The sequence below is a fragment of the Pseudomonas sp. AN-B15 genome (assembly GCF_019056475.1).
GTDB classification, from domain to species: domain Bacteria; phylum Pseudomonadota; class Gammaproteobacteria; order Pseudomonadales; family Pseudomonadaceae; genus Aquipseudomonas; species Aquipseudomonas parakoreensis.
The window spans coordinates 2,291,573-2,749,700 of sequence record NZ_CP049737.1 but is presented as its reverse complement, the minus strand read 5'-3'; the positions used below and the strand labels follow the sequence as shown (position 1 = coordinate 2,749,700).

408 protein-coding genes and 6 pseudogenes (2 of these 414 cut by a window edge) are annotated in these 458,128 nt (G+C 60.2%); 218 read left to right on the top strand and 196 right to left on the bottom strand.

Going from position 1 to position 458,128, the window contains the following annotated elements; all coding sequences use genetic code 11:
- Positions 1-28 carry the beginning of a cupin domain-containing protein gene (locus GTQ41_RS12395; protein ID WP_047294056.1) on the bottom strand. 386 nt of this gene lie to the left of the window's left edge, so only the first 28 of its 414 coding nucleotides appear in the window; its start codon is at positions 26-28; its stop codon lies beyond the left edge, outside the window.
- Between the two features lie 301 nt (positions 29-329).
- Between GTQ41_RS12395 and GTQ41_RS12390 the strand changes: the two genes are divergently transcribed.
- Positions 330-1,364, top strand: a complete 1,035-nt coding sequence (locus tag GTQ41_RS12390; protein ID WP_047294054.1) for an alpha/beta fold hydrolase — start codon at positions 330-332, stop codon at positions 1,362-1,364.
- A 25-nt stretch (positions 1,365-1,389) separates the two neighbouring features.
- On the opposite strand, the gene GTQ41_RS12385 is transcribed toward GTQ41_RS12390, so the two are convergent.
- Both GTQ41_RS12385 and GTQ41_RS12380 read right to left on the bottom strand, forming a co-directional pair.
- Positions 1,390-2,412 carry a GlxA family transcriptional regulator gene (locus GTQ41_RS12385; RefSeq protein WP_047294052.1) on the bottom strand — a complete coding sequence of 341 codons (1,023 nt, stop codon included), beginning with the start codon at positions 2,410-2,412 and terminating at the stop codon, positions 1,390-1,392.
- Positions 2,413-2,478: 66 nt separating this feature from the next.
- Positions 2,479-3,405, bottom strand: a complete 927-nt coding sequence (locus tag GTQ41_RS12380) for a LysR family transcriptional regulator (protein ID WP_047294051.1) — start codon at positions 3,403-3,405, stop codon at positions 2,479-2,481.
- 122 nt (positions 3,406-3,527) lie between these two features.
- Between GTQ41_RS12380 and GTQ41_RS12375 the strand changes: the two genes are divergently transcribed.
- The 5 genes from GTQ41_RS12375 to phnE all read left to right on the top strand — a co-directional run bounded on the left by GTQ41_RS12375 (position 3,528) and on the right by phnE (position 7,326).
- Positions 3,528-3,932: a RidA family protein gene (locus tag GTQ41_RS12375; protein ID WP_047294050.1), complete on the top strand. Its 405-nt coding sequence runs from the start codon at positions 3,528-3,530 to the stop codon at positions 3,930-3,932.
- A 151-nt stretch (positions 3,933-4,083) separates the two neighbouring features.
- Positions 4,084-4,947, top strand: coding sequence for a putative selenate ABC transporter substrate-binding protein (locus tag GTQ41_RS12370; RefSeq protein WP_041072554.1), 864 nt, complete (start codon positions 4,084-4,086; stop codon positions 4,945-4,947).
- The gene (locus GTQ41_RS12365) at positions 4,944-5,741 is read left to right on the top strand and encodes a phosphonate ABC transporter ATP-binding protein (RefSeq protein WP_047294049.1); all 798 of its coding nucleotides are present in this window, start codon (positions 4,944-4,946) and stop codon (positions 5,739-5,741) included. Before GTQ41_RS12370 ends, GTQ41_RS12365 begins: the two co-directional genes overlap by 4 nt.
- Entirely contained in the window at positions 5,735-6,562 is an 828-nt protein-coding gene (locus tag GTQ41_RS12360) for an ABC transporter permease (RefSeq protein ID WP_047294048.1), read from the top strand. Before GTQ41_RS12365 ends, GTQ41_RS12360 begins: the two co-directional genes overlap by 7 nt.
- Positions 6,559-7,326 (top strand): phosphonate ABC transporter, permease protein PhnE, encoded by a 768-nt coding sequence (gene phnE, locus GTQ41_RS12355; protein ID WP_047294047.1) that lies wholly within the window; start codon positions 6,559-6,561, stop codon positions 7,324-7,326. Before GTQ41_RS12360 ends, phnE begins: the two co-directional genes overlap by 4 nt.
- A 10-nt stretch (positions 7,327-7,336) precedes the next feature.
- Here the strand turns inward: phnE and GTQ41_RS12350 are convergent, their stop codons facing one another.
- Complete coding sequence (locus GTQ41_RS12350; RefSeq protein WP_047294045.1) at positions 7,337-8,110, bottom strand: AraC family transcriptional regulator; 774 nt, start codon at positions 8,108-8,110, stop codon at positions 7,337-7,339.
- A 200-nt stretch (positions 8,111-8,310) separates the two neighbouring features.
- On the opposite strand from GTQ41_RS12350, the gene GTQ41_RS12345 reads away from it, so the two are divergent.
- From GTQ41_RS12345 to GTQ41_RS12320, 6 genes are all read left to right on the top strand, one after another.
- Positions 8,311-9,939: an APC family permease gene (locus GTQ41_RS12345; RefSeq protein ID WP_047294043.1), complete on the top strand. Its 1,629-nt coding sequence runs from the start codon at positions 8,311-8,313 to the stop codon at positions 9,937-9,939.
- 22 nt (positions 9,940-9,961) lie between these two features.
- The gene (locus GTQ41_RS12340) at positions 9,962-10,888 is read left to right on the top strand and encodes a 4-hydroxyproline epimerase (RefSeq protein WP_047294041.1); all 927 of its coding nucleotides are present in this window, start codon (positions 9,962-9,964) and stop codon (positions 10,886-10,888) included.
- A gap of 51 nt (positions 10,889-10,939) precedes the next feature.
- The gene (locus GTQ41_RS12335; protein WP_047294039.1) at positions 10,940-11,887 is read left to right on the top strand and encodes a dihydrodipicolinate synthase family protein; all 948 of its coding nucleotides are present in this window, start codon (positions 10,940-10,942) and stop codon (positions 11,885-11,887) included.
- 58 nt (positions 11,888-11,945) lie between these two features.
- The gene (locus tag GTQ41_RS12330) at positions 11,946-13,523 is read left to right on the top strand and encodes an aldehyde dehydrogenase (NADP(+)) (protein ID WP_047294037.1); all 1,578 of its coding nucleotides are present in this window, start codon (positions 11,946-11,948) and stop codon (positions 13,521-13,523) included.
- A gap of 2 nt (positions 13,524-13,525) precedes the next feature.
- Positions 13,526-14,791 (top strand): FAD-binding oxidoreductase, encoded by a 1,266-nt coding sequence (locus GTQ41_RS12325; protein ID WP_047294035.1) that lies wholly within the window; start codon positions 13,526-13,528, stop codon positions 14,789-14,791.
- A 68-nt stretch (positions 14,792-14,859) separates the two neighbouring features.
- On the top strand, positions 14,860-15,822 hold the full coding sequence (locus GTQ41_RS12320) for a Dyp-type peroxidase (protein WP_047294033.1): 963 nt from the start codon (positions 14,860-14,862) through the stop codon (positions 15,820-15,822).
- Between the two features lie 27 nt (positions 15,823-15,849).
- Here GTQ41_RS12320 and GTQ41_RS12315 read toward each other — a convergent pair whose 3' ends face one another.
- The 3 genes from GTQ41_RS12315 to GTQ41_RS12305 all read right to left on the bottom strand — a co-directional run bounded on the left by GTQ41_RS12315 (position 15,850) and on the right by GTQ41_RS12305 (position 18,505).
- Positions 15,850-17,838: a U32 family peptidase gene (locus tag GTQ41_RS12315; protein ID WP_047294032.1), complete on the bottom strand. Its 1,989-nt coding sequence runs from the start codon at positions 17,836-17,838 to the stop codon at positions 15,850-15,852.
- A 150-nt stretch (positions 17,839-17,988) separates the two neighbouring features.
- On the bottom strand, positions 17,989-18,153 hold the full coding sequence (locus GTQ41_RS12310; RefSeq protein ID WP_179294925.1) for a hypothetical protein: 165 nt from the start codon (positions 18,151-18,153) through the stop codon (positions 17,989-17,991).
- Positions 18,154-18,262: 109 nt separating this feature from the next.
- A complete protein-coding gene (locus GTQ41_RS12305) occupies positions 18,263-18,505 on the bottom strand; it encodes a DUF465 domain-containing protein (protein WP_042559423.1) in 243 nt (80 codons plus the stop codon).
- Between the two features lie 203 nt (positions 18,506-18,708).
- Between GTQ41_RS12305 and GTQ41_RS12300 the strand changes: the two genes are divergently transcribed.
- The gene (locus GTQ41_RS12300; protein WP_041072527.1) at positions 18,709-19,230 is read left to right on the top strand and encodes a DUF4142 domain-containing protein; all 522 of its coding nucleotides are present in this window, start codon (positions 18,709-18,711) and stop codon (positions 19,228-19,230) included.
- 62 nt (positions 19,231-19,292) lie between these two features.
- Here GTQ41_RS12300 and GTQ41_RS12295 read toward each other — a convergent pair whose 3' ends face one another.
- Complete coding sequence (locus GTQ41_RS12295; RefSeq protein ID WP_047294029.1) at positions 19,293-19,559, bottom strand: hypothetical protein; 267 nt, start codon at positions 19,557-19,559, stop codon at positions 19,293-19,295.
- A 251-nt stretch (positions 19,560-19,810) separates the two neighbouring features.
- Between GTQ41_RS12295 and GTQ41_RS12290 the strand changes: the two genes are divergently transcribed.
- Genes GTQ41_RS12290 through GTQ41_RS12265 form a run of 6 tightly spaced genes read left to right on the top strand, consistent with a single transcriptional unit; the run spans position 19,811 to position 25,238 of the window.
- Entirely contained in the window at positions 19,811-20,662 is an 852-nt protein-coding gene (locus GTQ41_RS12290) for an STAS domain-containing protein (RefSeq protein WP_047294027.1), read from the top strand.
- A gap of 4 nt (positions 20,663-20,666) precedes the next feature.
- Positions 20,667-21,029, top strand: coding sequence for an STAS domain-containing protein (locus GTQ41_RS12285; RefSeq protein ID WP_041072523.1), 363 nt, complete (start codon positions 20,667-20,669; stop codon positions 21,027-21,029).
- On the top strand, positions 21,026-21,430 hold the full coding sequence (locus GTQ41_RS12280) for an anti-sigma regulatory factor (RefSeq protein WP_041072521.1): 405 nt from the start codon (positions 21,026-21,028) through the stop codon (positions 21,428-21,430). The genes GTQ41_RS12285 and GTQ41_RS12280 overlap by 4 nt, the downstream gene beginning before the upstream one ends.
- Positions 21,427-22,437, top strand: coding sequence for an ATP-binding protein (locus GTQ41_RS12275; RefSeq protein WP_047294660.1), 1,011 nt, complete (start codon positions 21,427-21,429; stop codon positions 22,435-22,437). Before GTQ41_RS12280 ends, GTQ41_RS12275 begins: the two co-directional genes overlap by 4 nt.
- Complete coding sequence (locus tag GTQ41_RS12270; RefSeq protein WP_047294025.1) at positions 22,430-23,305, top strand: sensor histidine kinase KdpD; 876 nt, start codon at positions 22,430-22,432, stop codon at positions 23,303-23,305. Before GTQ41_RS12275 ends, GTQ41_RS12270 begins: the two co-directional genes overlap by 8 nt.
- Entirely contained in the window at positions 23,295-25,238 is a 1,944-nt protein-coding gene (locus tag GTQ41_RS12265) for a response regulator (protein WP_047294023.1), read from the top strand. Before GTQ41_RS12270 ends, GTQ41_RS12265 begins: the two co-directional genes overlap by 11 nt.
- 625 nt (positions 25,239-25,863) lie before the next feature.
- On the opposite strand, the gene GTQ41_RS12260 is transcribed toward GTQ41_RS12265, so the two are convergent.
- From GTQ41_RS12260 to GTQ41_RS12210, 11 genes are all read right to left on the bottom strand, one after another.
- Entirely contained in the window at positions 25,864-28,497 is a 2,634-nt protein-coding gene (locus GTQ41_RS12260) for an excinuclease ABC subunit UvrA (protein ID WP_047294020.1), read from the bottom strand.
- A gap of 182 nt (positions 28,498-28,679) precedes the next feature.
- Positions 28,680-30,791 (bottom strand): hybrid sensor histidine kinase/response regulator, encoded by a 2,112-nt coding sequence (locus GTQ41_RS12255; RefSeq protein WP_047294018.1) that lies wholly within the window; start codon positions 30,789-30,791, stop codon positions 28,680-28,682.
- 135 nt (positions 30,792-30,926) lie between these two features.
- Complete coding sequence (locus GTQ41_RS12250; protein WP_047294016.1) at positions 30,927-31,616, bottom strand: GntR family transcriptional regulator; 690 nt, start codon at positions 31,614-31,616, stop codon at positions 30,927-30,929.
- Between the two features lie 239 nt (positions 31,617-31,855).
- A complete protein-coding gene (locus GTQ41_RS12245; protein ID WP_027613674.1) occupies positions 31,856-32,515 on the bottom strand; it encodes a DUF799 domain-containing protein in 660 nt (219 codons plus the stop codon).
- The gene (locus GTQ41_RS12240; RefSeq protein ID WP_003225593.1) at positions 32,512-32,880 is read right to left on the bottom strand and encodes a DUF4810 domain-containing protein; all 369 of its coding nucleotides are present in this window, start codon (positions 32,878-32,880) and stop codon (positions 32,512-32,514) included. The genes GTQ41_RS12245 and GTQ41_RS12240 overlap by 4 nt, the downstream gene beginning before the upstream one ends.
- A 29-nt stretch (positions 32,881-32,909) precedes the next feature.
- Positions 32,910-33,596: a CsgG/HfaB family protein gene (locus GTQ41_RS12235; RefSeq protein WP_177325722.1), complete on the bottom strand. Its 687-nt coding sequence runs from the start codon at positions 33,594-33,596 to the stop codon at positions 32,910-32,912.
- Positions 33,597-33,848: 252 nt separating this feature from the next.
- Positions 33,849-36,926, bottom strand: a complete 3,078-nt coding sequence (locus tag GTQ41_RS12230; protein WP_047294012.1) for an error-prone DNA polymerase — start codon at positions 36,924-36,926, stop codon at positions 33,849-33,851.
- Positions 36,923-38,338: a DNA polymerase Y family protein gene (locus tag GTQ41_RS12225; RefSeq protein WP_047294010.1), complete on the bottom strand. Its 1,416-nt coding sequence runs from the start codon at positions 38,336-38,338 to the stop codon at positions 36,923-36,925. The genes GTQ41_RS12230 and GTQ41_RS12225 overlap by 4 nt, the downstream gene beginning before the upstream one ends.
- 7 nt (positions 38,339-38,345) lie before the next feature.
- Positions 38,346-38,963 carry a translesion DNA synthesis-associated protein ImuA gene (gene imuA, locus GTQ41_RS12220; protein ID WP_047294002.1) on the bottom strand — a complete coding sequence of 206 codons (618 nt, stop codon included), beginning with the start codon at positions 38,961-38,963 and terminating at the stop codon, positions 38,346-38,348.
- Positions 38,963-39,580 carry a transcriptional repressor LexA gene (gene lexA, locus GTQ41_RS12215; protein ID WP_047293993.1) on the bottom strand — a complete coding sequence of 206 codons (618 nt, stop codon included), beginning with the start codon at positions 39,578-39,580 and terminating at the stop codon, positions 38,963-38,965. The genes imuA and lexA overlap by 1 nt, the downstream gene beginning before the upstream one ends.
- 207 nt (positions 39,581-39,787) lie before the next feature.
- Positions 39,788-40,705: a LysR family transcriptional regulator gene (locus GTQ41_RS12210; protein ID WP_047293991.1), complete on the bottom strand. Its 918-nt coding sequence runs from the start codon at positions 40,703-40,705 to the stop codon at positions 39,788-39,790.
- Between the two features lie 103 nt (positions 40,706-40,808).
- Between GTQ41_RS12210 and GTQ41_RS12205 the strand changes: the two genes are divergently transcribed.
- The 3 genes from GTQ41_RS12205 (at position 40,809) to GTQ41_RS12195 (ending at position 45,287) form a co-directional block, all read left to right on the top strand.
- A complete protein-coding gene (locus GTQ41_RS12205; RefSeq protein ID WP_047293989.1) occupies positions 40,809-42,551 on the top strand; it encodes an amidohydrolase in 1,743 nt (580 codons plus the stop codon).
- A 139-nt stretch (positions 42,552-42,690) separates the two neighbouring features.
- Positions 42,691-43,428 carry a TorF family putative porin gene (locus GTQ41_RS12200; protein WP_047293987.1) on the top strand — a complete coding sequence of 246 codons (738 nt, stop codon included), beginning with the start codon at positions 42,691-42,693 and terminating at the stop codon, positions 43,426-43,428.
- 200 nt (positions 43,429-43,628) lie between these two features.
- Entirely contained in the window at positions 43,629-45,287 is a 1,659-nt protein-coding gene (locus GTQ41_RS12195; protein ID WP_047293985.1) for a phosphoethanolamine transferase, read from the top strand.
- A gap of 125 nt (positions 45,288-45,412) precedes the next feature.
- On the opposite strand, the gene GTQ41_RS12190 is transcribed toward GTQ41_RS12195, so the two are convergent.
- From GTQ41_RS12190 to GTQ41_RS12140, 11 genes are all read right to left on the bottom strand, one after another.
- On the bottom strand, positions 45,413-45,691 hold the full coding sequence (locus tag GTQ41_RS12190) for a DUF971 domain-containing protein (RefSeq protein ID WP_047293983.1): 279 nt from the start codon (positions 45,689-45,691) through the stop codon (positions 45,413-45,415).
- A complete protein-coding gene (locus tag GTQ41_RS12185) occupies positions 45,688-46,650 on the bottom strand; it encodes a HEAT repeat domain-containing protein (protein WP_047293981.1) in 963 nt (320 codons plus the stop codon). Before GTQ41_RS12185 ends, GTQ41_RS12190 begins: the two co-directional genes overlap by 4 nt.
- Positions 46,647-47,495, bottom strand: a complete 849-nt coding sequence (locus GTQ41_RS12180; protein ID WP_047293979.1) for an ABC transporter ATP-binding protein — start codon at positions 47,493-47,495, stop codon at positions 46,647-46,649. The genes GTQ41_RS12185 and GTQ41_RS12180 overlap by 4 nt, the downstream gene beginning before the upstream one ends.
- Positions 47,495-48,277: an ABC transporter permease gene (locus tag GTQ41_RS12175; RefSeq protein WP_047293977.1), complete on the bottom strand. Its 783-nt coding sequence runs from the start codon at positions 48,275-48,277 to the stop codon at positions 47,495-47,497. The genes GTQ41_RS12180 and GTQ41_RS12175 overlap by 1 nt, the downstream gene beginning before the upstream one ends.
- Positions 48,278-48,409: 132 nt before the next feature.
- On the bottom strand, positions 48,410-49,813 hold the full coding sequence (locus GTQ41_RS12170; RefSeq protein WP_047293976.1) for an ABC transporter substrate-binding protein: 1,404 nt from the start codon (positions 49,811-49,813) through the stop codon (positions 48,410-48,412).
- A gap of 233 nt (positions 49,814-50,046) precedes the next feature.
- On the bottom strand, positions 50,047-50,292 hold the full coding sequence (locus GTQ41_RS12165) for a ferredoxin family protein (protein ID WP_042559450.1): 246 nt from the start codon (positions 50,290-50,292) through the stop codon (positions 50,047-50,049).
- Positions 50,293-50,317: 25 nt separating this feature from the next.
- On the bottom strand, positions 50,318-52,048 hold the full coding sequence (locus tag GTQ41_RS12160) for a fumarate reductase/succinate dehydrogenase flavoprotein subunit (RefSeq protein WP_047293975.1): 1,731 nt from the start codon (positions 52,046-52,048) through the stop codon (positions 50,318-50,320).
- Positions 52,045-52,797: a GntR family transcriptional regulator gene (locus GTQ41_RS12155; protein ID WP_047293974.1), complete on the bottom strand. Its 753-nt coding sequence runs from the start codon at positions 52,795-52,797 to the stop codon at positions 52,045-52,047. The genes GTQ41_RS12160 and GTQ41_RS12155 overlap by 4 nt, the downstream gene beginning before the upstream one ends.
- 186 nt (positions 52,798-52,983) lie before the next feature.
- Positions 52,984-53,949, bottom strand: coding sequence for a Gfo/Idh/MocA family protein (locus tag GTQ41_RS12150; RefSeq protein ID WP_047293973.1), 966 nt, complete (start codon positions 53,947-53,949; stop codon positions 52,984-52,986).
- Positions 53,950-53,976: 27 nt separating this feature from the next.
- Entirely contained in the window at positions 53,977-54,864 is an 888-nt protein-coding gene (locus GTQ41_RS12145; protein ID WP_047293972.1) for a Dyp-type peroxidase, read from the bottom strand.
- A 141-nt stretch (positions 54,865-55,005) separates the two neighbouring features.
- Positions 55,006-56,046 carry an AraC family transcriptional regulator gene (locus tag GTQ41_RS12140; RefSeq protein ID WP_047293971.1) on the bottom strand — a complete coding sequence of 347 codons (1,041 nt, stop codon included), beginning with the start codon at positions 56,044-56,046 and terminating at the stop codon, positions 55,006-55,008.
- Between the two features lie 210 nt (positions 56,047-56,256).
- Here GTQ41_RS12140 and GTQ41_RS12135 point away from each other — a divergent pair, with 210 nt between their 5' ends.
- From GTQ41_RS12135 to GTQ41_RS12125, 3 genes are all read left to right on the top strand, one after another.
- The gene (locus GTQ41_RS12135; protein WP_047293969.1) at positions 56,257-57,204 is read left to right on the top strand and encodes a transporter; all 948 of its coding nucleotides are present in this window, start codon (positions 56,257-56,259) and stop codon (positions 57,202-57,204) included.
- Positions 57,205-57,477: 273 nt separating this feature from the next.
- Positions 57,478-57,669: a hypothetical protein gene (locus GTQ41_RS12130; protein ID WP_003225628.1), complete on the top strand. Its 192-nt coding sequence runs from the start codon at positions 57,478-57,480 to the stop codon at positions 57,667-57,669.
- Entirely contained in the window at positions 57,659-57,928 is a 270-nt protein-coding gene (locus GTQ41_RS12125; RefSeq protein ID WP_045122487.1) for a type II toxin-antitoxin system RelE/ParE family toxin, read from the top strand. The genes GTQ41_RS12130 and GTQ41_RS12125 overlap by 11 nt, the downstream gene beginning before the upstream one ends.
- A gap of 64 nt (positions 57,929-57,992) precedes the next feature.
- On the opposite strand, the gene GTQ41_RS12120 is transcribed toward GTQ41_RS12125, so the two are convergent.
- The 9 genes from GTQ41_RS12120 to gspG form a co-directional block, all read right to left on the bottom strand.
- Positions 57,993-70,484 carry a filamentous haemagglutinin family protein gene (locus GTQ41_RS12120; RefSeq protein ID WP_217325508.1) on the bottom strand — a complete coding sequence of 4,164 codons (12,492 nt, stop codon included), beginning with the start codon at positions 70,482-70,484 and terminating at the stop codon, positions 57,993-57,995.
- A 203-nt stretch (positions 70,485-70,687) separates the two neighbouring features.
- Positions 70,688-71,800, bottom strand: a complete 1,113-nt coding sequence (locus GTQ41_RS12115) for a substrate-binding domain-containing protein (RefSeq protein ID WP_047293964.1) — start codon at positions 71,798-71,800, stop codon at positions 70,688-70,690.
- A gap of 526 nt (positions 71,801-72,326) precedes the next feature.
- Positions 72,327-73,541 carry a type II secretion system inner membrane protein GspF gene (gspF, locus tag GTQ41_RS12110; RefSeq protein ID WP_047293962.1) on the bottom strand — a complete coding sequence of 405 codons (1,215 nt, stop codon included), beginning with the start codon at positions 73,539-73,541 and terminating at the stop codon, positions 72,327-72,329.
- Positions 73,541-74,947: a type II secretion system ATPase GspE gene (gene gspE / locus GTQ41_RS12105; RefSeq protein ID WP_047293960.1), complete on the bottom strand. Its 1,407-nt coding sequence runs from the start codon at positions 74,945-74,947 to the stop codon at positions 73,541-73,543. The genes gspF and gspE overlap by 1 nt, the downstream gene beginning before the upstream one ends.
- Before the next feature lie 307 nt (positions 74,948-75,254).
- A complete protein-coding gene (gene gspD / locus GTQ41_RS12100) occupies positions 75,255-77,636 on the bottom strand; it encodes a type II secretion system secretin GspD (RefSeq protein WP_047293958.1) in 2,382 nt (793 codons plus the stop codon).
- On the bottom strand, positions 77,633-78,181 hold the full coding sequence (gene gspM / locus GTQ41_RS12095) for a type II secretion system protein GspM (protein WP_047293956.1): 549 nt from the start codon (positions 78,179-78,181) through the stop codon (positions 77,633-77,635). Before gspM ends, gspD begins: the two co-directional genes overlap by 4 nt.
- Complete coding sequence (gspL, locus tag GTQ41_RS12090; protein WP_047293953.1) at positions 78,174-79,358, bottom strand: type II secretion system protein GspL; 1,185 nt, start codon at positions 79,356-79,358, stop codon at positions 78,174-78,176. Before gspL ends, gspM begins: the two co-directional genes overlap by 8 nt.
- The gene (gene gspK, locus GTQ41_RS12085) at positions 79,355-80,308 is read right to left on the bottom strand and encodes a type II secretion system minor pseudopilin GspK (protein ID WP_047293951.1); all 954 of its coding nucleotides are present in this window, start codon (positions 80,306-80,308) and stop codon (positions 79,355-79,357) included. The genes gspL and gspK overlap by 4 nt, the downstream gene beginning before the upstream one ends.
- An 8-nt stretch (positions 80,309-80,316) precedes the next feature.
- Complete coding sequence (gene gspG / locus GTQ41_RS12080; RefSeq protein ID WP_047293950.1) at positions 80,317-80,775, bottom strand: type II secretion system major pseudopilin GspG; 459 nt, start codon at positions 80,773-80,775, stop codon at positions 80,317-80,319.
- Between the two features lie 148 nt (positions 80,776-80,923).
- Between gspG and gspI the strand changes: the two genes are divergently transcribed.
- Positions 80,924-81,298, top strand: a complete 375-nt coding sequence (gene gspI / locus GTQ41_RS12075; protein ID WP_047293948.1) for a type II secretion system minor pseudopilin GspI — start codon at positions 80,924-80,926, stop codon at positions 81,296-81,298.
- Positions 81,299-81,542: 244 nt separating this feature from the next.
- On the top strand, positions 81,543-82,181 hold the full coding sequence (locus GTQ41_RS12070; protein WP_047293947.1) for an EcsC family protein: 639 nt from the start codon (positions 81,543-81,545) through the stop codon (positions 82,179-82,181).
- A gap of 246 nt (positions 82,182-82,427) precedes the next feature.
- Here the strand turns inward: GTQ41_RS12070 and GTQ41_RS12065 are convergent, their stop codons facing one another.
- Complete coding sequence (locus GTQ41_RS12065) at positions 82,428-82,787, bottom strand: hypothetical protein (protein WP_047293945.1); 360 nt, start codon at positions 82,785-82,787, stop codon at positions 82,428-82,430.
- Between the two features lie 594 nt (positions 82,788-83,381).
- Between GTQ41_RS12065 and GTQ41_RS12060 the strand changes: the two genes are divergently transcribed.
- Positions 83,382-85,538, top strand: coding sequence for an AAA family ATPase (locus GTQ41_RS12060; protein ID WP_047293943.1), 2,157 nt, complete (start codon positions 83,382-83,384; stop codon positions 85,536-85,538).
- 91 nt (positions 85,539-85,629) lie between these two features.
- On the opposite strand, the gene GTQ41_RS12055 is transcribed toward GTQ41_RS12060, so the two are convergent.
- The 4 genes from GTQ41_RS12055 to GTQ41_RS12040 all read right to left on the bottom strand — a co-directional run bounded on the left by GTQ41_RS12055 (position 85,630) and on the right by GTQ41_RS12040 (position 89,206).
- Positions 85,630-86,142: a hypothetical protein gene (locus GTQ41_RS12055; protein ID WP_047293940.1), complete on the bottom strand. Its 513-nt coding sequence runs from the start codon at positions 86,140-86,142 to the stop codon at positions 85,630-85,632.
- 286 nt (positions 86,143-86,428) lie between these two features.
- On the bottom strand, positions 86,429-87,745 hold the full coding sequence (locus tag GTQ41_RS12050; protein WP_047293938.1) for an adenylate/guanylate cyclase domain-containing protein: 1,317 nt from the start codon (positions 87,743-87,745) through the stop codon (positions 86,429-86,431).
- A gap of 13 nt (positions 87,746-87,758) precedes the next feature.
- Positions 87,759-88,304 carry a Pycsar system effector family protein gene (locus tag GTQ41_RS12045; protein ID WP_047293934.1) on the bottom strand — a complete coding sequence of 182 codons (546 nt, stop codon included), beginning with the start codon at positions 88,302-88,304 and terminating at the stop codon, positions 87,759-87,761.
- Between the two features lie 470 nt (positions 88,305-88,774).
- Positions 88,775-89,206, bottom strand: a complete 432-nt coding sequence (locus GTQ41_RS12040; RefSeq protein ID WP_047293932.1) for a type II secretion system protein N — start codon at positions 89,204-89,206, stop codon at positions 88,775-88,777.
- Between the two features lie 132 nt (positions 89,207-89,338).
- Between GTQ41_RS12040 and gspH the strand changes: the two genes are divergently transcribed.
- Together gspH and GTQ41_RS12030 are read left to right on the top strand one after the other, a co-directional pair.
- The gene (gspH, locus tag GTQ41_RS12035; protein WP_047293930.1) at positions 89,339-89,791 is read left to right on the top strand and encodes a type II secretion system minor pseudopilin GspH; all 453 of its coding nucleotides are present in this window, start codon (positions 89,339-89,341) and stop codon (positions 89,789-89,791) included.
- Entirely contained in the window at positions 89,788-90,396 is a 609-nt protein-coding gene (locus tag GTQ41_RS12030; protein WP_047293928.1) for a prepilin-type N-terminal cleavage/methylation domain-containing protein, read from the top strand. The genes gspH and GTQ41_RS12030 overlap by 4 nt, the downstream gene beginning before the upstream one ends.
- A gap of 150 nt (positions 90,397-90,546) precedes the next feature.
- On the opposite strand, the gene GTQ41_RS12025 is transcribed toward GTQ41_RS12030, so the two are convergent.
- The 3 genes from GTQ41_RS12025 to GTQ41_RS12015 are packed head-to-tail and all read right to left on the bottom strand — an operon-like array spanning position 90,547 to position 92,730.
- On the bottom strand, positions 90,547-91,485 hold the full coding sequence (locus GTQ41_RS12025; protein WP_047293925.1) for a DUF4880 domain-containing protein: 939 nt from the start codon (positions 91,483-91,485) through the stop codon (positions 90,547-90,549).
- 31 nt (positions 91,486-91,516) lie between these two features.
- Positions 91,517-92,068, bottom strand: coding sequence for an RNA polymerase sigma factor (locus GTQ41_RS12020; protein WP_041062424.1), 552 nt, complete (start codon positions 92,066-92,068; stop codon positions 91,517-91,519).
- Entirely contained in the window at positions 92,065-92,730 is a 666-nt protein-coding gene (locus GTQ41_RS12015; RefSeq protein ID WP_230679372.1) for a secretin and TonB N-terminal domain-containing protein, read from the bottom strand. Before GTQ41_RS12015 ends, GTQ41_RS12020 begins: the two co-directional genes overlap by 4 nt.
- 206 nt (positions 92,731-92,936) lie before the next feature.
- Here GTQ41_RS12015 and GTQ41_RS12010 point away from each other — a divergent pair, with 206 nt between their 5' ends.
- Complete coding sequence (locus tag GTQ41_RS12010; protein ID WP_047293921.1) at positions 92,937-93,281, top strand: hypothetical protein; 345 nt, start codon at positions 92,937-92,939, stop codon at positions 93,279-93,281.
- Between the two features lie 217 nt (positions 93,282-93,498).
- Here the strand turns inward: GTQ41_RS12010 and GTQ41_RS12005 are convergent, their stop codons facing one another.
- Positions 93,499-93,939: a carboxymuconolactone decarboxylase family protein gene (locus tag GTQ41_RS12005; RefSeq protein ID WP_041062432.1), complete on the bottom strand. Its 441-nt coding sequence runs from the start codon at positions 93,937-93,939 to the stop codon at positions 93,499-93,501.
- A 313-nt stretch (positions 93,940-94,252) separates the two neighbouring features.
- On the opposite strand from GTQ41_RS12005, the gene GTQ41_RS12000 reads away from it, so the two are divergent.
- From GTQ41_RS12000 to GTQ41_RS11985, 4 genes are all read left to right on the top strand, one after another.
- Positions 94,253-95,686 carry a PLP-dependent aminotransferase family protein gene (locus tag GTQ41_RS12000; protein WP_047293920.1) on the top strand — a complete coding sequence of 478 codons (1,434 nt, stop codon included), beginning with the start codon at positions 94,253-94,255 and terminating at the stop codon, positions 95,684-95,686.
- 123 nt (positions 95,687-95,809) lie between these two features.
- Complete coding sequence (locus tag GTQ41_RS11995) at positions 95,810-96,103, top strand: putative quinol monooxygenase (RefSeq protein ID WP_047293918.1); 294 nt, start codon at positions 95,810-95,812, stop codon at positions 96,101-96,103.
- 198 nt (positions 96,104-96,301) lie between these two features.
- Positions 96,302-96,703: a cupin domain-containing protein gene (locus GTQ41_RS11990; protein WP_047293916.1), complete on the top strand. Its 402-nt coding sequence runs from the start codon at positions 96,302-96,304 to the stop codon at positions 96,701-96,703.
- 241 nt (positions 96,704-96,944) lie between these two features.
- The gene (locus GTQ41_RS11985; protein WP_217325507.1) at positions 96,945-97,658 is read left to right on the top strand and encodes an ATPase; all 714 of its coding nucleotides are present in this window, start codon (positions 96,945-96,947) and stop codon (positions 97,656-97,658) included.
- Between the two features lie 205 nt (positions 97,659-97,863).
- Here the strand turns inward: GTQ41_RS11985 and GTQ41_RS11980 are convergent, their stop codons facing one another.
- Entirely contained in the window at positions 97,864-102,759 is a 4,896-nt protein-coding gene (locus GTQ41_RS11980; protein WP_047293913.1) for an NAD-glutamate dehydrogenase, read from the bottom strand.
- Between the two features lie 503 nt (positions 102,760-103,262).
- Here GTQ41_RS11980 and GTQ41_RS11975 point away from each other — a divergent pair.
- The 10 genes from GTQ41_RS11975 (at position 103,263) to GTQ41_RS11930 (ending at position 116,510) form a co-directional block, all read left to right on the top strand.
- Positions 103,263-103,616 (top strand): hypothetical protein, encoded by a 354-nt coding sequence (locus GTQ41_RS11975; RefSeq protein ID WP_047293912.1) that lies wholly within the window; start codon positions 103,263-103,265, stop codon positions 103,614-103,616.
- Between the two features lie 290 nt (positions 103,617-103,906).
- Positions 103,907-104,866, top strand: a complete 960-nt coding sequence (locus GTQ41_RS11970) for a MoxR family ATPase (protein ID WP_003218556.1) — start codon at positions 103,907-103,909, stop codon at positions 104,864-104,866.
- A 5-nt stretch (positions 104,867-104,871) separates the two neighbouring features.
- On the top strand, positions 104,872-105,816 hold the full coding sequence (locus GTQ41_RS11965) for a DUF58 domain-containing protein (RefSeq protein WP_047293911.1): 945 nt from the start codon (positions 104,872-104,874) through the stop codon (positions 105,814-105,816).
- Positions 105,813-106,310 (top strand): DUF4381 domain-containing protein, encoded by a 498-nt coding sequence (locus tag GTQ41_RS11960; RefSeq protein WP_047293910.1) that lies wholly within the window; start codon positions 105,813-105,815, stop codon positions 106,308-106,310. Before GTQ41_RS11965 ends, GTQ41_RS11960 begins: the two co-directional genes overlap by 4 nt.
- Complete coding sequence (locus GTQ41_RS11955; protein ID WP_041062472.1) at positions 106,303-107,382, top strand: VWA domain-containing protein; 1,080 nt, start codon at positions 106,303-106,305, stop codon at positions 107,380-107,382. The genes GTQ41_RS11960 and GTQ41_RS11955 overlap by 8 nt, the downstream gene beginning before the upstream one ends.
- Positions 107,379-109,115, top strand: coding sequence for a tetratricopeptide repeat protein (locus GTQ41_RS11950; protein WP_047293908.1), 1,737 nt, complete (start codon positions 107,379-107,381; stop codon positions 109,113-109,115). The genes GTQ41_RS11955 and GTQ41_RS11950 overlap by 4 nt, the downstream gene beginning before the upstream one ends.
- The gene (locus GTQ41_RS11945) at positions 109,112-110,749 is read left to right on the top strand and encodes a BatD family protein (protein WP_047293906.1); all 1,638 of its coding nucleotides are present in this window, start codon (positions 109,112-109,114) and stop codon (positions 110,747-110,749) included. The genes GTQ41_RS11950 and GTQ41_RS11945 overlap by 4 nt, the downstream gene beginning before the upstream one ends.
- A 297-nt stretch (positions 110,750-111,046) precedes the next feature.
- Positions 111,047-112,291 (top strand): exonuclease SbcCD subunit D C-terminal domain-containing protein, encoded by a 1,245-nt coding sequence (locus GTQ41_RS11940; protein WP_047293904.1) that lies wholly within the window; start codon positions 111,047-111,049, stop codon positions 112,289-112,291.
- Positions 112,288-115,929 (top strand): AAA family ATPase, encoded by a 3,642-nt coding sequence (locus GTQ41_RS11935; RefSeq protein ID WP_047293902.1) that lies wholly within the window; start codon positions 112,288-112,290, stop codon positions 115,927-115,929. Before GTQ41_RS11940 ends, GTQ41_RS11935 begins: the two co-directional genes overlap by 4 nt.
- Positions 115,926-116,510: a glutathione S-transferase gene (locus GTQ41_RS11930; protein WP_047293901.1), complete on the top strand. Its 585-nt coding sequence runs from the start codon at positions 115,926-115,928 to the stop codon at positions 116,508-116,510. Before GTQ41_RS11935 ends, GTQ41_RS11930 begins: the two co-directional genes overlap by 4 nt.
- Before the next feature lie 160 nt (positions 116,511-116,670).
- Here the strand turns inward: GTQ41_RS11930 and GTQ41_RS11925 are convergent, their stop codons facing one another.
- From GTQ41_RS11925 to GTQ41_RS11890, 8 genes are all read right to left on the bottom strand, one after another.
- Entirely contained in the window at positions 116,671-116,928 is a 258-nt protein-coding gene (locus GTQ41_RS11925; protein WP_047293900.1) for a hypothetical protein, read from the bottom strand.
- Complete coding sequence (locus GTQ41_RS11920) at positions 116,925-117,134, bottom strand: hypothetical protein (protein WP_047293899.1); 210 nt, start codon at positions 117,132-117,134, stop codon at positions 116,925-116,927. Before GTQ41_RS11920 ends, GTQ41_RS11925 begins: the two co-directional genes overlap by 4 nt.
- A gap of 254 nt (positions 117,135-117,388) precedes the next feature.
- Positions 117,389-117,568: a hypothetical protein gene (locus GTQ41_RS11915; RefSeq protein ID WP_041062495.1), complete on the bottom strand. Its 180-nt coding sequence runs from the start codon at positions 117,566-117,568 to the stop codon at positions 117,389-117,391.
- A 157-nt stretch (positions 117,569-117,725) separates the two neighbouring features.
- Positions 117,726-118,901, bottom strand: a complete 1,176-nt coding sequence (locus GTQ41_RS11910) for a lactonase family protein (RefSeq protein WP_047293898.1) — start codon at positions 118,899-118,901, stop codon at positions 117,726-117,728.
- The gene (locus GTQ41_RS11905) at positions 118,901-119,200 is read right to left on the bottom strand and encodes a DUF5629 family protein (RefSeq protein ID WP_047293896.1); all 300 of its coding nucleotides are present in this window, start codon (positions 119,198-119,200) and stop codon (positions 118,901-118,903) included. The genes GTQ41_RS11910 and GTQ41_RS11905 overlap by 1 nt, the downstream gene beginning before the upstream one ends.
- 155 nt (positions 119,201-119,355) lie before the next feature.
- Entirely contained in the window at positions 119,356-120,936 is a 1,581-nt protein-coding gene (locus tag GTQ41_RS11900; protein WP_217325506.1) for an aldehyde dehydrogenase (NADP(+)), read from the bottom strand.
- 9 nt (positions 120,937-120,945) lie between these two features.
- Positions 120,946-121,938: an AraD1 family protein gene (gene araD1, locus GTQ41_RS11895; protein ID WP_047293894.1), complete on the bottom strand. Its 993-nt coding sequence runs from the start codon at positions 121,936-121,938 to the stop codon at positions 120,946-120,948.
- A gap of 158 nt (positions 121,939-122,096) precedes the next feature.
- On the bottom strand, positions 122,097-123,419 hold the full coding sequence (locus GTQ41_RS11890) for an MFS transporter (RefSeq protein WP_047293892.1): 1,323 nt from the start codon (positions 123,417-123,419) through the stop codon (positions 122,097-122,099).
- 194 nt (positions 123,420-123,613) lie between these two features.
- On the opposite strand from GTQ41_RS11890, the gene GTQ41_RS11885 reads away from it, so the two are divergent.
- A complete protein-coding gene (locus tag GTQ41_RS11885; RefSeq protein WP_047293889.1) occupies positions 123,614-125,350 on the top strand; it encodes an IlvD/Edd family dehydratase in 1,737 nt (578 codons plus the stop codon).
- A gap of 186 nt (positions 125,351-125,536) precedes the next feature.
- Positions 125,537-126,256, top strand: coding sequence for a FadR/GntR family transcriptional regulator (locus tag GTQ41_RS11880; protein WP_007968622.1), 720 nt, complete (start codon positions 125,537-125,539; stop codon positions 126,254-126,256).
- A gap of 175 nt (positions 126,257-126,431) precedes the next feature.
- Here GTQ41_RS11880 and GTQ41_RS11875 read toward each other — a convergent pair whose 3' ends face one another.
- Together GTQ41_RS11875 and GTQ41_RS11870 are read right to left on the bottom strand one after the other, a co-directional pair.
- Positions 126,432-128,816, bottom strand: a complete 2,385-nt coding sequence (locus GTQ41_RS11875) for an RND family transporter (protein ID WP_047293887.1) — start codon at positions 128,814-128,816, stop codon at positions 126,432-126,434.
- Positions 128,813-129,856, bottom strand: coding sequence for a YCF48-related protein (locus GTQ41_RS11870; protein WP_047293884.1), 1,044 nt, complete (start codon positions 129,854-129,856; stop codon positions 128,813-128,815). Before GTQ41_RS11870 ends, GTQ41_RS11875 begins: the two co-directional genes overlap by 4 nt.
- A 448-nt stretch (positions 129,857-130,304) precedes the next feature.
- On the opposite strand from GTQ41_RS11870, the gene GTQ41_RS11865 reads away from it, so the two are divergent.
- The 7 genes from GTQ41_RS11865 to GTQ41_RS11835 all read left to right on the top strand — a co-directional run bounded on the left by GTQ41_RS11865 (position 130,305) and on the right by GTQ41_RS11835 (position 135,708).
- Positions 130,305-130,895, top strand: a complete 591-nt coding sequence (locus tag GTQ41_RS11865) for an amino acid synthesis family protein (RefSeq protein ID WP_007968626.1) — start codon at positions 130,305-130,307, stop codon at positions 130,893-130,895.
- Between the two features lie 31 nt (positions 130,896-130,926).
- The gene (locus GTQ41_RS11860) at positions 130,927-131,760 is read left to right on the top strand and encodes an alpha/beta fold hydrolase (RefSeq protein WP_047293881.1); all 834 of its coding nucleotides are present in this window, start codon (positions 130,927-130,929) and stop codon (positions 131,758-131,760) included.
- Positions 131,757-133,238 carry an aldehyde dehydrogenase gene (locus tag GTQ41_RS11855; protein WP_047293879.1) on the top strand — a complete coding sequence of 494 codons (1,482 nt, stop codon included), beginning with the start codon at positions 131,757-131,759 and terminating at the stop codon, positions 133,236-133,238. The genes GTQ41_RS11860 and GTQ41_RS11855 overlap by 4 nt, the downstream gene beginning before the upstream one ends.
- Positions 133,239-133,250: 12 nt before the next feature.
- Complete coding sequence (locus GTQ41_RS11850) at positions 133,251-133,736, top strand: flavin reductase family protein (protein WP_041062538.1); 486 nt, start codon at positions 133,251-133,253, stop codon at positions 133,734-133,736.
- A gap of 206 nt (positions 133,737-133,942) precedes the next feature.
- Complete coding sequence (locus GTQ41_RS11845; RefSeq protein WP_047293876.1) at positions 133,943-134,332, top strand: carboxymuconolactone decarboxylase family protein; 390 nt, start codon at positions 133,943-133,945, stop codon at positions 134,330-134,332.
- 58 nt (positions 134,333-134,390) lie between these two features.
- Positions 134,391-135,143 (top strand): GntR family transcriptional regulator, encoded by a 753-nt coding sequence (locus GTQ41_RS11840; RefSeq protein WP_007968636.1) that lies wholly within the window; start codon positions 134,391-134,393, stop codon positions 135,141-135,143.
- Position 135,144: 1 nt separating this feature from the next.
- Positions 135,145-135,708: an NUDIX hydrolase gene (locus tag GTQ41_RS11835; protein ID WP_047293875.1), complete on the top strand. Its 564-nt coding sequence runs from the start codon at positions 135,145-135,147 to the stop codon at positions 135,706-135,708.
- A gap of 57 nt (positions 135,709-135,765) precedes the next feature.
- Here GTQ41_RS11835 and GTQ41_RS11830 read toward each other — a convergent pair whose 3' ends face one another.
- The 3 genes from GTQ41_RS11830 to GTQ41_RS11820 are packed head-to-tail and all read right to left on the bottom strand — an operon-like array spanning position 135,766 to position 137,421.
- Positions 135,766-136,242 carry a hypothetical protein gene (locus GTQ41_RS11830; RefSeq protein ID WP_047293872.1) on the bottom strand — a complete coding sequence of 159 codons (477 nt, stop codon included), beginning with the start codon at positions 136,240-136,242 and terminating at the stop codon, positions 135,766-135,768.
- Positions 136,217-136,915: a hypothetical protein gene (locus GTQ41_RS11825; protein ID WP_052912742.1), complete on the bottom strand. Its 699-nt coding sequence runs from the start codon at positions 136,913-136,915 to the stop codon at positions 136,217-136,219. The genes GTQ41_RS11830 and GTQ41_RS11825 overlap by 26 nt, the downstream gene beginning before the upstream one ends.
- Positions 136,915-137,421: a PAAR domain-containing protein gene (locus GTQ41_RS11820; protein ID WP_080963269.1), complete on the bottom strand. Its 507-nt coding sequence runs from the start codon at positions 137,419-137,421 to the stop codon at positions 136,915-136,917. The genes GTQ41_RS11825 and GTQ41_RS11820 overlap by 1 nt, the downstream gene beginning before the upstream one ends.
- A 523-nt stretch (positions 137,422-137,944) precedes the next feature.
- On the opposite strand from GTQ41_RS11820, the gene GTQ41_RS11815 reads away from it, so the two are divergent.
- The gene (locus tag GTQ41_RS11815) at positions 137,945-138,211 is read left to right on the top strand and encodes a hypothetical protein (protein WP_047293867.1); all 267 of its coding nucleotides are present in this window, start codon (positions 137,945-137,947) and stop codon (positions 138,209-138,211) included.
- 94 nt (positions 138,212-138,305) lie between these two features.
- Here GTQ41_RS11815 and GTQ41_RS11810 read toward each other — a convergent pair whose 3' ends face one another.
- Positions 138,306-138,599 carry a DUF1330 domain-containing protein gene (locus GTQ41_RS11810; RefSeq protein WP_047293866.1) on the bottom strand — a complete coding sequence of 98 codons (294 nt, stop codon included), beginning with the start codon at positions 138,597-138,599 and terminating at the stop codon, positions 138,306-138,308.
- 69 nt (positions 138,600-138,668) lie between these two features.
- Between GTQ41_RS11810 and ribBA the strand changes: the two genes are divergently transcribed.
- The 5 genes from ribBA to GTQ41_RS11785 all read left to right on the top strand — a co-directional run bounded on the left by ribBA (position 138,669) and on the right by GTQ41_RS11785 (position 144,030).
- Complete coding sequence (gene ribBA / locus GTQ41_RS11805) at positions 138,669-139,778, top strand: bifunctional 3,4-dihydroxy-2-butanone-4-phosphate synthase/GTP cyclohydrolase II (RefSeq protein WP_047293863.1); 1,110 nt, start codon at positions 138,669-138,671, stop codon at positions 139,776-139,778.
- Between the two features lie 327 nt (positions 139,779-140,105).
- Entirely contained in the window at positions 140,106-141,131 is a 1,026-nt protein-coding gene (locus GTQ41_RS11800) for an ABC transporter substrate-binding protein (protein ID WP_047293862.1), read from the top strand.
- Positions 141,128-142,042: an ABC transporter permease gene (locus GTQ41_RS11795; RefSeq protein WP_047293860.1), complete on the top strand. Its 915-nt coding sequence runs from the start codon at positions 141,128-141,130 to the stop codon at positions 142,040-142,042. Before GTQ41_RS11800 ends, GTQ41_RS11795 begins: the two co-directional genes overlap by 4 nt.
- A 6-nt stretch (positions 142,043-142,048) precedes the next feature.
- Positions 142,049-142,858, top strand: a complete 810-nt coding sequence (locus GTQ41_RS11790) for an ABC transporter permease (RefSeq protein ID WP_025111627.1) — start codon at positions 142,049-142,051, stop codon at positions 142,856-142,858.
- 17 nt (positions 142,859-142,875) lie between these two features.
- Positions 142,876-144,030, top strand: coding sequence for an ABC transporter ATP-binding protein (locus tag GTQ41_RS11785; RefSeq protein ID WP_047293858.1), 1,155 nt, complete (start codon positions 142,876-142,878; stop codon positions 144,028-144,030).
- A gap of 112 nt (positions 144,031-144,142) precedes the next feature.
- Here GTQ41_RS11785 and map read toward each other — a convergent pair whose 3' ends face one another.
- Both map and GTQ41_RS11775 read right to left on the bottom strand, forming a co-directional pair.
- The gene (map, locus tag GTQ41_RS11780) at positions 144,143-144,934 is read right to left on the bottom strand and encodes a type I methionyl aminopeptidase (protein WP_047293856.1); all 792 of its coding nucleotides are present in this window, start codon (positions 144,932-144,934) and stop codon (positions 144,143-144,145) included.
- Positions 144,931-145,158 carry a ParD-like family protein gene (locus GTQ41_RS11775; protein WP_047293854.1) on the bottom strand — a complete coding sequence of 76 codons (228 nt, stop codon included), beginning with the start codon at positions 145,156-145,158 and terminating at the stop codon, positions 144,931-144,933. Before GTQ41_RS11775 ends, map begins: the two co-directional genes overlap by 4 nt.
- A gap of 420 nt (positions 145,159-145,578) precedes the next feature.
- Here GTQ41_RS11775 and GTQ41_RS11770 point away from each other — a divergent pair, with 420 nt between their 5' ends.
- On the top strand, positions 145,579-146,514 hold the full coding sequence (locus GTQ41_RS11770; protein WP_047293852.1) for a Ppx/GppA family phosphatase: 936 nt from the start codon (positions 145,579-145,581) through the stop codon (positions 146,512-146,514).
- Between the two features lie 114 nt (positions 146,515-146,628).
- Here GTQ41_RS11770 and metE read toward each other — a convergent pair whose 3' ends face one another.
- Positions 146,629-148,917 (bottom strand): 5-methyltetrahydropteroyltriglutamate--homocysteine S-methyltransferase, encoded by a 2,289-nt coding sequence (gene metE / locus GTQ41_RS11765; protein ID WP_047294655.1) that lies wholly within the window; start codon positions 148,915-148,917, stop codon positions 146,629-146,631.
- A 392-nt stretch (positions 148,918-149,309) separates the two neighbouring features.
- Here metE and GTQ41_RS11760 point away from each other — a divergent pair, with 392 nt between their 5' ends.
- The 5 genes from GTQ41_RS11760 to yecR all read left to right on the top strand — a co-directional run bounded on the left by GTQ41_RS11760 (position 149,310) and on the right by yecR (position 153,954).
- Positions 149,310-150,686 (top strand): pyridoxal-phosphate dependent enzyme, encoded by a 1,377-nt coding sequence (locus tag GTQ41_RS11760; RefSeq protein WP_047293850.1) that lies wholly within the window; start codon positions 149,310-149,312, stop codon positions 150,684-150,686.
- Positions 150,683-151,855 (top strand): cystathionine gamma-synthase, encoded by a 1,173-nt coding sequence (locus GTQ41_RS11755; protein WP_041062583.1) that lies wholly within the window; start codon positions 150,683-150,685, stop codon positions 151,853-151,855. Before GTQ41_RS11760 ends, GTQ41_RS11755 begins: the two co-directional genes overlap by 4 nt.
- A 532-nt stretch (positions 151,856-152,387) precedes the next feature.
- Entirely contained in the window at positions 152,388-153,113 is a 726-nt protein-coding gene (locus tag GTQ41_RS28625; RefSeq protein WP_254369345.1) for a hypothetical protein, read from the top strand.
- A 186-nt stretch (positions 153,114-153,299) separates the two neighbouring features.
- Positions 153,300-153,614 carry a hypothetical protein gene (locus GTQ41_RS11745; protein WP_047293845.1) on the top strand — a complete coding sequence of 105 codons (315 nt, stop codon included), beginning with the start codon at positions 153,300-153,302 and terminating at the stop codon, positions 153,612-153,614.
- Positions 153,615-153,645: 31 nt separating this feature from the next.
- Complete coding sequence (gene yecR / locus GTQ41_RS11740; protein WP_047293843.1) at positions 153,646-153,954, top strand: YecR family lipoprotein; 309 nt, start codon at positions 153,646-153,648, stop codon at positions 153,952-153,954.
- Position 153,955: 1 nt separating this feature from the next.
- Here the strand turns inward: yecR and GTQ41_RS11735 are convergent, their stop codons facing one another.
- Positions 153,956-155,581, bottom strand: coding sequence for a hybrid sensor histidine kinase/response regulator (locus GTQ41_RS11735; protein ID WP_047293841.1), 1,626 nt, complete (start codon positions 155,579-155,581; stop codon positions 153,956-153,958).
- 114 nt (positions 155,582-155,695) lie between these two features.
- Between GTQ41_RS11735 and GTQ41_RS11730 the strand changes: the two genes are divergently transcribed.
- Both GTQ41_RS11730 and GTQ41_RS11725 read left to right on the top strand, forming a co-directional pair.
- Positions 155,696-156,310, top strand: coding sequence for a response regulator transcription factor (locus GTQ41_RS11730; RefSeq protein WP_047293839.1), 615 nt, complete (start codon positions 155,696-155,698; stop codon positions 156,308-156,310).
- A gap of 54 nt (positions 156,311-156,364) precedes the next feature.
- Positions 156,365-156,559, top strand: coding sequence for a PLD nuclease N-terminal domain-containing protein (locus tag GTQ41_RS11725; protein ID WP_027613057.1), 195 nt, complete (start codon positions 156,365-156,367; stop codon positions 156,557-156,559).
- Between the two features lie 97 nt (positions 156,560-156,656).
- On the opposite strand, the gene GTQ41_RS11720 is transcribed toward GTQ41_RS11725, so the two are convergent.
- Positions 156,657-157,655 carry a bile acid:sodium symporter family protein gene (locus GTQ41_RS11720; RefSeq protein WP_047294821.1) on the bottom strand — a complete coding sequence of 333 codons (999 nt, stop codon included), beginning with the start codon at positions 157,653-157,655 and terminating at the stop codon, positions 156,657-156,659.
- 85 nt (positions 157,656-157,740) lie between these two features.
- Here GTQ41_RS11720 and GTQ41_RS11715 point away from each other — a divergent pair, with 85 nt between their 5' ends.
- From GTQ41_RS11715 to GTQ41_RS11705, 3 genes are all read left to right on the top strand, one after another.
- Positions 157,741-158,529 carry a helix-turn-helix domain-containing protein gene (locus tag GTQ41_RS11715; RefSeq protein WP_217325505.1) on the top strand — a complete coding sequence of 263 codons (789 nt, stop codon included), beginning with the start codon at positions 157,741-157,743 and terminating at the stop codon, positions 158,527-158,529.
- A gap of 139 nt (positions 158,530-158,668) precedes the next feature.
- Positions 158,669-160,381 carry an amidase gene (locus GTQ41_RS11710; protein WP_196302434.1) on the top strand — a complete coding sequence of 571 codons (1,713 nt, stop codon included), beginning with the start codon at positions 158,669-158,671 and terminating at the stop codon, positions 160,379-160,381.
- 184 nt (positions 160,382-160,565) lie between these two features.
- Entirely contained in the window at positions 160,566-161,543 is a 978-nt protein-coding gene (locus GTQ41_RS11705; RefSeq protein WP_047294827.1) for a TerC family protein, read from the top strand.
- 91 nt (positions 161,544-161,634) lie between these two features.
- Here GTQ41_RS11705 and GTQ41_RS11700 read toward each other — a convergent pair whose 3' ends face one another.
- Both GTQ41_RS11700 and GTQ41_RS11695 read right to left on the bottom strand, forming a co-directional pair.
- On the bottom strand, positions 161,635-162,735 hold the full coding sequence (locus GTQ41_RS11700; protein WP_047598364.1) for a polyamine ABC transporter substrate-binding protein: 1,101 nt from the start codon (positions 162,733-162,735) through the stop codon (positions 161,635-161,637).
- A gap of 299 nt (positions 162,736-163,034) precedes the next feature.
- A complete protein-coding gene (locus tag GTQ41_RS11695) occupies positions 163,035-164,456 on the bottom strand; it encodes a cytosine permease (RefSeq protein ID WP_047294830.1) in 1,422 nt (473 codons plus the stop codon).
- 323 nt (positions 164,457-164,779) lie between these two features.
- Between GTQ41_RS11695 and GTQ41_RS11690 the strand changes: the two genes are divergently transcribed.
- Complete coding sequence (locus tag GTQ41_RS11690) at positions 164,780-165,265, top strand: flavin reductase family protein (RefSeq protein ID WP_003225754.1); 486 nt, start codon at positions 164,780-164,782, stop codon at positions 165,263-165,265.
- A gap of 149 nt (positions 165,266-165,414) precedes the next feature.
- Positions 165,415-166,458 (top strand): LLM class flavin-dependent oxidoreductase, encoded by a 1,044-nt coding sequence (locus tag GTQ41_RS11685; RefSeq protein ID WP_047294832.1) that lies wholly within the window; start codon positions 165,415-165,417, stop codon positions 166,456-166,458.
- Between the two features lie 62 nt (positions 166,459-166,520).
- Here the strand turns inward: GTQ41_RS11685 and GTQ41_RS11680 are convergent, their stop codons facing one another.
- The gene (locus GTQ41_RS11680) at positions 166,521-166,775 is read right to left on the bottom strand and encodes a hypothetical protein (RefSeq protein WP_230679386.1); all 255 of its coding nucleotides are present in this window, start codon (positions 166,773-166,775) and stop codon (positions 166,521-166,523) included.
- A 299-nt stretch (positions 166,776-167,074) separates the two neighbouring features.
- Here GTQ41_RS11680 and GTQ41_RS11675 point away from each other — a divergent pair, with 299 nt between their 5' ends.
- Positions 167,075-168,346 (top strand): IS4-like element ISPa1635 family transposase, encoded by a 1,272-nt coding sequence (locus tag GTQ41_RS11675; RefSeq protein ID WP_004423958.1) that lies wholly within the window; start codon positions 167,075-167,077, stop codon positions 168,344-168,346.
- Positions 168,347-168,824: 478 nt separating this feature from the next.
- A complete protein-coding gene (gene sdhC / locus GTQ41_RS11670; RefSeq protein ID WP_005005993.1) occupies positions 168,825-169,199 on the top strand; it encodes a succinate dehydrogenase, cytochrome b556 subunit in 375 nt (124 codons plus the stop codon).
- Positions 169,200-170,059: 860 nt separating this feature from the next.
- Here the strand turns inward: sdhC and GTQ41_RS11665 are convergent.
- The 5 genes from GTQ41_RS11665 to GTQ41_RS11645 all read right to left on the bottom strand — a co-directional run bounded on the left by GTQ41_RS11665 (position 170,060) and on the right by GTQ41_RS11645 (position 172,912).
- Entirely contained in the window at positions 170,060-170,326 is a 267-nt protein-coding gene (locus GTQ41_RS11665) for a hypothetical protein (protein WP_003464988.1), read from the bottom strand.
- Between the two features lie 169 nt (positions 170,327-170,495).
- Complete coding sequence (locus GTQ41_RS11660) at positions 170,496-170,777, bottom strand: DUF427 domain-containing protein (protein ID WP_003464986.1); 282 nt, start codon at positions 170,775-170,777, stop codon at positions 170,496-170,498.
- A gap of 67 nt (positions 170,778-170,844) precedes the next feature.
- Positions 170,845-171,117: a glutaredoxin 3 gene (gene grxC, locus GTQ41_RS11655; RefSeq protein WP_005005995.1), complete on the bottom strand. Its 273-nt coding sequence runs from the start codon at positions 171,115-171,117 to the stop codon at positions 170,845-170,847.
- 453 nt (positions 171,118-171,570) lie between these two features.
- Positions 171,571-172,317, bottom strand: a complete 747-nt coding sequence (locus tag GTQ41_RS11650) for a ferredoxin reductase (RefSeq protein WP_002118292.1) — start codon at positions 172,315-172,317, stop codon at positions 171,571-171,573.
- A complete protein-coding gene (locus tag GTQ41_RS11645; RefSeq protein WP_003464980.1) occupies positions 172,310-172,912 on the bottom strand; it encodes a sulfite oxidase-like oxidoreductase in 603 nt (200 codons plus the stop codon). The genes GTQ41_RS11650 and GTQ41_RS11645 overlap by 8 nt, the downstream gene beginning before the upstream one ends.
- A 467-nt stretch (positions 172,913-173,379) precedes the next feature.
- Between GTQ41_RS11645 and GTQ41_RS11640 the strand changes: the two genes are divergently transcribed.
- Positions 173,380-173,850, top strand: a complete 471-nt coding sequence (locus GTQ41_RS11640) for a hypothetical protein (RefSeq protein WP_003464979.1) — start codon at positions 173,380-173,382, stop codon at positions 173,848-173,850.
- Between the two features lie 325 nt (positions 173,851-174,175).
- Here GTQ41_RS11640 and GTQ41_RS11635 read toward each other — a convergent pair whose 3' ends face one another.
- The 6 genes and pseudogenes from GTQ41_RS11635 to GTQ41_RS11610 all read right to left on the bottom strand — a co-directional run bounded on the left by GTQ41_RS11635 (position 174,176) and on the right by GTQ41_RS11610 (position 180,765).
- Complete coding sequence (locus tag GTQ41_RS11635) at positions 174,176-174,469, bottom strand: DUF1330 domain-containing protein (RefSeq protein ID WP_003464978.1); 294 nt, start codon at positions 174,467-174,469, stop codon at positions 174,176-174,178.
- Between the two features lie 58 nt (positions 174,470-174,527).
- Positions 174,528-174,959 carry a heme-binding protein gene (locus GTQ41_RS11630; RefSeq protein WP_005006001.1) on the bottom strand — a complete coding sequence of 144 codons (432 nt, stop codon included), beginning with the start codon at positions 174,957-174,959 and terminating at the stop codon, positions 174,528-174,530.
- Between the two features lie 119 nt (positions 174,960-175,078).
- Positions 175,079-177,868: pseudogene (locus GTQ41_RS11625) on the bottom strand (Tn3-like element TnAs1 family transposase); the annotation flags it as partial.
- A gap of 312 nt (positions 177,869-178,180) precedes the next feature.
- Positions 178,181-178,888: a Crp/Fnr family transcriptional regulator gene (locus GTQ41_RS11620; protein WP_003090707.1), complete on the bottom strand. Its 708-nt coding sequence runs from the start codon at positions 178,886-178,888 to the stop codon at positions 178,181-178,183.
- Between the two features lie 81 nt (positions 178,889-178,969).
- Complete coding sequence (locus GTQ41_RS11615; protein WP_021219115.1) at positions 178,970-179,542, bottom strand: hypothetical protein; 573 nt, start codon at positions 179,540-179,542, stop codon at positions 178,970-178,972.
- Positions 179,539-180,765, bottom strand: a complete 1,227-nt coding sequence (locus GTQ41_RS11610; RefSeq protein WP_003090706.1) for a sterol desaturase family protein — start codon at positions 180,763-180,765, stop codon at positions 179,539-179,541. The genes GTQ41_RS11615 and GTQ41_RS11610 overlap by 4 nt, the downstream gene beginning before the upstream one ends.
- A gap of 212 nt (positions 180,766-180,977) precedes the next feature.
- On the opposite strand from GTQ41_RS11610, the gene GTQ41_RS11605 reads away from it, so the two are divergent.
- The 3 genes from GTQ41_RS11605 to GTQ41_RS11595 all read left to right on the top strand — a co-directional run bounded on the left by GTQ41_RS11605 (position 180,978) and on the right by GTQ41_RS11595 (position 184,877).
- Complete coding sequence (locus GTQ41_RS11605; RefSeq protein ID WP_021219117.1) at positions 180,978-181,670, top strand: SDR family NAD(P)-dependent oxidoreductase; 693 nt, start codon at positions 180,978-180,980, stop codon at positions 181,668-181,670.
- A 411-nt stretch (positions 181,671-182,081) separates the two neighbouring features.
- Entirely contained in the window at positions 182,082-183,461 is a 1,380-nt protein-coding gene (locus tag GTQ41_RS11600; protein WP_024014384.1) for a hypothetical protein, read from the top strand.
- A gap of 441 nt (positions 183,462-183,902) precedes the next feature.
- Positions 183,903-184,877, top strand: a complete 975-nt coding sequence (locus tag GTQ41_RS11595; RefSeq protein ID WP_254369338.1) for a DUF1302 domain-containing protein — start codon at positions 183,903-183,905, stop codon at positions 184,875-184,877.
- 128 nt (positions 184,878-185,005) lie between these two features.
- Here GTQ41_RS11595 and GTQ41_RS11590 read toward each other — a convergent pair whose 3' ends face one another.
- From GTQ41_RS11590 to GTQ41_RS11550, 9 genes are all read right to left on the bottom strand, one after another.
- Positions 185,006-186,277, bottom strand: a complete 1,272-nt coding sequence (locus GTQ41_RS11590) for an IS4-like element ISPa1635 family transposase (RefSeq protein ID WP_004423958.1) — start codon at positions 186,275-186,277, stop codon at positions 185,006-185,008.
- A gap of 43 nt (positions 186,278-186,320) precedes the next feature.
- Positions 186,321-186,893: a hypothetical protein gene (locus GTQ41_RS11585; protein ID WP_254369344.1), complete on the bottom strand. Its 573-nt coding sequence runs from the start codon at positions 186,891-186,893 to the stop codon at positions 186,321-186,323.
- 150 nt (positions 186,894-187,043) lie between these two features.
- The gene (locus GTQ41_RS11580; RefSeq protein WP_047294836.1) at positions 187,044-187,445 is read right to left on the bottom strand and encodes a hypothetical protein; all 402 of its coding nucleotides are present in this window, start codon (positions 187,443-187,445) and stop codon (positions 187,044-187,046) included.
- A gap of 295 nt (positions 187,446-187,740) precedes the next feature.
- Positions 187,741-188,124 (bottom strand): hypothetical protein, encoded by a 384-nt coding sequence (locus tag GTQ41_RS11575; protein WP_047294837.1) that lies wholly within the window; start codon positions 188,122-188,124, stop codon positions 187,741-187,743.
- Positions 188,125-188,520: 396 nt separating this feature from the next.
- Entirely contained in the window at positions 188,521-188,880 is a 360-nt protein-coding gene (locus tag GTQ41_RS11570; protein WP_047294838.1) for a hypothetical protein, read from the bottom strand.
- Between the two features lie 109 nt (positions 188,881-188,989).
- Positions 188,990-189,343, bottom strand: a complete 354-nt coding sequence (imm2, locus tag GTQ41_RS11565) for an Imm2 family immunity protein (protein WP_047294839.1) — start codon at positions 189,341-189,343, stop codon at positions 188,990-188,992.
- Positions 189,343-202,857, bottom strand: coding sequence for a hemagglutinin repeat-containing protein (locus tag GTQ41_RS11560; protein WP_217325504.1), 13,515 nt, complete (start codon positions 202,855-202,857; stop codon positions 189,343-189,345). The genes imm2 and GTQ41_RS11560 overlap by 1 nt, the downstream gene beginning before the upstream one ends.
- 24 nt (positions 202,858-202,881) lie before the next feature.
- On the bottom strand, positions 202,882-204,588 hold the full coding sequence (locus tag GTQ41_RS11555; RefSeq protein ID WP_047294842.1) for a ShlB/FhaC/HecB family hemolysin secretion/activation protein: 1,707 nt from the start codon (positions 204,586-204,588) through the stop codon (positions 202,882-202,884).
- Positions 204,589-204,742: 154 nt separating this feature from the next.
- Complete coding sequence (locus GTQ41_RS11550) at positions 204,743-205,192, bottom strand: helix-turn-helix domain-containing protein (protein ID WP_047294843.1); 450 nt, start codon at positions 205,190-205,192, stop codon at positions 204,743-204,745.
- Between the two features lie 171 nt (positions 205,193-205,363).
- On the opposite strand from GTQ41_RS11550, the gene GTQ41_RS11545 reads away from it, so the two are divergent.
- The gene (locus tag GTQ41_RS11545) at positions 205,364-206,182 is read left to right on the top strand and encodes an alpha/beta fold hydrolase (RefSeq protein ID WP_047294845.1); all 819 of its coding nucleotides are present in this window, start codon (positions 205,364-205,366) and stop codon (positions 206,180-206,182) included.
- A 45-nt stretch (positions 206,183-206,227) separates the two neighbouring features.
- On the opposite strand, the gene GTQ41_RS11540 is transcribed toward GTQ41_RS11545, so the two are convergent.
- The 3 genes from GTQ41_RS11540 to GTQ41_RS11530 all read right to left on the bottom strand — a co-directional run bounded on the left by GTQ41_RS11540 (position 206,228) and on the right by GTQ41_RS11530 (position 210,204).
- Positions 206,228-206,941, bottom strand: a complete 714-nt coding sequence (locus GTQ41_RS11540) for a DUF72 domain-containing protein (protein WP_080963286.1) — start codon at positions 206,939-206,941, stop codon at positions 206,228-206,230.
- A 346-nt stretch (positions 206,942-207,287) separates the two neighbouring features.
- A complete protein-coding gene (locus GTQ41_RS11535) occupies positions 207,288-209,075 on the bottom strand; it encodes a thiamine pyrophosphate-requiring protein (protein WP_047294848.1) in 1,788 nt (595 codons plus the stop codon).
- Positions 209,076-209,310: 235 nt separating this feature from the next.
- On the bottom strand, positions 209,311-210,204 hold the full coding sequence (locus tag GTQ41_RS11530) for a LysR substrate-binding domain-containing protein (RefSeq protein ID WP_047294850.1): 894 nt from the start codon (positions 210,202-210,204) through the stop codon (positions 209,311-209,313).
- Between the two features lie 176 nt (positions 210,205-210,380).
- Here GTQ41_RS11530 and GTQ41_RS11525 point away from each other — a divergent pair, with 176 nt between their 5' ends.
- The 5 genes from GTQ41_RS11525 to GTQ41_RS11505 all read left to right on the top strand — a co-directional run bounded on the left by GTQ41_RS11525 (position 210,381) and on the right by GTQ41_RS11505 (position 213,863).
- On the top strand, positions 210,381-211,001 hold the full coding sequence (locus tag GTQ41_RS11525) for a LysE family translocator (protein WP_047294852.1): 621 nt from the start codon (positions 210,381-210,383) through the stop codon (positions 210,999-211,001).
- A 73-nt stretch (positions 211,002-211,074) separates the two neighbouring features.
- Entirely contained in the window at positions 211,075-211,914 is an 840-nt protein-coding gene (gene yghU / locus GTQ41_RS11520; RefSeq protein WP_047294854.1) for a glutathione-dependent disulfide-bond oxidoreductase, read from the top strand.
- A 231-nt stretch (positions 211,915-212,145) separates the two neighbouring features.
- Positions 212,146-212,514, top strand: a complete 369-nt coding sequence (locus GTQ41_RS11515; protein WP_047294856.1) for a hypothetical protein — start codon at positions 212,146-212,148, stop codon at positions 212,512-212,514.
- 66 nt (positions 212,515-212,580) lie between these two features.
- Entirely contained in the window at positions 212,581-213,432 is an 852-nt protein-coding gene (locus GTQ41_RS11510; RefSeq protein ID WP_047294858.1) for an AraC family transcriptional regulator, read from the top strand.
- Positions 213,433-213,476: 44 nt separating this feature from the next.
- Positions 213,477-213,863, top strand: coding sequence for a cupin domain-containing protein (locus GTQ41_RS11505; protein ID WP_047294860.1), 387 nt, complete (start codon positions 213,477-213,479; stop codon positions 213,861-213,863).
- Positions 213,864-213,912: 49 nt separating this feature from the next.
- Here GTQ41_RS11505 and GTQ41_RS11500 read toward each other — a convergent pair whose 3' ends face one another.
- Together GTQ41_RS11500 and GTQ41_RS11495 are read right to left on the bottom strand one after the other, a co-directional pair.
- On the bottom strand, positions 213,913-214,641 hold the full coding sequence (locus GTQ41_RS11500) for a type 1 glutamine amidotransferase (protein ID WP_047294862.1): 729 nt from the start codon (positions 214,639-214,641) through the stop codon (positions 213,913-213,915).
- 121 nt (positions 214,642-214,762) lie between these two features.
- Positions 214,763-215,959 (bottom strand): MFS transporter, encoded by a 1,197-nt coding sequence (locus GTQ41_RS11495; RefSeq protein WP_047294864.1) that lies wholly within the window; start codon positions 215,957-215,959, stop codon positions 214,763-214,765.
- 242 nt (positions 215,960-216,201) lie between these two features.
- Here GTQ41_RS11495 and GTQ41_RS11490 point away from each other — a divergent pair, with 242 nt between their 5' ends.
- From GTQ41_RS11490 to GTQ41_RS11470, 5 genes are all read left to right on the top strand, one after another.
- On the top strand, positions 216,202-217,134 hold the full coding sequence (locus tag GTQ41_RS11490) for an AraC family transcriptional regulator (protein ID WP_047294866.1): 933 nt from the start codon (positions 216,202-216,204) through the stop codon (positions 217,132-217,134).
- 87 nt (positions 217,135-217,221) lie between these two features.
- Positions 217,222-217,677: a (2Fe-2S)-binding protein gene (locus tag GTQ41_RS11485; protein WP_027613020.1), complete on the top strand. Its 456-nt coding sequence runs from the start codon at positions 217,222-217,224 to the stop codon at positions 217,675-217,677.
- On the top strand, positions 217,677-219,929 hold the full coding sequence (locus tag GTQ41_RS11480; RefSeq protein ID WP_217325503.1) for a xanthine dehydrogenase family protein molybdopterin-binding subunit: 2,253 nt from the start codon (positions 217,677-217,679) through the stop codon (positions 219,927-219,929). Before GTQ41_RS11485 ends, GTQ41_RS11480 begins: the two co-directional genes overlap by 1 nt.
- Positions 219,930-219,946: 17 nt before the next feature.
- Positions 219,947-221,299, top strand: coding sequence for a cytochrome c (locus GTQ41_RS11475; RefSeq protein WP_047294870.1), 1,353 nt, complete (start codon positions 219,947-219,949; stop codon positions 221,297-221,299).
- 11 nt (positions 221,300-221,310) lie between these two features.
- Positions 221,311-222,315: an XdhC family protein gene (locus GTQ41_RS11470; RefSeq protein WP_047294872.1), complete on the top strand. Its 1,005-nt coding sequence runs from the start codon at positions 221,311-221,313 to the stop codon at positions 222,313-222,315.
- A 45-nt stretch (positions 222,316-222,360) separates the two neighbouring features.
- Here the strand turns inward: GTQ41_RS11470 and GTQ41_RS11465 are convergent, their stop codons facing one another.
- The 3 genes from GTQ41_RS11465 to GTQ41_RS11455 all read right to left on the bottom strand — a co-directional run bounded on the left by GTQ41_RS11465 (position 222,361) and on the right by GTQ41_RS11455 (position 224,604).
- Entirely contained in the window at positions 222,361-223,314 is a 954-nt protein-coding gene (locus GTQ41_RS11465; RefSeq protein ID WP_047294874.1) for a helix-turn-helix domain-containing GNAT family N-acetyltransferase, read from the bottom strand.
- Between the two features lie 217 nt (positions 223,315-223,531).
- The gene (locus GTQ41_RS11460) at positions 223,532-223,873 is read right to left on the bottom strand and encodes a hypothetical protein (protein ID WP_041062700.1); all 342 of its coding nucleotides are present in this window, start codon (positions 223,871-223,873) and stop codon (positions 223,532-223,534) included.
- Between the two features lie 86 nt (positions 223,874-223,959).
- The gene (locus GTQ41_RS11455) at positions 223,960-224,604 is read right to left on the bottom strand and encodes a hypothetical protein (protein ID WP_047294877.1); all 645 of its coding nucleotides are present in this window, start codon (positions 224,602-224,604) and stop codon (positions 223,960-223,962) included.
- Between the two features lie 169 nt (positions 224,605-224,773).
- On the opposite strand from GTQ41_RS11455, the gene GTQ41_RS11450 reads away from it, so the two are divergent.
- The 5 genes from GTQ41_RS11450 to GTQ41_RS11430 all read left to right on the top strand — a co-directional run bounded on the left by GTQ41_RS11450 (position 224,774) and on the right by GTQ41_RS11430 (position 230,950).
- The gene (locus GTQ41_RS11450; protein WP_047294879.1) at positions 224,774-225,022 is read left to right on the top strand and encodes a hypothetical protein; all 249 of its coding nucleotides are present in this window, start codon (positions 224,774-224,776) and stop codon (positions 225,020-225,022) included.
- Positions 225,023-225,125: 103 nt separating this feature from the next.
- Complete coding sequence (locus GTQ41_RS11445; RefSeq protein ID WP_047294881.1) at positions 225,126-226,283, top strand: GGDEF domain-containing protein; 1,158 nt, start codon at positions 225,126-225,128, stop codon at positions 226,281-226,283.
- Between the two features lie 8 nt (positions 226,284-226,291).
- Entirely contained in the window at positions 226,292-226,786 is a 495-nt protein-coding gene (locus GTQ41_RS11440) for a PaaI family thioesterase (RefSeq protein ID WP_047294883.1), read from the top strand.
- 290 nt (positions 226,787-227,076) lie between these two features.
- Positions 227,077-228,621 carry a class I SAM-dependent methyltransferase gene (locus GTQ41_RS11435; protein ID WP_047294885.1) on the top strand — a complete coding sequence of 515 codons (1,545 nt, stop codon included), beginning with the start codon at positions 227,077-227,079 and terminating at the stop codon, positions 228,619-228,621.
- 199 nt (positions 228,622-228,820) lie between these two features.
- On the top strand, positions 228,821-230,950 hold the full coding sequence (locus GTQ41_RS11430; RefSeq protein WP_047294887.1) for a TonB-dependent receptor: 2,130 nt from the start codon (positions 228,821-228,823) through the stop codon (positions 230,948-230,950).
- Between the two features lie 31 nt (positions 230,951-230,981).
- Here GTQ41_RS11430 and GTQ41_RS11425 read toward each other — a convergent pair whose 3' ends face one another.
- The 3 genes from GTQ41_RS11425 to GTQ41_RS11415 all read right to left on the bottom strand — a co-directional run bounded on the left by GTQ41_RS11425 (position 230,982) and on the right by GTQ41_RS11415 (position 232,146).
- The gene (locus GTQ41_RS11425) at positions 230,982-231,362 is read right to left on the bottom strand and encodes a hypothetical protein (protein ID WP_230679389.1); all 381 of its coding nucleotides are present in this window, start codon (positions 231,360-231,362) and stop codon (positions 230,982-230,984) included.
- 143 nt (positions 231,363-231,505) lie between these two features.
- Positions 231,506-231,754 (bottom strand): hypothetical protein, encoded by a 249-nt coding sequence (locus GTQ41_RS11420; RefSeq protein WP_196302432.1) that lies wholly within the window; start codon positions 231,752-231,754, stop codon positions 231,506-231,508.
- A 23-nt stretch (positions 231,755-231,777) separates the two neighbouring features.
- A complete protein-coding gene (locus tag GTQ41_RS11415) occupies positions 231,778-232,146 on the bottom strand; it encodes a lysozyme inhibitor LprI family protein (RefSeq protein ID WP_047294891.1) in 369 nt (122 codons plus the stop codon).
- 40 nt (positions 232,147-232,186) lie between these two features.
- Between GTQ41_RS11415 and GTQ41_RS11410 the strand changes: the two genes are divergently transcribed.
- The 5 genes from GTQ41_RS11410 to GTQ41_RS11390 all read left to right on the top strand — a co-directional run bounded on the left by GTQ41_RS11410 (position 232,187) and on the right by GTQ41_RS11390 (position 236,135).
- Complete coding sequence (locus GTQ41_RS11410; protein WP_027613005.1) at positions 232,187-232,417, top strand: hypothetical protein; 231 nt, start codon at positions 232,187-232,189, stop codon at positions 232,415-232,417.
- A 694-nt stretch (positions 232,418-233,111) separates the two neighbouring features.
- The gene (locus tag GTQ41_RS11405) at positions 233,112-233,297 is read left to right on the top strand and encodes a DUF1843 domain-containing protein (RefSeq protein WP_041062751.1); all 186 of its coding nucleotides are present in this window, start codon (positions 233,112-233,114) and stop codon (positions 233,295-233,297) included.
- 34 nt (positions 233,298-233,331) lie between these two features.
- Positions 233,332-233,949, top strand: a complete 618-nt coding sequence (locus tag GTQ41_RS11400; RefSeq protein ID WP_047294895.1) for a DUF1842 domain-containing protein — start codon at positions 233,332-233,334, stop codon at positions 233,947-233,949.
- 41 nt (positions 233,950-233,990) lie between these two features.
- Positions 233,991-234,569, top strand: a complete 579-nt coding sequence (locus GTQ41_RS11395) for a DUF1842 domain-containing protein (RefSeq protein WP_047294897.1) — start codon at positions 233,991-233,993, stop codon at positions 234,567-234,569.
- A gap of 102 nt (positions 234,570-234,671) precedes the next feature.
- Positions 234,672-236,135: a GDL motif peptide-associated radical SAM/SPASM maturase gene (locus GTQ41_RS11390; RefSeq protein ID WP_047294899.1), complete on the top strand. Its 1,464-nt coding sequence runs from the start codon at positions 234,672-234,674 to the stop codon at positions 236,133-236,135.
- An 89-nt stretch (positions 236,136-236,224) separates the two neighbouring features.
- Here the strand turns inward: GTQ41_RS11390 and GTQ41_RS11385 are convergent, their stop codons facing one another.
- Entirely contained in the window at positions 236,225-242,173 is a 5,949-nt protein-coding gene (locus GTQ41_RS11385) for a peroxidase family protein (protein WP_217325502.1), read from the bottom strand.
- A gap of 73 nt (positions 242,174-242,246) precedes the next feature.
- On the opposite strand from GTQ41_RS11385, the gene GTQ41_RS11380 reads away from it, so the two are divergent.
- Positions 242,247-243,725, top strand: a complete 1,479-nt coding sequence (locus GTQ41_RS11380) for a sensor histidine kinase (RefSeq protein ID WP_047295113.1) — start codon at positions 242,247-242,249, stop codon at positions 243,723-243,725.
- Here the strand turns inward: GTQ41_RS11380 and GTQ41_RS11375 are convergent, their stop codons facing one another.
- Positions 243,726-244,424, bottom strand: coding sequence for a response regulator transcription factor (locus GTQ41_RS11375; RefSeq protein ID WP_047294903.1), 699 nt, complete (start codon positions 244,422-244,424; stop codon positions 243,726-243,728).
- A gap of 306 nt (positions 244,425-244,730) precedes the next feature.
- Between GTQ41_RS11375 and GTQ41_RS11370 the strand changes: the two genes are divergently transcribed.
- The 7 genes from GTQ41_RS11370 (at position 244,731) to argE (ending at position 253,108) form a co-directional block, all read left to right on the top strand.
- On the top strand, positions 244,731-246,467 hold the full coding sequence (locus GTQ41_RS11370) for a type I secretion system permease/ATPase (RefSeq protein WP_217325501.1): 1,737 nt from the start codon (positions 244,731-244,733) through the stop codon (positions 246,465-246,467).
- Complete coding sequence (locus GTQ41_RS11365; protein WP_047294905.1) at positions 246,468-247,814, top strand: HlyD family type I secretion periplasmic adaptor subunit; 1,347 nt, start codon at positions 246,468-246,470, stop codon at positions 247,812-247,814.
- A gap of 1 nt (position 247,815) precedes the next feature.
- Positions 247,816-249,150 (top strand): TolC family outer membrane protein, encoded by a 1,335-nt coding sequence (locus GTQ41_RS11360; protein WP_047294906.1) that lies wholly within the window; start codon positions 247,816-247,818, stop codon positions 249,148-249,150.
- A gap of 185 nt (positions 249,151-249,335) precedes the next feature.
- On the top strand, positions 249,336-250,655 hold the full coding sequence (locus GTQ41_RS11355) for an NAD(P)/FAD-dependent oxidoreductase (protein ID WP_047294907.1): 1,320 nt from the start codon (positions 249,336-249,338) through the stop codon (positions 250,653-250,655).
- 57 nt (positions 250,656-250,712) lie between these two features.
- Complete coding sequence (locus GTQ41_RS11350; RefSeq protein ID WP_003225869.1) at positions 250,713-251,129, top strand: RidA family protein; 417 nt, start codon at positions 250,713-250,715, stop codon at positions 251,127-251,129.
- Positions 251,130-251,282: 153 nt separating this feature from the next.
- Positions 251,283-251,960, top strand: a complete 678-nt coding sequence (locus GTQ41_RS11345) for a DUF1028 domain-containing protein (RefSeq protein WP_047294908.1) — start codon at positions 251,283-251,285, stop codon at positions 251,958-251,960.
- Positions 251,957-253,108 carry an acetylornithine deacetylase gene (argE, locus tag GTQ41_RS11340; RefSeq protein WP_047294910.1) on the top strand — a complete coding sequence of 384 codons (1,152 nt, stop codon included), beginning with the start codon at positions 251,957-251,959 and terminating at the stop codon, positions 253,106-253,108. The genes GTQ41_RS11345 and argE overlap by 4 nt, the downstream gene beginning before the upstream one ends.
- Before the next feature lie 19 nt (positions 253,109-253,127).
- Here the strand turns inward: argE and GTQ41_RS11335 are convergent, their stop codons facing one another.
- Positions 253,128-254,039, bottom strand: coding sequence for a LysR family transcriptional regulator (locus tag GTQ41_RS11335; protein ID WP_047294912.1), 912 nt, complete (start codon positions 254,037-254,039; stop codon positions 253,128-253,130).
- Positions 254,040-254,437: 398 nt separating this feature from the next.
- Here GTQ41_RS11335 and GTQ41_RS11330 point away from each other — a divergent pair, with 398 nt between their 5' ends.
- On the top strand, positions 254,438-255,853 hold the full coding sequence (locus GTQ41_RS11330) for a cytosine permease (RefSeq protein ID WP_047294914.1): 1,416 nt from the start codon (positions 254,438-254,440) through the stop codon (positions 255,851-255,853).
- Positions 255,854-255,957: 104 nt separating this feature from the next.
- Positions 255,958-256,581: a glutathione S-transferase family protein gene (locus tag GTQ41_RS11325; RefSeq protein WP_047294916.1), complete on the top strand. Its 624-nt coding sequence runs from the start codon at positions 255,958-255,960 to the stop codon at positions 256,579-256,581.
- A 3-nt stretch (positions 256,582-256,584) separates the two neighbouring features.
- Here GTQ41_RS11325 and GTQ41_RS11320 read toward each other — a convergent pair whose 3' ends face one another.
- Both GTQ41_RS11320 and GTQ41_RS11315 read right to left on the bottom strand, forming a co-directional pair.
- Entirely contained in the window at positions 256,585-257,247 is a 663-nt protein-coding gene (locus GTQ41_RS11320) for a M24 family metallopeptidase (protein ID WP_047294918.1), read from the bottom strand.
- An 83-nt stretch (positions 257,248-257,330) separates the two neighbouring features.
- Positions 257,331-258,209, bottom strand: coding sequence for a LysR family transcriptional regulator (locus GTQ41_RS11315; protein WP_047295115.1), 879 nt, complete (start codon positions 258,207-258,209; stop codon positions 257,331-257,333).
- 103 nt (positions 258,210-258,312) lie between these two features.
- Between GTQ41_RS11315 and GTQ41_RS11310 the strand changes: the two genes are divergently transcribed.
- A complete protein-coding gene (locus tag GTQ41_RS11310; RefSeq protein WP_047294920.1) occupies positions 258,313-259,704 on the top strand; it encodes an aldehyde dehydrogenase family protein in 1,392 nt (463 codons plus the stop codon).
- Between the two features lie 150 nt (positions 259,705-259,854).
- Here GTQ41_RS11310 and GTQ41_RS11305 read toward each other — a convergent pair whose 3' ends face one another.
- Positions 259,855-261,024 carry a DUF1624 domain-containing protein gene (locus GTQ41_RS11305; RefSeq protein WP_047294922.1) on the bottom strand — a complete coding sequence of 390 codons (1,170 nt, stop codon included), beginning with the start codon at positions 261,022-261,024 and terminating at the stop codon, positions 259,855-259,857.
- 179 nt (positions 261,025-261,203) lie between these two features.
- On the opposite strand from GTQ41_RS11305, the gene GTQ41_RS11300 reads away from it, so the two are divergent.
- Both GTQ41_RS11300 and GTQ41_RS11295 read left to right on the top strand, forming a co-directional pair.
- On the top strand, positions 261,204-261,800 hold the full coding sequence (locus GTQ41_RS11300; protein WP_047294923.1) for a paraquat-inducible protein A: 597 nt from the start codon (positions 261,204-261,206) through the stop codon (positions 261,798-261,800).
- Complete coding sequence (locus tag GTQ41_RS11295; RefSeq protein WP_047294924.1) at positions 261,797-262,486, top strand: paraquat-inducible protein A; 690 nt, start codon at positions 261,797-261,799, stop codon at positions 262,484-262,486. Before GTQ41_RS11300 ends, GTQ41_RS11295 begins: the two co-directional genes overlap by 4 nt.
- Here the strand turns inward: GTQ41_RS11295 and GTQ41_RS11290 are convergent.
- Positions 262,419-265,445, bottom strand: coding sequence for an FAD-binding and (Fe-S)-binding domain-containing protein (locus GTQ41_RS11290; RefSeq protein WP_047294926.1), 3,027 nt, complete (start codon positions 265,443-265,445; stop codon positions 262,419-262,421). The genes GTQ41_RS11295 and GTQ41_RS11290 overlap by 68 nt on opposite strands.
- A gap of 158 nt (positions 265,446-265,603) precedes the next feature.
- Between GTQ41_RS11290 and GTQ41_RS11285 the strand changes: the two genes are divergently transcribed.
- Positions 265,604-266,488 (top strand): LysR substrate-binding domain-containing protein, encoded by an 885-nt coding sequence (locus GTQ41_RS11285; RefSeq protein WP_047294929.1) that lies wholly within the window; start codon positions 265,604-265,606, stop codon positions 266,486-266,488.
- A 186-nt stretch (positions 266,489-266,674) separates the two neighbouring features.
- Here the strand turns inward: GTQ41_RS11285 and GTQ41_RS11280 are convergent, their stop codons facing one another.
- Both GTQ41_RS11280 and GTQ41_RS11275 read right to left on the bottom strand, forming a co-directional pair.
- Complete coding sequence (locus GTQ41_RS11280; RefSeq protein ID WP_047294932.1) at positions 266,675-267,280, bottom strand: DUF6338 family protein; 606 nt, start codon at positions 267,278-267,280, stop codon at positions 266,675-266,677.
- 188 nt (positions 267,281-267,468) lie between these two features.
- Positions 267,469-267,804 (bottom strand): hypothetical protein, encoded by a 336-nt coding sequence (locus GTQ41_RS11275; RefSeq protein ID WP_041062809.1) that lies wholly within the window; start codon positions 267,802-267,804, stop codon positions 267,469-267,471.
- Between the two features lie 187 nt (positions 267,805-267,991).
- Between GTQ41_RS11275 and GTQ41_RS11270 the strand changes: the two genes are divergently transcribed.
- Positions 267,992-268,231: a hypothetical protein gene (locus GTQ41_RS11270; protein ID WP_041062819.1), complete on the top strand. Its 240-nt coding sequence runs from the start codon at positions 267,992-267,994 to the stop codon at positions 268,229-268,231.
- A gap of 58 nt (positions 268,232-268,289) precedes the next feature.
- On the opposite strand, the gene GTQ41_RS11265 is transcribed toward GTQ41_RS11270, so the two are convergent.
- The gene (locus tag GTQ41_RS11265) at positions 268,290-268,487 is read right to left on the bottom strand and encodes a DUF2188 domain-containing protein (RefSeq protein ID WP_080963287.1); all 198 of its coding nucleotides are present in this window, start codon (positions 268,485-268,487) and stop codon (positions 268,290-268,292) included.
- Positions 268,488-268,709: 222 nt separating this feature from the next.
- On the opposite strand from GTQ41_RS11265, the gene GTQ41_RS11260 reads away from it, so the two are divergent.
- Positions 268,710-269,072 (top strand): NUDIX hydrolase, encoded by a 363-nt coding sequence (locus tag GTQ41_RS11260; protein ID WP_047294934.1) that lies wholly within the window; start codon positions 268,710-268,712, stop codon positions 269,070-269,072.
- Between the two features lie 4 nt (positions 269,073-269,076).
- Here GTQ41_RS11260 and GTQ41_RS11255 read toward each other — a convergent pair whose 3' ends face one another.
- From GTQ41_RS11255 to GTQ41_RS11245, 3 genes are all read right to left on the bottom strand, one after another.
- A complete protein-coding gene (locus tag GTQ41_RS11255; protein WP_041062828.1) occupies positions 269,077-269,319 on the bottom strand; it encodes a DUF1652 domain-containing protein in 243 nt (80 codons plus the stop codon).
- A gap of 109 nt (positions 269,320-269,428) precedes the next feature.
- Complete coding sequence (locus GTQ41_RS11250; protein WP_047294936.1) at positions 269,429-270,328, bottom strand: polysaccharide deacetylase family protein; 900 nt, start codon at positions 270,326-270,328, stop codon at positions 269,429-269,431.
- A gap of 131 nt (positions 270,329-270,459) precedes the next feature.
- A complete protein-coding gene (locus GTQ41_RS11245; protein WP_047294938.1) occupies positions 270,460-271,407 on the bottom strand; it encodes an ABC transporter substrate-binding protein in 948 nt (315 codons plus the stop codon).
- Between the two features lie 292 nt (positions 271,408-271,699).
- On the opposite strand from GTQ41_RS11245, the gene GTQ41_RS11240 reads away from it, so the two are divergent.
- The 4 genes from GTQ41_RS11240 to GTQ41_RS11225 all read left to right on the top strand — a co-directional run bounded on the left by GTQ41_RS11240 (position 271,700) and on the right by GTQ41_RS11225 (position 274,943).
- Positions 271,700-272,686, top strand: a complete 987-nt coding sequence (locus GTQ41_RS11240; RefSeq protein ID WP_047294940.1) for an aliphatic sulfonate ABC transporter substrate-binding protein — start codon at positions 271,700-271,702, stop codon at positions 272,684-272,686.
- A gap of 60 nt (positions 272,687-272,746) precedes the next feature.
- The gene (locus tag GTQ41_RS11235) at positions 272,747-273,592 is read left to right on the top strand and encodes an ABC transporter permease (protein WP_047294942.1); all 846 of its coding nucleotides are present in this window, start codon (positions 272,747-272,749) and stop codon (positions 273,590-273,592) included.
- Positions 273,593-273,640: 48 nt separating this feature from the next.
- Entirely contained in the window at positions 273,641-274,321 is a 681-nt protein-coding gene (locus GTQ41_RS11230) for an SOS response-associated peptidase (protein WP_047294944.1), read from the top strand.
- Between the two features lie 349 nt (positions 274,322-274,670).
- Complete coding sequence (locus GTQ41_RS11225; RefSeq protein WP_047294946.1) at positions 274,671-274,943, top strand: hypothetical protein; 273 nt, start codon at positions 274,671-274,673, stop codon at positions 274,941-274,943.
- 45 nt (positions 274,944-274,988) lie between these two features.
- Here GTQ41_RS11225 and GTQ41_RS11220 read toward each other — a convergent pair whose 3' ends face one another.
- The 3 genes from GTQ41_RS11220 to GTQ41_RS11210 form a co-directional block, all read right to left on the bottom strand.
- A complete protein-coding gene (locus GTQ41_RS11220; protein WP_174376867.1) occupies positions 274,989-275,144 on the bottom strand; it encodes a hypothetical protein in 156 nt (51 codons plus the stop codon).
- 62 nt (positions 275,145-275,206) lie between these two features.
- Positions 275,207-275,518, bottom strand: a complete 312-nt coding sequence (locus GTQ41_RS11215) for an AzlD domain-containing protein (RefSeq protein ID WP_177327894.1) — start codon at positions 275,516-275,518, stop codon at positions 275,207-275,209.
- The gene (locus GTQ41_RS11210; protein ID WP_027612977.1) at positions 275,518-276,216 is read right to left on the bottom strand and encodes an AzlC family ABC transporter permease; all 699 of its coding nucleotides are present in this window, start codon (positions 276,214-276,216) and stop codon (positions 275,518-275,520) included. Before GTQ41_RS11210 ends, GTQ41_RS11215 begins: the two co-directional genes overlap by 1 nt.
- Positions 276,217-276,368: 152 nt before the next feature.
- On the opposite strand from GTQ41_RS11210, the gene GTQ41_RS11205 reads away from it, so the two are divergent.
- Positions 276,369-276,755, top strand: coding sequence for a DUF2784 domain-containing protein (locus tag GTQ41_RS11205; RefSeq protein ID WP_047294949.1), 387 nt, complete (start codon positions 276,369-276,371; stop codon positions 276,753-276,755).
- Here the strand turns inward: GTQ41_RS11205 and GTQ41_RS11200 are convergent.
- Entirely contained in the window at positions 276,752-277,279 is a 528-nt protein-coding gene (locus GTQ41_RS11200) for a DUF3087 domain-containing protein (protein ID WP_047294951.1), read from the bottom strand. The two genes, GTQ41_RS11205 and GTQ41_RS11200, sit on opposite strands and share 4 nt — an antisense overlap.
- A gap of 223 nt (positions 277,280-277,502) precedes the next feature.
- Here GTQ41_RS11200 and ppnN point away from each other — a divergent pair, with 223 nt between their 5' ends.
- The gene (ppnN, locus tag GTQ41_RS11195) at positions 277,503-278,876 is read left to right on the top strand and encodes a nucleotide 5'-monophosphate nucleosidase PpnN (protein WP_041062856.1); all 1,374 of its coding nucleotides are present in this window, start codon (positions 277,503-277,505) and stop codon (positions 278,874-278,876) included.
- A 29-nt stretch (positions 278,877-278,905) separates the two neighbouring features.
- Here ppnN and GTQ41_RS28620 read toward each other — a convergent pair.
- The 3 genes and pseudogenes from GTQ41_RS28620 to GTQ41_RS11185 all read right to left on the bottom strand — a co-directional run.
- Positions 278,906-279,013 (bottom strand): annotated as a pseudogene (locus GTQ41_RS28620) (DUF4381 domain-containing protein); the annotation flags it as partial.
- 49 nt (positions 279,014-279,062) lie between these two features.
- Positions 279,063-280,457, bottom strand: a complete 1,395-nt coding sequence (locus tag GTQ41_RS11190) for an FAD/NAD(P)-binding protein (protein WP_047294955.1) — start codon at positions 280,455-280,457, stop codon at positions 279,063-279,065.
- Positions 280,458-281,021: a helix-turn-helix domain-containing protein gene (locus tag GTQ41_RS11185; RefSeq protein WP_047294957.1), complete on the bottom strand. Its 564-nt coding sequence runs from the start codon at positions 281,019-281,021 to the stop codon at positions 280,458-280,460.
- An 85-nt stretch (positions 281,022-281,106) separates the two neighbouring features.
- Here GTQ41_RS11185 and GTQ41_RS11180 point away from each other — a divergent pair, with 85 nt between their 5' ends.
- The 7 genes from GTQ41_RS11180 (at position 281,107) to GTQ41_RS11150 (ending at position 288,316) form a co-directional block, all read left to right on the top strand.
- A complete protein-coding gene (locus GTQ41_RS11180; protein WP_047294959.1) occupies positions 281,107-282,045 on the top strand; it encodes a DMT family transporter in 939 nt (312 codons plus the stop codon).
- A gap of 213 nt (positions 282,046-282,258) precedes the next feature.
- Complete coding sequence (locus GTQ41_RS11175) at positions 282,259-285,177, top strand: monovalent cation/H+ antiporter subunit A (protein WP_047294961.1); 2,919 nt, start codon at positions 282,259-282,261, stop codon at positions 285,175-285,177.
- Positions 285,177-285,521 carry a Na+/H+ antiporter subunit C gene (locus GTQ41_RS11170; protein WP_003225953.1) on the top strand — a complete coding sequence of 115 codons (345 nt, stop codon included), beginning with the start codon at positions 285,177-285,179 and terminating at the stop codon, positions 285,519-285,521. The genes GTQ41_RS11175 and GTQ41_RS11170 overlap by 1 nt, the downstream gene beginning before the upstream one ends.
- Positions 285,518-287,197 (top strand): monovalent cation/H+ antiporter subunit D, encoded by a 1,680-nt coding sequence (locus GTQ41_RS11165; RefSeq protein ID WP_047294963.1) that lies wholly within the window; start codon positions 285,518-285,520, stop codon positions 287,195-287,197. Before GTQ41_RS11170 ends, GTQ41_RS11165 begins: the two co-directional genes overlap by 4 nt.
- Complete coding sequence (locus tag GTQ41_RS11160; protein WP_047294965.1) at positions 287,194-287,682, top strand: Na+/H+ antiporter subunit E; 489 nt, start codon at positions 287,194-287,196, stop codon at positions 287,680-287,682. Before GTQ41_RS11165 ends, GTQ41_RS11160 begins: the two co-directional genes overlap by 4 nt.
- Positions 287,679-287,957 (top strand): K+/H+ antiporter subunit F, encoded by a 279-nt coding sequence (locus GTQ41_RS11155; RefSeq protein WP_003225959.1) that lies wholly within the window; start codon positions 287,679-287,681, stop codon positions 287,955-287,957. Before GTQ41_RS11160 ends, GTQ41_RS11155 begins: the two co-directional genes overlap by 4 nt.
- Positions 287,954-288,316 carry a Na+/H+ antiporter subunit G gene (locus GTQ41_RS11150; RefSeq protein WP_047294967.1) on the top strand — a complete coding sequence of 121 codons (363 nt, stop codon included), beginning with the start codon at positions 287,954-287,956 and terminating at the stop codon, positions 288,314-288,316. Before GTQ41_RS11155 ends, GTQ41_RS11150 begins: the two co-directional genes overlap by 4 nt.
- Positions 288,317-288,461: 145 nt before the next feature.
- On the opposite strand, the gene GTQ41_RS11145 is transcribed toward GTQ41_RS11150, so the two are convergent.
- Positions 288,462-288,902 carry a DUF3995 domain-containing protein gene (locus GTQ41_RS11145; RefSeq protein WP_047294968.1) on the bottom strand — a complete coding sequence of 147 codons (441 nt, stop codon included), beginning with the start codon at positions 288,900-288,902 and terminating at the stop codon, positions 288,462-288,464.
- A 94-nt stretch (positions 288,903-288,996) separates the two neighbouring features.
- On the opposite strand from GTQ41_RS11145, the gene GTQ41_RS11140 reads away from it, so the two are divergent.
- Complete coding sequence (locus tag GTQ41_RS11140; protein ID WP_047294970.1) at positions 288,997-289,386, top strand: DUF2946 domain-containing protein; 390 nt, start codon at positions 288,997-288,999, stop codon at positions 289,384-289,386.
- A gap of 93 nt (positions 289,387-289,479) precedes the next feature.
- Positions 289,480-291,612: a TonB-dependent siderophore receptor gene (locus GTQ41_RS11135; protein ID WP_047294972.1), complete on the top strand. Its 2,133-nt coding sequence runs from the start codon at positions 289,480-289,482 to the stop codon at positions 291,610-291,612.
- 122 nt (positions 291,613-291,734) lie between these two features.
- Here the strand turns inward: GTQ41_RS11135 and GTQ41_RS11130 are convergent, their stop codons facing one another.
- From GTQ41_RS11130 to GTQ41_RS11120, 3 genes are all read right to left on the bottom strand, one after another.
- Positions 291,735-292,748, bottom strand: coding sequence for an ABC transporter substrate-binding protein (locus GTQ41_RS11130; protein ID WP_047294974.1), 1,014 nt, complete (start codon positions 292,746-292,748; stop codon positions 291,735-291,737).
- Between the two features lie 128 nt (positions 292,749-292,876).
- Complete coding sequence (locus tag GTQ41_RS11125; RefSeq protein WP_047295117.1) at positions 292,877-293,074, bottom strand: hypothetical protein; 198 nt, start codon at positions 293,072-293,074, stop codon at positions 292,877-292,879.
- A gap of 8 nt (positions 293,075-293,082) precedes the next feature.
- Positions 293,083-293,553, bottom strand: coding sequence for a hypothetical protein (locus GTQ41_RS11120; protein WP_047294976.1), 471 nt, complete (start codon positions 293,551-293,553; stop codon positions 293,083-293,085).
- On the opposite strand from GTQ41_RS11120, the gene GTQ41_RS11115 reads away from it, so the two are divergent.
- From GTQ41_RS11115 to GTQ41_RS11110, 3 genes are all read left to right on the top strand, one after another.
- Positions 293,527-293,832: a hypothetical protein gene (locus GTQ41_RS11115; RefSeq protein ID WP_217325500.1), complete on the top strand. Its 306-nt coding sequence runs from the start codon at positions 293,527-293,529 to the stop codon at positions 293,830-293,832. The genes GTQ41_RS11120 and GTQ41_RS11115 overlap by 27 nt on opposite strands.
- 120 nt (positions 293,833-293,952) lie before the next feature.
- On the top strand, positions 293,953-294,228 hold the full coding sequence (locus GTQ41_RS28615) for a hypothetical protein (protein ID WP_080963288.1): 276 nt from the start codon (positions 293,953-293,955) through the stop codon (positions 294,226-294,228).
- A gap of 46 nt (positions 294,229-294,274) precedes the next feature.
- Positions 294,275-294,511, top strand: coding sequence for a DUF2789 family protein (locus GTQ41_RS11110; protein ID WP_047294978.1), 237 nt, complete (start codon positions 294,275-294,277; stop codon positions 294,509-294,511).
- Positions 294,512-294,517: 6 nt separating this feature from the next.
- On the opposite strand, the gene GTQ41_RS11105 is transcribed toward GTQ41_RS11110, so the two are convergent.
- The 3 genes from GTQ41_RS11105 to GTQ41_RS11095 form a co-directional block, all read right to left on the bottom strand.
- Entirely contained in the window at positions 294,518-294,718 is a 201-nt protein-coding gene (locus GTQ41_RS11105; RefSeq protein WP_007966907.1) for a hypothetical protein, read from the bottom strand.
- A 112-nt stretch (positions 294,719-294,830) separates the two neighbouring features.
- Positions 294,831-296,435 (bottom strand): methyl-accepting chemotaxis protein, encoded by a 1,605-nt coding sequence (locus tag GTQ41_RS11100; protein WP_047294980.1) that lies wholly within the window; start codon positions 296,433-296,435, stop codon positions 294,831-294,833.
- A gap of 225 nt (positions 296,436-296,660) precedes the next feature.
- Positions 296,661-297,065 (bottom strand): TraR/DksA family transcriptional regulator, encoded by a 405-nt coding sequence (locus tag GTQ41_RS11095; RefSeq protein ID WP_003225981.1) that lies wholly within the window; start codon positions 297,063-297,065, stop codon positions 296,661-296,663.
- A gap of 539 nt (positions 297,066-297,604) precedes the next feature.
- Between GTQ41_RS11095 and GTQ41_RS11090 the strand changes: the two genes are divergently transcribed.
- The 5 genes from GTQ41_RS11090 to GTQ41_RS11070 all read left to right on the top strand — a co-directional run bounded on the left by GTQ41_RS11090 (position 297,605) and on the right by GTQ41_RS11070 (position 303,335).
- Positions 297,605-298,513, top strand: a complete 909-nt coding sequence (locus GTQ41_RS11090) for a MurR/RpiR family transcriptional regulator (RefSeq protein ID WP_047294982.1) — start codon at positions 297,605-297,607, stop codon at positions 298,511-298,513.
- 61 nt (positions 298,514-298,574) lie between these two features.
- Entirely contained in the window at positions 298,575-299,180 is a 606-nt protein-coding gene (locus tag GTQ41_RS11085) for a glutathione S-transferase (RefSeq protein WP_047294984.1), read from the top strand.
- A 2-nt stretch (positions 299,181-299,182) separates the two neighbouring features.
- The gene (locus GTQ41_RS11080) at positions 299,183-300,289 is read left to right on the top strand and encodes a DNA alkylation repair protein (protein WP_047294986.1); all 1,107 of its coding nucleotides are present in this window, start codon (positions 299,183-299,185) and stop codon (positions 300,287-300,289) included.
- A 406-nt stretch (positions 300,290-300,695) separates the two neighbouring features.
- The gene (locus GTQ41_RS11075) at positions 300,696-302,255 is read left to right on the top strand and encodes an AAA family ATPase (RefSeq protein ID WP_080963289.1); all 1,560 of its coding nucleotides are present in this window, start codon (positions 300,696-300,698) and stop codon (positions 302,253-302,255) included.
- On the top strand, positions 302,256-303,335 hold the full coding sequence (locus tag GTQ41_RS11070; RefSeq protein ID WP_217325499.1) for a hypothetical protein: 1,080 nt from the start codon (positions 302,256-302,258) through the stop codon (positions 303,333-303,335). It begins immediately after the preceding gene.
- A 1,136-nt stretch (positions 303,336-304,471) separates the two neighbouring features.
- On the opposite strand, the gene GTQ41_RS11065 is transcribed toward GTQ41_RS11070, so the two are convergent.
- On the bottom strand, positions 304,472-305,710 hold the full coding sequence (locus GTQ41_RS11065; protein ID WP_196302433.1) for a DUF4238 domain-containing protein: 1,239 nt from the start codon (positions 305,708-305,710) through the stop codon (positions 304,472-304,474).
- Between the two features lie 276 nt (positions 305,711-305,986).
- Here GTQ41_RS11065 and GTQ41_RS11060 point away from each other — a divergent pair, with 276 nt between their 5' ends.
- Positions 305,987-306,226 (top strand): hypothetical protein, encoded by a 240-nt coding sequence (locus GTQ41_RS11060; RefSeq protein WP_047294992.1) that lies wholly within the window; start codon positions 305,987-305,989, stop codon positions 306,224-306,226.
- 163 nt (positions 306,227-306,389) lie between these two features.
- Here GTQ41_RS11060 and GTQ41_RS11055 read toward each other — a convergent pair whose 3' ends face one another.
- The 5 genes from GTQ41_RS11055 to GTQ41_RS11035 all read right to left on the bottom strand — a co-directional run bounded on the left by GTQ41_RS11055 (position 306,390) and on the right by GTQ41_RS11035 (position 310,422).
- Positions 306,390-307,046, bottom strand: coding sequence for a DUF2931 family protein (locus GTQ41_RS11055; protein ID WP_047294994.1), 657 nt, complete (start codon positions 307,044-307,046; stop codon positions 306,390-306,392).
- Between the two features lie 11 nt (positions 307,047-307,057).
- The gene (locus GTQ41_RS11050) at positions 307,058-307,714 is read right to left on the bottom strand and encodes a DUF2931 family protein (RefSeq protein ID WP_047294995.1); all 657 of its coding nucleotides are present in this window, start codon (positions 307,712-307,714) and stop codon (positions 307,058-307,060) included.
- Positions 307,715-307,725: 11 nt separating this feature from the next.
- Positions 307,726-308,379, bottom strand: coding sequence for a DUF2931 family protein (locus GTQ41_RS11045; protein WP_047294997.1), 654 nt, complete (start codon positions 308,377-308,379; stop codon positions 307,726-307,728).
- On the bottom strand, positions 308,379-309,920 hold the full coding sequence (locus tag GTQ41_RS11040) for a DUF2235 domain-containing protein (protein WP_047295000.1): 1,542 nt from the start codon (positions 309,918-309,920) through the stop codon (positions 308,379-308,381). The genes GTQ41_RS11045 and GTQ41_RS11040 overlap by 1 nt, the downstream gene beginning before the upstream one ends.
- 139 nt (positions 309,921-310,059) lie before the next feature.
- Positions 310,060-310,422 carry a DUF6124 family protein gene (locus GTQ41_RS11035; RefSeq protein ID WP_047295002.1) on the bottom strand — a complete coding sequence of 121 codons (363 nt, stop codon included), beginning with the start codon at positions 310,420-310,422 and terminating at the stop codon, positions 310,060-310,062.
- A gap of 508 nt (positions 310,423-310,930) precedes the next feature.
- On the opposite strand from GTQ41_RS11035, the gene GTQ41_RS11030 reads away from it, so the two are divergent.
- Positions 310,931-311,470, top strand: coding sequence for a thioesterase family protein (locus GTQ41_RS11030; protein ID WP_047295004.1), 540 nt, complete (start codon positions 310,931-310,933; stop codon positions 311,468-311,470).
- A 239-nt stretch (positions 311,471-311,709) separates the two neighbouring features.
- On the opposite strand, the gene GTQ41_RS11025 is transcribed toward GTQ41_RS11030, so the two are convergent.
- From GTQ41_RS11025 to GTQ41_RS11020, 3 genes and pseudogenes are all read right to left on the bottom strand, one after another.
- Positions 311,710-312,189, bottom strand: a complete 480-nt coding sequence (locus GTQ41_RS11025; protein ID WP_047295006.1) for a GNAT family N-acetyltransferase — start codon at positions 312,187-312,189, stop codon at positions 311,710-311,712.
- A gap of 124 nt (positions 312,190-312,313) precedes the next feature.
- Positions 312,314-312,409, bottom strand: a pseudogene (locus GTQ41_RS28830) (metal ABC transporter ATP-binding protein); the annotation flags it as partial.
- A gap of 22 nt (positions 312,410-312,431) precedes the next feature.
- The gene (locus GTQ41_RS11020; protein ID WP_047295007.1) at positions 312,432-312,980 is read right to left on the bottom strand and encodes a cytochrome b; all 549 of its coding nucleotides are present in this window, start codon (positions 312,978-312,980) and stop codon (positions 312,432-312,434) included.
- Positions 312,981-313,187: 207 nt separating this feature from the next.
- Between GTQ41_RS11020 and GTQ41_RS11015 the strand changes: the two genes are divergently transcribed.
- From GTQ41_RS11015 to GTQ41_RS10985, 7 genes are read left to right on the top strand one after another with little or no spacing between them, the layout of a single operon-like run.
- Positions 313,188-313,865 (top strand): thermostable hemolysin, encoded by a 678-nt coding sequence (locus GTQ41_RS11015; protein WP_047295008.1) that lies wholly within the window; start codon positions 313,188-313,190, stop codon positions 313,863-313,865.
- Positions 313,855-315,336 (top strand): AMP-binding protein, encoded by a 1,482-nt coding sequence (locus tag GTQ41_RS11010; protein ID WP_047295009.1) that lies wholly within the window; start codon positions 313,855-313,857, stop codon positions 315,334-315,336. Before GTQ41_RS11015 ends, GTQ41_RS11010 begins: the two co-directional genes overlap by 11 nt.
- Positions 315,333-316,007, top strand: a complete 675-nt coding sequence (locus GTQ41_RS11005) for a TenA family transcriptional regulator (protein WP_047295011.1) — start codon at positions 315,333-315,335, stop codon at positions 316,005-316,007. The genes GTQ41_RS11010 and GTQ41_RS11005 overlap by 4 nt, the downstream gene beginning before the upstream one ends.
- A complete protein-coding gene (locus GTQ41_RS11000) occupies positions 315,994-316,803 on the top strand; it encodes an SDR family oxidoreductase (RefSeq protein WP_217325498.1) in 810 nt (269 codons plus the stop codon). Before GTQ41_RS11005 ends, GTQ41_RS11000 begins: the two co-directional genes overlap by 14 nt.
- Entirely contained in the window at positions 316,800-317,444 is a 645-nt protein-coding gene (locus tag GTQ41_RS10995) for a tetratricopeptide repeat protein (RefSeq protein WP_047295014.1), read from the top strand. The genes GTQ41_RS11000 and GTQ41_RS10995 overlap by 4 nt, the downstream gene beginning before the upstream one ends.
- Positions 317,445-317,455: 11 nt before the next feature.
- Positions 317,456-318,118 (top strand): response regulator, encoded by a 663-nt coding sequence (locus GTQ41_RS10990; protein ID WP_047295015.1) that lies wholly within the window; start codon positions 317,456-317,458, stop codon positions 318,116-318,118.
- The gene (locus GTQ41_RS10985) at positions 318,115-319,491 is read left to right on the top strand and encodes an ATP-binding protein (RefSeq protein ID WP_047295017.1); all 1,377 of its coding nucleotides are present in this window, start codon (positions 318,115-318,117) and stop codon (positions 319,489-319,491) included. The genes GTQ41_RS10990 and GTQ41_RS10985 overlap by 4 nt, the downstream gene beginning before the upstream one ends.
- On the opposite strand, the gene GTQ41_RS10980 is transcribed toward GTQ41_RS10985, so the two are convergent.
- The 6 genes from GTQ41_RS10980 to GTQ41_RS10955 form a co-directional block, all read right to left on the bottom strand.
- The gene (locus tag GTQ41_RS10980) at positions 319,480-320,058 is read right to left on the bottom strand and encodes a LysE family translocator (protein ID WP_047295018.1); all 579 of its coding nucleotides are present in this window, start codon (positions 320,056-320,058) and stop codon (positions 319,480-319,482) included. The two genes, GTQ41_RS10985 and GTQ41_RS10980, sit on opposite strands and share 12 nt — an antisense overlap.
- A 68-nt stretch (positions 320,059-320,126) precedes the next feature.
- Positions 320,127-320,966, bottom strand: a complete 840-nt coding sequence (locus GTQ41_RS10975; RefSeq protein ID WP_047295020.1) for an AraC family transcriptional regulator — start codon at positions 320,964-320,966, stop codon at positions 320,127-320,129.
- Positions 320,967-321,068: 102 nt separating this feature from the next.
- Entirely contained in the window at positions 321,069-321,767 is a 699-nt protein-coding gene (gene arsH / locus GTQ41_RS10970; protein ID WP_047295022.1) for an arsenical resistance protein ArsH, read from the bottom strand.
- 12 nt (positions 321,768-321,779) lie between these two features.
- Complete coding sequence (locus GTQ41_RS10965; RefSeq protein ID WP_047295024.1) at positions 321,780-322,250, bottom strand: arsenate reductase ArsC; 471 nt, start codon at positions 322,248-322,250, stop codon at positions 321,780-321,782.
- Positions 322,251-322,276: 26 nt separating this feature from the next.
- Positions 322,277-322,624, bottom strand: a complete 348-nt coding sequence (locus tag GTQ41_RS10960; RefSeq protein ID WP_047295026.1) for a metalloregulator ArsR/SmtB family transcription factor — start codon at positions 322,622-322,624, stop codon at positions 322,277-322,279.
- Positions 322,625-322,889: 265 nt separating this feature from the next.
- The gene (locus GTQ41_RS10955; protein ID WP_047295028.1) at positions 322,890-323,831 is read right to left on the bottom strand and encodes a hypothetical protein; all 942 of its coding nucleotides are present in this window, start codon (positions 323,829-323,831) and stop codon (positions 322,890-322,892) included.
- Positions 323,832-324,137: 306 nt separating this feature from the next.
- Between GTQ41_RS10955 and GTQ41_RS10950 the strand changes: the two genes are divergently transcribed.
- Positions 324,138-324,821 (top strand): response regulator transcription factor, encoded by a 684-nt coding sequence (locus tag GTQ41_RS10950; RefSeq protein WP_003223938.1) that lies wholly within the window; start codon positions 324,138-324,140, stop codon positions 324,819-324,821.
- On the top strand, positions 324,799-326,193 hold the full coding sequence (locus GTQ41_RS10945; protein WP_047295030.1) for a HAMP domain-containing sensor histidine kinase: 1,395 nt from the start codon (positions 324,799-324,801) through the stop codon (positions 326,191-326,193). Before GTQ41_RS10950 ends, GTQ41_RS10945 begins: the two co-directional genes overlap by 23 nt.
- A gap of 198 nt (positions 326,194-326,391) precedes the next feature.
- Here GTQ41_RS10945 and GTQ41_RS10940 read toward each other — a convergent pair whose 3' ends face one another.
- Positions 326,392-327,189, bottom strand: coding sequence for an SDR family NAD(P)-dependent oxidoreductase (locus GTQ41_RS10940; RefSeq protein WP_047295032.1), 798 nt, complete (start codon positions 327,187-327,189; stop codon positions 326,392-326,394).
- A 176-nt stretch (positions 327,190-327,365) separates the two neighbouring features.
- Between GTQ41_RS10940 and GTQ41_RS10935 the strand changes: the two genes are divergently transcribed.
- On the top strand, positions 327,366-328,025 hold the full coding sequence (locus GTQ41_RS10935) for an isoprenylcysteine carboxylmethyltransferase family protein (protein ID WP_047295034.1): 660 nt from the start codon (positions 327,366-327,368) through the stop codon (positions 328,023-328,025).
- A 102-nt stretch (positions 328,026-328,127) separates the two neighbouring features.
- Here GTQ41_RS10935 and GTQ41_RS10930 read toward each other — a convergent pair whose 3' ends face one another.
- Both GTQ41_RS10930 and GTQ41_RS10925 read right to left on the bottom strand, forming a co-directional pair.
- On the bottom strand, positions 328,128-328,796 hold the full coding sequence (locus GTQ41_RS10930) for an HAD-IA family hydrolase (protein ID WP_047295035.1): 669 nt from the start codon (positions 328,794-328,796) through the stop codon (positions 328,128-328,130).
- A gap of 78 nt (positions 328,797-328,874) precedes the next feature.
- The gene (locus GTQ41_RS10925; RefSeq protein ID WP_041062997.1) at positions 328,875-329,288 is read right to left on the bottom strand and encodes a response regulator; all 414 of its coding nucleotides are present in this window, start codon (positions 329,286-329,288) and stop codon (positions 328,875-328,877) included.
- 199 nt (positions 329,289-329,487) lie between these two features.
- Between GTQ41_RS10925 and GTQ41_RS10920 the strand changes: the two genes are divergently transcribed.
- A complete protein-coding gene (locus GTQ41_RS10920; protein WP_047295038.1) occupies positions 329,488-330,429 on the top strand; it encodes a class I SAM-dependent methyltransferase in 942 nt (313 codons plus the stop codon).
- A gap of 132 nt (positions 330,430-330,561) precedes the next feature.
- Here GTQ41_RS10920 and GTQ41_RS10915 read toward each other — a convergent pair whose 3' ends face one another.
- Positions 330,562-331,341, bottom strand: coding sequence for a LuxR C-terminal-related transcriptional regulator (locus tag GTQ41_RS10915; RefSeq protein ID WP_047295040.1), 780 nt, complete (start codon positions 331,339-331,341; stop codon positions 330,562-330,564).
- A 111-nt stretch (positions 331,342-331,452) separates the two neighbouring features.
- Here GTQ41_RS10915 and GTQ41_RS10910 point away from each other — a divergent pair, with 111 nt between their 5' ends.
- Positions 331,453-332,568, top strand: a complete 1,116-nt coding sequence (locus GTQ41_RS10910; RefSeq protein WP_047295041.1) for a polyamine ABC transporter substrate-binding protein — start codon at positions 331,453-331,455, stop codon at positions 332,566-332,568.
- A 163-nt stretch (positions 332,569-332,731) separates the two neighbouring features.
- The gene (locus tag GTQ41_RS10905; protein ID WP_047295043.1) at positions 332,732-333,850 is read left to right on the top strand and encodes a P1 family peptidase; all 1,119 of its coding nucleotides are present in this window, start codon (positions 332,732-332,734) and stop codon (positions 333,848-333,850) included.
- 362 nt (positions 333,851-334,212) lie between these two features.
- Here the strand turns inward: GTQ41_RS10905 and GTQ41_RS10900 are convergent, their stop codons facing one another.
- A complete protein-coding gene (locus GTQ41_RS10900) occupies positions 334,213-334,899 on the bottom strand; it encodes a GNAT family N-acetyltransferase (RefSeq protein ID WP_047295045.1) in 687 nt (228 codons plus the stop codon).
- Positions 334,900-335,156: 257 nt separating this feature from the next.
- Here GTQ41_RS10900 and GTQ41_RS10895 point away from each other — a divergent pair, with 257 nt between their 5' ends.
- On the top strand, positions 335,157-335,480 hold the full coding sequence (locus GTQ41_RS10895) for a YXWGXW repeat-containing protein (RefSeq protein ID WP_047295047.1): 324 nt from the start codon (positions 335,157-335,159) through the stop codon (positions 335,478-335,480).
- A gap of 41 nt (positions 335,481-335,521) precedes the next feature.
- Positions 335,522-335,734: a YXWGXW repeat-containing protein gene (locus GTQ41_RS10890; protein WP_047295049.1), complete on the top strand. Its 213-nt coding sequence runs from the start codon at positions 335,522-335,524 to the stop codon at positions 335,732-335,734.
- A gap of 15 nt (positions 335,735-335,749) precedes the next feature.
- Here GTQ41_RS10890 and GTQ41_RS10885 read toward each other — a convergent pair whose 3' ends face one another.
- Both GTQ41_RS10885 and GTQ41_RS10880 read right to left on the bottom strand, forming a co-directional pair.
- Positions 335,750-336,310 carry a YceI family protein gene (locus GTQ41_RS10885; protein ID WP_047295051.1) on the bottom strand — a complete coding sequence of 187 codons (561 nt, stop codon included), beginning with the start codon at positions 336,308-336,310 and terminating at the stop codon, positions 335,750-335,752.
- Between the two features lie 98 nt (positions 336,311-336,408).
- The gene (locus GTQ41_RS10880; protein WP_047295053.1) at positions 336,409-337,767 is read right to left on the bottom strand and encodes an MATE family efflux transporter; all 1,359 of its coding nucleotides are present in this window, start codon (positions 337,765-337,767) and stop codon (positions 336,409-336,411) included.
- Positions 337,768-337,892: 125 nt separating this feature from the next.
- On the opposite strand from GTQ41_RS10880, the gene GTQ41_RS10875 reads away from it, so the two are divergent.
- On the top strand, positions 337,893-338,462 hold the full coding sequence (locus GTQ41_RS10875; protein WP_080963291.1) for a chorismate mutase: 570 nt from the start codon (positions 337,893-337,895) through the stop codon (positions 338,460-338,462).
- Positions 338,463-338,586: 124 nt separating this feature from the next.
- Positions 338,587-339,027: a hypothetical protein gene (locus tag GTQ41_RS10870; protein WP_047295055.1), complete on the top strand. Its 441-nt coding sequence runs from the start codon at positions 338,587-338,589 to the stop codon at positions 339,025-339,027.
- Between the two features lie 71 nt (positions 339,028-339,098).
- On the opposite strand, the pseudogene GTQ41_RS10865 reads toward GTQ41_RS10870, so the two are convergent.
- Positions 339,099-339,443, bottom strand: a pseudogene (locus GTQ41_RS10865) (hypothetical protein).
- A 181-nt stretch (positions 339,444-339,624) separates the two neighbouring features.
- Here GTQ41_RS10865 and GTQ41_RS10860 point away from each other — a divergent pair.
- Positions 339,625-342,570, top strand: a complete 2,946-nt coding sequence (locus tag GTQ41_RS10860; RefSeq protein WP_052912762.1) for a hypothetical protein — start codon at positions 339,625-339,627, stop codon at positions 342,568-342,570.
- A 312-nt stretch (positions 342,571-342,882) separates the two neighbouring features.
- On the opposite strand, the gene GTQ41_RS10855 is transcribed toward GTQ41_RS10860, so the two are convergent.
- Both GTQ41_RS10855 and GTQ41_RS10850 read right to left on the bottom strand, forming a co-directional pair.
- Positions 342,883-343,278: a cytochrome c family protein gene (locus GTQ41_RS10855; protein WP_047295057.1), complete on the bottom strand. Its 396-nt coding sequence runs from the start codon at positions 343,276-343,278 to the stop codon at positions 342,883-342,885.
- 161 nt (positions 343,279-343,439) lie between these two features.
- Positions 343,440-344,771 carry a PLP-dependent aminotransferase family protein gene (locus GTQ41_RS10850; RefSeq protein ID WP_047295059.1) on the bottom strand — a complete coding sequence of 444 codons (1,332 nt, stop codon included), beginning with the start codon at positions 344,769-344,771 and terminating at the stop codon, positions 343,440-343,442.
- Between the two features lie 90 nt (positions 344,772-344,861).
- Here GTQ41_RS10850 and GTQ41_RS10845 point away from each other — a divergent pair, with 90 nt between their 5' ends.
- Positions 344,862-345,755: a DMT family transporter gene (locus GTQ41_RS10845; protein WP_047295061.1), complete on the top strand. Its 894-nt coding sequence runs from the start codon at positions 344,862-344,864 to the stop codon at positions 345,753-345,755.
- A gap of 3 nt (positions 345,756-345,758) precedes the next feature.
- Here GTQ41_RS10845 and GTQ41_RS10840 read toward each other — a convergent pair whose 3' ends face one another.
- Positions 345,759-346,574 (bottom strand): AraC family transcriptional regulator, encoded by an 816-nt coding sequence (locus GTQ41_RS10840; RefSeq protein ID WP_047295062.1) that lies wholly within the window; start codon positions 346,572-346,574, stop codon positions 345,759-345,761.
- 131 nt (positions 346,575-346,705) lie between these two features.
- On the opposite strand from GTQ41_RS10840, the gene GTQ41_RS10835 reads away from it, so the two are divergent.
- The gene (locus tag GTQ41_RS10835) at positions 346,706-347,221 is read left to right on the top strand and encodes a carboxymuconolactone decarboxylase family protein (RefSeq protein ID WP_047295064.1); all 516 of its coding nucleotides are present in this window, start codon (positions 346,706-346,708) and stop codon (positions 347,219-347,221) included.
- A gap of 105 nt (positions 347,222-347,326) precedes the next feature.
- Here GTQ41_RS10835 and GTQ41_RS10830 read toward each other — a convergent pair whose 3' ends face one another.
- Positions 347,327-348,772 carry a SulP family inorganic anion transporter gene (locus GTQ41_RS10830; protein WP_047295066.1) on the bottom strand — a complete coding sequence of 482 codons (1,446 nt, stop codon included), beginning with the start codon at positions 348,770-348,772 and terminating at the stop codon, positions 347,327-347,329.
- Between the two features lie 157 nt (positions 348,773-348,929).
- Between GTQ41_RS10830 and GTQ41_RS10825 the strand changes: the two genes are divergently transcribed.
- From GTQ41_RS10825 to GTQ41_RS10810, 4 genes are all read left to right on the top strand, one after another.
- A complete protein-coding gene (locus GTQ41_RS10825; RefSeq protein WP_047295068.1) occupies positions 348,930-349,235 on the top strand; it encodes a hypothetical protein in 306 nt (101 codons plus the stop codon).
- Between the two features lie 105 nt (positions 349,236-349,340).
- Positions 349,341-350,057: a hypothetical protein gene (locus GTQ41_RS10820; protein WP_047295070.1), complete on the top strand. Its 717-nt coding sequence runs from the start codon at positions 349,341-349,343 to the stop codon at positions 350,055-350,057.
- A gap of 80 nt (positions 350,058-350,137) precedes the next feature.
- Positions 350,138-350,473 (top strand): hypothetical protein, encoded by a 336-nt coding sequence (locus GTQ41_RS10815; RefSeq protein ID WP_143519852.1) that lies wholly within the window; start codon positions 350,138-350,140, stop codon positions 350,471-350,473.
- 93 nt (positions 350,474-350,566) lie between these two features.
- The gene (locus GTQ41_RS10810; RefSeq protein ID WP_047295072.1) at positions 350,567-351,112 is read left to right on the top strand and encodes a hypothetical protein; all 546 of its coding nucleotides are present in this window, start codon (positions 350,567-350,569) and stop codon (positions 351,110-351,112) included.
- A gap of 40 nt (positions 351,113-351,152) precedes the next feature.
- On the opposite strand, the gene GTQ41_RS10805 is transcribed toward GTQ41_RS10810, so the two are convergent.
- A complete protein-coding gene (locus GTQ41_RS10805) occupies positions 351,153-351,788 on the bottom strand; it encodes a hypothetical protein (protein WP_047295074.1) in 636 nt (211 codons plus the stop codon).
- A 241-nt stretch (positions 351,789-352,029) separates the two neighbouring features.
- Here GTQ41_RS10805 and GTQ41_RS10800 point away from each other — a divergent pair, with 241 nt between their 5' ends.
- Positions 352,030-352,671: a TetR/AcrR family transcriptional regulator gene (locus tag GTQ41_RS10800; RefSeq protein ID WP_047295076.1), complete on the top strand. Its 642-nt coding sequence runs from the start codon at positions 352,030-352,032 to the stop codon at positions 352,669-352,671.
- 286 nt (positions 352,672-352,957) lie between these two features.
- Here GTQ41_RS10800 and GTQ41_RS10795 read toward each other — a convergent pair whose 3' ends face one another.
- Together GTQ41_RS10795 and ggt are read right to left on the bottom strand one after the other, a co-directional pair.
- The gene (locus GTQ41_RS10795; RefSeq protein ID WP_047295077.1) at positions 352,958-353,491 is read right to left on the bottom strand and encodes a cysteine hydrolase family protein; all 534 of its coding nucleotides are present in this window, start codon (positions 353,489-353,491) and stop codon (positions 352,958-352,960) included.
- A gap of 66 nt (positions 353,492-353,557) precedes the next feature.
- Positions 353,558-355,285, bottom strand: coding sequence for a gamma-glutamyltransferase (ggt, locus tag GTQ41_RS10790; RefSeq protein WP_217325497.1), 1,728 nt, complete (start codon positions 355,283-355,285; stop codon positions 353,558-353,560).
- 150 nt (positions 355,286-355,435) lie between these two features.
- On the opposite strand from ggt, the gene GTQ41_RS10785 reads away from it, so the two are divergent.
- On the top strand, positions 355,436-355,951 hold the full coding sequence (locus tag GTQ41_RS10785) for a methylated-DNA--[protein]-cysteine S-methyltransferase (RefSeq protein ID WP_047295081.1): 516 nt from the start codon (positions 355,436-355,438) through the stop codon (positions 355,949-355,951).
- Between the two features lie 83 nt (positions 355,952-356,034).
- Here the strand turns inward: GTQ41_RS10785 and GTQ41_RS10780 are convergent, their stop codons facing one another.
- The 4 genes and pseudogenes from GTQ41_RS10780 to GTQ41_RS10765 form a co-directional block, all read right to left on the bottom strand.
- Positions 356,035-356,622, bottom strand: coding sequence for an NUDIX domain-containing protein (locus GTQ41_RS10780; protein WP_047295083.1), 588 nt, complete (start codon positions 356,620-356,622; stop codon positions 356,035-356,037).
- Positions 356,623-356,774: 152 nt separating this feature from the next.
- Positions 356,775-357,776: pseudogene (locus GTQ41_RS10775) on the bottom strand (chitinase); the annotation flags it as partial.
- Positions 357,777-357,816: 40 nt separating this feature from the next.
- Positions 357,817-358,452, bottom strand: coding sequence for a lytic polysaccharide monooxygenase auxiliary activity family 9 protein (locus tag GTQ41_RS10770; RefSeq protein WP_047295087.1), 636 nt, complete (start codon positions 358,450-358,452; stop codon positions 357,817-357,819).
- A gap of 222 nt (positions 358,453-358,674) precedes the next feature.
- Positions 358,675-359,112: a hemerythrin domain-containing protein gene (locus GTQ41_RS10765; protein ID WP_041074240.1), complete on the bottom strand. Its 438-nt coding sequence runs from the start codon at positions 359,110-359,112 to the stop codon at positions 358,675-358,677.
- A 147-nt stretch (positions 359,113-359,259) separates the two neighbouring features.
- On the opposite strand from GTQ41_RS10765, the gene GTQ41_RS10760 reads away from it, so the two are divergent.
- On the top strand, positions 359,260-359,685 hold the full coding sequence (locus GTQ41_RS10760) for an N-acetyltransferase (RefSeq protein WP_047295090.1): 426 nt from the start codon (positions 359,260-359,262) through the stop codon (positions 359,683-359,685).
- Between the two features lie 103 nt (positions 359,686-359,788).
- Here the strand turns inward: GTQ41_RS10760 and GTQ41_RS10755 are convergent, their stop codons facing one another.
- Positions 359,789-360,139, bottom strand: a complete 351-nt coding sequence (locus GTQ41_RS10755; protein WP_041074236.1) for a hypothetical protein — start codon at positions 360,137-360,139, stop codon at positions 359,789-359,791.
- A 134-nt stretch (positions 360,140-360,273) separates the two neighbouring features.
- Here GTQ41_RS10755 and GTQ41_RS10750 point away from each other — a divergent pair, with 134 nt between their 5' ends.
- The 8 genes from GTQ41_RS10750 (at position 360,274) to GTQ41_RS10715 (ending at position 365,035) form a co-directional block, all read left to right on the top strand.
- A complete protein-coding gene (locus GTQ41_RS10750) occupies positions 360,274-360,603 on the top strand; it encodes a DUF6388 family protein (protein ID WP_047295092.1) in 330 nt (109 codons plus the stop codon).
- A 25-nt stretch (positions 360,604-360,628) separates the two neighbouring features.
- The gene (locus tag GTQ41_RS10745) at positions 360,629-361,333 is read left to right on the top strand and encodes a YoaK family protein (RefSeq protein ID WP_047295093.1); all 705 of its coding nucleotides are present in this window, start codon (positions 360,629-360,631) and stop codon (positions 361,331-361,333) included.
- A gap of 235 nt (positions 361,334-361,568) precedes the next feature.
- Positions 361,569-361,961 carry a sulfurtransferase complex subunit TusD gene (gene tusD, locus GTQ41_RS10740; RefSeq protein ID WP_047295124.1) on the top strand — a complete coding sequence of 131 codons (393 nt, stop codon included), beginning with the start codon at positions 361,569-361,571 and terminating at the stop codon, positions 361,959-361,961.
- 1 nt (position 361,962) lies between these two features.
- Complete coding sequence (gene tusC, locus GTQ41_RS10735) at positions 361,963-362,319, top strand: sulfurtransferase complex subunit TusC (protein WP_047295096.1); 357 nt, start codon at positions 361,963-361,965, stop codon at positions 362,317-362,319.
- Complete coding sequence (gene tusB / locus GTQ41_RS10730) at positions 362,319-362,612, top strand: sulfurtransferase complex subunit TusB (protein WP_047295098.1); 294 nt, start codon at positions 362,319-362,321, stop codon at positions 362,610-362,612. Before tusC ends, tusB begins: the two co-directional genes overlap by 1 nt.
- Entirely contained in the window at positions 362,609-362,944 is a 336-nt protein-coding gene (locus GTQ41_RS10725; protein ID WP_047295099.1) for a TusE/DsrC/DsvC family sulfur relay protein, read from the top strand. Before tusB ends, GTQ41_RS10725 begins: the two co-directional genes overlap by 4 nt.
- Complete coding sequence (locus GTQ41_RS10720) at positions 362,941-363,942, top strand: glycosyl transferase family protein (RefSeq protein ID WP_047295101.1); 1,002 nt, start codon at positions 362,941-362,943, stop codon at positions 363,940-363,942. The genes GTQ41_RS10725 and GTQ41_RS10720 overlap by 4 nt, the downstream gene beginning before the upstream one ends.
- A gap of 91 nt (positions 363,943-364,033) precedes the next feature.
- On the top strand, positions 364,034-365,035 hold the full coding sequence (locus tag GTQ41_RS10715) for a glutathione S-transferase family protein (RefSeq protein WP_047295103.1): 1,002 nt from the start codon (positions 364,034-364,036) through the stop codon (positions 365,033-365,035).
- A gap of 94 nt (positions 365,036-365,129) precedes the next feature.
- Here GTQ41_RS10715 and cysG read toward each other — a convergent pair whose 3' ends face one another.
- The 6 genes from cysG to GTQ41_RS10685 form a co-directional block, all read right to left on the bottom strand.
- Entirely contained in the window at positions 365,130-366,524 is a 1,395-nt protein-coding gene (cysG, locus tag GTQ41_RS10710; RefSeq protein WP_217325495.1) for a siroheme synthase CysG, read from the bottom strand.
- Complete coding sequence (gene serS, locus GTQ41_RS10705) at positions 366,525-367,805, bottom strand: serine--tRNA ligase (protein WP_007908080.1); 1,281 nt, start codon at positions 367,803-367,805, stop codon at positions 366,525-366,527.
- Between the two features lie 15 nt (positions 367,806-367,820).
- Entirely contained in the window at positions 367,821-368,195 is a 375-nt protein-coding gene (gene crcB / locus GTQ41_RS10700; RefSeq protein WP_041074221.1) for a fluoride efflux transporter CrcB, read from the bottom strand.
- A complete protein-coding gene (locus GTQ41_RS10695; protein WP_003223849.1) occupies positions 368,195-369,517 on the bottom strand; it encodes a replication-associated recombination protein A in 1,323 nt (440 codons plus the stop codon). The genes crcB and GTQ41_RS10695 overlap by 1 nt, the downstream gene beginning before the upstream one ends.
- A 201-nt stretch (positions 369,518-369,718) precedes the next feature.
- Positions 369,719-370,339, bottom strand: a complete 621-nt coding sequence (gene lolA, locus GTQ41_RS10690) for an outer membrane lipoprotein chaperone LolA (RefSeq protein WP_041074219.1) — start codon at positions 370,337-370,339, stop codon at positions 369,719-369,721.
- A 66-nt stretch (positions 370,340-370,405) separates the two neighbouring features.
- A complete protein-coding gene (locus tag GTQ41_RS10685) occupies positions 370,406-372,814 on the bottom strand; it encodes a DNA translocase FtsK (RefSeq protein ID WP_080963292.1) in 2,409 nt (802 codons plus the stop codon).
- A 309-nt stretch (positions 372,815-373,123) separates the two neighbouring features.
- Here GTQ41_RS10685 and GTQ41_RS10680 point away from each other — a divergent pair.
- From GTQ41_RS10680 to infA, 4 genes and pseudogenes are all read left to right on the top strand, one after another.
- A pseudogene (locus GTQ41_RS10680) lies at positions 373,124-373,629 on the top strand (FAD-dependent oxidoreductase); the annotation flags it as partial.
- 89 nt (positions 373,630-373,718) lie between these two features.
- Positions 373,719-374,399: a leucyl/phenylalanyl-tRNA--protein transferase gene (gene aat / locus GTQ41_RS10675; RefSeq protein WP_047295111.1), complete on the top strand. Its 681-nt coding sequence runs from the start codon at positions 373,719-373,721 to the stop codon at positions 374,397-374,399.
- Between the two features lie 57 nt (positions 374,400-374,456).
- A complete protein-coding gene (locus GTQ41_RS10670; RefSeq protein ID WP_041074211.1) occupies positions 374,457-375,164 on the top strand; it encodes an arginyltransferase in 708 nt (235 codons plus the stop codon).
- A 112-nt stretch (positions 375,165-375,276) separates the two neighbouring features.
- Positions 375,277-375,495, top strand: coding sequence for a translation initiation factor IF-1 (gene infA / locus GTQ41_RS10665; RefSeq protein WP_002553999.1), 219 nt, complete (start codon positions 375,277-375,279; stop codon positions 375,493-375,495).
- Positions 375,496-376,412: 917 nt separating this feature from the next.
- Here infA and clpA read toward each other — a convergent pair.
- Both clpA and clpS read right to left on the bottom strand, forming a co-directional pair.
- Positions 376,413-378,683 (bottom strand): ATP-dependent Clp protease ATP-binding subunit ClpA, encoded by a 2,271-nt coding sequence (gene clpA / locus GTQ41_RS10660; protein ID WP_041073244.1) that lies wholly within the window; start codon positions 378,681-378,683, stop codon positions 376,413-376,415.
- Between the two features lie 30 nt (positions 378,684-378,713).
- Positions 378,714-379,097 carry an ATP-dependent Clp protease adapter ClpS gene (gene clpS / locus GTQ41_RS10655; RefSeq protein WP_011334948.1) on the bottom strand — a complete coding sequence of 128 codons (384 nt, stop codon included), beginning with the start codon at positions 379,095-379,097 and terminating at the stop codon, positions 378,714-378,716.
- 224 nt (positions 379,098-379,321) lie between these two features.
- Here clpS and GTQ41_RS10650 point away from each other — a divergent pair, with 224 nt between their 5' ends.
- On the top strand, positions 379,322-379,603 hold the full coding sequence (locus tag GTQ41_RS10650; protein WP_047292037.1) for a cold shock domain-containing protein: 282 nt from the start codon (positions 379,322-379,324) through the stop codon (positions 379,601-379,603).
- A gap of 79 nt (positions 379,604-379,682) precedes the next feature.
- On the opposite strand, the gene icd is transcribed toward GTQ41_RS10650, so the two are convergent.
- Positions 379,683-380,939 carry an NADP-dependent isocitrate dehydrogenase gene (gene icd, locus GTQ41_RS10645; RefSeq protein WP_041073239.1) on the bottom strand — a complete coding sequence of 419 codons (1,257 nt, stop codon included), beginning with the start codon at positions 380,937-380,939 and terminating at the stop codon, positions 379,683-379,685.
- Between the two features lie 480 nt (positions 380,940-381,419).
- Here icd and GTQ41_RS10640 point away from each other — a divergent pair, with 480 nt between their 5' ends.
- From GTQ41_RS10640 to GTQ41_RS10525, 24 genes are all read left to right on the top strand, one after another.
- The gene (locus tag GTQ41_RS10640) at positions 381,420-383,645 is read left to right on the top strand and encodes an NADP-dependent isocitrate dehydrogenase (RefSeq protein WP_041073238.1); all 2,226 of its coding nucleotides are present in this window, start codon (positions 381,420-381,422) and stop codon (positions 383,643-383,645) included.
- Positions 383,646-383,841: 196 nt separating this feature from the next.
- Positions 383,842-384,288 (top strand): NUDIX hydrolase, encoded by a 447-nt coding sequence (locus GTQ41_RS10635; RefSeq protein ID WP_041073236.1) that lies wholly within the window; start codon positions 383,842-383,844, stop codon positions 384,286-384,288.
- 59 nt (positions 384,289-384,347) lie between these two features.
- A complete protein-coding gene (gene mnmA, locus GTQ41_RS10630) occupies positions 384,348-385,472 on the top strand; it encodes a tRNA 2-thiouridine(34) synthase MnmA (RefSeq protein WP_003223826.1) in 1,125 nt (374 codons plus the stop codon).
- Entirely contained in the window at positions 385,469-386,092 is a 624-nt protein-coding gene (hflD, locus tag GTQ41_RS10625) for a high frequency lysogenization protein HflD (protein WP_003223824.1), read from the top strand. The genes mnmA and hflD overlap by 4 nt, the downstream gene beginning before the upstream one ends.
- 127 nt (positions 386,093-386,219) lie before the next feature.
- The gene (gene purB / locus GTQ41_RS10620) at positions 386,220-387,590 is read left to right on the top strand and encodes an adenylosuccinate lyase (RefSeq protein WP_047291732.1); all 1,371 of its coding nucleotides are present in this window, start codon (positions 386,220-386,222) and stop codon (positions 387,588-387,590) included.
- A gap of 86 nt (positions 387,591-387,676) precedes the next feature.
- Positions 387,677-388,849 carry a cupin domain-containing protein gene (locus GTQ41_RS10615; RefSeq protein ID WP_041073232.1) on the top strand — a complete coding sequence of 391 codons (1,173 nt, stop codon included), beginning with the start codon at positions 387,677-387,679 and terminating at the stop codon, positions 388,847-388,849.
- The gene (locus GTQ41_RS10610) at positions 388,842-389,267 is read left to right on the top strand and encodes a GNAT family N-acetyltransferase (RefSeq protein ID WP_003223818.1); all 426 of its coding nucleotides are present in this window, start codon (positions 388,842-388,844) and stop codon (positions 389,265-389,267) included. The genes GTQ41_RS10615 and GTQ41_RS10610 overlap by 8 nt, the downstream gene beginning before the upstream one ends.
- 278 nt (positions 389,268-389,545) lie before the next feature.
- Entirely contained in the window at positions 389,546-390,307 is a 762-nt protein-coding gene (locus GTQ41_RS10605; protein ID WP_047291730.1) for a secretin N-terminal domain-containing protein, read from the top strand.
- A 473-nt stretch (positions 390,308-390,780) separates the two neighbouring features.
- Positions 390,781-392,106, top strand: coding sequence for an isocitrate lyase (gene aceA / locus GTQ41_RS10600; protein ID WP_041073228.1), 1,326 nt, complete (start codon positions 390,781-390,783; stop codon positions 392,104-392,106).
- Positions 392,107-392,846: 740 nt separating this feature from the next.
- Entirely contained in the window at positions 392,847-393,260 is a 414-nt protein-coding gene (locus GTQ41_RS10595) for an NADH-quinone oxidoreductase subunit A (protein ID WP_003223812.1), read from the top strand.
- Between the two features lie 10 nt (positions 393,261-393,270).
- Entirely contained in the window at positions 393,271-393,945 is a 675-nt protein-coding gene (locus tag GTQ41_RS10590) for an NADH-quinone oxidoreductase subunit B family protein (protein WP_003223809.1), read from the top strand.
- A gap of 69 nt (positions 393,946-394,014) precedes the next feature.
- Complete coding sequence (gene nuoC, locus GTQ41_RS10585; protein ID WP_041073225.1) at positions 394,015-395,799, top strand: NADH-quinone oxidoreductase subunit C/D; 1,785 nt, start codon at positions 394,015-394,017, stop codon at positions 395,797-395,799.
- Positions 395,800-395,801: 2 nt separating this feature from the next.
- Positions 395,802-396,299: an NADH-quinone oxidoreductase subunit NuoE gene (nuoE, locus tag GTQ41_RS10580; RefSeq protein ID WP_003223804.1), complete on the top strand. Its 498-nt coding sequence runs from the start codon at positions 395,802-395,804 to the stop codon at positions 396,297-396,299.
- Positions 396,296-397,651, top strand: a complete 1,356-nt coding sequence (nuoF, locus tag GTQ41_RS10575; RefSeq protein ID WP_041073222.1) for an NADH-quinone oxidoreductase subunit NuoF — start codon at positions 396,296-396,298, stop codon at positions 397,649-397,651. Before nuoE ends, nuoF begins: the two co-directional genes overlap by 4 nt.
- Before the next feature lie 136 nt (positions 397,652-397,787).
- On the top strand, positions 397,788-400,502 hold the full coding sequence (gene nuoG / locus GTQ41_RS10570; protein ID WP_047291725.1) for an NADH-quinone oxidoreductase subunit NuoG: 2,715 nt from the start codon (positions 397,788-397,790) through the stop codon (positions 400,500-400,502).
- Complete coding sequence (nuoH, locus tag GTQ41_RS10565) at positions 400,499-401,506, top strand: NADH-quinone oxidoreductase subunit NuoH (protein WP_047291723.1); 1,008 nt, start codon at positions 400,499-400,501, stop codon at positions 401,504-401,506. Before nuoG ends, nuoH begins: the two co-directional genes overlap by 4 nt.
- Positions 401,507-401,517: 11 nt before the next feature.
- Positions 401,518-402,066, top strand: coding sequence for an NADH-quinone oxidoreductase subunit NuoI (gene nuoI / locus GTQ41_RS10560; protein WP_003223795.1), 549 nt, complete (start codon positions 401,518-401,520; stop codon positions 402,064-402,066).
- A 9-nt stretch (positions 402,067-402,075) separates the two neighbouring features.
- Positions 402,076-402,576 (top strand): NADH-quinone oxidoreductase subunit J, encoded by a 501-nt coding sequence (nuoJ, locus tag GTQ41_RS10555; protein WP_041073216.1) that lies wholly within the window; start codon positions 402,076-402,078, stop codon positions 402,574-402,576.
- Between the two features lie 3 nt (positions 402,577-402,579).
- Positions 402,580-402,888 carry an NADH-quinone oxidoreductase subunit NuoK gene (nuoK, locus tag GTQ41_RS10550; RefSeq protein ID WP_003180046.1) on the top strand — a complete coding sequence of 103 codons (309 nt, stop codon included), beginning with the start codon at positions 402,580-402,582 and terminating at the stop codon, positions 402,886-402,888.
- Positions 402,885-404,738: an NADH-quinone oxidoreductase subunit L gene (gene nuoL, locus GTQ41_RS10545; protein ID WP_047291720.1), complete on the top strand. Its 1,854-nt coding sequence runs from the start codon at positions 402,885-402,887 to the stop codon at positions 404,736-404,738. The genes nuoK and nuoL overlap by 4 nt, the downstream gene beginning before the upstream one ends.
- 39 nt (positions 404,739-404,777) lie before the next feature.
- On the top strand, positions 404,778-406,310 hold the full coding sequence (nuoM, locus tag GTQ41_RS10540) for an NADH-quinone oxidoreductase subunit M (protein ID WP_027614661.1): 1,533 nt from the start codon (positions 404,778-404,780) through the stop codon (positions 406,308-406,310).
- Positions 406,311-406,317: 7 nt separating this feature from the next.
- Positions 406,318-407,781, top strand: coding sequence for an NADH-quinone oxidoreductase subunit NuoN (gene nuoN / locus GTQ41_RS10535; protein WP_047291718.1), 1,464 nt, complete (start codon positions 406,318-406,320; stop codon positions 407,779-407,781).
- 198 nt (positions 407,782-407,979) lie between these two features.
- Positions 407,980-408,237: a hypothetical protein gene (locus GTQ41_RS10530; protein ID WP_047291715.1), complete on the top strand. Its 258-nt coding sequence runs from the start codon at positions 407,980-407,982 to the stop codon at positions 408,235-408,237.
- 335 nt (positions 408,238-408,572) lie between these two features.
- The gene (locus tag GTQ41_RS10525) at positions 408,573-409,898 is read left to right on the top strand and encodes an OprD family porin (protein WP_047291713.1); all 1,326 of its coding nucleotides are present in this window, start codon (positions 408,573-408,575) and stop codon (positions 409,896-409,898) included.
- 207 nt (positions 409,899-410,105) lie between these two features.
- Here GTQ41_RS10525 and GTQ41_RS10520 read toward each other — a convergent pair whose 3' ends face one another.
- The 6 genes from GTQ41_RS10520 to GTQ41_RS10495 form a co-directional block, all read right to left on the bottom strand.
- Positions 410,106-410,486: a DUF6124 family protein gene (locus tag GTQ41_RS10520; RefSeq protein WP_047291711.1), complete on the bottom strand. Its 381-nt coding sequence runs from the start codon at positions 410,484-410,486 to the stop codon at positions 410,106-410,108.
- Between the two features lie 457 nt (positions 410,487-410,943).
- Positions 410,944-411,276, bottom strand: coding sequence for a DUF2790 domain-containing protein (locus tag GTQ41_RS10515; RefSeq protein WP_041073199.1), 333 nt, complete (start codon positions 411,274-411,276; stop codon positions 410,944-410,946).
- 76 nt (positions 411,277-411,352) lie between these two features.
- Positions 411,353-411,556: a co-regulatory protein PtrA N-terminal domain-containing protein gene (locus tag GTQ41_RS10510; RefSeq protein ID WP_047291708.1), complete on the bottom strand. Its 204-nt coding sequence runs from the start codon at positions 411,554-411,556 to the stop codon at positions 411,353-411,355.
- 257 nt (positions 411,557-411,813) lie between these two features.
- Positions 411,814-414,963 (bottom strand): CusA/CzcA family heavy metal efflux RND transporter, encoded by a 3,150-nt coding sequence (locus tag GTQ41_RS10505; protein WP_047291706.1) that lies wholly within the window; start codon positions 414,961-414,963, stop codon positions 411,814-411,816.
- A gap of 15 nt (positions 414,964-414,978) precedes the next feature.
- The gene (locus tag GTQ41_RS10500) at positions 414,979-416,172 is read right to left on the bottom strand and encodes an efflux RND transporter periplasmic adaptor subunit (RefSeq protein ID WP_047291703.1); all 1,194 of its coding nucleotides are present in this window, start codon (positions 416,170-416,172) and stop codon (positions 414,979-414,981) included.
- 49 nt (positions 416,173-416,221) lie between these two features.
- The gene (locus GTQ41_RS10495; protein ID WP_047291702.1) at positions 416,222-417,469 is read right to left on the bottom strand and encodes a TolC family protein; all 1,248 of its coding nucleotides are present in this window, start codon (positions 417,467-417,469) and stop codon (positions 416,222-416,224) included.
- Positions 417,470-417,878: 409 nt separating this feature from the next.
- On the opposite strand from GTQ41_RS10495, the gene GTQ41_RS10490 reads away from it, so the two are divergent.
- Both GTQ41_RS10490 and GTQ41_RS10485 read left to right on the top strand, forming a co-directional pair.
- Positions 417,879-418,553 carry a heavy metal response regulator transcription factor gene (locus GTQ41_RS10490; protein WP_047291700.1) on the top strand — a complete coding sequence of 225 codons (675 nt, stop codon included), beginning with the start codon at positions 417,879-417,881 and terminating at the stop codon, positions 418,551-418,553.
- Complete coding sequence (locus tag GTQ41_RS10485) at positions 418,550-419,983, top strand: heavy metal sensor histidine kinase (protein ID WP_047291698.1); 1,434 nt, start codon at positions 418,550-418,552, stop codon at positions 419,981-419,983. Before GTQ41_RS10490 ends, GTQ41_RS10485 begins: the two co-directional genes overlap by 4 nt.
- Before the next feature lie 1,251 nt (positions 419,984-421,234).
- Here the strand turns inward: GTQ41_RS10485 and GTQ41_RS10480 are convergent.
- From GTQ41_RS10480 to GTQ41_RS10455, 6 genes are read right to left on the bottom strand one after another with little or no spacing between them, the layout of a single operon-like run.
- A complete protein-coding gene (locus GTQ41_RS10480; protein WP_047291695.1) occupies positions 421,235-422,977 on the bottom strand; it encodes an ABC transporter substrate-binding protein in 1,743 nt (580 codons plus the stop codon).
- 47 nt (positions 422,978-423,024) lie between these two features.
- Positions 423,025-423,297, bottom strand: coding sequence for a DUF2160 domain-containing protein (locus tag GTQ41_RS10475; RefSeq protein ID WP_027614647.1), 273 nt, complete (start codon positions 423,295-423,297; stop codon positions 423,025-423,027).
- Positions 423,298-423,307: 10 nt separating this feature from the next.
- Positions 423,308-424,108: a carbohydrate ABC transporter permease gene (locus tag GTQ41_RS10470; RefSeq protein ID WP_041073277.1), complete on the bottom strand. Its 801-nt coding sequence runs from the start codon at positions 424,106-424,108 to the stop codon at positions 423,308-423,310.
- Between the two features lie 10 nt (positions 424,109-424,118).
- The gene (locus GTQ41_RS10465; protein WP_047291693.1) at positions 424,119-424,985 is read right to left on the bottom strand and encodes a carbohydrate ABC transporter permease; all 867 of its coding nucleotides are present in this window, start codon (positions 424,983-424,985) and stop codon (positions 424,119-424,121) included.
- Positions 424,982-426,097, bottom strand: a complete 1,116-nt coding sequence (locus GTQ41_RS10460; RefSeq protein ID WP_047291690.1) for an ABC transporter ATP-binding protein — start codon at positions 426,095-426,097, stop codon at positions 424,982-424,984. Before GTQ41_RS10460 ends, GTQ41_RS10465 begins: the two co-directional genes overlap by 4 nt.
- Positions 426,097-427,191: an ABC transporter ATP-binding protein gene (locus GTQ41_RS10455; RefSeq protein WP_047291688.1), complete on the bottom strand. Its 1,095-nt coding sequence runs from the start codon at positions 427,189-427,191 to the stop codon at positions 426,097-426,099. Before GTQ41_RS10455 ends, GTQ41_RS10460 begins: the two co-directional genes overlap by 1 nt.
- Positions 427,192-427,532: 341 nt before the next feature.
- Here GTQ41_RS10455 and GTQ41_RS10450 point away from each other — a divergent pair, with 341 nt between their 5' ends.
- Positions 427,533-429,374, top strand: coding sequence for a sigma-54-dependent Fis family transcriptional regulator (locus tag GTQ41_RS10450; RefSeq protein ID WP_047291686.1), 1,842 nt, complete (start codon positions 427,533-427,535; stop codon positions 429,372-429,374).
- A gap of 197 nt (positions 429,375-429,571) precedes the next feature.
- Here GTQ41_RS10450 and cysS read toward each other — a convergent pair whose 3' ends face one another.
- Together cysS and GTQ41_RS10440 are read right to left on the bottom strand one after the other, a co-directional pair.
- Positions 429,572-430,954: a cysteine--tRNA ligase gene (cysS, locus tag GTQ41_RS10445; RefSeq protein WP_047291685.1), complete on the bottom strand. Its 1,383-nt coding sequence runs from the start codon at positions 430,952-430,954 to the stop codon at positions 429,572-429,574.
- A gap of 21 nt (positions 430,955-430,975) precedes the next feature.
- Positions 430,976-432,676 (bottom strand): glutamine--tRNA ligase/YqeY domain fusion protein, encoded by a 1,701-nt coding sequence (locus GTQ41_RS10440; protein WP_047291683.1) that lies wholly within the window; start codon positions 432,674-432,676, stop codon positions 430,976-430,978.
- Between the two features lie 250 nt (positions 432,677-432,926).
- Between GTQ41_RS10440 and GTQ41_RS10435 the strand changes: the two genes are divergently transcribed.
- Both GTQ41_RS10435 and lpxH read left to right on the top strand, forming a co-directional pair.
- Positions 432,927-433,433 carry a peptidylprolyl isomerase gene (locus tag GTQ41_RS10435; RefSeq protein ID WP_027614639.1) on the top strand — a complete coding sequence of 169 codons (507 nt, stop codon included), beginning with the start codon at positions 432,927-432,929 and terminating at the stop codon, positions 433,431-433,433.
- Complete coding sequence (gene lpxH, locus GTQ41_RS10430) at positions 433,430-434,182, top strand: UDP-2,3-diacylglucosamine diphosphatase (protein ID WP_047291681.1); 753 nt, start codon at positions 433,430-433,432, stop codon at positions 434,180-434,182. The genes GTQ41_RS10435 and lpxH overlap by 4 nt, the downstream gene beginning before the upstream one ends.
- A 103-nt stretch (positions 434,183-434,285) precedes the next feature.
- Here lpxH and GTQ41_RS10425 read toward each other — a convergent pair whose 3' ends face one another.
- The 7 genes from GTQ41_RS10425 to GTQ41_RS10395 form a co-directional block, all read right to left on the bottom strand.
- Entirely contained in the window at positions 434,286-435,815 is a 1,530-nt protein-coding gene (locus GTQ41_RS10425; protein WP_027614637.1) for a DHA2 family efflux MFS transporter permease subunit, read from the bottom strand.
- A gap of 239 nt (positions 435,816-436,054) precedes the next feature.
- Positions 436,055-437,257 (bottom strand): HlyD family efflux transporter periplasmic adaptor subunit, encoded by a 1,203-nt coding sequence (locus tag GTQ41_RS10420; RefSeq protein WP_047291679.1) that lies wholly within the window; start codon positions 437,255-437,257, stop codon positions 436,055-436,057.
- 14 nt (positions 437,258-437,271) lie between these two features.
- Positions 437,272-438,741: an efflux transporter outer membrane subunit gene (locus GTQ41_RS10415; RefSeq protein WP_047291678.1), complete on the bottom strand. Its 1,470-nt coding sequence runs from the start codon at positions 438,739-438,741 to the stop codon at positions 437,272-437,274.
- Positions 438,731-439,213: a MarR family winged helix-turn-helix transcriptional regulator gene (locus tag GTQ41_RS10410; RefSeq protein WP_041073261.1), complete on the bottom strand. Its 483-nt coding sequence runs from the start codon at positions 439,211-439,213 to the stop codon at positions 438,731-438,733. The genes GTQ41_RS10415 and GTQ41_RS10410 overlap by 11 nt, the downstream gene beginning before the upstream one ends.
- Positions 439,214-439,477: 264 nt before the next feature.
- The gene (locus tag GTQ41_RS10405) at positions 439,478-443,152 is read right to left on the bottom strand and encodes a translocation/assembly module TamB domain-containing protein (RefSeq protein ID WP_217325494.1); all 3,675 of its coding nucleotides are present in this window, start codon (positions 443,150-443,152) and stop codon (positions 439,478-439,480) included.
- Complete coding sequence (locus GTQ41_RS10400; protein ID WP_047291673.1) at positions 443,149-444,876, bottom strand: autotransporter assembly complex family protein; 1,728 nt, start codon at positions 444,874-444,876, stop codon at positions 443,149-443,151. Before GTQ41_RS10400 ends, GTQ41_RS10405 begins: the two co-directional genes overlap by 4 nt.
- 66 nt (positions 444,877-444,942) lie before the next feature.
- Positions 444,943-445,593: an N-acetyltransferase gene (locus GTQ41_RS10395; RefSeq protein WP_007912451.1), complete on the bottom strand. Its 651-nt coding sequence runs from the start codon at positions 445,591-445,593 to the stop codon at positions 444,943-444,945.
- A gap of 327 nt (positions 445,594-445,920) precedes the next feature.
- Here GTQ41_RS10395 and xthA point away from each other — a divergent pair, with 327 nt between their 5' ends.
- Together xthA and GTQ41_RS10385 are read left to right on the top strand one after the other, a co-directional pair.
- Positions 445,921-446,733 (top strand): exodeoxyribonuclease III, encoded by an 813-nt coding sequence (xthA, locus tag GTQ41_RS10390; protein ID WP_047291671.1) that lies wholly within the window; start codon positions 445,921-445,923, stop codon positions 446,731-446,733.
- Between the two features lie 190 nt (positions 446,734-446,923).
- The gene (locus tag GTQ41_RS10385; RefSeq protein WP_047291669.1) at positions 446,924-448,258 is read left to right on the top strand and encodes a substrate-binding domain-containing protein; all 1,335 of its coding nucleotides are present in this window, start codon (positions 446,924-446,926) and stop codon (positions 448,256-448,258) included.
- 145 nt (positions 448,259-448,403) lie between these two features.
- Here GTQ41_RS10385 and GTQ41_RS10380 read toward each other — a convergent pair whose 3' ends face one another.
- Positions 448,404-449,633, bottom strand: a complete 1,230-nt coding sequence (locus GTQ41_RS10380) for an acyl-CoA dehydrogenase (RefSeq protein ID WP_041075051.1) — start codon at positions 449,631-449,633, stop codon at positions 448,404-448,406.
- Positions 449,634-449,790: 157 nt separating this feature from the next.
- On the opposite strand from GTQ41_RS10380, the gene GTQ41_RS10375 reads away from it, so the two are divergent.
- The 3 genes from GTQ41_RS10375 (at position 449,791) to GTQ41_RS10365 (ending at position 452,366) form a co-directional block, all read left to right on the top strand.
- Entirely contained in the window at positions 449,791-450,720 is a 930-nt protein-coding gene (locus GTQ41_RS10375; RefSeq protein WP_041075049.1) for a LysR family transcriptional regulator, read from the top strand.
- A gap of 197 nt (positions 450,721-450,917) precedes the next feature.
- On the top strand, positions 450,918-451,319 hold the full coding sequence (locus GTQ41_RS10370; protein WP_047291666.1) for a MerR family DNA-binding transcriptional regulator: 402 nt from the start codon (positions 450,918-450,920) through the stop codon (positions 451,317-451,319).
- Between the two features lie 147 nt (positions 451,320-451,466).
- Positions 451,467-452,366, top strand: a complete 900-nt coding sequence (locus tag GTQ41_RS10365; RefSeq protein WP_047291664.1) for a hydroxymethylglutaryl-CoA lyase — start codon at positions 451,467-451,469, stop codon at positions 452,364-452,366.
- 665 nt (positions 452,367-453,031) lie between these two features.
- Here the strand turns inward: GTQ41_RS10365 and GTQ41_RS10360 are convergent.
- A complete protein-coding gene (locus tag GTQ41_RS10360; protein ID WP_047291662.1) occupies positions 453,032-454,729 on the bottom strand; it encodes an AMP-binding protein in 1,698 nt (565 codons plus the stop codon).
- Positions 454,730-455,089: 360 nt separating this feature from the next.
- On the opposite strand from GTQ41_RS10360, the gene GTQ41_RS10355 reads away from it, so the two are divergent.
- The 3 genes from GTQ41_RS10355 to GTQ41_RS10345 all read left to right on the top strand — a co-directional run.
- A complete protein-coding gene (locus tag GTQ41_RS10355; protein ID WP_047291661.1) occupies positions 455,090-456,253 on the top strand; it encodes an isovaleryl-CoA dehydrogenase in 1,164 nt (387 codons plus the stop codon).
- Positions 456,254-456,265: 12 nt separating this feature from the next.
- A complete protein-coding gene (locus GTQ41_RS10350; protein ID WP_047291659.1) occupies positions 456,266-457,873 on the top strand; it encodes a carboxyl transferase domain-containing protein in 1,608 nt (535 codons plus the stop codon).
- A 120-nt stretch (positions 457,874-457,993) separates the two neighbouring features.
- A protein-coding gene (locus tag GTQ41_RS10345) for a gamma-carboxygeranoyl-CoA hydratase (RefSeq protein ID WP_047291657.1) crosses the window boundary here: on the top strand, positions 457,994-458,128 show its 5' portion. The gene runs 681 nt beyond the window's last position; 135 of the gene's 816 nt are visible here — the first part of the coding sequence; the start codon lies at positions 457,994-457,996; its stop codon lies beyond the right edge, outside the window.

The following is a 458,128-nucleotide window of genomic DNA, read 5'->3' as shown; positions in this document are numbered from 1 at the left end:
CAGTGGCCAGAATCAGTGTGCGTTGCATGCAGTTGCCCTCTCGACAGTGGTGGTGTGAAGGCCTGCACTGTGAGCGCCGGGTGTAGCGCCGATGTGTCGAAAAACCCGGGTTTGGTCTCGCCGTGTATCGTGCGCACCGCTGAATACACGGCCGTACAAAACGCACCGGCTGTGTATCACTGTGTGTACAGACGCCCCGGCGATACATGAACTTGAATCACCGCGTTTTTTCGACATGGGCCAGATACGTCCCGGCGTTCCAATGCCTGCAAGGTTTGCCGGGCTCAGCCCGCACCTGCCCCCGACAGGTTTGCCAAGGAGACTTCAGCATGAAAAACGCAGCATTCAACCGTATGAACATCCTCGCCGTGACGCTGTTCGGCGCGCTGGCGGCGACGCAAATGCCAACGGCCGCCGCCGCGCAGCCGGCAACCGGCGACCACAACGTCAGCTATGCCGCCCCCTCGCCGTTCGGCCCGCTCAAGCATGTGCAGGCCGGGCTGCTGGATGTGGCCTACGCCGAAACCGGTCCGGCGCAGGGGCCGGTGGTGATTCTGCTGCACGGTTGGCCGTACGACATTCACAGTTACGACGAAGTCGCGCCGTTGCTGGCCGCCAAGGGTTATCGGGTGTTGATGCCGTATGCGCGGGGTTATGGCGACACGCATTTCCTCTCGGAGCAGACACTGCGCAACGGTCAGCCGGCGGCACTGGCCAGCGACGTGATCGACTTCATGGATGCGCTGAATATCCAGCAAGCGGTACTCGGTGGCTACGACTGGGGCGCGCGGTCGGCGGACATCGTTTCGGCGTTGTGGCCGGAGCGGGTCAAGGCATTGGTCTCGGTCAGCGGCTACCTGATCGGCAATCAGGCTGCCGGGCAGAATCCATTGCCGCCCAAGGCCGAATTGCAATGGTGGTATCAGTTCTACTTCGCCACTGAACGTGGCCGTGACGGTTACCGGAAAAACACCCACGACTTCGCCAGACTGATCTGGCAGCTCGCCTCGCCGAAGTGGGCGTTCGATGACGCCACGTTCGACCGCAGCGCCAAAGCGCTGGAGAACCCCGATCACGTCGCGATCACCGTGTTCAACTACCGCTGGCGTCTGGGCCTGGTGCAGGGCGAACCGCGATACGCAGCGCTGGAACAGAAACTCGCCAGCGCCCCGTCGATCAGCGTGCCGACCATCACCCTCGAGGGCGATGCCAACGGCGCGCCGCACCCGGCGCCCGAGGATTACGCCAAGCGTTTCACCGGCAAGTACCAGTTCCGCCTGATCAACGGCGGCATCGGCCACAACCTGCCGCAGGAATATCCGCAGGCGTTCGCCCAGGCAGTGATCGACGCCGATCACCTCTGAGACCGAAGGCAGAAAACGCCTCGGTCTACTTGACCAGGCGTTTTTCCCTGGACGGTCGATACCCGAAAAACGCGCTGTAGCATTTGCTGAAATGGCTCGGCGAAACGAAACCACAGGCCACCAGCACTTCCATCTGCGACAGCTCGGTGTGCTGCAACAGGCGCCGGGCTTCAGTGATGCGCAATTCCAGGTAATAGCGTTGCGGCGTGGTGCCCAACTGCTCCTTGAACAAACGCTCCAGCTGGCGCCGCGAGCGCCCGGCGTACACCGCCAGTTGCTCCAGCTCCAGCGGCTCTTCGAGGTTGGCGTCCATCAGTTTGACCACTTCGCGCAAGGGAGCGCTGACGCAGAGGTTTTCATCCGGTTTGATCCGCCGATAGCGCGACTCCTCGAACGCCAGGATGTCCTCGATACCCTCGACCAGCGCCTTGCCGTGCAGGCCCTTGATCCAGTCCAGCGCCATGTGGAATGCGCCGGACGGGCTCGACGCCGTGAGCCGGTCGCGATCAATCACATAAGGCTCGCTGCTGACCTGAGTGGCCTTGGCAATTTCCGTGAGCGCCGGACGGTGTTCCGGATGAATCGCGCAACGGTAACCATCGAGCAGGCCGGCCCGCCCGAGAAACCACGCACCGTTCCACAATCCAGCCAGACTGACACCGCGTTCCGCTGCCGTGCGCAGCAGGCTGATCAACTCTTCGCTGGCCTTAAGCTCAGTGCGGTAACCGCCACACACCACCAGCAAGTCCAGATCCGCAAGGCTGGCGGCGTCAATCCGCGCATCCGGGCGAATCACCAACCCCAGGTCGCTGATCACCTCTCCCTCGCCCAGCCCGAACGTACGCGAGCTGAACAGTCCGGCGCGCAACAGATTGGCGGTGATAATCGTGTCCAGCGTCTGGGTGAAGGCCGGCAGCGAAAAATGCTCCAGCAACAGAAAACCGGTGCGGGTGATGCGGGTCTCGGCGGCTTGCTCATTCAGATAGCGGAGGTTTTTGCCCTTCATGCCTCCGCTGAATTGACGTCGTTCGATCAAGGTCTGGCCCATCGGTCATGTTGTTATGCGCCGATAGTTGGCTCGATGGGCCAAAGAGTCAATCACGCTTGCGGCTGATCACACACCTCGGTGAGCAATGACCGGCGCATGTTGCGCCATCAGCTCGACGATCCAGTCAATGAACACCCGCAGTTTCAGGCTGACATGCCGGTTCGGCGGGTACGCCACGTAGAGCGGCATCGGCTCGAGTTGCCAGTCCTCGAACAGCGGCACCAACTCACCCCGAGCCTGATGCGCGTGCGACATGTACCGGGGCAACCACAGCACGCCCATGCCGGCCAGCCCTGCCGCAAGGTAGGCGTTACCGTCATCGACGGCCAATACGTGGCGACCCTTGATCTGCAGGTGTTCGCTGCCATTGCGCAAGGCGTAAGGCACGGGTTTGCCGGTGCGCGCCCAAAGAAAGCCGACCACCCGATGATGGGAGTCCTCCAGCTCGCGGGGATGCTGCGGCGTGCCGGCGCGGGCCAGGTAACTCGGCGCGGCGAAGACCCCGAGCTGCAGGTCGGCCACCCGCCGGGCCATCAGTGACTGATCGAGCAATTCACCGCCGCGCACCACGCAATCGACATTCTCATCGATGATGTCGACGATGCGGTCACTGACACCCATGTCGATCTGGATATCCGGATAACGCGCATGAAACTCAGGCAATGCCGGCAGCAGAATCAGTCTCGCCAGCGGGCTCGGCACATCGACGCGCAAGCGCCCTCTGGGCAATGCCGAGGCGCCGGACAGACTGGTTTCGGCGTCGTCCATGTCGGCCAACAGTTTGATCACTCGCTCGTAATAGATCGCACCGTCGGCCGTGACGTTGACCTTGCGCGTGGTGCGGTTGAGCAACTTGACCCGCAGGCGTGCCTCCAACTGCTGCACCAGTTGCGTCACCGTGGTCTTGCTCATGTGCAAGGTCTCGGCGGCCTTGGTGAAACTGCCCGCCTCGACCACTCGGGCGAACGCCTGCATTGCATCGAAACGGTCCACTTCGCGCCCTCTGATTGTTTGGAAAATGCAAACAGTGAACGCCAAGGTTGCGCGTTTATCGCCCCTGCGCAAGCCCCTAAAGTCACTCCATCAACAATCACCAAACAATGATGGAGACACCCATGACCCAACGCGACGTTGTTTTCCCGCCTGCCCGCCATGCGCTTTACGAGCGTCATCGTTATTCACCGGCCATTCGTTCCAACGGTTTTCTGTTCGTCTCCGGGCAAGTCGGCAGTCGTGAAGACGGTTCGCCGGAGCCGGATCTGCAGGACCAGGTACGCCTGGCCTTCAACAACCTCAATGCGATCCTCGAGGCCGCCGGTTGCAGCTTCGCCGATGCGGTGGACGTCACGGTGTTCATGATCGATCCGCAAGCGACCTTCGAAACCATCTGGGCAGTGGTCCCGGAATTCTGGGGCAGCGCGCCGTATCCGACGATTACCGCGGTCGGCGTGACCTGGCTGGCCGGGTTTCAATTCGAGATCAAGGTGATTGCCAGACTGCCGGAAAATCCTGCAGCGTAACCTCGGGTAAAACATCCCCGGACACCGCTGCTGGCCTTTCACGGCGCGGCTGCGTATAACCTCGCCGTTTCGTCTAACCTGATTGAGCGCCCGGGCGCGACACCGCGCCCGGCGGCGCTTAGAATGCGACGCTCATGAAACGGAGATTTCCATGCTCAAACGAACCCTGGCACTGACTGCTGGTCTGGCCCTGTCTTTTTCTGCTTTGGTGGCGCATGCCGCCGATGTGTTGCGGGTCAGTGCAATTCCCGATGAAGCCCCGACCGAATTGCTGCGCAAATTCGAACCGCTGGGGGCCTATCTGGAGCAGCAACTGGGCATGAAAGTGCAGTTCGTTCCGGTGGCCGACTACCCGGCAGTGGTGGAAGCGCTGGCGACCGATCGCCTCGACATGGCCTGGCTGGGCGGTTTCACTTTCGTTCAGGCACGCCTGAAGACCGACGCCACCACCCCGGTGATTCCGTTGGTGCAGCGCGAGCAGGATGCGCAGTTCACCAGCAAGTTCATCACTGCCGACCCGAACGTGAAGAGCCTGGCCGACCTCAAGGGCAAGACCTTTGCCTTCGGCTCGGTGTCGTCGACCTCCGGCAGCCTGATGCCGCGTTACTTCATGCTGAAGAACGACAACATCAAGCCTGAAGCCTATTTCAGCCGTGTCGCCTACTCCGGTGCGCACGACGCCACCGTCGCCTGGGTCCAGGCCGGCAAGGTCGATGCCGGTGTGTTGAACGCCAGCGTCTGGCAGAAACTGGTGGACGCCGGCAAGGTCGATACCAGCAAGGTGCATGTGTTCGCCACGACCCCGGCCTACTTCGATTACAACTGGACCGTGCGCGGCACCCTCGACCCGGCGCTGGCGGCGAAGATCAAGAAAGCCTTCCTCGACCTCGACCCGGCCAACCCGGAGCAGAAGAAGATTCTTGATCTGCAGGCGGCCAGCCGTTTCATCGACACCAAGCCCGAGAACTACAAGGGCATCGAGGAAGCTGCTCGCGCCGCCGATCTGTTGAAATGACCCTGAGCCTCAAACAAGGCCGCCTGCACCACGCCAATGGGGTCGACGCACTACGTGGCGTCGACCTGCAGATTGCGGCGGGTGAACAGGTGGCGATCATCGGTCCGTCCGGGGCCGGTAAATCCAGCCTGTTGAACCTGCTCGCCACCGCGTTGCGCCCCAGCAGCGGTGAAATCGAGGTACTGGGCGAACGTCCCTGGCACCTCCCCGCCCGTCAACGGCAACGTCTGCGTGCGCGCATCGGACTGGTGCACCAAGCACCCCCGCTGCCGCCGCGCCAACGCGTGGTGACGGCGGTGCTGGCCGGCAAACTCGGGCAGTGGAGCCTGGGCAAGAGCCTGCTCAATCTGCTGCATCCGACGGATATTCCCGGTGCCCGTGCCGCCCTCGCCCGCCTGGATCTGGGCGACAAACTCTTCGCTTACTGCCAGCAATTGTCCGGCGGCCAATTGCAGCGCGTGGGCATTGCGCGGGTGCTGTATCAGGCACCGGAGATTCTGCTGGCGGACGAACCGGTGTCGGCGATGGACCCGGTGCTCGCCGGGCACACCCTGTCGATCCTCTCCCAGCATGCCCGGGCGCACAACGTCACGCTGGTGGCGAGCCTGCACGCGGTGGAACTGGCGCTGGCGCACTTTCCGCGCATCATCGGCTTGCGCGACGGCCAGATCCTGTTTGACAGCCCGGCCGAGCAGGTCAGCCGCGAAATGCTCGACACGCTGTACGCCAATGAGCAATTGCAAAGCCCGACGACGCCCAGTGCGCCGCTGATTGTGCAGATCCCGCGATGCTGACGGCTGATTCCCGCGACCCGGCCGCTGCGCCGCGACTGCTGCTGACCCTGCTGGCGATTGCCCTGCTGTGGCCGGGCATCCAGCTCAGCGAACTGGACCTTGGCGTGCTGCTGCACAGCGACAGCCAGACCGAAATGGGCCGCTTCATTTCCGGGTTCTGGCCTCCGGCGCACGACCACGATTTTCTCCAGTTACTGCTCAAGGCCACCCTGCAAACCCTGGCCATCGCCACCGCCGGCATGGCGTTGGCGTTGCTGCTGGCGGTGCCGGCCAGCCTGATAGCCAGCCGCGCGCTGTCGTTGTCGGCGGCGTCCCGCAGCGGCATTCCCAGTCGGCTCGGGCGCTTGCTGCGTTGGCCGGTGCGCGGACTGCTGATCTTCTTGCGCAGCGTGCCGGAAATCGTCTGGGCGCTGCTGTTCGTGCGTGCCGTGGGCCTCGGCCCGGCGGCGGGTGTACTGGCGATCGCGATCACCTACAGCGGCATGCTCGGCAAGGTCTACGCGGAAATCTTCGAGTCCACCGACCAACGTCCGGCGCATGCCTTGATGCAAGCCGGCAGCGGACGGCTCGCCGGTTTTGCCTACGGAATCCTGCCCAATGTCGCGGCGGAGTTGCTGTCGTACACGGTGTATCGCTGGGAGTGCGCGATTCGTGCCTCGGTGGTGATGGGGTTTGTCGGTGCCGGTGGCCTCGGCCAGCAGATCGACCTGTCGTTGCGCATGTTCGCCAGCGGTGAAGTGGCAAGCATGTTGCTGACGTTCCTGATTCTGGTGCTCGGTGCCGATCAACTCAGCCGCCTGCTGCGCTGGAGGCTGACATGAGTCGCCTGATCAATCTGTTGCTGATCGTCGGCATTGGCGTCGCGGTGATCGCCTCGTTCGGCTACCTCGAACTCGACCTCGGTGAACTGGGCAGCGCCACCAGCTTCAAGCAGATGGGGGCCTACGCGCAGCGCTTTCTCAGCCCGGACCTGAGCGCCTCGCATTTGCAGGCGATCCTCAAGGGCGCGCTGGAAACCCTCGCCATGTCGGCCCTCGGCACCCTGCTCGCGGCCGTGTTCGGCATTCTCCTCGCGCTGCCTGCGGCCGGGCGTTTCGGCTGGCCGTTGCAAAGCGCTTCGCGCCTGTTGCTCAATGGTTTGCGGGCGATTCCGGAACTGGTGTGGGCGGCGCTGATGGTGCTCGCCGCCGGCCTCGGGCCGAATGCCGGCACTCTGGCGCTGGCCTTGCACACCACTGGCGTGCTCGGTCGACTGTTCGCCGAAGCGCTGGAAAATACCCCGCCGGAACCGGCCGAAGCGATCCGTTTGCAAGGCGGCAATCCCGTGCTCGCCTTCTGCTACGGCACCCTGCCCAACCTCGCCCCGCAATTGCTCGCCTATTGCCTGTATCGCTGGGAAAACAACATCCGCATGGCCAGCGTGCTGGGCTTCGTCGGGGCCGGTGGTTTGGGGCAGATGCTGTATGTCAGCCTCAGCCTGTTTCAGGAAGCGCAGGCCAGTACGGTGATTCTGGCGATGCTGATTCTGGTGCTGGGCGTGGATTCGCTGAGTGCCTGGAGCCGGCAGCGCTGGATCAAGGCCTGACAGGCAAGCCTCACTGCGCCGTCGCCAATCGATACTGGCGCGGGGTGAATCCGGTCGAGGCCTTGAACTGCCGGGTGAAGGCGCTGTGGTCGGTATAGCCGCACTGCAGCGCCACCTCGGTGATCGGCAACTCGCCGTGCAACAGCCGATGCGCGTGCTCAAGACGCACTTTCTGGATCATCTGCCGCGGCGTCAGGTGGAACACCCGTTTGCAGTAACGCTCCAGTTGCGCCACTGAAATACCGGCGATGCGCGTCAGTTCGCTCAGGCTGACGCGCTGATTGAAGTTCGCCCGAATGTACTCGTCCACCGCCGCCAGACGCTGATACGCCGGATGGGTTTCGCTGGCGGTTTGCAGGTCGACGGAAATGCCCGCCAGGCCAATGATCCGGTTATCACGATCGTACAGCGGACGCTTGTGGGTCAGGCACCAGCCGGGTTCGCGGCTGCCGTACAAATGCAGCTCCAGCTGATCCTCCAGCACCAATCCCTCTTCCAGCACGCGCCGATCCTGCTCGGTGTAGCCCGGGCCAAGTTGCGCCGGAAACACTTCGGCGCTGGTCTTGCCGAGTAACGGTCGCAGGTCTTTCAAACCGCAGCGCTGCACCAGCGTCTGGTTAGCCATGACGTAGCGCGCCTGCGGATCCTTGATGAAGATTGCCGCGTTGGGAATCACATCCAGCATGGGTAACAGCAGCGCCATGCTGGCGAGCAGATCGTCGAGGCATTGCGCTCGGCTCGCCTCGTTCTGCTGGCTCAGGATCGCAAACGCATTCTGCGTCATGACTGTCACTCCCCACTGTGCGCATTGGCTTGCGCGCAGATTGCCCGATGGCTGGCAGCCTGTCGAGCCGGGCCTTTGCCGTGGGCCATTGTGCTGATTTCGTCATCGACACCGGCAAAAAACATCAATCGCGCAGCGCCTGACAAGTTCACTGTAGCGCCACTGCACGCCCCTCCAACAACCAACAAGAAGGCGACGCTATGACAGGCCAAGGCAAGTTCAAGAAACAACTTTCACTGATAGACCTCACGTTCATCGGACTGGGGGCGATCTTCGGTTCAGGCTGGTTGTTCGCGGCCAGTCATGTGTCCGCCATCGCCGGCCCGGCGGGGATCTTTTCCTGGCTGCTCGGTGGTTTCGCCGTGTTGCTGCTGGGCATCGTCTACTGCGAATTGGGCGCTGCGCTGCCCCGTGCCGGCGGCGTGGTGCGTTACCCGGTTTACTCCCACGGCCCGCTGCTCGGTTATCTGATGGGCTTCATTACGCTGATCGCGTTTTCCAGTCTGGTGGCGATCGAGGTGGTCGCCTCGCGGCAATATGCAGCAGCGTGGTTTCCCGAGTTGACCAAGGTCGGCTCCAGCGACCCGACCGTGCTCGGCTGGTTCGTGCAGTTCGGGTTGTTGTGTCTGTTTTTCCTGCTCAATTACCGCAGCGTGAAGACCTTCGCCATGGCCAACAATCTGGTCAGCGTGTTCAAGTTCATCGTGCCGCTGCTGGTGATCGGCGTGTTGTTCAGCTTCTTCAAACCGGCGAATTTCGAAGTGCACGGCTTTGCGCCGTTCGGCCTGTCCGGGATCGAAATGGCCGTGTCGGCCGGCGGGGTGATCTTCGCGTATCTGGGCCTGACACCGATCATTTCGGTGGCCAGTGAAGTGAAGAACCCGCAACGCACGATTCCGACTGCGCTGATCCTGTCGGTGCTGCTCTCCACCGCGATCTACGTGCTGCTGCAGACCGCGTTCCTCGGCGGTATCCCGACCGAAATGCTCGCCAATGGCTGGGCCGGTGTCGCCAAGGAACTGGCCCTGCCGTATCGCGACATCGCGTTGGCACTGGGCGTCGGCTGGCTGGCATACCTGGTGGTGGCGGACGCGGTGATCTCGCCCAGCGGTTGCGGCAACATTTACATGAATGCCACGCCGCGAGTGATCTACGGCTGGGCGCAGACCGGGACCTTCTTCAAGATCTTCACCCGCATCGATGAAAAATCCGGCATCCCGCGCCCCGCGCTGTGGCTGACCTTTGGCCTGTCGGTGTTCTGGACCCTGCCGTTTCCGTCGTGGGAAGCGCTGATCAACGTGGTTTCCGCCGCGCTGGTATTGAGCTACGCCGTGGCCCCGGTGTCGGTGGCCGCCCTGCGCCGCAGCGCGCCGGGCATGCCGCGTCCGTTCCGGGTCAAGGGCATGAATGTGCTCGGGCCACTGTCGTTCATCATCGCCGCGCTGATCGTCTACTGGTCGGGTTGGGGCACCGTGTCGTGGTTGCTCGGCCTGCAAATCCTGATGTTCGTGATCTACCTGCTGTGTGGTCGCCTGGTGCCGACCGCGCACCTGAATCTGGGCCAGCAAGTGCGCTCATCGGCGTGGCTGATCGGCTTCTACGCGCTGACCATCCTCCTCTCCAAACTCGGCAGTTTCGGCGGTATCGGCGTGCTCAGTCATCCGTTCGACACCGTGATCGTCGCGGCCTGCGCACTGGGCATCTACTACTGGGGCGCGGCCACCGGCGTACCGGCACACCTGATTCGTCTGGAAACCGAAGACGACGAAAGTGAAGCCGTTGAATCCTCCACCCGTTCGGCAACGGGCCAACGCCCGGCGCACGCCTGATATTCACTGAAGGGACGCGTTCATGAAACGACTGCACATCATCGACTCCCACACCGGCGGCGAACCCACGCGTCTGGTGATGAAAGGCTTTCCCGACCTGCCCGGCAACAGCATCGCCGAGCAGCGCGATGCCTTGCGCGAAAGCTACGACCAATGGCGCCGCGCCTGCCTGCTGGAACCGCGCGGCAACGACGTGCTGGTCGGCGCGCTGTACTGCGCGCCGGTCTCGCCGGACGCCACCTGCGGGGTGATTTTCTTCAACAACGCCGGTTACCTCGGCATGTGCGGGCACGGCACCATCGGCCTGGTCAACTCGCTGCATTACCTGGGCCGCATCGAACCGGGCGTGCACACGATCGACACTCCGGTCGGGCCGGTCAGCGCGACCCTGCACGAGGACGGCGCGGTAACCCTGGGCAACGTCCCGGCGTACCGCTATCGCAAACAGGTGCCGGTGGACGTGCCCGGCCACGGCCGCGTGTTCGGCGATATCGCCTGGGGCGGCAACTGGTTTTTCCTGGTTTCCGAACACGGCCAGGACCTGCAGATGAGCAACGTCGAAGCCCTCACTGATTACACCTGGGCGATGCTCAAGGCCCTGGAAGCCCAGGGCATTCATGGCGAGGACGGCGCGCTGATCGATCACGTCGAACTGTTCGCCGACGATGCCAAGGCCGACAGCCGCAATTTCGTCATGTGCCCAGGCAAGGCCTACGACCGCTCGCCCTGCGGCACCGGCACCAGCGCCAAACTGGCCTGCCTGGCCGCCGACGGCAAACTCGCCGAAGGCCAGGTCTGGACGCAAGCGAGCATCACCGGCAGCCAGTTCGAAGGGCGCTTCGAATGGCACGGCGAGCGCGTACGCCCGTTCATTACCGGTCGCGCCTACATGACCGCCGACGCCACCCTGCTGATCGACGAGCAGGACCCTTTCGCGTGGGGCATCTGACCTGCCCCGCTTTTTTACCGATCTGAATGAATGTCCCGAGGAGCTACAACAATGAGCGATAACATCTTCACTGGCTGCATTCCCGCGCTGATGACCCCGTGCACCGCCGCACGCAAACCGGACTTCGACGCCTTGGTCGCCAAAGGTCGCGAACTGATCGATATCGGCATGAGCGCGGTGGTTTACTGCGGCTCGATGGGCGACTGGCCGTTGCTGACCGAGGCCGAACGTCAGGAAGGCGTGGCGCGGCTGGTGGCCGCCGGGGTACCAACCATCGTCGGCACTGGCGCGGTCAACAGCCGTGAAGCGGTGTCCCACGCCGCGCACGCTGCAAAAGTCGGCGCCCATGGCCTGATGGTGATTCCACGCGTGCTGTCCCGTGGTGCTTCGGCGACTGCGCAAAAAGCCCACTTCGCCGCGATCCTCAAGGCCGCACCGAACCTGCCGGCGGTGATCTACAACAGCCCTTACTACGGCTTCGCCACCCGCGCCGAGCTGTTCTTCGAGCTGCGCCGAGAGTACCCGAACCTGATCGGTTTCAAGGAGTTCGGCGGCGGCGCCGACTTGCGCTACGCCGCCGAGAACATCACCTCGCAGGACGATGCCGTGACCCTGATGGTCGGCGTCGATACGCAAGTGGTTCACGGTTTCGTCAACTGCAACGCCACCGGCGCGATCACCGGCATCGGCAACGCTTTGCCGCGCGAAGTGCTGCAACTGGTGGCGCTGAGCAAACAAGCGGCCAAGGGCGATGCCAAGGCCCGGCGTCTGGCGCGCGAACTGGAAGCAGCGCTGGCAGTGCTGTCGTCGTTCGATGAAGGCTGCGATCTGGTGCTGTATTACAAGCACCTGATGGTGCTCAACGGCGACCGCGAATACGCCCTGCACTTCAACGAAACCGACGCCTTGAGCGATGCCCAGCGTCGTTACGCCGAGACCCAGTACGCGCTGTTCCGTCAGTGGTACAAAAACTGGTCCGCCGAGCAGAACCTCGCCTGATCGCAGTCCCTGCCCCGGTGCGATATCGGGGCCTCACCTCTTTTATCAAGGAAGCGCCATGACTCTGACAGGCCACATGTTGATCGGCGGCCACGCCATTGCCGGCAGCCGTGAAGCGATCCGTGCGATCAATCCCGCCACCGATACGGTGCTGGAACCCGCGTACGCCGGGGGCAGCAGCGAGCAGGTCGACCAGGCCTGCAAACTCGCGTGGCAAGCGTTTGATCCATATCGCGAGACGTCCCTCAGTGCTCGCGCCGAATTTCTCGAAACCATCGCCAATGAGATCGAAGCCCTCGGTGATGCGCTGATTGACCGCGCCGTGGCCGAAACCGGCCTGCCGCGCGCACGGATTCAAGGCGAACGCGGACGCACCTGCGGACAATTGCGCACGTTTGCCCGCACCGTCCGCGCTGGCGAATGGCTGGACGTTCGCGTCGATCAGTCACAACCACAACGTCAGCCACTGCCACGCGCGGATCTGCGCCAGCGGCAGATTGCGCTGGGGCCGGTGGCCGTGTTTGGTGCGAGCAACTTTCCGCTGGCGTTCTCCGTGGCAGGCGGCGACACCGCTTCGGCGCTGGCCGCCGGTTGCCCGGTGATCGTCAAGGCGCACAGCGCGCATCCCGGCACAAGCGAACTGGTCGGCCAAGCGCTGGCTCGCGCCGTGAAAAAGTGCGCGTTGCCCGAAGGTGTGTTCTCCCTGCTGTTCGGTTCCGGCAATGAAGTGGGGATTGCGCTGATCAGCGATTGGCGCATCAGGGCTGTGGGTTTCACCGGCTCGCGCAGTGGCGGCCTTGCCTTGAGCCGAGCGGCGCAGGCACGGCCGGAACCGATTCCGGTGTACGCGGAAATGAGTTCGATCAATCCAGTGTTGTTGTTTCCCGCAGCGCTCGCCGCTCGCGGTGAGGCGTTGGCGCAAGGCTTTGTCGCCTCGCTGACTCAGGGCGCCGGGCAGTTCTGCACCAATCCCGGGTTGGTCATCGCTCGCCAAGGCGCGGCGCTGGACGCTTTCATCGCCGCTGCCGCCGAGCTGATCGAGCGCAGCCCCGCGCAGACCATGCTCACGCCAGGGATCTTCCGCGCGTATGAAACTGGCGCCGGCGCGCTGGCCGAACATCCGCAGGCACAACGCCTGGCGAGCGGTCTTGCAGCTGAAGGCCCTAATCAGTGTCAAGCGCAGTTGTTCCTCACTCAGGCGCAGAACGTCCTCGCTGACGTGCGCCTGCAAAGTGAAATTTTCGGCCCGGCGTCGCTGATCGTACGTTGCGCCAATGACGATGAAATCCGTCAGGTCTGCGAGCATCTCGAAGGCCAGTTGACCGCCACACTGCAACTGGATGACGCTGATCTGGATCGTGTCCGGGCCTTGTTGCCGACCCTGGAACGCAAGGCCGGACGTTTGCTGGTCAATGGCTGGCCGACCGGGGTCGAAGTGTGTGACGCAATGGTGCATGGCGGGCCGTTTCCGGCCACGTCAGACGCGCGCAGCACCTCGGTCGGCACCGCGGCGATTCTGCGTTTCCTGCGTCCGGTGTGCTATCAGGACTTTCCTGACGGTTTGCTGCCGCTACCGTTGCAACAGGCAAATCCGCTGCACTTGCGGCGCTTGCTCGACGGCCAGAGGGAAGCCTGAACATGCCCGACAACCTCACAGCGGACCACGCCGATATCGCCGTGATCGGTGCCGGCATCATCGGCGTCGCCTGCGCTCTGCAAATGGCGCGTCAGGGTAAACGGGTGGTGGTCATCGACAAGCAGCCGCCCGGTCATGGCGCCTCGTTCGGCAACGCCGGACACTTGGCCACCGAGCAGGTGTTTCCGATTGCCGACGCGTCGATCCTCAAGCGTCTGCCGGCGATGCTGATGGACCCGATGGGCCCGCTGCGACTGGACTGGAAATACCTGCCGTGCGCCGTGCCGTGGTTCACCCGCCTGCTGCTGAACCTGCGTCCGGCGCCGTTCCGGCGCACCATCGCAGGCCTGCGTGCGCTCAACGAAAGCAGTCTGGACGCCTGGAAGCGCCTGCTGCACAGCATCGCCCGCCCCGACCTGCTCAAGGAGGACGGCTCGCTGCTGGTGTTCGAGCGTGCCGAATCGCGACAAGGCGTCGACGCCTTGCAGGCGCGCATGCGTCAGCAGCAGGTGCCGGTGGACTTCTGGTCCGCCAACGTCGTCAGGGAGCGCGCGCCGCAGCTCAGCGAGCAGATTCAGGGCGGGTTGTTCTACCCGCATACTGGGCACTTTCTCGACCCGTATCAGGTGGTGTGTGAACTGGTGAGTGCGGCGAAAACGGCCGGCGTGCAGTTCATTCAGCAGGACGTTCAGGGCGGCCAGTTGCAGGCGCATGGCGTGTCGTTGCTTACCGATCAGGGGCGTTTCAGCGCGCGGCAGGTGCTGATCGCCTGTGGTGCGCATTCGGCAAAGCTCACCGCCGCGCTGACCGGCAAGCAGGTGCCGCTGGACACCGAGCGTGGCTATCACCTGATGTTGCCGCACGAGCACGGGCGCCTGCCGTTTGCGGTCACGTCACTGGAGCGCAAGTTCATCATGACGCCGATGACCGGCGGCCTGCGCCTGGCCGGTACGGTGGAGTTCGCCGGCCTGCAGCGCCCGCCGTTCATGCAGCGCGCCTGGCAATTGCATCGCTTGAGCAAAGGTTTGTTCCGCGATGATTTGAACGCTGAAGACGCGACGCCGTGGATGGGCTTTCGTCCGTCGCTGCCGGACTCGCTGCCGGTCATCGACCAGGTTTGCGACGGCAAGGTGCTGCTCGCCTTCGGCCATCAGCATCTGGGGCTGACGCAGGCGGCGGTGACGGCGCAAATGGTCGCGCAGCTGGTATCCCCTTCGGCAAACGCTGGCTTGCCGGCACAGGAGGCCTATCGACTGGAGCGTTTCTGAGATACCGATGAAACGTTTTTGGTTTCATACTGAGCGCCGACCTTGGCCCCGCGCATATGGAACCGACGATGACCTCAGCAATGGATACCCCCGAGCCGCAAGCGATCTGCAACCCCATCACCAGCAGCGCGATCTTCATCGTCGCCACGTTGCTGCCCGGGAACGACGCCGCCAGTCAGGTGCGCGGCTGGTGCGGCGACATCGCCGCCCTCACCCGTTCGGTCGGCAAACGCGTACCCAACGGCAACCTGTCGTGTGTCTGCGGGTTCAGCGCCAGCGCCTGGGACTCGCTGTTCGGCAGCCCGCGCCCGGCCTCGCTGCATCCGTTTCGTGAGTTCGGCGTCGAGGGCCGTCGTGCGGTGGCGACGCCGGGGGACATTCTGCTGCACATCCGTGCCGAGCAGATGGACCTGTGTTTCGAACTGGCCACGCAGCTGTGCAGCACACTCAACGGCGCAATCACGGTGGTCGATGAGGTGCAGGGTTTCCGCTACTTCGACATGCGCAGCATCATCGGTTTCGTTGATGGCACCGAGAACCCGGTGGGCCGCAAGGCCGATCACTTCACGCTGATCGGCAACGAAGATCCGGCGTTCGAATCCGGCAGCTATGTGCTGGTGCAGAAGTACCTGCACAAGATGCAGGCGTGGAATGCGTTGAGCGTCGAGGCTCAGGAGAAGGTGATCGGCCGCACCAAACTGGCTGACATCGAACTCGGTGAGGAGGTCAAGCCGAGCAACTCCCACAGCGCCCTGACCACCATCACCAAGGACGGCCAGGAGCAGAAGATCCTGCGCGACAACATGCCGTTTGGTCGTCCGGGGGCTGGCGAGTTCGGCACCTATTTCATCGGCTACGCGCGCTCGCCGGAACCGATCGAGCAGATGCTGGAGAACATGTTTGTCGGCAAACCTGCCGGTAACTACGACCGCTTGCTGGACTTCAGCACGGCAGTCACCGGAGGTTTGTTTTTTGTACCATCAGCCGACTTGCTCGAAGACCTCGCGGAGCGCGAGCCCGCGCAGGCGTGACACCGTAGCGCCACGCCCGCCCGTCACTCAGTGTGGCGCGCGCGGGATGGTTTTCAGCAGGTCTTCAGGGCTGATGTGGCCCACCACGCTGCCCGGCTGCGGCATGTTGAGGATGTGGCCTTTCATCTTGCCGATGATGTGCATCTCGCACGGCTTGCAGTCGAACTTCAGGGTCAGCACTTCGTCGCCGTGAATCAGCTGCATCGGCGCGACTTTGGTGCGCACGCCGGTCACGCCCTTGGCCTGTTTCGGGCACAGGTTGAACGAGAAACGCAAGCAGTGCTTGGTGATCATCACCGGCACTTCACCGGCTTCTTCATGGGCCTCGTAAGCCGCATCGATCAGCTTCACGCCGTGGCGGTGATAGAAGTCGCGGGCCTTCTGGTTGTAGACGTTGGCCAGGAACGACAGGTGCGACTCCGGGTACACCGGCGGCGGCGTGGTTTCGGCCTTGCGGCTGCCACGCGGGTGCGCCGCAACGCGGGCGGCGGTCAGCGCTTCGATGACTTCACGGCGCAAGGCTTTGAGCTGCGAGTTCGGGATGAAGAACGCCTGCGGTGCGTCCAGTTTCACGTCGATGGCGTGATACTGCGTAGTGCCGAGCTGGCCGAGCAGATCCTGCAATTGCTCCAGCGCCTGCTCCGGTTTGTTGGCCACCCCGAACGGACCGTTCAGGGTCACGCTGGCACTGATGCCCTCTTCACTGGTGGCGGTCAGTTCCAGCAACTCTTCACGCAGACGCGCCACCCAGCTCAGGGCCACGCGGCGTTCGGCGGAGGTCTTCAGCAGTGCCTGTTGCCAGTTGTGGTCAAGGTTGCGGTTCAGCGGATGGTTCGGGCGCAGCTTGTACAGGCCTTCGGGCATTTCGTTCGGCTCGACGCGGTAGCGGTAGCGCTTCTCGCCGTCTTCTTCGAACTCGCCTTTCGGCTCGGCGATGTTGGCGCGGAAACCCACCACTTCCCGCTTGACCAGCACGTTGAGGCCATCGCCGTTGGACAGCGGCTCCTGCGTCACCACCTGCATGTCACGCTTGCCGACTTTCTCGACGGTGCCCACCGGCAGGCCGGTGAAGGTCGGCGAGTCGAACGCGCCGATGTCGATCTTGCGATCGGTGACAAAGTAGTCGGTGCTGCCACGGTGGAAGGTCTTTTCCGGGTCCGGCAGGAAGAAATGCGCGGTGCGGCCGCTGGAAGCGCGGGCCAGATCCGGACGGTCTTCGAGCACATCGTCGAGACGCTGGCGGTAATAGGCCGTGATGTTCTTCACATAGCCCATGTCCTTGTAACGACCTTCGATCTTGAACGAGCGCACACCGGCCTCGACCAGCGCGCGGATGTTGGCGCTCTGGTTGTTGTCCTTCATCGACAGCAGGTGTTTTTCGTAGGCGATCACGCCACCCTTTTCGTCTTTGAGGGTGTACGGCAGACGGCAGGCCTGGGAGCAGTCGCCACGGTTGGCGCTGCGCCCGGTCTGCGCGTGGGAAATGTTGCACTGCCCGGAGAACGCCACGCACAGGGCGCCGTGGATGAAGAACTCGATGGCAGCATCGGTTTCATCGGCGATGGCGCGGATTTCTTTCAGGTTCAGCTCACGGGCCAGCACCAGTTGCGAAAAACCGGCCTGATCAAGGAACTTCGCCCGCTCCAGGGTGCGGATGTCGGTCTGGGTACTGGCATGCAGCTCGATCGGCGGAATGTCCAGCTCCATTACGCCCAGATCCTGAACGATCAGCGCGTCGACGCCGGCGTCGTACAACTGGTGGATCAGCTGGCGGGCCGGCTCCAGTTCGTTGTCGTGCAGAATGGTGTTGATGGTGGTGAAGATGCGCGCGTGATAACGGCGGGCAAACTCCACCAGTCCGGCGATTTCACTCACTTCGTTGCAGGCGTTGTGGCGCGCGCCGAAGCTCGGGCCACCGATGTACACGGCGTCGGCGCCGTGCAGGATGGCTTCACGGGCGATGGCCACGTCACGGGCGGGGCTGAGCAGTTCCAGGTGATGCTTGGGCAAGGACATAGTTTTTTTAGTCAGGCGGTCACGGTCAAGGCGCGCATTGTAGCCGCGAAACGCCCGAGCGGCACGCTTGTGCTGCCAAGTGGCAAATGTCCCGACGCCACTGAAAGACACATCCCCTGCGATAACCGGCTTGCCAGCGCTCAGGGCCTGTCAATTGCCGGATCGGTCGAACGTGTCCGGATCTTCGTCTTCAGGAAGATCTTCGTCCGGCTCTTCGGGAAACGTGGTGGTGTGCGCCGGGCTGTTGGGCTCAGGATGCGTGGGAACCGGGTCGAAACCGCCCTGCTCTTCACTGGGAAATCTGGGTGTGTTCATGAGGCACCTCGCAAAGAGTCGCTAAATGAAGACTCTGTACATTCGAGGTGCCGAGGGTGGTTGTCGTTCCCGTCAATCCGCAACCGTGGGTCGGCGGATCATCCGGGGATCAGGACGGCGCCTGCAAATGGCTGACTATTTCGTCCTTGACCTTCAGACGCTTCTCTTTGAGTTTTTTCAGTGCGTCGTCGCTGGGGGCGTCCGAGGTGGCCGTTTCGGCCTTGACCACGTCGGCGTCAGCCTGGGAATACTTGTTGATCAGTGAATCCAGTCGTGGATCCTGGGTGCGTTTTTGCTGGATCTCTTCCTTCGTGCAGCTCAAGTCCTGAAACAGGTCATGGGGAACCGGCATGGAACACCTCCGTCAGTTGATCGGCAGCCAACGCGACCGATGCGTCAGCCCGTATCAGAATGGCCTCGGTTGAGGGGTTCTGTCGACCACCTGTCAGACCAGCGGTGGCCGTTCGTCGCCCTGTCGTAAACGCGATCAAACCTTTGCCTGCGCCATTGCCTCCATTACATAACGTCAACAAAAACCTGTGTGGAGAAATACCAATGGACGGATTCAACCTGCGTCACCTCGTTCTCGCTGTCGCGTTGAGCAGCGGCATGGGGAGTGCCTTTGCCGCCACTTCCAACAGTTTCGTCGACAATGCCGCAGCCGGTGGCATTGCAGAAATCGAGACCAGCCGCCTGGCCCTGGAAAAAAGCCAGTCGGCCGACATCAAGGCCTTCGCCAACATGATGATCACCGACCACGGCAAGGCCAACGATGAACTGGCGAGCATCGCCAAGGCCAATGACATCGAGGTGCCGGACAGCACCACCCTGGTCAAGCAGGCCAAGGAGAAGATCCTCGACATGCGTGACGAATCCTTCGATGCGGCCTACGCCAACAACCAGGTCAAAGCCCACGAAGAAACCATCGAATTGTTCAAGAAAGAAGCGAACACGGTGACCGACGACAAGGTCAAGGGCGCCACGGAATTGAAAGCCTTCGCGCAGAAAATGCTGCCGGCGCTGGAAAAACACCTGACGGCTGCCAAAGAGCTGCAGGCCAAGCACCCGAGCAAGTAACCCGGGCGCTGTACAGCAAAAGGCCGCATTGATTAATGCGGCCTTTTGTCATTTCAGCGTGATCAACCGCCGTCAGTATCGATGTCGGCATCGGTTTTCTCACCGGGCTTCGGACGATCGGGCTCAGGTTCGAAACCGGGGCTGAACTCGTTGTCGTTGTCGGTGTGTTTGTTCTTCTGGTCCACCGCAGGGTCAGCGCTCTGGACTTGTTCGCCCTCGCCCTTCGGCGGGATGGGTGAGCTCTGTCCCGGCACTTGCGGATCGATGGCCGGGTCGTTGCGATTGATCGGTTCGGCACCCGGTTGCTGCTGTTGCGATTGCTCGTTCATAGCCACCTCGTTTTTCTAATGCTGGCGCGACTCAAACCCGCCGGCCCTGAATGTTCGAAGCCGCTACACGGCCAACGTTCAAAACATCGCTGGTTTCAGGGGCGCCGACTACAGTTACCGGGGCCTTTCTTGCGCCAGATCAAAAATATCCTTGCGCAACCGAACAACTATTTTGAACGGCAAAGGTCACTGAGTTCGCACCGGTCACTTTTTACAGAACCGGCCCCCATACGCTACGGAGCAACAGGCACATGGCAGCACTGCAGAACAGCACATTCGATGCGATGAAAAACAAACAATCCCAACTGCTGAGCGAATGGATCAACGGCCTGGAAGCCAGCGGCGCCACCCGCAACCTCAAGGACCATGACCTGCAACAACAGACCAGCGAATTCCTGCAACTGGTGATCAATGGCTTGCAGGATGACAACGGCACCCACATCAATGCGCCGGGTTGGGAAGCCACCCGCCAGTTCCTCGAAAAGCTTTCCCACAGCCGCGCCCTGCTCGGTCAGGATTCGCAACAGACCGCCAGCTTCATTTTCGCGCTCAAAGGCCCGCTGTTTGCCCTGCTGCAAAGTCACTATCGTGAACAACCGGCACTGCTGGCCGAACAACTCTGGGAGATTTCCGAACTGTTCGACGCCTTCGGCATGCACACCATCCGTACCTTCCAGAAGTCCCGCGAAGCGGTGATCAAACGTCAACAGGAAGAATTGCTGGAGCTCTCCACGCCAGTGGTCAAACTGTGGGATGGCGTGCTGGCGCTGCCGATGATCGGCACCCTGGACTCGCAACGCACCCAGGTGGTGATGGAATCCCTGCTGCAACGCATCGTCGACACCGGTTCGGAAATCGCCATCATCGATATCACTGGCGTCCCCACCGTGGATACCCTGGTGGCGCAACACCTGCTGAAAACCGTGACCGCGATTCGCCTGATGGGCGCCGACTGCATCATCAGCGGCGTGCGTCCGCAGATCGCCCAGACCATCGTGCACCTGGGCCTGGACCTGCAAGGCGTGGTCACCAAGGCCAATCTGGCCGATGCATTGAAACTCGCGCTTACCCGCCTGGGCATCAGCCTCGGCAAAGCGGTCTGAGCCGATGGAGCGTATTCCGATTCTTCAAATGGGCGACTTTCTGCTCGTCACCATCCAGGTCGACATGCATGACCAACTGGCCCTGACCCTGCAGGACGACTTGTCCGAGCGCATCAGCAGGACGTCGGCGCGCGGTGTGTTGATCGATATCTCGGCGCTGGACATGGTCGACTCGTTCATCGGGCGGATGATCGGCACCATCTCCGGCCTGTCAAAAATCATGGATGCCGAAACCATGCTGGTAGGCATGCAACCCGCCGTGGCGATCACTCTGGTCGAACTCGGCCTGACCCTGCCCGGCGTCAGCACCGCGCTGAACGTCGAGCGCGGAATGAAACTGCTGCAGGAACGAGTACGCCAACAATGACCGTACGCAGCAGCGGTACTCAACCGATCAGCATCGAGCAGGACGTGGTGCTCGCCCGGCAGACGGCGCGCAAACTGGCCACAGAATGCGGCATGCGGCTAATCGACCTGACCAAACTGGTGACGGCCGTTTCAGAGCTGGCGCGCAACACCATGGTCTATGGCGGTGGCGGCGACATGGACTGGCAGATCCTCGACGAAAACGCACGTGTCGGCCTGCGCCTGACTTTTCGCGATGAAGGCCCGGGCATTCCCGACATCAAACTGGCGATGACCGATGGCTGGACCTCCGGCAGCGGTCTGGGCCTGGGGCTTACGGGCGCGAAACGGCTGGTCGATGAATTCGAACTGGACACCGAGCCCGGCAAGGGCACTCGAATAACGATCACCCGATGGACATGAATATCGCTGGGTCGCTGACCCAGGTGCTGCTGATCGAAGACAGCAGCCAGATCGGCCACGCCCGGCGCACCGCGCAACGGCTCGCCGAGCAACATGGCTTCGATGCGACCGAAGCCGGACGTGTGGCGCTGGTCGCCACCGAACTGGCCAGTAATGTGCTCAAGCATGCCAGCCGTGGCGAGTTTCATCTGCGGCTGCTACCGCGAACCGGCGGCTTCGGCATCGAAATGCTTGCGGTCGATCGCGCTCAAGGCTTTGACCTGGACGCGTGCCTGACCGATGGCTTTTCCACCGGTGGCACCCAGGGCATCGGGCTGGGCGCCGTGGCGCGCCAGACCGACGTGTTTGACGTTTATGCCGACACCCGTGGCGCGGTGCTGCTGGCGCGTTTGTATCCACGCGCAGACCGACAGCCCGACCTGCGTTACGGCGTCAGCCAGCACTCACTGCACAACGATCCGGCGTGCGGCGACACCTGGCACCTGGCGTACAACGGTGCCAACGTCAGTGCGCTGATCATCGACGGCCTCGGCCACGGTGAAGACGCCGAGCGGGCGGCCAAGGCCGGCGAACAGGTGTTCGCCCAGAGCCCGTTCGCCAGCCCGGTGCTGCTGATGGAGGACATGCACCGCGACATGATCGGCAGCCGCGGGGGTGCTGCCGCGTTCGCGCAGTTCAATGCCGCCCGCGACGGCCTGACCTATACCGGCGTTGGCAACATCGGCGCCAGCCTGATCAGCGCCGACAAGTCGCGCGGGCTGGCCTCTCACCCGGGGATCGTCGGCGGCCAATACCGGAAAGCCCAGCCCTTTGACTATGCTCACGTGAACGGACATCTATTGATCATGTACAGCGACGGCCTGCAGTCCCGTTGGAATCTTCAAGACTACCCCGGTCTGGTGCACCGCCATCCCGCCGTGATAGCCAGCGTCCTGCACCGCGATTTCTGTCGCGGACGCGACGACGTAACGGTGCTGGTCGTTGCCCTGGAGGCCGCCCATGGCTGAGTCGCCCACCCTGAACGCGGCGGACCAGGCTGCGCTGATCGCCCAGTTGCAAAGCGAGACCGCCGCCCTGCGCGACGAACTCGACGAAACCAACCAGGGCGTGCTTGCGCTTTACGCCGAGCTCGACACCCAGGCCGAACAACTGCGCCAGGCTTCGGATCTGAAAAGCCGTTTCCTGTCGTACATGAGCCATGAGTTCCGCACGCCGCTGGGTTCGATCCTGAGCGTCAACAGTTTGCTCGCCGACGAGCTCGACGGCCCGCTCAGCCCCGAGCAGCACAAACAAGTGGCGTTCGTCAGCAGCGCCGCCCGGGAACTGAGCGACATGGTCGACGACTTGCTCGATCTGGCGAAGATCGAAGCCGGACGAATCAGTATTTCTCCGGCGTGGTTCGACATGTTCGATCTGTTCAGCGCGTTGCGCGGCATGTTCCGGCCGATCGTCGATGCGTCGGCGGTTGATCTGATTTTCGAAGAGCCGGTCGGATTGCCGCGCCTGTACACCGACGACAAGAAACTCGCGCAGATCCTGCGCAATTTCATTTCCAACTCGCTGAAATTCACCACCCGTGGCGAAGTCCGGGTCTCGGCGCGCCTGGAAGGTGCGGACAAAGTACGTTTTGCCGTCAGCGACACCGGCATCGGTATCGCGCCGGAGCTGCATGGTGCATTGTTCGAGGACTTTTCTCAGGTCGACTCGCCATTGCAGAAACGCCTGCGCGGCACCGGTCTCGGCCTGTCGCTGTGCAAGCGCTTTGCCGCCCTGCTCGGCGGCGAGGTCGGAATGGACAGCAAGCCAGGGGTCGGCTCGACCTTTTTCGTGATCATTCCACTGGCGCTCGCCCTGGAGAATGTCGATGAAACGTGACATCCGTCTGCTGATCGTCGACGACAACGTCGCCACTCGCTACGCCTTGCGCCGGCGTCTGGAGCGCCATGGCTATGAGGTGCTGGAGGCCGGTACCGGCAGCGAAGGCCTGACACTGATCGCCAGCGAAGCGCTCGACGCCCTGATCCTCGACGTCAATCTGCCGGACATGAGCGGTTTCGATATCGTGCGCATTCTGCGGGCTGATGCGCATACCGCGCTGCTGCCGGTGATCCACGTGTCTGCCGCGTCGATCCAGACCGGCGACATCATCACCGGGCTGGACGCCGGGGCCGATGCCTACCTGATTCACCCGGTGGACCCGGACGTGCTGTTGGCGACCCTGCGCACTTTGCTGCGAGTGCGTGATACCGAAAATGCGCTGCGTGAGAGCGAGGCCCGATTCCGCGAGATTTTCGTCAATGTCTCGGCGCCGATTGCCGTGCTCGATGCCAACCTGAAAGTGCATGAATGCAACCATGCCTTCACGCAAATGATTCAGGACAACCGCAACCCGCACACCCTCAGCGAATGCTTCGACGATGACCAGGGCGCGATCCTCGACGAGTTGCGCCTGCGACTGGTCGATGGCGAGCGCTGGAAAGGCACGTTGAACATGCGCGTACAGGGCGAGATTCGCGAAACCGAGTGGCAGATTTCGCCGTACCGCACGCCGCAGCTCAGCCTGGTATTCGTCGAAGACGTCACCGAGCATCGCCACCGCGAACGCTCGCACCTGGCACAGCTGGACGACACCACCACACAACTGGCCAAGGAAGTCGCCGAGCGCGTGCGTGCCGAATCGCAGCTGCTGCAAGTGCAGAAAATGGACGCGCTGGGCAAGCTCACCGGAGGCATTGCCCACGACTTCAACAATCTGCTGACCGGGATCATCACCAGTCTGGAACTGATCCAGAAACGCGTGGCCGATGCGCGTCCGGACAAGGTGCAGTTCTACGCCGAAGCCGCACTGAATTCGGCGATGAGTGCGGCGTCACTCACTCATCGCCTGCTGGCCTTCGCTCGCCAACAGCCATTGGATACCCGACCGGTAGACATCAATGAGCAAGTGCGCTCGCTGGAAGAGTTGCTGATGCGCACCATCGGTGAACGCATCACGCTCAAACTTGAGCTGACCAACAAACCGGCGATTGCCCTGGTCGATCCGGTGCAACTGGAAAGCGCGGTGCTGAATCTGGTGATCAATGCCCGGGATGCGCTGCCCAGAGGCGGCAATATCTGGGTCAACACCTATGCGGCATATTCCCACGGCGACCCGAACCTGGCCGATGGTGCGTATGTGGCGCTGTCGGTGCGCGATGACGGCACCGGTATCGAGCACAGTGTGATCGACAAAGTGTTCGATCCGTTCTTCACCACCAAACCGCTGGGTCAGGGGACCGGTCTGGGGCTGTCGACGATCTACGGTTTCGCCCGCCAGTCCGGCGGCGATGCGCACATCCGCAGCGTGGCACGGCGCGGCACCGAAGTGACCCTCATGCTGCCGGCGACCAACGACCCGACCGGGGCCGATATCCCGGCACCGAAAGTTGATCCGCAGGGCGCCGGTGAGCATGTCCTGATTGTCGAAGACATGCCGGCGGTGCGCATGTTCGTCACCGAAGTGCTGGAGGATGCAGGTTACCGCTGCACCCAGGCGGCGGATATCGAAACCGCGCTGGAGCGCTTGCAGAATGATCCGACCATCGACCTGTTACTGAGCGACGTTGGCCTGCCGCGCATGAGCGGTCGTGAACTGGCGGACGTGGCGCGGGGCTGGCGTGAAAGCCTGCCCATTCTGTTCATGACCGGTTATGCCGAGACCGCGATCAATCGTCAGGTATTTCTGGGCAGCGGCATGGAAATGCTGGTCAAGCCGTTCCAGATCAGCGAATTGCTGGACAAGGTCCGGCGCACGCTTGATGGCGCCTGACACACCGCCATCGCCAGCAGGCTGGCGCCCACAAGGTTCATGATCACCCGATAACCTGTGGGAGCGGGCTTGCCCGCGATGGCGTCGGCACATTCCGTCTCTCATTGCCTGACATTCCGCTATCGCTGGCAAGCCAGCTCCCACAGGACTGATGCCATCCGCAGGTGTTGTGAACACCGCAAAAACCTGTGGGAGCGGGCTTGCCCGCGATGGCGTCGGTACATCCAGCCTCTCATTGCCTGACATTCCGCTATCGCTGGCAAGCCAGCTCCCACAGGACTGATGCCATCCGCAGGTGTTGTGAACACCGTAAAAACCTGTGGGAGCGGGCTTGCCCGCGATGGCGTCGGTACATCCATCCTCTCATTGCCTGACCTTCCGCTATCGCTGGCAAGCCAGCTCCCACAGGACTGATGCCATCCGCAGGTGTTGTGAACACCGCAAAAAACTGTGGGAGCGAGCTTGCCCGCGATGGCGTCGGCACATTCAGCCTCTCATTGCCTGACATTCCGCTATCGCTGGCAAGCCAGCTCCCACAAGGTTTTTGTTGATCACCAGCCTTGTGCACACCACAAAAACTGTAGGAGCCAGCCTGCTGGCGATGGGGCCGGTCGGGACGGCGTCGCTATCGGCTCAAGGCCCGCGCCAGAAACGGCGCCGTCCGGCTCTTCTTGCTCGCTGCGACTTTCTGCGGTGTGCCGGCCACGACAATCCGGCCGCCCTGATCCCCGGCCCCCGGGCCGATGTCGATCACCCAGTCACTTTGCGCTACCACGCGCATTTCATGCTCGACCACGATGACCGTGTGCCCTGCCGTCACCAGGTTGTCCAGTTGTTCCAGCAGCCGATCGACATCCCGCGGATGCAAGCCGGTGGTCGGTTCATCCAGCACATACAAGGTCGCGCCGCGCTGATTGCGCTGCAGTTCGGTTGCCAGTTTGATCCGCTGTGCCTCGCCACCGGACAGCTCGGTGGCCGGCTGCCCGAGCCGCAGATAACCGAGGCCGATGTCTCGCAGCACTTCCAGCGAACGGCAAATTGCCGGCTGTTCGCCGAACACCTCGACCGCCTCATCCACGGTCAGTTGCAACACCTGCGCAATGCTCAGGCCTTGCCACTGAATCATCAACGTCTGCGGGTTATAGCGCGCGCCATGGCAGGTCGGACACGGTGCATACACGCTCGGCATGAACAGCAACTCAACGCTGACAAACCCCTCACCCTCGCAGGTCGGGCAACGGCCCTTGGCGACGTTGAAGGAGAACTGCCCGGCGTCGTACCCCGCCGCCCGCGCCTCGGGGGTGGCGGCGAACAGTTTGCGGACGTTGTCGAACAGCCCGGTGTAGGTCGCCAGATTCGAACGCGGCGTACGGCCAATCGGCTTCTGATCGACCTGCACCAGTCGTTTGATCGACTCCAGCCCTGAAGTCACCTGACCGCTGCTGGCCTGCGGCGCGTCGTCTTCGAGACTGAGTTCTTCCGGCGCCTCTTCAATCACCGGCCGCCCGAGTTGCGCACCGACCAGTTCGAGCAACGCCTGACTGACCAGACTCGACTTGCCGGAACCCGATACCCCGGTCACCGAGGTGAAACAGCCCAGCGGAAATTCAGCGCTGAGGTTGTGCAGGTTATTGCGGCTGATGCCATCGAGTTTCAGCCACCCGCTCGGCTTGCGCGCGGTGCGGGTCTGCCGCTGGCTCTCGGCAAACAGGTAGGCGCGGGTCTGCGATTCGTCGATCTCGGCCAACCCGGCCGGAGGGCCGCTGTACAACACCTGCCCGCCCTTCTCGCCCGCCGCCGGGCCGACATCGATCAGCCAGTCGGCACGGCGCATGGTTTCCAGATCGTGCTCGACCACAAACAGCGTGTTGCCGTCGGCCTTCAGGCGCTGCAAGGCCTCGAACAGCGCCTCGCCATCGGCTGGATGCAGGCCGGCGGACGGCTCGTCGAGCACGTAGATCACGCCGAACAGCTGCGAGCCCAATTGTGTCGCCAGGCGCAGGCGTTGCAGCTCGCCGGACGACAGGGTCGGCGTGCTGCGCTCCACCGCCAGGTAACCGAGGCCCAGATCAGTCAGGGTGCTGACCCGTTCCAGCAAGTCCTCGGCAATGCGCTGCGCCGCCAGACGCTTTTCCAGCGACAGGTTCGGCGTGTGGCGTACGTCCGGCGCGCTGGCGTGGCCGCTGGCACCGTGGGCGACGCGTTGCTGACGTGCCTCGCGGGTTTGCGCATGGCTGAGGGTTTCACCGCTTTCCTCGGCCTGTTCCAGGTACGTCGCCGCGGCCACGGGCTTCAATACTTCGGCCACTTGCAGCAACGGCATCTGCGACAACTCGCCAATGTCGTATCCGGCAAAGGTCACCGACAACGCTTCACGCTTGAGGCGCTTGCCGTCACACAACGGGCACGGGCTGCCGAGCATGAATTGCGCAACGCGCTTCTTCATCAGCGCACTTTGCGAGTGGGTAAAGGTGTGCAGGATGTAACGGCGGGCGCCGGTGAAAGTGCCCTGATAACTCGGTTCCATCTTGCGTTTGAGCGCGACCCGGGTTTCCTCCGGGGTCAGCCCGGCGTACACCGGCACGGTGGGCGTTTCTTCGGTGAACAGAATCCAGTCGCGCTGTTTTTTCGGCAGCTTCTTCCACGGAATGTCGACGTCGATGCCCATGGTCACAAGAATGTCGCGCAGGTTCTGCCCTTGCCACGCCAGCGGCCAGGACGCCACGGCGCGCTGGCGGATGGTCAGGTCCGGATCGGGCACCATCAGCGCCTCGGTCACTTCGTAGACCCGGCCAAGGCCGTGGCACTCAGGACAGGCGCCCTGCGGCGTGTTCGGTGAAAAATCCTCGGCATAGAGCATCGGTTGCCCCGACGGATAACTGCCGGCGCGGGAATACAGCATGCGGATCAGGCTGGACAAGGTGGTCACGCTGCCCACCGACGAGCGCGTGCTCGGCGTACCGCGCTGCTGTTGCAAAGCCACGGCGGGCGGCAAGCCTTCGATGGCATCGACGTCCGGCACACCGACTTGATCGATCAGGCGCCGCGCGTACGGCGCCACCGATTCGAAATAGCGCCGTTGGGCTTCGGCGTACAAGGTCGAAAAGGCCAGCGACGACTTGCCCGAACCGGAAACGCCAGTAAACACCACCAGCGCATCGCGAGGGATGTCGACGTCGACGTTCTTCAGGTTGTGCTCACGGGCGCCACGCACCCGGACCATGCCGGTAGGTGCTTTGGAATTACGCTTGGAAGTCATTGGCTGTCCCTGCAGAAAAAATAGGGGCGAAGCTGAACCCTGTGGTGAGGGGATTTATCCCCGATCGGCGGCGCAGCCGGCGCAGTCACTGCAAATGCCATATAGCTGGAAAAATGCAGGGGAGTGCTGCGCACTCCATCGGGGATGAATCCCCTCGCCACAGGGAATCGGGAATTGGCCAGCTAGGCACTGAGCACCGATCGAATCATCTGCAACAGTGACTTCGGGCCATACGGTTTGCTCAGCAAGTGCGTGTCCGGGCTCAACTGGTGGTTGCGTGAAATGATGTCGCGGGTGTGCCCAGAGGTGAACAGCACCGCCACCGGCGGCACCTGCACCTTGGCCCATGCCGCCAGATCGGAGCTTTTGATCAGCCCCGGCATCACCACGTCGGTGAAAATCAGATCCACTTCGATACCTTCCAGCAGCCTCTGCATCGCCACGTCGCCATTGCTCGCAGTCAGTACGCGGTAGCCTTCCTCGCGCAGCAATTCCACGGCCGAGGCGCGCACCGCGTCGTTGTCTTCAACCACCAGGATGGTTTCGTGGCCGCCGCTCTGCTGCGGGTCGACGCTCGGCGTTTCATCAAGGACCGGACGCAGGCTGCGCGGAAAGTACAGTTGCACCCGCGTGCCTTCGCCCACGGTGCTGTCGATCTCGACATGGCCACCACTTTGTTTGACGAAGCCGAACACCATGCTCAAACCGAGCCCGGTACCCTGGCCGTCAGCCTTGGTGGTGAAGAACGGCTCGAATACCTGCTCAAGCATTTGAGGCGCAATGCCGACGCCGCTGTCGCTGACCATCACCCGCACGAAATCGCCGGCGACGATGCCTTTGCCTGCGCAAAAAGTGCTGTCCAGCCGCGTATTGATGGCGCTGAGGACAATCGTGCCCTCGCCTTTCATCGCGTCCCGGGCGTTGATCGCCAGATTGAGAATGGCGTTTTCCAGTTGATTGCGGTCGACGTTGATGTGCCAGGGGGCCTGCGGCAATTGCACGTCGATCTGAATGGTTTCGCCGAGTGCACGCTGGAGCAGTTCGCCAACGCCGTCGAAGATCTGTCGTGGATCGCACACCGCCGGCGACAACGGTTGGCGCCGGGCAAAAGCGAGCAATTGTGACGACAGTTTCGCACCGCGTTCCACCGCTGCCAGCGAGGCGCTGACCCGGCGTTGCACGTTGGCATTCTCCGGCTCATGCCGCGCCAGCAAATGCAGGTTGCCGGCAATCACTTGCAGCAGGTTGTTGAAGTCGTGGGCCACGCCGCCGGTCAGTCCGCCGATGGCTTCAAGTTTTTGCGACTGGCGCAATTGCTCTTCCGCCGCCAGCCGGGCATCCACTTCACTGGCCACCCGCTGCTCCAGGTTGCGCGTGAATTTGAGCAGGGATTCTTCGGCAATCTTGCGTTCATGGATGTCGATCAACACCCCGGGGAAACGAAACGGCGCGCCGTGTTCGTCGAACTCGCAGGCGCCACTGGCGAGCACCCACAGGTAGCTGCCGTCCGCGCGCCGCACGCGGTATTCGGCGTTGTACGGCTCGCCGGTCTGCAGCGAATGATTGACCCGGTCCTGCACCCACGCCAGGTCATCCGGGTGAATCCGCGACTCAGTCAGGGATTGCGGCAGGTTGCTCAGATCCTGCTCGGGCGGATACGAAAACGTGCGAGCGAAACGCTCGTCCGCCGACAACACATTGTTCTTCACATCCCAGACAAACGAGCCGAGCAACGCCCCGGCATTCAGCGCCAGACGCACCCGTTCGTTGTCGGCCCGATAGGCGTCTTCTGCCGCCTGACGCAGGCGCTCGGAGCGCACCAACTCGGTGGTCTCGACCACCATCGCCATCACCCCGGAAGGCACGCCGTCGTCGTTGGCCACCGGGCTGTAATACAGATCCATCCAGACATCTTCAGGCACGCCATCGCGCAACAGCACCAGTTCCTTGTTGCGGTAGGACAAGGTGCCGCCCGCCAGACAGGTGTCAACCACATGCCGATTGAAGTCGGCGACTTCCGGCCACCCCAGTTCCACGGGTGCACCCAGCAGATATGGGTGGCGACCACCGGCAAACTGCGAGTACGCGTCGTTGTAGATCATGTACCCGGCGTGGCCCCAGAGCATGACCATCGGCAAGGGCGAGGCCAGCATCAATTGCACGGCGCTGCACAGGCTGGCAGGCCAGGTGTCGAGCGGGCCGAGTTCGGTGTGGCGCCAGTCGAACGCGCAAATGCGTTCGGCCATCTCGCCTTTCCAGCCGTCACAACCGTGGCTATCGGATAAAAACTGCATCGATTGACTCGGTGTCCTGTGGTGTTTGCCCGATATATCGCAACGCTGAACGGACGCAGCGCCCCTGTGTTTCGAGCGCCGCCGGTCGCATTGGTTTCATTGAAGGTATAGCCGATTTCTCGCGGCGCCCCGGGTTCAGACCCCGATCAGGTGTTTGAGCGGATGGTAGCCAGTTTTCATCTTCGCAGCGACGTCGAGAATCGCCTTTTCGACGCCATTGAGGTGCAGGCAGGTCAGCTCGATGGCGGCGTTCTGGTCGCCTGCCTCGATGTATTCGATCAGGCGCAGATGTTCGTTGTCGCGGCAGGCTTCGTGGCTGTCGTCATCCAGTGCGGCAACGTACAGCGAGGCACGGGAAATCAGCTTCTGGAACCAGTCCAGCAACACCGGATTATTGAGGCTGCGCGCCAGTTTGATATGGAACTCGCCGAGCAGGTGGATCAGTCGTTCATGATCGCCGGCGGCGTGGGCTTCATCTTCCAGCAACAGGTGTTTGCGCAGGTCTTGCATCGCCGCGGCGTCCTTGCGGCGGCACAGCTCGGTGACGATGCCGATCTCGATCAGCCGCCGGGTTTCGAACAGCGAGCGGATCTCTTCATTGCTCGGCAACGACACCGACGCCCCCTTATTGGGCTCGGTGGTGACCAGGCCTTCGGCCTCCAGTTGCTTGAGCGCAGCGCGCACCGACGTACGGCTGACATTGAACAGTTCGGCCAGCGAAGCCTCGCCCAGCTTCATCCCCGGACGCAGCGAACGCTTGCTGATCGCCTGGTAAACCCCTTGGTAGACGCGGTCGACCGTGGTTTCCAGTTTCTTCTCGGTCATTCGAACACTCCTTTAGCCTCGGGCAAACACGGTGTTCCAGAGTTTTGCGCTGTTTGCTTCGATAAGTGTGGCGCAGGATATCGCCTTTGGTGGCGAGATGCAGGGGATGAATCGCAAGTCAGGCGGGGGCAAGTGAGCGGGAGGCCGTCATGATGCAAAAAGATCGCAGCCTGCGGCAGCTCCTGCATTTGGGATGCGTTTCCCTGCAGGAGCTGCCGCAGACTGCGATCTTTTGATCTTCAGTCAGTACCGTATTTCGGCGAACGCGGACCGTACAACAGGCCGGCGTGCTGACCGGCCGACAACAGACGATTGCTCGCCACACCGGCAATCGGATACCCGGCGTCGGTCGAACTGTTGATCACCTGCTTCACTGCGGCGGTAATCAGCATGCCGACCAGACCGCCACCGCTGTTGTTGCCGCCCTCTTCGCTCGACGCCCGCGCCGAACCGGTCCACAGCGTGGTGCCGGATTTCAGATCCACCAGTTTGGCGGTGGCGGTCACGGCGGTTTCGCTGCTGATGACCATGTAACGCGTACCGTACTCGGTCACGGTGATGTACAACGCAGCGTCGGCACCGAAGATTTCCTTCAGTTTGTTCGCCGGAGCCTGATGGATGTCATCCGGTGTGGTCAGACCGTTCTGGCGGAAGGTTTCGTCCACCAGCGTGATCGGCAGTACGTAGTAACCGGCTTCAGCGAGTGGGAATGTCACCTGCGACAGCAGGCTGTACGACGCCTTCACGTCGGGCGAGGTGTTCAGCGGCGGCAGCACCAGAATGGTCTTCGGCCGTGCCTGCTTGTACGCCGAGTAATCCACGGTTTTCGGCGCGACGCAGCCACCGAGCACGGTCAGGGCCAAACCGGCGGCCAGCAGTTTCAGGGTGCGCGAGATCATTTGGCGTCTCCGGTCTTGGCGTTTTTAAGCAGAAAATCCATGTACGGGCCGGACTCGGGAAACAGCGCTTTTTCGGTGCGGAACTGCTGCACCATCTGATCGTCCTTGCCCATGCTCAGGTACAGCAGGCCCAGGTGCGCGTGATAGCCCGGCGGCACGGCCTTGCCGGTGGAACGGATCTTTTGCAGATCGCGCTCCAGGACTTCGGCCTGGGCTTCCTTCGGTTCTTCGCCTTTGAAGTATTCGTAGACCTGCGGTTGATAGTCTTCCCACTGGTACAGGGTTTTCGGGCTGCTGCAACCGGCCAGCAAGGCGCTGGCGGCCAGCGTCAGGGCCAGCAGCGACCGCGACAAAGTCAGATTCATGGGGTGTTGCTCCTTGCAATGAATAACGATCAGTTAGCCGGTTTCCAGGCACCGGCGTTCATGCCATCGACCAGACGATTGATCGCCTCGCGCATGGCCAGATCAAGGACTTTGCCGTTGAGGGTGGAGTCGTACGCGGCGGTACCGCCAAAACCGATGATTTCGCGGTTGGACAAGGCGTACTCGCCGGCGCCCTGCGTCGAATACACCACTTCGGAGGTGCTGATGTTGACGATGTTCAGGTTGACCTTGGCGTAAGCGACCTGAGTCTTGCCCCGGCCGAGAATGCCGAACAGTTGGTGGTCGCCGGTTTCCTTGCGGCCGAACTCGGTGACGTCACCGGTGACCACGTAATCGGCGCCCTTGAGGCGCTGGGCCTGGCCCTTGATCGCGGCTTCCTGCTGGATCTCGCCCATGTTGTCGCGGTCCAGTACCGAGAAACGGTTGGTCTGCTGCAGGTGAGTGATCAGGATGGTCTTGGCCTGGCCGCCGAGACGATCGACACCGTCGGAGAAGATCCCGCGCATGTAGCTGGAGCGGTTATCGAACTTGCCCACCGCCATCGGTACGCGAGCGCCGGTCCAGACTTGCGTGGCGCTCTCGACCTTGGCCACCGGCAGTGCGCGGGAGCTTTCGGTGGCGCAGCCGGCAAGGGAGCTGGCAAGAGTGCCGAGCACGGCAATCGCAACGCCTGAGACCAACATCCGGGAGATCATTCTCACTGTGCATTCCTTCTGAAAAAACGGTGTGTCCCGGCACGGCAAAGCGGTGGGGAGCAGGAAAAGGGGCGGCATTATGACAAAGTGCCATCATTCGCGACAGATTTTTTTGACGCCAATGAATTGGCTGATCTGAACACCACAAATCCCCCCTGTAGGAGCTGCCGCAGGCTGCGATCTTTTGATCTTGTTTTTAAAAAGCCAAGTCAAAAGATCGCAGCCTTCGGCAGCTCCTACAGGGGATCGGTGTTAATGGAAGTCGCGGCTCTGTACGCGGATGCCGTCGAGCAGCGGACTCAGATCGCTCAGCCGCCCGGCGATCAGGTGCCGCACTTCGCCCTCACGCTCCCAGCGGCCGTCAACCTTGAGCAGTTGCGAGCCGACCAGCACCTGACGCTGACGCTCGGCCAGATCGCGCCAGACCACCACGTTGACGTTGCCGAACTCGTCTTCGAGGGTGACGAAGGTAACGCCGCTGGCAGTGCCCGGTCGCTGACGCCCGGTGACCAGCCCGGCGATGCTCACTGGCCGACCGTGTTCCACGTCCAGCAACTCCTGTGAACTGCGGCAACGCCGGGCCTTGAGTTCGCCACGCAGCAACGCCAACGGATGCGGCCCCAGGGTGGTGCCAAGCGTCGCGTAATCGGCCTGCAAGTCCTCGCCGACACTCGGTTTGGGCAGCAGCACATCGGGCTCTTCCTGGCTCGGCAAGCCGGCAAACAGACCCAGCTGTTTCTGCACCCCGGCCACTTCCCAGCGCGCGCGATGCCGATGCCCGGCCATCCCGCGCAACGCCCCGGCATCGGCGAGCAACGCCTGGGTCCGACTGTCGAGCGCGGCCCGTTCGCCCAGGTCGGCGACATCGGCAAACGCTCCCCGCGCCCGCGCCGCCTCAATGCGCCGCGCATCGTCCTCGCGAAAGCCCTTGATCATCCGCAGGCCCATGCGGATCGCCGGTTGCGCGCCGCTGATCGGTTCCAGGCTGCAATCCCAGTCACTGGCGCGCACGTCCACCGGACGGATCTGCAATTGATGGCGGCGTGCGTCCTGAAGGATCTGATCCGGGCTGTAGAAACCCATCGGCCAACTGTTGATCAGCGCACAGGCGAACGCCGCCGGTTCATGGCACTTGAGCCAGCAACTGGCGTAGGTCAGCAAGGCGAAACTGGCGGCGTGGGATTCGGGAAACCCGTAACTGCCGAACCCCTTGATCTGCTCGAAGATCTGCGCGGCGAACTCCGGGCTGTAGCCGTTTTTCTTCATCCCGGCAGCCAGACGCTCCTTGTGCGGCTCCAGCCCGCCGTGGCGCTTCCACGCGGCCATCGAGCGGCGCAACTGATCGGCCTCACCGGGGCTGTAGTCGGCGGCGACGATGGCGATCTGCATCACCTGTTCCTGAAACAGCGGCACGCCGAGGGTGCGCTTGAGCACCACTTCCAGCTCCGGCGAGGGATAGGTTTCCGGCTCTTCCTTGTTCCGGCGACGCAGGTACGGATGAACCATCCCGCCCTGAATCGGCCCCGGGCGGACGATGGCGACCTCAATCACCAGGTCGTAGAACTTCGCCGGCTTCAGGCGCGGCAGCATCGACATCTGCGCCCGCGATTCGATCTGGAACACGCCGATGGTGTCGGCGCGGCTGATCATCTCGTAGGTCGGTTTGTCTTCTGCGGGAATTGTCGCCAGGCTCAGATCCAGATGCCGATGCCGACGCAGCAAGTCGAAGCAGCGACGGATCGCACTGAGCATGCCGAGGGCGAGTATATCGACCTTGAGCAGGCCGACCGCATCGAGGTCGTCCTTGTCCCACTGAATGATCGTGCGCTCGGCCATGGCCGCGTTTTCCACCGGCACCAGGGTGTCCAGTGGCTGTTCGGAAATCACGAAACCGCCGGGGTGCTGCGACAGGTGCCGGGGGAAGCCGATCAGTTGCCCGGTCAGGCTCAGCACCCGGCGCAGTACCGGGCTGTCGGGATCGAAGCCGCCTTCGAGCAAGCGTGCCAGCGGCGGTGTTTCATCGCTCCAGTGACCGCAGCAATCGGCCAACGCATTGATCTGATCCGGCGGCAAGCCCAAGGCCTTGGCTACATCGCGCACCGCACCGGCGGCGTGGTAGGTACTGACCACCGCCGTCAGCGCTGCCCGCTGGCGACCATATCGGCGAAACACGTATTGCAGGACTTCTTCGCGGCGTTCGTGCTCGAAATCCACATCAATGTCCGGCGGCTCGTTGCGCTCCTTGGACATGAAGCGTTCGAACAGCAGCGTGGTGCGATCCGGGTCGATCTCGGTGATGCCCAAGGCAAAACACACCGCCGAGTTGGCCGCCGAGCCGCGGCCCTGACAGAGAATCCTTTGCTCGCGGGCAAAGCGCACCACGTCGTGCACGGTGAGGAAGTAGCTTTCGTAGCCGAGTTCGGCGATCAGTTTCAGCTCGTCATCAATTTGCTTGAGCACTTTGGCCTGTGGTCCTTGCGGCCAGCGCCAGGCAATGCCTTCTTCGGTCAGTTGCCGTAACCAGGAACTACCGGTGTGTCCCTCTGGCACCAGCTCTCTCGGATACTCATAGCGCAACTCGCCAAGATCGAAGGTGCAGCGCCGCGCCAGTTGCACCGAGGCGTCGAGCAACGCTTGCGGATACAGCTCGCGCAACACCTCGAGGCTGCGCAGATGGCGCTCGCCGTTGGGATGCAGGCGCAACCCGGCCTCGGCCACCGGGACGTGATGGCGGATCGCAGTCATGGTGTCCTGCAAAGCGCGCCGGCCACGGGCGTGCATGTGCACATCACCGCTGGCCACGGCGGCAATCTGCAGTTGCTCGGCCAGACTCAGCAGCGCCGCCAGCCGGCGCTGATCGTCTTGCCCGCGATGCAACTGCACCGCCAGATACAGGCGCGCGCCGAACGTCTGTTTCAGCCAGCGCCCCTCTTGCACGTCATCGACGCTGTCCGGCACCCACACGATGAACAGTCCCGGCAGCGGCTCGCTGAAATCCTCACGCAGCACCTGGTACTGGCCCTTCTGCGTGCGCCGCCGAGCCTGGGTAATCAAGCCGCACAAGGTCTGATAGCCCGCCAGATTCTCTACCAACAGCAGCAGTTTCGGGCCGTTGTCGATGCGCACTTCGCTGCCGATGACCAGCGGCAGTTCCACTGATTTCGCCGCTTGCCAGGCGCGGACGATCCCGGCCAGCGTGCACTCGTCGGTGATGGCCAGCGCCTGATAACCGTGTTTTTTTGCCCGCTGGAACAGCTCAAGGGCGCTGGAGGCACCGCGCTGGAAACTGAAGTTCGACAGGCAATGCAGCTCGGCATAACCATCGCTCATGCAAACCAGCCCTGCAGCCACAACGGCCCGCCCTCACCCACGGCTCGATAGGCCCAGCCCTGCTGACCGGCGCGATTCTGGATCAGGTAGTAATCGCGGCGCACGTCGTCACCGTCCCACCAGCCGGATTCGATGCGCTCCGGCCCCATGAGGATTCGCGCCGAACCTTCGGGCACGCTTTGCGGTTCGCCGAGCAACCAGCCCGGACGCTGCACACTCGGCAAACCACTGCAACGCTGCTTGTCGACGCCGTTCTGCCAGGCACATTCGGGGCGGTGGTCGGCCTGAAAGCGCAAACCCTGCACCGCGTCATCGCCGAGCCGTGCGCGCAGGCGTTCGCGCAACTGTTCCCAGGGCAAGGTCTGTTGCGGACGGTCATCGAACAGTTCCTGAAACTGCGGCACAAAACTCGGCAGGTCTTCGGCACGCAGGCGAAAACCGCGCACCGGGGCCTCGACCTGGACTTGCTCCAGTCGCCCGCGGGCCAGTTCAAAGAGCATCGCCGGATCGCGCTCGGCGCTGAGCAGGCCGACCTTGATCAGCGTGTCCGGCAGCCCGGCGTGCTCCAGATGCAGGTCGAAACGCTGCACGCCGCTGTCACGTCCGCAGAGGAACGCCGACAGGTCAGCGGTCAAGCGGCGTAACGGGAACAGCAGCGCCTGATGCGACTGCACATCGAAATTGAGTTCGATGCGCACATCGAAACGATCCGGCGGCAGGTAGAACGCCAGGGCCAGCGGCCGCGCGCCAAACAAGGTGTCGAGGTGTTTGAGCATCGACGCTTCGAAACGCCGGGCCAGGGCCTGACGTGGCAGGCTCTGCAGCTGGCTCAGGTGGCGCACGCCCATGCGCGTCAGCGCCGTGGCGACTTGCGGCTCCAGCCCGACGCGGTCGACGGGCAACTGCCCGAGGTGATGTTGCAGGGCTTCACCGTCCGGTACGACGAGACCGTCGTAGGCGTTGGCCAGCACCCGCGCCGCCACCGGATTCGGTGCCGCGACGATGCGATGGCGGAAACCCAGCTCGGTCAACTCCTCGCGCAGCCGTGCTTCGAACTGCGTCCAGGAACCGAACAGGCCCAGACTGGATTCGATCTCGAACACCACGGTACGCGGGTAATGCACGCTGACCTGGGCGCTGAACCGATAAGCCCATGCCGCGAGAAATTGCTGCCAGTGCTCGACCTCGGCAAGGTCGTAATCGGCCGTGGCAAAGCCTTTGCACAAGGCTTGTGCGGCGGTCATCGACTGGCCGGCACGCAGCCCGAGCTGGCGCGCCGCCGGATTGACCGCTTGCAGCACCCGGCGCTGGGCCGGGCCGCTGAGCAGCACCAACGGCTCAGCAGGATCGGCACGCTGACGCAACACCGCGTCGAGGGCCAATTGCGGGAACAGAATACACACCCAGCGCATGACGACCTCAGTGCCCCACGACAAACGCAATCGGCGCCGTGCGCGCCAGTCCGCCCCGGCATTTGAGCACGCGCAACTGGGCCGGTCTGGCATCGATGGCAATCCGTAGCGCGGCCGGCGACGGGTTGACCGCCTCGCTCAGCGGGCGCCAGGCAAACGCCAGGGTCTGGCCGGTTTCCGCCGCCACCTGCAAGCGCCGCAACGCGCGGTCATCGGCCTTGTGCGGCCAGCACAGCACCGCGCCGCAACTGCCCGAACGCAGGCATTGTTCCGCCGCCCACAAGGCATCGCGTTCGCTGGCCTGGATTACCGACAACTGACGCAGATCGACCCCGGCGTTCGCCCACGCCTGCGGGTACGGTACGAACGGTGGCGCCACCAGCACGATGCGCTCGCCCGCCGCCGACAGCCGCGCCAGCGTCGGCCACACCAGTTGCAGCTCGCCAACCCCGGGCCCGGCCAGGAGGATTTCGCTCAGCGCCGCTTCCGGCCAGCCGCCGCTGGGCAACGCCGCATCGAGGGCGGCATGCCCGGTGGGTTGCGGGCTGGCCGCCGGTGGCGCAGGCCGGCCCTTCCAGACCTGGCCGCCATTGAACAGCGTATCGAGTGCAACGACGGCGCCCATCAGCCTTGCCTCACCAGACCGCAGAACACCCCTTCGATGGCCAGGTCCTGATCGTCGCGCACGACAATCGGCTGGTACGCCGGGTTGCGCGGCAGCAGCCGAACTTCATCGCCTACGCGCTCGAAGCGTTTGATTGTCACTTCACCGTCGAGGCGCGCCACCACGATCTGGCCGTTGAGCGCCTCGGGATTGCGCTTCACTCCCACCAGATCACCGTCGAGAATGCCGTCCTCGATCATCGAGTCGCCCTGCACCCGCAACATGTAGTCGGGCGCACGGGAGAACAGCGCCGGGTCGAGCATCAAGCGGTTATGGATGTCGGCATCGGCACCGATCGGGGCGCCGGCGGCAACCCGGCCGAGCACCGGAATATCCAGCAGCTCCGGGCGCGGCGCTTGCCCAAGCAGGCGAATGCCCCGGGCCTGGTGCGGGTTGACCTCGATAAACCCGGCTTCGGTGAGCGCCAGCACATGCTTGCGCGCCACGCTGCGCGAGGCAAAACCAAAAGCCTCGCTGATTTCAGCGAGGCTTGGGGGCTGACCGTGTTCGGCGATGCGTTCGCGGATAAAGGTCAGGATGGCGGTACGGCGGGGAGTCAGGTTTGTCATGGAGTACATTTGTACTCCTGTGGGATTTTACTGACAAGCACCGCCAGTCGGCCTGGATTGATCATTCACAAAAATCAAAAGATCGCAGCCTCGTTTCACTCGTCAGCTCCTACAAAGAAGACGACTCGGGAACCTGTAGGAGCTGCCGAAGGCTGCGATCTTTTGATCTTTTTTAAAAATCGCAGCCTGCGGCAGCTCCTACAGGGGAACGGGGCTTCAGTTGAGGCCGCGTTCGGCGAGGAAGGCGGCAATGTAATCGATGAACGCCACGACCTTGGCCGTGGCCCGCCGATGGCTCGGGTACACCGCGAGAATGTGCGGGCCGAAGCTGTCCGGGTCGATTTCGTAGTCAGCCATGACCCGTACCAGACGCCCGTCGGCGATGTACGGCGCGGCGCTCCACAGCGGTGTGTGCAGCAAGCCGCGTCCGGCCAGGGCGCCGGCCAGCAGCAGATCGTAATTGTCACTGCGCAACCGCGGCGCCGTCGGCTGTGGCAGGCTCAGACGCTGGCCGCCGCGCTCGGCCCACCAGAACTCGCGACTGAGCAACGGGTGCTGATACAACAGCCATTCATGCTGCTCAAGGGTCTGCGGATTCACCGGCAAGCCCTTGCGCGCCAGATACTCCGGGCTGCCGCACAAGGCCAGACGATTGCTGCCGACCACCCGCGCAATCAGCCCCGGCAAGTCGTCATGGCCCTCGCGCAAGGCCAGGTCATAGCCGCTTTCCAGCAGATTGACAAACGCGTCGCACAGGTCAACTTGCAGGCTGATCTGCGGGTATTGCTGCAAGAAACCGTCGCACACCTGATCAAGAAACGCCCGCCCATAAGCCAGTGGCGCGGTGATTTTCAGATTGCCGCGCAGACCGTGCTGCAATTGCTCGATCTCTTCGCCGGCCTCCTCCAGCCGCTGCAACACCAGCCGTGCGGTTTCCAGGTAGACCCGGCCGATTTCGGTCAGCAGGATCCGCCGCGTGCTGCGCTCGAACAGTCGCGCACCGAGTTCCGCCTCCAGGTGATTGACCGCTTTGGTCAGGGCCGACGGGGTCTTGCCCAGTTGCTCGGCCGCGCGACTGAAACTGCCGAGTTGCGCGGTGACCACGAACATTTTCAGTGCACCCAACTTGTCCATGCTTTTTCCATTCAGGCAAAAACGTTTTTCGTGAGGAAGGCGTTCTGTTGGCCAGTGTCAGCCACTAATCTGGCCATCAGACGCAATAACAAGGAAATCTTCAATGAAAAGATTCATCCCGAGCCTGCTGGTGAGCGCTATAAGTTTTGCCTCGATGGAAGCCATGGCCGCCACCGATCTGGTGCTGGTCAACGGCAAGATTTTCACCGCCGACCGTGCACAGCCAAAGGTTCAGGCGCTGGCCGTGGAGAACGGCAAAGTGCTGAAAGTCGGCACCAATGCGCAGATCAAGGCGCTGATCGAACCCGGGACGCAGGTGATCGACCTCGGCGGCAAGACCCTGATGCCAGGCTTGATCGACAGCCATTCCCACGCGATTTTCGGCGGTCTGGAAATGGTCTCGGCCAACATGGAGGACGAAGTCGTCGCCCTCGATGAATTGCAAAAGCGTCTGCGCGCCTGGCGTGATGACGGCAAGGCGAAACACGGCGACGTGCTGAGCATCGCCGGCATGAGTTCAGCGTACTGGGCGCAGGCCGAAGCGCTGGGCAAGACTTTCAACCAGGGTGAATGGGCCGACGTGCCGGTGGTGTTCACCGGCAGTGACCACCACACCGCGTGGGCCAACAACGTGATGCTCAAGCGCGCCGGCATCGACGCGGCATTGCTGAAAACCCTGCCCGCTGCGGAAAAAGACACGATCGGCACACTGGCGAACGGTGAACCCAACGGTTTTCTGGTCGATGCTGGCTGGGACCGGGTCGCAGCCAAAATGCCGGTGCCGAGCCCGGCCGATATGCTCAGCGCAGCCAAGTCCGCCGTGCGCTTCAACAACAGCCTCGGCATCACCGCGTGGATGGACCCCGCCGCCAACGCCGCCCCGGGCGAGGCCGTGTTCGCGCTCAAACCCACCGAGAAAACCGTCGGCGTGCTGCCGGCCTACAAAGCGCTGTCGGCAAGCGGCGACATGAGCGTGCACGTCGCAGCGTTGCTGGTCGCCAACCCGAAAAGCCTGCCGGCCGATCTCGACACGCTGGATAAAGTGCGCCAACAGTTTCAGGGCATCCCCAATCTGACCCTGCCCGGGGTCAAGATCTTCGCTGACGGCGTGATCGAGTACCCGGCGCAGAGCGCGGCGATGATCGATCCGTACCGCAATTCGCACAAACAGGGCGAGCTGCTGATCGATCCAGCGCATTTCGGCGAACTGGTCAGCGCCATCGATCAACGCGGCTGGCTGGTACACATTCACGCCATTGGCGACCGCGCGGTGCGTGAATCGCTGAACGGTATCGAACGCGCGCGCAAGGATCGGCAGAGCGGCATCACGCACTCGATCACCCACTTGCAGATGGTCAACCCAAAAGAGTTCGCCCGCTTCAAGCCGCTGAACGTGATCGCTTCAATGCAACTGCTGTGGGCCAGCGCCGACGACTACACCACCGATATGATCAAGCCTTACGTCAGCGCACTCGCCTTCCGCTATCAATACCCGGCGCATTCGCTGCTGAAACAGGGTGCGACGATTGCCGGCGCCAGCGACTGGCCGGTGTCCTCACCCAATCCGTTCAATGCCATGGCTCAGGCCATCACCCGCGTCGGGCCGATGGGCGTGCTGAATGCCGACGAGCGTCTGGATCGCGAAACCATGTTTTACGCCTATACCGCCAACGCGGCGCGGACCATAGGCCTGGACAAACAGATCGGCTCGCTGACGCCGGGCAAGCAGGCCGATTTCATCGTGGTCGATCGCGACGTGTTCAGCGTCGACGAAAAGGCCCTGCATGACACCCGGGTGCTGCAGACCTGGTTCGCTGGACGCCAGGTCTACACCGCCACCCCATAACAACTCGTTCCCCGTGTAGGAGCTGCCGAAGGCTGCGATCTTTTGATTTTTCAAGATCAAGATCAAAAGATCGCAGCCTTCGGCAGCTCCTACAGGTTTCCCTTTCTGCCCAAAAATAATCACAACACCGGGACTTCACATGAAAGCCTTGCCCTTGCTCGCCCTGAGTTCCTTGAGCCTGCTGCCCCTGAGCAGCCACGCAATTCCCTTGAGCGACGATTTCGCCATGCTGGTCGACCTGACGCTGGCCAGCGACTACCGAACCCGTGGTATCTCGCAAACCCAGAATGACCCAGCGGTGCAGGCCGGTCTGACGCTGGCCCACAGCAGCGGTTTGTACGTGGGGGCCTGGAGTTCCAACGTCGATTTCGGCGGTGGTCTGAAAACCCGGCAGGAAGTCGACTACTACGCGGGCTGGCTGTGGCAGGCCACCGAGGATGTCAGCCTCGATCTGGGCTACATCAAGTACGCCTACCCCAAGGAAAGCCAGTTCAACCAGAGCGAGGTTTACGGGATTCTCGGCGTCTACGGAGTGAAGCTGGCGGCGTATTACTCCAGCGATGCGCCGGGGATCGACAGCAAGCAGAGTTCGCTCTACAGCTATGTCGGTTATGAAACCGAACTGCCGTTCGACTCTGGCTTGAAACTGCGTTACGGCACTATGGATTTCAAGGATCCGCATTTGTACTCGGCGTCCGGGCATGGCGAGGACAGCTACCGCGAATGGGAGGTCAAACTGACGCACAACCTGGCAGGCGTGGTATTGGGCCTGAGCTACATCGATACCGATCTGTCGCAGAGCCAGTGTCTGAGCAACTGGGGGTTCAAGGATGTGTGCACGGCGACGGTGGTCGCCAGCCTGAGCAAATCCCTCTGACTCCCCGCCTTGTATAGGAGCTGCCGCAGGCTGCGATCTTTTGATTTTGAAAAGCAAGATCAAAAGATCGCAGCCTGCGGCAGCTCCTACAGGGAACGGGGTTATTTGTTACAGGATGTTTACGAATTTTTTACTATTGTTCTTCTACAGTTACGCGCGTTACCGCGCGTGTTTTCTATTCTGCTAGAGGAATGTCTGTAATGGCTTTGGGCAAAGGACTGCGTTTACCGTCCATCACTTCCACCCGTCTGGTGCTGCTGTTTTCCCTGGCACTGGTGACGCTGTACAACCTGGCGACCTGGAAGGCGCTGGGGAATCTGATCACCTTGCAAGGCGCGCACAAACTGGCGTTTTTCGCCTCGTTCGGGCTGTTCCTGTGGGCGGCGATCACCCTGCTACTGACCCTGGTGTCGTTTCGCTGGACGCTGAAACCGGCGCTGACCGTGGTCGCCCTGCTCTCGGCCTGCGCCGCGTATTTCATGAACGAATACGGGATCACCATCGATACGGTGATGATCCAGAACGTATTCGAAACCAATCCCGCCGAGGCTGCCGCGCTGTTCAACGGCAAGTTGCTGGCCTACGTGCTGTTGCTCGGCGTGCTGCCAGCGGTGCTGATCTGGCGCTGGCCGGTGCGTTATCGACCGTTCTTTCGCGGCGTGCTCAACAAGCTGCTGGTGATCGCCGCCTGCGTGCTGGTGATCGGCGCCTCAGTGGGCGCGTTCTATTCGACTTATGCGCCGATCTTCCGTGAAGAGGACAAGCTCACCCATTTCATCAACCCGACCAATTACATCTACGCCATCAGCAAGTACACCAAGCAACGCCTGGGCATCAAAAAGCATTTTGTAGTGCAGGCCATCGGGGAAGACGCGGTGATGAGCGCCAAAGCCGCCAGCCGCGAGAAAAAGTCGCTGATGGTGTTTGTGGTCGGCGAAACCGCCCGCGCCGATCATTTTTCGCTGAATGGCTATGCGCGCGAGACCAATCCCGAGCTGAGCAAACTGGACATCCTCAACTTCACTCAGGTGCATTCCTGCGGCACGTCCACGGCGGTGTCGGTGCCGTGCATGTTCTCGATGTTCCCCCGTGAGGATTACAGCGACAAGAAAGGCAAAACCTACGAAGGCCTGCTGGATATCCTGCAACGGGCCGGCGTGCAGGTGCTGTGGCTGGACAACAACAGCGACTGCAAGGGCACCTGTCTGCGCGTACCGCACCGCGACATCGCGAAGAACCAGCCGGGGCCGTTCTGCGACGGCAACAACTGCCTGGACGAAGCGCTGCTGGCCGACCTGCAAGGCTACATCGACAGCCTCAAGGGCCACGCGATCATCGTCCTCCACGCCGACGGCAGCCACGGCCCGGAATACTACGAGCGCTACCCGAAAAGCATGGAGCGCTTCGCCCCGATCTGCCACACCAACCAGCTGGGCAGTTGCAGCCGCGATGAACTGGTGAACGTGTACGACAACACCATCCTCTATACCGACCACTTCCTCGCCAAGGTCGTCGAGTTGCTCAAACGCAATCAGGATTCACTGGACACCTCGATGGTGTATGTCTCCGACCACGGCGAATCCCTGGGCGAAAACGGCCTGTACCTGCATGCGGCGCCGTATGCGCTGGCGCCCGAGGCGCAGACTCATGTGCCGATGGTGATGTGGTTTGGCAACAACACGCTGGCGCAGTTGGGGATTGATCACGATTGCCTGCAAGGCAAGACCGGGCAGCCGGACCTGAGCCATGACAACCTGTTCCATTCGGTGCTGGGCTTGTTCGAGGTGAAGACCGCGCTGTATCAGCCGGGGCTGGATGTGTTTCGCGGATGCCGGCCAGCCATGACGGCTGCGCAATAATCCGGACATTGCACAAAACCCTGTGGGAGCTGGCTTGCCAGCGATGGCGGTCTGTCAGTCACATAGATGCCTGATATGCCGGCCTCATCGCTGGCAAGCCAGCTCCCACAGGGAAAGCAGTGTTCTCAAGAACTGAGTTGTGCCAAATAGTCCCACGGGTAAATCCCGCGTTGATGGCCGTCACTGAACACCAGTTGCACACCATAGCCCTGCGGGTTGATTTCGATCAGGCGAACACGCTCATCGACCCGCGGAGTCACACCTTTCAGGCGAAACGCGCGGCACTGCGAGCACGGGCACTGGCGACGCAGTTCGGCGTGGTTGAACAGCGATTCACGGCCGTCCGGCCAGCTCAGGCACAGTGTCCGTTCGCTTTGCGAGTTACTCACCGACAGCGGATTCATTGCAGCTGACTCAAGGCAATCCGCACCGCTTTGCGCACTTCCGGGTCACCGTCATCCTGCGCCGCCTGCAACGCCGCCACCGCGCCGCGATCATTCAACTCACCGAGGGCCAGCGCGGCCTCCTTGCGCAGGTTGCTGATGCGATGGCCGAGGGTTTCGATCAGGGCGTCCAGCGCTGCAGCGAAGCGCAAACGCCCGAGGCTGCGGGTGGCGCGCAGGCGCACCTGCCAGTAGTCATCGCCAAGGGCTGCGATCAATGCCGGGCCGGCGTCGCTGTGGCCGACTTTACCCAGGGTTGTTGCCGCCTCTTCGCGCACTTGCCAGGCGTGATCGTGCAAGGCCTGACGCAGCGCCGGCAATACCTCGGCGCCAGATGCCAGACCGAGAGCCCCGGTGGCGGCGCGGCGCACTTCGGTGTCCGGGTCGGCGCTGGCCAGTCGCGCCAATGCCGGCAGTGCGTCGAGCTGCTTGAGCCAGCCGAGCACGCCGATGGCTTCCCGGCGCACGCTGGCGTCGGCATCATCAAGTGCCGCGACAGCAGCAGGCGCTGCAGCGGCGAAACGCAGTTCGCGCAAGGCGCGGAACGCGGCGATCCGCACACTGACCTCGGCATGCCCGGTCCACGGCAGAATCACCCGGCCTGCCGCCTCGCTCTTGAGCAGACTCAGACTTTGTGCGGCGGCGGCCTGCACGGCTGGAGACGAATCGGTCAGCGCCTGGCACAGCGCAGCCACCACCGGTTCGTCTTCCCACGCTTCCAGCAGCCGCGCGGCTTCGGCGCGGACGTCTTCAGCCGGATCATCGGTCAGCCTTTCGACCAGCCACAGCAGGCCGTCCGGTTCTTCCAGGTCTGCCAGCTCGATCAGGGCAATGCGCCGCACACCAGCATCGTCAGCGGTCAGACGCGGTTGCAGGGCGAGGATGTCGTCGTTATCGGTCACAGCAAAAAATGAGGTCATAGGGCAAATCGCGGCAAGGGGTTTTCGGGCGGCAGGCCGAGCGGGTTGAGGCGCGGCAGCGGTCGGGAGTTGTCATGGCGCAGCAGGTCGAGGCAATGGCGCTTGAGGCGAGAGAATTCGGCGCTGGTCACCAGCTCAGTGGTACGCGGACGCGGGAAGTCCAGGCGCAGGTCTTCGATGATTCGCCCCGGACGTGCGCTCATCACCAACAGTCGATCGGCGAGGAACAACGCCTCGTCGATGTCGTGGGTGACGAACACCACGGTGGTGCGAATCCGCGTCCAGATGTCCAGCAACAGCTCCTGCATGTTCAGGCGGGTCAAGGCATCCAGCGCGCCGAACGGCTCGTCCATCAGCAACAGCCGTGGACGGTTGACCAGCACCCGGGCGATTTCCACCCGTTGCTGCATGCCGCCGGACAGCTGATCCGGCCAGCTTTCGGCAAAGCCTTCAAGGCCCACCAGTTGGAGGATTTCATCGGCTGCGCGATGGCGTTCGGTTTTGCCGATGCCGCGCATTTTCAGGCCGAAAGCCACGTTGTCGCGTACCGTGCGCCACGGGAACAGCGTGTGGTGCTGAAAGACCATGCCCCGTTGCGGCGATGGCCCGCTGACCTCGCCGCCGTCGACTTTGAGGCTGCCGGCATGGGCGCTCAAGTGTCCGGCGAGTGCGCCGAGCAAGGTCGACTTGCCGCAACCGGACGGGCCGAGAATGCACACGAACTGGCCCGGTTCGATCTGGCAGTCCAGACCTTGCACGGCTTCGAAAGCTCGTTGGCCTTCGCCGAGCACGATCGACAACTGGCGAATATCGATCCGCCCTTCCGGGGTTTGCATCGCGCTCATCAGGCTTTTCCTCGTGGTCGGTGCCAGGGCGTGAACAGCCCGCCCAGGCGTTTGATCAACAGGCTGCTGCCCATGCCCAGCACACCGATCAGCAGCATGCCGACGACGATGTCGGCGTAGTTCTGGATGGTGTAGGACTCCCAGGTGTAGTAACCGATGCCGAACTGTCCGGAGATCATCTCGGCGGTCACCAGACAGAACCACGAGGTGCCCATACCGATGGCGAGGCCGGTGATGATGCTCGGCGCGGCGCCGGGCAAAATCACTTCAAGCAAAATCGCCCGGCGCCCTGCCCCGAGGCTTTTCGCCGAGGCGATCAGCCGTGGATCAACGCCTTCAACGCCGTGCACGGTGTTGAGCAGGATCGGGAACAGCGCACCGGTAAAGGTGATGAACACCATCGACAGCTCCGACGACGGGAACATCAGGATCGCCAACGGAATCCACGCCACCGCCGGGATCGGCCGCAGCACTTCCAGTGGTGGCAGCAGCAAGTCTTCAGCCCATTTCGAGCGGCCGATGGCCAGCCCCAGAGCGATGCCGATGAAAAGTGCCGCGAGGTAACCGGCGAACACGCGGCTGAGACTGGCGCTCAGGTGCTGCAGCAGCTTGCCGGAATCGCCCAGGCCCAACGCCGCTTCGATCACCGCCAATGGGGTGGGCACGTTGGCGAAAGTGACCAGACCGAGATTCCAGTGGTGGCTGGCGGCGAGTTGCCAGAACAGCAGGCAGAGCAGCAACGACGCCGTTCTTGGAATCCAGCGTAAATAGGATCGGTACACAATTCTTCCTCTCAACCGAGATCCCCTGTAGGAGCTGCCGAAGGCTGCGATCTCTTGATCTTGCTTTCTAAAATCAAAGTCAAAAGATCGCAGCCTTCGGCAGCTCCTACAGTGACCGAGGTGTTCTGCGGGTTAGCGAGCAGCTACGGCCTGGGTTGTGGCATCGGTAAAGTCGAAAACCTTGCCGCCCTGCGCCGCCGCATAGTGCTGCGCCTGGCCCTTGAGCAGGAACGCACTCAGGCGGCCCTTGGCATCGCTGGCAAACCACGCCTGATCGGCGAGTAATTTGATCCCGCTGTCACTGGCCTGGGCATACACGGCGCGGATGTTTTTGCCTTCCTGTTTCAATGCGGCCAGCGCAGTGAAAGCGGATTCGGCGGAGGCGTACTGGCGTACTTTGTCTTCGCTGCGCACCCAGATTTCGGCGACGTGGCTAAAGTCCGTGATGGCTTTGCCAGTCGCTGCATCCACGGCTTTCAACGGCGTCTGCGCGTAATTGGCGAGTTGCGCGCTGTAGTCCAGATTCGACGCCTTGAAGGCGGCGCGAATGTACTGATCGTCGATGAAGGTGTTGAGGTCGAGGCCGCGATCGGCTTTCTTCAGCAACTTCAGGGTGTCGATCGCCGTCCCCACGGCCTGGCGGTATTCCGGCTTCCAGCTCAGGTCGCGGGTCTGCACGCCCAGCGGGCCGTGGAACAGGTAGTTGACCTCGGCATCGACGCCGGTGACCTTGGCGATCAGCTCGCTGTACTTCTCAGGCTCAGCAGCCAGCAACTGGTTGGCCTCGATGCTTGCGCGCAGGTAGGCGATGACGATTTCCGGGTACTGTTTCGCATAGGCCTGATCGACCAGTGCGCCGTGAAAAGTCGGCGCACTGGCCTGGGCGCCGTCGTAGATCTTGCGGGCGAAACCACGGCTGGGGAACAGTTCGGCGAACGGCACGAAGTCGGCGTGGGCGTCGATTTTGCCGGCCTGCAACGCGGAGCCGGCGACTTCCGGTGGCTGGGCGATGATGTTCACGTCCTTGAGCGGGTCCCAGCCCTGCTCCGCCACCGCGCGCAGCAACATGCCGTGGGCGGTTGAAGCAAAGGGCACCGAAATGGTCTTGCCCTTGAGCTCGCTCAGCGCCTGCACCCCGGACGCGCTCGGCACCACGATGCCGTTGCCGCTGCCCTTGATGCTGCCCGACAGCACGCTGATGAACAGGCTGTGCTTGCCGGCGGTTTCGAACGCCACCCCGTTGAATGCGCCGGGGAAATCGGCCATGACGCCGAAATCGAGTTTGCCGGCGACCATCTCGTTGGTCAGCGGCGCGCCGCTGGTGAAGTTTTTCCACTGCACATCGTACTTCGCGTCTTTGTAAGCGCCGTCGTGCGGCAGGTATTTGTCGAGCAGGCCGAGCTCACGAATCAACAGGCCACCGGCGGCGCAGTTGATGGTGGTGTCCTGGGTGCCGATGGCAATGCGGATGGTTTCGGCCGAGGCCGACAGGGTGAATGAAGCCAGTACCAGACCGGCGAGTGCTGCACGCAACATGGTGTGTTTCCCCTCGAATCATTGATTGGATGTTCGTCTCCGCCGCGATCAGGGCGCGGTGGGAAACGAGGGGGTTTCGGTTTTTCCAGCGTCCGGGTGTTCCGGATGGCTTATGGCTTGCCACAAATCCCCTGTAGGAGCTGCCGAAGGCTGCGATCTTTTGATCTTGTTTTTTTAAATCAAAATCCAGATCAAAAGATCGCAGCCTTCGGCAGCTCCTACAGGGGGCGGGGTCACCGCAGTAAATAAGGGATGTCGACCTTTACGGCACCGGTCGGGCAATCCTTTTCACACGGCATGCAGTACCAGCATTCATCGAACGCCATGTAGGCCTTTTGTGTGGCCGGGTTGATCGCCAGCAGGTCCATCGGACAGACGTCGACGCACACGGTGCAGCCCTTGTCGGCGATGCATTTGTCCTCGTCCACGGTGACCGGGGCGTTGGAGCGGAAGAAGATTTCCTGGGCTTGATAGGCCATGGTTCGGACTCTCTCTGGTGATGCATCAAGCGGCAAAAGCGCCCACTCGCAAGCGGTCGTAAGCCTGCATGTCTTCGGCATCGAGCGCGATGATGTAAGGCTCGACGGGTTTCTTGAAACTGGTCATCCGGCCGTCGTCACCCTTCTTCAGGTGGCAGTGGCAGAACCATTCGCTGTCGTTGCGCTGCGGATGATCGACGCGGTAGTGGTACAGGCCCCAGCGACTCTCGGCGCGGAACAGCGAGGCGCGCGCGGCCATTTCGGCGCAGTCGCGGATCACGCTGGTTTCCATGGCGCGCATCAATTCGTGGGCGTTGTTGGCCTTCATCTGCCCAAGGTCGCGTTCGATGTCGCTGAAGCGCTGCAAGCCGATCTGCATTTTTTTGGTCACTTTCGGCGGTTGCAGGTAGTCGTTGACGAAGCGTCGCAGCTTGTACTCGACCTGCGCCGGAGGCAGACCGTGTTCACGATCCAGCGGCGCGTAGACCCGCGCTTTCTCTGTTTCGATCTGCACGGCGTCCAGCGTCGAGAACTCGCGCCCGGCGACGAAATCCGCCGCGTTCTGCCCGGCGAACCAGCCGTAAGTGAACGCGCCGAGCATGTAGTTATGTGGCACGGCGGCCATGTCACCGGCCGAGTACAAACCTTTGACCGAGGTCTCGGCGCGCTCGTTGACCCACACCCCGGACGCCGAATGGCCGCTGCAAAAGCCGATCTCGGAGATGTGCATCTCGACCATCTGCGTGCGGTAATCGGTGCCGCGATTGGCGTGAAACTGGCCGCGACTCGGGCGTTCGTTGCTGTGCAGGATCTCTTCGATGTTCTGGATGGTTTCCTCGGCCAGGTGATCGAGTTTGAGAAACACCGGGCCGTTGCCGCTTTCCAGTTCCTGGTGGAACTCCCACATCATCTGCCCGCTCCAGTAGTCGCACTCAATGAAGCGTTCGCCCTTGTTGTTGGCGGTGTAGCCGCCGAGCGGGCCGGTGACGTAGGCGCAGGCCGGGCCGTTGTAGTCCTTGATCAACGGGTTGATCTGGAAGCACTCGAGGTTCGCGAGTTCGGCTCCGGCGTGATAGGCCATGGCGTAGCCGTCGCCGGCATTGGTCGGGTTTTCGTAGGTGCCCATCAGGTAGCCCGAAGATGGCAGCCCCAGGCGTCCGGCCGCGCCACAGGCGAGAATCACCGCTTTGGCCTTGATCACATGGAAATCGGCGGTGCGGCAATCAAAACCCATCACCCCGTTGACCGTGCCCTCCTCGTCGGTCAGCAATCGGGTGCAGACGAGGCGATTGGTAATGCTCACCCGCGCCCGTTTCAACTGGCGGTAAAGGACTTTCTTGATGTCGTGCCCTTCCGGCATCGGCAGCACGTAGGCGCCCATGTGGTGGACTTTTTTCACCGCGTAATCGCCGGTCTCATCCTTCTCGAACTTCACCCCCCAGCGATCCAGCTGTTCGATGGTTTCAAAGCTGTGAGTGGCGTAGGCGTACACCGCGGCCTGATTGACGATGCCGTCGTTGGCGATGGTGATTTCCTTGGTGTACTGCTCCGGCGTCGAGTGCCCGGGGATGATCGCGTTGTTCAGGCCGTCCATGCCCATGCTGATCGCGCCGCTGCGCTTGACGTTGGCCTTGTCCACCAGCAACACGCGCAAATCACGGTTCTTTTCTTTGGCCTTGATCGCCGCCATCGGCCCGGCAGTGCCGCCGCCGATCACGACGATGTCGTATTCCTGCTCCAACGTGTTGCGCGTCATGCCTGCTCCCCTTTTTGCCGGTCGATCCGCAGGCGGTACTGGAACGCATCGCCACGGTAGTAAAGGTGTTCGAAGTCCAGCGGCTGGCCGTCGGCGTCGTGGGTCAGGCGCTCAATGCGCATGATGGGCGAGCCGGCTTCGACGTTCAGCGCCTGGGTCAAATCGCTGTCGGCCAGTACCGCGTCGATCACCAGATCCGCGTGGCCGAGGGCAATGCCGCAGTCGTTTTCCAGAATCAGGAAGATGTCGCGCGTCACCAGATCCGCCTTCTCCAGGCGCTCGCCGATGGCTTTGGGCAGGTAGGTGATTTCCAGCGAAATCGGTTCACGGTTGATCAGGCGGACGCGTTTGATCTGCGCCACAGTCTCGCCTTCCGCGACCTGCAGGCGCTCGGCCACACGTTTGTCGGCAGGAATGAATTTGAAGCTGCGCAGGCGGTTGATCACCTCGTAACCGCGCCCGGTCATGGACTCGGCGAGGCCTTGCAGGCTGCTGACGTTCTGGAAGGTTTTCGGCTTGGCGACGAACGTGCCTTTGCCGTGGATCTTGAAGATCAGCCCTTCTTTCTGCAGATCGCCCAGTGCCTGACGCACGGTAATGCGGCTGACTTTGAACAGCGCGCCGAGCTCGCTTTCGGAAGGCATTTGGCTGTCTTGCGGGTATTCGCCGTCAAGAATGCGGGCGCGCAGCACGTCGCGCAGTTGCGTGTGCAGCGGGACACTTGCCAGGGACAGTACGTTATCGGTCATCACGGAATCACTTGTCATAACGAGTTATGACGTGATCTTAGAGACGTTATGACAAGCTTGAGAAATATTGTTTGGACATAACCTTAGACGCGCTGTTGAAAAGCAAAGATCGCAGCCTTCGGCAGCTCCTACAGTTTGAAAATGCGATCCCCTGTAGGAGCTGCCGAAGGCTGCGATCTTTTGACTTTAGCGTTTGAGGATCTGGTCCATCACCCAGTCGGTCTTGACGGCTTGCTCGGCGACGGCCGGATGCTGCGAATCGCCCCGAATATGCGCATTCATGCCCAGCACGTGGTGCCACTGAATGTGTTCGTGATGCGGGATCTCCAGGCTGATCTGCTCATCGGCGAATAGCTGCACCGGATGTTCGTCAAACACGGAGAACGCGATGCGCCCCTGACTGCCGATCATCTCCACGCGGTCCTCGCGCCGATCCGCGACAAAACTCCAACAGCCCATGCCCAGTGCTCCGGAGGCGAAGCGCCAACTGGCACTGACCGCGTCTTCCGCCGCATACAACCCGGCTTGCCGGGCGGTGAAACCGGCGACTTCAACGATGTCGCCGAGCAGGTACTGAAACAGGTCAAAACCATGGCTGGCCAGATCGGCAAAGTAGCCGCCACCAGCGACGCTCGGGTCGGTTCGCCAATTGGCGCTGCCGCCCAGATCCGCCGCCGAGGGGGCTTTGGTCAGCGTCCAGCTCAGGTGTCGTACCTCACCGATGCGGCCCTGCGCCAGCCATTGCCGCACTTGAGCAAAACGCGGCAACGACCGGCGGTAGTAGGAAACGAACAGGTGCAGACCGGCGTCGGCAAACGCCTGCTGCATCTCGCGGCTTTGCCCGGCGTTGAGCGCCATCGGTTTTTCGACGCAGCAATGCTTGCCGGCGGCAGCGACTTTCAGGCTGTAGGCGTGGTGGCTGTCGGGTGGCGTGGCGATGTACACCGCGTCCACCTCGGGGTCGTTGATCAGCGCATCGACATCGGTGTAGATCCGGGCGATGCCATGGCGCGCCGCGTAATCGCTCACCGCTTCGAGGCGCCGGCCCATCACCGCCACCAGCGCTGAACCCGGGGCCTTGTAGAAGGCCGGCCCGCTCTTGCGCTCGGCGACGCTGCCGCAGCCGATCATGCCCCAACGCACCACGTCCATGGTCAAACCCTCCGTGCTTGCAAAACCTCAGCCCAGGTGCAGCGCGCGCAGATCGAGGTGGCCGTCCTTGATGGGCGGGCACCAGTAATAGCCGCCGGTAATCGGTCGGCTGATGCGGTACAGACCATCAGCGATACCGTCTTCCAGACCGCTCATGCGCCGCAGTTGCGCCTCGAAGGCGTCCAGCGAGAACCCGAAGGCGAGGAACATCAGACCGGCCCGGTCACCTTCAATCCATGGCATCGAACGGCGCACGACGAAGGCTTCGGGGGCGAAGCTTTCCTGGGCGGTGCGTTTGACGTGGGCAGAGACTGGCGCATCGTCGATCTCTTCGTTGTCGCTCAGGCGACGGCCCATGATGTTGTCTTTGTCTTCGCCGGACAATTGATGAAAACCCTTGAGGTCGTGCTGCCACTGCTGGATCGCGGCGAAGCTGCCGCCGACCAGACCTTCTGCGCCCTCGCCCAACAAGGCTGCAGCGATGGCGGCTTCGTCGTGCGGGTTTTCGGTGCCGTCTTCGTAGCCGGTCAGGTCATGGCCGTCCTTGTGGCGGAAGGCTTCCTGCCTGTCGACCAGGCGCAGCGCCGGGGCCAGTGCGGCCTCGACGGCGTTGCAGCGGTTGAGCAGTTCGCCACGGTCGTCACCGTGCAGCCAGACCCACAGCGCGTGCTGGGTAGAGGGGTTTTCCACGCCGACGCCGGTCATGGCCGGGAAGCTGCGCAGTCCATCAATCTGTACGTTCAGCGCCTTGGTCAGGGATTCACCGAAACCGACCACCGCCGACTTGCCGTCCACCAGGCTCAGCAGGTTGTCGATCGCCTGCGGCAGTGCTTCAACCGACGCCAGGGCGAAAAACAGGTGACGCGCTTGTGCAGGAACGGGGGTGGCGAGAATGCCCGGCTGGTAGTAACTCATGTGAACTCCTTGGGAAAGTGCGCGGGAGTTTACCTGTAGCCGGAGATTTTGTGGGGGCTCTGAAAGTCAAAAGATCGCAGCCTTCGGCAGCTCCTACACCGATCCCTGTAGGAGCTGCCGAAGGCTGCGATCTTTTGATCTTCAGAGAGTTACGATGCTCTCCTGGCGCCACGCACTCGGGCTCATCCCGGTCCAGCGCTTGAACGCCCGGCGAAAACTGCGCACGTCGCTGTAGCCGACTTCTTCGGTGATGCGTTCAATCGGCATGTCCGGATTGGCCAGCAGACTCAGGGTCCGCGCCTGCCGCACCTGTTCCAGCAGCGCTTCGAAGGTCAGTGCGTGCTCGGTGAGGCGCCGGCGCAAAGTGCGGCTGCTCATGTTCAGGTCGCCGGCGATTTTTTCGATATGGCTGCCCCGGCTCAGATCCCGGGCAATCGCCCGTTCCACCGCCTGAATCAAATCGAGTTTCTGGTGCACCTGCGCCGCTTCCAGCTCCAGCAAGGCAACCGCCTGGCGCAGCGCCAGCGAATGATGATTGGGCAAGTTGACGTCCAGCCACTGAACATCGATCAGCATGCGATTGTGCAGACAACCGAAACGCACATCGGGCCCGAGCAAGCGGTGGTATTCGCTCAGGTAATCCGGCGCGGCGTGCACAAACTCCACGGCAATCGGCTTGAATTCACTGCCGGCCAAGGCCCGGCCATACACCAGCAGGCTGGCGAAAAACTCTTCGACGGCAAACACCTGAACGTCGGCGAACGGCAAGCGGCACTCGGCGTCGAGGTGCACCTGATCACCCACCACATCGACGCTGGACACCACGATTCCGCCGGAGGTGTGCTGATGGCGGATGCCGAGGGCAAAGGCATCGCGCAAGGTCTTGCACAGCGACAGCACGTGCCCGAGCAGCCCCAGCGTACCCAGCACATTCTGCGCGCCGACACACAACCCCAAACCCTGATTGGGCAACACTTTGAGCGCGCGCTGAATCATTGCCACAGCCTGGCGATAGGAAATCCGTTGCGCCGGATCCTGCAGATCATCGAGGGTGAAGCCCAGGCCCCGGCACAGGCTTTGGGGGTCGATGCCTTTGTTGTGCACGACTTCGGCGAGGGTTTGCAGGAGGAATGGCGAGACCAGCGCCAATTCAAAAGTGGGGTCTTGGACTTTTACGTTCATGGGGGCTGACATTCCGGATCACGCTTGATTGTTATTTTTGTTACCGGTTATGTCGAAGGAAGTTAGCACAGGGTTGGCCGACTGTCCGCAGAAGTCCCCCTAACTGTCCGCCAATACCCTGCCCCGTCGGGCCTCTAGCGCTTATTTCTATGGTGCCGGACGTTTCGCGTACCGGCGCCACGTCCCACCACAATAATAATGAGGACAGCCATGAGCCCGAACCGCGCCACTTTTCCCTTGCGTCTGGCACTGACTTTGCTCGGTTGCACCGCGTCCCTGTCGGCCCTGGCCACCGAAGCCGGCGTCGACAACATCGGCCCCGGCACCGACGGGTTCTTCATGCTGCCGCTGGAAGTCGACAGCCTTCCGGAGAACATGGTCGCGTTCAACCTTTACTACAACCATTACAAGTCGACCAAGCTCAACATCAGCTCGTTGGGCGGCAAGGTGCCGAATGTCGATATCGAATCCACGGCGGTCATTCCGCGCATCGATTACCTGAGCCCGGTACGCGTGTTCGGTGGACGCCTGGCCGGCTACATCGCCCAGCCCTGGTTGAAACAGGAAGTGTCGGTATTCGGTCTCAGCGATACCCGCGAAGGCATGGGCGACACCACGATTGCACCGATCATCCTGTGGGACATGGGCAAGAACCTGACCCTCGGCGCCGCCCTGGAAATCACGGTGCCCACCGGTGAATACAGCGTCGATCGGCTGGCCAATACCAGCAACAATTTCTACACCTACAAGCCGCTGTTCTCGTTCACCTGGCTGCCGACCGACAAGACCGAGGTGTCACTCAAGACCACCTACAGCTTCAACGAAAAGAACAAGGACACCGACTACAAGTCCGGACAGATTTTCCACTTCGATTATTCGGCCAGTTACAAGATCACCGACGATGTGATGCTCGGTATCAACGGCTATTACCTCAAGCAGACCACCGACGACAAACAGTACGGCCACACCGTGCAATTCGCCGGGCAGGATGTGGACGATGGCGTGCGCGGCCAGGTCTTCGCGATTGGCCCGGCGTTGCACTTCACCTTCCTCAAATACGCCAGCGCGGAGATTCGCTGGGCCAAGGAATTTGACGTGGAGAACCGGCCGGAAGGCGACATGCTCTGGGCCAAGGTCAGCATCCCCTACGCCTTCTGACCTCGACCTGCAGGAGCTGCCGCAGGCTGCGATCTTTTGGCTTTGGTTTTTACAAGCCAGATCAAAAGATCGCAGCCTGCGGCAGCTCCTACACAGAAGGCGGTGTTGTGGAGGAATCCGATGACAACGTGCGTCGATTTTCCCTTATGGGCAAGGGAAACGTCTGACATCTTTCCCGCCAGCGCTTCGGGATACTGCGCACTTCGTCTTGCCAGTGACGACAGCGAGCCACATCCCCCCTTAGACTGCTTCACATTGATCATGGAGGTCACTATGAGCGCCGAACTTTCCCTTATCGTTTCAGACTTCGAAACCCCAGAGCAGGCCGCCAGCTACGATCGCTGGTTCCGGGCACAGGTACAGGCCTCGATGGATGATCCGCGGCCCAACATCCCCCACGAGCAGGTGATGGCCGAAATGCGCGCCCTCATCGAATCGAAACTCAACAAAAACAGTGCGGGTTGACTGGCGACCTGAAGCTCGCACTCAACTCTGGCAAACCCTGAACTACATCGCTGACCGTAACGCCGTGGCGGCCAGTCAACTGAACGCCGCCATCGAAGCGGCTACCTCCGCCCTCCCACTTCACCCCTACCTTTATCGCTTCGGCAAGGTCGCCGGTACACGGGAAATCGTTGTCCATCCCAACTATGTCGTGGTTTATCGGGTCACCGACCGGATCGAGATTCTCAACCTTTTGCACGCTCGACAGGCGTATCCCTAAGCCTTCCGCTCCACACAAAAAAAGGGCGACCCACCGGCCGCCCAAAGTACTGCACGAGAGTCTTTTACAACGTCAGTTGCCCACGCTCCTCCTCGGTCAGCTGCTGTTTCGCCTGTTCATCCAGCACCCCGGCGCCCAGCACCTGCACCGGGCTGTCCGGGTTGTATCCGGTCGTCGGCGCACGGCTGGCGCCATCGCGGTTTGGCGCCAGTTGCTCGTTACCGAAACTCAGCACCTGCACGGTGAACACCGAGGCCTGGTTCTGTCGCGCTGCTGCCTGCTGCTGACGGGCCACGTCTTCAGCGGCCTGGGTGGCTGAAGAGGCAGCGGAGCTTGCCGAGGTGATCGCCCCGGTGTTCACCGCCGACACAACAGGCACACCCGTCGCCTTGCCCTGCACCGCGATGTTGGCGGCGTTGACCACGGTCAGCGCGGCGATGTTGACGTTGCCCGAGACACGAATCCCCGCCTCGCCCGCATCAATGGTGCCCAGCGGCGCGATCAGGTCGATGTCGCCGGGTGCGACTTCGGCAATCGGGTTGAGTGTGGCGATACCCGCACCGGTGCTCGGCACCGATGGCGATAGCGTCACGTTGCCCCAAGTGTCATAGACGCGTTTTGGCGGGGTGTAGACCACGGTGGTTTTCGAGCCGCGACCGGCGTTGATGTCGCCCTCGGCCGACCAGCCGAGAATCGAACCACCGAAGGTCGTCATGATCCGGCTCTGCCCCAGCAGAATGCTGCTCTGCGAGTAGAGCTGAATGTTGCCCGAGCCCTGGGTGATGATCCCCGCCGTGGACGGCGGCGCCGCGCCTTCGATGCCGAACACCTGACCGCCGCCCGGCGTGAGCATCTGGATGTCGCCGCCGAACAGGGTCTTGACCCCGGCACCGCCATACAGCGTGATGTCGCCGTCATAGCGGATCGGATTGCCCGCCACATCAGTGCTCGGGAACAGCGCCGCAATGGCGTTGCGACCACGCAGGTAACTGCCTTTGCGCGGGCCATCGACGTCGTTGTATTCCAGGCCACCGGCGCGCAGTTCGGCGAAGTACACCTGCCGCGCAAAGATCGCCTGCTCGGCACTTGGCAGCGCGGCATAGAAAGCCTGTGCCTGCTCTGCGTTGCCGCTGAAGCCGTAGCCGAGGGTCAGCCAGCTCTGCAACTCGTCGAGGTAGGTCTTGACCACTTTGCCCGGCTGGCTGTTGAGAGCGGCATCCGGATTGGCAAGGTTCTGCGGGCTCAGGTAACGCGCGATGAACCTTGTGTAATCCGGCCCCTGCGCGCCCGTGCCCGCCTGCAAGACCACGCTTGCACCGGGCTGCGTATCCCCGGCCACTATCGCGCCGAGGCTGGTAATGCTGGCGCGATTTTCCATCAGGATGTTGCGCCCGGCATTGATATCCAGCGTGCCAGGGCCGGCGATATCGAAGCTGCTGTAGAGAATGTCGCGACCTGCCGAGACGCGCGATACATCTCGCACGTCGTTATGAACGAACAGGTTGCCGGTCGAGGTAATGCCCTCCTGACCGACGCCCATTTCCTCGGGCTGCACGGCTGTCGGTTGGCCCAGGTGGGTTCCGGATGCCACGATGTCACGTCCGGCAATCATCCAGACAGGGCCTGCTGCTTCGTACCAAGTGCGTTTCGAGGTATCGAAACTCAACGTCTCGCCACTGCGTACCCCCACCAGATCGCCGGTCAGGGCATAGAACCGTGCGGGCCCCTGCACTTCACCCAAACCGGAATAGTTGTCGGGCCCAAAAGCGAACAATGGATAACGCGAATTACCTTCCGGTTTAACACCGTCACTGCCATAATTGCTGTTGAGTGGCTTGTTGGGGTTATTGCCGGCAAAGGCCAGGAATGACGGCCTGAACGGGGTGGCGATGGCTAGCGGACTGGCACCCGACTGATTGATCGCATAGCCGCCGGCGTAGATCGAGTCCCCGGCCAACAGTTCGAGTTGTCCGGATGTCGAAGGGGCCAGTAACAGTGAATAAGCGGTTGTCCGTGACAAGTCACGCTCGCTGTAAGCCGCCGATGGCCCGGCATAAATCGCCCCCTGCGCCGCCACCGCCCGAAGAATCGACGGGTACACAAAACGTCCATCGGTGGGCGACGAGTTGGCGCCGCTCACAGGGGATAGATTGGCCTCGGTCTCGGCTAATTGAGTACTCGGCGTGAGATTGCCTCCAGCGGAAAAAAGATTGATGGCGGTGTGATCAGTCCACAGCGAGAAGCCGCTCAGGATGCCACCAGTGCGGATATTGCCGTTGTCATCAAGCAGTGGCGTGGCATTGAGCAGGCGCACACGTCCGGGATCTGCCGCACCGCCCAACACCAGGTCTCCACGGGTACTGAGGCTCATGCCCGAGTCGCCGGGAATCAACACCAGGCCACCGGAGGCGTTGCTGGTCGTCGAGGTGAACGGATCCAGCGGTCGGGTTTCACGGACATCATGCAACTGCGAGCTGGCACCGTATTGCAGATTGAGGCCGCCCAGCGCCCCTCCGGTCAATTGCGCCGCACCGCGCAAGTTGATCAGTGCGCCTTGCAGGTCGTGCCTCGGCGGCTGAGTCCCGCTATCCCCGGCCCGCGCTTGCAGCGATGGGTTGAATGCGCCGCCAATGCGAATGTCGATATCGCCACCGCCAGTCATCTGCACGCTGCCATCGTCGGCGACACGCCCGGTGCTGCCCACGGCAACGATCAGCCCTTGGCTGCGCGGATAATTGACCGCATCGCCCAACGGTCTGAGCATCCCGGCGTCGCCACCGGCACGCAGGCTGATGTTGCCGCCGCCCAGGGTGCCGAATCCGGTGAAGCCCACCAGGTAAGGTTCGGTATTGCCGTCAGGCGTCATCAACCGAGTAGCGTAACTGCCAAAGTTGATCCACCACGCTGTGGGCACATCCGGGTTGCCCGTGCCTTGGCGCCACAGCCAGTTACCCATTGCCACACTGGCGATCTGTTCGCGGAAACCGCCATTCACCGATTGTGCTTTTGTGCCGACGGAATCACCGGAAACCGAGCCACCGGCATTGATGTGCAGATTGCCGCCCAATTGCGGATACCAGGCCTGATAGAGGCTGTCGCTGCCACCGTCGACCCATTTTTCATAAGCGGCACCGGCGGTGCCCAACACCGAGTTATTGTCCGAGAGATGCCCGCGTTTCTGGTTATACAACGGGTCGACATTCGATGACTGTGTACCGGCGGTGTACACGCCGAAAGGCGAATCCATGCTCAGGTTGCCGGCAGCCATCAGATCGAGATCGCCAGTACCGGTGCGCAGAACACTGAACATCTGCGTATGGGCCTTGGCCGTTTTCCCCGGATTGTTGCCGATGCACAGCTCTGGCTGCAGATCACAAATGAATTGAGCCTCCTCGGGAACCGGTTCGTAGTCCGGCCCCATTCCGCTACCTGGCGCCCAGACCCAACGGGCCATGGGTACGCACAAGTCGGCAATCTGCTGACAGTACTCGAGCATGTCATCAGGGACCGGCTCGTAGGGGGTAAAGAAGGGATTATCCGGAGCCCAGACCAGCTTGCCCGCCGCCGTGGTGATGTTGACTCCGTAATGACTGTCCGCCAGCCGCAGATTGCCTTCAGGGATCAGCGGTTTGACCGCACGGCTGTCGGCCGCAGCAAGATCTGCACCGGCGACCACACGCATCGACCATGAGGCACTGCCCGACGGCAGCATGCTGGCCAGCGCCCAGTTCTTGCCTTGTTGTGTGCCGTTGAACGGGCGCAACTCGATCAGCGAAGTGCCTTCGGCGAGCTTCACATCGGTCATCGACGGAATCAGCGAACCGCGCAACAAGGCCAGTTCGCCTTTTAATTTCACCCCGGAGAACGTAGTCAGGTCTGCATCGTAAACGCTGGGCAACGGCACTCCCTTGGGCCAGTTCATCGCTTGCAGGGCGGTGGCCTTGTTCAAACGGATCCCGGCACCCAGGCGTGTGTCGGCAGGCAACGTCACACTGTCGCTGAGCAGCGTACCGGCGGCGTACAGCAGATGACCGCTGCTGTCGTGGATCGCCCCCGCCAGCACGGTGCCGGCGCTGAAGGTATACGCCTCACCCAGCACCGCCTGAGTCGGCAACAACGTGCCACTGGCCAACACTGCGCCCTGAATGGTCACGTCGTAATTGAGCGTGGCGCCTATCGGGAACTGTGTCCCTTCAGCCAGCGAAACACCGCTGCCCGGCACGATCAGATCGCCACCGAACGGCTGCACACCGGCAATCAGTTTCCAGCCGGCATCGTCCTGGGTTTCCGGTGGCGGCGCGAAGCCGTCGTTGATGCTGCCGTAAATATCGAGGTTGCCACCGGCACGAATCACCAGGCTGCCCGCTTCCCCGGAACCATATACGGAGGGGTTCAGCTGCGTGTGCGGATTGAGGCTGGCATAGCGATAACCCGAAAGGTCCAGATCGCCCTCCACCACCAGATCACCGTCAGCCGCTTTGCTGGCGATCTCCACACCGGGCCGCAGATGGAATGCATCGGCGTAAGTGGCGTTATTCAGCCCGGCGAGTTTGCGTTGCAGCAGATCGTTATTGCCCAGTGCCGCGTTGATAAAGTCGTTGCTGTCGCCATGAATGCGTTCGAGCATGGCCTGATCGATGACTTGATACGGCCGGCCACTGACCGCCTGATCGACACCCTCGCGGGCATCGGTGTAGCGGCGCATACCGTTGAGGCCGATGGAGCGTGCGCCCTGAATGGTCAGCGCACCGCTGGCGTCGATGGCGATGTCATTGCTGCCAAGACGCGGCGCGTTCAGCTCCAGCGTGCCGCGCAGCATTGCATCGTGTTGCCCGGCGAGGACACCGGGCACGGCATCGGTGCCGTGACGCAGGTCGATGCGCGCACCGCTGCCCAGCGTGAGCAAACCATCACCGGAATTCAGTTCGACCGTGGCGCGGTTGGGTGCATCGATGATCTTGCCGTAGCTGTCGACACGCAGCACGCGACCATGGGCATCGAGCACGCTGCTGCCAGCCAGGGTCAGGCCATTTTTCGCCGACAGACGAATGCTGCCGACACGCTCGCCGCTGGCATCGATCAGACCGGCCACCGTCAGGCTGCCATTGTCCACCGACACATTGACCTCACCGGCCTTGAGACCGTCGCCGATCACCAGGTTGCCTTGTTTGAGTTGCAGGCTGCGGCTGCCGTAAACCTGCCCGGCATTCAAGCGCTGATTGAGCGCGGCGAACTGCTCGGTGGCGTCACCGCCCAGACGCTGTGCGCGAATGTCCACGCCACCGGCCTTGTACGGCACCAACGTGCCGCCGGCGTCGTAATAACCGCTGCTGCCGCCGGCAATCTCGCCTTGCAGATCGACCGTCCCGGCCGCATCGGCCAGTGCGATGACGCTGAGATTACCGGCCTGATTGTTCTTCGCCGACAGATCGATCCGCGAGCCCGCAGCCTGACGGATATTGCCGTTGGCGCTGTACAGCGATACGTCGCCGCCCCAGCTGTACTTGCTGACATCGTTGAACGGCAAGGTCCGCCCGGCCATGTCCAGCACGGCATGAGTGCCCAGCGTCAAATCGCCCTCGGACTTGACGGTCAACTTGCCGCTGGCCAAGGCGATACGGCTGTCCAGCACGATGTCGCGGGCTTCAAGATTCAACTCCGCACCCAAGGCATTCGCCAACCCGGCAGTCCCTCCGCCGCTGAGCGTCAGGCTGTTGCCGGCCTTCAACAGGCTGACCGAAGCTGCTTCACCGGTGAGCAACGGCGTGCGCAGGTTCAGATTGCCGCCGCTGTAGCGGTAACCCTTGAGCGGATCGTAAGCGCCCTGCTCCTGATACACCGCCAGGCTGCCCTTGTGATTGGCGGTGATGCGCTCGCTGGCGCTGAGGTTGACGTTGGCAAAACCCAGCGCCAGACGATTGTTCTGATCCAGCCCGCTGGCCTGAGGCATCGGGCCGTAACCCAGCTCGATCCGCTGGGCCTGAATATCCAGCGTGCCGCTGCCCGTACCGGCGCCACCGGTGATGACGCTGCCAGCACTTTGCGTCGCGCCGTTCCAGATCAGGTTGGCGGTGCGGATGCTCGCCACATCGCTGGCATCGCCCAGGCCGTAGATCGCCGGGGTGACCAGCAGCAGGTTCTGCAGTTTGCTTTGGCCGGTCTGCGGATCGATTGTGTCGAGGCTCACGCTGCCGTAGAAATTGAAGGCATCGCGGGTGGTCAGGCTCAGGGTTTCCAGCGCTGGCGCGCCATATTGGGTGTCACCGCGCAGCAGTCGGTCGAGTACATTCTGGTTAAGGATAAGACCGGCCGGCACGCGACTGCCGGCCGCCGCCAGTGCTTCGGCGCTGCCGGCATTGACCGAGCCCACTGCCAGTGCCAGTCGGCGCGTGCCGAAACGTACCGCTTCACCCAGTTCGAACTGATTGTCCGTCGCCGCCGTAATACTGCCGTTCGAATAGAGCAGCGCCGGATCGTTGCAAGATGACGTGACACACACGCCAATCCGGATGCTGCCCGCGCCACTGATGCCGCTGGCCGTTGCCGGCGCCAGCACATTGGTCCAGCCGTTGGACACTACCAACAGGCTCGAGGCTTGCGGCTGGTAGAGGTAGCCGGACGTTGAATCGAAGGCCACATTGCCACGCCCCAGGGTGTTGATCCCGGCGCCCGCTTCGACCGTGATGCCACCGGTGGTCGAGGTGGTGCGCAACACGACTTCCGGCGCAGACAGGATGGCCCCTTCACGCAGCGTGATGTTGTCCGAGGCCCCCAAAAACTTGATGATGTTGCCCGTCGTGTTGTAAATCACCTCCGGCAGCGCACCGAGCGTCAGACGTCCGGCATTGAGGTTGTTCAGCGTGTCGGCGTACACCGACACGCCACTGAAACCCGGCGTCGGCGCATGCCCCGCAGCGAGCACCTCGAACTCGGCGCCGGCGTAACCGCCGCGTAACGCCGCCGTGCCGATCAGCCCACCCTCGGCGGCATCAAACAACGCTCGCCCATCGAACTGCAACGCAGTGTCGTGCTTGCCCCCCGTGCTCAGGCGCAGATCGAGCACCTTGCCGTCCATTGGTGCCAACGCACGGGGCACGCCACGCCGGGCGGCATCGCTGCGGATGAACTGGGTGAACGACGTTTCGTTGTACTGCGAGTAACGGCGCAACACCTCAGCCGACGTCAGGATCACCTGACTGGCCAGACTGTCGCGCAGTCCGGTGTTGGCAATCGACATCTGCCCGCTGCTGGTCCACGAACCGTTGCGCAGTTGCAACGCTGCCGTCGTCGCAGCCGGCGTCGCCTGACCGTTGACCTCGACCCGGAATGCGCCCGGCAACAAGGCAAAGGTGGATGGCAGCAGCGTGTAAGTCCCCGCCGCCAGCCCCGGCACGCCGGCGCCAATAGTGACCTGCTGGCCGATGCGCGGATCGACCGCTCCGGCTTCGGCCAGGATCGGCGCGTAACGGCTCTGATTGCCCGGCACGATGGCGTAGACCGGATTACTCGCCAGCCCCGGCAGACTGAAGGTGCCATCGGTGGCATTGCGCACCAGCGGATTGAAGCGCGCATCGGTAGAACCGCCACGTCCGGAAATGAAACCGGCGCCGCGAAGATCGCCACCGCCGGACAGATCGATCAGCGCACCGTTCTGCACTTCGATGTATTGCCCACCGATCGCCACGCCGTTTTTATCGCCCGTGATGCCGTTCAACACCACCGATTTACCGTTGTAGAGATAGTCGATGCCGTCCGTGGTGCCACCGTATGGCATGACCAGACCGGCGCCGCTGACCGACGTGGTGCTGCCCGACAGCAGTCGAACCTCATGACTGGTGGTTTGCAAATCGTCACCCAGAACAATCTTGCCCAGCGGGGCCCGCACCACCCCGCCCTGCTCGATGTACGCCGCGGAAAAACTCAGATTGCCGAATACCGAGTACGGCACCTCAGCGGGTGCCGCACCGTGGCTGCTGATCCGCAGCGTATGGTCGGACACCGCAACGGCGCCCTGATAGCCAACGCGCACTTCAGCCTGGACATCACTGGCGGGATAGATTTGTGCAGCACCGAGGTTCAAGTCACCCGGCGTCCACAACCGGGTTTTTTCGGCACCGTCGTTGGGCGCGAGGAAACGCAGATCGCCACGACTGTCGAGGCTCACCTGACCAAATGCCCGTCGGCCATACGCAACCGCCGGCGCGCCGAGTTGCAGGATCGAACCCTGTGTACCGAACGACAGGCCATTGCCCACATCCAGCAGGTCGGCTGATGCGTTGAAGGTCGCGTCCGACAATTGTGTCGTCGGATTATTGGTCAATCGCGGCCGTATCAGGCCGAAGCCGGCGTGGTAAGTGCCCACGCCGGACAGACGCAGGTACGGCGCGCTCAAATCGACGCGGGTCGTACTCGCGGAGGTTTCGGCCAGCGACAACGCCCCGGCGTACAGCGTCAGGCTCTGGTTCACGTGCAGATTGACGTCGCCGGCAAACGACAGCAAACCGTTGCTCAACAGGCTCAGGTTATCGAAGCCGCCCGCCATCAGGCCGTCTGCGCTCAAGCGCGTCTGACCGTAGCGCAGGTCAGCGGCGCCCTCGCCCGGACGCAGATCCGGCGCGAGCGGTTTGTCCGCAGGCGCCTGGCCAATGATCATCTCTCGCGGCGCCCGCACGGCATTGCTTGCCGAGTCAACGTACAGCGGTGTCTCAAGCGCAATGTCCAGACGACCGCCGGCAGCCCCGATACCGCCCGCCGCTGCACGCAGGTGGCCCTCAAGGAACAGGCCGTTGTAGGAACTCAGTCTGATCCGCCCGCCGTCGGTTGCGACGCGGGTCGGCCCTTGGCCGGCGATATCCAGAACGGTCTCGCTGCCGGAAGCCTCCAGCCGAGCGCCTTCACGGACGATCACATAAGCATCGGCGGCCGTGGCAGTGGCCAGTTTCGCATCGATTTCACCGCCGATGATGATGCTGCCGCCCTTGCCGACCTGACCGTAAGTGCGGCCCAGCGCATCGACTGCCGTAGTGGCGCGTCCGGCGACATCCAGCACAGCCTGTTCACCGATCCAGATGGAACGGTCATGTGCGCTCGGATCGGCCACGACAATGGAGGTCGCCGGTTTGTTCGAACCGAACTGTTGTTGACGGATATCAATCGTGCCGCCCCAGGCATTCAGCTCACCTTCCACGGTGATCTGCCCGGCACCGCGCAGTTTGATGCTCTGCCCCGGATCGACGCTGATCCGCGAACCGCGGCCCAGAGTCAGGGGGCTGTTGGCAGCATCGATCAAACCGATCAGGCTGGCCCCGCCCTGCAACGTCAGGCTGGCGCCGGCGCGTTGGGTCAACAAGCCCTTGGTCGGGTTTTCCTGGAACAGCGTCGGCGTCCACAGCTCCAGCGCCGTTTGCGGATCGACACCACTGACCTGATTCGGCGCGGCATCAGCGAAACGGTACACCGGCATGTACACATCGATCGCCGTGCCTTCAGCAACGTCCAGCCCATTCAGGCCAATCAGGTTGTAGGCGGAAAAGCCCTTGCGCAACAGATCGGCAGACAGCTGCAGGGTATTGTCGGCCAGCGCCTTGTCGGTCTGACCGATGAGAATCCTGTTGGCCTGCACCGTCAGCGTGCCGCCGCCCGTGACACCGTAGCCACGCAGATCGCCCGCAAGGTTCAGGTGGGTTTCACCGGGCGCCGAAATCGCACTGGATTCCAGCGTCAGGTCGCCGCCCTTGCCACCCCGGGTCTTGCCGTTGGCCAGCACAGCGCCACCGGAGGAAACATCGAGCAGACTGCCCGCGCCAAGGTCGATATCGCCGCTGCTGCGGATCGATACCAGGCCACCATTGAGAGACGCCAGACTCGCACCATCGTCCGGGTTGCTGCGCAGGTTGCTCCATACACCACGGGTATCGAGTTGCACACCGTCGGCCACAGTGACTTGCGTCGCCTTGCCGACCTTCGCCGTGAGCCGAGTGTCAGCGGTATCGCTACTGAGAAACTGATTGAGCACATTGCCCAGACGCAGGCTACCGCCACGCGCGGTCAGGTCGGCGCCGATCTGCACATCCGGGGAATACAGGGTGACGTCGCCACCGTTGTCGACCGTGAGCGCACCGTGAACGGCAATCTGATCCTTGGTCGAAACCTTGAGCGCACCGAGGTGGAATCCGTTGAGCAGATCGTTATCGAGATAGAGCTTGCCCTTGCGGGCATCGGACACCGCGCCGGTCAAGTCCGGATCGTTGCCGGCGGCCGGGCGCGTGCCACCGATCTGCACCTGATCGAGCAAGGGATTGAGGGTGTAGAGCAGGCCATTCGACGCCGCGACGAAGGTCGGGTCGTAACTGCCGACGATCAACTGCGCCCGCCGGGCCAGCGCGGTCTGGCTCTGCTGATAGCCGTCGAGCAGCGGTTTCGGCGCCTGATTCTGCCGTTGGCCCTGATACACCTCGCCGATCATCTGCCCGTCAAGCACGGCGCTGGTCGTGGAAACCACCAGTTGCCCGGCATCGCGGCCCACGGTGTAACCCGACTCGAAGCGTGAGCGCGGAGCAATCAGCGGGCTGTAGTAATAGCTGGTCTGACCCCAGCGTTCGCTGCTGTCTTCATAGCCTTTGTACAGACCGGTGTAGAGCAGATCCCCCGGCGCGCGCGACACTTCATACAACTTGCCGTCGGCGCCACGCAGCCAGCTCTGGCGGATCTCGCCGCTCTGCACATCCAGGGTGCCGCCGGACAGGTTGATCAACGAACCTTTTTCCGTGACCACGTCGTTGCCGGCAAAACTCACTATGCCGCCCTGGGCCATCCATTCGCCGATGCTGTGCCCTTGGGTGCCCAGATAACCGCCGACTTCGAGCAAACCGCCCGCCGTGTACCAGCGATCCGTGGCGTAGCCGTTAGTGCCCGCCGGCACATACACCAGCTCGCGCACATCGACCCAGATGTCATTGCTGTTGAGCGCGCCTTTCTCGCGGTTGACCGACGCATCACGCTGCTCGTTACCCTGCACGTTGATCTTGATGCTGTTGTTTTCCATCGCCACTTTGACGCCGAGGGCACCGGACACGTCGATCATTGCGCCGTCGCGCACCAGGCTGCGGCGCCGTGCGCTGACCGCAACCTGACCGCCGGTGGCCAGGGTGATCGAGCCGTTCTGGAACTCGACACTGCCACCGCTCTGAATCTCGACGCGTGACTGATCGCCACGGATCCGGTTATTGGCCGTGACGCCCGTCAGCGCGGCCTGATGCTGGCTGTCGAGGGCGGTCATGTCGCTGCTGTCGAGCATGATCGCCGTCGCACTGCCCTGCCCCAGCGTCACGCTGCCGTTGGTATCGGTGCTCGGGTTGGTGAGGTGAATCGTGCCCCGCGTCGCCACTGACGTGCTGGCGAGCAATACGCCGTTTTGCACGACCTCGTGCCCCGTCAGAGTGATGTCGCCGGTGGCAGACTGGATCAGTCCGTTGTTAGTGACGTTGCCCGCAACGGCACCGGCCTTGAAGCCCGGAATGACTTCGCTGCCGAATGTGCTGGACAGCGCATTGCCCTCGGTGCCCGAGCCCTTGCGGATGTAGAAACGGTCGCCGGCCGCCAGCACGGTCTGGCCCTTGACGGTGTTGATGCTGCCGTCGTTCTGCACTTCATTGCCGAGCAGCAAGGCATAACCCCCGGCAGCGGTAGACGATGCCGGTTTGTGGGTGTCGATGGCGGCACCGCGTTCCACCAGCACTTTGCCAGCAGCATCGGTGAAGGTCGGCTGAGTGCCGGTGCTGTCGAAGTACAAGCCACGATCACGGAACTGGATATCGGTGATGTTGGCGGCAGCGGCCACCAGGTTGCGCACGTTGACCTGGCTGCTGCCGCTGAACACGATGCCATTGCGGTTGATCAGCATCACCGTGCCGTCGCCCTTGATCTGGCCCTGGATCTGGCTCGCCCGGGCATTCGGATCGTTGACGCGGTTGAGCACCGCCCAGTTGGACTGTTGGGCGAATTCAACGGTGGTGTTGCGGCCGACGTTGAAGGTTTCCCAGTTGAGGATTGCCTTGTCGGCGGTCTGCTCGATCTTCACTGTGGTCTTGCCGTCGGCCTGGGTCTGTTGCGGGCCCTTGGCGTTCTGCCAACCCTGGGTCAGGCTGTTATCGACTTTCAAACCGCCCTCGCCCAGTCCGTCCGGTACAAACTGTACCGTGCCCAACGCAGCAGCGCGTCCGGCCGCCTGCGCCGCTTGTTGCGCGGCAATCGCGGCGACGGTGTTGTTCAGGGTCTGGATCGAACGCTGCAATTGCGCATTGGCTTTTTGTTGCTGGGCCAATGGCGGTGTCATCCCCGGCAATCCGCCAACGCTCGGACGCGCCGCTGCGGCCTGCTGCGCCGCACCTTTGGCAGCAAACCAGCCCGAGCTGAACGCCGTCTGCGCCTGCGCGCTGCCCGCCACCAGACACAACGCCACCGCGTGCGCCAACGGCTTGAGCAACCACAGCGCCGGCTCGACGGTTTCACGCTTGGAGGACAGAACGTTGGTACGACGGGATGGGCGAGCGAGCATCACTACGAGATCCTTTTTGATTGCCACACTTGGGTTGCCAAAGATGCCGCAGGCCTGCAAAAACCTGCTGTTACGACATAGGCCGTTGGCGAGGGGCGCGACCGAACGGATGTCACACAAACTTCATGTTCGGCGTGTATTCGAGCCAAAAAAAATGACGGCAACCCCAAGGTTGCCGTCATCGGTGTTACGACCGCGCGAGCTTACAAAGGACGGCCGATAGCGTTGCAGACGCTGGCGTTGTTGATGTCCAGGTTGTTGCCCGACGTGTTGGTGATGAAGTTGGCGGTCACAGCAGTTTTCCAGGCGTTAGGCACGGCGACGAACTTGTGGGCCTGAGTCGCAGTGTTGTTGCCCGGGTTGCTGTAGTGCTGAGTCAGGAAGGCTTTGACGTCCGCGGCCACGGCTGCATCCTTGTAGCACTGACCGAAGATGAAGTTGGTGTAGGCAGCCAGTTTGTAACCCGAAGCCGGGTTAGCCACCACGGGCGACCAGTTGGCAGGGTTTGCAGCCTGGGCCGGGGTCGAAGGAGCCGACACCGACGACAGTGCCAGGGTGACGTTGAGCGAAGTTGGCTGAACGCCGTTAACACGAGCAACAACAGCGTTGCTGGTGGCGTCGACACCGTCCGGACCGACATAACCGATCGAGCCGTCAACCGCGTTCACGGTAGTGGCGACATCAGAAGTGTTGGCGACGCCGACCCAGTTCGACGGCAGTGTCGAACCGGCTGGCAGACGCGCGTTGGTGAAGGTGGAGCTGGTGGCGAACTGAGTCGGGCAGACCGAGTTCAAGTGACGGCTGAGGATTTCCGAAGTGCCGCTGGAAACGTTGCGGTACACAACGCGAATCGGCGTGGTGTCGGTCGTGCCGAGCAGCTGGCCCCAAGTGGTCTTGGCACCGGAGAACGCATCGCACAGCTGAGCGCTGGTCAGGTTCAGCGCGGTCTGGCCGGCTTTTTTGTACGGGATGGCAACCGAAGTGGCCACCGAAGGCAGTTGAATCAGCGGGCCGTACGAAGCGCCGTAGGTGGTGTTGTAGGTGTTGATTTCCGCAGCGCTGAGGATCGAATCGCTACCGGCGAAATGCACGGTGCCGGTGGTGCTGAAGCCGGCCGGGTTGTTGGTCAGGAAAGCGGTCTTGCCGGCACCGCTACCCACGGCGGCGTAGCTGAAGTTGGCAGGCAGGATGCTGTCGGCCGAACCTTTGTACAGAGCGGCTGGCAGCGTGGCGCCACCACCGGTAACGGCCATGGCCTGGGCGGAAGCCAGAGCGGCGACGGTCAGGGACGCGGCGATCAGAGTGCGCTTGAACATGAAGAATCTCCTTTTCAACGATGGTTGTGAACACAGGTTTTCAGGGGTCTTGCATGACACTGGGAAGACTCACCGCTGACCTTCGCAAGCGGGGTCCGTGGTTAAGTCGCAATGAGAAATTCGCAGGTTCCGGTGACAGATAAAGGAAAAAACCTCGGGAGCTGCGCGAGGTATTTCAGGGGGTTTTCTCGGGTGTTTGCGGGGGATGGCGCGGCGTCTGGATCGTGGGTTTGGCTGAAACTGGCTGCAGCCGTTGCGGGGTGGTTGCAGATGACAGAAAGGAGAACCCGAGGATGGTTCTTTTGAGGCTCGGGTGATGCTGAAGTCCTGGTAAAAAAGTCTGAGTTATTTGTTGTTCTGCATGGCCCTATCGCTGGCAAGCCAGCTCCCACGGGTGGATGGTGCTTACTCCATTCTCTGTAGGAGCTGCCGAAGGCTGCGATCTTTTGATTTTGCTTCTGCTTTTCAAGATCAAGATCAAGATCAAGATCAAAAGATCGCAGCCTTCGGCAGCTCCTACAGGGGGTTATTGCACCAGCTGGTTGATCTCAATGATCGGCAACAACACCGCCATCACAATCACCAGCACTACCCCACCCATCACCACAATCATCAGCGGTTCGAGCAACGCGGTCATGCCCATCGCCCGCCGTTCGATATCCCGCGACAGGGTCTGCGCCGCACGTTCGAGCATCGGCGGCAGTGCACCGGTTTTCTCGCCGCTGGCGATCAGGTGAATCAGCACCGGCGGGAACACGTTCTCCACCCGCAACGCCGCCGCCAGGTTGACCCCTTCGCGCACCTTGGCCGTGGCGTCGCTGACACTCAGGCTCAAGCGATCATTGGATAGCGTCTGCCGCGCCGCCTCCAGCGCCCGCAACAACGGCACCCCGGCACCGCCGAGAATCGCCAGGGTCGAGGCGAATCGCGCAGTGTTCAGGCCCAACACGAAACGCCCGATCAGCGGCAATTTCAGCACCCGATGATGCCAACTCAAGCGCGCCGCCGGATTGCGCAGGTACAGGCGCCAGCTCCAGAACGCCCCGGCCATGATCGCCGCACACAACCAGCCCCATGCGCGAATGAAATCACTGGCGGTGAGCATCGCCAAAGTCAGCCCCGGCAAGTCCTGCCGCGCCTGGGAAAACGCACTGACCACCTGCGGCACCACATAGCTGAGCAGGAAGATCACAATGCCGATCGACACCAGCCCGACCACACCGGGATAGATGAACGCGGTGAGAATCTTGCCGCGCAGGTTGTTGCGTTCTTCGATGTAGTCGGCCAGCCGCTCCATGACCTGCGCCAGATCACCAGATTCTTCCCCCGCAGCGATCAACGCGCGATAGATCTCCGGAAAATCCCGTGGCCGTGCGGCCAGCGATTCGGCCAGACGCATGCCGCTGCGCACGTCGGCACGCACCGCGCTGAGGGTGTGGGCGATGTGTTTTTTCTCGGCCTGCTCCACCGTCGCGCTGAGCGCCGCCTCCAGTGGCAGACTGGCCCCGAGCAGGCTCGCCAGTTGCCGCGTCGCCCAGGCCAGATCGTTATCCGACATCCGCGCACTGAACAAGCCACTGCCGCCGCCATGCTGGGCGACGTTGCTTTCCTTGTGCACCGACAACGCGGTCAACCCACGGCTGCGCAACACGCCGAACGCCGCACCTTGGCTGTCCGCCTCCAGGTGCCCGGACTCGATCTTGCCGGTGGCATCGGCGGCTTCAAAACGATAGCGATTCATCAGGCGTCCCGGGTCACACGGAGGATTTCTTCAGGCGCGGTGGCGCCGCTGCGAATCCAGCGCTCGCCGTCCTCACGCAGGCTGAACATCCCGGCCTTGGCCGCTGCCGCGCGCAAGGCCTGTTCCCCTGCCCCTTGGTGAATCAGGGTGCGGATGTCGTCATCGATGCAGAACAATTCGTGGATGCCGGTGCGGCCGCTGTAACCGGTGTGATTACACGCCGCGCAACCGACCGGGCGCCATGTGCCCGGCGCTGCCGGGTCTTCCTGTTTGCACTGATTACACAGCCGTCGCACCAAGCGTTGCGCCAGAACGCCGAGCATCGACGATGCGAGCAGAAACGGCTCGACGCCCATGTCGATCAAGCGGTTGACCGCCGACACCGCGTCGTTGGTGTGCAGCGTCGCCAGTACCAGGTGCCCGGTGAGCGAGGCCTGCACGGCGATTTGCGCGGTTTCCAGGTCGCGGATCTCGCCGATCATGATGATGTCCGGGTCCTGACGCAGAATCGCGCGCAAGGCCAGGGCGAAGGTCATGTCGATCTTGGCGTTGACCTGAATCTGGCTGATCCCCGGCAGGTCGTATTCCACCGGGTCTTCGACGGTGAGGATGTTGCTGCTGCTGGCATCCAGTCGCGCCAGCGCGGCGTAGAGGCTGGTGGTCTTGCCGCTGCCGGTGGGGCCGGTGACCAGCACAATGCCGTGGGGCTGGCGGATGAGGTGATCGAGTTTGGCCAGCACCTGTGCGTCCATGCCCAACGTTTCCAGATGCAGGCGCCCGGCCTGCTTGTCGAGCAAGCGCATGACAACACGCTCGCCATGCCCGGTCGGCACGGTGGAGACGCGAATATCAATCGGCCGCCCGGCCACCCGCAGCGCGATACGGCCGTCCTGCGGCAAGCGTTTTTCGGCGATGTCGAGCTGGGCCATGATCTTGATCCGCGACACCAGCGCGCCGTGCAATGCCTTGCGCGGCGACACCACGTCGCGCAGCGTGCCGTCGACCCGGTAGCGCACCACCGAATGGGTTTCGAACGGTTCGATATGAATGTCGCTGGCCTCATCGCGCGCGGCCTGGGTGAGCAAGGCGTTGATCATGCGAATCACCGGCGCGCCGTCCTGAGTGTCGAGCAGGTCAGTGATTTCCGGCATGTCCTGCATCAGGCGGTCGAGATCGACTTCGTTTTCTGCTGCGCCAACCACAGCGGCGGCGCTGCCTGTATCGGCGTAGGCCGTGGCGAGCAGGCCGTCGAGTTCGTCGTCGCGCACGCGCCGGAGCGACGTCTCACCGAACTGCCGCCGCACTTCGCTGATCGACCAGCCGGGGGTCGATGGGCATACGGTCAGCACGCCGTCGCACAACAGAATGCGCTGGGCCTTGGCCCAGGCGTAGGGAAGCGAACTCATCTACACCCTCCCCCCATGGCAATACATTCCCGTGTAGGAGCTGCCGCAGGCTGCGATCTTTTGCTTTTAAAGATCAAAAGATCGCAGCCTTCGGCAGCTCCTACAGGTCCAGCGTCGTCCCGGCTCTCTATGGTGAGGGGAATTCTTGTGGTGAGGGGATTTATCCCCGATGGGCTGCGTAGCAGCCCCGAAACCTGATATCCGAATACATCTGACTGACCGCGCGCATAGGTTTTGGGGCCGCTTCGCTGCCCATCGGGGATAAATCCCCTCACTACAGGGTTACTTCTCAGATTGAGGGTTGGATTCAAAAGCGTGTACTCCCTTCAATCGGCACCGCTTTGATCGTCGCGCGAGGTCCCGAAGCCGGAACCGGACTCGGCACTCCCTGCGCCGCCGTCGGCAACTGCGGCGCCTGCATGTCCGGCATTGCCCAGCTGCGCTCCGGTTGCAGGCCGCCCTGGGCGCGGCGCATGAAGTCGTAGCGGTTGAGGGTGATGCTGCGCCCCGCTTCGCTGTCGCGGATGATGTACGGGCGCAGGAACACCATCAGGTTGGTCTTGCTGATCGCCCGGCGCTCGTTGCGAAACAGCGCGCCGATTCCCGGCAAGGTGCCCAGCCATGGCACCGCTTCGTTGCTCTGGCTGTAGCCGTCCTGCAGCAAGCCGCCGAGGACCATGATCTGACCGTCGTCGAGCAGGATGCTGGTGTCGATTGCGCGCTTGTTGGTGACGATCCCCGCCGCTCGCGCGCTGACCGAAGCACGTTCGTCGATGCTGCTGACTTCCTGATAGATATCGAGCTTGACCGTGCCGCCCTCGGAAATCTGCGGCCGCACGTTGAGCTTCAAGCCCACCTCCTCACGGGTCACGGTCTGGAACGGATTGTTGCTGGTGCCACCGCCGCCAGTCACGTAGCTACCGCTGACAAACGGAATGGTCTGGCCGACAAAAATGCTCGCCGCCTCGTTATCGAGGGTCAGCAGATTCGGCGTCGACAACACGTTGGTGCCGCCCTTGCTCTTCAGCGCCCGGGCCAGCACTTTCAGGTCGAGAATCTTGCCAATGCCGGGGATGTCGACGGTGCCGTTGACATAACCGAGGTTCAAACCCTGCGGCAGCACATCGAGACTGGTCTTGCCGTTGAGGTTGATCCCCGAACCGCCAAGATTCGCCCCGCCGATCACGCCTTTACCGCCGAGATTGCCGGTCTGCCATTGCACGCCGAATTCGCTGGCATCGTCCTCGCCGACCTCAACGATCAGGCTCTCGATCACCACTTGCGCGCGGCGCTGGTCGAGCAAATCGATGACCTCGCGCAGGTTGCGATACAACGGCTCCGGCGCGGAAATCAGCAAGGTATTGGTGGTGGCGTCAGCCTGAATCGTCACCCCGCCCGCGCTGAACGCAACGTTCTGTTCGCTGGCTTGATTGCCGCCGCTGCCGGTCGAACTGCTGCCCTGCGCATAACTGCCGCCGGTGCTGCCCGTGCTGGAAGTGGTCGAGGTGCTGCCGCTGGTTTGCGTGCCGCTCTGCGCACTCGATCCGCCATTGTTGTTGCCATTGCTGCCCATGGCGCTGAGCACCGAGCGCGCACTGTCGCTGGTGCCGCTGTCGCTTTCGCCGGTGAGCAAACCGCGCAACGCCTGCGCCAGTTTCGCCGCTTGCGCGTTACGCAGATACACCACATGCAGATTGCTCGGATTGCTCTGCGCGTTGTCGAGTTTGTAGATCAGATTGCGCGCCAGCTCGGTGCGCTCGGGGCTGCCGGCGCGGATGATGATGGTGTTGGAACGCGGATCACCGATCACCGCGATTTTCTGCGTCGGATCGTTGCCCGGTGCGTCGAGCAGATCCGCGACCATCGGCGCGATGTCAGCGGCGATGCCGTTCTGGATCTGCACCACGTCGGTGTCGATCGCGCTCGGGGTGTCGATGGTCTGGATCAACTGGGCGACGCGAGTGAGGTTCTCGGCGTAATCGGTGACGACGATGGTGTTGTTGCCGGGGTAGGCATTGATCGGGTTGTTCGGCGAGACGATCGGGCGCAACACCGGAATCAGGTTCACCGCGTTTTCGTATTGCAGGCGAAAGGTACGCGTCAGCATGCCGTTGCCGGCGGGTTTGTCCGGGCTGTAGATCGGCCCGCCGAGCAGTTTCGCGTCTGCTTCCGGCACCACCTGGGCGACGCCGCCGACATCGACCACGCTGAAACCCTGCATGCGCAACGCCGCGAGCAACATGTCGTAGGCCTGGCGTGCCGGCACCTGACCTTCCGAGACCAGCGTCAGGCTGCCCTTGACCCGAGGGTCGACCAGAAACTGCTGGCCGGTGGAACGCGACAACGCGCGCACCACAGCCTGAATATCGGCATCGACAAAATTCAGCGTCACCGGCTGATCGCCCAGCGGATTGCTCGGCAGTGTGCTGCCGCGTGGGGCGCCGCCACTGCGTGCGCGTTCGGTGATGTTGTGCATCTGCCGGGGTTGCGGCGCGGTTTGTGCCTGAGCGCGTTGCCGATCAAGCAGCGCATCGCCGCTGCGCTGGGTGTTGGCCAATGGACGGCCGAGTTCGCTGTCCACTAGCAACGGCGGCTGATTCGGCGGCGTGGTGGTGTTGCTGCACGCGCTCAATGCCATCAGCAGCATCGGCAACGCCATGCGCGCCGGTTTGGATCCTGACCCCTTCATGAAGCTTCCTTAGCGCCCAGCGCCTGATCCATGCGAACGGTGCCTGACAATGTGCCGGCAGTGACTTCGGTCGAAGCGTTGTCGGCGCGTTGCAGACGGGCCTCGACCACTTGCAGAGAAAGTTGTGCCGGAGTGCTCAACAGCCAATCGAGCACCGCGTCGGCCGGTGCCGCGTCGAACGTCAGTTGCCACGCACCGGCCTCTCCGGCCTGCAATTGAAAGTGTCCGGCCAGGCCGCTGGCCTGCAGCGTCTGCTCAAGAGACTGCGCAAGACTTTGCCCGTCCGGGCGCACGCTGACTTCGCGCAACAGCACTTCAAGGGCTTCGGTCTGCGCACGCAACTTCGGCGTTTCGCTTTGCCAGTAAGTGATTTTTTTCAGCGGCGGCTGAATCAGTGCGACCCATACCAACAGCGCCAGCAGCACCGCCGCCATGCCGCCGACCATGCGCTTTTCGCGCAGGGCCAGCGCTTGCCAGCGCGCCTGAAGTTGCGCGCTGAAATGCTGCCAACGGGCGCGATAAACCGCGAGCGATGCCTTATTCATCTTCTGCTCCGCTGTCGTCAGCGCTGTCGTCGGGGGTGGTGACTTCATCGCTCGGGCGCAGCAGCCAGCCTTCATCATCAGCCGTCGCACTGATCCCGACCTGGGCCAAAGCGGCTTGCCAATCCTTGTCCTTGTCATTGGCGCTGCGCCGGGCGTCGGCCAGCAGACTCAACTGCAAGGTGCCGTCGACAAACGTCAGGCGCTCGACCGTGCCGGCCATGAACGGCATGCCACTGCCGGCCTGCAACACCAGCCGATTGAAGGGCTGCGCCGGGTCCTCCGCCGCGCCCTTCTGCCGCGCCGCCAATTGCTGACGGGCCTGCTGCAGCGGATTAAGGATCACCGGCAACTCGGGAAAGGCCTGCTTCACCCGCTGCGCCATCTGCGCCTTGAGCTGCTGGCCCTGACTGGCCTCACGGGCGGCATACAGGTTCAAGCCGATGACCCACACCGCCACCGCCAAGGCGCAAAGCCCCAGAGCCCGGCCCCAACCGCGATGCTCGCTGCGCTGCTGTTGCACCGCGCCGTGCAGGCCCCAACCGGGCAACGGCCCGGTCCAGCGCTGCGCCTCGGCCATCGGCAATTCTGCATCCGTCGGTGGCGTCGAGCCGATCCAGTGCAACGGCGTGCCGCAGCTCAGCAGCCAATCGCCAATCTCGTCGTCGAACAGCGGCTGCACCCGCGCCACCTGCACGCTTTCGCGCAGCAACAAATGGCCGTCCTGCCGACAGGCCACCGTGCCCGGCAGCACCGGCAAGCTGTACGCCGCCGGGTACAGACCGCGCAGATTCAGTCCGGCCTGCTTCAGCAGTTGCCCCAGATGCTGCAAACGCTGAGACGGCGCCCAGGCGATCTGCACCTGCCCCGCTTCATCCCGCGAACTGTGGGCGATGTGCATGTCATTGCAGTCACCGAGCATCAAGGCCTGCGCCGCGCATTGCACCGCCGCTGCGGTCTTGTTCGCCGGCAATGGCGGCAGGTCGATGCTCGCCAACAGGCTGTCCGCCGGGTGCAGAAAAGCGCTGAGCGGTGGCTGCTTGGGTGACTGCCCGAGTTGGCTAAAAGTCTGGCGCTGCTCACGAATGACCTGCCCCTGCCGGTCCAGCCATGCGCAGTCCATTTCACTGTCGAGACTCAACTGCGCCAGTGGCGGCAAACTCACACGCAACTGGCTCATGCACCCACCCGCGACCAGATCACTTGCGGCAGCCGATCCTCGCTGCGGTGCAACAACGCATCGAGACTGACCCGCCGTTGATCCCGCCGCGCCTCGCCACGCAGGCGAAACCAGTCACTGGTGATGCCGACCTTGACGCTGGTCAGCTCCAGATTCGGCATGCGCAAGCGGTTGACGAAATCGCCCCGGTTGATGAACCAGCGCCCGGCATCGCGCTCATTGATCAGCGCCTGCGCGCGCTCCAGCGACAACCCCGGCACATACGCGGCCAGCACCGGCGCGGTGGCGGTATTGCCGTTGAGCCAGGTGGTCGCTGGGATTACCGTCAGGTACGGCGCCAGTTTGCCGATGACCGCCTCATTCACGCCCTCGACGCTGCGCAGATCATCGACACTTCGCAGCATCGGCAACTTCGGATGCTGTGGCTTGCGCGACGCATTCGGCGACGTGGCGCGGCCACTGTCAAAGGCGTTTTTGCTCGTAGTGTTTTCGGCAATCTGCGGGTTCAACAGGTACGGATAAGAGCCGATCACCCGCTGACTGATGCGCTGACTCAACCCGGCGCTGATGCCGATCAGCTCGCACAGCCGCTGAAACGCCTGCACCTGCGCCTCATCGACACGCTCGTTGGCCACCAGATTGCGCAGGTTGAACTTGCCCTGCTCATCCTCCAGCCGCCCCTCGAAACCCTGCGCATTCAAGCGCTGCGCCCATGGCTGATCGAGCCGGGTCAACGGATCACGCTGCCGCGCATCCCAGAGCAATTGCCGGCTGATCTCCAGCCCGCCGTGCAACACCCAGCGCCCCTGCACCCGCTGCTGATCCGCCTCCAGCGCGCGGGTCGAAACGCTCTGCCGGGTCAACATCCCCGCCGCAATCACCGCGACCACCGCCGCAATCAACAGTGCACTGATGATCGCCATCCCCTGCTGGTTCGATTGGCTGTTCATCGCCGGCTTTACAGCTGCCAGGAACCGATATCGGCATTCACGCCGTCGCCGTCAGGCTGACCGTCGGCACCGAGGGAAAAGATATCGATCTCGCCATTCGCGCCGGGGTTGAGGTACTGATAAGGACGGCCCCACGGGTCATTTGGCAAACGCTCCAGGTACGAACGCCAATTGCTGTTCTTCGCATCCGCCGGCCGCTCCACCAGCACTTTCAACCCCTGCGTCATGCTCGGATACGTGCCGTGATCGAGGCGATACAACTTCAGCGCCTGCATCAAACCGCCGATGTCCTGCTTCGCCGCCGTGGCCCGCGCCTGATCCGGCCGATCGAGCACCTTGGGCACCACCATCGCCGCCAGAATCCCGAGAATCACCACCACCACCATGATCTCGATCAGGGTAAAACCCTGCTGCCCACGGGGCATCCGGCTCGGTCGGCTGGGCTGTTTAAACTGCGCGATATCCATCTCGACATTCCCTTGGCTTGATTCGATTCGACGCGCAGTGTTGCAAGAAGATATGTCAGGGATGTTGAAAATCCTCGGGAGTTTTCGTCGTCAAGCCGTCAAGGACGGGGGTTAGGGTCGAGGGCTGTGTTTTGGTTTTGGGCCTTATATGCGCGCGTGTTCCCGAGAAGCGGGTTTCACCCTGATTGAAGTGCTGGTGGCACTGGCGATCATTGCCGTGGCGATGTCGGCGGCCGTGCGCGTGGCCGGGCTGATGACCCAAAGCAGCGGAGTTCTGCGGGATCGCTCAATTGCCATGATTGCGGCGCAAACACGCATGGCAGAGCTGCAACTGGAAGGTCGATTGCCGACCGGTGTGAAAGCCGTTGATTGTGATCAGGGACGATTGTCGTTGCGGTGTGAGCAAGTAATCGCAGCGGCTGAAAATGGCCGACTACTCAAAATCGCCATCCAAGTCTTCGACCGCAACCAAGACGCCCCGCCCCTGGCCCGCCTGGAAACCCTGTTGAATCGCCCCCTGTAGGAGCTGCCGAAGGCTGCGATCTTTTGACTTTGCCTTTAAACGCTGGCGTTTATCGAGCCCGCAAATGCGTTCCCTCTGTCCCGCTGCATGTAATCGCGGGGTCTGGGCGAGTATTTAAAAAGTGGAGTTATGCCATCAGCGCGGCGGCGAAAGTATTTGGAGGGAATTTGTTCAAAGCGAAGTGATGCACATAAGCCGGCAGACATGGCATCATAAGGCCACTATTCATGCGCTGAGACTGAAGATGGAACTGATAAGTCAAGAAAAGATAATGCAGGTCCTTGATTGGGCCTACGAGAGATCTGTCAATGGGTTTTCCGGTCTTGATTCCGCCGAGGAGCTCGCAGCCAGCTACGCCAAGGAAGAAAGCCCTGCTTACGATCAAGCTAACTCATTGATTCGCTGGCAAAACACCAAATCGGCCACCTCAGGCTTCATTACCGGCTTGGGTGGATTGATTACACTGCCCGTAGCGTTGCCCGCCAACATCACAAGTGTGCTTTTCGTGCAAATTCGCATGATCGCCGCCATCGCCCACTTGGGTGGCTACGACGTGAAGGATGACAAGGTAAAGACCCTCGTTTTCGCCTGTCTCACCGCCAACTCAGCCAAAGAAGTGCTGAAAGACATCGGTATTGTCGTGGGCAACAAACTCGCGATGAATGCCGTGAAGTCGATTTCCGGCAAGACCTTGCTCGAGATAAACAAAAAGGTCGGCTTCAAGCTGTTCACCAAGTTTGGTGAAAAAGGCGTGATCAATCTTGGCAAAGCCGTGCCGCTGCTGGGAGGCTTGATTGGCGGAAGTTTCGATGCCTACACGACCAACACCATCGGTAATGTAGCGCGCGATACATTCACACCAAAAGATGTGGCGACTGCATAACGGGCCACCTCAGCGGTAGCTGCATTTCCCGTTTTCAAGGGAATGCAGAGCCAAAATCAGCAAACGCGACAGAGGGGACGGATTTATTTTCTGACAATAAATCCGTCCCCTCTGTCTTTGGCTCCCACCGGTTCCAGCGACTTACGCAAAATCTGTGATCAACATAAATCCCTTTGGGAGCGAGCTTGCTCGCGAAGACGCCAGATCTGACACAAGATCAATCACCAGCTGATCCTGATACGCGTATCACCCCTGCAACTGCAAATTATCCAACGCCCGATTCACCGCCAACTCCCCGAGCATAATCAACTGCGCAATCCCCAACAGCGCCCGACGCTGCGACACCGGCACCAAACTGGCAATGTTCTGCGCGATGTTTTTGGCCGAAGCAAGCGTCTCACTGGCATCCACCAGCAGCTCTTCGGTTTTGTTGTCCGCCGTCACGGCATACATCCCACGCGTTTTACGCGGCGGCGGCGTGGCACCGGGCGCACAGAGGTAATGGTCGAGCGCGCGGTCGGCGGCTTCGTGAAGTTTTTTTGAGTCGATGGATTCGTAGGGGGAAACCGAGGCGGTTTCGGGTGGGTTGGGTGTTGGTTTGATCATAGTGAAGCTCCTTGATTGATGGAGCCGCCACGGTTCGCTGCGAAACGAAGGGAGGTGGCAGCTGTACGCAGGTTCGCAGACCGGGAATCAAGGAACCCGGCATACCCGAAGGTATCCCGCGCACAGCCGCCATGAAGCACCATTGCCAAAAATGGCAACGATTGGGAGCGCTGTGCGCCTTGATTGATCCGGGCTGCGAAACCCGATCGCTGATTCGTCAGCGACCGAACCACAATAGAACCCACCCCCAAGGCGCACAAGCCGGCGGATTCTGGCGTAGCTGTAGGCAAAGGCGCAAGGATATGTAGCCTGAGAGAGTGTCTGGAGATGTCTTTTTAAACAGTGATGTTTATCTAGACCCTCATTCCGTCTCGGCCCCTTATCGCACTTTGCACCTTGGAACCAGCTATTAGCTCGCTGACTAGGGCATACCTTCCGCGTCCCATATGTATTCCGCCACATTTCCTCGGTTGCCTTTGACTGGCCTTGATTTCCGCTGCCAAAAGACAAAGTGGCAGACATCCCCTTGCTCGCCTATGCTCCTCCTCGCCAACAGAGATGGCGCAAAGCCACTTAGCATTCTGGAGTTTCTTTATGATCACGGAATTGAATATAGATGGCGTCACCAGTTACAAATCAAAATCTACTTTTTCCCCCATAAATAAAACATCGCTTATATACGGGCTAAACGGGGCAGGGAAGAGCACTATTTCCGAGTTCCTGTACAACCAAAACGCACCACAGTTTGTAAAATGCAGTTTAAAAACGAGCCAAGCTTGTGAAATTCTTGTATACAACCAAAGCTTTTTGAATGACTACTTTTACGAAGAGGATAATTTAAAAGGGATCTTCACCCTTTCGAAAGAAAACAAAGATGCTCTTCAACAAATTGAAGCTGAAACGAAAGAGCTTGAAAAACACTTGGCTACTCAGCAAGAAATTGCAAATTCAGCTATCGAGACAGCCAAGAAGCTCGAAGAAGAAAAGGCAAAGGCCAGTAGCAAGGTTTGGGAAATTAAGACAACCTTCTCAGGCGGTGATCGCGTTCTAGAGTTTTGCTTAGAGAGTTTGAAAAGAACCGAACTCCTTTTTCAGCATATTGTAAGTTTCCCCTCACCGAAAAATGAGCCTGACTATACGGTTGACGATTTGAAAGCAGAGGCCTCATCAATTGAGGGTGAAGGTGCAGCTCCATTCACTACCGTCCCCACCCTTTCTGCTGACTGGCTAAGTATTGAGAGAAATTCACTATGGTCCAAGGTAATCGTTGGCAGTCAAGAGGGGTCAGTTGCGGAATTCATTGCGAAGGCTGGAAATTCTGACTGGGTGAAGCAAGGACTTCGGTTTATTTCAGTTGACGAGGCCCCTCAAGCGTGCCCATTTTGCCAGCAAGAAACAATTACGAAAAAAATCATCGATTCTATACGAAATGTCTTCGACGAAGCCTACGATCAAGATATTAAGCAACTGGAATTAATCAAGACTGAGTATGAGACTCTATCCTCAAATCTAAACATCCAAGATATTTCAAACTCTCCTCTTGCTAAAAAGGAGCTTATAGATACATGGACCACCGCCTGTGAAGCTTTGAGAGCATCAATACGCGAAAACATCCTGCACATTAGTAATAAAATTAAAAATCCAAGCACTCCGGTTATCCTTACCGATACAAATCCCACCGTCGCCCTGATCAACGATTTGATCAAGAGTCTGAACGAGATAATTAACGTACACAATGACAAATTGGCAAACAAAAAGAAAACCAAAGACAACATAAAGTCTCGATTCTGGACACTGATGCGCTGGAGTTACGACCAGACAATTTCTGCCTACTCTCAGTCAGCATTTGCGCTAAAAGAAGAGGCATCGAAAATAAGCCAAGCTGCAACAAACATAGCTGCAGTTGTCACAGCGTCTAATGGAACGATCGCCAACCTTAGAAAACACACCGTCAACATTGAAGAGTCAATAGAAAATATCAATGCAGGTATGATAGAGATTGGCATCGATGGCTTTTCTGTAGTGCCGTATGGTGAAAATTTTTACCGAGTGTCTAGAACTACCGATCAGGCAAACGCCTTTCACTCGCTGAGTGAAGGTGAGAAAACGGTTATCACTTTCCTCTACTTTATGGAGCTTTGTAAAGGACAGAAAACCGCCACTGCTGTCCCTCAAGCCAAAGTCGTTGTGATTGATGATCCCATTTCCAGTCTTTCTCATCTATACGTTTTCAATATTGGACAGTTAATCAAAAAATATTTCATAAATAGCGATCTATACAAGCAGATTTTTGTGTTAACTCATAGCTTGTACTTTTTCTATGAACTGACTCACACAAACCATAAAACTCGATCAGAGACTCAACAACTATTCAGGGTTTATAAGAACAAAAACGGAAGCTCGGTAACTCCAATGAAATACGAGGAGATTCAAAATGACTACCAATCGTATTGGTCAATCATAAAAGACCAAGCCGCGCCACCGGCATTGATCGCAAACTGTATGCGAAACATCGTCGAATATTTCTTCAATTTCGTTCAAAAAGCGGATTTCAACAACGTTTTCCAAAAGCCGGCTCTGTCTGCGGATAAATTTACAACCTTCTACAGATACATGAATCGAGAGTCACATTCTTTGGGCCAAAATATATTTGATATAAAAGAATTTAATCATGAGACTTTCAAAGATGGTCTGAGGTTGATCTTTGAAGAGTGCGGGTACTCTGAACACTATCAAGCTATGAGTAAATAACTAAGGTGAAAAGGAGACGGATTTATTTTTTGGAAATAAATCCGTCTCCTTTTAAAGATCCAAAAAATATCCCAGCTTGGTAATTCAAATGCTATGCATACATTGAACGTATCTCTTCGTAGAGCGTCTTGCGCCTTGACATAATCTCGACCCTATACTTCTCCATATCCTCTTCTTTTAGACTTGAGTTCCCATGCCAGGCAACTCGCCTAAACTCTCTGACATAATCACCATACTCGCGCAAAAGCTCTTGCGCCTTAATCGATCCAAACAATATCAACTTACCTTCCGCACTTGCAAGCTTGCCAAACTTCTCAAACAGTTCTGATTCAGACTTTTTAATTCTAACAGGCAAATCTTCGGGGAAGTCTTTTTTACGGCTTACGCAGCGAACGCGCTCAATCATGTAAGCCCAATATGTAAGTGTCGCGGAGGAAAACTCCTCCACCTGGGTGGAAACCTCCTCAATCAATTCTCGATATCGTTTAATTTTTATTTTTGCAATTTCGTTATTATGTTGAAGCCGGGCTATCCAGTAAGCTGAAACTCCGGAAATGACAGCTCCAAGACCAATCTTTACTGCCGTATCGACAATATTAAGCATGCTTAAATCCATAGCTATTCTCGCAAAAATCAAAAACAAAATAAAAAAGTGGACTGATTTATTTTATAGAAATAAATCAGTCCACTTTATTCCCATTGCGCCTAAGCTACGAAAGTGCTCGGCAGTTAACTCCTGAAACTGATACCATTGTTTTGTTTTTTTGCACACTCCACCCCTTAGGCTTAAACAGGTAAACCAATACAAAAAAGGCGGTCGATCTATTTGCCGAAATGAATCAGTCTTTTTTGCTCGCCCCCATTTTCCATCTCTAGAGAAACGCAGACAATCAAGACTGCGCCCCAATATAAACGCCAAACTCTTGCTCCTTATACTCAACCTTGCCATCAATCAATACAGATACAATCATGTAGTGGAGACCGGTATAAGCTGTTTCTCTCCAATAACTTGCCCAATACTCGCCACGCTCACGATTATATTTTGCATCGACGTGCTCCTCATATCCAACGTCATCACCAGCTTCTTGCCCATGATTCTTTACCCTAAAGCAGACCTGAACCTTATTAGTAGTATAAGGGAGAGAAAACCTTACCTTAAAGTCCACCCCGACCCCCTTAGACAACACACGAGAACATGCATGATAAACTTCTGGATCTTGATAAACCACATCACTTCTAGGCTTGAGCAATGCTGTAATTTTTACCGGAGCATCTTTCCACTCTGGCTTTGGCAGCAACCTAAAATATTTTTCTTGCTTTAAAACATATTTCTTATAATTGACAGGCTTCCCATCGGCACTGGTGTAGTTTGGCATTACATACCGCTCAACGTCCTCTCCACCATTGGTTCTTTTTAGTTCAGTCACCCCTTCATGGATATCTAAGAGCGATCGAATAGACTCGCCTATCATGACTCGATTGCGGGGAGCACTCTGCTGAAGCTTTGCTGCGACATCAACGAAGAACGATGTTGCGGTAACCTCGGAAGAACCTTGAAAGCCGTACATCCCCCAAAGAACGTCATGATGTTGCCCATAATCTATTCCAACTCGAACCCCAACATCTTCGGCAACATTATTATCTCGAAGTTTGGGGGCTACGAGTTGCCGCATGAATTCGACTAGGTAGCAACCACAATTTATTGCATCAATGGCGGCATCGCGAGCAGATATACCATCAGATCGGAAGAAAGCTAGAACCGCGTCCCCCATAATACGATGGACGTGACCATCGAAAGCGCGAATAGTCTCGATAGCACAACGTATAATCGTGTTTTTAATGAAAAAAACTTCTTCAGGGCTATACACCAAACCCAATTTTGTCGACCCCTTTATATCCAAAAAAAGGGATACATTAAAACCGTACTCAGTCATTCCAGCAGCATCAAGATGTTGAAAATCTGGATGCCCCCCAATACTGTGAGCGTTTATTTGTTTTTTACCAAAAAGCCCACGAATAGCTTCTTGGATCCCGAATTCCGCCTCAGCCACATTCGAACTGGCAAGCATCTCACTGCTGTCCATCACACGCCGCTGTACACTTGCACCAACTGACTCCATAGCGTAGTCCATCCCCCCCATACTTTTTTGAATGGAACGATCGAAAACACGATCAAACGATTTATATACATCCTTTAGCGAAGACATAAATACACCCCAATTAGAAAGATAAAAAATAAATAATGGCGCCTATCAAAACAGCCGCCATGCACCCGAAATGAACCATCAAAATAATCGACACTATTTTTATACGATCGAACTTCTTCGACGCGATAGAAGCAAGCGTATAAACCTGACCATTTAAATCCTCTAGAAAGCCCTCACAAGAAACTTGTGCAATTCTTTTTGAATAGGCGTCCCCACTGCCACAAGATGCAATATCACCGTAAAACAACAGTGACTGCCCTCTGGGAGACTTTGGATTGCTGAATGTGACTGGAAATATAGTTAGCGTAGCTAATACCATGCATATAAGGGCGAGCACTAGCGCCAAACAAGAAAAAACACCTATTCCAACTATCAGCTGCAAGCTTGCCTTAGCCAATTCAAGCTTAGCTAAAAGCGTAAATACAAATGCGGTAGCGGCAGCACAATACGACATAATAATAGTGCATTTCGTATTTGTCGTACCTATATAAGTATCGATCCGCTTAATAACTTCAAATTGATTTTTTATTTTGTTTTCACTTTCTTGGATGCTCGACATTCCAATCCTCCCCGAGTAACTTTATGATTTTAAGCTTGATTAACATGTCCTAATCGCACCATTGAGGATCTTAGGGGACAACTTACCATTCCCCATGGATCCAATCACTACGATGATAGAGAAGTCGTGCTGCAGAGTCGATCTATTCCGGCAAGCCTACCGCGGCAGTCAGAGCAAGCATATCTATCGGCCACCGCTGGGGGAAAACGCGTCTGTTCGTTCAATAGCTAGCTAATGTTCATGCTTCAGCATAATTTGATCTAGAAGATAAAGTGGTCGGATTATAAGATATTGATGCGACTTTAAAGGCGGACCGTAGTTTTAGGGTCAAGCGCTGTCAGGATCGAGTCCCCCCTTGTAGCTGAAACCAACCACAAAAAATTCTTAGCTCTACCGCTCTCATCTTACGAATACTCCGGAAGGCACTACGTCAGCTAAAACCACTGAATGAGTGACACCAATCCCACCAATCACGGACTAACCAACCTTGGCATCTCCACCCCCCCCCCCAACCTCTCCACCCCCAACCGCACCCTCTCCCCACCCTGCTCAATCACCACCCCATCCCCCTCCACCGCCACCAACTTCACCCCCGGCCCCACCTTCTCCCCCTGCAAAAAACTCCTCGGCGGTCCATCGTTCAAACTCAAAATCGCCACCGCCCCGCGACTCCCCGCCATCACCCCGCTCACCTTGATGTCCACCGGTGCCGTCTGGTTGGAAAACCACTGCAACGCCGGGCTGTCACTGCGCGCCGCGAGCATCTGTGGGGGCGCTGGTGGGGTGTGGGATTCGGCGGAGGTCAGGAGCAGTGACGACCAAGTCGCAACGCCGACCAAGGCGGCGAGCAGTGCGAGGGCCTGGACGGTTTGCGGGGGGGAAATGCGGGTGGTGAGCATCATGGGCTGAATCTCCTTTTAGTCCCTGCTGACAGGCTACGCGGCAATTCTCACGGTTTTATTTCACACGTCTTACATGTTGGCCGTGCAGGATGTTTTTTTGGACGGGGCTGGACGCAACGGAGTGCGCAACCGATGAAGGTGGGCAAGCAACAGGGCTTTACGCTGATCGAGTTGATGGTGGTGCTGGTGATCATCGGGATTGCCAGTGCGGCGATCAGTCTGAGTATCAAGCCGGATCCGCTGCAATTGCTGCGCAAGGACGCTGAGCGTGTGGCGCAGTTGCTGCAGGTGGCGCAGGCGGAGGCGCGGGCGGATGGTCGGCCGATTGTGTGGGTGAGTGATGGCAAGGGCTTTCGGTTCAGTCGGCGCGGTGACGGTGGTCGGGGGTTTGAGCATTTCAAGGATGACCCGCAGTTGCGGCCGCGCACCTGGCAGAGTCCGAAGCTGGAGGTGCGGGTGGAGCCGAAGCAGAAGGTTGTGCTTAACGCCGAGTGGATCAATCCGCCGCTGCAATTGACCTTGTCTGATGGGCTTAATCGGCTGAGTGTGCTGCGTGATGCCAGTGGCAGGATCAGTGTGCAATGAACGATCAACGGGGCTTTACCCTGATCGAGGTGATGGTCGCGATTCTGCTGATGGCGGTGGTCAGTTTGATTGCCTGGCGCGGGCTGGACAGTGTGACGCGGGCGGACAGTCATTTGCAGGCGAGCAGTGAGCAGAGTGACCGTTTGTTGCGGGCGTTGAATCAGTTGCAGCGTGATGTGGAGATGCGCGCGGGTGTGGAGTTGACCGAGCCGAAGAAGGTTGGCGTGGATGATGAGCCGCCGAGTGCGCCGCCTGCGATTACTGTGCGGAGCAGTGACAGCAAGGGGTTTCGGCTGGACATTATTCGCCGTGCGGCGGATCGGCCTGGAGCTTTGCAGCGGGTGCGCTGGTGGGTCAAGGGGGATACGTTGTATCGGGCGGTGGCTGAAGCGCGCAGTCGCTATCCATTGCCCGCACCGGGGAATGGAGTGGCGGTGTTGCAAGGCGTGAGTGATGTGCAGGTGCGGGTTTGGGAGGTGGATAAGGGTTGGCGGCAGTTGAGTGGCAATCGGCGGGAGGATCCGTTGGGGTTGGAGGTGCGGTTGACGCGGGAGACGGCGCAGGGGGTGGAGCGGTATCGGCAGGTGATGGGGCCTTTGGAGTGATGTATGCGGGTTATGCCGATATTTCTGCGCATCGGAGATTTCTGTAGGAGCTGCCGGAGGCTGCGATCTTTTGATCTTCAAAATCAAAATCAAAAGATCGCAGCCTTCGGCAGCTCCTACATTGGGATTGGTGGGGTTGGTGGGATTGGGTTAGCTGAGGACGACCACGCCGCCGGGCAGTTCGGTGCATTTGACGCCGTAGGCATCGCGGATCAGCAGGGCGACGCCGGCGAGTTGGTCGAGGCTGAAGCGGGCCTGGACGCGGCGTTGGCCGAGGTCGCGGTTGAGCAGCAGCAACATGCCGGGGCGGTAGCGGTTGATTTCGTCGATCATCTGGCTGAGGGTTGCGCCGTTGAATACCAGCACTTGTTGGCGCCAGTTCATCACTGCGGCGGTGTCGACGCTTTGCACTGCGCCCACTTGCTGCGCGTCGTAGGTCAGTTGTTCACCGGGCTGCAGGCGCAGGCTGTGGCCATCGACATTGACGTCCACCGAACCATCAAGGCACGTCACGCACACTTGCTGATCGGTGTTGCGCAAGTTGAACCGTGCCTGACTGGCGCGCAACCACCCTCCTCCAGCCTGCATCGCCAATGGCAGCCGCGCGGTTTGTACTTCGACTTCGCCGCTGACCAGTTCGAATCCCTGCACACCATCATCGCCAGAACGCTGGTTAATGCGGGTCTGGGTGTTGAGTTCCAGGCTCACGCCATCGACCGGTTCGAAACGCTTCTGCTGGCCGACTTCGGTGATGTAATCGGCGCCGAGCCCTTCGAAACCGCCGGGAATCGTGCCGCGCACCAGCAGGAACGCCGCCGATGCAGCGATGGCGCCACCGAGAAACGCCCGTCGACCGAAGCGTCGAGGCGACTGCAGCATTTCAGCGGCAGGCTGCAGGTTGTGCCACAACACCTTGGCCTGCTCGAAAGCCTGAGCATGTTCGGCGCTTTGCGCACACCAATCGCGCAAGGCGCGGGCGTCGGCCACGGTGGCGCGGCCCGAGGTCAGCAGGACCAACCAGTCGTGGGCTTCGCTGTGCAGATTGTCGGCCGCCGATGGCTTGGCAGGTGTCAGTCGAAAGATGTTCAAACGCGCAGGTTCTCAACGAAATGATCGGGCACTATTCAGAAGACGGTTTTCCGGCCCCGCGACCGAACCGCTGAAACACTTTTCTTTCCAGTTTCGCGGCGCAGAAGCCCAATGCGGCTTTGATTTCCTTTTCGACCATGCGCGTGGAGATGCCGAAACGCTGGGAGATTTCCAGGTGCGGTGCCTCCTCCAGCCGCGCCGCGATGAAGATTCGGCGACGCCGCGCGGGCAGCTCGTAAAGAGCACTGAGCAGCGACTGAATTTCCTTTTGCCCGCCCACCACCCGCGCCGGGTCCAGCGCCTCGTCGCCGACTTGCAGCAGCTCTTCGACTTCCTCGCCGGTGAGCAGGCGCGCATCGGCCTGACGGCGGTCGGCGGCGATGTTCAGGGCCATGCGATAGAGGTAGGCGTTGGGCCGCAGCAGGTTCGGCGGCGTCTCCATGCGGTCGACCCGCAGGTAGGTTTCGTGCAGCACGTCGTTGGCCAGGTCTTCCGAGCCGAGACGGCGTCGCAAGCGCACCCGAAAGTCCTCATAGGACGTCAGGAACAGCTGGACCATCGAACCTTGTCCGGTGTCTTTCATCCCCCGGAAACTCCTTCCCATTTGATGCATTCCATGCGTTTCCCTGACGACTCCGGTAACAACAGCAACGTGACCGGCTGACGCAACGCGCTGGGTGTGGGCCGGTCGATCCTCAGATTGCGAAAGCTCTCCACCAGCGCGGTATCGCGCCGTACATCACCGGTGGTGGTGACCAACCGGTTGTGCTGCACCACGCCGTCGCGCCCGACCCAGACCTGCAACACCGCGCGATAACTGCCCGGACGGGTCAGCGGCGAACGGCACAGGTTGCGCTCGATCGCCGCTTGCACCGCAGTGGCGTAGCTGCGACTGACAGCGGCACTGGCCGGGGTGGTTTTGTCCAGGGCCGACGGCACGTCTTCGACCTGCGCCACCTGCAAGGTGAACGCGTCGTCGCGGGCATAACGCGCCATCAGGCCGCTGCCGCCGAGCAAACGACGCAACGCATCGGCAGCGGTGTATTCGCCATCGACCGCCAATGAGCGCCGGCCACGACTCAACTGGCTGTCGACCAGCACCGCAACGCCCGTGGCGTGGCTGTACTGATCCAGCGCCCGGGCCAGATCCTGCGCCGGAATGTGCAGGGTCATGCGCAGGTCGGCCGGCAACGGTCCGGCTGTCGCCCCGCCGCTGAACCAGCCAAGCAGCAGCCCCAGACTCACCCGGCGCACGAGAGTCGCTGAACGCTGAAGACCGTCCCTGGAACTGCCTCGCTGCACGGCTGACGTACCCCTGAAAACCGTCATCCTGATGGCTGTTTATGAATCTGGTGTGACGGGCGGTGCAAAAAAACCATCACGGGATTCGCGCAAGGCTTGCACTAGACTGCCAATAGAGAGCGGCCGCTTCGGCCGGCCAGGAGGCTTGCATGAAATCACTGTGGAAAATCGCCCTCGGCGGGCTGCTGCTGAGCGCCTTCGCCAGTGCCCACGCCGAACAGCCGCTGGGCTGTGTGGAGGTAACGGTGGGCGGCTACAAGGCGCCGAATTACGATTGTCTGAGCCAGCAGATGGGCAACAATCCCGAGGGTGCTGCTGCTGCGCAGAAGAATCAGGAGGCAATGAACGCTCCCGTGAACAAACGGCCGCCAAATCAGGTTGGCCTCGCGACGCCGGCCGCAACAGGCACACGCATGGGCAACACCTTCGGCACCTCAGTCAAACCACAACGCCCAGCCGCGAATAACGGAACCTCCCCATTAACCAATAAATGAGTCAAACACCTGAGGCTAAGAAACTCACACACCTACAGAAAGGGGAAAAACACCTGTGGCGAGGGGATTTATCCCCGATCGTCTGCGCAGCAGTCGTCAATCCCGCTGACTCGGTTTATCTGACGGACCCGCGCCGGATAGTGTTGGGCCTGCTACGCAGGCCATCGGGGATGAATCCCCTCACCACAAGGAACACCTCAATCACAGGGTGTGTACGTCAGTCGCTTGGGATTTGGCGGAAGCTTACGGCCAGGCGATTCCAGCTGTTGATGGTGGTGACGGCCATGGTCAGATCCACCAGTTCGGCTTCACTGAATTGCGCTTTGGCCAACTGGTAAACATCATCCGGCACATGACTTTCAGCCAACAACGTCACCGCCTCGGCCCAGGCCAGCGCGGCACGCTCGCGGGGGTTGAAAAAGCCGCTGTCGCGCCACACCGCGATCGCATACAAGCGCCGCTCGCTCTCCCCGGCGCGGCGCGCATCCACTGAATGCATGTCGGTGCAAAATGCGCAGCCGTTGAGCTGCGAGGCGCGGATCCGGATCAGTTGCAACAGCGGCGCCTCGATGCTCAGGTCGCGGGTCAGCGCTTCCATGGCGAGCATGGCTTTCATCGCCTTGGGTGAGGCGTTGTAGTAGTCCAGACGCGGGGACATGGGCAGGTCTCGGAATGCGGGATAGTGGTTTTACGGTAGGCGCAAAGTGGTCGGCGTTACAGCCCCAATTCCACGAAAAACCGCCACACCATTGCCCCCCGGCCAAACACAAATCCCCTGTAGGAGCTGCCGCAGGCTGCGATCTTTTGACTTTGATTTTTTTCAAACAAAAGCAAGATCAAAAGATCGCAGCCTTCGGCAGCTCCTACACGGGTTGGGGCCAATTTGGAGTTTTTCGGGTAGGCAACTATTGTCGATCCCGCAACAGCGGTAATCTGGCCGACACCCCAATCGCCCCCGGAGCCGCGTCGGTATGGAACTTCACGTCGTGATCAATGGCCGCAAGGACCTGGCCGGCCAGTTGTACAACCAGCTGCGCGGCGCCATCGAATCCGGGCGTCTGGCCGCCGGCACACAGTTACCGCCGAGTCGCTTGCTGGCCGAGCAACTGGGGATCTCGCGCAAGACCATTTCCGACACCTACGCGCAGCTGACTTACGAAAACTTCCTCACCGGCGTCATCGGCAAAGGCACTTACGTCAACGCCCGTCCGGCGCAGATTCAGCGCAAGCAAAGGCACACCGAACTGGCCAGCGCCGAACAGATCGAGCGCTGGCGCAACCTGCCGATGTTCCTGCAGCACCCGACGCTAGAAGGTTCGCTGCGTTACGATTTTATCGGCGGCGCCACCAGCAAGGGCCAGTTCCCGCATGACGACTGGCGCCGTTGCGTCTCGCATGCGATGCGCCAGATGGCCGGCTCCAAAGGTTTCTACAGCGTCCCTGAAGGCTTGCCGGCACTGCGCAATGCGATTGCCCGGCACATCGCGTTTTCGCGCGGGATCAACGCTCAGGACGAGGACATCGTGGTGTGCAACGGCGCGCAACAGGCGCTGGACCTGATCACCCGCGTGCTGATCAGCCCCGGCAGCCGAGTGGCGATGGAAGACCCGGGTTATCCGCCGGCCCGCCTGCTGTTCGGTAGCCACGGCGCCGCAGTCAGCGGAGTTCCGGTGGATGCCGAAGGCATTGTGGTCGAACAGATTCCCGAGGGTACGCGGCTGATTTACGTCACCCCGTCGCACCAGTTTCCGCTGGGCATGCCAATGAGCCAGGCGCGCCGCGAGGCGTTACTCGCCCGGGCGTATGAACTGGGCGCGATCATCATCGAGGACGACTATGACAGCGAGTTCCGCTATGAAGGCCGGCCTACGGACTCCCTGTTCAGCCTCGACCAGCGCGGGATCGTTGCCTACGTCGGCACCTTCTCCAAGACCCTGCTGCCGGAGCTGCGCCTGGGTTATGCGATTCTGCCGCCGGCGATCCTCGAAGCGGTGATCCGCGCGAAAAAGCTCACTGACCAGCACGCTTCGACCTTGCCGCAATGGGCGCTGGCCAAGTTCATTGCCGAAGGTTGCCTGCTCAAGCACATTCGCCGCTGCCACGCGATTTACGCCCAGCGCCGCGAGCGGATTCTGGCGCGCATGGCCACGGATCTGTCGCCGTGGCTGGAGGCGATTCCGCCCAGCGCCGGGTTCCACATGGCGGTGCTGTGCAAGGTGCCGGTCGATCTGGCGCTGGTGATCGAGCTGGCGAGAAAGGTCGAGGTCGGGTTGTATCCCATCGACATTTTCTATTATCAACAGCCGGTGAGGAGCGGCCTGTATTTCGGCTTCGGCGCCATCGAAACCCTCGACATCGACACCGCTCTGGATCGCCTGCGCGACATTCTGCAACAAGTGGCGTGAATGATTGGTCTGCGCGATTAACCGCCGATTGGTTATTGGTGATCAACCGGTGCGGGCCTATTCTGCATGGGCGTTATCCCTCAATGAGCAGGATTCGTCCGGCCTGATTCAGGAGAGTGAGCAATGTCCAACGAAGTGATCAACACCGTCCAGGTGCGCGCTGCCGCCGGCCGTTCGGAAGAGCTCGGCCGGCAGTTGCAGAAGATCGTCGACACCCTGCGCCAGACACCGGGCTGCGACGCCTATATGGTCGACCGCTGCCCCGAGGACAACCAACGCTGGATGGTGAGCGCACGCTGGCAGTCGGAAGCGGCGATGCAGGCGCACTTCAACCGGCCCGAGGCGCAGGGGTTTATTGACCTGATCGATAGCCGTCTGGCCAATAGTGTGGATTTCAATAGTTTCCCCATCGTCTGACCGGACGCCTTCGCGAGCAAGCTCGCTCCCACATTTGGAATGCGTTCAACTGTGGGAGCGAGCTTGCTCGCGAAGGCGTATTCAGCCGCACTGCCGAACGATCGATTGGTCACCCGATCTTCCCGAATATTGGCCGTTTGCATGGCCCACCGCGCAGACTACTGTGATCACCACCCCCTCCCCAACTGGTGATCCGCCATGAAAGCCCTGCACCTTTTCACCTCCATTCTTGCCCTGTCCATGTCCGCTGCCGCGCTGGCCCACGACCCATCCGAGAAAGTCACGGTCCTGCAAGACCAGATGCTGAAAAACGCCCCCGGCAAGAAAGCCATGATGATTGAAGTCGACTACAAACCCGGCCAGTCCTCGATCGCCCACAAACACGACGGCACCGCCATGGCCTATGTGCTCGAAGGCGAAGTGATTTCCCAGGTCAAGGGCGAACAGCCGATCACCTACAAGAAAGGCCAGTTCTGGTACGAACCGGCCGGCTCCGAACATCTGGTGTCGAAAAACGCCAGCAACAGCAAACCGGCGAAGTTGCTGGTGTTCATGGTGTTGGCCCCGGACGAACAAGTGCTGATCCCCTTGACAAACTGATGGTTGTTGGCACAGCCATAAATAAAAAGGCGCAAAACCCTGTTTTGCGCCTTTTTATGTCCGGACGAAATTAACCGTTTTGCCTTAAAGCCAATAAAACTAATGCATTGCCACAACACGGAAAATTGTCAGCTTATTTACAGGTTGGCGGGTTTAGTCTGAATCAACTGTCGTGCGCCCGTCACAAACAGCCGCGACAACTCTGACGTTCCGACTGAAGTTGCTTCACGGGAGACTCACCATGAAACTTGCCTTTGCCAGTACCCTGGCGATATCGGTTTTAGCCTTGTCCGCCTGTTCCGTACCCACCGCGCCGAAAGCGGTGCCGTCCCTCGACACGCTGTTTACCCAACCGGTCGGCCGCAGCAGCGCCGCCCAGGTGCAAAGCGGTCCCGACGTGTCACTGGGCGTGGTCTACAGCCCGAGCACCCAGACCAACCGCGAATACCTGCGTGACTATCAGGCCAACGCCGGCACCGGTTTCGGCCAGAGCCTGCTGGTGCAGCCGATCCACGACGCCTACGTCAACACCTCGAAACCGGACATGGCCGTGGACTGGGTCAAGGCCTCGCTGCAACGCCAGTTCGGCTCCGTCACGGTGTACCCGGACATGCAGAGCCTGCGCGCGGCGCATCCCGACGTGGTGGCGATCATCGACACCCACAGCCAGTTGATCACCTCGCGCAGTTCCGACATCAAGGCTGATGTGAGTGCGGATTTTTATGATGCGAAGTTGAACTACATCGGTACAGCAAAAGGTTCTGAAGCGAAAGAACTGACGCCAGTTTGGGCCGACTTCAAAGGCTCGGAAGAAATCGTCGCGGATATTAATCAGCAACAGGATGTGCAAGTTCGGGCGTTGCAGAAGTTTGATCAGTCGTTGAGTAATTTATTGACCAGACCGACAGATAAAGTGTCGATGCTGGATAACAAACAAGTACATAAGTTGTATTGACTCCAAGGCCCTCATCGCTGGCAAGCCAGCTCCCACAGGTTTTGTGGTGATACCCCATCCCTGTAGGAGCTGCCGAAGGCTGCGATCTTTTGACTTTTAAAATCAAAAGATCGCAGCCTTCGGCAGCTCCTACAGGGAGCGGATCAACGAGCATAAAAAAGCCCCGGCATCTCACGACACCGGGGCTTTTTCATTCAACCACTACTCAGGCCGGTTCAAGCTCGGCATTCGCAGCAGCCGCAGGCACCACCGCCTGCCCGCTCAACGCGAGGTCCAGCAGTTCACGGTTGGCCACGGCGTACATGGCGTAGTCCGTGCCGCTCGCAGCACGGATTTCCACCAGCATGGCGCGCCAGCGTTCGATCATGCCTTCGTGCTGTGCCATCCACAGCGCCAGGCGTGCTTCCACGTCCTGGGTGCCGTCGCCCTGTTGCAGGACGGAGATGGTGATCGCACGTTGCTGCCAGTCCACATCATCACGGAACGCTTCACGGGCCAGAGCCTGCCAGTTGTTTTCAACCGGCAGCGCGCTGATCTGTTGCAGGTACCAAGTGATGTCCAGCGCACTGCCCACGGCGAAGTAGGCCTTGGCCACTTCAGCCGGATCCTGGCCAGTGACGTCGGACGCTTCGATGATCGGCAGCAGCGTGTACAGGTGCGAGGTGCCCGCCACCATACGCGCCAGCAACTCCGGCACACCGGCCGCGACGTAAGCCTGATAACGCGCCTGCCAGTTTTCACGGATTTCACCGCTTAGCAGCTCGTCGAGCTTCAGGCCCAGCTCCTTCAAGTGCGGACCGAAGTGCGCGACGTCACGGGCAGCGTTCTGCTCGTTGCGACGGGCACGCAGGAACCAGCGGGTAGCGCGACGGCCCAGACGCATCAGCTCGTCCATCAGCTCCAGTTGCACGTCAGCGGAGACCTGATAGTCCAGTGCTTCGATCTGACGGAACCAGTGCGGGAGGTGGAAGATGTCACGCACGATCACGTAGGCGCCGGCCACGTTCGCCGGGCTCATGCCGGTCGACTCTTTGAGTCGCTGAACGAAGGTGATGCCCATGTGGTTGACCAGATCGTTGGCGATCTGGGTGCTGACGATCTCGCGCTTCAGACGGTGACGACGCATGGCTTCGGAGAACTTGCTGACCAGGGTCGGCGGGAACGCCGTTTCCATGTCGCGGGTCAGATAGTCGTCGTCCGGCACCAGCGAGTTCAGCAGCTGTTCCTTGAGGTCAATCTTGCTGTACGAGATCAGCACCGACAGCTCGGGACGGGTCAGACCATGGCCTGCCGCAACGCGCTCGTTGATCTGCTCTTCGGTCGGCAGGAACTCGATGGCACGGTCCAGCTTGCCACGGCCTTCCAGATCGCTCATCAGACGCTTGTACTCGGCAATGCGCTCGTAGGCACGACGCGCCGCCAGGGACAGGGCCTGGGTCTGCTTGTAGTTGTTGCCCAGCACCAGACCACCGACTTCGTCGGTCATGCTCGCCAGCAACTGGTTGCGTTGCTTGTCGGTCATGTCGCCGGCCTGAACCACTTCGTTCAGCAGGATCTTGATGTTCACTTCGTGGTCGGAGCAGTCCACGCCACCGGCGTTGTCGATGAAGTCGGTGTTGGAACCACCGCCATTGAGACCGAATTCCACACGACCCAGCTGGGTCATGCCGAGGTTACCGCCCTCGCCCACGACTTTGCAGCGCAGCTCGTTGCCGTTGACGCGCAGTGCATCGTTGGCCTTGTCGCCGACGTCAGCATGGCTTTCGCTGCTGGCTTTCACGTAAGTACCGATACCGCCGTTCCACAGCAGATCCACCGGCGCCTTGAGCAAGGCGTTCAGCAGCTCGGTCGGGGTCAGCTTGTCGGCCTTGATGTCGAAGCGTTCTTTCATCTGCGGCGAGATGGCGATGCTCTTCGCGCTGCGCGAGAAGATGCCGCCGCCTTCGGACATGATGCTGGTGTCGTAGTCGGTCCACGCCGAACGCGGCAGGTCGAACATGCGCTGACGCTCGACGAAGCTGGTCGCCGGGTTCGGGTTCGGATCGATGAAGATGTGCATGTGGTTGAACGCGGCAACCAGTTGCAGCTTGTCGGACATCAACAGGCCGTTACCGAATACGTCACCGGCCATGTCACCGACGCCGACCACCGTGATGCTGTCTTCCTGGACATTGATGCCGCGCTCGCGGAAGTGGCGCTGTACGCCGACCCACGCACCCTTGGCGGTAATGCCCATTTTCTTGTGGTCGTAACCGGCGGAACCACCGGAGGCGAACGCGTCGCCCAGCCAGAAACCGTAGTCGATGGCGATGCCGTTGGCGATGTCGGAGAAGGTCGCAGTGCCCTTGTCCGCAGCGACGACCAGGTACGGGTCATCGTCGTCATGCCGCACGACGTTGGCCGGCGGCACCAGCGCGCCGTCTTTCAGGTTGTCGGTGATGTCCAGCAGACCGGAAATGAAGATGCGGTAGCAGGCGATGCCTTCGGCCGCGATCTCGTCACGGCTGCCGCCCAGTGGCAGACGACGCGGCAGGAAGCCGCCCTTCGCACCCACCGGCACGATGACCGAGTTCTTCACTTGCTGGGCTTTTACCAAGCCGAGGACTTCGGTACGGAAGTCTTCTTCACGGTCGGACCAGCGCAGACCACCACGCGCCACGTTGCCGAAGCGCAGGTGCACGCCTTCGACGCGTGGCGAGTACACGAAGATTTCGAACTTCGGAACCGGCTTCGGCAGCTCAGGGATCGCGTGCGGATTGAACTTGAAGCTGAAGTACGACTTGTTCTGGCCGTTGGCGTCAGTCTGATAGAAGTTGGTACGCAGGGTGGCTTTGATCAGGTCCAGGTAACGACGCAGGATGCGGTCTTCGTTGAGCACCTGAACGTCGTCCAGGGCGGTCAGAATCGCCTGCTCCAGACGCTGTTGCTTGTCTTCCAGATCATCGCTGCCCAGCTTGCGCGCCAGGTAAAAACGGGTCTTGAACAACCGGGTCAGCTCGCGAGCGATGTCGGTGTGGTTGTTCAGGGTGCTGGCGATGTAACCCAGGTCGAAGCCCAGACGGATCTGCTTCAGGTAACGGGCGTAAGCGCGCAGCAGCGCCACATCGCGCCACGGCAGACCGGCGGTCAGCACCAGACGGTTGAACGCATCGTTCTCGGCATCGCCACGGACGATGTGGACGAACGCGTCCTGCAGGGTGTCGTTGAGTTGCTGGATGTCGAGGTCCAGACCTTCGGCTGCGGTGAACGCGAAGTCGTGAATCCAGAACTCGCGGCCATTGGTGTGACGCAGACGGTACGGGAACTCACCCAGCACGCGCAGGCCGAGGTTTTCCAGAATCGGCAACACGTCGGACAGCGCCAGCGGGGTGTCGGCGTGGTACAGCTTGCAATGCAGCTCGCGCTGACCAGACACCTGGCCCAGCGGCTGATAGAAGCTCATCACCAGCGGATTTTTTTCGTTCAGGCTCAGCAGGTGCTGCATGTCGACCACGGCCGAATGCGCCGCGAAACGCTCGCGGTAACCGGCCGGGAAGCCTTTCGGGAAGTCCGCCAGCACGTTGGTGCCGTGGGCTTCGCCGAAGCTTTCGACGGTCAGGGCGGCGTAGTCGTCCTGCCAGCTGCGGCAGGCCTGTACCACTTCTTTTTCCAGCAGCAGCGGATCGATGTCGATGCGGTTCTTCGGATCAACACGCAGGATCAACTGCACGCGAGCCAGCACGGACTCGGAGAAGAAGGTCCAGAACTCGCAGTCGGTGGCCTTCAGGCGCTCCATCAGCACCTGCTGGATCTTCTGGCGCACTTCGGTGGAATAGATATCGCGCGGCACGTAGGCCAGGCAGTAGCAGAAGCGACCGTACGGGTCTTTGCGCAGGAACACGCGGATCTTGTTGCGTTCCTGGATCTGCACGATCGACATCACGGTGCTGAACAGTTCGTCGACCGGGGTCTGGAACAGGTCATCACGCGGCAGCACTTCGAGTACCTGCGCCAGTTCCTTGCCCAAGTGAGCCTTGGACTGGAAGCCGGAGCGGCGTTCGATTTCTTCGACCTTGCGGCGGATGAACGGGATGACCCGCACGCTCTCGCCATACACCGAGGAGGTGTACAGGCCCATGAAGCGGTGTTCCTTGATGACTTTACCGTCGGCGTCGATTTCACGGATCGACACGTAGTCCGGGTAGGCCGGACGGTGTACGCGGCTCGGGTGTGCAGCCTTGGCGAACGACAGCAGGGTCGGTTCGCGCAGGTAGTTCACTGCGTAGTCTTCGATGTGACGGTCTTCGTTGGTCAGACCGGTGCGCAGCAGCTTGGTCAGACCGAGGAAGGAATTCTGGTCGTATTCGATATGGCCGCCATCGGCCTGATCGACAACGGTGAACTCTTCGTAGCCGAGGAAGGTGAAGTGGTTGCCCACCAGCCATTCCAGGAAGCTTTTGATTTCGCTCTTTTCGTCGGCGTCGACGGCGAATGCGCTGTGATCGAGCTTGGTGAGGATCTCCTGCACCTTGGCCTTCATCGGCTCGAAATCAGCGACCGCGACGCGCACTTCACCGAGCACCTGCTCCAGCTCTTTGCTCAGCACATTCAGTTCGGCCGCGTTGGCGCAGCGGTCGATTTCCAGGTACATCAGCGACTCGTGCAGCACGCCTTCGCCGGTACTGCCTTTTGGCAGGATTTCCAGCAGTTCGCCCTTGCTGCCACGACGCACGCTGAGCACGGTGGTCTGCAGGGTGTGGATGCTGTAGCCGCGACGGTTCAGCTCGGTGCGGACCGAGTCGACCAGGAACGGCAGGTCGTGGTGCAGCACTTCGACCGCGGTGTGGGTCGACTGCCAGCCATGACGCTCGTAATCAGGGTTGTAGACGCGCACCTGCGGTTGCGCGTGATCGAAGCGCTCAAGCAGGCGCCACGCGGAAAGAGTACAGCCAGCGAGGTCGGAGAGGCGACGTTGAGTCAGCTCGTCCAGGGAAATGATGCCGAAGAATTGTTCAGCGAACAGCGCCACTTGTGGCAGTGCCTGTTCACTGATGTGCTGCGCCAGTGCCGCTTGCAGTTGGTGCTGGAAGTCGGCTTTGCTGGCTGCGGTGAAGAACGCCATCTGTGGTACTCCGCTTAAGCTTGTTATTGATGGAAAGCGTCGCGTGCAACACCCCTTGCGGGGCTTGTGTCGCCCTGTTCCTGAATCTCGGGCAGAGGAAACAGGGGGACAGGTGGGTGAAGCTGGACGAGACACTCAGGTCACATTCACCTTCCATTGAATGGGCATCTGCAAAAACGACTGTCGAGGCCGCCGACAATGTCTTTACGGGTGCTCATCCGTTGCGCAGCTTAATGGGTGCGACAATGTGTCTGCTTGCGGTGCTGCGACATATTCGGTCATTGGCACGTAAACCAAGGCTTTGGCAACGGTAAACACTAGCAGTCATGGCGCAAAACGGCGGCTTGAATGCCCGTATTTACGGTACATCTGTGCCAGAAGTGACCATTGACCTGTGTCGCGTTCGCGACACATCCTCTGACACTCTCACATGCAGAAATTCCCGAGGGCTGGCAGAATCGCGCCCAATTGCGACCAACACGCCCGCCGAGGCAGGAATTCCCATGCAAATGACCACCGCCCTACTGATCGTCAACCCGTGCGACGACGAAGAAGACAACATGGCCATGCTCTGCTGCCATAGCGACAAGGGCGAGATGTTTCTGATGAGCCGTTATCCGGACGAGGACGAGCTGGAGATCACCCTGGATGGCGAGCCTTCGACCCTCGACGGGGTGAAAGTCACCCTGGGCAAGACGCTGCTGAAGATCGAGATCGCGGCGGCGGATGCCGATGCGCTGAATGGCGATGATGTGCTGGAGATCACTTTCAATCCGGCCATGGTGGATCTGGAGGAGGTTGAGGAAACCCTGAAGAATATTCTGGATGGCACCGGGACCTATATCAGCCAGATTTAAGGGTGCCTGAGCCGGCCTCTTCGCTGGCAAGCCAGCTCCCACAGAGAGCGATGTGTTGCATAAATCGCATTCGCACCGCTGATACCTGTGGGAGCTGGCTTGCCAGCGATGGGGCCAGAACTGCCACCTCACCACTCCCCTGCTACAAAATTCCAACAAATCCCCCGGTCATTTCCCGCACTTTGCGCAAAATGCCGTTAGTCGCCACCCCCCTCGATGGATTAAAGTAACGCCCCCAGCCCCGGCGTTATCCGAACGCCTGGGGCCACCCTTTCCAGGAACAGTCACCGATGGAACATCGTGAAGCGCTGCTGGCGCTGCGAACCTTTCTTTCAACGCAGATTCTCGGCCAGGAAAAACTCATCGAGCGTTTGCTCATCGCCCTGCTCGCCGACGGCCACATGCTGGTCGAAGGCGCTCCGGGTCTGGCCAAGACCAAAGCGATCAAAGAACTCGCCGAGGGCATCGAAGCCCAGTTCCATCGCATCCAGTTCACTCCCGATCTGCTGCCGGCCGACATCACCGGCACCGAGATCTATCGCCCGGAAACCGGCAGTTTCGTGTTCCAGCAAGGGCCGATCTTCCACAACCTGGTGTTGGCGGACGAAATCAACCGGGCCCCGGCCAAGGTGCAATCGGCGCTGCTCGAAGCCATGGCCGAGCGTCAGGTCAGCGTCGGGCGTAGCACGTATGAACTGTCACCACTTTTTCTGGTGATGGCGACGCAGAACCCGATCGAGCAGGAAGGCACCTATCCGCTCCCGGAGGCTCAGCTCGACCGCTTCCTGATGCACGTCAAGATCGGTTTCCCGGACGCCGCCGTCGAACGCCGGATCCTTCAGCAGGCCCGTGGTGAAGCGCTCAACGGCGAAACCAAGCCTGAACGCCGGGTCAGCCAACAAGCGATCTTCGCCGCGCGCAAGGAAATCCTCGGTCTGTACATGGCTGACGCCGTAGAGGAATACCTGGTGCAACTGGTCATGGCCACGCGCACCCCGGCCAAGTTCGACCCGGAAATGGCCGAATGGATCGCCTATGGCGCCAGCCCGCGCGGCTCTATTGCCCTCGACCGTTGCGCCCGGGCTCACGCCTGGCTGGCGGGTCGCGATTTCGTCAGCCCGGAAGACATTCAGGCGGTGCTGTTCGACGTGTTGCGTCACCGCATCATTCTGTCGTTTGAAGCCGAAGCCGCCGGCATCGACCAGGATCGGGTGGTGCAGCGGATTCTCGACGTCGTAGCCGTCGCTTGACCCCCATGAACGCCCCCCTGCCGTCCGAACCGGGCATCCGCATCAGCCTCACCGACCTGATCGAGATGCGTCACCGTGTGCGCGAAGTGCAGTTGTTTTCCACGCCAAGTCAGCGCAGCCCGCTGATCGGCCTGCATCACTCGAAATTTCGCGGACGCGGGGTCGACTTCGATCAGGTGCGGGTGTATCAGGCCGGCGACGACGTGCGCACCATCGACTGGCGCGTGACCGCGCGCACCCAGGAGCCGCACACCAAGCTGTTCCACGAGGAGCGCGAACGACCGATTTTCATCATGGTCGAGCAAAGCACGCGGCTGTTTTTCGGCTCCGGGCTAATGTTCAAATCGGTGCTGGCGGCGCAAGCGGCGGCGCTGATCGGCTGGGCCGCGCTGGGGCACAATGATCGGGTTGGCGGGCTGGTGTTCGGCGACAACGAGCATTACGAAATCAAACCGCGCCGCAGCAAGCAGAGCCTGCTGCAACTGCTCAATCGCCTGGTCAAGGTCAATCAGTCGCTGCACAGCGAACGCGAGCCGGACCGCGACGCCCTCGGCGTGGCGCTGCGCCGGGCGCGCGAAGTGTTGCGCCCGGGCAGTCTGGTGATCGTCATCTGTGACGAGCGCGCGCTGACCGACAGCGCCGAGCAGCAACTGAGCCTGCTGGCGCGCCATTGCGACCTGCTGATGCTGCCGCTGTCCGATCCGCTGGACCACGCCCTGCCCGCCGCCGGGCTGCTCAGATTCGCGGAAAGGGGCGCGCAACTGGAACTCGACACCCTCAATTTCGAGCTGCGTCAAACCTATCGCGCTCAGGCCGAAGCTCGTATCGCCCGCTGGGAATTGCTCGCGCAAAAACTGCGGGTGCTGCTGATGCCATTGAGCACGCAAAGCGAAATGGTCGAGCAGATGCGCGAGTTCCTCAATCCGCAGCGCCCGGGGAGCAGTCGATGAACGGCCTCGAGCAACTGCAACCGCTGATTTCGCCACCGCCGATCGACTTTTGGCCGCCAGCGCCGGGCTGGTGGCTGCTGCTGTTATTGCTGCCGCTGCTCGGGTTCGCGGCGTGGCGTTTGCGCCGGTTCATTCCGGTCAAGAAACGCCCGATCGTACGCGCCGAACAGCCGCTCGATCCGGTGCGCATCGCCGCGCTGGCCGAACTGGCACAAATGCCCAAACCCTACGACGGCGCACCGGCCGGGGCCTGGCTGCAGCAGCTCAACGGACTGCTCAAACGCCTATGCCGCAACCACTACCCCTACAGCCAGAGCCACACCCTCAATGGCCGCAAATGGCTGGCGTTCCTCGACAACCGCTGCCCGGCGGCCGGTCTGACGCGCTGGATGGTGCTGGTCGAAGGCGCCTACAAACCGGAATGCAAACTCGACGACAAAGCCATCGCCGGCCTGACCCAAGCCGTCGACACCTGGATTCGCAAGCATGTTTGAGTTCGCCTGGCCGTGGATCTTCGTGCTGCTGCCGCTGCCGTGGCTGATGCGTCTGGTGTTGCCGGTGGCCGACAGCGGCGAGCCGGCCTTGCGCGTCAGTTTTCTCTCGGACCTCGAAGGCCTCGCCCGTCGCCGGGCCCGCGCCAACCTGCCGGCGTGGCGCCAGCAGGCGCCGTTTCTGTTGCTGTGGCTATTATTGCTGAGCGCCGCCGCCCGCCCGCAATGGCTCGGCGAACCATTGCCGATTGCCGCCAGCGGCCGTGATCTGCTGGTGGCGGTGGACGTGTCCGGTTCGATGGATTTTCCCGACATGCAGTGGCAGGACGAAGACGTCAGTCGCTTGTCGCTGGTTCAGCATCTGCTCGGGGATTTCCTCGAAAGCCGCGATGGCGACCGCGTCGGTCTGATCCTGTTCGGCAGTCAGGCGTACCTGCAGGCACCGCTGACGTTTGACCGCCACACCGTGCGCGTCTGGCTTGATGAAGCGCGCATCGGCATTGCCGGCAAGAACACCGCCATCGGCGACGCGATCGGTCTGGCGCTCAAGCGTCTGCGCCTGCGTCCGGCGCAAAGCCGGGTGTTGATTCTGGTCACCGACGGTGCCAACAACGGTGGCGAAATCGATCCGTTGACCGCAGCAAAACTGGCCGCCAGCGAAGGGGTGAAAATCTACCCGATCGGCATTGGTGCGGACCCGGAAGACAGTGGCAGCACCGGGCTGCTTGGGGTCAATCCGAGCCTGGACCTCGACGAGCCGGCGCTCAAGGCGATTGCCGCAGCCACCGGCGGCCAATACTTCCGCGCCCGCGACGGCAAAGAGCTGCAAGCGATCCGGGACACCCTCGATCAACTTGAACCGGTGACCCAGCAACCGACCCAGGCGCGCCCGGCGCAAGCCTTGTATCACTGGCCGCTGGCGTTGGCCCTGCTGCTGAGCCTGTTGCTGGTCGTCCGCGAATTGTGGCCGGACAACCCGCTGCAACGCCTGTTTACCAAGGAGCTGTATCTGCAAAGTCCGTTGCCTGACTGGCGCGAGCGTCTCAAGCGCCTGCGTTTGCGGAGGCGCCGATGATCGCGCTCTGGCCGCACTGGTTCCGCCCCTGGTGGCTGCTGCTCCTGCCGCTGCTCGGCTGGCTGATCTGGCAACTCTGGCACCGGCAGAAACGTGCTGGACGCTGGCAGATGATTCTGCCGCCGGCTTTCCACTCGACGCTGCTCAGCGGCGGCAATGGCCGCGCCAGCAAGCTGCCGTGGGTCGCCCTCGGCGTGGCGTGGCTGCTGACCCTCGTCGCCCTGCTCGGCCCCAGTTGGGAACGCGTCGAACAGACCAGCCAGAAACCCGCCGACCCGCTGGTCGTCGTTCTGGAGCTGACCCCGGAAATGCTCGCCAACGACTCACCGCCAACGCGACTGGAACAGGCCCGGCGCAAGCTGTTCGACCTGTTGCAGGCGCGCAGCGATGCGCAGACCGCGATCGTCGTCTACGCCGGCAGCGCGCACACGCTGGTACCGCTGTCGGATGACCTGGCGACCAGTCGCAATCTGCTCGACGCGCTCAAACCGTCGCTGATGCCGGAAAGCGGCCATCGCGCTGATCTCGGCATAAGCAAGGCACTGGCCTTGCTCAAGCAAGGCGCACTCGGTCAGGGACGCATCCTGCTGATCGGTTCCTCGCTGACCGAGGAAGAACGCCAAGGTATTCGTCGAGCCCTCGGCGAGCAGTCAGCACAACTATTGATGCTCGGCATCGGCACCGCTGAAGGCGCGCCCATCGCTCAGGAGGACGGCAGTTTCCTCAAGGATGAACAAGGCGCGATTCGCGTGCCGCAGCTCGACAGCCCGGGCCTCGGCGCGTTCCTCGCCAGCGTCGGCGGTGAATACCACAGCGCGCGTCTGGACGAATCCGACTTGCGCGCCCTCGGCCTGCTCGATGGCCCGCGCAGCCTGCGCAACGATGGTCAGACTGTGCGCCTGGACACCTGGGCCGATCAGGGCTATTGGCTGTTGTTGCCGCTGTTGCTGCTCGCCGCGTGTGCTGGACGGCGTGGCTGGTTATTCTGCCTGCCGCTGCTGCTGTGCTTGCCGCAGCCGAGCTACGCTTTCGACTTCGAAGACCTGTGGCTGCGTCCTGACCAACAGGGTTTGCACTTGCTCAAGCAGAAGCGCCCGGCCGAGGCCGCCGAACACTTTGAAGATCACCAGTGGCAAGGGCTGGCGTTGTATGAAGCCGGCGATTACAGTGGCGCCGCTCAGCGTTTCGCCGAAGGCAGCGACGCCCGCGCCCACTACAATCGAGGCAACGCGCTGGCGAAAAGTGGCGAGCTGGAAGCGGCGATTGATGCCTACGAGCAAGCGCTGGAACTGCAACCGGATCTGCGCCCGGCGCTGACCAACAAGGCCCTGGTGGAAAACCTGCTCAAGCAGAAGAACACCCCGCCGCCGGCCGAACCACAGCCGCAACCGGCACAGCCGAGCGTGCCCGGCGATGAACCACCGCCAGCGACCGCGCCGCCACCGACGGTCAAAAACGAGACCCCGAGCGAGGCCCAGCCCGGCGAGTCGGCCAGCGAACCGCCGCCGACCACCCCGCCGCAACCGGGCCCCAACGAGGTGCCGGGCATCGACGAGACGGAAGAAACGGACACCGTGCCGACGCTGCGCCCGAGCGAGGACAACCTCGAAGGCGAGCAACGTCAGGCGCTGGAACAATGGCTGGGCAAGATCCCGGACGACCCGGGCGAACTGCTGCGACGCAAATTCTGGTACGAACAGCAACAACATCAGGATCAGGAAAAAACTCGATGACCCGCTTCAGCGCCCTCTTGCTGCCCCTGCTGCTCTGCACGGCCACCGCTCAGGCGGCCGAGTTGACGGCCAGCGTGGATCGCAGTCGCCTGAACTCCGGCGAGACGGTCGAGCTCACCCTCGAAACCAGCGATGTCACCCAGTTCGGCAAACCCGACCTGACCCCGCTGGAACCGTTGTTCGAGGTGCGCGGCACGCGTCAGGTCAACCAGTTGAACACGCTTAATGGCGACAACCGTGCCACCACGCGCTGGATCATTACCCTGCTGCCGAAAGAGAACGGCAGCGTGGTCATTCCGCCGCTGCAACTGGGTGACGTGCAGAGCCAGCCGATCACCGTGCAAGTGGTCGAGAGCGATACTCGCGCAGAAAACAACAACCCGAACCCGGTGTTCATCGAGGGCAGCCTCGATCAGTCCAGCGTTTACGTGCAAGCCCAGGCGATCCTGACCCTGCGCATCTACCATTCAGTGTCGCTGTACGACGACAGCAGCCTGACGCCGCTGCAAATCGCCGATGCGCGTATCGAACAGCTGGGCGACATGCGTACCTATGAGAAAGACATCAACGGCGTGCGCCATGGCGTGATCGAGATGCGCTATGCGATCTACCCGCAGCACAGTGGTTTGCTGCTCATCGCTCCGCAGACGTTCAGCGCCACGCTGGTCGACACCCAGCCCAGCCAGGACGCCACCGCGCAAGGCCCGAAACCGGGCAAATTGCTGCGGGTCAATTCCGCCGAGATCGCCCTGACGGTCAAACCGAAACCGCTGACCTATCCGGCCGATGCGCCGTGGCTGCCGGCGCGCAGCCTGAGCCTGAGCGAAAGCTGGAACCCGGAGCCTGAGCACATTCAAGTGGGTGACTCGCTGACCCGCAGCCTGACCCTGAAAGTCGAAGGCCTGGCCAGCTCGCAGCTGCCGGCCCTGCCCGGCACCGAAGCCAACGGCCTGCGCCGTTACCCGGATCAACCGGTGCTGAGCAACCAGAGCGGCGAGCGCGGCCTGATCGGCAGCCGTGAAGAACGCGAAGCGCTGGTACCCAGCCGCAGCGGCAGCATCGAGCTGCCCACCGTCGATGTGGTCTGGTGGAACACCTTCGAAGATCATCTGGAACACACCAGCCTGCCGGCGCGCACCCTGCAGGTGGCGAACAACCCGAGCCTGCAAGTCGACACCCCGGCCGGCACCCTGCAAGCCAACGCCGTCGACAACGACGTGTTGTGGTGGTGGAAGCTCAGCACGCTGATCCTCGCCTGTACCACCCTGCTCGGCTTCGGCCTGTGGTGGCGTGCGCGCTGGCAACCGGCGGTGCATCGCGCCGCCCAGACCGGCCCGAGCCCGCGCACCTTGCTGGACGACATCAAGCGGGCGTGCCAGGCGAATGATCCGCAAGCGACGCGCCAGGCGCTGGATGCGTGGGCACGGCAGCAGCCGGAAACGCTAGCCGATATGGCGGCGCGCTTCGTACCACTTTCCGACGCCCTCGACGGCCTCAACGGCGCGCTCTACAGCGAGACCGGGCAGCATTGGCAGGGTGAAGATCTGTGGCGGGCAATCCGCACGATTCCGGCGGCGGAGCGGGTGCAGGATCCGGTGGGTGACAGCGGATTGCCGCCGCTTTATCCGAAGTAACCCTCCCCAAGAGGTAATGAAACCCTGTGGCGAGGGGATTTATCCCCGATGGGCTGCAAAGCAGCCCCGAACTCTACAAATCAAGTCTGCCTGACACACCACATAGCCTGATTTTACGACTGCTTCGCAGTCGATCGGGGCGGTGCGACGTTTCGCTAAATCCCCTCGCCACAGAGACCTTCACTTGACTTGGGCACTGCTCGACCACAGCGAGTGCTTTTGCCAGTAAACTCCCTCCTCTTTCGCCGCCCATCATTTCCCCCGCGGCCATCACCTCTTTTTGTAGCGGAGTCCACCTTGCGTCTGTTCCACACCTCCGACTGGCACCTTGGGCAAAACCTGCATGGCCAGGAGCGCGATTTCGAGCATGCGTGCTTTCTCGAATGGCTGCTGCGCCAATTGCAACTGGCGCAGCCGGATGTGCTGCTGATAGCCGGGGACATCTTTGACACGGTCAATCCGCCGGTCAAAGCCCAGGAACGCCTCTACGATTTCATCGTTAGTGCCCACGAGCAGCAGCCGTTGCTGACCATCGTGATGATTGCCGGTAACCACGATTCCGGCTCGCGCATCGAGCTGCCCGCGCCGTTGATGCGCCGTTTGCGCACCCATGCGCTGGGCCGGGTGTTGTGGCTGGATGACGGTCAGCTCGACGCCGAACGGCTGCTGCTGCCACTGCCCAATGCCCAAGGCGAAATCGCCGCGTGGTGCCTGGCGCTGCCGTTCCTGCGTCCGGCGGAAGTGACCGGTGCGCATCTGGGCGACGACTATCTGCGCGGTATCGGACAGGTGCATGAATGGCTGATCGAAGCGGCGAATGCCAAGCGCCAGCCGGGTCAGGCGCTGGTTGCCATCAGCCACGCACACATGGCTGGCGGTTCGGTCTCGGAAGACTCCGAGCGCAGCCTGATCATCGGTAACGCCGAGGCGCTGCCCGCCAGCCTGTTCGGGCCGAGCATCAGTTACGTTGCCCTCGGCCATTTGCACAAGCCGCAGAAGGTCAACGGTGAAGAACGCATTCGCTACAGCGGCTCGCCGATTCCGCTGTCGTTTTCAGAGATCGGCTATCAACACCAGATTCTCGACATCACCCTCGACGGCGAAACCCTGGTCAGCGTCGAGCCGAAACTGATCCCGCGCTCGGTCAACCTGCAACGCATCGGCCCGGCGCCGCTGGCGGAGATTCTGCTGCAACTGGCTGACCTGCCGAATATCGATCTGCTCGCTGAAACCCAGCGTCAGCCATGGCTGGAAGTGCGCGTCACCCTCGACGAGCCGCAGCCGGATCTGCGCCATCAGGTGGAAAACGCCTTGCAAGGCAAAGCCGTGCGCCTGGTGCGGATCGCCGCTGAGTACGCCGGCAACCGTGGCGCCGAGGGCAGCGACGACGGCAGCGCGCTGGTCGAGCTGGATCAGCTCACCCCGCAGGAATTGTTCAGCCGTGCCTGGCTCGACAACTACGGCAACGAGGTCGATGAACAGACGCTGAAGGACTTCGCCGAGCTGCTGCAGGATGTACAACTGGAGGGCGAGCAGCCATGAAGATTCTCGCCATTCGTTTGAAGAACCTCGCCTCGCTGGCCGGGCCGTTCGAGATTGATTTCACCGCCGAACCGCTGGCCAGTGCCGGCCTGTTCGCGATCACCGGGCCGACCGGCGCCGGTAAAAGCACCTTGCTCGATGCGCTGTGCCTGGCGCTGTTCGGCGCCGTGCCGCGCCTGAATAACACTGGCCGCGACGCCAAGGTGCCGGATGCCGACGGCGAAATCGCCACCGGCGACCCGCGTACCTTGCTGCGCCGTGGTACCGGTGAAGGTTACGCGGAAGTGGATTTTGTCGGCGTCGATGGCCGGCGTTATCGCGCGCGCTGGGAAGCCAACCGCGCCCGGGAAAAGGCCGGCGGCAAGTTGCAGGCCAGCCGCCAGAGCCTGCGCGACATCGATCAGGATCAACTGCTCGCCAGCCAGAAAGGCGAATACAAGACCCAACTCGAAGCCGCGCTGGGCCTGAACTTCGAACAGTTCACCCGCGCCGTGCTGCTGGCCCAGAGTGAGTTCAGCGCGTTCCTCAAGGCCGACGACAACGACCGCAGCGAACTGCTGGAGAAACTCACCGACACCGCGCTCTACACCCGCCTCGGTCGCCGCGCGTTCGACAAGACCAAAGAGGCCCGCGAAGCACACAAGCTGTTGCAGGATCAGGCCACTGGCGTGACTCCGCTGACGCCCGAAGCGCGGGCCGAGCTGGACGAACGCTTCAACGCCGCCCAGCAACAGCTGAAGTTGCAGCAGGCGCAGCTCAAGCAACTGGAGCAACAACACAGCTGGCTCAAGGATTTGCGCCAGTTGCAGGATGCGCAGCAAGCGGCCGCCGAACAACTGCAGAGTGCACAGCAGCAGTGGGAAGGTCTGGCTGGCGAGCGCCTGAAGCTGACACGCCTGGAGCAACTCGCGCCGCAACGCCACCAGTTCGCGCGCAAGACTGAACTGGATGCGCAACTGACGCCGCTGGCAGAACAGATTGCCGCGCATACCCAGCAACACGGCGAGCTCAACGAGCGCCAGACGCAACTGGAACAGGCGCTCAATGCGGCAAACATCGCCCTGAGCGAAGCGCAGCAGCGGCACAGCGAAAGTGCCCCGCTGCTGCGTCAGGCCTTCGACGAGCAAAGCACCCTTGCCCGCCTCGCCAAGGACACCGCCCTCAGCGCCGAGGCCCGCCAGTCCGCCGAGCAAGCCTGCACGCAAGGCCAGAGCGCGATTCAAGCCTTGCAGGCGAAACAGGCCGAGGTCGCTGAACGCCTGCAGAAAATCGCCGCCGGGCTGGAACAGAGTGCGGGTCTGGCGCCGCTCAGCGATGCATGGAATGCCTACCGCGATCGCCTGCAACAGCTGATGCTGATCGGCAATCGCCTGAACAAGGGGCAGGCCGAACTGGCGTCCCTCGAACAGAACGCTGCGCTTAGCGCCGAGACGCTGGCCGCGCAAAAACAACAACTGGAAGTGCTGTTCAAGGAGGCCGGCGCCGAGCCGAATGCCGTCGCCGAACAGATCGGCATCCTCGGCACGCTGTTGCAGGACAATCGCAAACAACTGCGCGCCATCGAAGACCTGACGCGGCTCTGGGCCAGTCAGCAGGAGCTGGAAAAACGCGGCGACGAGCTGCAACAGCGTCTGCTCGATGCGCAGCAGGAACGCGAGCGCCTGACCCAGGACGGGGTGAAAACCAAGGCTGAGCTGACCGTCGCCGAACAAACCCTCAACGTCACCCGTGAACTGCTCGAACGCCAGCGTCTGGCGCGCAGCGCCAGTGTCGAAGAGCTGCGCGCGCAGTTGCAGGACGACCAGCCGTGCCCGGTCTGCGGCAGCCACGAGCACCCGTATCATCAGCCGGAAGCGTTGTTGCAAAGCCTCGGCCGACACGATGAATCCGAGCAGGCCAGCGCGCAGCACGCGGTGGATCAGCTCAAGGAAAAACTCACCGAGTTGCGCGCTGAAGTCGGTGGCGTGATCGCCCGGCAGAAAGAGCTGCTGCAACAGCAGGAACAATTGACCGCCCAGTTGCAGGCATTGGCGCCGAGTCTGGAGACGCATCCGCTGGCGCCTCAGTTGCTCAATCAGGACGCCGACAAGCGCGATGCCTGGCTGACTCGGCAGAACGATCAGTTGAACCAGAGCATCACTCAGGACGAACAACGCCAGAGCGCCCTGCTCACCCTGCAACAGGATGCGGCGCGCCTGACCCAGCAACTGCGCAACGCCGAAACCGCACATCAGCAAGCGGCGCAGCACCTGAGCAATCAACAGCGCGAACTGAGCAGCGACCGTCAGCGTCTCGACGAAGAGCTCACCGCGTTCGCCAGCCTGTTGCCGGCCGACACCCTCGAAGCCCTGCGCGTTGAACCGGCGGCAACCTTCATGCAACTGGATCGGCAGATCGCCGAGCGTCTGGCGCAGGTCGAGCAGCAGAAGGAAGAGTTGGCCGAACAGCAGCAGCGCCAGCAGACGCTGGAGAAAGAACAGGATCGCCAGCTCAGCCGCGTACAGCAACTGCAGAGCGCCGAGCAGCAGTTCAGCGCCCTGGCCGAGCAGCAACAGGCCAGTCAGGAAAAACTCGCGCAGTTGCTGGGCGAACACAGCAGCGCCGAGCACTGGCAGCAGCAGCTGGAACAGGCTGTGGAACAAGCGCGCAACGCCGAAACCAGCACCGCTGCGCAACTGCAGAACGTGCGCACGCAACAGGTGCAGATCAGTGCCGAACTCAAGGCGCAACAGGAACGCTTGCAGGTACTGCAAAGCGAAGACGACGAACTGACGCAGAAGATTGCCGAATGGCGCGCACGCCATCCTGAACTGGATGACGGCGGTCTGGAAGATCTGCTGCGCGTCGATGACACTCAGCTCAGTGAACTGCGCCAGCGCTTGCAGCACAACGAAAAAGCCATCGAACAGGCCAGGGTGCTGCTGCAGGAACGCGATCAGCGCTTGGCCGATCATCAGGCGCAGCACAACGGCAATCTCGATGCCGAACAACTCGCCAGCGCCCTCGCCGAGCTGCAGAACCAGTTCAATCTGAGCGAGCAACAGTGCGCCGAATTGCGCGCAGAACAAGCTGAAGATCAGCGCCGGCAGAACGCCAATCAGGCGCTGGCGCAACAGATCGCCGACGCCTATGCCGAGTACCAGCGCTGGGCGCGCCTGAACGCGTTGATCGGTTCGGCCACCGGCGACACCTTCCGCAAGATCGCCCAGGCCTACAACCTCGACCTGCTGGTGCATCACGCCAACGTGCAGTTGCGTCAACTGGTCAAACGCTATCGCCTGAAACGCGGCGGCAGCATGCTCGGCCTGCTGGTGCTGGACACCGAGATGGGCGACGAATTGCGCTCGGTGCATTCGCTGTCCGGCGGCGAGACCTTTCTGGTGTCACTGGCTCTGGCACTGGGGCTGGCCTCGATGGCCTCGAGCACGCTGAAAATCGAATCGCTGTTCATCGACGAAGGCTTCGGCAGCCTCGATCCGGAATCGCTGCAACTGGCCATGGATGCCCTCGACGGCTTGCAGGCGCAGGGGCGCAAGGTCGCGGTGATTTCCCACGTGCAGGAAATGCACGAGCGGATTCCGGTGCAGATTCAGGTGCAGCGCCAGGGCAACGGCTTGAGCACATTGGAGGTGAAATGAACACGTTGTACTCATTCCGCCGCTGCCCCTACGCGATGCGCGCGCGAATGGCCCTGCGCTATTCGGGGGTAGCGGTGGAGATCGTCGAAGTCAGCCTCAAGGCCAAACCGGCCGCGATGCTGGCGATCTCACCCAAAGGCACGGTGCCGGTGCTGGATGCGGATGGACAGGTGATTGATGAAAGTCTGGAGATCATGCGCTGGGCGTTGGCGCAGCATGATCCGGACGATTGGCTGCTCGGCGGTGATTCACGAATTGCCGAATTGATCGAAGCCAATGATCAAGTGTTCAAAGTGTATTTGAACCGCTACAAATACGCCGAGCGCTATCCCGAGCAGCCAATGGAGGTTTATCGGGCCGAAGGGGCGGTGTTTCTGCAGCGGCTGGATGGGTTGCTTGAAGGTCGGGATTATTTGCTGAGTAATCACTTGAGTCTGGCAGATGTGGCGTTGCTGCCGTTCGTTCGACAGTTTGCGCATGTGGATCGCGAGTGGTTCGCGCAGACGCCCTATGTTCGCTTGCAGGCGTGGCTACAGCGCTTCCTCGAATCCAACCTCTTCACCTCCATCATGAAGAAATAACCCCAGGGAATCCCTGTGGCGAGGGGATTTATCCCCGATGGGCGGCGAAGCTGCCCTGAAATCAGACACCTTGGTGTATCAAAATAATCCGGTTTGCCGGGTCTGGGGCCGCTTCGCGACCCATCGGGGATAAATCCCCTCACCACAATGATCGGGTTGTCTAAGCCAGTGCGTTGCACATGCCCAGTGCCATGCAATCCACTTCAAACGGCCCAAGAAAATCGACCTCAGCCTTGATCGGCGGATTACCGGCCAGCAACCCCTGCGAGTTGGCCCGTTCGATATTGTGCGCAATGCTGTGATTGGCCTCTATGGCCCGCGCCAGCGCACCGACCGAGCCTTGACCAAAACCGAGTAACGCCGCGCCATTGGTCATCAATGCCAGACCGGCGATGACCCAGAATCTGTAGCCTTTCATGCGCCGCTCACTCCTGCGAGTTCAGCACGATCAACCAGCACGTCTGCGCGGTGTTCGAACTGGATGCCGGGGTGTGCGACTTCGATCGGTGCGTCGACGCTGTGTTGGGTTTGCGCGGCGATGCTGACGAACAGCACCAAGGCCAGGTAAAGACCGATGGCCAGGTAGGCGCCGCGCTTGGCTGAGGTGATGATTGAACTGGCCATGATGTGCTCCGTGGGCATGTTTCAGTGCCGTCAGGATCAATCAAAAAAGCCGTGGTAACCACTCAGGGTTTGCCATAGTAAACATCAGCTTGGTTGATTATTTAGGCCTTCTATTCGCGTGTTTGAAGAAACCTATCAAGTCGTCCAACGCACAAACGTGTAGGAGCTGCCGAAGGCTGCGATCTTTTAACGTTGAAGATCAAAAGATCGCAGCCTTCGGCAGCTCCTACAGGGAGTGGTGCCAAATCAGACTTTCAGTGTTGGGCTTTGTGATCCAGTGCGGCGTAGAAGTTGGCGCTCTGTTGCAGGTATTTCTGGGTGTAGCTCTGGGTGTGGGATTTTTTGCTGGCGATTTCAACGTTGGCACTGGCTGGCAATGCAACGGTGGCGGAGATAGCGGAAGCGGCGATGACGGAGAAGAGATTGAAGTTCATGGCGGTAACCCTCGTGTTCGGTTGGCTTGCTTTGCCCGGTTGGGCCGTGAAGCAAACTTACCGCTCGAGGGTTGATCGCTTGAAATGCTTTGTAGCATTACCGGATATCAGCGCGATTAATACAAAGAGACAGGCCCCGTAAACCGGGGCCTGTGGCTTATTGTCGCACGATAAACTTCAGGTCACTGGGCGCGTCCATCGGTAGTTTCTGCACGGTTTTGCCGAGCAGACCGGTCTTGGCGTCACGCTCGACGACGACAATTTCGTTGCTCTTCTGGTTGGCGATCAGCAGGAATTTGCCACTTGGATCGAGACTGAATTCGCGCGGGTGATCGCCCTCCACCGAACGTTTTTGCAGTTCCTTGAGCTGGCCGCTCGCCGGATCGATCGCAAAGACCACCAGTTGGTTGGCGGTACCACGGTTGCTGACGTAGAGGAACTTGCCATCGGCCGAGGCATGCAGCGCGGCGGCGGCTTTGTCCGAGGTCGGCTGACCGGCAGCCAGATCGACCAGTTGCGTCTGGGTCAGCACGCCGTCGTGATAGTCGAACACTGCGACCTGTGCGCTCATTTCCATGGTCAGCCAGGCATGCTTGCCGTCCGCGCTGAACAGCAAGTGACGCGGGCCGCTGCCGGCCGGCAGGCTCACCGAAGCAGTTTTCGCCGGGGTTAACGGCAGCTCCGGGTTGGCTTTCGGGTCGAACTGGTAGATGAAGACCTTGTCCGCCCCCAGGTCGTTGGAGAACACGTAGCGGCCATCCGGCGAGGACACCGTCGAGTGCACGTGGTTCGAGGCCTGACGCTCGGGGTTGACCCGGCTCGCCGGGTGCGCGCTCATCTGCACCACCGGTTTGAGTTTGCCATCGGCACCGACCGGCAACACCGCGAGGGTGCCACCCGGATCTTCCACCACCGAATAGTTGCTGACGAACAGATGGCTCGCATCGCCGCTGAGGCTCGAGTGGGTCGGCTCGTTGCCCAGGCTCTGCACTTGATTGATCAGGGTCAGAGTGTGGGTCTTGGGATCGATCGAATAGCTGCTGACGCGGCCGACCGGGTCTTTCTGGCCGGGACCGTTTTCATTGACCACGAACAGCTGCTTCTGGTCTTTGGACAAGGTCAGCCATGACGGGTTTTCGCTCTTCACCACTTGCAGCGGCTTGGCGGCGATCTGGCCGGTGGCGCTGTCGAAATTCATTCGATAGATGCCCTGGCTGGTGCCGGCGGTGTAGGAGCCGACCAGCAATTGATAGCTCTCGGCGCTGGCACTGGACAGGCCCATCGCACCGACGCTGCCAGCCATCAGCAATGGCCAGAATTTACGCATGTTCATTAATTGTCATCCTCGTCGTCGCTGCTGCTGACCACATCACCGAGGCAGACCAGACGGTGTTCGCCGGTGGTCTTGGTGTCGCTGGCGTAGCCAATGATCAGCCAGCTTTGCAGGTCTTCATCAAACGTCGCCGCCGCAACCTGCGCCGGGGTGAACTCCCAATGCTTGGCCTCTCGGCCGTCGATGCATTCAATGTGCAGGTTGTCGTCTTCGTCGAGGGCAAATTCGAAGGCGTGCAAGCCATCGATTTCGACCATGCCGCAGTGTTCGAGGGCGTTGAGAAGGGTTTGGGCAGTCATGGCAAACAGTCTTTCTAGGGGGGAAAGGGCCAATGATAGCTTATAGCGCCTCGATCCCTCTGTAGGAGCTGCCGAAGGCTGCGATCTTTTGATCTTGTTTTTTAAAATCAAAGTCAAAAGATCGCAGCCTTCGGCAGCTCCTACAGAGTGATGGGTCAGAGGGCGTCGCGCGAGGGCTTGCCGTCTACCAGCCGCTGAATGCGCAACGGGTTGGCGTTTTTCAGTGGTTCGGGCAGCAAGAAATCCGGGTAGTTCTGAAAGCATACCGGGCGCAGGAACCGATCAATTGCCAGCGTCCCCACCGAGGTACCGCGCGCATCGGAAGTCGCCGGATACGGCCCGCCATGCACCATCGAATCACACACCTCCACACCCGTTGGATAACCATTGAGCAGAATCCGTCCGACTTTCTGTTCGAGCAGCGGCGTCAGTTCCGGGAAGCGTTCGAAGTCGGCCTGCTCGCCGATCATCGTCGCCGTCAGTTGCCCGTGCAGGCCCGACAGCGCCGCGCTGAGTTCGGCCTTGTCCGCCACTTCGACGATCACCGTGGTCGGGCCGAACACTTCTTCCTGCAGCACTTCATCGCCGTTGATCAACAGGCTGACATCGGCCTTGAACAGTTGTGGCTGCGCCTGATTGCCCTGTTGCGGATTACCCGCCAGATGCTCGATGCCGGAATGCGCCAGCAACTTTTGCAGACCTTTGCCGTAGCTGCCGAGGGTGCCGGCGTTGAGCATGGTTTGCGCCGGTTGGTCGCCAATCAGCCCGGCGACTTGCTGGACGAAGGCGCTGAACTGCTGCGAGCGAATACCAATGACCAAACCCGGGTTGGTACAGAACTGACCGCAGCCTTGCACCACCGAAGCGGTCAGGTCGCGGGCGATGGTTTCCGAGCGCTCAGCCAAGGCTTGAGGCAGAACGATCACCGGGTTGATGCTCGACATTTCGGCGAACACCGGGATCGGTTGCGGCCGTGCCGCGGCCATGTCGCACAGTGCGCGGCCGCCCTTCAGCGAACCGGTGAAACCAACCGCCTGAATCGCCGGATGCTTGACCAGCCATTCGCCAACGCCAGCGCCGTAAATCATGTTGAACACGCCTGCCGGCATCGCGGTTTTTTCGGCGGCGCGAATCAGGGCCTCGGCCACACGTTCAGCGGTAGCCATATGACCTGAATGCGCCTTGAACACCACCGGGCAACCGGCGGCCAACGCGGCAGCGGTATCGCCGCCCGCTGTAGAAAACGCCAGCGGAAAGTTGCTCGCGCCAAACACCGCCACCGGGCCGAGGCCGATGCGGTATTGACGCAGGTCCGGGCGCGGCAACGGCTGACGATCGGGCAGTGGCAGATCGATTCGCGCGCCATAGAAATCACCGCGCCGCAGGACTTTGGCAAACAGGCGCATCTGCCCGCTGGTGCGCCCGCGCTCGCCCTGAATGCGTCCGGCGGGCAGCGCGGTTTCACGGCAGACCAGCGCGACGAAATCATCATCCAGCGCATCCAGTTCGTCGGCAATCGCGTCGAGAAATTGCGCGCGGCGTTCGGCGCTGAGGCTGCGATAGGCCGGGTACGCTGCGGCGGCGGCTTTGGCGGCGGCATCGACTTCGGCTTCAGTCGCTTGAATGAATGCGTACGGCAGCTGTTCGCCGGTGGTTGCGTCGACGCTGTGCAGTGTCACGTCGCCCGCTGCGCTGCGCTGTCCGCCAATGAAGTTGTGTCCAGGAATCTGCGTCATGGGAGCTCCTTAAAGGGTGCCGATGCTGTCCGGTTGAAAGGCCGCTGCTGCTGGCGCGATGCCGTTGACCAGCGGGGCGCCGAATTCGGCCTGGCTGATTTCAAACTGATCGCCCGGTTGGGTGCGAACGCCATCGGCGAACGACAGGGTTGCAGTGCCGAAGAAGTGAATGTGCACGTCGCCCGGGCGCAGGAACTGGCGGTACTTGAAGTGGTGGTATTCGAGGTTGGCGAGGCTGTGACACATGTTGGCCTCGCCACTGAGGAATTCGTTCTGCCACAGCACTTCGCCGTTGCGCAGGATGCGGCTGGTGCCGGCCAGATGCTGCGGCAGTTCGCCGGTGCGCAGTTCCGGGCCGTAGCTGCAACTGCGCAGTTTCGAGTGGGCCAGGTACAAGTAATTCTTGCGCTCCATGACGTGATCGGAGAACTCGTTACCCACGGCGAAACCGAGGCGATAGGGTTTGCCGTCGTGGCCGATGACGTAGAGCCCGGCCATCTCCGGTTCCTCGCCGGCGTCTTCGGCGAACGGCGGCAACGGGAAGGCTTCGCCCGGACGCACGACGATGCTGCCGTCGCCCTTGTAGAACCATTCCGGCTGCACGCCCGCCTGCCCCGCCGCTGGTTTACCACCCTCCACGCCCCATTTGAAGATGCGCATGGTGTCGGTCATTTGTGCTTCGTCGCCGGCCTGCTGGTGCATCTTGTCCCGCGCCGAGGCGCTGCCCAGATGCGTGAGGCCGGTGCCGCTGACCAGCAGGTGCGCCGGGTCCGGATGATCCAGCGGTGGCAGGATACGCAGGTCTTTGAGCAACTGCGCATAGTCATGACCGATGCCCAGGCCGTGGGTTTGTACTTGCTGCTCCAGAGTGCCACCGGCTTCGATGGCGGCCAGCGCGAGATCGCGTACGCTGCGGGCGTCCTGCACTTCGCGGATCAGCCCGTTGTCGACCACGCCGACGCGGCGCTCGCCGTTGATCAATTCGAATTGAACCAGATGCATAAATTTCTCCTGTAAACAAAACTTCGAAACACTGCAAAATCCTGTGGGAGCTGGCTTGCCAGCGATAGCAATCTGTCAGATACCGCTATGTTGGATGTGCCGCCGCCATCGCTGGCAAGCCAGCTCCCACAGGGTTTGCGGTGATGGTTCGTTTGATATCAGGTTCGGGTGGCACCGCGTGCGCTGGCGGCGAATTGCTCGGCTGGCAGGACGTGTTTGCGCTCAAGTACGCGGTAAACCACGCCGGTCAAAATCAAACCGAACACCATCACTGCGCTGAGGAAATACAACCCCGAACCCAGATTCCCGGTGTATTCCTTCAATGCGCCAATCACGAACGGCCCGATGTAACCACCGAGGTTGCCTACCGAGTTGATCAGGGCGATCCCCGCTGCCGCACTCGCGCCGGCAAAGAACCGCCCGGGCAAAGTCCAGAACACCGCCGTGCAGGAAAACAGCGCGAACGCCACCAGACACAGCGCCGCCAGTTGTGCCACCGGCAGGGTCAGCCAGGCGCTGAAAAACAGGCCCAGTGCACCCAGCACATAGAGCACCGCCAGGTGGCCGTAGCGATCGTTCATGCGGTCGGAGCTGCGTGGCACGATCAGCAGACCGACGATGCCGAAGATGTAGGGCACCGACGAGACGAAACCGGTCACCAGATCGCTGCCGCCAAACTGTTTGATCAGCGTCGGCAGCCACAGGCCAAGGCCATAAATGCTCAGGGTCACCGGCAGGTAAAACAGCGCCAGCAGCAACACCCGTTTGTCTTTGAGTGCATGCAGCGGGTTGCCGTGACGGGTCTGGCCGTATTCCTGCAAATCCTTTTTCAGCTCGCCGGTCAGCCAGTCTTTCTCGGCCTGATCCATCCACTTCACGTTTTGCGGGCCATCGGGCAGCCAGCGCAGGACCGGCCAGGTCAGCAGGATCGCCGGGGTGCCGATGACGATGAACAGCCACTGCCAGCCGTGCAGCCCAAGGATGCCGTCCATACCGAGCAAACCACCGGACACCGGGCCGGTGATCATCATCGCAATCGGTTGGGAGAGGATGAACAGGCCGAGAATCTTGCCGCGATGGCGTACCGGGAACCATTGGGTGATGTAGTACAGAACGCCGGGGAAGAACCCCGCCTCCGCCGCGCCGAGCAGAAAGCGCATCACGTAGAAACTGTGCGGGCCCTGGACGAACGCCATGCCGATGGTGATCGCGCCCCAGGTGATCATGATCCGCGCGAACCAGCGCCGCGCGCCGAAGCGTTCGAGCATCAGGTTGCTGGGGATTTCGAGAAGAAAGTAGCCGATGAAAAACAGCCCGGCGCCCAGCCCATAGGCCGCATCACCGATGCCGATGTCAGCGCCCATGTGCAACTTGGCAAAGCCGACGGCGGAGCGATCCACATAGGCGATCAGGTACAGCAGGATCAGGAAGGGAATCAGTTTCAGCGTGATGCGGCGGATAAGCCGCAGTTCCTGGCTCATGGGATCGGTCTCCGATTGTTGTTTTTATAGAACCTCGGGGGACGCCTCTCGCGAAAAATCGCCAGGGCCGATCCCTCCGTCGAAAACGACTATATAGTAATACTAATTATGCAACAACACTTCCAAAGCGGCGATTTTACGCTTATGTTTAGCCATGACTCGCAAACAATAGTCTTACAATAAGAGAATCGATCATGTCTGAGAAGAAACCCACCCTGCGCTCCGCCCAATGGTTTGGCACGGCCGACAAGAACGGCTTCATGTACCGCAGCTGGATGAAGAATCAGGGCATCGCCGACCACCAGTTCCACGGCAAGCCGATCATCGGCATCTGCAATACCTGGTCGGAACTGACCCCGTGCAACGCGCATTTCCGCCAGATTGCCGAGCACGTCAAACGCGGCGTGATCGAGGCCGGTGGCTTTCCGGTGGAATTCCCGGTGTTCTCCAATGGCGAGTCGAACCTGCGCCCCACCGCCATGCTCACCCGCAACCTGGCGAGCATGGATGTCGAAGAAGCGATTCGCGGCAACCCGATTGACGGCGTGGTGCTACTGACCGGCTGCGACAAGACCACCCCGGCGCTGCTGATGGGCGCGGCCAGTTGCGACGTGCCGGCGATCGTCGTCACTGGCGGACCGATGCTCAACGGCAAGCACAAGGGCAAGGACATCGGTTCCGGCACGGTGGTGTGGCAGCTCAGCGAGCAGGTCAAGGCCGGCACCATCACCCTCGACGATTTCCTCGCGGCCGAGGGCGGCATGTCACGCTCGGCGGGCACCTGCAACACCATGGGCACCGCGTCGACCATGGCCTGCATGGCCGAAGCGCTCGGCACTTCGCTGCCGCACAACGCGGCGATTCCGGCAGTGGATGCGCGGCGTTATGTGCTGGCGCACATGTCCGGCATGCGCGCGGTGGAGATGGTGCGCGAAGATTTGCGCCTGTCGAAGATCCTGACCAAGGAAGCGTTTGAAAACGCCATTCGGGTCAACGCGGCGATCGGCGGTTCGACCAACGCGGTGATCCACCTGAAAGCCATCGCCGGGCGCATCGGCGTCGAGCTGGATCTGGACGACTGGACGCGTATCGGGCGCGGCATGCCGACCATCGTCGACCTGCAACCGTCCGGGCGCTTCCTGATGGAAGAGTTTTACTACGCCGGAGGCTTGCCGGCGGTGCTACGGCGTCTCGGTGAGGCCAATCTGATCCCCAATCCGAACGCGCTGACCGTGAATGGCAAGACGCTGGGCGAGAACACCAAAGACGCGCCGATCTATGGCGAAGACGAAGTGATCCGCACCCTCGACAATCCGATCCGCGCGGACGGCGGTATCTGCGTATTGCGCGGGAATCTGGCACCGCTGGGAGCGGTACTCAAGCCATCCGCCGCGACCCCGGAATTGATGCAGCATCGGGGGCGCGCGGTGGTGTTCGAGAACTTCGACATGTACAAGGCGCGGATCAACGACCCGGAGCTGGATGTCGATAAAGACTCGATTCTGGTGATGAAAAACTGCGGGCCGAAGGGTTATCCCGGCATGGCCGAGGTGGGCAACATGGGCTTGCCGGCCAAGCTGCTGGCCCAAGGCGTGACCGACATGGTGCGCATCTCGGATGCGCGGATGAGCGGCACCGCATACGGCACCGTGGTTTTGCACGTTGCCCCGGAAGCGGCGGCTGGCGGGCCGTTGGCGGTGGTGCAGGAAGGCGACTGGATCGAGCTCGATTGCGCCAGCGGGCGTTTGCATCTGGACATTCCGGATGCCGAACTGGCAGCGCGCATGGCGGATCTGCAGCCGCCGCAGCAGCTACTGGTCGGCGGCTATCGTCAGCTGTACATCGATCATGTGTTGCAGGCGGATCAGGGTTGCGATTTCGACTTCCTGGTCGGCTGCCGTGGAGCGGAAGTCCCGCGCCATTCCCACTAACACCGTCGCCCCTGTGGGAGCTGGCTTGCCAGCGATTACGGTCTGCCAGCTGACATTCATGTTGACTGACACCCCGCCATCGCTGGCAAGCCAGCTCCCACATTTGCTTTGTGTATCCACCTCAAGATTGTCTGGTGCCTGCTATGATGCGCGGCATCTCCATCGCTCAGGATCGCGCCGTTCCCCATGGATTACCGCAAACCTTCCGACCGTAAAAGCATGCACTCGCGCATTGTCCAGGAACTGGGCATGCAGATCGTCTCCGGACGCTTTTTGCCCGACGACAAACTGCCCGCCGAAGCGCTGTTGTGCGAGGAATACGCGGTCAGCCGCCCGGTGTTGCGCGAAGCCACGCGGGTGCTGGTGGCCAAGGGACTGGTGTATTCAAAACCGCGCGTCGGCACGGTGGTCAAGGCCCGCCGCGAATGGCACATGCTCGACCCGGACGTGCTGCACTGGCTGATGCAAAGCAGCCCGCAGAATGAATTCTTCAATGTGCTGACCAGCGTGCGCAGCATCATCGAACCGGCCGCTGCCGCCCTCGCCGCCCAGCACGCGACCGAGGCCGACATCGCCGCCATTGGCGAGGCCTATCAGCGCATGGAAGCCGCGCCGACCCCGGAGGCCTTGCTGCAACCGGACCTGGACTTCCATAGCCGGATTGCCGACGCGACCCATAACGATCTGCTGGCGAACCTGTGCAACATGCTCTCGGTGGCGATTGCCGAGGCGTTGAAGCATTCCAACCAGCGGCCGAATCTGCATGAACTGGCGTTGCCACGGCACAAGGCGATTCTTACCGCGATCGAGAACCGTGATGCCCTTGGCGCCCGCCACGCGACGCTGGTGCAGCTGGATGATGCACGCAGTGCGTTGAGTGCTGTGCTGGGTACCGAGCTCTCCTGAAGCAAAGTCAAAAGATCGCAGCCTTCGGCAGCTCCTACAGGGATCGTGTGTATAGGTGAATGTCGGGTGTACTTGTGCTCATTGTAGGAGCTGCCGAAGGCTGCGATCTTTTGATCTTGACCTACAAAAAAGCCGCAACCCTGAGGTTGCGGCTTTGTCGTTTCAGGCGCCCGGATCAGTGAGCAAACAGCGAATTGCCCTTCTGCCCCGCCAGTTTCTCCGGCTTGATCAGGAACTTGGCCAGCGCTGGCAACAGCCACAGCGCACCGAACATGTTCCACAGCAACATGAAGGTCAGCATCAGGCCCATGTCGGCCTGGAACTTGATTGCCGAGAAGATCCAGGTGCATACGCCGATGGCCAGGCACAGGCCGGTGAACAGCACCGCTTTACCGGTGGATTTCAGGGTCTGGTAATAGGCTTCCTGCAATGGCAGACCGGCGCGCAGGAAACTCTCCAGACGACTGTAGATGTAGATCCCGTAGTCCACGCCAATCCCCACGCCCAGCGCCACCACCGGCAGGGTCGCAACCTTGACGCCGATGCCCATGAACGCCATCAGCGCGTTGCCCAGCACCGAGGTCAGCACCAGCGGCAGGACGATGCACAGGGTCGCCGCCCATGAACGGAAGGTGATCATGCACATCACTGCGACGCAGATGTACACCAGGATCAGGATGGTCAGCTCGGCCTGTTTGATCACCTCGTTGGTGGCCGCTTCGATGCCGGCGTTACCGGCGGCGAGGATGAATTCCAGACCGTCCTTGTTGTTGGCCTTGGCAAATTCCTGCACCGCATGCACCGCTCGGTCGAGGGTCTCGGCCTTGTGGTCGTTGAGGAAGATCAACACCGGCGCCAGCGAACAGCTGTTGTTGTACAGGCCGTCGGCGCGGGCAATCGAGTTGTTCAGCACGTCCGGGTTGCGCGACAGGGTCTCCCACTTCAGGTTGCCCTCGTTCATGCCCTTGATCATCTGCTTGGACACGGTCACCAGCGAGATCGCCGACTGCACGCCCTCGGTGTTCTGCATCTTCCACATCAGCTCGTCGATCGGTGCCATCGCTTCGTAGCGCGAGCAGCCCTCGGTGGCGGTCTTGACCATCACCACCAGCACGTCGGAACTGGTGGAATAGTTGTTGATGATGAAGTTGTTGTCCTTGTTGTAGCGCGAGTCCGGACGCAGCTCCGGCGCGCCCTGGTCAAGGTCGCCGATCTTCAGGTTCTGGCTGTACCAGAGGCCGCCACCGAAGGCGAGCAGCGCCAGGGCAATCGAGACCGGCGCGACTTTCGGGCTGGCGAAGTTCGACAACAGGCGCCAGAACGGGTGTTCGCGGTTCGCGTCCTTCTTGCTCTTGGCGATGGCGCGTTTGCTGATGCCGACATAGGAAATCGCCACCGGCAGCAGGATCAGGTTGGTGAACACGATCACCGCTACGCCGATGGACGCGCCGATCGCCAGTTCGCGGATCACCCCGATATCAATGATCAGCAGGGTGATGAAGCCCACGGCGTCGGCGAGAATCGCGATCATCCCCGGCAGGAACAGTTGCCGGAAGGTGCGCCGCGCGGCAGTCAGGGCGTTGTCCGCCTCACTCGACTGCAGGGCGATGCCGTTGATCTTCTGCACGCCGTGGGAAATGCCGATGGCGAAGATCAGGAACGGCACCAGCATCGAATACGGATCCAGCCCGAAACCGAAGAAGTGCATCAGCCCCAGTTGCCAGACCACCGCCACCAGCGTGGTGCTCAACACCGCAATGGTGCTGCGCAGGCAGTTGGTGAACCACAGCAGCAGAATCAGGGTGATGACGAACGCGATGCCGAAGAACATCACCACCATCACCAGGCCGTCGATCAGGTCTCCGACCTTCTTGGCGAAGCCGACGATGTGGATCTTGACGTTGGGGTTCTGCGCTTCGAACTTGTTGCGGATCTTGTCTTCAAGCTCATGGGAGAACTGGCGGTAGTCCAGCGCCAGCAGCTTGCCCTGATCCTGCGGGTCCGGGTAGGACTCCAGCAGCGGGATGTCGACGATGCTCGATTTGAAGTCGTTGGACACCAGGCGCCCGACCTGCCCTGACTTGAGCACGTTGTTGCGCAGCATGTCGAGGCTGTCCGGCGAGCCGTCGTAGCTCTGCGGAATCACTTCACCGCCGGCGAACCCCTCTTCGGTCACTTCGGTCCAGCGTACGCTCGGGCTCCACAGCGATTTGAGGCCGGAACGGTCGACGCCGGAGATGTAGAACACCTCGTCGTTGATCTGGCGCAGGGTCTCCATGTATTCCTTGGAGAAGATGTCGCCGTCTTTGGCTTCCACCGAAATCCGAACGGTATTGCCCAGGTTCGCCAGATCGTTGCGGTGCTCCATCATCTTCTCGATGAACGGATGCTTGAGCGGGATCATTTTTTCGAAACTGGTGGAGGGGCGAATCAGCGTGGCCTGCCAGAACAGGAAGATACTGACCACCAGACAGATCAGGATCACGGCCGGACGGTTGTTGAAAATCAGACGCTCGAGGAACGTCGCCTTGTCCTGATGATGAGTGCTCAAGGAAGTCATAGCCCCGCCTTCTTATTATTGATTTCGGCGCCGTTGGGCTGCGTGGTGTGCACGCCGCCCTGCCCGGTCAGAATCAGATTGCCGTCGCCGGCCGCTGTCACCGAGGACAGCGAAATGCGGTCCGGGCGGTTGAACACGCTGAAGGTTTCGCCGTTGTCGCTGCTGCTGATCACCGAGCCGCCGTTGCCGACGATCACGATCGAGCCATCCGCGAGCAGCGTGGCGCCGGACAGGCCGAACTCCAGCGCACCACGCGCGGCTTTGAGTTCGACCTGCTGCCAGGTGCTGCCGAAATCGCTGGAACGATAGAGGTTGCCGCGCAGGCCGTAGGCCAACAAGGTCTGCGCCTGGGCGGTGCCGATCACGCCGAACAGCGAGCCTTGATATGGGCCCTGGAGTTTTTCCCAAGTCTGGCCCCAGTCCGGGGAGCGGAACATGCTGCCCTGCTCGCCGACGATGAACAGCCCGGCGTCCTTGACCGCCGCGATGGCGTTGAGGTGGAACTGGTCCTGGTTGTCGAGGCGGTCGCTGACGTCCTGCCAGTTCTTGCCGCCATCGGTGGTTTCCAGCAATGCGCCGTAGGCACCGACCGCGACGCCGTGGTTGACGTCCTGGAACCAGACGTCGAGCAGCGGTGCTTCGCGCTTGAGGTCTTCGAATTGTTTGCTCCAGGTCAGGCCGCCGTCGGCGCTGGCGAGGATCTGCGCGTCGTGGCCGACCGCCCAGCCGTGCTTGTCGTCGACGAAGTACACCGCCGTCAGCAGTTGCCGGGTTGGCACTTTGGCCTGGGTCCAGGTCTTGCCCTGGTCGTCGGAAAAGAGAATGTGCCCGCGGTCACCCACCGCCACCAACCGGGTGCCGGCGTGGACAACATCGAGTATCAGGCTTTTGGCGGCTTTGGCCGATTCGGTGGAGTACACCCCGTCGGCGGGCGCTTCGGCAGCCAGAACGGGTGCCGACAAGGCAGCACAGCCCAGCAGTGTGAGTGCTGTGGCCAGCAACGCGGTGTTGCGTAACGCCGGCGGGCGGCAACGACTCATAGACCTTCCCCTATTTATTATTGTTAGGCCATTGGGCCTTAGGGCGCCGCAAGGGTGCTCGTGGTGACTGATGGGTCACAAGCATAGCCGTGAAACCCGCAGTCCAGAGCGCCTTGGGAAGCTGGCTCATCCTATCGGGCTTTGGAAACGTCTGACAATCGGCGCCACGTTATCTTTTGTTAACCAAATGGCCCCGACACAACCCCCTGTAGGAGCTGCGGCACGCTGCGATCTTTTGATCCGGTTTTTTAAAAACAAGATCAAAAGATCGCAGCGTGCCGCAGCTCCTACATCGATATCGCGTCGTAGTGGATTGATGAGGATGGCAGGCGAATACACCGCCATTCGCCGGATCGATGCGGCAAATCTTGCGTGGGGGACTTGCACGATCGGTATTATGGTATACCATCAGACGCACAGACACTTTCAATCCCCAACGGAGCAGCTCATGAGTTTCGAAATTCGCAAGATCGTCAGCTATGTCGAAGAAACCTTCATCGAAGGCGGCAAGGCCACGGACAAGCCAGTGACCATGGTTGGCTTGGCTGTGGTGATGAAGAACCCGTGGGTCGGCAACGGCTTCGTCGAAGATCTGAAACCGCAAATCCGCGCCAACTGCTCCGACCTCGGCGCAATGATGGTCGAGCGTCTGGTGGGCATCATCGGTGGCGCCGAGAAAATCGAGGCTTACGGCAAAGCGGCAGTGGTCGGCGCTGACGGCGAAATCGAACACGCCTCGGCCGTGATCCACACCCTGCGCTTCGGCAACCACTACCGCGAAGCGGTCAAGGCCAAGAGCTACCTGAGCTTCACCAACAAGCGCGGCGGCCCGGGCACGTCGATCCAGATCCCGATGATGCACAAGGACGACGAAGGTCTGCGCTCGCACTACATCACCCTGGAAATGCAGATCGAAGACGCGCCGCGTGCCGACGAAATCGTCGTGGTGCTCGGTTGCGCCGACGGTGGTCGACTGCACCCGCGCATCGGCAACCGCTACATCGATCTGGAAGAACTGGCCGCCGAAAAAGCCCAGTAATCACAATAAAAAGGCATTGCAGGAGCGCTCCATGATTCGGCTCACCGCTGAACTCACCCCGGCTGGCACCAGTTACCTGGCGACCGGCCAAGGCCAGCCCGTGGTCTTGATCCACGGCGTGGGCCTGAACAAAGAAATGTGGGGCGGCCAGATCGTTGGCCTGTCTGCCCAATACCAGGTGATCGCCTACGACATGCTCGGCCACGGCGCCAGCCCGCGCCCGGCCAGCGGCACCGGCCTGCTCGGTTATGCCGATCAGTTGCTGGAGCTGCTCGATCACCTGAATCTACCCCAGGCAGCGGTGATCGGTTTCTCCATGGGCGGTTTGGTGGCGCGGGCGTTTGCCCTGCATTACCCCGAGCGTCTGCAAAGCCTGGTGGTGCTCAACAGCGTGTTCAACCGCAGCGAAGAACAGCGCGCCGGGGTCATCGCCCGCACCGCGCAGGCCGCCGAACACGGGCCGGACGCCAATGCCGAAGCGGCGCTGTCGCGCTGGTTCAGCCGCGAATATCAGGCGGCGAACCCGGCGCAGATTGCGGCCATTCGTCAGACCCTGGCCGGCAACGACCCGCAGGGTTATCTGACTACCTACGAATTGTTCGCCACTCAGGACATGTACCGCGCCGACGACCTCGGCAGTATTCAGGCGCCGACTCTGATCGCCACCGGCGAATTGGACCCCGGTTCCACCCCGGAAATGGCCGAGCAACTGGCCCGGTGCATCCCCGGTGCGAAGGTTGCGGTACTGCCCGAGCAACGGCATATGATGCCGGTAGAGTCGCCGCGCCTGGTCAACCAGACGCTGCTGCAATTTCTCGACTACGCACACGCCCGACAAAACCCTATAAAGGGGATCGTTGCATGACACTCCAACGCTTCCAGATGTGCATCGGCGGAGAATGGGTCGACGCCCTCTCCGGCAAGACTTTCGAAAGCCTCAACCCGGCCAGCGCGCAAGCCTGGGCCGAACTGCCTGACGCCGATGAAGCCGATGTCGAACGCGCCGTGCAAGCGGCGCAGACTGCCTTCGACAGCCCGGCCTGGCGCGGCCTCACCGCCACCGCGCGCGGCAAACTGCTGCGGCGTCTCGGTGACCTGATCGCGGAAAACAAGGAACAACTGGCGCAGCTGGAAAGCCGCGACAACGGCAAGCTGATCCGCGAAACCCGTGGTCAGGTCGGTTACCTGCCGGAGTTTTTCCATTACACCGCAGGCCTGGCCGACAAGCTCGAAGGCGGCACCCTGCCGCTGGACAAGCCCGACCTGTTTGCCTACACCGTGCACGAAGCGATGGGTGTGGTTGCCGCGATCATTCCGTGGAACAGCCCGCTGTACCTGACCGCGATCAAACTGGCGCCGGCCCTCGCGGCCGGCAACACGATTGTGATCAAGCCGTCCGAGCACGCTTCGGCAACCATCCTTGAGCTGGCGCGTCTGGCCCTCGAAGCCGGGATTCCACCGGGCGTGGTCAACGTCGTCACCGGTTACGGCCCGAGCACCGGCGCCGCCCTCACCCGCCATCCGCTGATCCGCAAGATCGCCTTCACCGGCGGCGCGGCCACGGCCCGGCATGTGGTGCGCAGCAGCGCCGAGAACTTCGCCAAGCTGTCGCTGGAACTGGGCGGCAAGTCGCCGAACATCATCTTCGCCGACGCCGACCTGGACAGCGCGATCAACGGTGCCATCGCCGGGATCTACGCGGCTTCGGGCCAGAGCTGCGTGTCCGGTTCGCGCCTGCTGGTACAGGACGAAATCTACGACGAATTCGTCAGCCGACTGGTGGAACGCGCCCGTCGCATCCGCATCGGCAACCCGCAGGACGACCACAGCGAAATGGGCCCGATGGCCACCGCGCAGCAATTGGCGGTGGTCGAAGGTCTGGTGGCGGATGCCATCGCTGAAGGCGCGCGATTGCGCACCGGCGGCAAGCGTCCGGCCGACCTCGGTGACGGCTGGTTCTACGAGCCGACGCTGTTCGAGTGCGACCGCAACTCGATGAAGATCATGCAGGAAGAAGTCTTCGGCCCGGTGGCTTCGGTGATTCGCTTCACAGATGAAGCCGAAGCGCTGGCGATTGCCAACGACTCGCAGTTCGGCCTTGCCGCCGGCATCTGGACCCGCGATCTGGGCCGCGCCCATCGTCTGGCGCGGGATGTGCGTTCGGGGATCATCTGGGTCAATACCTACCGTGCGGTGTCGGCGATGGCGCCGATCGGCGGCTTCAAGAACAGTGGCTATGGACGCGAAAGCGGCATCGATTCGGTGCTGGCCTACACCGAACTGAAAACGGTGTGGATCAACCTCTCTCAGGCACCGATGCCTGATCCGTTTGTGATGCGCTAGGAGTCCTGCGACATGATCGAACCCGGCATTTACAAAGACGTCATGAGCTCATTTCCGTCCGGGGTCACGGTGGTCACCACCCTCGACCCGGACGGCGCCATCGTCGGCATCACTGCCAGCGCCTTCAGCGCGCTGTCGATTGACCCGGCGCTGGTACTGTTCTGCCCCAACTACGCCTCCGACACCTACCCGGTGCTGCGCGACAGCCAGAAATTCGCGATCCATTTGCTGTCCGCCGAGCAGACCGCCGAGGCCTACGCCTTCGCCGGCAAAGGCAAGGACAAAGCCAAAGGCATCGAGTGGCACTTGAGCGAACTGGGTAACCCGATCCTCGCCAAGGCCACGGCGATCATCGAGTGCGAGTTGTGGCGTGAATACGACGGTGGTGATCACGCGATCATTGTCGGCGCGGTGAAGAACCTGATCCTGCCCGAGCAACCGGTGACGCCGATGATTTATCACAAGGGCAAGCTCGGGCCGTTGCCGACCCTGGCCTGATGGATACATAGATCCCACTGTGGAACTGCCCATTGTGGTGAGGGGATTTATCCCCGACCGGCTGCGAAGCAGTCGTAAGATCCTTGCACGCGGTGTGTCTGGCAATTCGCAGTTGCAGGTTTGGGGGCGCTTCGCGCCCCGTCGGGGATAAATCCCCTCACCACAGGTTTCATTCCAAAAGGGGGTCTCTGTTGTGAGGAGGCATGATGAGCAACGAAAAGTACAAAAAAGGCCTGAAGATCCGCACCCAGGTGCTGGGCGAAGCCTACGTGCAACGCTCGATCGAGAATGCCGACGACTTCACCCGCCCGCTGCAGGAAATGGTCACCGAATACTGCTGGGGCCATGTCTGGGGCCGTGAGGGTTTGTCGCTCAAGGAGCGCAGCATGATCAACCTGGCGATGATCTCGGCGCTCAACCGTCCGCACGAACTCAAGCTGCATGTGCGCGGCGCCTTGCGTAACGGCCTGAGTCGTGAGCAAATACGCGAAATTCTGCTTCAGGTCGGTATTTATTGCGGCGTCCCGGCAGCCGTGGACAGTTTCCGGCTCGCCCGTGAAGCCTTCGCCGAAGCCGACGCCGAGGCCTCCAGTTAACCCCTCGGCTGTTTAGATGCCCGTCTGGCATGGACAGCCAACATCAAGAGCGGACCCCATGAAACGCCAGCCACTCGACGACAGCTTCAAGGTCAATCGCAACCCCGTTACCCTGCGCGAAATCGTGCTGGACAAACTGCGTAGCGCGATCATGAATTTCCAGCTCATGCCCGGCGATCGTCTGGTTGAGCGCGATCTGTGCGATCGCCTCGGTGTCAGCCGCACGTCGGTGCGCGAAGCCTTGCGTCACCTGGAGTCAGAAGGCCTGGTCGAATTCGCCGATGCCAAAGGCCCGCGCGTAGCGATCATCACCCTCGCCGATGCAGTCGACATCTATGAACTGCGCTGCGTGCTCGAAGGCCTGATCGTCCAGCTGTTCACCCTGCGTGCCAAGGCCAAGGACATCAAGGCCCTGGAAAAAGCCCTCGACGAGAACCGCAAGGCGCTCAAGGACGGCGAACTGCAACAGGTGATCGACTCGGTGCAGGGCTTCTACGACGTGCTGCTCGAAGGCTCGGGCAACCATGTTGCGGCCACGCAGTTGCGCCAGTTGCAGGCGCGCATCAGCTACCTGCGCGCAACCTCCGTATCGCAGGAAAACCGGCGCGGCGCGAGTAACCACGAAATGGAAAAAATGGTCGAGGCGATCAAGAGCGGCGATCCGCTGGCGGCGCATCAGGCCTGCGTCGACCACGTGCGTGCGGCAGCCGCCGTGGCCCTCGATTACCTCAAGCGCAAACAGGAAGAGACCGGCGCCACGCCGAACATCACCCTGCCGATCGCGCTGAAAGAACCACGCATAGGTCACTGACATGTTCAGCCCGAGCTTTTGCCCGAAATGCGGTGGCCCTGACCTCGGTCAGCAGGTGCCGCCGGGCGATACGCACGAGCGCCTGATGTGCCGCGGCTGCGGCTACATCCACTATGTGAACCCGAAAATCATCGCCGGCTGCATCATCGAGCAGGACGGCAAATACCTGTTGTGCCAACGGGCGATCCCGCCGCGCCCCGGCACCTGGACGCTGCCGGCCGGCTTCATGGAAAGCGGCGAAACCACCGAGCAGGCCGCCCTGCGCGAAGTCTGGGAAGAAAGCGGCGTACGTGCGGAAATCGTCTCGCCGTATTCGATCTTCAGCGTGCCGAAGATCAGCGAGGTGTACATCATCTTCCGCGCGATCGCGCTGGAGATCACCGGCCAGTTCGGGCCCGAGACGCTCGACTACAAGTTCTTTGCCCCTGAAGACATTCCGTGGGAGCAGATCTACTACCCGGCGATCCGGCAGATCCTCGAGCGCTATATCGAGGAGCGTCAGGCCGGGGTCTATGGCATGTACATGGGCAATGACGACAGCGGCAAGATTCATTTCATGCGTTGATCAGCCGTCACTTGCAAGAGATACAGAGCCCGGCCCGATTCCTCGGTAGATAGGTGCTCAGTCCGGCATCGCACGAATGATATCCGCCAGATCATCTTTGGTGATTTCATTGGCTTTGAGAGCAGCGGAGATATCTTTTTTGGAGAGCGGGAAACGCTTGAAAATGTCTTTCAAGGTATCGGCATCAATATTGGCCAGCCAAAGAGGATCGATAAATGAACCGCCATATTCAGGCTTCATTGGGACCTCTTCGTGGGCAATGGCACCTTTGTGATTCAGATACACAACATAACGATCGTGCCCTTCTGGAAAGCTTTTATCGTGATATAGCGTTGTCCCCATCGGCAGGACATAGTAATTGTCATCGCCACCTTGCCCTTCGATCAGCAGGGGTTCTTTGGTTTTAATCATCTTCATAGTGTGTTCCTTTGCAGTATCGCCAAAAATAAGAAAAGCCATAAAGACTGCATTTACAAATAAAGCCGCCGTCAGCCAAAAGCCAATCTGCCTATTTGTAAACATTCTTTTTATCATAGTGCGCCTCAGTATTTCCTTCGAGCATGGCTTGTAAATCCGCAGGCATGAAAATCCCGTCCTGAGGTTTAGTCTGCGTGCGCGCAGCTTGCCTTTCCAGGAATGACAATCCACGCATTTCGCTATATTTAGACGGATTCTGCACGATTGGCTTACCCGAAATTTTGGCTCCTGCAATCGTTACAGTCGTGCAGTTATTGGTGGTTGGATGATAGTTGGACGGCAATACATAGCGCGCAGACGTTGCTGTCTTTCTTCTCAGCTCCTTTTTCTGGGCGACAATACCGTCGAAGTGAGCGATAACGGCCTCAGCGGTTGCACTATCCAAAAAATAAACAAAGCCAGTTGTTGTGCGCCCCAAGCTGTTCTCACCCGAGATGTACGCTTTGAAGGATGTCCAAACGTTCAGCACTCCCTCCCCTTCGCTATCAAACGTCCCCCAGGTTTTTCCATAGCGCCCAAAGTCATAGGTGATGTCTTTAGAACCAACCACTACATGTAAAGCAGCATGCCCGAAAGGATGCTCTTCCTTGTCACGGGTGTAAGGGCCACCCACAAGTATCTCCATATATGCACCCGACACGACGACTTGGTTGGTTTTCGTAGTTTTCCCCGATGCGCCTGTACTTTTTGCGGCCTGTGTTGTGCTGGTAGTTTTAGTAGGCTGAACCATTAAAGATGTTCCGTATCTTCAAGTTTCGGGAATTTTATACTGCAACTTCCCCTAGGAATGTTTGCGACATGCACGAAGCCGTTTTCGTCAAGGACGCCTGTCATCAACGTTCCATCGGGGAGTGTCAGTTCGTACGCCTCGTTGGCGACAGGCTCATCTCTATCGTTCAGCAACTGAAACTCGACAAACGTCTTTTCTTTCAGGAACTGCGAGAAAAAGCTAGTGGGCGCCCCTCCACCGGATTCACCCACGAAGGTATCGGGAGATCCGGCAGTGATCGTCGCTCCGCATGCTGTCTGCGAGCCGACGTGTGCTACATCTTTTCCCAGCCCGAACACGTGAGGAGCACCGGACGTTATGGGATTACTGCCGTGAACAGGGCAGGAATAGGTGTCTCCTACCAAAGCTACAGGCATCGAGTTAACGAAAATTGGGCTCGATCCAGTGGTGATATTTCCGCCGTGACTTCCTGGATCTCCAAGTCGCGCTACTGGCTTTCCTGCCATCGTTTCTCTCCTTTGAACATCACAATGGCTGGATAGTAACCGATCCTTGATCCCTCCTGAACGAGCAAAATACGAAACGGAACCGGCTTACAGGACACGCAGCGTTTTCCGGCGCGACTCTGGTTGACGACCCTAGTCCCACTCCCTATCCTCGCGCCTGTCACGACTCATTCGTGATCGGGTTTGACGGCCCGTAATCTTCTCACGACGTGCATAGCCTTCTCTGCTCGAGCACTCCTGTGTCCGATGCATTCTTAATGGCGACTGTGCGCGGGGCATCTTCGGATGCGCCGGTGTCCGTGAGAGCCGGTCCGTCAACCCACGCACAGTTGCCACCCAATTTCGTTTGACGGCGTTTTTGTGGCAGCTCTACTGGATCTTACGGAGCTACACCCATGACGGAATCGACCATAGAAATCATCCCCTACACTCGCCGCGATCGACTCAGACAATTCCTAGTCGACAATATGTCGATAGCGCTGAGAAGAACCTTCACATGTAATCTTCAGGCAGGTGCTGGCGTATGAATACCCACATTTCTATGACCCACAACGAAGACAGCATTCCAGTGCTCCTGGTCTCAACACAGGCACCGCTGGACATTTTGCACAGCAGCGCGGCGAGCAGGTTTTTGGCAGCTACACAGATGATGGAAAGCCTCGCCAGCCTGGATATCTCAGCTGCCAAGGGTGTCGATGTGCAGCAACTCGCCCACGCAGCAGCGATTTTGCTTCGTGATGGCTGTGATGTAATGGACGTATTAGGGCGGAAGATTCAAGCACAAGGCTGAGCAAAGAATCACAGTCCTTAACCGCTGATAGCTGCGATCTTCTGATCACGAAAAAGAGCATCAAAAGATCGCAGCTGGACTCGTAAACAAGCGCTTACGGCGCCATCCCTTCCACAATAATGATCTCCGCCCTCGCCCACTCCTCGCGGTAGCTTCTCGCCTCCTGATACGCCGCCGAGCGGTAGCACGCCACCGCCTGTTCGTAGTTGTCGAATTCGATCACCACGCTGCGCTGGGGCGTCGTCCGGCCTTCCATCGCTTCGCTGCGCCCGCCCCTGGCCAAGAATTTCGCGCCGAACTTGGCGAACGCTTTCGGCGCGCGCTGGGTGTATTGGCTGTAGTGCTCGGCATCGTCGACATCCACGTGGGCAATCCAGTACGCCTTCATAGTGACCTCATTGTTGATTTTGTATTATGGTATACCAATATTATTCCCAACAAACCCTGAGAGTCCAGCATGGCCTTCAACAGCATCGAAGAAATCCTTGAAGATTATCGCCTCGGCAAAATGGTCCTGCTGGTCGATGACGAAGATCGGGAAAACGAAGGCGACCTGCTGCTGGCCGCCGATTGTTGCACGCCCGAGGCGATCAGCTTCATGGCCCGTGAAGCGCGCGGATTGATCTGCCTGACGTTGACCGACGAGCATTGCCAACGCCTGGGCCTGGAGCAGATGGTCCCGAGCAATGGCAGCGTATTCAGCACCGCGTTTACCGTGTCGATTGAAGCGGCGGTCGGCGTCACCACTGGCATTTCTGCGGCCGATCGCGCGCGCACGGTCGCGGCCGCTGTGGCCACAGACGCCCGCGCTGAAGACCTGGTGCAGCCTGGGCACATCTTCCCGCTGCGCGCCAAGGAAGGCGGCGTGCTGACCCGCGCCGGCCACACCGAGGCCGGTTGCGATCTGGCGCGCCTCGCCGGTTTCACCCCGGCCTCGGTGATCGTCGAGGTGATGAACGACGACGGCACCATGGCCCGGCGTCCGGACCTGGAAGTGTTCGCGCGCAAGCACGGGATCAAGATCGGCACTATCGCCGATCTGATCCACTATCGCCTGAGCACCGAGCACACCATCGAGCGCATCGGTGAGCGTGAGCTGCCGACGGTGCATGGCACCTTCCGCCTGATCACCTTCGAAGACCGCATTGAGGGCGGCGTACACATGGCGATGGTCATGGGCGATCTGCGTCGCGAGGAACCGACGTTGGTGCGTGTGCATGTGATTGATCCGCTGCGTGATCTGGTCGGTGCTGAGTACAGCGGGCCGAGCAACTGGACGCTGTGGGCGGCGCTGCAACGGGTCGCGGCCGAAGGTCATGGGGTCGTGGTGGTGTTGGCCAATCATGAATCGTCGCAGGCGCTGCTCGAGCGCGTGCCGCAATTGACCCAGCCGCCACGGCAGTTCAGTCGCTCGCAATCGCGGATTTATTCGGAGGTCGGCACCGGGGCGCAGATTCTGCAGAACCTCGGCGTCGGCAAACTGCGCCATCTTGGGCCGCCGCTGAAGTATGCGGGGCTGACCGGGTATGACCTGGAGGTGGTGGAGAGCATTCCGTTCACCGAATAACGCCCAGACACAGGTGATTTCCTGTGGCGAGGGAGCTTGCTCCCGCTGGACTGCGCAGCAGGCCCCAGCTTTTCAGAGAAGCGAGGGTCGCTTCGCAACCCGGCGGGAACAAGCTCCCTCGCCACAATTTCATCTATAGAAAATCCTTCAGCGGTCAAAAAACAGCTTCGCCAGATAACCGGTAAGGCAAAGTGCTTGCACAAAGTTTGGAATACCATAATATGATATTCCATAGACCGAACGACCTGAAAAACCGTCCGGCTACTGCTCCCGACAGGCGGGCAACAACGCAAGCCCGCTCAAAAACACAACAATGAGGGCGTAAAAATGGTGTTGAACAAAGCTGCAACCGCAATCCTTTTTGCGGGACTGCTGAGCGTGACTGGCCAGGCTGCAATGGCCGCCGAGAGTGTGAACTTTGTCAGCTGGGGCGGAAGCACCCAGGATGCGCAGAAACAGGCCTGGGCCGATCCGTTCAGCAAGGCCAGCGGCATCACCGTTGTGCAGGACGGCCCGACCGACTACGGCAAACTCAAGGCCATGGTCGAGAGCGGCAACGTGCAATGGGACGTGGTCGATGTCGAAGCTGACTTTGCCCTGCGCGCCGCTGCCGAAGGCCTGCTCGAACCCCTCGACTTCAACGTCATCCAGCGCGACAAGATCGACCCGCGTTTCGTCAGCGACTACGGCGTCGGCTCGTTCTTCTTCTCCTTCGTCCTCGGCTACAACGAGGGCAAGCTCGGCGCTGCCAAGCCGCAAGACTGGAGCGCCCTGTTCGACACCAAGACCTACCCCGGCAAACGCGCCCTGTACAAATGGCCAAGCCCCGGCGTGCTCGAGCTGGCGCTGCTGGCCGACGGCGTAGCGGCTGACAAGCTCTACCCGCTGGATCTGGATCGCGCCTTCAAGAAACTCGACACCATCAAGAAAGACATCGTCTGGTGGGGCGGCGGCGCGCAGTCGCAGCAACTGCTGGCCTCCGGTGAAGCGAGCATGGGTCAGTTCTGGAACGGCCGGATTCACGCTCTGCAGGAAGACGGCGCACCGGTCGGTGTGAGCTGGAAACAGAACCTGGTCATGGCCGACATTCTGGTGATTCCAAAAGGCTCGAAAAACAAGGACGCGGCGATGAAGTTTCTGGCCAACGCCAGCAGTGCCAAAGGCCAGGCGGACTTCTCCAACCTGACCGCCTACGCCCCGGTCAACGTCGACAGCGTGGCGCGCCTGGACTCGGTGCTGGCCCCGAATCTGCCGACGGCCTACGCCAAGGATCAAATCACGCTTGATTTCGCGTACTGGGCCAAGAACGGTCAAGCCATCGCGACACGGTGGAACGAATGGCTGGTCAAATGAAAATGGCGGCCACTGCGCCCCGCCCCGCAACGGTGACCGGGAGCGCCACTGGCGCTGCCGGCTCGTCCCCCACCTTCAGACAACGCTGGAAAGGTGCCGGCAATCTCATCCCGGCCCTGCTGTTCCTCGGTTTGTTCTTTCTCGCGCCGTTGATTGGCCTGCTGTTGCGCGGCGTGCTGGAACCGGTGCCGGGCCTCGGCAACTATGAACAACTGTTCGCCAACTCGGCGTATGCGCGGGTGCTGCTCAACACCTTTTCGGTGGCCGGGCTGGTGACGATTTTCAGCCTGTTGCTGGGCTTCCCACTGGCATGGGCGATCACCCTGGTGCCACGCGGCTGGGGGCGCTGGATCCTCAACATCGTGCTGCTGTCGATGTGGACCAGCCTGCTCGCCCGCACCTATTCGTGGCTGGTGCTGCTGCAAGCCTCGGGGGTGATCAACAAGGCGCTGATGGCGCTGGGCATCATCGATCAGCCGCTGGAAATGGTGCACAACCTGACCGGCGTGGTGATCGGCATGAGCTACATCATGATCCCGTTCATCGTCCTGCCGTTGCAGGCGACCATGCAGGCCATCGACCCGATGATCCTGCAGGCCGGCTCGATCTGTGGCGCCAGTCCGTGGACCAACTTCTTCCGGGTGTTCCTGCCGCTGTGCCGGCCGGGGCTGGCGTCCGGCGGGTTGATGGTGTTCGTGATGTCGCTCGGTTACTACGTTACCCCGGCGCTGCTCGGCGGGGCGCAGAACATGATGCTGCCGGAGTTCATCATTCAGCAGGTGCAATCGTTCCTCAACTGGGGCCTGGCCAGTGCCGGCGCCGCGTTGCTGATCGCGATCACGCTGGTGCTGTTCTACTTCTACCTGAAGCTTCAGCCGGAATCCCCGGTTGGCGCCAGCAACGCGAGGTAAGCCGAGATGCTCCTGACTCCCAATGCCATGAGCCGCCGCATGCGTTTCGGACTCTACGCCACCACCGGTTTGATCGGCCTGTTTCTGCTGTTGCCGATCGTGTTCATCGTCCTGCTGTCGTTCGGTTCGTCGCAGTGGCTGGTGTTCCCGCCGCCGGGCTGGACGTTGAAATGGTACGGCCAGTTCTTCTCCAACGCTGACTGGATGAACGCCGCGGCGGCCAGCCTCAAGGTCGCGGTGCTGACCACGATCTGCGCCGTGGCCCTCGGCCTGCCGACGGCGTTCGCTTTGGTGCGCGGGCGTTTTCCCGGTCGGGAAATGCTCTACGGCCTGTTCACCCTTCCGATGATCGTGCCGCTGGTGATCATCGCCGTGGCGGTGTACGCGCTGTTTCTCAAGCTCGGTTACACAGGGACGATGTTCGCCTTCGTGGTCAGCCATGTGATCGTCGCGCTGCCGTTCACCATCATCTCGATCATCAACTCGCTGAAGCTGTTCGATCAGTCGATTGAAGACGCGGCGGTGATCTGCGGTGCCTCACGCCTGCAAGCGGTGTTCAAGGTGACGTTCCCGGCGATTCGCCCGGGCATGGTTGCCGGCGCCCTCTTCGCCTTCCTCGTATCGTGGGACGAAGTGGTGCTGAGCGTGATGATGGCCAGCCCGACCCTGCAAACCCTTCCCGTGAAAATGTGGACCACCCTGCGCCAGGACCTGACCCCGGTGATCGCCGTCGCTTCGACGCTGCTGATCGGCTTGTCGGTTTTGGTCATGGTCATCGCCGCCGCGCTGCGCCGGCGCAACGAAATCAGCGCCTGAGCGCCCAGGAGTACGACATGAGTGCCGTGATCAAAGACGCCTCCCAGCAGAACGACAAACCTCTGGTCAGCCTGCGTAATCTGAACAAGCACTACGGCGACTTTGCCGCCGTCGACAACATCTCGCTGGACATCAGGGACGGCGAGTTCCTGACCTTCCTCGGCTCCAGTGGCTCGGGCAAAAGCACCACGCTGTCGATGCTCGCCGGGTTCGAAACGCCGAGCAGCGGCGAGATCCTGGTCAACGGTCAGTCGCTGGTCAATGTGCCGCCGCACAAGCGCGACATCGGCATGGTGTTCCAGCGCTATTCGCTGTTCCCGCATTTGTCGGTGCGCGACAACATCGCCTTTCCGCTGGCAATCCGCAAACTCGCCGCCGCCGAACGTGACAAGCGCGTCGACGCGATGTTGAAACTGGTGCAACTGGAACAGTTCGCCCATCGCCGCCCTTCGCAATTGTCCGGCGGCCAGCAACAACGCGTCGCCATCGCCCGCGCGCTGGTCTACGAGCCACGCATTCTGTTGATGGACGAACCCCTTGGAGCGCTGGATAAAAAACTGCGTGAAGACTTGCAGGATGAACTGCGCCAGTTGCATCGGCGCCTGGGCATCACCATCGTCTACGTGACCCACGATCAGGAAGAAGCGATGCGTTTGTCGCAGCGCATCGCGATATTCAGTCACGGCAAGATTGTCGGCCTGGGCAGCGGTTATGACCTGTACCAGAATCCGCCGAACGCGTTTGTCGCGTCGTTCCTCGGCAACTCGAACTTCCTCAAGCTCAAGGCTCAAGGCAATGCGGCGGCGGGTTTTGAGGGGCAGTCGTTGTCGATTCGCCTGACCGCCGGCTTGCACACCGATCAGGATGTGCTGCTGATGGTGCGGCCGGAAAAGGCAGTGGCGCTGAGCGTGCAGCAGGCGAGCGCAGAACCGCTGGCAGCGGGTTGGAACGAGGTGTCGGCGCAGGTGGTGGAGGTGTTGTTTCTTGGTGAGAGCCAGACGTGCAGCGTGCTCACCGCAGGCGGTACTTCGATGACGGTAAAAGCGTTGTCCGCCGCCGGCATGCCGCTCAAGGCTGGCGATCCGGTGCGGGTACGCTGGGCGACGGCGGATGCCTGTGTCTACACCGAATGGGCTGAAAGCGACCTCAATAAAGCCGCCGGATCTCACTGACAATCCGTGTAGGAGCTGCCGCAGGCTGCGATCTTTTGATCTTTGAAAAGTAAAATCAAAAGATCGCAGCCTGCGGCAGCTCCTACATGAGATTGTATTTCAACGGTGCTATTCAGTTGATCGGAGTGAACCCTTCAATTTCGTCCGGCCACGCCGTGAGGATTTCGAAGCCTGTCTCCGTCACCGCCACCATATGCTCCCACTGCGCCGACAACGAGCCATCCTTGGTCAGCACGGTCCAGCCGTCCGGCATGTTCTTCACATGGCGCTTGCCGGCGTTGAGCATCGGTTCCACAGTGAAGATCATCCCCGCCTTGAGCTTCATGCCCTGATTGGGGAAGCCGTAATGCAGGATCTGCGGTTCATCGTGGTAAACCTTGCCAATGCCATGCCCGCAATACTCGCGCACCACGCTGAAGCCTTCTTTCTCCGCCAGACTCTGGATCGCATGGCCGATGTCGCCCAGCGTCGCGCCCGGACGCACCCTGCGGATGCCGGCGCACATCGCGTCGTAGGTGGTCTTGATCAGGTGCTGCGCTTCTGGCGTCGCCTCGCCAACCACGTACATGCGGCTGGTGTCGCCGAACCAGCCGTCCTTGATCACCGCGATGTCGAGGTTGACGATGTCGCCGTCTTTCAACGGCGTGCCGGACGGAATGCCGTGGCACACCACGTCGTTGACCGAGGCGCAGACGGTTTTCGGGAAACCGTGGTAACCGACGTTGGCCGGAATGGCTTTCTGCACGTTGACGATGTAATCGTTGCACAACCGATCCAGCTCATCGGTGGTCACCCCCGCCTTGACATGCGGTACCAGCATCGCCAGCACCTCGGCGGCCAGCTTGCCGGCAGCGCGTGACTGAGCGATTTCGGCGGGGCTGTTGATCTTGATCTGGTTTCTCATGCGCTGACGGCTTCCTGAGTCAGTCGGTGCAGATCCAGCCCGCCGTTCTGTTCGGCGCGGATCAGCAAGCGGCAAATGGCGCTGTGGTCGAGGTTGGGGTGCAGTTCGGCAAGCATGCCGATGCGCATCCAGTGCTCGGCCTGCGCGTTGATCGAGCGGCTGAGTGCATTGCTGGAGATGCGCAGGTTCTCGTGCATGTCTTCCGAAATCTTTACGATGCCCATATCCAAATCCAATACGAAGTGTATATGGATCGTATATTAGCCAAGCCTCATGGAAAATTGCAAATACACTCCGCAAACCTGCTGACATAAACGTGCAGGAGCTGCCGCAGGCTGCGATCTTTTGATCTTCAAAAACAAAGTCAAAAGATCGCAGCCTGCGGCAGCTCCTACAGGGATTTTGTGTTGGTTTTTGGGGGAAGCGTGTGGAATTTCAGGCAAAAAAAGCTGCCCTAAGAGGCAGCAAAAACTTTAAGAACACGCGATGTATTGGGCTCAGGATAGACGCCGGATAATGACAGGGTCATGACAGCCAACAATTCACTGAACCGCCCCTGCCCCGTCATCAGGATGTCATCAAGCGCATCGCAGAATCCTCGCAAACCGTCTTGAGCCTTCGACGGATGCTTTGCAGGGATTCCCATGAAAGAAGACGCCTCGCTGTTTGCCGCCATCGACCTGGGTTCGAATGCGTTTCGCCTGATGATCGGCCAGTCGGTTCGCAGTCGAAAAGGCTTGATGATCCAGGAAGTCAAAACCCTGCGTGAACCGGTGCGACTGGCCGAAGGTTTTGACGGTGGTGCTCTGGACGAAATGGCGCTGGACCGGGGCTGGCAGGCGCTGGCGCGGTTCGGCAAGAAACTGCGCGGGTTCGAGGCCGGCAAGGTTCGCGCAGTGGCGACCAGCGCAGTGCGCGAGGCCGACAATGCGCAGCTGTTTCTGCACAGTGCCGAACGTCATCTGGGGTTTCGCATCGATGTCATTTCCGGCCATGAAGAGGCGCAACTGGTCTATGCCGGCGTCGCCCATTCCCTGCCGGGCGCTGAAGACATGCGCTTGGTGGTCGATATCGGCGGTGGTTCCACCGAGCTGATTCTCGGCCAGGGCACACAACCGCTGCTCACCGAAAGCATCGCCATCGGCAGCGGCACCCTGGGCGCCCGCTATTTCCCTGACGGGCGCATCGCGCCCGGTGCGCTGCAGGAAGCCGAACGCGTGGCGATCCTGCACTTCGAGAAAGTCGCCCGCCGCTACCGCGCGCAGGGTTGGCAGCAGACCATTGGCTCGTCCGGCACGGCGCGGATGCTGGCGAAAGTGCTGAAGGCCAATCGCTTGAACGACTTCGGCCAGGATGGCATTACCTATGGCGGGTTGTTGCGTTTGTCGCTGTTGCTGCTGAAGGTGAAGAACGTTCAGCAATTGAAGCTGGCAGGTTTGCAGCCGCATCGCCAGAGCATTTTGCCCGGCGGATTGGTATTGATGCTGGCGGCGTTCAAGGCATTCGGGATTTCGCAGATGGCGCCGTCGGAACCGGGGCTGCGCCTGGGTGTGCTGCATGGTTTGATGAGCCGGCACTGATACCCTACACACTCCAGTGTGGGAGCGGGCTTGCCCGCGAAGGCGGAGTGTCAGTCGAGAATTATTCAGCTGACACTCCGCTTTCGCGAGCAAGCTCGCTCCCACAGGGTTTGCTCAGGCCAGTTCTTTGCGTAGCTGACGGGCAGCGGCAACCATGTGCACCAGTGCCGCCTCAGTCTCCGGCCAGCCACGGGTTTTCAAGCCGCAATCCGGGTTGACCCACAACCGCTCGGCCGGAATCCGCTGCGCTGCCTTGCGCAGCAAACTGGCCATCTCCGAAGCATCGGGAACGCGTGGCGAGTGGATGTCGTAGACACCCGGGCCGATCTCGTTCGGATAGGCGAAGGCTTCGAAGGCATCGAGCAATTCCATGTCCGAGCGCGAGGTTTCGATGGTGATCACGTCGGCATCCATCGCCGCGATGGACTCGATCACATCGTTGAATTCGCTGTAACACATGTGCGTGTGAATCTGGGTTTCGTCACGCACACCCGAGGCGCACAGGCGGAACACGTCGGTGGCCCAGTCCAGATAGTGCTGCCATTGCGCGCGGCGTAGCGGCAGACCTTCGCGGAAGGCGGCCTCGTCGATCTGCACGATCTTGATTCCGGCAGCTTCCAGATCCACCACTTCGTCACGGATCGCCAGCGCCAGTTGCCGCGCCTGCACTTCACGGGACACGTCCTCGCGGGGGAACGACCACATCAGCATGGTCACCGGGCCGGTCAGCATGCCTTTCATGACCTTGCCGGTCAGGCCCTGGGCGTAGCGGATCCAGTCCACGGTCATGGCTTGCGGACGGCTCAGATCACCGAAGATCACTGCCGGCTTCACGCAACGTGAACCGTAGCTCTGCACCCAGCCAAAACGGGTGAATACATAGCCGTCCAGTTGCTCGGCGAAGTACTCGACCATGTCATTGCGCTCGGCTTCTCCGTGCACCAGCACATCGAGCCCCAGTTGCTCCTGGATTTCCACGGCGTGACGAATTTCGCTGTACATGGCTTCGGTGTATTCGGCTTCGCTGAGCTTGCCTTGCTTGAACGACTGACGCGCCAGACGAATCGAGGCGGTCTGCGGAAATGAACCGATGGTGGTGGTCGGGAACAGCGGCAGATCGAGGCCGGCGCGCTGCTTGGCGATGCGCTGGGTAAACGGCGACTGGCGCTGGCTGTCCTGCGCGGTAATGGCCGCCACACGGGCCTGCACCGCCGGTTTGTGAATACGTGGCGAGGCGGCGCGGCTGGTCTGTACCGAGCGGCTTTGGGTCAAGGCGCGGAGCACCTTTGGTGACTCAGGCTCGTTGACGGCCTGCGCCAGCACGGCGACTTCTTCACACTTCTGCACGGCAAACGCCAGCCAGCTTTTCAGCTCGGCATCGAGCTGGTCTTCGCGACTCAGGTCCACCGGACTGTGCAACAGCGAACAGGACGGCGCGACCCACAGCCGATCACCCAATCGCTCATGCGCATGCTGCAAAGTCGCCAGCGCATGTTCCAGATCGCAGCGCCAGACGTTGCGACCGTTGACCAGGCCCAGCGACAACACTTTGTAGGCCGGCAGGCGATCGAGGATGGTCGGGTACTGTTCCGCTGCGCGCACCAGATCGATGTGCAGACCGTCAACCGGCAGGTTGGCGGCCAGACCGAGGTTCTCTTCCAGACCACCGAAGTAAGTGGCGAGCAGTTTCTTCAGCGGATCGCGCTGGATCTGGTTGTACGCACGCTCGAAAGCGTTCTTCCACTCCTGCGGCAGGTCGAGCACCAGAATCGGCTCGTCGATTTGCACCCATTCCACACCGAGGGCGGCGAGGCGCGCGAAGATCTGCCCGTACAGCGGCAGCAAACGATCAAGCAATTCAAGCTTGTCGAACTCGGCGCCTTTGGCCTTGCCCAGCCATAGATAAGTCAGTGGGCCGATAATCACCGGTTTGACGTTATGGCCGAGGGCACGTGCCTCTTCGACTTCTTCGAACAACTGTTCCCAGCCGAGCTGGAACTGTTGATCGACACTGAATTCCGGGACCAGATAGTGGTAGTTGGTATCGAACCACTTGGTCATTTCCTGAGCGTGCGCACCGCCGCAGCAGCTGTCGCTGACACCACGGGCCATGCCGAACAGGGTTTGCAGGGTGGCTTTGCCGTCGTGCGGACGGAAACGCTCGGGGATCACCCCGAACATCAGCGAGTGAGTCAGCACCTGGTCGTACCAGGCGAAATCGCCCACCGGCAGCAGCTCGATGCCGCTGTTTTTCTGCAAGTCCCAATGGGCCTTGCGTAGTTCACGACCCACTTCACGCAGGCCGGCCTCGTTCAGTTCTCCTTTCCAGAACGCCTCTTGCGCTTTCTTCAGTTCGCGGTCGCGACCGATGCGCGGAAATCCGAGGGAATGGGCCAGTGCCATGACAAACAACTCCAATGTCTTGTTGATGGCGGCCATTGTCGGGATCAGGCACTGGTGAGACAAACTCATTTTAATCTTGATGATCACAAGTTTCCCTCATGATCGAATGCCAGCTGTTTGCCCGCTGAAAACATGTTTTGCCCTGCAGGATATTCCTGCGCGAATCAAGCAATCGAGCGCGGTCACGACGCCCTTTGAATACTCAATGACGCCTTGATGTAAACCCTCTGAAACCGCGCCGTTGCAGGCTTTGATTCTGTTCTATGGTTAGATCGAAATGGCTGTATCTGCGGCTGACTAATGGTTGCGACAGATCATGTCTGCGCCTATGTTGCACGCGAGCTTTTCCCCGCGAATGGAACGCGATCAACACCACTACAAGAGGTGAAGAAATGTCAAAGGATTCACGCCCTGCCGTACTTGGGCTGATCGGCAATACGCCGCTGGTACAAGTTACCCGCTTCGATACCGGCCTCTGCACACTGTTTCTCAAACTGGAATCACAAAACCCCGGCGGCTCGATCAAGGACCGCATCGGTCTGGCGATGATCGACGCCGCTGAACGCGACGGGCGCCTGCAACCGGGTGGCACCATCGTCGAGGCCACCGCCGGCAATACCGGCCTCGGTCTGGCGCTGGTCGGCCGGGCCAAGGGCTACCGCGTGGTGCTGGTGGTGCCGGACAAGATGTCCACCGAGAAAGTCCTGCACTTGAAAGCCATGGGCGCCGAAGTGCACATCACCCGCTCGGACGTCGGCAAGGGCCACCCCGAGTATTATCAGGACGTCGCCGCCCGCCTGGCGAAAGACATTCCCGGCGCGTTCTTCGCCGACCAGTTCAACAACCCCGCCAACCCGCTGGCACACGAGTGCAGCACCGCGCCGGAAATCTGGGCGCAGACCGAGCATGATCTGGACGCGATCGTGGTCGGCGTCGGGTCTGCCGGCACCCTGACCGGGCTGAGCCGTTTCTTCAAACGGGTACAGCCGGATCTGCAAATGATCCTCGCCGATCCGGTGGGTTCGGTGATGGCGCAATACAGCCGCGACGGCACGATGCCGACGCCCGGTTCGTGGGCGGTGGAAGGCATCGGCGAAGACTTCATTCCGTCGATCACCGACCTCAGCAGCGTGCGCCACGCCTACTCGATCAGCGACGAAGAAAGCTTCGATCATGCCCGTCAGTTGCTCAAGGCCGAAGGCATTCTCGGGGGTTCGTCCACCGGCACCCTGCTCGCCGCCGCGCTGCGTTATTGCCGCGAACAGACCGAGCCCAAACGCGTGGTCAGCTTCGTCTGCGACACCGGCACGCGCTATCTGTCGAAGGTCTACAACGACCAGTGGATGACCGATCAGGGCCTGTTGCAGCGCAAACGCTATGGCGACCTGCGCGATCTGATCGCCCGGCGTTTCGAAGACGGCCGCGTGATCAGCGTCGGCCCCGACGACACCCTGCTGACCGCGTTCCAGCGCATGCGTCTGGCGGATGTCTCACAACTGCCGGTGCTGGTTGAAGGCAAACAACTGGTCGGCGTGATCGACGAATCCGACATCTTGCTCGCGGTGCACGAAGACGCCGCGCGCTTCAGTCAATCGGTGTCCAGCGTGATGACCGACAAACTGCAAACCCTCGCACCTGGCGCCCATCTCACCGAGCTGGAAGCGGTGCTCAGTCGTGGCCTCGTGGCGATCATTGCCGACGCTTCGGGCTTCCACGGTCTGATTACCCGCACCGACATGCTCAACCAATTACGGAGATCCCTCGCATGAGTCAGCACGACGATAAATCCCAAGGCTTCGCGACCCGGGTGATCCACGCCGGGCAAACGCCTGACCCGACCACCGGTGCGCTGATGCCGCCGATCTACGCCAACTCGACGTACCTGCAAGACAGCCCCGGCGTGCACAAGGGCTTCGACTACGGGCGCTCGCACAACCCGACGCGTTTTGCCCTGGAGCGTTGCGTGGCGGATCTGGAAGGTGGCACCCGCGCCTTCGCGTTCGCGTCCGGGCTGGCGACGATCTCCACCGTGCTCGAACTGATCGATGCCGGTTCGCACGTCATCTCCGGCAATGACCTGTACGGCGGCACGTTCCGCCTGTTCGACAAGGTGCGCCAGCGCAGTGCCGGACACCGTTTCAGCTATGTCGATCTGACTGACCTGGCGGCGTTCGAAGCGGCGCTGCAGGACGACACCCGCCTGGTGATTGTCGAGTCGCCGACCAATCCGCTGCTGAGCCTGTCGGATCTGGCCGCGATTGCGCGCATCTGCCGCGCACGCGGAATCATCAGCGTTGCCGACAACACCTTCGCCAGCCCGTACATTCAGCGCCCGCTGGAGCTGGGTTTCGACATCGTGCTGCACTCGACCACCAAGTACCTGAACGGTCACTCCGACGTGATCGGTGGTATCGCGGTGGTCGGGCAGAATGCCGAACTGGCGGACAAACTCGGCTTCCTGCAGAACGCGGTCGGCGCGATTTCCGGGCCGTTCGACGCGTTCCTGACCCTGCGCGGGGTGAAAACCCTGGCGCTGCGCATGGAACGTCATTGCAGCAACGCGCTGGAACTGGCCAAGTGGCTGGAGCAGCAGCCGCAGGTCAAACGCGTTTACTACCCAGGCCTGCCGTCGCACCCGCAACATGAGTTGGCCAAACGGCAGATGCATGGTTTTGGCGGGATGATCTCGGTGGATCTGAACAGTGATCTGGAGGGCGCACGGCGCTTTCTGGAAAACGTGAAGATCTTTGCCTTGGCCGAAAGCCTCGGCGGCGTGGAAAGCCTGATCGAGCACCCGGCGATCATGACTCACGCGACCATTCCCGCCGAAACCCGCGCCAAACTGGGCATCGGCGATGGCCTGGTGCGTCTGTCGGTGGGCGTCGAAGACCTCGAAGACCTGCGCGCCGACCTGGCGTATGCGCTGACGAAAATCTGATCCTGCAACAACGACAAAGCCCGCAGTGATGCGGGCTTTGGTTATTCGAGCAGGCGGCCAGTGCTGGTCTCTGGCTTACAAGGTTTATCGGGCCTCTCACAGTACAAAAGCAACCATGGAAAAAGAACGGCACTTTGCTGCCTCACACGGCATAAGGGCTGGATCTCAGCGCGGAGATCTTTCTAACCGTGTACCCTTCGGAACGCGCCCCACGTCCCCTTGCTATCCGCTTGCGCATCAGTCTGCGTCTTCGCCTACACCTTTGAGGCTAGCAAATGCCACCGAGTGATGGTCAGGTGTTTTTAGACTGATTTCCTTCAAGCCCCCGTCTGCAAGGAAGTTAACCGACTATCACTTGCTCCCCCAGCCAGCCATGGCCCGTGTTTGACGATCTATACTTTTCAGCTCGCTTTCGCAGTTTCATGCAATACGTCGACACCCGTGCGCGTTACCGTGCGCCCGTGCCAATCGCCAATCTGGTCAACCCCGGGCCAACGGAATGCTGTGTGGCTGATGGGTCGTGGAGAAAATCATGAAACACACGCTTTTATCAGGCGCCATTCTTGCGGTCGCGGCGACCGTGATGTTGCCAACGGTTTGGGCTGCGCAGCCGCAGGCGATGGCCTCTGATGGTTCGGATCATGTGGGAGCCGGCGCAGTCGCCTCGGATGGCTCTGATCATGTCGGGGCTGGCGCGGTAGCCTCCGATGGCTCTGATCATGTCGGGGCTGGCGCAGTGGCGTCCGATGGTTCCGACCACGTCGGCGCCGGTGCAGTCGCCTCGGATGGCTCTGATCATGTCGGGGCTGGCGCAGTGGCTTCCGATGGTTCCGACCATGTCGGCGCCGGTGCAGTCGCCTCCGATGGCTCTGATCATGTCGGGGCTGGCGCAGTGGCGTCCGATGGTTCCGACCATGTCGGCGCCGGTGCAGTCGCCTCCGATGGTTCCGACCACGTCGGCGCCGGTGCAGTCGCCTCGGATGGCTCTGATCATGTCGGGGCTGGCGCAGTCGCCTCCGATGGCTCTGATCATGTCGGGGCTGGCGCGGTAGCCTCCGATGGCTCTGATCATGTCGGGGCTGGCGCAGTGGCTTCCGATGGTTCCGACCACGTCGGTGCTGGTGCACTGGCCTCCGACGGCACCGACAAGGTCGGCGCCAATCGGTATGCCTACTCACGCGTCGGTGTCGGTTCTGATCGCGTCGCTTCGGCGCTGATGACCGGCAGCTATTCCGACCAGTTCAACGCCCCTCAGTAATCAACGCGGGGCGACCCGTTCGGGTCGCCTCTTCCAACCGCGGCACTAGCACATTTGTGCTAATCGACCACCCCGCCACCCGGCGCTATATTCCCTCGCAACCCCCGACGTTCCCCAACATTGCCACTGTGCAGTGCGCGGGATCGTTGTGCCTGGACATCAGAACAACACCAAGGAAGAAGCACCATGAAACTGCATTCCAATCTGTGCAAAGTAGCCATTGTCGGCGCCCTGATGCTGGGCGCCAGCGGTTGCCAGACTGCCAAACCCAGCGAAGCCAGCATGAAAGAACGGGCCCAGACCGTCATCGGCAAACCGGTGTCGAAAATCGACAACATCCGCAGCGACAGCACCCTCACCTACTACACCGCGTATACCTCGGCCGGCGAGTACAACTGCGAGTTGCCCAGCGGCGCGATTATCGCGGTGGCGAGCATGGGCATCATGACTCCGCCGTTGTCTTGCCTGCCCAAAGGCGCCTCACCGATCCCCGTTCAGTAATTGATTTCTCCGGTAAAGGACGACGTTCATCATGAAAACCCTGATCGCTACTCTCACCCTCGCCGCACTCGCCCTGACCGGCTGCGCCACGCCCAAACAGTGGGAAGCCACCGGCGGCAGCAAGAACGACGGCGTGGTTCAGGTCTCCTATGAACTGGGTCAGTTTGAAAGCGGGCAGACCAGCGCCGCGCAAGGTCTGACCGTCGCCTCGGAACGCTGCAAAACCTGGGGCTACAAAAATGCCGAAGTGACCGGTTCGGAGAAAAACATCTGCCGCACCATGGGCCAGTACAACTGCCTGCAAACCACCATCACTCAGGACTACCTCTGCAAGCGTTGAGTCAGACCTGCTCGGCCGGCTCGGTTTGCCGGTCGCGCAGGGCCCGCAAGGTCGCGCGCAGCTCGGCCGGGCGTACCGGTTTGGACAGGATGGCAATTTGGCGGTCGTGCAAGGCCGCCTGTATTTTCTCGATGTCATGCCCGGTGATGATCATCGCCGGCACCGCAAAACCACGCTGACGCCGCACCTCGTCGATGCACTCGATGCCCGTGGAATGCGTACCCAGATCGTAATCGGCGACGATGATGTCGCAATCGGTGACCAGCCCCTGCCCGCTCAACTCGCCTTGCACCACGCAGCCCCAGCGCTCAAGCAGCGCCGACGTCGCCAGCAACACGTTGCGATCATCCTCCACCAGACACACCTTCAGCCCGGTCAACAGACCGGCCTGCCGCACATCGTCACGCATGGCCGGCAATTGCGGCGCCACGGCCACCGGCAAGCCATACAGCGTGACCGCCGTGCCGCGCCCAAGCTGCGAGCGCAACGCCACATCGACGCCGATCAACTGCCCCAGACGCTTGACGATCGACAAACCGAGGCCGACGCCTTCCACGTCCTTGTCACGTACCTGACGCACCCGATAAAACTCTTCAAACACTTTCGGCAGATGCTCCTCGGCAATGCCGTTGCCGCGGTCATAAATCACGATGGCCAGCCCGACACCGCGTTTGCGCACGCCGATCAGCACCGGGCGTTGCGCGCCGTACTTGAAACAGTTGGAAAGCACGTTCTGCACCATGGTCGCGAGCAACGCCGGATCGCTCTGTACCCAGTATTTGCATGGACGCAGGCGCAATTCCACACCGGCCCAGCGCGCGGCTTCGGCGTTCTGGCGGACCAGATCGGCCAGCCACTCGCCCAGATTGAACACCTGCAACCTGGGCAGGACGCGCCCGTTGTCGAGGGTGTAGAGGTCAAGAATCGAACGGAACAACTGCGAGACGTTGAGCAGCGAACGGTCGATGTTGTCGACCAGTTGCCGCTCCTGCTCGCCCAGCCGCGATTCACGCAGGCACGCCGTGAACAGACCGATGGAGTGAATCGGCTGGCGCAGATCGTGGCTGGCCTGGGCGAGAAACCGCGACTTTTCCAGATTGGCTGCGACGGCTTCTTCAGAGGCCTTGCGCGTGCGTTCCAGCAGCAAGTGTGCGTAGAACGGAATCACCGTGCTGGTGAGCATCAACATCAGCACCATGTACGGTTGCGCCTGCCAAACCGGCGTCAACCGATAAACCGCCAGCAACGCCAGCAGCGCCAACCCCGTGGCGATCGCAAGATAGCGCGAGCCATAGCGCATGCCATTACCGAGGTTGACCCAGATGATCACCGCGTACAGCGGCAACGCCGCTTCACCGCCGAGCACCAGGCCGAAACAGGTGCCGGTGTAATCGTGGACCATGCCGAAAATCCGCCGCGCCGGATAATGCCCCGGCCAGCGCGCAATGGCCTGACGCAAGGCAATCGACGCCAGCAGAAACAGCGCGATGTAGACCACCACCGGCAGATAGGTAGCGAAGCGCTGACCCGGCAACACGCCGAGCACGCCAATGTAAACCATGGCAATGCTGGCGATGATGATGCGCAGATTGGCCTGATCCAGCTCGGTGTTTTTCTCGAACTTCATGGGCAACGTCCTTGTGCGACAGTCGTCAGTTTCAGCACCGGCCAGCAGGCAATCCGCGTCTGCGGTGCTAAGGTGCATGCCGTAAACCACGCCTGATCCAGGGAGGGTCACGCCATGACATGCCGCATCATCATAGCCGACGATCACCCGTTGTTTCGCGAGGCCATGCGGCGCACCGTGCAGCGCCTGCTGCCCGAAGCGTCTATCGAGGAGGCCGGCGATCTCGACGCCGTGCTGGCCTTGCTGCCCGCCGGCACCGAGCCGGACACGCTGATTCTCGACCTGCGCTTCCCCGGCCTGACCTGCATCAGCCAACTCGCCGAGCTGCGCCGAAAACTGCCACGCACCACATTGATCGTGGTGTCGATGGTCGACGACGAGACGTTGATCGGCGAAGTAATGGCGGCCGGCATCGACGGTTTCATCGGCAAGAACATCGCCCCGGATGAAATCGGCCAGGCGATTCTGGCGATCCGTGAAGGCGAAGTGCTGGTCAGGTTCGCGCCTTCCGGGCTGCTGCCGCTGGAGACCGGCACCGCCCTCACCCCGCGTCAGCAGGATGTGTTGCGGCTGATCGCCCAAGGCAAGACCAACAAGGAAATCGCCCGGGAGCTGGATATCTCGCCGTTCACCGTGCGCATCCATGTGTCGTCGTTGTTGCGCACGCTCAATGTGCCGTCGCGGGCAGCCGCTGCGGTGAAGTATTCGGGAGGCAACGGCGCAATTTAAATGAACCCTGCGCGCTTGGGCTCACCTAACTGAAAGACCATCAGGAGGTAACCCATGCAAATTGAACCCGTCTGGATCGTACTCGCCGTCGTTCTTGTGATCGTTGAATTGTGGGCGATCAACAGGGTGCGCAAGAGCGCAGGCAAAGGCAGCAATAAAGGCGTATGGATTATCGCCATCGTGTTCGTGCCGTTGTTTGGCCTGATTGCCTGGGCACTGGCCGGCCCGAAACACGTTACGCAGGATTGAGAAAATCCCCCTGTAGGAGCTGCCGCAGGCTGCGATCTTTTGACTTTCAAGATCAAAAGATCGCAGCCTGCGGCAGCTCCTACAGGGAATGCAGCGTTTACGGATCAACTTGTGCCATCAACTCCGGCAGCGATTCCGGACGCTTGGCATAGCGCTGCGCCAGCACTGCGCAGACCATCAATTGAATCTGATGGAACAGCATCAGCGGCAGGATCAACACGCCAATCGTGCCGCCGGCAAACAACACCTGCGCCATCGGCACGCCAGTGGCCAGACTCTTCTTCGAACCGCAGAACAAAATGGTGATGCGGTCTTCCTGGCTGAAACCGAACGCCCTGCCCAGCAAGGTCGACGCCAACAACACCAGCGCCAGCAAGATGCAGCAAACCACCACCAGCCCTAAAAGATCGACCAGCGGAATCTGATGCCAGATACCTTCATTGACCGCCTCGCTGAACGCGCCGTACACCACCAGCAGAATCGAACCCTGATCGACAAACTTCAGCCAGTGCTTGTTGCGCCCGACCCACGCGCCGATCCAGCGCCGAGCGATCTGCCCGGCAATGAACGGCAGCAGCAGTTGCACGCTGATCTTCAGAATCGCATCGACGGTCGAACCGCCGTCACCGTGCACGTTCAGCAGCAGCGCCACCAGCAACGGCGTGAGGAAGATCCCGAACAGGCTCGATGCCGCCGCACTGCAGATCGCCGCCGGAATATTGCCCCGGGCCAGCGAGGTGAAAGCAATCGCCGACTGCACGGTGGCCGGTAGCGCGCAAAGGTAGAGCATGCCCATGTACAGCTTGTCGCCGATCAGCGGTGACAGCAGCGGTTTCAGCGCCAGGCCGAGGATCGGGAACAGCACAAAGGTCAGCCCAAACACCAACAGGTGCAGGCGCCAGTGGCCGGCGCCGGCGATGATCGACTCACGCGAGAGCTTGGCGCCATGCAGGAAAAACAGCAGCGCGATGGCTATGTTGGTCAGCCAGCCGAACCCGACCGCCACCTGACCGCTGGCCGGCAGAAAACTGGCCAGCAGCACGACGCCGATCAGGGTCAGGGTGAAGTTGTCGGGCAGGAATCTTGGTCGGGTCATGAGTCTGTTCATCCGGGGGTTGCCAGTACGTGACTGCGACTCTAACGTGAGCAGAAATTACCGACTAACGCCGAAGAGCCAACAGATGCCGCCTAAAGGACATGAGAAAAGCTTCCGGCGCAGCATTCCCGGGTTGCCCAGCCTGCCCCGTCCGCTGTACGGGCGCACCGAGTCGCTGCCTAATCGCGCGCTGACCCGGCGTCACAGTCACCCGTGGGTGCAATTGTCATACGCGATTCAAGGCGTGCTTGAGGTGCAGACCAGCGCCGGGCGTTTCGTCGCGCCACCGGAGCGCGCGGTGTGGATTCCGGCGGGCGTGCCGCATCGCGTGTTCAGCTCGCCGCACACCGAAATGCGCAGCCTGTACATCGATTGCAGCGTGGCCGGTTGGGCGCTTGAGCGCTGTCATGTGCTGGGCGTCAGCGACCTGCTGCGCGAGCTGATTCGCGCCTTCAGTCGGGTGCCGGTGGAATACGACGAGAGCGGCGCGCATGGCCGGTTGGCCCAAGTGATCCTCGATCAACTGGCCGAAGCGCCGCAGATTGACCTGATGCTGCCGCTGCCGCAGGACAACCGTCTGCGGCAGATCTATCAAAGTCTGGAGCAACATCCGGAACAGCAGACCACACTGAACCATTGGAGCGAAAGATTCGGTGTCACCGAGAAAACCCTAAGCCGCCTGTTTTTACGCGACACCGGCCTGACCTTCCGCGCCTGGCGTCAGCGCTTGCGTCTGTTGGGCGCACTGACCCCGCTGGAACGCGGCGAACGGGTCACCGACGTGGCTCTGGCCTGCGGTTATGACTCGACGTCGGCGTTCATCGCGGCCTTTCGCCAGCAGTTTGGTGAAACCCCGGGCGAATTTTTTCGCTGACTTTTGTCGATATTTATCGAATTAGCACATGCCAATCGACAAAGTTCAGGGTAGAGTTTCGCCCATACGGAATTCTTTACGCGTTACGACCATAACCCTGATGACCCAACCCTTTAGCGAACCTGTCGGCGGTAACAGCATGATCGAAGTCACTGAAGTCTCCATTGCTCAATTACGCGCGGCGCTCGACGCCGGCCAGACCACCGCGGTTGAACTGGTGCAGGCCTATCTGGCCCGGATCGACGCCTACGACGGCCCGCACACCGCCACCGCACTGAATGCGGTGGTGGTGCGCAATCCTGAAGCGCTGGCCGAAGCCCAGGCGTCCGACGCGCGCCGGGCCAAGGGCGAAACCCTTGGCCCGCTCGACGGCATCCCTTACACCGCGAAGGACAGCTATCTGGTCAAGGGTCTGACCGCCGCCTCCGGCAGCCCGGCCTTCGCCGATCTGGTGGCGTATCGCGACGCCTTCACCATCGAACGCCTGCGCGGCGCCGGGGCGATCTGTCTGGGCAAGACCAACATGCCGCCGATGGCTAATGGCGGCATGCAGCGTGGCGTCTATGGCCGGGCCGAGAGCCCGTACAACGCCGCCTACCTGACCGCGCCGTTTGCCTCTGGCTCGTCCAACGGCGCCGGCACCGCCACCGCCGCGAGTTTCTCGGCCTTCGGCCTGGCGGAAGAAACCTGGTCGAGCGGTCGCGGCCCGGCGTCGAACAACGGTTTGTGCGCCTACACGCCGTCGCGCGGAGTGATTTCGGTACGCGGCAACTGGCCGCTGACGCCGACCATGGACGTGGTGGTGCCGTACGCACGGACCATGGCCGATCTGCTTGAAGTGCTCGACGTGGTCGTCGCGGAAGACCCCGACACCCGTGGCGACCTGTGGCGCCTGCAGCCGTGGGTGCCGATCCCGAGCGTTGCCTCGGTACGCCCGGCGTCCTACGCCGAACTGGCAGTGAAACCCGCGGCACTGGCCGGCAAACGCCTCGGTGTGCCGAAGATGTACATCAATGCCGACCCTGAAGCCGGCACCAGCGAAGCGCCGGGCATCGGCGGCCCGACCGGGCAACGCATCAACACCCGCCCTTCGGTGATCGACCTGTGGAAACAGGCCCGCGCGGCTCTGGAAGCGGCCGGCGCCGAAGTCATCGAAGTGGATTTCCCGCTGGTCTCCAACTGCGAAGGCGACCGTCCGGGCGCGCCGACCGTGTTCAATCGCGGCATCGTTTCCAAGGAGTTCCTGCACCACGAACTGTGGGACCTGTCAGCCTGGGCCTTCGACGATTTCCTGCGCGCCAACGGCGATCCGAAGCTCAACCGTCTGGCCGATGTCGACGGGCCGAAAATCTTCCCGCACGACCCGGGCACCCTGCCCAACCGTGAAGGCGATCTGGCTGCCGGCATGGACGAATACGTGCGCATGGCCGAGCGCGGCATCACCCCGTGGGATCAGATTCCGACTCTGCCGGACGGCCTGCGCGGCCTGGAAAAGACCCGCAAGCTCGATCTGGAAGACTGGATGGACACGCTGAAACTCGATGCGGTGCTGTTCCCGACCAACGCCGACGTCGGCCCGGCAGATGCCGATATCAATCCGGAATCGGCGGACATCGCCTGGAGCAACGGCATCTGGGTCGCCAACGGCAACCTGGCGATCCGGCACCTCGGCGTACCAACCGTCACTGTTCCAATGGGGATCATGGCCGACATCGGCATGCCGGTCGGCCTGACCTTCGCCGGTCGCGCCTACGATGACTCGAATCTGCTGCGCCTGGCCTCGGCGTTCGAGGCGACGGGTTCGAAGCGTCAGGTGCCGCCGCGTACTCCGGCGCTGACTGCCGGCAAGTAATCAGAACGGCGGGGTTGAGACCGCAAAAGGTCTCAATTCCCGTCGTCGCTATTCCCCCTCGCTGATCGCGACACTTCGCTTTTCCCGAACTATTGCTCAGAAATAAGCGATTTTTCTTGCAACCAAACTCGCCGCTAGCATGGCCCTGCCTGACCCTAATTCAATAAAAGCCAGGGAGCCCGCCATGCCAACGACCAACATCAATATCGGCGAACCATGGATGTGGGGCGCGTTTATCGTCTTCGTTCTCGCCATGCTTGCACTGGACCTGTTCGTCTTCGGCGGACGCAAGGCACACCGCGTTTCAGTGCGGGAAGCGTCCTGTTGGGTGATCGCCTGGTGTGCGCTGGCGATGGCTTTCGCCGGGTTGCTCTGGTGGTATCTGCTCGGCGAGTTCGGCGCCGACATTGCCCAGCGCAAGACCCTGGAATTCCTCACCGGTTATCTGATCGAGCAGTCGCTGTCGATCGACAACATGTTCGTTTTCGTGATGATCTTCAGCTACTTCGCCGTGCCACCGGAACTGCAACGCCGGGTGCTGCTGTATGGCGTACTCGGGGCGATCGTGATGCGCGCGGCAATGATCTTCGCCGGGGTGTGGCTGGTGTCGCAGTTCGAGTGGCTGTTGTATGCCTTCGGGGTATTCTTGATTATCACTGGGATCAAGATGCTGATGTTTGCCGAGCAACAACCTGATCTCGACAAAAACCCGCTGCTACGCTGGGTGCGCGGGCACATGCGGATCACGCAGGGCTTTCATGGCGAGCGCTTTTTCGTGCTGCAGAACGGCGTGCGCTGGGCCACGCCGATGTTTCTGGTACTGGTGCTGATCGAGGCCAGCGACCTGATGTTTGCGGTCGATAGCATCCCGGCGATCTTCGCGGTCACCACCGATCCGTTCATCGTGTTCACCTCGAATATCTTCGCGATCATGGGCCTGCGCGCGCTGTACTTCCTGCTGGCAGACATGGCCGACCGCTTTCATTTGCTCAAATACGGACTGGCGATCGTGCTGGTGTTCATCGGCGGCAAGATGACGTTGATGCCGTGGTTTCACATGCCGGTGGAATGGTCGCTGGCGGTGGTCGGCGGGGTGATTCTGGGGTCAGTGGTGTTGAGCCTGATCGTCACCCGCAAGGAAGACCAAACTCAATCCCTGTAGGCGCTGTCGCAGGCTGCGATCTTTTGGCGTTGTCTCCTGGAAAAACAAGATCAAAAGATCGCAGCCTTCGGCAGCTCCTACAGGGGTGTGGTTACTTGTCGGACTTGATGCTGGTCCACACCCGGGTGCGTACGCGTTCGAGTTTTTGCGGCAGGGGCTGGACGACGTAGAGGGTTTTCAGGGCTTCAGGCGTTGGCGTCAGGTTCGGGTTGCCGGTGATGTCTTTGTTCACCAGCGGCATCGAATCCTTGTTCACGTTCGGGTAGCCGAGGAAGTCGCTGATCGGCGCAATGACTTTCGGATCGAGCAAGGTGTTGAGGAATTCATGCGCCTCTTCGACATTCTTCGCGCTCTTCGGAATGGCGAACGTGTCGAACCAGATCGGCGCGCCCTCCTTCGGCAAACGCCAGTCGACCACCACACCGTTGCCCGCTTCTTTCGCACGGTTGCCGAACTGATAGAAGCTGCCGGAATAGCCGATGGCCACGCAGATGTCGCCATTGGCGATGTCGGTCATGTACTTGGCCGAGTTGAAGTAGGTCACGTACGGACGAATCTTCAGCATCAGGTCCTTGGCCTTCTCATAGTCGGCCGGGTTCTGGCTGTTCGGGTCGAGGCCGAGGTAATGCAGGGCCAGCGGTAGAATTTCCGACGGCGAATCGAGCATCGCCACGCCGCAGGATTTGAGCTTCTCCATGTTTTCCGGCTTGAACACCAGATCCCAACTGTCCACCGGCGCATTGTCGCCCAATGCGGCCTTGACCTTGGCCGGGTTGAAGCCGATCAGTACCGTGCCGTACATGTAGGGCACGCCGTACTGGTTGCCAGGGTCATTGGCGTCGAGCAGTTTGAGCAGCGCCGGATCCTGGTGACTCCAGTTCGGCAGTTTCGACTTGTCGAGTTTCTGGAACACCCCGGCCTTGATCTGGGTGTCGATGAACTGGTTCGACGGCACCACCAGATCATAGCCGGAGTTGCCGGTGAGCAACTTGGCCTCCAGCGATTCGTTGGTGTCGAAGGTGTCCCAGGTCACTTTGATGCCGGTCTTCGCGGCGAAATCCTTGGGCACCGACGGCAGGATGTAATCCGCCCAGTTGTAAACCCGCAGCTCGCGCTGTTCGGCGTGTACCGCGCTGGCCAGCAGCGTCAGCCCACAGACGGTGGCACCCAGAATGCGTTTCATCGTGACCATGGTTGTTTCCCCGGAATGCGACGTGAGATCGATGGTTTTTATGTTCTGTACACGGCAGCGGCTGTAAAGGTAGCCAAGGGCAAGCAAAGTCCAGCGTTTTATTGTGGCTTTGATTCTTGCCGACCGCGGGGTCGCGGCACAGTGGGGGATGGGCCAAAAGGGGATCGAAATGGCCAATTTGAATGACCGCACGAATGCACAAGGTCTAAGCAGACATCATTTGTGGTGAGGGGATTTATCCCCGATGGGACGCGAAGCGGCCCCCTTTATATCTCAAAGGGGGGCCGCACTCGCTGATTTCACGACTGCTTCGCAGCCGATCGGGGATAAATCCCCTCGCCACGTTGCTTCTGCGTCTGCCCCCGTGTGGCGAGGCAGTAATACAGCGGCACCGTCACCACCAGACCAAACAGCCACGACAGGTCGGCGCCATCGACCAGATTGGCGTACGGCCCGACGTACAGCGACGTATTGGCGAACGGCAGTTGCACAATGATCCCGATGAAGTAGGCAATGATTGCGTGCAGATTGAAGCGCCCGTAAATGCCGCCGTCCGCGCGGAAAATCGAGCTGATGTCATAGTTGCCGCGCTTGATCAGGTAGAAGTCGATCAGGTTGATCGACGCCCACGGCACCAGCACCAACAGCAACGCCAGAATCAGCCCGATGAACTGCGAAATGAAATCCGCCGAGGCACCCAGCGCTACCACGCAGCAAGCCGCCAGCACCACGCTCGACAACACCACGCGCACCTTGATGCTCGGCGTCCACTGGCTGGCGAAGGTCTGGATCGAGGTGATGATCGATAGCACCGCGCCGTACAGATTCAGCGCGTTGTGGCTAATGATATTGAGCAGGAACAACACCATCAGAATCGGCCCCAGCCACCCGGTGGACTGCTTGACCGCCGCCATTGCTTCGGTGCCTTCAGGCGTCGCCAGAACCGCCACCGCGCCAAAACTGAACGACAGAATCGTGCCCAGCGTCGCCCCCAGATAAGTGGCCCAGAACGGTTTGGCGATGCCGATATCCGCCGGCAGATAACGCGAATAATCGGACACGTACGGCGAGAAACTAATCTGCCAGATGATCCCCAGCGACACCGTTGCCAGCCAGCCCGACAGGTTGAAGCTGCCGCGCGTCAGGAAGTCCGCCGGCAAATCGTGGGCGAAGATGTAGAGGAAGCCGGCGAGCAGCGCGCTGCCCATCACCCAGGTGCCGATGCGGTTGAGTGTGTGAATGAAGTTGTAGCCGATCACACCAATCGCGGTGGCCGCCAGTGCACCGATCAGAATGCTCAACGGCGTCGGTACCGACGGCGCAATGCCGACAATCGATTTACCGGCCAGCACGATGTTGGAAATGAAGAAGCCGATGTAGATCAGCGCTGCAAAAAACACGATCAACAATGCGCCGTAACGCCCGAACTGACCGCGACTCTGGACCATTTGCGGAATGCCCATGCGCGGCCCCTGCGCCGAGGCCAGGGCGATCACCACGCCGCCGATCAGGTGCCCGAGCGCAATCGCCATTAGCCCCCAGAGCAAATCGAGATGGAACACCTGAACCACCATGGCGCCGGTGACGATGGGCAGTGGCGCAATGTTGGTGCTGAACCATAAGGTGAAAAGGTCGCGGGCCTTCCCGTGGCGTTCCGCGAGTGGGACATAGTCGACCGTGTGATTCTCGATCAACGGATCTTGCCGGGACATCTGGGACATATGCATGAACTCGAGTTTGTCTGTTCTTATCTTTGTATGAAGCCAAACCGGGGGGACTCTGGGTCGCCCCTCAGATGCAGACCATATTATGGTATTCCAAACATTTCACAAGACTGATCCGTAGTTTACGGCGCTAGCTGATCCGCCATCCTCACTGATACTGCGGCCTGCAGGCCAGCCAGAAGCCCAATAAATGCTGAGTTTCCGACGAAAGCACCACGTTTATCGGTTCAGCCTAAAAGCCCTTGCAAAGAAAAAATACTGGTATACCATCAGACCAACAAATACATAAAAATCGCGTCACAACACCCGAGGACCGTCCAATGATCGATGCTGCCATCTACAAACAAGTCATGGGCTCGTTTCCGTCCGGCGTCACTGTCATCACCACGCTGGACGATGACGGCCAGATCGTCGGCCTCACCGCCAGCGCCTTCAGTTCACTGTCGATGGACCCGGCGCTGGTGCTGTTCTGCCCCAACTACAGCTCCGACTCCTATCCTGTGCTGATCAAAAACAAGCGCTTCGCGATCCACGTCCTGTCCGGCGGCCAGCAAAGCGAAGCCTATGCCTTCGCCCGTAAAGGCAAGGACAAGGCGCAGGGCATCGAGTGGACGTTGAGCGAGTTGGGCAACCCGATCCTGGCCAATGCGACAGCTATCATCGAGTGTGAGTTGTGGCGCGAATACGAAGGTGGTGACCACGCGATCATGGTCGGCGCGGTGAAGAATCTGATCGTCCCGGAGCAGCACACCGGGCCGCTGGTGTATTGCCACGGCAAGATGGGCGCCCTGCCCGTTCTGGCCTGATCGTCAGCCCTACACAAATCAACTGTGGGAGCGAGCTTGCTCGCGAAGGCGTCTTGTCAGTCGCCATAGATGCCGGCTGTTACACCGCTTTTCGCGAGCAAGCTCGCTCCCACAGGTAGCCTCAACAATAAAAGATCCGAGGAAGCGTCATGAAATTTTCCCTGTTCATCCACATGGAACGCTGGGACGAAAACGTCAGCCACCGCCAACTGTTCGAAGACCTGACCGAACTGACCCTGATGGCCGAGGCCGGTGGCTTCAGCACCGTATGGATCGGCGAACACCACGCGATGGAATACACCATCTCGCCGAGCCCGATGCCGCTGCTGGCCTACCTCGCCGCCAAAACCACCACCATTCACCTCGGCGCCGGCACCATCATCGCGCCGTTCTGGCATCCGCTGCGGGTGGCCGGTGAATGCGCGCTGCTCGACGTGATCAGCAACGGGCGCATGGAAGTCGGCCTGGCGCGCGGCGCCTATCAGGTCGAATTCGATCGCATGGCGGGCGGCATGCCCGCCTCCAGCGGCGGCCAGGCCCTGCGCGAAATGGTCCCGGTAGTCCGCGCCCTGTGGCAAGGCGACTACGCCCACGACGGCGACATCTGGAAATTCCCGATCTCGACCAGCGTGCCGAAGCCGATTCAGAAGCCCAACCCACCAATGTGGATCGCCGCCCGCGACCCCGACTCGCACAACTTTGCCGTGGCCAACGGCTGCAACGTGATGGTCACGCCGCTGATGAAAGGCGACGAAGAAGTCGTCGACCTGAAAAACAAATTCCAGACCGCGCTGGACAACAACCCCGACGTGCCGCGTCCGCAATTGATGGTGCTGCGTCACACCCACGTGCACTCGGCTGACGACCCAGAAGGCTGGAAAGTCGGCGCCAAAGCGATCTCACGTTTTTACCGCACGTTTGATGCGTGGTTCGGCAACAAGGAAACACCGGTCAACGGCTTCCTCGCCCCGAGCCCGGAAGAGAAGTTTGCCGGGCGTCCGGAGTTTGAACTGGAGAGCCTGCACAAGACGGCGATGATTGGTACGCCGGAAGAGATCATTCCGCGGATCAAGTATTACCAGGAACTGGGGGTGGATGAGTTCAGTTTCTGGTGTGATAACAGTCTGCCGCATGCGGAGAAGAAGAAGTCGTTGGAGTTGTTTATCAGGGATGTGGTGCCGGCGTTTCGGTAAACACATGGCTGGTTCAGCCGGGTAAATGAAAACGCCCCGGTAGAGTTCGGGGCGTTTTAGTTTTACGTGGGCTCATCGTCCCAGAAATTTCCGGCAGGCGCATGTTGTCCATCTCGGAAAACGGCGCACCAACCAAAACTTGGACAGAACATTTCAAGATCAATAATCTGGTAAAGGCCTTCGCCAATTTTGCTCAAGGTAATCAGACTATTGGCATAGTGAGTGTATTGACCCCACGCTCCGGCGACCGCCCGGCGTTCCAGCTCCTCACGATTCCAGCCAGATACGATCCCGGATGATTCAGGGACTGTATCCATGAAGGAAATTTCGAATTACGTTGAAACCTTGCACAGGCACGGAATTCGCTGCTGTTTGAGCAAGTCGTCGGTGATCAGACTGGCAGGGAAATCAATGCTTGATTTCAAATGCGTCAGGCTCCGATAAGACTGCGTTGACCCGGTTGTGAGACATCGTAAACATGCTGCTCGCAACCCAATGTCATCAACTTTGGAAATTATCCATAAATATCATATAATTAGCGCTCAAATCAGTGCATGGGAGAAGCCCTTTTGACTACCTATACCGCATCGCTTGACACCGCCAGCCAAACCCTGGCTTGAAAATTGTACAAAAAATAACCAGCCCGCTCGATTGTCCCGCCTTCATCGCCGCCCACCGCCAGAATCCTCAAGACTTTACCCGCCGACGCCAGCTCACCTTCAAGAACCTCGTCCTGTTCCTGCTCAATCAGCCGCGCACGGCCCTGCAAACCGAACTCGATCAGTTCTATCGCGTACTCAATCAGGCGTCGACTGAGACGCAAATGGTCACTGCGCAGGCCTTCTGCAAAGCGCGCAAAAAGCTCAACCCCGAGGTATTTGAAAGTCTCAATCGCCTCCTGCAGCAACAAATTGACTGCTTCGGGCTGCGTCAGAAGTGGCGTGGGCTGAGGGTGCTCGCGGTGGATGGCTCGACCGTGCATTTACCCCTGGAGTCGACCATGGCGACCTTCTTTGGCAGTCACTCTGGCTTTCCCATGGCTCGCTTGTCCACACTCTACGAAGTCGCTGACGGTCAAACCTTGCATAGCCTGATCGTGCCCCTGACCGTCGGCGAGCGCGACTGTGCCCATCTGCACCTTGAGCACCTGCCGGCTGACAGCCTGACGCTGTTTGACCGTGGTTACCCTGGGCACTGGTTATTCGCGCTGTTCGCGCAGCAACAGCGGCACTTTCTGATGCGCCTGCCCTGTGGCTATAACGCCCAGGTCAAAGCGTTTCTACACTCTGGCCAAGTTGAAGACACACAGCTTTTCGTGGCCAACCATCCTGAAGCACGTCTGTTCTGCTCCGAGGCTGGCGTTGATCCTGCCAGCCAGATCGAGCTGAGACTGATCCGGGTCGAGTTGGCCAACGGCGAAAGCGAAGTATTGCTGACCTCGCTGCTGGATCGAGAAGCCTTTCCCGCTGAGGTGTTTGCCGAGCTTTACCACCGCCGCTGGGGCATCGAAACCGATTTCCGTCGCCTCAAACAAACCCTGACGCTGGACAACTTCAGCGGCCGCAGCGTGACCGCTGTAAAGCAGGACTTTCATGCCGCTCAACTGTTGAAGAACCTGGCGCTGTTGATGCAGCACCTGCTACAGCCGGTCATCGAACAGCGCCACAAAGGTCGCAAGCTGCGATGGAAAGTCAACTTCACCCAAGGCGTGTCACGGCTCAAAAATACCCTGGTCGAGCTGCTGGTGCGGCACTGTGCTCAGGGGCTGAGCAATGTGCTGGCCTTGATGGCTAAAAGCCTCAGTGCCGTACGCTCAGGCCGTAGCTTTGCGCGCCAACGCAAACGCGCAGCCAGCCGAGGTTGTGAGGGCTACAAACCGACGCGCTGAAGAAACACCACCGCCCAACCTCCGTGCAAAAAAGCTGGCCACAAGCGGTCGGCATAGGCTCGTCCGGAGAACGAGAAATCTCGCCTAGACAGCCGGAACAGACGATGATCACATCACCGCCAGCCCAGCTAGACCGCCTGATTGAGCGGCAGAGGCCTGGTCATCGCCCGACGGCCATGGCGGCTGGCTGCTTCGGGGGGCTTGCCTTGGGCAGGGCTGCAGCTTAGGTTGATGACATTGGGGGAACAGCATGCCCTGCAGAACGACACACGTCACTTTTGTTAAATTAATAAGCTAGCTACCTATTGGGCATAACCTTGCAATTTGCTTCAATTTACGCACATGCACTTGCGACCTCAAAATGCAACGTAAGCCCCGAATATCTCCATTATTGTCGCCGCCAGCCTTAGTTACAGCTGCTATGATGAATGAGATCGAAAACTGAAATCCCCCACTAGAATTGTTGACTGGAGTCAAAATGAATAAAAAGCGGCCGGTTAATCTTGATATTCGAACCATTCAGCTTCCTCTCACGGCGCTTACATCGATTCTGCACCGGATTTCAGGAATTATGCTCTTTATTTTTCTGGGACTGATACTGTATATGCTGAGCAAATCGTTGGAGTCAGAAAAGGGTTTTAATGAAGTCAAGGAGATTTTTTCTTCACCTTTCGGCAAAGTTAGTTTCTGGTTGGTATACTCTTCATTTATTTATCATCTCGTAGCCGGAATTCGACACCTAGTTATGGATGTGGGTGTTGGTCATACTTTGAAAGGCAGCAATCGCGCCTCTACTATTGTTTTAGTAGTGTCGGGTGTTTTAATGGTTGCTGGCGCCGTATGGATTTGGTAGCTGTGGAGTCGTAATGCGTATTTACAAGGACTAAAAGCGTCCTTTAAAGCTAACTTACGAAAGTATTTATAATCGACGGTTCACGCTTAAACGGTTGAATCCTTTCGGGCTTCCGAATAGCTGTTAGCTGAAAGCTATCATGAGCTAAGTTTTCTGTGCATCATCAAATGTGTTAATGGGAGCGCCATAGTACTAGGTACAAATATGGCTCTAGGACAATGTTAGATGTTTTGGATTTTGAGGCGGATCGCTCTTATCGAAGATCGTCTAATTCGCTCTGAAGCGCAGGTTTTTTGAAACTATCACCTGGTTGGCACACTGTGCGAATCAACATCAGATATGAGAAAGCCAATCAGGTGAACACTACCCTCGAGGGCTCATCTGTCCAGTTAAAGCCTCGAGTCTTTCTGGGTGCGCAAAAGACAAGAAGGTTATATGGGAAAATTATGAGGCCTGGATACCATGCGTCATGGGCGTGCCGATGCTGTGAGTGACAGAGCGAGAAGCAAGTGAAAGTCCCTGAAGTAGGGGCGGGATGCGCCCGAGTGGCATTTTTTGTCTTAAGGTAGATCGCGTAGCTGTTCTTCAGAATAATCTTCAGAGCGTTGACGACAGCCATCGCTGTGCATTCCTCAAGAATAGAATGTGTCGGAAGGGTGGCGTCATTGGTGTTAGTCATCGCTTAGGATTTCTCAATCTGGCTTACACGGGCGCCTGTACCGATATCCCCGCGGATGGCGACGTATCGATGTTGAATTCCTCGCCAGACGAAGTGCAATGAGCTGCGGCTATAGGCTTGCGCAGCCTTAGATAGCCGGCCGTCGCAGGCGCGCCGGTTGGCCGGGATCTTCTTCTGCCCGTCAGGTGTCCGGTCGGAACTCCAGCACGAACGCTACGACCTTTTCGGCGGACATTTCGCACGGCTTCAACAATGTCCTATCTGATGTAACGCGGAAGAGGTTGAAGCTGACAATGTCAGTCCCGTCCAACTCCCTGGCGAACAGACTGTTGCGACGTCCGTCCCCAGATCGCCGGACGATCAAGCTGAAACGCCGGCCTTCATAAGTCCCTTCTCTGTATCCCTCCGCAAGCTTCGCGAAAGCGGCATCGAACTCGGAATGCTCCATGTCATCCATCCTTATTGATAGAACAGAGGCGCGGCGGGTGCGAGACCGCCAGTGCCGGGTCGCGCTAAGGTGCCGGGCAGATTCCTGCAGCCGACGAGGCCCGGGGTGGGCAGGATAATTGAGATGTCGGCGCCCGCATGGCTATCAGCGAAGTCGTCCGTCCAGTCTGCTAGGCAACGTCCACGCCTTTCCAGAAAGCGATGTAATCCCGGATACCCTCGGCATCCGGAGTGGGGGCGGGATAGGTCCAAGCGGCGTTCACGTTGAGCGCGTCACCCGCGCGAACATGAAAGAAGCGCGCGGCGCCTTTGATCGGACAGACAGATGTGTGCGGGCTCATCTCAAGCAGGCTCAGGTCGACTCCTGACGGTGGGAAGTAGTGATTTCCCTCGACGATGACTGTTTCGTCGCTTGTGGCGATAGTAGTGTCTTTCCAGATGGCTGAGACCAACGGACTCTCCTTTTGTATTCATCAACCGGCGAAGGCTCGCGGGCTGGCTGCCCCAAGCCGCACCTCCTCAGGTGGCAGGCGGGTTGCGCCCGAGAAGTTTGTCGAGCTCGCCTCTGACATCGAGCGCGAATAGCTCATCGGAGCCACCGATAAGGGTGCCATTGATGAAGATCTGCGGCACGGAGCTTCGCCCCGACGCTTCCGCCATGGCCTGCCGGTGAGCCGGATCCGCCTCAATATCGAGCTCCTTCCATCGCACGCCCTTTTCCTTGAGGAGCGCCTTCGCTCGGCGGCAGAACGGGCACCAATTCGTGGTGTACAGCAATACATCAGTTGTCATATTGCATCTCCGGCAGTTGCACGCGGATCGCTGTCATGGCGTTGATCTCCAATTCGCGGCGTTCAAAGATGGCGACTGCACCTTGGCCGACATCGGAGCAGATGCTGACGATTGGCCGCTATCCAGGCGACATGGCCCAAAGTGCTTTCACCGCCAGGCAGAGGCCGCACGCGCCTCCTGTAGCGCCGAGCCGATGCTCTAAGGTAACCGAGCCTCGATTGGGACGGAAGCGGTCCCGCTCGAATCGCCCATCATGCTGGTCGAGCATATCAGGACGACGGATAGTGCAGGAACTTTCAAATTGAGCTTGATGTCGAGCCAGGTATCGCGAGCGAAGGCGTTCTAGAGGCCGGGGGGTACGAAGACTGTGTTCGGCAAAACGGTTCACGTTGATCGCCAAAGCTTCCCAGGGCGCACGTCTACGATCGGCGCGACGTGAGATAGCTCGCGCCGCTAGCCCCCGTAGCGCTCCGTCTTGATGATGGAGGCGTCCAAGCCCGCCAGCAGCGCGCTATCGGTTGCGATGTTGACGAATCCGTTAGACCCGCAGACGAACACTTGCGTCGGCTTTCCCTGAAGCCTGGTTAGAATTTCTTGGACCATCATGCCGTCGATCCGTCGCGCAAAGTCCGATGCGCGAACCGGTTTCTCGCGCGTAATCGCGAGCGCCAGGACGAACGCCGGATCGCTGATTTCGATGCAATGAAGTTCTTCTGAGAAGAGAACGTCCTCGGCGGTTCGTGCGGACAGGAGCAACGCTGTCGGAACGGCTTGGGCCAATGCGCGGCGCTGCCGGATCATTGCCATCAACGGCACGAGGCCGGAGCCTCCCCCGATCAACAGAACCGGATCTATGGCAGGCTCAGGCCAAAGGAAATGGCCACCGAGCGGACCGCGAACTTCGATTTCGTCACCAATCGCCGCGATGTCGTGAAAAAACGGCGAAACTTCGGCATCCGGCATGCGCTCGATAGCTATCTCGACGATCGGGGTCGAAACTGCCGATGACGCGATCGAGTAGCTGCGCATTGCACTGTAGCCGTCGGGCGCGGTCAGCCGGATATCGACGTGCTGACCTGCGGTGTGCGCGAACGGCTTGCTCAACCGAAGGAAGAAGCTCTTGATACTCGGTGTTTGCTGGATGATGTCGTCGATCACGCATGATTGCCACGAACGGACTTGCGCTTCGTTTTCAGTCATGGGTGTATCGTTGTTCGCGCCACGGATCGCCGTAGATGTGATAGCCGTGCAGCTCCCAAAAGCCGGCCTCGTCACGCGTCGTGAATTGCAGCGCATTCACCCATTTGGCGGATTTCCAGAAGTAAAGGTGCGGCACTAGAAGACGCGCCGGCCCCCCATGATCGCGGGAAAGTGGCTTGCCCGCATAACTGAGGGCGACCATCGCTTTCCCGGAAAGCAGATCCGTCAGAGGGACGTTTGTCGAATAATTATCGTAGCAGTGCGCCAAGACGAAATCGGTAGGCCGATCAAGCTCTGCATCTGCAAGGATGTCTTCAATGAGTACACCCTCCCAAACGGTATCCAGTTTGGACCAAGAGGTGACGCAGTGAATATCCTTTGTCACCTGGGTCTTTGGTAGAGTGTTGAATTCGCCCCAATTCCACGTTTTGACGGGCTTCGGACCAATTTTGACTGTGAATTTCCAGTCGGAGGGCTCTACCCTCGGCGTAGGGCCGGCCGACAGAACAGGGAAATCCTCCACCAGATGCTGACCTGGCGGAATCCGATCGGACTGGTCGCCTGAACCGCGACCGGTGAAACCTCTGGTGACCATAGTGACCCCTCTTGCTCGATACGGCAGACCGAAGCCGGCCTTCATTTCAGTACTCTGCGTAAAGCATTTGCCCGCACATCCGCCGAATAAGCCAATCGACTAAAAATCAGATACAGATGCTCTATCATCGTAAAAAATCGCGTATCGAACATAGCGTCAGGCCAGCATGATTCCCAATACCCAATGGCTATAGGGTAGATAACCCCAAGGCTGCGTACGCTGATCTGCGGTATGCGGAGCGGAAGTTGCAGGTTCGCTCTCAAACGGATGGGCAGCGTGCAAAGCTCAAGGCTCACCAGCGCATGGTTGCCCAGTTCGCGCTCGCCGGCAGCTTGAGTATATTAAGGACGAAATGTCGATCTGATCTATTCTGGCTTCAGGAAATAGGGAAAATAAGGTCGGACGTTCGCGCACCGTCGCGACGCGCGATCATCCACTAAGCTTCTGTATCGGGGTTGGAGGATCAGATGAACGAGATCGAACGACAAGCGCCTGAGCTGCGGGTGCAAAAATGGATTGGCAAAGATGGGGAAAGTATCGCGCCGTTCAAACTGTCAGATATCGGGCCCGGCCCGAAAATCTTGTTTGCCTTCCAGCATTGGTGCCAAGGTTGCCATTTGCATGGGTTTCCGACGCTACAAAAGTTGCATGCAGCGTTGAGCTCAAAAGACGTGGGGTTCGCAGTGATCCAGACCGTCTTCGAAGGAACGCATGAGAATACCTTCGAGAAGTTGCGCGTGAACCAGCTCAAGTATGAGCTTCCTATCGTTTTCGGTCACGACGAGCAACCGACCGGCTCGCCGTTTCCAACCTTCATGGAAGACTACCGCACACGAGGAACTCCGTGGTTTACGGTTATCGACGCTGGCGGTAGCATTGTTTTCTCGGACTTCCATCTCGACGCGGAGCGACTAGTGAAGCAACTTGAGCAAGGTTAATCGTTGGAAGGTGGGCAATCATCCTGATTGCCACCCATCCCCTGATGCCCACTACAGGCGTTGCGCGCTGTAACTCTGTTGATCAGCGTGCGAAAACCCGGATCCGGATAGGAGGAGCGTCAACGATTGAATCAATCCGTTGGGAGAGGGCGGCTCCGCTCCGTCAGCTCGGCAATAGATAACCCATTCTCGCCGAGCAACTCTCTGATCCGATCGACGATATGAGCCCCTAGCGCCGCTGTCTTGGTCCCCCCCACAGATTCCCAAGATGCGAGTTCACACGCCGATACCTCGTGGTCAGCGCCGAAGTGCTTCTGTCGGTATGTCACCGCCGCCCTTCAATGATAAAGGCGCGGTAACGGGAACCGGCAAAGCGATGAGCAGCGATGGTTTGGTAGGCGGGACTGTCATACCAGTCGCGAGCGGCCTGCATCGTCGGGAAACGCAAGATTACGGCCCCTTCGATGGGCGGCCCCTCCAAATGCTGGATCGCGCCATAAGCGGCGAGAAAGGTAACGTCGTGACCATCGAACGATGGTCCGACGCCTGCAGAATAGGTTGCGAGTGCATGTGGGTCGCTGGTTTCTTCCCGCGTAAAGACGACGAACGCTTCCATCATTAGGCCTCTCAAAGGTTGGATCTGTTGGCCATTACCACCGGTGATGGCCTCACAGTCGTCAGGCTGGCAACTGGAACCCGATTTTCATGAGTGCCTCGACGCACGCATCCTGATCCTGCTGATAGTTGCCTCCGGAGATGCCTATGCCGCCGATCAACTTCCCATCCTCCAGAATCGGATAACCGCCGCCGACAGCGACCATCCGAGGGCGATAGGCTAGCGGCGCCACTTTTGGATCGTTGGTCACATAGTCGTTCCAGACATGGGTCGGGAACCCAAACGAGGCGGAACTCCAGGCCTTGTCGATGGCAACATCGACGGTAAGGAACGGCGCATCGTCGGTGCGCTCGAACGCGCGCAGGTTACCGGTGGCGTCGACGACGGCGACGGCAGCCGGGATGCCGATGGCACGGGCCGCAGCGAGCGCCGCGTCGATGAGGGCGACTGCGGTTTCGCGGTTGATCGAGGCGGTGGCAATAGATTTGGTCATGGGATTCTCATCGCTGGGGCATAACCCGTTCGGCTTTTTGAGGTTGGACAAGATGTTTGGCGATCGCGGTCGTTAGAAGCCTTCGAGGGGCGAATAGAGAAAACGGAAAAAATCGTACGCTAAGGTTTTCCGGGCAACCGTAGCGGCCTGAACTTCCCGTCTTCAAGCCGGCGGCTCTGCCGCCAGACGTAATCGCCGGTTAGGTTGATGTGTTCCCAACCCAGCGGCGACAGGTATTGCAGCAGCTCGCCGTCCACCGGCTTACCAGCCTCGACCAGCCCCTGGGTGGCGCGTTCCAGATACACTGTGTTCCACAGCACGATAGCCGCCGTCACCAGGTTGAGGCCGCTGGCCCGGTAGCGCTGCTGCTCGAAGCTCCGATCCCTGATTTCGCCGAGGCGGTTGAAGAACACCGCCCTGGCCAGGGAGTTGCGCGCTTCACCCTTGTTCAGGCCGGCATGCACGCGACGGCGCAGCTCGACGCTTTGCAGCCAGTCGAGGATGAACAGCGTGCGCTCGATCCGGCCCAGCTCGCGCAGGGCCACGGCCAGTCCGTTCTGGCGCGGGTAGCTGCCGAGCTTGCGCAGCATCAGCGAGGCGGTGACGGTGCCCTGCTTGATCGAGCTGGCCAGGCGCAGGATGTCGTCCCAGTGGGCACGCACGTGCTTGATGTTCAGGGTGCCGCCGATCAGCGGGCGCAACGTCGGGTAGGCTTGCACGCCCTGCGGCACGTACAGCTTGGTTTCGCCGAGGTCGCGGATGCGCGGCGCGAAGCGGAAGCCTAGCAGGTGCATCAGGGCAAAGACGTGATCGGTGAAGCCGGCCGTGTCGGTGTAGTGCTCCTCGATCCGCAGGTCGGACTCGTGGTACAGCAGGCCGTCGAGCACATAGGTGGAATCGCGGACGCCGACATTCACCACGCGGGTGCTGAACGGCGCGTACTGGTCGGAGATATGGGTGTAGAACAGCCGTCCCGGCTCGCTGCCGTACTTCGGGTTGACGTGCCCGGTGCTCTCGCCCCGGCCACCCGCGCGGAAGCGCTGGCCATCGGAGGATGAGGTCGTGCCGTCGCCCCAGTGGGCGGCAAAGGCGTGGCGATACTGGTGGTTGACCAGCTCGGCCAAGGCCGCCGAATAGGTTTCGTCGCGGATGTGCCAGGCTTGCAGCCAGGACAGCTTGGCGTAGGTCAGGCCGGGGCTCGACTCGGCCATCTTGGTCAGCCCGAGGTTGATCGCATCACCGAGGATTGCGGACAGCAGCAACGTCCTGTCTTTGGCCTCGGCCCCGTCCTTCAAGTGGGTGAAGTGGCGGCTGAAGCCCGTCCAGTCGTCCACGTCCATCAGCAGTTCGGTGATCTTGATGCGCGGCAGTAACTGGCTGGTTTGGTCGATCAGCGCCTGCGCCCGATCCGGCACCGCCGCATCCAGCGGGGTGATTTTCAGCCCTGACTCGGTGAGGATGGCATCGGGCAGCTCGTTGTCCTTGGCCAGGCGGGTGACGGTGGCCAACTGCTCGTCCAGCAGCTGCAAACGCTCTTCCAGGTACTGGTCGCTGTTCGGGTTGATCGCCAGGGGCAGGGCCTGCTCGCGCTTGAGTGCGGCGAACTTCTCGGCCGGCAGCAGGTAGTCGTCGAAGTCGCGGAACTGCCGCGAGCCCTTGACCCAGATGTCGCCGGAGCGCAGGGCGTTCTTCAGCTCGGACAGGGCGCAGATTTCGTAGAATTTCCGGTCGAGGCCTTCCGGGGTGATCACCAGCGGCTTCCAGCGCGGCTTGATGAAGGCCGTGGGTGCATCGGCCGGCACCTTGCGCAGGTTGTCGGCGTTCATCTCACGCAGGGTCTGCACGGCTGCCAGCACGCCTTGCGCGGCCGGCGCGGCGCGCAGTTCCAGCACCTCCAGCAAGGCCGGCGTGTAACGGCGCAGGGTGGCGAAGTTCTCGCCGACCAGGTGCAGGTGGTCGAAGCCTTCCGGCCCGGCCAGCAGCTCGGCCTCGCTGACGCTCTCGGTGAACTCGTCCCAGGGAATCACCGCCTCGATGGCGGCATAGGGGTCGCTGCCGCTTTCCTTCGCTTCCAGCAGCGCCTGGCCGATCCTGGAGTACAGGCGCACCTTGTCGTTGATCGCCTTGCCCTGCTTCTGGAACTGCTGCTGATGCTTGTGCTTCGCGCCGCTGAACAGCTTGACCAGGATGCGGTCATGCAGATCGACCAGCTCATCGATCACGGTCGCGGTGCTCTCCAGCACCACGGCGGCCAGGGTCGCGTAGCGGCGCTGCGGCTCGAACTTACCGAGGTCTTTGGGCGTCATCTGCCCACCCTCGCGGGCCAGCTTGAGCAGGCGGTTCTGGTGGATGTGCCGGCCCAGGCCTTCGGGCAAGTCCACCAACTGAAATGTCTTCAGCCGCTCGATGTGTTCCAGCATGTGCCGAGAGTTGGGTTTCAGCGGTGCCTGGCGCAGCCAGGTCAACCAGGTGATGCTGCTGCCGGCCTTGAGCTTCAACAGCTCGTCCAGCTTGGCCCGATGCGAGTCCGTGAGTGGTTCGACCAGGGCGCGGTAGACCCGCCGATTGGCTCGCGCAATGGCTTCCGAGCAGGCCCGGTCAATCACGCTCAGCGCCGGCAGGATGCGTCGTTTCTGCCGTAGGCTCTCCAGGGCCTGACCGGCCAGCAGCAAGCCTTTGTCGGTCTGCTGGGCCAGCTCGGTTAGCTCGCGCACCAGGGCGCGGAAGTCGGACAGGCCGAACGGGGCCAGTTGCAGGTCGGTGCGCAGTTCCTGGGCATGCTCGCGACGGGTCACGTCGCGCTCGCCGTACTTTGCCCAGCTCGCCGGCTCGGCCTGGACTTGCTTCGCCACCCACAGGATGACCGGCTCGGGCAGCTCGCTGTCGGTTCCCAGCGCGTAACCGGGGTAGCTGTCGTTTTCAGAAGACGGCTGCACTGAACGTCAGAAGCCGACTGCACTATAGCAGCGGAGGGGTTGGATCCATCAGGCAACGACGGGCTGCTGCCGGCCAAAAGCAGTCTTTGATTGGTGACCAAGCGGCCCTCGTGCGGGGGCAGTTATTAGGCCCAAAGGTCTCTAGGAAAGCCGGGGCTATTGATAGGGCCGGTTCACCTCTAGCATTGTGGTCAGGTGGTACTGATGAAGTCAGGTGGTGAGTCCACTCATGATCAACAGCGATGCACTCGGCCCTGCGAAAATTACATCGAGATTAGTGCCGGCTCAGTTAGCCGCGTGCTCAGAAAGCCCAGCTGGATCAATTACTCGAATATGCCGAAAACCGATCTTAATCAGTCCCGCCTTTTCCAGTTGTTTTAGCAGCCCGTTGATAGTCTGGCGGGAAGAACCAAGTATGGAGGCTAAATCCGCCTGAGAAACATTCAAAATAACTTCCTCAGAGCCTGTTGCCGGTGGTTGCAGCAACAACAGTTCTGCTAAACCTGTACGCAGCCGTTGCAGCGGCACGATCATCTGGCCATCGGCAAAGTGCCGCATAAAAGCGGCATAGCGCTTGGCAATAAAAAGTGTAATTGCCTTGCAATAGAGAGGTTCCTCTTCAAGGATTCGCTCGAATTGCTGCAGAGGCAGCATTAGTAATTGCACATTGGTATCGGCGATCACAGCCACATCGGCCTTTTCGCCTGTAATCAGGGCGAGGAAGTTGAACCAAAATCCTCTCTCGCCAATCATATAAAGCTTCTCCTCACCCTCGAATAGCAGCCGCGAAACCCGCACGCGCCCCTCAAGCACTACTGAGGCTGCAGTCGGTCGGCTGCCTTGGGCAGTGATCACCTGCCCTTTGCGATAGTGGCGCAATACGGAAGACTGGATGATTTTGTCTTGCACTTCCCCCGGCAAGCTTGCGAACCAGTCATCTGCCTCGCGCAGGCGGTAGATTGTCTGATGGGCTGCGTCATCTATGTTTTGCATTTGGAAACCTTGGAAACATCGATGTTGGGTCTTAACCACATTCGACAGTTTCCCATGATATGGGATGCAGGGGAAGCCGAATTAACGGCTCGCAGCTAACAGCGGCACCACCCTATCCCGGTGCAGCAGCAGCAGGGCTAAAGACAGCAAGTAGTGCAGCCATTGGATGCCAGATAGCGGTCCGAGCATCTCTTCACCGGTTGCACCGGCCGCTAGACTAACGATGAACACTAGCGCCGCCCCGAGTGGCATTACCCGCCGCGTCACTAAGGCTGTGGCACAGATTAACAAGACAGAGCCAAGAGGCACCAGCATGCGCCAGGTGTCAAATCCCGACACGCTAATCACCACCCCGAAGCTCCCAACCAAGAGCGCGAAGCGCCCTGCGGCCGTGATGCGCTGAGCAACAGAGTCATCTGGCCAGCGCAGTGCAATGACCAGCAGCGGGAAACCTGCGCTGGCGGCAACCAGGCCGGTAAAGCGATGTGGGCCGGCGAACAACTCACCATACTGGTAATGCAGTGTACCAATCGCTGCCGCCAGGCCGATCAGGCCGCAACCAATGGCTAGAGCAGGGCGCTGGCGCAGCTGGACAAAGGCAATGGAAAAGGCAACCACAGCCAAGATCAAGTCGGAAATGGCATCGGCATTCATTGGGAAGTCCACAAAGCAGCAGGTTTGAAGGAAGTGCGGCTGAGCCATGCAGCGCTGCCTAGCATTACAACCAATAACATCAGCTTGAGTGCGATGGGCATACTAAAACCGAACCAGTCAGGTAGAGCAGCAAAGGCAATGCCCAGTCCTATGACACGGCACTGCTCAAAACGCCGTGCATTGGCACGTCCTTCCAATAGTGACGTGAGAGAGATTGCCGAAATGGCAAAGCCAGCGGCGTAGAGTGCCAGTAAGGTCTTCGGCAAGGTGTTGAGTAGCGTCAGAAAATGCATGAGGAACAACATTGCAAGCACCTGATGCACTACCGCATAGCGTTTGACCGCATCGGGTGTACACGGATCGTAATACTTAAACTGCGACGGCTCGTAAGGCTCGCTCGCCTCATCGTGCCAGCCACCAGGTGGTGCCAGCCAGACGCCAAGTTTAGCCCGCCAGCCCGGGGTGGCTTTGGATTTCTGCCAGAGCTCAATGTAGTAATGCATGTTGCCCCAGAATGGGTTAAGGCTCTGCAACGGTGTGCGCACGCCGTAGATGACCTTCTCGTCCTTGCGCTCCTCGGCGAAGGTACCGAATAGGCGATCCCAGAGAATCAGAATGCCCCCGTAGTTTGTGTCCATGCAGTAGTCATTTTGCCCATGATGGACGCGATGGTTTGAGGGTGTGACGAAGATGCGATCAAGCCAGCCCAAACGACCAATTACCTCGGTATGCACCCAGTACTGGTAAAGCAAGTCGATCAGCAACACCCCGGCAAACACGCTGGGCGGCACACCGGCCACTGCCATCGGTAGATAGAATATCCAGCCCAGAAGTGCGCTCGTCGAGGACTGGCGTATGGCTGTTGCCAGGTTGAAGTACTCGGAAGAGTGATGCGATACGTGCCCGGCCCACAGCAAGCCAATTTCATGGTTCATACGGTGATGCCAGTAGTAGAAAAAGTCGTAGGCCACAAGGGCTCCGACCCATACCCACAGGCTATCGCTAGGCAAGGTCGTGGCGCGGTAGGCTTCGAATACCAGAGTGTAAACGCCCAGTTTCGCCAACTTGGTGAACGCCCCAACCACCTGGCTCAATAGACCATATTGGTAGCTGCTGATGGCATCAGGTATGGAATACGCCGCTAGCCCGCGGCGGTGCGCCAGCCATGCTTCCAGCAAGGTGGTGGTTAAAAAAATCGGTATGGCAAACACGATCAGATTCATTGCGCGCGATCCTTTTCTCTCGACTCAAGAAAGTTGAGCGGCTGATGGCTTTCAGCGACTCAGCGACCAGGCAAGTTAGCACTCTTGACTGTGCCCACTTGTCGGCTCGGCGACAGGTTCTGCACGGCAATAGTGGCAACCTAGCTGACCACTCGTGCCGGGGCTCAGTGCTCAGTGCAGCCCTGGTGTAGTCCACTTCAAGGAGAATAAGCGTGAGTAAAGTAGTCGCAATTAGCGGTGGATTCGGTTGTCTAGGTATAGCGGTAGGCGAGGCGTTCGCGGCCAATGGTTGGCGGGTGGCCCTGATTGATCAGGCCAGCGTGCCGCGACCCCTGGCCGACACGGCGCGCTCTGAAAAACTGCTTATCGGCGCGGTCGATCTAACCGATCTGCACATGGCAAATTGTGCAATGCAGCAGGTGCAGCAGCATTTTCAAGGATTAGATGCGCTCATCAACGTGGCGGGTGGTTTTCGCTGGGAGACCATCGAGGGCGGCGATCTTGCGACCTGGGATTTGATGTATCAAATGAACGTGCGCACTGCCGCAACGGCTAGCATGGCCGCGCTGACACACCTGAAGAAAGCCGAAGCCGGGCGCATTATCAACATTGCAGCCGGAGCGGCCAGTAAGGCCAGCCTAGGCATGGGGGCCTATGCTGCAGCAAAGTCCGGGGTGATGCGCCTTACGGAGGCGTTGGCCGAAGAGTTGAAAGATCAGCGCATCACGGTCAATGCGATCATGCCATCGATCATCGATACCCCGCAGAACCGCCTCGATATGCCTGATGCGGATGCCACCCGCTGGGTTACGCCAGAGCAGGTCGCTAATGTGATCGTATTTTTAGCCTCTCAGGAGGCTAGTGCAATCACAGGTGCAGCTATCGCTGTAAATGGGCGGTGCTAATTTATTAGGCCGGCTGTCGACATAGCAGAGTGGCTGCCTAGAGCCGTTCTTCTCACCCAGGGTTCGCCCGATCCTAATGATCCTAATGATCCTAATGATCCTAATGATCCTAATGCGGCATGCGTGGCCTATGCGTGGGGAACTGACTGGTGTTGCCGGCGGAGAGCTAGCAGCCCTCGGTAGCAGGTCCCAAGTCCTTAGGGTCGACCACCACATACTTTGCCAAGGCGTGTGTCCGCAGCAGTTGTAAGCGACAACATTAGAAAAATACGCGCTAGAAAACCGCCCTATCCCTTGTGGTGCCCACACTATTTCGCTGCCTGGATACGGTATCCAAAATAAGGTTTGAATCCACCGATAAGGAGATGACCTTGAAGCCCTCATATTTGGCTAACGTCACAAGTTTTAGCGATGACCACTCTAATCCTGGCGGCCTCGCCTTCTCAGGCTAACTGGGATCAGGCGAATGCCTTCGAGGAAGGCCAGCAGCGTGTTGCCATCGGTAAGGATCCAATGCCAGGCCCTCGTTCGTGTTTTTGGCGCTACGGCCCGGTCAGTGGTGACCCCTACATCAACATCGCCTTCCCTGACGCCGGAACATTCTATTGGGGAGCAGCTTTCTCGGTGCCGAAGGGCGCGAAGCTGCATTTAGAGGGCAGTTTTCCGCATGCTCGCTATATGTCCCTAATCAGCTATGACCGTTTGGGTGCTCCTCTCGACTCAGTGGCCGACTACCTGATCGCGCCGAAGCCAGGTGCTAGCAACCCATATCTCTTCGGTGCAGACCGCAACAGTAAACAGCGCGGCTATAAAATCGAAGTGGTTAGCGAGCCGTTGAGCACTCCTATTCCATGGGGCGTTTACCAAGAAGCCAAGACCCGCGACAAGATCCATGCGCCTGGTCAAGCCGAAAACGGCCAGCAGCAACTGATTTATCGGATCTACGCAGGGGACAAAAATACCGACGAAACAGCAGGTTCCGGTCTGCCAACTCCGGTACTCACTCTCGCTGATGGCAAGGAGCTGCGCGGACAGGATGTTTGTGCCAGCTTGAGTAGCTTCCAGCCATTGTCGTTTGATCAGGCAGCCCTGGCGACCCCGCGTGAGTACCTCAATAAACTGACGGAGGTGGCCAAGGCGCGTGGCGGTCCGGCCATGCCGGCCAGTAACCCGCCGACCTGGAGCAAGAGTTCGGAAAGCATGTCGCGTTATGCCATTTACACCGGCGACAACACAGTGGCGAGTGGTACCAATAAGAAAGACGGGACCTTCTTTGCCAACCTCGACAACCAGTATGTGCGCACCTTTATCAACCGTAAGCACGGCGAGGTTTTCGTAATCCGCGCCAAAGCACCAACTACGCCAAAGACCTATAACGGCAACACCAAGTTTGAAGATGGTGATCTGCGCTACTGGTCGTGGTGCTCTCAGCAGGGCTACGCATCTGGTCGGGTCAATAAGTGTCTGTTCGATGAGCAGATTCCGGTGGACGCTAACGGCTACTACACCTTGGTACTTAGTCGCGAAAGTGACCGCCCACGCAATGCAATCAACGAGTGTGGTGTGTCCTGGTTGCCAATCGCGGATGTGGGCGACGGTACCGGTGATCCGGATCTGAGTTTCCTGGTTCTGCGCAACATGCTGGGCCGTGGTGAGTTCAAACACGCAGTGCAGAATATTAAGTCGCAAGAAACTATCCAGCAGGATATGGGCGACTACTTCCCGCGTGCTCGCTACACCACAGTTTCTTCGTTCGAGACGGCAGTTCCTTGCCAAGTAGAGAAACGTTAAGTGGCTTAAAACAATATAGCTTCTTGGTCGTCGGCGGGGTTCCTGATGTTTCCAGAGCCCTGTCGCGATTAGGCTGGCTGGCGATTAATTTAATTTTTTCGTGGATAATTAAAGCTTTCAAGTTGCTTGTTTTTTATTGCTGTTTTTTACGCGTAAAGATTTTTAATTTGAAATGAAAAAGCTGTTGGTAGTTGTCGATTACTTAATTCGTCACATAGCTCTAATGGTGTCTGGATTTTCGGTGAGACCTTGTGGGGTTAGTGATGGCTATTTCAGGTAAGTGTTCAAATGACGCATTTGGCGCTCGCTGGTAATAATGCTATTGGCAGCCGCTAGAGATATGTTTGATTCGTGTTTTTATAAGCAGCAAATTAATCTGGTGCGATATCCATAATCGCCGATTAAATAGAAGTAAATATAATAAAAATAGGAGGCTGTTTCGTGAGATTTGAAAGAAGTGAGTCCGGCCTGATTAATCCGTTGTTGTTGAAGATGACAGCTTGCATAACCCCGCTAGCGCTCATGATTTCACTGCAGGCTCAGGCGGGTGAGTTTGCATTAGGTGAAATCACGGGGCGCGCCAACGGTAGCATCAGTGTGGGTGGAATCTGGAATGCTGAGAAACCCGATTCAAACCTGATTTTTCAGGGTAATGCTGATCATATCGGCTACGGCTCGGCTGGTGAGTTCAACCCTTCAGGTGCGCGTAACGGTGATGACGGCCGCCTGAATTTTCGTAAGCGCAATTTGGTGTCTTCACCGATCACCCTATTGGCGGAAACCGAGTTGAACTGGCGTAATTATGGGGTCTTTCTGCGCGGTAAGGCCTGGTACGACTACACCTTGAACAACCGTGAGGTCGACCATGGCCATTCAGCCAATGGTTACCAGGTGGGTGCCAAGCTCAACGATAGCGGCTTCGACGATCTGGCCAAGTTCCAAGGCGTTGCCTTGCTGGATGCCTATGTATTTGGTGACTTCGAAGTCGGCGAGCGACCGTTGCACTTACGCGGCGGTAATCAGGTAATTAACTGGGGCGAGGGGTTGTTCTTCCAGAATGGCCTCAACTCGATCAACCCAGTGGATCTTGCCGCGTTACGCCGCCCGGGCTCTCAGTTGAAGGAAGCTCTACTCCCGGTGCCACTGCTCTTCGCCAACTTCGGTATCACCGACAGCCTCAACCTTGAGGTGTTTTACCAGTTGCAATGGCGTGAGACCGTTCTGGAAGGTTGCGGTACCTACTTTGCTAGCAACGACTTGATCCAGGATGGATGTTTCGGCTTGGCCAGGGGCGGTATTGCTGCCAATGTCATCAACCTAAGCTGCAGCCCTGCCCAAGGCAAGCCCCCCGAAGCAGCCAGCCGCCATGGCCGTCGGGCGATGACCAGGCCTCTGCCGCTCAATCAGGCGGTCTAGCTGGGCTGGCGGTGATGTGATCATCGTCTGTTCCGGCTGTCTAGGCGAGATTTCTCGTTCTCCGGACGAGCCTATGCCGACCGCTTGTGGCCAGCTTTTTTGCACGGAGGTTGGGCGGTGGTGTTTCTTCAGCGCGTCGGTTTGTAGCCCTCACAACCTCGGCTGGCTGCGCGTTTGCGTTGGCGCGCAAAGCTACGGCCTGAGCGTACGGCACTGAGGCTTTTAGCCATCAAGGCCAGCACATTGCTCAGCCCCTGAGCACAGTGCCGCACCAGCAGCTCGACCAGGGTATTTTTGAGCCGTGACACGCCTTGGGTGAAGTTGACTTTCCATCGCAGCTTGCGACCTTTGTGGCGCTGTTCGATGACCGGCTGTAGCAGGTGCTGCATCAACAGCGCCAGGTTCTTCAACAGTTGAGCGGCATGAAAGTCCTGCTTTACAGCGGTCACGCTGCGGCCGCTGAAGTTGTCCAGCGTCAGGGTTTGTTTGAGGCGACGGAAATCGGTTTCGATGCCCCAGCGGCGGTGGTAAAGCTCGGCAAACACCTCAGCGGGAAAGGCTTCTCGATCCAGCAGCGAGGTCAGCAATACTTCGCTTTCGCCGTTGGCCAACTCGACCCGGATCAGTCTCAGCTCGATCTGGCTGGCAGGATCAACGCCAGCCTCGGAGCAGAACAGACGTGCTTCAGGATGGTTGGCCACGAAAAGCTGTGTGTCTTCAACTTGGCCAGAGTGTAGAAACGCTTTGACCTGGGCGTTATAGCCACAGGGCAGGCGCATCAGAAAGTGCCGCTGTTGCTGCGCGAACAGCGCGAATAACCAGTGCCCAGGGTAACCACGGTCAAACAGCGTCAGGCTGTCAGCCGGCAGGTGCTCAAGGTGCAGATGGGCACAGTCGCGCTCGCCGACGGTCAGGGGCACGATCAGGCTATGCAAGGTTTGACCGTCAGCGACTTCGTAGAGTGTGGACAAGCGAGCCATGGGAAAGCCAGAGTGACTGCCAAAGAAGGTCGCCATGGTCGACTCCAGGGGTAAATGCACGGTCGAGCCATCCACCGCGAGCACCCTCAGCCCACGCCACTTCTGACGCAGCCCGAAGCAGTCAATTTGTTGCTGCAGGAGGCGATTGAGACTTTCAAATACCTCGGGGTTGAGCTTTTTGCGCGCTTTGCAGAAGGCCTGCGCAGTGACCATTTGCGTCTCAGTCGACGCCTGATTGAGTACGCGATAGAACTGATCGAGTTCGGTTTGCAGGGCCGTGCGCGGCTGATTGAGCAGGAACAGGACGAGGTTCTTGAAGGTGAGCTGGCGTCGGCGGGTAAAGTCTTGAGGATTCTGGCGGTGGGCGGCGATGAAGGCGGGACAATCGAGCGGGCTGGTTATTTTTTGTACAATTTTCAAGCCAGGGTTTGGCTGGCGGTGTCAAGCGATGCGGTATAGGTAGTCAAAAGGGCTTCTCCCATGCACTGATTTGAGCGCTAATTATATGATATTTATGGATAATTTCCAAAGTTGATGACATTGGCTCGCAACCCTGCCCGACAAACTGAAACTCCACCAGGTAGACCTTGCTTCGTTCCGGCGTAAAAGTACTGTTCAGCGGCCCGCAGCTATAAGTATTGCCAGTGCCCATACCGTTGGAGCGCCCCGAGACCTCGAAGGGTTCATCGGCATTGGCTTGAATTTCCAGTTGCGGGAAGTGCTTGAACGTGGCGCTGTTAGCCGCTTCGTTAAGCTTGGCGATCCAGCCGAACACCTTGCCTCGCCCGGAGTCCACCACAGTACCCAGCACTTCCATTCGCCGATCGGGATCTGTAGCACGGCGAACCGAGAACTCGACAGGGTATGTGTAGCCTGTCGCTTTCATGATGACTTTGGCGTGTTGTGCATCTGGCGCTGCAGTTTTTTGCTGAAGTTGGACACCATCCCTCAAAAGACTGGGGGAAGAGTCTCTGACGTGGGTGTTGCAGCCTGAAAGTATGAGAAACAACATAAACAACAATGGCATTTTGGCCAATTTTTGACACTCCGTTCCAGCGTTACAACGGCCCAACACTGACAATTGAGCCCACGAAGATTCACGAGCCATCAACGGGTAATTGAACGGCTCAATAACCCACGTCACCAGAACCCGCGGCGACGTGCTATCTGTATCGCGACACTCCTCTTATAACCCGCCCAGAAGGTTCTTGTATTTCTCACAAACCGAACTGTGGGAAAGAATAGAATCGTCCACGTCATTTAAAACACAAGGCCAAGCTTCCGCAAAACTCAAAAAAACCTTCAAGTAAATTAACTTCGCATGCTCGGTATGATCGAGGTTAAGCTCAATCATTACCTGCGGCTCCCCCCCCAAGACATCCTGCCACCCTTGCAGATCTTCGGCATCGTAAAATTCTTCAAGAACATCTTTTGAATGCAATGCCAGCCAGATTTCCGAATTGCCCTCGCTAACGCCGCCCCGAAAGGGCTTGCCGGAACTCACGAACCCACCGTGTGCCAAGATGATTTCTTTGAAGTCTTCTGTGTTCAACTTTTCTGATGCAATGATCATTGCGGATAACGACATGGTTATAACCCTCCTCTGCTTGCACCATACAAAAAGAGCTGATCCAAAGTATTTATCACCTTGACACCTAATTTCTCGTACTTAAAAAGGGACAGATTTATTTTTGATGACCTTTACCGCCAAAAAACCGATCTGTCAACGTTGTCGTGTCATCAGGGATGTGCTGCTTGCGTTTCGCTGAACCAACACGCTCTCTCTTACATGATAAAAAAGCCCCAAGCAATTTGAGGTTTTTTACTTTAAATGGGAAAAGTGTATATCCCTACGTGAGCAATCAACCACTTTTAAACCAGCGTCATCCCCGCGCCAACAAACGGGTCGCAAGTTTTGACATTTCAGCATTTTCAACCCTAGCCAATAAACGTAATTTCTCATTAGCATCATCGGTGCCGATCTCATTCAGAGCATGAATGCATTTGACACCCAATGCATGCTCGGAAACGATATAAGGGTAGCAAGTAAGTGCTGCTCTGAATAAATAATCAATGGCCGCAGGAAATTTGAAAACCTTCAATTCCCTTGCGATGTTCTCGTGACTGAAGTGCCAGTCTTCAATCAGCAAGCGACATAAGACACTGGCGCAGTCCTGAGTGAAACCGAACACCGCACCGAATATCAGCAAGCACTCCACACTGTCAGCACCTTTAATTTCAAGGGCGGTTTCGAGCTCACAGCGCAAGTAGTTTTCAGGGATTTCCCTATTATTAAATAGAGACTCAAGAAACCTGTCTTTGAGATTCGATGCGCCACTAGGTCAACCATCAAGTCCTGCTGTTGTTGATTCATATCCCGTCTCCATACAAACCGCTCTCATCGCCAGACTTCTATTCAGATCCAGGGGAAATCTAAACAGAAATGCAGAAATGGGGACCAGAAATGGGGACAGATTTATTTTCGATTAAAAAGTGGCGAATTAGGACGTGACGAAGTCTTGCGCAAAAAACAAATCTGCCACCTTTACCGACAATATGAATTCACCTCCTTTTTTGCGCTTGTCGGCGAGCAACCGGTCCCCCTGAGCGGCGGCTTTTCGACTCCAGTGCGACTGCTTCAGTTGAAACGAAACTTGCGCCCCCTATGAACGATGCGCGGAACCACTTTGCAAAAAGCCCTGCGTGACGGGGCTCATCATCATGCGCAAAGCCTTGCATCGGTGCTCGCGGATCAGGTAAGGCTTAAACCCTCTCCTTCTTTCGCCTTTTGATTCTTCAATTTTTGCGAGAATCCAGATACCGCTTCCACCAAAAAAGCCGTAGACCAGCGAAAACCTCAAAGAAACCAAAAGGTCCTCACCACTAAAATCCCAAACTCCATGTTTACAATAGATAATAACTCCGCCTATCAAACTTCCAAGCAATCCGACGAGGTAAAAAAACACCACCGCCTTCAGAACCAGCACTGGGTATAAACGAAACGTGACCTTTATTGGAGTCATGTTTTATTCCAGAAAGTTTTGACCTGTCAGTTATAACCTCCGGCAAAATAAATCTGTTATCTTTGGCGTTTGCATCAACAAATAGCTCCGGCTATGGCTGCTTTATCTATTAATACAAACCTAACACCCTAAGGTCATCGATAAGCTCTGCCAGTTCATCAGTAGGCAGCTCCTCCAAAATAGAAGAGCGCTCAATATCCTTTAACAATCCAGAGATAGCATCCACATGATATTTCTGGATTTTTTCCGAAGATCGGCCTGCCGAAAGAATAAGTGCCAGAACCTCTAACATTAATTTCTCAATAGGTAAATCAAAAGAGTTTTCAAGTTCACTATAGGCATAACCTACTTCACTTTCACCTTCAACCCATGAGCTTTGGTGGCTGAGTTTGGCTCTGCAATAGCTATAATAGCTACCCAGAAACCAAGCCCGAATTTCACCATAGGTCACTCTCTCTTCCATTATGGCGTCTTCCTCGGTGGGCGTAACATAACGCCCTGATTATCAAAAATATTAACTGTAATATTAGGGTACTTCGCCTTGAACTGCTCTGCTACATTCAGACAGCTTGCACAAGCAGCTTTCTCCGTTAGAATATTTACGGTCCCTCTCGCGGAGGTGTTCCCTCCCAACTGGTCAGCGATATTGTCTAGAATTTTGTATTCCGTATCTATTCCCCGATAAACCAAATCTCCAGCCTTATTGGGTACAGATTGAGCCACAAAATTTCCATTTCCAGAGCCAACAAGTCCTTTGCCGGCCTCAGAGACTTGGCTGTGTGCGGCCATTTGCTTAGGTATTCCGGGAATATCTATTTCCGCGACAGCTACGTTACCACTTCGCCGTAAATCAGACGGCAATCCAGCTCGAACGTCCATGATCCGTTGGGCCATCGGAGCAGTGTCGATCACTGTCGCAGTCGCTTTTGATCCACCCGCAAAATAATCCGGAGGCAAATCACAAGGCCCAGTGTTGTGTACCCATGTCTTGAGCTCGCCAACGTAGAACGTATGCCCCACATCGACCGTCAGATTGTATGTTTTGCCCACGGGCAGGTACAGCTCAAGCGATTCGACTTCGGACGAGGTGTTTTCGGTGTCGCCATCAGCCAGTGACTGCAGCAGATCACCCGGTTCCAGATCCTTGACTGGAATGAAGTCACGTTTGGCGGGTACATAGAATGGGTGGCTCGGGGTAACCAGCAGGGTTTCGCCTTTCGCTGCGCCAGCGCCACGAACACTTTTGAGCGTGAGGCGGTAGATCGGCTGATCCGAACGCTGATGCGTTGCCAGAATGGCAGCAGCGAACGGCTTGCCCCCTTTCTCAGGCTTGCTCCAGACAACATCTCCCACCTTGAGCGACTCAATAGCGCGGTCGCCTTGCGGTGTAGAAACTTTCGTACCCGCAGCAAAGCAGCAAGGCCCCTTAGTTACTGGAGTTCCCGCTGTGCCTTTTGCACCGGCGGTCGTTACGACATCTTTCGCCACCTGCTTCTTCGCCAGCGCCTCCAGAACCGCATCGATAACAACCTTGCCACTGCGAATCCCGGTCATCGAAAGGAGCACATCATCAATAATCGTGGATGACAATATTCCTTTGCCCGAAATGGCCGACAGTCGTTCAGCAGTGTTCGCTAAATCAGACGCGTAGGTCGAAATGCTGGATAGCTCGTTTTCATACTGAGTCGTCTGGTCTTTACCGAACTGACTCCAGTGCTGGTACACAGCTCCCGGGCCATAGGTCCCGGCAGCATTGAACAAGGTAGAGTCATTGAATTGCGCATCTGTCGCACTGAACGCGTAAACCGGTGCTCCGTTGGCAATAATCGGTCGACCATCACTCCAGGTCAGCGGGATTTTTTGACCGGACAATTGGCTGATTGCTGCATAGGCGTCGCCCATATCTTCAGCGAAGTTCCTGGACTCCGGATCATTACCGACAGCGTTTTGCATTACGCTTTTCAGATGTGCGAGACCGGCAGCGTCTACTTCAGCACCGGCTGCGAGCAGTAACAAATCTTCCCACTGAGCGCCCGAGCGCGATCCTCCACGCGCTTGCAGCTCCTCAGCTTTTTTCTTCAGCAGCGGGATTTCCTGTTGCTTGTGCAATTGTCGGTTGAACATATCGACACCGGTTGCACTGGTGACCGCAGTCGTCGCGCCCGTTGTTCCACCACCAGATCCCGCTGCCGCGCCTAGGCCCGAAGCAATCAAGGTAGCCAACGAATCCTGCTGCTTGTCGCTGAGGCCACTATCTTTCAGGGCTTTGGCAATCATCGGCATCAGAGCCGCTGAGACCCCTGCACCCAGTGCACCGGCTGCGACGCTGCTGCCCGACAACCCCATCACCGCGCCAACCAGCGAGTGCAACATGACGCGTGCCGCCCCGCCTTCAGCCCATGCTGCTCGGGTCACGGGATCGGTAGCATCACGTTCTTGTTGGCTGGCGTAATCGCCGATTTTCTTGAACGCATCGTTAGCCGAGGTATTGGCGACGACACCGATCGCTGTCGTACCGCCAACGCCCCCCAAGCCCACTGCAATCAAGCCAGCAGCGACATCCGCCATTATGCGTTTATCGCCGCCCACCCCCCAACTGGTGTACTCATCGAGTGCAGCCTTACGCTCTTCGTCGGTGGTGGCCGCCTTCAGTTTGTCAGCAGCCGCTTGCTGCTGTGCGCTCGCCACTTTGCCGATGATGTTTCTCGACAGCGAAACCGTGCTCTGAATCAGATCAATCCGCTCTTGAATGGCTTTTTGATCAGGTTTGTCCAGTGCCTCATTCGCATGCGCTGTATCACGACTCAGACCCACCAGATCGTTCACGCCTGCAGCGTTGCGAACGATGATGGTGCCTTCGCTGACGGCACTGCGGGTCTTGCTCTGATCCGAATCTTCAAGTGCCAGCGGAATACTGCCGCCAACACTTGTGCCGGACTTGCCACCGTACGACAGCGAAATACCGGCCGACTGGGCACTGATCTCGCTCGTGTTTTTGATGTCACTGACGAACAGCCGATCGGTACTCAGCAGGTTCTTGTCTGGCGTTGCCTCACTGGCAATGACTGCCCCTTGCAGGGTGGTGTTTTTACCAACGGTGATGTCGTAGCCACCATTGCCGGCGAACAGGCCGCTCTGATCTGTCACTGCCTTGTAGTCGCTGTTCATGTTGCCAGCGGCGAGGCTCGCAGACCCGGTGACGGTTGCTCCATAGCAGAATGGCGGAATACAGATACTGGCGCCGAAGCCTGCACTGCCCTGCTTACTGCTCTGGGTCTCGGTGTCCTGACGCGAGGTAATGTTGAGGTTACCGTCGACCAGTGCCTTGATACTGTCGGCCCGAACCTGTGCGCCTGCCAGCGTCGTATCGTTACCGCTTTGCAGGGACAGCGAGCCAGTATCCAGGGTCGTATTGACCTGGGTAACCGAACTACCCGTACCCTTATTTTTTGCAACCGACGCACCTAGGTCAAGGGTGAAGCCATTCTGTTCGCCCAGGTTGAAGCTCGCCCCGATGGCGGTTTTGTTATTGCTGCCGTTGTTGGCCCAATCGGCGGTGTTCTGCGCGCTTTCCAGAACGATGTTGTTCTTGGCAATCAACGCAGTGTCGGCGGCTTTCAAGCTGCTGCCGACAATATGAATATCACCGGCCGTTCCCGGCGCACCGCCATCAGCGATGATCAGCAGGTTCTGGCCCGCATTGATCGTGCTTTGTTTCGCTGTCTGACTGTTGTACTCGCTAGTGCTCTTGCTGTGGGTATTCGCCAGTTCAGTACCGATCTTTATCAACGAACCATTGCTGGCGGAACCCTGTTTCTTGCCATAGTCGGAACCTGCACCTTCGGCGCTTCCCCCCATACCGCCGAGGTCGTTCAGCGCCATGGCGGCTTGAGCATATTTGACCGCTTTAAGCCTCGGGTCGTCGGCGTTTTTCGCCGCTTCGACCGAGTTGTGAATGGTATTGACCGTATCAACGATCATGCCGCCAATGACCCGGCCTACCCCCAGGCTGCTGGATTTATCGGTACTGCTTTGGCTCAAGCTTTCCATGCCCGCAGCGATGGTCACCTTGGAGCCGGTCAGGCTCATGTTCTTGGTGCTGACCAGATCGCTGGCGATCACGCTCAACTCGCGCCCGCTGGAAAGGGTTACGTTGCCAGCACTGGAGCCAATGGTGCTACCGGTCAAAGTGGTCTGGGACGATTGGCCAGTATGATTCTGACTGCTGACAGACAAGTGCTGGTTACCGGTGATGTCATCGACGCCAAGGTTGTTAGCGGTCAGTACCCCGGTCAGATCGCGGTTCTTTTCCTTGTGCAGTTCATTACGGGTAAAGGTGTTTTCCGCGGCGTTGATGGTCAAGTCGCGACCGGCCTGCACTGACAAATCCTGGGTGCTGACCAAGGCTGATCCGGTAATCGTCGCGTCTCGGCCGGCCACCACATCTACAGTGTTACCCGAAATCATGCTGCCGACCGCCGTCGTTTGCGTCTCGGAAACCTGATCCTTGACCTTGCTCGACTTCAAGCCTCCCCAACCACTTTTGCTGGAGCTGCTTTCATGGCGCACGCTTTGTGAGTCAGTGACAGCAACGATTTGCATGTCATTGCCTGCAACCAGTTTCACACCACCTTTGTCAGAGGCAACTTCACTGCCTTTGATGAGCATGTCGTTATTGGCAACCAGCGTTGCATTACCGCCCGACGTTACCGAACTGGCGATATTGGTGGTGCTGGATTCCTCGTCAAGGCGGCTTTTCTTCCCGGAGGAGGTTTTCTTGGTCTTGCTGTAGAAGCTGTAATCGGTGTCTTCTGCCGATTGCAGCGCCAGATTGGCACCCGCCGTCAGATAAGCCTCATCCCCGGCGCTGACCCGACTGGCAATCAGGCTCAAGTCTTTACCGGCGTTGAGCAAGACAGTCCCCCCAGCCGTCAGGGTCGTGGAAACCTGACTGACATGATCCTCCTGACTCGTCACCTTCTTCGTTTTGCTGTACGAGTGTTCTTCATCCGCAGCCGAGGCCAGCGTCAAGTCACCCACGGCACTCATGTCTACGTCGCGTTTGGCACCAATCTGGCTGGCAATGGCAGTGATGTCGCGACCGGCGTTGACGATCAGACTCTGCCCTGCATCAATGGCCGAACCATACTGAGTAATCGTCTGATCCGTGTGCAAACCACGCTGCCCGCCTGAGACTTGCTCAGCCGAAACAAGGTTGACGTCGCGCCCGGCATTGATCGTGGTGTCCAGGCCGCTTTTAAGCACGCCACCGGTGTTGTTGAAGTCCTGCCCAGCCTTGATGGTCAGGTTGTTGGCTGCCTCGATACGCGCTGCACTGTCCACAAAATCGCTGCGCTCACTGCGGTAGCCGCTGTCGCTTTCGTGGGTGGTGACGGTGCGTTCGTTGATGATGTCGCCACGGGTGGTGGTCAACGAGACTTCTTTACCCGCGATAACGCCGCCGGATTTGTTGCTCAGGTTGTTGCCGGCCAGCAGCTCGAGGCGATTGCCCGCGTCGATCAGGCCGCTGTTGACCAGATCGTTGGTGGCGGTGGCCGACAGGTTGTTGTTGGCCTTCAAAGTGCCGACGTTGTTCAGGTCCTTGCCGGCGATCAAGGTCACGTCGCTACCCTGGATCAAGGCGCCGTTCGGGGCCAGGCGATTGTTGGCGTTGGCCAGGTACAGAACCGGCACCAGCACTTGCTCGCCGTTCACTTCAGCGTTTTCCATCCAGACGATGTCGTGGGTCAGGGCCGCGACTTGTTCGGAGGTCAGGCTGACGCCCACCGCCAGATTAAGCTCGTTTTTGCTGGTGAGCGCGTTGTCCATCAGGTACTTGAACAAGCCGTCGTTGGACGTCTGCCCATCTATGAAACGTTGACCGGTACGGGCAACCACGGCTTGCTGGACCAGGGTCTGCTCGTAGAAGCCGTCACCCAGGCGCTTGGCACTTTGATCAGGGTCGTAACCGAGTTTGGACAGCAGGTAGTCCGAACTCATGAACTGTTTGAGGTCGGTCAGTACCGGGTTGGTTTCGACCAGGTATTTCTGCGGATTGGATGTGCCCGCACTGGTCGGAACACCCTGCACCCGGTTGATGGTGAACGCAGTGGAGCGCCCCGGCAGGGTCGCGCCGCTGCCGTCAGTTGCTGGCGTGCTGACGTCGATTGCACTGGCACCAACGCCCGGTTGCTGGGCCTGGTGATCGGCGGTACTCAGGTTGACGCTGCTGGCCGCAGCCGAGGCATTGTTGGTCAGGAGAATGTTGCGTGTCTGCACGCCTGGCAATGCTTGATCGCGCTGGCTCAGGTTGACGCTGGCGCCGCCCATTGTCCAGCTCTGCGGGCCGGTCGCGACCGGCGCGGTACTTTCCTGGCCGCTAAGGCGGAACAGACCGTTTTGCCCGGTCGGCAGTGCAAAGCCAGGCAACACCACCGGGTTGACTTGCTGCTGGGCAAGGTTCGGAGGCAGTTGCTGATTGACGGTAACCCGTGTGGAGAACTGACTGCCACCCGCCCCGGTGCCGGTTCGCGGACCGCTGCCGATATAGGTGTAGCCCGGACGCACGACACTGTTATCGATGTTGTTCTGGGCAGTGATATTGACCGCGCCAGCGGCCTGGATCACGGCGGCGTAGCTCTGGTCGCTGGAGGCAATTTTGCGGGTGCTGCCCAGCTCCGGCAGTTCCCGTTCGGTCATGCCGATGAAGTTCGCGATACCGCCCTGCAGGCCACCCAGATTATTGACGTTGTAGCCGCTGCTTTCGTACCAGTACTGATTGGTGAAGGCGCTGGCGGCGCTGTACCAGCCACCCGCATTGCTGGTGCGCTGGGACATGTAGATCCGGGTGGTTTCGGTTTCACCGGTCTCCACGCCGCTGTTGGTCAGGTTCGCCACATTGGCAATGAAGTTGCCCGCGGTGGCAATGGTGCTGCTCTGGTTGAACAGGTCACCGCCATTGAGGGTCAGGTTGCCACCAGCGGTAATGCTGGACGCGGCGCTGGCCGAGGTAACCTCGAGTTTTTCACGCTGTACGATTTCCCACGCGTGGTTCTGCTTGCCACTGCAGTCACCGGCGTTCACCCCTTCGATACAGGTGACTTCACCGATCCGCGCAGTGTAGATGCCGGCGTTGTTGACCGTGAGCACGTCGCGGATGTTCTGGATCGAGCTCGCTGCCAGCGTCATGCTGCCATCGCTTTGCAGCGACGCCGAACGGTTGACGATGGAGTTGGCCAACCCGCCACGGCCATCGCGGTCAATCGTCAGATTGCCGAGGCTGTAAATGTTGCCGTAGCTGTTATTCAGATCGGCGACCCGCAACGACATGTCCTTGCCGCTGAAGAACAGACCGCTGGCGTTGACCAGATTACCAGTGGTCAGTGTCAGGTCAGTGCCGGCGGCCGTGGTGCCATAGTTGCGCACGCCGCCGGCATTGATGGTCATGCCCGCACCGGAGGTCAGGCGACCGGCATTGTTCAGTTGACCACCGACATTGAGCGTGGTCTGCCCCCCCCCGGCGATGCTGGAATTGACGCTGTTGAGGCTCACTTGTGCAGCGTTCAGGGTCAGATCGCCCTGACTGGTGAGGCGCCCTGCCCCCCAATAAGCGGCACTCAGGCCAACATTCATGCTGCCGTCACTGGCCAGCAGGCCTTCGTTGAACCAGTTTATGCCGGTGCCGGTGAAGCTGTCGGAGGCGAGCAATTGGCCGCTGGCCGTCTGGGTCAGGTGGTTGACGTTGACGGTCAAGCGCCCGGCCTGAATCGAACTGCTGTTGGTCCAGGTATCGGTGCTGATGGTCAGGCCGCCGCGGGTCACGAGGGTGCCGCCGGCGTTGATGACGTTGTTGGTGGAGATGTCGAACGTGCCGGTACCGACGTGCAACAGGCTGCCGCCGGTATTGAGGAAGCTGCCGGTGCCGAGCGTCAGGTCGGTGTTGGCAGTTTCCAGCGTGCCGTTGCGGTTGTCGAACAGGCCGCCAATCTGGAAGCTGGTTTTGCCGCCGCTGCCGAGGGCACGCAACTGGCCGGTCTGGTTATCGAGGCTGGCAGCCTTGATGGCAAGGGTGCTGTCGCTTTCGATGATGCCCAGGCGGTTATTCAATGCGCCGGTCAGATTGAGGTCAATCTGCTGGCCGGCAATCTGGCCGTCGTTGTCGCCGCTGTTGTCGAAGTTGTTGCCGGTGACGTTGATTTTGCCTTTGGCGTAGAGGCCGCCATTGCGGTTGTCGAAGTTGCCGGTCACGACGATGGCGTCGCCGCTTTGTGCGGAAATACGGCCGCCATAGTTGTCGAGGCCCATCGCCGCATTGAGGTTCAAACGCTGGCCCTGGATCACCCCGCCCTGACGATTGTTGTTCAGGTCATAGCCGTTTTTCAGCACTCCGGTCAGGCGTGCGGTGAACGCCGCTTGCAGGCTGGCGAGAACACCGCCACGGCTGTCCAGATTGCCGGCATCGATGGACAGATCACCGTTGGTGGCGAGGATTAGACCGCTCTGGTTGTCGATATCGCCGTTGCTGACAACGGTGACTGCACCTTTCGCCTGTAAGGTGCCCTTCGCGTTGGCGAGGCTGGCGGCCTGGATTCGCAGGTCGCTGTTCTGGCTGTAGATCAAGCCATCGGCGCTGTTCTGGATGGCGCCCGGTGTGGTGATGGTCAACAGGCCGCTGGCGGCGACGGTGCCACGGTTGCGGTTGTCCAGACCACCGCTCAACAGGGTCATCAGGCTCTGGCTCGCCAATTGGCCGCCCTGGTTGTTGATCTGCGTGGCGCGTTGCAGCAACAGCGTGCCACCACTGGCGAGCTTGCCATTGGTGTTGGTCAGGGCACCGAGCAGGTCGAGGGTCACGGCGGCGTTACCAGCCAGACTGCCACCGGTGTTGTCCAGGGCGGTGCCGGTGAAGCTCAAATCCTGCGTGGCATTGACGGTGCCGCCGGCGTTACCCAGCGTCATGGCTTGCATCGCCAGGCTCGCATCGGTAGAGATCAGGCCACCCGTCGCATTGTTCAGCAGACCGTTGATGGTCAGGGTTTGCGCACCCGTACTGGAGACCACACCGTTGTTGCTGTTATCCAGATTCGCTGCGGTGACGCTGAGATTTTTCTGGGTGACCAGTGCCCCCGCGCCGCTGTTGAGCAAATCCCCGCTCAACGTCACGCTGAGGTTGCCATCACTGGCAGAGAGCGTGCCCTTGTTGCGGTTATCGAGGCTCGCGGCGTTGACCGTCAGGCCTTGCACCCCGGAGATCACCCCGTTCTGGTTGACCAGTGCACCGGTGTTGAGATTCAGCAGATTGTTGCTGACCAGCTTGCCGTTGCTGCTATCGAGGCTGCGGGCGACAAGGTCGATACTTTGGCTGCTGGCGATCTTGCCGCTGCGGTTGGTGAGGTCACGCAGGTGCTGAATGCTCAACTGGCCTTCAGTGGTGATCAGGCCGCCGTCGTTGTTCAGATCAGCAGTGGCCGCGCCGAAATCAATGGCGATGGCACTGCCCAGCAGCGAGCCGTTCTGGTTGTTCAGGCCGTTGCTGTTGATGGTCAGGCCGGTGGTGGCATTGATCAGGCCCTGGTTCTGGTTGGTGAGCAGGCCGTCGAGGTTAAGGTCCAGATTCGAACGGCTGGTCGTTGTGCCGCCGCTGTTGTCGAGGCTGGCCGCTTTGACGTCCAGCGCAGCCGCAGCAATCAGGCCTTTGATGTTGGTCAGCGCCTGGTCGATGCGCAGCGTCACGGCCTGATTGCTGAGCAATTTGCCGTTGCTGTTGTCGAGGCTGCGCGCCGTCACGGTGAACGTCTGCGCGCTGGAGATTTCACCGCCGGTGTTGTTGACGTCCTGGAGGTTCTTGAGCATCAGCAACGGCGCGCTGATGAAGCCGCTCTGGTTGTTCAGTTGACCGTGATTGAGGTCCAGATCCAGCGACGTATTGCTGAACAACTGGCCGCCCTGCTGATCGAGACCGGTGACGTTCGCTTTCAGCGCAGCAACGCTGGCGATACGACCGCCGTCCTGGTTGGTCACTTGGGTCGCTTTCAATTCCAGCGTGTCGCCACTGTTCAGACGGCCGTTGTGGCTGTTATCCAGTGTACCGGTGTGCACCACTACCGCGCCTTTGGCGCTGAGGCTACCCCCTTTGCTGTTGTCGAGGCTGGCACTGCTGAGATTGAGGCTGGCGTCGGTGACGATCTGACCACCGCGGTTGAGCACCACGCCGCTGGTGGTCAATGTCAACGGCCCGGCAACCGACAGGCTGCCGAGGTTGTTGGTCAGACTCGCCGCTGTCACGCCAAGGCTGCCTTCCGCGCTGATCAGGCCCTGACTGTTATTCAGGTCGCCGCTCAGGTCGAGTTTCAGGTTGCTCTGGCTCAGGAGTGCACCCGCAGTGCTGTCGAGGCTGCGGCCGGTCAGGCTCAGGTCGGTCTTGCCCGAGATCAGCCCCTTGGCACGGTTGAGCACTTCATCAACGGTCAGGCTCAAAGCACCTTGTGCGATCAACTTACCGCCATCGCTGTTGTCCAGACGACTGCCGACCAACGTTACGTCAGCCTGGCTGGACAGCTCGCCGCCACGGTTGTCGATGGCATCGAGCGTCAGTTGCAGCGCCTGATTCGCCCCGACGAGACCGCCGTTACGGTTGTCGAGGCTGTTGCCGGTGAGCTTCAGCCCGTCGGTTGCCACCAGTTCACCGTGTTGGTTATCGAGGGTCGCGACGTTGGCGATAACGTCGGCTTTACCGGCAATGTGCCCTTCGCTGTTGTCGACGCTGTCGGCTTTCAGATTCAGTTCATCATCAGCGATCAGCGTACCGCTCTGGTTGACCAGTTGGCCGTCCACCGTCACCCCGAGGGTGCCACGGCTGGTGATCAGGCCGCCGCTGTTGTCCAGGCGAGCGCTTTTGACATCCACGCTCTGCGCGGAAATCAGGCCCTTGACGCTGGCCAGCAGTTGTTCGATGCGCAGGGTCAGGCCCTGATTGCTGATCAATTTGCCGTTGTTGCTGTTATCGAGGTTTTGCGCGGTCAGGGTGAAGGCCTGGGCGCTGGAGATTTCACCGCCCTGGTTGTCGACGTCCTGGAGATTTTTCAGCACCAGCAACGGTGCATTGATCAGGCCATTGCGGTTGTTCAACTGGCCGTGATTGAGGTCGAGGCTCAGGGAGGTTTTGCTGAACAGTTGACCGCCCTGCTGATCGAAGCCGGTGACCGTTGCGGTCAGTGCTCTTTCGCTGGCGATCCGGCTGCCGATGCCGTTGTTCACTGCGCCGGCGTTGAGCGTAAGGATGTCACCGCTGACCAGGCTGCCGCCGGAGGCGTTGTTGAAGATGCCGGTGGTCAGCGCGGTGGCTTTTTTGCCGCTGATCAAGCCGCCCTGACTGTTATCCAGACTTTTTGAAGCAAGGATCAGCCCGCTGTCGGTGGCGATCAAACCCGTCTGATTGTTCAGGCTGCCCGTGCTGGTCAGCGTCAGCGCGCCGGCGCTCGTCAAGTGACCGCGCGTATTATCGAGACTGCCGGCGTGTACGGTCAGCGTCCCTTCGCTGCTGATCAGACCCTCGATATTGCTCAAGGCGTTGTCGAGACGAATGTCCAGATTGCCCTGCCGGGTGACGAAACTACCGCCGCTGTTATCCAGGCTCTGCCCGGTCAGCGTCGAAGTGCCAACACTGAACAGTTGTCCGAGGGTCTGATTGATGACCCGGGCCACAGTCAGGCCAAGGGTGGTTCCGGCGAGGACTTTGCCGCTGTCACTGTTGTTCAGGCTTTGACCGATGACGGTCACATCGACGGTGCTGGAGATTTCGCCACCGCGATTGTCGATCTCGCCGACCGTGAGTTTCAGCGCTTTTGTGGTACCGACCAGACCGGCCTTACGGTTGTCGAGCGACTGGCCACTGAGCAACAACGAACCTTGGGCGACCAATTCACCACCCTGGTTAACCAATTGCGTCACGTTGGCGTTCAGATCGGCTTTGCTTGAGATGCGCCCGGCGCTGTTATCGATGCGCGTCACACCGAGAATCATCGGGCCTGCCGCACTGAGCAAGCCGCCACGGTTATCCAGTTGTGTGCCGCTGTAGTTGACGGCGGCCTGACCATCGAGCAGACCTTTATCGCGATTGTCGAGTGCGCCAACGCTGAGTTGCAGGTCTTTGGTCGCGCGAACTTTACCGCCGCGGTTGTCCACGGAATCGCTGCGCAGGGTCAGGCGATCCTTGCCAACCACGCTGCCGCCACGGTTGTCGAGGCTGCCACTCTGGACATCGACCGCACCTTTGGCGCTCAGCTCACCGTTCTGGTTATCGAACAAGCCAGTGATGCGCGCGGTCAGACTGCCGTCGCTGACGAGACTGCCTTCGTGACTGTTGTCGAGGCTGGCGGCGGTGATGCTGACATTTACCCCCGAGCCCAACACACCGTTGCGGTTGTTCAGCGCGCCGATCAAACCGATGTTCAGCGCTACGTCACCCGTCACCTGGCCGTCGCTGTTGTCCAGCGTGATGGCGTTGATACGGGTGGTGCCGGCGCTGGATATCTCGCCACTGTGGTTATTCAGATCGCCGAAATCGGCGCCGAGGTTGCCGTTGCTGCTGATCACGCCCTGAGTGTTGATGACCTTGCTGGCGCTCAACTGCACCGTCGAGTTACCGAGGACGCTGCCCTTGTTCTGATTGTCCAGGGTGGTGGCTGTGAGGCGCGTGCTCTGCTGGGCGCTCAACGTACCGCCCTGGTTGTTCAGGGTTTGCGCGACGGTCGCCGTCAGGTTGCGACTGGCGATCACGCTTTTACCGCTGTTGTTGAGATTCTGCACACTCAGGCTCACGTCGCCAGCGCTGTTTCGGCTGTTGTCGGCGTTGATCCCGGCTTCAATGATGCCGTTGTTGCTCAGGGTTCCACCGGCGCTGAGGCTGATGCTGTCGCGTGCAGCGAGGTTTTGCTGGTTGCTCAGATCGCCTTGGGTTTGCACGCTCAGTGCGGTGCCGGCGTAGACCGGACCTTGGGCAGTAAGGCTGTTGGCTTTAATGTTCACGGCAGTGGCTGCCGAGGTCTGCGCCAGGGTCAACTGGCCGTTGGCATCGATCTGGATATCGCCACCACTGGCGGCCAGGTTGCCCGCCAGTTTCACCCCGACCCCGGCCTCGGTGCCGACCAGTTTGATCGCCCCGGCATACATCCCGCCCAGCGCCGACGAGTCGATTGCCAGTTGCGGTTTGGCGCTGCCATCATCGGCGCGGGCGGTGGTGTTCAAGGTCTGTGCGTTGACGTCGTTGCGCCCGGCAACAATCGTCAGATTCTGCGCCTGCAGTTGCGCATTGATCTTCGCACTGCGGGTGATGATTTCGAAACGGTCGACGTTGCTCGCGTTGAGGCCGGCGCCTTCGATGGCGACGCTGCCCTGGTCGACCTGGAAGCGATCCAGACGGCCGTTATCCAGCACCGGTTTGCCGGTGCTCAGCGTCACGCGCGGTGCATTGATGAAGCCGCAACCGTTGCAAGTGATGCCATACGGATTGGCGACAATCACTCGCGCCGACTGCCCCGCCACTTCGGTGTAACCGCGCAACTGGCTCGGGTTGCCGCTGATGACTTCGTTGAGAATCGCTTGCGCCGAGCCACTGTTTTTCAGGTTCGGGTTGCCGATGATGTGCCCGGCCAACTGGGTGTTCGAGGTCTGCGCCGAGCCGTTGTTGAGGATGACGCCCTGCGCACCGACGTTGTAATCGTGAAACTGGTTGTGCGACAGCCCGCTGCCGTTGGGCGTGGCGATGTTGATGATCGGCACGCCATTGCCGGCCCGATCCAGCGAGGTGTTGGGGTTGGCCACGACAATGCCGTCGGCCTGCGCCCACATCGGCTGCCAGAACATGACGTTCGCCAGCAGGAACGCCAGCCCGCGCTTGGGCATGCCCAGGAACGACTCACGGTTTTTCACGGCCGCAGAAGGCTGGCCTGCAAGGAAGGCGAACTGGCGAACATCCATGTCGATGGTCTCGAAGAATTTGAATTAGATGAAAAAGTCGAGGCGGAAATAAATCGGCGCTTCAGGCTCGGTCAGCACATCCGGGCGTTCGAGGGAATGGGCAAAGGTCACGCTGGCAGCCACATGCTCACCACGGGCGAACAGCTCCAGCGAGTTGCTCGACATGCGTCCGTGCTGATCACCGTTGTAACGGTCGCCGCGAATCACGCCCTGGTCGTAGCCGAGGCTGGTACCGTATTCAGCGAACACCGGGCGCAGCCACTCGGCGCTGACCGGACGGCTCCAGCGCAGGTCGTTGCGCCAGTAACCGCCGCTGTCGCCAGACAGCGACTGATCCTTGTAGCCACGGATCGACGACAGTCCACCGAGGCTGGTGCGCTGCGGACTGAACAGCACATCCTCGCTGCGCTGGCCGGTCATCAGGCTGCTGAAGCTGAAGGATTCGCCCCACAGCTTGAGCGGTTGCAGGTAGCTCAGGGTCGCGGTGTATTTGCGGTAGCGTGCGTCGGGCTCGCCGGGGCCTGGATCGTGGCTGCCCTGCGCATCGAACGCGCCGATGCCTTCCTGCATGCCGGCGTCGAAGTTGACGAAGGCGCTGCCGATGCGGCGACCGTGGTTGAAGCCGAACTGCGCTTCGCTGATGCGGTTGCTGCTCAGCTTGAGCTTGCTGTCTTCGATGAAGTTGTTGGTGCGCAGGTAGGACAGGCCGGCACTGAGCGAGGTCTTGCTCACCGAGTCGCGATGGATCACCCGCTCGGCGCGCAGCTGATGGTTTTCGCTGTCGCCGGTCTGCTTGAAGTTGTAGCCGTTGGCGGCGATCTGCGAGCGGTAGTCGCTCTGGCTGTAGGTGTAGCTGAAGTTCCACCAGCCCCAAGGCAGGTTGTAATTGAGCATGGCGTTGCTGGAGGTGTGCTGGTGGTCAGTCATTGCATCGTGACCGCCGCGCAGGCTCAACTGATCGGCCAGGCCCAGCGGGCTGTCCCAATCGAAAGTGGTGCCCCACTGCTGTTCACCGGTGCTGCGTTGGCCGTCGTTGCTGCGCGACAGTCCGGCACGCCATGGCTTCTGCGGGTTATTGGTGACCAGCACTTCACTGCCGCCGACGTTCTTGCCCGGCGCCAGCTCCATCTTGGCCTGATTGGACGGCAGGCGATTGAGCTGATCGACCATCTGCTCGATCTCGCGCAGGTTGACCAGTTCGCCGGACTTGCCGGGAAAGGCCATCGCCAGTTCGCGCTGCGAAAGCTGGCTGTTCTCGGCGCCCTTCATGCCTTCGAGTTTGCCTTCGACCACCAGCACTTTCAGGTGCCCGCCAGACAAGTCTTGCTGCGGCAGGTAGGCGCGGCTGGTGACCAAGCCTTTCTCGATGTAATGGTCGGTGATGACTTTCAGCAGCTCGTTGAGCTGGGGTACACCGAGGCACTGGTCGATGTAGGGCTTGAGCAGACGGGTTTTGTCGCTGTCGGACAGACTGTCGGCGCCCTTGAGTTCGATGTCCTTGATCGGGAAACAGCGGGTATCGGTGGGCGCTGCCGGTTGCGAAGGCTTGGCATCTTTGCCGGGCAAATCCTTGAGTTCTTCCAGGCGCCGCTGTTGCTCTTCAAGCAGGCGATTCTGGCGATCGCGGATCAGGTCGGTTTCACCGGGGGTGGGTGCAGCGAAGGTAATTTGAAGCGGAGACAGGCACAGCAAAGCCACGCACAACCTCGCCACGAGGGCGGGTGGATACATGTTCGATCCCTCGAGACGGAATGACATCAAAATAGTGGCGCGATATTAGATGGCCATCATTTTGACGTCAAACAAACATTTCGACCGTTTGTCGGGTTTGTAACAGGGATTGAACAATCGACGCGGTTGCGGTTTTCCGGGGTTAATCCCTGGTTCAGTGCGCAACGCCCAACTTCGTCGCCACGTCCTGCGGTGCCAGCAGGCGGCCATCCGCTGAACGCAATTCCAGCTTCCTGATCGGCTGCCGCTGCTGCGCGTCAACCATCACCGAACCCGCCTCCCCCGGCGCATACAGGTGTTCGCCGCCCCACTGCGACAGCGCAACGATCACCGTCTGCAAGGCCTTGCCGCGTTCGGTCAGCACGTATTCCTTATAGGCACCGCCATCGGCGGCCGGCACGGTTTGCAGGATCCCCTGCTCTACCAGGCTCTTGAGCCGAGCGCTGAGCATGTTCTTGGCGATGTCCAGATTCTTCTGAAAATCACTGAAGCGGCGGATGCCCTCCAGCGCATCGCGGATGATCAGCAGCGACCACCAGTCGCCGATCAGATCCAGCGTACGGGCGACCGGGCAGGCGTTGCCGTGCAGGCTTTTGCGCTTCACAGGGTGTTTCTCCGTCAAATCCAGCGTGTGGTTGCATCTTACAACTGTGGTCGCGGAAAAGAACCACGCCGACAGCGCAGCACCTGCATACAAGTGGCCACGGTCGATTGCGCGGATAGTGAATCCTGCTTTTACAGCCCTCCCCAACGCGTACTCAAGCAAGGAGTTTCCATGAGCACATTCACTACCGATGACGGCACACAGATCTATTTCAAGGACTGGGGCAGCGGCAAGCCCGTGCTGTTCAGCCATGGCTGGCCGCTGGATGCCGACATGTGGGAATACCAGATGGAATACCTGAGCAGTCGCGGCTACCGCACGATTGCCTTCGACCGCCGTGGTTTCGGGCGCTCCGATCAACCGTGGAACGGCTATGACTACGACACCTTTGCCGACGACATCGCGCAACTGATCAAACACCTCGACCTGCGCGACGTGACGCTGGTCGGTTTCTCCATGGGCGGCGGCGACGTCAGCCGCTACATCGCCCGCCACGGCAGCGAGCGCGTTGCCGGGTTGGTGCTGCTCGGGGCGGTGACGCCACTGTTCGGCAAGAAAGCCGACTACCCGCATGGTGTCGATACCTCGGTGTTCGACGGGATCAAGGCCGGTCTGCTCAAGGATCGCGCGCAGTTCATCGCGGACTTCGCCGCGCCATTCTACGGCACCAATCAGGGCCAGAAAGTCTCCGATGGCGTGCTCACGCAAACCCTGAACATCGCCCTGCTCGCCTCGCTGAAAGGCACCGTGGATTGCGTCACCGCGTTTTCGCAAACCGACTTCCGCCCGGACATGGCGAAGATCGACGTGCCGACTCTGGTGATCCACGGTGACGGCGATCAGATCGTGCCGTTCGAAACCACCGGCAAACAGGCGGCGGCGATGATCAAGGGCGCCGAGCTGAAAGTCTACGCTGGCGCGCCCCATGGTTTTGCCGTGACCCACGCCGAGGCGCTGAATGAGGATCTGTTGGCCTTCCTCAACCGCTGACGATCATCGGCGCGACGATCGTCTGCGATGACGTGTCCGCCTGGCTCAATCCGCCATCAACGCTGCCAGTGCCAACGCGTTACCCAGCGCGGCACCACTGGCGGTGTTGTCGAAGATGCACCAGACCGCGGCGCCCTCTGCTGCCGCGACCTGCATCTGCTCTGCCAGCGCTTGCAGATAACGCTCGTTGTAGGCGCTGTGGTAGATGCGTGGCGAACCGTGCAATCGCCAATAACGCACCCCTGTCCAGCCCTGCGCCGAACCATCGGTACTGATCCGCGACGGATCGACCATGGCCTGGGCAATCCGATACGCCTGCAGCATCGGCGCTGCCGTTACCCATGACTCATGCCGTGGCTCAAGCACCACGGCACCGGCGAAGCGTTGGCGCAACGCCACGAAAAACGCCTCTGCGCTTATCGGTTCAAAGGCCAGCGACGGTGGCAGTTGCACCAGCAAGCATCCCAGCCGATCGGCCAGCCCCTCGCACTGCCCGAGAAATTCGTCCAGCGCTTGATCACAGTCCCGCAGACGCCATTCATGAGTGATCTGCTTTGGCACTTTCACTGAAAAGCGAAAGCCCGGCGGCACCGAATCCGCCCAGCGCGCATAGGTCTGACGCCGATGCGGACGATAAAACGAGCTGTTGATTTCCACGCAGTCAAACCGCGCCGCGTAACGCTGCAGATGCGTACCCTCGGCCGGAAACTGCGGCCAATACTCGCGCCCCAGACTCCAGCCTGCGCAACCGATGAACATCAAAAATAACCCTTCGCTGCTTCACCCATGAAAATCTCCACGGTCCTCGTTCACAGATTCAGGACACAGCGAAATACCTTGGGAGCTGGCTTGCCAGCGAAGGCGTCGACACCTCCACAATCGCTGCACCTGACACAACGCTTTCGCGAGCAAGCTCGCTCCCACAGGGTTCTGCGGCGCTCACAGATTTGGGACACGACGAAATACCTGTGGGAGCTGGCTTGCCAGCGAAGGCGTCGACACCTCCACAATCGCTGCACCTGACACAACGCTTTCGCGAGCAAGCTCGCTCCCACAGGGTTCTGCGGCGCTCACAGATTTGGGACACGACGAAGCGCCTGCACGATTATTTTTTGCCGGGGAGGACGCTGGCCAGTACCTGCTTGGCGGCTTGCACGATCACCCCCGCCTCGTCAGGGTCGCCCTTGAGCAAGGTCGTGGCAAACTTCTTCGCCTGTTCGAGTTTGATGTGTGGCGGCAACGGCGGCACGTTGGGGTCGGTCTTGAACTCGATCAGCACCGGTACGTCCGAGGCCAGCGCCTGCTCCCAGGCGGCAGCGACGTCCTCGTCGCGGTCGACGAAAATCCCTTTCAGGCCGATGGAAATGGCGAACAGGTGATACGGCACATCGGGAATGCTCTGCGAGGCTTCGAACTTCGGATCGCCTTCCATCACCCGCTGCTCCCAGGTGACCTGATTCAGATCCTCGTTGTTGAACACCGCGCAGATCCATTTCGGGCTGCTCCATTGGCGCCAGTATTTGGCGACGGTGATCAGCTCAGCCATGTTGTTCATCTGCATCGCGCCGTCACCCACCAGCGCAATCACCGCACGCTCGGGGTGCGCAAACTTGGCGGCGATCGCATACGGCACGGCTGCGCCCATCGAGGCCAAGCCACCGGACAGCGAACATTGCATGCCACGACGAATCTTCAGATCACGCGCGTACCAGTTGGCGCAGGAACCCGAGTCGCTGGTGATGATCGCCTGATCCGGCAGGCGCGGTGACAGTTCATACACCACCCGCTGCGGATTGATCGGATCGGCTTTGGACATCGCGCGTTTTTCCAGGGTCTTCTCCCAGGTGCTGCGCCAGCCTTCGATTTTCTTGCGCCACTTGTGCGAGGTTTTCTGTTCGAGCAACGGCAGCAGCGCAGCGAGGGTTTCGGCGGAGTCACCGACCAGATTGACCTCCATTGGGTAACGCAGGCTCAGCATGTCCGGCTGCAGGTCGATTTGCACGCCACGCGCCTGACCTTCCTTGGGCAGAAATTCGGCATAGGGAAAACCCGAACCGATCATCAACAAGGTGTCGCACTCGCTCATCATCTTGTAGCTCGGCTCGGTGCCCAGCAGGCCGATACTGCCGGTGACCCACGGCAAATCATCCGGCAGCGCGGCCTTGCCGAGCAACGCCTTGGCCACGCCAGCACCGAGTTTTTCCGCGATGGCGATCACTTCATCCGTCGCTTGCAACGCGCCAGCGCCGACCAGAATCGCGACTTTTTCACCGCTGTTCAAAACGTCGGCGGCGCGCTGCAGATCCGCCTCGTAGGGCAGCACTTTCGGCTTGGTGTATCCGACGCCGGAATGCGCAGTGCCGTGTGCCCGCGCCGGTGGCTCGTACGCAAGATCCTGCAAATCATTGGGCAGAATGATCGCCGTCACCCGCCGCTCGCCAACCGCCGTACGCACGGCACGATCGAGCAGATGACGCACCTGCGACGGCGCCGAGGCCTGCTGCACAAAGGCCCCGGCCACATCCTTGAACATCGAGACCAGATCCAGCTCCTGCTGGTAATGACTGCCGAGCGCCGTCCGCGCCTGCTGACCGACTATCGCCAGCACCGGCTGGTGATCCATGCGCGCGTCGTACAGACCGGTGATCAGGTGCGAAGCGCCGGGCCCCGACGTGGCGATGCACACGCCCAGTTCGCCAGTGAATTTGGCGTGGGCCGACGCCATGAACGCGGCCATTTCTTCGTGTCGGGCCTGAACGAATTCGATCTTGCCATTGGCTCGGGCGAGCGCGCCGAATACGCCATTGATGCCGTCTCCCGGATAACCAAAAATCCGCGTGACGCCCCATTGGCTGAGCCGCTCAACCAGAAAATCGCCCACTGTCGTCGTCATTTCGTTCCTCGCCTGTCACCGATGCATGAAGCCTGCCCGGCGAGATATCCGCCGGGCGGTACATGGGTCTGGACAGTCGGGACGCGCGCGAAGTTTCGATTGTTTTTACCCGACGGCATTGCCGAACCGCTCCCTCTGGGAGCTGCCGGAGGCTGCGATCTTCTGAGGTTGTTTTTGGTGCATGCAGGAACGAGCGGCGATGACGCCTGACCCATTGACTGCAGCCCCTCTGTCGTCAAGGCTTCAGATCATCCACGAGCGGTGGGCTGCACGCACTCATCTGCCGGGCAATCCACTCGCGAAAAAGCATGGCATTGGCGCTCTGTTCGAAGGGTCGCGGTGACAGCAGGCAATAGCTCGAACCGTCCCGCACAAAGCCGAACGGCGCGATCAACTGGCCGGACTTGAGTTCGTCCTGCACCATGAGAAACGACGCCATTCCGACGCCCAGCCCGGCCAGCGCGGCCTGAATGCACAGGTAGAAATGCTCGTAATCGACCCGACTGACACCCGATGCGTTCATGCCAGCCAGTCGCATCCAGTTGTCCCACGCCTGCGGGCGCGTCTTGCTGTGCAGCAGGCAGGCGCCACGCAAATGACCACCGTCAGGTCGACTGGACGGCACGCAGACCGGGCCGATCCACTCTTCACAAAGGGTCACGCCGTGCACGGTTTCGTCCCAATGGAAATCGTCACGCCGGATCGCCAGATCCACCCCTGAACGAGCGAAGTCGATCGGCCCGCCGGCCGTCAGCAGTTGCACCTGCAACTGTGGATGCGCGCTGTGGAAGTCGGGCAGTCGCGGGATCAGCCATTTCATGGCGATGGTCGGCTCGCAGGACACCACCAGCACGTCATCGTGGACTTCGCGTTGCAGGCGATAAACCGTGCTCTGCAACTGCTCGAACATCGGCGCGGTGACATTGAACAGCAAGCGCCCGGCATGGTTGAGAAAGATCGCGCGGTTACGCCGTTCGAACAATTCGACCCCGATCGCCTCCTCCAGCAAACGCACCTGGCGGCTGACCGCGCCGTGGGTGACGTGCAGCAGTTCGGCAGCCTTGACGAAACTCTGGGTCTGGGCGGCGGTGTTGAAGAAGCGAAAGGCAGCCAGCGGAGGCAGGTTCATATAGGCGATGATTTCTCACAGGTTTTCGCGACTATAAATCGTTTTTTTTGCCCGTGACAATTCCCCATCATGGCGCCATTCGGAGCCTGCCGCATCCCTCCAAACATTTGCAAGAATGACTGCGGACAGTGCATCTGTGAAATCAAGTAGCGCAAATGACGCGATGGAGCGTAGGCATGAATGAATTGTTTCTGGTAATCGCCATCACTGTTCTGGCGGTGATCAGCCCGGGTCCGGACTTTGCCATGGTCACTCGCAACAGTTATGCCTACGGGCGGCGCAGTGGTTTGCTGGCTGCGCTGGGCATCGGCTGTGGCGTGCAGGTTCACGTGTTCTACACGGTGTTCGGGGTGGCGCTGATCATCACCCAATCGCCGCTGCTGTTCTGGATGATGAAACTGCTGGGCGCCGCATACCTGGTCTATCTGGGCATCAAGTCCTTTACCAATCAATCGGTTCTGACATTTGCCGATGCGAGCGCTTCGGTGCCTCGCGCCTGGAAGGTGTTCTGCTCAGGTTTTCTGACCAATGCACTGAATCCGAAAACCATGATGTTTGTGGTGGCGGCCTACAGCCAGGTGGTGGAGCCTGGCAGTTCGCTGACGGTGAACTTTGCCTATGGCTTGTTCATGTCGGTCATTCATTGGCTGTGGTTCAGTCTGGTTGCGCTGTTTTTCTCCACTGAACGGTTACGCCGTCGCCTGCTGGAAAAACAGCGGCTCCTCGACAAGTTCATCGGAATTGCACTGATGGGGCTGGCGGCGTGTTTGATCATTCCGGGGGTTGCGCAGTCTTGAGCTAGAGCGTTTATGCTGTCGTGTCTGATATCCGTCAGGTCATTCTCGGCAAGTTCACCATGAGGCCCATTTCATGAGTAAAGCGCCCTACGCTCCGCCCAAGGTCTGGAAACACGAAGCGCCGTCCGGCGGCCATTTCGCCAGCATCAATCGCCCGATTGCCGGGCCGACGCATGACAAGACATTGCCTGTCGGCAAACATCCGCTGCAGCTGTACTCCCTGGCGACCCCCAATGGCGTGAAGGTGACCATCCTTCTGGAGGAGCTGTTGGCGTTGGGGCATTCCGGGGCCGAATATGACGCCTGGCTGATCCGCATCAACGAGGGCGATCAGTTCTCCAGCGGTTTTGTCGAGATCAATCCGAACTCGAAAATTCCGGCGCTGCTCGACCGCAGCGCACAGCCGCCGATTCGGGTGTTCGAGTCCGGTTCGATCCTGCTGTATCTGGCGGAAAAGTTCGGCGCCTTCCTGCCCAAAGACCCGGCTGGCCGCACGGAAACCCTGAACTGGCTGTTCTGGCAGATGGGCTCTGCGCCTTATCTGGGCGGCGGCTTCGGGCACTTCTATGCGTATGCGCCGGAGAAGCTCGAATACCCGATCAACCGCTTCACCATGGAAACCAAGCGTCAGCTCGATGTGCTCGACCGGCGCTTCAAGGAAAGCCGCTACCTGGCCGGCGACAACTACACCATCGCCGACATCGCGGTCTGGCCGTGGTACGGCCAACTGGTGCGCAACAATGTGTATTCAGCCGCCGAATTTCTGGCGGCCCACGAATACACCCACGTGCAGCGCTGGGCCGAAGACATCGCCCAACGCCCTGCGGTGATGCGTGGTCAGCGCGTCAATCGCACCTGGGGTGACGAGGCGAGCCAGGTTGCCGAGCGGCATCAGGCCAGCGATCTGGATTGACGCCACAATCCCACAAAGATTTGTACTGGACAGGGGCATCCCGGTTCACAGCAACCTTTGTGGGAGCGAGCTTGCTCGCGAAGGCGCCAAGTCAGTCAGCACTGACATAACAGACCTACCGCTTTCGCGAGCACGCTCGCTCCCACAGGGAATTCGGGTTGGACTTGAGGATTTGTGAATCCTCAGCAATTACAGTGAGACCACACCACCACTGTCGTCAAAGGATCTGCAATGCCTGCTGGAAAACGAGAACTGGCGCGGATCGAGCGGCGCTTGATTGCCACGCTCACCGACGCATGTGAAACCGCAAAAGCTGAAATCCAGGGCTTCACCTGGCTGACCCACACCGCTGACCTGAACGCGTTGGCGGCGACCCTGAAACTAATCTGGGTGTTCGATACTGAGGCCAACAAAAATCTCGCCCTCACACAAGCCAAAGCGCGGATCTTCGAACTGACGGCCACCGCGCTGAGGGAGGCCGATATCGACCTGCCCGCATCAGAGCGCAACGTGTGTTTCGACTCCGAGGAGGCATGCCAACGCACGCACGGTGGCAACTGGCGTGAGCGTCTGGCGCAAAATACGCGAGGGCAACGGTGACACCCTGCTTTCGATCAGCTTGGCTATCATCGCTCGCAGCAGGCTTCTCTCAGAGACAGTGAAACCATGGAACAGTCCAGACCAGATCCAGATTCCGATTGGGTAGTGCGCAGCACACAGCCGGGGCGGATAGAACGTATCGAAGCCCGGTTTGGCGGCCATGGCTACCACCCACATCGGCACGATACTTACTCGATCGGTCGCACCCTCTCTGGCGTGCAAAGCTTTCACTACAAGGGCAGCCTGCGCCACGGCTTACCGGGTAACACCTTGCTCCTGCATCCTGATGAACTGCACGATGGCATGGCCGGGACCGAAGCGGGGTTTCGCTATCGAATGGCCTATATCGATCCGGCTTTGATTCAGCAGGTGTTGAAGGGTGAACCGCTACCCTTCATCGCCGGCGGTCTGTCCAGCGACCCGCGCCTGTATCGCGCCAGTGAAGCGTTCGTGCAGGCGATGGATTACTCGCTTGATCCGCTGGAAGAACAGGACGCCCTGTTTGATCTGACAATGGCCCTGCGCGCCGTGGCCGGCAAACCTCGCGGGCGCAAACTGCTCGATTACCCGGCAGCCGAGCGCGCAAGGGAATTCATCATGGCTCACCTGCACCAGAGCATTACGCTGGAAATGCTGGAGCACGCCAGCGGCCGTGAAAGGTGGAGCCTCTCTCGGGACTTCAGAGTGCTGTTTGGCACCAGCCCCTATCGTTTCGTGACCCTGCGTCGCCTGGATATATTGCGCACGCTGCTGCTTGACCGATTCTCGCTGGTGGATGCCGCACTGGCTGCGGGTTTTCACGACCAAAGTCATATGACCCGGCACTTCACCCGCACTTATGGGGTATCTCCGTCGCGTTGGCTGGAACGCGTCCTGGGACAAAGGCAACTTGCAGGATCGTACAAGCATCGCCAATAACCCCTTCGCTAGGCTGACGACTCCTGTCTGATAGAGGATTTGTCATGCCACATACCAGCAAAGTACCAGCACTGCACGCCATCAATCTGGCGCAGAAATCCGCGCTGATCGATCAGCAGTGGAGCCCCCGTGTGGTCGCCGAAATGAATGACTACCAGTTCAAAGTGGTTCGCATCGAAGGTGAATTCATCTGGCACTCCCACCCGGAAACAGATGAGGCCTTTATTGTGATCGAGGGCACGCTGCGGATCGACCTGCCCCATGGCAGCGTGTACGTCGAACCGGGTGAGCTGTACGTCGTGCCGCGCGGGATCGAACATCGGACGGCAGCGGAAGGAGAAGCGCGCCTGATGATGATCGAGCCTCGGGGGGTGCGTAACACCGGGCACGAAGGTGGCGAGCGCACGGCTGACAACGACGTCTGGATCTGAGCAGGAGGCGCCGTGATGCTGCGACGTGACGGCGCCATTGTTTGAGTATCTAGTCGTTGGTTTGCCGCTGATAATGCGCCATCAGCTTGTCGAGGAACTCGAACAGTTTCAGGTTCATCTGCTCATAAGCGTTGGTGCGAAGCGCCGCCGGTTGCTGAACGAAACGACGAGCGACTGCCGCCGCCAACTCTTCACCGGACGCGGCAATCAAACGCTCCACGACCTCCGCCGTGAACTCCATGTGGCACTGGAAGCCGTAGACCAGATCGCCGTATTCGACAATCTGACGGGGGCAGCCCTCACTGACGGCGAGGACCTTCGCCTGCGCCGTCAGCCCCGGCATATCGTTGTGCCAATGACCGACGTCGAGCGCATCGCCGAAGTGCGCCACCTTGGCGTTGTTCTTGCCCGCCTCGGTCAAGGTGATCGGAAAATTGCCAATCTCCTTTTCCGGGCTGTGACCATGCGCAGCACCCAGCGCTTCGCCGAGCAATTGCGCCCCCAGGCAAACGCCTACCACTGCCTTGTTCGCGTTGATCGCTCTAACGATCAGGTCGCACTCGGCAGCCGCATCGAAATGCGGACATTCTTCTTTGCTCGTCGCCGGCGATTGCGGGCCGCCCAACACCACCAGCAGGTCGATGTTTTCGACGCTCGCGGGCAAGGCCTCAAACGCATGTACCCGCGAATAACTCGCTTCATGGCCACGTTCGCGTGCCCAGGTTTCATAGGCGCCGGGCGATTCGAATGCTTCGTGAACCACGAAATGAACGTTCATTGGAAATCCTTGATGAGGGGCTGGAGGAGTGATGCGCCAAAGACTATATGACACATAGTGTCATTGGCAAATCCGTTGCTGGAGCAGAGCTGTCAATTTCACGACCCCTCTCACATTTCTCTCAACCGACCACGTTCGACTCGACAAAATGCACGTGTGCAGCACTGCGCCCCGCTAACCAGGCGAGCACCGACGCAATCACTAACACCGCCGCGCTCAGCTCGAAGGTGGCTTTATAACCGCTCAGATCAAACGCCAGGCCACCGACGATGGCCCCTGCGGCAATTGCCAGTTGCACGATGGCCACGAGCAAGCCTCCGCCAGCTTCGGCATCCTCCGGGAGTGTTTGCGCCAGCCATGTCCACCAGCCCACGGGCGCCGCCGTGGCGACCAGCCCCCACAGGCCCAGCAGCACCGCAGTCAGCAGCGGCGATGCGCCAAAGTTGACCAGCGCCAGGGCGATGACCGCCATTATCAGCGGGATAACCGTCAGCGTGCGGTACAAGCCGGTGCCGAGGAATCTTTCGATCACAAAGGTCCCGATGAAACCGGCAAGCCCCAGTCCCAGCAGCATCAAGGACAGGGTTGAGACGCTGACCCCGGTGACCTCCTCCAGAAAGGGCCGCAGGTAGGTGAACAGCATGAATTGCCCCATGAAAAATACGCTGACAGCGACCATCCCCAAAGCGACCGGCCATTGCTTCATCAGCCGCAGGGCGTTGCCGCTACCGGCCTGACGCTCGAGCTTGAAGGACGGCAGACTGATCAGCAGCCATATGGCCGCCAGCGCGGCGACCGGAACCACACAGAAGAACGCGCCGCGCCAGCCTACCAACGACCCGAGGAAGCTGCCCGCCGGAGCAGCGATTACGGTCGCCAGCGCGTTACCGCCGTTGACAATGGCCAGTGCCCGGGACACTTGATCCGGCTGCACCAGCCGCATCGCGGTCGCCGCCGACAACGACCAGAAACCGCCGATCGCGATGCCGATCAAGGCCCGCCCGAACATGAACGACGGATAGCCCGGCGCGAACGCGACCACCGTCCCCGAGACGATCATCAGCAAGGTCAGCCCCAACAGCAGCTTCTTGCGCTCGACCCGAGCAGCGACCGCTGCAATCACCAGGCTGGTCATCAGGGCGAATGCACCGGACACGGAAATCCCCTGCCCGGCCTGGCCTTCGCTGATCTGCAGTTCCGCGGCAATCGGCGTCAGCAGACTGACCGGCATGAATTCTGAAGCGACCAGAGCGAAGGCGGCCAACGACATGGCCAGCACCGCGCTCCAGCCGCGCTGTTCTGTGGAAAGGGAGGTCATGGGAACTACCTGTATGGCGAGAGGCGTCCGGGCGATGGCCCCGACGAACTGTTTTCACGGTGCGAGGATCGCGTTGTCGAATCGCGTCTCTCCCGTAATGGTTTGACACATTCTCCCGGTCGATCCACCTCCGCCCTAGTGCATTCCTCTTGAATGCTTGCCTGATCCTCTGAGGTTGCGGGGTGGTGTATAGGAAACGCCTGTGCAGCGGATTAGAGTTCGATCAACAGGAGTTGTCCGACATGATCTCTACCCCGCTGCGCCCCGCATCACCTTTGGCGTTGAACATTGACTCGCGCGTGAGCGTGCCGGGTGACGTCGCCACGTCGATACCCGGCCTGTCGCTGTTTCGTCGCGATCAGCCGGCGCCACCGGCCGTGTGCATGATCGAGCCGAGCCTGATTCTGGTGGGCCGCGGGGAAAAGCGTTTGTGGGTCGGCGGTGAGGGTTACCGCTACGACCCTTCGCGGTTTCTGGTCACCTCGCTGGATCTGCCCGCCAATTCCGAAGTGATGCTTGCCAGCCCCGAACAGCCCTGTGTCGGGCTGGTGCTGAAACTGGATGTCGGCATGCTCGCCGAGATCCTCAGCAAAGGTGGTTTGCCTGCGAAACGGCAGCCGTCGATGAACGCGGGCGCTGGCATTGGCAACCTGTCGTCCGCGCTGGAAGGCGCGCTTGAGCGCCTGCTGGCATTGCTCGACGAACCTGAAGCGATCCCGGTACTGGCGCCGCTGGTGCTGCGGGAAATCCACTATCGGCTGCTCCATACCGATCAAGGCGCGCGGCTGCGGCAGATCACGGCCGTCGATGGCCAGGGTTATCGCATTGCCAAAGCCATCGACTGGCTCAAGGTCAACTACAGCGCGGCGCTGCGCATCGATGAGCTGGCGGCGCGGGTGCAGATGAGCGCGCCGACCTTTCACCACCACTTCCGCCAGCTCACCGGCATGAGCCCGCTGCAGTACCAGAAATGGCTGCGATTGAACGAGGCGCGCCGGTTGATGTGGATGGAGCGTCTGGACGTTTCGCGAGCGGCGTTTGCGGTCGGCTATGAAAGTCCCTCGCAGTTCAGCCGCGAATACGCACGCCTGTATGGCACCGCACCCAGTCGTGACATCGCGCTGCTGCGTGGCGAACCCTTCGCCGCAGAAGCGCTGGGTAACGCGGCCAGTTGAGCAAGAACACGCTTTACCGGTGAGGCGCCGCGCAGCGTTTCACCGCTTATAAAAATGCACGTCAACCGATGATCGAGCGGGTGAACCATGGAACTACGAATCAACCAGAAAACCTATCAGGTCGATGCCGACGCCGATACGCCCCTGCTGTGGGTGATCCGCGATGACCTGGGCATGACCGGCACCAAGTACGGCTGTGGATTGGCGCAGTGCGGCGCCTGCTCCGTGCTGGTGGACGGCAACGTGGTGCGCTCGTGCGTCACGCCGGTGGCCGGTGTGGTCGGTCGCGAGGTCACCACCATTGAGGCGATCGAGGCCGATGATGTGGGCAAACGGGTGGTCTCGACCTGGGTTGATCTGCAGGTCGCCCAGTGCGGCTACTGCCAGTCCGGCCAGGTAATGGCCGCCACGGCGCTGCTCAAGCAAAACCCCAAACCGAGTGACGCGCAGATCGAGGCGGCGATGGTCAACCTGTGCCGCTGCGGCACGTACAACGCCATTCACGCCGCCGTGCATGAGCTGGCCGGCAAGGGAGACGCCTGATGAACGTGCGTATCGATCCGTCCCAGGAAGCGTCAGCACTGGCGCTGCACGAACCGATCAACGTGTCGCGCAGACGTTTTCTGGCCGGCACCGCCGTCGGCGCACTGGTGCTCGGCTTCGGCCTGCCGCTGGGCGCGACTCGGGTGCAAGCCGCAGTGGCGGCCGCGACCGCCGAGCGTGGCACGCAGGTGCCGGCGTTTCTGGAAATCCGCCCGGACAACCGCGTGCGCCTGCTCTGCCCGTTCATGGAAGGCGGCCAAGGTACGTTCACCGCGATGGCGCAGATCGTCGGTGAAGAACTGGATGCCGATCCGGCGACTTTTCTGGTCGAAGCCGCGCCGCCCGGCGAAGCCTATGTGGTGATGGAAAACGGCATGCGCATCACCGGCGGCAGCATGTCGGTGCGTATGAGTTACCCGGTGATGCGCCGCCTGGGCGCCCTCGCCCGCGCCATGCTGCTGCAGGCCGGTGCGCAGAAACTTGGGGTGCCGGTCAGCGAACTGAGCACTGAACCCGGCAAAGTCATGCACGCCAAATCGGGTCGCTCGCTGGCCTACGGTGAACTGGCCGAACACGCCATGGATCTGCCGGTGCCCGATCCGGCCTCGGTGCAACTGCGTGATCCGAGCCAGTTCCGCTGGATCGGCAAACCGGTGAAGCGCGTCGATGCCTACGACAAGTCCACCGGCAAGGCGCTGTACAGCATCGATCTGAAAGTCGATGACATGCTCCACGCCGCCGTTCAACATGCCCCGCGTTTGGGCATGACCGTAGGCAACTTGCGCAACGAAGAGCAGGTCAAGGCGATGAAAGGCGTGCATTCCGTGCATCGTCTGCCGGGTGCCGTGGCCGTGGTCGCCGAGCGTTGGTGGCACGCCAAACGTGCGGTGGAAGCGATTCAGGTCGACTGGCAAGAGCCAACCGCCGACAGCAAAGTACGGCCGATGCCCGCAGACTTTTCCAGCGATGCCTGGCTCAAGCGCCTGGCTGACGACAAAGGCCCGGCCAAGGATGATGAAAATGAGGGCGACGTGGCTGCCATTCTGGCCAGCGCCAAAACCCGGATTGACGCCACTTACCACAACCAGTACCTGAATCACGGCCAGTTGGAGCCGCCGTCGGCGCTGGCCCGCTTCAATCCCGACGGTTCGCTGGAAGTCTGGCTGCCGAATCAGGCGCCGGACATGTTCCGTGCCGACATCGCCAAACGCACCGGACTCGACCCGTCGCGCATCACCTTGCATTCGCCATTGCTGGGCGGCTTCTTCGGTCGGCATTTCCTCTACGACGCCGCCAGCCCCTACCCGCAGGCGATCGAGTTATCCAAGGCGGTTGGCCGCCCGGTCAAACTGATCTGGAGCCGCGAGGAAGAGTTCCTGCGCGATGTGCTGCGTCCTGTAGCCGCGGTGAATTTCCGCGCCGCGCTGGACAACGACGGCTGGCCGCTGGCGATCGAAGCGATCAGTGCCACCGAAGGCCCGACCGAGGCGCTGGCCGGCAAACAGGGTGAGAAGCTCGACCCGACGGCGCTTGAAGGCTTGTCGGGCAAGTCCTATGCAATCCCCAACAAGCGCATCGCACAGATCTACGCCAAAGGCCCGGCGATGCTGGGTTACTGGCGTTCGGTGGGCAATTCGCTCAACGACTTCTTCTATGAGTCGTTCCTTGACGAACTGGCTGACAAGGGCGGCAAGGATCCGTTCGAATTGCGCCTGCACCTGCTGCGCGACAACCAACGGCTGACCACGTTGCTGCACGCAGTGGGCGAGCTGTCGGGTGGCTGGAAGCGTGGGCCGTTTACCGCGGCGGACGGCAGCAAACGTGCGCGAGGCGTGGCGATGGCGTCGCCGTTCGGTACCCAGACGGCGGTGATCGCCGAGGTCTCCATCGAGCATGGTCAGGTCAAGGTGCACGACATCTGGCAGGCAATCGACCCCGGCAGCATCGTCAATCCGGCGATTGTCGAAGCGCAGGTCAACGGCGCGGTGGCGCTGGGCCTGTCGCAGACCCTGGTGGAGGAAGCCGTGTGGATTGATGGCAAACCGCGTGCGCGCAACTACGACTTGTATCCGATCCTGCCGCCTGCGCGGATGGCCCGGGTCCACGTGCGTGTGGTCGAGAGCGGGGAAAAAATGGGCGGCATCGGCGAACCGCCGCTGCCCGCTGTCGCGCCCGCCGTCGCCAATGCGGTGGCAACGCTGACCGGGCAACGGGTGCGCAGCCTGCCCATGAGCCGCCACACCTTCACTTGATCAGCGCCGGAGCGTCCATGAATAACCGCCGATTCGCAAGAACCGCAGGCTGGCTGGCAGTGCCGTGCCTGGTCGCGGCAGGCCTGCTGGCCTGGTATGTCACCCGCGAGCCTGTCTCGCGCCTTGAAAACAACCACACCGCCGTGGCCGACATCGACCCGGCGCTGGTGGCTCGTGGCGAATATGTAGCCCGGCTCAGCGATTGCGTGGCGTGCCACAGCGTGCCGGGCGGTGCGCCGTTCGCTGGCGGCCTGGAAATGGCCACGCCACTGGGCGCGATCCACGCGACCAACATCACCCCGGAGCCGGAAACCGGTATTGGTCGCTACAGCCTGGCGGACTTTGACCGTGCAGTACGCCACGGCGTGGCACCCGACAGCCGCCGTCTGTACCCGGCGATGCCCTACCCGTCCTACGCCAAGCTCAGTGACGACGACGTGCGAGCGCTGTACGCGTTTTTCATGAAAGGCGTGGCACCGGTCAAGCAGGCGAATATCCCGAGTGCGATTCCTTTCCCGTTGAACCTGCGCTGGCCGATTGCGTTGTGGAACGGTGTGTTTGCCGAAACCGAGCCTTACGTGGCCAAACCGGCGCAGGATGCCGTGTGGAATCGCGGCGCTTATCTCGTGCAAGGCGCCGGGCACTGCGGCAGTTGCCATACGCCGCGCGGTCTGGCGTTCAACGAGAAGGCTCTGGATGAGTCCGCCACGCCGTACCTCGCTGGCGCCTTGCTCGATGGCTGGTATGCGCCAAGTCTGCGTGATGATCACAACACCGGTCTGGGCCGCTGGAGTGAGCCGGAGATCGTGCAGTTCCTCAAGACCGGGCGCAACAAACACGCGGTGGTTTACGGCTCGATGACCGAGGCGTTCAACAACTCCACGCAGTTCATGAGCGATGACGATCTGACCGCGATCGCCCGCTATCTCAAGTCATTGCCGGGGGATCGTCAGCGCGACGGCCAGCCATGGCAGTACCAAGCGGCTTCGGCGACGGAACGTCTGGACGCGCCTGGTGCTCATACCTACGTCACGCGCTGTGCTTCGTGCCACGGCCTCGACGGCAAGGGCCAGTCGGAATGGATGCCGCCGCTGGCCGGCGCCACCTCGGCACTGGCCAAGGAAAGTGCTTCGGCGATCAACATCACCCTCAACGGTTCGCAGCGGGTGGTGGCGGCCGGAGTGCCGGACGCCTATCGCATGCCGGCCTTCCGTGAGCAGTTGTCGGATCAAGAGATCGCCGAAGTGCTGACCTTCATGCGCAGCAGCTGGGGCAATCAGGGCGGTGCCATTGAAGCGCAGGCCGTCAACAAGCTGCGTGAACGTACCGATCCGGCCAGCAGCAGCCCGATCATCCTGCAAATGCGTTAGAGGAACGTTTGATGGAAAGCATCGACTTGCTGGTCCTGCGCACCGCGCGGGACTGGCTCGCCACCGGCGAGCAGGTGTTGCTCGCCACGGTGGCGCGCACATGGGGCTCTTCGCCGCGCCCGACAGGGTCGATGATGGCTTTGCGTAACGACGGGCGCGTGGTGGGCAGCGTGTCCGGCGGCTGCATTGAGGACGATCTGATCCAGCGTTACACCACCGCGCAGGGCGGCAGCGGCCTCAAGGACAGTGCACCCGAGGTGGTGCGCTACGGCGTCAGCGCCGACGAGGCGCATCGTTTCGGTTTGCCCTGTGGCGGCACGCTTGAGCTGATTCTTGAGTTCAATCCCTCATGGCAGGTGCTGGACCAACTGCTGCTGCAACTGGATGCCGGGCAACTGGTACGCCGCTGCCTGGCACTGGATAGCGGTCGCGTCACGCTGGAAACTACGGCAACTCCTGAGCAATTCAGTTTCGACGGCCAACGGATGCTCAATACCCTCGGGCCGGGGTATCGCCTGCTGATGATCGGCGCCGGCGCGCTGGCCGAGTACCTGGCGACCATGGCCCTGTTCAACGGCTTCAAGGTCGCGGTGTGCGACCCGCGTGCCGAATACATCGACACCTGGGCGGTGGACGGTGTGGAGCGCATCATCGGCATGCCGGACGACGTGGTACGCGACTTCGCGGTCGATCTGCGCACCTGCATCGTCGCCTTGAGTCATGATCCGCGACTCGACGACCTGGCATTGCTCGAAGCCCTCCACAGCCCGGCGTTTTACATCGGCGCCATCGGTTCGCGGCGCAACAGTCAGCTGCGCCGCGAACGGCTGATCGAGCATTTTGGTGAGACCCAGACATCACTCGAACGGCTGCACGGGCCAATCGGCATTTACATTGGCAGCAAGACACCGGCGGAAATCGCCGTCAGCGTGATGGCCGAGATCCTGGCCGCGAAGAATGGCGCCAGTCTGCCGAAGGCGTTTTCGATTGCCAGCGCCAAGGCGCAGGAAGCCTGACTGGCGGACACATACAGCGCCTGGGTGATGACACTGATACAACCGTCACCGTGAGGCGGCTGTTCGGGTGAACTGCTGTTCCGTCACCACTCTGCCCCACTGGCTGCCCTGCTCTTCCATGGTCAGTTCGAACCCGGCCGCTTCGTACAGTCGGCGCGCGGCGTCGAGGCCTTTGAAGGTCCACAGCTGAATCGCGTCAAAGCCGTGCTGATCGCAAAACTCCACCGCCGCCCTCAGCAGTTGCCGGCCGACGCCACTGCCGCGGCAGCCGTCGTCGAGGATGAACCAGCGCAAATGCGCCTGATTGTTACCCAGATCCTGCCCGTCGATTGCGATGGAGCCGACAATGCGCTCATCAAGCATCGCCACCCAGATCTGGTTGCAGGGCTGATCGAGGCGCCCGACAAACTCCGCCGTTTCACTGGCGACGCGGCTTTCGAAGATCGCGCCGAAACCGGAATGCCGCGAATAATAATCCGCATGCATTTGCGCCACGCGGCCAATCAGCCCGGGGCGATAGCCGGCGCTGATGTGCAGGTTCGGCGTGAGTGGCCGGTCAGCGCCCAGACGGATGCTTTTGAGCGCATGGGCGTAGGTTGCAAGGCCCTGCGCCACGCTCTGTTGTTGCGACGGATTGAGCGTGTTCAGTGCTTTGCTGACCTGCGCCCGGCCGTAGGCATGAATATCGTTGACGGTCTGCCGGCCCTGCGCAGTCAGCTGCAACAGCTTGACCCGGGCGTCCTCGGCGGCACGCTCCTCGATCTCCCCGGCCTTGATCAGTTTGCCGACCATGCGGCTGACACTGGATTTTTCCAGGCCAAGGCTTTGCGCCAGTTGTGCAGCGCTGACGCCGTCCCCGGCCTCGATTTCCAGCAATGCGTGCACGCCGGAGGCTGAATAGTCGGTCGCCGCCAGGGTGGCGCGCAGGAAACCGAACTCACGCACCATCGTGCGCGACGCTGTACGGATTTCTTCGATCAAGGCTGTAGGGATACTCATGACACATCACCACTGAAATTTAGTTGCACCATACAACCATATTTCCCTTTGCCGACGCAAGCAGCCGACCACGCCGGGCAAGCGTCAGCGTGCCGACATCAAAACCGCAGCAAACGTCAGACAAAAAAAGCCCCGCAACCGAATGAGGTGCGGGGCAAAGTATTGGTTGGTTGCGGCCAACCAAAGGAGCTCGGTCAGAACGGTGTGCGCGGCCGGGTCAGATGCAATCCTGGGCAGCGCGTTCAAAACTGGAAGGCAGGAAATTGGAAGCCAGCAAATGGCGCTCGTAGATGAACACCTTGCCGCCGTTGCCGGCCTTGTAGGCTTCCAGCACGTTGTCTGCCGACACCTTGCTCGGCACCACGATCCGGTAGCTGCGCTGGGTCTGCGAGACGGTCGGGTTCAGCGCACTGCTCTGCAGCTTGGGCACCACGCAATCGGCGTATTGCGCCGGGGTCTTGCGGGTCTGCAAGGTCAGCGTCGGGTCGTTCGGTGCGGAGGCGCAACCGGCGAGCAGCAAGGAGGCAACCGCCAGGGTCGGGGCAAAAAAAGTACGCATTGGTGTAATCCTGAAAATAAAAGTCCGGTTCATCCGGCAACGGTTCAGCGTCACGGCGCCGCCGCTGCCCTTTTGGTTTTGAGTGTTCAGCTCGAAGCCACCAGCGCCTTGAGCGAGGCATCGAACTGCTTCAAGGCATTGAGTTGCAGATCACGTTGTTGCTCGATCTGTGCGGCAATCTCCTGCGCCGCTTTGTCGTGTACCCAGACCGACGGAATCTGTTTCTCCACCGAGCCCTCGGCCTTGCCGATGTATTGCAGGTCGGCATCGTAGAAACGCGCGATGAAATGCGCCTCGTACAGGCTGTTTTGCTGGGTCAGCAAGCGGTTGAAGGTGTCGAGTTTCACCACAATGTCCGGGTGTGCCTGAATCAGCGCATCAAGGCTGTCGTAAACCGTCACCGACGAAAAATGACGCTGCAGCGAGCTGAGCAACCAATCGATGGCCAGTTCCGGGTCGGAACTGCTGACAAAGGCTGCACGAATTCGCGAATCCAGCGCATCCTTGGCGCCGTGCAACGCCATGTCGTGGTAGCGCGACAGGTATTGCAGGTTTTCCCGGGTGTTTTCGCTGTACAGCACACCCACGGTCTGTGAATGTTGCAATGTCGCGCTGCTGCCGGCGATTGGCTGAAGATGACACGCACAGGCGTCGTCGGCGTAAGACGGTGCCGTGGCTACCATACCGCTCATCAGCAGAGCGGTCAGTGCCAGTCGGGTCAGTGTCTTCATCGCGCAATTTCCTTGAGCTGCGTTTTCAATGAAGGCAATTTTCCGCCTATTGCTTGCAAAGCTGAACTTGCGTTTCGTGATGGTCACTATTACTTCTAGCGATAGTTACCGACGATAAGTTTGATCCATGCTCATCTCTAATGACTAAAACAACAGTGAGGACGCCGCTTTGAGAACCTTTGACCTGATCCGCGACGCGGTTTTGCCCGACTTTCGCGAGCGGGTGGCGGAATACCTGGTGCAGTACGAAAACGTGTTGCTGGACAAGGACATCACCGATGTGCAGCTCAAACGCGATACGGCCAATCAGTTGCGTGGCTATCTGCGCGGGCTGAACACCACGCGGGTGCTGGGCATGGCTTATTGGGAAGAACTGGATCGGCGGGTCGTCGACACCTGGCTCGCGCCACAGTCATGACGGCGAACGCCCGGCCATGACATCAGCGTGCGGAGCCTGCCAAAACGGCCCCGAACGCTTACAATCGCCGGCCCTACCGACCTTCTGACAGGCTCCCCCGGAAATGCCGCTCGACCCACTGACGATGCTGACCATTTCGATCGCTCTCGCAGCCGCCGCCGCGCTGTATCTGGCGGTCGAGTGGCGCAGCATTCGTGAGCCTTCGCTGCTGTTCTGGAGCGCCGGTTTCGCCACCATCACCATCGGTTCCACCCTGGCCCTGCTGCGCAGTAATGGTTTTCTGCTGATCGGCATCTGGTTCGCCAACGGCTTGCTGGTGACCGCGCACTTTCTGTTTTTGCTGGGGGTGGCGCGCTTCACGCAGATCCGTCTATCCCCGGCCTGGTACCTGATTTTCGTCAGCTGGCTGGTCATGCTGTTGTTGCCGGACGGGCCGTTGTGGTCGAAAGTCATGCTGGCCGCCAACTCGCTGCTGGTGGCCGCCTCGACGCTCAAGGCCAGTCTGCTGCTGCGCCCTCATGGCAGTTCGCTGAGCGTCGGCGCGGTGCAACTGCGCTACGTGTTGCTCGGTCACGGGCTGTTCTATGTGGCCAAGGCCCTGACCGTGATGATCCCGGGCACGCTGATCGATCTGGCGGCGTTCCGGGGTGAAATCATTCAGATTTCGCTGGTCGAAGGCGCAATGGCGATCATGCTGATCGCGCTGTCGATGACCGGCACCGAACGCTACCGGCGTGAGGAACAGATCGCCCGACTGGCCGCCCGTGATCCGCTGACCGCTCTCTACAACCGCCGCGCCCTCGATGTGCGCGCACCGCGCTTGCTGCAAGACGTCTCCCCGGCGCATCCGGGCGCCCTGCTGCTGATCGATATCGACAACTTCAAATCGGTCAACGATCAGTACGGTCACAGCGCCGGCGACCGTTTGCTGGTGGCCTTGAGTGAAATGATCCGCGCCGAGACTTCCGATGAGACGCTCGCCGCCCGTTTGGGCGGCGACGAGTTCGTGATTTTGCTGAGCAACGCGCCCAGCGATCACGTCGTCAGACTGGGCGACGCCCTGCGCGATCAGTTTCACCGCAGCGCCGCCCAGGCATTCCCGACACCAGAGCCGGTGACGTTGAGCATCGGCGCCACCCTGTTCAACCAGCCGCCGGCCAGTCTCGCGGCATTGATCGAACAAGGCGACGCCGCTCTTTATGAATCCAAGCGCGGTGGGCGCAACCGCCTGCGCCTGACCGGAATCACCCCTTCAGGATGACCAGCCCCATGACCCGTTCCGAAACTCCCCTGCAAGACCTCGCCGCCCCCGCTGGCATCTGCTATGGCTGCGGCGGTCGCAACCCGCATGGGCTGCACGTCAAAAGCTTCTGGCACGAGGACGGCGTGCATGTGATGGCCGAACACCTGCCGGACGACAAATACTGCGGCTGGCCGGATCTGGTGTACGGCGGGTTGCTGGCGATGCTGGTCGACTGCCATTCCAACTGGACCGCGATGGCTTACCACTACCGCGCCGAACAGCGTGCCCCGGGCAGCCTGCCGCGCATCGACTGCGTCACCGGCAACCTCGGCCTCAAGTTCATCAAACCCACACCGATGGGCGTCACCCTGACCTTGCGCGCCAGGGTCGAAGGCGATGTCGGGCGCAAAACCCGGGTGATCTGCGAGGTGTACGCCGGGGAAGTGCTGACGGCGGTGGGTGATTCGGTGTTCGTGCGGGTCGATACCGGGCAACTGGCGGACGCGGCACACGGTCGCTGAATTTACACGCGCCCCTGTAGGAGCTGCCGCAGGCTGCGATCTTTTGACTTTAAAGATCAACATCAAAAGATCGCAGCCTGCGGCAACTCCTACAGGGCATGGTGCTCGAATTAACCCGCGCGCTGGCCCGAAAGACTGCATGACCGATTTGCAGCCCACAGCAGCGATGGCAGACAGACGTCTAATCGCCTCGGCAAACGTAAGACTCACCTACATGTTTTTCCGCTTGTGGAGCGCACTGCCAACCCCTTATAAGAGCGGCTCTCACTCGCGAATTGAAGGATGCACCCATGAGCAATGCCTGGAACGAAGGGTATTTCACCGACGAGGGCTACACCTACTCGTATAGCCGGGAAATCAATCCGGTGTTCCAGCGTTTTTGCCTGTTGTTGCGCGGCTTTGCCACGCTGGAGAGTGCCGCTGGCTACCACTGCGAACTGGGCTTCGGCCAGGGTGTGTCGATCAACATCCATGCCGCCGCCAACCCGGGAAACTACGTCGGCACCGATTTCATGCCATCCCAGGCCGCGCATGCCATTGCATTGGCGAGCGACTGGAACAGCCAGGCGCGCCTGTATGACGACAGTTTCGAGCAACTGCTGGCCCGGGATGACCTGCCGGCCTTCGACAGTATCAGCCTGCATGGCATCTGGACCTGGGTCAGCCGCGACAATCAGCAACTGATCGTCGAATTCGCCCGCCGCCACCTCAAACCCGGCGGCATGTTGTATGTCAGCTACAACTGTTTCCCGGGCTGGTCGCCTTCGGCGCCCTTGCGCAATCTGTTCAGTCTGCACAACCGCTTTGCCAGCCACGCCTCCACCAGCCCGGCCAAACGTATCGATGCCGCGATGCAATTTTCCGAAGCGCTGCTGGCGGCCAATCCGAAGTACGCCAGAACGGCGCCGGCTCTCGGTGCCCAGTTGCAGAGCATCAAGGGCCAGAATCGTCAGTACGTGGCCCATGAGTACTTCAATCGCGACTGGAACTGCATGTATTTCACCGACGTGGTCGACGCCATGGCGGCGGCCAAACTGGACTACGCCGCGACCGCCGTGCCATTGGATACCGTTGCAGCGCTGAATCTGAGTGCAGAAGGCATGGACTTTCTGCAGGGAATCGAGCATCCGGTCATGCGCGAACAGGCGCGCGACTACTTCATCAATCAGAACTTCCGCCGGGATCTGTACGTGCGCGGTGCCAATCGGCTGTCTGCCGCCGAACAGCGCGATGCCCTGCTGAGAAGCCGTTTTGTCCTGTTGCAAGCCATTGAAAACATTCCCGACACCGTCACGAGTCCGGCCGGTGCGGCTTCGCTGCAAGCGGAGATTTACAGCCCGGTGCTCGCAGCGCTCGCAGCCAATGCCTATGCCGCGAAGACCCTGCAGCAGTTATCGATGGCCGTGGGCTCCGTGTCTTACGACGACCTGGTGCAGGCTGTCACCGTGCTGATCGGCATGGGCGTCGCCGCCCCGTGCCAGAGCGAAGCCGCTGAAAGACAGGTGCAGGAACGTTGCGACACCCTGAACCTGCAACTGTGCAAGCGGGCACTGTTCAACAGCGATATTCAGGTGCTGGCCAGCCCGGTCACCGGCGGTGGCGTGGCAGTCAGCCGCGTCCAGCAGTTGTTCCTGATTTCGCTCAAACAAGGCATGACTGACCCGCAAGACTGGGCGCAACTGGCGTGGGCCGTCATCGGTGAACAGGGCGAAGTGCTGCTCAGGGGTGACCAGCCGCTGCTCACCGCCGAAGAAAACCTTGCCGAGATGACTGAGCAGGCCCGGGCATTTGCCCAGACACCGCTGGACATTCTCATGGCGTTGAAGATTGCCTGATCCCTCCCCCCGAACGACTGGCCGCGATCACCAGCGGCCGGTCGTCTGCGTTTGCGGCCATGAATGCCGCCTCCGGACTTGACCTCCAGCACTTCCATCCCAGATTCCCTGGCAAAAAAGCAAAATTGCCATGTGTTTCCATCGTTCCTTCTGGCGTCGCACTGTTCATTGCCCGTCCCTGTCTGTCTGGAGTTTCTCGATGCCGTCGCCCAAATCCCTGCCCTCTGCCCTGCTGGGCCTGGCCCTCGCCTGCCCGGTCATGGCCGAGGAACCCAAAGGCATGGAATTGGGACAAGTGCTGATTTCCGCTGACGAGCAAAGTGGCACCGATGCCTCCGTGGCGGAGGCCGAAGCGCGTCTGGCGCAAGTGCCCGGCGGCAGCAATGTGGTCGACATGCGTCAGCCGTTGCAGGGCCGGGTGGCGAGCAATCAGGACGTCCTGGCGTATCAGCCCGGGGTCTACGCGCAGTCGGCGGGCAACGAAGGGGTGAAGATTTCGATCCGGGGTTCGGGGATTAACCGCGCACCCGGCGCGCATGCCTCGGGGTTGTACACGATGCTCGATGGCCTGCCGCTGACCGGCCCCGGCGGCACGCCCTACGAATTGCTCGAACCGCTGTGGCTCGACCATTTGGAGGTGCTGCGCGGTGCCAACGGTTTTGATCGTGGTGCGCTGGCGCTGGGCGGCGCCGTCGATTACGTCAGCCACACCGGCTACGACGCGCCGAAATTGCAGGTGCGCTATGCCACCGGCAGCCATGGTTATCAGCAGCGTCAGGTAAGTTCCGGGCAGGTGCTGGGCGACTTCGACTACTACGTGTCGCTGACCGACGCGAACGCTGACGGCTATCAGGATCACACCGCCAGCGAGAGCCAAGGCGTGATCGCCAACTTCGGTTATCGCTTCAATCCGAACCTGGAGACCCGCTTCTATTTCCGTTACCGCGAGACCGACAACGACCTCGCCGGCCGTGTGACCAAGCATTCGATCGAGCACACGCCACGGGCGGCCAACCCGGCTTACGTGTCGCGCGACGACAGCCGCAAACAACCGGGCAGCACCTTCATCGGCAACAAGACCACCTACTACATCGACGACGATTCGAGCATTCAGACCGGCCTGGTCTATCACGACTACCCGATGGATCTGCGCGAAGGCCCGAACCGTCTGAAAGTCGCCTACACCGACGTCAGCGGCACCTTCGACTACAAGCGCCGCGACACCCTGTTCGGCATGGAAAGCCGCAGCACTCTCGGCCTGCGCACCACCAAACATTTGCCCAACGACGGCGCCAGTGAATTCGTGCGCATCCCGTCCGGCAACACCGCCGCGTATGCGCCGGGCACCCGCATGCGCAACTTCACCTATCAGGGTTCGGACACCGTTCTGCACGTCGGCAACGACCTGGAAATCGCCGACGACCTGTGGCTGACCACCGGCCTCGCCGCCCTCTACACCCGCCGCGAAAGCGCCGTCACCTACCCGCAAAACGGCGGCAAAACCAGCATGAGCGACTGGGATTACGCGCCGCGCCTGGGCCTGCGCTATCAGGTCACGCCGGACCTGCAGCTGTTCGGCAACCTCAGCCGTTCGGTGGAAGCACCGCACCCGTGGTCGCTGATCTACAGCTCGAACATTCGCTTCCCGGCCGGCAACGGCGCGGCGACCGGCACCCAGAGCGACCCGATCAAACTGCAGAACCAGACTGCGACCACCCTCGAACTCGGCGGTCGCGGCGACAGCGCGCTCGGCCAGTGGAGCCTGGCGTGGTACTACGCGCAGGTGCGCCACGAATTGCTGTCGGTGCTGCCGGACGCCAACGCCGTCACCCCGTACGAACTCAACGCCAGCCCCACCGTGCACCAAGGCGTGGAAGCCAGCTTGCAAAGTACGCTGTGGTCAGCCGCCGACGGACGTAAATTGAGCCTGCGCCAGGCCTACACCTTCAGCGACTTCCACTACCGCGACGATCAGCGTTTCGGCGACAACCGCCTGCCGGGTTTGCCGATGCATTACTACCAGGGCGAACTGCGCCACGACTGGCCACAAGGCTTCTTCGCGGCGGTCAACACGCAACTGGTGTCCAAGGTCGCGGTGGATTACGCCAACAGCTACTACGCCGATCCCTACGCACTGTTCGGTGCCACCGTCGGCTACAACGCGCCGAAAAACGACTGGCAAACCTGGCTCGACTTGCGCAACCTGACCAACAAGCACTATGCCGCGACGGTCACGCCGGGGTATGACGACAAAGGTCTGGATGCGGCGCGGTCTACGCCGGGTGAAGGGTTCGGGGTCTATGTCGGGGTGTCGTGGAGTCTGCTCTGACGGTTTGCATAATCGGCAACCCGCCGGGTTACTACTCCAACGCAGGCAAATGATTACGCAAAATATTCTCCAGCTCCGGCCGCGTATGTTTCTCCCAAGGGCAAACATCCCGCGCATCGCCTGTGTGCAGATACTCGCCGGCATCAAATGCCTGATAGATGTCAAAGGCTGGCTGGGGCATTTCTGCGTACATCGACACATCAACGATGGAGTTGATAAGTGCATTCATCACTTCATCGCCAAACTCAAAATCACGCGTGTTTGACAGGAAATCTCTGGCTACGGCGATCGCGACTTGATTAAGCAGATCGCGACGTTCGACCTGCAGCCGCTCACAAAAGGGTTGCAGATCGATGTTCAAACCTTCTTCAATCGCTTCCAGCATGACCAGATAAAGATCGGCTTCACTCAACGGCCTACTCATTTTTCCTGCTCTGTTCTTGATGGCTCGCCCGCTCACTCATAAAACTTGCCGGCCAGCAAAATGCTCGCAGAGCGCTGCCATACGTTGGCTGAAGCGACTTCCGCCGCCACCTGCCTGGAACTGTCAATCGCTTAGGCACCTGCGGCTTGGAGAAACGCATCCACAGATCCATTTTCCCAACCCAAGGCGCTCCGCCCATAGGGGGACAGCGGTTCGTTCATCGTCTGCTCACGGGCGAAATCGGCACCCAGTGCCTGAATAAACGCAATGAACGATTGCTCGTCGTTCACACGCTCCAGCAATTCATCAAGATCATCAGAGCCAGACATCGTGGCAAATTCCTGTTGGTGAATGGGTTTGGCCGGGATGCTGCTATGCATCGACCAAAGGGTCAATCAGTCCGTCAAAACGGCCCCTGCGTCATCACCCGCGTCTCGATGATGTTGCGCAGCGCCGCGACCCGCTTCTGATACAGCTCAGTCAAGCAACCGACCTTGGCGCCACAGGCCTTGCGGCTTTTCAGAAAAGCCTGCTGTTCGCCGATCAGCGCGTCGCGCCCGCCCATCGGCAGCAGGCGTTTATCGAGGCTGAACAGCTCGCCCATGGTGACGTCCAGGTCGTTCAGCGTGCGGTTGGCGCAGACTGCTTTCTCGTCTGGCGCTTTGGCCTTGGCACAGTCGAAACTGGCGGCGTGTGCTGAGTTGGCAGCGATTAGCAGCGCACAGCCGAGGGCCGCGACAGTCACCCGTGAAATTTCTCGAACTCGTGTCATGTCGTCGTATCCAACGTTGTAAGCCAATGGAGGTATGAAAATGAAAAACACTGACGACCGCAAGCCCGCAACCCCTCATAACGCGCCTCCGCTCGACGCTGCCGGCAAACCGGTGGATGTGGTTCGCCGGGATCTGCAGGACAGCGACGACGATACCAAAGCTGTGGACGAGGTGCTGACGCCGACCTCGATCCGCACCAAGGAACAGGAAGCGGAGGAACTCAAGCGCAAGACCGATGCGATCGAACGCAAGGTCGCCGACGGCAATTGACTTCCCAGCCTCAGGGCAGCGCTGACGTGATATGTCGGGCGGAAGGATTGCTTATTGCCAATCAATCCATCCGGCCCTGCGCTGGCCTTGGCCCTTTCTGCCCTTGGAAATACCTTCGTCCGCTCAACGGTTTGCAGCCCTTGAGCGGATACGTCCCGCGAGCCGTCAATCTCCCGCCCACGACCGTTCGGCGCTTTCTCTGGCAAGGCCGCAAATTCGCATCTAGGGTTGCATCGCTGGCGATATGCCAGCCACCCAGCGAATGTCGAATCGGCACTCGCCCGTAGCGGCACTGGAAAAGCAATCAGGGATGGTTTTTGTGCTTGCGGTTCTCCTGCGCTCTTGCCGAGCGCGTCACTGATCCCTGCGTTTCGTTGTGTTCTATCAAGGACAGAAAGATGAACAACGTACCGGTCAATTCTCTGCATCTGCCACTCAGGCAGGCCACACGCGACGCTCCCGAAGTCCCGCCCGGCGGGTTCGGCTGAGAACGCCGGCGCCAGCCCGGACGCGCTGACGTCAGCGCTGCGCGCACTGAAACCCGCACTCGATCAGATCCCGACGGATCAGGTAACCCGCTCGTGGAGAACAGCGCCTGCCGCTGTTCTTGCAGGTCGCGGCTGCCTGTCTGTCAGGTAAGGCGCCCCTTCTCGTCAGGGGGCGGTTTTGCAGCACCAATGAGGAAACCCTCGCTATGTCCCGTTCAACGGCCAACATCCCGCCTTACGGCGTCGCCATTCAAAGTGCGATCAAGCAAGGCGATGTGCAGCACATGAAGACGCTGTTGCAGCAACGCGACACCAGCAAGCCTGAAGCGCAAGACCTGAAAGACGCGTACGAAAAACTGGCCAGGGAAGTTTCCAGGCACGAAAAGTCCTGAAGCCATCAATCACATTGCAATGGAGGCAAACAACATGTCCGGTTCTACTGAAAATGTCGGCCTGTTCCCGGTGAGCTATCGCATCGGCACCGGCGCGCCCGGTGCGCAGTCGCTGGCCCTGCATCTGCTGGTCTCGACACCCGATACGAAAGTCAGCGGCACCGCCGCGATCACCCAGGCGACCAATCCGCCACTCGACGTGCATTCCGACGTCTGGGGCGAGTACACCTACCTCACCGTGATGTCGCCCGGTGTCAGCAAAATCCTCGTGACCGCCCAAGGCAATCACGGCGGCCCAGGCGCCAACTCCATCGTGAATTTCAAAGTAAGACTGGTGGTCGGTACCGACTGGCGTGAAGGCGTTGCCAATTACAGTTACTTCGATGGTCAACGCTGGCATGAGGTCAACAACGCCCCGGCGCATCTGGTGGAGTCGATACCTTCACCGTTCAATCCCGGCCCGGTGATCAACCCGCACCCACCGATCCTGCCGCTGTATGCCGCGCCGATTCAGAGCGCCATCGCCAGCGGTGATCTGGCACAGATGAAGAACCTGGCCAGGCTCGCCGAACAGCAACTGGAGCAACTGCCGAAATTGCGCGACGCACTGGACACCGCGAAGAAAGAGGTCAGCCGGCTGCAGAGCCACTGAGTCAGGCCACTTGATCCGCCATTCACTTAGGGAGTAGCACCATGTCGATTGGACTTTTTCACACCCGTCTCAGCATCAGCAATGCATTGCCCGGCGCACCGGCTCTGACCCTTGATCTGCTGGTCGATACCGTGAACAAGCGTGTCAGCGGGATTGCCAGCGTGTTTCAGGCCACCTGGCCGACGGTCAATTTCCGGACTCAGGTCTGGGGCAGTTTTTCCGAAACCAAACTGACTGCAAACGTCGAGAACCACATCATCCTGACCCTTGACGGCGGTCCGAGCGGCCCGCTCAGCCAGATCGCCCAGACCTTCCACCTCAGAGGCATCCTGGGCGGCGACTGGGCCAGCGGTTTTGTCGATTATCGCTATGAAGAAAAGGGCCAGTGGCAGGAGGTTAAGCACGTTGCGGTGCATCCGGCACCCAGCGAGCAACCGCACCCCACGCCGCATCCGCAACCCCTGTACGCCGTGGCCGTGCAGCAGGCGCAGGCCGGCGGAGATCTGGCGCAGCTCAAATCCGTGGTGCAACAGGCCGAGCAACAAGTGGCGCATGAGGGCGCCTTGCGCAGTGCGCTTGAGCATCTGAAAGCGGAAATCACGCGTCTGGAAAAACGCTAACCGACAGGCCCCGGGCGCGATTGCACAGGATCTCGCCCGGGGCTTGTTCAACGGCGGTCAATGCCTTCGTAGCGCGCACAGGATGGTGCGCAAGGATTTCCCATGTCAGACGTGCGCCCTGCCCGTTATCTCAGCGACACCGATCTCAAACGCTACGTGCCGGTGCATGTGGTCTGGGAGATCACCCTGGCCTGCGACTTGAAATGCCTGCATTGCGGCTCCCGCGCAGGGCATCGCCGGCCTGACGAACTCAACACCCGCGAATGCCTGGACGTCATCGATTCACTGGCCGCGCTTGGCACCCGCGAGATCACCCTGATCGGCGGCGAAGCTTATCTGCGCAAGGACTGGACACAACTGATCAAGGCCATTCACGACCACGGCATGTACTGCGCGATCCAGACCGGCGGGCGCAACCTGACCCCGGCGAAGATGCAGGCGGCGGTGGATGCCGGGCTCGACGGCGTGGGCATTTCCCTCGATGGACTTGCGCCGTTGCACGATGCGGTGCGCAACGTTCCCGGCTCGTTCGACAAGGCCGTGGACACCCTGCGCCGGGCCAAAGCCGCGGGGCTGGCGGTGAGCGTCAACACCCAGATCGGCGCCGCGACCCTGCCCGACTTGCCAGCGCTGATGGACACCATCATCGAACTCGGTGCCACCCACTGGCAGATCCAGATCACCGTCGCCATGGGCAACGCGGTGGACCATCCGGAACTGCTGCTGCAACCCTATCAATTGCTCGAAGTGATGCCACTGCTTGCGCGGCTGTATCGCGAAGGTGTCGACCGTGGCTTGCTGATGAATGTCGGCAACAACATCGGCTATTACGGCCCGTATGAACACCTGTGGCGCGGCTTCGGCGACGAGCGCGTGCACTGGACCGGTTGCGCCGCCGGCCAGACCGTTCTGGCGCTGGAGGCCGACGGCACGGTCAAAGGCTGCCCGTCCCTGGCCACCGTGGGTTTCTCCGGCGGCAATGTGCGCAGCATGAGCCTGCACGACATCTGGCATTACAGCGAAGGCATGCATTTTGGCCGCCTGCGCTCGGTGGATGACATGTGGGGTTACTGCCGTGGCTGTTATTACAACGACGTCTGTCGCGGCGGTTGCACCTGGACTTCGCACTCGCTGCTCGGCAAACCCGGCAACAACCCCTATTGCCATTACCGCACCCTGGAGCTGCACAAGCGCGGGCTGCGCGAGCGCATCGTCAAGGTCGAGGACGCGGCGCAGAAATCATTTGCGGTCGGCCGCTTCGACCTGATCACCGAACGCATCGACACCGGCGAGAAAGTCAGCAGCGTCAGCGACAGCGGTCAGGTGATCAAACTGGCATGGATCAATCAGGGCCAGCAATCGCCGGAGCAAGGCCGGATCGCCCCGCAACTGAGCCTGTGCCGCAGCTGCTTGCAGTACATCTATCCGCACGAGGTGATCTGTCCGCATTGCGCCGCCGATGTCGCCGCCGCCGAAGCCGAGCACCAGGCCAATCGCGCGCGGCAGCAGGCAATCATGAATACGCTGACCGGGCTGCTGGGCATTGCGCCCAGTCACTTGAACTGATTTTCGTGCAGTAAAACAGTCTGGATCGAAGGCTGAGCAATAAAGGCGCCCATATCCTGAAATGAGCGCCTTTTTCTCTGATTGCCGAATCAAACCACGCCGACAAAGTCACTGGCTGTCAACGCGATATGCCCCACCAGATCGATCTGAATATCTGCACCCGATCCTGAATTGACATTGCCCTCCACGTAAGTGTGATCCACGCCGCCAACGTTCACGAAGTGATACTTGAGCTGCGCTTGATTGTTGAACTCGGTACCCACGCCATTCCACTCGCCGAGGAACGTAAAGTCCTGATTGCCGGCAGAACCCGCTCCGGAAGTTCGCGCATCGATCAACGATAGATCGATGTGATCCTGGCCTTGGGTGAAGTCATTGATGACGTCCCGCGTCAACGTTGACGTGCCCGAGTCGCCCGTCGCGGAAAAAACGAACAGATCATTGCCCGCGCCGCCGGACAAGATGTCGCGATTGCCGCCCCCTTCGAGGGTGTCGTTGCCGCTGCCACCAGCGAGTGTGTCCGTGCCGCCCTGCCCGGTCAGCACGTTGTCGCCACCATCGCCGGTCAAGGTGTTGGCACCGCTACCACCGATCACGTTTTCAACATTGATCAACGTATCACTACCGGTCTGCGAACTGCTCGCCAGACCTGTCGCCAGATTAACCGTGGCGCTGGCGGAGGTTGCTGACAGGTCATAGGTGTCGACATCGCCGCCGCCATCGTAGCTGTCGTTACCGTCGTTGACCGACGCCCGCAAGGTGTCATTGCCCAGTCCGCCGAACACGCTGTCCAGTCCTTGGCCACCCACCAGGGTGTCGCCACCGCTGCCGCCATCCAGCCAGTCGTTGCCACCCTGGCCTTGCATCAGGTTGCTGGCACCATCGCCCTGAATGTGATCGTTGCCGGAACTGCCGTTGACATTTTCGATGCTGGTCAAGGTGTCGCTACCAGTCTGGGTGCTGGTGGAGGTGCCTGCCTGCAAATCCACCGTGGCCGCCGCCGACGTGGCAGACAGATCATAAGCGTCGGTGCCGGTTCCGCCGTCGTAGTGGTCGTTGCCATCGTTGAGCGACGCCAGCATCGTGTCGTTGCCACCGCCACCGAACAACGTGTCGTTGCCGGCCAGGCCGGTGAGCTGGTTGTTGCCACTGTTGCCGGTGATGACATTGTCCAGACTGTTGCCGGTGCCATTGATGTTGTTGGAGCCGAGCAAGGTCAGGTTCTCGACGTTGGCGCCCAGCGTATAGCTGATTGACGACGTCACCGTGTCGGTGCCCTCGTTGAGGCTTTCCTGCACCACATCGCCATTGGCGTCGACCACGTAGATGTCGTTGCCGGTATTGCCCCGCATTGTGTCGTTGCCACTGCCGCCATCCAGCAGGTCCGAGCCGAGACCGCCATTGAGTACGTCGTTGCCCGAGTAGCCCATCAGGATGTCCTGATAGTTGGTGCCGTTCAGCGTATTGCTGAAGAAGTTGGTGCCTTCGATGAAACGCCCGACGGCTTCAGTAGGATCCGACGTCAGTTGCTCCACCGTGCCACTGTTGTCGGTGTAGGTGGTCAGCACTCGCACCTGCTGTCCGAACTGTGCCGAAGTCGGAGCAAATGTCGAAGCATTGGCGCCGGAGATGTTCAGCCACATGGCGCCCACCAGTGCCTGCCATTGATAGGAGAAACCGCTGGGGCCGGGCAAACCATCGGCATCCTGAATGGCCGAGGTGTTGGCAGTCAGCCGGTACTGCGCCGGCACTGGCCGGCTCGGTGTGGTCGGCGCCGTGGCAAATCCCGACACGGTGACATTGCCGGTCGGCAGGTGGTTGTTGATGCTCAGGTTGACCGTGCGATCGGCAAAGCGCAGCTTTTCGACACCGATAACGATGTCGGTGCCGTCGACATTCGCGGCTCCCGCGCGCAGATCCACAACCTTGAACGCAGTGATCAACTCACCACCCGGCCGGGTGTCGGTGAACTTGGTGATGCTGTAGTCGGCGAAGTTGCCACTGAGGATCGCGGTATCGGCTGCACCATCAGCCGTGCCGGGTGCGGCATGGTTGTCACCCAGAATGAAATCCGGGCGACTGGCCTGCAGGCCGGTAAAGTGCTGAGCGTAGCCTTGGCCGGCGAGCAGGTGATTGAGGTCGGCGAGTTTGATCGAATCGCCGACGATCACATCATTGCCGCCGTTGCCTTGGGCGACATCGTCACCACTGCCGCCAATCAGCCAGTTCTCAGTCGCGTTGCCAATCAGGCCGGCCGTCGGATTGGCCGGCGCGGCGCTGTTGGGCCGACTGTCACTGAAGCGCGAACCGATCAACCCTTCAATGTCGGTCAGCAAGGCGTTGAACGGCTGGAACAGCACGCCAGTACCCGGTGCGGCGACGATGTTCTGATTATTCAGATCCGCCGCCGCATCCAGCGCGATGTTCACATCGCTGAACGCGGCAATGTCGAAGCCGACATCACCAATGGCCTCGTCGCCATCGCCCTGGCCTGGAGCACCACCGAGGCCCGGCAGAAGAATATCGTCGCCGGTACCGCCGAACTCCTGGTCACCGGTCGAGCCGCCGGAAATGATGTCGTCGCCGTCCTCACCGAACAGAATGTCCGGGCCGTCGCCGCCATAAATTTCATCATTGCCGTCGCCGCCATGCACCAGGTCAGTATCGCCACCGGCATCGATGTAATCATTACCGGCACCACCGTACAGCTCATCGATACCGGCTTCGCCGTAGAGGTGATCATTGCCATTACCGCCGATCACCACATCGAGGGCACCGGCACTGGTGCCGGCGTAAATGGTGTCGTCGCCTTCCCCGCCATCGAGGAAGTCTTCGATATCTCCGCCGTAGATCACATCGTTACCGTCGCCACCGTAGATATGGTCGGCGCCGGCCTTGCCATCGAGAATGTCATCGCCACCCTCGCCGTAGATCGTATCGTCACCGTCGCCGGCATCCAGCCAGTCGTTGTAGTCGGTACCGACCAGCACTTCGTGAGAGTTGTACCCCACTGCCGCCGTGCCATCGGGATTCTGGCCCTGATCCGGACGATAGTCGCGGATGTAGGTCTGCGAGGTATGCGTTTCCGGATTGCTCAAGCTCACCAGCAAGCCGTTGCCACCAATCCCGCCGACGCCACCGGTGGAATAAACGCCCATGTGGTTGGCTTCGATCAGCGTGCCGTATTTGTGTTCGCTCTTGTACGCGGTGGCACTGGCACCGGAGTCGGTGTAGCTCAATTCGACGTAGCTGTCGGCGTAGCCAAACACATCACCCGCCAAGTGCCGTGCGTCGGTGGTGCGCTCGATGATGTCCTTGAACTGCTCGGTGACCACCTGCTCGTTGAGGTTGGTCATCGCCGGCAAGCCGAGGTCGAGGCGGAACAGGTAGTAGAAACGGTCACCGTCCATCAACCGCTCCATCTGATCCTCGAAGATCGCATTGAAGGTCGTGCCCAGTTGTCCGGTGTAGACGTGTTTTTCCGCCAGACCGCCGATCCACAGATCGATGGCGTTGTAGCCGTCATAACCGGCGACATGGTTACCGTTCGGATCTGCCGCGCCGGAAAGGAAATAGGCCGCTTGCTCTGCCGTCACGCTGCCACCGGCGTAGTTAGTGGTCAGGCCGGTGGCGTCGGCATCGATGATTGCCTGCGCGTGGGCGACATCGCCGTCAAACGAATAGGCGGCAATGAAGTTCACCAGTGACTCGGGGTGAATCATGTTGTTGGCGAAGTCACTCCAACTGGTATAGGGCGTCAGCCCATCGACGATCAGATTCGTATGGTGTTGCGCGCCGGCCGGTGAAGCCCGTTCGGCAACCAGTGCATCGTGGATCTGCTGTCGCGCCTGATTCAGGGTTGGCAAGCCCAAATCACGACCGCGTGCAAGGTTGATGGTCGCCAGATCCAGCGGCTGACCAAGCAAACCCTGCTGCAATGCCGGAGTGACGAACTCGTCGATTTCGTTGCTGATCTGCCGGGTCATGCCCAGCGCGATGGCGGTTGGGCCCACTTCGGCAAAACCACTTGGATTGAGGAAAGCCTGCTCCAGTGCGTAGTGGGTGATCGCACCGGTCAGGTCGTAGCTGCCACTGGCATTTTTTTCCAGAGCATCAATGATTTCACGCAGTTGCGAATGCCCGAAGCGGAACGCTGCCTGCCCATACTCCAGCGAAATATTGGTGTTGATGCCCGAGTCGTAGGTGACGAACTCAGGCAGGTCCGGGGTGATCAACCGGGCGTATTGGTCGATCGCCACATGCTGGTATTCCATCTCCACGGTCAGCTTGGCGGCGTAGAAGAGTTTGTCCTGATCCCAGGACACCGTGACGCCGTCAGCCAAGGTGAAGTTGCCATTGGCGTCGGTGTAAAAACCGCCATTGCCATTGCTGATCTGCACCTGCCAGTTGTGCCGTACATTGACGTCAGTCTGGCTCAGCACTTCGTTCTGCAGATTGATCAGCTGCACGTTATGGTCTTCGTGGAATACGTGATGAATCGCGGTGAGGCCGAAGTTTTCGTTCACCCGTCCGTCGCCGGCAATGTAGTGATCGCCCACCGATTGCAGCAACAGTTCGTTGGCCACTGCGTAATCGGCACTGCCCGGCGCTGCACTGATGGTGAAATCAGCGAAGTTGACGAAGCTGAACAGATTCTTCGGCCCGCCATTATCGTAATTGACGACCATGCCGTAAGGGTTGTTGGCATCGAAGGTGATGCTGGTGATGTGCGAATCCAGCGACATCAGGCGAGCCTGGTCGATATGCGCATCATCGAAGTGCGGATTCATGTCCAGCAGCAGCGCTTCACGGGTGTAAACCGCCTGCACGCCTGCTGTGTTGGGGTCGGCATCAAGCACATGGCCTTGGGCGTCGCGCACACGAAAGTTGGCGATATCGTCCCAGGTCAGGTCGTCACGACCGGTGGCCAGCACATGCGCGCGTAACTCGCTCAAGGTGGGCAGGGTCTGGTGAGTCAGTACGCCGTTAAGCGTCCAGGCCGCCTCATCACTCAAGGTCGTACCATCGAACAGGGCCGCTCCGGCGATGAATTGCCCGGGATGATTAGGGTCAGCCACCCACTGGCGCAGCAACTGCGTGACGGCGTCATTGGAGCCGTAAGTCTGATTCTGATCGATGTAAGGCGAGTCGAGGTTGACGTACTGCGCCTGCCCCTGCCCGTCCACTTCAGCCACGGAGGCGCGGTGGACTTTGATCGAGTACACCGGTTGCCCATCCGGGCCGATCGTGCCGTAGAGCGGATCGTCCGGCGCCAGCGGAATCGTGATGGTCGCGTTCTGGTTGGGTTTGTTGATGAAGTCCAGACCATGGTCGAAGAACTGCCCGAACAGGGTGAACCAGCCAGTGGTCGAGGGGTCACCCGACACGGTGTTCTGGTTACGGATGTAGTACTGGCCGGAATCCGGGGCACTGGTGTCGATTTCACCCAGGGTGCCGAGAATGCCCGGGTCAGTGACGATCGCCACGCCGGTGGCAGTGTGCTGAATATGACCATTGGCGTCGGTTGCGAAAGTGACGCCACCGCTGACGATGGTCTGGCTGATCATCCGGGGGGTGTAGTCCACCAGCGATGCTGTCGGATCGCTGTACAGTGAACTACTGTCAGAAAGGGGCGTGATGCCTGCAGGCACACCGGCGCCGAGGGTCAACGCCGCATTGCTCAGGTTTTGCTGGACGTAGTGACTGTAGTCCGAATGCGTCAGACGAATGAAATTCTGCCCGAAGCTGCCCCAGCTCTGGCCGTCCTGGGTCAGGTTATTGAAATGGCCGGAGACGTTGCGCAGCCCGATCGGATCGCGGGCGCCGTTGTACCAGACAGCTTCACCGGGCGGTGTATCGAGCGGATTGAAGCTGCCAAGCAAACCCAGCACATGGACGTTGCCGTCCGAGCCATCGTAGCCATACAACGGTTGGCCAGCGCTGTCGTAGCCAACGATATGGATAGTCGGAAAGGACACCTGCTGTTCAAGGAACGAAATATCGTTGGCATTGAGGGTAAAGCGCTTTAGCTGGTACATGGCAAACTCCGGATATCCGTTGGCTCGCAAGGTTTTTCAACCGACTTACCACGATCATCAGGAAATCGACGCGATGGCAAAAGATGCAAAAGTCGAATCAAAACACGAGACTTTTGTCGCCGACGAGACTGAGACTTTGGTCGAGTCAAGGTCCGTCTCCAGAGGCGCCTGGCGCTCACGCTTCAAACTGCGCACACGTCACTTGAGCCGCTCCACCCAGTTTGTAATGGCCGCTGCGCTGATCCTCGGGCTGACCATGTTGTTCGTCGGCAAACTGGTGAGTGCGCGCATAGAACGGGCGGCCGTGCAAAGTGCCGCCGAGGCTGGCGCGCATTACATGGAAGCGTTTCTGGAGCCTTACGTGCAGGAGATGAGTCGCGATAACGGCCTGTCACCCGCCAGCATCAAGGCGCTGGATCGACTGATGGAAAGCCGTTCACTGAAGCGCCACATTGTCTCGATAAAGATCTGGCGCGCCGATGGCACCGTGGTTTACAGCACGGACAAGTCCATCACCAACCGGCAGTTCCCGATGGATGAAATCGCCGATGCGCTCAAAGGCGAAGTGGTCACCGACCTCGAAGATCTGGATCAGGAAGAAAACGAGTTCGAGCGCAAACTCAACGTTCCGCTCTACGAAATTTATGCACCATTGCGCGAGTTCACTACCCGAAAAGTGATTGCCGTGGGTGAGTTCTATGAAAAGGCTGAAAGCCTGGAGCAGGAAATCAGCCGCGTGCGCCAGCAGGTCTGGCTGGTGGTCGGTACCGCCACCCTGGCGATGCTGGCGCTGCTGTTTTTCCTCGTGCGACGCGGCGACCAGATCATCCAGCGCCAACAAGTGTCACTGCAATTACGTTTGCTGGAACAAACCCGACTGCGCGTCAGCAATGCGGCACTGCATCGCAAGATCAACACCGCGACCCAAGAATTCTCCCGCATCAACGAATTGACCCTGCGTCGCATCGGCGCCGACCTTCACGATGGTCCAGCGCAATTGTTGACCCTGATTCTGATCCGCCTGGACGATCTCGCCGAGCACTGCGACACGCTCGATCAGGAATCGCTGGAAACCATCCGCGGCGCCGCTACTGATGCGCTGCGCGAAGTGCGCGATCTTTCGCGAGGTCTGGCCCTTCCGGAAATCAACGACCTGACGTTGACGCAAGAACTGCATCTGGTGGCGCAGCGGCATGAGCAGCGCACCGGCAGCAAGGTGCAGCTAAACGTCTCGCCGCTGCCCGACTCCGCACCGCTACCGGTCAAGCTGTGCCTCTACCGGTTTGTTCAGGAAACCCTCAACAATGCCTATCGCCATGCGCAAGGCAAAGACCAGGCGATCATCGCTCATCATATCGACGGAGCGTTGCTGGTTACCGTCAAGGATGGCGGGCCCGGAATGGCCGCGGATGCATTGCTGGTCGATGGCCACGGTAGAAACCGGCTGGGTCTGGCCGGTCTGCGTTATCGCGTAGAGTCGCTGGGCGGCGTGTTCAGGATCCAGTCGTCACCAGACACCGGCACCGCGGTCAGTGCACAACTCAAATACTGATCAAGAACCCCCGTGGGCATCCAGCTGTGACGGTACCGAACCGATATGCAAACGACCGACAGCCTCACGCTCCCAATGGCGCCTGAGCGCCGTGACCGCTTCAACACGGTTGCGCGCATGCAATTTCTGCATGACACAGGTCATGTAGTACTTGACGGTTTTTTCGCTGATGAAGAGCTTCGATGCCACTTCCTTATTGGTCAGGCCTTTTGAAACCTCGCGGATGATCTGCTCCTCCCTGTGCGTGAGGTCGATCTTGCGCACCTCAGCTTCATGCCGCTTGAAATTGCTCAGCAGTTTGTTGGCAAATTCTGGGGGGATAAACGTTTCGCCTCTGGCAATCGAACGGATGGCCTGCACCAGATCCGGTCCGCTGACGCCCTTCAACACATACCCACGCGCGCCGGCCTCCAGTGCCGAATAGGCGTCATCCTCAGATTCGGAGACGGTCAGCATCAGCACCTTTACCTCCGGCAGTTGCGTGGCGATGTATTTGACTGCGGCAAATACATCACCCGGCATGTTGACGTCCATCAACATCACGTCCGGCCTCATCCGTTGTGCGATATCACGAGCGTCATCAGCACTGCCACCCTGCTCCACAACCTGCAGGTCGGTCCTTTTTCGCAGGGTATTGGCGACACCTTCACGCAGCAGAGGATGATCATCGGCAATGCCGATGCGGATGAAAGGATTCATGACGCACTCCTGAAATGGCTGAGCATTCAGACACCCAGTGATTAATAGCAGGAAACCTGCAGCGATGCCGGGTGCCGGCGGCGTCCGTGGCGGGGAAATTAGACTTAAGTCGGGCGATTTTTAACCGTCAATAAGCTTTCTTCGTAACAAGAAACTCAAAAAATCCACAACAACCTGTTGTTTTGCAAAGCGCTACTGACAGTCAAAAATATGCCGCTCGCTAAAAAGCCGGATCGCACCTTTATCCGACCAACAGTCACTCTCCTACGCTGAGCTACATGACGCTACGGCATTGGAACCTTCCCGATGAACAAGAAAAATCACTCGCGATCCGAGTTGGCCGACGTGTTTTTTCGGTTGCGCCGCACGTTTTATTCGCTGGCCGGATTCAGTGGTGTGATCAACGTGCTGATGCTCTCTCCCGCCATTTACATGCTGCAGGTCTATGACCGGGCGCTGGTCAGCAGCAACCTGACCACGCTACTGATGCTGACGATTCTGATGATCGGCCTGTACACCTTGCTGGCCATGCTGGAAGTGGTGCGTACCCGGGTGATGATCCGCGTTGGCAACCGTCTCGACATGGCCCTCAACCGCCGTGTGTTTACCGCTGCTTTCGAGCGTAACTTGCAGCGCGCCGGCGGCAATCCTGCCCAGGCACTGCAGGACCTCGCACAGGTACGTCAGTTTCTGACCGGCAATGGCTTGTTCGCGTTTTTCGATGCGCCCTGGACGCCGATTTACCTGTTTGTCGCCTATCTGATTCATCCCTTGCTGGGCATCGTCACCCTCTGTGGCTCGCTGATATTGGTGGCGCTGACATGGCTCACCGAGATAGCCACGAAAAAGCCGTTGGGCGAAGCCAATATCGCTGCACAGATCTCGGGAACTTTCGCCAATAACAATCTGCGCAACGCTGAAGTCATTGAAGCGATGGGCATGTTGCCGGCGATCACCGGTCGCTGGTTCGGCAACCATCTGCAGATTCTGCAAATGCAGACCCTGGCCTCGGATCGAGCCGCCTATATCAGTGGTCTTGGGCGGTTCGTGCGGATTATCCTGCAATCACTGATCCTCGGCACCGGCGCCTTGCTGGCGATCGAAGGCTCGATTACGCCGGGCATGATGATCGCCTGTTCGATCCTCAGCGGCCGTGCACTGGCGCCGGTGGAGCAACTGATTGGCGCCTGGAAACAATTGCTGACCAGTCGTCGTGCGTGGGGACGGCTAAAGAACCTGCTGAAGGATTTTCCACAGCGCGCCGATGCGATGAAGCTGCAAAGACCGCTGGGCATGATCTCGGTCGAGCACTTGCATGCCGGGGCTCCAGGAATGACCCAGGCGATCATTCACGGGCCCAACTTCAATCTTTCACCCGGTGAATCACTGGGCATCATCGGCCCCTCCGCCTCAGGCAAATCAACACTGGCGCGTTTGCTGGTCGGCATCTGGCCGGCGCTCAGCGGCAAGGTGCGTCTGGACGGCGCCGACGTCTACCTGTGGAACAAGCAGGAACTCGGCCCATGGATCGGCTATCTGCCCCAGGATGTGGAACTGTTCGAAGGCAGCATCGCCGACAACATCGCGCGTTTTGGTGACATCGACAGTGATGCGGTCATCATCGCTGCCAAGCGAGCAGGCGTCCACGACATGATCCTGCGCTTTGCTCACGGTTATGACACGACGCTGGATGTCGACGGTAATCCGTTGTCCGGCGGCCAGCGCCAGCGCATTGGCCTGGCTCGCGCGCTGTATGGCGAACCCTCGGTGATCGTGCTTGACGAACCCAACGCCAACCTTGACGACGCCGGGGAAAAGGCCCTGATCGAAGTACTTGAGGATCTCAAACAACGGCGCTGCACCACTGTGCTGATCAGCCACCGACCAAGCATTCTCGGTACCGTCGATAAAGTTCTGATGTTGCGTGAAGGCAGCACTCAATTGTTCGGCCCTCGTGAAGAAGTGTTCGCCGCGCTGCGCCAGACCAGCGTGCTGCCAACCGTGGGTTCGCCAACCCTGTCTGCCGTGCGCGGGAGAGAATAAATGGGCACGTTGAGTGTGGATGCGCATGGCCGGGAGCTGATGCGCGCCATGGCCGACATCGATGTCGATGATCGGCGCCCGGCGCGCTGGGGTGTACTGCTGGTGATCGTCGGTTTTGGCAGTTTCCTGCTCTGGTCGTGGCTGGCGCCGCTGGACGCCGGGATCGTTGCCAGCGCAACGGTCAAGGTCACCAGTAACCGCAAGGCCATTCAGCACCACACTGGCGGCACCATTGAAGCCATTCTGGTGCGCGAAGGCGATAACGTCAGCAAGGATCAGGAACTGGTACGGCTGGACGCCACTCAGGCGCTCTCGGAACAAGGCGTGGTGAATGCCCAGTTCATCGCTACCAAAACCATGGAGAACCGTCTGCAAGCTGAACGCGACGGTTTGCCGGACGTCGTATTCGATCCGCTCATGCTCAAGCGCTATGCCGCCAACGAACACCTGGCGGAGGCCATCCGCTTGCAGCGTCATCTGTTCGAAACGCGGCGCGCCAGTCTGGCCGGCGAACTCGACATCCTGCGTGAATCGCTTAACTCCGCCGATGCGCAGATCAAGGGACTGCAACGCGTCTACAACGCACGCGCCTCACAGATCGGTTTTCTCAATCAGGAACTGGTTGGGGTGCGCCAACTCGCAGCCGAAGGCTACGTGCCGCGCAATCGGATGCTGGAGCTGGAGCGTAGTGGATCCGATCTGAACGCGTCCCAGGCCGACAATCTGAACAACATCGCCCGCGCCCGGGGCCAGGCCGCCGACATCAAGTTACGGATCATTCAGCGCGAGTACGACTACCGCAAGGAAGTGCAGTCGCTGTTGGCTGATGTGCAGAAAGAAAACAGTACCCTCACCGATCGCTTGCAAGCCTTGGACTATCAGGTTCGACACACCGTAATCCGTTCGCCCATCGACGGCATGGTGCAAGGGCTGGGTGTGTCGACTGTCGGCGGCGTGATTGCACCCGGTTTCAAAATCATGGAAATCGTCCCCGCCCATGAGCCGCTGCAAATCGACGCAATGATTCCGGTGCAAGCGATCGACCGCATGAACCCGGGGCTGCCGGTGACCATTTCATTTCCCGCATTCAACCATGTGCAAACGCCGAACATCCCGGGGAAGGTGCTGACCATCTCGGCTGACCGGCTGATGAGTGAAGACAACAAACAACCCTATTACCTGGCGCAGATTGAAGTTACCCAGGACGGGATGACGATGCTTGGCAGCAATCACATACGCGCGGGCATGCCCGCCTCAGTGACCATCAAGACCGGTGAGCGCAACATGCTGAGCTATCTGTTGAAACCATTGCTCGACCGCGTCAACAGCGCGTTCAAGGAGCAATGAGGTGCAGCGGATCATCGGCGTGACAGTGCTGTTGGTCCTGGCGCAGCCAGTGCCGGCACTGGATCTTCGCGAGTCCTGGAATCTGATGCAGTTTCAGGGCCCGACCTACCTTTCCGCCGGTCACGAAAGAGAGGCGGCCCTGGAAAACCGAGCGATCGGCAAGGCGGGACTACTGCCGAAAATCGGTATCACCGCGTTCGACAATCACATCAATGGCACGCAGAAGCAGCCTGATTTCTACGGCAACAACCACACCAACGATCTGAACTACGCCTCTCGCGGTGCCACGCTGCAACTGCGCCAACCATTATTCAACAAACAGAAAATGGCCGAGTACCGCCAGGGCCAGTACCAGGCCGAATACGGTAACGCAGTGTTCGATGGCAAGGCTCAGGACTCGGCAGTGCGCCTGGCCGGGCGCTACTTCGACGTGCTGCTGGCTCATGAAACCGCCAAGCTGGCGGCGGCCAAGCTCAACGCGCTGAATGAGCAGGTGGCGTCCACTCAACGCCGCCGCGAGCTGGGTGACGGTACCGTGACCGATGTCGATGAGGCCGTGGCCAGGCGCGACCTGGCTCAGGCTGAGCTGATCGAAGCTCAGGACAGCCTCGTCGTCGCCAGACGTCAACTGCAGGAATACATTGGCGAAGCACCCGAGCAGGTCGCCACACTGCAGGAAACCTTTCCCACCCCACCCCTGCAGCCCAACACTCTGCAGGAGTGGATCATCCGCGCGGGAACGGACAACCCTTCGATCCGTGCCCGACGCTTGAACGTTAATACTGCTGATGAAGAAGTCGCCAAGGCAAAGGCCGGTCACTGGCCGACCCTCGATCTGGTACTGGGTTACACCGCCGCCGACAGTGAAACCCTGTCCACCCAGAATCAACGCAACCGCTACACCTCGGCTGGAGTGGAGTTGAACATTCCGTTGTACAGCGGCGGTTATGTCAGCGCCCGGGCCCGGCAGAGCGTCGCCACACGGGATCAGGCAGAAGAGGATCTGAATGCAACCCGCGAGGAAATCATCTCCGGCACCACCCGGGAATTTCGCAGTGTGCAAAGTGGAGAAGCGCGAATCCACGCGCTGGAAAAAGCCGTCATGTCCAGCGAACGCTCGCTGATGTCGTCGAAGAAAGGCTTTCTCGCCGGCAGTAGCACCAACATCGATATCCTCAATGCTCAGGAGCAGATCTTCACTGCTCGCCGAGACCTGTTTGAAGCCAAGCTGCGCTACTTGCTGGCCAGGCTGCGACTCGCTGCCGACGTTGGCGCACTGGGCGACGATGATATCGAAAACGCCAACGCCTACCTGGGCCCAAGACTGACCTTCTGAATACCTCAGATCATCCGAAGCCCTTTAACCACAGGGCTCTCAGAGCGTTGCATCAGAATTTTATCTTCACATCCCAGCTTAATAATATTTTACCGATACCCCCCTCCTGCCTAGTCTGACCGCAAGCAAAACGGACAAGCCTGAAGCGATCCGAATCCACTTGCCTTGCCAGGAAGGATGTACAAATGAGCACTGAAACAATAAAAACAGACACGCTTGTCGTGGGCGCCGGACAGGCGGGGGTGGCGATGAGCGAGCACCTGAGCAAACTCGGTGTACCGCACCTGGTGCTGGAGCGCAGCCGCATTGCCGAACGCTGGCGCAGCGGGCGCTGGGACTCGTTGGTGGCCAACGGTCCGGCGTGGCACGACCGCTTTCCGGGGCTGGAATTCGATGACGTCGATCCCGATGGTTTCGCCCCCAAGGAGCGCGTCGCGGACTATTTCGAAGCCTATGCGAAGAAATTCAATGCGCCGATCCGCACCGGCGTCGAGGTCAAAAGCGTGGTGCGCAATGTCGGGCGTCCGGGCTTCACTGTCGAGACCTCCGAGGGCGTGATCGAGGCTAGCCGGGTGGTCGCGGCGACCGGTCCTTTCCAGCGTCCGGTGATCCCGCCGATTGCACCGCAAGACCCGCGTCTGTTGCAGATCCACTCCGCCGACTATCGCAACCCGCAGCAACTGCCCGACGGCGCAGTGCTGGTGGTCGGTGCCGGTTCGTCCGGCGTGCAGATCGCCGATGAACTGCAGCGTTCCGGCAAACAGGTTTACCTTTCGGTCGGCGCTCACGACCGTCCGCCGCGTGCCTATCGCAACCGCGATTTCTGTTGGTGGCTGGGGGTGCTCGGCGAGTGGGATCAGGCGGCGATGAAACCCGGTCGCGAACACGTGACCATCGCGGTCAGCGGCGCCCATGGCGGGCGCACCATCGATTTTCGTGGTCTGGCCCATCGCGGCATGACTCTGGTTGGCGTGACCGAGTCGTTCAACAACGGCGTGGTGACTTTCAAGCAGGACCTGGTCGACAACCTCAAGCGTGGCGATGACAACTACCTCGCCTTGCTGGATGCCGCCGATGCCTACATCGAGCGCAACGGCCTCGACCTGCCGCAAGAACCTGAAGCGCGAGAGACCTATCCAGATCCGGAGTGCGTGAAAAATCCGCTGCTCGATCTGAATCTGGCGGAAGCCGGGATCACCTCGATCATCTGGGCCACCGGCTTCGCCGTGGATTATTCCTGGCTGCAAGTCGCGGCATTTGATGACAAGGGCAAACCGCAGCACCAGCGCGGCGTGTCCAGCGAGCCGGGGGTGTATTTCCTCGGATTGCCATGGCAGTCGCGACGCGGTTCGTCGTTTATCTGGGGCGTCTGGCATGACGCCAAACACGTGGCCGACCACATCGCCACCCAGCGCAAATACCTTGATTACAAAGATGCCGAGCAGCGTGAAGCCGCCCTGCATTCGACCGCCAACACGAAAGCCGCCGACACCGTCGACGCTTGATTGCCTACTTTCGCGGCGGTGCTTCTGCACCGCTGAATACCCAGTCTGGAGCTGTACATGAGCAAGCCAACCCACACCCGCATCCGAATGTTCAACACCAAGGACACTTACCCAAACCAGACCCTGGACAACGACCTGTGCCAGGCCGTGCGTGCCGGCAACACCGTGTATGTCCGGGGTCAGGTCGGCACTGACTTCGATGGCAATCTGGTGGGCCTCGGTGATCCGCGCGCGCAGGCCGAACAGGCCATGCGCAACGTCAAACAGTTGCTGGAGGAAGCCGGCAGCGACATGAGCCACATCGTCAAGACCACGACTTACCTGATCGACCCGCGCTACCGCGAGCCGGTGTACCAGGAAGTCGGCAAGTGGCTCAAAGGCGTGTTCCCGATTTCCACCGGGCTGGTGGTGTCGGCACTCGGGCAGCCGCAGTGGCTGATGGAGATTGATGTGGTGGCGGTGATTCCCGAGTAAGTCGGCAGACCGAGTCGCGGCTATCGCTGGCAAGCCAGCTCCCACAGGTTTTGAGGTGCTTACAGATTTTGTGACCAACCCAATAACTGTGGGAGCTGGCTTGCCAGCGATGAGGCCCGCAAGGACAACAAATTCCTCGAAAGGAGTTAGACCATGACCTTTTCAATCGCAGCCCGTTGCCCCGAAACCGGCCAGTTCGGTGTCGCCATCAGTTCCTCCAGCATCGCCGTCGGCGCGCGTTGCCCGTGGCTGCTGCCGGGGGTGGGTGCAGTATCGAGCCAGAACATCACCCTGCCGTCCCTCGGCCCGGAAGTCCTCGCGCTGATGGAACAAGGTCACGCACCCGATGCGGCGCTGGACCAGGTGCTGACCCGCAACGGCTATAGCCAGTACCGGCAAATCACCGCGATCAACCACCTCGGCCAGACCGCGCATTTCAGTGGGGCGCAAACCCTCGGCGTGCACAACGCCGTGTCCGGCGAACAATGCGTGGCCGCCGGCAACATGCTCGCCGGGCGCGCGGTGATCGAAGCAATGGTCAGCGCCTTTGAAGACGGCGAAGGCCAATTGGCCGACCGTTTGCTCAAGGCCCTGCACGCCGCCCAGGCGCTCGGTGGCGAAGCCGGGCCAGTGCATTCGGCGGCCGTGATGGTGGTCGGCGAACAGACCTGGCCGATCGTCAATCTGCGGGTCGACTGGGCCGACGAGAATCCGATCGGCGAGTTGCAAAGACTCTGGGACGCCTATCAGCCGCAGCTGCAGGACTACATCGATCGCGCGCTCGACCCGGCCAAGGCACCGGGCTATGGCGTTGCCGGAGATGATCGATGAGCAACAGCGCCGCGTTGCTCAAGACGCTGGTGGGGTTCGACACCACCAGCCGCGAATCCAACCTGCAGTTGATCGAGTTCGTGCGCGACTACCTCGCTGGCTTCGACGTACCGTGCGAGCTGATCTACAACGCCGAGCGCAGCAAGGCCAATCTGTTCGCGACGATAGGCCCGGCCGGGCAACCGGGCATTGTGCTCTCGGGGCACACCGATGTGGTACCGGTCGACGGCCAGCCGTGGACCGTAGCGCCGTTCGAACTCAGCGAGCACGACGGCAAGCTGTTCGGGCGCGGCACCGCAGACATGAAGGGTTACATTGCCTGCGTGCTGGCCTTGGTGCCGGCGCTGGTGCAAGCAACACTGCGCATGCCGGTGCACATTGCCCTGTCTTACGATGAAGAAGTCGGTTGCCTCGGCGTGCGCTCGTTGCTCGCCGAACTGGAACAACGTCCAGTCAAACCTTTGCTGTGCATCATTGGTGAACCCACCGAACTGAAACCAGTGCTCGGCCACAAAGGCAAACTGGCGATGCGCTGCGACGTACACGGGCATCCGTGCCATTCGGCCTACGCGCCGCTAGGGGTCAACGCCATCGAGTATGCCGCCGAGCTGATCGGCGAACTGGGGCGCATCGGCCAACAACTGAAGGCACCCGAGCAGCACGACAGCCGTTTCGATCCGCCCTACAGCACGGTGCAGACCGGCGTGATCAGCGGCGGCAAGGCCTTGAACATCGTCCCCGCCGATTGCCGCTTCGACTTCGAAATCCGCGCCCTGCCCTCGCAGGATCCGGCCCAGGTCGCGCAGCAGTTGCAGGCCTACGCCGAGCAGCACGTGCTGCCACGCATGCGGGCGGTCAGCGAACACAGCGCGATTCATTTCAGTGAGCTGTCGGCTTATCCGGGCCTGGCCACCGATGCGCAGAGTCAGGCGGCGGAGCTGATCGCGGCGTTCTGCGGTTCGCGGGAATTCGGCACCGTGGCGTTCGGCACCGAGGGCGGGCTGTTCGATGCGGCGGGTATCCCAACGGTGGTCTGTGGTCCCGGCAGCATGGATCAGGGGCACAAACCGGACGAGTTTGTCAGTCGCGCGCAACTCGATGCCTGTGATGCGATGCTGCAACGGCTGCTGGCTTTTATCCGCGCTTGAAACACGGTTCGACGTACGTTCAGGCGTACAGTCGAGCCAATTCCTCCCGACAGTGATCGACGAACAACTGCACCGGTTTGGTCAGTTGCACCCGGCGCAACCAGGCGGCTGACAGGCCCGAACCAGTCACGGTTTCCGCCAGCGGCACGCACACCACTTTCTGTCCGTCGTAGGTGTACTCGCCGAACGGCCGGGTCACCAGAATCGAAAAGCCGAAACCGCGCCCGACCATGCCGCGCACCATCTCGATCGACGGTGAGCTGAAAACGATGTGCGGGGTCAGTCCGCGCTCTTCGAAGATGCTCACGAAGTAGGTACGGCTCGGCACCACGTCGAGCAGGATCATCGGCTCCAGCACCAGATCGTGCAGCGAGACTTTCGTCTGTTGCGCAAAGCGGTGGTCGGCCGGCAGCAAGGCGTAAGGCTGCTGCGGGGGCATCAGCGAGGTGGTTTCGATGGTGCTGTCGAGGTCGTGCTCGAACAGCATCGCGACATCGATGCTGCCGGCGGTCAGCGCCTGCACCAGTTCCTGCTGTTCGCCGTCGCGAATACGGATTTCCACCCCCGGCCAACGCTGCTTGAACCCGGCGATCAGGCGCGGCAGGTACAACGGCGCGACGGTTTCGAAACAGCCGATATCGATCTGCCCGGAAACCACGTCGTTGTCCGCCAGCGCGTTCTGCTCGAACTCATGCGCCACCCGCAGCAACTCCAGCGCCTTGCGATAAAACCGCGAGCCACTGGGCGTCAGCGACACGCCTTGGGCGTGATGGCGGATGAACAGCTGCACACCGAAGCTTTCTTCCAGATGCTTGATCGCGGTCGATACCGACGGCTGGGCGATATAGAGCTTGCGCGAGGCTTCGGCCACGCTGCCGCAGTCGGCGGTGGTGACGAAGTACTTGAGCTGGCGCAGGTTGTAGGCGGCCATATAAAACCTCTGCACGTGAGACAACGCTTTTGTGGTGAGGGGATTTATCTGTTGTCAGGACATTTATCTGTAGTCAGGGGGTTCTGTGGTGAGGGGATTTATCCCCGATGGGGCGCGAAGCGGCCCCTGTTTCTAAAGTCAAAAGAGGGGCCGCTTCGCAGCCCATCGGGGATAAATCCCCTCACCACAAAACTGTGTAAATCCAGAAAAGAGTGAAGCCTGAACATACCGGAGCTACGCATTACACGCGGCATATATTTTTTAAGGTCTGAAGCAACAAACTTACTAATTTATCTATCCCGGGCCTTTGCACATGATCGCTTCAACAAGAAATGCGCCGTTCGTGTCGGCGCTTATCGAAGTACGTCCACGTACTCATCCTTGCCTTGGAGTTCGTCATGTCCACCTCTGCAACAACGTCCGCCCCGCTCATTGAAAAACACACGATAGGATACGTGCCCCCCGAAGATCGCCACGGAAAGGTCAGGGATCTGTTCACGCTGTGGTTCGGCGGCAACATCGCGCCGTTGCCCATCGTCACCGGCGCGCTGGGCGTGCAGTTGTTCCACTTGAACCTGGTCTGGGGCATCGTCGCGATTCTGGTCGGTCACCTGGTCGGCGGCGTGCTGATGGCACTGCACTCGGCGCAAGGCCCGCAGATGGGCATTCCGCAGATGATCCAGAGCCGCGCGCAGTTCGGCTCGCTCGGCGCGCTGCTGGTGGTGCTGATTGCCGGGGTCATGTACATCGGCTTCTTCGCCTCCAACATCGTGCTGGCCGGCAAGTCGCTGCACGGCGTGGTCGATAGCGTGCCGGTGCCGGTCGGCATCGTCATCGGCGCCCTCGGTTCGGGAATCATCGGCATCATCGGTTACCGCTTCATCCACGTGCTCAACCGCATCGGTACCTGGGTGCTGGGGATCGGCATCGTCGTCGGTTTCGGCTACATCTTCACCCATATCCAGACCGATGACTTCCTCACCCGCGGCAGCTTCAACCTCTCCGGCTGGCTTGCCACCGTGTCGCTCGCCGCGCTGTGGCAGATCGCGTTTGCCCCGTACGTGTCCGACTACTCGCGTTACTTGCCGGCGGACGTGAAAGTCTCGTCGACATTCTGGACCACCTATCTGGGTTCGGCGCTCGGCTCGAGCCTGGCGTTCATCTTCGGTGCCGTTGCCGTGCTGGCAACGCCCGTGGGCATGGACACCATGGATGCGGTCAAACTTGCCACCGGCTCGATTGGTCCGCTGATGCTGGTGCTGTTCCTGCTCAGCGTGATCAGCCACAACGCCCTCAACCTGTACGGCGCCGTGCTGTCGCTGATTACCCTGGTGCAGACCTTCGCCTACCGCTGGATTCCGACCGCCAAGAGCCGTGCGGTGATCTCGATCATCGTGCTGCTGGCCTGCTGCTTCGCCGCCGTCGGCGCCTCGAAGGACTTCATCGGGCACTTCGTCGACATGGTGCTGGTGCTGCTGGTGGTCCTGGTGCCGTGGACCGCGATCAACCTGATCGACTTCTACGCCATCCACAAGGGCCAGTACGACATCCAGTCGATCTTTCAGGTCGACGGCGGTATCTACGGACGCTACAACCCGCAAGCGTTGCTGGCCTACGCGATCGGCATCGCGGTGCAGATCCCGTTCATGAACACCCCGCTGTACGTCGGCCCGGTGTCGGCGCATATCAACGGCGCGGATCTGTCGTGGCTGGTGGGGCTGCTGGTGACCTCGCCGCTGTACTTCTGGCTGGCCAATCGTGACAGCGCCTACCGGCGGCGGATGACCGGCGGCAAACTGGCAGGCAGTCTCTGAATTTGATTCGCGGCAAAAAGAAGGCTCGCTGCTGTGCGGGCCTTCTGCGTTGTGGTGTGGTATTTGTTGAGCGTCTCCAGGTAACCACGAGAAAGGGAAAACTCATGCTGCGAATTCTAGGCAAGGCGTCATCGATCAACGTGCGCAAAGTGCTGTGGACCTGTGCCGAACTGCAGATCCCGTTCGAACGTGAGGATTGGGGCTCGGGCTTCAAATCCACCGACACGCCGGAATTTCTCGCCCTCAACCCCTGCGCCATGGTGCCGGTGATTGAGGACGGCGATTTCACGTTGTGGGAATCGAACACCATCATTCGTTATCTGGCCAACACCTATGCCGGCGCAGGCCTCTACCCCACCGCGCCGCGAACTCGCGCGCGGGTCGATCAGTGGCTCGACTGGCAGGCGTCGGAGCTGAACCGTTCGTGGTCGTATGCGTTCCTGTCGCTGGTGCGTAAGTCAGTGGATCACCAGGACCGCAGCGCGTTGGCCAACGGCGTCGAACAGTGGTCGAAGACCATGGGCATCCTCGATCAGCAATTACAAAAGACTGGCGCCTATGTCAGTGGCGAACAGTTTTCCCTTGCCGATATCCCCATTGGGCTGTCGGTCAACCGCTGGTTCGAAACGCCGCTCGCACATCCGGACTATGCCGCCGTCAGAGCGTATTACGAGCGTCTGAGCCAACGCGAAGGCTTTCGCCTGTATGGCAGGAACGGTACGCCGTGACGATCAGATCAGCAGATCTTCATAAAACGCACCGAACGGGCGCTGCGGGTGGGCAATCTGGATTTCCAGAATCCACACCCCGGCATTCGGCGCCTGGTCGAAATCACCGAGATTGCCGCCTTTGTAAATCGCGTGAGGGAAGTCGCTGACGCGGTGGCCCTTGATATCGAGATGAAGTACCCAACCCATGGCGTTGGCCTGATCGGTGGCGTAGCGGTACAACTCGACCCCGGACACGCCTTGGCGCCAGAACGCTTCGACCCGGTGGAACAGCTCCTTGGCCGCCGCCGCGCAAGCCATCATTTCCGGATCGGAACCGGTGGTGAACGTCGCCCCGGCATCGCCTTCGTGCCCCTGCCAGACCACGCCCATGTCGATGAAGAAAATATCGTTTTCACCCAGCACCGGATCGCCATCGGAGCGTTGCTTGAAGGTCTTCAGGGTGTTGGCGCCAAAGCGGATCAGCAGCGGATGCCAGATGCGGTCCATGCCCAGTCCGGCGAGGAGCTGCTTGCCCTGCTCCTGGGCTGCGGATTCGCGCATGCCAGGCTTGATCACCTGGGCGATGGCATCGACGGCCTGCCAGGTCAGGTCCTGCGCATGACGCATGGTTTCCAGCACAAACCGCTCACCGACTGCTTCTTTACCGCTCAGGGCTGCACTCATTTGCTCGTTCCTCATGGCTACGCTGTATAGTTTTTTATATTGCGAAACGCCGATCAAGATACAGCCATGACACAACGTGTCAATTACTCTTCTGCACGCACCACGCCGCGCTCCTCCAGCAAACGTACAAACATGCTCAAACTGCGCGACACCGTACCCCGGCGCCACACCAGCCAAGTGGTCAAGTAGCGAAAATCCGCCGCCAGCGGCCAGACGCTGACCGTCGCGCTGCCGGGCATGCTCTGCAACATTTTGCGCGGCATCAGCGCCAACCCGGCACCGGCGCTGACGCAGGCGAGCATGCCGTGATACGACTCCATCTCGAAGATCTTGCCCGGCACAGCGGCGTCGGTGCTGAACCATTTTTCGAAGTGGTGCCGGTAGGAACAGTTGGAGCGGAACGCATAAATGTTTTCGCCATTCACGTCCGCCGCACGCTGCACCGGGGCGTGATTGAGCGGTGCGATGATGACCATTTCTTCTTCGAACGCCGGCACGCCTTCCAGCGCCGGGTGCAGCACCGGGCCATCGACGAACGCCGCCGCCAAGCGCCCGGCCAGCACGCCATCGATCATCGTTCCGGACGGGCCGGTGGACAGGTCCAGATCGACCTTGGGATGCAACTGGTTGTACGCCGCCAGCAGTTCGGGGATGCGCACTGCGGCGGTGCTTTCCAGCGAACCGAGGGGGAATGCACCCTGCGGCTCTTCACCGGCGACCGTGGCCCGTGCTTCCTGCACCAGATCGAGAATGCGCCGGGCGTATTCAAGGAAACTCCAGCCAGCGGGCGACAGGCGCAGACGGCTTTTCTCGCGAATGAACAGGTCGACGCCCAGGTCTTGCTCCAGCTGTTTGATCCGCGTGGTCAGGTTCGACGGCACGCGATGTATCTGCGTCGCCGCAGCACTGATGCTGCCGTGCTCGGCAACGGCCTTGAAAATTTCCAGCTGCACCAGATCCACAGTCATTCTCCAATCGTGAAAGAATCGATCTTTATTATTCAGTTTCCAGAAAACAAACGCCACCCTACTCTAGGCCCATTCACTGAACTCGCAGGAGCCAGCCATGAGCCAGATTTCCAGCCAGACCCACGCCATCTCGATCAACCCCGCCACCGGCGAACAGATCGGTCACTACGCCTTTGAATCCGCTGAGGCCCTCGACGCTGCGCTGACCCGCGCCGCATTCGGTTTCTCGAAATGGAAACGCAAGCCGCTGCAGGATCGCTCCCGCGCCCTGACTGCGCTGGCCGGCGCCCTGCGCGACAGCGCCGAAGCCATGGCAACCATGATCACCCAGGAAATGGGCAAGCCCATCGCCCAGGCCCGTGGCGAAATCGAAAAGTGCGCCAAGCTTTGCGAGTGGTACGCCGAAAACGGTCCGGCCATGCTCAGCGCCGAACCGACTCAGGTCGAGGGTGGCAAAGCGCGCATCGAGTACCGTCCGCTGGGCCCGATCCTCGCGGTGATGCCGTGGAACTTCCCGATCTGGCAAGTGCTGCGCGGCGCAGTACCGGCGCTGATCGCCGGCAATACTTACGTGCTCAAACATGCGCCGAACGTGATGGGCAGCGCCTACCTGCTGCGCGATGCCTTCAAGAGCGCCGGCTTCGCGGACGGCGTGTTTGAAGTGATCAACGTCACCCCCGAAGGCGTTTCCACCGCCATCGCCGACCCGCGCATCGCCGCCGTGACCCTGACCGGCAGCGTACGCGCCGGCATGGCCATCGGTGCTCAGGCCGGTTCCGCACTGAAAAAATGCGTGCTGGAACTGGGCGGTTCCGACCCGTTCATCGTGCTCAATGACGCTGATCTGGATGAGGCCGTGCAGGCGGCCGTCATCGGTCGCTATCAGAACTCCGGTCAGGTTTGCGCAGCGGCCAAGCGTCTGATCATTGAAGAAGGCGTGGTCGAAGAGTTCACCCGCAAATTCGTCGAGGCCACACGTCAATTGAAAGTCGGCGATCCGCTGTCCGCTGACACCTATATCGGCCCGATGGCACGTTTCGATCTGCGTGACGAACTCGACCAGCAAGTGCGCGACACCCTCGAAGAAGGCGCGACCCTGCTGCTCGGCGGTGGCAAGGCCCAAGGCCCGGGCAACTACTACGAGCCGACCGTATTGGCCGATGTCACCGACCGCATGACCTCGTTCAAACAGGAGCTGTTCGGCCCGGTCGCATCGATCATCACCGCCCGCGATTGCGCCCACGCCGTGGCTTTGGCCAACGACAGCGACTTCGGCCTGACCGCCACGATCTACACCGCCAACGTGCAACTGGCTCAGCAACTGACCAGCGAACTGGACACCGGCGGCGTGTTCATCAACGGTTACTCCGCCAGCGACCCGCGCGTGACCTTCGGCGGCGTGAAGAAAAGCGGTTTCGGTCGCGAGCTCTCGCACTTCGGCGTGCGTGAGTTCTGCAACGCGCAGACGGTGTGGCTGGATCGAAAATAACACCGCCCCCTGTAGGAGCTTCGGCACGCTGCGATCTCTTGATTTTGATTTTCCAGATCAAAATCAAGAGATCGCAGCCTCGTTTCACTCGACAGCTCCTACAGGGTTTTACGTCGTGCGTTGATTGCGCGAGCGCAATGACCCCAGGGCTTACAGATACTTCAGCCAGGCGATATCACGGCGCCGCGATTTCAACGCGGAAAACCAATGCACCGCGGGGTACAGAGCCACCGCCAACAGCACCGACACCAGCCAGATTGCCGGCACCGAGTCGAATCCGAAATGGCTGCCCTGATTCAGTCCGAACAGCGCCAGCGCCATCAGGTAAAGCACCTTCAGCACGTACAGGTGCAGCAGATAGAAGAACATCGGCGCCGAACCGAAAACCGTCAGCCAGCGAATCCAGCGACGCGTCTGCAGCCGTTCGAACACCCGCAATAACAGCAATCCGATGCTCACCGTCAGGGTGATGAACAGCAGCGATGGCGGGTACTTGGTGATATTGAAAAACGCCATCAGCGTTTGCACGGTCGTGTCTTCAACCGTCCAAGGCTTTTCGCCATAAGCGTTGATCAGCCGCAGCCCGAAGAAGCCCAGCAGACCGGCGATACCGCCCAGTAACAGAGCCTGCTGACGGCTCCAGGCATCAGCCCCGCGGGCGAACCACGGGCCCAGCGCATAACCCAGACCGATCACGCCGATCCACGGCAACAGCGGATACGAAGTGCGCAAGCGCAGACTGTCCCCGACCTCGATCCAGCCCCGGTCATGCAGGATCGCCCATGGCACATGCAGTGCCGACTCCCGCGCGAAATGCACACCGTCGAGCAGGTTATGCCCGGCAATGATCGCCAGGCTCAGCGTCAGCAACAGCCAGCGCGGCAACCAGACCAGCAGCGACAGCGCGATCATGCTCAGGCCAATCGCCCAGATCACCTGCAGATAGATCACGCTCGGCGGTAACTGAAACGTCCACGCGAAGTTCACCAAGGTGAATTCCAGCAGCACCAGAAACAGCCCCCGCTTGAACAGGAAGGCACTGACATCGGCCTTGCCCGCGTACTTTTCACCGAACAGCCACGCAGACAACCCGGTCAGCAACACGAACACCGGTGCGCACAGATGCGCCAAGGTGCGACTGAAAAACAACGCCGGCTCAGTGCTGGCGATATCCATCGGATCGGACACCTGACGATGCAACAGGAACGTCTCACGCACGTGATCCAGCAACATGAACAGGATCACCAGACCTCTCAAGGCATCAATGGACAGCAAGCGACCGGTCGGCGGCGGGTTGGAGCGAGCACAGGTAAGCGTCATGGACATTTCGCCATCGAGTCAATGAATCAGGGGTCGCAACGGCGAGCCTCAACTTAAAAGTGCGTTACTCTATAACATAAAAAATCGATTCCCAAGCCAATCGACATTTGCCCAATCACGTCAGGCTTCTATAGTGATCAGGCGCCCCCTGCCCTTTGCGCCAGTGTCGAGCGTTGCCCATGACTTCAACCGAACACCTGATCATCTGCGAGCATTGCGATTGCGTGTATGAAAAAGTCGTGCTCGGCAAACACCAGAAAACCCTCTGCGTGCGTTGTGGCGGCGTGCTGCAGCGTTATAACGGCTTGACCGTCGAACAGCGGCTGGCCTTGACGTTCACCGCCGCCATGCTGTGGCTGTTCGCCAATTTCTACCCGGTGATGAGCATCAGCATGAAGGGCCTGAAGAACAGCGCGACGCTGTGGGATTCGGTGCTGGCGTTGAGTCAGGGGCCGATCACGTTCATGGCGATGGTCGCGGCAATTGCGATCATCATCGCCCCGGCCTTTCAACTGGTGCTGTTGATCTGGGTGCTGAGTTACGCACTGTCTTCACGGCGGGCACCGGGATTCAAGCTGTGCATGCGCTGGCTGGAAACCCTGCGCCCGTGGAGCATGCTCGAAGTGTGTCTGCTGGGGGCGATGGTGGCGGTGTTCAAACTCGCCGGACTGCTGGATGTATTGCCGGGCATCGGCCTGTTCGCCCTGGCGGTGCTGAGTCTGATGATGATCCGCATTGCCGGCCGCGACATTCGTGATCTGTGGGACATTTTATGAAGCGACCGGCGACCGCCAGCGAATTGAATCTGTGCCTGTGCCACAGCTGCGGGCTGGCTTGCGACATGACCGATGAACCGCACGAATGCCCGCGCTGCGATGCACCGCTGCATCGGCGCAAGACCAATTCCCTGACGCGCACCTGGGCCTATCTGTTCGCCGCACTGGCGTTCTATGTGCCGGCCAACCTGCTGCCGGTGATGAACACGGTGATGCTCGGCAACGGCGCCGACAGCACGATCATGAGCGGCGTGCTGGAGTTCTGGGAAGGTGGCGCGTGGGACATCGCGCTGATCATTTTCATCGCCAGCATCGCAGTGCCTGGGATCAAGTTTGTCGCCCTGTCGCTGCTGCTGATCACCGTGCAGCGCAACAGCGACTGGGCGCGCCGCGAACGTTCGAAGCTGTACCGTTTCGTCGAGCTGATCGGCTACTGGTCGATGCTCGACGTGCTGGTGGTCGCCCTGGTCGCGGCGCTGGTGAAGTTCCAGGCGCTGGGCGATATCGAACCCCGCCCGGGCATCCTGTTTTTCGGCATGGTGGTGGTGTTCACCATGTTTTCGGCGATGAGCTTCGACCCGCGACTGATCTGGGACAACGCCCCGGACGACGAACCGCTCAGCGACGTACCACCTCAAGCAACACCTGCAACGGATGGCGCAGCGCCCGATCCGACTGGCGCTTGACCTGACTGCGGCAGGAATAACCGGTGGCCAGTGCTTCGCCTTGCTCCGCCGGTGCCTCGACCTGCCGCGCCCACGATTGCTCGTAGATCACCGCCGAGGTTTCACGGTTGCGCGCTTCATGGCCATAGGTGCCGGACATCCCGCAGCAACCGGTCGCCTGTGTCGCCAGTTTCAACCCGGCCCGTTCGAAGACCTGTTCCCACTGGCGAGTGGCGGCCGGCGCGTTGGTTTTCTCGGTGCAGTGCGCCAGCAGCCGGAATGACTGCGGCACGTCGCCACCAGCCTGCTCCGGCATCACCTTGAGCAACCACTCCTGCACCAGTGCAACTTCCGGGCACTCCAGCATGCCGGGCACTTTCTGGTATTCCTGGCGATAGACCAGCGTCATGGCCGGATCCAGCCCCAACAACGGCACGCCGATATCGGCCAGCTCACGCAGTTGTCGGGCATTGCGCAATGCTGCACGGTTGAACGCTGACAGGAAGCCCTGCACATGCAGCGGCTTGCCGTTGGCACTGAACGGCGCCAGATACACCTGATAGCCCAGCCGCGAAATCAGTTCCAGCAGATCCGCCAGCAGCGGCGCCTCGAAGTAACGAGTGAAGGCATCCTGCACCAAGACCACACTGCGCTCGCGCTGGGCCGGGGTCAGCGCCGACAGTGTCGAGACCGTCGCTGGCTGCACCTTCCAGCGACGCAGCGCAGCGTGAAAATCAAAGCGGCTGAGCAACGGCACATCAACCATGCCACCAAGACGCTCCAACTGTTGGCGCACTAGTGAAGCGCCCATCAAACCGTTGTACAGCGCCGGAATCCGCGCCATGTACGGAATGCTGTACTCCAGCGAAGCAATCAGATAATCCCGCGCCGGGCGCAGATATCGGCTGTGATACAGCTCCAGAAACCGCGAACGAAACTCCGGCACATTGACCTTGACCGGGCACTGCCCCGCGCAGGATTTGCACGCCAGGCAGCCGGCCATGGCGTCATACACTTCATGGGAAAAGTCTGCACTCTGCCCACGGCTGTTGCGCCAACGGGTCCACAGGTTGCGGAAAAACGCCGGACGACGAATCGCATCGGACAGCACATCCACCCCCGCCTCGCCCTGCAAGCGCAGCCATTCGCGGATCAACGACGCGCGGCCCTTGGGCGATTGCGCACGCTCGCGGGTAGCCTTCCACGACGGACACATAGCGTCGTCGGGATCGAAGTTGTAGCAAGCGCCATTGCCGTTGCAATGCATGGCTGCGCCGTAGCTTTGCCAGACCTTTTCGTCGATCTGCCGGTCGAGTTCGCCGCGCAGGGTCACTTCGTCGATCTTCAACAGCTGCGCGTGGGTGTTGGCCGGCGTGGCGATCTTGCCCGGGTTGAACTGGTTGAACGGGTCGAACGCGGCTTTGAGTGCCTGCAACGCCGGGTACAGCTCACCGAAAAATGCCGGCGCGTATTCCGAGCGCAGACCTTTGCCGTGTTCACCCCACAACAGGCCGCCGTAGCGCTGGGTCAGTGCCGCGACACCGTCGGACACCGGACGCACCAACGCCGCTTGCAGCGGATCCTTCATGTCGAGAATCGGCCGCACATGCAGCACGCCGGCATCGACATGGCCGAACATGCCGTACTGCAAACCGTGGCTGTCGAGCAGTTCACGCAGTTCAGCGATGTATTCGGCCAAGTGCTGCGGTGGCACTGCGGTGTCCTCGACAAACGGCTGCGGCCGCGCTTCGCCGGCAACGTTGCCGAGCAGGCCGACGGCGCGCTTGCGCATGCCATAGACCTTGTTCACCGCCGCCTGGCCGACCGCCAGGGTATGGCCGAGGCGTTCGACGATGGTGTCGCTGCTCAAGTGTTCGAGGAAGGCTTCGACCCGGCGTTGCAGATCTTCAGGATCGTCGCCGCAGAACTCCACCAGGTTGATCCCCAGTGTCGGCCGCTCGGCGCTTTCCGGGAAATATTCGGCGACGCCGTGCCAGACGATATCCTGCATCGCCAGCAGCAGCACTTTGGAATCCACGGTTTCAATCGACAGCGGCTTGAGCGCCATCAGCGCCCGGGCATCGCGCAACGCATCCATGAAGCCGGCGTAGCGAATGTTCACCAGCATCGTGTGTTTGGGGATCGGCAGAACGTTGAGCTTCGCCTCGACCACAAACCCCAGCGAGCCTTCGGCGCCGCACAGCACGCTGTTGAGGTTGAAACGATTGTCGGCCTCGCGCAGGTGCGCCAGGTCGTAGCCGGTCAGGCAGCGGTTGAGATCAGGGAAGCGTTGTTTGATCAACTCGCCTTGCTCATCAATGATCTGCCGTGCACAACGATAGACTTCACCGACCCGGTCTTGACGGGCACACAACGCTGTCAGGTCGTCCTCCGCCAGCGCTGCACCGTGCAGGCGTTCACCGCCGCGCAGAATCATGTCGAGTTCCAGTACGTGGTCGCGGGTCTTGCCGTAGGTGCAACTGCCCTGGCCGCTGGCGTCGGTGTTGATCATGCCACCAACAGTGGCGCGGTTGGAGGTCGACAGTTCCGGGGCGAAAAACAGCCCGGCAGATTTCAGTGCGGCGTTGAGCTGATCCTTGACCACCCCGGCCTGCACCCGCACCCAGCGCTGCTCGACGTTGATTTCCAAGATGCGGTTCATGTGCCGCGACAGGTCGACGACGATGCCATCGGTCAGCGACTGACCGTTGGTGCCAGTGCCACCGCCGCGCGGAGTGATCACCACTTGCTGATAAGCCGGTTCGGCGATCAGCCGAGCGACCCGCGCCACATCCTCGGCATCCATCGGAAACACCGCCGCTTGCGGCAGGCGCTGATAGATCGAATTGTCGGTGGCGAGCACTACGCGGCTGGCGTAATCGGCACTGATCTCGCCACGAAAGCCACTGGCTTTCAGGGCTTTGAGAAACTGTTGGTAATCAGTGGTCAATGCGGTGGCGGGCGACAGCTGGGCAATCATCGGTCGGGAAATCTCGGTCAATATCGGGCCGTGTGGCGGTGAACAGTTGTGCGCAATGAATGATTGCGTCACGCTCCGCCATCTCGTGGTGCTTATGTTCATTGCTTGGCGCCGTCGGGACAAACGTAAAATCGACCCGCAATCCATGACTAAAACGAATGAATCCGCGAACCCTCACCCCTTCCATGTCGTTATTGCTGGCCTTCGAGGCCGCTGCACGCCATGAAAGCTACACCCGCGCCGCCCACGAACTGTCGCTGACGCAAAGCGCGGTCAGCCGTCAGGTGCAGATTCTGGAAAAAATGCTCGGCATGCGTCTGTTCAGCCGTGAAGGCCGGCAAGTGGTGCTCACCGATGTCGGGCGCATGTATCAGCGCGAACTCGCTGAAGCCCTCGGGCAGATCCGCAGCGCGACCCTGCAGGCCATGGCGTTCGGTTCCGGCATTCACAGTTTGCGTCTGGCGACGCTGCCGACCTTCGGCTCGAAATGGCTGCTGCCGCGACTCAAGGACTTCTACACCGCGCACCCGGGCATGACCGTGCACTTGCATTCGCGCATTGAAGCAATCGACTTCGACACCAGCGAAATCGACGCCGCGATCTGTGTCGGCGGCGGTGAATGGCCGGGGCTCAGCGCCCTGCCACTGCACACTGAGGAACTGGTGGTGATCGCCAGCGCGCAGTTGTCGCCGGCCGAACGCGACGACGCTGAACAGCACATCGCCGGGCAGTTGCTGCTCAATGTCAGCAGCAATGCCCAGGCGTGGGCGGAATGGTTCACCCATCATGGTTTGCCACACCGCAGCATGCGCATCGGCCCGAGCTTTGAAATGACCTCGCACTTGATTCAGGCGGTACGGGCGAATATCGGCGTGGGGCTGGTGCCACGGATTCTGGTGGAGGATGAATTGCTCAACGGCGAGCTGCTGCAATTGGGGGAGCCGATCACCAGCCGGCGCAGCTATTACCTGGTGTATCCGCCGCGCAATGAGGCGTTACCGTCACTGAAAGCGTTCAGGGACTGGTTGGTGGATACGCTCTGACCGGAAATTAATACCTAACATAACGAAACGCCGCTCAATGAGCGGCGCTTGGTCAATCCCGGTACTGGCGTTTTAGCGGTGGCGGCGCACTCGGCCCTTTGACGAGGGGCTTGGCCAGCAGCTTGCCGTCCGGGCCATAAAAGAGGCGCCTGACGCCAGGCGGCATGGGAGTAGGCTCTTTTGCGCTCATGATGAAACCTCTTCGACAGCACTGAATTCGACCCACTGAACTTTCGAGGAATCTATCACTAATAATTCGGCGCCAAAAGGCAACGCCACGCCATCCTCACCCAGCCAGCCTGGATTCAGCATGATGAACTGCCCCTCCAATGGGCCGGAAGGCCACTCGACGGGCCAGCCGAACAATCGCCTTTCATCGGTCAAATGCAGCGTTACCAGCCTATTGTGACGCGCAAAGGTGCTGTACCACTCGCTCGGGTAAGAGTTTTTATTCGTTACATTTTTACTTCGTAACCATTTGTGCAATTTGTCATTCGAAGCCAAAGCACACGACAACAAGCCGAGCCCCATTGAAACCATAAACGCCCACAAAGCTTGGGCTTTGCCATCCCATTTCCCTACAGAAAAGCCTTTCGAGCCTATCCATAGCCCAATAGCGCCGATCCCCAACACCACTCCATGAATCACAAACGTAAAAATCAACGCCTGCACAATCTGCCCAAACGTATCAGGCCGCTTGAATGAAGTGAGCGTGTAGAAAATCCAGGTCGAGACAAATCCGGGAATCAGATACTGCAACAACGGAATAACTTCTTTGACCAGATCATCCATGATCCGTGGCTCCTTGAAAGGCATGCCCCACTGGTTACCGGGCGGCACTCAAAAGCCTAGCGCACACTGGAAAATGCCTCGTGCCGATCTGTCACAACGCGTTTCGCAAATTCACAAAGCAAAAAAGCAGAAACCGTTGCTCCGGTTTCTGCTTTTCTGGCGGCGTTTTTTGCAGCTGAGGCCGTGTTTTACAGGCAGTCACGCACCGATTTGCGCAACGACCCGGACTTGGCCCAGGGCGGTCCCTGATACAGGGAAACCCGGCTGCCGTCCTTGTACTTGATGATGTCAAGAATCTCGTCGGCGGTGACGATGCTCGGTGCCGTGATCCGGTAACCATTGGAAATCGCGGTCTGTGTGGTTTTCGGAATGTCCTGCTGCCACAACGGCAACAAGCACGCGGCATAGTCTTTAGGCGCCTTGGTGGTGGTCTTGCTGAGATTCGGCTCGCCCGGAACCAGCGATGCTGGCAATGAGCAACCCGCCAGCAATGCCAACGCCAGACTCCCGATCCATATCCGCATGGTGTTTCCCTGTTTTGAAAAAAAAGCGAATGTAACGTGTAACCGGATGTACATCCAGCGCGGCGCCTCGCCCACAAGGGAGATTGGACAAATATTTACATGCATCCAGCCCGGTGGCAGACGAGCTGCGCATCATCGCTGAAAAATGCGGCTACTCTGTTTTACCGAGAATGTTCCGGAGGTGATCATGCGGCTCAATGAATACGAACACGAACTTCAACGCGACCTGCAAGCCGTTGCATCGGATCTGAGATGGTCGGCAGTCGACCTCAAGCGTATCGCCGAACAGCTGCGCAAGAGCGGCAACGAAGCGGATGCCCAAGCGGTGCTGAGGTCTTGTGAGGTGCTGCAAAGTGATGAAGAACGCTTGCAGTCCTATGCCAAGGAAGTGAAAACGCGCTCCATCAGCCGGATCAAGGTTCACTGATCCCCCTGCCCTCAATAAAAGCCCCGGTCATCACCGGGGCTCTTTCGTTACATTTGCTTCAATTTGCAGTGTGACTTCGCGCTCGCACCGAGCGTTGTCTGTAACCCGGCAACGCAGCGGCATAGGCCAGCGCTTCCTCTCTGCTACCAAACGATGCCAGCCGGTCGCCTTGGGTACAAACCCGCCATGGACCGTTGTTCACGCTGAGTACGTCGTAGCCGTTCATGTGCATTTTGTTCAGAACAGGAATGCTCATGGGTACCTCCTTTTTGCTGACGGTGGTTTCAGCTCTGCGTTTTTACCTTACACCCTGTTGCCACGGATTTGCCGACCGGGTGTCGCGACAGTCATGTGCCAAAGCTCTGGCACTTTCCGCCGCGCCACACGCTCAAAACCTTGACGGAACCTTTGAATCCCGGCCCGGCTCGAATATTGCAGTTTTATTTCATTTATGTGACACGCTACAAACAGGTAAGAGATGAAAGTACGCGCAACCGTCATTTGCGAGCAGGATCGACACGTTCTCCTGGTCCGCAAACCCCGCTGTCGCTGGACATTGCCCGGCGGCAAGGTCGAGCCTGGGGAAACCAAAGCCGGGGCGGCGACGCGCGAGCTGCTGGAAGAAACGGCACTGGATGCCGAACACATGTTGTATCTGATGGAACTGCACAGCGGCAGCACCCAGCATCATGTCTACGAGGCTTCGGTGCTCGACCTTGAACAGTTGCGCCCGCAAAACGAGATCGTCGAATGCATCTGGCATCCGCTGGACGCCGTGCAGAATCTGCCCACCAGCGACGCGACCTTGCGCATCGTGCAGGCATTTCAACGACGCTTGTGAGGTTTCAACCGGCAAACGCCCGGCGCCCGGCGCTGATTTCCGTGCGCAATTCGCCGATGAAGTTGGAAAGATCGCGGATCGTCACCAGATGCTCCGGCGAAACCCCATTGAGCAACAACTCGACTCGCCCGGAGTCAGGCTCATAAACCTTGATCCGCAGCAGTCCCTGCTCCACTTGTGTGCATTCGCATTCAAGCGACGGAAAGCCGGACTCGACAATCCGGCAGATGTCGGCAATGGCTAACATGGGTACACGCCTCACAGGCGTTGAGTCGGTCGACCCGATGAGCATAGATGAGCCGCCAGCAACCTGCCGCCCCGGCAATTGCCAACCCGCTCACATATTTGACCCCGCCTCAATGCGCGTCGTGATCCCAGATCCAGTTCCAGATGCCCGGCAACTGCACCGGCTGCGAACTCTGCTGAACCGTTCGCGCCAGCGCCGCTTTCTGCAGCGCCGCGTGATCATCGTAGAACGCTTTGTCCGCCAGCCTTACGCCCGTGGCGGCGGCGCTGTCGAGGAGGATCTGCAGGTATTCGCGAGTATGTCGCGCGGTGTAACGGTTGAGGTCATGAAAGGTCACCACCACCGGAATGACGCCGTCCACGGTTGGTAATTCGCCGCGGGCAATGCGCTCGCGGACTTCCGATAGCTGGCGCAGCATATTCGCCCGACGTCGGGGGCTGGCGTTGAAGCCCCAGATCTTGCCGTCGTTGGCGCTCAAATCGGTCAGCAACACATGCAGTCCGTGTTGCTGATAGGCAGCGAAGGTGCGCTTGTCATAATTCCAGAAGGGCGGACGCAGCAGGATCGGCGCAGCGCCGGTGATCGCGGCGATATCCGCGGTGCCGTTGCTCAACGACTGCTCCAGCTCTTGCGGATCAAGCGAGCGATGGTTGGTGTGCCAATGGGTGGCGGTGTGGAATCCGAGGATGTGCCCTTCGGCGTATTCGCGTCGCATGATGCCGCGGCCAATCTCACTGTTGCCGGCGCGGGGCGCGCGGGTCTGGACGAAGAACACCGCTTTGATGTCCGGTTGCACCGGGTTGTCCTTGAGGCTGTCGAGCACCGTCGCCGACGGGTTCCACAAGCTTGAAGCGCTGGGGCCGTCATCGAACGTCAGCAGAAACCGTACCGGCGCCTGGGCCTTGAGCCGGATTTCGGTCTGCGCGGTCATCTCGATCGGCGCGGCAATGCAGCCGGCCAGCCCGAACGCGATGGCCGCTGCACAGAGGAGATTGAACGCGTATTTCATGTTTTGCCTTGCGCCTGACCGTTGCGGTCCTGTTGTCGTCCGGCAAAACTCCCTCGCCCTGATCCATCCCTGTGCCCGGCTATTCGAGCCAGCGTTGGATAGGGTACACAGGCTTTGGTTCCGGCGCTCGCTCAGTCCGCCAATGCCTGTTGAAACGAGGTGTCGATGATCCCGGCAGTGGCCAGCGGCGCCGGCAAGGCCTTGACCTTGAACAGAAAGTCGGCAGTGCTTTGCAGGTCGGCGGCGGCCTGTCGATCCACCGGCCCGACGCTCATGTGCGCCTGGCGCAACCAGTGCCGCGACACCTGCTGATCGAGATTGGCCTTCTTCGCCCACAGATCCGCATATTCATCGGTGTGGCTGTCGACCCAGGCCCGCGCCCGTTTCAAACGCTCGAGAAAATCGGCAATCGCGGCACGTTTGCTGTCGATCGACGGCGCCGACGCAGCAATCGCGCTGAGGCCCGGCATCAGGTTTTTCGCGGTGAGAATCGGCCGCGCACCGGAGAACACGATTTGCTGGGAGATGTACGGTTCCCACACCGGGAACGCGTCGATGCTGCCCTGTGGCAATGCCGCTGCCGCATCAATCGGCATCAACTTGACGAAGTCGACGTAATTTTCCGGCAGACCGCCCTGCTCCAGGGCGCGCAAGGTCAGCTGCTGGCTCCAGGCGCCGGGCCAGTAGGCGACTTTTTTACCCTTCAGATCAGCAATGGTTTTTACCGGCGAATCTTTCGGCACCAGCAAGGCGATGGTGTCCGGGTTCTGCCGCGATACCCCGATCAGCTTCACCGGCGCCTGTTTGGAGGCGAGAAACAGAAAACCCGAATCGCCGAGAAAGCCCAGATCCAGCGAGCCGGTCTGCAACGCCTCGGCCAGTGGTGCAGCGGCCTGGAAATGTTTCCAGTCGACGCTGTACGGCGCGTCTTTCAACACGCCGGAGGCCTCGATGGAGGCGCGGATGTTGTAGTAGTTCTGATCACCGACGTGCAGGACCAACGACTCGGCGGCGTAGGAAAGCGGTGCGCTGAACAGTCCAGCAATCAGTGTGATACGCAAGAATTTGGAGAGCTTCATGGCGGGTCCTGCAATGGGATTTTCCATAGACGATAACGCTCTTGATCGGCGCTTCTTAAATTCGATTAATGCATAAGCTCAGCACACCGAATGCTCACTGTTCGCTGCGCAACAGTGCGATACCAGCGTGTTGTCCCAGCAACAGTTGAAAGCCGTCAAACCCGGCGAAAACCCCGTAAACATGGGCTGATACGCACATGGCACAGAGCCTGCAATATTCCATTCATGCAGGAAGCAGCCACTAAAAATATATTTTTGGACATAAAAACAGTGCCTTTGCCGGAGCGCCGCCATGACATCCTTCTTCCCGTTTTTCCGCCTCAAAACGCTGCTGGTTGCCAGCGCCATGGCGCTAAGCCTGCAGCCGCTGGCTCACGCCACCGAAACGGCGCCCGCCGAAGTTCATCTGGACTACGCCTACTACTCACCGGTCAGCCTGGTGCTCAAACATTTCGGCTTCCTCGAAAAAGCCCTGCCGCAGACCAAAGTCAGTTGGGTGCTCAGCCAGGGCAGTAACCGTTCGCTGGAGTATCTGAATAGCGGCGGCGTCGATTTCGCCTCCAGCGCCAGCCTTGCTGCAGTGCTGAGCCGCGCCAACGGCAGCCCGATCAAATCGGTGTACGTCTACAGCCGCGCCGAATGGACTGCGCTGGTGGTGCGCAAGGATTCGCCGTACCAGAGCGTCGCCGACCTCAAAGGCAAGAAAATCGCCGCCACCAAGGGCACCGATCCTTACCTGTTCACCCTGCGCAGCCTGCAACAGGCCGGGCTGAAAAAAGACGACGTGGAACTGGTGCACCTGCAACATCCGGATGGTCGCACCGCGCTGGAAAAAGGCGATGTGGACGCCTGGGCCGGACTCGATCCGCACATGGCCGCCAGTCAGGTGCAGGCCGGTTCGCGTCTGCTGTACCGCAACCCGGCGTTCAACAGTTATGGCGTGGTCAGCGTCACCGAGCAGTACGCCAAGGAGCATCCGCACACCATCGACACGGTGATCAAAGCCTACGAGCAGGCGCGCGAATGGGCGCTGAAAAATCCCGAGGAGTTTGCCGCGTTGCTGGCCAAAGAGTCCGGCCTGCCGCTGGACGTGGCCAGACTGCAGTTGTCGCGCACCGACTTGAGCAGCCCGCAACTGACCGCCAACGACGTCCAGGCGTCCAAGGCGGCGGCACCGATTCTGGTGTCCGAGGAACTGGTGCGGCGTGGGGTGAATGTCGATCAAGTCATCGATCAGTTGCTCGACAGTGGTGTGCAGCAAGCCATCGCCCGCCAGTAACCGACCAGACTCACAGCCCATCCGCGTCCGCTGCGGATTCGCTGTGAGCGGAGCCCACGTATGACCACTCGCAGTAACGAACTGCCCGCTCCTCCTCGGCGCTTGTCGAGGCCGCGAGCGTCATCCCTCAACCCGACATGGCGACGGCGCCTGAAAGGTCTGGCCCTGCCGCTGCTGATCGTAGTCGTCCTGGAGTTCATCGTGCGTCTCGGCTGGCTGCCGTCCTACCAAATGCCGGCCCCCAGCGAGATCGCCCTGACCCTCACCGACCTCGCCGAGGGCGCGCTGTGGAAACACATCGGCGCCAGCCTGATCCGCGTGTTGCTCGGGTTTGCAATTGGCGCCAGCCTGGCACTGGTGTTCGCCGCCTGGGTCGGCCTCAGTCGTGAGGCCGAGGCGTATCTGGAACCGACGTTCGCCGCGCTGCGTTCGATTCCGAGTCTGGCCTGGGTGCCGCTGTTGCTGCTGTGGCTGGGCATCGCTGAAACCTCGAAAATCGTGTTGATCGCCATCGGCGCGTTCTTTCCGGTGTACGTCAACGTGGTCGCGGCGATTCGCAACATCGATCGCAAACTGGTCGAGGTCGGGCGCATTTATGGCTTCAGCCGCCTGCAACTGGTACGGCGGATTCTGTTGCCGGCCGCCCTGCCCGGCCTGTTCACCGGGCTGCGCAGTGGCATGAGTCTGGCGTGGATGTTTCTGGTGGCCGCCGAGCTGATCGCCGCGACCAAGGGCCTCGGTTATCTGCTCAGCGACGGCCGCGAGACCTCGCGACCGGACATCGTGCTGGCAGCGATCATCGTGCTCGCCGTGCTTGGCAAACTCAGCGATGGTGTGCTCGCGCTGCTGGAGCGCCGCTGGCTGGTCTGGCGCGACACGTTCACCGGTCAGTCGGCGCAGGATTGATTGGCCAGAGCCAACTAAGCTGAAAACGTGCAACCGGAGATTCAGCGCATGTGCGGAAGACTCTCGCAGTACCGTGGCATTCACGACTTTGTCGCGGTGCTGAGCATTCCCGATGCGCTGATCAATCACGTCGGCGACGCCGCGCTGGAACACTACAACGCGGCACCGACCACGTCTCTTGCCATTCTTCATCAATATGATCAACGCCTGTATGCCGACAACCTGCGCTGGGGCTGGCGTCCGCACTGGGCCAGGGACCGCGCGGCGCCGATCAACGCCCGTGTGGAAAAAGTCGCCCATGGCCCCTTCTTCCGGGCGATCTGGCGTCATCGGTTGATCGTGCCGGTCGACAACTGGTTCGAATGGGTCGACGGCCCGGATAACACCCGACAGCCGTGGCTGATCCGGCGTGCCGATCACGGGCCGGTGTTCTGTGCAGCCATCGGCCAGTTTCCGACACCCGGCAACGACGCCCGGGACGACGATGGTTTCGTGATCATCACCGCCGACAGTGTCGGCGGCCTGCTCGATATCCATGATCGCCGACCGGTGGTTTTTCGCCCGGAGCTGGCTGCCGAGTGGCTCGACCCGGCAACACCGGCGGAACGTGCCGAGCAGATGCTGCTGTTCGAAGGTGAAGCCAGCGAGGCCTTTGCCTGGCACAAAGTCGGCAAAGCTGTCGGCAATTCGCGCAATCAGGACGCCGGGCTGATTGAAGAAGTGGCTTGAAGATCCGTGATCTCACGCGTTTACCCTGTAGGAGCTGCCGCAGGCTGCGATCTTTTGATGTTTAATTTTTTAAAAGCAAGATCAAAAGATCGCAGCCTGCGGCAGCTCCTACAGGTGATTACAGGTGACACTCGTTCTTTACAGCTGGTGTTTCATCGCTGAAACAGCTTCAAAAAAACAGTCGTTTGAGCGATTTAACCGCTTGTCTGACATTTCAACCGTCATACATACATTTAGATGCACTACGGATAGCATGCGCGCCGCATTTCCAATTGGCATACCAGTTGACCAAAGAGTCAACAAACCAGGAATCCCCTACAACTTTTACCAAGCCTTGCAGAGAACTAAGTTGCGCGACGATTTTGCAATCAAACAGGCCAACGGCCTGGAGTGTATTTATCTGTCCATGACAGAACGCTTTCAACTCGACTGTTTTATCGGCCACTACATCAAGACCCGAAACCTGCGTTCAGTGCCGGACATCGAACGTATTCTGCGCACCACGCTCGAAGGCTATCCCGGCCACCCACCGGTGATGGTCAATGAGCTCAATGCGTGGATCGACAAGACGCTGGGCTATCGGGCGTCACATCCGGACTTCCCGCACCTGGAAGATCTGTGAAACAACAAAAAGCCCCGCTGCTGCGGGGCTTTTTGCATGGGGCTGTCAGAATTTCACGTCGGGCCCGGTGAGTTCCTTGTCATCGTCGTGCTTCCACGTCTGTTCCTTGCGTTTCTCGCGCTCGATTTCCTCTTCGCTCGGTTCGTCCACTTCGTCGTCTACTGCCTGGTTTTCATCCGGACGCTTCTGCTCGGTCGTCATGTGAACTTCGCCTCGTCGACAATAATCATCCAATAAGCGTAGAACAGTTTTTCCCCGTCAACTTACAACCACCAGCGCAACAAAAAGAAAAACGCCATGCTCAAAAGCATGCTGAGCAACGTATTGCGGGTGTACAGCACCAAGCCGATCGCAACCAGCGAACTCAGCAAATACGGATTATCCCACTGCACATTCAATTGTTTGTCCGGCATGAACACGATTGGTCCGCAGATCGCCGTCAACATTCCCGGTACGGCAAACCCGAGAAACTGCCGCGCGTTGCTGCTCAAACGCAATGGCAGGCGCGGTTCGAGAAACACGTAGCGGTTGAGGAACACCAGAATCCCCATGCCGACAATCACTGCCCAGACCATCATGTGCGCCCCCGATACAACTTGTTGCAGACAAATCCTGCGGTCATCCCGGCCAGCCCCGACAGCACCAGTGCCGAGCCCCATTGCCAATAGCTGAACAGCACCGAGCAGAACAGCGACACCGCCACGCAAACCACGGTCGGCACGTTACGCACCACCGGGGTGATCAATGCGATGAAAGTGGCGGCAATCGAGAAGTCCAGGCCCAGATGCTCAAGCCCCGGAATACTGCTGCCCAGGACGATGCCGGCCAGGGTGAACAGGTTCCATGCGATGTAGAACGTCAGACCGACGCCCAAGGCATACCAGCGATTGAACTGCTGGCGGTCATGCTGGCTGGTCAGGGCAAACAGTTCATCGGTGAGCAAAAAGCCCAGACCGATGCGCCAGCGCCCGGGCAGCGGCGAGATCACCGAGCGCATGCTCATTCCGTACAACAGGTGCTGCGAGGTCAGCAGCAGTGTGGTCAGCAGAATCGAGAAAATCCCGGCACCGCCCTTGAGCATGCCGATCGCCACCAGTTGCGCAGCGCCCGCGAACACAATGCTCGACAGGCCCTGCCCCTGCAGCGGAGTGAGATTGGCTTCGATCGCCATGGAGCCGGCGAGCAGCCCCCACGGCGCCGTCGCCAACGATAACGGCATGATCGCCGCAGCGCCGCGAAGAAACGCACGGCGCGGCATAAGTGAGTCAGACATAACGCTCTTCAACCGAGGAAACGGTCGCAGACTCTGCCAGCAAATGCCCCTTCGTGGCTTGAACAATCTTGCGCACTTGCGCTGAATCACCGCGCCCGGGCGCCGCTGTCGGCGTACCATGGAGGCCTTCACAACCGTGTCAGGGAGACGACATGCTGTACCGAATCGCAGCCGACGGGCTGGTGCTGTTCCATCTGTCATTCATTCTGTTCGTGCTGTTCGGCGGGCTGCTGGTGCTCAAATGGCCACGCCTGATGTGGCTGCATCTGCCGGCGGCGGCGTGGGGCGTGGCAGTCGGGGTGTTGCACCTGACCTGTCCGCTGACCTACTGGGAAAACCTGATGCGCCACGCCGCCGGGCAGACCGAATACGCCGGCGGCTTCATCGAGCACTACGTGTGGCCGATCATCTACCCCGCAGGTCTGACGCCACAGATCCAGTTGGCACTGGGCAGCGTGGTGCTGGTGATCAACCTGCTGGTCTACGGGCGTCTGGCCCGTGCGTGGAAACTGCGCCGCGCCAGCCGCATCCCGTTTTAACGCGCGGCGGGTTTCAAGGCTTGCAGCCAGGCCGGATCCAGGCGCTTCTGGTCGACCTCCAGACCCAGCGCCTGCATCCGCTCCTGGTGCGCTGCGACCTCCCGCTGCAACTGCGCGTGATCGCTGGAGTTACCGTCCAGTTCGTGCATCTGGGTCAAACCCAGATGATAGAAACGCAGCACCTTCATCGCCGTCGGATCGTTTTGTTCAACGGCCGCTGTCACCTGATGCATCACGTTGGTCACACTCATCAGGCTGCGCTTGAGCCGCCAGCTATAGACCGCCGGGGCCATCCACGGCTGCTGCCAGAACTGCCCGCGCATCAGCGCCGCCGTCAACAGAAACGCGACGAACACTCCGCCGACATTGAAACGCAGATTATCGCCGCCGGGTTCACCGAACAGCGCCACCGCCGCCGTCGAAAGCGCCATCGCCAACACCAGGAACAGCACGGCAATGATCAGCGTGCTGCGACGGGTCTGCTGGCGAAACGTTGCTGGGTCCATCGGCTGGATCTCGAACATCAGGCATGACTTCCTTGAACGATAAAAAGGGCAACGGAAAAAACTCGTTGCGCATTATCGCCTCTGCGCACGATTTAGCTATGCTGGGGGCCCTTTTCATCTTTTCAGCGTCCAACGGGGACATGGCGGTACAGCGCAGATCGTGCCATCTTCATTCATGGATACACACTATTCGGATGCCATTTGCCTGCCATTGGAATGACATCGTTTTAAGGATCATTGCATGACCCAACGACACGTAATCAACGCCTCGGTCAGCCCGAAAGGCAGCCTGGAAACCCTTTCTCAACGTGAAGTGCAGCAACTGAGCGAAGCCGGATCCGGCAGCACCTACACCCTCTTCCGCCAGTGCGCCCTGGCCATCCTCAACACCGGCGCGCATGTTGACAACGCCAAGACCATCCTCGAAGCCTACAAGGACTTCGAAATCCGCATTCACCAGCAGGATCGCGGTGTGCGCCTCGAACTGCTGAACGCCCCGGCCGACGCGTTCGTCGACGGCGAAATGATCGCCAGCACCCGCGAGATGCTGTTCAGCGCCCTGCGTGACATCGTCTACACCGAAAACGAACTCGACAGCCAACGCATCGACCTCAGCACCTCACAAGGCATCAGCGACTACGTGTTTCACCTGCTGCGCAACGCGCGTACCTTGCGCCCGGGTGTCGAGCCGAAAATCGTCGTGTGCTGGGGCGGTCACTCGATCAACACCGAGGAATACAAATACACCAAGAAAGTCGGCCACGAACTGGGCCTGCGCAGCCTCGACATCTGCACCGGTTGCGGCCCCGGTGTAATGAAAGGCCCGATGAAGGGCGCGACCATCGCCCACGCCAAACAGCGCATCCACGGTGGGCGCTACCTTGGCCTGACCGAGCCGGGCATCATCGCCGCCGAAGCGCCGAACCCGATCGTCAATGAGCTGGTGATCCTGCCGGACATCGAAAAACGTCTGGAAGCGTTCGTGCGTGTCGGCCACGGCATTATCATCTTCCCGGGCGGCGCCGGCACCGCCGAAGAGTTCCTGTACCTGCTGGGCATCCTGATGCACCCGGACAATCAGGGCCTGCCGTTCCCGGTGATTCTGACCGGGCCGAAACATGCCGCGCCGTACCTGGAACAACTCGATGCCTTCGTCACCGCCACCCTGGGCGATGCGGCCAAACAGCACTACGAGATCATCATCGACGACCCGGCCGAAGTCGCCCGGCAGATGACGGCCGGCCTCAAAGCGGTGAAACAGTTCCGCCGCGAGCGCAACGACGCGTTCCACTTCAACTGGCTGCTGAAGATCGACGAAAGCTTCCAGCGTCCATTCGATCCGACCCACGAGAACATGGCCAACCTCAAGCTGCACCGCGACCAGCCGCCCCACGAACTGGCCGCCAACCTGCGCCGCGCGTTCTCCGGGATCGTTGCCGGCAACGTCAAGGACAAGGGCATCCGCTTGATCGAGGAACACGGGCCGTACCAGATCCGTGGCGACGCAGCGATCATGCAACCGCTCGATGCGCTGCTCAAAGCCTTCGTCGCCCAGCACCGGATGAAACTGCCGGGCGGCGCGGCGTATGTGCCGTGCTATCGCGTGGTGGCGTAACTCTTCCGGCCCCAATGTGGCAGCGGACCTGCCCGCGAAAGCGGTGTGTCAGGCAACATGGATGTTGACTGGCACGGCGTCTTCGCGAGCAAGCTCGCTCCCACAGGATCTGTTGTGTGGCGCACAGATCTTTCCAGGCAGAGTCCCCCGGGGGAGCGAGCTTGCTCGCGAAAGACCAGCATCACCTTATCCCGCCAATCGCGCCGCCAATGCCTTGGCCTGCAACGCCACATCCGTCACTGCCGTGCTTTCCCACCACATTCCGCGTAGCGGTGGGCCCATGCCGAACAAACGGCTGGCGACTTGCCCCTCGGCGTCCAGCACCGCGCCGTCCACCGCTGCCGTAATCCCCAACGCCAACGGCCCCGGACGCACCAGCCCACGCGCCAGCAACTGCTGCGGCAACGGTCGCGCCACGCGCCGCCAGTCATACTCGATGCCACTGGAATTGATCAGCGCTGCGCCGTGTACCACGCGAGTCTCAGACTCACCGCGTGGCCGAATGCGAATGCTGACACCCTGCTGCGTACTCGGCTCAAGCCCCTTGAACGACGCTGCCTGAATCCGCAACCGTCCCTCGTTGTGCAAGCGTTCAACCAACGCCGCACTCAGCGGTGGCGAACGATGATGATGACTCTCCCACCATGGCCGCACATGGCGTACGAATTGTCTTCGCTGCACGTCAGTCGCCTGACTCCACAGCCGGCCGATGTGCGCTCGCACGGTGTCCAGCGGCGCCTGCCAGTCGATGCCTTGGGCAATGGCGTCAAGGCAATGCCTGCGCAGTTCGTGCAGCAACTGTCGCGGCGTGCGAATGCCCGGATCTTGCGCAAGGAAATCCACCCACGCCGGCGGTTGCCGACGTACATGGGGCAACAGTCCATGGCGGGAAAACACGTCGATCGGCCCGCGATGCCCGGCCTGCTCCAGAGAGACGACCGCATCGACCATGGTCAGCCCGGAGCCGATGATCAGCACGGTTGACTGCGGATCGAGCTGGCGCATGGCCGCGACGTCCCATGGATCAAGCGCAGCGGCATTCAGGCCGCTGGAATCCTTCTGCGGCGTGCGCGCGGCGGGGAACATGCCCGTGGCGAGCACAGCAAAGGCGCCGTTCAGGTGCTGCCCATCGTTCAAGGTCAGTTGCACCGAATCAGCATCGGTTTGCAGATCGACGACTTCGGCGCGAACGTGCTCGACGGTCGAACCGTGTCGCGCACCAACGACTCGCGCCTCGGCCAGGCGCTGCTGCACATACACGCCAAACAGCCCGCGCGGCGGGAACAGTTCACTGATCGGCACGTTCTGCTCGGCGGACTCCGGCCAGCCGCCGGCGGCAATGTGCGCAGTCAGCCATTGGGTCAAGTCATCAGGGTTGTCCGGGTCGACACTCATGCGCGCCGCATTGCCGTTGAGCGTGTGGCCCAATTCGACGGCGCTGTAGGCTTCGCCACGGCCGAGTTCGGCGCGCGGTTCGATGATCAGGATCCGCCGCTGGCCGGGCAGTCGCAGCAATTGCACGGCCAGCATCGTGCCGCTGAGGCCACCGCCGATGATCAGGATGTCTGCACGCTGACTCATTCAAATCACCACATTGCGCACAAAGCGCACCGCCACCGGCCCGTCATTGCGATAGCCGTGCGGCTGGTTGCTGGCAAACATGAAAAACTCGCCAGTCGCAATGGTATTGGTCACTTCACCCACCGTTAACGTCAGGCAACCTTCGAACACATAGATCTGCTCACTCCAGCCATCGGCGTCCGGTTGCGACGGGTAGACCTCGCCCGGTTGCAGACACCATTCCCATTGTTCGACTTCACGGGTGGCGATGGCCTTGGACAGCAGCACCGCTTTGCTCCCGGGAATCACCCCAGCCCACGCCACTTCGTTGATGCGACTGGTATCGCGTGCGTCTGGGGCCTGGATCAGGTCGCTGAAGGCTACATCGAGCGCTTCGGCGACGCGGTCGAGGGTGGTCAGGCTGACATTCTTTTCCCCGGCCTCGATCGCCACCAGCATGCGCCGACTGACGCCGGACTTTTCGGCCAGCGCGGTCTGGCTCATGTCAGCAGCGTGGCGCAGGCGCCGAACATTGTGGCTGACGTGTTGCAGGACGGACGCCCGTTGGCTGGAATCTTTGTGCACTATATTGCTCACTCGGTGGGGTTGGGCAGTATACTGCGCAACGTTGGGCGCATTGTGCGTCCTGCCTTTTATAGTGCGCAAGGTCATGACGTCAGTGAACAGCTCCCCCACACCTCTTCGCTTCTCCCGCTTCAGCAAGGCCGAGTGCGTGCTGGTGCTGATCACCATGGTCTGGGGCGGTACATTTCTGCTGGTGCAACACGCCATGACCGTCAGTGGCCCGATGTTCTTCGTCGGCCTGCGCTTTGCCGCTGCGGCCGCCATTGTCGCGCTGTTTTCCTGGCGCCACTTGCGCAACCTGACCCTGTTCGAACTCAAGGCCGGGACCTTCATCGGCGTGGCGATCATGCTCGGTTACGGCTTGCAGACCGTTGGCCTGCAAACGATCCCGAGCAGCCAGTCGGCATTCATCACCGCGTTGTACGTGCCCTTCGTGCCATTGCTGCAATGGCTGGTGCTGGGCCGTCGGCCGGGGCTGATGCCGAGCATTGGCATCATGCTGGCGTTTACCGGGCTGATGCTGCTGTCCGGGCCGTCCGGAGCTGCGCTGAATTTCAGCCCCGGCGAAATCGCCACGCTGATCAGCGCCATCGCGATTGCCGCCGAGATCATTCTGATCAGCACCTATGCCGGTCAGGTCGATGTACGCCGGGTGACCGTGGTGCAACTGGCGGCGACCTCGGCGCTGTCGTTTCTGCTGGTGGTGCCGACCGGTGAGGCACTTCCGGATTTTTCCTGGACGCTGCTGGTGACCGCACTGGGACTTGGCGCGGCGAGTGCGGCAATTCAGGTGGCGATGAACTGGGCGCAGAAAAGCGTTTCGCCGACCCGGGCAACGTTGATCTATGCCGGTGAGCCGGTGTGGGCCGGGATCGTCGGGCGGATCGCCGGGGAGCGCTTGCCGGCGATTGCCTTGGTGGGTGCAGGGTTGATTGTCGCGGCGGTGATTGTCAGTGAGTTGAAGACCAAGGGTAAGGTTGACGTCGAAGTTGATGGTGCCTTGGAGAATGACAGCGGCAATTGAGCGCGAAGATCAAAAGATCGCAGCCTGCGGCAGCTTCTACAGGGACATGCATTCCAATGTAGGAGCTGCCGCAGGCTGCGATCTTTTCGCCCCTGAAACAAAGCCAAACCAATTTTTTCAGACTACTTTGTAGGATTCTGAGACATCCTGGCGTTTGGTAATCAGGGAGCTGGCACGTATGATGCTTCACAAACTTCCGCAGATTAGAAGCCTATGTCCCTGATAGTTCTACTGCTTCTGCCATTCATTGGCAGCTGTCTGGCAGCGGTGCTGCCACACAATGCGCGTAATACCGAATCCCTGTTGGCAGGTCTGGTCGCTCTGATCGGCACCGTGCAGGTCGCGCTGTTGTACCCGCAAATCGCCCACGGCGGCGTGATCCGTGAAGAATTCATGTGGCTGCCCAGCCTCGGTTTGAACTTCGTCCTGCGTATGGACGGTTTCGCCTGGCTGTTCTCGCTGCTGGTGCTGGGCATCGGCGCCCTCGTCTCTTTATATGCGCGTTATTACATGTCGCCGGACGACCCGGTGCCACGCTTCTTCGCCTTCTTCCTGGCGTTCATGGGCGCCATGCTCGGCCTGGTGATCTCCGGCAACCTGATCCAGATCGTGTTCTTCTGGGAGCTGACCAGCCTCTTCTCGTTCCTGCTGATCGGCTACTGGCACCACCGCTCCGATGCCCGGCGTGGCGCCTATATGGCGCTGATGGTCACCGGCGCCGGGGGACTATGCCTGCTGGCGGGGGTCATGATCCTCGGCCATGTCGTCGGCAGCTATGACCTGGACAAGGTCCTGGCCGCCGGCGATCAGATTCGCGCACATGCCCTCTACCCCATCCTGCTTCCCCTCATCCTTATCGGCGCCCTCAGCAAAAGCGCTCAGTTCCCTTTCCACTTCTGGCTGCCGCACGCCATGGCGGCGCCCACTCCGGTTTCGGCTTATCTGCACTCGGCGACCATGGTCAAGGCCGGGGTATTTCTGCTCGCACGCCTGTGGCCGTCGCTGTCCGGCAGTGAAGAATGGTTCTACATCGTCAGCGGCGCGGGGGCATGTACGCTTCTGCTCGGCGCGTATTGCGCGATGTTCCAGAACGATCTCAAGGGCCTGCTGGCCTACTCGACCATCAGCCATCTGGGCCTGATCACCTTGCTGCTGGGCCTGAACAGCCCGCTGGCGGCAGTCGCGGCGGTGTTCCACATCCTCAACCACGCGACCTTCAAGGCCTCGCTGTTCATGGCCGCCGGGATCATCGACCACGAGAGCGGCACCCGAGACATCCGCAAGCTCAGCGGCCTGATCAAACTCATTCCGTTCACCGCGACCCTGGCGATGGTTGCCAGCGCGTCGATGGCCGGCGTACCGCTGCTCAACGGCTTCCTGTCGAAAGAAATGTTCTTCGCCGAAACCGTGTTCATCAACGCCACCGCGTGGGTCGAAGCGGCGTTGCCGATTGTCGCGACCATCGCCGGTACCTTCAGCGTCGCCTACTCGCTGCGCTTTACCGTCGACGTGTTCTTCGGCCCGACGGCCACCGACCTGCCGCACACCCCGCACGAACCACCGCGCTGGATGCGTGCGCCGGTCGAGCTGCTGGTGTTCACCTGCCTGATCGTCGGGATTTTCCCGGCGCAAGTGGTTGGCCCGCTGCTCGCGGCCGCCGCACTGCCGGTAGTGGGTGGAACGCTGCCCGAGTACAGCCTGGCCATCTGGCACGGTCTGAATGCGCCGATGATCATGAGCCTGATCGCCATGTCCGGCGGCATCGTGGTTTATCTGCTGCTGCGCAATCAGCTCAAGCGTGGCCGCTTCAAATACCCGCCGCTGGTAGGTCGCTTCAACGGCAAGCGGCTGTTCGAGCGCAGTCTGGTGCTGATGATGCGCATGGCCCGCCGGGTAGAACGTCGACTCGGCACCCGCCGCCTGCAGATGCAACTGTTCCTGATGGTATTGGCGGCAGTGCTCGCCGGCCTGATCCCGATGCTGCACAGCCAGCTGAGCTGGGGCGACCGGCCGAAGATTCCGGGCTCCATCGTGTTCGTCACCCTGTGGCTGCTGGCGATTGCCTGCGCCCTCGGCGCCGCATGGCAAGCCAAGTATCACCGTCTCGCCGCCCTGACCATGGTCAGCGTCTGCGGGCTGATGACCTGCGTGACCTTCGTCTGGTTCTCGGCGCCGGATCTGGCCCTGACGCAACTGGCGGTGGAAGTGGTGACCACGGTGCTGATCCTGCTCGGCCTGCGCTGGTTGCCGCGACGCATCGAAGAAGTCTCGCCACTGCCGTCGAGCCTGCGCAAGGCCCGGGTGCGGCGCCTGCGCGACTTGCTGTTGTCGATTGCGGTCGGCGCCGGCATGGCGCTGCTGTCCTACGCGATGCTGACGCGGCAGACGCCCAACGACATTTCCTCGTTCTACCTCAGCCGGGCCATGCCCGAGGGCGGTGGCAGCAACGTGGTCAACGTGATGCTGGTGGACTTCCGTGGCTTCGATACCCTGGGTGAAATCACCGTGCTGGTGGCCGTGGCGTTGACCGTGTTCGCCCTGCTCCGGCGTTTCCGCCCGCCGAAAGAAAGCCTGCAACTACCGGCCCAGCAACGCCTGCTCGCGCCGGACGTGGTCACCGATCTGGTCAACCCGCGCAGCGCCAGCGATACCGCGCTCGGCTTCATGATGGTGCCGGCGGTGCTGGTGCGCCTGTTGCTGCCGATTGCGCTGGTGGTGTCGTGCTATCTGTTCATGCGCGGCCACAACCAGCCGGGCGGCGGTTTCGTTGCCGGGCTGGTGATGTCGGTGGCGTTCATCCTGCAATACATGGTCGCCGGGACGCAGTGGGTCGAGGCGCAAATGAGCCTGCGACCGCTGCGCTGGATGGGCACCGGGCTGCTGTTCGCCACCGCCACCGGTCTCGGCGCGATGGCGGTCGGTTATCCGTTCCTGACCACCCACACCTGGCATTTCGCCTTGCCGCTGCTGGGCGACATCCATATTGCCAGCGCGCTGTTCTTTGACATCGGCGTGTACGCCGTGGTCGTGGGCTCGACGCTGCTGATCCTCACCGCTCTCGCCCACCAATCGGTGCGTGGTCACAAAACCGCGTCGCTGCCCAAGTCCGTCGCCAGCAAAGGAGCCGTCTGATGGAAGAAGTCATCGCAATCGCCATCGGCGTCCTCGCCGCATCCGGCGTGTGGCTGGTGCTACGACCACGGACGTTCCAGGTGGTCATGGGCCTGTGCCTGTTGTCCTACGCGGTCAACCTGTTCATCTTCAGCATGGGCAGCCTGTTTATCGGTAAAGAACCGGTGATCAAGGACGGCGTGACCCAGGACCTGCTGCACTACACCGATCCGCTGCCACAGGCACTGGTGCTGACGGCAATCGTCATCAGCTTTGCCATGACCGCGCTGTTCCTGGTGGTGTTGCTGGCATCGCGAGGCCTGACCGGCACTGACCACGTCGACGGCCGGGAGCCCAAGGAATGATGGCGATGACTCACCTGATCGCCGCACCGATCCTGCTGCCGCTGCTGACCGCCGCCGTGATGCTGATGCTGGGCGAAAAACACCGGCCGCTGAAGGCGAAAATCAACCTGTTCTCCAGCCTCGTCGGCCTGTTCATTTCGGTGATGCTGCTGCAATGGACGCAAACCACCGGCGTGCCCGGCTCCATCGGCGTGTACCTGCCGGGCAACTGGCAGGCGCCGTTCGGCATCGTGCTGGTGGTCGATCGCCTGTCGGCACTGATGCTGGTGCTGACCGGGATCATCGGCGTCAGCTCCCTGCTTTTCGCCATGGCGCGCTGGGATGGCGCGGGCTCGAGCTTCCACGCGTTGTTCCAGATTCAACTGATGGGCCTGTACGGCGCGTTCCTCACCGCCGACCTGTTCAACCTGTTCGTGTTCTTCGAAGTGTTGCTCGCGGCCTCTTATGGCCTGTTGCTGCACGGCTCGGGTCGGGCGCGGGTATCGTCGGGCCTGCATTACATCTCGATCAACCTCCTGGCCTCGTCGCTGTTCCTGATTGGCGCGGCGCTGATCTACGGCGTCACCGGCACCCTAAACATGGCCGATCTGGCGCTGAAGATCCCGCTGGTGCCGGAAGCCGACCGTGGCTTGCTGCACGCCGGCGCGGGGATTCTTGCAGTTGCATTCCTGGCCAAGGCCGGCATGTGGCCACTGAACTTCTGGCTGGTGCCGGCCTACTCCTCGGCCAGCGCACCGGTCGCGGCGATGTTCGCGATCATGACCAAGGTCGGCGTCTACACCCTGCTGCGCCTGTGGACGCTGCTGTTCTCCGGCCAGGCCGGGGCATCGGCGTTCTTCGGTGGCGACTGGCTGATCTACGGCGGCATGGCGACCATCGCCTGCGCCGCGCTGGCGATTCTGGCTGCGCAACGCCTGGAGCGCATGGCCAGCCTGAGCATTTTGGTGTCGGCGGGGATTCTGCTGTCGGCGGTGGGTTTCGCCCAGCCGAACCTGATCGGCGCGGCGCTGTTCTATCTGGTCAGCTCGACCCTGGCCCTGAGTGCGCTGTTCCTGCTGGCGGAGTTGATCGAGCGTTCGCGTTCGGCCAACGAAATCCCGCTGGAGGATGAAAGCGAACTGCTGCCGCGTCCGCAGGAATCCCTGCAACCGCCCAAGGGCATCAACCTCGATGACGAGCAGAAAGCCGTGGTCGGCCAGGTCATTCCGTGGACCATGGCGTTTCTCGGCCTGAGCTTCATTGCCTGCGCCCTGCTGATCATCGGCATGCCGCCGCTGTCCGGGTTCATCGGCAAACTCAGTCTGATCGGTGCGCTGCTCAATCCACTGGGGCTGGGCGATGAAGCGCCGATTTCCAACGCGTCCTGGGCGTTGCTGGCGCTGCTGATCCTCTCCGGGCTGGCCTCTCTGATGGCGTTCGCGCGCATGGGTGTCCAGCGCTTCTGGACGCCGGAAGAGCGCCCTTCACCGCTGCTGCGCAAACTCGAATGTGCGCCGGTTTTCCTGTTGCTGGGGCTGAGCATCGCCCTGACCTTCAAGGCCGAACCGCTGCTGCGCTATACCCAGGCCACCGCCGACGCGCTGAACAACCCGCAGCAATACGTGATGGCCGTGCTCGGCACCCGCGCCGTACCAAGTCCGGAAGCCAAAGCCGCGATGCTGGAGGTGCAGCCATGAAGCGCGTGTTCCCGGCTCCGCTGCTGTCACTGGCTTTATGGGTTTTGTGGCTGACACTCAACCTCTCCGTCAGCCCGGGCAACCTGCTGCTCGGCGCGATACTCGGGTTCGCCGCACCATTGATGATGCGCAAGCTGCGCCCGAAACAGGTGCGCATTCGCCGCCCGCTGACAATTTTGCGCCTGTTCGTGATGGTCGGTCGTGACGTGATCCTCTCCAACCTGATCGTCGCCTGGGGCGTGCTCAACGCGGGTCGCCGACCGCCACGCTCGCGCTTCGTCAAAGTGCCGCTGGACCTGCGCGACGCCAACGGTCTGGCCGCGCTGGCGATGATCTGCACCGTGGTGCCGGGCACCGTGTGGTCGGAGCTGGCGCTGGATCGCAGCATTCTGCTGCTGCACGTCTGGGATCTGGATGACGAGGCGCACTTCATCCACCACTTCAAGACTGCCTACGAGCAGCCGTTGATGGAGATTTTCGAATGAGCCCGTTGCTGTCGAACGCGATTCTGCTGACGCTGTTCCTGTTCTCGCTGGCGATGGTCCTGACCCTGATCCGCCTGTTCAAGGGGCCGTCGGCGCAGGATCGAGTCCTGGCACTGGATTATCTGTACATCGTCGCCATGCTGATGATGCTGACGCTGGGCATTCGTTATTCCAGTGACACTTACTTCGAGGCAGCGCTGCTGATCGCGCTGTTCGGCTTCGTCGGTTCATTTGCCCTGGCGAAATTCCTGCTGCGTGGCGAGGTGATCGAATGACTGCGCAATTGTCGTTGTGGGTCGAGATTCCGGTGGCGATTCTACTGGTGCTCAGCGGGGTGTTTGCGCTGCTTGGCGCAGCCGGCTTGCTGCGCATGAAGGATTACTTCCAGCGCATGCATCCACCGGCGCTGGCCTCGACGTTGGGCGCGTGGTGCGTGGCGCTGGCGTCTATCATCTGCTTTTCGGCACTCAAGTCCGGGCCGGTGATGCATGCCTGGCTGATTCCGATCCTGCTGGCGATTACTGTGCCGGTGACCACGTTGCTGCTGGCGCGGGCGGCGTTGTTCCGCAAGCGCATGGCCGGGGATGATGTGCCGGCTGAGGTGAGCAGTCGCAGGACCGAGAGTGGTAGTTAATTCGGCGGTGTCTGGACAGGCCTCTTCGCGGGCAAGCCCGCTCCCACAGGGTTTTGGGTGGAGTCCATTACTTGTGAACACCCACAATCACTGTGGGAGCGGGCTTGCCCGCGAAGAGGCCGGTACTGCCAACACATGAGCCGAGTCAGACCCAAGCCACCGCCAACAACCCCGCCCCCAGCAACAGACACAGCGGTGAATACACCCAGGTATCCAGCCGCGCAAATCGCGACCCCTTCACTTCCTTGAAAAATCCCACCAGATGCGAATCGCCGATCGCCCGGGCAAACATCAGTAACGCAATCGCACTGATCACCCACTGCAGCGCCTTGTGATGCACCGGCGGCATGCCCCAGCCGACCCGCATGCACACCAGCGCGGCGATCACCAATAACGCTGCCGCCACCAACAGCGTGATCCAGCCAGACGGTTTGAATGCCGGTCGCACCGTCGCCACCAGTCCTTGCACCGGCACTTGCGGTACCGCCGCCACCGCCGCCCATTGCCCACCCAGCGCCCAGTACACGTGTACCAGGGCGATTGCCGCAAATATCGTCACCAGCCATTGAGCCAACACAAAGGTCATGGTCGAGAATCCTTTCTGGGGATTTGAACAAAACATCCTAGTCGGCATTTTTTGAAGTGCACGACCGATCGGCGGTACGGTAAAGTGCCGCCCCATGAAATTCACCCGTTCCGATCGCTCACTGCTGGCCTGGATGCTTTATTGCTGCGTCCTGTTCAACGTATTCGCCTGCAGCATCGGTCACGGGCAAATGGTCGGGATGCAGCTCAACGGCATCGGCGGCCAGTTCTGTACGGTCAACCCGGCCACCCAAGCGCCGCTGAACAGCAATCCCAGCGAAGAACCATTGCCGACCCTGTCCAAGGCGTTTGGCTGTCCGCTGTGCTCGGTCGGCGGCGGCATGGGCCCGGCATTCAACTCCAGCCTGACCCTCGCGGTGCTGCCCGAGCAACACAGCCCGCCGCTGGCGCCCATCGTCAGCGCCGACCTCCCTGCCCGCTTCACCTGGCCTTCGGCCAACCCTCGCGCCCCGCCGCTCGCCTGAGTGTCTTTGCCTTTTTGATTTTTCAGCTCACTGCGCCAACGCGCGGCGTTCGCCTGTGCGCTGACTCCTAGACAAGCATTCAGGATTCTAACGATGAAACATATTCCTCTGCTGGCGAGCCTGTGCGGCTGCCTGTCCCTTAACGCCTGGGCGCAATCCTCCGTGGATCTGGCGCCGATCACCATCGACGGCGAATCCACCAGCGAACCGGGCCTGAGCCTAGAGCAATCCAGCGGCATGGCTTCGCGCCTCGGCCTCAGCGTGCGCGACACACCGGCTTCGGTGGCCATCGCCAATCGCAACGACATCGAACGCCACGGCGCGCAGAACTTCCAGGACGCCGCCAACACCCTGCCGGGGGTAAATGCCAGCGCACCACCAGGCTTTGGCGGATTCGTCTCCTATCGCGGCTTCACCAGCAGCCAGATCACCCAGATGTTCAACGGCATCAACGTCTCCGGCGGCCTCGCCCGGCCGGTGGATGCGTGGATCTATGATCGGGTCGAACTGGTGGGCGGCCCGTCGTCGCTGATCAACGGCGCAGGCTCGGTCGGCGGCTCGCTGAACTACGTGACCAAACTGGCAACCCGCGAAGAACAAGCCGCTGAAGGGCGCGTCAGCTACGGCAGCTATGACACCACCGAAACCGCGTTCGGCCTCAACCATGCGCTGACCGACCCGAGCGCCGACGTGCAGCACTATGCGCGCCTCGATGTCAGCCACAACACCAGCAACGGCTACATTGACCGCCAGGAACGCGATGCCTGGACCGTGGCGTTCTCGTTGCTCAGCGACCTTACGCCGGACCTGTCGCACACGCTGGCCCTGGAATATCAGGACGAACACGAAGACAGCCCGTACTGGGGCACGCCGGTGCTCAACCCCAAGGCTGGCGAGTTGAAGATCGACAACCACAACCGCTTCAACAACTACAACGTCGAGGACGGGCGCTACGAACAGCGCACGATCTGGGTGCGCTCGATCATCGATTACCGGATCAACGACAGCACCACCCTGCGCAACACGCTGTATCACCTTGACAGCCAGCGCGACTATCGCAACCTCGAAACCTATCAGTACAACGCCGACAACACCGCGGTGAACCGCTCCACCGCGTATCAAGTGCGGCATCAGGGTGAGCAGAACGGCAACCAATTCGAACTGCGCCACGACAACACGCTTTTCGGTCTCGACACGACGTGGTCCGGTGGTTTCGAGTACAAGGTCAACCAGACCACCAACTCGCCGCTGAATATCAAAGGCGCGAGCACGGTCGACCCGAACAACTACCGCCCGGGGCATTTCTACGATATTCCCGGTACCAACCCGGCGCTGATCAGCGACAAGACCAACGAAGTCACGACCAAAGCGCTATTCGCGGAAAACCGTCTGGCCCTGACCGACAAACTGGCGCTGCTCACCGGCCTGCGCTACGACGACATCGACCTCGACGTGACCAACCATCGCACGGTGACGGCCACCAATCCCAAACACCTGAAACGCAGCTGGGAGCCGGTCACCGGGCGCGTTGGCCTGACCTACCAGTTCATCCCGTCGGCCAACGTCTACGTGCAATACAGCACCGCCGCCGAACAACCGAACGGCACGCAGGACTTCGATGTTTCAACCGGTAAACAGTGGGAAATCGGCAGCAAGTTCGACTACCTCAATGGCCGTGGCTCGGCGACGGTTGCCGCGTACACCATCGAACGCAAAGACTTCGCTGTAACTGATCCGCTGGACCCGACCAGCAGCATCCCGGTCGGTCAGCAAACCTCGAAGGGCATCGAGATCGCCAGCTCCCTGCGGATCACCGACAAGCTGTTGGCCGAAGGTAACTTCGCCTGGGTCGATGCGCAGTACGACGACTTCACCGAAAAGAATGCCGCCGGTGTGGTGGTGTCGCGCAAGGGCAACACACCGACCAACGTCCCGGACCGGGTCGGCAATCTGTGGCTGACTTATGATTTTTCGCCGCAATGGCAAGGTGGGGTCGATGCGCGGTATGTGGCGTCGGTGTATGCGGACACGGCCAACACCATGACTGTGCCTTCGTACACACTGTTCGGCAGCTTCCTCAGCTACAAGGTCGACTCGCATACCACCGTTACCGGCCGGGTGCGTAACCTGACCAATGAGGTGTATGCCGAGTTTGCGCATGTGTCGCCGGCTTACTACCTGGGTACGCCGCGCACCTTTGAATTGGCGGTGCAGACCAGGTTCTGAACTTAACCCGACGCCTTGTAGGAGCTGCCGCAGGCTCGGGCCGCGATCGGACGATCTTTTGACTTTGATTTTAAGATCAAGATCAAAAGATCGCAGCCTGCGGCAGCTCCTACAGAGAGCGATTACAAACTGGCGGAGACCTTCTCCGCCACATCCTTCGGCACCCACGCCTGCCACACCTCCGGATGCGCCTTCATGAACGCTTCTGCCGCCTGGCGCGGCGCAGTGTGCTTCTCGCTCATCTCGGCCAACGCCTTGTTCAATGGTTCGATCGGGAAATCCACCTTGCTGAAGAATGCCGCGATCTGCGGATACTGTTTCTGGAACGGCGTAGACACGCCAATTGACAGTTTCGAAGCCAGCGAACGGGTCGGTTTCGGATTGGGGTTATCGGCATCGGTCAGGGTCTTCCACGCTTCGGCATCAAACGGTGGTTCTTCCAGCTGCACCAGTTTGAATTTCCCCAGCAACGGTGTCGGCGACCAGTAATAGAACAGCACCGGTTTGCCCCGGCGGATCGAAGAGCTGATTTCGGCATCAAGCGCCGCACCCGACCCACTGCGGAAGTTGGTGTAGTCATCCTGCAGGCCATAAGCGCTCAGCTTCTGCTTGTTCACCACTTCCGAGGTCCAGCCGATCGGGCTGTTGAGAAAACGGCCCTTGCTCGGGTTTTCCGGGTCCTTGAACACGTCCTTGTATTGCTTGAGGTCACTGACGCTGCGCAGATTTGGCGCCAGCGGCTTGATACCCTTGGCCGGGTCACCCTTGATCACGTACTCCGGCACCCACCAGCCTTCGGTAGCACCCTTGACCGTATCACCGAGACTGGCGACCTTGCCCTCCGCCTCGGCCTTGACCCACACCGTACTGCGCCCGGCCCACTCCTCGCCAATGACCTGAATGTCATTGTTGGCCAGCGCCGTTTCCAGGGTGATGGTGGTGCCCGGCAACGTATCCGTCGGCAAGCCATACCCTTTCTCGACGATGATCCGCAGAACATCGGTGATCAGGCTGCCGCTTTCCCAGTTCAGGTCGGCAAAATGGATGGGCGTTTGCGCCGCCGTCACCGGTTGCGCCGATGTCAGCACACCAAACGTGACCATGCTGGCGGCCAGTAGCCGTCGAAATCCTTTCATGCTTTTGCACCTCGTGCTGTTCACAGCAGTAGCAGGATGGCCTGGCAGAAGACCGCAAGCCTCTGAATACTCAGTCAACTGACTGTAGCCGAGGTTCCTGCTTTTTCCGGGACCCTATCCCGACGAGGTTACGTTTCAGACTTTTCCTGCAAGCTTTGCAGCTCGCGTCTGACCATGCTGGCGTATTCCGCAGGCCGCAACGTGTAGATCTGCGCAGCCACCCAGTTCAACCACGCGCCTTGCATCCCGGCTTTGGCGTTGAACAACCGCAAAGCCTCTTCACGTGCTCGCTCGAGGTGCCGGGAATGGAAGTCAGCGCGACTCAAATCGCCAGTCACTCGCTGGCCTTGAACGTGACCAACTCGCCCTTGCGCCACTTCGCGGCTTTGCCGGTGACCGCTTTCAGGGTTTTGGTCAGGCCTTCCTGCAATTGCTGATGCGCGGCAAACACCGTCACCACGCTGTGGCCTTCCTTGAACAGGATCGCATGACCCTCCGCTGTATCGACAAAAGCGTAATCGCCCAGGCCGTACACCGTCAGTTTGATTTCACGAAAGCGGATGTCCATCTTGCCGCCTTCACGGCTGGGCAGCACGGCCGCGCTGAAATGATCGCCGACCTTGAGCTTGAGCCCCGGTTTGTCATCGACCACCAATGCACTTTCGGTGTCGATCTCGGCCACGTAAATACCTTCGGCGTTCTGTTCGGTGATGTAAACAAAACGCGATTGAAACAGCTTGACCAGCTTTGCACGCAAATCACCCAACACGAACAAAGCATGCATATCGAGATTACTGACTGCCAAGGAAACATCCCCACATCTGAAAAGTACCTGCGCAAAACGCGCACGGCAAAAAAACGGCCAGGCCGATGCTGTTACCGATTGACTTCAGTACACCTGAAACAAGCGGAGCGCCCATACATCACAAGTTCGCAAGACTACTGGAAAGTCAGGCGAGAAACTTGCCTCGACGTTCGCCAGGCTTTGAAGGAAAAATCTTCATTGAAGCGCAACGAAGACGGACTACAAACCTTAGGGAAAAAGCTGACGAAAAAAAGCCCTTTTCCGACATATCGCCGGTAAAAAATTGCTTTAGATAGGCACCTGTCGCCAACAGACACTGGCGATTCTAGAGCAGCGATGCTCCTTCCGACTACCCGAACCGACCTGTAACCGTCGGCTATCTCATGAAAAGGACTTCATATGTGCACTCTGACTCACTTTGCCCAGCCTTCCAACCCGGGTATCGATACGACATTCGTACTGCAAGGCACCGATTTGGCTGAACTGGCGGAACACGGACCAGGCAATCACAGACCTCGATTTCAGGTAGTTCCGGCGGGCAACGCGTTCTTTCATATCAAAGAATCATCCACCGGTCGTGTAAGAGGTTTCCGCGAAGATCATAACGAAGCGTGCGCTCTTGCCCGCTCGCTTGAATCACGAATCGAACTCTTGTCCAACGGCCGCCTCAGATAAAGAGCGAGCGACAGCGCCATTCCGGCCTACGCAAAAGGAGTAAACGATGGAACTGCCAGCCTATGATCTGAAAACCTTGTTCGACCAACTGGGCCTGCCTTCGGAAAACGAGGCAATCGACGATTTCATCGAAGCGCATCCGCTGGACGCCAACACCAAGTTGATTGATGCCGAGTTCTGGACGCCGCAACAGGCGCAACTTCTGAAAGAGTGGTTGCGCGCCGACGGCGAAGAAGCGGTGCTGGTCGATGAGTTGAACGTACGCCTGCACGACGGACGTTAATAAATGTCAGTGCAAGCTGTCGCCAGGCTCGGCCATCAGTTGCGCGAGCCAGGCAGCCTTGCACTCCTCCGCTTCGTCGCGACTGGCGAACGCAGTGCCGCGCCGCTCACCGTTGAGCAGCACCACCCAGCAGACACTCTGGCCCATCGCGCGCAATCCGGCGGGCACACCACTGCCAATCATCACCGCGACATCGACTCTGCACATACTGACCTCTCGACTTCATTAGCTACCTAACTAACGGCCATGTTAATGACTTCGTCGCGGAGGAAACAGCAATGCCCGTGCACAGATTCATTGCGCGAGCGGTAACAATCGATCAGCGCGGACTCTCCGGTTTATAACCCAAGCGCAGACCGCCCCAATGCCGGCCCTTGACCATGATCGGTACCGACAAGTCATGCATCAGCTCGCCGGTATCGCGGGTGTACGTCTGCAGTAGCACCGCTTGCTGATGACTGCCGCAGCGAATCCCGGTGCGGTCAGCGAACTTGCGCTTGGTGCGGTTGCCCACCGCGTCGACCTGCTCGTCACCGGTCAACGGCTGACTGAATGCCAGGTTGTGCGTCGGCACATAGCCCTGTTGCGTGCAGGCGATGGCGAACACCAACCCCTCATGACGCGGCAGCAACGGCTCCTGAATCGCCGGCAGCACCTGATCGGTGTAACGGTCGAAACGGGTCTGATACTTCGCCGGTTGCGTCCCGGGAATCGGCTGATATTGACGGTCGAACAAATCCTCAAGGCTGATCCGCCCCTGCTCGACATCCGCTTCGAACCGCGCCGCAATCTGACTCGCGCCCTCACGCGCCAGGTCATAGACGCGCTGGTGATAGTCATCCAGACCAACTTCGGCCAGGCGCTCGCTGATGGTTTCCGCCTGGCCTTCCATCTGCACGGCGGCCTCGGCCAGGCGCCGGGTCTGTTGATCGCTGATCGCCAGATCGCTGCGCATCTGTTCGATGGCCTTGAACAGGCTGTCGAGCTGCTCGCGATTGGTTTCCGCACCCCGGGCGATTTCGCCGACCTGACCTTCCACGCCGGCGGCCAACCGGGCGATGTTGTCCAGATGCTGGCCGGTGTTCTCGACCTGCTCGACGCCGGTCTGCAGATCGCTGGACAGCTCGCGGATCTGCTCCACCACTTGCGCGGTGCGCTGCTGAATGTCGGCGACCATCTCCCCGACTTCGCCCGTCGCCGACGCCGTGCGCGCCGCCAGACCGCGCACCTCATCCGCCACCACCGCAAAACCCCGGCCATGCTCGCCGGCCCGCGCCGCTTCAATCGCCGCGTTCAAGGCCAGCAGATTGGTCTGGCTGGCGATGGACTGAATCACCAGCGTCACCCGTTGAATGTCATCGCTGCGCAGGCTCAGGGCTTCGATCAACTCTCGGCTGGCGTTGGCGCGTTGACTGAGTTGATGCATGCGCGCAATCGAATCCACCAGTTCGGTGCGCCCCGCCGCGCTGCTGTGATGCGCTTCACTGGCGGCGTCCAGCGCTTCACGGCTGAGCTGCGAAGTGGCGTGTTCGGTGGCGATCATCACTTCGGCGTTGCTGACAATCTGCGCCGCCGCGTCGAGTTGCGATTCCAGTTTGCTCGCCAGTTGCTTGACGGAAAACGCCACACCGGCGGCTGACAGCGCGTTGTGACTGGTGGTGTAGGAAAGGTCACGAGTGAGTTCGGAAATCGCGCTGCCAGCATCGACAGGCGCAACATCGGGGATGGCCCGCGAGCGCAGGCGCGGCAGCCAGACAATCAGCACCGCCAGCGGCAGGCCGATGTACAGCGAGCCTCCACTCAGCGTCATGCCGGCGAGCAACAGCATCAGGGCGATGCTTTGCAGGGTCGGAGCGATCCAGCGGTTTTTCGGCAACAGCACTGGTGCGGGCAAAGCCCCAACCAGAGATCCATCTCTCGTCATTTCAACACCCCACGCATGTTCTCATTGTTGTGACTGCATTAAACGCCACTAGAACGCCATTATCCATGGTCCGTTAGTCGTGGAGTCTGCAGCAGGTCAATGGAACGGTGCGCAACATATCGCAGACGAGTAAAAGCAAAGATCGCAGCCCCGTCAGCTCGTGTAGGAGCTGCCGAAGGCTGCGATCTTTTGCAGGCGCCCCCGACTCAGGGGGCAACCATGGAATCAGGCCTGACGCTGGTGCTTGTCGATCTGCTCGTGACGTTCTTGAGCTTCGATGCAGTATTTGGTGGTCGGGCTGATCAGCAGGCGTTTCAGGCCGATGGCCTCGCCGCTGTCGTCGCACCAGCCAAAACTGTCTTCCTTGATGCGCTCAAGGGCTTGTTCCAGTTGCGGCAGCATGCGCTGGTCGCGATCGATCGCGTTCACCAGCCAGGTGCGCTCTTCTTCAACCGAAGCCGCGTCCGCCGGGTCGGCCGGAGTGTCCAGGCTTTCGATGGCGATACGGTTTTGCTCAATGCGCTCATGGGTTTCGACTTTCATGTTCTGCAACAGCTCAGTGAAGAAAGCGTGTTGCTCGGCATTCATGTAGTCATCTGCCGGCATGGCCAGCAACTTGTCCTTTGTCATTGATATCTCTATAAAAAAACGTGCATTAAGGCGAAATAGGGAGCGTTCCGGCGAACCGTGTCCGGTCGACGAAAAGGCATCGTTTATTGCAAACGCCACCCGGCACTCAATTTACGAAGGGGCGGCAGTCTAAGGCCCGTTTGAGGCCTCAGCAACTGTAAATACCGGGAATTTGTCCGACAAGCCCCGTAAACAGCTCTGACACAGGCGTCATGGCGGTCATCGGAGTGCGTTTATAGCAAGAAATTCAGTCCAACGGCTGTATATAGAAGACAAACGGCTAACCGAGCGGCAGTTGGTCGCATTTTTTTCAGCCATGCCGCCCGCGCAGTGCATCGTTTCAGCTGCGCAGACGCCGGAAATCTCCCCTGCCAATTCCCCGCACCCCGCCTATCATCAGGCACACCGTAAATCACTGTGGCGAGGGAGCTTGCTCCCGCTGGGTCGCGAAGCGGCCCCCAACTTTGGGCCTGCTGCGCAGTCCAGCGGGAGCAAGCTCCCTCGCCACAGTGTGATTTGATCAGCCTGAAGGAAGACTTATGCCCCGCCCCGATCTGCCGGCCAACGACGAGCCTGCCCTCGCCAGCCCCCCGATCAATGCCGAGCGTCTGCTGCAACTGATCACCGACGAATACGACACCCTGCCGCGCCAACTCAAACGCATCGCCAGCTACATGAGCCAGCAAAGCGAGCGGATCATGGTCGATCGCATCAGCGACATCGCCCGCGAATGCGAGGTGCATCCCTCCGCCATCGTGCGCTTCTCACAGCGCTTCGGCTTCAGTGGCTTCAGCGAAATGCAGGCGCTGTTCCGTGCCGCCTACACCCACAAAGCCTCGCCGGTGCACAACTACCAGCAACGCATCCGCAGCATGATCGCCAACCAGTCGCAACAAGCCAGCGACGGCGACCTCGCCCGCGAATGCATCGACGCCACCCGCTCCGGCATCGAACGCCTGGGCCGCGAACTCGACGACGTCGCGTTCGAAAAAGCCGTCGACCTGATCGTCAACGCCGACAACATCTATGTGGTCGGCGTGCGTCGCTCCTTCGCCGTCGCCGACTACCTCGTTTACAACTTGCAACACACTCACAAGCGCATTCACCTGGTTTCCGGGCTGGGCGGCAGTTATCGCGAGCAGATGCGCAGCGTGCGTAGCGGTGATTTGGTGATCGCCATCAGCTTCACCCCCTACGCCAAGGAAACCCAACACTGCCTGCGCTACGCCCGCCAGCAACAGGCCAACACCCTGATCCTCACCGACAGCCACCTCTCGCCGTTGGCCAAAAACGCCAACAGCCTGCTGCTGGTGAATGAAGGCAGCGCATTGGCGTTCCGTTCGCTGAGCGCGACGTTGTGTTTGTGTCAGGCGTTGTTCGTGGCGGTGGCGTATCGGCTGGAATTGAATGTGGATGAGATTCACGAGCAGGCCGGTTTTGACGACTGACATTTGCCTCAGGCTCGGCTAGGTTATGCCTTCCCACCGGTTCGACTTGAAGGAACGCGTCATGAAACTGATCGGCATGCTGGACTCCCCCTACGTGCGCCGCGTGGCGATCTCCGCCAAACGCCTCGGCATCGACCTCGAACATGAATCGGTCTCGGTGTTCCGCCACTTCGAGCAATTCCAGCAGATCAACCCGGTGGTCAAGGCACCCACGCTGATCCTCGATGACGGCGTGGTCCTGATGGACTCCACCCTCATCCTCGACTACCTCGAAGCCGCCAGCGGCAAAAGCCTGCTGCCGAGCGACCTCAAACAACGCGCCCACGCCCTGCGCCTGATCGGCCTCAGCCTCGCCGCCTGCGAAAAAGCCGTGCAGCTCTACTACGAACGCAATCTGCGCCCGGCCGACATTCAGTACCAACCGTGGGTCGAGCGCGTCGAAAGCCAACTCGCCGCCGCGTTCACCGCCCTCGAACAGGAACTGGAAAAAACCGGCCTGCCCACCGACGGCACCCTGACCCAGGCCGGCATCAGCCTCGCCGTCGCCTGGAGCTTCACCGGCCTCGTCGTCCCCGACCAGATCGACCCCCGCCGCTACCCGCACATCGCCCAATACACCGCGTACGCTGAAACCCTCGAAGCGTTCGTCAGCACCCCGATGACCTGACCATGAGCGCCACCGACACCGCCGCCCCGGCGTTAAAGGAAATCTTCAACGCCGAACGCCTGCAACACATCGCCAACGAGATGAGCGCCGTGTACCCGGCGTTCAAGGCCAAGGCGTTTCTCAAGCACGCCAACCAAGGGCTGGCGGAATTGTCGGTGATGCAACGCATGGCCCGCGTCAGCGAAAGCCTGCACGCCGTGCTGCCACTGGACTACGAAGATTCCCTCGACGTCCTGCGCGAACTCGCCCCCCGCCTCAACAGCGGATTCGTCAGCATGTGCCTGCCGCACTACGTCGCCAGCTACGGCGGCCACGCCTTCGATACCTCCATGCAAGCGCTGAAATACTTCACCACCTTCGGCTCCTCCGAATTCGCTATCCGCCACTTCCTGCGCAGCGACCTCGAACGCTCGCTGGAACTCATGCACGACTGGAACCAAGACCAAAACCACCACGTCCGCCGCCTCGCCAGCGAAGGCACCCGCCCTCGCCTGCCCTGGTCATTCCGCCTGGAAGCCGTGCAAGCCAACCCGCAACTGGCTGCCGGTATCCTCGATCGGTTGAAAGCCGACGAGAGTCTGTACGTACGCAAATCCGTGGCGAACCATCTGAACGACGTGACCAAAGAGCATCCGGAATGGGTACTGGACACGATTGAAGGCTGGCCACTGGAGAACAAACACACGGCGTGGATTGCCAAGCATGCGCTGCGCAGCTTGATCAAACAGGGAGATTTGCGCGCGCTGACGGTGATTGGTGCGGGGGCCAAGGCTGAGGTTGAGTTGCTGGATGTGCGGGTTGAGCCGGCGGTAGTTCGGTTGGGTGAAGCGATTACGTTGTCGTTTACGGTGAAGTCGACGGTGGCGCATGAACAGCGGTTGGTGATTGATTATGCGATTGACTATGTGAAGGCGAATGGCGGGGTTTCGGGGAAGGTTTTCAAGTTGAAGACGGTGGAGTTGGCGGGGTTTGGGGAGGTGGTTGTGGGGAGGCGGCAGGTGATTAAGGATTTTACGACGCGGAAGCATTTTGTGGGGCGGCATGGGGTTAGGGTTTTGGTGAATGGGGAGGTTTTGGGGAGTGCTGCGTTTGAGATTGTTGCTGATTGATAGCGGTAATAGATTCCGTTGATCTGGCGGGACTAGGAGTGAAAGGGAGTTACGGATGGGGCTGCTTTCGGCCAGAAGCGGACATCGGCAAGCGAACGCTGCCGGCCATTAGCTGCCATTCATGATCGCTCGCATTCGGCGAGAGCCGATGGATCCGTCAATGGATAAAAACAGATTCCGTTAAACAGACGTTCCGAAGGTTTAGCTACGTTTGACAACGTCATGGCGAAATTTTCTGCCTGATCTCATTATTTTTTACTATGAGCTCATTTGGCCACTAGCCAAAAATGGGAGAACACGGTAATGATTGTTGGAGGTTTCTAGTCGTCCGTAGAGTCGAACCGTAACCAAGACCAAATGCATATTATTTCACGCTGACGGCTAATTATGAAAAGGGACGTACAGGATGTTGACCGAATTCAGAGTAAAAAACCTTAGAAGCTTAAAGGATACAGGAACGGTAAAACTCTCTCCGATAACTATTCTTCTGGGCGAAAATAGTTCTGGTAAGAGTACTTTCCTTCGGACATTCCCTCTTCTAAAACAAAGTGCTGAAACAACGACTCGAAGCTCAATTCTCTGGTTCGGTAAATATGTCGATTTTGGTGATTTCGATCAAGCACTTATTAGAAAGCAAGGCGAAAAAGAAATCGTTTTTTCATTTGGCTTGACCGTCCCTGAGATAATTTACCATCGACCGATTAGAGCTCAGGGAAATTCTCGTGACCGTAGCACCTCTAATATCACGGTAAATCTGCGACTAGCGTCTTTAGGAAAGGATGGCCTTACGAGAACTGCTGGAATTGATCTAGATATCGAAGGGAACTCAGTTAAAATCGATATCAACGAATCAAATAAAATTAGCTCAATAAGTATTAACGGTGAAAACCACAGCCGATATTGCGATAGTTACACGTACAGCTCAGCAGTCAGGTTGCTGCCTCTCATACGCGCCAAAAGTGACTCACCAAAAGAAGAAATATACAGGACATGGTGGAGTGGATTCTGGCCCGACGGAATTTTGGATGATCTGGTAGATACACTGAGAGTCTATTCAAATAAGCGTACAAGCCTAGAATCGCTTACCAACGCAGTTTATAAGGCTGCTATTGGCAAACAGTCAGAGATGCTGATTAACTTCAAGAAAATGTTCAGCACTAACACTTGGAAAAACAAAACTTTAAACACAGAGCAGGATGACAAAGTTTTCGTTCGCTTTCAAAATCTCCTAATATTAGCTAGAACGGGAATGATACTCTACAATCTGGATGAGGTTTTAGATCAAACATTCAGACGAGTTTCTTACATTGAGCCTATCCGTGCATCAGCGCAGCGGTACTATCGTTCGCAAGATATCGGCGTAAAAGAGCTCGACTCAAAAGGCGAGAACTTAGCAATGTTTTTACGAAATCTGAGTGATCGAGAGAAAAACGCGCTTGATGAATGGTCAATGAAGGAGTTTGGATTTAGAACAGTAGTGCAGTTCAACGGAGGCCATGTAAACTTAGGCGTCGCTTTCGACAAAAGCAAAGAGTCTTATAATCTTGCTGATATGGGTTTTGGTTACTCGCAAGTAATTCCAATTATGATACAGCTCTGGACCATATTGCATAAGCCCAGTCGAAATGGTATATCGGGGCTTTCGTACACTTGCGTCATTGAACAACCTGAACTTCATTTACACCCGCGCATGCAATCGAAACTTGCAGAAATGTTAGTTTCAGTAGTGAACGCAGCTAAAGAAGCTGATGTGATTTTGCATTTAATTATCGAAACGCACAGTGAAGTGATTGTCAATAAAATCGGACTGATGACGGCTATGGGGGTCTTAAAAAAAGACGATTCTACTATTGTGCTTTTTTCAAAAGAGCCTAACACATCGCAAACAATCGTTGAATTTAGTGGGTATCGTGAAAATGGGTCTCTTCACAATTGGCCGTATGGCTTCTTTGATTACGAGGCCTAAATGATTATTTATATTACCGAATCTATTAAAGACTGCGTAGCTAACGGCAGTTCGAGCCCTACTGAGATAAGTGCGCTTGAGGACATAGCATCCGCTGTGCGTTCTGGAGACCATTTAGTGCTCGGCGACGCACAAGCGTTAATCTCCCTGAGCAAATTTGTAAAGCTAGGAGAGCCTGCGCGGGCCGCATATAAAAGCGTATTTTTTAGAGTTCCCCAACAAGAGTCGATTCTTGAAAAGGTCGAAGTCTATGTGAATATCGTTCCAGGCGATGGTATTCCAACGCTTAGCACGGCTGGAAATCAGAAGATAATTTCCATACCCCTGATCTTTTGTGCAGACATGAACTTGAGAACTCCACTGGAAATAATCTTCGAAGAGATAAATGATCACTATATTTACGAAATAATTTCCAAATGGTATGTAAATCAGGCTTTGGCCGTGAGGACGCTTAATCGCAAGTACAGGCCTATCCATGGCGGAGGCAATCGGACTTATGCGGTATTCGAGAGAGCACAAAGAGACAATAATTTATTTTGTCTATGTATTACGGACTCGGACAAAAAGTATCCGACTGACGAATGCGGGCCGACCAGTGTAAAAGTTCGTGAGTCTAATGATATGACAAAAGTCCTCGCGCACCACTTGGATTTGGATTTTCACGAAATTGAAAATCTTGTGCCATTATCTTTTATTTCGGAGAATTCAAAATCCCGTTATACCGATATTATGGTTGATGCATTGAAGTTCGCCGAGCAGAATGGGCATCAAGAGGCTAAGCTTTTCTTCGATTACAAGAAGGGCTTAAAGTTAGGATATTTACGTACCTGTCCGGATGCTGGTGCATATTGGAGCGCTGCGTTACCCGGACTTTCTACAAGCTGCTCTAAAAATTGTCTGCAAGCTAGCTGTACATGCGACTTATTGAAGCCATTACAGAACAGAGGTGAGATAAGGCTCCACATTGAGCAGCTTGTTCCACTATACCCAGATGAGTGCCCTACTTTACAAGCTTTGTGGAAAAGTATTGGATCTACGCTTACTAGTTGGAGTGTGGCGGGACCGGCAAGATTGGTCTGATTCGCAATGGCTATCGTTTTAATAGAGTCGCGTATAGAGCTGCCTACATCGAAAACTGTTCGTCCAAACGAGTGCGTATTGTAAATGCATTATTTGAAAGTGCTAATGAATTAATGCTCCGAATATACTGATACAGTATACCTGTTTCGCACCGACTGTTGCCCCCCTGCGAAGGGCAGCTTTTGGCCGGTTGCTGCCTGTCGCAACCGGCCGAAAACGACCCTTTATAGACGTTGTCAATGCACTGAGCATCTAGTAATAAGGTCATCTTCAGTTAAAGAGACTGAAACGAATTTATGATTACTGGATATTGTCAACGCGTTTGTAATGGATGCGGCGAGTCAATTACTGCTTACTGTTAATCAATTGAAACGCTAGCGCCCATCGGGGTTTTCCACGAGAAGGGTCATCAGGTAGTTGTAGAAGAAATAGTCCGCCGAGAAAATATTGATCCGGATGTTGTCTGGTAGTATTTCCACCATCGGATGAAGTCCTGTGCGAGCAAAAGCTTGCCTTTTGCTCATTCTGCGGAGGGCAGTTGAGGACTTGGCGTGCGCGTCAATGCATGCACTGTTTTAGAGACTGGCACTGATGCACAGCGATTATCGAGCTCAGTCTTCATGTTCTGAACCGCATTCTGACGATTTCTAACTGACCGCTTGTGGCCGGTTGCTGCCGGATAAAACTGGCAGCTATTGGCCGACAGCGGTCGCTTGGAAGCGTCCGCTATAGCCGGTAGCCGGCATTCGTGAGGGACGGATCTAGACCAATAAACGGACAGTAATGATGCATCCCGAAGAGCATTGATGATGGCAAGATTTTGTTGGAGTTCGAATCTCTCCTTTACCGCCAGAAAACACAATCCCATGATTTTCGTACAGAAAATTGAGGCTTGTGGTTTTTGACGCACTAATGGAACTGATATGAGACTGGCGGGAATTTTTTGGCTTTTCTTCACTAGATCCAGCCAGATAGTGGCATTGGGTGAGCTCTGGCATACAAAGTGGTGTTCGACCCACGGCCGGCAAGGGAGCTCATCCTTGCTGGAGAGTACGAAGTTTCCAGCTCCTCGGTCTTCTAGGGCCTGGTGGTCAATGGCCGAAACGTTAGACCGAATGAGCAATGTGATTACTCCTTCATCGAGAACTCTTTCTGTACGCTTTCTCTAGCCCTAGGTGGTAGGCATGGAAGTCAGCAGAATCCTCTTCGTTTGAGATCCTATTATGCTCGAACGATCGGCCACGACGTTTCGGGCCAAATCGCCTAGCGTATTCACCTTGAAAGGCTAAAAAGCTATTCCAGTCTTCTCTATTGCTGGTATCACCACTGTAACCTTTCTGTCCTGGCCTTCTACCATATTCATCCATTACATCTGCTCGACCGTCCTCATAACCAACAATAGTGGTTGTAGAATAGGTTACAGAACGAGGGTCAGGCATTAATAAATAGCTGTCTCCTAAATTTGGCCATAATGACGGCGTTACTTTTTTTTCTGGATATAACCATTCTTTTTTTCTTGCTGCCACGTAACGCTCTGCACGAATTTTTGTGATGTAATTTATCTGAAGCACTTCTCTTTCTGCCAGATCCCTATGAGTTTGAATGCTTGTGAAGTTAAACATAGCTCCGCGAAATAATTTCGGATTCGGCCGGACTTTCAGCGGATTTCCGTATGGGCATCTGACCCAAGATAGATTGGTTAAAATCAATACCCTTTCTTCTGATAAAGGGAAATATGTGTGAGTTCCATCCATCCATATCTCAGGATCACCAAGTCGCCTTGCCATTGCGGACTGCGGAAAGCAGCCCTTGTTGTATACAGTAACTGGGTGGTCTGACAGGATTAGTTTCGTCTCCGTACTCCTGCAGTCGGCCAGTTGCCACACGCACTCTGTCCATAATGCACAATAAACGTTCTGCAGTCTCTGTAACATGAGTAGCAATTCATTCTTACTACGTGATGCAGTCTTGTACGCTAGATATTTCAATCCCTTTGGAGTTCTAAGTTTTTGAGTGCTCATGTAAAGCAATAGCTGGCGAAATGATTTGGGATCTACATCGGGGTGGTGAAAGTTGGAAAAATACTCAACAGCTAGTTTTCCTTCGGCATCAATTTTCCCAAAAAACTTTTTTTCAATTTCCGTTGATTCAAAGTCATCTAGTTTTGTTGTGTAGAGATCTTTTATGTTGAAACAGCTATCGGCTCCCCAACGCATGATTTCTTTGCGCTTATAGCGTGCCCCATTAGCAGCAGTTACCGTATCTGGTTTTAAATCTAGATAATAAAATTTAGCCTCGCCCCCATCGATTGGTAAAAACCTTTTTTGATACCACTCCGGAACATAATGATTATGACGATAAACTTTAGATGCCACGTTATTCCCCTTCAAAGCGTTCAGCAAAAAAGGATTAAAAATTTCAACTATAGTCTTTGCTATCGAACTTCAAGTCGGCGAAGGATACGCGCTTACAGTAAGGCTAGCTCGGTTCTGTAAGGATAGCTATACGCCGTTCATGTTCAATCGGCCCCCACACCTTAGCCAAGTATGGGGGCATTCATGCGCGCCCGGAAATCACGCCCGCCAGTGCTGGTCTACCATCTCCCTAGCCGCTGGAAACACGGCAGCCACCCTCAACGACAGGGAGTGCTTATGAATTACACCTTGGTCGTGCTGGATCTGCCGTCGGCGGTGAAGGTGCAGACGCTCAAACTGCTAGCGCGAATTCGCCAGGCTGCCAATCCCGACGATCTGTGGCGCGCCAGTGATCACGCTGCGGGGTTTGTCCTCGGACACGAGATGGTCGAGGCGCTGGAGGCGGCGAGTATCAAGGGGTTGTATGAGGCTTTCGACGAGACTGCCACGGCGAGCCAGCAGGAGGAGCGGAAATGATGGGCGAAGGCATTTCGATACCAGTTTGGCGGGTTGCTGCCTATCAAGATTGGCAGCTATTGGCCGAAAGCGATCCTTCGTTGAGCTCAGCGTCGACGCGGTAGCTGTCAAAAAGGTAACTCACAAGACAACGCCCCTGAAAGACAGGCAAGAGAAGTGTCGCCTACCAACTCCCATACGGAATGCCGTACTTGTCGATATACCGCTTGGACTTTTCGCTGACGGGATACGCGTAGCGCCCTTGGTTCTTACCTTGACTAGGTCCTAGCGGCTCGACCTCTGCCTGCGCTCTGGCGACTTTGACAGGGCGATGGCACTCGTCCCGAACAAAAACCTGTACAACGCCCCCTGGAGCCAATCCCAGATAAATAGATGCACTGTAGCTGGCCTGTTCCTCCGGTGTTTCCGGGCACCGCTGACTGACCGATTGCACCATCAGTTGCCTCGCCTCTTCAGGCACATCCACCCAAACCTTATAGGTCTGCGGCTCGACAATGGATTGCCAGCGCACGTAAATGCGTTTGGGCAAGTCAGCACCAATCACTGGTTTCGCAGCCGCGCCTACCGCATGCCAACCGCGCGCGGACTCTTTGCCATTCTCTGGTTCCCCGCCAGCGGCCGTCCCCCCTCCCGTCCGCGTGAATAGCTTGCCGTTTATGTCTTCGACGGCACTGTCCTCAACCCAAACCTTCATGTAATAGGGTTCGGTGAACGCAAGCTCCCACGAATCGGATTTCGGGTCGTTTTTTACGAATAGCGAAGAGGCAGACTGGCAGCCGCTCAGGAACAACATGCATACCGCCACAATGCATAGCTTCATTGGTTTACCGCTTACCAACTCCCGTAAGGGATGCCGAATTTCTCGATATACCGCTTGGACTTTTCACTGACTGGATACGCATAGCGCCCGCCGTACTTCCCCTGCTCCGGGCCTAGCGGTTCAAGTTCGCCTTGGGCATGAGCGACTTGGATCGGTCGGTGACATGAGTCTCTGACCCATGCTTGAAGTACCCCACCAGGAGCCAGACCTACGTAAAGCGAAGCCATGTATCGAGCGGTTCTTTCAGGAGTTTCCGGGCAGCGCTGGTGCGTTGAATCCACCATCAATTGCCTCGCCGATTCTGGAATTTCAATGAAACCCTTGTAGGTCTTCTGTTCTGATATGGACTGCCAACGAACAAAGATGAGTTTGGGAAGATCGGCACCGGTTACCGGAATACCAGAACCACTGACCGTGCCCCAACCACGGGCTGACTCTGTGCCATCTTCTGGTTCACCTCCGGCGGCGGTGCTTCCGCCCGCCTTGAAAAACGTTCTGTTTTTGATGTCCAGGACTGAGCTGTCTTCCACCCAGACCTTCATGTAATCAGGTTCAGTGAAAGCCAGCCCCCACCAATCGGATCTCGGATCATTCTCGGCTGAAAGTGGGTCCGTAGTCTGGCATCCAGCTACCAGTAGAACGCTCAAAATTAATATGAATTGCTTCATTCGCGGGCGGGTTACCAACTCCCGTACGGAATGCCGAATTTATCGATATACCGCTTGGACTTTTCGCTGACGGGATACGCATAGCGCCCTTGGTTCTTACCTTGACTAGGCCCCAGCGGTTCGACCTCTGCCTGTGCTCTGGCGACTTTGACAGGATGGTGGCATGAGTCTCGAACCCAGACTTGCACGACACCACCGGGCGCCAGACCCAAGTAGAGAGACGCGTTATAGCGCCCCTCTTGTTCGGGTGTTTTTGCGCAGCGCTGATTGACGGACTCGAGCATGAGTTGTCTGGCTTCCTCTGGGATATCTACCCAGGCCTTGTACGTTTGGGGTTCAACAATTGATTGCCAACGGACATAGATCCGTTTGGGAAGATCCGCACCAACAACACTTTTTCCGGTGCTTCCAACGCCGTGCCAACCACGAGCAGAGTCGGTGCCGTCTTCCGGTTGGCCGCCTGATGCGGATCCTCCGCCAGTGTGCAAGAACGTCTCGCCCTTGATGTCTTCTACGGCGGTGTCCTCTACCCAAACCTTCATGTAATGAGGCTCGGTGAACGCAAGCTCCCACCATGGAGACTTCGGATCATTTTTTGTTGAAAGCGTATCGGCATGACAACCGGTCATGAGGACTGCACAGAGCAGGCTTGTTAGAAGTCTCATCAAAAAAGCGTCCAGTCGGGTACGTGGGGATGTTGTACGCGTATGCCGTCAGGGGTGGGGGCGTTGATGTACACCGCTCTCACACCGCTTCCATCTCTTCGGCCTAGTGGATGGTTCCAGTTTGCGGACGTGTGAATGTACTTGAGTTTGAGCATTCGCTCTTCTTCTGGCGTAGTTCTGTAGTCACCAGAGACAAATCGATCACACATAGCTTGAAGTTCTGACGGTAGCGCCAGATCAGGCGTATCTGAAATGTCGTTGAACCGAACGCCTTTGTCCTTCGCCATTTTATGCATCACGCGCAGATAGACTCGAGACAGCAAGCCACTGACCGGACGCTTGAGCTGTACGGCGGCATATACGTGTTTGACACGTGGGCTCATACGGTCTTGCGGACTGTTCGGCATCAGCAGCGCAGGTGGCGTGACGATTTTCAGCATCTCGGACGGCCAGCCGTCCGCGATCCACTGATTTTTTATTGTCACCGCATCGCGGTAAATCGAAGTGGTGAGAACATCGGTTTGGAGAGGGACTTCTAGTACCTGCATAGGGCTGACAAGCACACATTCCTGCGCTTCGTCGAGGTAACTACCTCCGATATCGGAGTGAACACCGGGCAAAGTGATCTCCGGATGAGCAGGCTTTACACGGCTGAGGGCAAAGTTGCCTCGGCATTCATCACGCGCAACCAAATGGACGACGTCGGTGAAAAAACGACGATCCAGGTAAAGCTTGATGCCTGTTGCAATGGGGCTTTTCACGTTGCCGAAATTGGACCAGCCAGCTATAGACGGAACTGTATCGAACAGCCCGATAAAGCCCATTCTGATATCGGCATTGTATTGATCAATAAAGGTCTTGCTGAACGCTTCAGGATTGCTACGTAGCACTTCACCTAAGGGACCTTGCTTGCCACGCACGACTTCATTGCAAAAGTGCCGGGCAGCAGCTGCACCACGGCTGAATCCAAATGTGTCGAAGGTCAGCGAAGTCACTTCGCTACCCGGGTTATCGTTCAAGAGTTCTTTGATACGTAATTTGATCGATGTAAACGAAGACTGAACCCTACTTGCAACTCCGGTCTCACCTCGCCCGGTGCCACCCCCAAAGGTACTATCTTGCTTACCCGCTTGGGTACCAATGCCCTCTACATAAATCATGCGGAAAGCTTGCTTTCGGAGCCCCTCACCTTCGGCTCCCTCTGGGGCGTCGTAAAGCTCACTCAGTTTTTTAATATTGGTAGGGCCAGCACCATAGCTGCTGTCCGGATCCCCCATATAGGGCTGACAGCTAGCAGGAATATCCTGCGGCGCAATCGGATGCTGCGCACCACACAGCAACCCTGCTGCTGTGTTGTTCGCATTGTTACCAGTACCATCAAAGAAAACCCCAATCCTCAACGCAATGCCGATTTTCTCAGGCTCGCGCGCAGGTTCTTTCCCGTGTTTCTCATACTCAGCCCAACGCTGGGCATGGATGTCGACGGGTTTGGCTTCTTCGTAGCGGTAGTTTTTCGGGGGGTTGGGAACGTAGCCACTCAATCCTTGATTCCTTGTTCTGATCCTTGAAGAACGGGCCGAAGGGTGACAGCCGAGGCTTGGGGGCGCAAGGCGTGGCTCTGTGCCAGCTCGGTTGAAATTGCTGGGTGCGACGAGGGTTTGGGCTCGTCGCACGGGGTGGTTAATGGGCGATTTCGACGTTGTCGAGGGCCTGGTTTACGGCGAGTTCGCCGAGCATGACGACCTGGGCGATGCCCAGTGCGGTTTTGCGGTGGGAGGTGTCGAGTGTGGCGGCGAAGTTGTTGAGCATTTCGCTGGCGGAGCCCAGGGTTTCGCTGGCGTTGGCGAGCAGGGATTCGGTGTCGCACTTCGGGTTGGCGAGGTACATGGGTTCGGGGTTTTGGGGGCTGGCCATGATTGGGGTGGCCGGGGTGAGGTAGTGGTCGAGGGCGCGTTCGGCGGCTTCGTGTAGCTTTTTGGAATTGAGGGATTCGTAGGGGGATGCGAGGTCGGTTTCTGGCGGGTTGGGTGTTGGTTTGATCATGGTGAAACTCCTGATTGTTCATTAGGAGCTACCAGCATCACTTGCAGATGATGGGTGGCAGCTGTGCGCGGGTCTGCAAGACCGGGAAACCAGGAACCCGGCAGACCCGAAGGTCTCCCGCACAAAGCTGCCATTTTATGGACGCGAGCGTGCGTCCATTTGGCATGGCTATGCGACTGGTTTTCCGGCGGGCTTGCAGACCCGATCACTGAAGAGCAGTGACAGGAATCAAGTTACGGAGAGCGTGCCAGACGCACAAGCCGGCGGATTCTGGCGTACTCGTAGGCGATGGCGCAAGGCGTTGTAGGGCTTCGGTGGTAACGGCAGGCTTCACATAAACATCCCGATTGTTTCCTGTTTATCCGCCGATTGAACGGGCTACCGATCCAGCATCAACCCCGCAATGATCGGAATGCACTGTTCCGTCCAAAAAAGTCATTTACGCACCTACCTCGCCATCGCCCGGGTCGCTAGAGTGCAGCGCTCTTTTCAACGGGCTGACGTACTGATGAATCTGTGGTTTCGATTGCTCTGCATGCTTTTTCGCCGACCGTGGCGCAAGCCGGTTAATGCGCTGGAATCCACCGTGATCCGCATGCGCGTGTGGCCGCTGGATCTCGATTTGAATCGGCACGTCACCAATGGCCGCTACTTCACCATGGCTGACGTCGGGCGCATGGATTTTGTGTTGCGCAGTGGCGCGTTTCGGGTGGCGTTGCGCGCTAAGGCGTTGCCGATTGTTGGCGATACCTGGGGTAAATTTCGGCGTGAGCTGAAGCTGTTTGAAGCGTTTGAAATTCACAGCCGGATGCTTGGCTGGGACGATAAATGGAGCTTCATGGAGCATCGTTTTGTGAGCAACGGCCGGGTGATCGGCGTGGTGGTCATGCGTGGGCTGTTTCGTTCGGCGAAAGGCACGATGGCGCCGGGTGAGTTTGTCAGGGCGTTGGGGTTGCCTGAACAGTCGCCGGAGATGCCGGCGTGGTTGACGTCGTGGTCGGCGAGTTGCGATCTGATGAGTCGTCAGCTCAGGGGTGAGGAGGTTTGAGTCATCGGGTGCCTGGATGATCGTGTTTATGGATACAGCACGGTGTCGTTTGGGCTGGCGTCTTCGCGAGCAAGCTCGCTCCCACAGGTTCGCGGTCAGGCTGGGGAACTCGTTTTGACTGGGCTGGCGTCTTCGCGAGCAGGCTCGCTCCCACAGGTTTTGGGTCAGACTTGGGAAGGCGTTTGGCCGGGCTGGCGCCATCGCGGGCGAGCCCGGCTCCCACAGGGATTGGGGGGTGGCTATTGTCGGTGGCGGGTCATGTTGATCAGGGCTGCGCGTCTGCCGCCAGGTGCCGGGCGTTCTTCGATGGAGAACGGCACGAAGCCGAGTTTCGGGTAGAGCAGCAACCCAGCGGTGTTTTCGTTGAAGCAGGACAGCTGCACTTCCCTGGCCTGATACTTTTCAAAGCCGACTGCAGTCATGGTTTCGACGATGTAGCGCGCGACGCCCTGGCCACGGGCGTAAGGCGCGACGATGACGTTGCCGATGCAGCAGACGCCGTCGTGTTCGGCACGGTAGAAATTGGCGAAACCGACGAACTCGCTGTTGGCCAGAAACGCTGTGGAGTCGAAGCGTTGGCTGATCGCGGTGTGCATTTGTTCTTCCGTCAGCGGGTACTGCGCTTTCGGGAACATGAAGTACAACTCTTGAACGCCCTGCGGAAAGCCGCACAGGGTTTTGACGTCGTCGGCCGTCACTGGCCGGTGGGTAAAGTTCATGGCTGCCCTGCCCCTTATTGTCGGTGTTGCCAAGGTGATGCGCGCCCGGCGCGTTGGCATGCCATAGCGTGGACGCGAAGTACGATTGCGGCAACTTTCCCGTCCTGCCAGACGCCACAAAAACCTGTGGGAGCGAGCTTGCTCGCGAAGGCAGTGTGTCAGTCAGCGATGATGCCGGCTGACACGACGCCTTCGCGAGCAAGCTCGCTCCCACAGGGATTGGGGGTTGAAGGCGGTCTGGATTATTCCGTGCGACCCGGCAACATCCGCACCAGCGTGTTATCCCGCACCCAGTAGTGGTGAAACAGCCCCGCCGCCGCGTGCAAGCCGATCAGCCAGTAGCCGGCGCTGCCCAGCGTTTCATGCCAGTACTTGAGTTGTTTGGCGAAGTCCGGGTCGATGGCGACCGGTGCCGGGACATGGAAGCCGAAGTACGGGAACGGTTTGTCGGCGGCGGCGAGCATCAGCCAGGCGAGGATCGGTGTGGCGATCATCAGCACGTACAGCGCCAGGTGCATCAGGTGCGAGAGGCCGGTCTGCCACGCTGGCGGCTTGGGAGTGATCGGCGGGCGTGGCGTCAGGCGGCCGAGCAGGCGCACCCAGACGAGGATGAAGATGCTCGTGCCGAACAGGCCGTGGAAGCCCATCAGCAGGCCGCGCGCTTCGCTGCCCTTGGGCATGAAGCCCTTGATTTCGACACAGGCATAGACGCCGACGAACAGCGCCAGCATCAGCCAGTGCAACGTAATTGACAGTTTTCCATAACGGGTGACGGCGGTGTCGCGGGTCATAAGAAGCGCCTCGTGATTGTCGTGAGCGACGGTCGATTCGTTCGACAGTCTCGATCCGGTTGCAGGGCGAACCGACGGTGCCACCCTGCCCTTGCAGTCTTAAGACAATCTGAAGATTGCCCGTTGATTAACCTTTTTTCACCTTCAGACTTCGTTAAGAAATGCCTCCGATACTGCGCTCAAACCATTGAGGGAGGCGCTTTGCCCATGCCCGATTACCACTGGAACATTCCCCTGCCCCTGCGCTTCGGTCAAGCCGAAACGCCGCAGATGACGTTGACCGGCGCCTTGCCCGACGACGCGCTGCGAGAGACTTTCGAAGCCTTCATCCAGCAGCGTTTTCGCAAGGCCCACGGCGCCGACATTCGGCACTTTATGCCCGAGCTGTTCGGCATGCACAACGGCGACGGTGCGCTGTGTGCGGTGGCCGGGGTGCGCCGAGCGCATGTGGAACCGCTGTTCCTTGAGCGCTATCTGGATGAACCGATCGAACCCTTGATCAGTGCGGCGGCGGATCGTCCGGTTGAGCGTAGCGCCATCGTCGAAGTCGGCAACCTCGCTGCCAGCGACACCGGCAGCGCACGCTTGAGCATCATCGCCATCACCTATCTGTTGGCCATGGGCGGCCTGGAATGGGTGACCTTCACCGGCAACATCGGGCTGGTCAACAGCTTCCATCGGCTCGGTCTGAAGCCAGTGACATTATGCGCCGCCGACCCGGAACGCCTGGGTGACGAGCGTCAACACTGGGGCAGTTATTACGAAAGCAAGCCGTGGGTGCACGTCGGCAACATCCGCGCCGGCTTCGTCCATTTGCGCAATATCGGCCTGTTCACTCGATTGGGCCTGCCGACTTCGATTGAAGGATCCTGTCATGTCGCTTGAACTGCAACGCTTCCAGGAAACCCTGCGCGACCATGCCCGGCGCAATGACAACGCCACCGCGCTGTGGGGCGATACGCTGAAACTTGATTACGCCACGGTGTATGCCGAGGTGCTGTATCGCCAGGAACGCCTGCGCGATGAACCGGCGCAAGTCGTCGCCCTGGCGCTGGATAACGGCGTCGACGCGATGCTGTGGGATCTGGCCGTGCTGTTCGAGGGCTTGACCTGCGTGACGCTGCCGCCGTTTTTCAGTCCTGCGCAACGGGCGCATTGTCTGGAACAGAGCCAGGCCGAACGGGTGATTGCCGAACCGGAGCTGGCGGCCGAGCTGCTCGCCGCCGGCTATGAACAGCGCGGCGAGTTCTGGTGCCGCACCTTCAGCGGCCCGAGCCGGATGCCGGCCGGCACCGCCAAACTGACCTTCACCTCCGGCACCACCGGCACACCCAAAGGCGTATGCCTGAGCGCTGACAGTTTGTTGCGGGTGGCGCGGGAGCTGGATCAGGCGAGCAAACCCACCGGTCCGCAGCATCACCTGGCGTTGCTGCCACTGGCGATTCTGCTGGAAAACCTCGGCTGCTACGCCGCGCTGTACGCCGGTGCAACGCTGAGCCTGCCAAGCCAGAAAACCCTGGGCATTCAGGGTGCCAGCGGCGTCGATGTTTCGCACTTGCTGGGCTGTCTGGCCGGTCGTGCGCCGGAGAGTCTGATTCTGGTGCCGCAACTGTTGCTGATGCTGGTCAGCGCCGCCGAGCAGAAAGCCTTCGACCCACAAAAGCTACGCTTCGCCGCCGTCGGCGGTGCGCGGGTCTCGGAGGATCTGCTGCACCGAGCGCAGCGTGTCGGCCTGCCGGTGTTCGAGGGCTACGGCTTGTCCGAATGCGCCTCGGTGGTGTGCCTCAATCGCCCCGGCGCGCGGCGTCCAGGCAGCGTCGGTCAGCCGCTGCCGCACGTTGAAGTGCGCCTGGCCGAGGACGGCGAAGTGCTGATCAAGGGCTCGACCCTGCTCGGTTATCTGGGCGATGCGCCGTACGCCGATGAGTGGTGGCCCAGTGGCGATCTGGGTGAGTTCGACCCCGAAGGTTTCCTCTACCTCAAGGGTCGCAAGAAGCACCAGTTCGTCACCAGTTTCGGGCGCAACGTCAACCCGGAATGGGTCGAGTCGGAACTGACCCAGCGCCGCCACATTGCCCAAGCCTTCGTCTATGGCGAGGCCTTGCCGCGCAACCACGCCCTGCTCTGGCCGCACCGTGCCGATTGCAGCGACGCGGAGCTGGCCGCCGCGGTCGCCGAAGCCAATGAAGCCTTGCCCGATTACGCCCAGGTGCATGGCTGGACGCGCCTGGCGCAACCGTTCACCGCCGCCAATGGCTTGCTCACGGCCAACGGTCGGCCACGCCGCGAGGCGATTGCCGCGCTGTACCACGCCCAATTGACTGAATCCGCTGTTTCCGAGGAGTCCGCATCATGAGTTTTTTCGACACCCTGCAAGAAGCCACGCATCAGGAACGCCACGAGCTGTTCAATCTGCCGATCATTCTTGACGCCCTGCAAGGCAAGGTCAGCCTGGAAAGCTATCGGGCGTTTCTCGCGCAGGCGTACTACCACGTGCGCCACACCGTGCCGTTGATGATGGCCTGCGGCGCGCGTCTGCCGACACGCCTGGAATGGCTGCGCAAAGCGGTGGCCGAGTACATCGAAGACGAATACGGCCATGAACACTGGGTCCTCAACGACATCGCCGCGTGTGGCGGTGACCGCGATGCGGTCCGCGACGGCCAGCCCTCGCTGCCGATTGAGCTGATGGTGAGTTTTCTCTACGACTTGATCGCCCGGGGCAATCCGGTGGGCCTGTTCGGCATGGTCAACGTGCTCGAAGGCACCAGCATCGCCCTGGCCACGCATGCGGCGGGGAGCATTCGCGAGCGTCTGGCACTGCCGGACACCGCGTTCAGCTACCTCAGCTCGCACGGTTCGCTGGACATCGAGCACATGCAGACCTATCGCCGCTTGATGAATCAACTGGAAGATCCCGAAGACCAAGCGGCCGTGATTCACGCCTCGAAAGTCGTCTATCGCCTGTACACCGACATGTTCCGTGGCCTGCCGCGTGACGCGGAGACTCAACATGCAGCTGCGTGACGCACGGGTGGTGTTGACCGGTGCCAGTGGCGGCATCGGCGTGGCGATTACCGAGGCCTTGTGCGCCGCCGGCGCCCAGGTACTGGCGGTGGCGCGGCATGAGCAGGCGCTGACGCCGTTGCTTGAGCGCTATCCAAATTCGCTGTGCTGGGTCGCCGCCGACCTGGCCTTCCTCAGTGACCGGCGCAAAGTGCTGGCCGCTGCCGAAGCCATCGGCGGCATCAACCTGCTGATCAACGCGGCCGGGGTCAATCACTTCGCCATGCTCGAACAGCTCGACGACAGCGACATCAACGCGATGCTCGCGGTAAACATCAGCGCGCCGATGTGCCTGACCAAATTGCTGCTGCCGCTGCTCAAACAGGCCGACAGCGCGATGGTGGTCAACGTCGGTTCCACTTACGGCTCGATCGGCTACCCAGGCTACGCCAGTTATTGCGCGACCAAGTTCGCCCTGCGCGGATTTTCCGAAGCGCTGCGCCGCGAGCTGGCCGACACTCGGGTCAACGTGCTGTATGTCGCGCCCCGGGCCACGCGCACGTCGATGAACAGTGCGGCGGCGCAAGCCTTGAACGATGCCCTCAAGTCCAGCGTCGATGACCCGCAAACCGTCGCCTCGGCGGTGATCCACGCGATTGCCGGCGACCGCCGCGACTTGTACCTGGGCTGGCCGGAGCGCTTTTTCGTGCGCCTCAACAACCTGCTGCCGCACCTGGTGGATCGAGGCTTGCGCAAGCAACTGCCGCTGATCCGCCGCCTCAGTGAAAAAACCGACAACGAGTCCCTGAAACCATGAAAAAACTTAGCGCATGCCTGTTGTTCGCCGTCCTCAGCCAAAGCGTCTGGGCACTGGAACCGGCCGATCATCAGCGTCTGAACGGCATCCAGCAGAGTTGGGCGCACATCCAGTATGAAGTGGCGGAAAAGCAACGCGCCGCCGCGTTCGAGCAGTTGTCGTCCGAAGCCACTGCCTTCACTGCACAGCGCCCGGCGGTGGCCGAAGCGTGGATCTGGAAAGGCATCGTCACCAGCAGTTGGGCCGGCGCTCAGGGCGGGCTCGGCGCCTTGGGCAAGGCCAAAGACGCCAAGGCCGATCTGGAAAAAGCCCTGACGCTCGACCCCAAGGCCCTGCAAGGTTCGGCCTATACCAGCCTGGCGGCGCTGTATGATCGCGTCCCGGGCTGGCCGATCGGTTTCGGCGACAGCGACAAGGCCGAGCAACTGCTCAAGCAAGCGCTGCAACTGAATCCGGATGGCATCGACAGTCTGTACTTCTGGGGCGATCACCTCTACCGTCAGAAGCGCTACGCTGAAGCCAAAGCTGCGCTGCTCAAAGCTCAGCAGGCTGCACCGCGCCCGGGCCGGGAAACCGCTGACGCCGGGCGTCGCAAAGAGATCGCTGCGCTGCTGGTGGACGTGAACAAGAAACTCGACTGACAGGAGTCCGCGTGCGTTTATTACTGATTGAGGATGACGTGGCCCTCGGTGAAGGCATTCATCAGGCCTTGGGCCGTGAGGGCTACACCGTCGACTGGTTGAAGGATGGCAGCAGCGCGTTGCATGCGCTGCTCAGTGAAACCTTTGACGTGGCGGTGCTCGATCTGGGCCTGCCGCGCATGGACGGCCTCGAAGTGCTGCGCCGCCTGCGAGACAGCGGTTCGAACCTGCCGGTGCTGATACTCACCGCCCGCGATGCCACCGAAGACCGCATCGCCGGGCTGGACGCCGGCGCTGACGACTATCTGGTCAAACCGTTCGACCTCGCCGAACTCAAGGCACGCCTGCGCGCTCTGTTGCGGCGCAGTGCGGGCCGCGCTCAGGCGCTGATCGAGCACGCCGGGATCAGCCTCAACCCCGGCACCCAGCAGGTCAGCTATCAGGGCCAACCCGTGGCGCTGACGCCCAAGGAATATCAATTGCTGCATGAATTGCTTTCGCCGCCGGGCCGGGTGATGACCCGCGATCAACTGATCCAGCTGCTTTACGGCTGGAACGAGGAAGCAGAAAGCAACACCCTGGAAGTGCACATCCATCACCTGCGCAAAAAATTCTCCACCGACCTGATCCGGACCATTCGCGGTGTGGGGTATCTGGTGGAGGAGCGTCGATGACCTCGATTCGTCGCCGCACGCTGACGCTGATCATCGGCCTCTTGCTCGCCGGTCTTGCCGTGCTCAGCGTGTTCAACCTGCACGACAGCAACCATGAAATCGCCGAAGTCTACGACGCACAACTGGCGCAAAACGCTCGGCTGCTGCAGGGCGTGATGCGCATGCCGCTGGCGAGCCAGGAACACTCGCAGTTGTATCAGGCGTTCAATCAGGCGCTCGGCGAAGCCAAGCCGCGGGTCGACGGTCACCCTTACGAAAGCAAGATCGCCTTCCAGGTGTGGAACCCGAAAAACGAAGTCCTGGTGCACACCGCCAGTGCGCCGTCGTTCACCGCGCCGCCGACGCGACCGGGTTTCAGTGATGTGGTGGACTTGAACGGTCGCCACTGGCGCGCCTTCATGCTCGAAGACCCGCAAAACGGGCTGCGCATCTGGGTTGGCGAACGCGACGATGTGCGGGCCGATCTGGTCGACCGCATCGTACGCCATACGCTGTGGCCGAACGTGCTGGGCAGTCTGATCCTCGCGGCGATGGTCTGGCTGGCCATCGGCTGGGGCCTCAAGCCGCTGGCGAACATGGCCGCGACCCTGCGCGCCCGTCACAGCGGCTCTTTGGAACCGTTGCAACTGACGCCCCTGCCCAGCGAGCTGGAACCGATGCAGGCGGCGCTCAACCGCATGCTTGCGCAGATCCAGGAAGTGCTTGGCCGCGAACGGCGCTTCATCGCCGACGCCGCTCACGAGATGCGTACGCCGCTGGCGGTGCTGCGGGTGCATGCGCAAAACCTGCTGGAGGCCGGTACCGAACAGGAGCGCCGCGAGTCGTTGCAGTTCCTGATTTCCGGGGTTGATCGCGCCAGTCGCCTGGTCAATCAATTGCTGACCATGGCGCGCCTGGAACCGAAATCCAACCCGCCGCCGCTGCAACGCATCGACGTCAGCGAAACCGTGCGCAACAGCCTGGTACAACTCACGCCGTGGCTGCTCAGCAAGCATCTCGAACTGGCCTTCGAAGACAGCGCACAAGCGTTGCACGTCATGGCCAGCACCGCCGCCATCGACATCGCCCTGAGCAACCTGATCACCAACGCCGCAAACTTCTCCCCGGAGAACGGGGTGATCACCGTCAAGCTGAGCGAGGCCGATGGCTGGTGCCTTTTGAGCGTCGAAGATCAGGGCCCGGGCATCGAGGAAGCCGATCGGGCACGGTTGTTCGAACGCTTTTACAGTCGCGGCAACGCCAACGGTGCAGGCCTGGGGCTGACCATCGTCAACACCATCGCGTTGCGCCTGGGCGGACGGATTACGTTGGTCAACCGGGCCGAGGGCGGCTTGTGCGCAACGTTGTCAGTGCCGATCAGCTCAGGCGTGTAGCAACGCCGCGGCGGATGAGACGACCAGCAGCACCGCCAGAATCCGGTTCAGCCACTGCAACTGCGCCGGATTACTCAGCCAACGCGCTGCACCGCGACCGAGCAACGCCCACAGCGCCAGACACGGCAACGACACCAGAAAGAACGCCAGGCACAACGCGTTCAAGCCCTGCCCTTGTGCGGTAAACACGCTGATCACGGCAATCGCCATCATCCACGACTTGGGGTTGACCCATTGCAACAGCGCGGCGCCGAGCAGGCCCAGTTCGGGTTTCTCTTCGCCGGCGGCGGGGTCGATGGCGGTGGCCGGCGCGCTGAAGATCTGCCACGCCAACCAGAGCATCCAGCCCATTCCCAGCGCACTGATCACCGGGCGCACGCCGGGCAGCATCAAAGTGCTGGCTCCCGCACCGGCCACCCACACCAGCGACGCAGCACCCGCTCCCGCGCCGAGGATGATCGGCAGGCACGGCCGCCAGCCACGTCGGGCACTGGTGCTGAGCACGATCAGATTGGTCGGCCCCGGAGTAACCGAGGCCACGAAGGCAAAGAGGATGAACGCAAGCATGGCACGGCCCTTTAGAAAGTCTGGGCCTACTCTGCCGGCTGCGCAGGGCTGCGGTCTTGAACGTTTGTTCAGCGCCGAGAGGTGCCGATGGCGCGTTGCTGATAGGCGCCCGGCGTGATGCCGTAAGCGCGTACGAACCAGCGGCCCAGATGGCTTTGGTCGGCGAACCCGAGGCGACTGGCGACGTCCACAGGCTGTATGCCGGCGGCGAGCATCTGCCGGCCGCGGCTGAGGCGCAACTGGATCAGCCACGCGTGCGGCGCGAGCCCATAGGCTGCCTTGAAGGCGCGGGTCAGGCGAAAGCGGTCGGTGCCGCAGACCTCGGCCAGGGTTTGCAGGCTGATGTCCTGTTCGTGAAAGGCCACCAGATAATCGCGCGCCTGACGAGCGATCAAAGGCGCGCGGCTGGCAGCGGTCGGTTGCGGTCGGCGATACAGATGAATCGCCAATCGTTCGAGCAAGGCGTCCAGCGCCACCTCGCGCACCATGCGCACGTCCTGTTGATGCAACGCATTGAACGCAAACAAGGTGGCGCGGGCCAGCTCGGGATCATCGTTGAGCACACTGCCGATGCCCGGCAAGCCGCTGCCATAACTGCCCAGATGCAAACCGTCCAGCGCCTGTTCCAGCCATGCCGGTTGCAGGTACAGCATGCGATAGGTGAAGCCGTCCGGGCTCGGCGCGTCGCCGTCATGAATGTCCCCGGGTTCGAGCATGAAGACTTTGCCCGGGGTACTGTCGTGCCGCGCCCGACGACTGTTGAAGCGCTGCACGCCTTGCTCGGTGAAACCGATCAGGTAGGTCTCATGCCAGTGCGGATCGTAGGCATGCGCATGCCCGGCGAAATGCGCGTGCAGGGTTTCGATGCCGGTTTCCCGGTCGTGGGCAAGGTCGATCCAGTTACTCATGGCTTGAATACGCTAATGGGCTGGCGCCAGTAATCCACAAATGCCCCGGAACGGCTAGAACGTTTGTGCACTGCCCGACCGATGAAGGCGTGTCGCGGCGCTTCAGATTGAGCGCTGATTGACCCGGGCCATCAGTTGCTCGGCGCTTTCCTTGCGTTCGGAATAGCGATCCACCAGAAAATCCTGGCGCTCGCGCAGCAGCACGGTGAACTTCACCAGTTCCTCCATCACATCGACCACGCGATCATAGAACGGCGAAGGTTTCATCCGCCCCGCCTCGTCGAATTCGGTAAAAGCCTTGGGCACCGAAGACTGATTGGGGATGGTGAACATGCGCATCCAGCGCCCCAGTACACGCAGTTGATTGACCACGTTGAACGATTGCGAACCGCCGCAGACCTGCATCACCGCGAGGGTTTTGCCCTGGGTCGGACGCACCGCGCCGAGTTCCAGCGGGATCCAGTCGATCTGCGCCTTGAACACCGCCGACATGGCGCCGTGGCGTTCCGGCGAACACCACACCTGGCCTTCCGACCAGAGCACCAGTTCGCGCAGTTCCTGCACTTTGGGATGATCGACCGGAGCGTCGTCCGGCAACGGCAAACCGGACGGATTGAAGATGCGCGTTTCAGCACCGAAGTGCTCCAGCAAGCGTGCGGCCTCCTCCACCAGCAGACGGCTGAAGGAGCGTTCGCGGGTCGAGCCGTAGAGCAGCAGGATGCGCGGTTTGTGTTCGTGCGAAGGTGGCGTGTTGCGGCCTTCGAACAGCGTGTGATCAAGATTGGGCAGGTGCTTTGACATATGTCCTCCGGCTCAAAGGGAGCCGATGCGATCCAGTTCACGCTGAAGCTCAACGCGGCTGAGTGTTTGGAAAGGAAGACCGAGGAAGGTTTTGCAGCGGCGCTCGATGATCGCCAGCGTGGCACGGAACGCCGCATCCACGGCCGCCTCATCACCGGTCACCTCGGAGGGATCCTCCAGCCCCCAATGGCATTTGATTGCCGGGCCGAAGTACACCGGGCAGGTTTCGCCAGCCGCCTTGTCGCAAACGGTGATGACGATGTCCGGCGGGTTGCCTTCGAAGGCGTCGTTGCCTTTGCTATATAAACCGTCGGTGGAGATACCGGCCTGTTGCAGCGTCGTCAGGCTGCGCGGCAGCACCTGGCCCTTGGGAAAACTGCCGGCGCTCACCGCCTCGAAGCCCTCCCGCGCCAGATGATTGAACATGGCTTCGGAAAGGATGCTGCGGCAACTGTTGGCCGTGCACATGAACAGGACACGCATGGGTAGCTCCCGGAAATATTTGAAGTTCAGCAGCACGCGGTTTCGCGGGCAGGACGGCCATCCATGTTGTGCAGGCGACAGGCGTTGTCCTTGAGCCAATCGATGTTGGCCTTGGCCGTGACGTTGAGGACCTGCCGGACCCAATCCGGCAGGTCCGGGTTGAGCCGGTAATAGACCCATTGGCCCTGACGCCGATCAAGCAACACCCCATTACTGCGCAATTGCGCGAGGTGGCGGCTGATTTTCGGCTGGCTGTCGTCGAGGGCGCACATCAGCTCGCAGACACACAGCTCACCCTGCTCGGCAATCAGCAAGGTGGCGCGCACGCGGGTTTCGTCGGCCAGGCTTTTGAACAGTTCGGTGGGGGTGAGCATGGGGTGGACTCGAACATATGGAAAACCGAATATACGGATATCCATATATTATTCAACCCCGAATTTCAGCAACAACGATGAGTCCTGTGAGAGCGTGCGTGGACGCAGAAAGCAAAAAGCCGCTTTCACCGTGAAGTGAAAGCGGCTGAGGCAAAGGCCTCAATAGAGCAACAGGATCAGTGCACGAACAGAGCGATCAGGATAATGATCGGGATTGGCACACCGAGGAAAAACAGTAATAGAGAGCGCATGGTGATTCTCCTTGTTAACGGACTGGCGGCAGCGTGGTGGTGGCGGTGTAAGTCTCGACTTCAACGTACTCGACTGCATCCCGACGACGGCCGCCGAAGGTGGCTGCCAGGCTGGCGAAGAACGCACCGGCCAACAGCGCAATGAACATCCACAGCGACGTCCAGGCAGCAACCTTGGCAGCGGTGTCAGCCGCCTGTTGGGCTTTGACCTTGGCATCGGCTATGGCTTTTTGAGTGCGCGCGTAAACCTCGTCGACCCGCTTCTCGGCGTCGGCCTGACTCAGGTTGGTCCGCTGTGCGACCAGCTGCGCGAGGTAGGTGCGGTCTTCAGGGCTGAGTTGGCCGTTGGCCAGGCTCTGGGCGAAGATCCGGGTCACCGCGCCATGCGCGGCGTCATCGCTGACGGACGCCGGACGGTCATCGCGAAACAGGCTGTCGACGAAGTAACCGTATTGATCGCTGTTGGTGTTTGCTGCAGCGGTACCGGCCGCCTGAGTCGCGGCAGCGGCTGCGCCACCGGCGACACTGGCACCGGCCTGCACACCGCCGCTGATGACACTGCTCACCGAGCCGACCACCAGCACAGCGGTGACCAGCGTCGCCACACACCAGGCGAGGAAGCCATGGGCGGTATCACGGAAATACACTTCATCTCCGTGCATGTTGGCCCACTTCACCCGCAGGCGGCCGGCGATGTAGCCACCCAGACCGGAGGCAATAATCTGCGTCGCCGCCAGCCAGACAATCGTGGAAATCCCCAGGCTCTTGGCGCTGACGCCCTCCCCGGCCCAAGGTGAAACGGCAGAGAATCCCAGACCGAAGCCAAGCAGCACCAGAATCATCGACAGTGCTGCAGCCGCCGCCGCGCCCGCGAAGATCGCGCCCCAGGACACGCCTGACACGTTGCTCGACTCTCCTTCGAAGGCCGGATAAAACCCATCAGAGGATCTATTCATTGTTGTAGTGCTCCAGGCATGAAAAATGGTGTTACAACTCGTCAGCAGATGAATTGCAGCGACCGTGCCAGTCGACACCTTTAAATAAATCTATATTTTTCAACGGCTTAAAAAGACTGAACTTCTCTGTTCATTGCAATTTGCAACAATGCACGCAAAGCAGCGGGTTTTCTGCATTGACGGCAAAACAGCCGGGCACCCGAATCTGCGTTTGTGACAGGCTATACATGAAAGTTAATTTAAAGCGCGACGGAAAATACTTGGCAAAATGCTGCCATCCCGTTTGAACCGATCAAGGCCTGCTCTATGACTCGTATTTTGACCATCGAAGACGACGCCGTGACTGCCCGTGAAATCGTTGCCGAACTCAGCAGCCACGGCCTGGAAGTGGATTGGGTCGACAATGGCCGCGAAGGTCTGGACCGTGCGGTCAGTGGTAACTACGACCTGATTACCCTCGACCGCATGCTGCCGGAACTCGATGGCCTGGCCATCGTTACCACCCTGCGCACCATGGGCGTGGCCACGCCGATTCTGATGATCAGCGCGCTCTCCGATGTCGATGAGCGTGTGCGCGGCTTGCGGGCTGGCGGCGATGATTACCTGACCAAGCCGTTCGCCACCGACGAAATGGCCGCGCGCGTGGAAGTGCTGCTGCGCCGCCAGAACAGTGTCGCCACCCAGGCCACCACATTGCAGGTGGCCGACCTCGAACTGGATCTGATCAGCCACGAAGCACGCCGCGCCGAGCAGGTGCTGACGCTGCTGCCGACCGAGTACAAGTTGCTGGAATTCCTCATGCGCAACAGCGGCCAGATCCTGTCGCGGATGATGATTTTCGAAGAAGTCTGGGGTTATCACTTCGACCCGGGCACCAACCTGATCGACGTGCACATCGGTCGTCTGCGCAAGAAGATCGACGCGGCGGGCAATGTTCCGCTGATTCGCACGGTACGGGGCTCGGGTTATGTCATTGCCGAACCCGTCTGACGGCTGGCGCTCCTCGAGCAGCCGTCTGCTGGCGCTGTACAGTTCGCTGTTCGTGGCCTGGAGCGCGATCCTCATGGGGGTCATGTACTTCGAAGTCTCCAGCTACCTCGATAACCTTGCCAAGCATTCGCTGATGCAACGTCAGCATCTGTTTTCGCACTTTCGCGGTGAACAACTGGAAGAAGCGCTCGCCGCCAGCATGACCTTCGACATCCGCGGTATCGACGCCTACGGCCTGTTCGACGCCCAGGGCGTGTACCTCGGTGGCGCCTTGCAGCAACTGCCCGAAGGCCTGCCGCTGGACGGCAAGATTCATACGCTGGATGACTGCGCCGATTCCGATGACCCGACCCTGCCCGCCGACAGCTGCGACGCGGTGGCGACCCAGACCCGCGATGGCCGCTGGCTGGTGTTGCTGCGCGATAACGGTTCGTTGTTCGCCGTGACACGGATCATTCTGCATGCCTTGTTCTGGGGTGTGTCACTGACGATCCTGCCGGGGATTGCCGGCTGGCATTTGTTGCGCCGTCGGCCGCTGCGGCGCATCCGCGCGATTCAGGACAGCGCCCAGGCCATTGTCGCCGGCGACCTGACTCACCGTTTGCCGCTGTCCAACCGCCGCGACGAACTGGACATGCTCGCCGCCATCGTCAACGCCATGCTCGATCGCATCGAACGGTTGATGCACGAAGTCAAAGGCGTGTGCGACAACATCGCCCATGACTTGCGCACGCCACTGACACGCCTGCGCGCGCAGTTGTATCGCATGCAGCAACAGGCCGGCGAAGGTTCGCCAGCAGCGGCGCAACTGGATCTGGTGCTGGCTGAGGCCGATACGCTGATGGCGCGGTTTCGCGGCTTGCTGCGGATTTCCGAACTGGAAGATCGTCAACGGCGCTCAGGATTTGTCGAGCTCGATCCGGTGCAATTGCTGGAGGAACTGCATGAGTTTTACCTGCCACTGGCCGAAGAAGGCGAACTGCTGTTCGTCCTCAACATGCCGGAAACCCTGCCGCCCCTCAATGGCGACCGCGCGTTGTTGTTCGAGGCGCTGGCCAATCTGTTGAGCAACTCGATCAAGTTCACCCCGGCGGGTGGCACGGTGATTTTGCGCGGCGTGAATGACAACGGGCATACGCGGATCGAAGTCCACGATTCCGGACCGGGGATTCCCGAAGCCGAGCGTGAGGCGGTGTTCCAGCGTTTCTATCGGGCCGAAGGCGGGCAACCGCAGAGCGGCTTTGGCCTGGGCCTGTCGATTGTGGCGGCGATTGTCAGCCTGCATGGCTTCAATCTTGAGGTGGGCAGCAGTGAACTGGGGGGCGCGAAGCTGGTGCTGGATTGCCGGCAGAGTTTGATCTCACAGTCCTGAATTTGCGCCGATCTTTCAAACTGATACATCCCCTGTGGGAGCTGGCTTGCCAGCGATGGCGACGGTCCAGTCAATATCTACTCGACTGAAACACCGTCATCGCTGGCAAGCCAGCTCCCACCGTTTTTTGTGCTGGATGATCAGGCCGGGTAATTGGCCCGCAGCGCCTCAAGGCCACCCTGATAGAGGCCGTTGAACTCAGATCGCCATACTGTCGACTACACCGCCATCCACGCGCAAGGCCGCGCCCGTGGTGGCGGAGGAAAACGGCGAGGCAATGTACGTGACCAGATGCGCCACCTCGGCAACGTCAGCCACCCGCTGGATGATCGAGGTCGGCCGCGCCCGGCGGACGAAAGCGTCGGCTTCATCGCGCAGGTTGCGACCGGACTCGGCCGCAGCGTCCTTGAGCATGTGCTCCACGCCGCCGGTAAAGGTCGGCCCCGGCAGGATCGCATTGACCGTCACGCCTGTGCCGGCCAGACGCTTGGCCAAGCCATGGGACACCGCGAGGTTGGCGCTTTTGGTCACGCCATAGTTGAGCATGTCGGCCGGGGTGGCCACACCGGATTCCGAAGACAGGAAAATGATCCGCCCCCAACCCTGCTCGACCATCGCCGGCGCGTAATGGCGCGCCAGGCGCACGCCGGAAATCACGTTGACCTCATAGAAGCGCGTCCACTCGCTGTCCGGGGTGTCGAAGAAATCCACGGCGTCGAAGATCCCCAGGTTGTTCACCAGAATGTCTGTACGCGGTTCAGCGGCGAAGAGTTTTTCCGCGCCTTCGGCGGTGCCCAGATCCGCCGTCAGACCCCGCAATTGCGCACCCGGCACCTGCTGCCGAATGCTCGCCAGCGCTTGCTCGACCTTGGCCGCTTCACGCCCGATGACCACCACCGTGGCGCCGGCTTCGGCCAGCGACTGGCTGATGCCCAGACCAATGCCACCCGTGCTGCCGCTGACGATGGCCAGTTTTCCACTCAAGTCGATTTTCATGGGTTCACCTCTTCGATAGGCAATACACGGACGAATAGAAGGAATGAATCAGCGTAGACGCGATGTCGGCCGTATGAAGACGTGGCCGACCAAAGACCGGTCGCGAACGATCCGACGCCTTCGCGGGTTGAGCGGCGTTCTACACTGAAAGGGTCAGCTGCTTTTTAGAGAACACCATGAAAATGTCTGCGCAAATGACCGTAGTCGCGGTGCTGGCCACCCTTGCCTATCTGGGGCTGGCGGTGTGGGGCATCGGCGGGCCGGCGGTGTTCTTCTCGCATCGGGCGCTGGTGCTGGTGGCACTGGCCACGGTATTGATGGTGCTGGCATCGCTGTTCACCGATGTGAACATGAGCTCGGGCGAGCGCGAGGACCGGGCCAATCGCTGGGTGATTCCGGCGTTCGGCGTCATCGGTCTGCTCAGCGGTTTTCTGCCGGCGTACTGCGATCGCATCGACTTCTGGACCTTCGGCGCTGAAGGCGTGCGCTGGCTCGGCGCGTTGCTGTTTATCGTCGGTGGCGCGCTGCGGCTGTGGCCGGTGTTTGTGCTGGGCCGACGGTTCAGCGGTCTGGTGGCGATTCAGCCGGGACATCGGTTGGTCACCGACGGCATTTACACGCGCCTGCGCAACCCGAGCTACCTGGGGTTGGTGATCAATGCCGTGGGCTGGGCGCTGGCGTTTCGTTCCAGTGTCGGGTTGATTCTGGCGGCGCTGACATTGATTCCGTTGATCGCGCGTATCCACTCGGAAGAAGCCTTGCTGCGCGGGCAGTTTGGTGCGGAGTACGAGGCTTATTGCGCACGTAGCTGGCGCTTGTTACCGGGCGTCTACTGACCCTGTAGGAGCTGCCGAAGGCTGCGATCTTTTGACCTTGCTTTCGAAAATCAAAGGCAAAAGATCGCAGCCTGCGGCAGCTCCTACAGGGAATGGGTGATATCAGGTCTTCTGCAGGTGCAGTTGGCCTTGGCTGTTGGCGGTGACGCTCAGCGACTCATAACTGTCGATCGTCGCGTGGCGGGTGTCGAGCGGATGCTGGTGCGTTGTGGTGATGATCATCAGCGCCGCTCCGGCCGCTTCAGCAGCCTGGATGCCGACGGTGGCGTCTTCGAAAATCAGGCAATCGGCGGGATCAAGCCCCAGACGCTGCGCGGCCAGACGATAACCCGCCGGATCGGGCTTGCCTGCCGTCACATCCTCAGCGGTAATCATCACCGCAGGCTCGGCAATCCCCGCCGCCGCCATGCGGCGCAACGCCAGATCCCGAGGCGCCGAGGTCACCATGGCCCAACGCTGCGCAGGCAGGCTGTCGAGAAACGCCGCGGCCCCGGGAATCTGCACAATCCCTTCGACATCATCGATTTCCGCCTGCGCGATGAACGCCGCTTGCGCCTCGGCATCAACCCCCGGCAGGTTCAGCCGGCGGATGGTGTCGATGGCGCGGGCACCGTGAATGGTCGGCAGAAACGTTTCGACATCCACGCCGTGGCGCTCGGCCCACGCCGCCCAGACGCGCTCGGCAGCGGCAATGGAATTGAGGACGGTGCCGTCCATGTCGAACAGGAACGCGCCGAACGCGCGATCGAAGACGTTATCGTGAGCAGACAAAAGGTCGCATCCTTTGACAGAACTGGGCGGATTGGCCGGGCAATGTAGCATTTTTGCCCGGCGATTCGACCCGAGGACTCAGTGCAGACGCGCGGCCTTGGACTTGAACGCGCTGTCGACACAATCGAGCAACTGGCCGATGGCCCAGGGCTTTTTGATGAACGCCACCGGGTGCTTGACCCCGGAGGTCTCCGGCGTTTCATAACCGGACATGACCATCACCGGTTTGTCCGGCCAGCGTTCGCCGACCAGATTGGCCAGCCCCGCGCCGTTGATTTCACCGGGCATGGTGATATCGGTCAGCAGCAGCGCGACTTCCGGCGCGTGCGCTTCCAGATACAGCTTGGCGGCATCCGCACTGGTTTGCGGCTCGACCTTGAAACCTTCCTCCTGAAGAATTTCGCAGAGAAATTCCAGAATCAACGGGTCGTCCTCAACCACCAGAATCAACCCGCCAGGAAGGTGCGCGCTCGGCGTCGGTGTTGGACTCATGAACTGGCACTCCCTGAATTGCATTAACGACTTAGCGGCTCAAATCCGCTGCTTATCAGGTATGAGCAGCGCGCCCTGCATAAATTCATTTTTGATACAGGTCTTTTCTTAACAGTGGTCAATGGCCTTGGCTGTCGGGCGTTCGTCAGCCGGCTTTTGTGGTTAAAATGCCGGCCCTTTTGCTTGCCGACCGTGACTGATGAACCCTGAAGCCCTCGCCACCCTCCGCGCCCACTTGTTGCCTGCACTGGCGGCCGCACCGAGCGAAACCCGTCGCCTGTTCCATGGTCGTGGACGTTGCTGGCCGGGGCTGGAGCAACTGACAGTGGACTGGCTGCAAGGCGTGGTGCTGGTCTCGCTGTTCAAGGAACCGGCACCGGAACAGCTCGAAGCGCTCAAGCACGTGCTGCTCGACCTCAGCACCTCGGCCGAGTGGCTGCAGTCCGGCGCCCACACCCTGCTGCTGCAACATCGCTATTTGCCGCAAAGCACCGCCGAATGCTTGCTGGGGGATGCCATCGACGAGATGAGCATCGTCGAGGGCGGCTTGCAATACCGCGTCGATCTGGGCCGCAAGCAGAACGCGGGTCTGTTTCTCGACATGCGTTACGGGCGCAACTGGGTGCGTGAACAAGCGGCGGGCAAACGCGTGCTGAACCTGTTCGCCTACACCTGCGGGTTTTCCGTGGCGGCGATCGAAGGTGGCGCCCGCCATGTGGTCAACCTCGACATGTCCCGCGCCGCGCTGAGCCGTGGTCGCGACAATCACCGCTTGAACGGGCATGACCTGAGCAAGGTGAGCTTCCTCGGCCACGACCTGTTCAAGTCCTGGGGCAAGGTGATCAACAGCGGCCCTTACGACCTGGTGATCATCGACCCGCCATCATTCCAGAAAGGCAGTTTCCTGCTGACCAAGGATTACCAGCGCGTGCTGCGTCGTTTGCCGGAATTGCTCACGGCAGACGGCACGGTGCTGGCGTGCATGAATGATCCGTCGTTGGGTTCGGGCTTTTTGATTGATGGCGTGACTCAGGAGGCGCCAAGTCTGCGCTTTGAGCAGCGGCTGGAGAATCCGCCGGAGTTTCCGGATGTCGATCCCGAGAGCGGCCTGAAGGCGCTGGTGTTCAAACGTTTCGATTGACCTGACACCCCGCCAACACCGCTGATCCCTGTGGGAGCTGGCTTGCCAGCGATGGCGGTGTTTCTGGTAACGAGGATGTCAGCTGTGCCGCCCTCATCGCTGGCAAGCCAGCTCCCACAGGGGTTTGGTGGGTCAGGAAATGGGTGGACGCAACACCAGCGCAAACAGTTCACCATGCCCGTTCACGTTGAGCTTGTGATAGAGATTGCGCCGATGAACCTTCACCGTCTCCGGCGAAATCCCCATCTGCTGGGCGATGGCCTTGCTGGAGAACCCTTGCAGAATCAGCCGCGCGGTGTCGACTTCGCGCAGGGTCAGACGCGCGTCGAAGCGATCAAGCAGCGTCGCCAGATCCCCCGCCACCGGCTCGGTGCCGGTCCCTTGCGGCGGCAATAGCTGCACGTGACGGCGCATCGCCGCCAGCACCCAGTCGCGCACGCACAACAGACGGCCCTGCTCGACCAGGTCGAAAGCCGTCGAGCGCCCCAGCGACAGGCCCAGTACACCGCCCTCGACGTTGATCATGAACTGCAACTCGTCCTCACCGACCACCGAGCGAAAGTAGCTCTGGTAATACTCGCTATGCAGAAACTGATCCGGCGCCACCGAAGCCAGACTGTGCAGGCCATCGGCGATGCCGGTCGAGGCGGTTTGGTAGAACGGATCAAGCAGGTACATCCCGGCGCTGTAGCTGGCCAGCTCTTCCTGCTCGTCGGCGCGGCCCTTGCTGTCGAAGTCGATCAGCAGCTGCGGCGCCTGCCCCGCCTTCATCAGCGCCACCAACGCGTTGTCCAGCGGCACCAGCAGCCGCAGCGTGTCCACCAGCGCACGCCAGAAAGCGTCCTGGCCGACGGCGGCAAACACCCGCGCCAGACTTTGATGCACCGGCAACTCCTGCAACAACGCGTCCACGCACTACCCCTTTTGTGTAACCCATGATGGGAATGGGTCAGGCGCGCCCGCCCCGATAGGCTGAGCACTCCTGTCAATCACCGGCCTGCCGCAGGCCAGGAGTGCCGCATCATGCGTTGTCGTCGTGGCTATATCAACCGGGGCATCAACCTTGGCCTGCTCGCCTGTCTGGGCGTCACATTCGCTGCCAGTGCCGCCGACGCACCGAGCGTGCACGTCTACAACTGGTACGACTACATCGGCCCCACGACCCTCGCTGATTTCAAGCGCGACAGCGGTATTCAGCCGGTTTACGACACGTTCGACAGTGCCGAAGTGCTCGAAGGCAAACTGTTGACCAGCCGCAGCGGTTACGACGTGGTGGTGGCGAGCAACTTCAGCCTGCCGACGCTAATCAAGGCCGGCGCCCTCACCCCGCTGCCGCGCGATCAACTGCCGGGCTGGAAGAATCTGGACAGCGATCTGCTGAGCAAACTGGCCAACAACGACCCCGGCAATCAATACGCCGTGCCTTATCTGTGGGGCACCAACGGCATCGGCTACAACGTCGACAAGGTGCGCGCCGCGCTCGGCGACAGGGCGCCGCTGGATTCCTGGGATCTGGTATTCAAGGAAGAGAACCTCGCCAGGCTTGGTCAGTGCGGGGTGGCGATGCTCGACTCGCCATCGGAAATGCTCCCGGTGGCCCTGCACTACCTCGGGTTGCCGCCCAACAGCACCAACCCCGAGGATTATCAGAAAGCCGAAGCGCTGCTGCTCAAGTTGCGCCCGCACATTGCCTACTTCAACTCGTCGAAATTCATCAGTGACCTGTCCAACGGCAACATCTGCGTGGCGGTCGGTTGGTCCGGCGCGATGCTCGAAGCCAAGACCAACGCCGAGCAGGCCAACAACGGTGTGAAGATCGCCTACAGCCTGCCCAAGGAAGGCGCGCCGGTGTGGTTCGACACGCTGGTGCTGCTCAAGGATGCGCCGAACCGCACTCAGGGCCTGGCGTTCATCGACTACCTGCTGCGCCCGGAAGTGATCGCGCCGGTCAGTGATCACCTGTCGTACCCCAACGGCAACCGCGCCGCGACCCCGCTGGTGGCCGCAGCCACGCGGGATAACCCGGCGGTGTATCCGTCGGCGGCGGCGATGGCCACGTTGTACACCCTGGAGCCGCTGCCCAAAGCCTCCGAACGCGTGCGCACGCGGGTGTGGAGCAAGGTCAAGAACGGCCAGTAACCCAACCCATTTCCCCTGTGGGAGCGAGCTTGCTCGCGAATGCGTCGGGTCAGTCAACATCTCCTTTGAATGACACACCGCCTTCGCGGGCAAGCCACGCTCCCACAGGGTTTTGTGTTCAGCCCCACTCATTCATTTCTGCCTTGTTATAGAGAGACAACCCATGAAACCCCGTGCCCGTGACCTCAACATCCGCATCGGCCAACTGCAACCCGGCCCGCTCAACGCCATCACCGATGTCCCCGGCGTGCGCGTCGGCCACAGTAACGTGCGTGGCCGCAGCGACAGCGGACGCGACATCTGCACCGGCGTTACCGTGATCGAACCGCGCCGTGGCTCAAGCAACCAGCAACCGTGTTTTGCCGGGGTGCATGTGCTTAATGGCAACGGCGATGCCACCGGCCTTGAGTGGATTCGCGAGGCCGGGCTGCTGACCAGTCCCATCGCCTTCACCAACACCCACAGCCTCGGCGTGGTGCGCGATGCACTGATTGCGCTGGACCGCCAACAGCAACCGGACGACGGGCGCCTCTACTGGAACATGCCGGTTGTACTGGAAACCTTCGATGGCTTGCTCAACGACATCAACGGTTTTCACGTCAAGCCCGAACATGTCGCCGAGGCGCTGAATTGCGCGCATGCCGGTGCCGTTGAAGAAGGCGCTGTCGGTGGCGGCAGCGGCATGATCTGCCATGAATTCAAGGGTGGGATCGGCAGCGCCTCACGGCGTTTGAGCAGCGCTCAGGGCGGCTGGACGGTGGGTGCGATCGTGCAGGCCAACCACGGCATTCGCAGCGAGTTGCGGGTCGACGGTTATCCGGTGGGCCGCTACATGGAGCAGGTCGATTCGCCGTTCCTGCGTGCCTCGCTGCCGCATCCGGGCATGGGTTCGATCGTGGTCTGCCTGGCCACTGACGCACCGCTGCTGCCGCATCAATGCACGCGTCTGGCACAGCGCGCCAGCCTTGGTCTGGCGCGCAGCGGCGGCGGCAACGAAGACCACAGCGGCGACATCTTCATCGCCTTCGCCACCGGCAACGAACAGGTGCCGCCCGCTGCCTACGAGGGCAAAGGCGCGCCGACCTGCGACGGCTTGCGCATGGTCAACAACGACCACATCAGCGAACTGTTCCTCGCCGCCACCGAAGCGGTCGAAGAAGCGATCATCAACGCCCTGCTCGCCAGTGAGAGCACCGAGGGCAACGGGCATGCGGTGCCGGGGCTGGACAAGGAAACACTGCTCGCCGCACTGGCCAAGGCCGGCTGGCCCGGATCACGCTAACGCTATAAAAACCTGTAGGAGCTGCGGCACGCTGCGATCTTTTGACCTTGCTTTCAAAAAATCAAAAGATCGCAGCGTGCCGCAGCTCCTACAGAGGGAGTCAGCGGTGCTCAACGACCACGTCATCATCCGCTTCGCGCTATATCAGGATTTCGACACGCGGTACTTGAGTCAGCCTCTGCGCGTTCCCATGATGAAGATACGCAGGCACTTCACTCCTGAGCGCCTGCGTAGGGATCGGGTGTTCTGAACCCCAAATCAAGCCCGCTCCCTGTTTCATGCGCAGCTTGAGCCTCATGGGCTCTACTTCTCCCCATCAAAGAGCCTTGAGGCTCTTTTTTTGTCCGTTTTTTGCCGCTGACTCAGTGCAACGTCAGCCGCTGGCGCACGAATTCTTCAGTGTGCCGGGTGACCTGATCGAGATGCCGGTCGCGCTGCTTCTCGGCATCGAGCATCGCGCGCTTGCCGTTCTTCTGCAGCAGGTAGGTGTGGATCTGCTGCACCTCCAGCGAGCGGTAGATCGGTGTGGTGTCGATAAAACCGCGCAGGCCGTTGCTGCGGTAATGCCGGGTGCTCATCAGCACCTGGGTTTCGCGAGCGCCGATCACCTCGAACCCCAGCGCTTCGAAATACGGCACCTTGCCGACACTGCAGGTCAGTTCGGCATGCGGGTAACGGCTGAACATCTCGCCGATCATCGCCCGCGCCACGCCCTGGCGCCGATAGCCTTCACGCACGGCCATGTAGGCAACGCTGCACGCTTCCCAGTCGCCCTGCACCGGCAAGTACAAAAGGAAACCGGTGACCTGCTCCGGATCGTCCTCGGCGGTCGCCACCAGCAATTCCACCTCGGTTCCCTTCTCGCCGTTCAGCGCTTCCAGATACAGATGCACCTCATAGCCGACCGCGTACTGATAGACGTTGTACAGCAGGTTGCTCGGGCCAAGACCGACCGCGCTGATGTCGGTGAGGTAATCGACCACCAGTTGCAGAATCTGGCTGTTGACGCTTTCGGGGCATGGGGATTTGTAGTGGGTGATGCGTGGCATGACGGGTGAACTCCGGCGAAAAACCGCGCCATCATACCCTGTCCCGACGCCTGCTCTGTGTAGGAGCTGCCAAGGGGTGCGATCTTTTGGCTTTATAGAAGCAAGATCAAAAGATCGCAGCCTGCGGCAGCTCCTACAGGGGAGCTCGCGGTTGACCTGAAGAAAATTTCATCCTCCGTGAAGCGGATTTTTCGCCGATTTGGCGTCCAATTCTTCAGCTGCGTTCACTTTTTTCACGCAGGCCTTGAGGAGTTGTCATGAGCGTGTTGCGTTCACTGTTCAAATGGCGCAAGACCCTGCTGCTGGTGCCGATGACACTGGCCGCATTGGCCAGTGCGCCGGTGTTTGCCCAGCAGGTGGTGATTGTTCAGCAAGCCCCGCCGCCGATGCGCATGGAAGTGATGCCCGGCGCGCGTCCCGGGTATGTCTGGGATCAGGGCCACTGGCGCTGGGAAGGACGCGGTTATGTTTGGATGCCCGGCCATTGGCAACCGGTGCGTCATGGTGCGCACTGGCGACCGGGGCACTGGCAGGCACGCGGGCCGAACTGGTTCTGGGTTGAAGGGCGCTGGGTGCGCTGATTGGCCGTCGACCTGCACACTTCTTCTATAAGGAACAGCCCATGTCCAGAAGCATTAAAGCCTTGCTCGCCACCGCACTGGTGGCGATCACCCTGTCCGGTTGCGTCGTCGAGCCGGTCCGTCCGCACCGGCCACCGCCGCCGGTGGAAGTGGTGCCGGTGATGCCTGCGCCGGGCTATCACTGGGTCGCCGGTCATTACCGCTGGGGTGGCCATGAATGGCGCTGGGTGCCGGGACACTGGCGCGCCTACTAACCGCAACGGCTGGCGTCACTGCTGTGGCGCCACCACTTTGAAGGAAATGGCAATGTCGTTGGACACGACGGTATCCGCCCACTCCCCCGCTCCGAGCCCGAATTCGCTGCGCTTGAGCACCAGCTCGCCGTCGAAAATGCCGATCGCGCTGTCCGGCTTCAGCTCGACCGGCACCTGCACCTCGCGGGTAATGCCTTTGACGGTAAGCAGACCGGCGACCAGATAGCGGTTGTTCGCCACGCGGGTAAAACGGCTGGATACGAACACCGCTTCGGGAAAGCGCTGGGTGTCGAACCACGCCGGTTTCACCAGCTCGGTATTGGCGTTGTCGCTGCCGGCATTGATGCTGGCCAGGTCGATGTGCAACGTAGTGTGGGCGTTGGCGAGGTTGTCGCTGTCGAACTGCAGCGTCGCGTCGAACTTGTCGAAGGTGCCATAGACCTGGTCGCCGAATTGCTTGTAAATGAAGCTGATCTTGCTGGCGGTAGTGTTGACGCGATTGTATTCAGCGGCCTGCGCGCAGGCCATGACGCACAGGCCGGTAAACAGTGCCGCAGCGGTGAATCGGACACGCATGGGATTCTCCGGACAGGGCAAACCTTCGAGGCCTCGATTGACTTAAGCAAACAACCGGCAGCTGTGCCATGTCATCTGTCCGCCGGTGTGGCTCAGGCTCAGACCAGCCGCTCGATCTTCTGATGCTGCCAGACCAGTTTGTAATACAGGGTCTGCAACACCAGCATGCCCAGATAGGCCACCGGAAACGCCATCCACACCCCTTGCAAACCGTACTGCCCGTCCAGCCAGTAAGCCGCCGGCAGCTGCACGCCGACCACGCAGACAATGGCGATTGCCACCGGCACCAGCACCGTGCCGCTGGCACGCATGATGCCGCCGATGATCGCCTGGAAACCGAACACCAGCAGGCTCCACAACATGATATGCAGCAAGTGCTCGGCCATGGCCCGGGTCGAGTCTTCGGTCAGGAACAACCCCAGCAGCCAGTGCGACAACAGGTAGCCGAGCACAATCAGGCCACCGGTCAGGCACACGTTGATCAGCAGCCCGGTGCGCAGGATCGCGGCCAGGCGCTGCAGGTGCCCGGCGCCGATGGCCTGGGCGCCAAGGATCGAGGCGGTGATGGCAATCGACAGCGCCGGGAACTGCACGTAGTTGACGATCTGCGTCACCGCGCCATAGGCCGCCGTCGCCTGTGAGCCGTGCTGGTTGACCAGCGTCAGAATCACCAGCTCCGACAACGACAGCACGATCATCTGCACCCCGGTCGGCAGGCCGATGCGCAGCACTTTGCCCAGAATCGCCCTGTCCAGCCGCAGCGCGCCGAAGAACTCGCGGTCCGGTGCCAGCGGGTGTCCCTTGCGAATCAGACTCCAGGCCAGCCACGCCATCGCCGTCAGCGTACCGGCCAGACCGGCGAACGCCGCACTCTGAATCCCCAGTTGCGGCAGACCCAGCCACCCGCGAATGAACGCCGGAGTCAGTGCCAGACCGACGACGGTTGACAGCAACAGCGCCAGCATTGGCGACAACGTGTCGCTCACCCCGCGCAACAACTGAGTGAACAGCACGTACACCAGCACAAAAGGCAAGGTCCACATCATCACTCGGGCATACGCCACCGCGTCGTCCAGCACATCCGCCGGGGTCCCCAGCCCCTGCAAGGCCTGACGTGCGAACACACTGCCCAGCACCGCTGCCAGCAAACCGATCAACACGCCCAGCAACAAGGTTGCGCCGGCGATCGCCTTGACCATGTGCGCCTCACGCGCGCCCCACGCCTGCCCGATCAACACCCCGGCACCGGCACCCAACCCGATCACCAGTGCGATGAAGAAAAAGACGATCGGAAACATCCCCGATACCGCCGCCAGCGCCTGCGTACCGAGCATCTGCCCGATGTAGATGCTGTTGACCGTGCCCGACATCGATTGCAAAAAGTTGGACAACACCATCGGTGCGAGGAACAACAGGTAGGTTTGCCAGAGGGGTTTGCTGGTGGCGGGGGTTTGCATTGAGGGTCCGTCTCGGGGTGGGAGATGCGGTGGATATTACGCTAGATGCGCGGGTTAAAGTCGGTCGACATCGGGTCGGCTCAAGGCTTAAATGGCGGCACACTCATTCTGGATCGCGCCCTGCCATGCCCCTCCTGCGAAATGCTCTGACCTGCTCATTGCTGGCCCTTGTCAGCCACTCCGTCGCTGCCGCCCAGGCCCCTGCTCCGCTGGATTCGTTGCGCCCGTTGCTGACAACCCTGAACGAACGCCTGAACATCGGCGACCTCGTGGCCCTGACCAAATGGGACAGCGGCAAGCCGATTCAGGACAGCCCGCGCGAAGCCCAGGTCATCGCCAATGCCCGCACTTTGGCGACCGAACACCAGCTCGACCCCGAAGACGTGGCTCAGTTGATCGCCGCACAGATGGAGGCGAACAAACTGGTGCAGTACGGATTGCTCGCACAATGGCAAGCGGCCGGGGCGGCGCCGGACACCCCGCGACCGGATCTGGCGAAGCAGATTCGTCCGCGTCTGGACGAGTTGCAAACCCGCCTGCTGCGCCAGTACGCCAACTTCGCGCCGCACCGCCGCGAGCCGAATTGCCAGGCGTTGCTGGCCAAGGCTCGGCAGGATCTGACCCACGACGCACTGCATGAACTGGCCCTGACCCGTGCCACCGGAGAGCTGTGCATTCGGGCGCCGAAGCTTTAAATCAGGGGTTCCGGCATACATCGCTGGCGTCGATAGTCACCATCACGTCAATGAAGTTCTCATAAAAAATCCGCGGCGTAACATCAGCTCCATACCAACCCAATACACCCCGGAGCACACGATCATGAAACGCCAAACCATCCTCGGCATCGCTTTCTCGGTTCTTGCAGTGAACGCTTTTGCAGCAACACCCGCTCACACCCTGGTCGCTGAAGGCGGCTCGGACAAGTTGATTGAAAGCCGTCTGGCTGAAGGTGGCTCTGATCGTTTGCTGGAACGTCGTGTCGCTGAAGGTGGCGCGGATCGCCTGATCGAACGTCGCGTTGCAGAAGGTGGTTCGGATCGTTTGCTGGAACGCCGTGTAGCCGAAGGTGGTTCGGATCGTCTGCAGGAACGCCGTGTAGCCGAAGGTGGTTCGGACCGTCTGCAGGAACGCCGCGTGGCTGAAGGTGGCTCGGATCGCTTGCTGGAACGTCGCGTTGCCGAAGGTGGCGCGGATCGCTTGCTGGAACGTCGTGTCGCTGAAGGTGGCGCGGATCGGCTGATCGAGCGTCGCGTTGCTTGAGTCGATGTCTCTTCGCACAAGCCATGAAAAAGCCCGGCCTGATCAGCCGGGCTTTTGCGTTCAACCGCTGCTTATTGAGCATTTTTCAGCTTGACCACATCACCGGAAATTCTGGTGGTGTAACCGGTCAGCACCCACGCCCAGAATCAGTTTTCCTGAACCTGGGTGTTGATCATGGCGTCACCGCCCTTGGCCTTGATCGCCGCTGTCTGCGCACGAACGAAGCGGCGGTTCTGTTGAATCGGGATCACGCCGAACAGCAGCAGGCAGGTGGCCGTGGCTTCGCTGTGACCAATCACGGTGTATTGGCTGCTGTCGTATTGTTTGATGTTCATCGGGGTGCCGGTGCAACCCGCCAGAACCCGACATGACCCTGGCGGCAGAGTCGATCGAGCGCGGGCTGCTGATCGTTCCATTCGGCGAGCCAGAGGGCTGCCGCAGGCTGAGATCTTTTGCTTTGGGAAATCCAGGCCTGCCATTCGTCGCAAACCCGCCCTCACCTGTCAGATCTGACAGTAGGCAGCCAGCCCCCGCCAGCGCTTTAATCCCTCGGGCCACTCCCTCAGCACCCAGCCATATTGAACAGGTGACGCGCCCATGACCAGCCAATTGACGAGCAATGCTTCCAGTCAGCAGATCACTGTCTTTCCACCGGATCGCGGTATCGGCGTTCTGGCCGTGTACCCGCCGTATCCGGTGGGTTTCAAGCCGCAGAAGGACGGGGCGCTGGGGATCAACATCCACATGGTGCAGGGCGACCGCGACGGTCTGCTGGTGTATATCCTGGCCTATATCGAGATGGCCGTAGGCGACGATATCAGAGTGTTTATCGAAAACACGCGATCACCGGTCGCGCAATTTTCGGTTACCGCTGCGCACTTCGATGACCAAGGCAACGCCAAGAACATCCCGTTCCACATTTCGGCTGCCGACATGCAGTCCCGCTTTCTGCCGCTGCAAATCCAGAGCAAGGACTTGTGGTTCGAAGTCAAGCGCTTCAGCAAAAATACCGAAGAGTCCCCGCACATACCGCTGCTCTACAAATACCCCGCGCCAGGCGAGGCCGATACCGATGGTGGCAAACCCTTCAACCAGGGCCTGAAATTGCCCGTGGCTTCCGAGGGTTTCGTCGATCAGACGGTGATCGATGACGGAATGTTCGTAACCGTCATGCAGTATTTCAACCAGCACATCGGTGATGTAGTGGTCCTGGCCTTCGGCTCGCTGCTGCTGGAAACCACGGTTACCGCGTTGGGCGATGTGATGTTCGAACTGACCCCGGATCAACTGGCCACCCTCGCTCCCACCAACACTCTGATGGTGCGCTGGGAAGTGTTCGATGTGGTGGAAAATGCCAGCGGCTGGTCGGACTCGCTGGTGCTGCCGTTCAAACCGGGCATTGTGCTGTTGGCCGCACCGATCTTCGAACAGGCGGACATCGACAACATCCTGCATCACGATCAACTGGACGGTGGCACTGCCGGTATCCTCGTCACCGGCGTATTTGCCGCCAATGACCGCATCGAACTGACCCTGCAAGGCGTCACTCAGGGCGGCGAAACCGTAAACCACACCTACAACCGGATCCTGAGCGCCGCCACGCGCACCGTCGATTTTCCGGTCGAGAATGAAAAAATCCGCAACCTGATCGGCGGGGCTCTGCACGCGTCCTATCAGTTGATTCGGGCCGGCAAGAGTCAATTTTCCAAACCGGCGGACGTCACCGTCAGCGGCGTGACCCAACCGCTTGGCCTGCCGCTCGTCGCACCGCTGGTGGACGGCAAACTGCCGGTGGACACCGCCGAAGCCACCGTACAGCTGGCCGAATATTGGCCGCTGCAGACCGGGGCCACCGTCGAAGCCCGTTGGCAGACCACCGACAAGGAAGGCGTCGCAGCAATGTACGTTTTCCGCCTGATCGTCAGCGACCCGTCCCAACCGGTCATCTTCAAGGTGCCGGCCAAATACATCGCCCCCTTCCCGGACACCCCGCTGGTGGTGCAATGCACCGTGGCCAATCCCGGGCAGACGCGGGTGTTTTCCGAGTTGCTGCAATTGCGCATCAGCGAACAGGCCGTGGTGCCGCTGGACCCGCCGACACTGGTCAAACCGGCGCTCACGCCGATTGATGCGCTGGCTTATCCGGACGGTGTGACAGTACGTATCGAATACGTCGGTGCAATCAAGGATGACCGGGCGCGATTGGTAGAGGTCAAGCCACCTGCAGGATCACCCGCCTTTCCTCTGACGGAGTTCAACAGCAACAAGCGGGTAAATACGGTGTTGACCCAGGCTTTTCTCGCGGTGCGCCAGGGCAGAACAATCGAGATGCGCTGGAACCTCAACCGTAATGGAGGACAAGCGGGCAAGTCGTTGCCGCTGGCATTGAAAATTCAAGCGATCCCCCCGCAAGACTCACGGCTGCCGACACCACAAATTCGCCAGGGTGCGGAGCTCGACATCAATAAGTTACAGACCAGTGATCGCCTGACCGTCACTACCTGGCCCGGCGAGGCAAATGGACAGCGCCTGTGGCTTCGCTATGACGGAGTAACCAGGACGGGTCCCGCCGAACCCTACAATGATCTGGTGAATGAGCCTCATACTGGTACTTCCGGCCTGAACCGAGCACTCCCGCTGGAGTGGCTCAAATCCCTGAAGCACGACAGTGAACTGAAAATCAGCTTTTGGGTGAATCTGGCCGGCGACGCAGACTTTGCCACAGCAATATTGTTCCCGGTGCGAACATACCTGATCAAATCACTCTCTCTGACCGCACCAAAATTGCTCGACTTACCCGGTGCAACCCTCAATTTCGATGATATTGCCGATAGCGGTGCACGTATCGAAGTTCCGATCTATACCGGAATGTCCCCCGGGCAGTCCGTCAAGGTCGAGTTGGCCGGTGCGGGAGGTCATTACACGACTGCATCCACGAATGTCGATACCATCAAGCCCCTGATTTTTCTGGTTCCCCGATCAACATTCATTGCCAATGCCGCCCGGACAGTGGCAATCACCTATCTGGTCTCGTCCTCCAGTGAGCAGAATCAGCCACTGCGGTCGCCAAGCCTTGATCTGAATATTCTTGCCGACACCTGGCGCGACTCCATCACCGATTTCAATGGTAATGCCGGGAACTGGGCATTAGGACCGGCCTCAAGAACTGCAAGAATTCTCAGTGATCACTACGAAAACCTGACCTATGACGCTGGGGGAAACTCAGGAGTCATGCTAAGCCAGACATTTCAATTCAAGGCCGCGAGAACCTACCAGTTCAGCTACTACGTAGCCAATGTCAGTCCGCAACCTGACAACGTTCCACCGGTGATCAGCGTCAGCACCTCCAGCGGAATGCCGATTCTTGGCGCATTCACGGTACCGAGAACGGGCACCTTTTTTCAGCAGGTGGCCAATTTTCGAGTACCCGTCAGTGGTGCCTACACGATTTACATGCTTAATCACGAGGATCGCGGAGGCTACGGCGGAGCCCGAGGCGGCAATGACTTTATCCTGGATGCCATCCACGTACGACGGCTGTGAACAGTTCGCCAGAGTCATAAGGGGACGGGCTTATTATTTTGGCGCCTGGTTCGGACACTAAAAGATCGCCGCCTGCGGCAGCTCCTGCAGGGGGATACCGATACCTCTGCAGGAGATGCCGCAGGCTGCGATTTTTTGCTTTTGGGGATTCATCGTTTATATGTGTTTAACGTTCATTCCTGCAGCCCGTAACACCTTGCGCTGGTGGAACTGGCGCTGGGCAGGCTTGAACTGCTCGGCGCCACAACTTCCTGACCTGAACCCGCACCCATGAAGCTCATCGGCCGTGCGCCCGGGGCAGGCCGACGGGCTCTATTGTTTTTCTGCTGAAAAGCTTTGCAGATACGCCAGCAAATTATCGATCTTCTCCTCGTCACTCAGCCCCCAGAAAATCATTCGTGTGCCCGGCACCACGCCTTTTGGATCTTTCAGATACGCGGTCAGCGTTTCGCGATCCCAGGTCTTGCCGGAGTTTTTCATCGCCTCGGAATACACGTAATTGGCCGACGTCCCGGCCGGTCGGCCAATGATGCCGTTGAGTTGCGGGCCGAAGCCGGGGCGCGCGTCCGGGCCAACCTGATGGCAGCCGCCGCACAGACGTGGAAAGATCTTCTCGCCGGCTGCCGGATCGCCTGCGGCGCGGGCGGTTGAGCTGAACAACACGGCGGTTGCGGCCAGGGCAAGAAGAAATGAAGCGGTGTTTTTCATCGGGCAATCCAAAACGGTGTGATGCAGTCGAGCCAAGGCTAACATTTTGTGGCGAGGGCGCTTGCTCCCGCTGGGTTGCGTAGCGACCCCAATATGGCCCTACGCTGCAGGCCAGCGGGAGCAAGCGCCCTCGCCACAGGTGTATTTCACAGTCAGTATTTTTACAGATAAGCGCCGATGACCTTTCTGACGGTAATCAATGCCTGGCGCAGGACGTCCATGGACACCGACCCCAACGCCAACCGGATCGCATGCGGCACATGTGCCGACACGGCGAACGGCTCGGCCGTGGTGACCGAAATCTGCTGGTGCACCAACTCCACCACAATCTGATCGGCACGCACGTCTTCCGGCAACGGCAACCACAAAAAGTAAGACGACGGATGACCGATGCACGTCAGCCCTTGCAACAACTCGGCGGCCAGCGCTTGCCGGGCCTTGGCATCGTCGCGTTTTTGTTGCTCCAGCAGGGTGACGGTGCCGTCGTCGAGCCAGCCGCAAGCCATCGCGGTCATCACGCCGGGGGTGTTCCAGGTGGTGGCGCGGATGATGCGTTCCAGCGCCGGCACGTTGCGCAGGGGGGCGGCAATAAAACCGACGCGCAGGCCGGTGGCGATATTCTTGGAAAGTCCCGAGACGTACACCGTGCGCTCCGGCGCCAGATCAATCAGGGTACGCGGTGGGTTATCCACCAGAAAGGCGTAGGCCGCGTCTTCGATGAGAATCAGATCATGCCGCCGGGCAAGTGCGACCAATTGCTCGCGCTGTTCGATCGGCGTCACCCAACCCAACGGATTGTGCAGCGTCGGCATGCTGTACACGGCGCGTACCGAACGGCTGCGGCACAGCTTGTCGAGCGCCGTCAGGTCCGGTCCGTGGTCACCGGCCGGGATGGCCACCACTTCCAGATGCAGCGCTTCGGCCAGCACCTTGAAGCCGGAATAGGTCAGCGCATCGGCCGCAATCACATCGCCGGGTTTGAGCAAGGCCATCAGCGTCACCGCCAACCCCTGCTGGGCTCCGTTGACGATCAACACTTGCCCGGCATCGGCCTGCACCCCGCGATCCTGCAGATGCCGCGCCACCGAGGCACGCTCATGCTGTCGTCCGGCGTGGGGTTGATAGCGCAGCAAGGCTTCCAGATCGCCCGACAGCGCCAGTTGACGTAACGCCGTGCGCAACAGATCGGCCTGACCGGGCAGAGACGGGTAATTGAAGTTGAGATCGATCATGCCGACTGCCACGTCCTTCTGATCGATCCCCTGCCCCGGCGACAAAGAGGTTTCACGGACAAACGTCCCGCGCCCGGTCTCGCCGCTGACCAGCCCCATGGCCTCAAGTTCGGCGTACACCCGCGATGCGGTGACCAGTGCCAGGCCTTCACGGGCTGCCAGTTCGCGGTGGGTCGGCAGGCGCGTTCCCGGTGCCAGATGCCCGCAGCGAATATCCGCTGCGTAAGCGTCAACGAGGGTCTTGTAGCGTGAGCGCGGCATAGCGGATGTATCCATGACAATTATTTGATTGTGCTGATTCTCGGCTTCAGGATGACTCGAAAGCAACCCTACCTTTGAGCGTGACCCTGTATGGAACGGACTTCGAACCCGGTTAACCCGGCCCTGGAAAAAACCAGCGGCTGGATCAACGGTTTTATCGGCGTGGTGATCTTCAGCGGATCGTTACCGGCCACGCGCCTGGCGGTACTTGAATTTGATCCGGTGTTTCTTACTGTGGCCCGCGCGGCCATTGCCGGCGTGTTGGCAGCAGCGCTGTTGTGGCTGTTTCGCGAACGGCGTCCGGCACGGGATCAGTGGTGGCCGTTGTTGATTGTGGCGTTGGGCGTGGTGCTGGGTTTCCCCTTGCTGACGGCATTGGCGCTGCAACACGTGACGTCGGCGCATTCGATTGTGTTTGTGGGATTGCTGCCACTGGCGACGGCGATTTTTGGCGTGCTGCGTGGCGGCGAGCATCCGCGACCGGTGTTCTGGGTGTTCTCGACTCTCGGCAGTGCCTTGGTCGTTGGCTTCGCCTTGTCACAGGGGCTGACCGCCTCGCCCACCGGTGATCTGCTGATGCTCGCGGCGATTCTGGCCTGTGGTCTGGGTTACGCCGAAGGCGCCAAACTGTCGCGCGTGCTCGGCGGCTGGCAGGTCATCTGCTGGGCGTTGGTGTTGTCGCTACCGGTGATGGCGTTGCTCAGCCTGTGGCTGGCCCCCGCCTCGTTCAGTCACATCAGCCTGTCGGCCTGGCTGTGCCTGGCGTATGTGGCGCTGTTCAGCATGCTGATCGGGTTCGTGTTCTGGTATCGCGGCCTGGCCCAGGGCGGGATTGCGGCAGTGGGACAACTGCAATTGCTGCAGCCGTTTTTCGGTCTGGCGCTGGCGGCGACGTTGCTGCATGAACAGGTCAGCCTGGGGATGCTGACGGTGACGCTGGGAGTGATTCTGTGTGTGGCCGGGGCAAAGAAATTCGCCCGATAATCCTCAGACGCCAGCCTTCCACTCCCGCGGGCTGAGCCCGGTCTTGCGGCGAAACGCTCGAGCCAGTGCCGAAGGACTTTCATAACCGACCTCTTGCGCGATCAGCGCAATTGGCCGTCCCTCGCGCAGACGCTTCTGCGCCAGACTGATCCGCCAGCTCAGCAGATAGTCAGCTGGCGACTGCCCGACGACGCGGTGGAACTGCTCGGCGAATCCGGCTCTGGACAGATGGGCGGCAGTCGCCAGGTCCGCCACACGCCAGGGTCTGGCCGGTTGCTCATGCATCAGGGTCAAGGCGCGAGACAAGCGCGGATCCGCGAGCCCGGCCATCAGGCCGGGTGGCTGGACACGGCTGCTGATGAGGTGGCGCAACAGCAGGATCACCAGCAATTCAAACAAACGATCCATCACCGCCACGCGCCCGCAATGACCTTCAAAGGCTTCTCTGAACAGCCATTCCAGCGTGTTGCCCAACTCCGGGATTTCGCTGAGTCTGAGCAGCAGATAATCCGGCAGTGCCGCCGCCAGCGCATTGCCGGAACCTCCGTCAAACGTCAGCGTGGCGCAGACCAGCTGTGCGCCCATGGCCTCATCGGCGGACATCCGATGAGTGCAGGGTCGCGGGAAGAAAATCAGTGAAGGTTCGACAATACGAACCTCACGTTGATTGCCCGCTTTCAGCAACAACTCGCCGGCCTGTAATAGATGCACATGCCCGACCGGTTCGCCCTCATGCAGGCCGACGCCGCAAAACGTGCCACTGTGAAAGGTGCCGGCACTCACACCGAAATGGCTGAGCAGCGTTGAAAGACGATCCATGGGCGACTCCCGATGCATATCTGGACGATCTGTTGCATATCCTCGACGATCTGCGGCCAAAGCGCCAGCCGTGCGCCATAACATGGCCTCCATCCCCGGTGCACTTCGTACCGGACTTCAGGAGAATCACCATGAGCCGCATCCCTGCAATCAGCCTTGAAAACGCCACCGACGCCAGCCGCCCGACCCTGGAAGGTGTGAAGAAAAAAATCGGCTTCCTGCCCAATGTCTTTACCACGCTGGCCAAAGCCCCGGTGGCCCTGGAAGCCTACGTGCAAGCTTCGGCGATCCTCGGCAAGACTTCGTTGAGCGCCAAGGAAAAAGAAGCGGTGTATCTCGCCACATCACAGGTCAACGGCTGCGATTATTGCCTGGCCGCGCACAGCCTGTTTGCCAGCAAGGCCGGGCTCTCGGCGCAGGACATCGGTGCCGCGCGTCACGGTGAATTGAATGCCTATGCCGCTCTCGCCCAACAGTTGACGCATAGCCGCGGCCACTTGAGCGACGAGCAGATCGCCGCCGCCCGCGCTGCCAGCATTGACGACAGCAAGATTATCGAAGTGATTGCCTTGGTGGCTGTGCAGTCGCTGACCAACTACCTGAACAACGCGGCCTTGACCGACATCGACTTCCCGGCCATTGATTGAACGCGAAAAAAACGAGAGCGGGCTTGCTCGCGAAAGCGCTGAATCAATCAACCAGTGTGTTGAATGACACTGCGCCTTCGCGAGCAAGCCCGCTCTCACAATTGATCAATGATGTTCGACGCCCGCGCGTTTGAGCAGTTTCTTGCAGCGCTCGGACAGATGAAACACCTGCAATTCCTTGCCGGCCTTGGCGTAACGCTCGCGCAAGGTCTTCAGCGCGGCAATCGCCGAATAGTCAACGAAGCTCAAATGCCGGCAATCCAGCGTCACCCGGGCCGGGTCATTGGCCGGGTCGAACTGGTTGAGAAACGGCGTGGTCGAGGCGAAAAACAGCGTGCCATGCAGGCGATAGAGTTTGCTGCCGTCGGTTTCCAGATGTTCATCGGCGTACAACTCGCGGGCCTGCTGCCAGGCGAAATTCAGCGCGGCGATGATGATCCCGCAGAGCACGGCAGTGGCCAGATCGGTGAACACGGTGATGCTGGTCACGGCGATGATCACCAGCACATCGTTGAGCGGCACTTTGTTCAACACCCGCAACGAGGCCCAGGCGAAAGTCTGCTGTGACACCACGAACATCACGCCCACCAGCGCCGCCAGCGGAATACGCTCGATCAGCGGCGACAGAAACAGGATGAACAGCAGAATCAACACACCCGCGACCACCCCGGACAAACGCCCACGGCCGCCGGAGCTGAGGTTGATCACGGTCTGGCCGATCATCGCGCAACCGCCCATGCCACCGAACGCGCCCGAGACCATATTCGCCGCCCCCAACGCTACACACTCGCGATCCGGATAGCCTCGGCTTTCGGTGATTTCGTCAGTGAGGTTGAGGGTCAGCAGGGTTTCCAGCAGACCGACCAGCGCCATCAGAATCGCGTACGGAGCGATGATGCGCAGGGTTTCCAGATTCCACGGAATGTCTGGCACGGCGAAGGTCGGCAGGCCGCCGGCGATGTGCGCCATGTCGCCGAGGGTGCGGGTCGGCAGGCCGAACAGGTAGACCAGCAGGCCCACACCGAGGATCGCCACCAATGCCGGCGGTACCGCGCGGGTCAGGCGTGGCAGGATATAGACGATGGCCATGGTCAGCAGCACCAGCCCGGTCATCAGGTACAGCGGCGTGCCGCTGAGCCAGTGTTCACCGTTCTTGAAATGCTCCAGTTGCGCCAGGGCAATGATGATCGCCAGGCCATTGACGAAACCGAGCATCACCGGATGCGGCACCATGCGCACCAGTTTGCCCAGGCGCAACAAGCCGAACGCCATCATGATCAGGCCACCGAGCAACACGGTCGCCAACAGGTATTGCACGCCGTGCTGCACCACCAGCGCGACGATCACCACCGCCATCGAACCCGCCGCCCCGGAGACCATTCCCGGCCGGCCGCCGAACAATGCGGTCAACGTGCAAATGAAAAAGGCGCCGTACAGGCCCATCAGTGGATTGAGATGCGCCACCAGCGCGAACGCAATGCATTCGGGCAACAGGGCAAACGAGGTGGTGAGTCCGGCCAGGACATCGGCGCGCAGACGTTGTGGTTTCATGGCTTACCTGACTGAGCGGCCAGCGAGCGTGGCCGCGGATGTTCGCGAAAAGGAGGGTTGCGGATGTTACGGAAATGTCCGGGCTCGGGCCAGTGATCGCTGACACCCGACGAAGCGACCTTTATGCTGGCGCGTCCTGCATCCACCGAGTACGACCATGACTGCATTGCTGACCGCCCGCGACGTTTGCCAGCGCTTGCGCGAGGCTGCGCTGGGACGTCTATCGCTGACTCATGTTGACGGGCCACTCACTGCCAATCACATATGGCTGGATCTTGAAGGCTGGAAGCTACAGGTCGAATTTGATGGTCAGCGTCTGCATCATTGCAAACAGTGCCGCTGTCCGGATGGCAAAGAATGGGTGTTCGGCAGCTCGCAGTTTTTCGGTACCGACCCGATCAGCCTGTTAAGTACTTGGGAGCTGGCTCAAATCGAAGTTCGTTTGGCGACCAGTGCCCAATAAACAATACGCTGACGTTCTACTCTTTTCGATGGCCGTCGCCGCTGCATTTTTTCCTGGCAATGACACTGGCATAATGCCAACTCGCCATCATTCATGGATCTGAAAATGTCTACTCAGGAACAATGGTATCCACCTAAAGCAAATTGGCTGGGCAACGCTTTTGGCTGCCCACCGTTCGACGTTGTCAATCAGATGCTTTACCAAGCGGTTAAGGACAATCCAGACAATGACGAGCCGGCGCAAATCATCGGAAAACTGATGCTGATCGGTCGAACTTATTCGGCATCGGTCGAGCGCCGGAAAACCAATGGCACTGCAAAAGACGAACGCCAGGCGCTGGATGTGATTATCGAGGCGGCCCATGCCATTGCTCAGTCCGATGTTCATGACCTGCTGGCGAAAATTCCTCGACCGGCTGTGCTTTCCTTGCGCAACATCGACCAGGCGACAGCGATCCATGCCCAATTGTGCAAAGCATTGAGCGCTGCCAATAAACGGGAAAACAGCAGCCTGGCGTCCAAATACTTGCACTTCCACCGCCCGAATTTTTTTCCGATAGTCGATTCACTCGCCCGATTGAGCTGGTCATGGGTCATGGACGCTCGGGGGGAAAGCTATCGGGGTTATACGACATTCGGCAAAGTTGCGCGTTATGGCGAGTGGTGCAAGAAAGTGCTCAATCTACAGAATGATATGAAAGCGCAATTCGCGCATGACGTGTCTCTGCGCCAAGTCGACAACTACCTGCTTTCCATCATGTCGCTGGACGGTAAAGGAGGCTGGGGATTACCGGTTTTGATCAATCAGGTACGGGCTGATTGACGCCGGGCAGCGCCTGTCGTTATCCGACCTTGACTCTCCAGGTATCAACCTGTCGCGCTTTTTCTTTTAGAGGTGATCAATTGCCAACCATCATGACCTGTGGCCATGCGTCCAGACGAACCGAATTCAACTACAGAGGCAATGCCCGCACAGGTATTACCCTGGAGTTTGAATCAGGCGAGGTAACTATCAGCAGTGCAGTCATCAATGCCATAACACTGAACTTTCACGGTCAGCGAGTTCGCGGTGGTTTCGACATGACCAATGCTCCTCCCCACAGTGTGGGATCGTTTCTGGAGAGTAACTGGCCGGCCCTTACACCGCGTCATGCGTCATTTCTTTGCGCTGTGCTGGATCACGAAGGGGTGGCGCGTTGCCATCTGGTGGGCAACGCAGTATGGGTGGATTTCATCTAGCAGATGAACGCAAACGGCGGCCCTTTTGATGTTGATCAATGATGGCACTCTGCCCATAATCCGCCCCCCTTATTCCTCACGCAAGGAAACGCCGTGAAAAAGTCTCTGTTGTTGATCCCGATGCTGGCCGTGCTGCTGCAAGGTTGTGGCATGACCATGACCCGCTATGAGCCGAGCTTCGAAAACGTCCAGAAGCTCAAGCAGACCCCGCCCCTGCATGCGGTCAGCAATCCACTGGTGACGGCCGAGTCCGGCGAAGGCTCGCTGACCGTGCGGGCCAATCCGGTGCGCTCGCCGTCCGGCAGCATCCCGGCGCATATCCAGGACGCGATCACCGAAGAACTGCGCAAGGCCGGCCTGCTTGATCCGCAGGCTCAGCGTCAGTTGAAAGTGCTGGTGGTGAAGAACAACCTGTCGGCCGGCATGGGCACAGGCGAAGGTCAAATCGCGGCACGCTTCACTCTGATCAATGGCCAGAATGTGGTCTACGACGCAACCAAGAATGTCAGCAGCCAGTGGAGCAGCAGCTTCTTCGGTTTCATTGCGATTCCGAATGCGGTCAACGCCTATAACCCGATGCTGCGTGATCTGTTGAAGGAACTGTACAGCGATCCGCAGTTCATCCAGGCCCTGGAGTAAGGGCAAAAAAAGAGCCGCAATTGCGGCTCTTTTTTTGGCATCAGGCCCGCGGAGTGCGGGTCTCGAGTGCCGAGTATTTCAGGTTGTTATTGTCGATCATCTGCTTGAGCAGCGCGTTGACCTGACGGGCGAACGTGTCGTTGACCGCGGCCTTCGGGGTGTTGCCCATCAGCGGAATGAACCAAATACCGATCCAGGTACCGACCGCATCATGGTTGCTCGCGGTGGTCAGGGCCTGGCCTGTTCCGTCCACGGCTTCGAGGCTCATGGTGTACTGATCGGTGCCGTACGCGGGGATTACCCCGAGGCTGAAACCACTGATGAAGCCCAACACCATCGAACCGGCATTCGGCGGATGGTTGTACATTTTCAGACGCAGGCTGTAGTCACCCGGTTGCTTCTGGAACTCGTCCAGGGTGACGCGGCCGAAAAGGCCCGAATCGCTCAGAATTTTTTGCAGCTCAGGTTTGAGCTGATCTCGCGCTTGCGGCACTTCTACGGCCGAAGTGCTTTTCGGCTCGCCCTGATAGAAGTCGAAGTCCACATACACGTTCGGTTTATTCGCGTAGCTGGCCATCGATGGCAGCTTGACCGGCGCGACTTCGTCTTTGGTGAAACTGGCACAACCACCGAGCGCAAGCACCAGGCCCAGCGCCAGGATTTTCCCGAATTGCATGTTGTCTTCCCTATGTGAACCGAGCCAAATGATAGCAATGAGCCTCCATTGCGGAGGCGGGGCGGATTCTAGAGAGAGTGCTCGCTTGAGGAAAGGCCGCTTCGGGAAATTTACACATAAATATTCGCTCAGCTCTGCCGCAAATCGAGCAGTCAGCTGGTCTCATCGCTATATAGTTTTGTATATTGCGAAACCGAATTTGTCAGTACCTGCCCATGCCAGCCATTTACATCGTGTTCCCATGAGTGCCATCCGCGTACGCAACGAACAATTGATCCTCGCCGCCGCCAGCGAAGAGTTCGCCGCCAACGGCTTCGACGCCACCCAGACTCGTGATATCGCCGCCCGCGCCGGCGTGCCCAAGGCCAACCTGTATTACTACTTTCAGACCAAGGAAAACCTCTATTCCAAGGTTTTGCTGGGATTCCTCGAACCGCTGCTGGAAGCCTCGGCGGCGCTGCGCGAAAGCGACGACCCCATGATTGGCCTGCGCGCCTACGTTGCTGCGCGTATCCGCATCGCCCGCGAGCACCCGGCGATTGCCAAGGTGTTCAGCGGCGAGCTGCTGCTCGGTGGCCGTCAGCTACCGGACGAATGCCGCGACCTGCTGCACGCCGAAGCCCGGCGCAATGTCGACTGCCTGCGCAGCTGGATCGAACGCGGCCTGCTGGCGCCGGTAGACCCGGAACATCTGATGCTGTTCATCTGGTCGGCGACCCGCACCTACACCAACCTGGGTTGGCAAATGGGCTGCATCACCGGGCGTGAAATCCCCCAGGATGAGGACTATGCGACAGCAGCGCGAACCATTACGCGGCTGGTGCTGGAGGGGGTCGAGGCGCCGCGGGTCGGGGCGATTCGCGGCGTGTTGTTTGCGACTTGAAGCAGGAGAGCTGCTGCGCAGCCCGGCGCGAGCAAGCTCGCTCGCCACAGAAGGTTTGCGCTGGACATGGGGATTGGTGTTTACCATCAATCATTGTAGGAGCCAGCCTGCTGGCGATTGGGTGGGTACAGCTTGCATCTTCATTAACAGATCCACCGCCATCGCTGGCAAGCCAGCTCCCACAATGATCTGTGTTGTTCAAAGACCTTGTGATCCATGCCAAACCCTGTGGGAGCTGGCTTGCCAGCGATGAGGTCAGTAAGAACAACAGAGCTATTTTCGGGCTTCAGAAAATGACCTCGGTTGCGGGTTTGACGTCAATGCGTCCGGTGGCCCCCGTCAAGTGCGCCAGATCCTTGTTGTGTTCGGCGATGATGTCTTCGGCGCTCATGTTGCCGTTGTCGAGGGTGGAATGAGCGTCTGCCACGAGGACGACGTCGTACCCCAGCTGATGGGCCTGGCGCACGGTGGCGTTGACGCAATAGTCGGTTTGCAGGCCGCAGATGATCAGGCGCTCGAAGTCTTCGCCGGGCAGCAGTTTGCCCAGCTCGGTCTGGTAGAACGAATCCGGGGTGGTTTTGCGTACGCGCAGGTCTTTGGCGGTTGTCAGCAGGCCATCGGCAAGTTGCCAGCCTTCGCCACCATGGGCCAGCGGGCTGTCCTTTTCTTCATGCTGAATCAGCACCACCGGCACGCTGGCCTTGCGCGCGCGCCTGCTGAGCTGGTTGATGGTGTCGATGACGCGGCGAATGTCGAAGCACTGATATTGGCCCGAGCAGAGAGCCTGTTGGACGTCGATGATCAGCAATGCGCTAGACATGATGGGCCTTCCTTGAGCGAACGTTGAAACCGGGGCGGAGCAGCGCCCGCCCCCTTTTTACCCCTGTCAGTAGCCTAGTGACAATCCAGTATTGCGTCGTGGATCGTTGGCACCGTAGAAGCGGTTTTTGCCCACTGGCTTACCGCCCAGCGACGGCGCGCCGACCAGGATCGCGGCGATGTGGTTGGCGTCCTGCGGCCCGGCGAACTTGTGGCCCCAGCTCTCGAGGAGCTTCTTCGTATCGGGGCTGGCCGCGAAGTCTTCGAGGTTGGTTTCCTCAGGCATCCATTGCTGGTGGAAACGTGGCGCGTCCACCGCTTCCTGCAGGCCCATGCCATAGTCGATGACGTTGAGCATGGTCAGCAAGGTCGCCGTAATGATGCGGCTGCCACCCGGCGTACCGACCACCATCACCACTTTGCCGTCCTTGGTGACGATGGTCGGGCTCATCGACGACAGCGGAGTTTTGCCCGGAGCGATGGCATTGGCCTCGCCCTGCACCAGACCGTACATGTTCGGCACGCCGACCTTGGAGGTGAAGTCGTCCATTTCGTCGTTGAGGATCACCCCGGTCTTGCTCGCCATCACCCCGGCGCCGAACCAGTCGTTGAGGGTGTAGGTGACCGACACCGCGTTGCCCCACTTGTCGACGATCGAATAGTGCGTGGTGTTGTTGCCTTCATGGGGCGCGACGCCGGGTTTCAGTTCGGCGGAGATCCCGGCCTTCTGCGGCTGGATCGCGTTGCGCAGCTTGGTCGCGTAGTTCTTGTCCAGCAGATGCTCGATCGGGTTCTTCACAAAATCCGGGTCGCCCAGATAGCTGTTGCGATCCACGTAAGCGTGGCGCATCGCTTCGATCTGGTAGTGCATGCCCTGGGCCGAATGGAAGCCCAGGTCCTTCATCGGATAGCCTTCGAGAATGTTCATGATCTCGCAGATCACCACCCCGCCGGAGCTTGGCGGTGGCGCCGAAACCACGTGGTAGCCGCGGTAATCGCACTCCACCGGGGCCAGTTCGCGGGTCTTGTATTTGTCCAGGTCGGCCTGGGTGATGATGCCCTTGTTGGCCTGACTGGAGGTGACAATGGCGTCGGCTACCCAGCCCTTATAGAAACCGTCAGCGCCTTTTTCCGAGATGGTGCGCAGGGTTTTCGCCAGATCCTTCTGCACCAGTTTCTGCCCGACCTGCATTGGCTCGCCATTGTGCAGGAAGATCGAGCCGGAATCACGCAGGTCCTTCTTGAATACATCGGTGGCGTAGTCCAGCAAATCGACGTCGCCCTGCTCCAGTTCGAAACCGTCTTCCGCCAGTTTGATCGCCGGGGCGATCATGTCCTTGCGCGGCTTGGTCCCGTACTTGCTCAGCGCCAGCTCCATGCCTGACACGGTGCCGGGCACTGCCACGGCGAGGTGACCGCGGGTGCTCAGGTCCGGGACGACGTTGCCGTCCTTGTCCAGGTACATGTTGGCGGTCGCCGCCAGCGGGGCTTTTTCGCGGAAGTCGAGGAAGGTCTTGCGCCCGTCCGCCAGTTGAATGGTCATGAAACCGCCACCGCCGAGGTTGCCTGCCGCGGGATACACCACCGCCAGCGCATAGCCCACAGCGACTGCCGCATCCACCGCGTTACCGCCACTTTTCAACACATCGACGCCAACATGGGAGGCCAGGTGTTGGGCAGTGACCACCATGCCGTTCTCGGCGGCAACCGGGGGCACGGAAGCGGCGTGAGCCATCAGGCAGCTCAGTGCCAGTGAAGCCGCGATCAGCGTTTTGGCCAAAGGTTTGTACTTCATGAGTCGATCTCTTTTTTGTTTTTGGGTTCTGTGCAGAGCAGAAGGGAACGCTGCAAAAGCACCAAGCAGTATGGTCGCTATTGCGATTTGCGCCTCCCCGATCAGCCAGTATGCTGGACGCCTTCGCCACGCAGATCCGGAGTTCTGCCCATGCCCTACACGTTCATCACCCTGCCCTCACCGGTCGGCGAACTGAAGCTGGTTGCGAACGGCGCACGACTGGTGGCCATCCTCTGGGAAAACGACAAACCGGGCCGGGTGCGCCTTGGTCCGATGAGCGCAGCACCGGATAATCCGCTGTTGCAACGAACCGCACAGCAGCTTGAAGAATACTTTGCCGGCAAGCGTGATCGCTTCGACCTGGAGCTGGATTTTGTCGGCACCGATTTTCAGAAAAAGGTCTGGGCAGCGTTGCTGACCATTCCGTTTGGCGAAACCCGTACCTACAGTCAGATCGCCGAGCAGATCGGAAACCCGACAGCCGTGCGTGCGGTGGGAGCGGCGAATGGGCGCAATCCGATTTCGATTGTGGCGCCGTGCCATCGGGTGATTGGCGCATCGGGAAAATTGACCGGATTTGCGGGTGGGCTTGAGGCCAAAGAGCGGTTGCTGGTGTTGGAGGGTGGTAACTGGTCGGCGGTGGGCAGGACTGGGGATTTGTTTTAGCAGATCAAAAGATCGCAGCCTGCGGCAGCTCCTACACAGGTGGAGCAATGTCGGAGCTGCCGCAGGCTGCGATCTTTGCTTTCTCAGGCAAATAGGTTATTCATCGCCGCGTACTGCAACAGCATGATGGTCTTGGCATCGCAGATCTCACCACGGTGGAACGCCGCCAAGGCCTCATCGAAGCGCCATTCCAGCACGTCCAGTTCTTCGGTTTCTTCTTCGAGGCCGCCGCCCTCACTGACCTTCGATTTCGCGTCGTACTCGGCAATGAAGAAGTGCAGTTTCTCGGTCACCGAACCGGGGCTCATGTAAGCCTCGAACACCTTCTTCACGTCGTGAACGCGGTAACCGGTCTCCTCTTCGGCTTCGTCACGGATTCGCTGCTCCGGTGCCGCACCTTCCAGCAGACCTGCCGCCACTTCGATCAACAAGCCGTCGTGGCCGTTGACGAATACCGGCAAACGGAATTGGCGGGTCAGCACCACCGTGCGCTGTTCGCGGTTGAACAACAGGATCGCCGCTCCATTGCCCCGGTCGTAGACTTCGCGCGTCTGCCGCTGCCAGTCGCCGTTGTTGCGCAGGTAGTCAAAGGTGATCTTCTGCAACAGGTACCAGTCGTGGGACAACACCTGAGTGTCGACGATGTTGACCCGCTCGGCTGTCTTGATCATGACGCCTGATCCTTTGTCATCGGAAAACGCCCATAGTCGATTAATCGCGCCCACAAAAAAAGCCCGGCAGCGCTACCGGGCTTCTTTACCTGCGATTAACGGGCGATGCGCGACAACGCATCATCCGTTTCCTGCGCCGCTGTTCGAGCGCTGTGAATCAGCGGTCCATAACGCCGGCTGAACTCCCAGTTGTACGGCAGGCGATCCTTGCTGACGCCGTTGTCCCAGTTCACCGACCAGGTCATCAGGCCCTTGATCGGCAGCCCCTTGATCGCCAGACGCTTGAGCGCATTGCCCACGGCGGTGCTGTCGATCACATAACCGGTGGCAGCGGCATCGACGTTGGCCGGCAGGCCGATGACGAACTTGTCCGCCGGGATTCTGGTGAAGCCCCGGGTACCGGTCACCAGACTTTCAGTCAGGTAATAGAGGAAATCCTCTTTCAGCGCGTCGTTGTTCTGCGCGATCCACGCGCCATTGCCATTATTGGCTTCCGGTACCCAGACCCCGTCGCCGCCCTGGTTGTAGAACTGCGGCGCGATGAAGTCGTAATAGCCTTCCAGCGCCTGCAGGTAACCGACGTATTTGCCGTTAGTGGTCAGGTACGGAAACTCCGGGGCCATGCTGATGATGAAATGTTTGCCCTGGCCTGCGTAGTGATCCTTGACCAGCTTCAGCGCGGCCGGCAACACGGTCTTGTTGGCAGCGAAATCAATCGCGCTCTGTTCAAGATCGATGTCCAGCCCGTCAAAACCATAAGTTTCCACCATACGGATGATTTCATTGGCCAACGGCTGTTCCTGGCCGCTGCGCAATTCGATGTGTGCATCGGCGCCGCCCAGAGAGATCAGTACCGCCCGCCCCTGGCTGTTGAGCACGCCGACCTGGCGCCGGAACTCGGCATCGGAGACGTTGTACGGCTTGAAGGTCGGAATCCCGCTGCCCTTCATGAACGCCACCGCGACCACGTTGTACTCCTTGGGCACCGCCTCCAGAGCGATCTCGGCAAAGCGGCCCTGACGGTAGCCGTCACTCGGGCCGGCCGGCCAGTTGTGCCAGAAACCCATGAGAATTTTCTTGCCGGCGATGCTCGGCATCAGTGAAGCCGCGTCGGCGGCCTGACTGTGCATTAACGAAAAGTCGATATTTGACATGTTCTAATCCTTCAGAACCTGTGGGTTGAGCGTTTCGCCGTTATTTGAAGTCGACGTCGAACGCCTGATAGAACGCGTTACCGGTGTTGGCGACGATCCACATCAACACGATGACGTGACGACCCTTTTTGCTGGCCGGCAACTTCACCGAATGATTGACCTTGGCCTTCAATTCCCCCGGATAGCTGTAATACGGCACTTGAGTGTAGAAGTCTTCGGCGAAAGGCTGCGCCTCGAGCTGTGCACGGGAAATACGCTGTTTCGGATCCCAGCCATCCTTGGTGATCATCCAGCGGTAGCCGCGGGTGGTGTGCGGCGCGGTGTATTCCCACTTCACTTCCAGGGTCTGGCCCGGGGTGACGCTGAGCAGCGGCCAGTTGAACGGACGGTTGAGCTTTTTGCTCATTTCCTCGTCGGTGAAGTTCACACAGTCACGGGCATCGGTTTTGCCACCGCTGAGAATGTAACCGTCGGCGGGCGGGGTGACGCTGTCGCTGTCACTGCCATAGGGCGCAGGAAACGGCCCTGCGGTCAGCGCCGGGAAGTTCTTGCCGCCTTCCATTTCGTTGACCTGCCAGGCACCGAGCAATCCTTGCTCGATGGCGACCGCACCGCGGCTGGCTGGAGAGGTAACGCGCCCGTGTCGCAGCTGGGTTTGAGCTTGTGGTTGATTCATGTTTTTCACTCCGTTGATTTAAGAACTCTCCTGTCCGAGGAGAGGCCTTCAAGCTAACGGAGGTGGTTTTTTTGTCCATCGGCGGTTTTGTCGCAGGCCATCGGCGTCTCCAGTGGAAAATGCCGCAAACACTGGATGAATATACAGCCAATTGCGACAACGCCCACCTGACGCATGGCTAAAGGCCTACACGCCGACACAGCAAAAACTCGCATTCATCACTCACTCCAGTTGTGCCTGGTATTCCTTTTCGTATTGCCCGGCGAGCTGTTCCTTTTGCTTGTCGTCGAGCAACTTGCCGGCCATCTGGAAGAATTTCTGCTCCTCCTCCTTGAGATGGTGATGAACCTTGTCGGAAAGTTTTTTTGCAGTGGCCAGCCACGCCGGGCTGGACATCTCGGTCTCATCCAGTTCTTCCATCATCTCGTCCATTTCATGATGCTCGGAGATGGCATGTCGACTGAGGTCGACGCCATTGTCGAACTCCATCAACGGGATATAGAAGTGGCGTTCTTCGGCGGTTTCGTGGGCCTGCAGTTCGGCCTTGAGCTGTTTGTAGGCTTCGACCCGCTCCGGGGTGTCGCCGCTGGTTTCGACCAGAGCTTTGGCGTAATTGCGCTGACGGTCGTGGCTTTCGCGAAGGGCTTCGAAAATATTCATGGGGGGTCCTCATCAACCGCGTTCGAAATGACGCTGTAGAAGCTAGACCCCGACGCAACAGCGGCGGTTCCAAAGGGATGAGCAAGGACTTGGAAAGCGCCCGCCGGGCAGGATAGGCTGCGCGTTCACCTCACAAGGAAGTTGCGCATGACGTTGCGAATCGAGCTGTCGCAGAACCCTACGGAAGAACAGCGCAAAGCCATTCTCGAGCCTTTGATTGCGTACAACGACGCCCAGACCGGGGGCTCCACCTCGGAACCATTTGCCCTGCTGGTGCGCGATGAACACGACGCGATACTCGGCGGTTTGTATGGCCGGGTAATCTTCCAGTGGATGTACATCGAGTTGCTTTGCGTCCCGGAACAGGGTCGCGGACAGCGCATCGGCTCGGAACTGATGGCCATGGCGGAAAATCTGGCCAAGGAAAAGCACTGCCTGGGCATCTGGCTGGACACCTTCGATTTTCAGGCGCCGGCGTTCTACAAGAAGCTGGGATTCAGCCAGTTTGGCGAGATCGTTGATTACCCGCCGGGGCATAGCCGGCATTATTTCCAGAAGCGCCTGAAGGGTTGAATCTCAATAGCCCTTCGCGAGCAGGCTCGCTCCCACAATGGAATGCATTTCAAACAGTGGGAGCGAGCCTGCTCGCGAAGACGGCAGTCGCGTCAACACACGATCAAAGACAGGTCGCCAACCCCGCCAAACGCCGCTTGGCGACAAAATCATCCTTCTGCACGTAGTAATTGAGCACCGTCCCCGACGCATCGCTGGTCACGTCGACAAACGATTCCGCCGAACGGGTATACACCGTCGAGCCGCCCTTCTTGCCCGGTTGCAGATACGCGCCGGCATCCACGCCAAACACCGCCTCGTCCTGCCAGGCGAATTGCACGCACTGGGCCACGACTTTCTCGGGCTTGTCCGAGGTCAGAACCTTGTAAGGGGCTTTGGTGCGAGAATCGTCCATCACCGAACCCGCGCAGCCCGCCAGCACGGTCGCGGCCAGCGCTACCATCAGAATTCGCATTGCATTCGCTCATTCAGAAAAAAGCGGACTGTATCATCGCAACAGGCAAAATCGTTCTGCTTTACTGCATTTATAGCGCGACACACGCCGGCCGCTCCGGCACCCTAGGGTCATCAGCCTGACAAGGAATACACATGGCGCCCACCGACCAGCGACATGAACAAGCCCTGAAACTGTTTCTCGACGCGCGCCCCGAATTGCGCGAAACCCTCGATCACCTCAACCCGCTGTTGGCCCAGGCCAAGGGCGAAACCCCGGCGCAGTATCGTGAGGAGCGCCTGCACGAAGCCTTCGAGGCTGAGGCGGAGAATCAAGGCCTGTTCGCTTGGGAACTGACCTTGCAGCTCACGGCGCAAACGCCCGGGGAGTACCAGGCTCAGCGCATGGAGGTGCACCGCGAAGTGGCGGAAATGGCCCACATGAGCTGGGCCGATTACTGCGATCTGTACGGGTTGGAACCTTAACCGCCGCTCAAGGATATCGTCACCGATGCTACCCTCCACTTCGACTCACCGCGCCACGTCCGGGCATTTGCATCGGCAGAAATGGCGTGGGCGTATCGGTCTGGCACTGGTGGCCAGTCTGTCCGTGCTGGCAGGCATGACCGATGCTATCGGCTTCATGGCCAGTGGCGATTTCGTTTCCTTTATGAGCGGCAACACCACGCGGCTGGCGGTGGCGATCAGTGACGGCGACCTCGGCCTGACGCTGCGCCTGGTCATTCTCGTCGTCACGTTCGTGATCGGTAACGCCTTGGGCATCGTGATCGGTCGCCTCAGTGGTCGGCGCACACTGCCCTTGCTGCTGTGCATCGCCACCCTGCTGTGCTTCGCGGCCGCGTGGCCGTATGACGCGCAACTGCCGGCGCTGCTGGCGGCGATCATCGCGATGGGCATGCTTAACGCGGCGGTCGAGGAAGTGAATGGTCTGCCGGTCGGCCTGACCTATGTGACCGGCGCGCTATCGCGGTTCGGCCGTGGACTCGGCCGCTGGATGCTCGGCGAACGCCGTAACGGCTGGCGGGTGCAACTGGTGCCATGGAGCGGGATGTTCATCGGCGCGATTCTCGGCGCAGTGCTGGAACATCATTTCGGGCTTCGGGCGCTGTTCGCCAGCGGCTTGCTGGCGGCGGCGCTCGGTGTGCTGTCGCTGAGCATTCCGCGGCGCTGGCAACTGGGCTATATGCCGCGCTAATCGAGGCCTCACTCCCCCCTGTAGGAGCTGTCGAGTGAAACGAGGCTGCGATCTCTTGATCTTGCTTGTAAAGATCAAGAGATCGCAGCGTGCCGCAGCTCCTACATGGATTCGCACTATGACCGATAGCAGCAGGCGGACAGTTATTCCCGCGCAATCGGTGTGTGCAACTTGGGTTTCGCGGCTGCCTTCATAAAGCTTTATCATGGCCGCAGTTTTGCTGATCGAGTCCGTCATGAAGTTCGCCATTGCGCTGTTTTCCGCCGCCCATGCGCCCTCCTCGCGCCGTGCCCTGCTGTTTGCTCAGGCGGCGCTGGCTGGTGGACATGAGATTGTCCGGTTGTTTTTCTATCAGGACGGCGTCTACAACGCCTCCGACGCGGCGGTCACCCCGCAGGACGAACTGGACCTGCCCAAACAGTGGCGTGCGTTCATCACCGAGCAACAACTGGACGGCGTGGTATGCATTGCCGCCGCCCTGCGTCGTGGCGTACTGAATGACGAAGAGGCCAGGCGTTATCAGCGTGATGCCGTTGCGGTCAGCGCACCGTGGGAGTTGTCCGGCCTCGGCCAGTTGCACGATGCAGTGCAGGACGCCGATCGACTGATCTGTTTCGGAGGTGCGTGAGATGGCCAAATCCCTGTTGATCATCAGCCGCCAGTCGCCATGGTCCGGCCCCGGCGCCCGCGAGGCGCTGGACATCGTGCTGGCCGGCGGCGCGTTCGATCTGCCGATCGGCCTGCTGTTTCTCGATGACGGCGTACTGCAACTGGCCGCCGGACAGAACGCCAAGGCCCTGCAACAGAAAGACCTGAGCGCCAACCTGCAGGCGCTGCCGATGTTCGGTGTCGAAGAACTGTTCTACTGCACCGACAGCGCCAGCGCCCGTGGCCTGAGCACGCTGTCGCTGGACGAAGCGCAGCCGCTCGGCGCCAGCGAAATCACCGCCCTTATTGACCGTTACGACCAGGTGATCACCCTCTGATGTCGACTTTGCATGTGTTGTCTCATTCCCCGTTCGGCGACGAACGCCTGAACAGTTGCCTGCGCGTGATCGGCGCTGCCGACGCCTTGCTGTTGTCCGGTGACGCGGTGTATGCCCTGCAACCCGGCACCGCGCCATTCGCCACGCTGAACGAGCGCCGGGTCAAGCTGTTCGCCCTCGCCGAAGACCTGCAGGCCCGCGCCATCGTTGCTCCCGACTGGGCCGAGGCCATCGACTATCCAGCGTTCGTCGAACTGTCGATCCACCACGACAAGGTCAACAGCTGGCTATGAATTCGATGACTGTAGGCGCCCGCGCCATCGAACTCGACAAGGACGGCTTTCTGGTCGACCTCGATGACTGGTCCCATGACGTCGCCAGCGCCCTTGCCGCTGCCGAGGACATCGAACTGACTGCCGAACACTGGGAAATCCTCGAACTGCTGCGCAGCTTCTACGCGGAATTTCAGCTATCGCCAGCCACCCGTCCATTGATCAAATACACCGCACTCCAACTCGGCCCGGACAAAGGCAACAGCCTGCACCTGAACCGATTGTTCAAAGGCACCCCTGCCAAACTCGCCGCGAAACTGGCGGGCCTGCCCAAACCGACGAATTGCCTATGACCGACTTTCCAGCGCTGACCCTCGAAACGCCCGCCGAGCACCCGTTCGCGCAATTCGTGCGAATCCTCGGCAAGGGCAAACGCGGCGCCCGCGACCTGACCCGTGAAGAGGCCCGGGAAGCCATGGGCATGGTGCTCGACGACAAGGTCGAAGACACCCAGCTCGGAGCCTTTCTGATGCTGCTGCGGCACAAGGAAGAAAGCGCCGAGGAAATGGCCGGTTTCACCGAGGCCCTGCGCGAGCGCCTGGCAGCGCCAACGCTGAATGTCGATCTGGACTGGCCGACCTATGCCGGCAAGAAGCGCCACCTGCCGTGGTACCTGCTGGCGGCCAAGTGTCTGGCGCAAAACGGCGTGCGCATCTTCATGCACGGCGGCGGCGCGCATACCGCCGGGCGTCTGTACACCGAACAACTGCTTGGCGAGCTGAACATCCCGCTGTGCCGCACGTGGCAGCAGGTGGGCAACGCGCTGGACAACGGCGGCCTGGCGTTCATGCCGCTGATGGACTGGGCGCCGCAGTTGCAGAAGATGATCGACCTGCGCAACACCATGGGCCTGCGCTCGCCGATCCATTCGCTGGCACGGATCCTCAATCCGCTGCGCGCCCGTTGTGGCCTGCAAAGTATTTTCCACCCGGGCTATCAAGCGGTGCACCGTGAGGCCAGCGGTCTGCTTGGCGACACGGCGATCGTCGTCAAGGGCGATGGCGGCGAGATCGAGATCAACCCGGATGCCGACAGCCATCTGTACGGCACCAAGGGCGGCGAGAGCTGGGACGAAGAATGGCCGCAACTGTCGAGCCAGCGCCACGTCAAACCGGCCTCGCTGGACGTTGAACATCTCAAAGCGGTGTGGCGTGGCGACGTGGTCGACAGCTATCCGCAAATGGCCCTGATCTCGACCATGGCCCTGGCCCTGCGTGGTCTCGGTCAAAGCCGCGAGCAAGCCTTTGAAACCGCCGAGCAATACTGGGCCGCGCGCAACAAATCGATTTAACCGATCATAGACGCCCGATCTTTGCGCTTTTTGTTCGAACTCATCGGAATAGACTCGGCTCCAACGCTTATTGGATTCAGGAGTCTTGATCATGGGTTTACTCGTCGATGGCCACTGGCAGGACAAGTGGTATGAAAGCAGCAAGGACGGCGCCTTCCAGCGCGAACAGGCGCAACGTCGCCACTGGGTCACCGCTGACGGCCAGCCCGGGCCAAGCGGTGAAGGCGGTTTCGCCGCCGAAGCCGGGCGCTATCATCTCTATGTATCGCTCGCCTGCCCGTGGGCGCACCGCACGTTGATCCTGCGCAAGCTCAAAGGCCTGGAAAGCCTGATCGACGTGTCCGTGGTCAGCTGGCTGATGCTGGAAAACGGCTGGACCTTCGACAAGGCCTTGGGCTCGACCGGCGACAAACTTGATAATTTCGCCTTCATGCACCAGCGCTACACCGCCGACACCCCGGATTACACTGGGCGCGTCACGGTGCCGGTGTTGTGGGACAAGAAACTCAAGCGCATTGTCAGCAATGAGTCGGCGGAAATCATCCGCATGTTCAACAGCGCCTTCGATGGCTTGACCGGTAACGAGCTGGACTTCTACCCGGCACCGTTACGTGGCGAGATTGATGCACTGAACGAGCGGATTTATCCGGCGGTGAACAACGGCGTGTATCGCGCCGGCTTCGCCACCTCGCAACAGGCTTATGAACAGGCCTTCGATGAAGTGTTTGCCGAGCTGGATCATCTGGAGCGAATACTGGGCGCCAATCGTTACCTGACCGGTGAATACCTGACCGAAGCCGACGTGCGTCTGTTCACCACGATGATTCGCTTCGATGCGGTGTACCACGGGCACTTCAAGTGCAATCTGCGGCGAATTGCCGATTATCCGAACCTGTCGAACTGGCTGCGTGAGCTGTACCAGTGGCCGGGGATTGGCGAGACCGTGGATTTGCAGCACATCAAGAACCACTACTACGGCAGCCACAAGACCATCAATCCCACGGGGATTGTGCCGAAGGGGCCAGAGCAGGATTTCAGTGTGGCGCATGACCGGGAGCGCCTGAATGCGAAAGGGGTTTGGTTGAAGGGCTAACAGCAAAAGCAAAAGATCGCAGCCTGCGGCAGCTCCTACAGGGAACGCATTCTCATGTAGGAGCTGCCGCAGGCTGCGATCTTTTTGCTTTGACTCAAACTTGCGCCTGAGCCCCTTCGAACCACGCCAGCTTCTCGCGCAGCTGCACCACTTCACCGACGATCACCAGCGTCGGCGCATGCACTTCATGCTCCGCCACCAGGCGCGGCAGGTCCGCCAGCGTCCCGGTAAAGACCCGCTGATTGACCGTGGTGCCCTGCTGGATCAACGCTGCAGGGGTGTCCGCGCGGCGACCGTGCTTGATCAACTGCTCGCAGATCACCGGCAAGCCCACCAGGCCCATGTAGAACACCAGCGTCTGCGCCGGGGCGACGAGGTCGGCCCACGGCAGGTCGGTGGAGCCGTCTTTCAGGTGACCGGTGACGAAGCGCACCGACTGCGCGTAATCGCGATGGGTCAACGGAATTCCGGCATACGCCGCGCAACCGCTGGCCGCCGTGATCCCCGGCACCACCTGGAACGGAATGCCATGGGCCGCCAGCTCTTCGATCTCTTCACCGCCGCGACCGAAGATGAACGGGTCACCGCCCTTCAAGCGCACCACCCGCTTACCGGCCTTGGCCAGGTCCACCAGTTGCTGGTTGATCTGGTCCTGCGGTACCGCATGGTCGGAGCGACGCTTGCCGACGTAGACACGCTCGGCATCGCGACGGCACAGCTCAAGAATCGCCGGCGCGACCAAGCGGTCGTACAGCACCACGTCAGCTTGCTGCATCAAACGCAGTGCGCGGAAGGTCAGCAGATCCGGATCACCCGGCCCGGCGCCCACCAGATACACCTCACCGGTGGTGATGTCCGCCTCGCCATCAATCTTGGCCTGCAACAGACGCTCGGCCTCGGCGCCCTGCCCGGCCAGTTGCCGGTCGGCAATGGGGCCCTGGAACACGTCTTCCCAGAACCCGCGACGCTGCTGCACATCGGGAAACAGATTTTTCACCTGATTGCGAAAACGTGCGGCAAGACCGGCCAACTGGCCGTAAGTCGAAGGAATCCAGGTTTCGATCTTGGCGCGAATCAGCCGCGCCAGCACTGGCGCATCGCCGCCGCTGGACACCGCGATGATCAGCGGCGAGCGATCGACCATCGCCGGGAATATCACGCTGCACAACTGCGGCGCGTCAACCACATTGACCGGCACGCAACGCCGATGGGCATCGCTGGAGACCTGGGCGTTGAGCGTTTCATCGTCGGTGGCGGCGATGATCAGGCCGCAGCCGTCCAGATCCGCTTCCACATAACCACGCAGCAGGCATTCACCACCGCTGGCAGTGACCAGTTCGCGCAGTTGCGCTTCGATTTCAGGTGCGACCACCCGCAGCAGCGCACCGGCATCGGCCAGCAGGCGGGATTTGCGCAAGGCAATTTCCCCCCCACCGACCACCAACACACGACTGCCGCGCAGGTTGTGAAACAGCGGCAGATATTTCATTTAGCCGATGACCTCAAGGCCACCCATGTACGGTTTCAGTACGTCCGGCACGCGGATCGAACCGTCGGCCTGCTGGTAGTTTTCCAGCACGGCAACCAGAGTACGACCGACCGCCAGGCCGGAACCGTTCAGGGTATGTACCAGCTCAGGCTTGCCGGTTTCCGGGTTACGGAAACGCGCTTGCATACGGCGGGCCTGGAAGTCGCCGCAGTTGGAGCACGAGGAAATTTCGCGGTACTTGTCCTGGCTTGGAATCCACACTTCCAGGTCGTAGGTCTTCACGGCGCTGAAGCCCATGTCGCCGGTGCACAGCGCCAGGGTGCGATAAGGCAGACCCAGCAGCTGCAGGACTTTTTCGGCGTTGGCGGTCAAGCCTTCCAGCGCTTCCATCGAAGTCGACGGCTCGACGATCTGGACCATCTCGACTTTGTCGAACTGGTGCTGACGGATCATCCCGCGAGTGTCACGACCCGATGCGCCGGCTTCGCTGCGGAAGCACGGGGTGTGCGCGACGAACTTGATCGGCAGCAGTTTCGAATCGACGATTTCACCGGCCACGATGTTGGTCAGCGACACTTCGGCAGTCGGGATCAGGTATAGATCGGCTTCGCCTTCGCGGGCGATCTTGAACAGGTCTTCTTCGAACTTCGGCAGTTGACCGGTACCTTGCAGCGCCGGGGCCTGAACCAGATAAGGCGTGTAGGCCTCTTCGTAGCCATGCTCGTTGACGTGCAGGTTGATCATGAACTGTGCCAGGGCGCGATGCAGGCGAGCAATCGGGCCACGCAGCAAGGCGAAACGGGCGCCAGAGAGCTTGGCGGCGGTTTCAAAGTCCAGCCAGCCGAACTTCTCGCCCAGCGCGACGTGGTCTTTCACTTCGAAATCGAAAGCAGTCGGCGTGCCCCAGCGGCGCACTTCAACGTTGTCGTCTTCGTCTTTGCCGACCGGTACCGATTCGTGCGGCAGGTTGGGGATACCCAGCAGGATCGAGTCCAGTTCGGTCTGGATCGCGTCCAGCTCGACTTTACCGGCACTCAGCTCGCCCGCCATGCGCTCGACGTCCGCCATCAGCGGCGCGATGTCTTCGCCGCGCTGCTTGGCCTGACCGATGGATTTGGAACGCGCGTTACGCTCAGCCTGCAGTGCTTCGGTGCGGGTCTGGACGGTCTTGCGCTGTTCTTCCAGCGCTTCGATGCGCGCGGTATCCAGGGCAAAGCCACGGGAAGCCAGGCGGTCCGCTACGTCCTGAAGGTTGCTACGTAACAGTTTGGAATCGAGCATGTCGGTTTCTCGTTATCAAAGTTTGGTCAGGGACAGGCCGGCCCACGTCGCGAGCAGCCCGCCGAATACGCTGATCGCCGCATAGCCCAGGGCCAGCGGCACTTGCCCGCTTTCCAGCAGGCGCACCGTATCCAGTGAAAAGGATGAAAAAGTCGTCAGCCCCCCGAGGAAGCCGACCATCAACCCGGCGCGCACCTCGATCGGCACCTCCGGGCGTATCAAAAACAGGCCGTACAACACGCCAATCAGCAGACAGCCCACGATATTAACGGCCAGCGTCGCGGTATAGAAGTGCCGCGGCCAATTGGCGTTGACCCAGTTAGCGGTGGCGAAGCGCAACAGGGTGCCGGCAATTCCGCCGACGGAGACCGCAACAATCAATGGAAGCACTATTTTCTCCGCTGTCTTGGGCTTAAACGGTCGAGTTGCGCGAGGTGGTTGAGCTTCTCGCCGATCTTCAATTCCAGGCCACGGGGCACCGGTTGATAGAACGGGATCGGCTCAAGCTCTTCCGGGAAATAGTCTTCACCGGCAGCGTAGGCATCGGGCTCGTCGTGGGCGTAGCGGTATTCGTCGCCATAGCCCAATTGCTTCATCAGTTTGGTCGGCGCATTGCGCAAGTGCAGCGGCACTTCCAGCGAACCGTACTCGGCAGCCGCGCGCAGCGCGGTCTTGAAGCCCATGTACACCGCGTTGCTTTTCGGCGCACAGGCGAGATAGGTGATGGCCTGGGCCACCGCCAGTTCGCCTTCCGGGCTACCAAGACGCTCCTGCACTTCCCACGCCGCCAGGCACAGGCTCAGCGCGCGCGGATCGGCATTGCCGATGTCTTCGCTGGCCATGCGCACCACGCGTCGCGCCAGGTACAACGGATCGCAACCGCCATCGATCATCCGCGCAAACCAGTACAGCGCGCCATCAGGGTTGGAACCGCGTACCGATTTGTGCAGCGCGGAGATCTGGTCGTAGAACGCTTCGCCGCCCTTGTCGAAGCGCCGTCGGGTGTCGCCGAGCAGGCTTTGCAGCAGCTCGGTGCCCATTTCGCTGTTGTCTTCGGCCAGGTCCGAGGCGTTCTCCAGCAGATTGAGCAGGCGCCGGCCATCGCCATCGGCGGCCGACAGCAGCATCTGGAAGCCTTCATCGCTGAGGGTCAGGTTGCGCTTGCCCAGGCCACGCTCTTCGGTGAGTGCGCGGTGCACCAGTTTGCGCAGTGCTGTCTCGTCGAGGCTTTTCAGCACATAGACGCGAGCCCGCGACAACAGCGCGTTGTTCAATTCAAACGAAGGGTTTTCAGTGGTGGCGCCGATGAAAATCAGCGTGCCGTCTTCAACGTAGGGCAGGAAGGCATCCTGCTGCGATTTGTTGAAGCGGTGCACTTCATCGACGAACAGAATCGTGCGCTTGCCGTACTGGCCGGCCTGCTGCTTGGCGATTTCCACCGCCTGACGGATTTCCTTGACCCCGGCGAGCACTGCCGAGACCGTTTCGAAATGTGCGTCCGAGACTTCCGCGAGCAAGCGCGCCAGGGTGGTCTTGCCCACACCCGGCGGCCCCCAGAAGATCATCGAATGCAGGGCACCCTGCTCCAGCGCCTCACGCAGAGGCTTGCCGCGAGCGAGCACGTGCTCCTGACCGACGTACTCATCCAGATTGGTCGCGCGCAAACGCGCGGCCAGCGGCTGGGCAATCGGTGCACTGCGAAACAGATCCATCACGTAGCGTTGAAACCTCTGATTGTCTGAAACCGGTTGGAATACCTGTGGACACCTGTTGGTGACCCTGTGGCGAGGGGATTTATCCCCGATGGACTACGCAGCAGTCACCTTTTTTGGGGCTGCTTTGCAGCCCATCGGGGATAAATCCCCTCGCCACAAAAGCTCCAGGCCACAAGAACCCGACCCGGGATCCGGGGTTTATTCCTGGATAACGTCAGCACCCTTCGGGATGTCGAACTTGAACTTCGACGCCGGCACCGCTTCGTTGGCCTTGACCCCGGTGAACAGAATGTTGGTGCGCTGGCCGACGCTGTCGATCAGTTGCATGTCATTCACCAGGCCGTTGCGGAACGACAGACGCAGACTGTCGAACAGGGTGTCCTTGGTCTTCGGCTTGAGGGTGAAGTCGATCACGCCGCCCGCCTCTTTGGCACTGATCTCAAAGCTCTGGCTGATCTTTGACACGTCACCGGAGAGCAGCAGCGCCGGGGTCTGAGTCAGACGCTCGTCGAGCTTCTTGATGGTCGCCTGCTCCAGATCCGGGTCCCACAGGGTGACCTTCTTGCCGTCGGAAACCATGGTCTGCTCGTTTGGCGCTTCGGTGTGCCAGTAGAACAGGCCCGGACGCTGCAGGACCATATCACCGCGAGTTTCCTGCAACTGGGTGCCGCTGCCGTCGAGGGTCAGCTGGGAGAAGTTCGCGGTCAGGGTTTTCGATGTTTCCAGCAATTGAGTCAGACGCGCCACGTCCTTGTCATCGGCGTGGGCCGTGAGCGTGGTCAGCGCCAGTACTGGCAACAGCATGCGGATAAGACGCATGGGAGTCCTCTTGAATACTCGTTGGGAGAGCGGCGGCACATCATTGTCCCGCCTCTTGCTTGGCAATCAGTCGCGCACCGGGCCGGGGGCCAGAACTTCACGCGAACCGTTGGTGTTCATTGAGGTGACGACCCCGGCCATTTCCATGGCTTCGATCATGCGCGCGGCGCGGTTGTAACCGATCTTCAGCTTGCGCTGTACCGCAGAAATCGACGCCCGGCGGCTTTCCAGCACGAACTGCACGGCTTCGTCGTAGAGCGCGTCGGTCTCGGCATCATCACCGTCGCCACCACCGCTGCTGCCTTCAAAGCCGCTGCCCGCCTCTTCGACACCGTTGAGGATGTCATCGTTGTATTCCGGTGCGCCACGCAGTTTCCACGCTTCCACCACGCGGTGTACTTCATCGTCGGAAACGAACGCGCCGTGTACCCGGATCGGCAGGCTGGTGCCCGGCGGCATGTAGAGCATGTCGCCGTGACCGAGCAGTTGCTCGGCACCGCCCTGATCGATGATGGTCCGCGAGTCGATCTTGCTCGACACCTGGAACGCCATACGGGTCGGAATGTTGGCTTTGATCAGACCGGTGATCACGTCCACAGAAGGACGCTGGGTCGCGAGGATCAAGTGGATACCGGCGGCACGTGCCTTCTGCGCGATACGGGCGATCAGTTCTTCGACCTTCTTGCCGACGATCATCATCATGTCGGCGAATTCGTCGACCACCACAACGATGGTCGGCAGCTTCTGCAGCAATGGCGCTTCGTCGTGAATGCTTTCGCGCTTGTACAGCGGGTCGGTCAACGGCTCGCCGGCGTCCTGGGCTTCCTTGACCTTGGCATTGAAGCCCGAAAGGTTACGCACGCCCATCTTCGCCATCAGCTTGTATCGGCGCTCCATCTCGGCAACGCTCCAGCGCAGGGCGTTGGCGGCGTCCTTCATGTCGGTCACTACCGGGCACAGCAGGTGCGGAATGCCTTCGTAGATCGACAGCTCGAGCATTTTCGGGTCGATCATGATCAGTTTGGCGTCGTCCGGGCCGGACTTGAACAGGATCGACAGGATCATCGCGTTCACGCCCACCGACTTACCGGAACCGGTGGTACCGGCCACCAGCAGGTGCGGCATCTTGGCCAGGTCGGTGATGACCGGTTTGCCGCCAATGTCGTGGCCCAGGGCCAGAGTGACCGGCGACTTGAAGTTGTCGTACTCGGGGGTCGACAGCACTTCGGAGAAACGCACGATCTGCCGGTCTTCGTTGGGAATTTCGATACCGACCGTGGTCTTGCCCGGAATCACCTCGACCACGCGCACGCTGGTCACCGCCAGCGAACGTGCGAGGTCTTTGGCCAGGTTGGCGATGCGGCTGACCTTGACGCCAGCGGCAGGCTGGATTTCGTAACGGGTAATCACCGGGCCCGGATGGATCGAATCCACGGTGACTTCGACGCCGAACTCCTTGAGCTTGATCTCCAGCAAGTGGCCGACGGCAGCCAGGGATTCCGGCGAATAATTGAGTTGTTTCTTTTCCGCCGGATCGAGAATCGAGATCGGCGGCAAAGTACCTTCCACGGCGCTGTCGACGAACAACGGCACCTGTTTCTCTTTCTGCACGCGCTTGCTTGGCTCCGGTGCTTTGACCGGCGCCGGGGCGATGACCGGCGGCACCTGCTTCTCGCGATCCGACATGTGCTTGCTCAAGGCCTGCTCGCGCTCGATCAGGCGCTCCTTGACCTTGGCCTGTTCACGTTTGTCGGTGACGGTCGGCGCCACGACGTCGTGGACGCGGTCATCAACCTCACGCAGCTGCGCGACCAGTTGCTTGCGCTCGGTACGGGCCGACCACCAGCGGTTGATCGCGCCCTGAAACAGTTCGAACAGGTCGAGGGTGATCTTGCCGGTGACGTCCATCACCTTGAACCACGACAGGTCGGTGAACACCGTCAGGCCAAACAGGAACAACGCGATGAACAGCAGCGTGCTGCCCTGGATATTCAGCGCGTTGCGCGCCAGATCACCGAGACTTTCGCCCAGCGCCCCACCCGCACCCGCCGGCAGACCGGTGGCAGCATGGAAATGGATATGCGCCAGCGCAGCGCCGGACAGTACCAGGAACACCAGACCGATCAGGCGCCAGGAGAACAGCCAGCCGCTCCACTGCCACGGCTCGTGACGCTGACGGAAGATCTGATAGGCCTTGACCGCGAGCAGCAGCGGGAAAATATATGCGAAATAACCCAGCACCATGAACAGGATATCGGCGCTGTAGGAGCCGGCCGGGCCGCCGAAGTTCTGCACGTCGTCGATCTTGCTGTTGTGGCTCCAGCCCGGATCGTCCTTGCCGTAGGTCAGCAGGGCCATCATCAGGAACAGGCACAAGGCACCGATGGCGATCAATGCACCTTCCTTGAGCCGGTAGTGCAATTGCTGGCGCCAGAGCGGAACGACTGTTTTTGGTGCTGCGGTGGATTTCTTCAAAACGCTTCTTTTCCTGCGCCCAAGGCGCGTCCATCTATTGAATGACGATAAAAAACTGCCCAATCCAGGCAGGTAAAAAAGTGAACCGGCGCATCTGAGACTACTTTTAACACTGTGCCGCAGCTTTTATAAACACAGCTATAAACACAGCGCTCTACAAATATTCTGTAACAGCCCGGCATTGTACGGGTTTGTACGGCTGATGCCATGCTTCAAACCCCATAGCTGAGCATAGCCAACCGCACAAATCCTGCGGTTCAATTTGAGCATGCATTGTCTTTTGTGACAAAGGCTTATGAGGTGTATTTGATGAACGCAGCGAAGCATTCACGCCTGATCATTCCTGGCTCCGGCCCTGCCGGCTACAGCGCCGCCGTATACGCCGCCCGCGCCAACCTCAAACCGGTGGTCATTACCGGCTTGCAGGCGGGTGGTCAGCTCACCACCGTCGAAGGCGACAATTGGCCCGGCGACGTCGAAGGCCTCACCGGCCCGGTACTGATGGAGCGCATGCAGAGACACGCCGAACGCTTTGCCACCGAGATCGTTTACGACCACATCCACACCGCCAAGTTGCAGCAGCGCCCGTTCGAGCTCATCGGCGACAGCGGCACTTATACCTGCGACGCCCTGATCATCGCCACCGGCGCTTCGGCGCAGTATCCGGGACTGCCCTCGGAAGAAACCGTCGCGAGCAAAGGGGGTCGGCTCGTGCGACCTGTGACGGCTTTTTCTACCGCAATCAGGTGGCCGCCGTAGCGGACGGCGACAACACTGCCGTCAAGGAAGCCGTGTACCTGTCGAACATTGCGAAGTATCTGGACGACATTCCTGTCATTTAACGGCACACTTTATCGCGGGCCTCGGGCCCGCACCGCCCTCCCCTTCTGCAAGCCTGGACGCCATGCTGACTTGGTTACAACGCAATTCCCTGACTTTCCCGCCCTTGGAAAAGGCCATGCGCGATCCCAATGGATTGCTGGCCGCCGGTGGCGACCTGTCCGCCGACCGCCTGGTGCAGGCTTACCGACACGGCTGTTTTCCATGGTTTTCCGAGGGCCAGCCAATCCTCTGGTGGTCGCCGGATCCGCGCACCGTTCTGTTTCCCGACGAACTGCATGTCTCGCGCAGCCTCGGCAAGCTGCTGCGCAAGCAACGCTACCAGGTGACCTTTGATCGGGATTTCGCAGCCGTGATTCGCGCCTGCGCCGCGCCCCGGGACTACGCCGACGGCACCTGGATCACCGAAGCCATGCAAGACGCCTACCTCGAACTGCACCGCCGCGGCTTCGCCCACTCGGTCGAGGTCTGGGATGAGGGACAACTGGTCGGCGGCCTGTATGGCCTGGCGATGGGTCAGCTGTTTTTTGGTGAATCGATGTTCAGCCGCGCCGACAACGCCTCCAAATATGGCTTTGCCACGCTGGTGCAGCATCTGAAAGAGGCGGGATTCGTTCTGATTGATTGCCAGATGCCGACCGATCATCTGCACAGCCTCGGCGCCCGGGCGATCCCCCGCCACGAATTCGCCAACTACCTGGCCCGCCACCTGGATCAATCCAGTCGCGCCACCTGGGTTTGCTGAGCGACTTTTGCGCGCGTGGCTTACACTTAATTCACCAGCTTATCCCGAGGGTTGATCATGACCGAGTTGGCGCGCTTGAAGTTCTATGCCACTCAGCCTCATTCCTGCAGTTATCTGCCCGAGGAGCAGGCGACGACGCTGTTTCTCGACCCGAGTCAGCCCATGGATGTGCACGTCTACGCAGACCTGTCGGAAATGGGCTTTCGCCGCAGCGGCGACCATCTGTATCGGCCCCATTGCCAGAATTGCAATGCGTGCGTGCCTGCACGCATCCCGGTGGCACAGTTCAACCCCAACCGCCAGCAGAAACGCATTTTCAAGCGCAATGCCGATCTGCAGGTGCGCCCGGTGAAACCGCATTTCAGCGAAGAATATTTCGACCTGTACCAGCGCTATATCGAACAGCGACACGCCGACGGCGACATGTACCCGCCAAGCCGCGACCAGTTCTCGACCTTTCTGGTGCGCGACCTGCCTTTCTCGCGCTTCTATGAATTTCGACTCGACGGACGGTTACTCGCCGTTGCTGTGACCGATCTGCTGCCCAACGGCTTGTCGGCGGTCTACACCTTTTACGAACCTGACGAGGAGCGCCGCAGCCTGGGGCGCTTCGCGATCCTGTGGCAAATCGCCGAAAGCCAGCGCCTGGGGCTGGAAGCGGTGTATCTCGGATACTGGATCAAGAACTGCAAAAAGATGAACTACAAGACCCAATATCGCCCCATCGAATTGCTGATCAATCAGCGCTGGGTAATCCTGAACTAATCGCAAGCCCTAAACCCCTTGGCTTGAACCCCCTTTTTCGGGCACAATGCACGCCGCTTTTGCCTGGCGCAGTTGCACCGGGCCATTCATTGGACACCGAGGGCTTTACTGCATGTCGAAAGAAGACAGCTTCGAAATGGAAGGCACTGTCGTCGACACCCTGCCCAACACCATGTTTCGTGTGGAGTTGGAAAATGGGCACGTCGTAACCGCGCATATCTCCGGCAAGATGCGCAAGAACTACATTCGTATTCTTACCGGTGACAAAGTGCGCGTCGAGCTGACGCCCTATGACTTGAGCAAAGGGCGCATCACTTACCGCGCTCGCTAATCAAGTCAATACAAGACGCCCGGTTTATGCCGGGCGTTTTTGTTTGTCTGGGATTTGGTTTTTTTGTTTTGCGGGCATATCCGTTGCTGCGGTGATGGCTCCTGGCGGTTTCGCTCTTACAGCGAGTCACCTTTTCCAAACGCCGAAAAGGTAACCCAAAAGGCTTTGCCCCGGCGTACGGCACTTCGCTGAGGCTCAGTGTTCCCTCGCTACGGTGCCCATCCGGGGGCATCGCCTACGGTTTGCTTCGCTGCACCTCCTCTCGATGCATGCGGCTTCGCCGCACGGCGCTGCGCGCCTACCCCCCGGATGGACACCTACGCTCGGCCTGCCGAAGGGGCTGAAGATCAAAAGCCAGGTCAAGAGCCAAAGCCAAAGCCAAAGCCAAAGCCAAAGCCAAAGCAGATCAAAAGATCACAGCCTTCGGCAGTTCCTACAGGGGATTGGATGTATTCAGTTAAAAATTTGGTCGGCTGTCAGGCCGCCATCGCTGGCAAGCCAGCTCCCACAACTTTACTCGTGCACACCCCATGCGGCGAAGCCGCCCTACTCAACACGATGAGCGTTAGCTCGAGTACCGCTCTTGATCTGAGGGCCCGTCGGCAGGCTGAGTGGAGGGGTTTATCCGGGGGTGGGAGCGCAGCGACCGTTTGGCGCAGCCAAACACAGCGAGAGGAGGTGCAGCGAAGCAAACCGTAGGCGCTGCCCCCCGGATGAATCCCGGAGCGAAGGAACCCGAGCCTAAGCGAGGGCCGAACGTCAGGGTAAAGCCTTTTTGGTTACTTTTGAGGCGCTTGTCAAAAGTGACCCGCCGTAAGGGCGGAACCCTAAGCAGCCGTTACCGCAGCAACGGATATACACCCAAAAACATCAGACAACAAAAAGGCGCCCGAAGGCGCCCTCTTGTTTTACAGCCGTCAGGCCATCTCCGCCGTAGTCTCGAAGTCAAACGTCAACTCACCATCCTTGATGTCGATGTGCACCACACCGCCATGCTCGGCCAGCTCGCCAAACAGAATCTCCTCCGCCAGCGGGCGCTTGATCTTGTCCTGGATCAGACGCGCCATCGGACGTGCGCCCATCGCCGAGTCATAACCACCCGCCGCCAGCCAGCTACGCGCGGCATCAGTGACCTCAAGCAGCACACGCTTGTCTTCCAGTTGCGCCTGCAGTTCGGTAAGGAACTTGTCCACCACACTTTTGATGACCTCATGACTGAGGCGACCAAACTGGATAATGGTGTCCAGACGGTTACGGAACTCCGGCGTGAAGCTCTTCTTGATCACTTCCATCGCATCGGACGAGTGGTCCTGATGAGTGAAGCCGATCGAAGCCCGCGCTGCCGTCTCGGCGCCGGCGTTGGTGGTCATGATGATGATCACGTTGCGGAAGTCCGCCTTGCGCCCGTTGTTGTCGGTGAGCGTGCCGTGGTCCATCACCTGCAGCAGCAGGTTGAAGACTTCCGGATGCGCCTTCTCGATTTCATCGAGCAGCAATACGCAGTGCGGTTGCTTGGTGATCGCTTCGGTCAACAGACCGCCCTGATCAAAGCCGACATAGCCCGGAGGCGCACCGATCAGACGCGATACGGTGTGACGCTCCATGTACTCGGACATGTCGAAGCGCACCAGTTCGATGCCCAGCGCCTTGGCCAGTTGCCGCGCGGCCTCGGTTTTACCGACACCGGTGGGCCCTGCGAACAGGAACGAACCGACAGGCTTGTCAGGCGACTTGAGCCCGGCACGAGACAGCTTGATCGCGGTCGACAGCGAATCAATCGCCGCGTCCTGACCAAATACCGTCAGCTTCAGGTCACGCTCCAGATTGCGCAGCAGTTCCTTGTCGGAGCTGGTGACATGCTTCGGCGGAATCCGCGCGATTTTCGCCACGATGTCTTCAACCTGTGGCACGTCAATGCGCTTCACGCGCTTGTCGGCCGGCTGCAGACGCTGGTAGGCACCCGCTTCGTCGATCACGTCGATGGCCTTGTCCGGCATGTGCCGGTCATTGATATAACGCGATGCCAGTTCAGCAGCCGCGCGCAACGACTCATCGCTGTATTCGATGTTGTGGTGCTGCTCGAAACGCCCCTTCAGGCCGCGCAGGATACCGATGGTGTCTTCCACCGACGGCTCGACGACATCGACTTTCTGGAAGCGTCGTGCCAACGCACGATCCTTCTCGAAGATGCCGCGAAATTCCTGGAACGTGGTCGAGCCGATGCAGCGGATGTCGCCAGACGACAGCAGCGGCTTGAGCAGGTTCGAGGCATCCATTACGCCACCGGACGCGGCACCCGCACCGATGATGGTGTGGATCTCGTCGATGAACAGGATCGCCTGCGGACGTTTTTTCAGTTCATTGAGCAGCGCCTTGAAGCGCTTCTCGAAATCACCGCGATACTTGGTGCCTGCAAGCAGAGCGCCGAGGTCGAGCGAATAGACGACGCTGTTGGCCAGCAGATCCGGCACCTGGTTGTCGACAATGCGCTTGGCCAAGCCTTCGGCAATCGCGGTTTTACCCACGCCCGCCTCGCCCACCAGCAGCGGATTGTTCTTGCGCCGACGCGCAAGAATCTGCGCGACACGCTCGACTTCCGTCTCACGACCGACCAGCGGATCGATCCGCCCCTGGCGTGCAAGTTCGTTGAGATTGCTGGCATAAGCGTCCAGCGGATTGCCTGAAGAAGAAGACTCACCGCCCTCGTCGTCCTGCATATCTTGTTCACCTTCAGAGTGATCGCCATGCCCCGGCACCTTGGAGATGCCATGGGCGATATAGTTGACGACATCAATGCGCGCAACGCTCTGCTGTTTCAGCAGGAACACGGCCTGACTCTCTTGCTCACTGAAGATTGCAACCAGCACGTTGGCGCCAGTCACTTCGCGTTTGCCCGAGCTCTGTACATGAAAAACAGCACGTTGCAGCACACGCTGGAAGCCCAGGGTTGGCTGGGTTTCGCGATCTTCGTCGTGGACGGGGATCAATGGCGTGGTTGAGTCGATGAACTCCTGCAGGTCGTGCTTGAGTTTGTCGAGGTTTGCGCCGCAGGCACGCAATACGGTGGCGGCAGCCTCATTGTCCAATAGGGCCAGCAGCAGGTGTTCGACGGTCATGAATTCATGACGCTTCGAACGAGCCTCCTTGAAGGCAAGATTGAGGGTGACTTCGAGCTCGCGGTTTAACATAGCTTCACCTCATACCCAAGTGGTCGGCGATTAACCGTCCTTCTCGATTTCACAGAGTAGCGGATGCTGGCTTTCCCTGGCGTACTGGTTGACCTGCATGGCCTTTGTCTCGGCGATGTCGCGGGTAAACACTCCACATACTGCCCGTCCTTCTGTGTGAACGGCCAGCATGACCTTGGTCGCCAGCTCGCGATTCAGGTTAAAAAACACCTCGAGCACTTCGACGACGAAATCCATCGGTGTGTAGTCATCGTTGAACAAAACCACCTTGTACATCGGCGGCGCCTGTAACGCAGGCTTTGCTTCCTGAACAGCAACGCCTGCCGAATCGTCGTCGTGCTCCTGTGGAAGATCCTTCTGGAGAAGCGGGCGATCCTGATTGAATGTTAGTCGAATCTGGCTGATTGCATGCATGGAAAGAAAGGTTCGTCAGTTGTGCAAATACAGTGGTGGGGGCGGCTGTACACCTTTTCAACTCCGACTGCCCGGTCACCTTGACTATCGGGAAAACGGTGTTACAACCAATAGAGCCCACAGTGGGTAAAAAAGATCCGCGGAGTCAATCTTTTTAACGGATTCGATTGCGGATGAATTGGATGATACTCCAGCGATGGAGACTGTTGCAGAGGGATTTGAGCATGGCTGTCGGCAAGGTGAAATGGTTCAACAATGCCAAGGGGTTCGGTTTCATTAACACCGACTCCCGCGAGGGGAAGGACGAGGATGGCAAGGAAATCGATTTCTTTGCCCATTACTCCGCCATTGAAATGGACGGGTACAAAACCCTTAAAGCCGGGCAAGAAGTCAAATTCGAGATCGTGCAAGGGCCCAAAGGCCTGCACGCCACAAAAATTCAGAATGTCGAGGCCGCAAAAGATAGTGCCTCGACAGCCGCTCATCACCAATCCGTGACCAGCTGAAGCCAACCGGACACCTGCCAGAAAACAAACCGCCCGGCTCGATCACTCGAGCCGGGCGGTTTTGTTGCAACTGCCTTTCTTACATGTGCTTGACGATCGCTTCACCGAAGCCCGAAGAAGACACCAGCGTGGCGCCTTCCATCAGACGTTCGAAGTCGTAAGTCACGGTCTTGGCCTTGATGGCGCCATTGGTGCCCTTGATGATCAGGTCAGCCGCTTCGGTCCAGCCCAGATGACGCAGCATCATCTCGGCCGACAGAATCACCGAGCCCGGGTTGACCTGGTCCTTGCCGGCGTACTTCGGCGCGGTACCGTGGGTCGCCTCGAACATCGCCACGGTATCCGACAGGTTGGCACCCGGCGCGATACCGATACCGCCCACTTCAGCCGCCAGGGCATCGGAGAGGTAGTCACCGTTGAGGTTCAGCGTGGCGATCACATCGTATTCGGCCGGACGCAGCAGGATCTGCTGGAGCATGGCGTCGGCAATGGCATCCTTGACGATGACCTCACGGCCGGTTTTCGGGTTCTTGAATTTCATCCATGGGCCGCCATCGAGCAGCTCGGCGCCGAATTCTTCCTTCGCCACCTCGTAACCCCAGTCCTTGAAGGCACCTTCGGTGAATTTCATGATGTTGCCCTTGTGCACGATGGTCAGCGACTTGCGGTCGTTGTCCACCACGTATTGCAAGGCCTTACGCACCAGACGTTTGGTGCCTTCCTTGGAAACAGGCTTGATGCCGATACCGCAATCCTGGTCAAAACGGATCTTGGTGACGCCCATTTCTTCTTTCAGAAACTTGATGACTTTGGTGGCCTCAGGAGAGCCGGCCTTCCATTCGATGCCGGCATAGATGTCTTCGGAGTTCTCGCGGAAGATCACCATGTCGACGTCGCCAGGCTTTTTCACCGGGCTCGGCACGCCTTCGAACCACACCACAGGGCGCAGGCAGACATAGAGATCGAGCTGCTGGCGCAGGGCCACGTTGAGGGAGCGGATGCCGCCACCGACCGGGGTGGTCAGCGGGCCCTTGATGGAGACCACGTAATCCTTGACGGCGTCCAGGGTTTCCTGGGGCAGCCAGGTATCCTGGTCATAGACCTGAGTCGCTTTTTCGCCAGCATAAACCTCCATCCAGGAAATCTTGCGCTTGCCCCCGTAGGCCTTGGCCACGGCAGCATCAACCACTTTGATCATCACCGGGCTGACGTCGACGCCAATGCCGTCACCTTCAATGAAGGGGATGATCGGGTTATCAGGAACATTGAGAGAATGGTCTGCATTGACGGTGATTTTGTCGCCGACGGCTGGAACCTGAATCTTCTTGTAACCCATGCTGAACTCCATTGTTTGGATTGAACATCTGGCTTGGTTCGAGCGTAACCCAGTTAAATCAACACGCAAACCCTCTGTTCACGACGCGGGCACATCTGGTTTCGTACAAGCCTGAAAGCAAAGGGAAAAGCGCCAAACTCAAGCATTCCCGGCGACTCTACGCCCCACCCCGCCCTGCGACCTTTAGACCAATGGACGAGACCGGTTGCATATGAACCATCGGCAGATTGCCAGCTACCTATGTATAATGCCGCCCGCTGACCAAAGGGTCACGACGGCTGGCCTCTCTAGCACGAGACTTTCCGCCTGATTGGTCGGGTTGTTACCGCAGCCTGACTGCTTGACGCTCAACGATGCACCCAACATCACCGCGAAGATTCTCGACATTCGGTTCATGGATGACTTTGAACGAACGCGCTTACCCGGCGCCCCTCGAGTTTCTGCGCACGCTTTAGCAAAGAAGAGAGAGTTAATCCGAATATGCCCACCCGCTCGAAGATCATCTATACCTTCACCGACGAAGCTCCAGCCCTCGCCACCTATTCCCTGCTGCCGATCATCGAGGCTTACACCGCCTCGGCCGATATCGCCGTGGAAACCCGCGATATCTCTCTTGCAGCACGCATCCTGGCCAGCTTCCCCGAGCAACTGGGCGACAAAGCCGTAGCCGACCACCTCGCCGAACTGGGCGCCCTGGCCGTTACGCCTGAAGCCAACATCATCAAGCTGCCGAACATCAGTGCTTCGGTACCTCAGCTGCAAGCGGCAATCAAAGAGCTGCAAGCCCAGGGTTACAACCTGCCGGACTACCCGGAAACCGTGACCAACGACGCCGAAAAAGAAGCCAAGGCGCGTTACGACAAGGTCAAGGGCAGCGCCGTGAACCCGGTTCTGCGTGAAGGCAACTCCGACCGCCGCGCTCCGCTGTCGGTCAAGAACTATGCGCGCAAGCACCCGCACAAAATGGGCGCCTGGGCCAAAGACTCCAAGTCCCACGTCGCTCACATGAGCACCGGCGATTTCTACGGCAGCGAAAAAGCTGCCCTGATCGACGCCGCTGACGCTGTGAAGATCGAACTGATCGCCAAAGATGGCACCGCGACCGTCCTGAAAGAAAAAACCAGCGTTCAGGCCGGCGAGATCCTCGACTGCGCCGTGATGAGCAAAAACGCCCTGCGCGCGTTCATCGCCGCTGAAATCGACAGCGCCAAGGCGCAAGGCGTACTGCTCTCGGTGCACCTGAAAGCGACCATGATGAAGGTCTCCGACCCGATCATGTTCGGCCAGATCGTTGCCGAGTTCTATAAAGACGCCCTGACCAAGCACGCTGACGTGCTGGCCCAGATCGGCTTCAACCTGAACAACGGCATTGGCGATCTGTACGCGCGCATCAAGGCCCTGCCGGCCGAGCAGCAAGCGCAGATCGAAGCCGATATCGCCGCGGTCTACGCCGCGCGTCCGTCGCTGGCGATGGTCAACTCCGACAAGGGCATCACCAACCTGCACGTGCCGAGCGACGTCATCGTCGACGCCTCGATGCCGGCGATGATCCGTGACTCCGGCAAGATGTGGGGCACCGACGGTCAACTGCACGACACCAAGGCAGTGATCCCGGATCGTTGCTACGCCACCATCTACCAGGCCGTGATCGAAGATTGCAAAGCCAACGGTGCGTTCGATCCGACCACCATGGGCAGCGTGCCAAACGTTGGCCTGATGGCGAAGAAAGCCGAAGAGTACGGCTCGCACGACAAGACGTTCCAGATCAAGGCTGACGGCGTGGTTCGCGTCACCGACAGCAAGGGCAACCTGCTGATGGAACAGGCTGTTGAAGCCGGCGACATCTTCCGCATGTGCCAGACCAAAGACGCGCCGATTCAGGACTGGGTCAAACTGGCCGTCAACCGCGCTCGCGCCAGCAGCACCCCGGCGATCTTCTGGCTCGACCCGATGCGCGCCCACGACGGCGTGGTCATCGAGAAGGTTCAGGCGTACCTGAAAGATCACGACACCAGCGGCCTGGACATCCAGATCATGGCGCCGGTCGATGCCATGAAGTACACCCTGCAGCGCACCCGCGAAGGCAAGGACACCATTTCGGTGACCGGCAACGTCCTGCGCGACTACCTGACCGACCTGTTCCCGATCATGGAACTGGGCACCAGCGCCAAGATGCTGTCGATCGTGCCGCTGATGAACGGCGGTGGCCTGTTCGAAACCGGCGCTGGCGGTTCGGCACCGAAGCACGTGCAGCAACTGGTCGAAGAAAACTTCCTGCGCTGGGATTCGCTGGGCGAATTCCTCGCGCTGGCAGCGTCCCTCGAGCATTTGGGTGTGAACTACAACAACCCGAAAGCACTGGTTCTGTCCAAGACCCTGGATCAGGCCACTGGCCAGTTCCTCGACAACAACAAGTCGCCATCGCGCAAAGTCGGCAACATCGACAACCGCGGCAGCCACTTCTACCTGGCGCTGTACTGGGCTCAGGCCCTGGCCGCCCAGACCGAAGACGCTGCACTGCAAGCGCAGTTCGCGACGCTGGCCAAAACCCTGACCGAGAACGAGGCGACCATCGTTGCCGAACTCAACGCCGTGCAGGGCAAGCCAGTGGACATCGGTGGTTACTACCACGCCGACGCCGAGCTGATCAGCAAGGCCATGCGCCCAAGCGCAACCTTCAACGCGGCGATTGCTGCGCTGGTTTAAGGTTGTAAGGGAACATCACAAACCCCGGCCCTGTGCCGGGGTTTGTGTTTCCAAACACAACACGAAACCCTGTGGGAGCTGGCTTGCCAGCGATAGCGGTGGATCAGGCACTTTCAATGGTGAATGATAAGCCGCCATCGCTGGCAAGCCAGCTCCCACAGTGAATCGGTTAAACCTGGATATTGAGGAAGGTTTTATGGAATGGCTCCCCCACATCACCGTCGCCACCATCGTCGAAGACAATGGCCGCTTCCTGATGGTCGAAGAACACAAGGCCGGGCGTAACGTGCTCAACCAGCCCGCCGGCCATCTCGACCCGGACGAAACCCTGATTGACGCCGCCATCCGCGAAACCCTTGAGGAAACCGGCTGGGACGTCGAACCCACCGGTGTGATCGGGATTTACCTGTACACCGCGCCGAGCAACGGCGTGACCTACCAGCGCGTATGCTTCAGCGCCAAAGCGGTGAAACACCACCCGGACTATCAACTGGACGACGGCATCGTCGGCGCCAAGTGGTTGACCCGTAGCGAATTAATCGCTCAGCGCGACAACTGGCGCAGCGAGCTGATCATCCGCTGCATCGACGACTATCTGGCCGGCCATCACTTCAGTCTGGAACTGATCCGCCCTTCTCTTTAGCCTTGAGGCCGTGAGCCTGCTAGAATCGCGTCCTTTTTCAAGACACTCATTGAATCCCTATGCGTGATCCAGCCCCTTCTGACACATCCAAGAAGCGCGTCATTGTCGGCATGTCCGGCGGCGTGGACTCTTCCGTTTCCGCTCTCCTGCTGATCGAGCAGGGTTACGAGGTGGAAGGCCTGTTCATGAAGAACTGGGAAGAAGACGACGGAACGGAATACTGCACCGCCATGGATGACCTGGCGGATGCCCAGGCCGTGTGCGACAAGATCGGCATCAAGCTGCACACCGCGAACTTCGCCGCCGAGTACTGGGACAACGTGTTCGAGCACTTCCTCGCCGAATACAAGGCCGGTCGCACGCCGAACCCGGACATCCTGTGCAACCGCGAGATCAAGTTCAAGGCATTCCTCGACTACGCCATGATGCTTGGTGCCGACCTGATTGCCACCGGCCACTACGTGCGCCGTCGTGACATCGATGGCCGCACCGAACTGCTCAAGGGCCTCGATCCGAACAAGGACCAGAGCTATTTCCTGCACGCCGTCGGCGGCGAACAGATCGCCAAGACCCTGTTCCCGGTCGGTGAACTGGAAAAGCCCGAAGTGCGTGCGATTGCCGAGAAATACGAGCTGGCGACCGCCAAGAAGAAGGATTCCACCGGAATCTGCTTCATCGGCGAACGACGCTTCAGCGATTTCCTCAAGCAATACCTGCCGGCGCAACCGGGCGAGATCAAGACCACCGAAGGCGAAGTCATCGGCCGTCACCACGGCTTGATGTACCACACCATCGGTCAGCGTCAGGGCTTGGGTATTGGCGGCCTGAAAGATGCCGGCGACGAGCCGTGGTACGTGTTGCGCAAGGATCTGGACACCAACGAGTTGATCGTCGGTCAGGGCAACAACCATCCGTGGCTGTTCTCCAGCGCCCTGCTCGCCTCGGAAATCTATTGGGTCAACCCGATCGACCTGAGCCAGCCACTGCGCCTCACCGCCAAAGTGCGTTATCGCCAGAGCGACCAGGCTTGCACCCTGGAAAAAACCGCCAGCGGCTATCGCGCCGTGTTCGACGAGCCGCAGCGCGCTGTCACCCCGGGCCAGTCCGTGGTGTTCTACGACGGTGAAATCTGCCTCGGCGGCGGCGTGATCGAAGTTGCCGAGCCGTGGAGCGGCCAGGCATGAGCCCGACTCAGGAGCAACTGACGGCGCTGGGCGGCGTGTTTCTCGCCGCCGTGCTGGTCGACCGGATCGCCAAGACCGGGCAGACCAGCGAGGCCGGCCTGAGCTGCATGCTCGGCAGCCTGCTGGTACGCGACCCGAAGGACACACTGGATGTGTACGGCGGCGACGACCTCAATCTGCGCGAAGGCTACCGTGCATTGATCGGCGCTCTTGAGCGCGACCCCAGCACCCTGCAGCGCGAGCCGCTGCGCTACGCCCTGTCGATGCTCGGCCTTGAGCGGCAATTGGCCAAACGAGACGACATGCTCGACACCATCGGCAAGCGCTTGCCGCAGATCCAGTCACAGGTCGAACATTTCGGCCCGGCCCACGAAAACGTGATCGCCGCTTGCGGTGCGCTGTATCAGGACACCTTGAGCACACTGCGCCAGCGGATTCAGGTGCATGGCGACATGCGCAACCTGCAACAACCGAGCAATGCCTCGAAAATCCGCGCTCTGCTGCTGGCCGGCATCCGTTCGGCGCGCCTGTGGCGACAGCTCGGCGGCCACCGCTGGCAGTTGGTGATCAGCCGGCGCAAGCTGCTCAAAGAGCTGTATCCGTTGATGCGCAGCGAGTAAATCGTCGCGCGATAAAAGTTTTGTAGTCTGTAGCGCGTAATACGCCGGTCAGTTGGCAACGGACCGGCGGATTTTTTCATGTATGATACGCGCCCCATTTCGTTGCCCGACTGTCCGAGAACACCCCATGCAGCTCTCTTCGCTCACTGCGGTTTCCCCTGTTGACGGCCGCTACGCCGGCAAAACCCAGGCCCTGCGCCCGATTTTCAGCGAGTACGGCCTGATCCGTGCCCGCGTCCTGGTTGAAGTGCGCTGGCTCCAGCGCCTGGCCGCCCACGCCGGTATCCCGGAAGTGCCCGCCTTCTCCGCCGAGGCCAACGCCGTTCTGAATGAACTGGCTGAAAACTTCTCGCTGGAGCACGCCGAGCGCGTCAAAGAGATCGAGCGCACCACCAACCACGACGTCAAGGCGATCGAATACCTGCTCAAAGAGCAGGCGGCCAAACTGCCGGAGCTGGCCAAGGTCAGCGAGTTCATTCACTTTGCCTGCACCAGTGAAGACATCAACAACCTGTCCCACGCCCTGATGCTGCGCGAAGGCCGTGACGACGTGATGCTGCCGCTGATGCGCCAGACTGCCAACGCCATCCGCGAACTGGCGATCCGTTTCGCCGACGTGCCGATGCTGTCGCGCACTCACGGCCAGCCGGCCTCCCCAACCACACTGGGCAAAGAGCTGGCGAACGTGGTTTACCGCCTCGAGCGTCAGATCGCTCAAGTCGCTGCCGTGCCGCTGCTGGGCAAGATCAACGGTGCCGTGGGCAACTACAATGCGCACCTGTCGGCCTACCCGCAGATCGACTGGGAAGCCAACGCCCGTGCGTTCATCGAAGACGAGCTGGGCCTGGGCTTCAACCCGTACACCACACAGATCGAACCGCACGACTACATCGCCGAGCTGTTTGACGCCATTGCGCGCTTCAACACCATCCTGATCGACTTTGACCGTGACATCTGGGGCTACATCTCCCTGGGTTACTTCAAGCAGCGCACCATCGCTGGCGAAATCGGTTCGTCGACCATGCCGCACAAGGTCAACCCGATCGACTTCGAAAACTCCGAAGGCAACCTGGGCATCGCCAACGCACTGTTCCAGCACCTGGCGAGCAAGCTGCCGATCTCCCGCTGGCAGCGCGACCTGACCGACTCCACCGTACTGCGCAACCTCGGCGTGGGCTTCGCTCACAGCGTGATTGCCTACGAAGCCAGCCTCAAAGGCATCAGCAAACTCGAGCTCAACGCCGACAAGATTGCTGCAGATCTGGACGCTTGCTGGGAAGTATTGGCCGAGCCGATCCAGACCGTGATGCGCCGCTACAACATCGAAAACCCGTACGAGAAGCTGAAAGAACTGACCCGCGGCAAGGGCATCAGCCCTGAAGCGCTGCAGACTTTCATCGACGGCCTGGACATGCCAGCCGAAGCGAAAGCCGAGCTGAAACAGCTGACCCCGGCCAACTACATCGGTAACGCTGTAGCGCAAGCCAGACGCATCTGATTCACCGCTTGACCCGTTTGAGACGCCCGGCCGCGCCGGGCGTTTTTATTCCCGTCTGAAAAATGCTTTTTTTCAATAGGTTACACATGAATCCTGATACTCCTCTTCAACTTCTGGGCGGTCTTACGGCGCGCGAATTCATGCGCGATTACTGGCAGAAAAAGCCGCTGCTGATCCGTCAGGCCATTCCTGACTTCGAAAGCCCGATCGACGCCGACGAACTGGCCGGCCTGGCCCTGGAAGAAGAGGTCGAGTCGCGCCTGGTGATCGAGCACGGCGAGCGCCCGTGGGAGCTGCGTCGCGGCCCGTTCGCCGAAGACGAATTCAGCAAACTGCCGGAAAAAGAGTGGACTTTGCTCGTTCAGGCCGTTGATCAATTCGTCCCGGAAGTCAGCGAACTGCTGGAAAACTTCCGCTTCCTGCCGAGCTGGCGCGTCGATGACGTGATGATCAGCTTCGCCGCTCCGGGCGGCAGCGTCGGTCCGCACTTCGACAACTACGACGTATTCCTGCTGCAAGGCCACGGCAAGCGCAACTGGAAGATCGGCCAGATGTGCGACTCCGAGAGCCCGCTGCTGCAACACGCGGATCTGCGCATCCTCGCCGAATTCCACGAAACCGAAGAGTGGGTGCTGGAACCGGGCGACATGCTCTACCTGCCACCGCGCCTGGCCCACTGCGGTGTCGCGGTCGACAACTGCATGACCTACTCGGTCGGTTTCCGCGCGCCGAGCGCCTCTGAAGTGTTGACCCATTTCACTGACTTCCTCAGCCAGTTCCTGACTGACGAAGAACGCTACACCGACGCCGATGCGAAACCGGTCAGCGATGATCCGCATCAGATCCAGCACGACGCACTCGGCCGCCTGAAAAGCCTGCTCGCCGAACACATGAGCGACGAACGCCTGCTGCTGACCTGGTTCGGCCAGTACATGACCGAGCCGCGCTACCCGGAACTGGTGGTCGGCCCGGAAGACGTTGAAGAAGATGACTTCCTCAATGCCCTGCAGGACGGTGCGGTGCTGATCCGCAACCCGAGCGCGCGCCTGGCCTGGTCGGAAGTCGATGACGATCTGCTGCTGTTCGCCAGCGGTCAGAGCCGTTACCTGCCGGGCAAGCTGCGCGAGTTGTTGAAGATGATCTGCGCCGCCGATGCGCTGCACGTCGACAACCTCGGCGAGTGGCTGAACGACGAAGACGGTCGGGGCCTGCTGTGTGAGCTGGTCAAACAGGGCAGCCTGGGATTTGCCGATGAATAAGATTCGCGTACGTGTCGCAGACTGGCAAAAGGACAACGCCGAGATCCGGCGCATTCGTGAAACGGTGTTCATCGCCGAACAATCAGTGCCACCCGAGCTTGAATGGGACGCCGATGACGCGACCGCCGTGCATTTTCTGGCGTTCGAAGGCGACTTTCCGATCGGCACCGCCCGCCTGCTGCCCGACGGGCACATTGGCCGGGTGTCGGTACTGAAGGACTGGCGCGGGATGAAGGTGGGCGATGCGCTGATGCAAGCGGTCATCGCCGAAGCCGAAGCCCGCGGCCTGCAGCAGCAGATGCTCAGCGCGCAGGTACAGGCCACAGCGTTCTATGAGCGCCTGGGCTTCAGCCTGGTCAGTGAGGAATTCCTTGAAGCCGGGATTCCGCATGTCGATATGGTTCGGCATTCGGCTTGATCAGTAGAGCTCCTGAGACCTCCATTGATTTTGTGATCTCTGGAGATCCTGTGGTGAGGGGATTTATCCCCGATGGGTCGCGGAGCGGCCCCAAAATTTCAGGTCTGCTTCGCAGCCATCGGGGATAAATCCCCTCACCACAAAGGCCCTTGAGCGCCCACTCAAAACGCCCCGCCATTTTCGGATGCCGGGGCGTTTTGCTGTCTACGATTCAACTTGCCCCACCCCGGGCCGACAAACTGGCAATATCAAGCCTTTCGAAAGCGGAGATAACGGACATGTCCCTACGCACCCTGCTCACCACCCTGCTGCTCGGCTGCAGTTTTTCGGTGATGGCAGCCACAGAAATCGTGCCCCTCAATTACCGCACTAGCGCAGATATGCTGCCGATGGCGCAGGACTTCATCGGCAAGGACGGTCAGGTCAGCGCCTATGGCAATCAACTGATCATCAAGGCCGAGCCGGACAAGATCCAGGAACTCAAGGCGCTGATCAGTCAACTCGACACTGCGCCCAAACGCCTGTTGATCACGGTCGATACCAATGAAAACAACGACCGTGGCGATGAAGGCTACTCGGTCAACGGCGCCCAACCGAACCAGACCCGCATCATCAGCCGCAGCACCGCCAGTCGCGACGGCGGCGTGCAACAGGTGCAAGCCACCGACGGCATGCCGGCGCTGATTCAAGTCGGTCAAAGTGTGCCGATCACCAGCAGCCAGACCAACTCCTACGGCGATTACAGCAGCCAGACGCAATACCGCAACGTCACCCAGGGTTTCTATGTGACGGCAAGCGTTACCGGCGACATCGTTCACCTGGCAATCAGTACCAACCGTGACCGCATGAGCCAGGAACGTCCCGATGTAGTGAACGTGCAAAGTACCGACACAACAGTCAGCGGACGCCTGGGTGAATGGATCACTCTCGCCGGGGTGAATCGCCAGACTCAGGCCGACAAACAGGGGCTGACCCGCAGCTACTCGACTCAAGGCCGGGATGACATGACCTTGCGGGTCAAAGTCGACTCTCTGGACTAAAGCACCGAAAACTGACTGATTAGTCGTATTAGACGAAAGATGTAGTGCTTGAAAAAAAGCACTACAAAACGTTTGACGAGCCAAAAAAGCGAAGGCATGATGGCCTCGCTCCCGCTAATCAGAGGCCCTGGCAAGGGCCTTCGAAGTGACGTCCGCACCTACCCCGCGAACCGCTTCGTGTCTGTACCGCCCACAAGGTGTGTTTGACGAGGTTGCCGACTGGAACGAAGTTGTCCCGAGGGACGGAAGCGTAATTAGGTAACCCGGCTTCACGCTGTAGAACGTATAAAGGCCCACGACGCCCGAATGCGCACGCAGTCCGCCACTACCTGCTCACTTCCCCTCGAGCCCATCGTTCATCCCGTCGCCTACCCCGCCGAACCCGACCTGACCGCCTAAGCTTCTGGTCAGCGAGCGCAGGAATTTTCCACCGCAGAACAACTTTTCATAAAGACGCGACGAGGTTTATCTCCATGGCACTGACACGCGAACAGCAAATTGCAGCCCTTGAAAAAGACTGGGCTGAAAACCCGCGCTGGAAAGGCGTGACTCGCACTTACTCCGCTGCTGACGTCGTCCGTCTGCGTGGCTCGGTTCAACCTGAGCACACCTTTGCAAAAATGGGCGCCGAGAAGCTGTGGAACCTGGTGACCCAGGGTGCCAAGCCGTCCTTCCGCCCAGAGAAAGATTTCGTCAACTGCATGGGCGCCCTCACCGGCGGCCAGGCTGTTCAGCAGGTCAAGGCCGGCATCCAGGCGATCTACCTGTCGGGCTGGCAGGTGGCTGCGGACAACAACTCCGCAGAATCGATGTACCCGGACCAGTCGCTGTACCCGGTGGACTCGGTGCCAACCGTGGTCAAGCGCATCAACAACTCGTTCCGTCGTGCTGACCAGATCCAGTGGAAAGCCGGCAAGAACCCGGGCGACGAAGGCTACATCGACTACTTCGCGCCGATCGTGGCTGACGCCGAAGCCGGTTTCGGCGGCGTACTGAACGCCTACGAACTGATGAAAAGCATGATCGAAGCAGGCGCCGCCGGCGTGCACTTCGAAGACCAGCTGGCCTCCGTGAAGAAGTGCGGCCACATGGGCGGCAAGGTGCTGGTTCCGACCCAGGAAGCCGTACAGAAGCTGACCGCTGCTCGTCTGGCTGCCGACGTTGCTGGTGTACCGACCATCATCCTGGCCCGTACCGACGCCAACGCTGCCGACCTGCTGACTTCCGACTGCGACCCGTACGACCAGCCGTTCGTGACTGGCACCCGTACCCAGGAAGGTTTCTACAAGGTTCGCGCCGGTCTGGACCAGGCCATCGCCCGTGGCCTGGCCTACGCACCGTACGCCGACCTGATCTGGTGCGAAACCGCCAAGCCGGACCTGGAAGAAGCCCGTCGCTTCGCCGAAGCGATCAAAAAGGAATACCCGGACCAGATCCTGTCGTACAACTGCTCGCCTTCCTTCAACTGGAAGAAAAACCTGGACGACGCAACCATCGCCAAGTTCCAGCGCGAACTGTCCGCCATGGGCTACAAGCACCAGTTCATCACCCTGGCCGGCATTCACAACATGTGGCACAGCATGTTCAACCTGGCGCACGACTACGCCCGCAACGACATGACTGCCTACGTGAAGCTGCAGGAGCAGGAATTCGCTGACGCCGCCAAGGGTTACACCTTCGTGGCTCACCAGCAGGAAGTGGGCACCGGCTACTTCGACGACATGACCACCGTAATCCAGGGCGGCACGTCCTCGGTCACCGCGCTGACCGGTTCGACCGAAGAAGAACAGTTCCACTGATTCGGCTTCGCTGAGCAAACGGCCTTTGCGGATCGTATAAAAAGCTAACCGCAAAGCCGCAAGACTGACGCCCCGACTGGTTCGGGGCGTTTTTTTGCCCGCAGAATTCCACCGCCCTGCAGGAACTGCCGCAGGCTGCGATCTTTTGATCTTGTCTTTAAAAAGCAAAGTCAAAAGATCGCAGCCTTCGGCAGCTCCTACAAAGGGTAGATCCTGCAACGACCCTTGTGGGAGCGAGCCTGCTCGCGAAAGCGTAGTGTCGCCTGCACATGCGGCGACTGACCCACCGCATTCGCGAGCAGGCTCATTCCACACGTTTCGTCTTCAGCCCCCGAGACAAAACATTGACCCAGAGCGGTATAGACGTCACAAAAATCAGCTAAAACGCTCGCCACCGCTACTTGCAGTAACAGGCATATAAGATAACTTTCTGTTTACTGCACCGCTAAACAGTTACAAAACCAGCACAAACGATATCAATTATCATTTAGCAGCAACTATGTTCGTTACATTTCCCACAAAACATAATTCGCCAAAACCTGGCTAATGCCCGCACTGCAAGGGCTACAGGACATCGGAGGTACGCTATGTCCTTATTCCAATAAATAATTTCGCTATAGGAATTTTACTTGCCGGGTGTTTAGCCATAAAATCAGCGCGATTGATTGCTGCGACATATCGTCACTGCCTATTTCTTTATCAAGCTCAGAGACCTTTGCTCTCTGTTAAGGATTACCAGCATGCCCGAAGCGACAGGACTCATGGCCCACAACTGGGGCTTTGCCATTTTCCTTCTGGGTGTCGTCGGCCTGTGCGCCTTCATGCTTGGCGTCTCCAGCCTCCTCGGGTCAAAAGCCTGGGGCCGCAGCAAAAACGAACCGTTCGAGTCCGGCATGCTACCTACAGGTGGCGCCCGCTTGCGGCTCTCAGCCAAATTCTATCTGGTCGCGATGCTGTTCGTGATCTTCGATATCGAAGCCCTCTTTCTCTTTGCATGGTCTGTGTCCGTCCGCGAAAGCGGCTGGACCGGATTCGTCGAAGCTCTCGTTTTCATAGCAATTCTGTTGGCAGGTCTTGTCTACCTGTTCCGAGTGGGCGCCCTTGACTGGGCTCCGGAAGCTCGTCGCAAGCGGCAGGCGAAGCTGAAACAATGAGGCTTTGGCAATGCAATACAATCTCACCAGAATCGACCCCGATGCTCCTAACGAGCAGTATCCGATCGGCGAACGGGAAACCGTTTCCGATCCGTTAGAGGATCAAGTCCACAAAAACATTTTCATGGGCAAGCTCGAAGACGTGCTGAGTGGCGCGGTTAACTGGGGGCGTAAAAACTCCCTGTGGCCGTACAACTTCGGCCTTTCGTGCTGCTACGTGGAAATGACCACCGCCTTCACGGCGCCCCACGACATCGCGCGCTTTGGCGCCGAAGTTATCCGGGCATCACCGCGTCAGGCCGACTTCATGGTTATCGCCGGTACCTGCTTCATCAAGATGGCGCCGATCATTCAGCGTCTCTACGAGCAGATGCTCGAACCGAAGTGGGTGATCTCCATGGGTTCGTGCGCCAACTCCGGTGGCATGTACGACATCTACTCCGTGGTTCAAGGGGTGGACAAGTTCCTGCCCGTGGACGTCTACGTACCTGGCTGCCCGCCTCGTCCGGAAGCATTCCTTCAAGGCTTGATGCTGTTGCAGGAATCGATCGGACAGGAGCGTCGTCCGCTTTCCTGGGTCGTTGGCGACCAAGGCGTTTATCGCGCCGACATGCCTTCGCAAAAGGAACAGCGCCGCGAACAGCGAATCGCAGTCACCAACCTGCGCAGCCCTGACGAAGTCTGATCCAGTCTGTTTCAAAGAAACGAGAAGCTGGCTTCATTCTTTACGTTGACCGAAAGCGAAAAAATAACCATGACTACAGGCAGCGCTCTGTACATCCCGCCTTATAAGGCAGACGACCAGGATGTGGTCGTCGAATTGAACAACCGTTTTGGCGCCGAAGCGTTCACCGCTCAGTCGACCCGCACCGGCATGCCGGTGCTGTGGGTGGCGCGCGCCAGACTCGTCGAAGTCCTGACCTTCCTGCGCAACCTGCCCAAGCCGTACGTCATGCTCTATGACCTGCACGGCGTGGACGAGCGTCTGCGCACCAAGCGTCAAGGGCTGCCATCGGGCGCCGACTTCACCGTGTTCTATCACCTCATGTCGCTTGAGCGTAATAGTGACGTGATGATCAAAGTCGCCTTGTCCGAAAGCGACCTGAGCTTGCCGACCGTCACCAGCATCTGGCCGAACGCCAACTGGTACGAGCGTGAAGTCTGGGACATGTACGGCATCGACTTCAAAGGCCACCCGCACCTGTCGCGCATCATGATGCCGCCGACCTGGGAAGGTCACCCGCTGCGCAAGGACTTCCCGGCGCGCGCCACCGAATTCGATCCGTTCAGCCTCAACCTCGCCAAGCAGCAGCTTGAGGAAGAAGCCGCGCGCTTCCGTCCTGAAGACTGGGGCATGAAGCGTTCCGGGGCCAACGAGGACTACATGTTCCTCAACCTGGGTCCGAACCACCCTTCTGCGCACGGTGCGTTCCGTATCATTCTGCAGCTGGACGGTGAAGAGATCGTCGACTGCGTGCCGGACATCGGTTACCACCACCGTGGCGCCGAGAAGATGGCCGAGCGTCAGTCCTGGCACAGCTTCATCCCGTACACCGACCGTATCGACTACCTCGGCGGGGTGATGAACAACCTGCCGTACGTGCTCTCGGTCGAAAAGCTGGCCGGCATCAAGGTGCCAGAGAAGGTCGACGTGATCCGCATCATGATGGCCGAGTTCTTCCGGATCACCAGCCACCTGCTGTTCCTCGGTACCTACATCCAGGACGTCGGCGCCATGACTCCGGTGTTCTTCACCTTCACCGACCGCCAGAAGGCGTACACGGTGATCGAAGCCATCACCGGTTTTCGTCTGCACCCGGCCTGGTACCGCATCGGCGGCGTCGCCCACGACCTGCCACGCGGCTGGGAAAAACTGGTGAAAGACTTCGTTGAATGGCTGCCAAAGCGCCTCGACGAATACACCAAGGCCGCCCTGCAGAACAGCATTCTCAAGGGTCGTACCATCGGCGTTGCCCAGTACAACACCAAAGAGGCGCTGGAATGGGGCGTCACCGGTGCCGGCCTGCGTTCCACCGGTTGCGACTTCGACCTGCGTAAAGCACGTCCATACTCCGGCTACGAGAACTTCGAGTTCGAAGTGCCGCTGGCTGCCAACGGCGATGCCTACGACCGCTGCATGGTGCGCGTCGAAGAGATGCGCCAGAGCGTCAAGATCATCGATCAGTGCCTGCGCAACATGCCGGAAGGCCCGTACAAGGCGGATCACCCGCTGACCACGCCGCCGCCGAAAGAGCGCACGCTGCAGCACATCGAAACCCTGATCACGCACTTCCTGCAGGTTTCGTGGGGCCCGGTCATGCCGGCCAACGAATCCTTCCAGATGATCGAAGCGACCAAGGGCATCAACAGTTATTACCTGACGAGCGACGGCGGCACCATGAGCTACCGTACCCGGATCCGTACTCCGAGCTTCGCGCACCTGCAACAGATCCCTTCGGTGATCAAAGGCAGCATGGTCGCGGACTTGATTGCGTACCTGGGTAGTATCGACTTCGTTATGGCCGACGTGGACCGCTAAGCATGAACAGCACGCTTATCCAGACAGACCGTTTCACCTTGAGTGAAACCGAGCGCTCGGCCATCGAGCACGAGCTGCATCACTACGAAGACCCGCGCGCGGCGTCGATCGAAGCCCTGAAGATCGTTCAGAAGGAACGCGGCTGGGTGCCGGATGGCGCCCTGTACGCGATCGGCGAGATCCTCGGCATCCCGGCCAGCGACGTTGAGGGCGTGGCAACGTTCTACAGCCAAATCTTCCGTCAGCCGGTCGGCCGCCACATCATTCGCGTCTGCGACAGCATGGTCTGCTACATCGGCGGCCACGAGTCGGTGGTCAGCGAGATCCAGAACAATCTGGGCATCGGCCTGGGTCAGACCACCGCCGACGGTCGTTTCACCCTGCTGCCGGTTTGCTGCCTCGGCAACTGCGACAAGGCACCGGCGCTGATGATCGACGACGACACCTTTGGCGACGTGCAGCCTGCCGGCGTGGCCAAACTGCTCGAGGGCTACGTATGACCCTGACATCTTTCGGTCCTGCCAACCGCATCAAGCGTTCGGCCGAGACTCACCCGCTGACCTGGCGCCTGCGTGACGACGGCGAAGCCGTATGGCTCGACGAATACCAGGCCAAGAACGGCTACGCCGCCGCGCGCAAAGCCTTCGCCGACATGGCCCAGGACGACATCGTCCAGACCGTGAAAGACGCCGGCCTCAAAGGTCGCGGCGGTGCAGGCTTCCCCACTGGCGTGAAGTGGGGCCTGATGCCCAAGGACGAATCCATCAACATCCGCTACCTGCTGTGCAACGCGGACGAGATGGAGCCGAACACCTGGAAAGACCGCATGCTGATGGAGCAACTGCCCCATCTGCTGATCGAAGGCATGCTGATCAGTGCCCGCGCACTGAAAACCTACCGTGGCTACATCTTCCTGCGTGGCGAGTACACCACCGCCGCCAAGCACCTCAACCGTGCCGTGGAAGAAGCCAAGGCTGCGGGCCTGCTGGGTAAAAACATTCTGGGCAGCGGCTTCGACTTCGAACTGTTCGTCCACACCGGCGCCGGGCGTTACATCTGCGGTGAAGAAACCGCACTGATCAACTCCCTCGAAGGCCGCCGCGCCAACCCGCGCTCCAAGCCGCCCTTCCCTGCCGCTGTCGGCGTGTGGGGCAAGCCGACCTGCGTGAACAACGTCGAAACCCTGTGCAACGTGCCGGCGATCATTGCCGACGGCGTTGACTGGTACAAATCGTTGGCCCGCGAAGGCAGCGAAGACATGGGCACCAAGCTCATGGGCTTCTCCGGCAAGGTCAAGAACCCCGGCCTGTGGGAACTGCCGTTCGGCGTCACCGGTCGCGAGCTGTTCGAAGACTACGCCGGCGGCATGCGCGACGGTTACAAGCTCAAGGCCTGGCAGCCAGGTGGCGCCGGTACCGGTTTCCTGTTGCCAGAACACCTCGACGCACAAATGTACGCCGGCGGCATCGCCAAAGTGGGCACCCGGATGGGTACCGGCCTGGCGATGGCGGTGGACGACAGCGTCAACATGGTCTCCCTGCTGCGCAACATGGAGCAGTTCTTCGCCCGCGAATCCTGCGGCTTCTGCACTCCGTGCCGTGATGGCTTGCCATGGAGCGTCAAGCTCTTGATGGCCATCGAAGAAGGTCGCGGTCAGCCAGGCGACATCGAGACCCTGCTGGGTCTGGTCGGCTTCCTCGGCCCAGGCAAGACCTTCTGTGCTCACGCACCGGGTGCCGTGGAGCCGCTGGGCAGTGCCATCAAATACTTCCGTCCAGAGTTCGAAGCCGGTATTGCGCCTGCAAGCGCCGCCGTCCCGCCTCTGGCAAGGCCGATCGTAATCGGCGCGTAAACGCTTAAAAAGGCGAAGGGTCCGTGCCCTTCGCCTTTCGTCCGATGACGCCTTTCGGGGCTGACTGGATTCGGACGGATAACAAGATTCCATTAGCCACGCCCGCTGACACCGGGCCAACGAAGACCTTTGAACCATGGCCACTATCCACGTAGACGGCAAAGCGCTCGAAGTCGACGGGGCAGACAACCTGTTACAGGCATGTCTGTCGCTGGGCCTCGACATCCCTTATTTCTGCTGGCACCCCGCGCTTGGTAGCGTCGGGGCTTGCCGCCAGTGCGCGGTCAAACAGTACACCGACGAGAACGACACCCGTGGTCGCATCGTCATGTCCTGCATGACCCCTGCCACCGACAACACCTGGATCTCCATCGACGATGAAGAATCCAAGGCGTTCCGCGCCAGTGTTGTCGAATGGCTGATGACCAACCACCCGCACGACTGCCCTGTGTGCGAGGAAGGCGGTCACTGCCACCTGCAAGACATGACGGTGATGACCGGCCACAACGAGCGCCGTTATCGCTTCACCAAACGCACCCACCAGAACCAGCAACTGGGCCCGTTCATTTCCCACGAAATGAACCGCTGCATCGCTTGCTACCGCTGCGTGCGTTTCTACAAGGACTACGCCGGCGGCACCGACCTCGGTGTATTCGGCGCCCACGACAACGTGTACTTCGGTCGCGTTGAAGACGGCACCCTCGAAAGCGAGTTCTCCGGCAACCTCACCGAGGTCTGCCCGACCGGTGTGTTCACCGACAAGACGCACTCCGAGCGCTACAACCGTAAATGGGACATGCAGTTCTCGCCGAGCATCTGCCATGGCTGCTCCAGCGGTTGCAACATCTCCCCGGGCGAGCGTTACGGCGAACTGCGTCGCATCGAAAACCGTTTCAACGGTTCGGTGAACCAGTACTTCCTGTGCGACCGTGGCCGTTTCGGTTATGGCTACGTCAACCGCACTGATCGTCCACGTCAGCCGTTGCTGGCCGACGGCACCAAGCTGAGCGTCGACGCTGCGCTGGATAAAGCCGCTGACCTGCTGCGCGGGCGCAACATCGTCGGTATCGGTTCGCCGCGTGCCAGCCTCGAAAGCAACTACGCGCTGCGTGAGCTGGTCGGCGCCGAGCACTTCTACTCCGGTATCGAAGCCTCCGAACTGGAGCGCATCCGCCTGGTCCTGCAAGTGCTGAAAGACAGCCCGCTGCCCGTGCCGAACATGCGCGACATCGAAGACCACGACGCTGTGTTCGTCCTTGGTGAAGACCTGACCCAGACCGCCGCCCGTATGGCGCTGGCCTTGCGTCAGTCGGTCAAGGGCAAAGCCGAAGACATGGCTGAAGCCATGCGCGTTCAGCCGTGGCTCGATGCTGCGGTGAAGAACATCGGCCAGCACGAACTGAACCCGCTGTTCATCGCCAGCCTGGCCGAAACCAAACTCGACGACATCGCCGAAGAATGCGTTCATGCAGCTCCGGATGATCTGGCGCGCCTCGGTTTCGCCGTGGCCCACGCGCTGGACGCCAGCGCCCCGGCCGTTGAAGGTCTGGACGCCGAAGCCCTTGAACTGGCCAAGCGCATCGCCGACGCCCTGCTCGCGGCCAAGCGTCCGCTGATCATCGCCGGTACTTCGCTGGGTTCCAAAGCCTTGATCGAAGCCGCTGCGAACATCGCCAAGGCCCTGAAGCTGCGCGAGAAGAACGGTTCGATCAGCCTGATCGTGCCGGAAGCCAACAGCCTCGGCCTGGCCATGCTCGGTGGCGAATCGGTCGACGCGGCGCTGCAAGCCGTGATCGATGGCAAGGCCGACGCCATCGTCGTGCTGGAAAACGATCTGTACACCCGCACCTCGAAAGCCAAGGTCGATGCCGCGCTGAACGCTGCGAAAGTAGTGATCGTTGCCGACCACCAGAAGACCGCCACCACCGACCGCGCGCAACTGGTGCTGCCAGCGGCGAGCTTCGCGGAAGGCGACGGTACGCTGGTCAGCCAGGAAGGCCGCGCCCAGCGTTTCTTCCAGGTTTTCGATCCGCAATACATGGATGCGAGCATTCTGGTTCACGAAGGCTGGCGCTGGCTGCACGCCCTGCGCTCGACCTTGCTGAACCAGCCGATCGACTGGACGCAACTCGACCACGTCACCGCTGCCGTGGCGTCGAGCACCGAGCAACTGGCGCGTATCGTCGATGCCGCGCCGTCTGCCGCGTTCCGCATCAAGGGTCTGAAACTGGCGCGTGAGCCGCTGCGTTATTCCGGTCGCACCGCGATGCGCGCCGACATCAGCGTTCACGAACCGCGCACCCCGCAAGACAAAGACACCGCGTTCGCCTTCTCCATGGAAGGCTACTCGGGCTCGGCCGAACCGCGTCAGCAGGTGCCATTCGCCTGGTCGCCGGGCTGGAACTCGCCGCAAGCCTGGAACAAGTTCCAGGACGAAGTCGGCGGTCACCTGCGTGCTGGCGACCCGGGCACCCGCCTGATCGAAAGCACCGGTGATTCGCTGAACTGGTTCGCCGCTGCTCCGCGCGCATTCAACCCGGCGCCGGGCACCTGGCAAGCCGTGCCGTTCTACCACCTGTTCGGCAGCGACGAAAACTCGTCGAAAGCCGCGCCGGTACAAGAGCGCATCCCGGCTCCGTACGTGGCGCTGGCCAAATCCGAAGCGGATCGCCTGGGCGTCAACGACGGTGCTCTGCTGAGCCTGAACGTGGCCGGCCAGACCCTGCGTCTGCCGCTGCGCATCAATGAAGAACTGGGCGCTGGTCTGGTGGCCTTGCCTGCGGGCATCGCCGGCATTCCACCGGCATTCGCCGGCCTGTCCGTCGACGGTCTGCAGGAGGCAGCGCAATGACCTGGTTCACCCCTGAAGTGATCGATGTGATCCTGACGGTCGTCAAAGCCATCGTGATTCTGCTGGCCGTTGTGGTCGCCGGCGCATTGCTCAGCTTTGTCGAACGTCGCCTGCTGGGCTGGTGGCAGGACCGTTACGGTCCGAACCGCGTTGGCCCGTTCGGCATGTTCCAGATCGCCGCCGACATGCTGAAGATGTTCTTCAAGGAAGACTGGACCCCGCCGTTTGCCGACAAGGTGATCTTCACCCTGGCACCAGTGGTGGCCATGTCCGCCCTGCTGATCGCCTTCGCGATCATCCCGATCACCCCGACCTGGGGCGTGGCGGATCTGAACATCGGCCTGCTGTTCTTCTTCGCCATGGCCGGTCTGTCGGTCTACGCGGTGCTGTTCGCCGGCTGGTCGAGCAACAACAAGTTCGCCCTGCTCGGCAGCTTGCGTGCCTCGGCGCAGACCGTGTCCTACGAAGTGTTCATGGGCCTGGCCCTGATGGGCATCGTGGTGCAGGTCGGCTCGTTCAACATGCGCGACATCGTCGAGTACCAGGCGCAGAACCTGTGGTTCATCATTCCGCAGTTCTTCGGCTTCTGTACCTTCTTCATCGCTGGCGTCGCCGTGACTCACCGTCACCCGTTCGACCAGCCGGAAGCGGAACAGGAACTGGCCGACGGTTACCACATTGAATACGCCGGTATGAAATGGGGCATGTTCTTCGTCGGTGAATACATCGGCATCATCCTGATCTCGGCGCTGCTGGTCACCCTGTTCTTCGGTGGCTGGCACGGTCCGTTCGGCATCCTGCCGCAACTGTCCTTCGTCTGGTTCGCACTGAAGACCGCGTTCTTCATCATGCTGTTCATCCTGCTGCGCGCATCCATCCCGCGTCCGCGTTATGACCAGGTGATGGATTTCAGCTGGAAATTCTGCCTGCCACTGACCCTGATCAATTTGCTGATAACCGCTGCGGTTGTGTTGTGGAACACACCTGCGGTTGCGGTTCAGTGAGGATTTGACCCATGTTCAAATATATTGGCGACATCGTTAAGGGTACCGGTACCCAGTTGCGCAGCCTGGTCATGGTCTTCGGCCATGGCTTTCGCAAGCGCGACACCCTGCAATACCCGGAAGAGCCGGTCTACCTGCCACCACGCTACCGTGGTCGCATCGTCCTGACCCGCGACCCCGATGGCGAAGAACGTTGCGTAGCCTGCAACCTGTGCGCCGTGGCTTGCCCGGTAGGTTGCATCTCGCTGCAGAAAGCTGAAACCGAAGACGGTCGCTGGTACCCGGACTTCTTCCGTATCAACTTCTCGCGCTGCATTTTCTGCGGTCTCTGCGAGGAAGCCTGTCCGACCACCGCGATCCAGCTGACCCCGGATTTCGAGATGGCCGAGTTCAAACGTCAGGACCTGGTGTACGAGAAAGAAGATCTTTTGATCTCCGGCCCCGGCAAAAACCCTGATTACAACTTCTATCGTGTTGCAGGTATGGCAATCGCTGGCAAGCCAAAAGGCTCCGCGCAGAACGAAGCCGAACCGATCAACGTGAAGAGCTTGCTGCCTTAAGGAAGAACGATGGAATTCGCTTTCTATTTCGCATCGGGTATCGCGGTTGTGTCCACGCTACGTGTGGTCACCAACACCAACCCTGTGCACGCCCTGCTCTACCTGATCATCTCGTTGATCGCCGTGGCCATGACCTTCTTTGCACTCGGCGCACCGTTCGCCGGCGTGCTGGAAGTGATCGCCTACGCCGGCGCCATCATGGTGCTGTTCGTGTTCGTGGTGATGATGCTGAACCTGGGCCCCGCCTCGGTTCAGCAGGAACGTAGCTGGCTCAAGCCCGGCATCTGGGCAGGACCGGTGATTCTCGCCGCCCTGCTGCTGGCCGAACTGCTGTATGTGCTGTTCGCTCACCAGAGCGGTCAGGCCATCGGCCACACCACCGTCGATGCAAAAGCCGTGGGCGTCAGCCTGTTCGGCCCGTATCTGCTGGTGGTCGAACTCGCCTCGATGCTGCTGCTCGCCGCAGCCGTCACGGCGTTCCATTTGGGCCGTAACGAGGCGAAGGAGTAAGACATGCCTGCTATCCCTCTCGAGCATGGATTGGCCGTTGCCGGCATCCTGTTCTGCCTTGGTCTGGTCGGCCTGATGGTCCGCCGCAACATTTTGTTCGTGTTGATGAGTCTGGAAGTGATGATGAACGCCTCTGCCCTGGCCTTCATCGTCGCTGGCGCCCGCTGGGCGCAACCGGATGGACAGATCATGTTCATCCTGGTGATCAGCCTGGCAGCCGCCGAAGCCAGTATTGGCCTGGCGATCCTGCTGCAACTGTATCGCCGCTTCCACACGCTCGATATCGACGCTGCCAGTGAGATGCGCGGATGAACCTAATCTTTCTGACTTTTGTATTCCCTCTGATCGGTTTCCTGCTGCTGTCGTTCTCCCGTGGACGCTGGTCGGAAAACCTCTCGGCGCTGATCGGCGTGGGCTCCATTGGCTTGTCGGCGATTGTTGCCGCCTACGTCATCTGGCAATTCAACGTCGCGCCACCCGAGGGCGGTCACTACACGCTGGTGCTGTGGAAGTGGATGGCGGTCGAAGGTTTCAAGCCTGACTTCGCCCTCTACATCGACGGCCTGTCGATCACCATGCTCGGCGTGGTGGTGGGCGTGGGTTTCCTGATCCACCTGTTCGCGTCCTGGTACATGCGCGGTGAAGCGGGTTACTCGCGCTTCTTCTCGTACACCAACCTGTTTATCGCCAGCATGCTGTTCCTGGTGCTCGGCGATAACCTGTTGTTCCTGTACTTCGGCTGGGAAGGCGTGGGCCTGTGCTCGTACCTGTTGATCGGTTTCTACTACAGCAACCGCAACAACGGTAACGCCGCACTCAAGGCCTTCATCGTGACCCGGATCGGCGACGTGTTCATGGCCATCGGCCTGTTCATCCTGTTCCAGCAAGTGGGCACGTTGAACATTCAGGAACTGCTGGTGCTGGCACCGCAGAAATTCCAGGCCGGCGACTTCTGGATCACCCTGGCGACCCTGATGCTGCTGGGTGGTGCGGTCGGTAAATCGGCGCAACTGCCGCTGCAAACCTGGCTCGCGGACGCGATGGCCGGCCCGACCCCGGTGTCGGCACTGATCCACGCCGCGACCATGGTGACAGCGGGTGTCTACCTGATCGCCCGTACCCACGGCCTGTTCACCCTGGCGCCGGAAATCCTGCACCTGGTCGGCATGGTCGGTGGTGTGACCCTGGTTCTCGCAGGTTTCGCCGCCCTGGTACAGACCGACATCAAACGTATCCTCGCCTACTCGACCATGAGCCAGATCGGCTACATGTTCCTGGCGCTGGGCGTGGGTGCCTGGGATGGCGCGATTTTCCACCTGATGACCCACGCCTTCTTCAAGGCCCTGCTGTTCCTTGCTTCCGGTGCGGTGATCGTTGCCTGCCACCACGAGCAGAACATCTTCAAGATGGGCGGTCTGTGGAAAAAACTGCCACTGGCCTACGCCAGCTTCATCGTCGGCGGTGCTGCACTGGCCGCCCTGCCACTGGTCACCGCCGGTTTCTACTCCAAGGACGAAATCCTTTGGGAAGCGTTCGCCAGCGGTAACCACGGTCTGCTCTACGCAGGTCTGGTCGGCGCGTTCATGACGTCGCTGTACACCTTCCGCCTGATCTTCATCACGTTCCACGGTGAAGCCAAGACCGAGGCCCACGCCGGTCACGGCATCGCTCACTGGCTGCCGCTGTCGGTACTGATCGTGCTGTCGACTTTCGTCGGCGCGATGATCGTACCGCCGCTGCACGGCGTACTGCCGGAAAGCGTCGGCCATGCCGGTGGCGAAGCCAAGCACAGTCTGGAAATCGCCTCGGGCGCCATCGCTCTGGCCGGTATCCTGCTGGCGGCCCTGCTGTTCCTCGGCAAGCGTCGCTTCGTGACGGCGATCGCCAACAGCGGCATCGGCCGTTTCCTTTCGGCCTGGTGGTTCGCTGCCTGGGGCTTCGACTGGATCTACGACAAACTGTTCGTCAAGCCGTACCTTGCGATCAGCCATGTACTGCGCAGAGACCCGCTCGACCAGACCATCGGTCTGATCCCGCGTATGGCCAAAGGCGGTCACACCGCCCTGAGCCGCACCGAGACCGGTCAACTGCGTTGGTATGCCGCCTCGATGGCTGCTGGTGCCGTGCTGGTAATCGGCGCCATCGTGCTGGTAGCGGTCTGATATGAACCTTGCGAATTTGCGAAAGGAAACGAGCCCGTCATGATTCTGCCTTGGCTAATCCTGATCCCCTTCATCGGCGGCCTGCTGTGCTGGATGGGTGAGCGCTTCGGCGCTACCCTCCCCCGCTGGATTGCGCTGTTGACCATGACCCTGGAACTCGCCCTCGGCCTCTGGCTGTGGGCCCACGGTGACTATTCATTTGCGCCGGCGCCTGGCGCCGATCCGACCTGGGCACTTGAGTTCAAGCACGTCTGGATCCAGCGCTTTGGCATCAACGTGCACCTGGCCCTCGACGGCCTGTCGCTGTTGATGATCCTGCTGACCGGTCTGCTGGGTATCCTCTCGGTACTCTGCTCGTGGAAAGAGATTCAACGTCACGTTGGCTTCTTCCACCTGAACCTGATGTGGATCCTGGGCGGTGTTGTCGGCGTGTTCCTCGCCCTCGACCTGTTCATGTTCTTCTTCTTCTGGGAAATGATGCTGGTGCCGATGTACTTCCTCATCGCGCTCTGGGGTCACAGTTCTTCGGACGGCAAGAAAACCCGGATCTACGCGGCGACCAAGTTCTTCATCTTCACTCAGGCTTCCGGCCTGATCATGCTGGTGGCGATCCTCGGTCTGGTGCTGGTCAACTTCAACAACACCGGCGTGATTACCTTCAACTACGCCGACCTGTTGAAGACCAAGATGTCGATGACCACCGAGTACATCCTGATGCTCGGCTTCTTCATCGCCTTCGCGGTCAAGCTGCCAGTCGTACCGTTCCACTCGTGGCTGCCTGATGCCCACGCCCAAGCGCCGACTGCCGGTTCCGTCGACCTCGCCGGTATCCTGCTGAAAACCGCGGCCTACGGCCTGCTGCGTTTTGCCCTGCCGCTGTTCCCGAATGCCTCGGCCGAGTTCGCGCCGATCGCCATGACCCTCGGTCTGATCGGGATCTTCTACGGTGCGTTCCTCGCTTTCGCGCAAACCGACATCAAGCGTCTGATCGCCTTCTCTTCCGTTTCCCACATGGGCTTCGTGTTGATCGGCATCTACTCCGGCAGCCAACTGGCGCTGCAAGGTGCAGTGATCCAGATGCTGGCGCACGGTCTGTCGGCCGCGGCACTGTTTATCCTCAGCGGTCAGCTGTACGAGCGTCTGCACACTCGGGACATGCGTGAGATGGGCGGTCTGTGGTCGCGTATCGCTTATCTGCCGGCGATCAGCCTGTTCTTTGCAGCCGCCTCTCTGGGTCTGCCGGGTACCGGTAACTTCGTCGGCGAGTTCCTGATCCTGATCGGTACGTTCGCCAGTGCGCCATGGATCACCGCGATTGCCACCTCCGGTCTGGTGTTCGGCTCGGTCTACTCGCTGATCATGATCCACCGTGCCTACTTCGGTCCGTCGAAATCGGATTCGATCCTGCACGGCATGGACGGTCGCGAACTGACCATGGTGCTGGGCCTTGCGGCGCTGCTGATTTACCTCGGCGTCTACCCGCAACCGTTCCTCGACACTTCCGCCGCCACGATGCATGGCGTGCAGCAGTGGCTCGGCACCGCCTTCACTCAACTCGCTTCGGCCCGGTAAGAGCGCTATGGAATTCACGATTCAACACTTTATTGCGCTTGCGCCACTGTTGATCACCAGCCTCACCATTATCGTGGTGATGCTGGCAATCGCCTGGCGCCGCAACCACTCGCAGACCTTCCTGATCTCGGTCGCCGGTCTGAACCTGGCCCTGCTGTCGATCCTGCCAGCCCTGAAAGTCGCGCCTCTGGCTGTGACGCCATTGCTGCAAGTCGACACCTTCGCCTGTCTGTACATGGCGCTGATCCTGGTCGCCACTCTCGCCTGTGTGACCCTCGCCCACGCCTACCTCGGCGATGGCGGCTCGGGTTACCCGGGCAACCGTGAAGAACTGTACCTGCTGATCCTGATGGCCGCCGCCGGTGGTCTGGTTCTGGTCAGCGCGCAGCATCTGGCCGGGTTGTTCATCGGTCTGGAACTGCTGTCGGTGCCGGTCTACGGTCTGGTGGCTTACGCCTTCTTCAACAAGCGTTCGCTGGAAGCCGGCATCAAATACATGGTGCTGTCGGCCGCGGGTTCCGCGTTCCTGCTGTTCGGTATGGCCCTGCTCTACGCTGACGCCGGCACCCTGAGCTTCAACGGTATCGGTCAGGCACTGGCTACCACCAACCTGCCGAGCTCGCTGGCGCAGCTGGGTCTGGGCATGATGCTGATCGGTCTGGCGTTCAAGCTGTCGCTGGTACCGTTCCACCTGTGGACGCCGGACGTGTACGAAGGTGCTCCGGCGCCAGTGGCCGCGTTCCTCGCCACGGCGTCGAAGGTTGCCGTGTTCGCGGTGATGGTGCGTCTGTTCCAGATCTCCCCTGCCGCGAGCAGTGGCGTGCTGAGCGACGTACTGAGCGTCATCGCCATCGCCTCGATCCTGTTCGGTAACCTGCTGGCCCTGACCCAAAGCAACCTCAAGCGTCTGCTCGGTTACTCGTCCATCGCACACTTCGGCTACCTGCTGATCGCGCTGGTGGCGAGCAAGGGGTTGGCGGTGGAAGCCATCGGCGTGTATCTGGTGACTTATGTGATCACCAGCCTCGGCGCGTTCGGCGTGATCACCCTGATGTCCTCGCCGTACAACGGCCGTGACGCCGACGCGCTGTACGAATACCGCGGCCTGTTCTGGCGCCGTCCGTACCTGACCGCGGTACTGACCGTGATGATGCTGTCCCTGGCCGGTATCCCGCTGACCGCTGGCTTCATCGGCAAGTTCTACATCATCGCCACCGGTGTCGAATCGCACCAATGGTGGCTGGTCGGCTCGCTGGTACTGGGCAGCGCCATCGGCGTGTTCTACTACCTGCGCGTGATGGTCACCCTGTACCTGATCGAACCGAACCTGCGCCGCCACGACGCCCAGCTGCACTGGGAACAGAAGGCAGGCGGCGTGATGCTGCTGGCCATCGCCGTGGTTGCGTTCTTCCTCGGTGTGTACCCGCAGCCATTGCTGACGCTGGTTCAGCAGGCGGGTCTGGCGGGCTGATTGCTCGGCTGGCTGGAAACGGAAACGGCACCTTCGGGTGCCGTTTTTGTTTTTGCGGGAATCAACATCAAAAGATCGCAGCCTTCGGCAGCTCCTACATTGGGATGGTATGCGGTCTGTAGGAGCTGCCGAAGGCTGCGATCTTTTGACTTATAACGCTCTCCCCTTTCTAGGAATTTGCCTGCAAAGCGGTGAGCAATGGCTGACATTCTGCAGAAGGTAATTGCGGTTAAATTTGAGGATCACCTATCAAGTGGAGATCTACGAACCATGAAGCGGGATATTTTTTCAGAGTTGATGGATGGCCTTGATACGATAGCCGAAGAACGCCAAGGCAAAATTACCTTGAAGAAGACGCGTGTAAAACGGATCGGCGACACGAAGGGCAAACTCATACTTCCCGCCGAAACTGATGCCTCTCTATCACACGGTTTGCTGGATACCTTCGAACGATAAAAAGCTACATCTGCTCTCATGTGATCTATCAAACTCACTCAACCCGCTGTGGGAGCGAGCCTGATCCGGGCGGCGTTCCGACGAAGGCGTCGGCACATCCCCATCTTCAGTGCCTGACACTCCGCTTTCGCGAGCAGGCTCGCTCCCACAGGTTTATGGGGCGTTCACTCAATCCATATAACCACATGACGAAATTGTAATCCCCCCATCACCTTGGCGTTATCCGCAGCCTGCAACGATGTGACCCGGCGACCAATGCCGGTGGGCCCTGCCCCGCTGAACAATAAGACCACGCCGACGCACGTTCCCGTTCTGCCGAACCCAAGGAGTGTTTGATGGTTAACCCTACAAAAATATCGATGGCCGCTTTAGCGGTGGTGGTCGGCTCAGGGCCGTCCATGGTGTTTGCAGAAGACAAGCCCGAGGGTTTTGTCGAAGGCAGCAGCCTGACCGTGCTCAACCGCAACTTCTACTTCAATCGTGATCATCGCAATGGCCAGTCCAGCCCCACCGGCAACGGTTATTCCGAGGCCTGGGCGCATGCGGTGATCAGCAAGTTCGAATCCGGTTTTACCCAAGGTACCGTCGGGGTCGGGGTCGATGCATTTGCCATGATCGGCTTGAAACTCGACACCGGTGACGGCCGCAACGGCGGGCGCAGTTCGTTCGATGTGCTGCCAGTCAACAGTGACGGCCAGGCGCGGGATGAATACACCAAGTTCGGTGGCGCCGCGAAAGTGCGGGCGTTCGACACGGTGATCAAGGTCGGGGATGTGTTTCCGGCCAACCCGGTGGTGGCGGCCGGTGACTCACGCTTGCTGCCGGAAAGTTTTCGCGGCGTGACGGCGACCAACACCAGCATCGACGGTCTGTCGATTCAGGGCGGACGGCTGCATGCGATGAGCCAGCCGGTGTCCAGCGACATGCGCGAAAACTTCGCCACGTTTTACGCCGGTCCGGTCAACTCGCCGTGGATCGCTTACGGCGGTGGTGATTATGTGCTGAACAAGAACCTCAGTTTCAGTCTGTACTCCAGTCGCCTCAAGGACGCCTGGAACCAGTATTACGCCGGCACCGCCTGGACCTATCCGCTGTCGGACGACCTGTCGCTGTTCGGCGGCCTGAACTATTACAAGGCAGTCGACGAAGGCAAACAACTGCTTGGCCAATTCGACAACAACATCTGGAGCGGCCGCGTCGGCGTGAAGCTCGGCGCCCATTCCGTCGCCCTCTCCCACCAGCGCAACAACGGCAACGACGACTTCGACTACCTGCGGCAGTCCGACTCGATCTTCCTCGACAACTCGATCCAGTACAGCGACTTCAACTCGCCGAAGGAACGTTCGTGGATGGTGCGCTACGACCTCGACATGAGCACTTACGGCATACCCGGTTTGTCGTTCATGACCCGTTACGCGCGCGGCACCGACGCCGACTATTCCAACGCCAACGCCGTGTACATGCGCCGCAATGCCGACGGCAATCCGCTGACCGACCAGAAACGCTGGGAGCGTGACGTGGAAGTCAAATACGTGGTGCAGAGCGGTTCAATGAAAGACCTGTCGCTGCGTCTGCGCCAGGCCACCACTCGCGCCACGGCATTCGAGTCGGACCTGGATGAAGTGCGCGTGATCGTCGAATACCCGCTGGCGATTCTCTGAGTTTCCCGAGCAACACCATTCACCTTTAGAAGCTCCTTGCTCCTTTGGTCAGAGGTGAATTTTTTGGCGTCCTACGGGGCGCCTTTTTTATCCCGTCCCGAAACACACTCCTGCAGGAGCTGCCGCAGGCTGCGATCCCTTGATTTTGGTTTTTCAGATCAAGATCAAAAGATCGCAGCCTTCGGCAGCGCCTACAGAAGACATTGGTCAGGCGCTGGGTTCGACGTTATCCAGCGCTTTGTTCACCGCCAGTTCACCAAGCATGACCACCTGCGCAATCCCCAGCAGAGTCTTGCGATGCGTGCCCTCCAGCAGCGCGGCGAAGTCACCGAGCATCACCGTGGCCGAGGCCAGGGATTCGCAAGCGTTGGCCAGCAGGGATTCGGTGTCGGCGTTGGGGTTGACCAGGAACAGCGCGTTGGCGGTGTAAGGTGTGGCCATGATGGGCGGTGCGGGCTTGAGGTAGTAGTCGAGGGCGCGGTCGGCGGCTTCGTGGAGTTTGTGGGTGTCGATGGCGGCGTAGGGGGATGTTGGATCGGGGTCTGCAGGCGTGTCTGTTTCGGGCGGATTCGGTGTTGGCTTTTTCATAATGTTTTACTCAGCTTGACGGTGGAGCTGACCCTTTCGGTTCCACGCGAAAGGGTGGCAGCTGTACGCAGGTTGGAACCCGGGCAACTGAGCAAAACCCGACAGACTCGAAGTCTCCCGCGCACAGCCGCCATAACGGAGTGCACACATGAAAGTGCGCAAGCATACGTCATGAACGGTGCGATTTGCTTCAGTTAAGCCGAGGGGTTCCAATCCCGATCGCTGATTTGGCAGCGACCCACACAGGCTAGAGAGCGGACGTCCGAGGGACAACCTGAAAACATTGTGGGAAGGTTCTGCTTTGCCCACACAACCTTTAAACATTCCGAATCTAAATACAGATCGTGATACTGAAAATGTGCCCCGTGCAGGAGCTGCCGCAGGCTGCGATCTTTTGACTTTGAAGACCAAGATCAACAGATCGCAGCCTTCGGCAGCTCCTACAGGGAGGGATTAATTAGCCACCGCTGTTGCGGCACACGCCGGCCACGCTGTACTTGAGGGTGTTGAGTTGCCCTTGCGAGTCTTCGTAGGTCATGGCTGTGGGTACTACCGAGCAAGCCGGCTGCGGCTTCACCACGCTGACGATTTTCACCACGTCCAGCTTCATGCCGTATTCGTATTCCTTGACCACCGGCGGCGCTTTGCCCTGCTCGGCGGCGTATTGCTCCATGGCTTTGGCGTTGGCGCTGAAGGCACGCTCGAAAGTGCGGTCACCGCCGCCTTCGGCCATGACCAGAGAAGACATCGCCATGACACTGGCGAACGCGATCAACTTGCGTATTTTCATATCCATTTCCTTCCCATCCAGGCATAAAAAAGCCCAGCATCGATGCGCGATGACGGGCTTGATCAAGTGCTGTCGCTTACAGGCTCTTGCTGTTGTCGACGGCTTTTTCATTGACCACCACCGGGTTGCCGGCGGCTTTTTCCTTGGCCACGAACAGCTCCATGGAACGGTCGTTGTTGGTCATCATCCGGTCGAACGTGCGGTCGCCGCCACCTTCAGCCATGACCAGGGAAGACATCGCCAACGCCACCACAAAAGCACCCATCTGTACCATTTTCATTTTTGATTCCTCGTTTAAGTAACTGACGGGATCAAGGTAACAAGGCGTACCTTTCGTGACGGTGGCGGGGGAATTACAGATTCGTAATGTGGCAAGTACGGCAGCCACACAGAAAATCTCATGCCTGAGAAATACGTTGTGGCGAGGGGATTTATCCCCGATGGGCCGCGCAGCGGCCCCGCTCTTTATCCAAAAAAGCGGGCTTGCTGCGCAGCCCCATCGGGGATAAATCCCCTCGCCACAAAGGTAGTGCTGTTCTACCGGATGGGCACTACGTCCTCATCCCGGCGATGGGCGATCTGGTACAGCGCCGGCAAGATCAGCAGCGTGAGAATGGTCGAGGACAGAATCCCGCCGATCACCACCGTCGCCAGCGGCCGCTGCACTTCAGCACCGGTGCCGGTCGCAAGGGCCATCGGAATGAAACCCAGCGACGCCACCAACGCCGTCATCAACACCGGCCGCAACCGCGTCAGCGCGCCGACATTGATCGCCTCCGCCAGCGACCGCCCTTCCTCACGCAAATTGCGAATGAACGCGATCATCACCAGCCCATTGAGCACCGCCACCCCGGACAACGCGATAAACCCCACGCCTGCGGAAATCGACAACGGAATATCCCGCAGCCACAACGCCATGACCCCGCCGGTCAGCGCAAACGGAATTCCGGTGAACACCAGCAAGCCGTCCTTCACATTGTTGAACATCATGAACAACAGCCCGAATACCAGCAGCAGCGCCACCGGCACCACAATCTGCAAGCGCTTGGCCGCCGATTGCAGTTGCTCGAACTGCCCGCCCCAACGGGTCCAGTAACCGGCCGGGACCTGCACCTCGCGCTCGATCACCGCACTCGCTTCGCTGACGAACGAGCCGATATCGCGCCCGCGCACGTTGGCGCTGACGATCACCAGGCGCTTGCCGTTTTCGCGGCTGACCTGGTTCGGCCCGAGCACCAGATCGAGGCTGGCGACGTCCTTCAGCGCGATAAACCCGATCTGGTTCGCCGCACCGCTCAGTGCCGGCACCGGAATCAGCAGCGCCGACAAGCCGTCGATGTCCTTGCGCATGGCATCGGACAACCGCACCACCATGTCGAAGCGCCGATCGCCCTCATACAAGGTGCCGGCCTGCCGTCCGCCGACGGCCACGGCGATGGTGTCCTGCACATCACCGACGTTGAGGCCGTAAAGTGCCGCCTTGTCGCGGTCGATGTTGATGGTCAGCACTGGCAACCCGGTGGTCTGCTCGACCTTCACTTCAGACGCGCCGTTAACCTTCTGCATTGCCGCCGCGATCTTCGCTGCCGTGGCGTTGAGCACGTCCATGTCATCGCCGAACACCTTCACCGCGACATCGCTGCGCACGCCGGAAATCAGTTCGTTGAAGCGCAACTGGATCGGCTGCGACAGTTCATAGTTGCTGCCCGGCAGTGTCGCGGCTGCAGCTTGCAGTTCGGCCATCAGGGTTTCGCGGGACTTGTTCGGGTCTGGCCATTGATCCTTGGGTTTGAGCATCACGTAGCTGTCGGAGATGTTCGGCGGCATCGGATCGGAAGCGATTTCCGCCGTGCCGGTGCGGGCGAACACCCGTTCAACCTCCGGCACTTTGGCCAGAATCAGCGTTTCCAGGCGCTGCTGCATGTCCACCGATTGCGTCAGGCTGGTGCCCGGCACGCGCAGTGCTTGCAGAGCGAAATCCCCTTCACTGAGGCTCGGCACAAACTCGCTGCCCATACGGCTGGTGAGCACGCCGCTGAGCACGATCACCCCTAACGCCGCGCCCACCGCAACCGTGCGATGGGCCATGACCCAGGCCAGCGCCGGCGCATACACCCGACGTGCGCCGCGCATGACCGCGCCCTCTTCTTCCTTGACCTTGCCGGTGACGAACAGCGCAATCGCCGCCGGGACGAAGGTCACCGACAGCAGCATCGCACCGAGCAGCGCGATGACCACGGTGAGCGCCATCGGGTGGAACATTTTCCCTTCGACGCCACTCAGGGCGAAGATCGGCAGGTACACCACCATGATGATCAACTGACCGAAAATCAGCGGGCGCCGCGCCTCTTTCGCGGCGGCGAACACTTCCTTGAAACGCTCGGCACGGCTTAACAAACGCCCGTGATGTTGCTGCGCATGTGCCAACCGGCGCAGGGTGTTTTCGACGATCACCACCGCGCCGTCGACGATAATGCCGAAGTCCAGCGCGCCGAGGCTCATCAGGTTGGCGCTGACCTTGTTGCTGAACATGCCGGTGAAGGTGAACAGCATCGACAGCGGAATCACCATCGCGGTAATCAGCGCAGCGCGAATGTTGCCGAGGAACAGGAACAGAATCGCGATCACCAGAATCGCGCCTTCGATCAGGTTCTTTTTCACCGTGGCGATGGCTTTGTCGACCAAGTGCGTACGGTCGTACACCGGCACCGCAATCACGCCTTGCGGCAGGGATTTATTGATCTGTTCGAGCTTGCTGGCCACCGCTTGCGAGACGGTGCGGCTGTTCTCGCCGATCAACATGAACACCGTGCCGAGCACCACTTCACGACCGTTTTCGGTGGCCGCACCGCTGCGCAGTTCGCGGCCGATTTCTACGGTGGCGACATTCTTGACCCGGATCGGCGTGCCATCGACATTGGCCATGACGATGTTGGCGATGTCTTCGGTGCTCGCCACTTGCCCTGGTGCGCGGATCAGCAACTGCTCGCCGCTGCGCTCAATGTACCCGGCACCGACGTTGGCGTTGTTGCGCTCAAGCGCAGTGATCAGATCGGTGAGGGTGAGCTTGTACGCGGCGAGGCGTTTCGGATCCGGCGCGATCTGATATTCCTTGGCAAACCCACCGATGGTGTTGATCTCGGCGACACCCGGCACGTTGCGCAATTGCGGTTTGATGATCCAGTCCTGAATCACCCGCAGATCGGTCGGCGTGTAGGCTGTGCCGTCGTCCTTCAACGCGCCTTCCTGCGCCTCCACCGTCCACAGAAAAATCTCGCCGAGACCCGTGGAAATCGGCCCCATCAGCGCTTCCGCGCCTTCGGGCAATTGCTCCCTGGCGATCTGCAGGCGCTCATTGACCAGTTGGCGAGCGAAGAACAGGTCGGTGCCGTCCTTGAAGATCACCGTGACCTGCGACAGCCCGGAGCGCGACAGCGAGCGGGTCTGCTCCAGCGCCGGCAAACCGGCCATCGCGGTTTCAATCGGGAAAGTGATGCGCTGCTCGGTTTCCAGCGGCGAGAACCCGGCGGCGCCGGTGTTGATCTGCACCTGGACATTGGTGATGTCGGGCACGGCATCAATCGGCAGTTTCTGATAACTGGCGATGCCGAGGCCGGCCATGAGCAGAACGGCGAGCAGCACGATGATGCGCTGCTCGATGGCAAACTGGATCAGGCGTTCGAACATGGGAACCTTCCAGAATTAATGACTGTGCTCAGCCGAGGCTTTGCCCAGCTCCGACTTGAGAACGAAGCTGCCGGCACTGGCGACTTGCGCGCCCGGTTCCAGCCCTTGGGTGACTTCGACGTGGCCGGCGGCGCGGCTGCCCAGTTCCACCGCCTGCGCCTTGAAGCCGTCGTCGGTACGCACGAACACCGTGGGTTTGTCCTCGACGGTCTGGATCGCGGTTTCCGGCACAGCGACTTTGGCCTGACGGCTGTCGGTGGCCACCCGTGCGCTGACGAACAGCCCCGGTCGCCACGAGCCTTGCGGGTTTTCCAGGGTCACGCGCACGGTCGCAGTGCGAGTCTGTTCGCCGAGCAGGCTACCGACGTAAGCCACGCTGCCAGTCACTTCAGCTTTCAATTCCGGCGCACTGACGGTCACCGCTTTGCCCACCTGCACCTGGGTCAGGTCCTTGGGCGAAACGCCGAAGGTCACCCACACGCGGGACAAGTCCGAAAGGGTGAACGCGGCGGTGGTTTCATCGACCACCTCGCCCGGCGTCAGGTGTTTTTCCACCACCACGCCGTCGAACGGCGCGCGCAGTTCGTAGCGATTGCCGCCGGTGGCGACCACACTGCCGCTGAGCACGCTGATTTTTTGCCGGGCGTTGTTCATGGCGATTTCCGCCTCTTCCAACGCTTGCCTGGCCTGGAGGAAATCCTGCTCGGCGGAGATCTTGTCCTGCCAAAGCTTTTTCTCGCGCTCGTAGGTGGTACGCGCCAACGCCAGGCGACGTTGCGCGGCAGCCTGCTCGCTGCGCTGATCGGAGATCTGTTGACTGGCGATCACCGCCAGCAACTGGCCCTTCTTCACCGCTTGCCCGAGGTTGACCGCCACCGACTCGACCACCCCCGGCACGCGGGGCACCACGTGCACAGTGCGGTCCTCGTCGAAGCGCACTTCGCCGGGGAACGACAGGCCGAGACTGATGCGCTGCGCCCGCGCCTCGACCAGTTGAATGCCTGCGGCGGCGATCTGCTCGGCGCTCAATTCGATGTGGCCTTCTTCGGCCTGTTCGCCTTCGGCGGCAGCGCCCTCCTCGGCGTGGTCAGCATGTTCGGAAGCCTCATCGGCATGCGCGTCGATGTTGCTCGTGGCCGGCCACATCGAACCGATGCCAATGCCCAGCGCCAGGGTCGCCACCGCGACCACCATCAGTTTTTTATCCATGGAAACTCCTCTGCGCCGTGCCATCGCGCAGTTGTCTGAACAGTGAAATTCAAGGGCTGACGCTGAGGTCGCCGAAGATCCGTTCCAGGCGCACGCGGGCGTCGGTCGCCTCGCTGACGGCCTGGATGTACTGGCTGCGCGCGGCAATCAGGGTGCGCTGCGCGTCGAGCACGTCGAGGAAGCCGAACTTGCCCATTTCGAAACCACGGGTGGCGCTGTCCACCGCACTTTGTGCGGCGGGCAGGATGGTCTGATTGAACGCGTTGACTTCGCCGTTGGCGGTCTGCCATTGCTCCAGACTGGTCTGGACTTCAGTGCGCAAACGCAGCTCGGTGGCGTTGCGCAGATCCCGCGCCTGATCGCTACGGCGGGCGGCGGCGAGCACGTTGCCCTGATTGCGGTTGAACAGCGGAATCGGCATCGACAGCCCGACCACGTTGACCCGTTCGCGCTCGGTTTCGCTGTATTGGCTGCCGATGCTCACGGTCAGGTCGGGAATGCGCTGCGACTTTTCCAGGCCCAATGAGGCTTCGCGTTGATCGATCTGCAGTTTCGCCAGACGCAGCTCGGCGGTCTGGTTCAGACGCTCGAGCAAGCGGCCGGGCGGCGGCAGCGTGGCGAGGCTCTGCGTGGCGGCTTGCACGTTGGTCGAAGTCGGCAACGGTGCGCCCATGACCTGCGCCAACTGTTGATACGCGTTGGCCTGATCGCGCTCGGCGCGGCTCAGTTCCAGGCGCACTTCCGAGAGTTGCACCTGTGCCCGCGTGCCTTCGACCGGCGACGATTTGCCGGCCTCGATCCGGCCCTGGGCCACGCGCAAGCCGTGCTCGGCCAGTTGCAGCGACTGGCGCGCCAACTGCAAGCGTTGCTGCGCGGTTTGCGCGCTGTTGAACGCCTGAATCACATCGGCGCGCAAGGCATTGCGCTTGCGCTCCAGCTCGATGCCGGCGGCGTCCTGCGCGCGGCTGGCAACATTGATCCGCGCGGCGCGTTTACCGCCCAGTTCAATCGGCTGACTGAGCATCAGCGTGGTGGTGCGCGAGTCGCGCCGCGTGTCTTCGGCCTCCCACGACACTTCAGGGTTTGGAATCAAGCCAGCCTGTTGGCGATCGCCCTCGGCAATGCCGATTTCCCACTGCGCGGCGGCGAGGTCGGGGTTGCCGGCGAAGGCACTTTGCAGCGCCTGATCCAGAGTCAGGGTCGAGGCGCTGGCAAGGCTGTTGCACGCCAACCACAAGAGGCCGCTGGCGGTTATGTTCAGGCGTGTTCGCGCCGTCAGTTTGATTAAACCGGGCAATTGGAAGACTTCCTTTATTCAAGAATCTTTGATGCCGCCACGGTAGGGTTTTGAACTTATCGTCAAGGTGACTGGAACATTACAAATCCGTTATCAACGGTTAGCGAAAGTTGTTTTGCTCTAGGATGCGAAGTGCAAACGGCGTTGTCGTAATACATCGAAACACATACGCACGGATTATCTGCCAAACAGCACTTGCCGAAATCGAAGTCTCGGAAATTAGTCGTACAAGCTGCGACAGGGTGTCGCGCAACGCTGTTTTAAAGGCTCCGCTCGTTGACCCTGTAGCCACTTCAGCCTTTACCGTGCCTGGCATCAAGTTATTGAATCGTGCGCAAGGCCCTACAAAAACAACAACTTTCCTGACCGCCTTAATTAAACATCCATTAAATGAAAGTGGTGAAAGATCATGCGAATCCTTGTCGTCGAGGACGAGCTTAAAGCTGCCGAATACTTGCATCAGGGTTTGACCGAAAGTGGTTATATCGTTGACCACGCCGCCACCGGTGCCGATGGCTTGCATCTCGCGCAACAGCAGACGTACGACCTGATCATTCTCGACGTGAACTTGCCGGAACTGGACGGCTGGGGCGTCCTGGAACAACTGCGCCGTACCCACTCCACGCGGGTGATGATGCTTACCGCGCGCGGGCGGCTGGCGGACAAGATTCGCGGTCTGGACCTGGGCGCCGACGACTATCTGGTCAAGCCGTTCGAGTTTCCCGAATTGCTCGCGCGGGTGCGCACCCTGATGCGCCGCAGCGAAAACATCCCAGTGCCACAGGTGTTGAAAGTCGCCGATCTGGAACTCGATCCAGGCCGCCATCGGGCATTTCGCGGCGCGCAGCGCATCGACCTGACCACCAAGGAGTTCGCCCTGCTGCACTTGCTGATGCGCCAGTCCGGCGAAGTGCTGACCCGTACGCAGATCATCTCGCTGGTGTGGGACATGAATTTCGACTGCGACACCAACGTGGTCGAAGTCTCGATCCGCCGCTTGCGGGCGAAAATCGACGACCCGTTCGACAACAAACTGATCCACACCCTGCGCGGTGTCGGTTACGTGCTGGAGGCGCGGGAATGAAGCCGGCCAGCCTGTCGATGCGCCTCGGGTTGACGGTGAGTATTCTCGGTGCGCTGTTGGTGGTGTTTCTGGCGATCCTTGCCTATTTCGCCCTGACCCATGAGCTCAATGCCCTGTCCCGCGACAGCCTGCAAAAGAAGATGGCGCAGGTGGAGCACAGCCTGTCGCTGTACGTCGACGCCAATGAAGTCAGCGGCAAACCGCACATTCTGCTCGATCAGGTCATGGGCCATGACAACCTGACGCTGACGATTTATGACCATTCGAACCTGCGTTCGCCGCTGCTCAAATCCGGCTCGGGACTCACCGATCCACGGGTGGAACTCAGAGCGGTTCGCGGGACCACCGATCAACTGACCTACAGCGACAGCAGCGATGCCGAAGGCGCGCGGTTCCTCACCGCATCGAAGCTGATTCGCCTCAAGGACGGCAGCAGCGTGCCGGTGCTGCTGTCGATGGACAACGCGCATGATCAAGCGCTGCTCAGTGCCTATCTGCGCTCGACGCTGATCGCGTTGCCGTTGCTGCTGATGTTCATCGGCCTCACAGCCTGGGGCGCGGTGCAGCGCGGACTGGCGCCGCTGCGCGAGTTTCGCAAAGTGGCGGCGATGGTTTCGACTCAGGATCTGGATCATCGGCTGTCGGTGGTCAACATGCCGCAGGAGCTGAGCGAGCTGGCGCAGGGCATCAACTTCATGCTGCACCGCCTCGATGCCGGAGTGCAGCAGTTGTCGCAGTTCTCCGATGACCTGGCGCATGAGCTGCGTACGCCGATCAACAACCTGATGGGCAAGGCCCAGGTGACGCTGTCCCGCGAGCGTACGACCGAAGAGTACAAGGATGTGCTGGTGTCCAGCATCGAGGAACTGGAGCGCGTGGCGCGGATTGTCTCGGACATGCTGTTTCTGGCGCAGGTCAGTCATCCGTCGGCGCTGGCGCCGTTTGAATCGGTGGCGCTGGAGGTTGAGGCGGCGAAGGTCGCGGAGATGTTTTCGCTGTCGGCGCAGGACAAGCAGATTCACTTGAATGTTGTGGGCAGCGCCTCGGTGTTGGGCGATCGGCTGATGATTCAGCGGGCGATTTCCAACCTGCTGTCCAATGCGCTGCGTCATTGCCCGCACGGTAAAACCATCACCTTGCTGATCGAGCAAGGCGCGACGCAGACGTCACTGCTGGTCAGCAATCCCGGCGTCGGCATTGAGGCGCGACACCTGCCGCACTTGTTCGACCGCTTCTACCGCGTCGACAGCGCCCGCTCGCGCTCGCAGGGCAGCACCGGGCTGGGCCTGGCAATCGTGCGCTCGATCATGAGCCTGCATCAGGGGGTGGCGGAGGTGAAGAGCTTGCCCGGCGTCATGACCGTGTTCCGCCTCGGTTTTCCTGCGGCGGCACCCATGGCCCCATCGCTTGCAGGCAAGCTCCCACAGTGATCTGCGGTGTACCCGGGCCTGACGCCATGCTTGATACCAAGCATGAAGCTGGCATTGACCGGTGTCCTGTAGGAGCTGCCGCAGGCTGCGATCTTTTGCCTGAGCCTTTGAAGATCAGAATCAAAAGATCGCAGCCTGCGGCAGCTCCTACAGGGATCGGGGTGTTTTTGAGTTTTTTGGACGACACGCAAACTTGTGGGAGCTGGCTTGCCAGCGATGACGGCGGGTCGGTCACATCCTTATTTTTTTGACACACCGCTATCGCTGGCAAGCCAGCTCCCACAGTGAATCGCGGTGTACCCGGGCCTGACGCCATGCTTGATACCTTTGAAGAAATTCAAGCATGAAGCTGGCATTGACCGATGTCCTGCGGCAGCTCCTACAGGGATCGGGGTGTTTTTGAGTTTTTTGGACGACACGCAAACTTGTGGGAGCTGGCTTGCCAGCGATGACGGCGGGTCAGTCACATCCTTATTTTTTTGACACACCGCTATCGCTGGCAAGCCAGCTCCCACAGTGAATCGCGGTGTACCCGGGCCTGACGCCATGCTTGATACCTTTGAAGAAATTCAAGCATGAAGCTGGCATTGACCGGTGTCCTGTAGGAGCTGCCGCAGGCTGCGATCTTTTGCCTTGGCCTTTGAAGATCAGAATCAAAAGATCGCAGCCTGCGGCAGCTCCTACAGGGATCCGGGTGTTTTTGAGTTTTTTGGACGACACGCAAACTTGTGGGAGCTGGCTTGCCAGCGATGGCGGCGGGTCAGTCACATCCTTATTTTTTGACACACCGCTATCGCTGGCAAGCCAGCTCCCACAGTGAATCGCGGTGTACCCGGGCCTGACGCCACGCTTGATACCTTTGAAGAAATTCAAGCATGAAGCTGGCATTGACCGATGTCCCTGTAGTAGCTGCCGCAGGCTGCGATCTTTTGCCTTGGCCTTTGAAGATCAGGAGCAAAAGATCGCAGCCTGCGGCAGCTCCTACAGGGATCGGGGTGTTTTTGAGTTTTGTGGACACCACGAAAACCTGTGAGAGCTTGCCTGCAAGCGATGGCGGCGGGTCAGTCACTATCCATGCTAAATGGCAGACCGTATTCGCGAGCAAGCTCGCTCCCACAGTCATCTCGATTGTGATCGGAATTTATGAACGATACAGATCCAGTGTGGGAGCGAGCCTGCTCGCGAAAGCGGTAGATCAGGCAGCAAAAAAAACGGCACCTTACGGTGCCGTTTGCTTTCACACATCAACCATCACTTGCGCGCATCCGCCCACGATTTCAGCAGTTCGTTGTAGCTCACGGTCTCGCCCTTCGGCTTCTCGTTGGCCAGTTTCGGTTTTGGTGCGCCCGGCTGGTCGAACCAGTATTGCGCGTCGCGTTCCGGGTTCATTTTCGGTGCGCACGTGGCTTGCGCCTTGGAGCGTTCCAGACGCGTCATGATTGCGTCCTGATCCTTGGCCAGGCCATCCAGCGCCTGTTGCGGGGTTTTCTCGCCGCTGGCCGCTTCGGCGATGTGGCTCCACCACAGCTGCGCCAGACGCGGATAGTCAGGCACGTTGGTCCCGGTCGGGGTCCATTGCACGCGGGCCGGGCTGCGGTAGAACTCGACCAGGCCGCCGAGTTTAGGCGCCAGATCGGTCATCGCCTGCGAGTTGATGTCCGACTCGCGAATCGGCGTCAGGCCGACGATGGTTTTCTTCAGCGATACGGTTTTCGAGGTGACGAACTGTGCGTACAGCCACGCCGCCAGCTTCTGTTTCTCCGGCGTGGATTTCATGAACGTCCACGAACCCACATCCTGATAGCCGAGCTTCATGCCCTCTTCCCAATACGGCCCGCGCGGCGACGGCGCCATGCGCCATTTCGGCGTGCCGTCGGCGTTGACCACCGGCAGGCCCGGTTTGGTCATGTCGGCGGTGAACGCGGTGTACCAGAAGATCTGCTGGGCGATATTGCCTTGTGACGGCACCGGGCCGGACTCGGAGAAGGTCATGCCCGCCGCTTCCGGTGGCGCGTAAGCCTTGAGCCAATCGACATATTTCTGCGTGGCGAACACCGCCGCCGGGCCGTTGGTGTCGCCGCCGCGGGTCACGCTGGAGCCGACCGGATGGCAGTCCTCGACGCGAATTCCCCATTCGTCCACCGGCAGACCGTTGGGCAAGCCTTTGTCGCCGCCACCGGCCATGGAGAACCAGGCATCGGTAAAGCGCCAGCCCAGCGACGGGTCTTTCTTGCCGTAATCCATGTGGCCGTAGACACGCTTGCCGTCGATTTCCTTGACGTCTTCGCTGAAGAATTTGGCGATGTCTTCATAGGCCGACCAGTTCACCGGCACGCCCAATTCGTAACCGTACTTTTCCTTGAACTTGGCTTTCAGGTCGGCGCGTTCGAACCAGTCGGCGCGGAACCAGTACAGGTTGGCGAACTGCTGGTCGGGCAGTTGATAGATCTTGCCGTCCGGCGCGGTGGTGAACGAGATACCGATGAAGTCCTTGATGTCGAGGGTCGGTGAGGTGAAGTTCTTGCCTTCGTTGGCCATCAGGTCAGTGATCGACTCGGTCTTGCCGTAGCGAAAGTGCGTGCCGATCAAGTCCGAGTCGTTGACCCAGCCGTCGTAGATATTCTTGTCCGACTGCATCACCGTCTGCATTTTTTCCACCACGTCGCCTTCTTGCAGCAGGTCGTGGGTGAGCTTGATCCCGGTGATTTCGCTGAACGCCTTGGCCAGCACCTTGGACTCGTATTCGTGGGTGGTCAGGGTCTCGGAAACCACTTTGATTTCCATGCCGCGGAACGGCTCGGCGGCCTTGATGAACCACTTCAATTCTTCGAGCTGCTGATCCGCCGTCAGGGTCGACGGTTTGAATTCGCTGCCGATCCACTTTTTCGCAGCGTCTTCGTAGGCATCGGCCCAGGCCGAAGCGCTCAAACCGCTGAGTGCGAGCATGGCTGCCAATGAAATGCTATGTCGCAGCTTATTGTTTTTATCGAACATAGAGACCTCCAGTTAGAGTTTCGGAGCACGATTGCCGAGCGACTCGACTAGCCCCAGCGCATCACAACCAACAGCCACACCAGAGACAGCGCGGACGCCACCCAGATGCTCCAGTCGGTGACGCCGATTACCAGCAGGTGCAGGTAGGCGCTGCCGAGAAGACCGATGAACAAGCGATCGCCACGGGTGGTGGCAATCGGCAGAAAACCGCGGCGCAGGATGCTCGGCGAGCGCAGTTCCCAGGTGGTCATGCCCACCAGCAACAGGCCGATGGCAATAAAGAACCCCGCCGTGGGGGTGGTCCAGCTCATCCATTCCATCATGCGTTCCTCAGACCCGACCCAGGGCAAAGCCCTTGGCCACGTGGTTGCGAACAAACCAGATCACCAGCATGCCCGGCAGGATGGTCAACACCCCCGCCGCTGCCAGCACGCCCCAGTCGATGCCCGAGGCCGACACGGTGCGGGTCATCACCGCGGCAATCGGCTTGGCATTCACCGAGGTCAGCGTGCGCGCCAGCAGCAGTTCGACCCAGGAAAACATGAAGCAGAAGAACGCCGTGACGCCGATCCCGGAGCCGATCAGCGGGATGAAAATCTTCACGAAGAACTTGGGAAAGCTGTAGCCGTCGATGTACGCGGTTTCGTCGATTTCCTTGGGCACCCCGGACATGAACCCCTCAAGAATCCACACCGCCAGCGGCACGTTGAACAGACAGTGCGCGAGTGCCACGGCGATGTGCGTATCGAACAGCCCGATCGACGAATACAACTGAAAGAACGGCAGCAAAAACACCGCCGGCGGCGCCATGCGGTTGGTCAGCAGCCAGAAGAACAGGTGCTTGTCACCGAGGAAGCGATAGCGCGAAAACGCGTACGCCGCCGGCAGCGCCACACTCAGCGAGATCACCGTGTTGAGGCTGACGTAATACAGCGAATTGAGATAACCGGTGTACCAGCTCGGGTCGGTGAAAATCACCTTGTAGTTGTGCCAGGTGAAATCCTGCGGGAACAGGGTCAACCCGCCGAGGATTTCGGTGTTGCTCTTGAACGACATGTTCAGCAGCCAGTAGATCGGCACCAGCAGGAACAGGATGTACACCAGCAACGGAATCAGCTTTCTTTTGTGCATGGCCGGGCCCTCAGCGATTGGCATCGGAATGGGTCATGGCGGTGTAGAACAGCCACGAGACCAGCAGGATGATCAGGAAATACACCAGCGAAAACGCCGCTGCCGGCCCTAGATCGAATTGGCCGACCGCCATCTGCGTCAAGGTCTGACTGAGGAAGGTCGTGGCATTACCCGGCCCGCCACCGGTGAGCACGAACGGCTCGGTGTAGATCATGAAACTGTCCATGAAGCGCAGCATCACCGCGATCAGCAGCACGCTTTTCAGCTTGGGCAACTGAATATGGCGGAACACCGCCCAGGCCGAGGCGCGGTCGATGCGCGCCGCCTGGTAGTACACGTCAGGAATCGCCCGCAACCCGGAGAAACACAGCAGCGCCACCAGCGAAGTCCAGTGCCAGACGTCCATCACCAGCACCGTGACCCAGGCGTCCATGGTGTTGGCCGCGTAGTTATAGCTGATGCCCAGCGCATTCAGGCTCGAGCCGAGCAGACCGATGTCGGCGCGACCGAAGATCTGCCAGATGGTGCCGACCACGTTCCACGGGATCAGCAGCGGAATCGCCAGGATGATCAGCACCACTGACGACCAGCGACCCTTGGTCGGCATGGTCAGGGCGACGGCGATGCCCAGCGGAATTTCAATCAACAGCACGCAGGCCGAGTAGATGAACTGGCGCAGCAGCGAGTCATGCAGACGCGGATCGAGCAGCACCTGCTTGTACCAGTCGGCACCGACGAAGTAGCGGCTGGACTGGTCGAAGATGTCCTGCACCGAGTAGTTGACCACGGTCATCATCGGGATCACCGCACTGAACGCCACCAGCAGGAACACCGGCAACACCAGCCACCAGGCCCTGTTGTTCTGCACCTTGTTCATGGCTGCACCTCGGTAGAGTCGGTGTCTTCAAGAAGAAACTCGTCGGCGTAGACCATCAGCCACTGCGCCGGAAAACTGATGTACGCGGTGCCCTGCGGCACCGGTTTGTCTTCGGCCAGACGCACCTTCAACGGCGCGCCGTCGAGGTCGAGGGTGAGGATCTTGTAGGTGCCGAGGTCCTCGACGTGGACCACCCGCGCCTGCATCGCTTCGTCAAACGGCTCATCCCAGACATGGATGAACTCGGGGCGGATGCCGACCTTCAGATTTTTCCACTGGCCGTGTTCGATATGCCGCTGCAAGGCGTCGGACAACGGCAGGTGCGTGGAGGCGAAACCGACCCCGCCCGGCTGCGGCTGCACCTCGATCAGGTTCATCCCCGGGCTGCCGATGAAGTAGCCGACAAAGGTGTGGCTCGGCCGCTCGAACAATTCCCGCGGGGTGCCGAACTGCACGATCTGGCCGCCGTACATCACCGCGATCTTGTCGGCGAAGGTCGAGGCCTCCAGTTGATCGTGGGTGACGTAGACCATGGTGATGTTGAACTGCTCGTGGATCTGCTTGAGCTTGCGTCGCAGCTTCCACTTCAGGTGCGGGTCGATCACCGTCAGCGGCTCGTCGAAGAGGATCGCCGAGACGTCGTCGCGCACCAGGCCACGGCCCATGGAGACTTTCTGCTTTTCGTCGGCGGTGAGGTTGCGGGCCTTCTTGCTCAGCAGGTTTTGCAGGTCGAGGACTTCGGCGATTTCCTGCACCTTGCTGTGCACTTTCGCCTCGGCCATGCCCTGATTTCTCAGGGGAAAGGCCAGGTTATCGAACACGGTCATGGTGTCGTAGACCACCGGGAACTGGAACACCTGGGCGATGTTGCGCTTCTCCGGGGTCAGGTCATTGACCGCTTTGCCATCGAACAATACATGCCCTTGCGAGGGGCTGAGCAGGCCGGAAATGATGTTGAGCAAGGTCGACTTGCCGCAACCCGAAGGGCCGAGCAAGGCATAGGCACCGCCCTGCTCCCAGACGTGGTCCATTTCGCGGATCGCGTAATCGTCAGGCCCGCTCGGCTGCTTGCTGTAGCTGTGGGCCAGGTGCTGCAAACGGATTTCGGCCATCAGGCAACCCTCGCGACACGCCGGCCCGGTGCCTGCACCAGACGGCCCTGCGCATCGAACACGAACAGTTTGTGGGTCGGGATATAAATGCGGATCGGCGCGTCGACGTCGTACTCGTGAACACCGGGCAGGTGCAGTACCAGCAGGAAATGCTCGTTGCGCACGTGCAGGAAGGTCTCCGAACCGCTGATCTCCGCCACCTCGACGGTAACCGCCAGTTCCAGATCGTCATCGTTGCTCGGCACCAGCGAAATATGGCTGGGGCGCACGCCGAAGCGGAACTCGCCCTCGCCCACCGGCCGTAGATCGACGTTCAACGGGAAGTGCACGAAGTTGGCAAAGCTGACTTCGTTGCCGGCAATGCGCCCGGGCATCAGGTTGATCGGCGGTTCGGAGAACAACTCCGCTGCCAGCACGGTTTGCGGCTGGTGATACACCGAAGTCGACGGGCCACTCTGGATCACCCGGCCTTCGTGAAGAATGGTCGTGGTGCCGCCCAAGGCCAACGCTTCGTTGGGCTCGGTGGTGGCGTAGATCGCGATGGTGTGGCGGGCCTTGAACAGCTCGCGCATCTCTTGGCGCAGTTCTTCGCGCAGCTTGTAGTCGAGGTTGACCAGCGGCTCGTCGAACAGGATCAGTTCGGCATCCTTGACCAGCGCCCGGGCCATCGCCGTGCGCTGCTGCTGACCGCCGGACAGCTCCAGCGGATAGCGCTGCAGGAACTTCTCGATGCGCAGCATCCGTGCGGTTTCCTGCACCTTGCTGTGGATGATGTCCTTGGCGACACCGGCCTGACGCAACGGCGAGGCGATGTTCTCGAACACGGTCATGGTCGGGTAATTGATGAACTGCTGATAGACCATCGACACGTTGCGCAGGCGCACCGGGCGCTGGGTGACGTCGACGCCGTTCATCAGGACGCGGCCGCTGTCGGGCTTGTCCAGACCGGCCATCAAACGCATCAGGCTGGTCTTGCCGGACAGCGTGCGGCCGAGCAGAACGTTGAAGGATCCGGGTTCGAAGGTCAGGCAGGCATCGTCGATCCAGGTCTGGCCCTCGACGGTACGGCTGACGTGCTCCAGGGTGAGTGACATGGCTCGGCCTTTTTTATTATTGGAGTCAAGCGACCTGTGCAGCAGAGCGACATTCGTGCCAGAAATGGCAAGTGGTTGATTTGTCGTGAAAAGTGCCGAAAACGTGGGGAACGGGCGTTCATTGCTGAACACATTTGAACAGTTGGGCGATTGACAATGAACAATAGTGAACAACACTCTATGAACTGTTCACGCACCCCTGTAGGAGCTGCCGAAGGCTGCGATCTTTTGACTTTTGTTTTCAAGAATAAGATCAAAAGATCGCAGCCTGCGGCAGCTCCTACAGGGGAATTGTGTGGGTCATAACAATAATAAAAACGCTGCATCAGAGGCCCACCGCCATGGCCGCACCTGCCCCGCCGCTGTCCCACGACGCGATCGTCCAGACCTCCTGGCAGCGTTGCCGCGCCTTCGGCCTCGACCATCAAAGTGCCCCGGCCTTCGACCAACTGCCTGCCGCCGGCATTGCGCAATTGCTCGACCGTCACCACTCACTGGTGCAAACCACGCATCAGGAAGTCCTGCCGTACTACGAGAACATCCTGAGCAACTCCAACTGCCTGATCATGCTCGCTGACCACCACGGCCAGGTGCTGACATCGTGGGGCACCCAGCGCTTTATCGAGCCGAACCTGGCCCGGGGCTTTCGCGCCGGGGCGAGCTGGATGGAACGCTGCAGCGGCACCAATGCCATCGGCACCGCGCTGGCCTGCGAGCAAGCGGTGCACATCGAACACGATGAACACTTTCTGAAAGCCAACCGCTTCATGACCGGTTCTGCCGCGCCGATATTCGATGCCGAGCGCAAGATCATCGCCGTGCTCGACGTGTCCAGCGACAGTTACCTGCCCCCCTCGCACACCTTGGGCATGGTCAAGATGATGAGCCAGACCGTGGAGAACCGGCTGATCCTCAACCTGTTCCATGGCCAGCACTTTCAACTGACCTTCAACACCGGGTTGAACAACCTCGACAGTCAATGGGCCGGTTTGCTGATTTTCGATGAGAGCGGTCAAGTGCTGTCGGCCAATCGCCGCGCGGACAATCTGCTTGGCGTGCGCCTGTCGCGGGTCAGCGTCGAAAGCCTGTTCAACGTGTCGCTGCTGGAGCTGCTGAATCAGCCGGACGGCTTGCCGTTTGCCTTGCAGACCTCGGGGCGCAACCGTTTCCAGTGCCTGTTGAAGCGACCGCAACAGGCGCCTGTTCAGCCTCGGGTATTTGCCGAACCGAAAACGGCGCCGATCAAAGCGCCGGGCGTGATCAGCCTCAACTCTCTGCATTTTGGTGACAGCCGCGTAGAAAAAGCCGTGCGCCAGGCCGAACGCCTGCTGGAGAAAGACATTCCGCTGCTGATCCACGGCGAAACCGGGGTCGGCAAGGAAGTCTTCGTCAAAGCGCTGCACCAAGCCAGTTCGCGCAGCAAACAGGCATTCATCGCCGTCAACTGCGCGGCGATCCCCGCCGAACTGGTGGAGTCGGAACTGTTCGGCTACGAAAAAGGCGCGTTCACCGGCGCCAACCAGAAAGGCAGCATCGGCCTGATCCGCAAAGCCGATAAGGGCACGCTGTTCCTCGACGAGATCGGTGACATGCCGCTGCCGACTCAGGCGCGGTTGTTGCGGGTGTTGCAGGAGCGCTGTGTGCAACCGGTGGGCAGCAGCGAGTTGTTCCCGGTGGATCTGCGGATCATCTCGGCGACCAACCGCTCTTTGCGCGAACAAGTGCAACTGGGGCGGTTTCGTGAGGACTTGTACTACCGAATTGGCGGTTTGACACTGGAACTGCCGCCGCTCAGAGAGCGCGGTGATAAAGAGGCGCTGTTCAAACGCCTGTGGGAGCAGCATCGCGAACCGACACAATGGGCCGGGCTCAGCCGCGAAGTGCTGGAGTTGTTCAGCCGACATCCATGGCCGGGCAATCTGCGTCAGGTCAGCAGCGTGATGCAGGTGGCGCTGGCGATGGCCGAGGAGCAACCGGTACGGCCGGAGCATTTGCCGGATGATTTTTTTGTCGATCTGGAGATGGAGCCGGTGGAGGTGGCCGAGCCGTTGGGCATTGACCTGAGCGATGCCGAGGCGTTGAACCGGGAGTTGAAAGCCTCCGGGGGCAATATTTCGCATCTGGCGCGCAGGCTTGGGGTGAGCCGAAATACCCTCTACAAGCGTTTGCGGCAGGCTGAATGACTGGTTGCCTGGGCGGACCCCATCGCTGGCAAGCCAGCTCCCACAGGGTTTCGGGTTATACGCAACACTCGTGAACAACAAAAAACTTGTGGGAGCTGGCTTGCCAGCGATGGCGTCAGCCCGGTAACCACAAGACCCAAAGCCCAAAAAACAAAAACCCGCACAAGGCGGGTTTTGTTTTAACGCGGATCAGGCAATCAGTCAGCTAGACGCCAGGTCGTGCCGCCCTTGCCGTCTTCCAGCACCACGCCCATGGCGGTGAGCTGGTCGCGGATGCGGTCGGATTCGGCCCAGTCCTTGCCGGCGCGTGCCGCCAGACGTGCAGCAATCAGCGCGTCGACTTCAGCGGCATCGACACGCCCTTCGGCACCCGCCTGCAGGAAGTCATCGGCTTCCAGCTGCAACACCCCCAGCACGCTCGCCAGTTCTTTCAGACGTGCCGCCAGACCGGCCGCCGCGTCGAGATCGCTCTCGCGCAGACGGTTGATCTCGCGCACCATCTCGAACAGCACCGCGCAGGCTTCCGGCGTGCCGAAGTCGTCGTTCATCACCGTGGTGAAACGCTCGACGAAGGCTTCGCCGCCGGCCGGAGCAACGCTCGGCAGGCCTTTCAACGCGTGGTAGAAACGCTCGAGTGCGCCCTTGGCGTCCTTGAGGTTGTCTTCCGAGTAGTTGATCGCGCTGCGGTAGTGGCTCGACACCAGCAGGTAACGCACGACTTCCGGGTGGTACTTGTCGAGCACGTCGCGAATGGTGAAGAAGTTGTTCAAGGACTTGGACATCTTCTCGCCATTGATGCGGATCATGCCGCAGTGCATCCACGCATTGGCGTAGGTCTTGCCGGTGGCCGCTTCGCTCTGGGCGATTTCGTTTTCATGGTGCGGGAACTCCAGGTCGCTGCCGCCGCCATGAATGTCGAAGGTCTCACCGAGGCAGCAGGTGGACATTACCGAGCACTCGATGTGCCAGCCCGGACGCCCGGCGCCCCACGGCGATTCCCAGCTCGGCTCGCCCGGCTTCGCGGCCTTCCACAGCACGAAGTCCAGCGGGTCTTCTTTCGACTCGTCGACTTCGATCCGTGCACCGATGCGCAGGTCTTCGATCTTCTTGCGCGACAGCTTGCCGTAGCCCATGAATTTGGCGACACGGTAATACACGTCGCCATTGCCCGGGGCGTAAGCGAAGCCTTTGTCGATCAGGGTCTGGATCATCGCGTGCATGCCCGGAATGTGATCCGTGGCGCGCGGCTCCATGTCCGGTTTCTTGATGTTCAGGCGTGCTTCGTCTTCGTGCATCGCGGCGATCATGCGTTCGGTCAGCGCTTCGAACGACTCACCGTTCTCGCGGGCACGATTGATGATCTTGTCGTCGATGTCGGTGATGTTGCGCACGTAGGTCAGGTCGTAACCGCTGAACCGCAGCCAGCGGGTCACCAGGTCGAACGCGACCATGCTGCGGCCGTGGCCGAGGTGGCAGTAGTCGTACACGGTCATGCCGCACACGTACATGCGCACCTTGTTGCCATCCAGCGGCTTGAACACTTCTTTGCTCTTGGTGAGCGTGTTGTAGATCGTCAGCACTTTATATTTCCTTGACGCGAATCACTGGCCCCACGAATCACGCAGGGTCACGGTACGGTTGAATACCGGCTGACCTGGTTTCGAGTCCTTGATGTCGGCAACGAAGTAGCCTTCGCGCTCGAACTGGAAACGGTCCTCCGGCTGTGCGTTGCCAAGCGATGGCTCAGCACGACAACCGGTCAGCACTTGCAGTGAGTCAGGGTTGATGTTGTCGAGGAAACTCGCGCTGTCTTCCGCCTTTTCCGGGTTCGGGGAACGGAACAGGCGATCGTACAGGCGCACTTCGCACTCGATGCTGGCAGCCGCTGGCACCCAGTGGATCACGCCCTTGACCTTGCGGCCTTCAGGGTTCTTGCCGAGGGTGTCCGGGTCGTACGAGCAACGCAGTTCGACGATGTTGCCGTCGGCGTCCTTGATCGCTTCGTCGGCACGAATCACGTAGCTGCCGCGCAGACGCACTTCGCCGTTCGGCTCCAGGCGCTTGTAGCCCTTTGGCGGTTCTTCCATGAAGTCATCGCGGTCGATGTAGATTTCACGGGCGAACGGCAGCTGGCGCACGCCGAGTTCTTCTTTCTGCGGATGACGCGGCAGTTCGAGGTTTTCGACCTGACCTTCCGGGTAGTTGGTGATCACGACTTTCAGCGGGCGCAGCACGCACATGGCGCGCGGGGCGTTCGCGTCCAGGTCCTGACGGATGCTGAACTCGAGCATGCCGAAGTCGACCACGCCGTCGGAACGGTTGGTGCCGATCATGTCGCAGAAGTTGCGGATCGACGCGGGCGTGTAGCCACGGCGACGGAAGCCCGACAAGGTCGACATGCGCGGGTCGTCCCAGCCATTGACGTGTTTCTCATCGACCAGTTGCTTGAGCTTGCGCTTGCTGGTGATGGTGTAGTTCAGGTTCAGGCGGCTGAACTCGTACTGGCGCGGGTTGGCCGGCACCGGCAGGTTCTCCAGGAACCACTCGTACAGCGGACGATGGCTTTCGAATTCCAGGGTGCAGATCGAGTGGGTGATGCCTTCGATGGCGTCCGACTGACCGTGGGTGAAGTCATAGTTCGGGTAGATGCACCACTTGTCACCGGTCTGATGGTGATGGGCGTGACGAATGCGGTACATGATCGGGTCGCGCAGGTTCATGTTCGGCGAGGCCATGTCGATCTTCGCGCGCAACACGCGGGCGCCGTCCGGGAACTCACCGGCGCGCATGCGGGCGAACCAGTCGAGGTTCTCTTCCACCGATCGGTCGCGGAACGGGCTGTTCTTGCCCGGCTCGGTCAGGCTGCCGCGGTATTCCTTGGCCTGCTCCGGCGTCAGGTCGTCGACATAGGCCTTGCCGGCCTTGATCAGCTCCACCGCCCAGTCGTGCAACTGGTCGAAATACTGCGAGGCGTAACGCACTTCGCCGGACCACTCGAAGCCCAGCCACTTGACGTCGGATTCGATGGCGTCGATGTATTCCTGGTCTTCCTTGGCCGGGTTGGTGTCGTCGAAACGCAGGTGCGTGACGCCGCCGAACTCCTGGGCCAGGCCGAAGTTCACACAGATCGACTTGGCGTGGCCGATGTGCAGGTAGCCGTTGGGCTCAGGCGGAAAACGGGTGACGATCTGGGTGTGCTTGCCCGAGTCCAGGTCTGCCTGGATGATCGGCCGCAGGAAATTGACCGGCACGGCAGGGCCGGACTTGGCATTCGAGGTAGGGTCGACAGTGGGCTTGCTCATAGGATCCTTGACTTACATGTGCGCGGCCGCAAAGGGGGCCAGACAAAACAAAGCCGCTATCATAGCCGATGCTGTCAAGGGGCTGACAGAGCGCGGCCTATAAAGGCGTGCATTTAATCGACGGGTTTTGGAAAAACAGCCTCGAAATTCGCGCCTGTCACGCTAAACTGCGCACCTTGGCCCATGGGCTGAACCGGTAACGGGCCGAAATGTCCCATTACCCACGAATTCCTTATAAAGAGTAGCGATCATGACTCAAGTCAAACTGACCACCAACTACGGCGACATCGTCATCGAACTGGACGCGGAAAAAGCGCCGATCACCGCTGCCAACTTCATCGAATACGTTAAGAAAGGTCACTACGAGAACGTGGTGTTCCACCGCGTGATCAAGGGCTTCATGATCCAGGGCGGCGGTTTCGAACCTGGCATGCAGGAAAAGAAAGACAAGAGCCCAAGCATTCAGAACGAAGCTGACAACGGTCTGAAGAACGAGAAGTACACCGTTGCCATGGCCCGCACCATGGACCCGCATTCGGCCTCGGCGCAGTTCTTCATCAACGCCACCAACAACAGCTTCCTCAACCACACCGCCAAGACCGCTCAGGGCTGGGGTTATGCCGTGTTCGGTAAAGTGGTTGCCGGTACCGACGTCGTCGACAAGATCGAAGGCGTTGCCACCACTTCCAAGGCCGGTCACCAGGACGTGCCGAAAGACGACGTGATCATCGAGAAAGCCGAGATCATCGAAGCGTGATATTGCTGATTTCAGATTTGCATCTGGAAGAGGAGCGCCCGGACATCACCCGGGCGTTTCTGGATTTGCTCGCCGGACGCGCCCGCTCGGCGAGTGCGTTGTACATCCTCGGCGACTTCTTCGAAGCGTGGATTGGCGACGACGCCATGACGCCCTTCCAGCGTTCCATCTGCCAGGCCCTGCGCCAATTGAGCGACAGCGGCACGGCGATCTTTCTGATGCACGGCAATCGCGACTTCCTGCTCGGCAAGGCCTTCTGCAAAGCAGCCAGCTGTACGCTGTTGAAGGACCCGAGTGTCGTGCAGTTTTACGGCGAGCCGGTGTTGCTGATGCACGGCGACAGCCTGTGCACCCGCGACGAAGCCTACATGAAGCTGCGACGCTACCTGCGCAACCCGATCACCCTGTTCATCCTGCGCCACCTGCCACTGAGCACCCGCCACAAACTGGCGCGCAAGCTGCGTAGCGAAAGCCGTGCGCAGACGCGGATGAAGGCCAACGACATTGTCGATGTCACGCCGGACGAAGTTCCGCGGATCATGCAGGAATATGGGGTGAAAACCCTGATTCACGGCCACACCCATCGTCCGGCAATCCACAAGCTGCAGCTTGGTGAGCAGGCGGCGAAGCGGATTGTGCTGGGGGATTGGGATCGCCAGGGTTGGGCGTTGCAGGTGGATGAGAGCGGGTTTGCCCTGGCGCCGTTCGACTTTGCCCCGCCGCCGGCCCTGCCTGCTCCCGCAATCTAACAGCCAAGATCAAAAGATCGCAGCCTGCGGCAGCTCCTACATTGGAATGCGTTTCCCTGTAGGAGCTGCCGCAGGCTGCGATCTTTTAGCAATCACCGCACAATCAATGTCCGGACGCGGCCGGCCCTGCTTTTGCGGCAAACGGCGGCTTCGCCAGCCACACAATCAGAATCAGCCCCATGAATCCCCAGCCCAGCAACGTGAAGTAATCCACGGTGGAGAGCATGTACGCCTGGCTGGTGAGGATCTGATCCATCTGCGCGTACGCCGATTGGCTCGCGCCACCTAAATGATTCAAGGTCTCGCGGGTCGCCGGTTCGAAGGTACTGATGCTTTCGCTCATGTACGCATGATGCTGATCGGCGCGGCGGATCCAGATCCAGGTGGTCAACGATGCCGCAAAGCTGCCGCCCAAGGTGCGCAGGAACGTCGCCAGACCGGCACCGTCGGCGATCTGGCTCGGCGGCAGGTCGGACATCAGAATGCTCAGGGTCGGCATGAAGAACAGCGCCACGCCAATCCCCATGAACAGCTGCACCAGGGCGATGTGCTGGAAGTCCACCTCGTTGGTGAACTCGGCGCGCATGAAGCAGCTCAAGCCAATCGCGAGGAACGCCAGACCGGCCAGCAGGCGCAGGTCGAACTTGTTCGCGTACTTGCCGACAAACGGCGACAACAGCACCGGCAGAATGCCGATCGGCGCCACCGCCAGACCGGCCCAGGTCGCGGTGTAGCCCATCTGGGTTTGCAGCCACTGCGGCAGGATCAGGTTGATGCCGAAGAACCCGGCGTAACCCAGCACCAGCACCAGCGTACCAATGCGGAAGTTGCGATGGGCGAACAGGCGCAGGTTGACCACCGGGTGCTGGTCGGTCATTTCCCAGATGACGAACACCGCCAGGGCGATCACCGAAATCGCCGCACCGATGATGATGAAGTTCGATTCGAACCAGTCCAGGTCATTGCCCTTGTCGAGGATGACCTGCAACGCGCCGACGCCGATGATCAGCGTGATCAGACCGACGTAGTCCATCGGCTGCCGACTGGTTTCCACCGGACGCTTGGCCAGCTGCGAACGCACCACCATCACCGCAAAGATGCCGATCGGTACGTTGATGAAGAAGATCCACGGCCAGCTGTAGCTGTCCGTGATCCAGCCACCGAGAATAGGCCCGGCAATCGGCGCGACCACCGTGACCATCGCCAGCAATGCCAGAGCCATGCCGCGCCTCGCAGGCGGATACACGGCAATCAACAGCGTCTGCGTCATCGGGTACAGCGGGCCGGCCACCAGGCCTTGCAGCACGCGAAAGCCGATCAGTTCCGGCATCGAGGTTGAGATACCGCAGAGAAACGAGGCCAGCACGAACAGAATGGTGGCCCAGAGAAACAGCTTCACCTCGCCGAAACGGCGGCTGAGCCAACCGGTCAGCGGCAGCGCGATGGCGTTGCTTACGGCAAACGAGGTGATCACCCAGGTGCCCTGCTCCGAACTCACCCCGAGGTTGCCGGAGATCGTCGGCAGCGCCACGTTGGCGATGGTGGTGTCGAGCACTTGCATGAACGTCGCCAGCGACAGGCCGATGGTGCTGAGCAACAGGCTGGGCGGCGTGAAAGAGGCGTTATTGCTCATTGTGAATCCTATGAAACCGGGTTGACGCTGCGTCTGTTAAAGAAGCAGTTGCCCATAAGGAACAGGCTCTTGTGATGAAGAAGTTCCTCTGTGGTGAGGGGATTTATCCCCGATGGGTCGCGAAGCGGCCCGTCCTTAGATTCAGAAAAGCAGGGCCTGCTGCGCAGTCCATCGGGGATAAATCCCCTCACCACAGTAAATCTCATCACCTTGAGAACCTGTTCCCACAGGGGAAAGATTCAGCGTTGCGCGGTTTTGCTGACCGCAGCACTGTTGTCGTGGATCAGCTGCGCAATCATCGCGTCGGCCTCAGCCAGTTGGCGGTCGTAGACGTTGGTGCTGAACGAGGCCTTCTGCGGCGGTTGCTGGGCCAGCACCGGGCCGCTCTGGTCGTGCAGGTTCACTTCAACGTTGGTCGACAGACCGACGCGCAATGGATGCTTGGCCAGTTCTTCGGCGTTGATATGAATCCGCACCGGCACACGCTGCACGATCTTGATCCAGTTACCAGTGGCGTTCTGCGCTGGCAACAGAGCGAACGCGCTGCCGGTACCGGCGCCGAGGCTGTCGACGGTGCCGCTGTACTTCACGCTGCTGCCGTAGATGTCGGACTCGATGTCCACCGGTTGGCCGATGCGCATGTCACGCAGTTGGGTTTCCTTGAAGTTGGCGTCGATCCACAGTTGATCCAGCGGAATCACCGCCATCAGCGCGGTGCCTGGCTGTACGCGCTGACCGAGCTGCACAGTGCGCTTGGCGACGTAACCGGTAACCGGCGCGATCAGGGTGCTGCGGGCGTTGGTCAGGTACGCCTGACGCAGTTCAGCAGCGGCCTGCATCACGTCCGGATGCGACGAGACCACGGTGTCATCGACCAGCGCGCTGGTGGTTTTCAATTGCTGTCTGGCGTTGGCCAGGGCGTTTTGCGCCGAGGTCAGATCGTCGCGGGCGTGGGACAGTTCTTCCTGGGAAATCGCCCCGCCGGCGGCGAGGTTTTTCCGGCGGTTGTAGTTGTCCTGAGCTTTCTGTACTTCGGCCTGTTGCGCGTTGACCTGGGCTTTCATGCCGTCAACGTTGCTGTACAGGCCGCGCACCTGACGCACGGTGCGCGCGAGTTTTGCCTGGGCACTTTGCAGGCCGACTTCGGCGTCGTTCGGGTCGAAGTTGACCAGCACCTGACCTTCGTGGACCAGATCACCGTCGTCGGCGCCGATGCTGACCACGGTGCCGGTGACCAGCGGCGTGATCTCCACGACGTTGCCGTTGACGTAGGCGTCGTCGGTGCTTTCGTTGAAGCGCCCGATGAATTCGTGATACGCCCAGACGCCGGCACCGGCGAGCAGGACCACGACGGCCAGCACCAGCAGCATGAATTTGCGCTTGCGTGGATTGCCAGTGTCGGGCGTGTTGGCTTGAGTTTGGGTGTTTTCGGCAGTGGCCATGACAAATACCTGAATTAGTTGTGCGACGTGGCTGGGGTGGCGTTGGCTGCGGTCAGGGTGTCGCCCTGAAAGCCGCCGCCCAGCGCTTGCATCAGTTGAATCGACAGGTCGATCTGCTCGGCATTGAGGTTGGCCAGCTGACGCTGGGCCTGCAGCAATTGCTGCTCGATGCTGAGCACGTCCAGGTAGTTGCCGATGCCGGAACCGTAACGCTGGACGACGGTGTTGTAAGAATCCTGAGCAATCTCGGTAGCGTGTTGTTGCGCGCCGATCTGCCGGCCGATGTCACGCAACTGGTTGATCGTGTCGCTGACATCACCCAGGGCTTTCACCAGACTTTTGTTGTACTGCGCCACCGCCAGATCGTAATCGGCGTCACGCGCATCGAGGTTGGCGCGCAGGCGCCCGCCGTCGAAGATCGGCACCGAAATGGTCGGGGCGATGCTAAAGAAACGACTGGCCGACCCGAACATGGCGTCACCCAACAAGGATTCGGCACCGGCCGAGGCCGTGAGGTTCAAGTTGGGATAGAAGCGGGTTTTCGCCGAGTCGATGTCTTTGCTCGCCGCCTCAACGCGCCAGCGCGCAGCGACCAGATCCGGACGCCGACCGAGCAGTTCCGCCGGCAGCACCGACGGCACCGCCACGGCGCTGGCTTGCAGGACTTTCGGCCGAGCAATCTCATTGCCGCGATCCGGACCTTTGCCGAGCAGCACGGCCAGGGCGATTTTCGCGCTGTTCAAGCGTTTTTCGGCGTCGATCAGGCTGGCTTCGGAGCTGGCCTCAAGGCTTTGGGTTTGCTGGAACTGGTACTGGCTGTCGATACCGGCACTCAAGCGGCGCTGACTCAAATCGAGCATTTGTTTGGTGCGCTTGAGGTCGTCGTTGGCCAGGTCGTAGACAATGTGCGCCTGACCCAGATCGCTGTAGGCCCGGGCCACGTCGGCGGCGAGGGTCAACTGCGCAGCCTGACGATCGACCTCGGCGGCGCGGGCCTGACCGAGTGCAGCTTCCCAGGCATCACGCTGGCCGCCCCACAGGTCGAAGTTGTAGTTGAAGCCGGCGCTGACGTTACGCACCGTCGCGTAGGCATCGCCCTGCCCTCGCGGGTCCTGATCCTTGGCCAGGCGCGAACGGCTGATGCCGGCGCTGGCGTCGAGGGTCGGATAGCGTTCGGCATCGGCGGCATACGCGGCGGCGCTGGCCTGATGGGCGCGGGCTTCGGCGATCTGCATGTCCGGGCTGTCGTGCAGGGCTTCGCGGATCAGCCCGTCGAGTTGCGGATCGCCGAGACTGCTCCACCAGTCGCTTTTCGGCCAGGCGGCCGGCGACAGGGTCACGCCGTTGAGGGATTGGCTGGCGTTGAGGCTTTTCGCATCGAGGTTTTGGCCTTGAGTGTCGAGGCCGCTGTAGTTGGCGCAACCGGCGAGGATCATCGCCGACAGCAGCAGGGTCAGGCTGCTGCGCAAGGTTTTACCGCTCATTATGTTCACCTAAGCGCTGGATAGTGATCGGGTCACCGGCTGCCAGCAGGATTTTCTTGAGGATGTATTCCAGGGTTTTCAGCTCTTCGCGAGAGATGGCGCCGGCCAGTTCATTCATCGCGTCGGCGCCGATATAGGGCAGGCGATCGGCCAGTTGCTGGCCCTGCTCGGTGAGCTTGAGCTGCACCTGACGGCGATCGCCTTCGCTGCGTTGGCGAACCAGGAAACCTTTCTGCTCCAGACGATCGAGCATGCGCGTCATCGAACCGCTGTCCAGCGACAGGTGCCGGCACAGCTCGGCCGGCGTGTCGACGCCGTACTGGGCCATGATGATCAACACCTTGAACTGCGCGGCGGTGATGCCGTGGGGTTCCATGTGGGTGTCGATGATCCGGTCCTTGAGCAACGCGGCGCGGCCCAGCAACAGGCCGAGATGGCAATGTTTGAATTCGTCCGGGGTGAAATGCTTCATGTGCTCACCTAATAACTGCCTAGGCAGTGAATGTATGTCGAGATGTTACTGCCTAGGCAGCGAATGTCAACGCAATAGTTAGGTTGCTTTGTAATTAGTTGACCAACGGACTGGGTTTTTGTGTTGCACAGGCGGACGCCTTCGCGAGCAGGCTCGCTCCCACAGGATCTGCGCGCGACGCAAATTTTGCGTCTGATTGAAATCCCCTGTGGGAGCGAGCCTGCTCGCGAAGGCCGCGCCTCGGTTCAAATAAACAGGTGCGCTCTAGAAATCGCGCTTGTAGAAGATATCCAGCGAACTGGCGACACCGCTGGCCGCTTCGACATAAACCTTTTTGCTCAGCTTGTAACGCAGCGCAATGGTGTTGGCCGGCTCGAACACGCCAACGCCATAACGCAGACTGAGTTTCTCGGAGATATTGCCGCTGGCGACCACACTGGTGGTGTTGCCGCTGCCCTGGGTATCGAGCTGAAAATCCTGAATCCCCAGGTCCTTGGCCAGACTGCTGGTGACCCCGGAACTGCCCATCAAGCCCAGACCCAACGCCGCTTGCGCGAGCATGTTGTTGTCTTCGCCGTTGGTACTCAACGGCCGTCCGAGCACCAGATACGACAACGCCTGTTCCTGGCTCATGGCCGGTTCGGAGAAGATCTGCGTGGTCGGTTGCTCGGCACTGCCGCTCAGGCGAATACCGGCGATCACGTCGTCGGTCTGGCGGATCGCTTCGATGTCCAGATACGGCTGATCGATCGGGCCGGCGAACAGCAGCCGCGCACGGCGCACGTTCAGGCGCTGGCCGTAGGCGCGGTAACGGCCGTCGTTGAGCCACAGCTCGCCACGGGTGTCCATGTTGTCGCCGATGTGCACGTGACCTTGCAGGTTGGCGGTCAGGCCGAACCCGGCGAAGCTCAGTTTGTCTTCGCCGACCACCACGTCGATGTCCATCTTCATGGCCAACGGTGGTTTGCCCTCTTCGGTCTGCGCCCCGACGATGATCGTGTCGTCGGACACTTTCACCGTCGACGGCGGCAGTTCACGCACGGTGATTTCGCCTCGGGGCACCTGGACCTTGCCGGCAATTTTCAGCTCGTCGCCGGCCATGGAAATCTTCAGATCTGGCGCCACTTCCAGTTTGGCGTAAGGCTCGACGGTCACCGGCAGTTGCGTGCCCTTGAGCGCGACATCGACCATCAGCGCCTGCCCCCAGGCAACGTTACCGTTCAGGTTGCCCTGCCCGCTTTTGCCGCTTTTCCAGCCACCATCGAGGCGCACCGATTCGCCGGCAATCACCGCTTGCAGCTGCAGGTCCTTGAGTTCCATCGGCAGCTCGGCACCGGACACTTCGCCGTCGCTGAGTTTCACCGTGCCGTTGACCAGCGGCGCCAGCAGCCCGCCGGAAATCGTGCCGCTGCCGTTGAGGCGTCCGGTGAGTTTTTCGACCATCGGCACAAACGGCCGCGCCACCGACAGGTCCAGTCCGCTCAGGCGGAAAGAGCCGCTCAACGGTTTGTTTTTCGGCAGCGGATTGAGCTGCGCCTGCACCATCAACTCGCCGAGTTTGCCGCCGACGAAGTTGAGTTCGGTGTCCACCCGCTTGGGTGTGAGTTTGCTGGTGAGCTTCAGGGTCTGGTACGGGAAGTCCAGCCACTGATCCTTTTCTTTCATGCGCAAAGTGCCGCCGCTGGCGTCGATGCTGACCACGCCATTGGGGCCGCTGGCCGGCAGATCCAATTGCAGATCGGCGTTGAGCCTGCCTTGCCAGGCAAAGTCTTTCGGCAACCACTGCGCGAGGCTTTCGATCGGGAACTGCTTGAGGTGGTAACGCAGTTTCGGCTCCGGCAGCAGGCGCTGATCTTCGCCGCACAGGCTGGCATTGCCGGACATCCAGCAATGCGCGCCGAAGTTGATCCTGCCGTCAGCGAAGCGTTCGAGTCTGGCCGGGTTCTGCAGTTTCCAATCCTGGCCGCCGGCCTGAATGTCGCCACTGGCAAGACGGCCGCGCCAGTTGCCCTGGTCCAGATTGCCGTCCAGACCGAGGGCCAGTTTCAACTTCGGCCCGAGCAGGTCGAGGTTGAGTTTCTGCTGCTTGATGTCGCCTTGGGCGCTGGCGGTCAACACACCGAGGTTGGTGTCACCGGCTTGAATACCGCTGCCTTTGAGATCGATCTTCGCCCGTTGCGCACTGTCGAGCGTGGCATCGAGATTGAGGCTTTGCAGACGATTGTCCTGAAACGCCAGTTGCGAACCCTGCAAGCCGAGCTTGCCTTGCGGTGCCTTCAGCGTACCGGCGACATTGACCAGCCCCGTGACCTGCCCGCGCAACTGCGGCCAGAGCTGGGCCAGGCGCGTCAGCTTGATGTCGATCTGCCCGGTGAGTTTCTGTTGCAGGCTGCCCTTGCCGCTGATGCTGTTATCGCCGAGGCGGATTTGCAGGGCGTTGAGGTTCCACTGCTCGCCGGCGCCGTCCGCCTTGGCGTGGAGGATCGCCGGTTGCCCGCGCAATTTGCCTTTGAGGTCGAGGTCGGCGGTGAGGCTCAGGCGTTCGTTCTTCATCTCGCCTTGGCTTTTCAGCGGCCCGGCCAGGGTGCCAGGCAGTTCCGCGACCCAGTACGCCGGGTTCAGTGCCGAAAGATCCAGCGCAGTGTCCCAGGCGATGCCGTCGGCGAACCGCACGTTCACATGCCCTTCAGCCTTGCCCTGCCCGGCTTCCATCTTCAGTTGCGGCAAGGCGATCTGTTTCAGGCTGCCGCTGAACGGACTGCTCAGGCTGAACGCCCCCGCCGGGCCATCGAGGTCGGCGGCGAAGTTACCGAGGTACTGACCGTCGGTGTAGGAGACTTCGCCAGTGAAGGTACGCAAGGCAACTTGCGGCTCGTCGATTTCGTTATAGAGCCGGTGCCACGGGAAATCCTGCCAGTTGATGTTGGCTTGCGCGGTGAGACCTTTGCTCCAGTCGACGCTGCCGGTGAGTTTGAGGCTTTGCTTGTCGTTAGCCGTCAGGTCGAGGCCGGCGATCTGCGCGCCACGGGCGTCAACCTTGCCTTTAAGCAGCAGCGCCACCGGGCCCTTGTCGGCGGGCAGCGTGGCGTTGCCATTGAGCTGGTAACCGTTTTTCAGATCACCTTCGCCGGTCAAGAGCAGTTGATTCAATTGCAGGGTGTCCGGCAGGTCAGCGCTGGGTTTGAACGCATCGCTGGTGATCCGCACCTTGGCCGGCAGGTTTTCCGCCAATGGCTGCAGCTCGCCGCTCAACTGGCCGTCGAGGTAGCCATGACTGTCGGCGTGCAGGTTGAGGGTTTTCAGCAGATCGCCGTCCACCTTCAGCGCCAGCGTCCAGGGGCTGGTGCCCACCGACGGCAGGGTCAGGTCACCGGCAATGTTCAGCGGCCAGTTGCCGGTCGGTTGCAGCAGGCCGGAAAGGTTCAGGCTGAGGTCGTCGCGCTGCAATTTCACGCTGTCGATCTGCAGGCCCTGGGCAGTCCAGTGCGCCGCCAGTTGCAGGCCCTTGAGTTGCTCGCTGCCGTTGAACAGCAGGCTGCCGACCTGTACGTCACCGAGTTCGATGGCCACCGGCAATTGCAGATCCGGCAGTTGGATCGGGCCGCTGTCGGTGGTTTCCTCACTCGGCGGGAATTGCAGAATCACCTGATCAGCCTTGAGCTGTTCGATGCACAGGGTCATGCGCGTCAGGCACAGCGGCGACCAGGCGAAAATCGGCTTGCTCAGTTCGACCCGGCTGCTGCCCTGCTGCCACAACAGATGATCGGCGCTCCATTGCCCGCCGAGGCGACCCTGGAAATTCTCCACGCTCAAACCCGGCACCAGGCTCAGCGCCCAACGGCTGCCTGCTTGCGTCCCGAGTACGGCTGCGATGCTCAATACAACCAACAGCACCAGCGTCAACAACGCCAGTGCCGCTATTTTCAAACCACGCTTCACAGCTCAGGCCCCATGGAAAAGTGCAGCCGGATGCCGCCGTCGTCGTCCAGCGCGTGGGCCAGGTCGAGGCGGATTGGCCCCACCGGCGAGACCCAGCGCACACCGATACCGACCCCGGTCTTGAGGTTCGGCAGTTCGAGTTTGTTAAAGGAGTTGCCCTGGTCGACGAAGGTCGCGACCCGCCACTTCTCGGCAATCGAATATTGATACTCGACGCTGCCGGCGACCATGTAACGCCCGCCGATGCGGTCGCCCTTGGCGTTTTCCGGGGACAGACTCTGGTAGTCGTAACCGCGCACGCTCTGATCGCCACCGGCGAAGAAACGTAATGATGGCGGTACCGAGTTGTAACCGTTGGTGGCGCTGCCACCGACCTGCACCCGACCGAGGAAGCGGTGGTTGTCGAACACCGTGGTCAGGCCTTTGATCAACGCCGTGCCATATAAAAGGTTGTTGTCCGAACCGAGGCCTTCCTTCGCGACCTTGCTTTCAAAGGTCAGGCGATAGCCGTTATGCGGGTCGATGCGGTTGTCGCTTTTCAGGTACGAGTAGCTGATGCCGGGCATCAACAGGGTGCTGAGGCCGGAGTCGTCGCCGAGTTCATATTCTTCGCGCTGCCATTTCAGCGAAATCACTCGCTGCCAGCCGCTGGGCAACTTGCTGTGCCATTCCGGGCCGAAGGTCAGCAGCTTGCTCAGGGTGTCGGAGCCGTCGATGTTTTCATATTGATAACCACCGGCCCAGCGCAGTTTGTCGGTCAGCGGCGGGTCGAGCGGAATGTCGTAGAACAGACCGACGTTTTGCCGTGGCGCCGACAGTTCGGCTTCCCAGCCGTAGCTGTCGCCCTGCGGGTTGACCCAGTGGCGGGTCCAGTTGGCCTTGATCCGTGGGCCGACGTCAGTCGAGTATCCGAGGCCCAGGCCCATGGTGCGTGGCTTGCGCGTGTCGAGTTTGACGTCCACCGGAATCACGTCGTTCTTCGCCGCGGTCGGCGCCGCATCGACGCGCACGCCTTCGAAATAGCCGCTCGATTGCAGGTCGCGGTTGAGTTCGGCGATCAACTCGGAGTCATACGGGTCGCCGGCCTTGAACGGCACCATGCGTTGCAGCAGGTCTTCGTCGAACGGCGTGTCGCCCTCGAAACTGACGCTGCCCAGCGCATAACGCGGGCCGCTGTCGTAGATCAATTCAACGTCGGCCACCCCGGCACGCGGGTCGACCAGGAGTTTCTGGCTGGTGAAATGGCCGCTGAAGAAACCGAAACGCGAGGCCTGGTTCTGGATCAGACGTTTGGCGTCTTCATAACGCCCATGGTTGAGCACGGCGCCGGACTTGAGCGTGTCACTGCTCGGCACACGAAAGGATTTGAGCGAGGCCGCGGGCCCGTCGACGCGGATAGTCACGTTGCGCAGACGAATCGGCTCGCCAGGATCGATGTTCAGCACCAGGCGCGGTTTATCACCGCCCTTCACATCGCTGTCGATCTGCGGCTGGTAATAACCCAAGGCTTGCGCGGCTTTGCGCGCCTGCTCCTCGGCCCCGCGACTGAAGCGCAGCAAGGCTTGTTCGTCACGATCGCCGAGGCTGCCGATATAGCCTTCTATATTGGCCTTGAGTTCGTCGTTGGACGGTTTGATCCGCACGTCCAATTCACTTTGCGCCAGCGCCGCGCAGCTGGTTAACAGCAGGAGCACGCCACTGGTAAATCTTCCTGGAAACTTCATAGGCGCGGATGCTATCACGGGCTTGGGAGCGTGATAGAACAGGAAATTTCCGAAGAAGTTCGATTGCTATGCTGTTGCAGTTTGTAACACCTGCGGATTGGCGTGGAAAAAAACGTGTTCACGCACCGGGCCGACGGCCACTTCGCCAATCTCCTCGTAACCCTGACGTTTGTAGAATTCCAGGTAACGCGGGTTCCCGGTATCGAGTACGACGCCTTGCGAGGTTTCGTCCACCGCGCACCAGTTGTGCACGGCGGTCAGCAACTGTTCGCCGAAGTGTTTGCCCTGAAACTGCGGATGAATGCCCAACAGCGGCAGCATGTGCACGGAGTCGCTGGGCACGCAGGCGGCCACGGCATCGTGGTATTCCAGATAACGCCGGGTGCAACGGAAGCCGGTGCTGAGCACCATGCGCAGGCGCCACGCCCAGCTCTCGGTGATCCCCAGACGCCGTTGCGGCGGCGCAATCAGGGCAATCCCGATCAGGCGGTCGTTGACCAGCAGACCGATTGCTGGCAGGTCCTGCAGGAAATGCTGCTTGACCAGCTCACGCACCGTGGCCCGTACGCGCTGCTCGTAGCCCGGCCGCTCGGCCTCGAACAAGTAACCGAAGGTCGGTTCGTGGCGGTAGGCCTGATACAGCAGCGATCGGGCTTCGCGCGAGTAACCGCGGTCAAGCATATGGATGTCGGCGATGGCAGTCTGGGTTTCAGGCATGACGGTGATTCTCCCCCGGGGCGCAGCGCAAATGACTGCGCTCTTGTTGGTACGAACCTGTTGCAGGTGGCGCAGTTCCCCACAGGTATAGACCAACTCGGGATCTTCATCGACCGGGCGGGCCTCATCGCTGGCAAGCCAGCTCCCACAGTGCCTGCGTCGCACACAAAATATGTGAACACCATTGAACCTGTGGGAGCTGGCTTGCCAGCGATGGGGCCCCTACAGACAGCTCACATCTGACAGAACACAGCGAATCTGCTTACCCCACACTGGCCCCCATCCCACATGTCAGCTAGCATCGCCCTTTTGCCAGGACTGCCGACCATGAAGATTGTTTCCTTCAACATCAACGGACTGCGCGCCCGTCCGCATCAGCTGGCAGCGCTGATCGAAAAGCATCAGCCGGACGTGATCGGCCTGCAGGAAACCAAGGTCCACGACGACCAGTTCCCGCTGGAAGAAGTGCGTGCGCTGGGTTATCACGTTTATTTCCACGGCCAGAAAGGCCATTACGGCGTTGCCCTGCTTTCGCGCAGTGAGCCGATCGCGATTCACAAAGGCTTCGCCAGCGATGAAGAAGACGCCCAGCGCCGCTTTATCTGGGGCACTTTCGCCGACGCCAATGGCGTGCCGGTAACCATCATGAACGGCTACTTCCCGCAGGGCGAAAGCCGCGACCACCCGACCAAATTCCCGGCCAAGCAACGCTTCTACAGTGACCTGCAAACCCTGCTGGAAAGCCAGTTCCACAACGAACAGCCGCTGGTGGTGATGGGCGATGTGAACATTTCCCCGGAGGACAGCGACATCGGCATTGGCCCGGACAACATGAAGCGCTGGCTGAAAACCGGCAAATGCAGCTTCCTGCCGGAAGAACGTGAATGGATGGCCCGCCTGAAAAACTGGGGCCTGACTGACAGCTTCCGCCACCTCAACCCGGACGTGACCGACATGTTCAGCTGGTTCGACTACCGCAGCCGCGGATTTGAGGATGAGCCCAAGCGTGGTCTGCGCATCGACGTGATTCTCGCCTCCCATGGCTTGCTGCCACGGGTCAAGGATGCGGGCGTGGACTACGAACTGCGCGGGATGGAAAAGCCGTCGGATCATGCGCCGATCTGGCTGGAACTGGCCTGACCTTCGAATCGCCTGGAATCCCCTGTGGGAGCGAGCTTGCTCGCGAATGCGGAGTGTCAGTCACCCGATGTGTTTCTGATGAACCGCATTCGCGAGCAAGCTCGCTCCCACAGTTTCATCGGTGTCATGTTTTGGTCATGCGCCTGACTTAATCTCCCCGGCAATCCCCTTGGCCTGATTCGGTGCCGGCATGACCCTGCGTGTTCTGTTCGCTTTTCTGTCGAGTGCATGGCTGACGGTCAGTGCCGCCACCTTGCCCGTCCCCGAAAACGGCCCGGCATTGCGCATTCAGGGTTCCAACACCATCGGCGCCGATCTCGGCCCGGCGCTGGTCGAAGGTTTTCTGCAAGAGCAGGGTCTGCTGAAGATTCACCGTGAAAACGCCGACAACGCCAACGAACAACACATCGTCGCTCAGACTGCGCAAGGCCAACGGGTGGTGATTGAAGTCGCCGCCCACGGTTCCAGCACCGGGTTCACCGCACTGAAAACGGCCAGCGCCGACCTCGCCGCCTCCTCACGCCCGATCAAGGACAGCGAACTGCTCAACCTGGAAGCGCTCGGCGACCTGAAAAGCGCTGAGGCCGAGCAAGTGATTGCCATCGATGGTCTGGCGATCATCCTTCACCCCGGCAACCCCCTGCAGCAACTGGACACCGAGCAACTGGCGCGGATCTTCAGCGGTGAGGTGAAAACCTGGGAAGACCTCGGCGGGCACGGCGGATCGATTCATTTATATGCGCGGGATGATCAGTCCGGCACTTACGACACGTTCAAGGAACTGGTGCTGGCTCGGCGCGGGAAACACCTGAGTTCCAGTGCGAAACGCTTCGAATCCAGCGAGCAATTGTCCGATGCGGTGAGCAACGATCCGCAAGGCATCGGTTTCATCGGCCTGCCGTATGTACGCCAGGCCAAAGCCGTGGCCATCGCTGACGGCGCATCGCAATCGATGTTGCCGCTCAACAGCCTGATTGCCACCGAGGACTATCCGCTGTCGCGGCGCCTGTTCTTTTATTTGCCGCCCAGAAACCAGAATCCGTGGGCATCGGCACTGGTAGCGTTTGCGCAAAGCCCACAGGGCCAGAAGATTGTCGCGGCCACCGGGTTCATCAGTCAGACCGTGCACGCGATGACCGTCACCCCGAATGCGCTGATGCCCGAGGGCTATCAATCCCTCAGCCGTCACGCCCAGCGTCTGACGGTGAACTTCCGCTTCGAGGAAGGCAGCGCCAGCCTCGACAACAAGGCGCGGCAGGATCTGGCGCGGGTGCTCGACTATATAAAGCGCCACGCCAAGACCGAGCGCGCGGTGACGCTGGTGGGGTTTGGCGACGAGAAAGACGACCCGGCACGGGCCGACCTGCTGTCGAAACTGCGGGCGATGGCGGTGCGTCGCGAACTGGTGAAGAACGGCGTGGTGATGCGCGAAGTTCGTGGGTTTGGCGCGCTGATGCCGGTGGCGGCGAACAGTGCGGATGAAGGCAGGATCAAGAATCGGCGGGTTGAGGTTTGGGTGTACTGAATCAGATGTTGATGTGTTGAACCTGCTTACGTCATCGCTGGCAAGCCAGCTCCCACAGAGATTTCCAGTGAACACAAAGTTTGTGAACACCAAACAAACCTGTGGGAGCTGGCTTGCCAGCGATGAACGATGACGCGGTACTGGATCAGCGCTCGCTACGCAACATTTCCTTCGGCACATACTTGCCGATCTCGAATTTGCCAATCGCCGCGCGGTGCACTTCGTCCGGGCCGTCGGCCAGGCGCAGGGTGCGTTGCATGGCGTACATGTAGGCCAGCGGGAAATCGTTCGAGACCCCGGCCCCGCCATGGATCTGGATCGCCCGGTCGATCACCCGCAGCGCGACGTTTGGCGCGACAACCTTGATCTGCGCGATCTCGCTTTTGGCAACCTTGTTACCCACGGTGTCCATCATGTACGCCGCTTTCAGGGTCAGCAGGCGCGCCATGTCGATTTCCATCCGCGAATCGGCGATCTTGTCGACGTTACCGCCCAGACGCGCCAGCGGTTTGCCGAATGCAGTGCGACTCACCGAACGTTTGCACATCAATTCCAGGGCGCGCTCGGCCATGCCGATCGAACGCATGCAGTGGTGAATGCGGCCCGGGCCAAGGCGACCCTGAGCGATTTCGAAGCCTCTTCCCTCACCGAGCAGGACGTTTTCGTACGGCACGCGCACGTTGTCGAACAGCACCTCGGCGTGGCCGTGCGGTGCATCGTCGTAACCGAACACCGGCAGCGGACGGACGATTTTCACCCCGGGGGTGTCGACCGGTACGAGGATCATCGAGTGCTGGGCATGGCGCGGTGCGTCGGGGTTACTCAGGCCCATGAAGATCAGGATCTTGCAACGTGGATCGCAAGCGCCGGAGGTCCACCACTTCTTGCCGTTGATCACCCACTCGTCACCATCACGCACAGCGCGGGCGGCCATGTTGGTGGCGTCGGACGAGGCCACGTCCGGTTCGGTCATGGCGAACGCCGAGCGGATCTCGCCGCGCAGCAGCGGTTCGAGCCAGCGCTGTTTCTGTTCTTCGTTGGCGTAGCGCACCAGCACTTCCATGTTGCCGGTGTCCGGCGCCGAGCAGTTGAACGGCTCCGGCCCGAGCAGCGAACGGCCCATGATCTCAGCCAGCGGTGCATATTCCAGGTTGGTCAGCCCGGCGCCAAGTTCCGACTCCGGCAGGAACAGGTTCCACAGACCTTCAGCCTTGGCCTTGGCTTTGAGTTCTTCCATGATCGCGGTCGGCTGCCAGCGATCGCCCTCGGCAACCTGGCGTTCGAACACGGCTTCGGCCGGGTAAACGTAAGTGTCCATGAACGCGGTCACGCGCTCACGCAGTTCTTGCACCTTGGGCGAATAAGCGAAATCCATGAGCAATTACCTTCTATGGGCAGAGGTTGTTCAGATCATGCAATCGATGCTAGAACAGCGCTGATAATTTACCTAGCCTATTCTCGGCGTGTATAAACATTCATCACCGATATATGATCCGCTGATCGTCAGCCCCTAGAACAAGAGAAGCCGCGTAATGAATCTGAGTAAGGTCGACCTCAACCTTTTCATCGTCTTCGACGCGATCTACACCGAAGCCAACCTGACCCGCGCCGGGCAGATTGTCGGCATCACCCAGCCGGCGGTGTCCAACGCACTGGCGCGGTTGCGCGAAACCTTCAATGACCCGCTGTTCGTGCGCACCGCGCAGGGCATGGTGCCGACGCCGATGGCGCAGAACATCATCGGCCCGGTGCGCAACGCGCTGTCGCTGCTGCGGGTGTCGGTGCAGGAGAGCCGGATTTTCAATCCGGCGCAGGCGGTGAAGACTTACCGCATCAGCATGACCGACCTCACTGAGGCGGTGATTCTGCCGCCGCTGTTCCAGCGTTTGCGGCGTCTGGCGCCGACGGTGATCATCGAAAGTTTCCTGTCCAAACGCCGTGAGACCACCAAGGAACTGGCGGCCGGACGCCTGGATTTTGCCGTCGATGCGCCACTCAATACCGATCCGCAAGTGCGCCACGTCAAGCTGATGGAAGACCGTTACGTCTGTGCGATGCGCAAGGGCCATCCGCTGGCGGGCAAGGAAAAACTCAGCCTCGACGACTACCTGTCGCTGACGCATATCCACATCTCCAGCCGCCGCAGCGGTCTGGGCTATGTCGATCTGTCCCTGGGGAAAATGGGCATTCAGCGCAAGATCGCCCTGCGCTCGCAGCATTATTTGATGGCATCGCAGGTCATGCAGCAGACCGATATGGTCATGACCGTGCCCGAGCGTTTTGCCCGGCGCAACGATTTGCATGCGTTCAACCTTCCAGTCAACGACGTGCCGCCGGTGGAGACTCACCTTTACTGGCATGAGAGCACCGACCAGGATCCGGCCAACCGTTGGATGCGCGAGCAGATCATCGAGTTGTGCCAGCAGGTGGCGGCGCAGGAGAAGAAGCTCGATAAGGTGTAAGGCTGGCTACCGCGTTTTCGTTCTTCGCGAGCAGGCTCGCGCCCACAGTTGATCGCGTTCCATCTGAAGAAACACGACCGAATGTGGGAGCGAGCCTGCTCGCGAAGAGGCCAGCACTGGCGCCACACATTTTGCACCTTGACGTAAACGTCAACTCGCCATTAGCTTAGCGCCAAGACCTTCTTTCGAGCGCTTTCATGAGCAGCCAGACCTACAGCATTTCCGACCTCGCCCGCGAGCTGGACATCACCACCCGGGCGATCCGCTTTTATGAAGAGCAAGGCCTGCTCAGCCCTGAGCGCCGTGGCCAGGAACGCATCTATTCACCGCGCGACAAGGTCAGTCTGAAGCTGATCCTGCGCGGCAAGCGCATTGGTTTCTCGCTCGCCGAATGCCGCGAATTGATCGAGCTCTACGACCCCTCCAGCGGTAACACCAAACAACTCAACAGCATGCTGGCGAAAATCAGCGAGCGCCGGGCACAGCTCGAACAGCAGTTACTCGACATCGAACAGATGAAGCTGGAACTCGATACCGCGGAAGAACGCTGCGTGCAGGCGTTGGAACAGACGCTCAAAGGCCAGCAATCAGTTCAGTAATCCAAATAAATCTCTTGTGGGAGCGAGCCTGCTCGCGAATGCACCAGGTCAATCGCCAAAGATGTTGAATGACAGATCGCTCGCGAGCAGGCTCGCTCCCACAGGGGCATCTTCGAAGACTTCAGACATTTACAACAGGTCAATCCCATGTCCCTCCCCTCCCAAGTACGCCTGATCGAAGTCGGCCCGCGCGATGGTCTGCAGAACGAAGCCCAACCGATCAGCGTGGCTGACAAGGTACAACTGGTCGACGCCCTGAGCGCCGCCGGCCTCGGCTATATAGAAGTCGGCAGTTTTGTCTCGCCGAAATGGGTGCCGCAAATGGCCGGTTCGGCCGAGGTGTTCGCGCAGATCCAGCGCAAACCCGGCGTCATCTACGGTGCACTGGCGCCCAATCTGCGCGGTTTTGAAGATGCGCTGGCGGCGGGTGTGAAAGAAGTTGCGGTATTCGCCGCCGCATCCGAGGCGTTCTCGCAGCGCAACATCAATTGCTCGATCAGCGAAAGCCTGGCGCGCTTTGCACCGATCATGGAAGCCGCGAAACAGCACGGCGTTACCGTGCGCGGTTACGTCTCCTGCGTGCTGGGTTGCCCTTATGAAGGCGAGGTCGCGCCGGAACAAGTGGCGATGGTTGCGCGTGAACTGTACGCGATGGGCTGCTACGAAGTGTCCCTCGGCGACACCATTGGCACCGGCACTGCCGGCGCAACCCGTCGGTTATTCGAAGTGGTCTCGGCGCAAGTCCCACGGGACAAACTCGCCGGGCACTTCCACGACACCTACGGCCAGGCGATGGCCAACATCTATGCCAGCCTGCTGGAAGGCATTGCCGTGTTCGACAGCTCTATTGCCGGTCTCGGCGGCTGCCCGTACGCCAAAGGCGCGAGCGGTAACGTCGCCACCGAAGACGTGGTGTACCTGCTCAACGGCCTGGGTATCAAGACCGGTATCGACCTCGACGCCCTGATTGCGGCGGGTCAGCAGATCAGTGCGGTGCTCGGTCGCCCGAGCGGTTCGCGTGTGGCCAAGGCCCGTAACGCCCAGTGAGGGCGAAGGTGTTACCGCGGTGTCTGAAACGTGGGCATAGTCGAGTAACACGGAAACAAATTGTCTGGTTTTGCCTGAAGGAAAAATCCTTCAAAAATCTCAAGCCATTGATTTAAAAGAGTTTTAAAAAGTTGGCACGGCTTCTGCTATCTCTATGGCATAACAAGAATAAAAAGCAGCAAACCAATAAAAATAAGACGTACCGACTCTGACATAACAAAAACAACACGGCAGAGACGCAGCTAACAGATTTTTTTGGAGAAGGTGTGCTTTTCAGGGTGCTCTCAGGAGTGACCCGCAACCGGGCAGAGAATAATAAAACTACCTTCAGGTAGCGCCCGAATCGGTTGGATCGTTTAACGAGAAAGCAGATCAGCGCTCAAAAAAATACGTTTGCTCTTGACCCCGGATGGGGGTCGCCAAAAACAGCGGTAAAGGGCCACGGTTGCCAAAAACAACAACAGACCGCCCCTCAATAATAAAAAAGAGCACGCGACGACAAAATTAAAGGGGAGCTTCGGCTCCCCTTTGTGCTTTCTGCAATTCCCGAATTCCCGAACATCCCTGTGGGAGCTGGCTTGCCAGCGATAGCGTCAGGTCAGCCAGCATCAATGTTGAATGATCTACCGCAATCGCTGGCAAGCCAGCTCCCACAGGGGTGGTGGTTACCGTTCGATTGTTTTTAACTCCTCGATACTGATCTCACGCATCCGGAATTTCTGGATCTTGCCCGTCACCGTCATCGGAAACTCCTCCACAAACTTGAAATGACGCGGCGTCTTGAAGTGCGCGATGCGCTCCTTGCACCAGGTTTGCAGTTCCAGTTCGGAGGCATGATGGCCGGGGTGGAATTTGATCCAGGCAACGATCTCCTCACCGTAACGCGAGCACGGGATGCCGATCACCTGTACGTCTGCCACCGCCGGGTGAGTGAAGAAAAACTCTTCCAGCTCACGCGGGTAAATGTTCTCGCCCCCGCGAATAATCATGTCTTTGTTACGCCCCGCGATATTCACGTAACCCTCATCGTTCATGCTCGCCAGGTCGCCGGTGTGCATCCAGCCCGCCTCATCGATGGCTTCGGCGGTGGCTTGCGGGTTGCTCCAGTAACCGAGCATCACGCTGTAACCACGGGTGCAGAGTTCGCCGATGGTGCCGCGCGGAACCAGGTTGCCGGCCTCGTCGATGATTTTGCTTTCGAGTTGCGGCTGGGTGCGGCCGACGGTGGTCACGCGCAGTTCCAGCTCGTCCGATGGCCCGGTCTGCAGGGAGACAGGGCTGGTTTCGGTCATGCCGTAGGCGATCTGCACCTCGCTCATGTGCATTTCACTGATGACCCGGCGCATCACCTCGATCGGGCAAGTGGCGCCGGCCATGATCCCGGTGCGCAGGGTCGACAGATCGAACTCGGCGCGCTGCGGCTGATCAAGCATGGCGATGAACATGGTCGGCACGCCGTACAGCCCGGTGGCCTTTTCTTCGGCGACGGTTTGCAGGGTCAGTAGCGGATCGAACGCGTCATTGGGGTAAATCATCGTACTGGCGTGAGTGATGCAGCCAAGGTTGCCCATGACCATGCCGAAGCAGTGATACAGCGGCACCGGGATCACCAAGCGATCGTCCGGGGTCAGACCGATGCTCTCGCCGACCATGTAACCGTTGTTGAGGATGTTGTAGTGACTGAGGGTCGCGCCCTTGGGGAAACCGGTGGTGCCGGAGGTGTACTGGATGTTGACGGGTTGGTCGAAGTGCAGGCTGTCGCTGCGTTCACGCAATTGTTCGGCAGAGACACTGGAGGCCAGATCTGCCAGTTGCGACCACGGGAGAAAACCCGAAGGCGGCTGTGCATCAAGGCTGATCAACCCGCGCAATTCCGGCAGGCGCTCGCTGCGCAGTTCGCCGATGGATTGCTCGGCCAGTTCCGGCAGCAAGCCTTGCAACATGCCGTGATAGTTGGAGCTCTTGAACGCTCCCGCACAGACCAGCCACTGACAACCGGATTGCTTGAGTACGTATTCGAGCTCGGAACTGCGATAAGCCGGATTGATGTTGACCAGGATCACGCCGATCTTCGCGGTGGCGAACTGAGTGATGCACCACTGCGCGCCATTCGGCGCCCAGATGCCGAGCCGGTCACCGGCCTGCAAACCCAACGCCAGCAGCGCTCTGGCATGCACGTTCACCGCGTCGGCCAGTTGCCGCCAGGTGTAACGCAGCTGCTGGTGGCGCACCACCAGCGCCTCGCCGTCCGGGTACTGCGCGACGGTTTCGTCGAACTTCTGCCCGATGGTCATCGCCAGCAAGGCTTTGCTCTGGGAACCACGGGTGTAGCTGCGCTGCGGGTTTGCACTGGGTTGATCCATGACGACCCCTATTGTCTTTATTAGTGGGTTTACTGGAGCTCACTTTTTTGCGGGTGGCCTTTGTGGCGAGGGGATTTATCCCCGACGGTGTGCGAAGCGCACCCTCAGCTTTTCCTGTCGAACCGCATTCACAGGTTTTGGGTCGGCTTCGCCAACCATCGGGGATAAGTCCCCTCGCCACACAAGCTCTCGCCCATAAAAAAGCAGTCCGCTTTCATTCCTGAGGTGCCCCTACTCTCGCTCAAGTTGACGTTAACGTAAAGGGTGATTGACAGCCAATCAGCGCAGGCTTACGTTAACGTAAAGGTGAGAGCCGTTCGACTGCCCTCCCCACCCTACAAAAAAGCCAAAAGGTGACCCATGAGCTACCCATCCCTGAACTTCGCCCTCGGTGAAACCATCGACATGCTGCGCGATCAGGTTCAGTCCTTCGTCGCCGATCAGATCGCGCCACGTGCCGCGCAGATCGACCACGACAACCTGTTCCCGGCCGACCTGTGGCGCAAGTTCGGCGACATGGGCCTGCTGGGTATCACCGTACCGGAAGAGTACGGCGGTGCGGGCCTGGGCTATCTGGCGCACGTGGTGGCAATGGAAGAAATCAGCCGCGGTTCGGCCTCAGTGGCACTGTCCTACGGCGCGCATTCCAACCTTTGCGTCAACCAGATCAACCGCAACGGCAACCACGAACAAAAAAGCAAATACCTGCCCAAGCTGATCAGCGGCGAACATGTCGGCGCCCTCGCCATGAGCGAGCCGAACGCCGGTTCCGACGTGGTCTCGATGAAACTGCGCGCCGATAAACGCGGCGACCGCTTCGTGCTCAACGGCAGCAAGACCTGGATCACCAACGGCCCCGACGCCAACACCTACGTGATCTACGCCAAGACCGACCTGGAAAAAGGCCCGCACGGCATCACTGCGTTCATCGTCGAACGCGACTGGAAAGGCTTCAGCCGCAGCAACAAGTTCGACAAGCTCGGCATGCGCGGCTCCAACACTTGCGAGCTGTTTTTCGATGACGTCGAAGTGCCGGAAGAAAACATCCTCGGCGTGCTCAACGGCGGCGTGAAAGTGCTGATGAGTGGTCTCGATTACGAGCGCGTCGTGCTGTCCGGCGGCCCGACCGGGATCATGCAGTCGTGCATGGACCTGATCGTGCCGTACATCCACGACCGCAAGCAGTTCGGTCAGAGCATCGGCGAATTCCAGCTGATCCAGGGCAAAGTCGCCGACATGTACACCCAGCTCAACGCCAGCCGCGCCTACCTCTACGCCGTGGCCCAGGCCTGCGAGCGCAACGAAACCACGCGCAAGGACGCCGCCGGGGTGATCCTCTACACCGCCGAACGCGCGACGCAAATGGCCCTCGACGCGATCCAGATTCTCGGCGGCAACGGCTACATCAACGAATTCCCGGCCGGGCGCCTGCTGCGTGACGCCAAGCTCTACGAAATCGGCGCTGGCACCAGTGAGATCCGGCGCATGCTGATCGGCCGCGAACTGTTCAACGAAACCCGCTAAACGGAGCTGTCCATGGCTATCCTGCATACCCAGCTCAACCCCCGTTCAGCGGAGTTCGCCGCCAACAGCGCGGCGATGCTCGAACAGGTCGACGCCCTGCACACCCTGCTCGCCCATGTGGCGCAGGGTGGCGGCGCGAAAGCCCAGGAACGCCACACCTCGCGCGGTAAACTGCTGCCGCGAGAGCGGATCAATCGCCTGCTGGACCCGGGCTCGCCGTTTCTGGAAATCAGCCAGCTCGCCGCGCACGCGGTGTATGGCGAAGACGTTCCCGCCGCCGGCGTAATCGCCGGGATCGGCCGGGTCGAAGGCGTCGAGTGCATGATCGTCGCCAACGACGCGACGGTGAAAGGTGGCTCGTACTACCCGCTGACCGTGAAAAAACACCTGCGCGCGCAGACCATTGCCCAGCAGAACCGCTTGCCGTGCATCTATCTGGTGGACTCGGGCGGCGCCAACCTGCCGCGTCAGGACGAGGTGTTCCCGGATCGCGAGCACTTCGGCCGGATCTTCTTCAACCAGGCCAACATGAGCGCGATGGGCATTCCGCAGATCGCCGTGGTCATGGGCTCATGCACCGCTGGCGGCGCTTATGTGCCGGCGATGGCGGATGAAGCGATCATGGTGCGCAATCAGGCAACCATCTTCCTCGCCGGCCCGCCGCTGGTGAAAGCCGCGACCGGTGAAGTGGTCAGCGCTGAAGACCTCGGCGGTGCCGATGTGCACTGCAAGATTTCCGGGGTCGCCGACCATTACGCCGAGAGCGACGAACACGCCCTCGCCCTCGCTCGCCGCAGCGTCGCCAACCTCAACTGGCGCAAGCTCGGTGAAGTGCAACAGCGCACGCCGATTGCGCCGCTGTACGCCAGCGATGAGTTGTACGGTGTGGTTTCCGCCGACGCCAAACAGCCGTTCGACGTGCGCGAAGTGATTGCGCGGCTGGTCGACGGCTCGGTGTTCGATGAATTCAAAGCCTTGTTCGGTACCACGCTGGTGTGCGGCTTCGCTCACCTGCACGGCTACCCGATCGCGATCCTCGCCAACAACGGCATTCTCTTTGCCGAAGCCGCGCAGAAAGGCGCGCACTTTATCGAACTGGCCTGCCAGCGCGGCATTCCGCTGCTGTTCCTGCAGAACATTACCGGCTTCATGGTCGGGCAGAAATACGAGGCCGGCGGCATCGCCAAGCATGGCGCGAAACTGGTGACGGCGGTGGCCTGCGCCAAGGTGCCGAAATTCACCGTGATCATCGGCGGCAGCTTCGGTGCCGGTAACTACGGCATGTGCGGGCGCGCTTACGATCCGCGTTTCCTGTGGATGTGGCCGAATGCGCGCATCGGCGTGATGGGTGCCGAGCAGGCCGCGGGCGTGCTGGTACAGGTCAAACGCGAGCAGGCCGAACGCAGCGGCCAGGCCTTCAGCGCCGAGCAGGAAAGCGAGATCAAGCAACCGATTCTCGATCAGTACGAAGAGCAGGGTCACCCCTACTATTCCAGCGCACGACTGTGGGACGACGGCGTCATCGACCCGGCGCAGACTCGTGACGTGCTGGCTCTGGCCTTGTCTGCGTCGCTGAACGCGCCTATCGAACCGAGCCGCTTCGGCGTGTTCCGGATGTGATGCTTTTTTTGTAGGAGCGAGCCTGCTCGCGAAGACGGTCTGTCAGCTCCGGATACTTCGACTGATACACCGCTTTCGCGAGCAGGCTCGCTCCCACAAGAACCGTGGAGACGGAAGAATATGAGCGACTTCAACACCCTCGAATTGCAGAGCGATCCACGGGGTTTCGCGACCCTGTGGCTGAGCCGCGAAGAAAAGAACAACGCGTTCAACGCAGAGATGATCCGCGAACTGATTCTGGCGCTGGACAAGGTC

What these genes read in the sequence shown, in the direction of transcription:
- GTQ41_RS12390 (WP_047294054.1), top strand. Translation starts at nt 330, where the DNA reads ATGAAAAACGCAGCATTCAACCGTATGAACATCCTCGCCGTGACGCTG.
- GTQ41_RS12385 (WP_047294052.1), bottom strand. Translation starts at nt 2,412, where the DNA reads ATGGGCCAGACCTTGATCGAACGACGTCAATTCAGCGGAGGCATGAAG.
- GTQ41_RS12375 (WP_047294050.1), top strand. Translation starts at nt 3,528, where the DNA reads ATGACCCAACGCGACGTTGTTTTCCCGCCTGCCCGCCATGCGCTTTAC.
- GTQ41_RS12370 (WP_041072554.1), top strand. Translation starts at nt 4,084, where the DNA reads ATGCTCAAACGAACCCTGGCACTGACTGCTGGTCTGGCCCTGTCTTTT.
- GTQ41_RS12365 (WP_047294049.1), top strand. Translation starts at nt 4,944, where the DNA reads ATGACCCTGAGCCTCAAACAAGGCCGCCTGCACCACGCCAATGGGGTC.
- GTQ41_RS12360 (WP_047294048.1), top strand. Translation starts at nt 5,735, where the DNA reads ATGCTGACGGCTGATTCCCGCGACCCGGCCGCTGCGCCGCGACTGCTG.
- phnE (WP_047294047.1), top strand. Translation starts at nt 6,559, where the DNA reads ATGAGTCGCCTGATCAATCTGTTGCTGATCGTCGGCATTGGCGTCGCG.
- GTQ41_RS12350 (WP_047294045.1), bottom strand. Translation starts at nt 8,110, where the DNA reads ATGACGCAGAATGCGTTTGCGATCCTGAGCCAGCAGAACGAGGCGAGC.
- GTQ41_RS12345 (WP_047294043.1), top strand. Translation starts at nt 8,311, where the DNA reads ATGACAGGCCAAGGCAAGTTCAAGAAACAACTTTCACTGATAGACCTC.
- GTQ41_RS12340 (WP_047294041.1), top strand. Translation starts at nt 9,962, where the DNA reads ATGAAACGACTGCACATCATCGACTCCCACACCGGCGGCGAACCCACG.
- GTQ41_RS12335 (WP_047294039.1), top strand. Translation starts at nt 10,940, where the DNA reads ATGAGCGATAACATCTTCACTGGCTGCATTCCCGCGCTGATGACCCCG.
- GTQ41_RS12330 (WP_047294037.1), top strand. Translation starts at nt 11,946, where the DNA reads ATGACTCTGACAGGCCACATGTTGATCGGCGGCCACGCCATTGCCGGC.
- GTQ41_RS12325 (WP_047294035.1), top strand. Translation starts at nt 13,526, where the DNA reads ATGCCCGACAACCTCACAGCGGACCACGCCGATATCGCCGTGATCGGT.
- GTQ41_RS12320 (WP_047294033.1), top strand. Translation starts at nt 14,860, where the DNA reads ATGACCTCAGCAATGGATACCCCCGAGCCGCAAGCGATCTGCAACCCC.
- GTQ41_RS12315 (WP_047294032.1), bottom strand. Translation starts at nt 17,838, where the DNA reads ATGTCCTTGCCCAAGCATCACCTGGAACTGCTCAGCCCCGCCCGTGAC.
- GTQ41_RS12310 (WP_179294925.1), bottom strand. Translation starts at nt 18,153, where the DNA reads ATGAACACACCCAGATTTCCCAGTGAAGAGCAGGGCGGTTTCGACCCG.
- GTQ41_RS12305 (WP_042559423.1), bottom strand. Translation starts at nt 18,505, where the DNA reads ATGCCGGTTCCCCATGACCTGTTTCAGGACTTGAGCTGCACGAAGGAA.
- GTQ41_RS12300 (WP_041072527.1), top strand. Translation starts at nt 18,709, where the DNA reads ATGGACGGATTCAACCTGCGTCACCTCGTTCTCGCTGTCGCGTTGAGC.
- GTQ41_RS12295 (WP_047294029.1), bottom strand. Translation starts at nt 19,559, where the DNA reads ATGAACGAGCAATCGCAACAGCAGCAACCGGGTGCCGAACCGATCAAT.
- GTQ41_RS12290 (WP_047294027.1), top strand. Translation starts at nt 19,811, where the DNA reads ATGGCAGCACTGCAGAACAGCACATTCGATGCGATGAAAAACAAACAA.
- GTQ41_RS12285 (WP_041072523.1), top strand. Translation starts at nt 20,667, where the DNA reads ATGGAGCGTATTCCGATTCTTCAAATGGGCGACTTTCTGCTCGTCACC.
- GTQ41_RS12280 (WP_041072521.1), top strand. Translation starts at nt 21,026, where the DNA reads ATGACCGTACGCAGCAGCGGTACTCAACCGATCAGCATCGAGCAGGAC.
- GTQ41_RS12275 (WP_047294660.1), top strand. Translation starts at nt 21,427, where the DNA reads ATGAATATCGCTGGGTCGCTGACCCAGGTGCTGCTGATCGAAGACAGC.
- GTQ41_RS12270 (WP_047294025.1), top strand. Translation starts at nt 22,430, where the DNA reads ATGGCTGAGTCGCCCACCCTGAACGCGGCGGACCAGGCTGCGCTGATC.
- GTQ41_RS12265 (WP_047294023.1), top strand. Translation starts at nt 23,295, where the DNA reads ATGAAACGTGACATCCGTCTGCTGATCGTCGACGACAACGTCGCCACT.
- GTQ41_RS12260 (WP_047294020.1), bottom strand. Translation starts at nt 28,497, where the DNA reads ATGACTTCCAAGCGTAATTCCAAAGCACCTACCGGCATGGTCCGGGTG.
- GTQ41_RS12255 (WP_047294018.1), bottom strand. Translation starts at nt 30,791, where the DNA reads ATGCAGTTTTTATCCGATAGCCACGGTTGTGACGGCTGGAAAGGCGAG.
- GTQ41_RS12250 (WP_047294016.1), bottom strand. Translation starts at nt 31,616, where the DNA reads ATGACCGAGAAGAAACTGGAAACCACGGTCGACCGCGTCTACCAAGGG.
- GTQ41_RS12245 (WP_027613674.1), bottom strand. Translation starts at nt 32,515, where the DNA reads ATGATCTCGCGCACCCTGAAACTGCTGGCCGCCGGTTTGGCCCTGACC.
- GTQ41_RS12240 (WP_003225593.1), bottom strand. Translation starts at nt 32,880, where the DNA reads ATGAATCTGACTTTGTCGCGGTCGCTGCTGGCCCTGACGCTGGCCGCC.
- GTQ41_RS12235 (WP_177325722.1), bottom strand. Translation starts at nt 33,596, where the DNA reads ATGATCTCCCGGATGTTGGTCTCAGGCGTTGCGATTGCCGTGCTCGGC.
- GTQ41_RS12230 (WP_047294012.1), bottom strand. Translation starts at nt 36,926, where the DNA reads ATGAGCGATGGTTATGCCGAGCTGCATTGCCTGTCGAACTTCAGTTTC.
- GTQ41_RS12225 (WP_047294010.1), bottom strand. Translation starts at nt 38,338, where the DNA reads ATGCGCTGGGTGTGTATTCTGTTCCCGCAATTGGCCCTCGACGCGGTG.
- imuA (WP_047294002.1), bottom strand. Translation starts at nt 38,963, where the DNA reads ATGGGCGCCGTCGTTGCACTCGATACGCTGTTCAATGGCGGCCAGGTC.
- lexA (WP_047293993.1), bottom strand. Translation starts at nt 39,580, where the DNA reads ATGTACTCCATGACAAACCTGACTCCCCGCCGTACCGCCATCCTGACC.
- GTQ41_RS12210 (WP_047293991.1), bottom strand. Translation starts at nt 40,705, where the DNA reads ATGGACAAGTTGGGTGCACTGAAAATGTTCGTGGTCACCGCGCAACTC.
- GTQ41_RS12205 (WP_047293989.1), top strand. Translation starts at nt 40,809, where the DNA reads ATGAAAAGATTCATCCCGAGCCTGCTGGTGAGCGCTATAAGTTTTGCC.
- GTQ41_RS12200 (WP_047293987.1), top strand. Translation starts at nt 42,691, where the DNA reads ATGAAAGCCTTGCCCTTGCTCGCCCTGAGTTCCTTGAGCCTGCTGCCC.
- GTQ41_RS12195 (WP_047293985.1), top strand. Translation starts at nt 43,629, where the DNA reads ATGGCTTTGGGCAAAGGACTGCGTTTACCGTCCATCACTTCCACCCGT.
- GTQ41_RS12190 (WP_047293983.1), bottom strand. Translation starts at nt 45,691, where the DNA reads ATGAATCCGCTGTCGGTGAGTAACTCGCAAAGCGAACGGACACTGTGC.
- GTQ41_RS12185 (WP_047293981.1), bottom strand. Translation starts at nt 46,650, where the DNA reads ATGACCTCATTTTTTGCTGTGACCGATAACGACGACATCCTCGCCCTG.
- GTQ41_RS12180 (WP_047293979.1), bottom strand. Translation starts at nt 47,495, where the DNA reads ATGAGCGCGATGCAAACCCCGGAAGGGCGGATCGATATTCGCCAGTTG.
- GTQ41_RS12170 (WP_047293976.1), bottom strand. Translation starts at nt 49,813, where the DNA reads ATGTTGCGTGCAGCACTCGCCGGTCTGGTACTGGCTTCATTCACCCTG.
- GTQ41_RS12165 (WP_042559450.1), bottom strand. Translation starts at nt 50,292, where the DNA reads ATGGCCTATCAAGCCCAGGAAATCTTCTTCCGCTCCAACGCCCCGGTC.
- GTQ41_RS12160 (WP_047293975.1), bottom strand. Translation starts at nt 52,048, where the DNA reads ATGACGCGCAACACGTTGGAGCAGGAATACGACATCGTCGTGATCGGC.
- GTQ41_RS12155 (WP_047293974.1), bottom strand. Translation starts at nt 52,797, where the DNA reads ATGACCGATAACGTACTGTCCCTGGCAAGTGTCCCGCTGCACACGCAA.
- GTQ41_RS12150 (WP_047293973.1), bottom strand. Translation starts at nt 53,949, where the DNA reads ATGGACGTGGTGCGTTGGGGCATGATCGGCTGCGGCAGCGTCGCCGAG.
- GTQ41_RS12145 (WP_047293972.1), bottom strand. Translation starts at nt 54,864, where the DNA reads ATGAGTTACTACCAGCCGGGCATTCTCGCCACCCCCGTTCCTGCACAA.
- GTQ41_RS12140 (WP_047293971.1), bottom strand. Translation starts at nt 56,046, where the DNA reads ATGAACGTAAAAGTCCAAGACCCCACTTTTGAATTGGCGCTGGTCTCG.
- GTQ41_RS12135 (WP_047293969.1), top strand. Translation starts at nt 56,257, where the DNA reads ATGAGCCCGAACCGCGCCACTTTTCCCTTGCGTCTGGCACTGACTTTG.
- GTQ41_RS12130 (WP_003225628.1), top strand. Translation starts at nt 57,478, where the DNA reads ATGAGCGCCGAACTTTCCCTTATCGTTTCAGACTTCGAAACCCCAGAG.
- GTQ41_RS12120 (WP_217325508.1), bottom strand. Translation starts at nt 70,484, where the DNA reads ATGCTCGCTCGCCCATCCCGTCGTACCAACGTTCTGTCCTCCAAGCGT.
- GTQ41_RS12115 (WP_047293964.1), bottom strand. Translation starts at nt 71,800, where the DNA reads ATGTTCAAGCGCACTCTGATCGCCGCGTCCCTGACCGTCGCCGCTCTG.
- gspF (WP_047293962.1), bottom strand. Translation starts at nt 73,541, where the DNA reads ATGAATCGCTATCGTTTTGAAGCCGCCGATGCCACCGGCAAGATCGAG.
- gspE (WP_047293960.1), bottom strand. Translation starts at nt 74,947, where the DNA reads ATGAGTTCGCTTCCCTACGCCTGGGCCAAGGCCCAGCGCATTCTGTTG.
- gspD (WP_047293958.1), bottom strand. Translation starts at nt 77,636, where the DNA reads ATGAAGGGGTCAGGATCCAAACCGGCGCGCATGGCGTTGCCGATGCTG.
- gspM (WP_047293956.1), bottom strand. Translation starts at nt 78,181, where the DNA reads ATGAATAAGGCATCGCTCGCGGTTTATCGCGCCCGTTGGCAGCATTTC.
- gspL (WP_047293953.1), bottom strand. Translation starts at nt 79,358, where the DNA reads ATGAGCCAGTTGCGTGTGAGTTTGCCGCCACTGGCGCAGTTGAGTCTC.
- gspK (WP_047293951.1), bottom strand. Translation starts at nt 80,308, where the DNA reads ATGAACAGCCAATCGAACCAGCAGGGGATGGCGATCATCAGTGCACTG.
- gspG (WP_047293950.1), bottom strand. Translation starts at nt 80,775, where the DNA reads ATGGATATCGCGCAGTTTAAACAGCCCAGCCGACCGAGCCGGATGCCC.
- gspI (WP_047293948.1), top strand. Translation starts at nt 80,924, where the DNA reads ATGCGCGCGTGTTCCCGAGAAGCGGGTTTCACCCTGATTGAAGTGCTG.
- GTQ41_RS12070 (WP_047293947.1), top strand. Translation starts at nt 81,543, where the DNA reads ATGGAACTGATAAGTCAAGAAAAGATAATGCAGGTCCTTGATTGGGCC.
- GTQ41_RS12065 (WP_047293945.1), bottom strand. Translation starts at nt 82,787, where the DNA reads ATGATCAAACCAACACCCAACCCACCCGAAACCGCCTCGGTTTCCCCC.
- GTQ41_RS12060 (WP_047293943.1), top strand. Translation starts at nt 83,382, where the DNA reads ATGATCACGGAATTGAATATAGATGGCGTCACCAGTTACAAATCAAAA.
- GTQ41_RS12055 (WP_047293940.1), bottom strand. Translation starts at nt 86,142, where the DNA reads ATGCTTAATATTGTCGATACGGCAGTAAAGATTGGTCTTGGAGCTGTC.
- GTQ41_RS12050 (WP_047293938.1), bottom strand. Translation starts at nt 87,745, where the DNA reads ATGTCTTCGCTAAAGGATGTATATAAATCGTTTGATCGTGTTTTCGAT.
- GTQ41_RS12045 (WP_047293934.1), bottom strand. Translation starts at nt 88,304, where the DNA reads ATGTCGAGCATCCAAGAAAGTGAAAACAAAATAAAAAATCAATTTGAA.
- GTQ41_RS12040 (WP_047293932.1), bottom strand. Translation starts at nt 89,206, where the DNA reads ATGATGCTCACCACCCGCATTTCCCCCCCGCAAACCGTCCAGGCCCTC.
- gspH (WP_047293930.1), top strand. Translation starts at nt 89,339, where the DNA reads ATGAAGGTGGGCAAGCAACAGGGCTTTACGCTGATCGAGTTGATGGTG.
- GTQ41_RS12030 (WP_047293928.1), top strand. Translation starts at nt 89,788, where the DNA reads ATGAACGATCAACGGGGCTTTACCCTGATCGAGGTGATGGTCGCGATT.
- GTQ41_RS12020 (WP_041062424.1), bottom strand. Translation starts at nt 92,068, where the DNA reads ATGAAAGACACCGGACAAGGTTCGATGGTCCAGCTGTTCCTGACGTCC.
- GTQ41_RS12010 (WP_047293921.1), top strand. Translation starts at nt 92,937, where the DNA reads ATGAAATCACTGTGGAAAATCGCCCTCGGCGGGCTGCTGCTGAGCGCC.
- GTQ41_RS12005 (WP_041062432.1), bottom strand. Translation starts at nt 93,939, where the DNA reads ATGTCCCCGCGTCTGGACTACTACAACGCCTCACCCAAGGCGATGAAA.
- GTQ41_RS12000 (WP_047293920.1), top strand. Translation starts at nt 94,253, where the DNA reads ATGGAACTTCACGTCGTGATCAATGGCCGCAAGGACCTGGCCGGCCAG.
- GTQ41_RS11995 (WP_047293918.1), top strand. Translation starts at nt 95,810, where the DNA reads ATGTCCAACGAAGTGATCAACACCGTCCAGGTGCGCGCTGCCGCCGGC.
- GTQ41_RS11990 (WP_047293916.1), top strand. Translation starts at nt 96,302, where the DNA reads ATGAAAGCCCTGCACCTTTTCACCTCCATTCTTGCCCTGTCCATGTCC.
- GTQ41_RS11985 (WP_217325507.1), top strand. Translation starts at nt 96,945, where the DNA reads ATGAAACTTGCCTTTGCCAGTACCCTGGCGATATCGGTTTTAGCCTTG.
- GTQ41_RS11980 (WP_047293913.1), bottom strand. Translation starts at nt 102,759, where the DNA reads ATGGCGTTCTTCACCGCAGCCAGCAAAGCCGACTTCCAGCACCAACTG.
- GTQ41_RS11975 (WP_047293912.1), top strand. Translation starts at nt 103,263, where the DNA reads ATGCAAATGACCACCGCCCTACTGATCGTCAACCCGTGCGACGACGAA.
- GTQ41_RS11970 (WP_003218556.1), top strand. Translation starts at nt 103,907, where the DNA reads ATGGAACATCGTGAAGCGCTGCTGGCGCTGCGAACCTTTCTTTCAACG.
- GTQ41_RS11965 (WP_047293911.1), top strand. Translation starts at nt 104,872, where the DNA reads ATGAACGCCCCCCTGCCGTCCGAACCGGGCATCCGCATCAGCCTCACC.
- GTQ41_RS11960 (WP_047293910.1), top strand. Translation starts at nt 105,813, where the DNA reads ATGAACGGCCTCGAGCAACTGCAACCGCTGATTTCGCCACCGCCGATC.
- GTQ41_RS11955 (WP_041062472.1), top strand. Translation starts at nt 106,303, where the DNA reads ATGTTTGAGTTCGCCTGGCCGTGGATCTTCGTGCTGCTGCCGCTGCCG.
- GTQ41_RS11950 (WP_047293908.1), top strand. Translation starts at nt 107,379, where the DNA reads ATGATCGCGCTCTGGCCGCACTGGTTCCGCCCCTGGTGGCTGCTGCTC.
- GTQ41_RS11945 (WP_047293906.1), top strand. Translation starts at nt 109,112, where the DNA reads ATGACCCGCTTCAGCGCCCTCTTGCTGCCCCTGCTGCTCTGCACGGCC.
- GTQ41_RS11935 (WP_047293902.1), top strand. Translation starts at nt 112,288, where the DNA reads ATGAAGATTCTCGCCATTCGTTTGAAGAACCTCGCCTCGCTGGCCGGG.
- GTQ41_RS11930 (WP_047293901.1), top strand. Translation starts at nt 115,926, where the DNA reads ATGAACACGTTGTACTCATTCCGCCGCTGCCCCTACGCGATGCGCGCG.
- GTQ41_RS11925 (WP_047293900.1), bottom strand. Translation starts at nt 116,928, where the DNA reads ATGAAAGGCTACAGATTCTGGGTCATCGCCGGTCTGGCATTGATGACC.
- GTQ41_RS11920 (WP_047293899.1), bottom strand. Translation starts at nt 117,134, where the DNA reads ATGGCCAGTTCAATCATCACCTCAGCCAAGCGCGGCGCCTACCTGGCC.
- GTQ41_RS11915 (WP_041062495.1), bottom strand. Translation starts at nt 117,568, where the DNA reads ATGAACTTCAATCTCTTCTCCGTCATCGCCGCTTCCGCTATCTCCGCC.
- GTQ41_RS11910 (WP_047293898.1), bottom strand. Translation starts at nt 118,901, where the DNA reads ATGAACATGCGTAAATTCTGGCCATTGCTGATGGCTGGCAGCGTCGGT.
- GTQ41_RS11905 (WP_047293896.1), bottom strand. Translation starts at nt 119,200, where the DNA reads ATGACTGCCCAAACCCTTCTCAACGCCCTCGAACACTGCGGCATGGTC.
- GTQ41_RS11900 (WP_217325506.1), bottom strand. Translation starts at nt 120,936, where the DNA reads ATGACGCAGATTCCTGGACACAACTTCATTGGCGGACAGCGCAGCGCA.
- araD1 (WP_047293894.1), bottom strand. Translation starts at nt 121,938, where the DNA reads ATGCATCTGGTTCAATTCGAATTGATCAACGGCGAGCGCCGCGTCGGC.
- GTQ41_RS11890 (WP_047293892.1), bottom strand. Translation starts at nt 123,419, where the DNA reads ATGAGCCAGGAACTGCGGCTTATCCGCCGCATCACGCTGAAACTGATT.
- GTQ41_RS11885 (WP_047293889.1), top strand. Translation starts at nt 123,614, where the DNA reads ATGTCTGAGAAGAAACCCACCCTGCGCTCCGCCCAATGGTTTGGCACG.
- GTQ41_RS11880 (WP_007968622.1), top strand. Translation starts at nt 125,537, where the DNA reads ATGGATTACCGCAAACCTTCCGACCGTAAAAGCATGCACTCGCGCATT.
- GTQ41_RS11875 (WP_047293887.1), bottom strand. Translation starts at nt 128,816, where the DNA reads ATGACTTCCTTGAGCACTCATCATCAGGACAAGGCGACGTTCCTCGAG.
- GTQ41_RS11870 (WP_047293884.1), bottom strand. Translation starts at nt 129,856, where the DNA reads ATGAGTCGTTGCCGCCCGCCGGCGTTACGCAACACCGCGTTGCTGGCC.
- GTQ41_RS11865 (WP_007968626.1), top strand. Translation starts at nt 130,305, where the DNA reads ATGAGTTTCGAAATTCGCAAGATCGTCAGCTATGTCGAAGAAACCTTC.
- GTQ41_RS11860 (WP_047293881.1), top strand. Translation starts at nt 130,927, where the DNA reads ATGATTCGGCTCACCGCTGAACTCACCCCGGCTGGCACCAGTTACCTG.
- GTQ41_RS11855 (WP_047293879.1), top strand. Translation starts at nt 131,757, where the DNA reads ATGACACTCCAACGCTTCCAGATGTGCATCGGCGGAGAATGGGTCGAC.
- GTQ41_RS11850 (WP_041062538.1), top strand. Translation starts at nt 133,251, where the DNA reads ATGATCGAACCCGGCATTTACAAAGACGTCATGAGCTCATTTCCGTCC.
- GTQ41_RS11845 (WP_047293876.1), top strand. Translation starts at nt 133,943, where the DNA reads ATGAGCAACGAAAAGTACAAAAAAGGCCTGAAGATCCGCACCCAGGTG.
- GTQ41_RS11840 (WP_007968636.1), top strand. Translation starts at nt 134,391, where the DNA reads ATGAAACGCCAGCCACTCGACGACAGCTTCAAGGTCAATCGCAACCCC.
- GTQ41_RS11835 (WP_047293875.1), top strand. Translation starts at nt 135,145, where the DNA reads ATGTTCAGCCCGAGCTTTTGCCCGAAATGCGGTGGCCCTGACCTCGGT.
- GTQ41_RS11830 (WP_047293872.1), bottom strand. Translation starts at nt 136,242, where the DNA reads ATGATAAAAAGAATGTTTACAAATAGGCAGATTGGCTTTTGGCTGACG.
- GTQ41_RS11825 (WP_052912742.1), bottom strand. Translation starts at nt 136,915, where the DNA reads ATGGTTCAGCCTACTAAAACTACCAGCACAACACAGGCCGCAAAAAGT.
- GTQ41_RS11820 (WP_080963269.1), bottom strand. Translation starts at nt 137,421, where the DNA reads ATGGCAGGAAAGCCAGTAGCGCGACTTGGAGATCCAGGAAGTCACGGC.
- GTQ41_RS11815 (WP_047293867.1), top strand. Translation starts at nt 137,945, where the DNA reads ATGAATACCCACATTTCTATGACCCACAACGAAGACAGCATTCCAGTG.
- GTQ41_RS11810 (WP_047293866.1), bottom strand. Translation starts at nt 138,599, where the DNA reads ATGAAGGCGTACTGGATTGCCCACGTGGATGTCGACGATGCCGAGCAC.
- ribBA (WP_047293863.1), top strand. Translation starts at nt 138,669, where the DNA reads ATGGCCTTCAACAGCATCGAAGAAATCCTTGAAGATTATCGCCTCGGC.
- GTQ41_RS11800 (WP_047293862.1), top strand. Translation starts at nt 140,106, where the DNA reads ATGGTGTTGAACAAAGCTGCAACCGCAATCCTTTTTGCGGGACTGCTG.
- GTQ41_RS11795 (WP_047293860.1), top strand. Translation starts at nt 141,128, where the DNA reads ATGAAAATGGCGGCCACTGCGCCCCGCCCCGCAACGGTGACCGGGAGC.
- GTQ41_RS11790 (WP_025111627.1), top strand. Translation starts at nt 142,049, where the DNA reads ATGCTCCTGACTCCCAATGCCATGAGCCGCCGCATGCGTTTCGGACTC.
- GTQ41_RS11785 (WP_047293858.1), top strand. Translation starts at nt 142,876, where the DNA reads ATGAGTGCCGTGATCAAAGACGCCTCCCAGCAGAACGACAAACCTCTG.
- map (WP_047293856.1), bottom strand. Translation starts at nt 144,934, where the DNA reads ATGAGAAACCAGATCAAGATCAACAGCCCCGCCGAAATCGCTCAGTCA.
- GTQ41_RS11775 (WP_047293854.1), bottom strand. Translation starts at nt 145,158, where the DNA reads ATGGGCATCGTAAAGATTTCGGAAGACATGCACGAGAACCTGCGCATC.
- GTQ41_RS11770 (WP_047293852.1), top strand. Translation starts at nt 145,579, where the DNA reads ATGAAAGAAGACGCCTCGCTGTTTGCCGCCATCGACCTGGGTTCGAAT.
- metE (WP_047294655.1), bottom strand. Translation starts at nt 148,917, where the DNA reads ATGGCACTGGCCCATTCCCTCGGATTTCCGCGCATCGGTCGCGACCGC.
- GTQ41_RS11760 (WP_047293850.1), top strand. Translation starts at nt 149,310, where the DNA reads ATGTCAAAGGATTCACGCCCTGCCGTACTTGGGCTGATCGGCAATACG.
- GTQ41_RS11755 (WP_041062583.1), top strand. Translation starts at nt 150,683, where the DNA reads ATGAGTCAGCACGACGATAAATCCCAAGGCTTCGCGACCCGGGTGATC.
- GTQ41_RS28625 (WP_254369345.1), top strand. Translation starts at nt 152,388, where the DNA reads ATGAAACACACGCTTTTATCAGGCGCCATTCTTGCGGTCGCGGCGACC.
- GTQ41_RS11745 (WP_047293845.1), top strand. Translation starts at nt 153,300, where the DNA reads ATGAAACTGCATTCCAATCTGTGCAAAGTAGCCATTGTCGGCGCCCTG.
- yecR (WP_047293843.1), top strand. Translation starts at nt 153,646, where the DNA reads ATGAAAACCCTGATCGCTACTCTCACCCTCGCCGCACTCGCCCTGACC.
- GTQ41_RS11735 (WP_047293841.1), bottom strand. Translation starts at nt 155,581, where the DNA reads ATGAAGTTCGAGAAAAACACCGAGCTGGATCAGGCCAATCTGCGCATC.
- GTQ41_RS11730 (WP_047293839.1), top strand. Translation starts at nt 155,696, where the DNA reads ATGACATGCCGCATCATCATAGCCGACGATCACCCGTTGTTTCGCGAG.
- GTQ41_RS11725 (WP_027613057.1), top strand. Translation starts at nt 156,365, where the DNA reads ATGCAAATTGAACCCGTCTGGATCGTACTCGCCGTCGTTCTTGTGATC.
- GTQ41_RS11720 (WP_047294821.1), bottom strand. Translation starts at nt 157,655, where the DNA reads ATGACCCGACCAAGATTCCTGCCCGACAACTTCACCCTGACCCTGATC.
- GTQ41_RS11715 (WP_217325505.1), top strand. Translation starts at nt 157,741, where the DNA reads ATGCCGCCTAAAGGACATGAGAAAAGCTTCCGGCGCAGCATTCCCGGG.
- GTQ41_RS11710 (WP_196302434.1), top strand. Translation starts at nt 158,669, where the DNA reads ATGATCGAAGTCACTGAAGTCTCCATTGCTCAATTACGCGCGGCGCTC.
- GTQ41_RS11705 (WP_047294827.1), top strand. Translation starts at nt 160,566, where the DNA reads ATGCCAACGACCAACATCAATATCGGCGAACCATGGATGTGGGGCGCG.
- GTQ41_RS11700 (WP_047598364.1), bottom strand. Translation starts at nt 162,735, where the DNA reads ATGGTCACGATGAAACGCATTCTGGGTGCCACCGTCTGTGGGCTGACG.
- GTQ41_RS11695 (WP_047294830.1), bottom strand. Translation starts at nt 164,456, where the DNA reads ATGTCCCAGATGTCCCGGCAAGATCCGTTGATCGAGAATCACACGGTC.
- GTQ41_RS11690 (WP_003225754.1), top strand. Translation starts at nt 164,780, where the DNA reads ATGATCGATGCTGCCATCTACAAACAAGTCATGGGCTCGTTTCCGTCC.
- GTQ41_RS11685 (WP_047294832.1), top strand. Translation starts at nt 165,415, where the DNA reads ATGAAATTTTCCCTGTTCATCCACATGGAACGCTGGGACGAAAACGTC.
- GTQ41_RS11680 (WP_230679386.1), bottom strand. Translation starts at nt 166,775, where the DNA reads ATGGATACAGTCCCTGAATCATCCGGGATCGTATCTGGCTGGAATCGT.
- sdhC (WP_005005993.1), top strand. Translation starts at nt 168,825, where the DNA reads ATGAATAAAAAGCGGCCGGTTAATCTTGATATTCGAACCATTCAGCTT.
- GTQ41_RS11665 (WP_003464988.1), bottom strand. Translation starts at nt 170,326, where the DNA reads ATGGAGCATTCCGAGTTCGATGCCGCTTTCGCGAAGCTTGCGGAGGGA.
- grxC (WP_005005995.1), bottom strand. Translation starts at nt 171,117, where the DNA reads ATGACAACTGATGTATTGCTGTACACCACGAATTGGTGCCCGTTCTGC.
- GTQ41_RS11650 (WP_002118292.1), bottom strand. Translation starts at nt 172,317, where the DNA reads ATGACTGAAAACGAAGCGCAAGTCCGTTCGTGGCAATCATGCGTGATC.
- GTQ41_RS11645 (WP_003464980.1), bottom strand. Translation starts at nt 172,912, where the DNA reads ATGGTCACCAGAGGTTTCACCGGTCGCGGTTCAGGCGACCAGTCCGAT.
- GTQ41_RS11640 (WP_003464979.1), top strand. Translation starts at nt 173,380, where the DNA reads ATGAACGAGATCGAACGACAAGCGCCTGAGCTGCGGGTGCAAAAATGG.
- GTQ41_RS11635 (WP_003464978.1), bottom strand. Translation starts at nt 174,469, where the DNA reads ATGATGGAAGCGTTCGTCGTCTTTACGCGGGAAGAAACCAGCGACCCA.
- GTQ41_RS11630 (WP_005006001.1), bottom strand. Translation starts at nt 174,959, where the DNA reads ATGACCAAATCTATTGCCACCGCCTCGATCAACCGCGAAACCGCAGTC.
- GTQ41_RS11620 (WP_003090707.1), bottom strand. Translation starts at nt 178,888, where the DNA reads ATGCAAAACATAGATGACGCAGCCCATCAGACAATCTACCGCCTGCGC.
- GTQ41_RS11615 (WP_021219115.1), bottom strand. Translation starts at nt 179,542, where the DNA reads ATGAATGCCGATGCCATTTCCGACTTGATCTTGGCTGTGGTTGCCTTT.
- GTQ41_RS11610 (WP_003090706.1), bottom strand. Translation starts at nt 180,765, where the DNA reads ATGAATCTGATCGTGTTTGCCATACCGATTTTTTTAACCACCACCTTG.
- GTQ41_RS11600 (WP_024014384.1), top strand. Translation starts at nt 182,082, where the DNA reads ATGACCACTCTAATCCTGGCGGCCTCGCCTTCTCAGGCTAACTGGGAT.
- GTQ41_RS11580 (WP_047294836.1), bottom strand. Translation starts at nt 187,445, where the DNA reads ATGTCGTTATCCGCAATGATCATTGCATCAGAAAAGTTGAACACAGAA.
- GTQ41_RS11570 (WP_047294838.1), bottom strand. Translation starts at nt 188,880, where the DNA reads ATGACTCCAATAAAGGTCACGTTTCGTTTATACCCAGTGCTGGTTCTG.
- imm2 (WP_047294839.1), bottom strand. Translation starts at nt 189,343, where the DNA reads ATGGAAGAGAGAGTGACCTATGGTGAAATTCGGGCTTGGTTTCTGGGT.
- GTQ41_RS11560 (WP_217325504.1), bottom strand. Translation starts at nt 202,857, where the DNA reads ATGGATGTTCGCCAGTTCGCCTTCCTTGCAGGCCAGCCTTCTGCGGCC.
- GTQ41_RS11555 (WP_047294842.1), bottom strand. Translation starts at nt 204,588, where the DNA reads ATGTATCCACCCGCCCTCGTGGCGAGGTTGTGCGTGGCTTTGCTGTGC.
- GTQ41_RS11545 (WP_047294845.1), top strand. Translation starts at nt 205,364, where the DNA reads ATGAGCACATTCACTACCGATGACGGCACACAGATCTATTTCAAGGAC.
- GTQ41_RS11540 (WP_080963286.1), bottom strand. Translation starts at nt 206,941, where the DNA reads ATGTTCATCGGTTGCGCAGGCTGGAGTCTGGGGCGCGAGTATTGGCCG.
- GTQ41_RS11535 (WP_047294848.1), bottom strand. Translation starts at nt 209,075, where the DNA reads ATGACGACGACAGTGGGCGATTTTCTGGTTGAGCGGCTCAGCCAATGG.
- GTQ41_RS11530 (WP_047294850.1), bottom strand. Translation starts at nt 210,204, where the DNA reads ATGAACCTGCCTCCGCTGGCTGCCTTTCGCTTCTTCAACACCGCCGCC.
- GTQ41_RS11525 (WP_047294852.1), top strand. Translation starts at nt 210,381, where the DNA reads ATGAATGAATTGTTTCTGGTAATCGCCATCACTGTTCTGGCGGTGATC.
- yghU (WP_047294854.1), top strand. Translation starts at nt 211,075, where the DNA reads ATGAGTAAAGCGCCCTACGCTCCGCCCAAGGTCTGGAAACACGAAGCG.
- GTQ41_RS11515 (WP_047294856.1), top strand. Translation starts at nt 212,146, where the DNA reads ATGCCTGCTGGAAAACGAGAACTGGCGCGGATCGAGCGGCGCTTGATT.
- GTQ41_RS11510 (WP_047294858.1), top strand. Translation starts at nt 212,581, where the DNA reads ATGGAACAGTCCAGACCAGATCCAGATTCCGATTGGGTAGTGCGCAGC.
- GTQ41_RS11505 (WP_047294860.1), top strand. Translation starts at nt 213,477, where the DNA reads ATGCCACATACCAGCAAAGTACCAGCACTGCACGCCATCAATCTGGCG.
- GTQ41_RS11500 (WP_047294862.1), bottom strand. Translation starts at nt 214,641, where the DNA reads ATGAACGTTCATTTCGTGGTTCACGAAGCATTCGAATCGCCCGGCGCC.
- GTQ41_RS11495 (WP_047294864.1), bottom strand. Translation starts at nt 215,959, where the DNA reads ATGACCTCCCTTTCCACAGAACAGCGCGGCTGGAGCGCGGTGCTGGCC.
- GTQ41_RS11490 (WP_047294866.1), top strand. Translation starts at nt 216,202, where the DNA reads ATGATCTCTACCCCGCTGCGCCCCGCATCACCTTTGGCGTTGAACATT.
- GTQ41_RS11485 (WP_027613020.1), top strand. Translation starts at nt 217,222, where the DNA reads ATGGAACTACGAATCAACCAGAAAACCTATCAGGTCGATGCCGACGCC.
- GTQ41_RS11480 (WP_217325503.1), top strand. Translation starts at nt 217,677, where the DNA reads ATGAACGTGCGTATCGATCCGTCCCAGGAAGCGTCAGCACTGGCGCTG.
- GTQ41_RS11475 (WP_047294870.1), top strand. Translation starts at nt 219,947, where the DNA reads ATGAATAACCGCCGATTCGCAAGAACCGCAGGCTGGCTGGCAGTGCCG.
- GTQ41_RS11470 (WP_047294872.1), top strand. Translation starts at nt 221,311, where the DNA reads ATGGAAAGCATCGACTTGCTGGTCCTGCGCACCGCGCGGGACTGGCTC.
- GTQ41_RS11465 (WP_047294874.1), bottom strand. Translation starts at nt 223,314, where the DNA reads ATGAGTATCCCTACAGCCTTGATCGAAGAAATCCGTACAGCGTCGCGC.
- GTQ41_RS11460 (WP_041062700.1), bottom strand. Translation starts at nt 223,873, where the DNA reads ATGCGTACTTTTTTTGCCCCGACCCTGGCGGTTGCCTCCTTGCTGCTC.
- GTQ41_RS11455 (WP_047294877.1), bottom strand. Translation starts at nt 224,604, where the DNA reads ATGAAGACACTGACCCGACTGGCACTGACCGCTCTGCTGATGAGCGGT.
- GTQ41_RS11445 (WP_047294881.1), top strand. Translation starts at nt 225,126, where the DNA reads ATGCCGCTCGACCCACTGACGATGCTGACCATTTCGATCGCTCTCGCA.
- GTQ41_RS11440 (WP_047294883.1), top strand. Translation starts at nt 226,292, where the DNA reads ATGACCCGTTCCGAAACTCCCCTGCAAGACCTCGCCGCCCCCGCTGGC.
- GTQ41_RS11435 (WP_047294885.1), top strand. Translation starts at nt 227,077, where the DNA reads ATGAGCAATGCCTGGAACGAAGGGTATTTCACCGACGAGGGCTACACC.
- GTQ41_RS11430 (WP_047294887.1), top strand. Translation starts at nt 228,821, where the DNA reads ATGCCGTCGCCCAAATCCCTGCCCTCTGCCCTGCTGGGCCTGGCCCTC.
- GTQ41_RS11420 (WP_196302432.1), bottom strand. Translation starts at nt 231,754, where the DNA reads ATGCATAGCAGCATCCCGGCCAAACCCATTCACCAACAGGAATTTGCC.
- GTQ41_RS11415 (WP_047294891.1), bottom strand. Translation starts at nt 232,146, where the DNA reads ATGACACGAGTTCGAGAAATTTCACGGGTGACTGTCGCGGCCCTCGGC.
- GTQ41_RS11410 (WP_027613005.1), top strand. Translation starts at nt 232,187, where the DNA reads ATGAAAAACACTGACGACCGCAAGCCCGCAACCCCTCATAACGCGCCT.
- GTQ41_RS11405 (WP_041062751.1), top strand. Translation starts at nt 233,112, where the DNA reads ATGTCCCGTTCAACGGCCAACATCCCGCCTTACGGCGTCGCCATTCAA.
- GTQ41_RS11400 (WP_047294895.1), top strand. Translation starts at nt 233,332, where the DNA reads ATGTCCGGTTCTACTGAAAATGTCGGCCTGTTCCCGGTGAGCTATCGC.
- GTQ41_RS11395 (WP_047294897.1), top strand. Translation starts at nt 233,991, where the DNA reads ATGTCGATTGGACTTTTTCACACCCGTCTCAGCATCAGCAATGCATTG.
- GTQ41_RS11390 (WP_047294899.1), top strand. Translation starts at nt 234,672, where the DNA reads ATGTCAGACGTGCGCCCTGCCCGTTATCTCAGCGACACCGATCTCAAA.
- GTQ41_RS11385 (WP_217325502.1), bottom strand. Translation starts at nt 242,173, where the DNA reads ATGTACCAGCTAAAGCGCTTTACCCTCAATGCCAACGATATTTCGTTC.
- GTQ41_RS11380 (WP_047295113.1), top strand. Translation starts at nt 242,247, where the DNA reads ATGGCAAAAGATGCAAAAGTCGAATCAAAACACGAGACTTTTGTCGCC.
- GTQ41_RS11375 (WP_047294903.1), bottom strand. Translation starts at nt 244,424, where the DNA reads ATGAATCCTTTCATCCGCATCGGCATTGCCGATGATCATCCTCTGCTG.
- GTQ41_RS11370 (WP_217325501.1), top strand. Translation starts at nt 244,731, where the DNA reads ATGAACAAGAAAAATCACTCGCGATCCGAGTTGGCCGACGTGTTTTTT.
- GTQ41_RS11365 (WP_047294905.1), top strand. Translation starts at nt 246,468, where the DNA reads ATGGGCACGTTGAGTGTGGATGCGCATGGCCGGGAGCTGATGCGCGCC.
- GTQ41_RS11355 (WP_047294907.1), top strand. Translation starts at nt 249,336, where the DNA reads ATGAGCACTGAAACAATAAAAACAGACACGCTTGTCGTGGGCGCCGGA.
- GTQ41_RS11350 (WP_003225869.1), top strand. Translation starts at nt 250,713, where the DNA reads ATGAGCAAGCCAACCCACACCCGCATCCGAATGTTCAACACCAAGGAC.
- GTQ41_RS11345 (WP_047294908.1), top strand. Translation starts at nt 251,283, where the DNA reads ATGACCTTTTCAATCGCAGCCCGTTGCCCCGAAACCGGCCAGTTCGGT.
- argE (WP_047294910.1), top strand. Translation starts at nt 251,957, where the DNA reads ATGAGCAACAGCGCCGCGTTGCTCAAGACGCTGGTGGGGTTCGACACC.
- GTQ41_RS11335 (WP_047294912.1), bottom strand. Translation starts at nt 254,039, where the DNA reads ATGGCCGCCTACAACCTGCGCCAGCTCAAGTACTTCGTCACCACCGCC.
- GTQ41_RS11330 (WP_047294914.1), top strand. Translation starts at nt 254,438, where the DNA reads ATGTCCACCTCTGCAACAACGTCCGCCCCGCTCATTGAAAAACACACG.
- GTQ41_RS11325 (WP_047294916.1), top strand. Translation starts at nt 255,958, where the DNA reads ATGCTGCGAATTCTAGGCAAGGCGTCATCGATCAACGTGCGCAAAGTG.
- GTQ41_RS11320 (WP_047294918.1), bottom strand. Translation starts at nt 257,247, where the DNA reads ATGAGTGCAGCCCTGAGCGGTAAAGAAGCAGTCGGTGAGCGGTTTGTG.
- GTQ41_RS11310 (WP_047294920.1), top strand. Translation starts at nt 258,313, where the DNA reads ATGAGCCAGATTTCCAGCCAGACCCACGCCATCTCGATCAACCCCGCC.
- GTQ41_RS11305 (WP_047294922.1), bottom strand. Translation starts at nt 261,024, where the DNA reads ATGACGCTTACCTGTGCTCGCTCCAACCCGCCGCCGACCGGTCGCTTG.
- GTQ41_RS11300 (WP_047294923.1), top strand. Translation starts at nt 261,204, where the DNA reads ATGACTTCAACCGAACACCTGATCATCTGCGAGCATTGCGATTGCGTG.
- GTQ41_RS11295 (WP_047294924.1), top strand. Translation starts at nt 261,797, where the DNA reads ATGAAGCGACCGGCGACCGCCAGCGAATTGAATCTGTGCCTGTGCCAC.
- GTQ41_RS11290 (WP_047294926.1), bottom strand. Translation starts at nt 265,445, where the DNA reads ATGATTGCCCAGCTGTCGCCCGCCACCGCATTGACCACTGATTACCAA.
- GTQ41_RS11285 (WP_047294929.1), top strand. Translation starts at nt 265,604, where the DNA reads ATGAATCCGCGAACCCTCACCCCTTCCATGTCGTTATTGCTGGCCTTC.
- GTQ41_RS11280 (WP_047294932.1), bottom strand. Translation starts at nt 267,280, where the DNA reads ATGGATGATCTGGTCAAAGAAGTTATTCCGTTGTTGCAGTATCTGATT.
- GTQ41_RS11275 (WP_041062809.1), bottom strand. Translation starts at nt 267,804, where the DNA reads ATGCGGATATGGATCGGGAGTCTGGCGTTGGCATTGCTGGCGGGTTGC.
- GTQ41_RS11270 (WP_041062819.1), top strand. Translation starts at nt 267,992, where the DNA reads ATGCGGCTCAATGAATACGAACACGAACTTCAACGCGACCTGCAAGCC.
- GTQ41_RS11265 (WP_080963287.1), bottom strand. Translation starts at nt 268,487, where the DNA reads ATGAGCATTCCTGTTCTGAACAAAATGCACATGAACGGCTACGACGTA.
- GTQ41_RS11260 (WP_047294934.1), top strand. Translation starts at nt 268,710, where the DNA reads ATGAAAGTACGCGCAACCGTCATTTGCGAGCAGGATCGACACGTTCTC.
- GTQ41_RS11255 (WP_041062828.1), bottom strand. Translation starts at nt 269,319, where the DNA reads ATGTTAGCCATTGCCGACATCTGCCGGATTGTCGAGTCCGGCTTTCCG.
- GTQ41_RS11250 (WP_047294936.1), bottom strand. Translation starts at nt 270,328, where the DNA reads ATGAAATACGCGTTCAATCTCCTCTGTGCAGCGGCCATCGCGTTCGGG.
- GTQ41_RS11245 (WP_047294938.1), bottom strand. Translation starts at nt 271,407, where the DNA reads ATGAAGCTCTCCAAATTCTTGCGTATCACACTGATTGCTGGACTGTTC.
- GTQ41_RS11240 (WP_047294940.1), top strand. Translation starts at nt 271,700, where the DNA reads ATGACATCCTTCTTCCCGTTTTTCCGCCTCAAAACGCTGCTGGTTGCC.
- GTQ41_RS11235 (WP_047294942.1), top strand. Translation starts at nt 272,747, where the DNA reads ATGACCACTCGCAGTAACGAACTGCCCGCTCCTCCTCGGCGCTTGTCG.
- GTQ41_RS11230 (WP_047294944.1), top strand. Translation starts at nt 273,641, where the DNA reads ATGTGCGGAAGACTCTCGCAGTACCGTGGCATTCACGACTTTGTCGCG.
- GTQ41_RS11220 (WP_174376867.1), bottom strand. Translation starts at nt 275,144, where the DNA reads ATGACGACCGAGCAGAAGCGTCCGGATGAAAACCAGGCAGTAGACGAC.
- GTQ41_RS11215 (WP_177327894.1), bottom strand. Translation starts at nt 275,518, where the DNA reads ATGGTCTGGGCAGTGATTGTCGGCATGGGGATTCTGGTGTTCCTCAAC.
- GTQ41_RS11210 (WP_027612977.1), bottom strand. Translation starts at nt 276,216, where the DNA reads ATGTCTGACTCACTTATGCCGCGCCGTGCGTTTCTTCGCGGCGCTGCG.
- GTQ41_RS11205 (WP_047294949.1), top strand. Translation starts at nt 276,369, where the DNA reads ATGCTGTACCGAATCGCAGCCGACGGGCTGGTGCTGTTCCATCTGTCA.
- GTQ41_RS11200 (WP_047294951.1), bottom strand. Translation starts at nt 277,279, where the DNA reads ATGTTCGAGATCCAGCCGATGGACCCAGCAACGTTTCGCCAGCAGACC.
- ppnN (WP_041062856.1), top strand. Translation starts at nt 277,503, where the DNA reads ATGACCCAACGACACGTAATCAACGCCTCGGTCAGCCCGAAAGGCAGC.
- GTQ41_RS11190 (WP_047294955.1), bottom strand. Translation starts at nt 280,457, where the DNA reads ATGAGTCAGCGTGCAGACATCCTGATCATCGGCGGTGGCCTCAGCGGC.
- GTQ41_RS11180 (WP_047294959.1), top strand. Translation starts at nt 281,107, where the DNA reads ATGACGTCAGTGAACAGCTCCCCCACACCTCTTCGCTTCTCCCGCTTC.
- GTQ41_RS11175 (WP_047294961.1), top strand. Translation starts at nt 282,259, where the DNA reads ATGTCCCTGATAGTTCTACTGCTTCTGCCATTCATTGGCAGCTGTCTG.
- GTQ41_RS11170 (WP_003225953.1), top strand. Translation starts at nt 285,177, where the DNA reads ATGGAAGAAGTCATCGCAATCGCCATCGGCGTCCTCGCCGCATCCGGC.
- GTQ41_RS11165 (WP_047294963.1), top strand. Translation starts at nt 285,518, where the DNA reads ATGATGGCGATGACTCACCTGATCGCCGCACCGATCCTGCTGCCGCTG.
- GTQ41_RS11160 (WP_047294965.1), top strand. Translation starts at nt 287,194, where the DNA reads ATGAAGCGCGTGTTCCCGGCTCCGCTGCTGTCACTGGCTTTATGGGTT.
- GTQ41_RS11155 (WP_003225959.1), top strand. Translation starts at nt 287,679, where the DNA reads ATGAGCCCGTTGCTGTCGAACGCGATTCTGCTGACGCTGTTCCTGTTC.
- GTQ41_RS11150 (WP_047294967.1), top strand. Translation starts at nt 287,954, where the DNA reads ATGACTGCGCAATTGTCGTTGTGGGTCGAGATTCCGGTGGCGATTCTA.
- GTQ41_RS11145 (WP_047294968.1), bottom strand. Translation starts at nt 288,902, where the DNA reads ATGACCTTTGTGTTGGCTCAATGGCTGGTGACGATATTTGCGGCAATC.
- GTQ41_RS11140 (WP_047294970.1), top strand. Translation starts at nt 288,997, where the DNA reads ATGAAATTCACCCGTTCCGATCGCTCACTGCTGGCCTGGATGCTTTAT.
- GTQ41_RS11135 (WP_047294972.1), top strand. Translation starts at nt 289,480, where the DNA reads ATGAAACATATTCCTCTGCTGGCGAGCCTGTGCGGCTGCCTGTCCCTT.
- GTQ41_RS11130 (WP_047294974.1), bottom strand. Translation starts at nt 292,748, where the DNA reads ATGAAAGGATTTCGACGGCTACTGGCCGCCAGCATGGTCACGTTTGGT.
- GTQ41_RS11115 (WP_217325500.1), top strand. Translation starts at nt 293,527, where the DNA reads ATGCATATCGAGATTACTGACTGCCAAGGAAACATCCCCACATCTGAA.
- GTQ41_RS28615 (WP_080963288.1), top strand. Translation starts at nt 293,953, where the DNA reads ATGTGCACTCTGACTCACTTTGCCCAGCCTTCCAACCCGGGTATCGAT.
- GTQ41_RS11110 (WP_047294978.1), top strand. Translation starts at nt 294,275, where the DNA reads ATGGAACTGCCAGCCTATGATCTGAAAACCTTGTTCGACCAACTGGGC.
- GTQ41_RS11105 (WP_007966907.1), bottom strand. Translation starts at nt 294,718, where the DNA reads ATGTGCAGAGTCGATGTCGCGGTGATGATTGGCAGTGGTGTGCCCGCC.
- GTQ41_RS11100 (WP_047294980.1), bottom strand. Translation starts at nt 296,435, where the DNA reads ATGACGAGAGATGGATCTCTGGTTGGGGCTTTGCCCGCACCAGTGCTG.
- GTQ41_RS11095 (WP_003225981.1), bottom strand. Translation starts at nt 297,065, where the DNA reads ATGACAAAGGACAAGTTGCTGGCCATGCCGGCAGATGACTACATGAAT.
- GTQ41_RS11090 (WP_047294982.1), top strand. Translation starts at nt 297,605, where the DNA reads ATGCCCCGCCCCGATCTGCCGGCCAACGACGAGCCTGCCCTCGCCAGC.
- GTQ41_RS11085 (WP_047294984.1), top strand. Translation starts at nt 298,575, where the DNA reads ATGAAACTGATCGGCATGCTGGACTCCCCCTACGTGCGCCGCGTGGCG.
- GTQ41_RS11080 (WP_047294986.1), top strand. Translation starts at nt 299,183, where the DNA reads ATGAGCGCCACCGACACCGCCGCCCCGGCGTTAAAGGAAATCTTCAAC.
- GTQ41_RS11075 (WP_080963289.1), top strand. Translation starts at nt 300,696, where the DNA reads ATGTTGACCGAATTCAGAGTAAAAAACCTTAGAAGCTTAAAGGATACA.
- GTQ41_RS11070 (WP_217325499.1), top strand. Translation starts at nt 302,256, where the DNA reads ATGATTATTTATATTACCGAATCTATTAAAGACTGCGTAGCTAACGGC.
- GTQ41_RS11060 (WP_047294992.1), top strand. Translation starts at nt 305,987, where the DNA reads ATGAATTACACCTTGGTCGTGCTGGATCTGCCGTCGGCGGTGAAGGTG.
- GTQ41_RS11055 (WP_047294994.1), bottom strand. Translation starts at nt 307,046, where the DNA reads ATGAAGCTATGCATTGTGGCGGTATGCATGTTGTTCCTGAGCGGCTGC.
- GTQ41_RS11050 (WP_047294995.1), bottom strand. Translation starts at nt 307,714, where the DNA reads ATGAAGCAATTCATATTAATTTTGAGCGTTCTACTGGTAGCTGGATGC.
- GTQ41_RS11045 (WP_047294997.1), bottom strand. Translation starts at nt 308,379, where the DNA reads ATGAGACTTCTAACAAGCCTGCTCTGTGCAGTCCTCATGACCGGTTGT.
- GTQ41_RS11035 (WP_047295002.1), bottom strand. Translation starts at nt 310,422, where the DNA reads ATGATCAAACCAACACCCAACCCGCCAGAAACCGACCTCGCATCCCCC.
- GTQ41_RS11030 (WP_047295004.1), top strand. Translation starts at nt 310,931, where the DNA reads ATGAATCTGTGGTTTCGATTGCTCTGCATGCTTTTTCGCCGACCGTGG.
- GTQ41_RS11025 (WP_047295006.1), bottom strand. Translation starts at nt 312,189, where the DNA reads ATGAACTTTACCCACCGGCCAGTGACGGCCGACGACGTCAAAACCCTG.
- GTQ41_RS11020 (WP_047295007.1), bottom strand. Translation starts at nt 312,980, where the DNA reads ATGACCCGCGACACCGCCGTCACCCGTTATGGAAAACTGTCAATTACG.
- GTQ41_RS11015 (WP_047295008.1), top strand. Translation starts at nt 313,188, where the DNA reads ATGCCCGATTACCACTGGAACATTCCCCTGCCCCTGCGCTTCGGTCAA.
- GTQ41_RS11010 (WP_047295009.1), top strand. Translation starts at nt 313,855, where the DNA reads ATGTCGCTTGAACTGCAACGCTTCCAGGAAACCCTGCGCGACCATGCC.
- GTQ41_RS11005 (WP_047295011.1), top strand. Translation starts at nt 315,333, where the DNA reads ATGAGTTTTTTCGACACCCTGCAAGAAGCCACGCATCAGGAACGCCAC.
- GTQ41_RS11000 (WP_217325498.1), top strand. Translation starts at nt 315,994, where the DNA reads ATGCAGCTGCGTGACGCACGGGTGGTGTTGACCGGTGCCAGTGGCGGC.
- GTQ41_RS10995 (WP_047295014.1), top strand. Translation starts at nt 316,800, where the DNA reads ATGAAAAAACTTAGCGCATGCCTGTTGTTCGCCGTCCTCAGCCAAAGC.
- GTQ41_RS10985 (WP_047295017.1), top strand. Translation starts at nt 318,115, where the DNA reads ATGACCTCGATTCGTCGCCGCACGCTGACGCTGATCATCGGCCTCTTG.
- GTQ41_RS10980 (WP_047295018.1), bottom strand. Translation starts at nt 320,058, where the DNA reads ATGCTTGCGTTCATCCTCTTTGCCTTCGTGGCCTCGGTTACTCCGGGG.
- GTQ41_RS10975 (WP_047295020.1), bottom strand. Translation starts at nt 320,966, where the DNA reads ATGAGTAACTGGATCGACCTTGCCCACGACCGGGAAACCGGCATCGAA.
- arsH (WP_047295022.1), bottom strand. Translation starts at nt 321,767, where the DNA reads ATGTCAAAGCACCTGCCCAATCTTGATCACACGCTGTTCGAAGGCCGC.
- GTQ41_RS10965 (WP_047295024.1), bottom strand. Translation starts at nt 322,250, where the DNA reads ATGCGTGTCCTGTTCATGTGCACGGCCAACAGTTGCCGCAGCATCCTT.
- GTQ41_RS10960 (WP_047295026.1), bottom strand. Translation starts at nt 322,624, where the DNA reads ATGCTCACCCCCACCGAACTGTTCAAAAGCCTGGCCGACGAAACCCGC.
- GTQ41_RS10955 (WP_047295028.1), bottom strand. Translation starts at nt 323,831, where the DNA reads ATGAATAGATCCTCTGATGGGTTTTATCCGGCCTTCGAAGGAGAGTCG.
- GTQ41_RS10950 (WP_003223938.1), top strand. Translation starts at nt 324,138, where the DNA reads ATGACTCGTATTTTGACCATCGAAGACGACGCCGTGACTGCCCGTGAA.
- GTQ41_RS10945 (WP_047295030.1), top strand. Translation starts at nt 324,799, where the DNA reads ATGTCATTGCCGAACCCGTCTGACGGCTGGCGCTCCTCGAGCAGCCGT.
- GTQ41_RS10940 (WP_047295032.1), bottom strand. Translation starts at nt 327,189, where the DNA reads ATGAAAATCGACTTGAGTGGAAAACTGGCCATCGTCAGCGGCAGCACG.
- GTQ41_RS10935 (WP_047295034.1), top strand. Translation starts at nt 327,366, where the DNA reads ATGAAAATGTCTGCGCAAATGACCGTAGTCGCGGTGCTGGCCACCCTT.
- GTQ41_RS10925 (WP_041062997.1), bottom strand. Translation starts at nt 329,288, where the DNA reads ATGAGTCCAACACCGACGCCGAGCGCGCACCTTCCTGGCGGGTTGATT.
- GTQ41_RS10920 (WP_047295038.1), top strand. Translation starts at nt 329,488, where the DNA reads ATGAACCCTGAAGCCCTCGCCACCCTCCGCGCCCACTTGTTGCCTGCA.
- GTQ41_RS10910 (WP_047295041.1), top strand. Translation starts at nt 331,453, where the DNA reads ATGCGTTGTCGTCGTGGCTATATCAACCGGGGCATCAACCTTGGCCTG.
- GTQ41_RS10905 (WP_047295043.1), top strand. Translation starts at nt 332,732, where the DNA reads ATGAAACCCCGTGCCCGTGACCTCAACATCCGCATCGGCCAACTGCAA.
- GTQ41_RS10900 (WP_047295045.1), bottom strand. Translation starts at nt 334,899, where the DNA reads ATGCCACGCATCACCCACTACAAATCCCCATGCCCCGAAAGCGTCAAC.
- GTQ41_RS10895 (WP_047295047.1), top strand. Translation starts at nt 335,157, where the DNA reads ATGAGCGTGTTGCGTTCACTGTTCAAATGGCGCAAGACCCTGCTGCTG.
- GTQ41_RS10890 (WP_047295049.1), top strand. Translation starts at nt 335,522, where the DNA reads ATGTCCAGAAGCATTAAAGCCTTGCTCGCCACCGCACTGGTGGCGATC.
- GTQ41_RS10885 (WP_047295051.1), bottom strand. Translation starts at nt 336,310, where the DNA reads ATGCGTGTCCGATTCACCGCTGCGGCACTGTTTACCGGCCTGTGCGTC.
- GTQ41_RS10880 (WP_047295053.1), bottom strand. Translation starts at nt 337,767, where the DNA reads ATGCAAACCCCCGCCACCAGCAAACCCCTCTGGCAAACCTACCTGTTG.
- GTQ41_RS10875 (WP_080963291.1), top strand. Translation starts at nt 337,893, where the DNA reads ATGCCCCTCCTGCGAAATGCTCTGACCTGCTCATTGCTGGCCCTTGTC.
- GTQ41_RS10870 (WP_047295055.1), top strand. Translation starts at nt 338,587, where the DNA reads ATGAAACGCCAAACCATCCTCGGCATCGCTTTCTCGGTTCTTGCAGTG.
- GTQ41_RS10860 (WP_052912762.1), top strand. Translation starts at nt 339,625, where the DNA reads ATGACCAGCCAATTGACGAGCAATGCTTCCAGTCAGCAGATCACTGTC.
- GTQ41_RS10855 (WP_047295057.1), bottom strand. Translation starts at nt 343,278, where the DNA reads ATGAAAAACACCGCTTCATTTCTTCTTGCCCTGGCCGCAACCGCCGTG.
- GTQ41_RS10850 (WP_047295059.1), bottom strand. Translation starts at nt 344,771, where the DNA reads ATGCCGCGCTCACGCTACAAGACCCTCGTTGACGCTTACGCAGCGGAT.
- GTQ41_RS10845 (WP_047295061.1), top strand. Translation starts at nt 344,862, where the DNA reads ATGGAACGGACTTCGAACCCGGTTAACCCGGCCCTGGAAAAAACCAGC.
- GTQ41_RS10840 (WP_047295062.1), bottom strand. Translation starts at nt 346,574, where the DNA reads ATGGATCGTCTTTCAACGCTGCTCAGCCATTTCGGTGTGAGTGCCGGC.
- GTQ41_RS10835 (WP_047295064.1), top strand. Translation starts at nt 346,706, where the DNA reads ATGAGCCGCATCCCTGCAATCAGCCTTGAAAACGCCACCGACGCCAGC.
- GTQ41_RS10830 (WP_047295066.1), bottom strand. Translation starts at nt 348,772, where the DNA reads ATGAAACCACAACGTCTGCGCGCCGATGTCCTGGCCGGACTCACCACC.
- GTQ41_RS10825 (WP_047295068.1), top strand. Translation starts at nt 348,930, where the DNA reads ATGACTGCATTGCTGACCGCCCGCGACGTTTGCCAGCGCTTGCGCGAG.
- GTQ41_RS10820 (WP_047295070.1), top strand. Translation starts at nt 349,341, where the DNA reads ATGTCTACTCAGGAACAATGGTATCCACCTAAAGCAAATTGGCTGGGC.
- GTQ41_RS10805 (WP_047295074.1), bottom strand. Translation starts at nt 351,788, where the DNA reads ATGCAATTCGGGAAAATCCTGGCGCTGGGCCTGGTGCTTGCGCTCGGT.
- GTQ41_RS10800 (WP_047295076.1), top strand. Translation starts at nt 352,030, where the DNA reads ATGAGTGCCATCCGCGTACGCAACGAACAATTGATCCTCGCCGCCGCC.
- GTQ41_RS10795 (WP_047295077.1), bottom strand. Translation starts at nt 353,491, where the DNA reads ATGTCTAGCGCATTGCTGATCATCGACGTCCAACAGGCTCTCTGCTCG.
- ggt (WP_217325497.1), bottom strand. Translation starts at nt 355,285, where the DNA reads ATGAAGTACAAACCTTTGGCCAAAACGCTGATCGCGGCTTCACTGGCA.
- GTQ41_RS10785 (WP_047295081.1), top strand. Translation starts at nt 355,436, where the DNA reads ATGCCCTACACGTTCATCACCCTGCCCTCACCGGTCGGCGAACTGAAG.
- GTQ41_RS10780 (WP_047295083.1), bottom strand. Translation starts at nt 356,622, where the DNA reads ATGATCAAGACAGCCGAGCGGGTCAACATCGTCGACACTCAGGTGTTG.
- GTQ41_RS10770 (WP_047295087.1), bottom strand. Translation starts at nt 358,452, where the DNA reads ATGAATCAACCACAAGCTCAAACCCAGCTGCGACACGGGCGCGTTACC.
- GTQ41_RS10765 (WP_041074240.1), bottom strand. Translation starts at nt 359,112, where the DNA reads ATGAATATTTTCGAAGCCCTTCGCGAAAGCCACGACCGTCAGCGCAAT.
- GTQ41_RS10760 (WP_047295090.1), top strand. Translation starts at nt 359,260, where the DNA reads ATGACGTTGCGAATCGAGCTGTCGCAGAACCCTACGGAAGAACAGCGC.
- GTQ41_RS10755 (WP_041074236.1), bottom strand. Translation starts at nt 360,139, where the DNA reads ATGCGAATTCTGATGGTAGCGCTGGCCGCGACCGTGCTGGCGGGCTGC.
- GTQ41_RS10750 (WP_047295092.1), top strand. Translation starts at nt 360,274, where the DNA reads ATGGCGCCCACCGACCAGCGACATGAACAAGCCCTGAAACTGTTTCTC.
- GTQ41_RS10745 (WP_047295093.1), top strand. Translation starts at nt 360,629, where the DNA reads ATGCTACCCTCCACTTCGACTCACCGCGCCACGTCCGGGCATTTGCAT.
- tusD (WP_047295124.1), top strand. Translation starts at nt 361,569, where the DNA reads ATGAAGTTCGCCATTGCGCTGTTTTCCGCCGCCCATGCGCCCTCCTCG.
- tusC (WP_047295096.1), top strand. Translation starts at nt 361,963, where the DNA reads ATGGCCAAATCCCTGTTGATCATCAGCCGCCAGTCGCCATGGTCCGGC.
- tusB (WP_047295098.1), top strand. Translation starts at nt 362,319, where the DNA reads ATGTCGACTTTGCATGTGTTGTCTCATTCCCCGTTCGGCGACGAACGC.
- GTQ41_RS10725 (WP_047295099.1), top strand. Translation starts at nt 362,609, where the DNA reads ATGAATTCGATGACTGTAGGCGCCCGCGCCATCGAACTCGACAAGGAC.
- GTQ41_RS10720 (WP_047295101.1), top strand. Translation starts at nt 362,941, where the DNA reads ATGACCGACTTTCCAGCGCTGACCCTCGAAACGCCCGCCGAGCACCCG.
- GTQ41_RS10715 (WP_047295103.1), top strand. Translation starts at nt 364,034, where the DNA reads ATGGGTTTACTCGTCGATGGCCACTGGCAGGACAAGTGGTATGAAAGC.
- cysG (WP_217325495.1), bottom strand. Translation starts at nt 366,524, where the DNA reads ATGAAATATCTGCCGCTGTTTCACAACCTGCGCGGCAGTCGTGTGTTG.
- serS (WP_007908080.1), bottom strand. Translation starts at nt 367,805, where the DNA reads ATGCTCGATTCCAAACTGTTACGTAGCAACCTTCAGGACGTAGCGGAC.
- GTQ41_RS10695 (WP_003223849.1), bottom strand. Translation starts at nt 369,517, where the DNA reads ATGGATCTGTTTCGCAGTGCACCGATTGCCCAGCCGCTGGCCGCGCGT.
- lolA (WP_041074219.1), bottom strand. Translation starts at nt 370,339, where the DNA reads ATGCGTCTTATCCGCATGCTGTTGCCAGTACTGGCGCTGACCACGCTC.
- aat (WP_047295111.1), top strand. Translation starts at nt 373,719, where the DNA reads ATGCTGACTTGGTTACAACGCAATTCCCTGACTTTCCCGCCCTTGGAA.
- GTQ41_RS10670 (WP_041074211.1), top strand. Translation starts at nt 374,457, where the DNA reads ATGACCGAGTTGGCGCGCTTGAAGTTCTATGCCACTCAGCCTCATTCC.
- infA (WP_002553999.1), top strand. Translation starts at nt 375,277, where the DNA reads ATGTCGAAAGAAGACAGCTTCGAAATGGAAGGCACTGTCGTCGACACC.
- clpA (WP_041073244.1), bottom strand. Translation starts at nt 378,683, where the DNA reads ATGTTAAACCGCGAGCTCGAAGTCACCCTCAATCTTGCCTTCAAGGAG.
- clpS (WP_011334948.1), bottom strand. Translation starts at nt 379,097, where the DNA reads ATGCATGCAATCAGCCAGATTCGACTAACATTCAATCAGGATCGCCCG.
- GTQ41_RS10650 (WP_047292037.1), top strand. Translation starts at nt 379,322, where the DNA reads ATGGCTGTCGGCAAGGTGAAATGGTTCAACAATGCCAAGGGGTTCGGT.
- icd (WP_041073239.1), bottom strand. Translation starts at nt 380,939, where the DNA reads ATGGGTTACAAGAAGATTCAGGTTCCAGCCGTCGGCGACAAAATCACC.
- GTQ41_RS10640 (WP_041073238.1), top strand. Translation starts at nt 381,420, where the DNA reads ATGCCCACCCGCTCGAAGATCATCTATACCTTCACCGACGAAGCTCCA.
- GTQ41_RS10635 (WP_041073236.1), top strand. Translation starts at nt 383,842, where the DNA reads ATGGAATGGCTCCCCCACATCACCGTCGCCACCATCGTCGAAGACAAT.
- mnmA (WP_003223826.1), top strand. Translation starts at nt 384,348, where the DNA reads ATGCGTGATCCAGCCCCTTCTGACACATCCAAGAAGCGCGTCATTGTC.
- hflD (WP_003223824.1), top strand. Translation starts at nt 385,469, where the DNA reads ATGAGCCCGACTCAGGAGCAACTGACGGCGCTGGGCGGCGTGTTTCTC.
- purB (WP_047291732.1), top strand. Translation starts at nt 386,220, where the DNA reads ATGCAGCTCTCTTCGCTCACTGCGGTTTCCCCTGTTGACGGCCGCTAC.
- GTQ41_RS10615 (WP_041073232.1), top strand. Translation starts at nt 387,677, where the DNA reads ATGAATCCTGATACTCCTCTTCAACTTCTGGGCGGTCTTACGGCGCGC.
- GTQ41_RS10610 (WP_003223818.1), top strand. Translation starts at nt 388,842, where the DNA reads ATGAATAAGATTCGCGTACGTGTCGCAGACTGGCAAAAGGACAACGCC.
- GTQ41_RS10605 (WP_047291730.1), top strand. Translation starts at nt 389,546, where the DNA reads ATGTCCCTACGCACCCTGCTCACCACCCTGCTGCTCGGCTGCAGTTTT.
- aceA (WP_041073228.1), top strand. Translation starts at nt 390,781, where the DNA reads ATGGCACTGACACGCGAACAGCAAATTGCAGCCCTTGAAAAAGACTGG.
- GTQ41_RS10595 (WP_003223812.1), top strand. Translation starts at nt 392,847, where the DNA reads ATGCCCGAAGCGACAGGACTCATGGCCCACAACTGGGGCTTTGCCATT.
- GTQ41_RS10590 (WP_003223809.1), top strand. Translation starts at nt 393,271, where the DNA reads ATGCAATACAATCTCACCAGAATCGACCCCGATGCTCCTAACGAGCAG.
- nuoC (WP_041073225.1), top strand. Translation starts at nt 394,015, where the DNA reads ATGACTACAGGCAGCGCTCTGTACATCCCGCCTTATAAGGCAGACGAC.
- nuoE (WP_003223804.1), top strand. Translation starts at nt 395,802, where the DNA reads ATGAACAGCACGCTTATCCAGACAGACCGTTTCACCTTGAGTGAAACC.
- nuoF (WP_041073222.1), top strand. Translation starts at nt 396,296, where the DNA reads ATGACCCTGACATCTTTCGGTCCTGCCAACCGCATCAAGCGTTCGGCC.
- nuoG (WP_047291725.1), top strand. Translation starts at nt 397,788, where the DNA reads ATGGCCACTATCCACGTAGACGGCAAAGCGCTCGAAGTCGACGGGGCA.
- nuoH (WP_047291723.1), top strand. Translation starts at nt 400,499, where the DNA reads ATGACCTGGTTCACCCCTGAAGTGATCGATGTGATCCTGACGGTCGTC.
- nuoI (WP_003223795.1), top strand. Translation starts at nt 401,518, where the DNA reads ATGTTCAAATATATTGGCGACATCGTTAAGGGTACCGGTACCCAGTTG.
- nuoJ (WP_041073216.1), top strand. Translation starts at nt 402,076, where the DNA reads ATGGAATTCGCTTTCTATTTCGCATCGGGTATCGCGGTTGTGTCCACG.
- nuoK (WP_003180046.1), top strand. Translation starts at nt 402,580, where the DNA reads ATGCCTGCTATCCCTCTCGAGCATGGATTGGCCGTTGCCGGCATCCTG.
- nuoL (WP_047291720.1), top strand. Translation starts at nt 402,885, where the DNA reads ATGAACCTAATCTTTCTGACTTTTGTATTCCCTCTGATCGGTTTCCTG.
- nuoM (WP_027614661.1), top strand. Translation starts at nt 404,778, where the DNA reads ATGATTCTGCCTTGGCTAATCCTGATCCCCTTCATCGGCGGCCTGCTG.
- nuoN (WP_047291718.1), top strand. Translation starts at nt 406,318, where the DNA reads ATGGAATTCACGATTCAACACTTTATTGCGCTTGCGCCACTGTTGATC.
- GTQ41_RS10530 (WP_047291715.1), top strand. Translation starts at nt 407,980, where the DNA reads ATGGCTGACATTCTGCAGAAGGTAATTGCGGTTAAATTTGAGGATCAC.
- GTQ41_RS10525 (WP_047291713.1), top strand. Translation starts at nt 408,573, where the DNA reads ATGGTTAACCCTACAAAAATATCGATGGCCGCTTTAGCGGTGGTGGTC.
- GTQ41_RS10520 (WP_047291711.1), bottom strand. Translation starts at nt 410,486, where the DNA reads ATGAAAAAGCCAACACCGAATCCGCCCGAAACAGACACGCCTGCAGAC.
- GTQ41_RS10515 (WP_041073199.1), bottom strand. Translation starts at nt 411,276, where the DNA reads ATGAAAATACGCAAGTTGATCGCGTTCGCCAGTGTCATGGCGATGTCT.
- GTQ41_RS10510 (WP_047291708.1), bottom strand. Translation starts at nt 411,556, where the DNA reads ATGAAAATGGTACAGATGGGTGCTTTTGTGGTGGCGTTGGCGATGTCT.
- GTQ41_RS10505 (WP_047291706.1), bottom strand. Translation starts at nt 414,963, where the DNA reads ATGTTCGAACGCCTGATCCAGTTTGCCATCGAGCAGCGCATCATCGTG.
- GTQ41_RS10500 (WP_047291703.1), bottom strand. Translation starts at nt 416,172, where the DNA reads ATGGATAAAAAACTGATGGTGGTCGCGGTGGCGACCCTGGCGCTGGGC.
- GTQ41_RS10490 (WP_047291700.1), top strand. Translation starts at nt 417,879, where the DNA reads ATGCGAATCCTTGTCGTCGAGGACGAGCTTAAAGCTGCCGAATACTTG.
- GTQ41_RS10485 (WP_047291698.1), top strand. Translation starts at nt 418,550, where the DNA reads ATGAAGCCGGCCAGCCTGTCGATGCGCCTCGGGTTGACGGTGAGTATT.
- GTQ41_RS10480 (WP_047291695.1), bottom strand. Translation starts at nt 422,977, where the DNA reads ATGTTCGATAAAAACAATAAGCTGCGACATAGCATTTCATTGGCAGCC.
- GTQ41_RS10475 (WP_027614647.1), bottom strand. Translation starts at nt 423,297, where the DNA reads ATGGAATGGATGAGCTGGACCACCCCCACGGCGGGGTTCTTTATTGCC.
- GTQ41_RS10470 (WP_041073277.1), bottom strand. Translation starts at nt 424,108, where the DNA reads ATGCACAAAAGAAAGCTGATTCCGTTGCTGGTGTACATCCTGTTCCTG.
- GTQ41_RS10465 (WP_047291693.1), bottom strand. Translation starts at nt 424,985, where the DNA reads ATGAACAAGGTGCAGAACAACAGGGCCTGGTGGCTGGTGTTGCCGGTG.
- GTQ41_RS10460 (WP_047291690.1), bottom strand. Translation starts at nt 426,097, where the DNA reads ATGGCCGAAATCCGTTTGCAGCACCTGGCCCACAGCTACAGCAAGCAG.
- GTQ41_RS10455 (WP_047291688.1), bottom strand. Translation starts at nt 427,191, where the DNA reads ATGTCACTCACCCTGGAGCACGTCAGCCGTACCGTCGAGGGCCAGACC.
- GTQ41_RS10450 (WP_047291686.1), top strand. Translation starts at nt 427,533, where the DNA reads ATGGCCGCACCTGCCCCGCCGCTGTCCCACGACGCGATCGTCCAGACC.
- GTQ41_RS10440 (WP_047291683.1), bottom strand. Translation starts at nt 432,676, where the DNA reads ATGAGCAAGCCCACTGTCGACCCTACCTCGAATGCCAAGTCCGGCCCT.
- GTQ41_RS10435 (WP_027614639.1), top strand. Translation starts at nt 432,927, where the DNA reads ATGACTCAAGTCAAACTGACCACCAACTACGGCGACATCGTCATCGAA.
- GTQ41_RS10425 (WP_027614637.1), bottom strand. Translation starts at nt 435,815, where the DNA reads ATGAGCAATAACGCCTCTTTCACGCCGCCCAGCCTGTTGCTCAGCACC.
- GTQ41_RS10420 (WP_047291679.1), bottom strand. Translation starts at nt 437,257, where the DNA reads ATGGCCACTGCCGAAAACACCCAAACTCAAGCCAACACGCCCGACACT.
- GTQ41_RS10415 (WP_047291678.1), bottom strand. Translation starts at nt 438,741, where the DNA reads ATGAGCGGTAAAACCTTGCGCAGCAGCCTGACCCTGCTGCTGTCGGCG.
- GTQ41_RS10410 (WP_041073261.1), bottom strand. Translation starts at nt 439,213, where the DNA reads ATGAAGCATTTCACCCCGGACGAATTCAAACATTGCCATCTCGGCCTG.
- GTQ41_RS10400 (WP_047291673.1), bottom strand. Translation starts at nt 444,876, where the DNA reads ATGAAGTTTCCAGGAAGATTTACCAGTGGCGTGCTCCTGCTGTTAACC.
- GTQ41_RS10395 (WP_007912451.1), bottom strand. Translation starts at nt 445,593, where the DNA reads ATGCCTGAAACCCAGACTGCCATCGCCGACATCCATATGCTTGACCGC.
- xthA (WP_047291671.1), top strand. Translation starts at nt 445,921, where the DNA reads ATGAAGATTGTTTCCTTCAACATCAACGGACTGCGCGCCCGTCCGCAT.
- GTQ41_RS10385 (WP_047291669.1), top strand. Translation starts at nt 446,924, where the DNA reads ATGACCCTGCGTGTTCTGTTCGCTTTTCTGTCGAGTGCATGGCTGACG.
- GTQ41_RS10380 (WP_041075051.1), bottom strand. Translation starts at nt 449,633, where the DNA reads ATGGATTTCGCTTATTCGCCCAAGGTGCAAGAACTGCGTGAGCGCGTG.
- GTQ41_RS10375 (WP_041075049.1), top strand. Translation starts at nt 449,791, where the DNA reads ATGAATCTGAGTAAGGTCGACCTCAACCTTTTCATCGTCTTCGACGCG.
- GTQ41_RS10370 (WP_047291666.1), top strand. Translation starts at nt 450,918, where the DNA reads ATGAGCAGCCAGACCTACAGCATTTCCGACCTCGCCCGCGAGCTGGAC.
- GTQ41_RS10365 (WP_047291664.1), top strand. Translation starts at nt 451,467, where the DNA reads ATGTCCCTCCCCTCCCAAGTACGCCTGATCGAAGTCGGCCCGCGCGAT.
- GTQ41_RS10360 (WP_047291662.1), bottom strand. Translation starts at nt 454,729, where the DNA reads ATGGATCAACCCAGTGCAAACCCGCAGCGCAGCTACACCCGTGGTTCC.
- GTQ41_RS10355 (WP_047291661.1), top strand. Translation starts at nt 455,090, where the DNA reads ATGAGCTACCCATCCCTGAACTTCGCCCTCGGTGAAACCATCGACATG.
- GTQ41_RS10350 (WP_047291659.1), top strand. Translation starts at nt 456,266, where the DNA reads ATGGCTATCCTGCATACCCAGCTCAACCCCCGTTCAGCGGAGTTCGCC.